Genomic DNA, 350,437 nt, shown 5'->3' with positions numbered 1-350,437 from the left:
ATTGAGGATATAATTTGATTTTTCACGAAAAGCTTTCCTGATTCATAGAAGAAGGCAGATTTTTTTACAACCTAAATTTATTTAGGACAGCTGTGTCTTGATTTCATTAAAAATTTCAATAAAATACTTCCAAGTTTATTTATAATTAATATATTAGTCTCATAATAAAATATAATTACAACATTATAGTGTATTTATAATGTTGATACTATACCATACCAAACCAATGACCAATAAAACTAAAATGATCCGAGGATCACTCTGTATGCTTATGTTTTGCCTTTTGCTAAATCCGCTGAAGGGTCAGGAAGTCAAAATTCTTGAAGGTTCAAAGCCTGGAAGTTTTAATGTCCGCAGTAACATGCTGGGCTGGCTATTTCTTGTTCCCAATCTGGGGGTGGAATATCGTGCTGCTGATCGAATTGGCCTTTTGGCCGATGGGGGACTGTCGCATTGGAACTTCAAGCGGAATGGCAATGACCATTACTGGCGTAACTGGTATGCCGCTCCTCAACTGCGTTATTACACAAATGATTCGCGGGATGCCTACATAGGCCTGAAAGGTACCGTCGGCGACTATAACATCTCCAATGAACAAGGCCACTTTATGGGCGGGGGATTTACTTTCGGAAAGCAGTATGCTGCTGGGGAAAAGCTGTTGATCGATATCGGGCTTACGCTTGGTTTCCTTCAATTTAGCAAAGTGGAAAAGATGCGCCATGTAAATGGAGAGCACTACCGTACAGCAACCATTCCTGACAGGACCTACTGGGGACCAACGGGAATCAGCATTAGCTTTTCTAGACGGACCAATTAAACCTTAAATGAAATGGAGAAAAATTATCAAAAAACACGAAAAAGATCTCGCGTAGTTTGCTGCCTATATATCACTATCCTAGTCAGCTTTCTGTTTCCTTCCTGTAGTAGGCTAGAACTGACCGAACAGGGGCATTACCTGTTGCAGACGGACTGGGAAAAACGAACAGAGGGAATTTCAATCCCTAACAGTTACCAAATCATTCTTGATGGAAAAGTACATTCCTTTGGGCAAGGTCAGGCTGATTTGCCGGAACTGTTTCCAGGTACCTATCCCTATCTAGCTTATAACCTTGCTTCCGGATTTGATATTGAATCTGGCATTGCCAAACAGCATATTGAAAACGGACAATTGATCCCAATGCCTGAATGGCTTTTTTCTGCGACTGGCGAACTTCAATATGCAAATGAAAGCAACGTGGAAGCCACTGCAGTAATGCAACAACAAGTCCGTCAATTGACCATTATCCTCGAACCAGAGGGAGGGAGTGCGTCCAACATCAATTCGATCCAAGCTCAATTATCGGGGATCGCTTCTGCTTGGGACCTACAGGGCAATGTGCCCTTAGGGAGTCCGAGTAGCGTACCGTTAGACTTCAAGAAGCAGGCAGACGGCACATGGAAGGCTGTGATCCGCATTCTTGGAGTGCAAGGCGGGGAACAGATGATTTCTGGATCCTTGAGTTTTGACCAAGGGGTACCTGAAGTCGTATCCATGGAGTCGGACATGACTGAGCTGCTCGCAGATGTAAACACGGACAAACATATCCCAATGGAGCTCAAGGCAAAGGTAGAAACCCAAACAGCTGCAGGATTTAAAGTTAGTATCAAGGACTGGGTCAAGCAAAACGCTTCGGGCCAGGCTTGGTAGCCGTATAAAATCAAATCGTGTTAAAGCCACGATTTTAATAGGTATTCCTAATAAAACAAATGAAAGTAATGAAAAGAAGAACGATATACTTCCAACCTATGAAAATCATCATGTTTTCCATGGTTCTGCTAATTTTTGGTTGTAGCAAGGTAAAGGATGGACCAACACCACACAGAGAGAAGATCAATTTTAAGGTTAACATCAATAACGGAAAGGAAAAGAAAGCCACGGTACACCCAACATCCAGTGCTGATTTCACAACTACCTTTAAAGTAGGTGATGAGATTGGGGTGTTTGGTGCTGCTCAAGGAACAAATTTGGTTGCTTCAGGCAATCCGATCCACAACGCGAAACTCACCTACAATGGTACGGGGTGGGATGGAGACATAGAGTGGCCAAATGGAGCCGCTAATTATGATTTTTATGCATATTACCCATATCAACCTGATCCATCAGTAGAAAATCCTATAGATCCATTGCAAATACATTTTTATCCAAGCTCCATGAATGAAGGGTTGAATGGGTTTGCAAAATCAGACTTGATGTCAGGTGCAGTAGGGAGTGTGGTAAAAGGGGGGGATGTTGAATTAGTTCTTACCCATAGGTTGGCTATGCTGCAGATAGAAGTATCTAAGGGAGCGGGGGCAGGAACGGGACCAGATCAAAGTTTGGAGGTTTCAGTGACCTCTAATATAGGAATGGCAATGTTGAATTTATATAATCATAGTTTATTGAATATCAATGGAAATATTTCCTATTACCTGTATAGGGTAGAGCAACCTTCGTCCCCAGATTATTTAACCAAATTTACCTATCGTGCTTATTTGCCAGTTCATAACCTGCCAAATTCAAAAGAAATAATAACATTAACGAGTACCGCCGGTACAAAAAAGTATTTACTTCCAAAGGTTGTTCAACTCATGGCTGGGGAAGCAAAGATAATAAAACTCGATTTTTTGATTGAGTAATGAATAATACAAACACAATAGAAAAAGATAATTATTAACAGAACTGAAAAAATCAAAACAATAAAAAATGAAAACCCAATTATTAACCAGTATTGCTCTTGTGGCATTAATGTTCAGCTCGTGTAGTAAGGTCGATAACCTTAAGGAAGAAACCTCTGACCAAGTACGATTTACTGCAGGAATGAAGAAAGCGACTATAAACAATGGAATAACCAGTTCCTGGCAGACGGGAGATCAGATAGGGATATTTATGCTGAATTCAGGAACTGCAGATGTTTATGGTGGTATGGCAAATAAGTTATATGTGACAAGTGACGGAATTGCTTTTGCTCCTCAACCAGGCCATGAAATCTACTACCCGGTATCTGATAGCAAGGTGGATTTTATTGCTTATTATCCGTACAGACCAAGTATAACAGCATTAGGAGATAATTATGAAATTGATCTTTCTACACAGGCCAATCTTGCTCAAAATGATTTGCTTTGGGTAAAAGTGAACAATGGCAATAATGGTTACAATAAAAGTACTGCCGGACAGGTTCCTCTGGAATTTGAACATAAACTGTCCAAGATAGCTATTGTTCCAAATGCTTCAACGGGTATGGACGATGCCAGTTTGGAATGGGCTAATATGACAGTACAGGTTACTGGTATGAACACAGCGGCCGATTTTGACCTGTCGACCGGTACGCTAAGCAATCCAAGCGCAGCACTTGTGGTGGCGCCTTTTGCAAAGACATCAGGAGCGCTATATGAAGCCATCGTGCTTCCAGCAACCTTTGCTGCAGCAGGTGATCTGCAAATCAGTTTCACGGTTGGTACAGATGTATTTGTATGGAAAGCGGCAGCTGGTGAGCAATTTGAGGCTGGAAAACAGTATACCATTAGCCTTGATATTGAAAAAACTGGTGTGAACCTGAGTGGTATAACCATCACAGATTGGGAAACAGAAAGTAGAACAGGTATAGCAAATTAATGTATAGGTACAGGGGAAATTAACCTGTCCTGAACAATATGATGTTCTTTCTTGCATAAATTGATCTGAACATCAGTTTTTCGCAAGCCCCAACATTGGGGCTTGTGATAGCTTGCCAAGATGGTGATATAAATTCAATGGAAAGCGAGATGTAAGCCTGTGGCCATAACTTATGGAATAAACAGAACATTCAATTAAGGAAAAAAAATAATTCTATAGCAGATGAAAATCCAATTAATAACCTCTATCGCACTTGCGGGGATCCTGATCAGTTCTTGTAGCAAGGTAGACAACCTGAAGGAAGAAACCTCGCAGGTGGTCAACTTCAACGCCGGAATGAAAAAGGCAACCGCCAACAATGGGATCACAACGACTTGGAGCACAAATGATCAAATAGGGATATTTATGGTCAACAATGGTACTACGGATATCTATAATGCCATGAGCAACCGATTATACCAAACTGCAGACGGGAGCAACTTCAACGCCGCAACAGGACAGGAGATTTATTTTCCAGTATCTGGAAGTAAAGTAGACTTTATTGCCTATTATCCTTATCGAGCAGGGATAACCAATCTTGGTAATTTCGCCATTGACCTTTCTTCCCAGACTGATCTTGCGTCTAATGATCTATTATGGACAAAAGTTGATAATGCAGGTAATGGTTATGATAAAGCTTCTGCAACGATGGTTCCACTGGAATTTGAACATAAACTGGCAAAGCTGGTCATCCTGACATCGGCAGGTAGCGGAATGGATGATAGCAGCCAGGAATGGGATGATATGGAGGTGTCGATGGCTGGCATGAATACTTTGGCTGACTTTAGTTTGTCCACTGGAGTGGTCAGCAATCAAAATACCCCTGCCACTATTGAGCCTTTTGGAAAAACCTTGGGTAGCCGTTATGAGGCGATCGTTCTTCCAAAAACATTTGCAGCTGCCGGAGACTTTTCGGTAAGTTTCAGTATTGGGACTGATGTGTTTGTTTGGAAAGCCAATGCTGGTTTAGCATTTGAAGCTGGTAAGGAGTATACCATAGACCTTGATATTGCAAAAATTGGAATGGTACTCGGAAATGTGACGATTAGAGATTGGCAGCCTGAATCCTTGACAGGAACAGCCAACTAAAATAAAGATATGGACACCTCTGCAGCTTGCAGGGGTGTTTTTTTATGCTCCAAATTTCTAAACTTACTTCATGTTAAATGCATTTATTTGAGGTTATGTAGATTCTTGTTTTATCTTTGTGTAAACTAATTGTAACCTTGAGGTATCTTATCTGTATATTTTTTGTGCTGTCTACTTTCTGCCTATCTGCGCAGACAGTTTATAAAACTCCATCAGGCAGTAAATACCATACTGCAACGTGCCGTTATGTCAAGAATGTTTCAAATGCGTTGAGTATTGCTGATGCCCAAAAAATGGGTCTTAGTGCCTGTTCGCAATGTAATCCTGGGCAAACAAAACCAAGTGGTTTAGTGGGGACAGCTCAAAGTGGATTAGGGATAAAACCAGGAGAAGCGCAAGGGGCAGTTTCTAGGTCTGTACAATGTAAAGGTAAGACCAAAAAAGGCACACGTTGTAAGCATATGACAAGAAATGTCAATGGATATTGCCATCAACATGAACCGAGGTAGGTTTTTTTGTGTAATCTTAGTTCCGGATTGGGATGTAATAATGGATTACAGCACCGGATTTGAAGGATTTTGTTTCGCGAAGGTTCATGTCAATTCGTTTTTCAATTTTATCAAAAAGCATAAGTCCTGGCCCTGCGATAATGGGGTGAATGCATAGCTGAAATTCGTCAATAAGGTTTTGATTCAGCAATTGAATGATTAAGCTCCTGCTGCAGATTAAGATGTCTTTCCCTTCTCCGTTTTTTAATTCTTTGATCTTTTCGGACAATGGTTTTTCGGACAATTGTGCAGTATCCCAGCCGGTTGATAGTATGCTGTTGGAGAATACGATTTTTGGAACCTTGTCTATGGCTATTGCAAAATCATTGTGAGATTGTTGGTCGGAAGGGTTGCTAAGGAGGGTTTGCCAAAATTTCATCAGTTCGAAGGTAATTCTACCATAAAGGAGAGCATCGGCATTTGATATGAGCTGACTGTAATGATCATGGATATCAGCATCGGGATTTGGAACGGTATGATCGCAATTACCATCGAGGGTCATGTTGAAGGCGGCTGTTATTTTTCTCATGGTTGTGGGAGTTTGATAAATTAAAGATAAGGTTGGGAGGAGGGAATTGGCTTGTCATAGGGCAAGAAATGTGGGGGGAAGAGGGGGTTTTGATGTAAAGGGTGTATTTTTTGAAACACAGACATTCTTTAAAGGAACAACGAGCTTTTCTTTAGCATCCATAGGATTTTTATCTGGGACCAACAGGTTCTCCTTTAGCTTTCAAAGGGATTCTTTTAGCGAACACTGATATTCTTCAGCGAACAACGAGCTTTTCTTTAGCATCCATAGGATTTTTATTTGGTACCAACAGGTTCTCCTTTAGCTTTCAAAGGGATTCTTTTAGCGAACACTGATATTCTTCAGTGAACAACGACTTTTCTTTAGCTTTCCTTTAGCTTTCGTAGGGATTCCTTTAGCGAACATCAAACGGTTATTCGAGGGATGGCGGGATTGCCTTCGGCGATCCCTGGAGGGGGAGGCTAAAAGATAGTATCAAAACCTTCGCTCGTTACACTCGCTGGTTTTATTTTTCACATCAAATTGCTTCAAGCAAGCTTGGCAATTTGATGTGAAAAATAAAACCCTTCAATTAACATTGAAGGGTTTTAAGATATCTTTGCGGAGAGGGCGGGATTCGAACCCGCGGTACCGTTTCCAGTACGACAGTTTAGCAAACTGTTCCTTTCGGCCACTCAGGCACCTCTCCGGGTTTCGACAGTGCAAACATAACGCAAAATTTTCACTCTTCAAAGTCGATTTAGCGAAAAATACGCATTTTATGAGCTGCCTACAGCAACCTTTTGAATATCAATTTGTTTTTTTAATTATCTTTCTTCTTACTTAGATCGTAATCAATGCGAACATGGTAAATGCTCTTCAGCATGGCCTTGAAGATCTTGGCCGATTCTGTGATCTCACGCATCGTAATATCCGCATTCTGGAACTGTCTCTGCAATAATTTATGGTCTATGATCTTGTCCACCAAATTATTGATTGACTCTTCGGTAGGCTCCTTTAATGCCCTTGAAGCAGCCTCAACAGAGTCTGCCATCATTAAGACAGCGGTCTCCTTTGAAAATGGTACTGGACCAGGGTATTTAAAGATTGACTCGTCAATGACTTTGTCTGGATTCGCCTTTACCGCCATGTTGTAGAAGTAATCAACCTTAGTCGTTCCATGGTGCGTTCTGATAAAGTCGATTACCACCTCAGGCATCTGGTTCTTCCTAGCCATTTCAATGCCCTTCAACACGTGCGAGATAATGATCTGTGCACTTTGTTCAGGAGTCAACTCCTCGTGGGGGTTGTCATTGGTTTTCTGGTTTTCGATAAAGTACAGTGGATTGATCATCTTACCAATATCATGGTATAAAGCTCCTGCACGGACCAGTAATGGGTTTCCACCAATTTTATATATTGCGGCTTCAGCAAGGTTAGCAACCTGTAGCGAATGCTGGAAGGTGCCTGGTGCCTTTAAGGAAAGCTCACGCAGTAACCTAGAGTTACTATTGGTCAATTCCATTAAGGTTAAGTCAGAAACGATTCCAAATAACTTCTCGAAAGCATAGATTAAAGGATAGGCGAGAAGGGTCAATCCTACACTCACTGTAAATGGAAGGATGTCCTGCCAGTAAATCGAAGAAAAAGATCCGTTACGGGTCAGAACCAATCCCATATAAGCAAGGATGTAGGTTCCTAAGATCAGCACACTGGATACCAGGAATTGCTCTCTCTTAACCAGTGTACGGATGCTGTAAATCGCAACCATACCGGCCGTGAACTGCAAGAAAACAAAATCAAAACTGTTAGGTACGAACAGTCCAGCAATCAGTACCATCAGGATATGGATGTTGAGTGCTATCCGTGTATCGAACAATAATCTGAAGATGATCGGTACACTACAATATGGAATGTAATAAAGACTTGGGATCTTGATCTTGATAGCCCAACTCAATACCCCTAACATCACCAAAATGACGATGAAGATAATGAACAGCAGACGGTTATTGTTGAAGATATCCCTTCTGAAGAAATAAAGGAATACCATCAATAGGGCCATGGCTAGCGAAATCAGGATAAAGTGTCCAAAAGTGACAAGGTTCTGTTCGCCACTGATCCTAGATTCGTCCTCGAATACCTTTCGTAGGGACTCTAATTTCTGATAAGTGTCGTTATTGATTATTTTCCCCTGTTCAGCAATCAGTTCGTCCTTTTGCACCATCCCTCGGGTGGTTGAGATATTGGCCAAGGCCGTTTGCTCAACTTTGTTGGTCTGGGACTCATTAAAGACGTAGTTGATGGTAATGTAGTTTTTCAGGACTTCAGACAGCCATTTCTTATGCTCGATCAGTTTGTTCTTTTCAAGTGCTCCAACGATATATTGATTTGCAGATTCTATCGTATAACAATCTACCGTATTCTTCTGCTGGGCGATATTGTCGTGGATCAGGACAAAGTTATACTCCAACGAAGTAGGATCATTTCTGGAGGAGTCATTGCCTTTGTTTTGATATCGATTATTGAGGGAAAGGACACCTCTTTCGTAGATGTAATTCAAGAGGGCGGTTCCTACTTCTCGATAGTCATTGAGGTTTCCTGTCTCGGCGGAATCTAATTGGCTGGATTGCCATTTTTCGTTGAGGTCGGTATTGAACTGGTCGATCTGTTCCTTACTGGCCACATCGTTCAGGTTATAGATAGGTTGGACCGTATTCAGGATGTACTGTTTATCGCGCTCCATTTCTTCGGCAGTTTTGAGGACTGCGAAGTTGTAGGGGGAGGTCAGGTTTTCATGGTTCCAAGGTTTTCCTTTCTGGTATTCGTACCTAAATCTGGGTTGTTTGGGTAGGAATATACAGATCAGGACAATGGTTAAGACCACCATTCCATATTTCCACAAACTGGAGTTTTGCTGTAATTTATCCTTAGGGTAATTTATCTTTAATTTCGCCACAATCTAATTTTAGTAATCCTAACTAACAAATGTAATTATTTTACGGCAAACAGTTTGATTTTAGGCTAAGACAATCTGAAAACATTGTCCTTATTGTCGAGGAGTTTCTTTCCTTTTTGCTTTGGATTGTAAGTTGAATGTAGCAATTCTAGGGAAAACCTGTCTATTTTTCAATTAGAGGATAATACTTGTTATCTTTGCAAAAAATTTAAGACATGTCCATACAACAACACTTAATAGCACCTTCGGTATTGGCTGCAGATTTTGCAAACTTACAGCGTGACGTAGAGATGGTCAATGCGAGCGAAGCTGATTGGTTTCATATTGACATCATGGATGGGGTATTTGTCCCAAACATCTCTTTTGGATTCCCGGTAATGAGTGCCATTGCAAAGCATGCAAAAAAGCCTTTGGATGTACATTTGATGATCGTGGATCCAGACCGTTACTTGAAGGTTTGCAAGGATAATGGGGCAGAGGTTATAACTGTTCATTATGAAGCTTGCACACATTTACATCGCACATTAGCAGCGATTAAGGAGTTGGGATGTAAAGCAGGGGTTGCATTGAATCCGCATACACCGGTTTCCTTGTTGAAGGATGTGATCCAGGATATTGACCTAGTTTGCCTGATGTCTGTAAATCCCGGTTTCGGAGGACAGAAATTCATTGAGCGAACGTACAGTAAAATTAAAGAATTACGCGCTTTAGCGGCAGAGCAGAATACGGATGTTTTGATCGAGATTGACGGAGGTGTTGGGACTTCCAATGCGGGCAAGTTATTGGCAGCTGGAGCTGACGTTTTGGTGGCCGGTAGCTTTGTGTTCTCTTCCGAAAATCCAGTTCAAACAATACAGGAATTGAAGGCTGTAGACCCTTCAGTTCAATTGGTTTAACCCTTTTGTTTAGAATACTTCCAAATTAGCGAGAAGTGGCAGAAATGCGAATAAAACGCAGTTTTTTTTGTATTTTTGCGTAAACAGCTCATAGTATGAGCTTAATAGTGTAAAATTTAATAAATCATATTAAACTACAAATAATGGCTTTTGATATAGACATGATCAAAAAGGTTTATTCTCAATATGATGAGCGTGTAAAAGCTGCTCGCCAAGTTGTAAATAAACCATTGACTCTAGCTGAGAAAATTTTATATACGCATCTTTGGGATGGTAATGCCTCAGAGGCTTACGAGCGTGGCAAATCATACGTTGATTTCGCACCGGACCGTGTAGCGATGCAGGATGCAACTGCTCAGATGGCTTTATTGCAATTTATGCAAGCAGGCCGTCCGCAAGCAGCAGTTCCTTCAACTGTTCACTGTGACCACTTGATTCAAGCGCGTGATGGAGCAGCAGAGGATTTAAATCGTGCTAAAAATGAAAGCTCAGAAGTATTCAACTTCTTGAGTTCTGTATCGAACAAATACGGTATTGGTTTCTGGAAACCAGGTGCTGGTATTATCCACCAGGTAGTATTGGAAAACTATGCTTTCCCAGGTGGTATGATGATCGGTACTGACTCCCACACAGTAAATGCGGGTGGTTTAGGTATGGTTGCGATCGGTGTTGGTGGTGCAGATGCATGTGATGTGATGGCAGGATTACCTTGGGAGCTGAAATTCCCTAAATTGATCGGTGTAAAATTAACAGGTAAACTTTCTGGTTGGGCGGCTCCAAAAGATGTAATCTTGAAAGTGGCTGGTATCTTAACTGTAAAAGGTGGTACTGGTGCTATCGTAGAATACTTTGGCGAAGGTGCTGAATCTTTATCTTGTACAGGTAAAGGTACAATCTGTAACATGGGTGCTGAAATCGGTGCAACGACATCAACCTTCGGTTATGATGCTTCTATGGAGCGTTACTTGCGTGCTACAGACCGTGCAGAAGTTGCTGATGCGGCGAATGCAATCAAAGAACATTTGACTGCTGACCCTGAGGTTTATGCAAACCCTGAACAATACTTCGATCAATTGATCGAAATCAACTTATCGGAGTTAGAGCCTTCATTGAACGGACCTTTTACTCCAGATTTGTATACTCCAATTTCACGTATGCGTGAAGAAGCTGGTAAAAACGGCTGGCCTACTAAAGTAGAGTGGGGATTGATCGGTTCATGTACTAACTCTTCATACGAAGATTTATCACGTGCTGCTTCTATCGCTCGCCAAGCTGTTGAAAAAGGACTTGTAACAAAAGCTGAATTTGGTATCAACCCAGGATCGGAGCAAGTTCGTTTCACTGCTGACCGTGATGGATTATTGAAAACTTTCGAAGACCTTAATGCTACGATCTTTACCAATGCATGTGGACCATGTATCGGTATGTGGGATCGTGCTGGATCTGAGAAACAAGAGAAAAACACTATCGTTCACTCCTTCAACCGTAACTTTGCGAAACGTGCTGATGGTAACCCGAACACTTTTGCATTCGTAACATCTCCAGAAATGGTTGCTGCGATCGCTATCTCAGGTGATTTAGGTTTTAACCCGCTTACAGATACGTTGACCAACAAAAACGGTGAACAAGTAAAATTAGATCCTCCTACTGGTGATGAATTACCAGAAAAAGGATTTGCAGTGGATGATCCAGGATACCAAGCTCCTGCAGCTGATGGATCAAGCGTTGTAGTGGATGTGAACCCTGATTCAGATCGTCTGCAATTATTAGAGCCATTTGCAGCATGGGAAGGTACTGACCTTAAAGGCTTGAAATTATTGATCAAAGCTAAAGGTAAATGTACTACTGACCACATCTCTATGGCTGGTCCTTGGTTGAAATACCGTGGTCACCTAGACAACATTTCTAACAATATGTTGATCGGTGCGGTTAACTTCTTCAACGATAAGACTGATAATGTGAAGAACCAATTGACTGGTGAATACGGTCCGGTTCCTGCAACACAACGTGATTACAAAGCGCACGGTATTGGTTCAATCGTCGTAGGTGATGAAAACTATGGTGAAGGTTCATCTCGTGAACACGCAGCTATGGAGCCTCGTCACTTAGGTGTTCGTGCCGTATTGGTAAAATCATTTGCCCGTATCCACGAAACTAACTTGAAAAAACAAGGTATGCTTGGTCTTACCTTCGCGAATAAAGATGATTACGATAAAATCAACGAAGACGATACTATCGATATCATCGGATTAACTGAATTTGCTCCAAACAAACCGCTTACATTGGTATTGCACCATGCTGACGGTACGTCTGAAGAGATCCTTGCAAACCACACGTACAACGAACAACAGATCGGTTGGTTCAAAGCTGGTGGTGCATTGAATATCATCCGTGCAAATCAGTAATAGTATTTAGTAGTTAGTATCTAGTATTTAGACTAGAGCTGCTGACTTCAGAAGGTGCCGTTCCATTGGGACGGCACCTTTTTTATATTTAGGGAAGTCGCATTCCGAACCTTCCAAACAAAAATAATCTCTATCTTTATTCACCTAATAAGCCAAACTAAGCATGAATACAAGTTTATTAAAAAGCATGGCCTTGGCCGCTGTGTTGTTATCTACTGGAACAATGGAAATAAAAGCTCAGAAAATACCCTATGAACTGGATGCCAAAAAGAATACAACTGTAACCTATCAAGAATTGCAGGATTATTATTCTGCCTTGCTCAAAGGCAGGAAGGATGTTAAAATGATTGATTATGGATTAACGGATGTTGGGAAGCCATTGCAATTGATCGTCCTTTCCAAGGACGGTGATTTTGATCCTAACAGCATTAAGGCAAAAGGAAAGGCAGTGATGTTGATCAACAATGGGATACATCCAGGGGAACCAGAAGGGATTGATGCTTCCATGATGTTTATCAGGGATCTGCTTCAAGCAAATAAATTACCTGATAACTTGGTACTCTGCGTGATTCCAGTCTATAATATTGCGGGAATGCTAAACCGTGGAGAATCCAGAGTGAACCAAAATGGTCCAAATGAATACGGTTTTAGGGGCTCTAGGCAGCATTATGATCTCAACAGGGATTTTATTAAAGGTGATACCCGAAATTCTAGGCTCTTCCAAAAGATATATAGCACTTGGGATCCAGATGTTTTCTTTGATACCCATACCAGCAATGGAGCAGATTATCAATATGTAATGACCCTAATCGAAACCCATAAGGATAAACTGCATAAGGACTTGGCACCCTATATGAAATCCAAATTCACGGATGAGCTATACAGAAGAATGGAAAAGGAAGGTTTTCCGATGGTTCCTTATGTGAATGCAAAAGGCGAGACGCCAGAATCGGGACTCGTTTCCTTTCTTGAAAGCCCTAGGTATTCGACAGGATATGCCGCCCTGCACAACAGTATTGGCTACATGCCAGAAACGCATATGTGGAAGCCCTATCAGCAACGTGTAGAATCCACCTATGCCTTGATGAAGAATTTATTTGAAGTTTCCGTAAAAGAGTCCAAAGATCTGGTTGCCCTACGCAAAAACATAAAACAACAAGTCGCTGCCCAAACCGATTTTCCAGTCAGCTGGACCTTGGATACTGAAAAAGTTGATCAAATTGAGTTCAGGGGTTTTGAATCCGGGAAAAAGTCCAGTGAAGTATCGGGGAAGGATAGGTTATATTATGACAGAAGCAAACCCTTCAGCAAGCAGGTTCCCTACTTCTCGAATTACAAGCCGTCCATCAGTATCAAAAAACCAAAAGCATATATCGTACCCCAAGCTTATGATAGGTTGATAGAACTGATGCAAACCAATGGTGTCAAGATGCATCAGTTGGCAGCTGATGAGGTAAAGGAAGTGGAGATGTATTATATCACTTCCTACAAAACACAGGGAGCTCCCTATGAAGGGCATTATCCCCATCATTCGGTGGAGCTGAGTCCGAAGATGATGCAGGTGCCATTTTATAAAGGCGATTGGATAATCGAAACCAATCAGGACATTAATCGTTATATAGTAGAAACATTGGAACCCCAGGCGATGGATTCCTTTTTCAACTGGAATTTCTTTGACGCCATCCTTTCGCAAAAAGAATACTTCTCGGCCTATATATTTGAGGACACGGCGGCCGAACTATTGAAGAATGATGTTGAATTAAAGGAAAGTTTTGAGGAAGCGAAAAAACAAGATCCGAAGCTGGCAGAAAGTGGAAGGGCACAATTGGAATGGATCTATAAACGTACGCATCATTATGAGCATAACTACATGCTGTATCCTGTAGGAAGAATCCTGTAGGATGGTACGAAACCATATCAAGCTTCCAAGATATTCCTTGGAAGCTTTTTTTATGCTTGGGATTTTAATTTTCTGTTGACAAAAGGCTGTCATTCATCGCACTTAAATTTGAGTATTCAATCATTTAAAAAGAAAATATTATGAGCACTACAGGAATTATTACGAAAGAGAACTTTTTGAACCATTGGCAAGGACATAGAGGCTTAACGAGAAAAACAATTGAGAAATTTCCAGAAAAGGAATTATTCGAATATAGCATAGGAGGGATGCGCCCTTTCAGTGATTTGGTGAAAGAATTATTGACTATTGGGTTGCCGGGTCTAGAAGGGATCGATAGCAATACCACAGAGGGTTTCAACCATGATGTTCCATTTAATACCAAAGAAGCCTTATTGGCAGAGTGGGATAGACAGACCCCATTGATTACTGAATATTACAATAAGATTCCAGTAGAAAGATTTCCAGAAGATTACAATCTATTTGGTCAATTTAATCAGCCTATCATTGAAAACCTTCTGTATTTTGTGGATAACGAAATCCACCATAGAGGTCAAGGCTATGTTTACCTCAGGAGTTTAGGAATTGAACCTCCCATGTTCTGGGACAGATAGAAATAGGAAAGGCTGCTCATTTTACCGAGCAGCCTTTTGTATATATGTCGCATCCAATTATTTCTCTTCAAAAACTGAATTTACTTCAGTGATTTTCCAGCCTTCACTGTCCTGCACCATGGTTAGGTAATCAATGCGTTTGAAGTTGGAGAAGTTAAGCGTTACTTTAGCAAGGCTGTATTTGCCAGTTTTCTCCACGATTTGATAGTCGCTATCACAGTTGTAGGTGTTTCCCTTTTGGCTTTTGATCTGTTTGATGTAGTTAGCTCTTGAAAGGGGTGCCTGATTGTATTCAGTATTGTACTTCAAACTGAAGTCCTTACCTAATAGGTTGTCTAGATGGTCTACATCTCCTCTTACTGAAGTGTTGATATAGGCGTCAACAACATTTTCTACCACTGCGCTGTTTAATTTGTCTTTGTCTTTATCGATTGCAAATGCTGTGAACGATGAAGTGAATAATAGACCTGCGATTGCGAATGTTTTTACTAAATTTTTCATGACTTATTTTTTTAATGATTAATACCTGTTTTATTTTTTCTTGTTATTTCTTATTTGATACTTCAAAGGTATAGCAGAAATACAGCCCATAACAGGCAAAATAGGTCAATTCTGAAGCTTTCTCGGTGAGTGCTGGAGTTATTTCGGTGAAAATCCCTCAGGGTTTTGCTGAAGAATTCACCGATGGAATTAGGGGTATTTATTGCTCGGTCGATTCAATCTCCTCGACGAAAACCTCTTCAGCACAGAAGCGAATCGTTCTGCCACTCATAAACATGAAGATGTCTCGTTACTTTTGGAGCCCAAAAGTAACCAAAAACCTTTGGCTCATTTAAGGTGGCTTTTCGCACCATCCTTCGCACATGGATAGAATGCCTTGTTGTCGGGAATATCTTTCAGTAAATCATCCCTTTTGATGGGATGATCTACTGAAAGCATTCCAAGGCCAATCCCATCGCACAGGGCATCGGCATTCTATCCATTTTTCCGCCACTGGAAATGAGCCGGAGGCTAAAGAGCTTCCTGCGGAAGAATGGTTGTTTGAATAAATTGGGAACCCCTGGAAGGGGTGAAATCTTTGTAGAAGATCAAATCGCTTGACATATAACCCACAGCGTGGGTGAAATATTTTTCTGAAAATCCCTTCTTAATTCATTTCCAATTCTGAACGATAAGTGAAGAATCTGTACGGTTCTCCTTCTAGAGGCTTTGTCATATTCAATCTTCGATTGAAGAACTGTTCGCCAAAACAGCAATGGATGTTTTTCTTTTTGAAGGTTTGCTTTTTTCGAGATGCTTCGAATGAACCTCGATACAAAATAAACTTAACTTATTGACAGTGCTCAGAGGGGCCATTCCGTCACAAGGACCTAATCATAAGTAAAGAAATGATTCAATTCAATTATGAATAGTCCATAATAAAACAACCTAAGGATTCCTTAGGTTGTTTATGTTATAATTTAATTGAGATTAAAAGCTTATGATATGACTGGCATATTCAGCATCCCTATTCTTTAAGGATACTTCTAGATTTTCGCCAGAATTTGTGTTTTCAGGTTTTTTGATTTCAAATACATCACCCACATTGACTTCACCTTGAGCTTTGTCATTGACAAATATGGTCAATGGAGCATTGACTTGGTCGCCAATAACTTTGTATTGATACGTATTGGAATCATCCGCTTGTAGTTCAATTTTGCCCTTAGCTGCAGGCTCTACAAATTCCGTTTGATTCATATTTAATTCTGAAGGAATTTCTTTGGTTTCAGGGTTTCCGAAAAGTAAACTTCCTATAAACAGTGCTGAAAAAAATAGTTCATTCATATGTTCAATTTTTTGTTATATGTTTAATTAATCTATTGTAATAACGATGTTACAAATAGGATTATTGCATTTACCATGCCAAAGGAGAGGATTTAAGGTTTTTTAACAGGTTAAGAATGGAGTTAAAAGAAAAAATCCTGAGCTGGGGAAGCTCAGGATTTTACCAAACCAATTATTAACCTAAATTATGAAATTACTCTTTATTACTCTTTTGCTTTTCTTTGTTATAATAACGAGACGAACTATACTTTCGTGTCTTTTTAGTTTTAGATTAACATCTTTTAACAAAGTATTAGGGTAATTCAATAATTATGGGAAGGTCTGCCTATATTTTAATCTTTTGATATGATATTCTTTGCAAAGTAAGCCATTGGGAAGTATGCAAATACCAGGTCCACGAAAGTAAACCAAAGTGGAGAAGGCAACATAAATATAGAGGCCAGTCCACCTAGGAAAAAGAATACTGCAATAACCATTGCAAAAGTTAATTTATTGTTAGGGGCAATCCATGCTGCTACCAAAGCACCAACGAAGGTACCTAGCGCGTGGGCAAGGAAAGGGAACAGGAAATTTATGGGTTTGAATAGATGCATTCCTGCCTTCAAACCTTCAGCGGTAGTGACGTCAACGCCATCAGGCGGAGGAATCACGGTACCACTTATAGAAACCAAGGCCATATTGACCATGGAGCCAATTACAATGCCCAAAACAACGGCAAGGATCTTACGAAAAATCGGATTCATTTGGATTAATAATATGCACAAATGTAATTCAAAATGAAATAGGTTGTAGCAGATCGGAAAATTAAATCAAGGCAAAATTATTCTGCAAGTTTAATCCTTGCTTGGTCAACGGATTCCACAAAATTTACCAATCGGCCTTTGTTGCTTTCGGCAATAAATTCCTTTAGACTTTGACTGTTATATTTTGAGAAATCTCCTACGATCATCAATCTCACACGGTAGGTAGAGAATTTCTGCAGGATTTCCCCAGCCATTTTTGTTTTTAGATCAAAGAAATTCGGGTGTATGTTCTTTTCGTGAATGATCATCCTGTCGAATCCCTGATAATATACATCACCCATTACATCGGTGCCGTCTTCAACTGTTTTCCAGATATAATCGTCTGCTTGAACTTCTGCAATTTGTTGATTGTTGAGGCTATGTTTTATTAATATCATGGGGTATAGTGGAATATTTTATAAAAATAATAATTCTCTTGGAGAAAGTTTGGCCTTTTCTTAAAGAAATACTTTTGTCGATATCAGGAAAAAAGAAACCCCACTTAAGGGATATAAGCGGGGTAAGGTATAAAGATAATAGTTATTGTGATTTTCTTTTTAGTGGTTGGTTGCTTTCTTTCTGCAGGTATTAACTCCCAATAGGCTATATAATGGACAGAATCCAATTAAGCTGGTGAGTACAAAAATCCCTGCAACAACCAATAGAACAATTGCCAATGTTCCGGAAATAACTTTTGTAAAGAACAAAACTGCAATAATGACTGCAATGATTATCCTGATCGTTTTGTCTTGTGGGCCCATGTTTGTTTTCATAAGTAAATGATTTAGGGTGAACACTAAAACAAAAATGGCTTATATCCTATAGTTTGTCAGTGACTTTTATCACATTGGGGAGAAAATTTCTACTTTATTTCTAAAAAGTTTCAAAATTCCCTTTTGTTCCAACTGTTTTAACAGTCTTGAAATTACCTCCCTTGAGGTAGAAAGGTCATTGGCGATCTCCTGGTGGGTGATATTTAGGATATTACTTTGTACAGCCTCAGCTTTGGTTTTCAGGTAATCCATCAATCGCTCATCGATTTTCTTGAAGGCTACACTATCCAGCGCATTGATAATTTCATCGTATCGATTGTCCATGGTTCTCAATACAAACATGCGCCAGCTCGCATACGAATCATACCATTTCGCCGAAGTTGATGAAGGAATGGCGATCAGTTCCACCTGCTCTTCTGCAATGGCCTTGATATTACTCAGTTTGTTCATGAGCGAGGTAGATAGGGATACCGCACAGCTCTGGCCTGCTTTTATATAATAAAGGATCAATTCATTCCCTTCATTTGTCTCTCGTACGACCTTGACGGTCCCTTTAAGCAGGATAGGGATGACTTTGATATATTTATGTGGTTCTACGATAATATCCCCGGTGTTAAATTCAAGTTTGCTGCCTACTTGTTCAAACTCTGCTCTTAAACCCTGTTCCAAGAGGAAATCAAACTCAATGTTATTCATCTGAAATATAGTTGTGTGAATATAAATATTTAAACAATATTAATGTTTAAACAATAAATATAGATAACGGGGAAATCATAACATGCTAAATTTTCCAAAAAATAAAAATTATTAGGCATTCGGCTACAAATGCTGGCGGGAAATTAGAAATTAATATTTTTTATATTCAATTAGGTCATTTCTTTATCTTGATAATAAAATTAATTTTAATAGCGCCGTATATTTAATTACCATGGTCGATTATCTGTTAAGTAATATGCATACTAAGTAATAGCGTGATTTGGAATCATGTTTTTTCATTATACATTCACGCCAAAAATATATCCCACCAATGCAGATAGAGCCATCGCGATAGTTCCCCAAATAACGATCCTGATCATAGGTTTCAAAGGTTTTGCACCGCCGGTCTTTGCAGAAACGGCTCCGAGGATGACCAATGAAATAATGGTAAATCCATATAGGGAATATACCATATATTCAACGGGAGCAAAGATTACTACCAGTAGGGGAAGTAAACCACCTGCGGTAAAAGCGGCACCAGAAGCCAAAGCAGCTTGGATTGGATTAGCCTGATTGATATCGGTTATCCCAAGTTCATCGCGGATGTGCGCAGCCAAAGCATCGTGCTCCGTCATTTCCCTGGCCACCAGCATGGCAGTTTCCTTTTTCAATCCGCGTTCTTCATAGATCTTTGCCAACATCTGAAGTTCCAGCTCAGGCATTTCAGCAAGTTCCTTCGCTTCTCTCTTAATATCAGCCCTTTCGATATCGGTTTGCGATGAAACCGATACATATTCCCCCGCTGCCATGGACAATGCTCCAGCGACCATACTGGCAACGGTTGCCAGCAAAATAGGATCCCTGCTGCTACTTGCTGTTGCGACCCCGATGGCTAAGCTGGCTACAGAAATAATTCCATCATTGGCACCCAAGACAGCAGCCCTTAACCAATTGCTTCGATGTATATAATGGGTCTCTAAATATTTGTCGATTGTTGTCATGGTTGTCAGTTATTTAGATACTGTAATTTAAGGAAATTAATCCTAAAAGATTATGTGCCTTTAGCTAGGTTTCAATCCATTCTTAAAACTAAATAGGGGAGTATATTGATTTCCCGAAAGTTGAACAACTTCCTGAAATAAGCTGTTCAATTGCATGAAGCTATCCGTTAAGGAGACTTTTGCTTTCAAGATCGACTCTACCTTCTTGGTCAAATCCTTAGGTTTCTGATCTGCTTTTTCTAAGATCTCTAAGGCTTTTTTATCTGAGATTGGATAAATTTCATTGATGGCAAAGAGGGCTTGGACAATAGCTTTCAATGTTCGGGTAAAGCAACCAAAGGTATTGTAGTAATCATTGCTCTTCGCGAACCCATTAGTATTGATGATGCTGAATTCTGCAGCCCAAAGGGATTCTTGGATGATTTTGTTCTTTAGCGGTTCAGGATATATCTTGACCAATGATTTCAGATATTGTATTACATTTTGAGGGTCGAATACGGCCTTGCAGGCTTCAATCTCCGCCAGATAAAACAAAGAAGTAAACCCATATGGAGGTTGCTGTTCATAGTGATTTTCCCAAATACCTTCCATTGCATCCTGAATCGTTCTCCTTACCTGGTTGATACTGCGGTAAAGGAAATCGATCTTCCCTGCTTCAGTCTGTATCCAAGCGCCACCATTCACCCAAGGTCCCCATTCATAAAAGTCGGTAACTGTAGGAATATTGTCCTTGGCATATTTCTTTGCAATCGATTCAATTTCTTTGATGTCAAACGGATTGTTCTCATGGTAATAAATCCCAATATCGATGTCAGAATCTGCATTTGCCCTTCCTGTGGCATAGGAACCGCCTAAAACCACAGCCGATACATGTTCCACTTTTTCCAGATCCTCGCAGATTGCATCAAATATTTTTTGTTTTTCAGGAGGTAGATTCATACCCATAAATTAAGCATTTTATTGCATTTCCAACTTGACCTTAATAGCTTCCAGCAATCTTGTTTCAAAATCTTTGATGACCAGTTTGGCCCAAAAATTAGCATAGAAATTCATTTTAGAGGTAATCTTATAATCACAGGATAAGGTAACCTTGGTTTGATCTGATGAAATAGGCGATAGGTTGTAATATATATTTACAAACTCAAAGTTATTTCCCTTAAGAATATGTTTATCGGTAGGTCTATCTCGTAATTGAGATTTTTCAATATCAATTTTATAACTGACAAACTGATTTTCAATTTGTTTTTCTATGGTTTCGTAGAGCGCTAAGCCGTCTGTAAACTGTCCTATTCTATATTGGGTTCCGTTTTCCTGAAATAAATTAGATTCAATAGGTCGAGGGATTCCGATAAACTGAAAAAAACCTTCCTTATACTCTTTGTCTGTCAAATGAGGGACCTCCACAAGGTTTGGGAAAATATATTCAGGACTCTTATTGATGATGAGGCTATATGAAACTTTGTAATCCTGGGTTCTGTCAGGAAATGACTTTTCAATTGGGAGAAAGAACAAAGGAAGAAAGACCAAAGTAAATAACTTCTTCTTTTTCTCCTTTCTTTTCAACAAGATCCCAGCAATAAATCCCACCGTGCCCGTGATCAAAAAATAGGGTAGGCCGATAATGAATATGCAAAAGAGGTCCTCCAATTTTGTGACGATTGCCAATAATAAAAAAAGGAAAACTGAAATTATCGGATATAAAAATGTTTTGAAATCATTTTTATAAACGTTGTTCTGCAGGAATAGTATTGGGATAATTCCAATAATAGCAGGGGTTATGAAAATGAAGGAAATATTATAGACATTATTCGAAAAAATAATAGAATCTTCCTCAACTAAAAATCTAATTAATAAACCATATAGCGCAGCTATTAGTATTCCAAGATATTGGGAAGGATTTTTAATTGGAATCTGCATAGGTTTATATTTTATATTCAAGGTAAATAAGATAATTTGACCAAGCAAATAAATGTACCATGGAATTGTTTCTTATTTAGCTATTTAGGGAATTCCTCTGTAACCTCAGCCCCAGCAGAGAATAGGAATTGCCAAATGAAATAGATAGTGATCAATGCAATGATCAAGACAAGGATCCAAATCCATGTGTTTCTAAAATTTTTATCCTCTAACATAGCTAATGAACAGTTAGCCTAGTATTTTGGTTTAAAGAAAAATACAGCGCATAAAAAAATCCTAAGCCTGGGAAGCTTAGGATTTTTATTACTAACCAATTATTAACCTAAATTATGAAATTATTTACTCTTTACTCTTTTACTCTGTTTGTACTATATTAAACGCAAAGCCTATGCCTATCTTATATTTGGCAATGCGGATTAACAATTTTTAACGCTAATTTAGTCTGAAAGCCATTCAAGCGGAATTAGGAGTAAATCTACAGTTCAAGAAACAAGCTGTTGGATGGATTTGACTTGGTCAGTTTTCCTGACAGTCTTTTCCAAAATTCTATTCAATATATAGTTGAACATAGCTTACTTTCCTTCGGGTCTCATTCGAGACATATTCGAGAAATCCTTTGAAATTCATGGTAGATTGCCCGAGGATACATTGAATATTATTTTAAACATTTTGCGAAAATTCCGAATGTGTCTCGAATGAGGTTAAGATTATCCCCAAAACAAAAATCCTAAGCTGGGGAAGCTTAGGATTTTTTTTACTAACCAATTATTAACCTAAATTATGAAATTATTTACTCATTACTCTTTTACTCTGTTTGTACTATACAAACGCAAAGCCTGTGCCTATCTTATATGGGACAGTTCGGATTAACATTTTTTAACGAGGTGGGAGGTTTTGCCTTTCTTTGCCAGTGACCACCTGAGGCACGAAGATTCTCGGAACCATGCAAACAATAATTGCATTGGCGTACAGTTCCTTTACCTTCGGTAAAGGATGACAGTGCTTGGGGGAAGGGAACCGTACGGATTCCTCACTAATCGTTCAGAATCGCAAAGGGGTAACGTTCTTTTAGATTGTCAACCTGAGGCACGAAGGTTCTCGGGACCATGCAAACAATAATTTCATTGGTGTACAGTTCCTTTACCTTCGGTAAAGGATGACAGGGTTTGGGGGAAGGAGAACCGTACAGATTCCCCACTGATCGTTCAGAATCAAACATGTGCTTGAGAGGGATTCAGAGTGTTAACGAAGAATCTATTTTTATTTTAAATAGCTGGGTTTGTCATTACGAATCGTAAGATGAGTAAACTATTTCAATTGAAGATTGGGTTATGGTAGGAGGAATGCTGGTAATAAAAGAGATATAATGTTGGGAGAAAATATATCGGACTATTAGAAAACAGAAAAGCTCTCTAAGAAGAGAGCTTTTAAGTACGCCAATTAGGGTTCGAACCTAAGACCTACGGTTTAGAAAACCGTTGCTCTATCCAGCTGAGCTATTGGCGCCTGATTTTGTGAAGCAAAAGTAGGTATTTGCTTGATAAAAGCAAAATAAAATCGCTTTTTTTACTTGAATAATCATTAACTAATTGCCTTCCAAGTACATATTTTTAATATTTTGCTGGGCTTTCCTCGATACTATCAAAGTTGTTTATAAAATCCGGCATTGGATAAAATAATTTCCTGCTCTAATGGGTTAAATATCAGCTTAATTAGGCTATAAAGGGGATTTTAAACCATATTATTTTCATTTTTTATTTGGAGATCAAGTCAGAATTTGTACTTTTGTCGCGGAGAGTTGGCAGAGTGGTCGAATGCGGCGGTCTTGAAAACCGTTAACTGTCACAGGTTCGGGGGTTCGAATCCCTCACTCTCCGCACAAAAAGCCTTCATCGAAAAGATGAAGGCTTTTTTGCGTAGGTGAGGGATCGAACCTTGTGTTGGCCGGGGTTCGACCCGCAGGGGGTTCAGGGTTTGCGCTGGGGGCATGTGGGGCTGAACCAATCCCTCACGGGTGCTGGTCGAAAATGTTCCAGGAAAACGAAATACAAAAACCCTTCATCGAATAGATGAAGGCTTTTTTGCGTAGGTGAGGGATCGAACCTTGTGCCGGGCGGGGTTTGCCTAGAGGCTATCTAATTTTCAGCTTCATTTTTAAAAACACCCTGAAAAGGCTGTTTAGGCGTTCAATTTTGCAATTAGAGATTGCATTTGGCTTTCAGGTGTCACAACGTTTTTTGATCCTTTCCCTAAAGCGATCACATCATTAGATGCAGTTGATATTTTATTTAATTTTGCAACAGCAATCAATAAATATATTAGCATGATGCCTTCTGAGAGCTTTGAAATTATTAAATATTCCGATGCATATAAGCAACAAGTTTCGACTGTTTGGGAAAAATCAGTTCTTGCGACACACGATTTCTTGACCCCAAATGATTTTAAAGAAATTAAAGAATTAGTCAGTACAATTAATTTCAATGATTTTCAGGTTTTTTGTTTAGTAAATGGAAAAGTTATATTAGGTTTTATTGGTGTTGCAGATATGAAAATTGAAATGCTCTTTTTAGACCCTAAATATTTCGGACAAGGGCTGGGACAGAAATTATTAAATTTCGCAGTCAAAAAACTAAATGCAGACAAAGTAGATGTAAATGAGCAGAACTCAAAAGCAGTGAAATTTTATCATAGGTTTGGGTTTGAAATATTTGAAAGAACTGATAAGGACGACCAAGGAAGAAACTACCCTCTGTTAAGGATGAAATTAGCTGATTAACAATACAGTATCTATAAAATTATCTGTCAATCTGTTTAAATTATAACCTACCCATTTCCTTTCCTCTCTCCAAATCTTTAACTTTATACATGGCTATTAAAAAATCCGGAACTCATTCCATTTCCTTTGAAGGCACAACCCTCGACGTCTTTTACAACTCATATCTTCCTAGCTCCGACAAAATATACGGCAGCATCATTGTCCTGCACGGTATGCAGGAGCACAGCGGTCGATACGATGAATTTGCTACCTTTCTTTCGAAAAACGGATTTGCAGTCCTGACCTATGACCATCCTGGTCATGGACAAACTGCCAAGGGAAAAGAAGAATTAGGTTTCTTCCATGAAAACAAACCTGGAGAGTTTTTGATTCAGGTAGCTATAGGCATGTCACAGTTTTTGAATTCGCAGTACAAAGATCAGCCTCATTTCATCATAGGTCATTCATTAGGTTCCTTTATCTCAAGGAATGTCATTCAGGAGATAGGGGAAGAATTTAGGGGAGCCATCTTGATCGGTTCGGGACATGCAATGAAGGGAAGCTCCCTGGGCACGAAGTTTTTGGGAGTTCTTAATCGAGTAGCTCCAAATTCCAGGTCCAGTTTTATGAACGAAAAGTTTGCCCAGATCAATAACAGGAAGTTTAAGGATGAGCCCAACCATGAGGATCTAAATTGGTTGAGCCTAAACTTGGAGAATCGTGATAATTACCTTACTGATGAATACTGTGGGATAGACTTTACGGACAATGCTTTTTATGGAGCGGCGCAGGTGACATTGTGGGGCAGTGGGAACGGATGGGTCAAAAAGATTCCAAAAGAGCTATCGGTTCTGTTTTTGAGTGGTGAGGACGATCCGATTGGTGATTTTGGGAAAGGGGTGAAAAAATCTGCTGAGGAGTTGGTAGAACATGGGAGCAAGGATGTCAAGTATCAACTTTATCCAAAAATGAGGCATGAACTATTGAATGAGGATGTAAAGAAGGATGTTTATCAGAAAATATTGGACTGGTTATTAATCAAGATTTGAGTTTGGGGATGATGCTGACAGGCTGTTGTCATAGCTTTGTTTTTCTTTGTCCTAAATAAATACGAAAAATGATGAGTAGAGAACATATTGAAAGGTTTTATGTGATAGGCATTGCTGTCACAACCTGTAACACCGATGGGTCGGCGGCACAGGATATTCCTGCACTTTGGGCAAAATTTGCAGGGGAACGATTGGATTCTAAAATTCCTAATCGAATCGATGACACTGTTTATTGTATCTACACAGATTATGAAAGTGACTATCAACATCCTTATCTAACCTTATTGGGGTGCAGGGTGAGTTCCTTGGATGAGGTTCCTGTGGATATGGTCGGGAAAGAGATTCCGGCCTCGAATTATGAAAAGTCCATTGTGGAAGGTGATATTTCAGGTCCTGCCATTTATGGAGCTTGGGAAAAAATCTGGGCTTCTGATCTGGACAGAGCATATAGAGCGGACTTTGAAGTCTACTCTGCTGAAACTTGCCAAGCCGAGGTACCATCCCTTGAAATCTTTGTTTCCGTGCGTTAATTGTAGATTAGTTAAAGAAATTCTTAATAGGAAAGCTGCCATTGGTGGCTTTTTTTGATTTCTGCATCGTTTTATTTTAGGATTGATGGGCCAGCCTTTAAGGTATAAGCGGTAAAATCAAGCTTTATTTTACATTAGCAACGGGCTTTTATTGGTATCTTTGTTTTTCATACAAATAAAGGAGGGAACTTTTGGCAAAAATTGGAGTTATAGGTAGTGGAAGTTGGGCTACTGCAATGATCAAAATGTTGACAGATAACCAACAGACTAAACATATCAATTGGTGGGTCCGCAAGCAGGAAGATATTGATTATATAGAGCAATACCATCATAATCCATCTTACTTAAGTGCTGTTGAAGTTAAATTGGACCATATCAGTTTGTTCTCTGATCCAAAGGAAGTATTCCAAAATTCGGATATCATTATTCTGAATACTCCAGCAGCTTATCTTGAAGACGCCTTGCAGGATCTTCAACCTGATGATTTCAAGGATAAACTTCTGGTATCCGCCATCAAAGGAATTGTGCCATCCATAAAAATGATCGTCGGCGAGTTTTTGAACAAGAAATTCGAGGTGCCATTGGAAGATACGGTTGTTGTAGGTGGTCCTTGCCATGCGGAGGAGGTATCGCTTGAAAAACTTTCGTACCTGACCTTTGCTTCGAAGAACACTGCAAATGCTGCTGTTGTTGCTCAATTTTTTCAAAACCATTATATAAAAACAGTGGTGTCCAATGATATGTTGGGCGTAGAATATGGCGCTGTCCTTAAAAATATCTATGCATTGGCTTGTGGTATCTGCCATGGTCTAGGTTATGGCGATAATTTTCAGGCGGTATTGATATCCAATGCTATCCGTGAAATGGAGTATTTCGTCAATGCTATCGATCCGCAGAAGCGGGAGATCAATCAATCGGCCTATTTAGGGGATCTATTGGTGACAGCCTATTCGCAATTCAGCCGCAATAGGACCTTCGGTACCATGATCGGCAAGGGCTACAGTGTGAAATCTGCACAGATGGAAATGAATATGGTGGCAGAGGGATATTTTGCTTCTGATTGTATCCAAGATATTATCTTGAACCATCAATTGGATATGCCAATCTGCAACACCGTTTACAATATTTTATACAAAAATCAATCAGCTACATTAGCTGTGAAAGCATTATCGGATAAACTGACGTAATGATTAATAAAGATCAAATCGCTGAAAAATATAAAGAGATTCAAGACGAGATCACCCAAGCGCTAGAGGCATTGGATGGAAAGGCTCGTTTTGAGGAAGAACTGTGGGAACGTGAAGGTGGAGGTGGAGGAAGGACCCGTATCATCCAACATGGAAATATATTGGAAAAAGGTGGGGTTAATTTCTCTGCTGTACATGGAAAGCTTCCTGAGCAGATCAAGAAAGCATTTGGCGTAGATGAAGATGAATTCTTTGCTACAGGTGTTTCCATTGTGATCCACCCCAATAATCCATGGGTGCCGATTATCCATATGAACATCCGGTATTTCGAATTGAATGAAAATATACGTTGGTTTGGTGGTGGTATTGACCTGACTCCGCATTATGTGGATGAAACCGATGCTACTTATTTCCATCAGGAACTGAAGAAAGTCTGTGATCAGTATTCATCGGAATTCTATCCTAAGTTCAAGGATTGGGCTGACCAGTATTTCTTTATCAAGCATAGGGATGAAACCAGAGGGATCGGTGGTATATTTTACGATAAATTGACTCCTGAAAAGGCAGGTATCTCTGATCAAGAAATCTTTGACTTTTCATGTGATCTTGGCCATCTTTTCCCGAAAGTATATAGTGAATTAGTAAACAGAAGCCGAAATAAACAATTTACAGAAGCTGAAAAGTACTGGCAGTTACTGAGGAGAGGCCGTTATGTGGAATTTAACTTGGTATATGATGCAGGTACTAAATTTGGCTTAGAGACCAATGGAAGGATTGAATCCATATTGATGAGCTTGCCAGAACAAGCGAATTGGTTCTATAATTTCCAAACCGAACAAGATTCTAAAGAAGAAAAAACTTTGTCCCTATTGAAAAAGGGGATTAACTGGGTTTAGTGTTTATTGAAATTCAGATTCAATGATAAAATTTGAAAGATTCATTCTTGAGAATGGATTGAAAGTGCTTGTCCATGAGGACCCTCATAGTCCTATGGCTTGCATGAACATTTTGTATAATGTAGGGGCACGGGATGAGCAGGAAGACAAAACTGGCTTCGCCCATCTGTTTGAGCACCTTATGTTCAGTGGTTCAGTAAATATTCCGAACTACGATCAACCTTTACAGAGAGTTGGCGGTGAAAATAATGCGTTTACCTCAAACGATATCACCAATTACTATATCACCTTACCCGCAAACAATATTGAAACTGCCTTTTGGTTGGAATCGGATCGTATGATGGGCTTGGCATTTAATGAGCAAGGCTTGGAGGTTCAGCGCAATGTAGTGATCGAAGAATTCAAGCAGCGTTATCTGAATCAACCTTATGGTGATGTTTGGCTGAAGCTGAGGGATTTGGCTTATAAGGTGCACCCTTATAAATGGGCTACCATAGGGAAGGAAGTCAAGCATATCGAGGATGCCAAAATGGAGGATGTAAAGGCTTTCTTTAAGAAGTTTTACACCCCTAATAATGCCATTGTAGCCATTACCGGTAACGTAAAGTTAGAGGACATCAAGGCATTGGCTAAAAAATGGTTCGCTGATATTCCGGTTGGGGAAGCCAATGATAGAAACCTTCCACAAGAGCCTAAGCAAACAGCGGCCCGCGTGGAAGAAGTGACCGCGGATGTGCCGGTGAGCAGTATTTACATTGCTTTCCATTCGGTAGATCGGCTAGATCCCAACTATCAGGTGGTTGATCTGATCACGGATGTGCTGGCAAGAGGAAGCTCCTCTAGACTCTACAGGAGTTTGGTAAAGGACCGCAAATTATTCAGCGAGATCAATGCATATGTGCTGGGTAGCTTGGATAACAACCTTATCGTTGTGGAGGGCAAGCCGGTTGAAGAAGTCTCCCTTCAGGATGCTGAGAAAGCAATCTGGGAGGAGCTTGATAAACTGAAAACGGAATTGGTTTCTGTGGAGGAACTGACCAAAGTAAAGAACAAGATTGAATCAACCATGGTCTTTGCTGAACTATCGATCTTAGATAAGGCGATGAACCTGGCATATTATGAATTGCTTGGGGATGCTGAACTATATAATCAAGAAGTAGAAAAATATTTGAACATAACTGCCGAAGATATCATGCGAGTATCTCAGGAGACCTTTCAACGAGATAACTCATCTACATTAATGTACAATGCAAGAAGTAAGGAGGCTGAACATGCTGAATAGAATACATGCACCATCGATTAATGGAATTGGCGATATCAACCTTGAGCGACCAGAGGAAATCAATTTTTCCAACGGGTTGAAGGTTTTTGTGTTCCATGCGCCGGAACAGGAGCTGGTAAAGGCCGAGTTCGTTTTCAATAATCTCTTTGAAGGTTTTGAAAATCCGGTTAGGAACACCGCTCTGAGCTCTATGTTGAAGGAAGGGACGAGTTCATTGAACAGTGCCCAAATTGCAGAGAAGATTGATTTTTACGGGGCTTATCTGGTTCCTGAATTCAGTTTTGACTATAATGCCCTGACGCTTTATTCATTGGGTAAGCATATTGATGCGGTCCTACCCATAGTCAATGATATCCTGAATAACTCCATCATCCCTGAACAGGAATTGCAAACCTATGTGAGGAACAACAGTCAAAGTCTGCAGATTTCATTGGAGAAAACTGATTTTATCGCTCGTCGTCGCTTTTATGATAGCTTGTTCGGTTCCACACGTTATGGACAATCGGTAACGGATGAATTGTTAAAGGGGTTGGATAGGGAAGATATTGCAAGATTGTACAGACAGCAGATTCAACCTAAAAACGCGACATTGTTCCTTTCGGGAAATATTACTCCGGAGGTCTTGTTCAGTTTTCGGAATTATTTTGAAAATCAATGGCTAGGAGATGTTCAGATCAACCATTCGCCATTTATCCAAAAGGCAGAACATAATATGGAGTTGCTTAAGGTCGATAAACCTGGAGCATTGCAATCGTCCATCCGCCTAGGAAAGATTGGAATCAAGCGTTCGCATGCGGATTATCCGGCGTTGCAGTTTGTAAACACGTTGTTTGGTGGTTTCTTTGGTTCCAGATTGATGAGCAATATCCGTGAGGATAAAGGCTATACCTACAGTATTGGTTCGTTAGTGGCCAACCTAAGCCATGCTGGTTTTATTTCCATCGTCACAGATGTTGGTTCTGCATACACAGAAGATACCTTGAAACAGATCGAGTTGGAGTCTAAAAGATTGCAGGATGAAAAGGTGAGCGAAGAAGAATTAGAATTGGTGCGGAACTATATGCTAGGGGCAATGCTAGGAAGCTTGGAATCTATATTTTCGCATGTCGATAAATTCAAGTCTGTCTATTTTTCAGGATTAGACCTTGATTATTACACCTATTACAGCAATATCGTACGAAATATCAACGCCGACCAAGTTCAGGATATTGCCCAGAATTATTTGGGAGTAGATGATATGGTGAAGGTGGTGGTGGGATAAGTAGTATTTAGTAGTTAGTATTTAGTATTTAGACCCTTTCAACCGTCTAAATACTAAATACTTGATACTAAATACTATTTTCAATATACTTGATACTAAATACTAGTTTCATGCCATTAAATCCCTGATTGCTACGGAGGCTAAAGTGCCACCAAATGCTGCTGGTAGGTAGGACATGGTTCCGTAGGCAGATTTTTTGAAATTGCTGCCGTCGGTGTACAGTAAAGATTCTTTATCTGGGAGTTCGGTTGAGAAAACAACTTTGACTCCTTTTTTTATGCCGTGTTTTTTGAGTTTTTTGCGGATATGCTGTGCAAGCTTACAGTTGAAGGTACTGCCAATATCGGCTACTCGGATTTTAGTAGGGTCGACCTTGCCACCAGCACCCATGGAACTTACAAATGGTACCTGGGCATCCAATGCCAAGCGAATGAAAAACAATTTAGGCGTGATGCTGTCAATAGCTTCTACGCAGTAATCGGGTTTTAAGTCCAATAGACCGGGGATGCTCTGTGGCAGAATAAACTCTTGCACCACATTAAGTTCCAATTCAGGATTGATAGCCAATAGCCTTTCTTTCATGATCTCAGCCTTTGCTTGGCCATGATTGGTTGCCAAGGCTGGTAACTGCCTGTTTCTATTGCTGGGATCGACCGTATCTCCATCGATAATGGTCATCTTTCCAACACCAGACCGTGCAATAAATTCAGCGGCAAAGGAACCTACACCGCCAAGACCAAGTACCATGACATGGGAGTTAGCCAATTTCTCCAGAGCTTCTCTACCGACAAGTGCTTCGGTACGAGAAAGCCATGATATATCCATCATTCTTTATATACTATAATTAAAAACCTTCTTGAAATTCAGCAAGATCTGCTGCTCCAGTTCCTGCAAAGGCAGTTTTCTGGCGCGGCAAAAATAAGCATAAATTTCAGAGATTTTTGCATTCTTATCGTCACATTCTAAGAAAACGCGATCGAGTGGGATATTGCGGATTACCTCCAGCATTCCGCCCTGTAAGATGTGTGGGCCCAATGATAGGTAATAGCCATTTTTCAGGAGGGTTTCTGCCAATGCCCAGTTTTTTGCATAGCCATGCATCATGACGGGAACTTGATTGTGTTTTGCGGTCAAGGCACTGAATACTTCCGAATAGGCTCGGACACAATGGATAATAAGGGGTTTGTTGATTTCATTGGCTAATTCGATCTGTTTTTCGAAAGCCATGACCTGCTTCTCCCAAGGAGTAGAGGCCAATTTATCTAAACCACATTCACCAACGGCGATCACTCCTTCTTGAGCCTGATAGCGCAGCAAGGTTTCAAACTGCAGATCAAAATTCTCATCTATATACCATGGATGGATCCCTGCGCTGCAGGGTTTTCTGTAGATAGACTCTTTGGAAACAATGACATTGGGCAGCGTGAGGACTCCCGGATCAGGTTCTGCATGTTTATGGGTATGGATATCGATCAGCAACATATAGATTTTGATTCTAAACTAATGATATTTTTGGCAAAAACTACTCCATTATTTCTACCCGTTCAAATTCAAGGATGATAATTCCCGAAGTGGTATCTATTTTAAAACGTTTGCGATTGTGGTCATTGTCGAAATTCTTTTCGATTTCAGGGACTGTTTCTGAAATCTCGAGGATTACTGGATAGCCTTCGTGGGCAATTTCAGAGCGTGAGTAGTGGGTGACCTGATCAAATTTCATTTTCCGCTCATGACCATGATGGCCGGCATCATCATCCAGCAGTAGGGTTACGAATAGTGTCTGCGACTTGGAGTCTTCTTCTGTTTTTATGATTTCTGCTCCTAATAGAGAATTAATGTCTATTACCATAATGCTACATTGTCTAGGTATCTACCTGTATAACAGAAATCGCGTTATTTCGTTTTTATAATGGGTTAATTATTACTAAAAACAAAATTATTGTGCCTAAGGTCCTCCATAATCAACTTCATGATATCCTTCTTTCTTTCAGCTATCAGTTTAGCCTTCAGATTTTTGATAAAAGGATGCTTCCCAGACGACTGAGACTCATTTTTTGAGGAGTTGTTTTTCTTGTTGAACATATTACCTCCTGATGATAAATTGTTTATAATGGTCAAACATTCTAGTAACCAAATGAGATTCAGCTAACTAAGTGTTGTATTAAAGTTAAGGTAATGTGTTGATAATAACAATAGATGGGAAGAATTTTAAGCAGGGATTTAATTTTGCTTAAGGATTGCATATCTTCGTTTCAAAATCTTGAAATTGCTAAAAATCGCCCATCATACTGCTTATATACAACCTTTGCCGGAAGGACATCGCTTTCCGATGATGAAATATGAGCTGATTCCCGAGCAATTGATTTATGAAGGTTTGGTGGGTAGAGATTCCTTCTTTGAACCTGAATTGGTTGATAAGGAAATCATCTACCTAGCCCATGACAAGCAATATACTGACGCTTTATTGAACCTGACCTTAGATCCGAAGATGGTCCGTCGGATTGGTTTTCCTATGACGGAATCGCTGGTTGCACGAGAAAGGTATCTGATTGATGGAACCATTAAGGCTTCCCTGGAAGCCATGAAAAATGCTGTGTCATTCAATACCGCCGGAGGTACCCATCATGCCGGAAGGGACTTCGGCGAAGGATTCTGCCTGCTCAATGACCAGGCAGTAGCTGCCGCCTATCTGTATCATGAAGGGCTGGCAAAGAAGATATTGATTATCGACCTGGATGTTCATCAAGGCAATGGAACTGCCCATATCTTTGAAGACCATCCCGATATCATTACCTTTTCAATCCACGGTGAGAAGAATTTTCCTTTCAAAAAAGAGAAATCTCATTATGACATCGCGTTGCACGATGCTGTCGAAGATGAAGAATACCTTTCCATATTAGCAGTTAGTATTCCCGAATTATTTAATAAAGTTGAACCTGATTTTGTGTATTTTCAGTCAGGTGTCGATGTATTGGCGACTGACAAGCTCGGAAAATTTAACCTGAGCATGGAAGGTTGCCGCCAGAGAGATGCGATCGTCTTTCAAAATTGCAAGAAGTTTAAAGTCCCAGTTGAAGTGAGTATGGGCGGCGGATATTCTGTTCACATCAAGGATATTGTCAATGCTCATGTCAACACCTATAGGACTGCCATAGATATTTACGATTTATAAAAAATTATGTTTTTTCACCAAGATGCTAGTTTCCTGAACCTGATAATCCATCATGTAGGAAATAAAAGCCAAGACGAGTATTTTACCTTATCTGAGGAAGAAGTTGATGTTAAATCTGATGAGATATTAGCAGACCTGTTGATGCAATATTTTATGAAGCCATTTGCTAAGGCGAATGAGGTCTATCGATTCTACCATCCTAACGATACCTTGGATCTAAATGAGGTTTTTTACTTTTCAAGACAGTATTTCAAAGGAGAATTGGGATTCGTGGAGTTTTCAAAATCCATTGCTAAGTTCCTGTATGAAGTAACCGAACATCCCAAGATCAAATCTGGAGAGCTATATGTTGTAGCTCTGGATAATGTGCAATTGGAAGGAGAGGAGCATAAGGCTATAGGGATCTTTAAATCGGAAAATAAGGAGGCTTATCTGAAAGTTTATACCGAAGCTTCAGGCTTAGGGGTGAATTACGAAGAAAAAGCAATCAATATCAATAAACTTGATAAAGGGGTGGTCATCGTGAATGTTGAAGAGGAGGAAGGCTATAAAGTGCTCTGTGTGGACCAGACCAATGGTTCTGAAGCGGTGTACTGGAAGGATGATTTCTTAAAACTGAAGACCAGAAATGATAACTACCAACAGACCGGGAACCTGATGAAAGTCTACAAGAACTTTGTTAACGATAAGATAGATGAGGTTTTTGATATGGACAAAGCAGATAAAATTGACCTGATGAACCGTTCCATGAACTATTTCAAGACAAAGGAAACCTTTGTGGAGGATGAGTTCAACGAAGAGGTAATCGGTAACCCTGATGCTATTTCTCTATTCAAGGATTATAAGAGCAATTTTGAGGATGAGTTTGAAACTCCTTTCCAATCGAACTTCGATATTGCTGCTCCAGCAGTGAAGAAAATGGCAAGCAGCTATAAATCCGTCCTTAAACTGGATAAAAACTTCCATATCTACGTGCATGGCAAGCGTGAGCTCCTTGAGAAGGGTTATGATGATGATAAGGGAATGAATTATTATAAACTGTATTTCGAAAACGAAGATTAGTCATGGCAAGACCTAAGTCAAATAAGCAGTGTTACAAATGGATAGGCATCTGTATTTTGCTGATATTGGCCTTGCAGATCTTTCAATCAAACTCGAGTTGGGTAGAAACTGCTTATAGCCGTGGTTTCTACCCAATTTACACCTATATCCCTAAACTCCTTTTTGGCTGGTTACCCTTTAGTATCGGAGACCTGATCTATGCTTTTATCTTTATCCTTCTTGCATGGACACTAATAAAAGCCATTGTTTTGCTCTTCAAAAAGCAATATGCTCAGTCAGGAAAACGATTTTTAAGGTTTATTGGCCTACTCTTGACTTTCTATATCTTTTTTTATGCTGCTTGGGCATTGAACTATTATAGGATACCCATCAGTAAGCAATTGGATATAAAAGTTGATACCATTAAGCTTGAAGACCATCTATCGGTACTGGAGGCCCATATTGCCAAGGCAAATGGGCTTCGGGAACAGATAAATATTACAGATCAGGATAGGGATAAGGCAGCTGGGCAGATTCAGGAATTGATGTTAACTGATCAAACATTTCCTATGCTCAGTAAGTCGCAGGTCGAGATTAAGACCCCATTGATTGGTCCTATGGCATCGTATTTTGGAGTGTCGGGTTATTTCAATCCATTCAGCAATGAGGCTCATGTCAATGCTGAGATGCCAAAAACGAGCTATCCTTTCACGGTTGCCCATGAACTATCCCATCAGATGGGGATTGGATTTGAAGACGAATGTAATTTTATCGCTTTTGTTAAGCTGAAGGACCATGCAGATCCTTGGTATCAATATGCGGCCTATTATGAAAGTGTTACTTACCTGCTTAGGACCTTATATCTGGTCGATAAAGAAAAGTTCGAGACCTATAAGGAGCAGCTTTCCCCACTAGTAATAGCTGATATCAAGGAAGACCAAGATTATTGGCTGCGCTATACCGGTTGGATATCGGATATATCAGGCTTGTTTTACAACCAATATTTGAAACATAACAATCAGATCGAAGGGATGGCAAGATATGGGATGGTCAGTAGGTTGATCATTGCCTGGGAAATAAAATAGGCTAACTGAACCAGCTAGCCTATTATAAATTTTATCTTTTATTATACAGAGAAACTTTCTCCGCATGCACAAGTTCTAGAAGCGTTTGGATTATGGAATTCAAATCCTTTACCTGTCAGACCATCAGAGTAATCCAATTCTGTTCCGGCTAAATAAAGGTAAGATTTGATATCTAAACAAATCTTTACTCCATTGTCCTCGAAGAACTGATCTCCTTTTTTCTCTTCATTGTCGAAGTTCAATTTGTAAGATAGTCCTGAGCAACCACCACTTTCCACAGCAACACGTACGAAATAAGTGTTATCGTAGTTCTCTTCCTTAATAATTGCGCTTATACGTTCTTTTGCTTTATCAGTAACGGTAACCATGCTTTCTCCTTTAAATAATTCTACAAAAATACATAAAACAAATATGAAATATGATTTCAATCATCTTTCTTCTGTCAAATTAATCCTTCCTTGTACATCTCCCAAATTGGTGAATCCTTCCTAATGCTTTCACAGGCGGCTTTTATGAGAGGAATCGCATAGTCTATTTCTGCCTTGCTATTGTATTTGCTAAAGCTGAAGCGAAGGCTGCAATAAGCTTCGTCATCGGTATAGCCCATGGCCTTTAAAACATGAGAAGGATCTCGATCTCCAGAGACACATGCCGACCCAGAGGAAATAGCTATGGTTGGAAGTTTGGTCATTAATTCTGTTGCCTTTACATGTTTGATATGTATATTGCTGCTGTTGGGTAATCTGTTGCTTCCCAGTGTTTTGATTTCGCTCTCCTCAATCTCTTCTAGAAGCCTTTTTTCAAAGTAATCTCTTACCTCTTCCACTTTATCATGGTCGAAATTTACCTGTTTCGCTGCCTCTCCCAAGCCTACAATTTGATGGACAGCATAGGTTCCGCCACGAAAGCCTGATTCCTGTTTTCCTCCTACAATCAAGGCTGGGATCTGGGTAGGTTTCGTCTTCCTGCGGATATATAATGCGCCAATTCCCTTCGGTCCATGGATCTTGTGGGCACTCAAACAGATAATATCGATAGGTATCTTACTGAGGTCCAATGGCAGCTTTCCAATCCATTGGGTGGCATCACAGAAAAAAAGAACATCGTTTTCTAAACAGATCTTGGCAATCTCTTCAATAGGTTGAAGAACTCCGGTTTCATTATTGGCTGCCATAATGCTTATCAAAACTGTTTTGTCTGTGATCGTGTTCTTTAATTCTTCCAAATCGATAACTCCGAATTTGTTCATCTTGAGGTAGCTAACCTGCATACCTTCTTTCTCCACAGCGTGACAACTGCTCAATACAGCTTTATGCTCCGCACTGGAAGTGATGATATGGTTGCCTTTGGATTGATAGGCTTTGCTGATTCCCTTGATTACGGTATTAATGGATTCTGTAGATCCCGAGCTGAAATAAATTTCCTTAGGGTTTACATTCAATAATTCTGCGACCTGTAAACGAGCCTTTTCTACAGCATGGTTGGCTTGTCTCCCTAATTTATGCTGTATGCTGGAAGCATTTCCGTAGGAGTCCTTTAAATAGGGGAGCATGGCCTCAAAGACCTGATTGTCTATCTTCGTTGTGGCATTATTATCAAAATAGCAGTAGTCCATATGTTAAAGTTATTTAAAATATTAAGCCATCAGCTGAATAAAAGACTATTTTTTTATTTTTGGGCTAAATTATCACAGCAAGAAAATGAACTTTGCAAATTTAGAATCAAGCTTAGAGAAGTTGTTCGACGTAATCCTTCTTAAAATCCCGAGTATAGCCGTTGGTTTCTTCATCTTAATTGTAGGCCGTTACATCATAAAATTCGTCCTGAAATTTATCGATAAGCGCTTTGTCAAAAAAGATGTTGATATTTCAATCCGTTCCTTTATCAAGAGCCTTTTAAAATTTGCGATGTATGCCTTATTGATCCTGACGGTAGCTAATACCATGGGGATTGAAACCACCTCCTTTATCGCTGCATTATCAGCCTTCGGTCTAGCGGTTGGTATGGCCTTGCAGGGAAGCTTGTCAAACTTTGCAGGAGGGGTGCTGATCTTGGTGTTCAGACCATTTGATGTGGGCGATTATATATCCAGTGCCAATGGTTCTTCTGGCTCTGTGGAAAGGATTGATCTATTGTATACCACCATTATTGATGATGATGGAATCCGCGTATTTAGTCCTAACGGAACCTTAGCGAATTCGGTCATTAAGAACTATACAAAGATCACCGCGCGAAGAATGCAGTTCACTTTCGTTGTTTCCTATGATACGAACATCAAAGTGGCTCGTGAGGCAATCCTTTCGGTATTAAATACTGATGAACGTATTTTGGATGCGCCAAAGAAAGAGGTCATCGTGGGTGACTTAAAGGAATCAGGAATCAGTTTGGTGGTAAGGGCTTGGGCGAACCGCGAAGTATTCTGGGCAACGAAAAACCAGGTTAGCGAGGAAATCAAGAATGTTTTAGATGGAAAGAATGTAATATTCCCTTCCAATATTGTGAAGGTCATAGATGAAACTCCAGGCGACGAAGAAAAGGACAAGGCCGTTTCCTAATCCATTGAGTTTATCAAAACATAATATCGGTAAGCTACAACAGCCTGTTGTAGCTTACTTAGTTTAGAAGGGTCCTCCTTACTATACTTTGGAAGTACTTTCTGGTTGATTTTGTTCAAAATCCTAAAGAATCCCTTTTTCATATTTTTTTTAGTGAATCAATAAATTCAAACCTACAGCTAATAATGCTCCAATAATTGGACCAAGAACAGGCACCCAAGCATAACCAGCATCAAATCCAGCTTTATTTCTTATCGGAAGGATGGCATGTACGATCCTTGGACCTAAATCCCTGGCAGGGTTGATCGCATAACCCGTTGTTCCACCTAGAGAGAGTCCGATCACCCACACCAAAAAGGCAACAGGAATTGCCCCAATAGAACCCAAACCTACCACAGAATCATCCGAAAGCTTGGCATCCGTAAAATGGAGGATAGTGAAGATCAGAACAAAGGTTCCCACAACCTCCGAGATCAGGTTGATGGGCAGGTTCCTGATGGCAGGTTCTGTACAGAATACAGCTTGCTTTGCACCAGGGTCTTCCGTAGCATCAAAATGACTCTTATAGACCAACCATACCACAGTTGCCCCGATCATAGCACCCAAAAACTGAGCAGCAATGTAAGATAGGGAAGTAGCAAGGTCCAATTTGCCCAATGCCAGGTTCGCAATGGTTACAGCGCAGTTCAAGTGGGCTCCTGAATAGGGAGCGGCAATGCTGACCCCTACAAATACAGCCAATGCCCAGGCGGTTGTGATCACGATCCATCCCGAATCATTTCCTTTAGTTTTGTTCAATACGACATTGGCAACAACCCCGCCTCCTAAGAGAATCATTACGGCGGTGCCAACAAGTTCAGCTATAAATGGTGTCATTTTTAGGTTTTATAGTAATATGTTTTCAATTAGGTGTTAGTGGTATTATGCGTTATCCGACCAATAGATCACAGCATTTACCGCACGTTTCCATTGTTCAAGATTCTTGTCCAGCTTTACGGACTTATTGTTTTCAATGCGTTTATCTTCTTGCCAAAGCTCTTGGAGTTCCGATAGATCCTTCCAGAATCCAACAGCCAGACCCGCTAGAAATGCGGCTCCCATAGCAGTAGTTTCTGTGATCTTAGGTTTTACAACCGTAGATTTTAATATATCAGCCTGGAACTGTAAAAGGAATTGGTTTTGAGTCGCACCGCCATCCACGCGCAATTCTTTGATCTTGGTCTTAGAATCCGCTTCCATGGCTTTCAGGATATCATGGGTTTGGTAAGCGATACTTTCGATGGCTGCCCTAGCAATATGGGCATCGGTTGTTCCTCTTGAGATTCCAAAGATTGTTCCTCTGGCGTTCGGGTTCCAATGTGGAGCACCCAATCCCGCAAAAGCAGGGACTAAATAAACCCCATCAGTGGTGTCAACACTGGTTGCCAAGGCTTCTATATCGCTTGATTTTTTGATGATCTTTAACTCATCCCTTAGCCATTGTACAACAGCTCCGCCAATAAAAATACTTCCTTCCAAAGCGTAGACTACCTCTTTTCCGATTTTCCAGCCAATGGTAGTTACCAATTTATTTTCCGATTTGACAGGTTTGTTGCCAATATTCATCAACAAGAAACATCCGGTACCATAGGTATTCTTGGCCATTCCCTTTTTCAGGCACATCTGCCCAAAAAGAGCCGCTTGTTGATCACCGGCGATACCGGCAATCGGAATAGGTCGGCTGCCCAATTCGGTGGATGTTTCACCATATACCTCAGAAGAGCTCTTTACTTCAGGCAACAGGGACTCCGGAATGTCAAACAATTCCAATAGTTCCTTATCCCATTCTAGATCATTGATATTGTAAAGCATGGTTCGTGATGCGTTGGTCACATCCGTAACATGTTTTTCACCATTTGTCAAGTTCCAGATCAACCACGAGTCAATGGTTCCAAAAGCAAGTTCCTTGCGTTCAGCCAGCTTTCTTGCACCTTTCACATTGTCCAGGATCCATTTGATCTTTGTTGCAGAGAAGTAAGAATCGATCAGGAGACCAGTTTTCTCCTGAACCATATCCAAGTGACCGTCTTTGATCAGCTTGGCACAATAGTCAGCAGTTCTGCGATCTTGCCATACGATTGCATTATAGATAGGTTCACCAGTTCTACGGTTCCATACCACGGTCGTCTCCCTTTGGTTGGTAATACCGATACCTTTGATGGATTCCAACTTGGTCTTGGATTTCGCCAAGGCTTCCGTGAATACAGCCATCTGGCTAGACCAGATTTCCTGCGGATCATGCTCCACCCATCCCGATTTGGGATAGATCTGTTGAAATTCCTTTTGGGCTATGTTGACGATATCCCCCTTTTTGTTAAATAAAATTGCTCTCGAGCTTGTCGTTCCTTGATCTAATGCAACAATATATTCTTTCATTCTCTACGGTTTATATAGTCTTGAATTATAGTGTGTAGCGTTTCGCTAGTTCAATGTATTGCTTAACTTCATCTTGTGCCCAACCTTCAGGTTTTCCCAGTTCCTTGGCCATGATCTCGGCCACTTTAGGAGCGGCTTTCATCGACGCCTCGGCATCTAACAGTAGGAGGCGACAACGTCTGGCAAGGAAATCTTCAACCTTACGGACCATCTCGTAACGGCAAGCCCAAACCACTTCAGCGGCGTTGTATTCATAGCCATCCACCAGCAGGTCGCGTAAGAATTCATCCTCTTGGATCAGTTGCTGTATCGCTTGATAATCCTTACCATAAAGGTTCCAATGCGCATGATAGACATCTGGGGTTGAACCATGGATTGCTAGGTTTTTGGTCCTACATGGTACATTTTTCAATTTCCCGATCTCAATGGCCATATTGACGGTGTCTTCTGCCATTTTACGATAGGTTGTCCATTTACCTCCCGTAATCGTGATCAAGTCAGATTCCGAGTGGATAAGCTTATGGTCCCTTGAAATTTCCTTTGTGCTTTCATCATCGTCTTTTGGAGCGGCCAAAGGCCTTAATCCGGCATAAATAGCTAGGATATCTTCACGCTTTGGCGCTGGATTCAAATAACTGTCTGCGGTTTCCAAAATAAAATTGATTTCATCTTCCATTGGTCTTGGTTCGATCATATGATCCTTGATAGGGATATCGGTTGTACCGAGCAGGACTTTTCCATGCCAAGGCACACCAAAGAGGACACGTCCATCACTAGTCTCGGGAATCATCAATGCATCGATCCCATCGAGGAACTTCTGATCAATCACGATATGCGAACCTTGACTTGGACGGACCAAGTTTTTATGCTTAGGGGAGTCCATCTTCAGGATATCGTCCACAAATACACCGGTAGCATTGATAACCGTCTTAGCTTGAATGCGATATGATTCGTTTGTTTCAGTGTCCCTTACGGTAATTCCATTGACTTTTCCTTGCTCATTCTTGTGAATCTCCATTGCTTCCATATAGTTCAGAACGGTCGCACCATGTTCAAAAGCTGTCTGACCCAAGTTCACGGCAAGTCTCGCATCGTCGAATTGACCATCATAGTACAAAATCCCACCTTTCAGGCTTTTTGTCTTGATATGGGGGAGTTTCTGAACCACCTCATCTTTGGAGAGGCCTTCCGAATTTCCGATGCGAAGGCTGCCTGCAAGCCAATCATAGAGCTTCAGGCCAATTAAGTATTTTAATTTGCTAAAAGTCGAATAGACAGGGATAACAAAGGATTGTACGGATGAAACGTGTGGGGCATTCTTAAATATCAGGCCTCTTTCTCTCAAGGCACCCATCACTAATTTGATATCACCATTGGCCAAGTAACGGACACCACCATGTACCAATTTGGTACTCTTGCTAGAGGTTCCCTTGGCGAAGTCATATTTTTCGATCAATAGGACTTTAAAACCTCTACTGGCAGCATCTACTGCTGTCCCTAAGCCGGTAGCACCGCCTCCGATGACTACCAAGTCCCAAATGGTTGATTCTTTTAGTTTATTGAGTTGATCTGATCTGTTGATTCCAGCGAGCATGTAATTGTGTTTTATGCTAAATGTAAGAATTTTTAAGAAGAAATTAAATCCATGCTGAGGACTTTACATAAAATTAACGCCTTTAATAATCCATAAAAAAAGGCGTATCTCCTTCTTTTTTAAAGGAATTTTATTCTTATTTTTGATGTTAAGCCAATATAAATAAATCTTGAATTTTATAAAAACAATGATTTATTTATCTTAAATTACCTTTAATAATGTTTTATAGTAAGAGCCGCATCTACCGCTACGATACTTAGTAATAATTCATTTACGCAAACGATTGACTAAATCCTACTGACCAAAAATAAAAGTATATGACTTAAATTAATAAAGTTATGACTGAATGTGATAACCGAAAACTGAAAAGTTTTCCTACACTTGTGAAACTAAATCTATTTATACAATTTTTATGATACAATAATCTTCTTTTTTGCTGAATCAATTTCCGAGGGTGGGAGCTGTTCGTAGCAAGGAAAGAGTTTGTTATATCCAGTTGAATCATAAATTTTATGAAAGAAAACAATAATACTTCTAGGCGCGATTTTATCAAGAAATCGTTGATTGGGGCAGCAGCATTTACTATTGTGCCTCGTTTTGTACTTGGAAAAGGCTATCTAGCACCCAGCGATCACTTGACAAAAGGGGTAATCGGTGTCGGCTCCATGGGCCGTGGACACTTTGAATACGCCGGTACCAAGACAGTCGCTATCTGTGATGTGGATACCCGCCACTTAGCAATAGCACAAAAAGCATTGGGTGGAGGTGTCAAGGAACACCATGACTTCCGTGATTTGATCTCAAATCCTGAAGTAGATATTGTCCACATCGCTACGCCACCACACTGGCACGGATTGATGGCGGTCGAGGCTGCCCGCTCCGGAAAAGATATCTGGTGTGAAAAGCCAATGACCAGAACCATCGGTGAAGGTAAAAGAGTAAAAGAAGCTGTCAAACAGCATGGTAATATTTTCCGTTTAAATACATGGTTCCGTTTTGATGCCAATTTCTATGGCATGAATGTACCGGTTAAGAAAATCAAGAAATTGGTTGATACAGGTATGCTGGGATGGCCATTGAAAGTGACCATCAGCAAGCATACAGGATTTGACTGGAAATTCTACTGGGTAGGAAAAACCAACCTTCCGGTGGAGCAGGTTCCAAAAGAATTAGACTATGATATGTGGTTAGGTCCAGCACCATACAAACCATACAGCACCCACCGTACCCATTTGACCTTTAGAGGTTATTGGGATTATGATGGGGGTGGCCTTGGTGATATGGGTCAACATTACATGGACCCAGTTCAATATTTCTTAGGAAAGGACAATGAATCACCAGTTAAGATTGAAGTTGATGCACCACAACAGCATTCAGATGCGGTAGGAACTTGGAGAAAGATTACCTATACCTACGCAGATGGTTGCCAAATTATCTTGGACGGTGAAGGCACGGAAGAAGGAAAAGCGTACATAGAAGGGCCTAATGGAAAACTATATAGGGGATTTGTTTCGGATATTCCAGACTTGGAGCGCAAGCTGGCTCAATATCCAGATCCAGCCCCTCAAGTTACCGACTTCGTAGAGGCAGTTCGTACGCGTCAGAAATTTGCACTGAATGAAGAGAATGGTTATTACTCCTGTACCTTGATCAACTTAGGGCTTGCAGCGCTTAGATTGAACAGGACTTTACATTATGATTCCGCGAAACAGGAATTTGTCAATGATGAAGCAGCTAACAGATTAATTCACCAGCCGATGAGAGGCCCTTGGTCTTTCTAAACCTACGAAACATGAAAAAAGTATTTAACACCATAGCCGCATTATTATTTTTACAAGTTGCCGCTTATGCACAGCAACCAACGGGACGCACCACTGCGACCAAGATTGCCGATGTATTAGCCCAACAGCCTGCAGAAGAACAAGCAAAGTTCCTGATGGCAATGAAAGAACTGGAAGGATTTACTTCCGAGGATGTTTCAGCGCTATTGCTAGGATTGAAACCTCAAGGAGGAAATAATGCGCCAATAGAATATGCAACTAATTCATATGCGTTTTTTGTGATGCAACCCAACATGGAAGGCCAACGTGCAACCTATGTAAAGGGCTTATTAGAGGCATTGGATAAACTAACCGACAAAAACAACAAGGGATACGTATTCGAACTGCTTAAATTCTGTGCTAAAAACGATGCTATTGAAAAGGTAGCTCCGTACTTGGCAGATGAAGACTTAGCTGAAAAAGCCGCTCGCGTTTTGAATGCTATCCATACTCCTGAAGCTGCTAGCGCATTAAATGCTGCTTTAAACAGCTCAGCGACTGAAAAAACAGCTACTGCGATCGTAACGGCTCTTGGTGAGCTGGAATCTACCGAAGCGGAAGCGAAAATCATCGAACTGATCGGAAAATATACCTCAGACAATTTCCAAGTTGCAGGTTTAACGGCATTGAGTAAAATTGCTGGTCCTAATTCCGCAGAGCTTTTCTTAAAAAAAGCAGAAGAAAAAAGCTATCAGTACGATAAGACCAATGCGGCAAGTCTAGCGGTAGACTATGCAGAAGGGTTAGCTAAAAAAGACAAGGATGCGGAAGCAACCAGATTTGCTACCACCTTATACAAAAATGCTACGGCATTCAAAGCGCCAACAATCCAAGCCGGAGCTATTTCGGTATTGACAGCCATCAACCCAGCCAAGCAGAAGAAACAATTGATCAAATTGGCTTCTAATGAAGATAAACTTCTTCGCAATGTAGCCCTAGGCCTATTGGCTGATGAGGCGAAAGCGAGCGACTTGGTAAAACTAGCTGGTTCATTGAGAAAGTTTGATGGCGATGCCCAAGAGAGCTTATTGAACTTTTTGGCCACCGAAGATGCAACGGGTTCAGTTAAGGCTATTGAAAAAAGCTTTCCTGCATTGAAGGATGAAGAAGCAAAAATCGCAGCTTTAAATGCGCTTTCTGTATTGACCAAAGGAGCAAATTCAGACTTCTTGATCAAACAGATACCAAATGCCTCTGAAAAGGAATTGGCCGTTATCAAAACATTACTTTTATCCTCAAAAGATAAAGGAACAATGGATGTTGTGAATGGAGCTTTAGCCAATGCTGATGCAAAAACCCAAGTGGCTTTATTGGATGTCCTATCACATAGAACGAATCCTTCATCATCTGCTGCGGTATTGCCCTTAACAGCTTCAACGGATGCTGCAGTGAAATTGGCCGCTTTTAAAGCTTTGTCCAATACCGTAAATCCCGATAACCTTGAGGCAGTTATCCAATTAATGGACAATGCTTCCGGAGAAGAATTAAAATACGCACAGCAAGCAGCCATCGATGCAATCAATGCCAGCCCAGATAAGGATGCTAAAATCCAACGTTTGGCAGCTAATATATCACGTTCAGCGGCTCCTTCCGCTGCTAAATATTTCCCAATATTCGCAGGTGTAGGTGGTGCAGATGCCTTAAAAGCAGTTGAAAACTATGTAGAGAGCAATGGACCGTTAAAAGCTGAATCCATCCAAGCCTTGGCAAACTGGTCAAACTCGGAATCTCTTCCTGTTTTGATCCGTCTTTCCAAAACGGAAAAGGATCCAGCGCTATTCAATACCATTTTCAATGGCTTGATCAAGCAATTGAATGCAAGTACTGTCAATCCAGAACAGAAAACCTTATTGTTAAAAGATGCTTTTGAACTGGCGCAAGACGTAAAGCAAAAGAGAGCTGCGTTGTCAAACCTTCAGTCTACTGGTACTTACCAAGCCTTGATGTTTGCTGCACAGTACATGAATGACAAAGATCTAGGTGGATCAGCAACCAACGTAGCCATGAATATCGCTATGGACCATAAGGACTATATTGGAGCTGATGTTCGCAAGATCTTAAATGATGCTGCCACTAGACTATCAGGAAGCGAAAGTTCTTACCTGAAAGAAGCTATCGTTCGTCATCTAGCAGAAATGCCAAGCGGTGAAGGCTTTGTTTCCATGTTCAATGGTAAAGATTTGACAGGATGGCAAGGATTGGTGGAAAATCCAATCAAACGTGCCAACATGTCGAAAGCGGAATTAGCGAAGAAACAAGCGGAAGCAGACAAAAAGATGCGTGAAAGCTGGACTGCGCAAGATGGTGATCTTGTATTCAGCGGACATGGTGACAATATCGCTACAATCAAGAAATATGGCGATTTTGAAATGTTGGTGGATTGGAAATTAGATCCTAATGGTAAAGAACCAGATGCTGGTATTTACCTGAGAGGAACTCCACAGGTTCAGATTTGGGATATCTCTCGTACCGAGGTAGGTGCTCAAGTAGGTTCTGGTGGTCTTTATAACAATGCTAAAAATGCCAAAGACCCTATAAAAGTTGCAGATAATGCTTTAGGCGAATGGAATACCTTCAAGATCAAAATGGTAGGTGAAGATGTATCCGTTTGGTTAAATGGCGAATTGGTTGTTGATAATGTTCCATTGGAAAACTATTGGGACCGTAATCAATCCATCTTCCCAACGGAACAGATCGAATTGCAAGCTCATGGATCCAGAGTATGGTATCGTGATATCTTTATCAAGGAAATTCCTCGTAAGGAAGTCTCTACTTTGAGCAACCAAGAGAAACAAGAAGGTTTTGAATTGCTGTTTGATGGTACTAACCTTGATAAATGGACGAGTACTTCAGCTTATGAGATCACTCCTGAAGGCTATATCCGTTCAAATCCAGATGCAAAATTTGGAAAGAACCTTTATACCAAAGATCAATACGGCGATTTCGTATATAGATTTGAGTTTAAATTGACGCCAGGAGCAAACAACGGTGTAGGTATCCGTACACCATTAGAAGGCGATGCTGCCTATCAAGGTATGGAAATCCAAATCTTAGATGATGGAGCTGACGTGTACAAAGATCTTAAACCTTATCAATACCATGGTTCGGTCTATGGAATTATTGCTGCTAAACGTGGTGCCTTAAACCCAGTTGGTGAATGGAATACGGAAGAGATCCGTATCCAAGGCGATAAGATCAAGATTACCGTTAATGGAAAAGTTATTGTAGATGGAGATCTGAAACAGGCGACCAAAAATGGTCCAGCTGATGGTAAGAGTCACCCAGGTCTAAGCAATAGCACTGGCCATATCGGTTTCTTAGGTCATGGTACAGAAGTTTTCCTTCGTAATATCAGAGTGAAAAAATTGTAAATAGATTTTAATAGAATGAAAGAGGGACTGTCCATTTAGGATAGTCCCTTTTTTTATCCCGAGTTTTTTATCGTAAAATAAAGCTGACAGTTCCGCATATTCCTCCCGAATCTCGTATACTTGCCATAGTAAAAACAACAATCAATTATTCATGCATAAGATTAACCTCTTCATCTCTTGTTTGGTCCTTGGAGCTGTTTCTAGCAGCTTTGCCCAGCTATCACCTTTAACGGTCGAAAAGATCATGCGAGATCCTAAATGGATGGGTACTTCACCCTCAAATTATCGTTGGTCTGACAACAGTAGATTCCTCTATTTTGATTGGAATCCAGAAGGCAAGGATAAAGCCCAAGTTTATCGCTTGGATATTGCCTCCAAGAAATATGTGTTAAGTTCGGATAGCATTGCCAATCTGGATGAAGCTCCACAATATATTTTTAATAAGGACAAGAGCATTGCCGTATTCGAAAGGGAAGGAGATCTTTATGTTAAGAACAAGGATCAGGTCAAGCGTCTTACTGAAACTGTAGAAAGGGAAAACCCGTTATCCTTTTTGTTGAACGATGAACTGGTATTCCAGAGGAATGAAAATGTATATACCCTAGACCTGAACAATAATACAGTTCGTCAATTGACAAACTTTCAACGTGGCGCTGCTCCAAAATCCGACCGAAAGCTGTCCGATCAGGATGAATGGCTGAAAAAAGACCAAGAACAGCTGTTTGAGGTCTTTAAGGAAGAGGATCGATTAAAGGATAAACGGAAAAAGAAGGAGAATAAAGAAGCATTATATCTTGGTGACGCTTTATTGGGCGGTTTGTCGATTAGTCCCGATGGGCAATATATCACTTACCGTTTGATCTATCCTGCCAAAGGAAATAGAAATACCATTGTTCCCGATTTCATCACCCGTTCTGGTTATGTGGAAGACCTCAATATGCGTACTAAAGTGGGAAATGAACTTACACAGTTTAAGGCCTACGTATATAAAGTGAAACAAGATACCGCTTTGGAGGTTAAGGCTGCCAATATTCCGGGGATCAAAGATCTGCCAGCTTATTTATCTGACTATCCAGAACGTCTAGCAGAGCTCCAAAAAGCAAATAAAGATCGTCAAATCACTTGGGGTGTAGCTTCTTGGTCGCCTAATGCTAAATATGCGGTAATAACAGCAAAGGCTCAGGACAATAAGGATTTTTGGATCTTGAAGGTAAACCCGGAAGATGCGAGTGTGGCCCAATTGGATAGACAGCATGATGATGCCTGGATATCTGGACCTGGAATAGGAAGAGATGTCAAATGGTTGAATGACCATACCTTTTATTTCAATAGTGAAGCCTCTGGATACTCGCATCTGTACAGCTACGATTTAAATAGCAACAGTAAAAAGCAATTGACCGAAGGAAACTGGGAAGTACAATCCGTGCAGTTGTCAAAAGATGGAAAGAACTTCTATATCTCAGGAAATAAAGAGCATCCAGGCATTACCCATTTTTATAGCTTACCTGTTCAAGGAGGCAATTTATCACAGATCACCTCGATGAAGGGTGGTAATGAAGTCACGCTTTCACCGGATGAAAAATATTTGGCGATTAGCCATTCTACCATGAACAAACCTTGGGAACTGTACTTACAGAATAACAAAGTTCAAGCGAATGCCAGTCAGATTACCAAATCGACCTCTGCAGAATTTGATAGCTATGCTTGGCGAGAGCCTGATATGGTTAAATTCCAAAACCGCTATGGCGATGATGTATATGCTCGTGTTTATCCAGCCAAGAATCCGCACCCCAATAAACCGGCGGTAGTATTTGTACATGGAGCAGGTTATCTGCAGAATGTACACTATTGGTGGAGCCAATATTTCAGGGAATATATGTTCAATAACATGTTAGCCGACAATGGCTATACCGTTATTGATATTGATTATACGGCAAGCTCAGGTTATGGACGTAATCACCGGACAGGCATTTACAGACATATGGGAGGGAAGGATCTTACCGATCAGGTTGATGGTGTAAAGTATTTGGTAGACCAATACGGAGTTAACCCTGCTAATGTAGGCCTATATGGAGGCTCCTACGGAGGTTTCATTACCTTAATGGGCCTTTTTACCGAACCGGAGGTATTTAAGTCTGGTGCGGCGCTAAGGTCGGTTACAGATTGGGCACATTATAACCATGGCTATACCGCCAATATATTGAATACACCGGTAGAGGATCCTATCGCTTTCAAGAGAAGTTCACCGATTTATTTTGCCGATAAATTAAAAGGCAATCTGTTGATGTTGCATGGTATGGTGGATGTCAATGTACAATTCCAGGATATCGTAAGGCTTAACCAGCGTTTGATAGAATTAGGAAAAGAAAATTGGGACTTAGCAGTTTATCCAGTCGAAGACCATGGATTCGTACAGCCAAGCAGTTGGACCGATGAATACAAAAGGATATTCAAGTTGTTTGAAAATACCTTGAAGAAATAAAAAGCAGAATCTTCTTCCAGAATATTTTGCCAGATTCCTGTAGTTTGAACCAGGATGGAATGGATGAGAGGATGGACCAAGATCATGGTATAATCGTGCATTATTCAACGATATTTACCCCAATTACTTTAGGGGCCTATTGAATACGTCCACCTCAATATTTTGTTTGCATTGGCGTACAGGTCCTCAATCTTCGATTGAGAATGACAAGGGGATGATGGGGGAGAACCGTACAGATTCTTCACTCATCGTTCAGAATCAAAATGTTCTGGAGAGTGATTCAGAGGGCAGCGAAGAATCTATTTTTAATTTTATTGTGAAGGGTTTGTCATTACTAATCGTAAGATGAGTAAACCATTTCAAGTGAAGTATGGATAGTTCCGAGACCCTTCGGCGGTGCCCTCAGGGTGACACAGAAAAGGTATAGAAAAATATTTCACCCACGCTGGGGGTTGGCCATTTCCAAGAATCTAATTTCTACAAAGATGCCACCCCCTTTAGGGGTTTCTCAAAACATATAAATATACATTATCCTTCCGAAGGAAGCCCTTTAGCCCCGGCTCATTTCCAATGGCGGAAAAATGGAAAGAATGCCGATGCACTGTGCGATGGGAATGGCCTTGGATGCTATCAAGAAATTCTCCCATCGAAGGGGAGAATTTAGAAGAACAGCATCCTCGACATCCAGGCATTCTTTTCATGTGCGGATGATTGTGCGAAAAGCCATCTTAAATGAGCCGAAGGTTTTTGGTTTCTTTTGGGCTCCAAAAGTAACAATAGAATTGGGGTCCGTGAGCTCCTTCGTCAGTTTGGTTACTGTTGGGCTCCAAAAGTAACGAAGAATCTAAATTTTGGTTTTTTCTTAATTTAATGACATTGCCCATTGGGGGTTATTCAGCTGTTTACCATTTCTTCAAATTTTCTTCTTATCTTCAGGGAGTTACTAACCAATTAACCAATTTGTTATGAATTATAATCGACTTCTGTTGCTGATTATATCATTAACGGCAGCGGCGACCATGTTCTACTTCTTATTTGGGCCGAACAAGGATAATAAATCACTTGGCTATTTTGCTTTGGTCATATTGATAGGCACCAATGCTATCTACTTCTTGTTTTCCAAGGATTGGATCAATCGTAAACCTAGGTAATTCCTACCTTATTCGAGACATATTCCGAATTTTGGCCAAATGTTCAATATTTTAAGAAAGGTATTCCCGAAGCATTCCCGAAGATGCCTCGAACATGGGTAAAAGGAAAGGGCTAATTAAAAATGCCTGCTCTGGGACTTGATTAAAAAAATAAAGGATAAAAAAATCCCCCTAAGTTTCTTTTCTTAGAGGGATTCCATATTTATTTTGGTATTAATCTTTTAGGCGACGTCTCTTAAATCTACCGCTACAACTCTTGATACACCTTGTTCCACCATAGTTACACCGTAGATAATATCGGTGCTGGCAATCGTACGTTTATTATGGGAAACCACAATAAATTGGGATTGGTTGGAGAACTCGCGGATGATGTTATTGAACTTATCAATATTGGTGTCATCCAATGGAGCATCGACCTCATCGAAAATACAGAACGGTGCCGGTTTCAATAAATATAAAGAGAACAATAGGGCAGTGGAAGTCAATGTTTTCTCACCACCTGAAAGCTGGTTGATCGACAAAGGACGTTTTCCTTTAGGACGAGCTACAATATCGATATCGGATTCCAAAGGATTGTTTGGGTCACTTAATACGATATCACAGGAATCTTCCTCGTTGAACAGGGATCGGAATACCTTGATGAAGTTCTCACGAACGGTGGTAAAGGCGTACATGAATTTATCATTGGCAGACTGATCAATCTCTTGGATCGTGCTCAATAAGGAAGCTTTGGCTTCCATTAGATCTGTTTTTTCCTTTTGTATAAAACCATGGCGTTCATCCATTTCATCGTATGCTTCCTTGGCCATTGGATTGATGCTTCCATAGTCATCCAATTGCTTTTTAAGCTTTCTGCAGGAAGTCTCTAGATCGGCCATAGCCAATCTTTCCTCTGGGATTTCCGCTTCCAATAAATCTTGTAGCTCAATATTGAATTCAACTGAAAGCCTTTCCTTCAGCGCATTCAAGTCAATCTGTAATGTTGTTTTCTTATCCTTCAACTCAGATATCAAAGCGTCAGAAATATCCTTGGATTTGCGAAGTTGATTGATTTCATCTTCTAGATCGTTGATTACCTTTCTGGATTTAAAGAAATTTTCTTCAACTTCTTGCAAACCTTTTTCAAGCAATTCCTTTTGTTCGTACATTGAGCCCAGGTCCGTATCGTTATTGTCTACAAAACTCAAGGCTTCTTTCAGGTCATTTTTTACCGTTTCGAACTCCAACGTGAATTTTTCAATCCTTTCTTCCAGGTTCTCACGTTGCGTTTCCCTGTATTCTACATCCCTTTGCAGGGTATTAACCTTGTTCTGCTGCTGGTGGAACTTGATATTCTCTTGATTGTAAACGGTTGACTTCTCGTTCAGGATCTCGTTCAGTTCATGGTAGGAGTCCTCCAGACGGCTTAATACCGTTTGGTTTTCGGTCGCCGTTTCTTTGAATGTAGCCAATTCAGGTTCAGATTTCTCTAATTGAGCGATGATATTGGCAACCTTGGTCTCAATATCCTGTTTTCTGTTCTGGCTGCTATTGATGAAAGTTTGATATTGCTCCTGTTTTGTCTTTACGGTAGTCAATTCATTGTGCAGGCGATTCAATTGTATTCTCTGTTCGTCGATGAATTCCTTTTGGGAACTGCCTTTCAATCCGATCAGTTGACCATTCAAGTTTTCTTGGGTTTCTTGTATGATATCAATCTGTTCGTTCAAATCTTTGATTTCCTTTTCCAGGATTTCCAAATTCTTGGCTCTACCAATTCGTTTTCCTTCAAATAAACCTACCGAGCCACCAGAGATTCCCAATTTGTTTTTAGCGTATTTTCCCTCTTTTTGAAGAAGGACCATATTATCACCTGGTAGGTTGGCATCGATGTCAATTTCAGCTTCCGAGTCAATTAAATACACATCTTGCAATAGGATATTACAAAGGTTTCGGTATTTTTCGTCAACCTTAATGATGTCCATTGCCGGTATAAGAGCCTTATTGTTTTCCTTAGCGCTGTTATTTGGTTTTTGTTCGTTAATTGCATCTAAAACAAAGAAGTTAGCTCTTCCTCTTGAAGAATCACTTAACAGTTTTATGGCCTGTACAGCATCCTCTTTGGTCTCTACCACATAATGGTTCATGATAGGCTCCAAGAAATTTTCGACTGCCACGCGGTAATCTTCTTTACAGAATAGGATATCAGAAAACAAGGGAGGGTTTTTCTTCCAGCCAGCATGTTTTCTTAGGAACTTAATGGACTCTGGAAAACCTTCCAGGTTATCCACCAATGATTTGGTCAAATTATATTCGTTCTGTTTGGAATCTACAGACCGCGCTTTTCTACTCAGGTCATCTGCTGATTCTTTGAGCTTGGTTTCGTATTGGCCAATCTGCCTTTGGATTTCCTCTTCCGTGCGTAAGGCCTCATCAAATTGATCTTGTTGGATCCCTACACGTTCTTCTAATTCGGCAACTGCATGATTGAACTGTTGAAGTTCCAGTTCTTTTGATTCAGAATCATGACTGGTTCGCAAAGATTCTTGTTCCAAAGCTTCCTTTTGTATGCCTAAAACTGCCAATTCCTTTTCCAAAGCATAGATTTGGCTCTGTAGAGCCTGGCTATTTTTGGAGAATTCGTCCAGCTTCGTTTTTGCTGAGGATTGTTGTGCTCGCAGTTCTTCAACCTCGATTTTATTAGTATCTAGGTCCTGCTTTAAGACATCTAAGCTGTTCTGTTCTTCAAAAAGCTCCTCGTTCAGTCGCTTTATTTGATATTGCACATGGTTCAATTGCTGTTTATCGTTCTGCAGGTCATTGTTAAGACGGGTTTCCTTTTCCTGCAGATGTTGCAATTGCGCATTTTTGATCTTTTTCTCAGATTCATAAGACCTGATCTTATTGATATATTCCTGGGTAGCCTTTTGTTGGGTAGACAGGTTCTGTTCTTTGGCAAGGATATCCGTTTTAGATTCTTGCAAGGTTTTTTCCTTGCTTTCCATTTTGGAAAGCACATTTCTCAGTTTTTCCTGTTGCTCGGCTTCCTGATCGGTAATTCTTTCAAGATCTGTTTGAAAACCCTCAAGTTTATAGTAAGCTAAACCAATGCTTGCTTCCTTATATTCATCCTTGAGTTTGAAGTATTTCTCCGCCTTTTTTGCTTGGTTTTCGAGCGATTTTAAGTTCTTGTTGATTTCAAACAAAAGGTCATCAACCCTAGAAAGATCGGATTCGGTATCTTTTAGTTTCGATAGGGTCTGTTTTTTGCGGACTTTGTATTTAGATATCCCTGAAGCTTCCTCAAAGAGGTTTCTTCTGGAATTGTCTTTATTGGCGATGATTTCATCGATCATCTTTAATTCAATGATCGAATAGGTATCAGAACCAATTCCCGTATCCAGGAAAAGATCCGTAATATCCTTTAATCTACATTTTACATCGTTAAGTCTATATTCACTTTCACCGGTTCGGAACAGTTTTCTTGTGATTGTAACAGTTGCAAACTCGGTAGGTAATATGTTTTTGGTATTATCAAAGGTCAATGAAACTTCAGCCAGATTAGCAGCTTTACGGTTTTTGGTGCCGTTAAAGATGATATTCTCCATTTTGTCTGAGCGCAGGTTCTTGGTGCTCTGTTCACCTAGTACCCAGCGCATTGCATCAACAACATTAGACTTGCCACAACCATTAGGTCCAACAATGGCTGTTACCCCTTCATTGAAGTTGATTGTTACTTTGTCACCAAAACTTTTAAACCCTCTAATCTCTAATTTTGTTAATTGCATTAGCTCTTATAAGTAAAAAATGTGTGCGAAATTAAGGAATTTCAACAATGAATGAAATACCCTAATAATGGTCAGGGTACTCCTATATATTTTAAGGTGTTAGGCTAACACTTCCTTAAAGTATACAAATTGGGCTTCAGTGTCTTTTTGAATCCTGAAGATTCCTTTGGAAATGCGGAGGTAACCGGAAATTGCGGTCAAAGCCCAAGCGATAGGGGTGTCGATTTCCAGTTTTGGGTTGCTGAGGTATCCAAAATCATAGAATTCACCATAATTTTTGATGATATCCAATTCTTCCTTTTCAGCTTCAGAGATTTCTGGATTATCCCATCTCCAGGTCCAAATCGATTTCTCAGGATCAAGACTACCCACAATCTGAAACCCTAGATTTAAGTTTGAATTGTCCTCATTTGAAAAGCTGATGATATTATTTTCCCAATCTACGGTATAGCTGGAGAATTGGCCAAAGGCATGCTGTTCTTCAAGAATTTCTTGTTGATCCGTAATGTATTCATGCGCTTTAGCGTGAAGTACACGAAAAGATTCGTCTATTTTGGGTTTCTCAAGGCTCATAGGCCATAAATATAGCAAAACCTTAAAAATAAGAAAAGCCCAAATCATTGGGCCTTTCCGTTTTTATGGATGTATTGTAAAGCTGCCTTGTTGTAAGTTGTTAATCTGTAATGTTATAGAAGCTGTATACAAGCTCTAAAGGAAATTCACTGTTGTCCTTCGTTCCGATTAACATGAAGTTGTAATGTTTATTGTTCTCCAAATTAATTTCATCAATTTTGGCGATTACCTTTCCTTGTTCATCAGTAACGGTAACAGCAGTTTTTCCCGTAGTGGACTCCCTAAAGATTTGTGTCTGGGCGACAGTGTTAGGGTTTTCCTTTACACGGTTGGTCGATCCGACAATTTCCTGACTGCCAACCTTAAAATTTACTTTGCCTACTTGGTTGGCTAAATGGAAGAACCTAACCCCAGTTTTAGTCCCTGCATTTTTCAATTCTACATCTGGAACCCTGATAAATTCAGGTTTTTCTTCCGTTCCGTAGACCATACAACTATATACCACTGAATCAGCAAATGTGAAAGTCGTATCAATGATGGGTTGATTATTTAAGCGATCTACAACCTGTATCTTTTTGTTTCCCGGGATAGCGAAGAACATAGAGATACCTTTGTAACGCGGATCTATCTGATTTAAAAGGTTTCCATTGACTGCGTATAGTATTCCCGAACTTTTTGGATAGAAGTTAAAAAGGGAAACAGCAGGGTAGTTTAAATCTGGATAATCATCATTATCCTTTAGACAACTACTTAATGTTAATATACTTAGTGCAATGACTAATAGAAGACTATGTTTTTTCATTTGTTCAGTAAATTCTTTTTTGATTTCAATTTTTGAACGTTCAATAAAAAAACGGTAATGTTTACTGATATGCTACAGTGTTAGGGAAAAATCTTTTTTTTGTTGGATTCAAGCTTGTAGAGGAGGATTTAAATAGAGGAAGACCTTATAATGGTTTCCGTTTAGGGTCTGTTTTGGATTTTCCGAGTTGCTTGATGAAATTATCCAATCCTAATTTTTGGATATTATAGACTTCCTGTTCATAAATAGGAAGCAATTCTAACAGTTGTACAGTTGATTTCCTCCCATCCTTCACTTTTTGGGGAATACCATGTTGAACAGGAATCACCACAAAGGCGTTTAGATCGGACTCTTGGCTGACCTTTTGCCCTAGTCGGATTATTTCGCCACTATTGAAAGGGCAGTCCCCACGGAGCTGATTGGTTAAGTATCCAACAACATGTGCCCAGGTCATATCTTCAGAATCCATCTGCAGGCATAATTCAACCTTATTGTGTTGATCTGGATGATTAGCGAATGAAAGACCATAGGAGAAGGTTGTCATTGGGCTGTCTTCAGTTTTGTGAAAAACCAATGAATAGACGAATGGAAGTTTTTTCTTTACGCTTTTCTCCCGAAAAACAGCTGCTTTTGCTTGTAGGGTATTTTCCAATTGGCTGCGGAAATGTTCCAAAGGAGACTTAAGGAAATCTGGTTTTTTAAATATCATCTGAAGAATTAACCTGTTTTTTCAGTCAAAAATAGCCAATTGTGTAAAAATTTCAGCACAAGCTGTCAATTTGACTTAAAAATAACATTGGAATATAAGTTGATTACTGAAATATATAAATCTTAAAAAAATAAATTAACAAACATATGCAAGAAGAGAAAGGTACTATTTCAATTCATACCGAGAATATATTTCCGGTGATTAAGAAGTTCTTATACTCAGATAACGAAATATTTTTACGCGAGCTTGTATCCAATGCGGTCGATGCCTCCCAAAAGATCAAAAGATTAGCTTCATTAGGTCAATATAATGGAGAAGTGGGCGATCTAACGGTACAAGTGAAAGTTGATGAAGATGCCAAGACCATTACCATTTCGGATAACGGAATTGGTATGACGGCTGAAGAAATCAAGAAATACATCAACCAGATTGCCTTTTCAGGAGCAACAGAATTCATGGAGAAATTTAAAGAAGCCAATGATGCCAATGAAATCATTGGTCGATTTGGTCTTGGTTTCTATTCTGCATTCATGGTTGCCGATCAGGTTGAGATTGACTCTTTGTCTTACCAAGAAGGAGCGGAGGCTGCACATTGGGTTTGTGATGGGTCTACTTCCTATGAGATCTCTGCAGGTAGCAGAACTACCCGTGGTACCGATGTAATCTTACATATCAATGAAGAATCATTGGAATTCCTTCAAAAGCAAAGAATTCAACAGATATTAAATAAATATTGTAAGTTCTTGCCGGTTCCAATCCAATTTGGAATGAAATCAGAGTCTGAACCTGATGGTGAAGATGAAGAAGGTAAACCAAAATACAAGACCGTAGAGGTTCCAAATATTATCAACAATACACATCCAGCTTGGACAAAATCGCCATCAGAATTGACTGATGATGATTATTTGAAGTTCTACCATGAACTTTATCCACATTCTATGGATGAACCTTTGTTCTGGATTCACCTAAACGTGGATTATCCATTTAATTTGACCGGAATACTATATTTTCCGAAAATCAAGAACGAATTGGAAATCCAACGCAATAAGATCCAATTGTATTCTAGACAGGTATTCATTACCGATGAGGTAAAAGATATCGTTCCAGAATTCCTGATGTTATTGCAAGGGGTCATTGATTCTCCAGATATTCCTCTGAACGTTTCAAGATCATTCTTACAGGCGGATAGCAATGTGAAGAAGATCAACAACTATATCACCAAAAAGGTAGCGGACAAATTGAACGAGATCTTTAAATCAGACCGTAAAGGTTTTGAGGAAAAATGGTCTGATATCAGTTTGTTCATTAAATACGGTATGTTGAGCGATGAGAAATTTGCTGAAAAAGCAAATGATTTCTGCTTGCTTCAGAATGTGAACAATGAATATTATACCTTCAAGGAGTACTACGAAAAGGTTAAGGATATCCAAGTAGACAAAGATGGCAACATCATTTACCTGTATACCCAAGATAAAGCGCAGCAAGATGGCTACATTGCAGCAGCCTTGGCAAAAGGATATGATGTCCTGAATTTCAATGGTCCTTTGGATACGCATTTTGCAGGCTATGTGGAGCAACATGGCGGCGAGAAGGTGCAGTTGAAACGTGTTGACTCTGATGTAATCGATAAATTGATTCCTAAAGACGAGAAAATCGAACAGACTCTGACTGAAGATGAGAGCAAGAAAGCAACTGGAATTTTTGAGAAAGCGATCTCTCGTCCGGATATGAAGGTTGAGGTGGATGCCTTGAATGCCAATGATCTCCCAGTTGCCGTAACTATCGATGAGTTTATGCGTCGTATGAAAGATATGGCCAAAACTGGTGGTGGTATGGGATTCTATGGTACCTTGCCTGATAACTATAAGGTAACGGTTAATGGAAACCATCCATTAGTGAAACGCATTGTTGAATCTTCCGAAGAAGAAGGTGAAAAGCTAGCCAAACAGGCATTTGATCTTGCTCTATTGTCAAGAGGTCTGTTGACTGGTGCTGAATTGACAGCTTTTGTAAAAAGAAGCGTGGATTTGATTTAGGATAGATATGTGATGTGAGATTTGAGATTTGAGACTTTTCTGATGTTTCAAGAGGATGATTTCATGTTTCAGGAAATATTTATGTAGATAAAAAAGCAACCCCAGAAGGAGTTGCTTTTTTTTGAACCAGGATGGAAGGGATGCGAGGATGGACCAAGATCAAGGGATGAACCAGGATGGAAGGGATGCGAGGATGGACCAAGATCAAGGGATGAACCAGGATGGAAGGGATGCGAGGATGGACCAAGATCATGGGATGAACCAGGATGGAAGGGATTAGAGGATGGACCAAGATCAAGGAATGAACTATCTTTTCGCTAAAAAGGTAGCAGGTGTTGTATGGGCGAATTGAATTCGCCCGCTGGATGCAATCTTAATATCAATATTATCCTTTAGGGTGATTATTTCTTAAATTCGTTTAGATCAGCTAATAAAAACCCCTAGCGTGGGTGGAATCTTTTTCCATACCCTTTTTTGTGTCACCCTGAGGGTTTCCCCGAAGGGTCTCGGAACTAACCACAATCATTTGAAATAGTTTCCTCATCTTACGATGACCAAAATTTCCAAAAAAACAACAATAGATTCTTCGTTTCACTCTGAATCCCTCTTTAGCGCATTTTGAGTCTGAACAGATAGTGAGGAATCTGTATGGTTCTCCTCCTAAAGATCGTGTCATCCTTTACCGAAGGTAAAGGAACTGAACGCAAGGAAAAAAAATGTTTTTGATTTTAATTGTCTGTCAAGTTCCGAGATACTTCGGATGCACCTCAGTATGACAAAAAAACCTAACTTAATTTTTTGATTTTGATTGTCTGTCAAGTTCCGAGATACTTCGGATGCACCTCAGTATGACAAAAAAACCTAACTTAATTTTTTGATTTTGATTGCCTGTCAAGTTCCGAGATACTTCGGATGAACCTCAGTATGGCAAATAAAACTTAACTTAATTTTTTGTTTTTGATTGTCTGTCAAGTTCCGAGATACTTCGGATAAACCTCCGTATGACATAAAAAACCAAATCCTACTATCATTGTCTGCTATAATTAAACTGAAAACGTATTATAGCGGATAAATACGCTCAAAAAAAATGGGACTTAATTAAGTCCCAAGTTTTTATCATCCATGTATTTTAACATCTTTTTGAGTTCTGGATCGTTGAAATAGGCTAAGCTTTCGCTGGCGATCTTTCTGGCAATCCTGAATTCTTTCTTTTCAAGTTGGTCCGCTGCGAGGCTAACGGCAAATGAAATTAGATCTTTATTGTCTTTCAGTCCTAGGTCCTGATTTTTTGATAATTCTTCAATTACCAGATCATGGTAGGCCAGGGATTTTTCGATATTCTCTTCTTGGAAGCTAAGGAATGCTAATTGATTAGCATTGATCGTATATAGCTTACGGACTTGTTTGTCATTTTGTAGGAAAGGAAACTTGGCAGTCCATGAATCAATACTATCCAAAGAACCTTGTAAGTTGTTCTGATCAGATGCAATACTGATCAATGACGCAGAGATCATGGTTTGAACCTCTTTATCTTCCATGTTCTTTTGGTAACATGAAGTGAGAAGGGGCAATGCTGCATTGATGTTTTTGTTGACAGCAAATTTGATTGCCTTTTCTTTGTTCTCTTTATATACTACTGAATCTGATTCTTGTGCTAATGCATTTCCTGAAATGCTTAATCCTAATATAACGGCTGATAATTTTAAATACATATGTTTAATCATGGAAGCAAATCTATAAGAATTGCAAGGGAAATTTAAAGTCTTAACTTTTCTTAACAAGTGAATCTGTATTGAGATTCAATAAAGGGCGATTTTTTGTTTTTGATTGTAACAATAATTAAACATTTCGTTACAATAGCAGATGAATCCTGCTCTAAATAGCATTAGGAGGTCATATAAAAAGAAGGTCAAGTTGACATTGACCTTCTTTCAATTAAAAACAATACTAAATTATTAATACGTATCGGCTCGAAATCTATTTTTATAGCTTTAACAAATCATATCTAAACCATGGTTTTTCTGATTTGAAATTCTTCTTTTATTTCGTTGATTGCTTTCACGTTCAAAATCAGGATAGGGAAGGATATGATGCTGAAGAGCCAGACATACATATGTTCTACGACTATGCCTAATGCAAGTGAAGAAACCCAATAAAGACCTAGTGCAATAACATGAATTGAGGTTAAGGTCTTCAATCTGCTCAACCGTCTCAATAATTCGGCTTCGCTTAATTCTTGAATCTTATGTGTCATGATATTTATCTATCTATCTGATTACTAGTATAAATCTAGCAATAGATTTGCTTCAATTTGTCATGGTTCAGAAAGTTAATATAAACTTAATAATTGGGCAATATGTTGATGGATCATGACATTGAAAGTGCAATGCATGATATGAGGTACGATAAGCAACAATTGTAGCAATGGTAGGTTTTTTCCCATTCAAAAGATTTTGTTTTACAGTATCGTAATTTTCATTTTTCACCAACAACAACCGCTGATTTTTGGTGTTAACCATTTGGTAGAATCTCTATGCTTAATATTACCAATAGAGGTGATATTAAGATTGAAGTATAGCCAGTCTACCTAAAAACGATACATTTTTAGTATATTAAACTTATTGCACAAAAAACCTAATCAACATGAAGATCTTCATAAATAAACTTATCCCTGAAGTCGGCATGAAAATGCTGGCTAGACCTGATATCGATCTAATAATGCCTGAAAATCCAGAAATATCCTATGATGAGTGGATTTCGTATTGTCAACAATGTGATGCGATCCTCAATATTGGAGCCTATAAGATTGATGCGAAGTTTTTTGACCTCTGCCCTTCGGTGAAGGCTGTATCGCTATTCTCGGTCGGCTATGATCAAGTAGATTTAGAAGAGGCTACCCGGAGAAGGATACCGGTTTCCAATACTCCAGATGTTCTGAGTAAAGCCACATCTGATATTTCCTTTATGTTGATGTTAATGGTTTCTCGATTGGCATCCTTCCATAGCAATCAAGTACGTGTAGGAGTTCGATTTAAGTATTTCAATCCGATTGCAAATTTAGGCCAAGAGCTTTATGGTAAGACCTTAGGTGTATTTGGATTGGGAAGGATAGGATATGAGATGGCCATAAAATGCAAAGCAGCTTATGAAATGCCGATCATATACCATAACAGGAATAGAAATGAAGAATTGGAAGAGAAGTTGGGAGCAAAGTATGTGAGTTTTGAAGAACTCCTAGCGCAATCTGATGTATTATCTATACATGCCAATTATGCTCCTGAATACCGAGGTTTGTTTAATAAAGAGGTATTTGAGCAGATGAAGGATACTTCGATTATTGTAAATACGGCAAGGGGTGGCTTTATCAATGAAAAGGATTTGGATGAAGCGCTAAATGCGGGCAAAGTTTGGGGTGCAGGCTTGGATGTGACGGATCCTGAACCGATGTTGCCTGATAATCCACTTTTAATACATGAACGGGTCTGTGTATTACCACATATAGGTTCAGCAACCATTGAGGCTAGAGGAGGAATGGCGAGAATTGCGGCAGAGAATATTGTTGCCTTTGTCGAAGGAGAAAAATTGAAAACTTGTTTAAATCCAGAAGTCTATTCTTAATGCTCAACATTTTAATATCACCCAATAGTTTCAAAAATAGCCTAAAGGCTGATAAGGTCGCGGATGCAATTGAAAAAGGTTTGAAATCCAGTGGAATCCAGGCTAATATTTCCAAATTTCCTATTGGAGATGGCGGTGACTATAGCTCTATTCTCATCTGTAAGCAGTTGAATGGAGAAATAAAGAGCATGAAGGTTGCTGGTGCTTACCTAAAGAAAACAAAAGCTAGTTATGGTTTGATTGATTCTGGCAAATGCGCTGTTATTGAGGTGGCAGAGACCTCAGGATTTAAATCAATCCAGAACAAACTTAAAAGTCCATTGAAATCAAGTAGCAAAGGATTAGGGCAATTGATTTCAGCATTGATTGATTCAGGTATCAGGGATTTTGTGATCTGTTTGGGCGGTTCAGTTACCGTTGATGCTGGAATAGGTATGCTGCAAGCGATGGGTCTAGAGTTTCGGGATAAAAAAGGTGCAGTGATAGAGCCCTTACCAAATGATTTTGAAAAGGTGGATTCTATGGACATTTCGAAATTCAAGGAAAGGATCTTAGGTTGTGAGTTTACTGTTCTTTGTGATGTTGAGAATAAATTGTTGGGAATAAATGGGGCGGCAAGGGTTTTTGGTCCGCAAAAGGGAGCAAGTGAAGAAGATATCGAAAAATTGGAGGAGTTTTTGAAAAGCTTTGACCGATTGACAAAAAAAACGGTTCAAAAATCATTGAACGGTATGAAGGGAGGAGGTGCTGCTGGAGGGCTTGCAGCTGCATTTTCCGTATTCTTGAATGCTGATCTAAAAAAAGGAGCATCCTATTTCTGTGAGATAACAGGTTTTGATGCAGCTTTGGCACAAGTAGATTTACTGATCACTGGGGAAGGGAGCATAGATAGTCAATCATTAGAAGGGAAAGCGCCGGTAGTAGTGGCTGCCAAAGCCAAGGAAAGACAAATTCCTTGTATTGGATTGGCCGGAAAAATCCCCTTGAAGATTCCAAAAGAACTGCAGGATTATTTCCTGATGTTGCTGCCTATTGGAAATCAACCAGAGGAATTGGAGATGTCCATAAAGCATACAGAAAAGAACCTTCTTCGAACAGCCCTGCAATTAGGCAAGATGCTTGGGCAGGTGAAATAACAATTGAATCATTATTTAGATAAATACATGTTTTTAAAATCCTTAGTTTCCGTATTTTTTGTAAGCTTGGCCATTACTGTTGAGGCGCAATCTCCCGTTGGTGCTTCAAGATATGTGAATCCATTTATTGGGGCAAGCACCAACACGGCAAGTTCCTACCATGGACTTGGAAAAACTTTTCCAGGTGCTGCCACTCCATTTGGTATGACACAGGTCAGTCCCAATACCATTACAGGGGGTGATAATGGCTCTGGATATAGCTATGAGCATAAAACCATTGAAGGTTTTGCCTTTACACAGATGAGTGGAGTAGGGTGGTATGGAGATTTGGGGAATTTTTTAGTGATGCCCAGTACGGGTCCATTACATGTAATTGCTGGGAAGGAAGGTTCAGGTGAGCTCCAAGGCTATAGATCTACGTATGATAAGAACTCAGAAACTGCTAAGGCAGGTTATTATTCGGTGTACTTAGACCGCTATCAGATTAAGGCGGAAGCTACAGCATCTCCCTATGGCGGTATGCTTCGGTTTACTTTTCCTGAAAATGATACCTCGAGGATTCAAATTGATTTGGCGAGAAGGGTCGGTGGAACTTCTACCCGACAGTCTGTGGAGGTTGTAGATGGCAATACCATCAAGGGTTGGATTAAATGTGATTCAACTGGAGGAGGTTGGGGCGATGGAGATGGGCATCCCGATTATACAGTTTACTTTTATGCGGAATTTAGCAAACCCTTGTTAAATTATGGAATCTGGGCACAGGATGTGCCCGATGGACAGGAGCGGAAAAACAAGGATGTTGCGAGCCTTGATTATCAGCGTATGCTGGAACGGGCAAAGGTCATTCCTGGAGCTTCTGCTGTTGAGGCCGACCATGTTGGGTTTTATCTGGAGTTTCCTACAAGAGATCAAGAACAGGTATTGCTGAAGGTGGGGATTTCTTTCACAGATATGGAAGGAGCTGAAAATAATTTCTTTGCCGATGTGAAAGGGAAGAACTTTAGGACCATGCAGGAGATGGCCCAAAAGGCCTGGGATGATGCTTTAGGTAAAATAGATGTAAAAGGTGGGACGGAAGATGAAAAATCAATATTCTATACGGCACTTTATCATACCATGATTGATCCAAGGAACATTACGGATGTCGATGGGCGATATCCAAGGCCAAATGGAAAGGTGCATGAATCGGAAGGTTTTACCAAAAGGACCATCTTTAGTGGCTGGGATGTTTTCAGGAGTCAATTTCCATTGCAGACGATTATCAATCCAAAGATGGTCAATGAAGAGATAAATTCCTTGATCAGCCTAGCTCAGCAAAGCAATAAGAATTATTTAGAGCGTTGGGAGTTTTTCAATGCTTATAGTGGTTGTATGATCGGCAATCCGGCTCTGTCGGTGATTGCGGATGCCTATGCAAAGGGAATCCGTGGATTTAACCAAGAGGAAGCTTTGGACCTGATGATCAAAACTTCGGAAAAGTTTGGGAATTCTGACCTAGGGTATGTTCCGGTTGAATCAGGCTTTAGCATTTCTGAAACTTTGGAATATGCGTATACGGATTGGTGCATTGCCCAAATGGCCAAAAATATGGGCAAAAAGGATATTTATGAGAAATATATGAAACGTGGCCAGTTCTATAGGAATATATTTGATTCTAGAAAGGATTGGTTTAGGCCCAAACATCAGGATGGGTCGTGGGAGAAATGGCCAGAGGAAGGCCGCATGAAGGAATGGTACGGCAGTATTGAAGCGAATTCATATCAGCAAGGTTGGTTTGTACCGCATGATGTTGAAGGTATGGTGGAGTTAATGGGTGGCCGGAAAAAGGTATTGGCGGATTTGACTGCATTCTTTGAAAATACCCCGAAGGATTTCTTGTGGAATAAGTATTATAACCATGCCAACGAACCAGTTCATCATGTTCCCTTTCTGTTCAATAGGTTAGGAGCGCCGGAGCTGACTCAAAAATGGACTCGTTACATCTGTGAGCATGCCTATAAAAATGAGGTGGAAGGCTTGACAGGTAATGAGGATGTAGGTCAAATGTCGGCTTGGTATGTCCTTGCGGCTTCAGGTATTCATCCTATTGCTCCTGGAGATCCGGTCTATGAATTCACAAGTCCAGTTTTTGAGGAAATTACTTTCAAGCTTGACAATGGGAAGCAGTTCAATATTGTAGCGACCGGTAATTCTAAAGAAAAAATCTATATACAGTCTGCAAGCTTAAATGGAAAACCTTTGGAAAAGATGCAGATCAGCCATGCGGACCTCCTGAAGGGCGGTACATTGAAACTTGAAATGGGGGCAATGCCGAAGTTGAAGAATTAAGGGCTCGTCCTTATTTTTTCGTAGCCATGGTAGAGATATAATGCTCCATAGGTCCAGTTTGGACCTTTCAAACCAGGGTAATTAAATCGGTCCATCATCAAGGCGATATATTTTGTTGGATATCCTTCGGGTAGTTGAATAACATTTGGCCAAACCCTACTGTTGCTCGTTTCGTCCCATGGTGGAAGGTCCATGGTTAAGTGGCCCAATTCTTTAAGGTCAGGATAGGAATAGATAAAGACTTCTTTTTCGGAGCTGCCCGAAAAGCAGTAAAGTTTACCGTTGATTCTTTGGATAGAGGTTCCAGTAGAATTGTGCTGTACAGGACCGGCAATTTTTTTGTAGCCCTTGTCCCAATCATCGGATTCCAATATGATGGCTTTATATCCATCGCTATTTTCACAGGTCAATATGCGCCATTTATTGGCGTCCTTGTCAAATATTATGTGCGGATCTTCAATATCTCCGACCTGGCCCATTGGTTTAGCTTTCATAATGGAGAAACCAAATCTTGGGTCTTGTTTTGACTCAACCGCAAGTAATTGTTTCTTCTCATTTTTATTGGCATAGGCACTAAACCCGGTTGTGATCCCTCTCCAAATGGAGTCCCTACGGTCAAAGAAGATATGAGAGGCGACCTCGTTTCGCCATAACCCGTCCCCACGATCAAATACCACAATGCCTTCAAACTTGATGTCAAATACAGAAGGATCCATGCTAAAGATTCCTTGGAGGTGATGCGGCAATGCCCTTCCTCGCACGCTCATGCTAAACCATAGACGACCTTGATCCATTATGGGTTCGCCAGTTTCGTAGGTCAATGCGCGGATATCCGCAAGACCCATTCCTGCATTTAATTGGATGTCCACTGATTTTATTGCTATGGTCCCTTTTTGCTGCTGGGCATATAATGAGGTTTGGAATTTTCGGATTTTTTCAATTTCCCGAAGGTCTGTGTATTCTGCAAAATCCTTTTGGGCAAGGACAGTAGGTAAACCCTCATTTTGAAGGTAAAGGGTCAATCCACTGCCAAGCATCTGTAATATGAGCTTGCCTTTTAAAGGAATATCTTTTTTCTCTGGAATATAAATGGATTGATTGAAATTAATGTGCTCTGCTGGTTTTTGATGGTCAAATTCGATGTCAGCAATAAGTCCTGCTGCATAAGAAATGGAGAGTCGGACAATTTCCTTCTTATTCGGATCGGCAAATTGAAAGCCCAGTTTCCCTTCTCCAGTGATATCGCCTAAGTCCATAATATAGGTGGCAAAAGGATTAAATCCTGCCAACCAAATGGTTGATTCAGATTCAGTATTTGCTGTAATATTCAATAGTCCTTTTTCAATATTAATCTTAGCTGAATCCTTGCCATATTGATGTATGGGGTGCATTACATTTAATCCAATAATCTTTTCCGGATTAAGACTGGCCAATGGGATAGATTGGTCCTGGTCAAAGATAATGCGCTTTACTCCTTGACGGACAAATTGTATTTCGGTTGGAGCAGTTTGGGAATAAGCTGCTAACGTAAAGAATAGGAATACAAAGAATGTACTGCTTAGTTTTTTCATGATAGGTTTAGCGATTATACAATTTACGAATTAATTGGAGAATCTCCGTTTTAATTGGGATCCAAAGAAGCATCTTTATATTTTTTTCTCCAATTATGGAAAGCCGTAAAAATGGACCAAATGTTCATTTTAACTTTGAACTAGTTAGTGATTAAGAAGTCTCAATCGATCTGGTTTTGTGGCTCAATAATCAATTTAGATAGATTTAATAAGGCTGCTGAAGGAGTAACGCGCTGTTTTACTTTTTCAGGCTGTGATGCTATGAATTGAATCTATCCGGAAGCAATGCCGAATAATAATATTTTCTATACCTAAATGATGAACCTGATTAAAAGGCTGCTTATAGGGATAGCTATGCACTATAACCAAACTAATTATTAAATAATAATGCTTAGAAAAAAGATCGGAATAATTCAGCCTTATTTCTTTCCGTATTTAGGGTATATCAGCCTATTGAAACATACGGATCGATTTATTTTATTGGATACCGTACAATACATTCAACGAGGTTGGATTGAACGGAACCGTATTTTGAAACAGGGTGATGGATGGCTGTATATACAGGTTCCTGTGAAAAAACCAAACGGAAGAGCTTCCTTGATCAAGGAATGTGTATTGGACAACAGTCTGCCCTGGAAGGATAAAATGTTTTCGCAAATGGCCATCTATAAAAAGATTGCTCCTTACTATAAACCGACCCTTGATTTTGTGAAAGAAACCTTGTCCAAGGACTTTGATGATATCACTTCCCTGAACAGGCATGTGCTGACTGAAATATGTAACTATCTGGATATGCCAAGGGAGATTGTTGCCTTTTCAGAGATGGAATTGATGATCGAGCAACCGAAGGACTCTGACGAGTGGGCATTAAATATCTGTAAGTCGATAGGTCAGAAAGTTACTTATGTTAATCCAATAGGCGGCATGAGTTTTTATAACCGGGAAAAATATATTCAGTCGGATATAGATATCTTCTTTCATGAAATAAAGCTCCGGGATTATCAACAAGGAGGGCGGGTGTTTGAGCCAGGACTATCCATTCTGGATGCTTTGATGTTCAATAGCAAAGAGGAGGTACATGAGATGTTAGATCAGTATAAATTAAATTAGGAGAGTAAAACGGGTTGATAGATTTCAATCCGTTTTTTGTTTAGGATTTTTTTTAATCAGGAGAATGTTAAAGGGAATTTTAGATACAAAAAAAGGAGGCCTTTTGGACCTCCTTTAACCGGGTAAGTAATGGGGCTCGAACCCACGACCCCTAGAACCACAATCTAGTGCTCTAACCAACTGAGCTATACCTACCGTGTTTTTGTGATACAAAAGTAGGATTAATCTATATATACTCCAAATGTTTTTACGCTAATCATTGGTTTAAACAGTGAAAAAGCTCATTTCTAATGAGATATTTTTATTTGCAGGATGAAAATCTCCTTTTGCTGCATTAATTATGCTTCGAAAATCAATCTATTCTTTTTAAATCTAAGTCATGGAAGTCAAAAGAAAAGTCTGTTAATGGAGAAACGGCTTTCATTTTTATGCTTTCTGCCTTGGCATTTTCATCCAGGTTGAACATAACATAAGAGTCTGCATTCATGCTGCGGTCATTCCAAGCGGCAACGAAGGTGTTCCCTTGGTAATAATATATTTTGCCCTGCAGCTGTGGAGATCTTGCTGATGTAAAATATAGTTGACCATTACGGTTACTGATTTCGATTTCTCCGAACCATGCGTCTTTATATTTACCAAGAAAAGGAGAGAAGTCTATTTTTTGGTCCTGAGCTTTGATTTTGGCCCAGACCTCATTGGTAACTTTGTCGCCTTCGCTTTCGTTTTTGGATTCCCTAGCTTTAAGTTCTGTCAGGCGGTCGGTTCCTTTTATACCAAAATAGGAATCTTTGATCTGATTGGTAATCGTGGTAAAAGCATAGCCGGACTGTTGGTTGGTCAGCACGATAATGCCGAGCTTCAGTTCAGGAATCAAGGTCATTTGAGTAACCATGCCACCTAAGCCACCGGTATGTTCGGCAACAAAGTATCCATTCTGATCACTGAGAAAGAAGCCTAAACCATATCCTGTGAAGTGAGCATTATAGGGGCCTGAACCTCCGATAACGGTCTGTAGGGTCATGATCTGTGCAAGCCGTCTTTCGGAAATGAGTTGCTTTTCCAGGTTGTTTCCATATTTTCCTTTGTTCAAAAGCATGGTTGCCCATTTGCTCATATCCTCTATGCTGCTGTTTATTCCGCCCGCTGCATTGGTTGTTTCGCTTAAGTACCTGGCAATGGTAATCAATTTGCCATCTATAGGGACGTGGGCATCGATTACATTGTTTTTTGACTTCATCCGGCTCAGGGAGGCAGCACTATTCGTCATGCCAAGAGGTGCCATGATCCTTTTCTCTATAAAGTCTTCCCAGCTCATTCCCGAAGCTCTTTTCAAGACCTCGCCAGCGACGATATAAAGTAGGTTGTCATAATCGAATTTTGTTCTGAAGCTGGATGCCGGTTTAAGGTACCTCAGGTTATGGATCACTTCTTCAGTATTGAAGTTTGCAGAATCTGGCCAAAACATTAGATCACCAGCACCGAGACCTAATCCTGAACGGTGGGTCAATAGGTCCCTAACGGTAAATTCTGAAGTGACATAAGGGTCATGCATCTTGAATTCTGGAATAAAATCGGTGACTTTGCTATCCCAGGTTAGTTTTCCCTCATCCATAAGCATGCCCAAGGCAAATGCCGTAAAGGCTTTGCTATTTGAGGCGATTGCAAAGGCAGTTTGATTGTCAACAGGTTTTTTACTGTTTATGGATCTTTCTCCATATCCTTTTAGGTGGATGGTTTTTCCATCTTTTATAATCCCTAATGCTATTCCCGGAACATTGAAGCTCTTCATGGTTTTTTCTACTAGCTGGTCTAGGTCTTTTTGAGGTAGTCCCTGTGCAATGGACTTGAAGGAAAAGGACAATAGAAAGAGTATTGCCAATAAGTGACTGAAAGAAGATTTGTAATTGTTCATGATTTTCAAATTAGGTTTGAATTGCAAAACGTTCAATTTTTCTGAGCACAGTTGCAAATTCTGGATAAATGTAGCTTGTATTTTTAGGATTATAAAATTCGGTTCTATTTATTTTAAAATACTGGAGTAGAGGGTTTTCTACAAAATTAAAAATACTACATTTACGGTTTTTGGCTAAAATTAATCGTTGATAAAACTGATAATGAGGTTTCAGAAAATAGTTTCAATAGATTCGTTTTTTATAAGAAAAAGATTATCAGTAATTGTAATTTATTTAATACAAATCAAAAATTAACTTATATAAATGAATTTAATTTGAACGAATGTATTGTGAAAGTGTTAACTTAATGGGTATCAATGCTAAAGCTATTGAGCTCAGTTTTATTATTAGCAATAAAAGGGAGAAGCAAATGGAACAAGATCAATTGGTAAAGAATTGTATAGAGGCGTGTCAGCAATGTGTGGTTGCTTGTTTAAAATGTGCGCAAGCATGTTTAAGAGAGGAGAAACTGGAAATGATGCGCAAGTGCATTCAAACGGATCTGGAATGTGCAGAGATCTGTGAGTCTACCTATAAACTGTTGATTATGGACAGTAAACCTAAGTTGGAGTTAGTTAAGATTTGTTTGGATCTATGTGAAGCCTGTGCGGAAGAGTGTGAAAAACATGCTGCTCATGGAATGGAACACTGTCGTGAATGTGCCGAAGCCTGTAGGTCTTGTGCTGAAGCCTGTAGGAAATTGGTAGCATAAGCTGCTGCCAATAAGTATTGATAATAAGCATTAAGAGTTAGATTTTCAAAGAATTAATAAAAAGATAATCTATATCTCCACTGCCATTGACTTGAGAAAGAGTAAATTAACCAATAAATGGATAATTAAGGGTTTTCCTGATAGATCTTTAATCATCTATTATTCACTAACACATAAATTATGAAGCTATGGTTACTAAAAACATACTGGTCGATTCGGCATTGATAGGCACTATCCACTTTTATGCTTATGTATTCAACACTGATAATGGTGTTATAGGGTTTGGCTTATTTCCAAATAATAGTCCCAGACCCATATTTTATCTTTTAAATTCCCAAGGCACGAAAATTTCTCTACATTTTGATGATGAGCTGATCCTAAAAGTTTGCCAACAGAGTAATTTCACTACCCATGAACGTCGGATGCTTTTCCGAGAATTCCTTGATTTTGCAACAAAAATGGAAAAAAAGGCCGCCCAGTTGGTCTTTAGGGATACGAAGATGAATTATTTGGCGGACTCTAGGGAGATGGTGAAATATAAACGCATGTATGTCCATTTTAGAGACGTTCAACCCAAAGAAAGCAGAACAATATTTGCAGACTAAACATTAGATTTCAGATAGGCTAGATCTTAAGATTTGGATGGCTTTTTCCATTTCTTCTAGGTTTAGATTGCCAAATCCAATACGCATTGCCTGAAGGTCCTTTTGTTGGTAAAGCAAGGTTTTCGGAATAAATAGGTTGTTCTTGGCCGCTTGCTGACTGAGCTTGAGCAGATTGATTGGCTTTTTCCATTTCAACCAAAATGCAAGGCCGCCATTGGGGATATTAAATTCCAGCAGGTCACCTAATTCTTTTTCAAGTAGAAAGGCCATGTAGTCCCTTCTTTCTTTGTAAACCTTCAGCGATTTTTTGAGATGCCTGTGTATCGCACCTTCCTCGATCATCTCTCCCAAAGCTTGTTCCATTAAGATATCTCCCTGCCTGTCAATGATCCCGAGATGTTTTCTCATTTCAACCATTAGGTTTTCAGGGGCAACGATAAAGCTTGTTCGGAAGCCGGGAGCCAAGGATTTTCCAAAGGAACCAACATAGATCAGCATTCCGTTCTGGTCTGAAGTGGCAAGGGGTAGAAGTGGTTGCTTGTCGAATTGGAAGTCATAATCATGGTCATCTTCAACGATGATGAAGCCATATTGATTTGCCAGCTGCAGGATTTTCATTCTCTTATGGGCACTTAAACTAGCAGTGGTTGGGTAGTGTTGCTGAGCTGTGAGGTAAAGCATCCTTATGGTCTGCTTTTGACAGATCCTTTCAAGTGCCTCCACGTCGATACCATCATCCTCCAATGGGATAGAGATGATTTTGCTGCCAGACTTCTGAAAGATCATATTCGCAGCGAAGTAGCTCAGTTCAGCGACCAGCACGGTATCATCCTCTGTGAGCAAGATTTCCGAGATGATATAAAGGCTCATCTCAATACTCCTGCTGATAAGGAGATTGTTCTTATTGATTTTCAAGGCGCGGCTGCTCTGCAGGTAATCGAGCATCTGTTCCTTAAAATATTCGCTCCCTTCCTGATTGTAATAACCCATCTTTGACCGGTTGCTCTTGCGTTTCATGTTGGAGCTATAGAACCTAGAGAGATCTTCAAATTGTGTCAATCGGATATCGGGACTGCCATCATTGAATATATAGTCGCAGTTTGTGTGTTCGAAAGGACTGTCCAAGAGAATGGATTTTTTGAAGGTATAGCCAGTTTCCTTTGGATATTGGAAGCTTGAAAGGTCTTGCTGTTCCTGTAGTGGAAGTTGTGAGGCGACGTAGGTTCCTTTATTGGGATGGATTTCTACCCAACCTTGTCCGAAGAGTTCCTCGTAAACCGCAGTAATCGTGTTTCGGTGCACTTCTAATAAATCCCCCAATGCCCTTGTCCCTAATAATTTAGTTCCCGGCTTAAGCTTACCCTGTGCTATGGCTTGGATAAATTGATTTGCCACCTGTAAGTAAATGGGGGTAGCGGAATTCCTTTCTATATGGATAAAACTTTTAAAGGGTATACTAACCGGACTAATCATATTCTTTAAACTGGCACCTTTGAACCATCCGGCAAGGTAGTACTTTTGGGCCAATTAGAAAAATATGAAAGCAATCCTGAATCAAATAGTGGCGGATGACACGGTTCACGCCAAATGGCTGAATACCCTTTCTTTTATGGAAAATGCTGGTGCCAGAAAGATCTCGGCATGCGAAGACCCTGTGCGTACCGATCTTATCCAATTGAAGCATGCTGCCGAAGAACATAGACATGCTTATTATCTCAAGAAGCAAATTGGTAAGCTAGCTGTGTCTGGTTTTGAGTATTATAAGGAAGATTCATTGTTAGGAGGTAAATCTTCCATTCAATATTTACATCGTTTGGACCTTAAAGCCAGTCGATATCTAAAAGAACAGTTTAGCTTATCTGGTCAGGATTTACGCTATGCAGCCTATTTATTTGTGACCTATGCCATCGAGGTTAGGGCGGATGAATTGTATCCGATCTATCAAGATGTGCTCAGTGAAGCAGGTTCAAAAGTTATGGTGAAATCCATTATCCTGGAGGAAGAAGGTCATCTCGAAGAGATGATCAGCCAGTTGAAAGGTTTTGATGCAGAATGGGAGAGACATGCCCAGAAAGTCTTACAGATCGAGGCAGACTTGTTTCAGGATTGGATAGCTGAGCTGTCGAAGGAAGTTGAGAATTGTGATGTCAATAATTGATGGATTACTACTTGAACTCCAGAATAGAAAGCTAGAAGGTCGGTACAGGCAATTGAAGAAACAAAAACAAGGTGTTGACTTCTTTTCCAATGACTACCTAGGTTTTGCAAGGAGTGAAGGATTTAGATCTAGGTTACATGATATTTTACTGCAGTACCCAGATTCCATAATGGGAGCGACAGGTTCCAGGTTAATTTCAGGAAATTCAGACTTACACATTGAGATAGAGCATTCTGTCGCAAGTCAGCATGGTTTTGAATCAGCCCTATTATTTCCCTCAGGCTATAGTGCAAACTTATCCTTGTTCTCGACATTGCCAAAGAAAGGGGATACCATCATCTTAGATCAAAAGGTCCATCGATCTGTTTATGATGGATGTAGGCTTTCAGCGGCGGTTCGCTGGAAGTTTCGGCATAACGACCTTGCACAACTTGAGGATTTACTGAAGAAGGCTAAAGGAAGAATCTGGGTGGGAATAGAAAGTCTTTATTCCATGGATGGGGATTTTGCGCCAATCCAAGAGATAGCAGCCCTCTGCAAGCAATATGCTGCAGCCTTGATAGTGGATGAAGCTCATGCTATTGGTACATGTGGATTGGGGCTTGTTGATCATTATAATCTGCAGGATCTGGTTTTTGCAACTGTAATCACTTACAGCAAAGCGATGGGCTTATCAGGTGCATCTGTTTTGGGATCTAAATGCCTTATTGATTATCTGGTCAACTATTCTTCAACGTTTATCTATAGTACTGGACTCCCTGATTTCCACGCCTTAAGTATTAGGGCGTCCTATGAATTTTTAAGTGATAACATGCTGTTAATTAGCGTTCTGAAAGAAAATATTAAACAATGCGATCATGTTAAGGAGTCCGATTCTATTCCATTTAGAAGTCCTATCATACCGGTTAGATTCTCAGAGCCGAGAGATTTGGATAGGGCAACTGGTCTGTTGGAAAAACAAGGGATCTTGGGCTATGCAATCAAGTATCCTACAGTGCCAAAAGGCGAGGAGATGTTGCGCATTTCGATGCATGCCTTCAACTCAAGAGAAGAAATAGAATTATTGAAAAACTGTCTAAAGGAAGTAAATAATGAATAAGAAATACTTTGTAACAGGCATTGGAACCTCTGTAGGGAAAACCATTGTGTCCGCGGTCTTGGTAAAACTTTGGAATGCGGAATACTGGAAGCCGATTCAGTCTGGAGATCTCGAAAGCAGTGATAGCCAAATGCTCAGAACATTAGTAGGAGCTGAGCTAATAGTTCATCCAGAGCGATTTAAATTAAATACCGCTGCTTCCCCGCATTATGCCGCGGAAGTTGATGGAGTGGAGATCAAACTCCAAGATTTCCAGCTTCCTGAAACTAGCGGAAACCTCATCGTGGAAGGTGCGGGAGGGATGTTTGTACCTATAAACGATCAGCATTTTATCCTTGACCTTGTAGCGTATCTGGACTTACCAGTGATCTTGGTCTGTTCAGACTATTTAGGAAGCATCAACCATAGTTTGCTGTCCTTTCACAGTTTAAATGAGCGGGGGATAGCAGTAGATTATATCGTGCTGAATGGGGAATTCAAGGAAGCAAGCAAAAGAATTTTGATCAAAAACAAACCAGCAGGAAGCAAGATTATCGAGATTCCCCAATTGGAATCATTGGATGCAGCGGGTCTAGAAAAAGCAATTTTAAAAATTAGAATAGAAAATTAAAGAAATGAGTGCTAATAAAACATTAAAACACGATTGGACGAAAGAAGAGCTATTAGAGATCTATAACAGACCATTATTGGAATTGGTATATGAAGCCGCAACGGTACAAAGGCAGTGGCATAATCCACAGGAAGTCCAGATTTCAACCTTGTTGTCAGTGAAGACTGGAGGCTGTCCGGAAGATTGTTCCTACTGCGGGCAGGCCGCACGTTACCACACAGACATAAAGGTGCAGGCGTTATTGCCAACAGAGACCGTTTTGGCCCATGCTAAAAAAGCAAAGGACAGCGGTTCTTCCAGGTTCTGTATGGCTGCTGCTTGGCGAGAGGTTAGGGACAATCGGGATTTTGATAGGATCATTGAAATGGTTCAAGGGGTCAATGAAATGGGCTTGGAAGTGTGCTGTACGCTAGGGATGTTGACCGAGGATCAAGCAAATAGGCTTCAGGAAGCAGGACTCTATGCCTATAACCATAACTTGGATACTTCTGAGGAGTTTTATGATGAGATTATCTCCACTAGGAAGTTCGACAATAGGATAGAAACCATCAAAAATGTCAGAAAAGCGGGGATTACCGTTTGTTCTGGAGGTATAATAGGTCTGGGAGAGAAAGCTGAAGATAGGATTTCGATGCTTCGCACTTTGGCCAATATGGAAAAACATCCAGAATCAGTACCAATCAATGCTTTGGCGAGGGTAGCCGGTACGCCTTTAGAGCATTTGCCAAAGATTGATGTGTGGGAAATGGTCAGGATGATTGCTACGGCGAGGATAGTATTGCCATCTTCTATGGTCAGGTTAAGTGCGGGGCGTATAGAAATGAATGAGGAAGAGCAGGCATGGTGCTTTATGGCTGGGGCAAACTCGATTTTCACGGGTGAAAGGCAGACCCTTTTGGTGACTCCAAATCCTGGCGTGGATGAAGATATGCAGATGTTGAAGAACTTAGGTTTAAAGCCAATGGAATTGAAAAAGGAGGGCTTTTGCAACAGCAATGCATAGACCGTGATATAGCGGTCAATTGGCATCCCTATTCGCAGATGAAGACCAGTACGCACCTTCCTATCGTACGTGGAAAAGATGCTTATCTTTTCGATATGGAAGGAAATCGCTATCTAGATATGGTAAGTTCGTGGTGGGTTACCCTTCATGGCCATTCAAATTCGTATATTGCCGATAAAGTCTATGAACAGCTTAATACTTTAGAGCAGGTCATCTTTGCTGGCTTCACGCACCTGCCGGCAATTACTCTTTCAGAACGGTTACTAGAATTGCTTCCTTTCAACCAGAAGAAGGTGTTTTATTCTGACAATGGTTCTACGGCAGTGGAAGTTGCCTTGAAGATGTGCATACAGTTTGCCTTCAACCAAGGCAAGCGCAAGAATAAGATTGTTGCTCTAAAGAACGGATACCATGGGGATACCTTTGGTGCCATGTCGGTAAGTGCTCGTGGACAGTGGACTGCTCCGTTTGCAGATTTGTTATTTGATGTCATATTTATTGATGCCCCGACGGCGGAAAACCTGGAAGTAAACAAAAAGATCATTGCTGAGCATGCCGATCAGATAGCCTGTTTCATTTACGAACCTTTGGTCCAAGGGGCAGGAGGAATGTTAATGCATCAGGCCGAACATTTGTCGGACTTAATGGTTTATTGTAAGTCGCATGGGATCATGTTGATTCAGGACGAAGTCTTTGTAGGCTTCGGAAGGACAGGGACTTTGTTTGCAGCAGATCAATTGATCGAAAAACCCGATGTCATGTGTTTTTCAAAAGGATTGACCGGCGGAACGATGCCTATGGGTATTACGACTTGTACGGAGGAACTTTATCAAGCATTCTATTCGGACGAAAAGAAGATGGCTTTATTCCATGGCCATTCCTTTACTGCTAGTCCGATAGCATGTGCAGCTTCCTTGGCTAGCCTGGATTTATTGCTGCTTGATTCTACTCAGGTGAAGATAAAGGCCATAACGGAATGGCATAGTCAATTTGCTGAAGAGTTAAAGGGATATGAACAAGCAAAAAATGTCCGTCAAACAGGGACCATCCTTGCGTTTGAATGGGAAACCCATACCGAGACCTCATATTTTAATAAGGTCCAGGAAAAGTTGTTCAATGAATTTATGGCGAGGGGGGTCTTATTGAGACCAATGGGCAATGTGCTGTATATCCTGCCCCCATATTGCACGGAGAAAGAAGATTTAGAATATACCTATCAACAGATCTTGGAGCTGTTGAAAAACAATGATATTTAAGAAACTATTTGATAATAGTAGTGTGACTAAAAAGGCTTGCTGAGTTTACTCAAGCAAGCCGTTTTTATTTTTGTATGGTCCTTTCAGAAACCTTGAGATAGGCATTGCCATTTCGTTGATAGGTTTCTTCCTTTTTGGAGATTTTAAACTTGATCTCCTCTTCAGGATTGGCCTCTTCCTCAAACTCAGCCTCTCCTTCCTCCGATATTTTTAGGATAACATCATTTCCAAGCTTATGCTTTTTAGGGTAAACCAACTCCTCTGCATAATAAAAAACACCGGCATCCGAAACCGATGTGGTTTTCGGTAGGGTCGTGAATTGTTCTCCATCCCAAGCAAAGTAATTTTCTTCGGAAGCTATTCCACAGGCCTCTCCTAGGAATTTAATTGCATAGATGGATTTCGCATAATTTAAACCAGGTTTGGTATTTAATTCACCTAAGGTATAGGATTGCTCAGAAGGATAGTATGGAAAGCTATTAGAGGCAAGCAATTCTTTGTTCTTGTTTAATATTTTGGCTTCTACCCAATAATAGTTTTCAAGTTCTTCATTGGATTTCCAAGCAAAGCCATACATGAAGGTTTCCCCCGTCTTCTTATTCTGCTCATGGTCTAGGCTCAATAGTCCTAACCAGATAAATCCAGTCTTTTTCTGATTGGCCTTCTGATATTCAATTTTATGCCAAGGCAGGTACATACCTCTTAAGGAGATGGGGTTTAATGATAATTCCTCCACAAATTTTACTTCCGTCCCTAAGGGAATTGAATCCAGCAATTCAGCTTTTGAGCTTGGCTCACTTCTGATATAGGCCATATTTACGAAAACCAAAGCTGAGCTATCCTTACTTGTATGGTAAAGGTTAAAGTCATCATAAACAAGGTAAGCAGCCGCTTCTTGTGATTTTGCCTGCTGAATGTTGAATATAAATAATGAAAAAATTATAAGAAGCGCGCTGAGCAATTTCATAGTGTGATTTTAAGACTATACAAAAATAACAAGATCCTTCTCAACAAATATAGCTGAAATCAGCTATTATTATCTATTTTAAGGAAGAACCTTAAAATTATTTGAATACGGAGGCTTGGGTTTATTTAGTTGACTGTCAGTAACATGTGGGTATACTTGATTTAAATCCAAACAATGTCTAGTAAAAAAGTATAGATTTTTCCAATAATATAATCTACTAATTAGGTAGATTTTATATATTTGCAGCAGAATTTATTAAATATGTATATCAAATCAACCCATAACAGTTTTCGAATGTGCGTAGGAGGTAGGTAAGCTAAGGAAGACTATCTCCAGTAATTTCTATTCCATTTTATTAATCCATTTCAAATTATTTACATGAACAGAACGATATATTTTTATCTCGTAGGGCTATTCTTTACCATAGGAATTGGTCAAACACAAGCCCAAAATATCATTAAAGGCAAGGTGCTGAATGAGCTGAATCAAGCGATTTCAGGAGCTACCGTTATCGATAAAACAACGCAGAAGCAAACCCAAACCAATGCTTCAGGGGAATTTACATTAGACTCTTCCAATCCGAGGACCCAGATCAAGGTTAGTTTTCTTGGCTATCAAGACCAGGATCTAGAGGTAAATGCTTCGGAGCCCATTACGGTACGTTTAGTAGCTAGCAATGATGTCTTGGAGGAAGTGGTTGTGACCGCTTTGGGGATTTCAAGAGAAAAGAAAGCATTGGGCTATGCCGTGCAAGAAGTGAAATCAACAGAATTACAGACCAGACCTACCAATGCAATGTCTGCATTATCAGGAAAGGTAGCAGGTCTACAGATTGTCTCATCCGGGGGAAATATGGGTGGGTCAACCCGTACGCTATTAAGGGGAATCAACTCCATTGCAGGTAGCAATCAACCGCTTTATGTGGTAGACGGAACTCCGATTGATAACTCCGATCTAAACTCCTCTTCGACCATCAACGGCTCAGCGGGTAAGGATGTTGGAAACATGATCCAAGATCTAAATCCAGATGATATTGAGAATATATCAGTCCTTAAAGGGCCATCTGCTGCGGCGTTATATGGCTCTAGAGCATCCAATGGGGTGATTTTGATCACGACCAAACGTGCGGGAAAAGGCGAGCAGGTAAGTATCGATTTAAATACAGGTCTGGAATTCGAAAACATTGTCAGGCTCCCAAAACGCCAGCATCTATATGGTCAAGGCTATAGCCAAAACTTTCAAACGGTCAATATTGAAGGGAAAGACTATAAAATAGTGGATTACGCTGCTGATGAAAGCTGGGGACCAAAATTAGATGGAACGCCAGTTTTGCAATGGTACAATTTAAATCCAGAAGATGCTGCAGATTATTTAAACCCATCTCCTTGGTTATATCCAGAGCATGATGTCAGTTATTTTTTCAATACCGGTTTGGCAAATACCAACAATATCGCTATTGCGGGAAATTCAGGAAATACGAATTATAGATTTTCTTACACCAACAAGAATGTAAAAGGAACAGTTCCCAACTCTACCTTGGGACGTAATACCCTAAATTTCTCAGGGGGTACCAAATTAGGTAAGTTGAGCATCAATTCCAGTATCAATTACATCCACAATACCTCTTTAGGTAAACCTTGGACTGGAGCATCCAACAGAAATATTATCTTGGAGGCTTTCCAATGGGGAGCGGTCCAGGTAGATTATAAACGCTTAGAAAACTACAAGCGCCCAGATGGAACTCCATTGGCATGGAATAGAACAGGTTGGCAAAACACGCCAGCAGCAGAAGCGACCCGTTTTATCGACAACCCTTATTGGTCGGCTTATGAAAGTTATTTAGAAGAAAAGAGAGACCGTTTCTATGGTAATATTGGCGCACAATATGAAGTGACCGATTGGTTACAGATCGGGGCTAAAGTCCATGGCGATATCTACCAGTTCGGGACTCAGGATCGTATTGCGGTATACTCACGCAGTGCTTCCCAATATGAAGAGACCAGCAATAAATTAAACGAATACAACTATGAATTCTTGGCTACTGCCAAAAAGAATTGGGATAAGATTTCTTTGGTAGCCAACGTAGGAGCAAACTTAAGGGATCAGCACAGAAAAGTTGATTATGCCATCACCCAAGGTGGTTTGATTGTACCTAACTACTACAATTTAAAGAATGCATCCAGCGTAAAGATTGAAAACTTTACCTACAATCGTCGCATTGCTTCCTTATATGGTAGTGCTTCCTTAGGTTACAATGACCTATTGTTTTTAGATGCTACAGTGCGTAATGATTGGTCATCGACCTTACCGAGCCATGCAAATTCCTTTATCTATCCTTCATTTACCGGAAGTTTTGTGTTTTCACAATTGCCAGCTATCCAAAGTCTAGACTGGTTGTCTTTCGGTAAGGTCAGGTTAGGTTGGGCACAGGTAGGTAATGATACTGACCCATACCAATTGAACAAGGTTTATGATGTAGAACAATCATTTGATGGTAAACCATCCAATAAGCTGCCTTCAACCTTGAACAATGCCGATCTAAAACCAGAGATCACCAGTTCGTGGGAGACAGGTCTTAACTTGCAGTTCTTCAAAAATAGATTAGGTTTTGATGTGACCTACTATCACAACACCTCCAGAAACCAGATACTTCCCATTCCAGTTTCATCAGCTTTTGGCTATGAAGCGAAGGTATTGAATGCCGGAAAAGTGGAGAATAAAGGTATTGAGGTAATATTGAATGCAACGCCAGTTCGATCTGAAAATTTTGAATGGAACTCAAGTATTAACTGGGCGAGAAACAGAAATAAAGTCCTTAAACTGGATGAACTCGTGAATACCTTAACCTTAAGTTCTTCCTTGATCAACTTGGTGGCTAGAGAGGGGCAACCATACGGACAGCTATTAGGTTATGATTTTGTCTATGCAGATGGGCAACGCGTGATCAAAGAAGATGGAACCTATCAAAGAACCTCTCAATTGGTTCCTTTAGGCTCTGTGTTACCAGATTATCTATTTGGATTCCAAAACAGTTTCCGTTATAAAAACTTCAACTTTGGATTCTTGATCGATGGTCGTGTAGGTGGAAGTTTCTATTCGCAGACCTATAATGTCGGCATGTATTCCGGAATCTTGGAGCGCACCGCTGAAAATAATGTCCGTGAAGATGGTATTGTCTTAGAGGGGGTAAAGGCTGATGTCGTATTTAATGCAGATGGAACCTATTCAACAAGCAATATCAGACCCAATGATACAAGGATTACCGCTCAACAATGGGGAAGGAATGAATCCAGTGGACCGACTACATTCTCCATTTTTGATGGCACTTTCGTCAAGCTTAGGGAAGTCACTTTAGGCTATACCATTCCTTTAAACAACCCTAAGGTGGTAAAGGGAGTGCGATTATCAGCCTATGCGAGAAATGTTTGGAATATCTATACCAAGAGTAAATACATCGATCCAGAATTCACCAACAGTAGTGGGAATGTTCAAGGAATAGAGGGAGGAAATATTCCAACGCCACTGACCTATGGATTTAATGTTAACCTTAAATTTTAATGCTAGAAAAAATGAAAATTAAACATATCCTATATACATCTTTGCTGTCCTTGAGTTTTATCTCTTGTTCCAAAGATACCTTGCAAGAGATAAATGTCGACCCAAATAGGCCATCAAATGTACCTACACCCAGTCTTTTTCTGTCTGCTGAAAGGCAGGTGGTCAATGCCCTGAGAAGCGAGAGCATTCATTTCCGAGGAGCCCAGCTTTTTGCCCAATATTTTAGCCAGAATATCTATACCGATCAATCCAGGTATTTGGTTTCCGCAGGATATTCCGATGAATATTGGACCAATACGTACAAGGCCTTAAGCAACCTAAATGAAATCATCCTGCTGAATGAAGATGAAGCGACGAAAATACAGGCACAAGCAAATGGTGCTGGTGCGAATTCTACGCAGATAGCTATTGCTAGGATCTTGAAATCCTTTGCATTCCATTCCTTAACGGATGTTTTCGGTGATATCCCTTATGAGTCCTATGGTAACAAGGATGCTGATTTTGAAGCATTGAAGAGAAATCCAGATATTCTGACTCCTAAATATGCTTCTCAGGAGAAAGTTTACAAGGATATCCTAAATGAGCTTAAGATTGCAGCCGATACATTGGCGAAATATAAGGCAGGGGTGACCTTCGGAACTTCAGATATCGTATATCAAGGGAAGAATGAGAAATGGTTCAAGTTTGCCAATTCATTAAGGTTGAGGCTGGCGAATCGCATCCTGACCAAGGATAAGGCATTGGCGACCCAGCATATTGAAGATGCCTTGAATAAAGGCGTATTTACCTCGAATGCTGATAATGCCGGCTTTACCTATTCCAGTGCTTCACCATATGAAGCTCCATTGTTTAGGGCTACCGTAACGGCCAATAGAAAGGATTTTGCAGTTTCTCATGTTCTTATTGACGTATTGAAAGGAAACAGAGGTCCATTTAAGATTGAAGACCCAAGGTTGAGCAAGTATGCAAAGCCAAACAGTAAAAATATTTATAAAGGTCAGCCTTATGGCTTACCATTAGCAGCTGGAAATCTTTTCCCGTTAGATAGTATTTCTTTGCCAGGAGACTTGGTCAATAGAGCTAATGCCTTTGAGGTTCTGCAGGAATATTCCGAGGTGGAATTCTTGATTTCTGAATATAAAGGTTGGGAACAGGCGAGTTATGAAAATGGTGTAAAAGCTTCCCTAGAACGCTGGGGAGCCAGTCCTGCTGAAGTAACGGCCTATTTAATGAGAGTCCCAAAAGCAAATAAGGAAAATGTCCTCTCTCAAAAATACTTGGCTTTGTACGGTCAAGGTATTGAATCCTGGACAGAGATCCGAAGAACAGGATACCCGTTGTTCCTGGTTAAAAAAGGAGAGGTGGTTTGGTCAGGAACGGTAGAAGGAAAACCAGTATCCTATTCTTTTGTGCCTGAGATAGGAGATGCCATTCCAAGCAGGTTGGTCTATCCACTGAAGGAGCAGAGTACCAACAAGACTAATTATCAATCTGCCTTAAGCAATCAAGGCGATGATGTGCAGTTCACGAAAATTTGGTGGAATAAGTAAAATGTAATCAATAATTGTAAGCGGAGATCATTTATGGGTCTCCGTTTTTTTATGCACAGTTCTGAAAGCAGCTAGTTGAATAACTTATTGAAAAATTAATATTAAGAATTTGAAATTAAAACTCTAATATCGTAATATTGCGATGTTATTGTCCTTCTTCTCTCTCGGAGGTATGGTCAACAGCAGTATTATATGTTTATTTCTTTATTACAATTTATGAATGCCAATTTAACAAACAGCATAAACCAATTAAACTGGTTAGGCTTTGACAATGCAGAGCGTAAAGAAACTCTAAGACCATTAATCGACTTCATTCAGCATAAATTAAATGCTCAGGAGAAAATCAACATCAACTTCATCTGTACACATAATTCACGTCGAAGCCATTTGTCTCAAATCTGGGCGCAGACAGCAGCTTCCTATTTTAATATTCCCAATGTAAATTGTTATTCAGGAGGTACAGAAGAAACAAGGTTGTTCCCAGCTGTTATTGATACCTTGGAGGCGCAAGGCTTTGATATTTTGAAATTATCAGGTTCTGAGAATCCAATTTTCGCAATAAAATATGCTAGGATAGATCCGCCGATTATCGGTTTTTCTAAAAAACATGACCATCCCTTTAATCCTGAAGCTGGATTTGCAGCCATCATGACCTGTTCCCAAGCAGATTCAGGTTGTCCTTTTATTCCAGGTGCAGAGAAAAGGATTCCCGTAACGTTCGAAGACCCTAATGTATCAGATGGCACGGCGGAACAAGCAGGAGTCTATGCCACACGCAGTCTGCAGATTGCAGAGGAAATGTTCTATGTCTTTTCACAAATCAAATCCTAATAGATGAATTCAAAACTAAAATTCCTTGATCGCTACCTTACCCTGTGGATCTTTTTAGCCATGGCAATTGGAGTTGCTATTGGTAAAACGGTTCCTTCATCTTCGCAATGGATCAACCATTTCCAAACGGGCTCGACGAACATTCCTTTAGCCATTGGACTTATTCTCATGATGTATCCACCATTAGCCAAGGTGAAGTATGAGCATATCGGGAAAGTATTCCGGAATATTAAAGTATTGACGACATCCTTAATCTTAAATTGGGTTATCGGGCCTATTCTCATGTTTGTCTTGGCAATATTGTTCCTCAACGGTTATCCCGAGTACATGACGGGATTGATTTTGATCGGTTTGGCTCGCTGTATTGCCATGGTGGTTGTTTGGAATGAACTCGCAGAAGGAAATCGGGAATATGCAGCCGGTTTGATTGCATTGAATAGTATCTTCCAGGTAATCTTATATAGCCTTTATGCTTACGTTTTTATTACCGTATTGCCCCCATATTTCGGTGTTGCTGGAATTTCAGTGGATATTTCAATCTTAGAAATTGCGAAGAGTGTGGGTATTTATCTGGGTATTCCATTTCTAATGGGGATTATTAGTAGATATGCATTAATTGCCTTAAAAGGAGAAGATTGGTTCCAAAATAAATTTATTCCATTCATCTCTCCAATCACTCTTATTTCGCTACTTTTTACCATCATCGTTATGTTTAGTCTCAAAGGGGAAATGATCGTGCAATTACCTCTTGATGTCCTTAGGGTAGCCATACCCTTAGTCATTTACTTTGCCATTATGTTCGTTGTTAGCTTTCTGGCAGGGAAAAGGGTGGGAGCAGATTATTCGCAAAGCACGGCTATAGCTTTTACGGCCGCCGGGAATAATTTTGAATTGGCCATTGCGGTTGCCATTGCGGTCTTCGGAATTAATAGTGGTCAAGCATTTGTCGGGGTGATTGGGCCCTTGGTAGAAGTGCCCGCATTGATAGCATTGGTAAACCTGGCCTTTTGGTTTCGAAAAAAATATTTTATGGTGAAACCAGTGTAATGAAAAAGCATCCAGTTCAAGATAATTCAACTGGATGCTTTAATTTCTTCACTTAGCTTTTTTTCCTTGCTGTAATGGAGTACAACATCGGAATGGTCTTCTCCAATCCTTTGATTTGATAATTGCCGGCTTCAATTTCTACTGTATTTTTAAAACAATTGTAAGGCGAATAATCATATTCTACGAAGGATTCTATTTGCAGTCCATTGTTCAATAAACCTTGGAAAACTTCAGATAAGGAGTGGTTCCAAGAAACTTCCTCGGCAACAATGTCTGCATTCCGATCGGCATAAGTTCCTTCTTGGACTTCAATGATTGCACCATCATTAAAATAAGAATATTGGAACTTGCTGAAATCATAGTCAAACATCCAGACCACAGGATGGAACTCTACAAATACCAGTTTTCCTCCTGGCTTCAAGCATCTAGAAATGACCTCCGCCCAACGATTCAGGTCAGGTAGCCAACCGATAGTTCCGTAACTGGTAAAGACGATATCAAACTTTCCGTTCAGTGTAGCTGGAGCTTCATAGACATCCGAGCAAATAAATTCAGCATTTAGACCTAGTTGATCGTTTAATTTTTGAGCTTGTTCGATTGCTCGGTCAGAAAGGTCCAATCCCGTTACATTAGCGCCTAAGCGAGCAAGGGAAAGGCTATCTTGCCCAAAATGACATTGTAGGTGAAGGATTTCCTTGCCTTTAACATCTCCCAATAGCTCGATTTCAATAGGATTTAAAGAACTTTTACCCTTTAAAAATCCTTCGTTGTCATAAAAGTCACTGTCAACATGCGCTGCGGTTTTTTGATTCCACAGATTTTTGTTGATTTCCTTGTAATTATGTTGTTCTTTCATCGTTTATTGGTCCTACTGAGTGTCTGCATTCCGTTTCTCGGCAGCTACTTCTTTGTCTTCTTGGTCTGCTTCCAATTGATTGTCTTCTTGCTCTTCCTCAGCTCTTTCCTCAAATTGTATATGTACGAATATAGGAAAGTGATCGGAGTTATAGTTGTCCAATTTCTTTAATTCCCTCAATTTAAAATCGGCAGAGATAAATGCATGGTCCAAGGGGAATTGCATCAAAGGTTGTTTGGCGTGGAAGGTATTATAAAAACCTCTTCCTCTACGTGGATCGAGCAGTTCACTCATCTTAAGGAATAATTCGGTGGTATAGCTCCAGGCAACATCATTCAAGTCGCCAATAACTATCACCGGTAAATCACATTCCTTAGCTTTCTCTGCCACGATCAATAATTCCTTGTCCCTTTCTGTTGATCTTGGGTTTTCATTTGGAACAGGTGGAGTAGGGTGTACAGCATATACTTGGACAAGTTGTCCGGAAGGAAGCTCGATCTGGCAATCAATACTGGGTATTTCATCTTCCACAAGGTATTTCACCTCCGGATTATGGATTGGAAATTTAGAGTAAAATAACATCCCATAGGTATTGTCAATTGGAACTTTCACATGGTATTTGTATTCTGTTTCCAATGCCTGCGTTTGTCTATCCCATTCATGGCTAGTTTCTAATAGCAGCAAAAGATCAGGATTATTGCTATGGACAACACTCAAGCAACCTTTATAGTCATCGTTGTCCTCATACACATTGGAAATCATGATTTTCAGGCTATTCTTGTCATCAATTTTATCCACCTTATAGACTTGTTTTTTCCAAACTGGAGTAAAGGGAAGGATTTGTTTGAGGAGATAGATGATATTGATGAGGATGAATATGCCAAAAACAAGCAGGACGGTATTTTGAAAATCTGCATGAATTAAAAATATGATCAACCAGAGTATAGATAGGGCAAGTTTCTGGATTCTAGGGTATTCAAATACGCGAAAGGTCCAATGATCCTGACGGATCAGCGGCAGAAATGTGAAAATTAAAAGTAAACTCCCAAAGACAATTAGTGCGATCTCCATTTTACTAAAATAAGATAAAATTATTTTTGTTTGCCTAAGACTGAAAATGACCGCTAGGGAGTGATCCTTTTCCCCATGATGATGAGTCCCCTTTCCGTGTCATCCAATTGCGCAATATTGGGCAGGTTGGCCCATTCCTCAAAACCAAAGTGCCTGAAAAGTTTCAGACTAGGTTCATTATGCGAGAATATAAAACCTAACAGGTTTTTGATCCCCAGACTTGGAGCCTCGTTGATGGCATATTCCAAGGCGATTTTCCCCAATCCCTTTCCCCTTACAGTGGGGTCAAGATAAATGCTGATCTCTGCAGTTGCATTATAAGCCGGTCTGCCATAAAAGGATTGAAAACTGAGCCAGCCAACAGTTTTATCCTCCATTTCCAAAATCCATAAAGGCCTATGCTTAGCGTTATGTTCATAGAACCAATTGTTTCTGCTCTCAACAGATACAGGTTCTAGGTCTGCAGTAACCATCCTAGAAGCAATGGTGCTATTGTATATTTCTACAATTCGGTTAAGGTCAGCATAAATGGCTTCTCTGAATTTAATGGTAGTCATGTGGATTTCTTTGGACAAATATAAGGTTTTGGGAGAGGTTTGAACCAGAATACCTTTCCATCGAGCAATTACTAAATAATCTTGGTCCATCCTCTTATCCTGTACCCTGAGCAGGGTCGGAGGGATCCTGGTTCAAACAGCGGGCGTATTCGATACGCTCCTACAGTATTGGGGACAAGTATTGTTAATAATGCCTCGATTATATTATGATCTTGGTTTATCTTCTAATCCATTCTATCCTGGTTCATTTCCAGATCTTGGTCCATCCTCTTATCATTCCATCCCGGTTCAAACAGCAACATATCAATCCCAGCATCCTCTTTTATTTATTGACTTTAAGATGTCCATTGTTTTCGAATATTTTATTAAATTTCAATAATCTGAAAATCAGTGTTGTTACAATAAATCAATATACTATGGAACCAAGAAATAGGAAGAGTTACGATACGTTGAGCGAAGCGGTCAATGACTTGCAAAACATGGGTTATGTAGAGGATTTTGTGATTCAGGAAGATGGGGAGTGCTTGTTTTGCGTGGGGCGATCAAAGGAGCTTTCTCCAGAACAATTTGTGATTGATGAAATCTACCGTTTTGAGGGGATGACCGATCCGGGGGATGAAAGCATCTTGTTTGCTATTTCCTCGACGGATAATCTAATTAAAGGTCTTGTGATCAATAGCTTTGGTGCGGACTTTAGCTTTACAGCTTCAAGATTGGTGGAAGAATTGAACCGAAGAAAGAGAAATGATTAAACATTTTGGTTTATTGTTTCTTTTCAATCTTGTACACGCATCGGTTTTCATCTGCTAATATATGTTTGACGCGATTCACTTCGAGGTCCTCGCCCAACAATGCCCTAAAGTTCTTGAGTTCTGCGCGGCAGAACTGTTGACATTCCGTTGCCGCAGCGCAAATGGGACAATGGTTTTCAATCAAGTAATAAGTCTGACCTTCCTTCTTCCATTCTGCCATATAGCCTTCTTCAGACCTGATTTGAGCCAACTTTTTTAATTTATCACTTGTGCTCTTGGAGCCCTTTAGTTTTTCCTCATAGCGTAAGAACGAACTTTTCTCACGATCGCTGATCAGTAGATCCAAGGCATTTTCACCTAATAGTGACTTGATGGATTGTAGGAGCTGTACCGTAATATCGGCGTGGTTATCTGGAAACTTTGCTAAGCCGGTCTGGCTCAAGGAATAATAGGTAAAGGGTCTGCCGACACCCGATTTCTTGCATACGCCATGTACCAGACCCTCCTCAGATAGCTTTAATAATTGCTGCCTCGCACCTTCTTTTGTGATGCCCAATTCCTCTGCAATGCCAGCGGCATCAATTTCGCCGCGCATCTTCATCAACATAATTATTTTGTCTGAATTGTTCTTCTTCATTAGCCAAGTTATTTCTTGCTTTATTCTAACAAATATAATTAAATAATTTCAATAGATTTTTTCGAAGGAAAATAGGAAAAATCTATAATTACCAATAATACACTGTTTTTACAGCTTTAATAGGTTATTTTACTGTTAAACCGGTATTAATTCTATTTTAATAAAACAAGTTGAGGCTTGTTTTATTCAAGCTATTTTTTAACTTTGATTCATACGATCTAGAATCGATTGTTGGCTATTAATCCATTAATACAACCTTATCATGGAGAACTACATATTATCCTTTCGGGCGCCTTTAAATGCACTTTTGCAAAGGCAACAGATTTTTGAAAAGTTAGCTCGTGAATATCCTCAATTGGGTCCCATATCGATTGATATGGATGATAAACAATATGTCATGAATGTAAATGCTCCTGGGCGGCTGGAGAATGATATTCAAAACACCTTGTTGAGCTACGGATTCCGCGTCGCTTTCTTAAAAGCCGATCTGATTAAAGTACTTGATCCTAAGGTCAAGATTGCTTAATATTTTTTCATTTCTATTTGTCAGGCGGGTCTTTCAGAAGAGGGATCCGCTTTTTTGTTGTGCTAAAAACAGCATATTCTGTCGTAACCGAGCAAACCAGCCTAACTTTATGAAAGTTTTTAATAATTATTAAGTGTTTTATTTAATGATTTATGTGCCTAGATTTCGATTTAAGCAAGAAAACGCCTTTTAAACAAGAAATTTTGCAGGATGGTACAGGATGGATCGATAATGGAATCTTTTTAGATTTGGACAAAGGGCATTGGTACTGCTTTAAAAATAAAACCTAAACTCAACCTTGGTGAAGGGTTATAATTACAATAGGATGGGCCTTGCATAATTATAACCCCTTACTTTATAAAAAAATTCATTGAATAAAAACATAAACAACATACAAGATCATCATTAATTAAATTGGTTCATAAGGGTTATCAATACCCGTTTCTGTAAATTCCCCAAAGCCCTTTGGGGAATTTTTTTTACCTTTCTCTTGTCGATAAAGTTTTGAAAATTTATCGATTTCCATTGGTCAAAATTCTAACTGAAATTCTTGGTTGCATTTAGGCCAAGTCTTGTTTTAGTCTTGGTCTTATTCGAGACATATTTTGAAATTTCCGAATATGTCTCGAAGAAGACCAAAAGGAGGGTCGAAGGGTATATTCCATGAAAAATTTTTTTTAGAAAAAAAATTAGACAAAATTTTATCTTAAAATCTTAAGGTAAGTAGAAAACAGAATCTGATTAAAAAATGTATTTTTGGTTATGTCAAAAGAACAATTTTCGGGATTTACTTTTAGAAAAGCTTTGCCAGAAGAGGCAGAGTTGGTTTGGTCCATTATGCAAGAAGCTATTGATAAGCGGCGTGAAGAAGGGAGTCGGCAATGGCAAGATGGATATCCTAATCTGGATGTTGTGAAAACGGATATTGAAAAAGGATACGGATATGTGAGCATTGACCCTGCCGGTCAATTGACAGGCTATTTAGCCTTAATTTTCGACGGGGAACCAGCCTATGAAGCCATTGCTGATCAATGGTTGACTAATCGGCCTTTCTCGGTGGTGCATAGGATTGCCGTTTCCCAAACTACTTACGTAAAGGGACAGGCAACCTGGATGCTGGAGGAAGCACATCAGGTAAGTTTGGATAATGGGTACTTAAGCATGAAGGTCGATACCAATTTTGATAATACGGGGATGTTGCGGGTATTGGAAAAGTTAGGTTATGTATATTGTGGGGAAGTATACTTCCGTGGAAGTGCAAGGAAAGCTTTTGAAAAGAAATTAGATGAATAAAAAAGGGAAAAATAAAATCTTAAAATAAATAGAAAGAGGTTCTTAGGAACCTCTTTTTTTGATGAAATACTTTTTTTCTGTCACCAAACCCAAAAAATAAACAGGATTTATTTAATAAAGTTTGTTTGGAAGATTAAAAAATTAACTCGGTAGTTTTCCAACACGCATAATGATCTTCCAAGTTACCTGTTTAGCCTCTTCTTCATCGGTCCAAAAAGGCTGTAATTCTTCCTTCAATTTAAAGAGAGGGTTCCTTTCCTCTTGCTGTATATACCGTTGGGTAGCTGACCAGCTCAACAGATGACCTAAAAAGTCCTGCAGTTTATATTTTTTACGGATATAGAATTCAGGGGGCTCGATTTCCCGGAAAGGGAAGGGTATGGTGGTGTATCCTTGTTGCAATAATTTGATTTCAGATGGCCAGTAAGGTCCGACGGTCTTATCATGGAAATTTTGGGTAATGGGGTCGATATTCTTGTCGACCTGAGGGACAGCATAGGCCCATACCGCAATGATTCCATCTTTTTTTAGGACTCTTTTTGCAGCTTCGTAGAATTTATCGATATCGAACCAATGTATGGCCTGAGCTACGGTGATAATATCGACAGTATGTGCAGGAAGGCTAGGTTCTTCGGCTTTTTCTACATGGTAGGTAACCTTTTCATGCTGAAAAGCATTTTTGATCTGAGCCTCGCTAGGGTCCGAGGCATAGACTTGATCATAGAAATCGGCTAAATGTATGGCAGATTGCCCATTTCCCGTACCACAGTCCCACGCCAAGGCATGCGCTGGAGTTAAGTTGCTGAGATAATCATACAGTTCATGAGGGTATGATGGTCTAAACTGAGCATAAATAGATGCTTGTTTAGAGAAGTTGTCGCTAAATGTTGCCATAGTACCTTTTTATTACATCTATTTGTCTCTTAAATCTACGAATAATTGATGAGCAAAAAAGCTATTGTTTGAGATAATTTTTATTGATTATTAAGAGGATACGGATTTAGTAGATTTTTGTTGACAGAAGATTTGACAGACAGGTCTTTCTTAAAAAATGAATTTATCGAGATCTAATTCACAGAAAAAAGAAGGGGATCCTTCATAATCAAAAATTTCTCCGATTTCGAAGCCCATTTTTTTGAGAACGTTCAGCGACCCGATGTTTTCAGGATGTACGGTGGCATACAGATTTTTTAGGTTCATGACTTCTTTGGCATATATGACGGTCGCAATGCAGGCTTCTGAAGCGTATCCATTTCCCCAATGTTTTCTTTTCAATCTGTAACCCAGATCATAAAAATTGCTCCTGCCGTTTAAGGGGTAATCGATGTACTTTAAGCCGCACCATCCAATCATTTCCATATTGTCCTTTTTGACGATTGCCCAGCGCCCTATTCCATTTTCTTGGTATTGCTTTTGGATAAATTGTATGGCCTCATCGATTTCCTGTATGGATTCTATAGGTTGGTTGAAGATGTACCGATGTACTAGAGGGTCTGAGTCCATTTCAAACATGTCGATTCGGTCTGTTAATGAAATTTGCCGGAGAATAAGCCTTTTGGTTTCAGAAATTGGAGACATCATTGATTTCAGTTTAATTTTTGGCTACTTGAAAATACAAAAATATAGTTGTTGGCGCAATTTTTAATTTATTTGTCGAAATAATCTGACAAAAAACAGGAGAAACTACAAATTATATTTGGCGATTTATGGCTTAATTATCTAATTTAGACGCTTAATAAATCAAAAAAGTTTAATAAATCGTATTTTACCTACCTAAGAAAATCATAGTCAAAAGTCATCAGCCTTGATGACTTTTTTTTGGGGTCATTGCTCAGGATCAGCCGAGTTTCTGTAGGGACCTTCTTGGTAATCGGGAAAAGCAGGAGTTTCCATCCTTAATAATTAACAATTACTTAATGTTTCTCTATCAAAATTTTATCTAACGATACCATCTTTTATAAAAAATTCAATTAATAAAATAATGAAAGAAATGTTTTTTAGATAAGTTTAAAGAGGTTAATGTCTTGGTTTTTAGTTTAGTGAAAAAATATTTGCAAAGAGTTATTTATTGTGAATCAATAATTCCGATACTTTCTCTTTATTAAAAAAATAATAAAAAATATGTTTTAATATTAAATTAATTTAAATATAGTTACTTTTGCAGAGGTAATTCCTTTGGGTAGTAGTTAAAATTTATTGCTGATTAAAAGTGCTAATCGCAGTGAACTGAACTGTATATGTACATACGATTCGGTTGAATAGTTTATTGACTAGGAGCGATTACGAACATGATTGGGGAGGAGTAGTAAGCTTTTGAAATATCTTAATTATTTTAATATGGAAATACCAAACAACACCTTGGAAGGGCAGGATCTTGAAAGGAAACTACAGGATGTCGCTGCGAATTGTTTTACCACATCAAAAAACTTGGAGAACTTGAGTGTTGAGCAACGGTCGCAGATTGTCGATTTATTTGATCGCATTAAATATAAGGACATTATCGATCAAGGATTTTGGAGTTTAGGCGGTGGATTGAACCATTATAAACTCAGTTTAAACGAGATCAAATTAACTTTATTGGAAATTTTGTCTTCGTGTTCAGACGAAAAGGAAAGATTGATCCTAAAGGAGATGTTTCTTTTCTTAAATATTCTTGATGAACCAAGTTTCTATCAGTTATTTGCCTTGAGACAATTGATACACTGTCCAGAAGAAATATTTGACGAGAAAGCCAAAGAAATCTCGGGAAATTATTTTGAATAATCATTCAACCCTTTTAGGCATCGGCAGATAGGGCAACCTCTCCATTAGTCCTGGTCTTCTGCTTGTTTTGAACCAGGGTAAATAAAAATCCTCTTATTTAGGGTGGGATTTGCCAGCTGACTGATGCCTTTTGTTTTAACGGATAATTTATGGGAAATTGACCAATATTTCCTAAATTTATCCCTAAAGGAGCAATAATTTATTTCTGTTTAAATAGATGCTCTGCAAAACCAAATAAACTTATATGTTTTTGACACCAATCAGCCCTGAGCACCAGTTTTTCAGGGAGAGTTTACGTTCATTTATTAAAAAAGAGATCCTTCCTCATATTGATCAATGGGAGAGTGAAGGTAAAATTGATAAAGCCATCTGGCGAAAAATGGGTGAGATGGGTTATTTAGGCTTAAATTTCCCTGAGGAATATGGCGGCTTGGACCTTGATTTTTATTACTCCCTTATTTTTTGTGAAGAACTTTCCCATTGCTTTTCTGGCGGATTTACCATTTCAGTCCTAGTTACTGAATATATGTCTGCACCTTATCTATTAAAATATGGCTCAGCATTTCTGAAAGAAAAATACCTCAGTAAGGTGATTACAGGAGAATTAATCAGTGCTATCGCCATTACAGAACCTGGAGCAGGTTCCGATGTGCAAAATATAAAAACTACAGCGACTGATGAGGGTGATTATTACTTGGTCAATGGTTCCAAGACCTTTATCACCAATGGCTATTACGGTGATTTTTATATCACTGTGGTAAAAACAGATCCTAAAGCTGGATCTTCCGGAATCAGCTTGTTGTTAATTGATCGGGAATCTGAAGGTTTAACAACCAATAAAATTCAGAAATTGGGATGGCATGCTTCCGATACAGCAGAACTTGCTTTTGATAATGTAAAGGTTCCTAAAGACCATTTGATTGGCGAGTTGGGTAAGGGATTTAAATATTTGATGGGGGGATTGCAGCTGGAGCGTTTGACCGCTGCCATACATAGTCTGGCAACAGCGGAATCTGCAGTCGATTATACCCTACAGTATCTCAAAGAAAGGTCTGCTTTTAACAAACAATTGAAGGATTTTCAAGTTATTCGTCATAGGGTGTCGCAGATGATGGCTGATATTGAAGTGTTAAAAAGCTTTGTCTACCACTGCTGTGACCTGGAGAATCAAAAAAAATATGCCGTAAAGGAATGTTCCATTGCAAAACTGCAATGCAGTGAGCTGGCCATCAAGGTTGTGGGGGAATGTTTGCAGTTGTTTGGAGGCTATGGCTTTACAGAAGACTATAAAATTTCCAGGTTATACCGAGATGTTCGCGTAGGAACGATCATTGGCGGAACCTCCGAAATAATGCTTGAAATTCTGTCAAAGATATTCATTGATGAAGTGGATTATGAAAAACGTTAAATAACCGATGTAAATAAGAGGATAATGAGTAAAATTAAGGAGAGAATCAAAGAGCAAATCAGTGTCAGTAAAAATGCTGATGGGGTCTATCAATTGAGATGGATCAACGTAAGATCGCGCCCACATGATCTTTCATTGGATGAATTTAAGTTCTGTATCGAACTACTGCTTTCTGTCCTTAAAAAAAGTGATTGTACCAGTCTACAATTGATCTTGGAAGGAAAGTTTAGGGATGCAGACTATGAAGAATTGATCTATACGGCCGGAAAGGAAGGCTTTCTGACAAAGTTAGAGCATATCGATGAAATGATCATCGAGCTTTCGGAAATCGACAAACCTACAGTTGTATTATTTGATAAAGCTTGTACAGGCTTGGCAGCAGCTTTTTTGTTGCTGTTTGATCAACGAATTGGGATCGGTCCTAAAGCCAAGATGGGATTTCCGGAAGGCGCCTTTGGTATGCTGACCGGAAACGGAAGCTTCACAAAGCTTTTAGGGCTTGTGGATGCAGAGTTGGTTTTTGACCTGTTGAACTCGGGTCGGATGATAAAACCTGAGGAAGCCGAAAAAGCAGGTCTGCTTCAAGACAGGATCAGTTCTTGGGAACAGGTCCAAGCTTGGCTTCAGGAAAATTCAACCTTCAAAAGTGATGATAAATTTAAATGGAAGGTAGATCCTGATCAGTTGTCAGCAGCTATACAGCAATTAAATGCCAAATCGATGAAGCCTTTGTTGATGACAGAGGTGTTGTTGAGTTTGATCCAGAACTCGGAAGGACAGAGTTTTAAAGACTTATTGACCAAGGAACACTTGGCTTATTTAGGCCTATTGACCGCAAAGGAAACCTTGGCAAGGGTAAGGACCTTCCATTATGCCGTAGAGGATGCAATTGCCATGTGCAAGGAGGTTGAGGAGGAAGAGATCAATAAGGTCGCTGTCATTGGGGCAGGGATGATGGGATCGGGGATTGCGTATGAGGTTGCAAAAGCAGGGATTGACGTGATCCTAAAGGATGTTGATCTGCAAAACGCAGAAAGGGGAAGAGCCTATTCCGAAAAGCTGTGCAACAAGCTGATCGAATTAAATAAAATGAAGGAGGATGATAAGCCTAAGATTTTGGAACGAATTCTTCCTACGGATCAATTAGAGGATTTAGATGGTGCTGAAATCATTGTTGAAGCGGTCTTTGAAGATAAACGGTTAAAAGCGGAAGTCATCAATGAAAGCAAGCGGTTTCTAGCGCAGAGCGGTTTGTTTGCTTCCAATACAACTTCGCTTCCCATCAGTAAATTATCTAAATCATTTGATGATCCAAGTCGATTTATAGGACTGCACTTTTTTTCGCCCGTTGACCGAATGGCCCTGGTAGAGGTTATCCGCGGCAAGGAGACTTCGGAGGAAACATTGGACAAAGCTTTGAGCTTTGTTGGCAAATTGAAAAAGATACCCATTGTAGTGAATGATGGGCCTGCATTCTTTACCTCGCGGATATTTTTCTATTACCTTTTAGAAGGAATCACCATGTTGTTGGAAGGTGTTCCTACGGAAAGAATTGAAGAAGCTGCAAAAAACGCGGGTTTTGGCGTTGGGCCATTAGCGGTTTTGGATGAGATATCCTTGCCATTGATGGTGCATGTATATGAGCAACTTCCTGATATGAGCTTCAGCCAGAAAAGAGTTTATAACTACCTGCAAAGAATGATCAAGAAAGGGAGAACTGGCAGGAAATCTAGTCGTGGATTCTATGATTACCCCGATAATAAGCCGAAAAAATACTATGCCGATCCAGAGTTAAAGGATCTCGATAGCCAAATTTCGGCAAAGGATATCCAAGATCGATTACTGGCCGTCTTAGCCTTGGACAGTTACCGCTGTTTAGAGGAAGGGATTTTATTTAGTCCGATTGACGGTGATCTAGGTTCGGTCATGGGATTAGGATATCCGGTCCAGACCGGAGGCGTATTTGGATATATCGATATGATCGGATTGGATGAATTCATCAAGATCTGCGAGAACTTTGGACAGTATGGTGATGAATGGGAAATTCCAGATTCATTGATCAAATTGAGAGACGAAGGATTCCAGTTCTATGATGGATTTGAATCTAATTGGGTAGATGAATAGGAGGCTATTCTGAAAACCTGCAGATAAAGATAGTAGGATTGGGCTTATGAAGATAAGCCCAATTTTGTTTTATAGTCATCCTTCTGAAAGACTCAGCCAATGGTGATTTTTAAGATTGCAATTCACCTTCTTTGTTACTTTTTCGTGGAAAATTATCCAAACCGAAGAAGGAGCTGATGGATACCAATTCTCTTCGTTACTTTTGAAGCCCAAAAGTAACCAAACCGAAGAAGGAGCTCATGGATACCAATTCTATTGTTACTTTTGAAGCCTAAAAGTAACCAAGCCGACAAAGGAGCTCATGGATAACAATTCTATTGTTACTTTTGAAGCCTAAAAGTAACCAAACTTACAAAGGAGCTTATGGATAACAATTCTCTTCGTTACTTTTGAAGCCCAAAAGTAACCAAAAGGCTTCGGCTCATTTAAGATGGCTTTTCGCACGTACATCCGCACATGAAAAGAATGCCTTGTTGTCGGGAATATCTTTCAAAAGATCATCCCTTTTGATGGGATGATCTTCTGAAAGCATTCCAAGGCCAATCCCATCGCGCAGGGCAACGGCATTCTTTCCATTTTTCCGCCATTGGAAATGAGCCAGGGGCTAAAGAGCTTCCTTCGGAAGGATTATTTCTGTATTGAAAAACCTCCAGGGGGTGGATCTTTGTGGAACCTGAATGTTTGAAAGGGTGAACCCCAGAGTGGGTGAGATATTTTTCCATACCCTTTCTGTGTCACCCTGAGGGCTCGCCGAAGGGTCTCGGAACTATCCATACTTCACTTGAAATGGTTTTCTCATCTTACGATTTCGAAATGACACACTCCTCTAAATAAAATAAAAAATAGATTCTTCGTTTCACTCTGAATCCCTCTTTAGCGCATTGTGATTCTGAACGGAATGTGAGGAATCTGTACGGTTCTCCTCACTAACTGCTTGTCATCCTTAACCGAAGGTTAAGGAACTGTACGCCAATGCCATGCGTTATTGATTAAGTCTGTAAAATTCCGATATCCTTCCTTTGTGCCAATGACACGTCTGTTAAATCTGTGTTTTTCCTGATGAATTTTTCTTTTGGCGGACAACTGCCCAAGGATGGGCAGAATTATATTAGGTGGTCTATTAACTAGAACATGGGTGGCTTCGTCAGAAATCTGAATTTATCTAAAGTATGTAAGTGAAAGGCGTATATACTACGCCCCCACGAAAATGTGCTTAAAATTGGATTAGAAAGCTATGTTCCATTCCACGATCTTGGTCTATCCTCTCATCCTTTTCATCTTGGTTCAAAACCTAAATCTTGGTCTATCCTCTCATCCTTTTCATCCTGGTTCAAAACCCAAATCTTGGTCTATCCTCTAATCCTTCCAATCCTGGTTCAAAAAAAGCGGCCTGTTCAGCCGCTTCTTTATTTATACCATTAAATCCACTAATTCATGGACAGGGATATCTTTAATCTTATCGTAATCCAGGGTGTTTTCAAGAATTGTTTTCTGTTGTTTTTCTGCGAAGACCCTTGCAAGATTGATTTTATACTTTTCGATCAGTTTCGGGATTCCTTCATCACGGCGTCTACGGTGACCAATAGGATATTCCACAACCACCTCTTCCAATATCCTTCCGTCATTCAATTCAACGGTCAAGGCGTTAGCGATTGATCTTTTTTCAGGATCGTGGTAATCTTTGCTGAATTGTGGGTCCTCGAAACAGGTTATTTTTTCCCTAAGGGCGTCGATCCTTGGATCTGCAGCAACATTGTCTTCGTAGTCAGCAGCTGTCAGTCGACCAAAGATTAAAGGAACGGCCACCATATATTGGATAGCATGGTCACGATCCGCAGGATTATGTAGTGGACCTTTTTTATCTATGATCCGGATGGCTGCTTCGTGAGTCCTGATTTTGATACTCTTGATATCATCGGATGATTTTCCGGCATCTTTTAATTGCTGATGCAAGGTCATCGCTGCCTCCACTGCAGTTTGAGAGTGGAACTCAGCAGGGAATGAAATCTTGAAAAGGACGTTTTCCATAACATAAGTGCCGTAAGGGCGTTGGAATTTAAATGCATTTCCTTTAAAGGAGACATCATAAAATCCCCACACCGGAGCGGTCAATACGGAAGGATACCCCATTTCACCTTTTTGGGCGATCAAGGCCAAGCGAACTGCTCTGGAAGTTGCATCTCCAGCCGCCCAAGATTTACGGCTACCCGTATTAGGTGCATGTCTATAGGTCCTGAGTGACTGCCCATCTACAAAGGCAAGCGAAAGTGCATTGATCAGTTCCTCTTTGTTCAATCCCAATAGTTTGCTCACCACGGCTGTTGAAGCCACTTTTACCAAGATAACGTGATCAAGCCCAACCTTGTTAAAGGAGTTTTCCAATGCCAGGACGCCTTGAACTTCATGGGCCATGATCATGGATTCCAAAACGTCCAACATGATCAAAGGTTTTTTGCCGGCAGCAATCCTGTTTCTGGAAATCCAATCGGCGACGGCGAGGATTCCGCCCAAGTTATCTGAAGGGTGTCCCCATTCTGCGGCTAACCAGGTGTCATTGAAATCTAACCAACGGACCATGGCGCCAATATTGAATGCGGCTTGGATAGGGTCTAATTGAAAAGGTGTCCCTGGGACCTTAGCACCATTTGGAACTACCGTTCCGGGAACAATGGGACCCATTAATTTTGTGCAAGCGGGATAGGTTAGAGCTTCAAAGCCACAGCCTATAGTGTCAAGGAAACAATAGTGAGCTGTTTTTAAAGCTAAATCACTATTGATTTTAAAATCAAGGATATAATCTGCAATATCAACCAAAACCTGGTCAGGATTTGGTCTGTTGTTTGGAATATGTGATGACATTCTAATATATAAGTGTTTTTGTATTAATTTTTTCTTTCTGCTATGGGGATAAATTCTCTATTTTCCGGGCCTGTATAATTGGCGCTAGGCCTAATGATTTTACCGTCTTGGCGCTGTTCAATCACATGGGCGCCCCATCCCGAAATCCTGGACATGACAAACAGAGGCGTGAACATATCGGTAGGGATTCCCATTATATGGTAGGCCACCGCAGAAAACCAGTCCAGATTCGGGAACATACGTTTTTCATCCCACATTACGGTTTCTATCCGCTCGGCGATATCGAATAGACGCATATCTCCACTTTCTTCGGAGAGTTTTTTTGCAATTTTCTTTATGACTTGATTTCTTGGGTCGGCGATGGTATAGACAGGGTGTCCAAAGCCGATGATGACTTCTTTATTCGCCAATCTCTTTTTGATATCGGCTTCGGCTTCGTCAGCGTTGGCATACCGTTCCTGGATTTCATAGGCTACCTCATTTGCGCCGCCATGTTTTGGACCACGTAGCGCACCAATGGCCCCAGCGATACAGGAATAGATATCAGAACCTGTACCGGCAATGACCCTAGCGGTAAAAGTCGATGCATTGAATTCATGCTCAGCATAGAGGTTTAGGGAAACCTGCATGGCCTCTACCCAAGAATCACTTGGTTTTTTACCGTGCAATAGATGAAGGAAATGGCCACCGATTGTCGCATCATCTGTTTTTACATTGATTTCCTTTTGATTATGACTGTAATGGTACCAGTATAGTAGGGCAGAACCCATGCTTGCCATTAATCGATCGATAATATTTCTGGTTGTTTCCACCTCGTGCTGGAGGGGCTCGGGTTCCAGGTTGCCAAAAACCGAAACCGAAGTCCGGAGTAAATCCATGGGATGCGCAAATTCTGGGATTAATTTCAGCACCTCTTTTAATTGCTGCGGAAGTCCACGGTCCTTGATCAGTTTTTTCTGGTAAGAATCCAGTTCTTTTTGAGTTGGAAGATGTTCATGGATCAACAGGTAGGCTACTTCTTCAAAGCTAGCTTTTTCCGCAAGGTCCAAGATGTCATAGCCTCTGTAATGCAGATCATTTCCACTTTTACCGACGGTACAAAGGCTTGTATTTCCAGCAGGAACACCCGAAAGGGCAACGCTTTTTTTAGGTTTGAAACCTGATTCATTTGCTTCTTTCATATTATTTGTTTTTAAACAATTGGTCTAGTTCGTTTTCATACCGATAATAGTCGATACTTTGATAAAGTTCTTCCCGAGTTTGCATGCTGTCGATAACTTGCGCTTGGGAACCATCCTTTCTGATATGCTGGTAGACATTCAGGGCAGCTTTGTTGGCCGCACGAAATGCTGATAGCGGATACAGGACGATGGAGACGCGCACATCCTTTAATTGCTGAACAGTGTATAAGTCTGTTTTTCCAAATTCTGTTATGTTGGCTAGGATCGGTAGGCCTGTAGCTTCAGCGAATCGTAGATAATCCTCCAATTTGGTCACGGCTTCTGCAAAAATGAAATCAGCCCCAGCAATTTGATAGGCAACGGCACGTTCCAAGGCCTTGTCCAACCCCTCGGAGGCAATGGCATCTGTCCTTGCTCCAATTTGAAAATCAGGGTCTGTCCGTGCATGCACTGCAGCCTTGATCCTATCAACCATCTCTTCAGTAGAGACCAGTTCCTTGCCGGGTCTATGGCCACATCGTTTTGCACCGACCTGGTCTTCCATGTGGATACCGGCGGCACCTGCTTTTTCCAAGGATTTGATCGTTCTGGCGATGTTGAATGCCGAGGGACCAAAGCCAGTGTCGATATCTACCAATAAGGGCAGCGAGCAGACGTTGGTGATCCGCTGCACATCGATCAGGACATCCTCTAACGTGGTGATCCCGAGATCAGGGATTCCTAATGAACCAGCTGCTACGCCACCACCGGATAGGTAAATGGCTTTAAATCCAGATTGTTCCGCCAATAATGCATGGTTAGCATTAATAGCGCCTACGACCTGTAAAGGGGTTTCAGATTGAATAGCTTCTTTAAATTTACGACCTGCAGAATCCTTCATATATGTGACGGGATAAATAGTTTATAAAATGATAATGGTAAGGGAAAATGAACTAAGGTAACGTCAATTTGCCTCTCTCTTAAAGGTAGGAAAATTTATGGGTTATCGGAATTTTTATGCTGGAAAAGATGAATAAGAAATTGGCCTTAATAGATAGGGAATAGACTGATTTTGAAAGCCATTGAATTAAGGGTAAAGGCTTCTGGTTTCAATAAACAGATCGATTTGGTTCAGGACTTTTTTCAGATCCTTAATTACTTCATGGGACCAGAACCTGAATACCGTATAGCCTAGATCACGCAAGGCCTTGTTGTTGAAGAAATCCTTTTGCATATTTCTTTCGATTTTTGGAATCCAAAAAGCTTGGTTGCTCTTTATTTTCGATTTTACATTTTCCCAATCATAGCCATGCCAAAATTCACCATCGACAAAGATGGCTAATTTGTATCGGTGGATGACGATATCTGGGCTTCCCGGAAGTTTCTTTTGATGGATTCGGTATCGGATGTTTTTATTCCAAAGTGCTTTGCGCAATATAAGTTCGGGTTTAGAGTTTTTGCCTTTGATCTTAGACATTATCTTACTTCGCTTCTTACTGGTATAAAATCCTTTCGACTCCTCAAAGCGAGGAACTTGTATTGGGCTGTCATTGTAAAACTTATTAACCATCTACTAAAATTAAGGAAAATGTGTGATTTCTGAAGTAATAGGAAAGGTTTTGTAAGAATAGTTATACTTATACTGGCTTGACTTTTCCTAGTAATATTTAATTTGCTGCAAAATTTGTTAAGTGTTGTTTTTTTTCTATTTTGAGTTACAGTAAACCTAAATTTCTAACAAAACCTACTTAACTAATGAAAAAACAGAAGAGTTATTTTAGGACCCTGACAAAGATTCTATTGTTCAGTGGCTCCCTTAGTATGGTTCCCATTTCTCCATTATTTGCGAGTCCGTCAGTCTATACGGCCCCTCAGCAAAAAATCACGGGAACGGTCAAAGACTCAAAGGGGGAGGCCCTTTCCGGTGCGACAATCACCTTGAAAGGAAGCAGAATTAAGACCCAGACGGATGTCAACGGGAATTTTGAATTGTCGGATGTGCCAGCAGGATCGACCTTGACGGTCACCATGATCGGCTTTTTAATCCAGGATGTTCCTGTAACAGGGAATTCAGTAAATGTAGTCTTATCAGAAGATGCGCAAGGACTGGATGAAGTGGTGGTGGTTGGTTATGGTTCCTTGGACAAAAAGGAACTGACCAGTGCCGTAACTACCATCAAGCCCAAAGATTTTGTTCCAGGTACAGTTTCGCCGTTACTTTCGATGCAGGGCAAGGTTGCAGGCCTGAATGTTTCATCAAACAACGGTAGCGATCCGAACTCATCGGTCAGTGTACAATTGCGCGGAGTAAACTCCGTTAACGCCTCACAAGGTCCATTGGTGGTAATTGATGGGGTACCAGGAGGTGATGTGAACTCGGTTGCCAAAGAAGACATCGAATCCATTTCGGTACTTCGAGATGCATCCGCAGCTGCCATTTACGGTACACGTGCATCCGGGGGTGTCATCTTGATCACTACCAAAAGGCCACAGATCGGAAAACCAACTGTAAACTTTACATCCGAGTACTTTATGGAAACGGTTCGGAAGCGACCACAAGTTTTATCACCAGAGAAATTTGTGGAAGTTGGCCTTGGAGACGACCTAGGCCATAGAACCGATTGGTATGATGAAGTCACCAATAAGAATCCATTCAGTCACCGTCAAGTGCTGAATGTCAGTGGAGGTTCGGAAGATGCCAACGTCTATGCCACTTTCGTAAAAAGAGATGCCAAGGGTATTGCACTTGGATCTAAAAGAGGGGAGATCGGCGGTCGTGTCAATACCAATTTCAGGTTTTTTGATGGATTTGCAGAATTGTCAACCAATGCCAGTTATAACCAAGTAGATGCCGATTTTACCAATAATGACATCTTCAATATGGCCATGGTATTAAATCCAACCGAAACGCCATACAATGCTAATGACCTGACCGGCTATAATGTTTTGGTCGGAGGTTATGATTATTGGAATCCAGTTGCTGAAGTTATGTTAAGAGATGATAGAAGGCAATATCGCTACCTATTAGCGAACTCAACCTTGAAATTGAATCTTACTGACTATTTAAGCACCAGTGCTACCGTTGGTATCAAAAGTAATTCAGAGCATGGAAGTTTCTTCCGTTCGGCACAACATCGCTTATCTAGACAGGACGGAATCGATGGATATGCAAGTCAGGCATTCCAACGTAATTTGGATCGTGTTTTTGAATGGACGGTAAATTATACCAGACGTTGGGAAGAACATTCGGTCAATGCCGTTGGAGGTTATAGTTATCAAGATTTCAATGGCCGCGGCTTTGATATGAATAACTCTGATTTTCCAGTTGATGGTATCAAAGAAAACGACATGGGGACAGGTTCGTTTTTGCCGGATGGGCGTGCTGGAATGGGTTCATGGAGAAATCCATGGGTGAAATTGGCTGCCTTCTTTGGACGTGTTAATTATTCCTATCTAGACCGATATATTGTGACAGCTACTGCTCGATATGAGGGCTCTTCGAAGTTTGCTCCAGAAAACCGTTGGGGATTCTTCCCAGGTCTATCCTTAGGCTGGAGAATGTCTCAGGAACCGTTTATGAAAGATGTCACCTTTATTGATGACTTAAAATTCAGAGCGGGATACGGTGAGACAGGAAATGAGGGCTTCGGTGCCGAGGTATCAACACGGATGTACTCAGCGGATACTTGGTTCTTGCAAAACGGACAATGGTTCCGTACCTATGGGGTGAAACATAACCAGAACCCAGGCATTAAATGGGAAGTGAAAAAAGAATACAACTTAGGAATGGACTTTACCATCCTGAACAATAAGTTGAGTGGTCGATTTGATATCTATAAACGTAAGATTGATGACCTGATCTATGATATTTCTGTTTCGCAACCTCCGGCGATCCACGATAAAACAACGATGAACGTGGGTAGTATGGAGAATAACGGTTTTGAATTTGAGTTGAATTACAATGCTGTTCAAAAAGAGAATTTCAGTTACAGAACTTCAGTTGTTGCTTCGCACAATACGAGTAAATTAAATTCACTATGGGGAAGCCAGACATTTTCTGATCGTAAGGGATTCCCAGCTCCAGGTTCTCCGGGATCTGCTGTTAGGTTGTATCCAGGAGAGGAAATCGGAAGGTTCTTCTTATGGCAGTTTGCTGGATTTACCGATGATGGCTATTGGATGTTATACGATAAGGACGGTAATGCCTTCGACGTACGCGACAAGAACAAAACTGTAGGTGATAAGAAATTTGTTGGACAAGCGATTCCTACCATTCAGTTGTCATGGAACAATGAGTTTACCTATAAAAATTGGGATGCCAATATTTATATGAGAAGCTGGATCGGTCATGATGTTTTCAATATGATCAATATGTACTACAGCTTACCAAATGTAAAGGGACAGAATGTATTGGATGAGGCTTATGAAAAACATAAGGATATCAAGGGTGAAAAAGAACTATCTGATTACTGGTTGGAAAAAGGGACTTTCTTGAAAGTGGATGCAATCAATATTGGTTACACGTTCAACAGGGAAATGATAAAGCCATTTAAGAGCCTGAGAGTTTATGCAACTGGAAGAGATCTTTTTGTATTCACCAAATACAGCGGATTGGATCCTGAGGTGAACATCAATGGATTGGATCCAGGCTTTGAGGAAAGGAATGTTTATCCAAAGACAAGAACCTTTATGATGGGCTTACAACTTAATTTTTAATGAAAACGACCATGAAAAAATATATAATATTTCTATGTGCAGGTTTTGGTTTGTTGACAACAAACAGTTGTACCAAGCTTGATCAAGAGTTTTACAGCTCGGTAACACCAGAGACCTTTTTTAAGAGTGAGAAAGATATTCAAGCGGCCTTATTTCGCCCGTTTACCCATGCTAAATGGTATATGGGGGAAGACCGTTGGCGCTTGCAAGAATATACAGCAGATAATTTTGCCATTACCACCAAAGGTAGGCACTGGTATAATGGGGGTGAGAATGAAAGATTTCACTATCATCGTTGGACACCGGATGATGGATGGATTTGGGGTAGCTGGAGAGGCACACTAATGGGTGTAGCTTTGGCATTGGATGCGAAAAGCGATTTAGAGAAGTTAGATTATACGCAATTTGCACTGACCGATGAAATTAAAGCATCGCATTTAAGTCAATTGGATGCCTTGATTGCCTATTTCTATTTACGGGGTTTGGATTATTTCGGAGGGATGCCAATTTTCGAATCACTTGAAGGCGAGGCTTTACCACGAAATACCGATGTGGAACTGTTCAACCATATTGAAAAATTGTTGAAAGCAGCTTTGGAAAACATTCCAGCTAAAAAGGCTGGTGAGCAGGAAGACGGTGCCATTACCAAGGGAGCGGTTGCTGCCATGCTGGCACAGCTTTATTTCAATGCGGAGTCGTATATCAATAAACCGATGTACAATGAAGCGAAAACCTTGGCCCAGGCCATCATCAATAATCAATATGGCAGTTATTCTTTAGATACGCAATGGAATGGTCCCCATACCTTTACCAATGATAAATCGCCAGAAATCCTATGGTCTATGCCCTCGGAATTCAAAAAACTGGAATATAGTTGGTTCTATGCTGATTTTTATCATTATAACACCCGTCAGTATTTCAACCAAGATATGGGGGCGAACAATGGTGCCCACTTGACACCATCGCGCAAGCCAGACGGAAGTTTGTATACCACTGACTTTAAGTTAGGTGCTCCATATGAGAAATATTCAGCTGGCGATTTCAGAAAGAAGCCATACAAATACAATGGAAGTGGAAATTATGAAGGTATGTTCATTATAGGTCCACACTTGACTCCAGATGGAAAAGCAATAGTTGGAGGAGAGGAGTATAAGGATAAGCCATTGAATTTTGTGGATCAGGTAGGAAGGTTTACAGAAGTAGGAGCAGGCAAGAAATATTCGAGTGTCAGTCAATTACCATCTAAAATGTCAGAGGGAGAAGAAAATACGGGAGTTCGTTTGGTTAAAGTTCCGATTCCAAATCTGAACGACAATACCTTGAGATGGGGCGCAGATATGCCTATCATTCGTTTGGCAGAGGTTTATTACATGCTTGCCGAATGTAATTTCCGTGCAGGGAATGCTGCAGAGGCGGCAAATCTGATCAACCAAGTGCGTAAGCGTAATTTTGAAGGTGGAAAGGATCCTAATCCTGTGACGGTTGCTAACCTTGACAAATACCGCTTGCTGGACGAGTGGAGCATTGAGTTTCTAGGTGAAGGAAGAAGAAGGACTGATTTAGTTCGCTGGAAAGCCTTTACTACGGAGAAATGGTGGGATCATGTGGCCAGCAATTCTGCTCATTTAAACAGATTTCCTGTTCCGAATGAAGCTATTGCAGGTAATAATAACTTACAACAGAATCCAGGCTACGAATAATCATATTTGGATGAAAGAAGAAAGAGTGACTGCATCAGTCACTCTTTTTTTATGAACCTCTGTAGAGGTCCTTCTGAAAATTAAGTAGGTTGTACTTATGGAGGAAGTAAGCCCTAAAGGTCATGTAGTAGTATTGATGGATAGCCGTGAATAATAGATTTAAGTTGTCGTCGTGATAGGCTGATCCTTCAAAATATACCAAGTCGTTATTGACAAATCTGGTCAAGCCATCCAATGTATCCTTTGCGAGTTCTACGGTCAAATCTGAATTGCTAAGAAGCGATGAGATTTCGGTCTTTAATCTCGTTTCCAGGGATTTGTTTTTCATTAAATGACTGATGATTTCAGTATACTCAATCTGTTCATAAACAAAGGCATACCTTTGCGTCAGGTCATAATAAAATTGGATGCGATTCTCAAAGCATGCTTCCATTTCCTTCATCACTTCATATTTCTTCTTTAATTGACTTTTGGTCAAATCATTATCCGCAAGACTATAGAAGGTTTCAAATGATTTTGTGTTTATTTCATTTATCTGTGCCTGTTTAGCTTGAATTTCAATTTCTACGGATTTGAGGATTTGATTAGCATCCGAGCTTTTATATTTTACCCCATCATAATCAAATGATTTGATCTTATAGGTTTTGTTTTTGATATCAGTTAAGGTCTGTTTATCATTCAATAAGGAATTAAGGTCAAAGGAAAGGTCTCGATTATGATCGGAAAATAGTTCAGAGATTGAAATTGGCTCAGCATGGTAATCCAGCTTGGAGAAATCTTCAATTATCGGATTGATGAAGAAATAAAAGTCATTATACATTTCATCAAAATCATTTTTCTCAAAATCCTTCACAAAGTTTTGCTGGAATTCCAGAGTATCTAACTGTTTAATGGGGCCTTGGTGATTGAGGTTGACAAATAGATGGTTTTTTATTTTTTGGAATAAGTTATCCTTATTCTTGAGTAACTCGATAGCAGGAGATTGATTGTTGTAATCAACCTGAATATCCATTTTTGCAATGGCCCTGATGCGGTCTTGAGTTGATGGATGCGACTGCCATTGGTTTTCTATATTCAATTTAGATTTATTGTATTTTGACTCAGCATCCAAAGGTACCATGGGGAAGCCATTGTTGATTTCGTAATTGTTCTTTTTAGCAAGAAATAAATTAACCACCTGCTGGTTTTCATAGATGTCTTTGGGCAACCAGTTTTGGTTATGGTTCTTTTCATAAAAAGAAATGACGCTTTCCAAGGAATGATTTGCGAAGCTCAATCTTTGTAAACTATCTGCCATGGCCTTTGATCCAGCCACATTGGCCGCAATTTCATCAGCATGAAATTCCATTTCCCTGGAAAGGGCAAGATAATTTATGTTGATATAGTCATATAGTTTCTGGAGGATCTTTTGAATTCCATTTATGGAGAAAATGGAAATATATAATGGTAAGGCAAGATAGGAGCTCAAACCGGCAATGTTTTCATGCATCTTTCTCAAGGATTCATTGTTGTAGAGCATGTTGAAAATAACATTGTTCACATTATATACATAGCTACCGACCTTCATGCTTCGTTGCGAAAAATGGCCGAATTCATGGGCTAGGATAGCCCTCAATTCTTGGTTGGTCAATGAATTTATTAATCCCACGCCAATCTGTAGGTTTTTTCTAACTGGAAAAAACATACTCCAAAAGCTAGAATTATAAAATACGGAAGCATTAACGTTGTAAGTCAAAAAGACCTTTTGAGGGAAGTCAGTTTTTATTTCATTTACTAATTGATGGATCATGGCAAACAATTCAGGTTGTTCTTCTTGGGTGACTTCGATGAACTCACTGGTGTCGGTCTTATTCGTTGCGAAAATAAATTTGATCAAGAAAAACAAGATCATAAACCCTGCTGCAATCAAACCTAATCCGAGTGTGATCGTCAAGAAATTAGGATAATTCACAATCGTCCAGATTCCGAAATAAGAGAAAGAAGCCGTGATTGCTATCGCAGTTAGCAAAAGGATGCAGTAGACTAAAATAAATACGAAAATTGAAAAAAGAGTTTTTTTAACCCGGGATTGAAAAGCTTGGGAAACTTGAATGTCCATAAATGTTAATTAGTTAAGTCTAATATAAAAATTTATACTAAACAAAATTCATAGTTTGTTTTTTAGGCTCCTATCATTGAGTTGTTTTCTGTTCCATATTGTTCCATATCGTTTCAAACAGTGCCAAACTATTTCAACATGTATTTATGGGCAAAGAAAACTAGAGTTTAGCTGTCGATATCAAAACAGCATTGCATGCAATCGAATGGTTAAATTTTAAAAATTAAAAAAATGGCAATTATTTCAAACGGAATTTTAGGAAGTTTTTCAGGAAAAGTAGGTTCAGTAGTTGGTGGAAGTTGGAGGGGGATAGAATATATCCGCTCACTTCCAAAAAAGGTCAAAAGAGTACCTTCAGAAAAGATGTTGAACCAACAGGCTAAATTTAGCTTAGTCATGAGTTTTGTAAATCCATTGCGAGATTTTTTGAAGGAAAATTATGAGGATGAAAAAATCAGGTACATGACATCGGCGAACCTTTTGTCCAGTCATATTTTAAGGAATGCTGTACAAGGGAATTTACCTGAAATCAAATTGGATTACTCAAAAATTATTATCAGCAAAGGGACCGTAGAACAGATCATTGATTTAAGCGGAAAACAGACAGATCAGTCTATTTTGCTGACCTGGGCTCCAGAGTCGAAGTATTTGGTTCCATTAGCGGAAGTTGAGATTAGAGGGGTCATTTTTAATGAGCATAAAAAGCACTTCCATCACCTGTCATTAGGTACTCGAAAAATATCAACTGCAGAAATTTCAATGAATCTATTTGAGAAAGGCGAAAAACTGGCAATATGGGTGTATTCTATTGATAAGAAGACCAAAAGGATTTCTGAAAGTCAATTTGTAAAAGAATTTATTGTCTAATGATCGAGTTGGTCAGAGTGTACAGTGCTGAAAATAGTACTTTATCTCATCTCTATATCGACGGTTTGTTTGCATGTTATATTTTGGAGGATAAGATCAGGTCTTCAAAAGTTTTCGGAAGAACCTGTATTCCTGAAGGGAATTATCCACTTGAGCTAAATAGCACGGCAGCGATGAACAGTCAATATGCGCCTAAATTTGGCAGACGTCACCAAGGTATGCTGGAGATCCGAAAAATTCCTGACTTTTCACTCGTGTTTTTCCATGTCGGAAATTATCATACCGATACTAAAGGCTGTCCGTTAATGGGAAGTTATTTCAGGAAGGAAGGTCAAGATTTTATGATTATTCAATCTGCCTTGGCCTATAAAACTTGGTATCCCGTTTTGGTAGAAAAGATAAGGATGGGGTCGGGAAGAATCAAAATTGTTAACCGCTTACAGGAGTTTAAATATGATTGATCCTCAGAGCAAAATTGGAAAATGAATGAAATTAATTTTAGAGGCATTATCCCAAATCCTATTGATGGTGAGGTCATCATCAATCAAGTTTCCTGGGAAAGTCATGATACTGATCAAATACTTAGGTTTGTTGCTTGATATCTTAAAGCAATGGTTTTATGCCAACCGAGATGTTAAAAAAGACGCTAAAGTAAAAAGATTTGTATTTAGATAATTGAAAGAATAATTAAAATGAGATTGGCAGTCCTTCATTGGACTGCCAATTTTATTTTTTTAGTTGAGGTGATAGCTTTGGTTTTGAAATTCCATGGAAGCATAATAGTTGTATTTTTCTTTATTCAGAGGGTAGTCCCAACAACCCATCCGGTGATACACTTGTCCGCCAAAACCTGATTTGAATCGATATAATCCATACATAGGATGTGATTCATCCGCTTGCGGGGATATTCCAAAGAAGTCATATTCAGTACAGCCATTTTCTTTAGCTAACTGCATTGCTTTCCATTGCAGTGCATAAGTGGCCATATAATTTCTGTTTTCGGTAGCAGAAGCACCGTAGAGGTAAGTTCCTCTATTGCCCGCAAGGACTAAAAACATGGCTGCAAGAGGTTGTTCATCTACTTGAGCGACCAAGAGAAATACCTGCGCAGGTGATTGGGTATCATTAGCCCGAGCGCTTAAAACCACCTTAAAATAGTTGATGTCATGCAGGAAGAAGTTGTTTCTCTGCGCTGTTTGGCGATAAAGTTCATACCAAACATCTAGGTTTTCTATGCCTAAGGATCGGATTTCTACACCTTTTCTTTTTGAGAGATTGATATTATAACGGGTCTTGGACTTCATGTTAGCCAAGATATCTTCTTCATTTTTTTTGAGATCCATGAAGATCGTATTGGAAGGGAGAATATCTGTATTAGCTTTACGAAGATTCCAATTTTCAGTATTGAAGTTAAACCTTAGTTCTTGAATTCTTTTTTCTGGAACACCGATCCAGTTTCCATGAATGTCATAGCAATCATCTTCTTTTGCCCATAAGGATTCCCATGATAGGTCATATCGGATCATGATACAGGATGGGGGAAGATAACTTCTGAGGCTTTCGGAAAGTTGTTCCAGGAAATAGCCTTGGTTTTCAGCCTCTGGTTCAATTTCAGGGCCATAAGGAACATAGGCAATACAGTGATCGGCATCAAGGTGCTGAATGATGATCAGCAGGTCGCCAATGATATAGGTGTCATCAGCTGGATGATTGAACAAATCGGATGACTTTACCTTAAAGTTATAGGCTACGCTTTGAACCCCTTGCATTTTCTTGACTTCAGACCAATAAGCGGTCTGTTGGATAATAGAGGTTCTGTAGATTTCTTTTATCTGTTTATCTTCTAAATCTGCGATCATGATGCTCTTTATTCTATAGGAAAGGCTGGCGAGAATAAATAAATCACCGGCCTTTGTGCCAAAAAGAGGCAAACATAACCAATAAAAGTTGGCTAAACGAATTTAATTGTCACGTTGTTGTTAGAAAGCGCTATTTAGTCTTCGTCGATAATTTCAGCGACTCTACCAATCTGGCCATCAGTGAGCCTAACTTTGATTCCCCGGCTATGGTAGGGAGCAGAAGTAAGGATATCTTTCACAATTCCTTCGGTGAGATTTCCAGATCCTTGGTCTTTTTTTAGGATAATATTAACCAAGATACCCGGTTTGATGTTGCTTCTAGAATTTGGATCGCTCATTTTTTGCTTTGTTTATAGAGTTGCGAATTTAGCCATTCTAATGGATTTAGTCGATTAACTTTCTTGCTTTATAATTTTTGAATCATTTTGGATAGAGCGAGTGTATTCATATTTTCCATTTTTGTCCAATAGTATGATGGGCTGTTTGATGAGGTTATAGTATTCCACTTCAAATGATTGGGGGTCTAATCCAATCTCGAAATCGTAATGAAAAATTCGGAATTGATCTTTAATAAAACCCCATTGATCCAGGGAATAATCATCAACGTCGATTGGAAGGATCTGGTCTTCATAATAGATATGTCGATCGTCCTTTCCATACAGAAAATTAAGATATTGAAAAGATTTAGGGTCCACATTTACTAGTGCATTCAGGTTTCCATCTTTTCTGATGTATATTCCGTTTTTATCTTTCCAATAAACGGTGTCGTATTTATCTTGGATATAATTAAATGACTTGCCGTCCAGGCCATCCACTATTACAATCTGCCATTTTGCTTCGGGGTTGTTCATTCGGTGTCCGTAGGCATTAACAATGGTATTTGCAGGGGAATCAACTTGTAGGCATTCTCGATAGACATGGTTTTTGTCAGCAAAAAATCCCGAAACTTTTCTGAAAGTATCAGGGTCAGCTTTAGGGACTTCAATGACTTGGTTTGTATAGTCCCTAAATTGTAAGACTTTATCTCTATACTGATAAAAATTATCGAATAGTCTTTTGAGGTCTTCTCTTTTTAAAGTTTTGAAGAGTTCCATGGGTAAATTGTTTACATGGTTAAAAGATAAAGATGTAAAAATAAATATACCAAAAATACCTGTTCTAAGACTGTTCTATTTATTCGCTATTTTTCTATTTCAGCCATAAAAACTTCCTCAAAATTATCAAATGTTTGATTGGCAATATCAATTGCTGACTTTTCTTGAGAAGGGTCTGAAGCAAATTTGTTCAATGCATCAGTGTATTTTTTCCACATTTCTTGACTTTGATCCCCATAGCCTTCGAAAAATGAAAAGCCTTTTGTGATGCCATTTTTCTTTAACATTTGAACGATATATGGGCCGCCCATGATGGATCCTTCTAATACATAGAATGAACTTAATGCCTGCAATTTATTTTCAACTTTGGGCGCTTCTGCTGGAGGTAGGCTGCTTAAATCGAACCCAAGGCTTTGGATGTCTGCTAGAATATAGGAAGAATCTCTGCGCAAGGCTTTGTCAGGTAATATTTCGGTGTTAATGAATTTTCCGGTTTCTTGTTCTACGGCATGGAAATAAGCGTAGAAACTTTTTAAAAAGGTCGCATATTCAGCTTCAGTTTTAATTTTTTTGATTATTCTAACCATTTTAGCTTCTAGCCTTTGGTGAGACCCTTTAGTTTCTTCCTTGATAATTTTACTTAGCATGATTTTTATGTGTTTAATAAATAAACCAATTTTTAGGGCATTAATTGTATTTAGGATGTAAAAAAAGGATTACGGAGATTCCGCAAGCTACAATTTGGATGCGGAAATTGCGTTCAATAATAATCTTTCATTGCATTCATATATAGATGGCTTAAACAATTTAGCTAAGCCTTGATTGGCTGTGAATTATTTGCTATTTTGCAGTTAATCAATACAAACCTTATGAATTACGAACTAACTTTTCAAAGAATATTAGCAGGTATTTTCCTGATTGTTGCTGTTTTCATTTCTTCGCCATTAAGGGCACAGAACCAAGCAAGAATAGTTGGTGATTTTGCAGACCCTAGCGTCATATCAGCCAATGGAAAATATTATGCAGTGGGAACTTCCAGTGAGTGGGCTCCCCATTTGCCCATTTACACCTCGACAGATTTAAGGGAATGGAAACAGGTGGGTTTTGTTTTTGAAAAAACTCCTGACTGGATTGCATCTTCCTTTTGGGCACCAGAATACTTTTATCAGAATGGGACTTTCTACGTGTATTACTCCGCAAAGCGTAAGTCAGATGGAGTTTCCTGTATCGGGGTTGCAACTTCCAAATTTCCGGATCGAGGTTTTGTCGATCAAGGGATTGTTGTAGATTATGGAACCGAGTCTATCGATGCATTTGTTGTCAGGGATGGTAAGGATCTTTACATGACCTGGAAAGCCTATGGTCTTGATAAGCGACCTATAGAGTTATTGGGCAGTAAACTTTCAGCGGACGGTATGAAGCTTGAGGGCGAACCATTTTCTATATTACAAGATACTGCAAAAATTGGTATAGAGGGGCAGAGTTTTATTAAGAAAGATGGGTATTACTATATGTTTTATTCTGCTGGAGCATGCTGCGGTCCAGGATGTGATTACCATGTACAGGCGGTTCGCTCAAAAACTATTAGAGGACCATATGAAGATGTAGGTGAGTCTGTGCTATTAGGAAGCAACGAAAGATGGAAATGCATGGGTCATGGTACTTTTGTGACCGACAAAAAAGGAGATTATTATTACCTATTTCATGGTTATAGCCAAGATGGGACGGTCTTTACTGGAAGGCAAGGTTTATTGGCAAAGTTGGAATGGTCAGATCAAAATAAGCCTGTTTTTGATTTCATAAAAAATGATAGTGAAGATGGAACATCAAGTTTCAGTTTGGATTTCAAGAATATTAAACGATCAGCTTTGTTTGGGCAATGGGATTTTAGGAATGCTATTCCTAAAATAGAATTGAATTCAACGGGCTTGGAACTATCTGCTGCTGAGATAAAAGCAAATGAAGTTGGGTCTGTGTTAACTTGGAGGCCTGCTAGCAAGAAATACGACCTAACTGCCAAATTGGATTTATTGAAGTCGGATCAAGAACTTCTGAAAGGGGTAGTGATCTATGGAGATAAAGATCGTGCTCTTGGTCTATCTGTTCAAGGAAAGAAAGTTATAGTATGGCAGGCAAGTGGGGAGGAATACAAGATCCTTTCTAGCCAAGAAATTCCAGGGAATACGAAAGAAATTTCCCTAAGGCTTCAGACAAAAGATGATCTTAGCTGTACGGCATCCTTTTCAGTTCAAGAAGATATTTGGAAAGTTATGGAAATAAACGATGCAAGCAGCTTTAACCTTAAGGAACTTGCACCTTGGGACCGTAGTCCAAGGCCAGGCCTGCAAGTCAAAGGTGGTTCCAATAAAAAAGCAGTATTTACTGAACTGTCCTTAACTTATTAAAACATATAAAAACGCCATTCTATCCTAAAAGGTAAAATGGCGTTTTTGTATCCAGATTCCGTACAATTAAGTACAATCTTGACGAATTGCTATTCTGGAAAGAGGGTCTAATTTATGTTATTTTCTTTATCTTAGAGTAGCTTAAACGTTTAATACCTTTATAAACAGCAGTTTAATTTTCAAAATCCATTGCCATGAAAAGAGCTTATTACCTGTCAATTTTGGCCATTACTTTTATTGTTTTAAACAGTCATCCGGCATTTCCGCAAAAATCACCGTATAGTTTTGTTGAGGAGTTGGATAATTTAATCCGTCCTGATTTACTTCCATCCTATAGGACCGGCGAATATATTGAACAAATATCAAGTTATGATCGGACAGGTAAAAACGATGATGGATTTGGAGGAGCCTATTCTTTTATCCGAAAAGAAGGGAATCATTTGGTCATTGCAGATTTTAAGGGATCGGGTGTTGTCAATAGAATTTGGACACCGACCCCAACCGATGATACCCTGGCCTTCTATTTTGATGGTGAAAAAGAAGCTAGGTTGAGGATCCGTTTTTCAGATCTTTTTTCAGGGAATGTTTTTCCATTTGTGAAGGGAATTTCTGGGAATGAGGTCGGGGGCTATTTTACCTATCTTCCCATTCCTTATAAGAAGTCGTTGAAAATAGTTTTTGAAGGGGAGAAAATCCTGTTCTTACAGATCCAGAATAGGCAAATGCCTGATAGAAAAGTTGAATCTTATACCGGGAACTATTCGCCAATCGAAAAGGCCAAGATTGAAGAGCTAAGTAAAATTTATACGGGTATGGATCCAGGTGCCGATCTATTTGCTAAAGGCAAGTCAGCGGGTATTCAGGTCGTAGAAAAGACATTTGTAATCAACCCGGGTGAAGAACTTGACTTTTTTAAAGCAAATAAGGGTGGAAGGATTGTTGGGCTGGAAGTGGATGCAGGCACATCATTTGAAGGGATGGAAAAAGATATTGTATTGTCTGCAAAATGGGATGATGAAAAAATTGAAGCTGTTTATGCTCCGGTTGCTGATTTCTTTGGATATGCCTATGGTAAAAAAGCTATGCGGGGTCTATTAATGGGGAGTAAGGGAAACCTAAACTATAGCTATATGCCTATGCCTTTTGACCGATCTGCTGAACTGAAAATGGTCTATAAGAAAAGAGCCAATCTGGAACAAGCGCCCATATCAATCAAAACTAAGGTTTACTATACAGATGAGGCAAGAGAAAAGGAGAAAGAAGGGAAGTTTTATGCGGTATGGCGAAGGGAAAAGCCAGAGACAGGTAAATATTATGAATTTTTAAAAACTAATGGAAAGGGTCATTATGTAGGGACCATTCATCTGGCTCAAGGCTTAAGGCAGGGCATGACCTTGTTCTTTGAGGGGGATGATGTTACCCATATCGATGGGAAACAAAGGTTGCATGGAACAGGTTCAGAAGATTATTATAATGGGGGTTGGTATGCTTTGTTGGACAGATGGGACCGTGGGATAAGTTTGCCCATCCATGGATCACTGGATTATAGTTTGCCAATGGGAAGGACAGGGGCCTATCGTTTTTTCATGACGGATAAAATGCCTTTTGAAAAGGAGATTGACCATGTTATCGAGCATGGTCCAGAAGGTAATGAGTTTCCAGTGGATTATACATCTATCGCCATGTATTATGCTGCCCAACCTTTGCGTTCAAAAATTGAGCCTACAGATGTACTTCGTCAGGTTTATTTGCCAACGGTTCATGAGTATTTCCCACAGTTGATGGAAGTAACACTTGGTGGTGGGGCAGAAGTCAAGCAAGACCGTGGATTAAGGATGCGTTCTGATGGGCATCATACCGTTCGAGTTATGCTCACTGATGTTCCAGAAGGGGAGTATAAATTGTCGATTTCCTATTTTGAGAAGAAAAATGGGGCTGAATTCGCCATTTGGCAAAGGCAAAAGCTAATTGCAGATTGGAAGTCAAGCCAAGCTGCCCATGAGAAATTGAATGAGAAGGTAGAAATGGGAACTATTAAGATCACGAAACAAACCAATTCCATTACCTTTCACGTCCGGAAGCAGGGAGAGAAAGGTAATGAATTTGAGCTAGATCGGATATTTTTGGAAAAAATCGGTGATTAACCTTTTTTTCTGACACAACGGATGCAAGCATTCCAAGTCGCTGTATAATTTCCGGTATTGATATAATTTCTGGACATGAGACTATAATTGAACTGTGCAAATACAGCAGCTTCCTTGGTTCTCCAATAGCCTTTTGTTTGCATAAAGTTTAAACTGTTAGGGAAATATTGGCTAAATCCTTCTGTACTGATTCTTTTATAACCCATTGGAACAAAATTAAGATACCCATCAACATATCCGATTGATAAGGATGTAGGATTTTGTGGGATTATTCTCGTATACCAATTTAAGCCTACAGTCTGTAACTCTTTGTTGGAATAATCATCCAATTGATTGAAATCATCTCTTGTTGGTAAATCCCAAACTCCTTCTGGATAGATTCTTTCACAGATGTTCTTGCCACCTATATTGTAGATATCATTGGTAAACATATCGGTCATGTGGGGGACATCATCGGTCGAATTGAAAATAGGGTTGTCATATCGGAATCTGTATTCATAATAATTGCCAGGTAGTCTAGGGCTTTTAATATTTCGGTACACATTTGCTCTAGCCCACATGGTATTACCAATTGGAATAGCAGATTCAACCAATTTGATTGAAATAAAATAACTTTTTCCAGGTTGAGGGATAAAATTTGGGAAACTGAATGCACGATTATAAAACTCTCTTTCTAAATAATAAGGGTTGTCACCATATTCAGAAAGTCGCTCGCTTTTTATTTTAAGGGTGTCCAAAGAAACAACCAAGTTTACAGGTGCAGTTCCATTAGCAACTGTATAAAAGGTGTATCTTCTTTTCCAATCTGCTTCTGGAACAGAATCAGTTCCCACTGGTACAGAAAAACCAGAACCATGATGGTTATAGACATTGAATGCACTGATCATATTACTTGGGTTCTGGTAACTGCTATCGATTAATCTGAAATCAGCTCTGCTAAGACCTGAGTTGTCCTTGAATCGAGGGCTGGCATAAGCTATTGCGCCGAACATGCCCCTAGAGTTAATTTCAACTATGATCTGCGCGGTTTTCCTGGTCAAGACAATGTTGTTGATGCTGCTACTGCCATCGATGACATTGCCAGTAGTTATGAGGCCAGTAGCATAAGCAAAGTCCTGCCTCAATAAATTATTGTTTCCAGAAGGTTTAACTGGTAGGCTGTTTTGATTTGCTGTAAATACTTCTAAAGGACTGTTGTTGTTGTACGTATATGCATACCATCGATAATTCGTGTTTCTGTATGCTTCAATGGAAACATCCGTACCACCAACCTGACCATCAGCTTGGTCAACAAATTCGATTGGCTTGCCATTTGGATCTGCTTTATATAGTACAATTTTATAACGCACACCATTTTTCAGTTGGGAGATCGCGCGGGCAAAATTTCCATTGCCCGAAGTTCTGGACTGTTTGTTCTTTACCGTGAGGGATTTCTTTTCCATCTTATCTGGATAATGGTTGGGTATTTCCTCTGTTACCGTCATAATGGCATCAATACCATCTAAACTTACGATTTCACTTTCTGCTGCAATCTTTCGTCTCCTTGCTGTAACACTATTTGAAGCTTTACTATTATCATGATTCAATTCAGGTTCACTGATGTCTTGGACACCTTGAATTCTAAAGTGAAGTGAATTTTCTTTGGAAGGATTAGGTTTCTCTGTTTCTCCAGTTTGCTTTTTACATGCTAGTATAGTTAAGATAAAAATCAGGAAAATAGCATGAAATAAATAGGTCTTATTAACTGTTATCATGTTAAATTAAGTATTGGTTTAATTTGAGCTTGGTTCTTAATTGTTTTTTTTAAGAATTTATAGATCAAAATTCTTGAATTTACCATCTGTGTTCATGTCCCAATCTTCTACTTTTGGTTCATTTGAAGGTCCTCCTGTCTTAATATTATAAGATCCAACTGCAATCCCTTCCTCTAATTCGAATTCTTCGATGAGGATAATTGGCTTGACATAAACTTTCTTTTTGTTAGTGCTGTGGTCCATGCTATTTGTTTGCAAAGAAATAGTTGTTGTGTGTTTATTAACTAAATAATTAAAAATGTGAGCGAAAATATATTGTATTGTTTAAATAAATAAGTAAATGTATAACCAACATATATTTATGTTAATAAAATTAACTTTTATGTAGTAAGCTTTATTTGGTTTATTAGGATATAATCGTGGTTTTTAAGGAATTGTGGGTATGAAAATAATTTTTTGGAATTATTTTCTTTTGTAACAAAGTAAAATCCGCAACTACGCAGTAGTTGCGGATTTTACTTATCAAGTGCGTATTTTAGTATGGAAAGGTGGGGAGGGTTTATTTTAAAAGCCAGATATTGCTTTTGCCTTCCAGGGCTTCATAAGGTCTGGAGTTGCCATTCAGTAAATCTGTTTCATGGCCTTCTAAATGCCAGTTGAGGTCTTCTTCATTTACTTTTTTCATCTGAAAAATGGCTTCAGGGTCCTTGAAACTAATGTCACTTTTTAGCATGTTGATTTTATTGTCGGCAAAAAGCTGTTCAGCCTCATCTTTGCTAACCTGGATTAAGTTATTGGCTTTTTGGTCAAAATCTGCTAATTCCCTATCCATTTCCCTTGGATAATTATCTGCAAGGTAGGAAGCATATAAGTCCCGGTTTTTGGTTCGTAGGGCTTCATTTTTATAGGCAATGCGTTCAGGGTTCAGTTCAAAGTTAAAGTCTTCGGGATGTTCCCTAAATCCAAATTGTCTGTTTAATTCTTCAATTCTTTGTTCCAATGTCGGCATAAGTTTGATTTTATTGTTTCCTAATAAACGCTTTAAGGGCTGTTTTGTTATTTTTATTATGGCAAATGGCTTTTGAAAACCAAGATGATTCTTTCTTCTTCTAGGTCAATTTGATAGATCTGCTGACGTATCAATTCCTCATCATACTTTTCATCTTTGTTTAAGTTGGTCAAATATATCCTTTGTTCAGCGAAGATTTCCAGTAAGGTCTGCTTGCTTACTCCATTCATCCAACTGTGTTCTTGAACTTTGGATTGATCTTCCCAATACTTCAAGATCCTTTCCATGGCTGCGTCGCCTTGATGTTGGTTTTCATATCTATCCTTGACGAAATTGTAGACATGGGATTTTAGTCCGAGCTTCATGTTCCGTCTATTTTCCTCTTCCATTTCTTCTTCATTTTTATAGCCTTTGAAGGGCTGGGTTTTAGCAATCAAATAAGGTAAGGTGAGTCCTTGTATGACCAAGGTCAATAGGATGGCGACAAAGGTGATAAACAAAATAAGGTTCCGGTGTGGGAATGCTTCGCCGTTGGGAAGGGTTAAAGGGATGGCCAAAGCCGCAGCCAGGGAGACCACGCCGCGCATACCTGTCCAGCCCATCAATAGCGGAGTATACCATCTTCGGGTACTAAACTGTTGTTGATGTGCAATCTGGGGCCTAAAAATGAGGGTTGCTAACATGGCAGCAAAGGCTGAAATCATTCGAGCTGCAATTAATACGATGGTGATGATGATGCCGTAGCCAATAGCTGTTCCCAACGGGGTTCCATGAGCCCGAATTCCGGCCACTATTTCGGGGAGGTCCAGTCCAATTAATAAAAAGACCATTCCATTCAATAGAAATACAAAGCTCTCCCAAACGGAGGCCCCCTTGATCCGACTGCTTGCTGCCAAGTACTTGAGCCTTTGTGAGGACATGTACAGACCACCTGCGACAACCGCGAGCACTCCTGAACAATGCGCCTGCTCTGCCAACCAATACATGAAGTAGGGGCTGATCAAGCTCAGGGCAATATCAGATGCTGCTTCGGTGCGCAGGTGTTTATGTATCCAAATAAAGATCTGAGCCACCAAAAGGCCAATGCCAACTCCCCCAAACAGCATCCATAGGAATTGCGTTCCTGCCTCTTGCCAAATAAATTGTCCCGTTCCTACTGCTACCAGAGCAAAACGGAAGATAATTAAGGAAGATGCGTCGTTCAAAAGGCTTTCGCCTTCTAGAATGGCAGTTGTTGATTTGGGGATCTTCACGAATTTGGTGATTGCCCCGGTGCTGACGGCATCTGGAGGGGAGACAATTCCCCCTAGGACAAAGCCTAACGCCAAACTGAAGCCTGGGATGATCTGATTGGATATGATGGCGACTAGAAATGCGGTGAAGAATACCACCAAAAAAGCAAAGCTTCCAATGATCCGCCACCATTTTTTCATTTCCTTGAATGAGACACCCCATGCGGCTTCATAGAGGAGCGGTGGTAGAAAGACAAAGAAGATAAGGTCGGGGTCTATCTTTAAGAGGGGCAGACCCGGAACAAAACTAATGGCCAAACCTGCCAAAACCAAAAGAATAGGATAGGCTATTTTAAGCTGATTGGCGAAAATGGTTAAAAATACGATCAGAAGTATTAATACCAGGATAAAGGGTAGTAGGGTATGCATGGCAGATTAGTATTTAGTATTTAGTATTTAGTATTTAGACAGGGAAATGGGGTTTTTGGTTGTAATAGTGTGATGTAATTGATTTAAGAAATTTGATATTTTAAACAATAAAAAAAGGATAGTGTTTTGTGACACTATCCTTTTTTTGAAGCTTTTATTTCTGATTTATTTCTTTATCCCTTGGTAAATGGTTGAGGCACCGAAAAATTGAGGCATTATCTTTACGTCGGTGAATCCGGCTTGTTCGAAGCGTTTTTTTAGTTCCTCGCCATACGGGAAGTTTAATGCGGATTTTGAAAGGTATTTATAGGCGGTTTTGTCCTTGCTAAACATACGGCTCAATAAAGGCATTACCCATTTGGTATAGATTAAATGGCCTGACTTCAGGATAAAATTTTGAGGTACGGAGGTTTCAAGGACGATAAGTTGACCACCTGCTGCTGTTACACGATATATCTCTTGTAGGCACTTGTCCAGGTTTTCAAAGTTTCGGATTCCATAGGTAATACTGATGGCATCAAAATTATTGTCTGGAAAGGCAAGGTTCTCTGCGTCTTGCTGATCTAGTTTAATTCTGTTTTCCAGTCCCAATTGTTTTACTTTTTCTTCCGCTACGGCCAGCATGCCTTCTGAAATATCCGTTCCGATAATTTCCGAGGCTTTGCTATTTGCGAAAAGCAGGAGCATGTCGCCGGTTCCGGTTGCAATGTCCAAGATTTTATTGGGGCTTTTTGCTGCGACAAGATTGTAGACATTTTTCTTCCAACCTTTTTCCATGCCAAAAGTAATGACCTTGTTGAGTTTGTCGTAATTCCCGGAAATGGAATTGAACATTTTTCTCACCTGTACATGTTTTTGCTCTTGAGAAGCCTGATCTGGAAGAATAATCTTGTTGTCGCTCATTCTTAAATTTTTAATATCTGCCAAAGGTAAGTTAATTCGGGGATAAAACAGACTTTTTGGAGGGAAATTCTAAGGATAAGGAAGGGGAGAAGCATGCATTTACTTGCCCTAAGAATGAAAAAAAACAGCAGTAACCATTTGGTTACTGCTGATCTTCTTTTATACTCTTAATCTGATTAACTCAGATTGGTTGTGCAAATTAATTCACGTCCCAGAAAATTTTGCTGGTCTGTGGATCGATGTCTCCTTGAGCAGTTACATTTGCATTGTTGTAGCTGTATTCACTTTGAGGATACATCAAACGAAGCGGGATCTTACGTCCTTGAATATTAGGATTAGCAGATAGAGGAACGTCAGTAGGGAATCCCAATCTTCTGTAATCTACCCAAGCTTCGAAGTTGTTGATACTAGGAAGGGATAGATATTTTTGGTTAATGATCAATTCCAATTTGTTGGCTGCATTATCCCAATTAGCTGAAGCCGCAAGAAGGTCGTCTGCTTCTGTTTGTGCATTGCTGACGTTTAGCCATTTGAAGGATTCCGATACGGCGTTTTCATATGTAGTTTTAGCGTTTCCAGTTAGCCAGCCGCGTTGAGTTGCTTCTGCTTGAAGGAATAAGCTCTCCACAGATGTAAAGAACCACATTGGGTCAGAACCAGAAGAAACGATACCTGGTCCAACTACTCTAGATTGGTTCGCAGAATACAATCCTTGAACGGTTGGTCCGCCAAAAATTGCACCTACATATTCAATGGTAGGATCTACAGGATCATCAGCCTTATCGAAAAGGTATTGATAACGGATATCATTATTTGATACATATCTATCTAATAAATATGCACTTACTCTATTGAATGCATCTGTTTCAATTCCACTTTGATCTGCTACATAAGACATATAGACAGGGTTTACTTGGCCGTCGTTATTGGCAAAGCTCAAGGTTAAATTGGCTGAATTACCGGCTTCAATAAATCCGCTGCCATCAGCCGTAATTTTTGCAATTTCAGCAGTAGGGTTTTGAGCAAACTCTGATTGGTGGATCAATAATTTAAGGGATTGGGTATTTGCCAGCTTTCTCCACATGGTTAGATCGCCTCCAAAAAGGACATCTGCTGTCGCTGTTGCATCTGAAATTTCGGGGTTAGCCTTGAAAATTTGGCGGGCTTCCTCAAGTTGTACAAGTAAATCCGCATAGATGTCTTGTCCCTTTTCATATGTGGGAGCAATATTTGCATCTCCTTTTAATGCGTCTTTATAAGGTACGTTATTGTACATATCAACAAGGTACATAAAACCAATAGCCTTAATTACCTTGGATACACCTAAGAAAAATGTTTCATTGGTTTCTTCCGCTTTTTGAGCCATTAATTCGGCGTCGTTTAGGACATCAAACCAAGTGGTTGAACTATTAGCCCATTGAGCTTGCTGAAATGCAGGTGTGATACTGTAGTTTTCCAAAGGTAAACTTGGTCCATAACTAGCACCGCGACCATAATATCCGGTCCATGAGGCTGCAAAGGAGTATTGAGTTCCCATTCTTGTTGCTGTCTGCTTCAATACCATCGGTAAGATGTACTGAGGAGTGACAGAGGCAATCGTAGGTCTGTTTGGGTTGGTGTTGATATCAAAGAAACTATCTTTACAACCCGACAGTACTAAAGAAGTTGCTAGTACTGCCAATAATATTTTTTGTTTCATTTTCTTCTCGATTAAATTAGAACCTAGCATTTATTGTAAATCCAAAATTTCTAACAGGTGGGTTTGAAGTGTCATTGACATTACCATAAGCGTTCGGATAATCAGAAGCCATGCTGTCAAAATCAGGGTCCATGAATTTGTTTTCTTTAGGAAGCCATAAAGCTAAATTTCTTCCAACAAGCGCGATAGAAAGACCTTTCAGGGTTTTCTGTCTTGCTGAAAGCCATGCTTCAGGGATATCATACGATAATGCCAGTTCCCTAAATCTCCAATGGTTTGCACTTACAATAAAATTAGATGCAGTATTTCCGAATTCTCCTGTATAGTAGTTGTAAATAGGTTCGTTTTCACCAATTTTTGCAGTGGTGTTAGGTATGTATGAACCTGGGTTGTTTGGATCTTCAATCACAGAGTTAGGAAGGATAAAAGGCTCGCGGTTGTTGTAAGCTGTAGCTTCAGATACACCGGTCCATGCCATTGCAGAACCTAATCCGAAGAATGAAGTTACGTGGCCACCTTTATATTCAAATAACGCTGAAAGGTTGAAGTTTTTGTAGTTTACAGATGGGTTCAATCCGATTATCCATTTAGGAAGGGTTCTTCCAAAGTTTACATTGGTTGATGATTGGAAAGGGCGACCATCAGCTTCACTAACAATGATGCGGCCTTGGTCATCTCTCTCGTAGTCGGTGCCGCGCATAACAAATGCTGGTTCACCCACGATTGCATAGTTTCCTGCAGCAATATATCCGCCAACAGCAAGTTCTTTTTGGTTCAATCCTTGAGCCTCGTAGATGCTTGTTACTTCTGAATCGTTCCATAGGAAATTTCCTCTGAAGCTGATACCACCATCATTAAATTTAATTAATGGAGATAAGTTGAAGTCAAAATCAACACCTTTGCTGTTGAATGAAGCGGCATTGGTATTTGTTCTTGAATAACCAGAAGCTTCTGAAGTACTCACCCTGATAATTTGGTCAGTATTTTTCGAGAAGAAGTAAGTAGCTTCTAACGTTAATCTGTTGTTCCAGAAACCTGATTCAAAACCAGCTTCAGTGGTATTGATACGTTCTGGTTTAAGGTTGTAATTGTAAGATTCATTGTTGGCAGTCAAACCAGAAACTACACCAAATGGGAATCCATTGGCTTGAGAGAATGTTGCTTCAAGAAAGTAAGGGCTAATGTCTGAATTGGCAGTATTGGTCCAAGCTCCTCTAACTTTCAAATAATTAAAGAAATCAGAAGTGATGTCAAGAGCATCTGAAACCACTACTGCAGCATTTACTCCAGGGTAAAAGTATGAATTGTTTCCTGGAGCTAATGTTGAAGTTTTGTCCCAACGGCCTGTGAATTCTAAATTAGCCCAATTTTTGTAATTAAAACCAGCACTTCCGTAGGTAGAAAACAATCTTGTTTTATAACCGTCGGAGTTACCGGTTAAGTTTCCGGTCCTTATGCTGATGTTATATAGTTCTGGTATTACAAGGTTGCCTGCACCTACAGTTGTCGCTCTGTATTCATTCTGTCTTACAAAGGTTCCTAAGATACCGTTGAATTTGAAATCATCATTGATTTGTTTAGTGACATTAGCAAAAAATTCAGAGGTTAAAATTGTTTGGTTATAGCTATATTCTTCTAATGAAGAAGGAATAGGGGTCTTGCCACGAGATTCACCGAAAGGTGTAGATTTATTACCTACGGTAAGATCGCGTTCTGCAATTCCTCTAGAAGTTAAACTTGCACGGTAGGTGAAGTCTAACCAATCGAAAGGTTTTAAGCCAAGGTCGATATTAGTAATCAAATCCTGCTTTTTGCCAGAAGTACGCCAGTTGTCTAAGGTAAAGTATGGGTTCAAGCCGTAGTTAGTGAACCAGTTCTCGTAAGTCGCGAATTTATTGTTTTTGTAATCTTTATAGCTTGTAAGGGGGATATGCGCAGCTGTATTGATCAATTGGCTGAATAGACCGTCATTACCACCTGTACCTTGGGCTGTGAAGTAATCTTCTGGGCCTGATTGGTTAAATGTGTTGTAGTTCTGTTGCGAGTAGTTGAAGTTAGCCCCTGCTCTGAACATACCAAATTCACGTTTTGCATTTAAGCGAATACCATTTCTTCTGTTTTTATCACCAGGTACTATACCTTTGATGTCAGAGTTTTCTAAACTTAAGAAAAAGTCTTTTGCGTTTATAGATACGTTGGTTTGATTAGTGACACCTGTGTCGTAGAATTTTTCGCGTTCATCTGTACCTACATATGGAGTTGTCTGTTGGCTACCATCAGGTAATTGCGGACCAATATCAACTATTTGACCATCGTAAGCTGGTCCCCATGACCAGTTCTCTACTGGGTCGATGATGCCATCGTAACCCTGTCCGAATTGTTTTTGCAATTTAGGAAAGAAGGAGATGTTTTGCCATTGGGTAGAGTGGCTTACATTAATGTCAGTTTTTTCAGATCCGCTCTTGGTATTAACCAAAATCACCCCGTTACGTGCATCAGGACCATAGATTGCTGCAGCAGCAGCGCCTTTTAACACAGATACATTTTCCACATCATTTGGATTTAGGGAAGAAAGATATTTGATATCCATCTGCACACCATTCAATACCAATAAAGGGTTGTTGTTACCTGTCAATGATCTGATACCGCGCAAATTGATGCGGACATCTTCAAAAACGCCAGAATTGTAGGTCGTTACATTCAATCCTGAAACTTTACCTTGTAAACCATTGGCGATGTTTACAGCACTGGCTTTGTTAACGGTTTTGCTATCTACTTGTTCAGCAGAATAGCCTAATTCTCTTTTTTCTCTTTTAACCCCTAATGCCGTTACGATAACTTCTTCAAGCTCGTTGTCAGAGGAGGTTAATTGCACATTTACAGTAGATTGGGTACCTACTGCTACTCTTTGTGTTGCATATCCAATATAAGAAAATACAAGAGTTGCATTTCCTCTAGATACATCGATGGTGTAGTTACCATCACCATCAGACTGGGTTGCAGTATTCGTTCCATCAACACGGATTGATACCCCGCTTAAGGAGTTGCCATCCGAGGCCGAAGTCACTTTACCGCTTACCTGCCTTAGTTGTGCATTTGCTACTCCTACGAATAGCAAGCACAGCAGAATAACGCTGAGTAATCTTTGTTTCATAATACTTCGTTGTTCGTAAATAAATTTTGTTAGTAATACTATTTGTTAAACATTTTCAATAAGTGAAGGCTTATTGATTTCATAATTATTGATTGTGTCAAATATAGAAAAACTTTAACATTTATAAACAAATTGAAATATTACTAAGAAAATATAATACTCTACCTGATAATTGGATTAATAAATAAAAGAATATAATCCTTTTTGGTAAAAGTTGGAAAATATGGGGTTTATATTAGTTAAAACTAATTATTTCGCGATGAATGGTTGTCTGACCCATCATATTTTGGGAATTAATTAAAGTTTTGATAAAATAACTCTTTCTGTCAGTAAATCTATTAATTAATTAAAAATCAATAAGTTAATTATTTGAATATTTTTTTGTAACAAGTTTGATTGATTTTTTGAAATTACACTTGATAATACCTTAATAACCAATGCTATTTCATGGTAAGAACCAAGGTGCCTAAGATAATTAGTCCTGCCCCCATTGCAGTTTTCACTGTGAGTGCCTCTTTTAATAAGATAATGGATAGGATAATAGTAATGGCTACGCTTAATTTATCAATTGCAGCAACTTGAGACACATTGCCGATCTGCAGGGCTTTGAAATAGAATATCCAGGATAGTCCGGTTCCAATACCTGATAAGATTAAAAATAAGATGTTCTGTTTTGAGATATTTGCAATTTCTTTCAGCTCGCCTTTGACTAACACGATGCTCCAGATCAGAAATAATACAATGACAGTTCGAATAGCTGTTGCTAGGTTGGAATTGATTTGAGTGACTCCGATTTTTGCGAAAATAGCAGTCAATGCTGCAAATAAGGCCGATAGTAATGCATAAAAGATCCACATATTGAATAGATATTTAAAATACTCTACAAAAACTTAAGCCAAACGTTTTGTTTTGGTAAAATGGCATTATCATGGAAGCATTTTGGATGTCCTTTTTAGTTAATAGTTTGTTTATTAAAGGATAAGACCAAAATGCAAGTTCTGTGGATATAATTCCAAATCCTGCGCCGGCTACTACATCACCGACCCAATGACGATTATTGATAGTTCGGTAAACTCCAGTGAAAAGCGCAAAAGAATAGCCAGAGATTCCAAGCCAGATATTACTGTCCTTATATTCCCTGAACATAAATTGTGCAGAAGAAAATGCAGTAGATGTGTGGCCAGAAGGAAAAGAAAGGTTGTTGGAGCCATCAGGTCTTTCTTCATGGATCAGGTGCTTTAAAGGCAAAACCATTGCCGCATTGAGCATTTGGGATGTGAGGTAGATTATTGTTCTATCGCGTAAATTGTGTTTTCCTTTAATTCCGGCCGCATTCAGACCGTATACTAACAAAGCTGGGGCATATTGGGTATAATTATCTAGCTGTATGTGATCAGGTTGATGTTCAAATATTTCATGTCGGGTGGAGTTATTGAGTTCTTTCAAGGATTCATTACTCAGGCTAGCAATCCCAAAACCTATGAACACTGTAGGTGCAATGAGGTGCCTGTAATCCAATTTATAGTTATTTATGTTCTGGTCTTGAATGTCAATTTTAACTTGATTAATTTGGCTAGTGCTATCTTGGGTCTGAGCTGAAACCCTAACCATACTGGATAGCACGTAGGCCAAAGTAATTAGTGTGACTCTAAATTTTATAGACATTCTTGTAATGTTTCCTTTTGATATGGAATACAATATCATTGGAGATTTAGAAGAAATTTTGAATTGCAACAATAGGTATAACTTATATCTTTTGAATTGAAGTTTCCGGCATAAAATGAACTGTAAATTGATGTTTTTGCTGAGAGAATTGGTATTTGATTTCCCATCCTTGATTTTTACAAATCTCTTTTACGATTGCTAACCCTAGGCCACTTCCGTGTATACTTTTTGAATTCTTGGCGAAACGTGTGAACAGGAATTTAGCTTCGAGTTCCTTTTGACCAGAATTAGAAATTTGAAAGCTTTCACCTGTCAGTTTGATTCCTATTCTTCCATTTGGTTCGCTATGTCTCAAGGCATTAATCAAAAGATTGTGAATAAGAATTTCAACAAGACTGCTGTTTCCAAGCTGGTGAACACGAGGGGTGATATCCTTTGTTAAGGTAATCTGAGGCTCTTCAAAATGTTCTTTCAGATTTTCTAGACTTTCCTTAACTATATTGCTGATATTGATTTTCTCGGAGCTGTCGAATTGATTGTTTTCAATTTTGGCTAGCAATAGAAGGTTCTTATTGATTCTAGAGCTACGAGTTAATGCCTGGTTCATTTCTTCGGCAATGTGATATTGCTTTTCCGTCAAATCCTCACTTTGTAATAGGATGTCCAACTTATTTTTAAGGATTGCGAGTGGTGTTTGCAGTTCATGCGAAGCATTTTCGGTAAATTCCTTTTGCTGATTGAAAGTATTGATGTTATGTTTTAATAATTTGTCTAGGGTTTCGTTTAATTCTGCAAATTCCTTGATATCAGTATCCTGAAATTCTAAGGTTTTATTTGAATTTAGTTTAAATGATTTTAACTTTTGTAAAGTGTCTTGAAAAGGCAGCCAAACGGTTCTGGAAAGTCTTCGGTTCAATATCCAGAAGCCAATGATAAGAATCAAGAAGAAAGCTAAAGTCGCAATAGCGATATATACAACTGTTTCCTCTGTTTCCTCCACATTGGTTTCAACAACTAAAACATAATTTTGCCCATTAATTTTAATGTTTGTCATCAAGCCTCTGAAACGATCAATGGATTCAGTGTCAAAGTAAATGTTCTGTCTGCGGAGTGTGTATAGACTATCGCTTTTTAAAGGGGCTTGGTTAGCCTTGATTTTGCTGACAGGTTGTATTTCATTCCAGAATTTTATGTTTTGTTGGATGTTTTCCCTACTAATGTTTTGAGCGTTGAATTCATTTTCAATTCTTTGAGCAATCAATTTGTTGTTTTCATCAAGCTCTTTAATCCATATCCAGTCAACCAATAAAAAATAGGAGGGTATACTCAATACAAAGACAATAAAAGCAAATATGCTTAGTTGCTTCAAGGATTTTTGCAATAAGTTTTTCATCCTTCCCATTTGTAGCCAGTTCCGTAGACAGTCTTTAGATAGTGATCACAGCCAGCCTCATTCAATTTCTTTTTGAGATTTTTGACATGAGCATATACAAAATCGTGATTATCGAGCATATCCGCAAAATCACCTGATAAATGTTCCGCTAATATACTTTTAGAAAGGACTCGGTTTTTATTGCCGATAAAATATAACAATAGGTTGAGTTCCTTTTTTGTTAATGGGATAATGTTATGGTTAGAAGAAACAGTTCTTGCTAATAAATCAATTTCCAGTTTGCCTTGTGTAATGATATTGCTGTTATTGAATTGTTTCCTTCTCATTAAGGAATAGATCCGTGCATTCAATTCGGATAGATGGAAAGGTTTCGTCAAATAATCATCTGCCCCGATTTGTAGTCCCTTTATTTTATCATCCAATGAGTCTTTGGCTGATATGATGATGACACCATCTTGTTTTCCTAAAGATTTCAATTCTTCCAAGAGCTTTAGCCCATTGCCATCTGGAAGATTGATGTCCAATAGAATACAATCATAGCTAAAGTTTTCAATCCTATCTTTGGCTTCAGAGAAAGTATTTGCTACTTCGCAAAGGTATCTCTCTTCTGATAGGTACTGAATCATGCTTTTAGCCAATTCGATTTCGTCTTCAATAATCAGAATTTTCATTTCATAGAAATAATTTCATGTAATTAAAGGTACAATTTTGAAGAAAATTAGAAGAAAGTATGGTTTTACTCCAAATGAACTGAAAATTTCTTATATTAAGGGTTGAAATAATCAACTCTAAACTCAAAACCACTCAGATGCACTTTCTATTAAAATCATTTTCAAATGTTTTTTGGCTTGCTATGGCAATGATCTTGATCATTCCTATGGCAAGTGCACAACAAAAAACCACTTCATTTTTTGTTTCAAAAAAAGGTTCTGATAAGCAGGAGGGAAGAACGAAGGACAAACCCTTTGCTTCTGCCGAATATGCCTTGGAACAAATAAGAAAATACAAAAGCTCACATCCAGATCATTTAGTTGAAATGCTTATCAACGATGGTCAATATTATCTATCAAAACCATTGGAAATAAACTTCGATGGCATTACGATAAAAGCCATTAATGAAAGGAAGGTGACTTTTTCAGCAGCAAATAAACTGAATCTGAGCTGGACAAAATCCAAGAATAACCTTTGGACAACTAAGGTGCCAGCAGGGTTAAAATTTCAACGGCTTTTTGCAAATGGTGATTTATTAAATCGAGCAAGATATCCCAATTATGATCGTAAGATTCTTCCTTTCAATGGATATGCTGAAGACGCTATCAGCCCCGAAAGAGTTAAAGGTTGGAAGAATCCCCAGGGAGCGATTGTGCATGCCTTACATATTGGTAGATGGGGTGGATTCCATTATTTGGTAAGTGGTAAAGATGAGAATGGAGAATTAAAATTAGAAGGAGGGTTACAAAATAATCGACCTAGCAAAATGCATGAAACATATCGGTTTGTGGAAAATGTATTCGAGGAATTGGATACGTTGAATGAATGGTATTTAGATCAATCAAGTTCAACGCTATATTTAAATTTCGGAGATCAGGATCCAAATAACTTTGAATTTGAAGTTCCTCTACTAGAATCTTTGATCTCAGTTAAAGGATCAATGGAAAAACCAGTTCGAGAGGTGCATATAACGGGAATCCGTTTTGTGCAAACAGATCCAACTTTTATGAAAACGGAAGAACCATTATTGAGAAGCGATTGGACCATTTATAGGCAGGCTGCGGTCCTTTTTGAAGGTGCAGAACATTGTAGTGTTTCCAATTCTGACTTTATCGATCTGGGCGGAAATGCCGTTTTCTTGAGCAATTATAATAGAGGAGTAAAAGTGAGCGGGAATTTAATGGAAAGGATAGGTGGGGGTGCTATAAATTTTGTTGGGGATCCTCAGGCTGTTCGAAGTCCTTCCTTCAGGTATGAGAAATTCGTTCCTGAAAATGAAATAGACACTATTCCAGGTCCCAAAACGGAAAACTATCCAGCAGATTGTGAGGCGAACGATAATGTGATTAGAAATATTGGCCTGATAGAAAAACAAGTTGCCGGGGTTCAAATTTCAATGGCAGCAAGAATATCTGTAATGCACAACAGTATTTATGATGTCCCAAGAGCGGGGATTAATGTAGGTGATGGAACATGGGGAGGACATCAGATTTCATTTAACGATGTATTCAATACCGTCCTAGAAACTAGCGACCATGGTGCTTTTAACTCCTGGGGAAGAGACCGTTTTTGGCATCCCGATAGAAAAGAGATGGACCGAATTGTGGAAGCCCATCCAGAATGGGTTAAATTGGATGCAATTGAAACAACGATCATCAGTAACAATAGATTTAGTTGTGATCATGGTTGGGATATTGACCTTGATGATGGTTCATCAAACTATGAAATATTTAATAACCTCTGTCTTAGTGGAGGATTGAAATTGCGAGAAGGTTTCTATAGGACGGTCTACAATAATATCATGATCAATAATGGGTTTCATCCCCATGTATGGTTCAAAAACAGCCATGATGTTTTTAGAAATAATATTGTGATGCATTCTCATCAAGATATTCAGGTTAACTATTGGGGAGATAAGGTTGATGAAAACTATTATACCAGTTTAAAAGACCTGCAAGCAGACCAAGCCAAATCGGTGGATGTTAATTCATTGGTTGTGGATTTAAATTTCGTAGATGTAGCGATCGGAAAATTTGATTTAATTTCCGGTAACATCAATTTTCAGTCATTGAATTTAAATGATGTAGGAGTAAGAAATACCAGATTAAAAAGATTGCTGGATTCGCCCCATATCCCTGAAATCCATAAAGAAGGAAATATTTCGAAAGGTGCAGTTTTTGAATGGAAAGGAGCTAAGCTAAAATCTATTGAATCCTTAGGGGAACAATCTGCTGCTGGGCTACCAACGATGGAAGGGGTCTTGGTTTTAGAGCTTGAAGAAAATTCTCCATTGGCAAAAGCAGGGATTCAAAAGTCTGATGTTATTGTTGGATGTCAATCAGTGGATGTCAAGGAACTGAAGGACCTACAGCTTGTATTGAAGAGGGATCAGTATATGAATAAATTGAATATTGAAGTTTTCAGAAACCAGGAGAAAAAAACTATGCAGGTTAATTTATAATGCAGGTCAAATTCCTTGCATAGATTTTATGATCTTAATAAACTCTGCCGGATGTTCATCATGAAAACCATGACCAGAATCGACGGTTATCAGTTTGCAATCTTGGATTAAACCTGCAGCTTTAATGGCATCCTCATCTGACATAGCAGCCATGAGGATGCCATTTTCATCATATTGCTTCCACTTAGAATTCTTGGTGAAAATCAATTTTGTTGGACAGTAAATCTTTTTTAGAGTTTCTGCCTGATCAAAATTCTCAAACCAGGAACAATCGTAAAAACTATCAGCAAATCTTTTGTCATATCGGTTATCTGATGCCGATTCCCATATCTTATTAATGGCTAATGGGATAAAACCTATTCTGAATATTCGATTAGGATACTTTGCTCGGAATTTATTTGCTTTTGAAATAATGATTTTCCAGAGGCCTTTGAACTTATTTTTCCAATAGCTTCGAGGGAGGTAAAAGGTTAAATAATCTTTTATTTCAGATTGTTGAAGAAAGTCATGGGCTATACGAAAGCTGTCTTGCCAAGCGAAAGTTTTTTGACAACGGTCTTTCTCTGTTGAAAACAAGGGTGGATCTTCTAAGACCGTGCTTTGAATCCGAATATGATTTGCAGAAATCCAAGCTGCCAGAAGACCTCCAGAGGAATGCCCTGATAGATAGACAGGTTCTTTTATGACATGATCAATGAACCAGATAAAATCAGTGCCCATTTTTTCTGCGGTGTAACTTTGTGCTTCATGGCTAGATTTCCCATGTCCATGGCAATCTATTGCGAATACATGCCAATCTTGAGATAATTCCGGAAGTACTTTTGCATAATTTTTCCAATCTACCCCTTGGCCATGGATCAACATCAGTGCTGGACCGTTATCAGGTCCCTCACCATAATTTAGCACAATCCCATTTTCTAAGCTGACCTGTTTTTCTTCAAAACCGAATTCGGAAATCTTTAACCGTTCTCTATGTTCTGAATGCAAATTATGCTCTACATATATAAAATATAGAATGATTAACAGGGCCAAGATACTAATCAAGATTATTAAGAGGTTCATCATGATTGGTTTTCAATTAAATAGGATAAAATTTCGACCAAATTTAAATAAATATTTTTACCGATTGTTGGTAAATTATTCATTGTTACCAGAAACAATTCTAATGTCATCATGTTCAATTATTATAATAGCCTGTATAAAGATTTAAACATAATAAAATGAATATCAATAAATTGATTGAACACCTAGGATCTGAGGACTTGTTAAAATATCAAAGTAAGACAGTAAAAAAAGAACTGCTTCATTTACCCTCTCCATCCTTTATTGATGATGTATATGGACCGACTGACAGAAATCCGCAGGTCTTAAGGAGTTTAGGAAATATTTTTGGACATGGAAGGTTAGCAGATACTGGTTATCTTTCCATTCTTCCAGTAGACCAGGGCATCGAACATAGCGCTGGCGCTTCATTTGCTGCAAACCCTATTTATTTCGATCCAGAGAATATTGTCAAACTGGCAATCGAGGGTGGATGTAATGCTGTGGCATCAACATTCGGCGTGCTAGGCGCTGTATCTAGAAAATATGCGCATAAGATTCCATTTGTTGTCAAGATCAATCACAACGAGTTATTGTCCTTTCCCAATAAAAGTGATCAGATTCTCTACGGAACAGTTCGCGAAGCTTGGAACATGGGAGCTGCTGCAGTAGGTGCGACCATCTACTTTGGCTCTGAGGAGTCAGGAAGACAGATTGTTGAAGTGAGCAAAGCCTTTCAAGAAGCCCATAGCTTGGGCATGGCAACCATCCTATGGTGTTATTTGAGAAATGATGCTTTTAAAAAGGATGGCGTGGATTATCATTTATCTGCTGATTTGACTGGACAAGCTAATCATTTAGGGGTGACTATAGAAGCAGATATTATTAAGCAGAAGTTACCAGAAGTCAACGGAGGCTATAAGGCCTTAAATTTAGGAAACAGTAGTTATGGTAAGCTTGATGAAAGAATGTACAGTGAATTGAGTTCGGACCATCCTATTGATCTTTGCCGTTATCAGGTATTAAATTGCTTTGCGGGAAGATCGGGATTGATCAATTCAGGCGGGGCTTCAGGTAAGAATGACCTTCGGGATGCTTTGCAAACAGCCGTAATCAATAAAAGGGCTGGGGGAACAGGCTTGATCAGTGGAAGAAAGGCTTTTCAAAAGCCAATGAAAGATGGTGTAGAACTGCTTCAAGGAATTCAAGATGTCTATTTAATGAAGGAAGTGGATATCGCTTAATATTGAAAAGGATAAATGGGCAACCTATCTATTTGCCCATTTACTCTTCATTTTTACTGGTATCAGGTTCTTCGCCCATTGCATATTTTCGGATAATATATTCACTGGCGAGTTTTAGTCCACGTTCGCTATGTTCGGGATGCAATCCTGCCGTGGTGAAAAACTCAATTTCATTATTGACCTTCGAATACCAAATTCTATTTACATCCTTAAGACCTAAAGTATCATATCTCGTGATTTTTCTAAAGTTTTTTAATCTGTCTTCATCCAAAGCTATTACCTTTTGATTCCACATGTTATTGTCTAAACAGTCTACCACAATGTATCGGTCCTTAAACCAAACCATGCACTCCTTTTTATCCTTGAAGGTAATATAACCTAAACTTGCTGCAATCAGTCCGGCAGATCCCACCCACATTATTGCCTTTTTGTTGAATTTCGAAGTATTGGTTCCTGATTCCGGAGACGAGGAACCTATTCCAGAGCTTTGTCTACTTGTATCAGGAAATTTTGGATCCTCTTTTTCAAGAGATTGGTTTAAAGGTAATATGGAAGTCTCTCTTGATTTAGGGTTTATATCCGCTACCCAATCATCGATCTTAAATGGTCTTGGTTGAAAGTCAATCAGCACGGCCAAAAGCTTTACAATAGTTTCATCGGGATTGCTGGTTTTACCATCAATAAAATATCGTACAGGTTTTAATTTGTCAATGTCAATTCCGGCTATTGATTTTTCGAGATCTCCAAGTTCATCCTTTAAAATAAAGAAATCTCTCAGCGTTTTTCTGTCATCAGGATTCATACCCTCATTCAAAAGGAATAGGGCATAGTCTCTAAGATTAGCAGAAGTTGGATTTGCTAATCGGTCATGTAATTCATTGTTTTTGTGTTTTTCCCAATAGTTGGCAAGAACGCGTTCTTTAAATTTATTGAATGCTGACATTCCTATAATTAAATATTTTCCTCCCCAAGATTTACGGATCCGTAATTCTAATTAATAATACATTTCACAGCCAAAACAGTTTCACAGCAGATCGCTTTGGAAATACCGGAATTCACATGGAATTACCGGAAATATCGGAAAAGGTTGATTATGAGCGGCTTTTAGTGCTATAGTTTTGCTTTTGAAATCAGCGGTTAATACTGTTTGTGCTTTCAAGGAAAGATACAAAAGAGATTTCAATATTGAGGAATTCATGCCCCTCAATTCCAAAAAATTCAGAAGGCCTTCTGGAAAATTTTCTAGCAATCCCATATAAGGTGTATGTGGACCTAGCAGGCTTTTACCTTCTAATTTTTTGAAAAATGTGGTACTTAATCCTTTACCATTTAATGAACACAGGCAACCCAACTATTCCTATTGAACTGATTGACAATGATGCAATAATAATCCAATCCAACTCGGATTCGGGAGATGATGACCCAGTATATGGAGATCAGGGGCAGGTACGACCTCCACGTCCTAAAAAATAACATAATTAGAATTTGGTTGCCATTTCTGGCAACCAAATTATTCCCTTTTTAATGATACTCCTGTTGTCCAATTGATTCTGAACATATGGTAATTAATTTTTTGTTTAATTTTTATGTATCTTAATCTTCACATGCTGAATGTTCAGCTTGTGATGCTACAATAACTTAAACCCAACATTTCTTAAATCAAATGCTTAAAAGTAACAATCTGCCATTCGCAATAGCTTCGATTACTATTGTAATCAGCTTAATTTTCTTTCCTTATTCCAATTCTTTTTCTCAAAATGCCGTAGGAAGCAATGCCACAAAGGATACTTTTTTTGATCTGCCAGGTGAGAATCTGCAAAGATCTATGGCACTAGTTGATAGCACAATTGCAGTTTATTTTGAACCGAATTCCTTTAAGATGAGTAGATTTTACAATCCTTTCAATAAAGTGAAATCTGAAGAGACTGCCAGTGTGTGGATGTATTCAGCTGGGATAGAAGCGGTGAATGCAATTTTATCGGGTTTAAGTGCAAACAAAGAATATGGCAACCAAAAGCTCTATCAGGCAAATTATGCTAAATATGAAAAGCTACTTTCAAAATTATATGAGAACCTAGATTATTATTTGGGAACCTTTGAATTAGTATCCTATACTCAAACAAAAACTTGGTCCGTTTATGCGGTTGATCGAGTAGGAGAAAAAGGGAAAGCCAATGTGACAGGCATATTAAATGTCTATGATGATCAAATGTGGTTATTACGGGAATTGATCCATTCCTATAAATTGACTGGAAATAAGAGTTATCTGGAAAAGGCTGAATACCTAACGGCCTATGTCCTGGATGGATGGGACTCAACTGTAGATGAAAATGGAAAGGAAATTGGCGGTATACCATGGGGCCCAGGTTATACGACTAAACATGCCTGTAGTAATTCCCCATTGATTAGTTCTTTGGTTTGGCTACATGAAATTTATAAAAACAAAAATGATCAGATTGAACATCGTTCTATTGATGTTAAGGATGGCAAAACCAGACTTTCGAAAATGGAACCTAAGCAGGTTTATTATCTGAATTTTGCAAAAGCTATTTACAAATGGCAAAAGGAAAACTTATTAAACCAAGAGGGTGTATATACTGATATGATGGGTGGCTGTGATCCTGATTGCAAAATCCGTTATGAGGAAATAAACGGTAAAAAATATCGTGCGAATACAAAATTGACCAAGGCAGTCGGGGAATCATACTCCTACAATTCTGGAACTATGCTTTCGGGAGCTGTTGATTTATTCCGGGTTACAAAAGATGAACAATATGACAATGATGCCAAAGAACTAGCCAAGAACAGTTTTTCTTTCTTTGCAAAAGAAGGTAAAGAGATCCCTGATTATTACTCCTTTGGAACAGAGGGCTTCAAGAATTGGTTTAATGGGATATTATTGCGAGGGTTTAAGGATTTGGCCATGAGCAACAGTAATTACGGACAATATATACAACCATTTCAGAAGAATCTAGACTATGGCTATCAACATGCCAATAAAGATGGATTCTTGGCATCCAATCTCTTAAAGGGATGGGATGAAGGAAAGGATACTAATGGCTTGGAGGGAATGTTCATGTTTACCTATGCAGCAGAGTATGCCTTATTAGCAGAGTATTATTACGGACTATAGCTTTATCATCCCTATTATTTATCAACTAAATATCACATTTGAGACCCTAAACTCATTTTTTGTACAAAATCCTTAACTTTATGTTTCAAATCTTAAAGCCATGAAAAAATTAGCAGTAATTGCTTCAACAGTCCTAGTCACTGTAATCATCATGACCATGGGCTTTACGGAAGGAAATCAAAAGGAAGAAAAATCAGAAACTAATAGCACAATGAGTTTAACAGGAAAAGAAAAAGAGATATATTTTGCCGGCGGATGTTTTTGGGGAACCGAACATTTTTTCAAATTGGTAAGAGGGGTAGTGGGTACAGAAGTTGGTTATGCCAATGGAAACAAAACCAATCCTACATACGAAGAAGTTTGCACAGGCAGTACCGGAGCCACTGAAACCGTAAAGGTAATTTACGACCCAGAAGTAATTGATTTAGGACTATTAATCGATCTTTACCTTGAAAGTGTAGATCCAACAACTTTAAATAGACAAGGTAACGACAGAGGAACTCAGTATCGTACAGGAATTTATTATACCGATAAAAACGACGAGCCTCTGATCAAGGATAAACTTCATGCCCTGTCTTTATCCATTCAAAGCCCTGTGGTCGTAGAAAATGAACCTTTGAGAAATTTCTATGATGCCGAAACCTATCACCAAGACTATTTAGATAAGAATCCAGGTGGATATTGCCATATAGGTCCTGAGCTTTTTGAGGTTGCCAAAAAAGCAAATCCTAAAAAGTAAAAGGTAAGAACTTAAGAGTGAGGGAAGCAAATAATATTTTTTGCTTCCCTTTTTTTGTGTTTAACATGAATATAGCTGTTTTCAGGGGGAGTATTTCTTCATTATTTTTCGCTAATTTGAATCATTCGATGAGGAAGAATTACAAATTCTTATTTTATGGAAATTTACATTGACAAATATTTGCCTACATTCTACGTTTTGAATAATAAACAATCAATAATAAGAGTTAATATATAAATTGAATTTCAATAGCTGAAGCCTAATTATTAATGAACGAATTACTGGAAAACACATTCAATTTCGTGCTCTCGAAATGGTACTACACAAGTGTATTTTTCTTCGTGTTTTTTAGTGTCCTTTACTTTGTAGGAACCTTTATTACAGAAACTATTGTACAGTATAAAACGAAGAATGCGAGTTTGAGGCAGATCGTATTTGCTCAAAAACCTGGGCAAAGGGCTAAAGAAATTAAGAACTCCTTGCTTTCCATCCTTGTATTCTCACTACAGGCGATATTTTTTCAATATTTATTCTCCATAGGAGTGTTTAAGGTCAGGTTTGACAATAATTGGAATTGCCTCTGGGAAATTCCGTTGCTCTTTCTTTGGAATGAAATGCACTTTTATGCAGTCCATTGGCTATTGCACAGGCCCTGGTTCTTTAGGAATGTCCATAAGGTCCATCATTGGTCGAAGGAACCTACAGCATATTCTATTTTTAGCTTCCATTGGATCGAATCCTTCCTTTTAGGGACCGTAATTTTCTTTCCATTGTTTTTCCATGATTTTCAGGTCTATTCCATTTTGAGTTTGCCAGTTATGAGTTTGGTCATCAATTTGCTTGGACATTGTAACCATGAGATACCAAGTGATAAACCAAGTACGTCATTTTCAAAATATACTTTTAGGCACAGCATGCACCATAAATGGGGTAGAGGCAATTTTGGTTTTATGCTGGGCATTTTTGATAAGATCTTCAATACTCAAATTTCAGATAATAAACACTAAATGAAAAAAGACAATAGACCAGTTTATATAAATGCCATTGGGATGCATCTTCCCAATTCACCGGTTTCCAATGAGGACATGGAAGATTTCTTAGGCTTGATTGGCGGGAAGCCCTCCAGAGCAAAGGAAAGGATGTTGAAACAGAATGGTATCAAGACAAGATATTATGCCCTTGATAAAAGCCAGAACTCGACGGATTCGGTAGCAGGAATGGCTGATAAAGCCATTAAAAACTGTTTAGCAAAAGCAAATGTCAATAAGGAAGACGTGGAGCTTTTAACTGCTGGTACAACTCAAGGCGATGTGCCTATTCCTGGCTTTGCAAGCATGGTTCATGCAGAATCAAAATTGCCAGTGTGCAATATTGTCTCGCATCAGAGCGTCTGTTCATCAGGCATTATGGCCTTAAAAAGTGCCTATTTGCATATATTGACTGGAGAAAACGAAAATGCCATTTCTTGTGCAGCAGATATGCCCAGTCGTATGTTTAAGGCCTCACGGTTTGCGAATCAACCCGAAATTCAGGAGAAAGGCTTGCCATTGGATACCGATTTTTTGAGATGGATGCTTTCGGATGGCGCAGGGGCCATGTACCTATCTGATAAACCTAATGCCAAAGGATTGAGCCTTGAGGTTGAATGGATAGACGTAAAATCCTATGCCAATAGTTTTGAGGTCTGCATGTACACTGGTGCCAATAAAAAGAAGGATGGCACAATTGATAAATATTGGTTGGATTATCCAAGTTTTTCAGCCGCCGATGCCGATGCCGCAATTAATCTAAAACAAGATATTAAGTTGGTCAACAATACCGTTAACCTCGGTGTTCAACATCTTTTTCAATTGATTGAAACCGGGAAAGTTGATCCTAAAAGAATAGATTGGCTAGTATGTCATTATTCTTCAGAATATTTTAAACAACCTATTGTAGATCTTTTGAAAAAAGGAGGATTAACCATTGATGAAGATAAATGGTTTACCAATTTACATGATAAAGGTAATACGGGTGCAGCCTCCATCTACATTATGTTGGAGGAATTACTATATAGTGGGAAGTTGAAGCCAAATCAGGAAATCCTATGTATGGTTCCCGAGAGCGGCCGTTTCATTACCACCTTTATGAAACTCAAGGTAGTGGGCAATGCTCAGGAAGAGAAAAAACCATTGATCTCAAAAGAAGATGAAATCTTAGCGCCTGAAATCCATATTGATAATAAACCTATACAGGAGAAACTCGTGCGTGACCTTACGCAGATTTGGGTAGATTTTGAACTATCTCTACGTAGCACGCCGATTATTGAAAGGATTTACAATGGAACGATCAGTCTGGAAGATTATAAACTCTTATTGTTAAATTTAAGGCAACAGGTTATCGATGGATCGCAATGGATTGCGCGGGCTGCCTCCAATGTGAGCATGGATTATTTTGATATCCGTTCTTCCTTTATTTCCCATTCACGCGATGAACATAAAGATTATCAGATCCTTGAAAAGAACTATATCAATTGTGGTGGAAATAAGGAAGACCTCTATCAGGGTGAGAAAAATATTGGTTCGGAGGCTTTGAGTGCCTATATGTTCCATAAGGCAAGTCAACCCAATCCTTTCGACCTTCTAGGAGGAATGTTTATTATTGAAGGCTTGGGCAATCGTTTGGCTGGAAAATGGGGCCGTGCTATCCAGCATCAATTGGATCTAAAAGATGATCAGGTTTCTTTCTTTATCTATCATGAAACCTCTGACTCCAATGACAACCATTTTGAGCGATTTGAAAAGGCTCTTAATTCAGAATTATTAACTGAAGAGATGGCAAAAAGAGTAGCCAAAACGGCGAAAGTCGTGGCGAAACTATATCAATTGCAATTGGCAGAAATCGGAAATTATTAATCAGCTTCTATGTTACATACCAGCGAATATTTCGAACATAAAAAGAACAATCCCAGAGACCCAAGTCATTGGCATGCATTGTTCTTGGACAATAGTGTCCCCTTTAATAAAGATGCAAAGGCTGCTTTTTTGTTTGATTCCAATAGAAAGAGCAAGCAATTTATGTTGCCTTTTTTAAGGGTATTTGGACGATTGACCATTATTATCTTACAGATCTTTAAAGCAATTGCTCCCAACCTGATTAATGCCCCTAAGACTCTACATCGCTTCCTTTATTGGGGCATGAAGTATTGGGTTTCTCCTGAAGCCAACTTTTTGATCTTGAGGCATTTTTACCTAGGGTCTGAGGTCTTGCGATTTATCAAAGACAATGTTAAGGGAGCCGAGGATATTCCAATGAATCCCTTAAAGCCATTGTCTTTAGAAGTGGTCAAGGATAACTTGTTCTTGGAACATGATCTTAACCTTTACAATTTCATTATCAATTTAAATACAGCAATTCAGGAAAAGGGATTGAAAATTGAACCAGTTTCCAGTCCAGATTTCTCTGCAGTCTCTGCGGGACCTATTCCCTTTGAGGAATTTCCGAATCGCTGGACCAATATGATGGACCTCTCCTCGGCGATTGAGGTATTCACACCAGTTTATCAATTCTTTTTAACCGATAATGATTTTTGGAGGGCATCTAACTCTTTGCAATTGGATGAGGTCATTGGAGTATATGCAGCTACGATAATGAGCTGCCCTGAAAAGCTCATTGCCTTGAACAATAAACATCCTATGATTCCATTGCCTACTTATGGAGCAGGATTTAGGCTAACCCTACATGGTTTATCTACCGAGGTTCTACATCATCTGATTTCACAACAGAAACTGCATTCCGAAGAGACTCCAGTGGTTGTATAATTGAGGAAAATTAATAAATTGAAAAAGGGTTAACACGATAAATGTTAACCCTTTTTCCATAATATCTGGAGATTTATTTCTCTATCTCTTTCAAGCTATTCATTTTCTTGTATTCCAAGAATCCTTTGATGTCTTCAAAATGCTCACGTACGCGTTTGTTTCCGAATTCAAAAACCTTGGTTGCCAATCCATCCAAGAAATCGCGGTCGTGGGAAACCAAAATCAAGGTGCCATCAAAATCCTGCAGAGCATCTTTGATGATATCTTTTGTTTTCATATCCAAATGGTTGGTAGGCTCATCCAGAATCAATACATTTACGGGCTCCAACAACAATTTTATCATGGCCAATCTGGTTTTTTCACCCCCTGAAAGAACCTTTACTTTCTTCGTCGTATCATCACCGCTAAACATAAATGCTCCTAGAAGATCCTTGATCTTAACCCGTACATCACCAACCGCAATCTGATCGATAGTTTCAAATACGGTTAGATCTTCATCCAATAAAGCAGCCTGGTTTTGGGCAAAATAACCGATTTTCGCATTGTGGCCTACTTTTAAGGTACCTTCAAAGTCGATCTCACCCATGATCGCTTTGATCATCGTAGATTTACCCTCACCATTCTTACCTACAAAAGCTACCTTTTGTCCACGCTCTATGACCATATTTGCCTTTTGGAATACCAAATGGTTACCATAGGTCTTAGTGAGATCTTCAACAATGACAGGATAAGTTCCTGACCTTGGCGAAGGCGGGAATTTCAGGCGCAAAGCTGAATTGTCAACTTCATCGATTTCAATGATCTCCAATTTTTCCAACATCTTAACTCTAGACTGAACCTGTAATGTTTTGGAATAAGTCCCTTTGAAACGGTCAATAAATTCTTGATTATCGGCGATAAAGCGTTGTTGCTCTTCATAAGCCTTCAATTGGTGCAATCTACGTTCCTTGCGAAGTTCCAAGTAATGGCTGTATTTGGCCTTGTAGTCGTAGATTTTACCCATGGTCACCTCAATGGTTCTGTTGGTAATATTATCTACGAATGCGCGGTCATGGGAAATCACGATCACCGCCTTTGCCTGATTGACCAAGAAATCCTCTAACCATTCAATACTCTCGATATCCATATGGTTGGTCGGCTCATCCAACAAGATAAGGTCTGGTTTCTTTAATAGGATTTTCGCTAATTCGATCCGCATACGCCATCCTCCTGAAAATTCAGAAGTTTGACGATTGAAATCTGAACGCTCAAAGCCCAATCCCTTCAATACCTTTTCAACCTCAGCATCGTAATTTGTCTCTTCAATAGAATAGAATTTCTCGCTCAGTTCGGAAACACGTTCGATCAATTTCATGTAATCGTCCGTTTCATAATCGGTACGGATATTCAACTGTTCATTCAGCTCCTCCAGTTCATCACGCATTTTATAGACCTCTTCAAATGCCTTTGAAGTTTCCTCAAATACGGTCATATTATCCTTGGTCAACAAATGCTGCGGTAAATATGCGATTACTGCATCTTTAGGACCAGATACATTTCCTGTTGTTGGTTTCCCAACACCAGCAATAATCTTTAATAAAGTGGATTTACCCGCACCATTCTTACCCATTAAGGCGATTTTGTCATTCTCATTGATTGAGAAGGTCACATCGGAAAAAAGAGTTGTTCCCCCAAAGGAAACGGAGATGTTATTTACATTGATCACGATTCGCTCGAATTTATTTTGAGCTGCAAAGATAGAGGAAAAATTCATTCTTTCGACCGAGTTCCTAATTTTAGGATTTCAATTGAAGGCCTTTTGTTAAAAATTCTTATCTTACTCTTACCTAATCCATTCGCTATGAAAAAACTAACCCTGCTTATCCTGTCGGTCTTGCTGAGTGCTGGCCTTACTGCCGCTGAAATCACCTTAAAGATCAATAAGAAATACCTCAATTTTCCGATATCCAATACGCAGGATAGGAGGAAAATGGAATTTAAACCTGATGGACATGATACTTGGTCAGTAGTTGTTAGGCTAGCCCCTGAGCATGCAGATTATTGGGTGTTTTACGATGTGTCCCATTTAAAGGGAAAAAATCTAAAAATCACCTTTGATGGGGATGAGAAGGCCTTAAAGCTGATCTATCAAGCTGATGAGATCAAGGGTCAGGAAAGTCTATATCAAGAGCAGAATCGCCCTCAATTCCATTTCTCTACCAAAAGGGGATGGATCAATGATCCTAATGGTTTAGTCTACTATGATGGAGAATACCATTTGTTTTACCAGCACAACCCTATGGAAAGGGAGTGGGGAAACATGCATTGGGGCCATGCTGTCAGTAAAGATTTGCTTCATTGGGAGGAGTTGCTTACAGCCTTATATCCAGATAAATTGGGGACCATGTTTTCTGGTTCTGCAATCATCGACTATAATAATACCGCTGGTTACAATAAGGGGGAGAAGCCAGCCATGATTGCCTTTTACACAGCAGCTAGTGCCGACAGACAGGTTCAGTGCATGGCTTACAGTCTTGACAATGGAAGAACCTGGACCAAATATGATAAGAACCCATTGATTGATTCCAAGGAGAAGTGGAACAGTCAGGATACTAGGGATCCCAAAGTCTTCTACCATGATCCTTTAAAACATTGGGTGATGGTTCTCAACGAGCGAGATGGTCATTCCATTTACATTTCAAGTAATTTGAAGGACTGGACCTATCAAAGTCATGTCTCCGGTTTTTGGGAGTGCCCAGAATTATTTGAACTTGCGGTTGACGGCGACCAGAATAATAAAAAATGGGTTATGTACGGAGCTACTGGTACTTATATGATCGGTTCATTTGATGGCAAGAAATTTACGCCTGAGGCTGGCAAGTACTTTTATAATGCCGGACATCTCTATGCTGCGCAGACTTATAGCAATATTCCTGAAAAAGATGGCAGAAGGATTCAGATCGGCTGGGGGAGGATCCCTCAAGGTGATATGCCCTTTAATGGGATGATGATGCTTCCTACGGAATTGACCTTAAGAAATACCAAAGATGGACCGCGACTATTCAGTGTCCCAATTAAGGAAGCCGAGAAACTCTTTAACAAGGTGGATTCCTGGACGAATTTAACGGCAGCGAAAGCTAACGAGTTATTGCATAAATACAGTGATAAGGACAAATTGCGCATAAAAACAAAGATCAAACTTTCCCATGCCACTGATGCTGGATTCAATCTATATGCCCAAAGGATAATCAGTTACGATATGAATTCCAACATGCTGAATGGCATGTTCTATTCACCTCAGGATCCGACGAGCATGGAACTATCAGCTGATATCTATATCGACAGAACATCCATCGAAGTCTTTTTCGACAACGGAATCTATTCCTGCTACCTAGACCGCAAACCCGATAAGAACAATACGGAAGGCTACCATTTCTGGGGAAACAATATTGAAATATTAGAACTTGAAGTCTACGATGTAAAAGGAATTTGGTAAAGAAACTGATGACCGGCTCTTGAATTTTCAAATTTAGAACTCTATGGGCAAGGTCAATAAGTTAAGGTTTTTTGTGTGATACTGAGGAACGAAACATCTCGGAACATTGCAAACCTAATTTTTGGAATGATAGCATTGCTGTACAGGTACTCAAACTTCTTTCCCCCTTGCTGTCGTCCTGACGAAGGAAGGATCTGGGAATAATACTGACCTTATCGATTGATTTATATATTACGGTTTGCATTGGCGTGCAGGTCCTCAATCTTCGAATGAAAATGACAAAGTCATGAGGGGAAGAACCGTACAGTTTCCTCACTATACGTTCAGAATCACAATGCGCTAAATAGGGATTCAGAGTAAAACGAAGAATCTATTTCTTATTTTTTTTAAGATTTTTGTCATCTTGAGCAAAGCGAAAGAACTATTTTCTATCTTCAAAAATATTCATTGAAAAATATTTCACCCACGCTTTGGATTGACCATTCTAAACAACCAAGTTCTACAAAGATTCCACCCCCTTTGGGGGTTTGCAAATCTATCAATGCGCAAATTATCTTGGCCCATCCTCTCATCCTTTTCATCCTGGTTCGACCCAACAAACCTTCCCCTCGATCACACTCCCTCAAAAACTCATTATTTTCGTGACAATTAACACCTATTATTCCTATATTTAATTACACTAATTAATGAAAAATGAACAAAAAAACCATTTTATTAGGTATACTGCCGGCATTCCTGACCGTGATGTCCTGTAATAATTCGGCTAATAAAGATGCTGAGGCCAATCAAGATAGTATTACTTCTTCCACTGTTGATACAACGGTAAGTACTTCCACCGTTCCAGCCTCAACTTCCTTCAACCCGGAATCTTTAGCAGAAGCGACCGCAGATATGGGGCAATTTCCATATTATTCCATCCCAGAATGGGTGGATGCAAAAAGCAGCTATGGTTTCGATAGGGAATCGGATTTTGGAAAAATTGAGTTCTATACAGGAAATTCATTTTACCCACTGGAGGGAAAGGTCAAGGTGAAGGGATATGCCATGAATGGAACTTGGGATGAATATAAATTTGTTCAATCCTTTGCCAAACATTTCGAAAGCCTTGGCGCTAAAAAGTTGTTTGAAGGACAAATTCCGCAGGACCAAATTGATGCCTTGAATAAAGCTAAGAACAAGGATAGCTATTATTTCGATTTTGCAACCTCCAATATGGAGAATCTTGTAACCTATGGCCTGAAGAAAGATGGTAAACTGGTCCTTTTTGCTATTGCTAGCAATTCTGCCTATGCTGCAATTTATACGGGAGAAAGTGATGCTTTCAAACAGACTGTAGGCATCATTAAAGCAGATAAAATTGAAAAGGATTTGAACGAAAAAGGAAAATCTGTTCTACACATTAATTTTGATACGGATAAAGCCACATTGAAAGCTGATGGCAAAGATGTTGTTTCGGAAATTGGCAAGGTCCTGAAGTCCAATGCGAGCTTGAAATTAGATATCAATGGATATACAGATAACGTAGGCAATGCAGACCATAATCTAAAACTATCTAAAGATCGAGCTAATACGGTTCTTTCTACTTTAGTTCAGGATGGAATCGATAAATCAAGGCTTACCGCAAATGGTTTTGGAGCCAATGATTTTATCGCTGACAACAATACCGATGTTGGAAAAGAGCAAAATAGGAGAGTCGAATTGGTAAAAAAATAAACTTTATTTATTCATTTTATCAATAATAGAAACGATCAACATAATCAACCCTCCAACTATATAAATGGACATAGGGACCACAAAGAACCACTTAAATGCCCAGTATTGATATTTGGACATCTTATTGAACATTTTTGGACGTTTCATATATAAAGAACAATCCTAAAAGAAAAAGGGTCCGCATAATTTTATGTAGACCCTTTTTGCTTCTAACTGTTATTTTATTTTAAAACGAATTTAAATCCTAGCGAGAACCTAGAGGCTTCAAAATGTGAACCATGAGATAGGTTCCACCATGGTTTCCAATCTACGTGCATCGCTAATGGTGTTGAAGGAATTCTGAATTCCATACCTAAAGCTGGACGGATTGCAAAATCCGTATGGGTGTCCCCATCCCAGTGTTTGTCATCATCATCATACCAATCATCGTCCCATTTTCCATGGTCGATAAATGATAATTGAGGACCTACACCTACATACCACGTTAACCCTCTAGTACCAGAGATACGTTGGTTGTATGAATAATCAACACCTACCACGGTAATGTGGTCTCCAAATAATACTTGTGCATTTCCTGCGTCACGACCACTGAAGCTATGTTTGATCTGTGGTCCAAATAATGATTCTCCATCACCCACATCTACTCCAAGACCAATGGCAGTACGGTAAGGTGTCTGTGCGTTTGCCTGCTCATTGGCAGCAAACATTAAAATAAAAAGGGTTAGAATAGGTAAAAATACTTTCTTCATGATAATAAATAATTGTTTCAAATTTCAAACCTTCGATATGAAAGTTTCCGCTGTTATAACAAATAGTTTGCCAAAAGGCACCTTTATCCCCCTTTAAAACACTATATGACAGATTTAGAACAAAATAAAAACCTCAGGCAAATCTTTCCTGAGGTTTCAAGTTTTTAAAGATTTATTGAATTATAATAATTTGCTGTGTAAATCGCCAAGGTTATCAACTTCATCATCTTCTTCCTCATGATATGGCTTATTATTATCATTTAAAGTTTAACCTTCGCCTATGGGTTCATTATCATCTTTCAATGGATCTTCTTTTGGATCATATTCCTGTGAGCCCTGATCGGAATCCGGATCATAGAAAGGATTTTGGTATTCAGGTTCATTATTTTTTTCGTTTTTATTGTCTTCTGGATCCTGAATTAAGCTAATCGCAATAATTGGTCCTTGACTATTCATTGCATAATTGACTTTTGAGTTCATAATCTTATTTTATTAAGTAAACAGGTTAATAACGATTTAGTTGTAAAAATTATATTTGATGTCGAGTATAAATACCCTTTCTCAATATTTGTTCAACAAATTTCTACCTAGTGTTTTCATTATATAATAAATGAATTGTTTAATTATCCATTTTGCAAAGAACCAGGTTACTTTGATATTCTTTAGGGTAACCTGGTTTGTTTATTATCCAATAAACTTGTCGGACTTTGTATTTTATTTGCCAACGAATTCATCTGCAATATGTTCTATATTAAAAAAAGTGTTATGGCGACGAAAAATGAAAGTGCTACGGAAGGTTTAAATAATAAGGGAAGACCAGATAAAAAGAAAGATCTGACAGCCTTTATGAAGCGGAAAGAAAAACATCAAGATGGGGCAGGGGAAGCCGGTGTTGACCCACAGCAGGAACAACTTAATACTATGCCTAATCCTCATGAATTTCCCAAAGAACCTAAAAAAAAGAAAACTAAAAAATGATCACATGAAAAAGTTAATCCTATTGACACCCGTTGTCTTTACCTTATTGATGTTGGCATGTACGAATACAAAAAACATGGATAACCAAAATAAAATAGATCAACCCATTGGTACTGCAGATAGGCTAGATAGTGTGGATAGTGCTAGAATCGATAGTACCCTAACGGAACAGCCAATCAATCCTGTGGAGTAAAAAATATGTGATTGTTATTCAAAGAAAATTGATTTAAGCATCATCCATATATTAAGGTTAAAGTATTCCGATAAAAAATCATATTTTTAAGAATACTTTTAAACCTCTTGCAATGCATAAAATCTTTTTAACAACATTTTTGCTATCCCTTATTTTAGCCTCCTGTACAAATGCCGCTAAAGACCAATCTAAAAAGGATGTTCAATCTGATACCAGCAGTATTTCTAAAGATTTTCCCAAAATTGGAAAGATCGAAGTTCTAGATCCCGCTATGTTGAATATTGTGGACAGTACTGCTCAAGTAGAGAAATTAGCTGATGGGATGACATGGGCTGAAGGTCCAGTTTGGGTGAAGGATGGCAACTACCTATTGTATTCGGACACCAGGCAGAATATAATTTACCAATGGTCGGAGTCTGCAGGGCTTCAGGAATTCATTAAACCCGCAGGTTTTGAAGGGCCAGAAGTCTATTCCGAAGAACAGGGGACCAATGGTCTGTTGATAAACCAACAGGGTCAATTGGTAGCATGTGATCACGGTAATCGTCGAATTGCTCAAATTGACCTGAAAACTAAGAAAAAAGAAACATTGGTTGGAAACTGGGAAGGTAAAAAGTTCAATTCACCAAATGATATTGCTCAACATCCTAATGGGGATTATTATTTTACTGATCCACCTTATGGATTACCAGGTCGTGAAAATGACACCGAAACAAAGGAAATCAAAGAAAATGGTGTTTATAAAGCTAACCAAAAAGGAGAGGCAGTTCAGGTTGTTTCCAATTTAGCAAGACCTAATGGTATTGCTATTTCCGCAGATGCAAAACAGGTTTTTGTAGCATTGAGCGATGGAAATAATCCTTATATCATGGCATATGATATAAAAGCAGATGGCTTATTGTCTGAAGGTTGGATATTCTTTGATTTCAAAAAGAATTTTCCAGAAGAATCCCTTGCGGCAGATGGTATCAAGGTCGATGCAAATGGAAATATGTATGCAGCTGCCGGTGATGGAGTTGTGGTCATTAATTCTACTGGAAAACCTATAGGAAGAATTCGCTCTACCGTGCATACTGCTAACTGTGCCTTTGGAGCTGATGGCTATCTTTATCTGACATCAACGGATCAGTTATTGAGAATTAAACTAAAGATCTAAAACAATGATGGGTGGCAACTGTCTTTATAGTGAACAAAAAACATTTTAGCTATGGAAGATCAAATCCTCGATTTAGAAAAGAAGTACTGGCAGGGAATGGCCAGTCTAGATTATGATACTGTCCGAGACCTTACCTACTTTCCATGTACCGTAGTCAGTAAGTATGGCGTAAAATACTTAGATGAACCGACCTATAAGAAAAACTTTGATATGGGGAAAGGTATGAAAATGGAAATTAAGGGAATCTCCGAAGCTATCGTGCAAATGTTCAGTAAGAGTTTTGCAACCATTGGTTATTTAATCGATGTTGAATTTGAAAGCCAAGGGCAATTTCGCAAAGCCAAATGTGCATGTAGCTCCGCTTGGATCCAAGAAAACGGAAAATGGAAATGTTCCCTGCATTCTGAAGCAGATTATTCCCCAGCTGAACAGAAAAAATAAGAGAAATAACAGCTCATTAAAATAGAAAAAGGACTTGAATCAGTCCTTTTTCTATTTTTTATTTTCTCAACAATACAAACTTAATCATGTTTAAACAACTAATAAATAACTTGTTGCATTTGCTTCGTTGAAATCTTTTTAATTATTAGAGAATAACAATAAAAATATTACGGAATACCGTAATGTTAAATAGTATTTTTGAGATATATTTGCCTTAACCAAATCGTCAAATTATTAACAATTAATTAGTGTCATGCTAAACAAATGCTTCTATTGCGGGTTTAGGGCTTTGAGTAAAAAGCACCTTAAAGAACGTAAGTGCCCAAAAAAACCGTTTTTCCTGAAAATATTTTTTAAAAACTGCACAACAGGATTATTTTAATCGCCATTTGAACATAAATGGCCTATTATTTTTGTGGTCTTGTTCTGGAAATATTGTCTCCGTATAATAATATTGCTTTTTACGGAAAACCGTAAAATTTTTATTGATTTAAACAATATATTCATAACCCACAATTACCGGATATCGTTTATTAATTATTGATTATTATGAAATATTTTTGCATTCATTGTGGATATTGGTCTTTTGTGAAAGAACATTTAAAAATGCGTGAATGTCCGAAAAAGCCATTCTTGCTCAAGCTAATTAATAAACATTGTTCAACTAGATTTATTTAATTCATGAATTGGAAGAAAATCCTTTTGGGAGAGATTCTGGTATTGGTTCTTTTGAAAGCGGGAATCCTGCTCAATAACCTTGCTGGAAATACTTGGTCCTTTATTATCGGAATAGGTTTCCTATTGATCTGTATAACCCTGTTCTCCTATGCACGTTTCAAAAAGCTGGAACAGCCAGATCTTGTTACTGCATTATTATTGACCATTATCTATATCCCGATGACCCTGATCAATTCTTGGCGGTATATCTTTTAAACAATTATATCTTTATATTTTAAACCTAAGGTTGTCATTTATGGCAACCTTTTTTATTCTTTGTATGACATAGGATGTCGATTTCCAATGGTTTCTTTGGCTGAGAAGAGTTGGTATATATACCAATACCTCACGGCTTGATGACTTCGTTCCTGCACCAAAACCTTTCTCAATTTTATTTCTTTGAATAGATTGGAATATTGATTTTCAACGGAAATATAATTATTGGAGGGAACAATAAAGTAGGCATTTTCACCCTTTTGTATAGGCGGAATCGACAGGTTTATCCAGGCATATTTATGGATGTCCGTCAGTTTTCCTTCAGCTATCATGCGCATTTCCATTGGCCTTGCCAAATAGAAGTATAAGTGGCCAGCGGGGAACCATTTATCTACCAATAGTGCATCATGGATGGACATTTCACCTTTGTTGATATCTTCTGTCCTTAACGCTTCAAATTGGCCCTTTAAATCCTTCCAGCCCATCATGTCAAGCGTAATATCTCCCTTGCCCAATTGATCGTTTGTCGAATTTGAAAAAAGGTTGCCGGGATAGAAATTGATCAGGAGAACCCCAATGGCAATGATAATAAGGGTAAAACTAAGCTGAAAATTTAATAATTTCCTGATTTTCGAAATCCTGTTAAGTATGATCTGTTGGTCGATCCACATGCTGCTTATTAGCATAATCCCAAAGAAACCTGGACCACTCCAATGTGGCAGGGCTTGTCTGAACAGGGAAATTGCCGTAGTTGCGCCAATTATCGGTAGGGAGGTCAGTAACAAGAGGTAAACTATATCTTTTGACAGCCCTTTTATCTTAAACTTATCCTTGAATAAGGAAATAAGGACAAAAACATACATATAGACCAATAGGGGATTATTATAGAAGATCTGTCCAAAAATCGCTTGGGCAAAATAGTCCCATCGGATTCCCGAATCTAAGTAACTGATGCGCTGACTATGGAACTTCCAGGTGATAAAACCATATTCTTCATTCCAAAGCCAAATGGGAAGCACACAGATCATAAAGAGACCCATCCCTAGGTAGAACGATCTATTTTTGAGAAATGGTCTTTGGAAAAGGAGGATATAGGAAATAAAACCTATACCTAAAAAAATGGAATGCACCTTACTCATGCAGGCTAATCCTATCCATAGACCCAGTAGCAGAAATTGATTGCTTTGCTTATGTCGGTCTGTTGTGGTCAAAATCACTACCATACTATATATAGCAGCGATCCAAAAAGTATTTGCTATGGAGTCTGGTAGGATAAATAGGCCGGAAATGATACTGGAATAAATGGATGCCGTGTACAGGACGGCCGCAATCAATCCTGCTCTTTCGCTCATCAGATGTCTCGCTATTCCTGCGATTAACCAAGTGTTGAAAGCCGCCATGATGATTGCTCCAAAACGCATGGAAAAATCATTGACCCAATGAAGGTTAAGCGTAAAAAAACGGATCAATATACCAACCATAGGTGGATGGTCAAAGTGGTTCCAATCTAAGTGTTCCGCATAACTGTAGTAATAGACTTCGTCATTGCCCAGTTCGATAAAAAGGGCAAACAGGCATCGCAAGATGCTGCTAACAATGATTAGCCACCTCAGTTTAATCCTGTATTCATTTTCCATTGTTGAACGTAAAGAGTAGGTTGGCAGAAAAATTCCAGATGAAAACTATCCCAATAGCGAGGAGCTTACTGAAATAGAAGTTTAACTTTAACTTTTGGTGAAAAAGATATAGAAATGTACTGTTGAGTGCCAATCCAATGCTGCTGATCCCTAGGAAATAAAGGAATTGTTCTAAAACCTGCGGGTTTTTGCTGGAAAAGGTCCATATCCTGTTCAAGATATAATTATTGACCACGGCTAATGAAAAACCGATGGCATTGGCGATGAACTTATTTATCTTTAGTTTTTCCTTGCAGAGCCAGGTGAAAAAGAAATCGATGGCCATTCCCAAAAGACCTACCGCCGCAAATTTGGCAGCACTCAGCGCTATCTTTAGCATAGATTATACTTTAAAGTTATTAGGTATGGAAAGGCTGAAGCCATTTTCACCATAATAGGAAACCAACAAACCATATAAACAGGAGAAGCTAATTCCCAATAAAGAACCAAACCATACGTCATCAAGGTAGTGCTGACCTAGGTAAACCCGTGAATAACCCGTCAAGCAAGCTAGCAGGAATGCAATAATGGCCAAATTTCTATTTTTAGAATATAGGGCAATACATGTGGCCAAGGCAAATGCCGAGGTAGTATGGCCAGATGGAAATGCGTTGTGGTAGGACATGGGCATCCAGGCCAAGGAATGAAAGGAGGGGTCATCATGAAGATTGAAACCCGGTCTATGGGTATGGAAGGTTCTTTTTAAGAGTGAACAGATCAATCCAGAGCCTATATAGGTTGCTGCAATTGCTACGCCCAGCCTTTTGGACCATAAAAAGAAACAAAGTAAGGCTAAGGCAATCACAAAGATTCCATCGCCAAACTGTGTGATGACCGTGAAAAAATAATCGAAAAATAAAGAATGTTTGGAATTGATAAATAAAAATGACTCTTGTTTCGGAATTGAAAATACAATGCAACTCAAAAAAAAGTACCAGGTTAAAAAACAATTATAAAAATACCTGTTTTCATGGTAGAGTTTTAGGATACGTTTCATGAGGTTAATTTGCTTTGATCTTTAAAACATAAAATTATGGTTGAAATATTAAGAAAATGTTATCACAAATACTTAACTTCATTAAGTTTCTATTAATAAATAACCGCTGTTTAATGACAGTTCAGTTTAGGGGCTGAACCATTTCGAATTCTTGGGAAATATCTTTACTTTCAACTACTCTTAATCAATTATTATGAACTGCAAATTTTTTGGAGGCATTCCAAACATGTTCCTTAGCAGGTCCTTTCTGCTTCTCTTTCTATTTTGCTTGTTTTTCCAACCGATCAATGCCCAAGAGAATCGACTGATCGGGCGTTGGGTCCTTGATTTTGTCACCGATGCCAATAAGATGATTTCCGATATACATTCGCCCTTGTTTTCCAATGAAACCATTTATGAAATATCAAAAGATGAGTTAAAAATCAACGATCAACCATTTAAGGCCAGATATGATGATCTCAAAAATATTGATATGGTCCACCGATCCCTTTTTTATTCTTTTGACTCAGATTACCTTGTGATACAAGAGCGTGGCGACCCTGATCATATCTTTTATTTTTTGAAAGACTCCATATTCATAAAAACATATCCTGAATTTCAGGCAAAATATGCAGAAAGAAACGGAGAGAAATTATTGATTGAAGATACCTTTAACAAGGTGAGGTTTACCAGCAATATGGATTTTGCAAGCAGTTTGGCATTTTATTCCTCGGAACTAAAAAAGAAGTCAAGATCCGAATTCTTTTGTGAAATTGAATTTGTACTGGATACGAATAATGTAATCAGGGATGTCGTATTTCTAAATCCAGTTGACTTAAAACTGGAAACCGAACTCAGGAAAGCACTGAATAAGATCAGTGGTTTTTTCTTTAACGATTTTAAAGAGAATGTTCTTGTCGTTCAAAGGATCCATTATTCGACTTTCGATAAAAAAGATGTCGGAAAGGAGATCAAGGATGCAATTTCATCGTTCCAACTAGGGGATGACTTATACCAAGAAGGAAAATATGAAGAGGCCTTACCTCATTTAGAAAAAGCGATACAGGTTCCGGTCAATCGAAAACAATTTTTTTACTATAATGATTGCCTTCGAACCTTGGGGATCTGTTATCTGATGCTAAACAGGAACGAGGATGCCTGTAAAGTTTTTAATGATTGGGGAGACAGCTCAAATTTTAATGTCCGTAATTATTTAAGGTTCTTTTGTAATAATAAGGTAATTCTCGAACCTCCTGATAAAGAAAGATTGATCGAAAATATCAATTAGATGATTTTTCGGTATCAAATAATTTCATATCTTCCAATATGTCAACACGTAAAACTATTGCCATCGATATGGATGGGGTCTTGGCCAATAACATGGCGCATTATTTAGCTTATCATTTCCAGGAAACAGGAATCCGGATCACTGAAGCCGAGATCCAAGGAAAACCAGAAGCCGAATGCTTTGAGGACCCTGCTGCAGTCTACCGATATTTGGAGAAACCTGATTTCTTTAGGACCCTTCCCCTGAATCCTGATGCCCAAGAAGTGGTCAAGCGTCTGAACGATAATTTTGATGTGTATATCGTTTCGGCAGCAATGGAATTCCCTTGGAGCTTGGTCGAAAAATTTGATTGGTTACAAGAGAATTTCCCATTTATTACTTGGCATCAAGTGGTATTTTGTGGCAATAAGGGCATCATCAAAGCAGACTATATGATCGATGACCATATCTATAATCTACGTTCTTTCTCGGGTACTGGCCTGATATTTAATTGCTATCACAATATCCATGAAACTGGTTTTGAAAGATTGAATGGATGGAAAGATGTGGAGCGATACTTCTTTGGATCATAATCCTTTCTTCAGCGATTTCACAAGGATAATTTTTTATACAAAGGAAAGAGCAACCTCATCAGGTTGCTCTTTCTATGGTTCTATGTTTTCTCAAGTCTACTAGGAGACCTGAACTTCCTGTGCCGGTTTTATTTTGGAAGGATCTTTCTGAAGGATTACCGTTAAGATACCGTCCTCAAAACTGGCATGTACATTCCCTAACAAAATCTCATCCTGCAATTGGAAAGCTCTTTCAAACTCACCTAATTGCTGTTCTTGGTAGATATATTTTAATCCTGGCTCTAATTCTGCAGCTTTACAGGTGATTGTCAGGACCTGGTCGGATATATTTACCTGAAATTGTTCCTTCTTCCTGCCTGCCGCATATACCTGAACCTGGTATAATTCTTCATTTTCTGCAATATTCACTGGGATGTTTGCTTTTTGGCTTCTGTTGAAGGGATTTCCTTCATTGAAAAAGTGATTTTGAAAACGGTCAAATTTTCTCTTAAAATTGCTTCGGCAAAAATTTTGCTGAGCTTCTGCGTCTTGGTTATATGTTTCTCTTCTGAACATTTTTATCATTTTTTATTAATTAGTAAATAGGGACAATGCTGGGTTTGCTCGCTCTGTTCACATATTGAACAGGAACTATAGCCTGTGGATTTGCAGTAAGGTAAGGACCGTTTATCGTGCCCTCAAATGCTGCCCTGTAGGCAGGATAGTCTGCATGCTTTCTACGTCTGCTGATTTTGGAATAAACCAAGGTTCCGAAGGAAAACAAGATGGTTGTAACCAACAGTACTTTAAAGATTGTTCCGATCAGCAATGTTGCAATACCTGCTATGGCTGTTACTACAAGTAATCTTGGGATTATTAATTGAAATTTATTTTTCATGTTTTTCTTATTTTGTTCTATTTAAAGGCCTTTGATGTAGTAGACGCAGGAACCCATCCTTTTACCTTAAATTATTTTGAAAAAAATTCAATTTCCCCCTAGGCAAGCCTAAAATCCACATTTTGAATCAAAGCGTCGCTTCCATTCTTCCCGCAATCTTTCCTTTTCTTCCTCACTTAAGTCGGAACGATCTAGTTCTCTTTGTCGCATTTTACGGCCAAAGCCAGAACCTGGCTTTCCAAAGCCTCTACCAAATAAGAGCTTAGAAAGGATAAACAATCCGAGTGCCTGCCAGTAATCAATGGTTTTCAGACCGAATATCTCGGGCATCAGCTTGTTCCATAGAAATTGAAGCAAGGCAATGAGCAGGAAGAAGAAGATAACAATGGCTATTCCTATAAAGATCTTTTTCCCTTTTCTTTTAGTATTCATTGAGCTATTCATCGCTAATTTTTTTTTAAGATTTTAATTCATTATAGAGACCCCGTAACCTTAATCTAAGATGTTTAACCGCATAGCTTTTGCGGCTGATGATGGTCTTGAGGTTTTCATTTTCAAGATTTGCAATTTCCTGTAGGGTCATCTCTTCGATTTCATTAAGGATATACACTTTGCGCTGTTTTTCGGGTAGTTCTTCCAGAGCCTTCATCAGCTCGTCCCAGAAGATATCCTTGAACATCTTGAGTTCGGGATTGTCCGTTTCATCGGCAACCAAGAGATGTGCAATAGGGAAGGAGTCCTCATCGGCAGCTTCGGTAAGCTCGTCGAGCGATTCATCCTTCTTTTTTCGATAACTATCTGTGATTTTATTTCGGGTAACGGAATATAACCATGCCCCAGCATTGCCCAAATCTTCAATATTGGTAACCCTCGAGAATTGATACCAAACCTCCTGCAGGATATCTTCCGCATCGGCAGTCTTTTTCACCCGCGCCTTGACAAAGCGCAGCAACTGGCCGCCATATTCCTTGACAACCTCCGAAAAAGTTTTGGCGTTTTTTTCCGACATACGTTCTAGCTGTGCCTCGTCCATAAAGACAAAGACGAATCAAAAGAGTTTTTACTTTAAATTATCTAAAAAAAATTGAAATTCATCATTGAAGGGCTTTTTTCATAAGGTACTTTCCTAGGCCTCGGGTCCCTCCGTTTTGCCATCCTGAGAATAAAATAATTGGACTAAAATTATCGGAAGGTGATGATACCATGTTGGAAATGAAAATAAATTAGCTCTTTTATTTTTTAAATATATAACCCCATAGGGGTTACATTATTTTAGAAAACATGGCAAGTTAGCCTGGAAGTAGCGAAAAACTATTGCTAAAATAATTCTGCCCTTCTAGGGCAGTATATCGTGGAAAAAGCTCTCCTTTTCCGGGTCATCCTGAGGAAAGAAGGGGCTCGGGACTAAACAATCATAAATATATTGGCGTACAGTTCCTTAACCTTCGGTTAAGGATGACAAGCGGTTTGTGAGGAGAACAGTACAGATTCCTCACTGATCGTTCAGAATCAACATGCGCCGAAGAGTGATTCAGAGTGCAGCGAGGAATCTATTTTAAATAAATAATGGATAATCCGGGACCCAGTGGAAAACCTTATCAGGTGGGTAGTGTAGCTGTAAGAAATTGTCTTGGTCCATCCTCTCATCCATTCCATCCTAATTCAAACCACCCTTACATCCACAAAACCACCCTCCCCATCCATTCCATCCAAATAAAATGAACTATTTTCTTTCCAGACTGTTCACCCAATGAATACAACCGATAAATAAGTTCGCAAAGGCATTATGAAGAAATAGTATGGACAGCTTACCTTAAGGCAGAAATAGGTAAAATGTCTAAATAATTGACAGCTCCAAATTAATTTTGGGGCTGTTTCTTTAAATAAAAAATGCAGGCAAAATGCCTGCATTCCGTGGGAAAACTAATTAAAATTTCTTTTTGCTTATACGAAGACTCCGAAACTTTTTTGGACCAACTGGGCCAATTTATCTACTGAAATACTAGGTCCAGGATCTTCGGTGCTTGTCCATTCCCGTGTCGCTGGGTTATAGGACAGGATATAATTGATGTTATCGTCCTCAACCACATTGAATGAATGGGTCTTAGGGTCATAAGTCACGCTGAATTGAATCTCACGGCCTTCATGATGATATGCAAAAGTTCTGTTTAAATCCATGTAATTAAAACAAAGAATCAATCATTTGGTTTTTGCAATCTTCTCCTTGAATTCAAAAAAAATAAAACTATTTAGGTTTAGCATTGTTCCTATTATACACACATATTTATTAATTCACTTAAAATAAAAAGCAAATGGATTCATTAGATTTAAAAGGAAGATGGAATATTTTAAAAGGAAAAGTAAAACAGCAATATGCAGATCTAACGGATGACGATTTATTGTATGTTGAAGGAAAAGAAGACGAACTATATGGTAAACTTCAGAAAAAAACGGGTAAAACTCGTGAAGAAGTTCAAACATGGTTAAGAGATTTGGATAAATAATATCCAAAACTCCTATAAAGGAAAATGCCCAGCCATACCGGTTGGGCATTTTTCATTCTATCCTAATTGTATGTACTTATGCAAAGGAGTTAATGTGATGTTGTTCTATACAAAAGTAAGGCTATTCTTACTTTCCATAAATACCAGTTTTTAGGTAATTATTGCACAATTTTTTGTTAATTTTAACTAAATAAAATCCTGATTATGAATTTACTGTTTATCAATATTGGCTCTATCGAGATTGTTTTTTTGTTAATAGGAGCATTGCCGTTTTTTTTTACCCTATTTCATATTATCTACAATAAATCCCTAAACGTCAATCAAAAATATCTGTGGACTTTCATTATATTAATTGGTAGTTTACTTGGTATCCTTATTTATTGGTTATGGGGAAGGAAAAATGAAGCTATTGGAACTTAGGTTTTCAAGAGCTCAATGATCTTTTCAATTGGTCTACCGATTGCAGCTTTTCCATCCTTAACTACAATCGGTCTTTCTATGAGGACTGGGTTTGCAAGCATAATATCTATCCATTCCTCATCCGATAGGTTTTTATCTTTATAGTTCTTCTTGAATATAACCTCATTCTTACGGATCAAATCCAACGGCTTCATTTTCAGCATTGATAAGATTTCCTTTAATTCAGCTTTTGATGGAACCTGTTTAAGGTATTCCTGAATTTTGATTTCCTCCTGTCCCTCCTGTAAAAGATTTAAAGTAGCCCTACTTTTACTGCACATGTTGTTATGGTATATCTTGATCATAATCTAAATTTTTTGAAAGCATTTATCATTCAACTCTTCAAAGTTAATCCATAGGATCTGAAATGCAGGTATGTATGTATAATTCTCTTCGTTACTTTTGAGGCGCAAAAGTAACCAAAACGCTTCGGCTCATTTAAGATGGCTTTTCGCACCATCCACTTCACATGAAAAGAATGCCTTGATGTCGGGAATATCTTCCTTCAAAATTCTCCCTTTTGATGGAGAATTTTTTGAAAGCATTCCAAGGCCAATCCCATCGCACAGGGCAACGGCATTCTTTCCATTTTTCCGCCATTGGAAATGAGCCGGGAGGCTAAAGGGCTTCCTCAGGAAGGTGAATGTTTGTATTGAGAAACCCCCAGCGGGGGTGAAATCTTTATAGAAGCTTGATTTGTTCTTCGGCCAACCCACAGAGTGGGTGAAATGTTTTTCTATACCTTTCTGTGTCACCCTGAGGGCAGCACCGAAGGGTATCGGAACTATCCATACTACACTTGAAAAGGTTTTCTCATCTGACGATTTCGAAATGACACACTCCTCTAAATAAAATAAAAAATAGATTCTTCGTTTCACTCTGAATCCCTCTTTAGCGCAATTTTATTCTGAACGATCTGTGAGGAATCTGTACGGTTCTCCTCAGAAACTGCTTGTCATCCTTAACCGAAGGTTAAGGACCTGTACGCCAATACAACATGGATATGTATACATTGTTCCGAGATCCTTCCTTCGTCAGGACGACAGCAGGGGTACGAAGGTAAAGGGCATGTACGCCAATACCATCCGTAATTGATTAGGCCTGTAAAATTCCGAGATCCTTCCTTCGTCAGGACGACAGCAGGGGGACGAAGGTAAAGGACCTGTACGCCAATGCCAGCCGTAATTGATTAGGCCTGTAAAATCCCGAGATCCTTCCTTCCTCAGGACGACAGCAGGGGGCGAAGGTAAAGGGCCTGTACGCCAATGATATCCATAATCGATTAGTTCCTTCGTCAGGTTGACAATCACGTCCAAAAAAAACCGCGATAAAATCAATTTACCGCGATCTTAAAATCTACAAATTATAAAAGCTTGGGTCAAAAGCCTCTTTTAGGTTTTTAGGTTCCACTTTTTTCTTATGATTAAGGGCATGACGACTTGTTGATGAAGTGACATAGGCCTGTTGTCTGGTCCGTTGTAGATTGCCTATTGGGCTATTTTCCTCAATGGTCCTGAAAGGGGTAAAGGATAGATTTTCCATGATTTCAAAGTTGCCATCTGCGGGAACTTCCTGTTGAAAAATGCTGATCTTGGCTACCGTTTGAAAGGGCGAAAGCTCTTGATCCCATTCAACTGTCAGATCATTGATCGGCAGTTTGTCCAGATCATTGCAGAGCTGCACCTGCAGTTCAAAGGTCATATCGTTTTTAGCGATCTCCTCAATAATTGCAGAACGATAGGGCCAATCTTCGGATTCTATGTTCACATCTTTCTGTTGAACCCGCTGTTTGGTCTCCTCGGATGGTTTTACCCTGACCTTAGCCATGTAATCTCCATGCCTTACTGCGCCCATACTATAGAATTCGTATAGAAAGCTATTGATGGCAGGGATCTTTTCAAAGGTTTTTAAGGCATTCAATTCCTTGAGCGCTTCCCAATTTGGAAAAGCCTTTTTATTTTCTGTGGCCCATAATGCGGCAAATTCCAGTTTACCTAAGGCGCCTTTTTCAAAGAAATCGGTCAGCTTAAGGAATAACTTAGAGATAAAGACATAATGTTCAGCCGTATTGCAGAAGAATACCGGATTATTGATCAGGTTATAATCCATATTAGGGGAATCTACCTCGTTAGGTGCCAATTTTTTCCCTGGTATATCAAAGACCTTAATGGCCATACCCTGGGCATTGCCACTTAATTTATCGGGCAGGACCCTTGACGAGCCATTGGAAAATCGGATGACAGCTTCGTGCTTTCCAGGCTGTGCATATACGCCCTGCGCAAGCTCGGGCGGAAGATTTCCCAAGATTTCAAACTCTGCCTTTAGGGCGGCATAGCCATTGGCATGTGCATCTCGGGTATAATGGTTGATATTGCTCAGTTGCTTGGTTTCCTGGATGTAGTTTTGGATATCCTTATTGATGGTAGCCATATATTCTTCGAAATTCTCTGGGATTTCCTCTAACTCAGGGCTATATTTTATATACTCCTTGTTCATGTTCTATAGTTTAGCATTTTATGAATATTGTGTGATTATTTATGCCAGTTCACTGATCCATTTCAAGGCAGAAAGGCTTGGGATAAAACAATACGCTCCACCTTTTACGATGTTGTAGGTCTGGAGGTTGTGGTACCGTTTGACCATGGGATCAGCGGGGACAGTGAACAGTCCATCTTTTTGAACAGATATCAAAGGGTCGGTTTCGGTTCCCAGGTTTTGGGAATTCCCATCGTTTACCCATTGGGCTTGTAAGAATTCCATGGTACCCATTGCATTGGCACTGATGGCGAGGAAATACTGACCACGTTCCTTGCCATCATTCTTGGTAACCTCAGGAGGGACGATATCTCCAAAGGTGACGCTCTTTCGAATGATGCGGTGCAAGCGAACATCTTCCATCACAAAGTTTTTGGAATCCCGAGGATTCATCCTGCGGATATGCGAAGAGAAAGGGCATTTCTTGCCATATTCATCGTGCTTGAATGAAAAATCATTGTTCTTGTGCATATTCTCGCCCAGTTCTTTATCATCCGCATCGGGACTTAGGACCAAGGGAGCACCACTTCGCCAACGGCCTACTGTCTTTGCTGCCAATAGCTCGCCTTCCTCTGGACTATTGCTGTTCTCTTGGATAAACTTATTGAATTCAGCAACCTGGCTTTGGTATTTACGCACTGCCAGAAAAGAACCATTCTTTCCCAGAACTTCCGGTTGAGGAAAAGGAGCGATTACTCCAGCTTCACCCGGATAGCCTAAGATAAATTCCCCCGCCTTGATCGGACGGTCATAGCTGGCGGGTAATTCAATGCCACTGCCCTCAATTTCCGGATTGCTGATGCCATCCCTGAATCCAAAGACATTTTTGACCTCTTCCGTTGCACCAAAATCATGCTGAAACAAGACCTCAATGCCGGATTTCCCCTCCAGCTCTTTCCTGAACTGTTGCAATAATTCTTGCCATGCGTCTGCAGAATCGGCAATTACGGCGGCAGCGACATGGATTTCCTGCTTAAATGATTTTTCCCAATGCTTGGGGTCATTGACATCCACATCCTTTAAGAACTTGGCTCGAGCGGCCATGCCTTCCTTGAACGATTCCGGAAAGGAATCCAGGGAGTCTTTCGGTAATCCCAATGCTTCCAATCCTTTATAGGTAAAGGTTAAAAATACGGTAGCCCCTTCGTTTTTGTCCCAATCTTGGGCAGAATGCACCAAGGGTAGGACGGCCTTGATCATTTCCTTTCCCGCTTCGGGAGACTTGATTCGGAGGGCTGCCATCGTCCCATAATAGGGAATGGGTCGGCTACGTAAGATCATGGATTGGATATCCTCCAATTCAATTTCCACCTTGTTCGGATTAAAAATCCTTTTTAAAATCTCAAATGCCATAGCCTAACTTTTATTCGCTTCATCAATTACCTTGTTCAGTCCAGATACGATCTTGTCCTGCCTTCGGATATCGTTCACCGTTAGGTGTGGCACACCAACATACCAACCCGTTGCAGTAATCTGATGATCAATGATAAATTGTTTGACGCTTGGATCCTTGATGCCAGGCCAGCCTTCCACATTCCCAAAGATGATATCCATCAATTCCGGGATTTTGGTCGCAAAATCATCGATATATGCATCCCAATCGCCATCGTAGGCCGTACAGAACAGTATTTTGCTGTCATTGTCCAACAGGACAATCCGCAGGTCATGTAAGGTACCTACGCGTGTTGCTCCGCCAAGATTACCATCGGCAATCTCCATGATTTTCTTTAATCGCTCTCCACCACCAGGTTTTAAATCCGCAATAGCTGTCAGTTCAGACACACGCCCTGAACGAAGACCTTTTTTTCCTGCGGACTCAATCGAATGGTCATAACCATCATTGGCAGCTTCCTTGAAATTGGCAATAATCAGGTCTTTCTTTAGTTTCAAATCTTCTAACATACTCATCGTTTAATCATTTAAATTTTAAAACTCTGTTTCTTATCCTCTTCAAAAAAACAGGTCAATTAATTAAATGTTTTAGAAAATACTTAGGGGTATCATTAAAAATATTTGTTTAAACAATTAAAAAACAGGGGTATAAACGATATTTATATAGATTTTCGTAAAGCAGGACTAAAGTAAGGGAACCTTAAAGATTAAATTTATTTTCTGGCCATGAATTTTTTATTTCTTTCGGTTCATGCGATTGAGCAATTGCAATTATATTGGGATTTTTTAGCAATATTTATCCTATGGAATGGCAACTTAAGTCAAATCTCTAACGATCTAACCACCTTTTAAATTCAGAGACCTTGTTCTTGCTAATAAGGATTGGGGCTTCACTTTTTGCCGTGGTTTCAATTCGCAGTTGATTCCTCCCATACACCCAGATATTGGAGATCGCTCGGATATTAATGATAAACTGTCGGTTGGCTCTATAGAAGACCTCTTGGTCCAGCTCATTGACCAGCTCATCCAAACTTCCATTGACGCTATAGGTGTTTTGATCAAATGTCCTTGCTATTATAGCATTGTTGTTCAATTCAAAATAGGCGATATCATCGGTATCCAAGGCAATAACCTCATCCCTGATATAGGAGAGGATACGTTTTCGAGTCGGTTTTTTATCGGAAAATTCTTGAGCGATATTGTTCTTTACTGTTTCGAGTTGCTGGTTCATGATCTGTAGGGTATTCACTTGCATGTTGAGTTCTGCAATCTCAGCCTCTTTTTGCTTTTCGTAAGTCCTATAGATCAAGCGGATCAATAGGAAGGAAGAGAGGCTAATGAATAAAGTAAAAAGAATTCCACCCACAACAAATTTTAGGAATAGATCCTCTAACTGAGCCTGAACTGCAGCAATATTGGCATGGCTGGCCAGCATCCAATCTGTTCCCTGAACTGGGTAGACACTGACTATTTCGGAACTTCTTTGGCTATCCGAGGGGAATTCCCGGGTGCCGGAGCGTTCCTTTCCTTCCTTCAAGATCTGGCGAAACGAATTCCGTTGACCGGCTATATTGATGGAAGAATTTGAGGCGTCGATCTTTTGTCCGATCAAGGATGGATCGGGGTGGCATAGCTCAATGCCTTGGGTATTATACATGCAGACAAATTCACTCTGCACATCCGTGTTCAGGATGCTTTTCTGAAGGTTCGCAATCACCGTTTCCTTTGCAATCCCAGCATGGATCTGTTGTTCCAACAAAACGCCCAGTTCCCTGATTTCTCTTTTACCGGCACTTTCTATCTGTTGCAGCAAGGAAGTCTTAGCTTCTTGGTAGTAATAGCTCAATGAGGCCGCAGAAGCCAGAAAAGTCAGCAGAGTTAGGCCTATAAATGTCCATAAGTAATGTTTGGAGCTTTTCATTTTATTTGTTGAGACATTCAAATGTATAGCTTTTGTGAGGGAATCAAAAATTCCTGGACTTAAACCTGATTTAATACTTTCCTTCACGGAACTGGATCCCCTTCAAGGCCAAATATTCACTTTTAGCTTCCATTTTATCCCTTTCAAGCTCATTGAAGCGGCATTACTTCAGGTTTCAAGCTAATTTTGAGCCATGAACCATCAATCAGTTAAGATGAAAAGATCACTTTATGTCCCCTTGGTTTTATTTGCGGGAATCATTGTTCTGCAATTTTTGCCCTTTGTAAGAGCGGATTCGGTACAGTCGGATCCAGCAAAACCACTGTCCGGAGTTCCGGAGGAAATCAATGCTATTTTAGAAAAGTCTTGTTTTGATTGTCATTCCTCCCAAAGCAATCTCAGTTGGTATGATAAAATCGTACCCTTAGATTATTTTGTCAATGGCCATATCGCAAAGGGTAGGGCGGCAATGAATTTCTTAAAGTGGGATTCCTTAGAAATCCCGGCCAGGAACAATCTCCTCTATTACAGCTTGAATAAAATATTGGAGGGTGAAATGCCACTGAAATCTTATAGCTATATACATGGGGACAACAAACCCTCAGAGAATGATATCGCAATCCTAAAAAGGTATTTGACTGAGCGTACGCCTAGGAAAGCATTTGATCCCGCACTGGTTTTAGATAGCAACAAAAACCTCCATTCCCCAAAAGCGGTGGAAAAAATGATTGTTGCAGCGAATGCCAATGGAATCGAGTATATTCCTGAATATAAAGATTGGAAGCTGATCAGTTTTTCAGATCGTTTTGATAATGCTACGATGCGGCTCATCTATGCCAATGATATCGCCGTAAAGGCCATTAAGGAGAATCGGGTTAAACCTTGGCCTGATGGAGCCATTTTTGCAAAAGCAGCATGGAAATCAAGGAGCAATGCGGACGGAACGCTATCAACCGGGGAGTTCTTTCAGGTGGAATTTATGATCAAGGATGCCCAGAAATTTAAAAGCAGCTTGGGTTGGGGCTGGGCAAGATGGCGGGGAAAAGACCTGAAACCGTATGGTGGAAAAGCGATTTTAACGACGGAATGTACAAACTGCCATAAACCACTCCAAGAAAGCGATTATGTTTTTACTAGACCTTTTCTGCTTAAGAACCTTAATTAAATCCTACCATGAAAAATATCCTATACATCTTGATTTCCTTCTTTTCTGTCCTTCAAATTAGCTGTAAGGGCCATGCTGATCGTTTGCTGAACCGAGAAGCCTCCATAATAAGTCTTGGGAAACTGCCTGAAAACCCTTTGCTTTTGCATGCCTTAACCCTTTCAAATAATCCAAAGGACAGCTGTATGTCGGTAATTTATGCCAATGATTTAGCATGGCAGGAAATAAAAAATTCAAATCGACATAAATTTCCTGAAAAAGCTAGCATTTATCAAGTATCTTGGGCAGTAGAAAGTGACAAGGAATGGTTCGGCGCCCTAACGCCCAAAAGAATAGTACAGGTCGAACAGGTTGAATTCCTTAAAGATTTTAAGTATCAGTACCGCCAATATCGGGAGGAAGATTTAGATTCTAAATCAGAGTCTGGAAAGAAAAATAGGGCCGAAATAATACTTGAAAAACTGAAAAACTTAGAAAAATAATCCTTCGATAAAAAATTTCAATTTCCATCAGAATTTCTTGGTCTCATCCCAGTCTCATTCGAGACACATTCCGAATTTTCCGAATGTGTCTCGAATGAGAGTAAAACAAAGTCAAAATAAAATGTCTGATCAAAAACCAATTTTAAATGAAAAATTGCAACGCATCAAGGAAAATTCCATTTGTTAATTGAAGAATTCTTCCTTTTATCATTCCCTGGACCAATCAAGTATATATTCTGAAATTAATAGTCATTTCTAAATTGCCCATCAGAAGAAATTGCAGCAATAAAGTTTGAGCAGCTATTAATTGTTTAAAAAATTTAAAAAAGATATTTAAATAATATTGGAGAATTGGTCAGCATAACTTTGGGCCGTTTTGGCGCAATGGATATGAGCAAAAATCAGCATTCGTTTTGTTTTATTTACCGCTATTATAGATCTAGGTATCTGAAGGAATATTCCCTGATCCAATAGCTGCAGGGTATACTGGATTTTTTTTGGCAAGTCTCTCAAGCATCGCTTGGGCATTGCAGTCAATAATATCGATTGATACCTAGGTTCGAAGGGCCAAATGGTTGGAAATTAATATACTATCAGGTAGCAGCATGCAGAAAAGATAAAGTAATTGCTGCAATGATAGCTGAGTCCAATAAGTACTTAATACATTTATTTCAATTTCTTAACGTAAAAGCCACGCAATGTGTTTAATTAAAAATTAAATTTGGCCCATTAGGATAGAGTAGCGAGGGGTTAGTACATGATAGAAATCAAATCATAATATATGAACGAAAATCCATCCAGACCAAGATTCAATGAATTGCTGCGGGTGAGAAGGTTGTTGGAAAAAATGTATGAAACGTTAGTCGATCATACCGAGATTTCCCGAACAAACAGTGAATTTTTTAAAAGTACCCAACTTTTTAACTCCCAAACCAAAAACATTAAACTAATTCCTGATAACTCACTTATTGATGTTGATGATCTGATTAAACTGCTAAAAATAAGTAAATCAACCTATTATAGGATGAAAAATGACCATATTATTAAACCCATTAAAATCGGTGGAAGAGATTATTTTACAATTGAAGAAATCAATAGATTGCTGGGAAGAAAGAGATAGGAGATGAAAGGATAATTTTATTATTAAAAGTGGCCATTTTTTTATGGCCATTAATTTAACATACAATATTATTTTAAAATGAATTGAAATAATGCCAAATTCAATGATTCTTCAATGATTTGTAGGGGTATAAAAAGAATTTTCTTCAAAAAACAAATATCATCCACAGCTGTTTCCTCAAATAAATGCATTAAATTAGTTTAAGCTAACCAAAACACATCGCTATGAAACTCAACAATATCAGGTTAATGGTCAGGGACTTTGACAGTTGCTTTAGGTTTTACAAGGAGACTTTAGGTCTGGAATGTGCACATGGGGATGTGGGGGAGGTTTACGCCAGTTTTAACATTGGGATGCCTGGGGGCTTGGCGCTGTTTAAGTCGGAGTTGATGAATATGGCCTTGGGTATTTCGGCGATGGAGAACAGGCGTGGGTCGAATGATCAATTTGCCTTGATCTTGGAGGTTGATGATGTTGATGCATCTTTTGAGGACTTAAAGAAAAAGGGCATTGATTTTATTACGGTTCCGATGGATATGGATGACTGGGGGATTCGGGTTGCCCATTTCCGCGATCCAGAGAGTAACCTGATCGAAATCTATACCGAGCTAAAGGGTTAAATATTCTGAGCTATTCATTATAGGATGTTGGCAGTCACTTCTTTTATAAATTGACTACTGCTAGCTATTGCTATTTCTGCATTTCCTGCGGAAATTTAAGGGATATGTCTTAACGATTCCGATATGAAAGCTGCTGAAGCAAAGTCAGTGGCAAGTCCTGCCAAATCGAGCAGCTCCTTTTTCTCTAAAGGGGCTGAATCTTCATTTTTTTGCGATAGTGCTACCCATGCTGATTTCTTTCAGAGGAAGTCGGAGAATTCTTCTTTTTTTGTACAGCCGAAGTTGAATGTTTCTAAGCCGAATGACCGGTATGAGAAGGAGGCTGATGCCACAGCAGATCGGGTGGTTCAGAAGATGGAAGAGAAGGAAAATGCGGGAAAGGGGAAGGATGAGCTGAAACCTTCGATTACACCATTGGTTCAGAGAAAATGTGATCAATGCGCGCAGGAGGAAAAAGTACAGCGTAAGGAATCGGGGAGTGAAGAGGTTCAATTGAAGGAGGAAGACAAGGATAAAATCAAGCGGAAAGAGCAGGATCGGGAGGATAAAACGCTTCAGAAACAGGCGCATGCTAATGAGAGCCAGATGAGCGTAGTCCTGGAAGATGGGAAAAGGCGGGAGATGAAACTGCGGCCTCAAAATCGGCGAACCTTAAGGAACAGATCTAGACATCAGCTTCAAAATGAATCCGAGGTTAGAAGAGCGGTAAACTTGGAACGTAAGGCTGATGAAAGGGAAAGGGATAATACGGTGCAGCGAAAGGCTAACAGCCTGAATGCATTCAGGAATAAGGCTCAGACGTCAGTAGAGAATAACCTATCTGCTTCAAAAGGTGCAGGACGTCCATTGCCAGAGACAATATTAAGGCAGATGGAAAAATCCTTTGGGGTTGATTTTTCGCAGATCCGGATCCATGATAATAGCATGGCGGTTCAAATGAATAAGGATCTGCATGCGCAGGCCTTTACGCATGGAAATGATATTTATTTCAATACAGGAAAGTTTGATGTGAACAGTCATGCGGGCATGCATCTCTTGGCCCATGAACTGACCCATACCATACAGCAGGGCGGGGCAAGACCGAAGCAGGTGCAGCAAAAGTCTGCCCATACTGCTGGCCCTAATCCAGCGCATGCGACAGTAAATCCGAGTTTGAGCAGTACGGAGAAGAAAATTGCCAAACAGGATGAGGAGGATGGCTTTTTAATGGAGCAGGCCAAAGAGGCCCTTTGGTCCCTGCTGAGGGAGGCTTCGCCTGAGGTCTACGACATATTTAGGGTACAGGGTTTCAGCAATTGGGCGAAGGGGAAAGTAGCCGACTTTGTGAACAGCACCGTGAATACCTTTAGTGAACCGATTCGGTTGGGAGCTTCCATTATCAGTCTGATCAAGACCAATTTCCATCTTTTCAGGGCTTGGATGGTTACGGCCATTGAGCGCTTGAAACAGGGGGACTGTTCGCCATTTGTGGAAGCGACAGACTTTATCAACAATATATTGGAAGGGATTGCAGATCCCGTTCTCGATAGGATCAAGACCTTTTTGGCTCCAATCAAGCGATTTATCGACCATGTATGGAACGATATCGGGAAGCCGATCTGGGATTTTGTCTCCAGGATCTTCGGCAGGATCTGGGATGGTATCAAATGGGTAGCGGAAAGGATATGGAACCATATTCAGACCGTTATTTCGGTCTATGCGGATATATGGCATTGGTTTGCCAGAGCGATAGGTTTTGAAGGTGATGATCAGGATAGTCTATGGGAACAGGTAAAAAGGAAGGTCCTGAGTCTATGGGAAGAGGTGAAGCAAGCCTTGGAACCTTATAAAACCCAATTGATGATATTGGGTGGCATTATTCTGCTGTTATCTCCTGCGGGACCATTTATTGTTGCTGGAGCTATGATAACCGGCATTATATATGCGGCTTCAAGGATCAGGCATTATATCATACATCGGGATGCCATCATTCGAGAAAGAGGTTTTATCAATGGGGTATTGATTCCGAGCCTGTTTCAGGCGATCCAAAGTTTGAGTACTTTCTTGCGCGCTAAGATCGCAATGATCAGCGGTACTTTGCATACGGCAGTAATTTCCTTGCAAAGTATCCCGCAGGATGTTTCTGCCTTGATGCTTACGGCTATCAATATGGCGGTGAATTGGTTGACGGAAAAGTTTGTGGAGTTGGAAGCATGGGCGAATGTACAGGCTACCCAGCTGATCGTCAATCTGCAGCTTGCCTTTGCTCGGATCAGGATATTCTTACAACCGATCACGAGAATATTGGCAAAGATAGGCCGTGCGATGACCAATTATATTCAATTGGGATTCTTGATCTTGGATGACCTCTTCCATAGGATCCCGAAATGTATACGGGATAAAATAATTGCATTTTTTGTGAAATATATATTTAAGCATATTCCATTGCTCCGGGAGGTTCAGGATGTGGAAGGTGCTTGGACCGCCATGCGGACCCGGTGCATGCTCATACTGAACATGATGTTTGTCCATGGAGATGTAAAGGGAGCATTATGGGAGGTGTTTAATCTGTTGCTTGAGGTATTAAGGTTTCCAGCTGAGTTGGCAGTCAGAGTCTTCAATAAAGCCTTTGAAGTATTTGACAGTATCATCGAAAGGCCAAGGGTATTCTTTGTGAATATGCTGCAGACGGCCAAGCTGGGCTTTATCGGTTTCTTTGAGCGTAAGTGGACCCATCTAAGGGAAGGTTTTACGACCTGGCTGTTTGATGCCGTTCAAGGAAGTCCGATCTATATACCTAGGGCCTTTAATTTTACGGAGATCTTCAGGATGTTGGGCAGTCTGTTCAGTGTGGGAATGGAAAAGGTCTATCGGAGCATTGAGCGGAAAAGAGGGGCAGAATTGGCCGCAAGGGTAAGGCTGTGGATCGGTAGGATCGGTCGTGCCGCCGGACAGGCCTGGAGTTGGGTTGTTGCCCTGCATGAGCACAGCTTGGATGAGATCATTACGATGATCCGGGATCGTGGAGCTGAACTGCTGCAGACCTTGGTGGATTCGGTTATCGACTGGCTAGTGAGCAATATTATCACCCGGGTAAGTGCAAGGCTGGTCAGCATGTTGGATCCTACGGGTATCATGGCGGTAGTCAATTCGATAGTTACTTTTTATCGGGCAGTCGAAACAGCGATCGACAGGGCGAGGGAGATCTTGGAATTGGTAGAAGGCGTGCTGGATAATGTGGGGGAAGTAATGGCAGGTACCTTTATGAATGCCGCATTGCGTTTTGAAAACAATTTGCAGCGGGCAATACCGTTGTTCTTGGAGTTTTTGTCCAATCAGGTCAGCATGAGTCGGGTCGGAAGAAGGATTAGGGAAATGGCTACCCGAGCTGAGGAATGGATCGATGAGAAAATCGATTGGTTGGTAGACCGATTGTTGGCGGCCGGAGATTGGCTGGTCGACAGGGGTAGGGAAGCCATAGCAGCACTGGTTGGCTGGTGGACCGCGATGAAATCCTTCAGGGCCAGAGATGGTAGGGACCATGAGCTTTATTTTGATGGTGAAGAAGAGAATGCGACTTTGATGGTTGCCAGTAGAAGGGGGACCACATTTGAAAGTTTTATCCGTAATGTGCCTGTTGCCAATGATGATGACAAACGAAGGGCACAGCAAGCGGCCTTACCTATAGCCCAGGAAATAGACCGGGAAAAAATGAACTTTATTCCGCGCACATTGCCTCCGGAAGAAAGACGGGCTGCCTTTTTAGCTAAAAAGGCCAGGTTGGATAGTCTGTTGAATAACCTTTCTGAACATGTTGCTATTTTGATCTCTGAGGGCGATCTGCCGGATGGTAGCTATGAAAATCCGATTGCAATCCGCTGGACCAAACGCGGGCATGTGCTTGCGATAACCGATCTGATTCCGAAAGATTCTTTATGGCGAAGTAGAGGCATGGTCCCACCAGATCCAATAGAATCTGCGCCAGCAGATCGAAAGACCCGGGTAGAGCTTCCGCCGACCACGAGAAGGGGCTATAGTGGCAGGAATGAAATGCCAGGGGAAGGGACTGAGTTTATTATGATTGGGGTGGACAGTGAAAACTTTGTGCGGATAGGGGATAAATTGCAACGGAGTTCAACTTCAGGTTCGGGTGCCGAAAAGGATAGGTTCAGGAGGTTGATGACAGAGAATTATCACTTGACCTTATCGGGTTATGATTTTGACCATGTTAAGGACCTAGGCTTTGGCGGACGCGATCAGGTTGCCAACCTGTGGCCATTGCAGAATGACCTGAATCGGAATTGGGGTAATTTTGTCTATAGGCAAACGGTCTCTTATCGGGATGCTGAAGGTAGGCCACAGGTTAGTACACCGATGGATCTAAGGAATAAATGGTTTGTTGTCAATGAAATTGGGGATATATAAAAAAAGTGGCTGCTAGATCTAGCAGCCACTGGAAAACGACAATTCATTTTATTTTACCAACCTGGGTTCTGTACCAGGTTTTCATTTTTTACGATGGCTGTAGCCGGGATTGGGTACAGGTATTGTTTGTTATTAGGGTCCCAAGTACGGGGCTGGGCCTTGAACCATTCCAAATGTTTATCAGCAGTGAGGGTTTGAAAGTTGGTAGCCTTTCCACCGATAGCGACTTTAGCAACACCTGAAGGTACTGTGATGGATGGTCCAGATTGACTGCCATCGTAGAACACAACATCCATCTTACCATCATGGTCTAAATCCATTAAAGTATTCAAGGCTGGCACATAGATACCCGTCCAAGATAGGTTTGCCATCAATTCACCTAATTTCCAACGCTTCAAATCATTGAATCTGAAACCTTCTAATGCAAGTTCTACCTGTCTTTCCCGACGAACCTCTAAGAGGATAGGGTCAGAAATCTTAGGGAAGAATGTCTTTTGAAGGAAAGGGTCTACTTTTGAAGGTAATGCATTGGTTCCTCCAGTCACCCCCGCACGAGCGCGAAGTGCACCAATGGTCTTTTGCCAATCTGAAGCCGATAATTGCTTTAATTCAGCTTTTGCCTCTGCATAATTTAATAAAACCTCTGCAAAGCGCATCAACGGGACAGCATTGGTGTTGTAGCCACCATTGTCATAGAAGCTATCATCCAAAGTATATTTGATAGGCTGATAACCCGTATAGGTAAAGCTGCTGAAGTTGGGCGGAGCCGGAGCATCATTGCGTTTGTAACCGGGTGTACGGATCAACTGCGAAAGGCGATTGTCCCTGTTTTGGGTTTCCTCAAAGAATTCTTCGGTTTTGTAGTTAGCACGGTCGGTATATGGAGTTCCATCGATATTCAATATGCTGTTCACAAATTCCCTGGACAAGCTCAATCTAGGACCGTAGGTTGCGGAAGTCCACCACCAGTTGGCATCATTTAAGATGGCCAATTCCTTGCTGAATGCTACAGCTAGCATAACCTCAGAGGTAACCGGCGTATTGCTGATAAACAGCTGCCTTTGGGATAATTTAACCCCTTGGGCAGTATTCAGGGAATAAGGACCTTTTGACATCAGGATATCGCCGGCATCAACCACCATTTTAAAGAAATCATCTGGTTTTGTTGGTAGATCAAGTGCATGGTATTTACGGAAGGTCCCTTCGAATAGTGCCACTCTGGTTTTTAGGCCAAGGGCTGTCCATTTGTTGATGACCGTACCGTCGCCGGCACTTTCAGTGATGTTTTGGTAGGCATAGTCAAGGTCTTCCAAGATGTGCTTTACTACTACCTCCCGAGAGTCCTGCTTTGCAAAAAGAACTTCCCTTTCATCTTGCGAGATTGGATGGTCTATCCATGGCACATCTCCAAATCGTACGACCATATTATAATAGAACCAAGCCCTGAAGAATCGAGCAAGACCGGTATAGTTATTACGGATCGTTTCATTAACCTCCTCACGGTTGTTCTTGACGATCATTTGATTGATGTTCCTTAAGGTAGACCAAGACCATCCCGAACTTACTTCAGGAGAATAGGCTCCCTTGACCATAAAGTCATTAAGGCTATTGACCACAGAATAATCGGTCATGGCATCGCCCTTATAGGCATCTGAACCGGAGGTAATATTGTTGTAGAATGAAATACTGTAGGTTTTCAATCCGTTTTCGGTTCCAAAGATATCATCTTCGGTTGCGGTTGCTTGGGGCATTTCAGATAGTTCACAAGAACTGAAAAGCAATGCGATAGCAGGTAGATATAATAAATTTCTTAATGTTTTCATGATTATAATCCGATAGATAGGTTAAAACTATAGCTTTTCATAACCGGGTAATTGAAACCATCACCATGTCCTGTCGAGATATCAGGATCTGAAGGTCTTAAGTTGCCGACATCTAGATCTTTTGTCCTTTTGTAGAATGGGGACCAAGTAAATAGGTTTTCACCAGATAATCCAATCCTTAGGCTCTGAACTTTAAGTTTTGAGGTGATTGAACTAGGGAAGTTATATCCTATCTGCAGGTTTTTCATACGGATGTAAGAGATTTCCTGTAAGAACCTTGTTTGTGGATTGACCTTAATGGATTCATTATATCCTGCATAACGTGGGAAGTATCCATTCGGATTGTCCTCAGTCCAATAATTGTCAACATGCCACGATGGAAGGTTGTTGTAAGGTCTATTATATTGTCCCCAGAAGATTGATTCGTTTCCAGGATACCACTGTTGCTTACCAACACCTTGGAAAAAGGATGATATGTAGACGTTTTTCCAATCCAAGTTGAGGTTGAAGCTATAGATGTAACGTGGTTCTTTGTTACCGATGATTCTTTTGTCTCCATGGTCAGTCAAGGTATTTGTTCCATAATCAATGACACCATTTCCATCTAAATCAGCAAAGCGTACATCACCAGGATAGATCTTACCAGAATTAGAAGATTTAATCAAGGATTGTGTAGCAGCAGCATCGATTTCCGCTTGGTTCTGGAATAGGCCTTGGGTTTCATAGCCCCATATTTCTCCTAGGGTCTGGCCGATATAATAATCAGAAAGGTTTCCGGTTTCATTGTTGTAGCGATCGATGGTTGATTTATAATCAGCCAAAGTTCCTTTTACAGACCAGTTAAATGGACTTCCTGAAGCTTCAAAGCTATCTCTATATCCTAGTGAAAGTTCAAAACCTTGGGTGGTCATGTCGGCATAGTTTCCTTTAGGGGATGCTGCACCGAATACATCTGGCAATGTCATACCTACGGTATACATATTCAATGTTTTCCGTTGATAGAAATCAGCCGTAAAAGTCAATTTATTATTGATGGCAGAAAGATCCAGACCTATATTGGCCGTTCTTGCAGTTTCCCAGGTTAGGTTGTTTGGAATAACCACTGGAACCCCTGTGTATGGATTTTTAACCCCACCAATCACCCTATTGGAGATACTGATGGAATACTGATCCATAAAAGCATAGGGGTCAATATTACCATTTCCAAGTGAACCATAGGAACCTCTTAGTTTTAAATCGGAGATAGCGCTCTTGTCCACTTCAAAGAAAGGTTCTTCCGAGATTCTCCATCCCACGGATGCAGAAGGGAAAAAGGCCCACTGCTCATTGATAGGGAACTTGGAAGATCCATCGTAACGTCCATTGAATTCAAATAGGTATCGATCTTTATAGATATAATTAGCACGCATAAAGACGCCAACGTTTCTGTATTTGTTGTAACCAGCAGTTGCGGTGGTATTTTGACCTAAAGCTAGGTTGATATTGTCAACATCTTCGGTCAGAAGCCCTGTCTTTGTGATATAATCTGATTCGTAAACGCGTTGTTCATAATTATAACCCAATAAACCTTTGAAATAATGGTTGCCAATGGTTTTTTCGTACTCACCATATAAGTTTCCAAATAGGTATTTCCATTGTTGGTCGACCAGATAGATATTGTTGTTCATGGAGGTTTCCAGTTTCAACATCTTTCCTTCAGCAACACTGTATGGAACTGGCACGCGGACGCGAGTAGAATTGAAATCACGGTTCCTGAAGGTGAAATCACCTTTTATTCTCAGGGAGTTATCCAAGAATTTAGTTTCGAATGCCGTGGTATTTCGAAGGTCAGCGTTTTTAGTGGCTGTACCATTCTTGCCGTAAATGAAATCACCTACAGTATAGGCTGCCGAGAAACTGAAGGAGCCATCAGGATTAAAAATTGGAGAGGAAGGGTGACCTTCATCAGCTATGTTTCTCCAGATATTTCCCCCTTCACCAGCAGTCGAAGGATCCCAATATTTAGCATAGGAGTAGTCGATGTTATTGGTAATCCTTAGCCAATCATTGACTTGCATTCCTGCTTTAGCTCTTGTGTTGTACGTGTTATAATTGTCGGTATTGAAATTATACATACCGTTGTAGTCATAAGTTCTGCCAGATAGATAATAATCGAATCTACCGGAGTTTCCTGAAATGGAAAGGTTATGGTCCTGAACAAAGGTATTGTCCTTGATTAGAGTACCATAATAGTCCTCATTGCCATAATATACGTAGTTTCCTTTATCATCTACTGTAACTTCTTCAGTAATGCCTTGTTCTTTCCGGCGTTTGAATTCTTCTAACCATTCTGAAGTAAAGATCTGGGTCTTATTCAGTTTACTTGGGATTGATGAATAGTTGTTCCATGCATTATATGCTGTAAAGAAGTGGGAAGCATAGGTGTATCCATCGGTAATAAAGTCGGGTCTAGCGATTGGCTTCTGGAATGAAGCATTTCCGGAGTAGGTAATGCTTGTACGGTCCGCCTTAGCTCTTTTGGTTGTGATCAATACCACACCGAATGTACCGCGAGATCCATAAATAGCCGAAGATGAAGCATCCTTTAAGACCGATACGGATTCGATATCATTGGGGTTCAGTGAGGAAGGATCGCCTTCAACACCATCGATTAAGATCAAGGCACTTCCACCTTGCCCGATGGAGGTGGTACCACGGATGTTGAAACTAGGATTACGGGTTGGTTTACCGTCAGCAGGAACAATGTTTAAGTTAGGAACAGCACCCTGCAGCATTTGGCTGGCATTCGCCAAGACCCTTCCTTCGAAAACTTCAGGACCCACTTGGTCTACAGCTCCGGTAAGGTTGGCTTTCTTTTGTGTTCCATAACCTACAACGATCACTTCTTCCAGATTGGTGTCGTCAGGAGTCAGGGTTATCTGCACATTACTTGATGTTACCGTCACGTTTTGTGCTTCAAAACCTAGGTAACTGATTCGCAACTGCTGCCCTTGACTAGCTTCGATTTCAAACTCACCATTTTCATTGGTACTGGTAGACTTCTGTGTGGTCAGGTTAGTAATTGTTACTGGGGATAAAGGATTTCCATCTTTATCCTTTACGACACCTCGAATAGTCGATTGTCGTAGTTCTGAACCAATAGCTTTGAATGGCTCAGCAAGTCTCAAGTCCACATTTGCCCAACTGGGATAAGAAAGGCAAAGGGCGAGACTAACAATTAATGTTTTTCTCATAGTGATTAAAACGGTTTAGTGTTTTGGCAAAAATGTAGTTTTAAGATTGATTCAATGTTAAGCTAATATTATATTAACTTAAAAATCTTAAATAAGTTTGATAATAAATAGTTGAATATTAGTAATGTTGAAATGTTTTTAAAGATTTCTTAAGAAAATATTTGAAATTTATACGAGGATATTCTTGGGATATACCGTTACTTTTTATCCATAACCTTGATGATATGAGAAAATTATCTCTCTTTATAGCTTGCAGTTTAGATAGTTTTATCGCAAAGCCAAATGATGATCTCAGTTTTCTGAATTTAGTTGAAAAACAGGGCGAGGACTACGGATACGCAGATTTTACCGCAGATATTGATACAATTATCATTGGTAGAAAGACTTTTGATTTTGTTGAGCGAACCATAGGTGTTCAACATTATGATCAAGCTGAACGTCAGGTTTATGTGATTACGAGCTCCGATAGACCGGCACAGGGAAATATTAAATTTTATAATGGTAATGTTATTGCATTAGTAAAGGATTTGAAAGCTGCTGAGGGGAAAGGCATTTACTGTGATGGAGGGGCAGAGCTGATCAATGAGCTATTAAAAAATGAATTGATTGATGAATTGATCATATCTATAGTTCCAGTTTTGTTGGGAGAGGGGGTACGGCTATTTAAGGGACATATGACAGAACAAATCCTTGAGTTACATTCGGTTAAATCATTCGAGACTGGTTTGGTACAGCTTCGTTATCGACGGAAGGAAAGTGCGAAATAGGATTGGGCAATCAATAGAATTCAATTAGTCTTTGATTGATGATGTCGTACTCATAAAGTTTTCTATTTTCATTATCGATATACAGCCATTGTAAAATATTCTGCTTATTATCTTGGTCTGTTCCAAGGCCAATGACCATATAGGGTCGGTCTTCAAAAGTTATTTCATCGATTTGATAAATTAACTTGGCCTGATCCTTTTCCTTTAGGATTTCTTTGGTGAGAGGTTGGGTACTATAGGCAAGATAGTATTCCAGGTAAGCAGTTAAATATGCAAGGTAGGAATCTGTTAATTGTAGATCAGGAGACTTGACATATTGTAGTAGGTTTGGATAAGCTCTTCGGAGTGCATGTACCTTTCCATCCATTAATTTTGTATAATCCAAGAGGACTTGATTGTTTTCCATGAAATCTCCATCAATATTTTTAATTTCCTCCTCTTTCCATAGCACTTCAATGATATCACCACGCAGCAAATCCTTGCTAGGTTCTTTTTTAGCCATGAAGACCATTGGCCATGATTTATTTCCTTCTTGCACAAAGAACAGAGCTATGTCTCCCTCATCGTTATACTCCTTAAAGACCAAAGTATCTTTAACCTGCGCTTGAGTTGCATTTATATGAATGAATAGGAGTGCGAAAAAGAGTAGTAAATGTCTAGCTATCATGACTTATCAATTTGAAATTGAAGGAATTTAATTTAAATCATTCAAAATTTACGAATAAAGCTTTATGAATTTAGCATTAGCCTTTATTATTAACTGAAAGTAAAAATAATGAAACATGTAAATATTCTTTTGAGTGAAGCTGCACAATTGCTTTTCTGAAAGCTATCTTTGCGCCATATTTATAAAAATAGCTGTAATTAATATTAGAAAATATGAAGATGATTTTAACTGCCGATCTATGTGATGCGTATATGCCAAACCTTCAGGTTGTAAAACCCATTGGATTCAAGAATTATGGGAAGAAGAAGAGTTTTCATGGACAGATTGTAACTGTGAAAGTTTTTGAAGCCAATGAATTGATCCGTGCGATATTGGAGGAAGATGGCAATGGAAAGGTGTTGGTAGTTGATGGTGCTGGTTCAGATCGTAGGGCTTTGGTCGGCGGCAATATTGCAGCTATGGCACAGGAGAATGGTTGGTCTGGCGTATTGATCAATGGCGCGATCCGTGACATTTTGGAAATTGCTGAGGTGGATATGGCGGTTCTTGCCTTGTTCAGCAATCCACATCGTAGCGCCAAAGAGGTGCAAGGCGAAAGAGACCTAACCCTTAATTTTGCCGATGTAGATTTTATCCCTGGCCATTTTATCTATGCTGATGAGGATGGAATTGTACTTTCAGAAAAGGAACTTTCATAATATTTTACTCCAAAAAGGGTCATTATGAAGTATCCTTGGCTGTAAAAGATGCGCCAATACGCCTAGACTGTATTAATTTAACTAACTTTGTAGCTTTACATTCATTTTAAATATTCAGCAGTGTCTTTAGATAAATTAAAACTAAGCAAGCGTCTCCATGCATCGATGAACGAATTGGGTTATTTTACAGCCAAGGAATTCCAGTTAAATGCTCTTTCACGCATCGTCGGTGGACATAGCATCCTCGGCATTGCTCCAGAAGGTGCCGGAAAAACCACGACTTATGTCCTTGGGGTATTGATGCGGTTGAAATATACCGACGATGAAGCTCCTAAAGTTTTAGTCTTAGCACCAAATGAAGAAAGAATCACTGAAATCGTAGATCGTTTCTATGCCGTAAGCCGTAATAAGAATCTGCATATTATGGGACTTAAGACCAGCGGTGGGATGGAAGAGGAGATCGAAGACCTGGTCCGCGGTGTAGATATCGTTGTGGCTACACCTGCCCGTGCGCGGGCGGTCTATTTGAAACTGGGCCTTAACCTAAACCGTATCGAAACCTTTGTGATCGATGATGCGGAAGAAATCGTAAAGCAAGGGATGCAAACCAACGTTCGCGAATTGGCGCAAAGTTGTGGGAAAGTGCAATACCTATGCTTCAGTACCGTTGAACATGAAAAGCTGCATCTGATGATTGACGCTTTTATGCCTTATGCAACCCTTGTAGAAGTGGATGAGCTTGGCGAAAACAGTCATGACACCCATGAACTGATGCTTTATCAGGTGCCTAATTTCAGTACAAAGATCAACCTGCTGAATGATCTCATGGCTGATGATGAAGTTTTCGATAAAGTAGTAGTCTTTGTAAATACCAAACATACTGCCCATAACCTTTTGGATAGGCTACATGCCAAAAAGGGTGTTGCTGCTATCTATAGGCCTATGTTCCATGATGACTATGGCTTTGATGATATCAATATCTTTAAACAGAGGCCCGAATGCCGTATCCTGATCGTAGCCAATGAAGGCCTTGAGGATATAGACTTAAGCGCTGTACCTTTTATCTTCCATTTTGAAATTCCAGAGAATAGGGAAGAATTTATTAAGCATGTCCTGAAGACTGGTGAAGATGAGGTTATCGCCATCAGCTTTGCTACCGACATTGAGCTTCCTGAGGTTAAGAAAATCGAACAGAGTATTGGCAAAAAGATTCCTGTGATGCCACTTCCGGAGGATCTAACGATTTATAAACCATCTGAGGTATCTAAAGAAAAAGCTGTTGAGGATGAAAGTAGAGGGGGAGCTTTCCATAAAAAGAAGGAAAGCAACAGCAAGACCTACAATTATGGGAGTGGAGTGAAAGCTAAGATGACCAAAAAGAATAAAAAGAGGTAAGCACCTAGATCAGCTTTTTGATTTCTTGGATATCATCTATTTCTGAAGGGAGTTTATCTTTTCGCCAGCGAACAATTCTGGGGAACCTGAGGGCGACTCCCGACTTATGTCTGTTACTTGGGGCAATGCCTTCGAAGGCTATCTCGAAAACCAATTCAGGTTTTACGGTACGAACAGGGCCAAATTTCTCTATAGAGTTTTCACGAACGAACTTGCTGACTTCAGCGATTTCCGTGTTACTGAGTCCTGAATAGGCCTTGGCAATGGTTACCAGCTTGTCTCCGTCTTTCACGGCAAAGGTATAGTCAGTATAGTGCCCACTTCGGCGACCGCTACCTCGTTGTGCATAGATCAGTACGGCATCGATGCTCATCGGATCCACCTTCCATTTCCACCAGAAACCTTTCTTTCTCCCAACCTGATAGGCCGAATCTTTGGCCTTTAACATCAAACCTTCTGCATTTATATTTCCAGAGGATTCCCGAACCTTATTGAGTGAATTCCAATCGCTGAAATCCAATAATTCCGATAATAAGAAATTTTCTGAATTCAATTTACCCAGGAGGTCTTCTAATATTTTCCTTCTCTCCTTCAGTGCCATGTCTCGTATATCCTGTCGGTTCAGTTCCAAGATGTCAAAGGCAATAAATTTTATAGGGACCTCTTGCATCATTTTCTTCGAAATATTCTTCCGGTTCAGCCTTCTCTGCAATTGATTGAAGGTCATGACGCCATTTTCATCATAAGGAACGATCTCTCCATCGATGACAAAATCAAAATCCACCTCTTGTAGATCTTCCAATAGTTCGGGAAATTGCTCATTTACCAGCTCCTCACCACGCGACCAAATAAAGGTTTCGCCTTCCCGTTTGATTACCTGTCCGCGGATTCCATCCCATTTATATTCTACTTGCCAATCTTGCTCCATGCCTAGACTTTCAAGATCCTGAACCAAGGGATTTGCAAGGCTAAAGGGATAGGGAACGGATAGGTTGATGTTGATATGTTCCCCCTCGATAAATTTTTCAAAGGAGAGCAATTCAGGATCCCAATCCGACATAAGGCTATGGGCTACCAGGTTTGCATCCAAATCATAAAACTTGGCAAAAGCATTAATGAGCGTTTTAGAAGATACACCGATCCTAAAACTACTGCCCATAAGTTTATTGAACACAAAGCGTTCGGTCTGTCCCAGGCTTTCCCATGAAGTGAGGATGTAAGATTTGATTACATCATCAGTTTGTCCCTGAAGAGCCATGATTTCCTGAATCCACTGGTCCAAACTTTTTTCGACGCTATGTTTGGCGGGCGGTATGATCAGGGCAATGGTCTCCGCCAGGTCACCTACAGCGGTATATGATTCCAGAAACAGCCATTCAGGAATGCCACTGTATTCAATGGCTAATTGACGCATGATATTGGTCTTGACAGAACGACGCGGCCTTTTTCCCGTAAAGAGACGGATGAACCAATACTTATCCAATTCGGAAGATTCAGCGAGGAACTGTTCAATAGCTAGGATTTTGCTATTGGTCTTATTGCTGCTGTCCAGCGCATTTATCAGTCTTGCCAGTACCTTCATCTTATTCCTTGATTAGCTGTTCATCAGTTTCTTCTTCGCTGCCAAAAGCAGTTGTTATTTCCTCAGCTTCAATGCCTATTTCATTGAGGTACCTCGAAAATTCTGCTTTAAAACCGTGCGTAACATATACCTTTTCCGCAGCTGTTTCGCGCACCGCAGTCAATAGGCCTGGCCAATCGGCATGGTCGCTGATGGCAAATCCCGCATCAGCACTGCGCCATCGCCGGGCACCGCGAACCTGCATCCATCCCGAACAGATTGCCGTTTGTGCATTGGGAATATTCTTCAAGATATTGGAACCAAATAGGGAAGGCGGTACAATGATAATTTCGCCTTTCATGTCCTTTGGGCGATCATTGAAATCAATAGTTTTATAGGCAGGTAAGGAAATGCCACTTTCGGTAAATGCTGCATTGATCCTGGAAATGGCATAATGCACATATAGGTCATCAAAACCTTCCAACGCCTTCATGATACGTTGAGCCTTTCCTAAGGCATAGCCGATGATTATCGAATTATTTCCATTTCGTTTATTATTGGCCACCCATTCCCCAAGGTTTTGGTTGATTTCGTCAACCGGAAGCCAATTGTAGATGGGCAGACCAAAGGTGCTTTCAGAAATGAACTCATGGCAACGGATCGGTTCAAAAGGAGTGGAGAGGCCATCATCCTGGATTTTATAGTCCCCGGAGACAACCGTTACTTTCCCCTGAAATTCCAATCGAACCTGTGCCGAACCAATTAAATGCCCTGCAGGGTGCAAGGAAACCCTTACCGAATTGATTTCGATAGCTTGGTTGTAATCCAGTGTCTGTACCTTAATATCCTGTCCTAACCGCAGTTTCAGTATCGGAGCCGTCAGTTCATGGCATAGATACCGCTTCATACCTATCCGGGCATGGTCTGCGTGTGCATGCGTAATAATGGCATAATCCACCGGCAACCAAGGATCAATATAGAAGTTTCCTTGAGCACAATATATCCCTTCTCTCCGAAATTCCAACATAGGCTCAAGGCTTTAGGTTTTAGTCTTTAAAACTGTACAGAAAGATTACATCACCTACATAGACAGGTTTGTCAGATTCCTCACTCATGAGTTTAGCTTGAATGGTCGCTTTCACCGTACCACGCAGGTTGTTGATAGATTTCACCAAAGCATGCAATCGAACACGGGTATTCACTTTTACAGCTTGCCCGAATTTAAGGTTTTCAATACCGTAGTTGATTTCCATCTTCACGTTCCTGACATCCGCAATCTGCTTCCATAAATGGGGGATAAGGGATAGGGTCAGGTAGCCATGTGCAATGGTGGTTCCAAATGGGCCTTCATTCTTCGATTTCTCCTCATCTACATGTATCCATTGATGGTCCAATGTGGCATCAGCAAATAAATTGATCTGTTTTTGGTCAATTAAATGCCATTCAGAAAGACCTAATTCTTTCCCTTCATAAGTTTTGTACTCTTCGTAATTATTGATGATTACCATAGGTATTATTAGTATATAAAAATAAGCTAGTGATTTTTTTTGATTAATTAAAGGTTTTAATCCATGAAAATCCCAATCAGCTCAGTCTGTAGGGTTTAATTACCCTTATTTCTAACAATTGATAGCTCCATATGTTTGCATTGCAGCCTAGGTTTCCCTAAATGAAATATGAATTGCATATGGTTATTTGATAAAGCGTATTTCCTTTATCAATGCGTAATGTAATAGACAAACTTACCTACAGCTTCTGCAATCTTATAGACCATCAATACAGCAATCAAAGCTGCAAATCCTAGTATGATTTTTTTATTTTTCATAATCCGTTTTAATAATTGGTTATCCTAATTCGGTAATCGTTACAAAATTTACTTAATTTATGTAAAATTCTTTTTTCAGGCATTAATTTATCACAGATTTCATGCAATTATACATTCCAAAAATAGAGTTAGACAGCTTAGATAAATCTGGATTAGAAATCTACCAAGGTTTAGATGCTGAACCATATGGCCCGGACCTGGCGAGCAAAGTCTGCAAAAAGCTGATGCAAAATCCAGGAGAGGATACAGGCCTATATTTTTCCCATCGTGATTATTGCGGACTGGGACTGTATTTTATCAACCAACAATTTATGCTAGGCGTAGTAAATGATGGTTATGGACCAGAACCAATGCTGGCAAGCTGCGAATCAGATACTGATTTAGTAAACTGGCTGAGTCAAGAATCTGATCAAACCATGTCGCTATATGGAAGTCACTTTAATAACCAAACCATTACAAAGTCCCGTTTGGAATGGTATCTAGAAGAAAATTATTCACCTACCTGGAATATGTACTGTTTGTATATGAATGATAGGCGGGGAAAAGGAAGACCATGATAATATTTCGAATAAAGCCTAATCCGAAAAATTAGGCTTTATTGATTTTAATTGATTTTTTTACCTGTAAATAGGATCTGCTTAGTTGCTTTACTTCCAAGCGTAGAAACCGATAATGAGTTTTCGTCTTTGATATATACGAATACTCCTTTCGGATCATCGTCATCATTGCTCATCGTACCGTTTTGCTCATAGACATCAAAAGTTTCCGAAACACTTCCCGAAGCTGCATTTGTCGTGAATTTTAACTGGTCTTCACCCGCTTGAGTAACCGTTACGATGCTATTGTCATAACTGGTGAACTTGCCGTTAGAAAGATGAATGCTCAAATCTCCCTGGTAACTCCCCACAGCATCAATCGGTTTCAAATTACTGTCTTTGCTACAAGACGTTGTTCCAATAAGACCCAATGCAATAAATAGCATAAAGTGTAATTGCTTTTTCATATTAAGTAGATTGTGTGATTTCTTGACACGAAACAATTTCCCTGCCAAAGATAAAAATCTGTGGATCCGGTAAATGGTAAAATAGGGATATACCAAAGAAAATAAAGGAAATCAAAAAGGTTAAGCTGAATATAGGCTAAGCTACTTTGTTGGAGTTATTCAAGGCTAAGTAGATAATTGAACCAATCACATTAAAAACCAATACAACCAATATCCAGACCACTCTTTGGCCACTGGATAGTTCTCGGTTCGTGACGATATGGTAGATGGAAAAGACTGTAATAAATAACATAATTATCCAAATCGCACTAGCTATTAAACTGCCTAAGAAAAGTAAGTTCATAATGATTGATAATTATGGTGATTGATGTTGTTATCATGAATTTAGAAAGAATTGTTGGGGAATCAAAATAGGGAGGGAGACTATTATGATATATTTAAGAAGGTATATTTCTAGCAATGATAATAATTTCACCATTGCTTAACATCTGTTTCATATTCAACATCTTTATTTGTGCCAATTTATTAAGCTATATTAATGATAAAACAAATTCACACACTAGCGACTGCTTTAACCTTTATTGCAGCACTAACTTCTTGCGAAAAAGATCAAGATCACAACAAGGCCAAAGTTGTAGACTATCCTGCTATGGCGGAAGTCGAAACTCCCAATGTACTGATGACGACCAAAGATGGCGTAAAAGTCTATAATGGAGGTTTTGGTTCCGCTGTAGTGGCAGACCCTCATGATCCGGAAGTATTTTATATGATGACAGATCGAGGAGCCAATGTAGCTGGACAGGCCAAGAACGCTATTATCATTGGAAAGTCGGACTTCGCTCCACAGATTGGTAAATTCAGATTGAAGGAAGGGAAATTAGTCCTGGAGCAAGTAATTGAGTTGAAAAATGAAAAAGGTGCCAGATTAAATGGCTTGCCGAATCCAAAGGGAATGGGCTCAACGGGCGAAATTCCTTATGATCTGAATGGACAGCAATTGGCAGCATCGGCAGACGGTATCGACTCTGAAGGTTTAGTTATCGCCGCGGACGGCACGTTCTGGATTTCGGATGAATATGGTCCACATATCGTTCATGCCGATATCACTGGAAAGACCATTGAACGTATCAACCCTTATGGAACTGGCTTCGGTGGCCGTAAAATCCCTGCTGTTTTTGCTAATCGCAGAGCCAATAGAGGGATGGAAGGCTTGACGATTACCCCAGATGGCAAGACCTTGGTCGGTATTATGCAATCCCCGATGTACAATCCCAGTTCGGCTGCCGTATCGGGTTCTGTGATCATTCGTATCCTGACCTTTGACATCGCATCCGGAGCTACAAAACAATACGCTTACCTAATGGACAACCCCTCACTTACCGGTGTAAGTGAAATATTGGCCCTGAGTAATACGACTTTCCTAACCTTGGAAAGGGATGGTCTCTTTGGTGCTGATTCTGCAAAACCTGCAGTCTTCAAAAAGGTATTCAAAATCGATATCAGCAAAGCGACCGATATCTCTGATGCCTCAAATGCTGCTTCAGGGAAATTGTTTAAAGGAAAAACTGTTGAAGAACTAAAGGACCAAGCTGGACTGGCTGCTGCGGGAATTACGCCAGTTACAAAGACTCTCGCCATTGATTTATTAAAGGATCTACCTGAAGTTTATCCACATGATAAGGCGGAAGGTCTTACCATGTTAAAAGGAAATATTCTCGTGGTTTCTAATGATGATGATTTTGGAGTTGTCGATAATGGAAATAGTGGCTTTGCCCAGAAAATCCTTCCAAGTACAAAAAGCGTAGATAGGAATAGATTGTATTTCATTAAAATGAAATAAGAAGGAGTACAGGATTAATATAAATAAATGAGGCCGTATCAAAATATGAATTGATACGGCCTTTTTATTTTGTTTGATTTAGGGAACTGGTTTTGTTCTTAGATTTTCCTAGTAAATTGTCATTCCCCTGAAATCTCAATCAAGAATACTTTGCATTAAATATGGATTTAAGGTACAGTATCAAGGGCAGTAAATTTTAAATGATCATCAGATCTAAGCCCAATACCTAAATCAACGCCTTCATGACCAGGAGCAATTTCATCTTTAGAAATTATCTTATAGTAGACGATAAAAGAAAGATAGGGTTCACTTTGCCTGACTATAGACTTAGGAGCTGATTTTAATTTAGAAATTAATGCTGTAGTAAATATTTCCTGAACCCTTTCCGTGAAGAAAATTTTAGAATCTATGTATTTTTCTATTCCAGTTTCATTACATAGAATGCATCTAATTGAATCGGTACTATTAATGATTAAGGAGTCAATATTCTTGCTTTCAATCAACTTAATTATGTAATCTGCTTTCTTGTAGATTGAGCTTGTATCTATCTGACCATAAGATTTTGAACAGAGTAAAAAAAGAAAAATTACAGCCAGAGTCTTCATGATCGCATTTTGAGTATTGGATTGGTTTGTACATCAATAATAATTACAAGCTATTGATCAATGAATCTTTTATACAAAGCCCCTCAAAAAGACTAGGTTTATTTTGTGATAAGCGAAATAAACTCACCAACAATAATACCGAATCTATAAATAGCAAAAGCTGATAATATCACTAAAATTGCTAGAACTAACTTTCTGTTCTCAATTAGTATTTCAATTGTTCTATTCATAGCCTTAAGTTATTAAGAATTGTTGAATATTTATATGTCTTTTTCTGCTTTCTTTTGGTGTTATTTTTTGAACTAGTATATCTTAATAAATATTTAATGGTTATCAATTAATTTTTAATGCTGATATGGATATTTCATAATCGAAATAATTGCTAACAAAAGTAATGTCATAATTTATTAGAATATTTTAGAGGTAATAAATTGAGACTAAATTGATGAGGATATATAGGAAGGAATAGGAGGTGTGTTTTACTCTATGAATATTCCGATACAAAAAGTGAAATTTACAAATAACAAACTACTATTCAACATGTTATGATTTACAAATATGTACTAAAGCTGTACATAGTTAAATCTGTTTGACAAAATGTAATCAACTATTATCCAAAATTTGTATCAGTAGTTATCTCACCTGTTATTTCACCATTAATTATAAAACACTCACATTTATAACACTTGAAAAGTTTTGAAAATCTACTGACTACGTGACTACATGACTACAAAATAGTAGTAATTAAAAATTAAAATACTGAATTAAAGAACTTTATGATAATATACTGAAGTTTTACTTTTTTCAATTTACTGACTACAAACAGCATTTTGTAGTCGGTAAACCTTAAAAAACTACCAATTTAGCTCATAATTTGTGCTTCTGCCACCCGAATCAGCTTTAAGTAGAATACCTTTATTAACCAAATCAGTAATATCTCGCAATGCCGTATCAGCTGATACCTTTGTCATCTTTGCCCACTTGGACGAAGTCAAATTTCCTTCGAAATTATCCATCAATTTATTCAGTATCATACGTTGTCGATCATTACTGATATTAACATTGTTCTGCATCCAAAAGTGATGTTTTCTAACGACTTTATCTATTATCGTATTCGAAGCAATAATAGCTTCTTTGAGGCAGGTTAAAAACCAAACTACCCAATTGGTAATATCCGAATCTCCTTTTTGCGTTTTCTCTAGAATCGTATAATAACCCTTACGTTCCTGTTTAATTTGTGCAGACATGCTATAAAAGCGTTGATTGACACCATCCGCTTTCGAAAGTTGCATATCTGTTAATGCACGAGCAATACGTCCGTTTCCATCATCAAATGGATGTATAGTCACAAACCATAAATGTACAATAGCAGCTTTTAAGACCGGATCTATAAGAGAATCCGTATTAAACCAGCCTATGAATCGCTTCATTTCTTCTTCGAGCCGTTCAGCTTTAGGTGCTTCAAAGTGTACAACTTCTGTTCCCATTCCTCCCGAAACGACTTGCATATCACCGCTTCTCCATTGTGCTACATCAATCTTGTACAAGCCACTTCTTCCGATTGGGAATAATGCACCATGCCAGCCAAATAACCTTTCCATACTTATGGTCTTATCTGCATTGTGTGTAGCATCTAGCATCATTTCTACAACACCATCAATATGACGATCAGAATTTACAAGACCTGAATTGTCCAACCCTAATCGCGTTGCTATTGATGAGCGAACTTGTTCCGGATTTAATATTTCTCCCTCTATTTCTGATGATTGAACAACATCTTGGATAAGCGTTTCCAAGTTTGCTTCGTCTTTCAATTCAAATCCTAGCAACTCTACTTTTCCAATCAGCTTTCCTTGAAGATGTCGAACCTCACTTAATAGATTAAGTATCTTCTCATCTTCCCAGTGAAAATCTGCCCAATTATGTCGTTCGTGTATATAGAATGCCATGATCTCAAAATTATATGCGGTAAATATAAGTATTATTTACCGCATATAAAGCGGAGAATAAACATATTATTCCCCGCAAATAATTAATGCATTCATAACTCAATAACTAACCTGTTCGCCGTAACCATGCGATTCGTTGATCAAACTCATGAACTAAATTCACATGTTTTATTAAAAATGATTGTTATTTCATACATAACTATGTATTTCGTTTGAAATAACCATCAAAAAATTAAAGTAGATCACTTATCTTCTCTATTACTATCTCTTTCCACTGTTTGAAATTCTTTTCAGTAGTAATTTGTAAAACGTGGCAATGTTTATTATCAAAACCTGACTGGTCTTTTAAGTAAAACTGTCCTTGAATTAAATTATCATCTCCAGGATACAACAATATTACCTTACTCGCCTCAAAATACTCATGATAAACGAACATCTGACGTAAATCATCTGGAGAAGGGCTTTTTCCTTTCAAGTTTTTCCATTTGGTGTCGATAACAATTGTAGAATCTTTATTGGTCAAAACAATATCTGGACGCATGCTAGAACTCAATGAATCACCTCGCCAAAAACGCTTACTAATCTGGCCAGAAACTTTATAATCCTTTAATGATTTACGCAATAAGCCTAAAACAAATTGTTCCCATAAAGCATTCATATCAAACATTAAAGCAAGTATATGTCTGCATCCCTTACTAATATCGGGGTGATAGTTTAGCAAAATCAACTCCGCAATGTCTATAATGCTTCTATACACCTGTGATTTGCGATCATAAGAAATGGTATCAAAGGTCTTTCTGTTTACCTTGATCCTTTTTTGTTCAGGGAAATTCAGTAATAAATTGCCAATGTGCGAGGCCAATAAAGCATGACGATTGAGCCTTTGAATCAACAATAAAGCTTCATAAATGATTTGATGCAATTGATGTTGAACAGTATAAACCGTTTTTTCGATATAAAATCGCTCTTTATGAATAATATTCTGCTGTATGTGCTTTGCAAAAGATAATTTGCCCTTTAATGCTTTAGCATTATACTCCTGACGAGCATATTTCCTAATTAATCCGCTATGAATTAAAGATTCTAATTCGGTAATGAATAGCTCAAAATGTAAATCCAACACCGAATTGTGCTTCAGCTTCAAATTCGATGAACCAGATTCTTTGACTGAAAACCCCCACACTGATCGAATCATATTGATCAAGATATTTTGCCAGACAGAAGCATCCGTCGATTTATCAGCCTTCGGCAAAATCTCTATAATAGTATCACCGACTTGCAATACCCCGACATACGCACAAAACTGCACTCCATTCCGTATCAACGTGAAGAATGGCGTATAATCCCCATGATAAGCTTCTAGTGCTTCATAGAGCTTACGCTCTTGTTCAATCTGCATATCAAACAAAAGCTTTTCATGTTCGAATCGGATAATATGTTTTAAATCTTTTGCAATCATTAGTGCATCAGATCTTGGATTGCTTGTTCAAAAGATAAAAACTCTTCATTATGGTTACGATAATCGATGATTTCATAAATAGGTTTGCTTTCCAAATCGTCCACATAATCATAGTCAAAATCAGCAAATATATTCTTTTCTTCTTTTTTCAAACGTACAAAGCCTTTGCCCAATACTAAGCCTATTTTTCCATAGTCTCCAAAGAAATATTCTTGTAATAACGGTATGATGTTTTTATAAAACGAATCTATGATAGTTTCCTCATTTTTTCCAATAAAGTAAGCGTGACCTATACAATGATCTCGATCTATCAACTTTTCAATACGCATATTAATTCGTCTCAACACATCCCCTGCTGTGTAATCAAAGATGTCATACGTTAATTCTTCCAGATCAGTTATTGGCAGCATCTCTTCAAATACAAAACGTCTACGCAAAGCTGTATCTAAAGACTCGACCGAACGGTCAGCGGTGTTCATCGTACCAATGATATGCAAATTTGATGGTACGGAAAATTTTTCTTTACTGTACGGTAAAGTAACCTCCAATGCCTCTTCTTTACCTTCACGTTTCGAATCTTCAATCAATGTAATCATTTCACCAAAAATAGCCGATACATTCCCTCGATTGATCTCATCAATGATTAACACATAGTTCTTCTTGATTTCTTTATCGTTTTTAATACCTTCCTGTGTATTAGCAGCTATTTTTGTGTTAATAAAATTGATTACAGACCAATAAGCAGTAGAATTAAGACCTCCTACAACAGCTCTAAACTCTTTATCTATATTTTTGACTAGAGACAAATCTGGAAAAGCTTCCTGAAGCTTCTTTGCTCGTGTATAAGAAACTACATATTCTTTCAATCCTCCTTTTGAAGGTTTTAGAGTAAGATTACCATTGGAAGTAATATCTTTAACCAGCATGCCCAAATTCGGAGTTAGAATATCCAATTTATATTCAAGTTCCTTATTTGAAGCTTCGTTTACCAATTCGAGTAGCTCATTCCATGCGTCATCAAAACTATAGTTCTTTGTAAAACTGGTGTTTTTTTTCTGCAAGCGAATATTACCAACCAATTGTTTTAATATTCCTGCCTTTACATCGTAAACAACCTGCTTATTCCCTTCGTTATCTTCCTCTATTAACGGTTTTATGCCTTCAACAAAATCCTCATAGCTCATGGACTGATGAAAAGTTGTAAAGACAATCTGACCAGCATCTACATAATCTTTAAATCTAGCTTTTAAAACCTCTCTTTTTTCTTGGATTATCGACTCAATAGGCTTGCTTTCAATAATAGCTAAAGCTTTATTAATCGTATGATAAGTTTTCCCTGTTCCTGGAGGACCATAAAGTATTTGGTTTAACGTTGTTGACATATCATGTTCATGGTTTATCAAATCCTTCTCAAAAACATGAATAGTTTTATCAAAAACAGCTTGACGAAATTCTTTATCAAAAACCATTTTTTCAAAATCAGATTTGTTATATCGTAAAAAACCAGAAACAGCAGTACTAGCAAGTGTTTCTTGGATTGGAGCTATTGTTAAGTCAAGAATATCTTGACGTGAAAAATCGTGAGTAGAATTTAGATACGCTTCTTTCCCCTTTTCGAAAGGTTCGTAAACTGCTTCAGTAGGTGTTTTAGAAATATATCTCAAATAATTTTTCTTATTATCAATACACCAAACATAACGCTGACCTATCCCAAAAATCAATGTATCTTTTCGATAATTATAATACACGCGTTGATCATTTGATTTTAAATCAATTTTTACGATTATAGCATCTAAACCAGAGAAATAGTGTTTGGATAGTTTTAAATTAGCATGTACAATATCAAATAATTCTTTCGAAATACTATAATTGTTTATTATTTCAGGATTATCGCCCCCTGTCACTGAATACTTCTCAATTCTTTTATATGTTTTGTTCAAATTAATCTTGAAATCTTCACCAGTAATTTTATCTGCTTTAAAATCTGGATACTTACTCTTTAATGAATTAATATGTTTATCTACGATATTGATAAAATCGAACAAATGAATATCAACATCCTTTAACATAGCGTCAATATTTTCATACGAAACCTTGATGGGTTTAATCTGAAAATTATACATCTTAGCATTAGGGTTGAAGGCTCTCTTCAATCCAAATTTCTGTTCTAAAGGGTCTTTGAGGTTCTGGATCAACTCTAAGGCATATTGATTTTGAGGACTATTAGGCTCTTTTGTCTGATTACATTCGAAAAAATATATAAGCTCTTTTTTATTACTCGTATATTGAAAAATCAACTGAATAAGGTCTCCTGATGAACCAGGAAACGAAACAGGGATTGTCCAAAAAGTAGTGCCAAAATAGTGAGACACTTCTTTACCGATAAAATAATCTTTCTCAGCGCCATTCGACGCCACTCTTCGAAGACCAAAAGTAAATCCAGAAATTTTATTTTTAGCCATCAACCAATCAAAAACGGCCTTTTCGTAATCTTTATAATTTAACATAATTTACTTCTTTTCTAATTGCGGAATGGCATCCGCTTCATTAAAATTCACAATCAATTTGCGCATACGACCTTTATCTGAAAAATGACGGCCAAGATTAATTGATTTATCAAAAAAATCATTTTTCCCATCTTTATCTGTATAATGAAATATCCTTACAGATTTACAATTCTCATGATCAAAAATTTCCTTAAACATTGTTCTGTCAGATAAACCACAAGAGTGTCCCACAATAAAAACCTGAAATTGATCTTCATTTAAGAAGCGAATTAAATCTCTGTAATTAGGCGTTTTTAGATAATGATAAGACTTCACATGCTCAAATAGTGAATTATTACCCTGTTCTTCGAAATTAGTATAATCCTTATCATGTTCGTCACCAAAACCAAATATTATGGAATTATGCGGATCATTTAGTTTACCGTGAATATAGTTTATATCGATATTTACATACCTTCCATTATCCTGAATTCTTTGTAAATATGTCTCAAAAGTATTTGTATAATTAAAATTAACTACAAGCGCTCGATCTTGATTTCTCTCTTCTACAATCTCCATAAGTTGATTTTGGAGCACCGATTCTCGATCTATTACCGTATCAAAGTCGTTTATCTGAAATCCTGAAATAAACGCCACTAAAAGTTGATTATGTATTACTAAATCGGAATTTTCCTGCAAAAATAAGTACTCTTGTAGCTTACCTACCAAAAAAGAAAAATGCTTATTCAATGTGCGGATGTAATCAATGTCAGGAGAATTATCCTTATCATTATATCTCTTCAACGCATCAAAATACTCCTGTTCAATATCCACCCATCCACATTCTAAACAAGTGTCAATAAGTCGTTTGAAAAAGTTGGATCTAAATGAAACATGATGAGCAGATATTTTTGAAATGTATCGGTATTTATCAATATTGGTTGGAGAAACATAATTCCTTTTTGGATCAAAATCCAAATACGATTTTAAGATTTTATTCTCATACAAGTATCTGCTAATACCCATATTGCCAGCACTTTTGGCCAGATCCATTAGTCTATAATGTTCAATAACTTCAACGTTTAAAAAATCATCTTCATAAGAATGAACGTTAGCATAAATTCCAGATTGACTAAAACACTGATCCAAGTACCAAAAAATAAAATCTTTATAGTTAGTTTTTAATCCATGTGCTAGATCAAAACCATTGCCTATAAGTATAAGTCTATTCATAATTTAATTGAACTATTATCTACCCTACAAACTCAAACCTGGCCAACTTTAATTACTGTAAACGATATCGCAATGCAGCTTCAGAAACTCCGTAACGTTTGGTCAGTTCATCTCGGATTAATTTCCAAACTCCATAGGTATAATCGTTTTTTACTATTAGAAAATCTTTGATTTTCTTTCGGCTACGATTTTCTAATATACTAGGAAAAGCATTCCTTACTTTTTCCTCTGGCATGAGTAAACAACTTGCAAAATAATTGGCTTCTCTTTCTATTGGATCATTTTGATGATGGTCTTGATTGATATCGCTACCTGTGCAAAAACCTAAATTGTTGTGCAAATGATGACACAAAAAATAATGACCTAACTCGTGAGCAAGGGTAAAGTTTTTACGCCCAAGATTATCAATGCTTTTATTAATCATGATATAGACTTGGTCATTATTTCCCTTTGTAAGAGCTCCAACAAAATCATCATAAACGGAAGGAATTTCTCTGAACTTTATTCCTTCCGAAGACATTATGTCTCCAAACACTTTGTAAACACCACCTCGTTTGACATATTTTGCCAAAACATTCTTGGCGATTTGTGCTATTTCATTATTGGTCTTCATCATCCATTGCATTGAAAATCTCTCTCAATACCACTTCGTCTATATCACCACGTGCTGCAAGTTTTTGGTTGGATAACCATAATTCAAAACGATCTTCTTTAGACTCAGCTGTGACTTTCTCATAAATTTCACTTGGCTCTGCAACCATTCCTAAAACTTCATCTTCTACATTTCCCACCGTTACCTGACCATTCATCAACATCGGTAACAACCAATCTCGTAATTGAGCAAGTTCTTGGTTTTGTTTTTCATTTACTGATATCTTATCATAGAATTTAGATACTATATTTTCAAATTTTTCAGTAATTCCAAGTTCAGGTTTTATAATTTGTAAATCTTTTAAATTAGATGCATTTAACATTTGCATACCAGTAGATCCTGTAATTTGTCTATCTATTTGAATTTGATAAGCTTTCGAGCTCAATGTATTATACAAATATGAAGAAGTAACCTTATTATAATTAGTTCTTAAAATAAATATGTGTTGATCAACGACAATATTGCTATCATAGTCAATAAAATAATGGACTCTACCTAATGTACCTTGTCCTAAAGAATTAATTAAAACATCTCCTTTTTTAGCAAATTTAGATGTAGGTACTTCAATACTTTCATCTAAATATTTAAAATATTGCCTTTCTAAGAATGCACCCTTATTAACTTTCTGATTAAGATTAATCAAATTACTTTTTTCGACGTATGATGTAGTAATTCCTTTCGTAAATTCAATCAATAAACTATCTAAAATTTCAACCTCCCAACCTTCAGGAATTTCTCTTTTTAGGATAGAATTATAAACCATTTTCCCTCCAGAAGATTTATAAGTTTTTCCTTTTTCATTAGGAAATTCAAACTGTACAAACCAATAATCATACAAGGTCTTGGCCATGGCTTCCAACTCTGCATTGATTTTATTATTCAACTCGATTTTATCATCTAGAGCTGATAAAACGGAAACCATTTTTTGTTGAGTTTTATTATCTCTTGAATAACTTACTTTAACATTAAAAAGCCGTATTTTATCAAATTCACCTTGTCCAGTACTTCCATCCATAAAAGTCTGAAGCAATGATTCAATTGAAAATAAGGAATAGTTCAAGCATTTTGATTCGAAAAAATCATTAGTTCTTAAAACAAGAATGTGAGAATCAACAATGATTTTATAACCTTCTGGTATATAATCTACCATTGCCACTCTTCCTGCTGTACCTTGTCCAGTAGAGTTAACTAATAAATCTCCTACTTTTAAAAACTTATCCTCATTATATGATTTCTTATCATCAATAAATTGAGCAAATGAAAAATCGATTTTATTATTACGAATACATTTTTGATTTAAAACTATTATGGAGCTATCATCAACGTATTTTGGTGTTACACCTTTTCCATAATAAGTTATTATTTCGTCAACTCTTCTCCAATTATTCATACATCAATCCTTTTAATTGTTTCTGAATTTCGGTATCCAAATGGTTTCCTTTTGCAAATAAATCAGTTAAACGGTTTTCAAATCGGTTCATCTTTTCTGCAAATTCTTCTGCTGTGATGTCTACATATTCAATCTTCACTTCAAAATACTGTCCTGCCGAGAAACTGTAATTTTTAGTTTTTATTTCTTCTGCATTTACAAGCACAGAGAGATTTTCTACGGCTTCTTTTTGGTTAAAAGTATCAATAATTTTTGCTTCTTCTGTGGATGTCAATATGGTGCGTTGGTTCTTACCTTCTTTTATAGTTTCGCCCAGCTTGCTGGCATCCATTAGTACAATATGTCCGTTATCGGCTTGCTTATCCAAGAATAGTACCGATACATTGGTACCTGTACTCGCAAAAATATTAGATGGCATACTTACTACACCACGCAGCCAACCGTACTCGATTAGGCGTTCGCGGATCTTTTTCTCAATGCCCGATTGTGCCGTGATAAACCCCGTAGGAACCACAATAGCCGCTTTACCTGTATCACTCAACGAATGCATGATGTGTTGAATAAACAACAGATAAATCGCCATAGATTCTTTTTTGCTTTTCGGGATATTCGGAATACCCGCAAAGAAGCGTTTTTTGAAAATATCTTTATCCAAAGCGGCATGAAAATCTGAGAAATCCAACTTAAAAGGTGGATTAGAAACGATATAATCAAAGCGTCGATCCAAATACGTAGGCTGTGCAATAGTATTGGTTTTGATGATATTCGGGATAGAATGCGTTAAGTTATTCAACACCAAATTCAATCGCAACATATTGCTCGATTTCTGTGAAATATCTTCTGAATAGATGGTACAATTTTCCTCACCAATCTGATGCGCAATACTCATTAATAACGTTCCGGATCCCGCACTGGGATCGTAAACTTTCACATCTTTTACCACAGACGGCACCATGATCTGAGCCATGATACGAGCTACAGCATGCGGTGTATAGTATTCGGCATATTTACCGCCCGAATCGGTATTGTAATCTTTGATCAGGTACTCAAAAATCGTGGCAAAGAAATCATATTTCTGTTCGAACATCTCTTCAAATGAGAATTCGAACAATTTATTAATTAATGCCTTTGCAAAAGCATCTCGCTGTGAACTATCTGATATAAATTGAGTCAATTCATCAAACAAAGTATCTTTTGCTCCGCTAAATGATTTTACAGAGAATACTTCCGCATTTTCAATGGAAATTTGACGTAAAGTGTCATCAAAAGTCTTAGCGAAATCTGCGTCGTTTTGTTTTAAAAACAAATGCGAAATTAAATGTTCGGGTTGTAAACGAGGAATATTCGGATCTAAAGCTGCCAACAAAAATTGATATTCATCTTCGGCTAAATCACGTAGTGCCTTGGAAAAATTTTCAGCATCTGCCAATGTTGGCATTTCTTGTTTTACCGCATAGCGGAATTTATCATTCAAGAATTTGTATAGAAATACTTGCGTGATAATCTTAAATTCATTTCCATCATTACCCAATCCATAATTGGCACATACACTTTTTAGGTTGTCTATAAGTGCTTTGGTTTTGGTAATAAATGTGATATCTTGTGTCATTGCTGTAATTATCTGTATTGATATTGTTGTAAATACTCGTTTACAATCATATTATTAATGGATTCCGTAGTCGGATAATCCAAAGGTATTTGTTCTTTTTTCTTAAACTCATTGACCACCATTTGCAAAAGATAGCGTTTGAAAAAAGCTTCGTTGTGCAACAAGTCTTCCTGTCCTTCTAACTTTTGATCTACTTGCTCTTTGACCAACATCAAGGCTCTGTGCAGTTGTATTTCTTTGGCATTGAGTGTTCCTTTTTCAGTCAATCTTTTATGTATACGAGCGTATTTCGCATCATTCTCATACTTGGCTTTTAACAAAGCATTCTTGCGATTGAGTTCTTTGGCTTGATCATAAATCTTTTTAAGGAGATGCATATTCTCTATCATATCAGCCTGCGTAACCTCACTTAAATTTTTCTTTCTAAAAATTCGTTCCAATTCTTCCCGCAAAGATATAAATTGTGGGTCTGAAGGATCAAAATTACTTTGTAAAGATTCTCGTGCATGTCGCAAGGTGTTTTTGAACTCATCTGCCAAGACCAATTCGCTTTCATCTACTTTGATAAATTGAAAAACGATATCTTCCAAAGCGGTATTTAGGATATTACTGGATTCTTGTGCGTTACCAAGACTTTCGAGCAAATTCAGGTTATCCAATCTTCCTTGAGCTTCGAGCAAAAGGCGATTCCAAACATCAAAATCAGCAATACCACCCAAAGCTTCATAACCATTTACGGCAATGATATTTTTTAATTCCTTGGCAGTTCGTAAGGCTTTGATCAATTGCAAAAGCTCTTTTTTGTCGGAAAGTTGAGCAATTTGTTGAGAGAAAATCTCTCTATTTTGGTTATCGTATTGAAATAAGGTTTCCTTGATTTCGTCAATCTCCTTTTTGATTTCTTCTTCCGACTTGAATAAATGCGAATACATTTCCATCTCATCACCCAACTGATCCTGCAACTCATCAAAATACATTTTATTGGTGCGATCAAAGGCTTTGGATATATCCGCAAAATCTACCACATATCCATATCGATACTGTTTGTATGGACGATTGACACGTGTTAACGTTTGCAACAAGTTGTGATCCTGAATTACTCGAGCCAGATACAGTTTTTTCAATCGCTTGGCATCAAAACCTGTCAACAGCATATTGTACACAAACAATAAATCAATCTTTCCTTTTTTATAAGCAGCGATCAACTCTTTTCGGGTTGATTTGTCATTTTCATCGTGCAAAATCAAGGAAGCCGATAATGCGGGTTCATCATGACTACCGTATTTAACCGGCGGTTCAGCAGCCATAAAAATACTGGCATCCGTTTCTTGTACGCCATACTTTTCTTGAAACAAACGGAACAATTCTTTTGCCTGATCCGCAGAATCACAAACCACCATACCACCTAAAGTAGCATCTTGTTGCTCTTTTCTAAATTTAACTAAATCAGTAACGATATAATCTAACAATGGAGCAGCAAATCTCGGATGAGCATAAATCTGTCTAGTACTGATTTCGCCTTGCAAGACTTTGATTTGATCCATCACTTCTTTCATCTCCATCTTGAAATTGCCTTCGATCTGTTCACGAATCAACCGCAAAGTATAACCATCAGCAATGGACATATTGTAGTAATATTTATGAAAATAATTACCAAACAAAAGTTTAGAATCGTATTCTTTGGCCACCTCTTTGAGCAATGGTGTACCTGTCAAAGCTATTTTTATGGCATTTCGATCCGAATTAATCAAATTAGCTAAATAGTTTCCTTTGGGATTGTAACTGCGATGGGCTTCATCCAAAAAATACACCCGTTGTACATTGATGTCATAATCAAAGTCCTTAACGGCTACTGCATCTTCGGAAAACTTCTGAATATTGACTACCGTAATTTCAGCAACGCCACTATCATTATGAATAGCACCAACAATCTTCAGGTCATTTATAAAATCTTGTTTTGAATTGACTTGATTTACTTTCAATCCTCGATTCGCAAACTCGCCAGATGCTTGAATCAATAAATCTAGTCGATCAACAATAAAGTAAAACTTCGGTATAACTTCCTTTTTAGCATAAAAATCTGTCAAATATTTAACATTATAATATGCCAAAGCCGTTTTTCCCGATCCTTGTGTATGCCAAATAATCCCTTTCTCTTGACCTTTATCCAATTTTGTTGCAATTGCCTGTGTAGCAAATAACTGTGGATAACGCATGATATGCTTTTGATAAGCCACCTTTCCTTGATTATCCTCTTGTACATACGCAATGGCATATTGAAGGATAAAAGCCAATCGCTCTTTGCTGAATAGCGACTTTAAGATACGATTAGTCGGTGTATTTTCGTTTTTATTGGTGATGTATTCTGGACTATTTTTAATGACAGTTAAGTTGTTATCTTTCAATAAAGCATTCTCCGTTGGTTCGTCAATAACAATAAGCTTTTGTTGAACAGAATAATCAAGATCTTCTCTGAAATAATTAAAACTAACTTGCCCATAAGCAGCCGTTGCATAGAAAGCTCCAAATATTGGCTCTATGATACCATCTTCGTACTCCATATTATTGGAGAACACCAATAATTGCGTAATATTCGCAAAGCGACGAAAATGTTTATTTTGAAACCGCTTATTGATACGATCTCTTTCATACAAGACACCTTCTTTATTGTGTGGTTTCTTGACTTCAATAAATGCCAGAGGCATTCCATTGATTAAAACAGTAATATCAGGACGAAACTCCTCATCGCCAGATTTACAAGTTAATTCGGTCGTGACATAAAATGTATTATTAGAGAAATTCTCAAAATCAATCAACTTGGTCCCCGATGTAGCATTCAATCGTTCGTAAAACTTCTTCCCAAGATCCTCATAATCTAACTCCAGATTGATTTCATCTAGTATTCGCTCTGCTTCTTTCTCGGAAATGCCGTTGATTTCTGCTATTTTTGGAATAAAAATATTGGGGAAAATATTATTTTCTTCAATTCTATCCTGCTCTTTAAAAGGGATATAGGTATAGCCCAACTTCATCAAATGAAGTATAGCTGGTATTTTTACTCGTGAATCTTCGTTAAATTTCATTAATCAAGGACAATATTCGCCCTCAAGATACTCAAAAAAGAGCATTCTAAATACGGAAAACCATAATAAAGTAAACTAAAGTCAATTAAAAATAATTGGCTGGTGAAAAGAAAAAAAAGGGAAGCCGAACACAACAGCAATATAGATTAATTGTAGTTAGAACAGGTTTTTATATTTCGTCAAAAAAAACAATCTCCTTGCTATACTTTCTCAGTCGTCTATTCATCGATCTCTTCACGAAGCTCATGATTCCTCGTACATTTTGCACGTAGCAGAATATTTTTCTTGCCTTTTTTGAAGTACAGTCCATCTCCAAACCGCTTTCAGGAAATTCTTTTCTTCCGTTGTTCATTTCTATGTTATTATGCCAAACAAGTATACAAAATTAATCAATGTACATTTTCATCTCGACAGTGGAGATTATTATATTTACAGCAAACAATTAAATCATGTCAAGATCAATACGAAAAACTAGAATATTTGGATATACAACGGCAGAAACCGAGAAACAAGATAAAAGACGATGGAATAGAGTTTTTAGGAAAGTTTCTAAAAATCTGATCCGCTTAGAAAAAGAGGCACCAGTTAAAATCCAAGGTGTAACTAGTGTTTGGGATGGGGCAAAAGATGAAAAGCAGTACTATCATCGGGCTTCCAAAAAAGATATGAGGAAATAGTTTTTTCTTGTTCTTATCACCCGAAAAAATAGCCATAACCATCATGATTTATTTCTGTTAGCATTTCTTGTAAATTATTGGCTTCAGGTTTTGGCTCATAAGCTTCCCATTTACCCGATCCACGCATCCAGTAGAGTTTCCATAATTTAGAAGATTTCACAAAGCGAAGCTTCGCAAAGGGAAGTTCTAAAATACTTGCAGGATTATTCCACTGCGGTCTGATCTCAAACAATAAAGCCGTTTGTCCATCCCAAGAATAACCAAAATCCAGTTGCTTATGCACCTCTTCATCTTTTGGTCTTTTGGCATCGACGAAACTCTTTAACTGAACTTCAATCATTGATATAGGTTCTTTTTTATCTATCCTCATTACAAATCTATAACTATTGGCTTGTTCTTCATCTCATACCAGTCATCCAATACGCTCGCGTTTACAAAAGTAGTTTCTGCTTTCGTCAAGTTTCCGTATTCCTCGTGAATATGTCCAAAAATATGGTATTTGGGCTTTACCTGATAAACCCGCAAAAGCAATTCTTCACATCCCGTTTGTTTTCCATAAACCGTTTCATCCAGAATGCCAAAAGGTGGACCATTCGTAATCAAAATATCAATATCATCGGGTATCAAATCCCAATGTTGTTTAATTTTCGTCCCACGTTCACGATTAAATGCCCAATTGTTGAACCACGGGGTAATGGGAGATCCCCAAAATTTGATTCCATTTATCTCTACACCAGAATCATTTAGGTATATTATCTTATTGGGAATTAAATCATTTATTTCATCAGGATCTGCCTGTTCAAAATAGAAATCATGATTTCCTGCAACGAAGATTTTGTACGTGTGCCTTTGTTCAGCAAACCATTCCAGAAAATCGATGACCTGTTCTTTTTTACCACCTCGAGTCACATCACCAGCGTGAATAAGAATGTCACCATCGGGAATTTTTTTATCTCGATGTTTACCATGTGTATCTGAAATAGCTACAATTTGCATATCCAAATTTATGGATTCTACATGCTAAATAATGAAAAAAAACCTCAATATCTCCTTAAATCCGTATATTTATGCCATTAAATTATTGAACAAAACAGCGTAAGCTGATTAGTTGGTTACAGAAAACTGCGAATCTTCTCATAACCCAAAACTAGTCAGACTTACGCCCGTGCCTCATATGGGCGTGGGCTAAGTCTTTCTGGGTTAGGGTTCTTCGCAGTACCTCTGTAACGGATTGATTTTAGTTTCACGCCTTTTTTTGTTTCTCAAACAATTTACAGTATGGCACAACCTCGTTTTTACTTCAAAAACAAAAAATCAGTACTAAATGGTTTATCAAATCAAGAGATTGAATTAGCAATCGCTCTATATCGACGAAAAGAATCAATTGAACAGATTGAGCTACAACTCAACATTAAAGCAGAAATAAAGCGGATAAATCTCTATAAACATTTACCATACGAACGATCAGCCAATAAATGCCCTTGTGGAGATACACTTTATTATAAAATTCCAGCAAATACAATTCAACCCAGACAACATGTTCAATGCCTTTCTTGTGGTCATTATGAAGCACCTTGGTGTCCTTGTAATGCATGTGTACAGTATAGGAATTTAAGACGTGAAGAGGGTATGAAAGAATTTTTCACTCGCATGACAGAGCATCTGTTTCCAGAAGGAAAGGTATATGATGATCCTTTCGAAGGCAATAAAAAAAATACTAAAACATTTAAATAAATCCGTATTAAAATATTTTAATATTAAAATTAACAAATATTCATATGAACTGTTTTAATCACCCTACTTTAGTTGCTGTTGGAAGCTGTCAAGACTGTAAAAAAGGATTGTGTTTATCATGTATTTCAAAATACACGATTCCTATTTGTTCACCGTGCAATATGAACAGAGCAAAGGGTGAAAAGTCGAAAATCGTGAATGAATTATTTTTATCATTATTCGTAGGACTGTTGTTCGTTGCTTTTTCTATTTTTACCATTGTTAAAACATCGAGTGGAAATGGCGATTATGGTGTCAAAGCCCATTTTATAAACGCAATTGTGATATTTATCATGTTTTACGCAGGGGCATCATTGGTTGCAGGATGGAAAGAATTAAATTCTTTCACTTCGCGGTTTTTCTTGTTTCTTCCTATAGTAGGATGGGTCATATACTTTTTTATAAAACTATCCATCGCAGCCATGATCGGCTCTATTTTTTTACCCATCAGATTGTTTAAAAACTTTAAAAGACTTAATCAATTGAAAAAAATTCCTTATTAAAGAAATATCTAAATCATTTCTTTAATAAGGAATTTTTAAATTGAACCGAATATATTTACAATTCTTAAATTAATGATATGACAAAAATAAGCTATAAGGGTAGCCATAAAGAGTTTATCAAAGAGCTGTTTGCGACTGATTTCATCAGATCATCTGAATTAACGTCTACTTCTTTTATCGAGCAGTTGTTAAACAAGATTGCTACTAAAAAAAGAAATAAAGGATTCATTTATCCAACAGATTTGTTTAGTAGATTAAATAATGCCTGTGGTGATACTAATCCTGATTTAGATTATGAAATATTTCTGCACATCAATAGTTTTAATCTGTCGTCCCAAACTATTCTCTCCCTATTGATTTCTGATCTTTTAAGTTCTAATGAACAATCACTGAAAAAGAACTTGGGGTCGTTTTCCGAAGAGGATGAAGAAATGAACGGACTTACAATAGAAGAGCTTTTTTTAATCCAGCATGACTCACTTCCATGCTACTTATTCAAAAAAATCACATATATGATTTATAATTTTGCTAGTGAATTTGATATCTCTGATGGTCGAATCGATTTTGAAACATATAATGACAAAATTAAATACTATTCAAACTTAGAATTATATAATGAACAAAATTACTTTTAAAATATATGTATTCCACCTTACCTCCGCTTTTTAAAAATAGGTAGAATATATAGTTTAATTAGTAAAAAAACCACATACCCGATTGCCGCTAAAATTACTAAAGAATATAAAGTCAGGATCGTTTCAAAACTTGTTAATGCTAATAGACCAATTGAGAAACCACCGATTCCGACAATATACATACTACTCTTACGGCCAATCCAATAGGATAAATAAAAAAACGCACCTACAATTCCAATTATTGGCATTACATAGAGCGCTGCTGAATTTTTCAATTCTTCTGGATAATTAGGGATATATAACAACTTATACAAAATCATTATGATAGCAAAGTTAAACGCTACCTTAAACAAAAATCCATACAGTCGCGCAGATGATTTGTAATGTACCTCATCATCGTAATAACTCATCTTATTTTATTGAAATTTAAAACTTATAAAGTTTACTCGCTCCATAACGTAACAATCTCAGTTCCCATATCAGAGGGGACAAATTTAAGTTTTGAAAGCTTGCCTGTATTCACGTTTTGACCGTACCACTCGTCATCTGCGCAATCCATTGTTTGAAAAATCATAGGAACGTTAGTTTTTCTGTAACGTTCGATTATTCCATCCCGAATCTGAGCTAATAATTTTATTTTTTCCTGGTTCATATCTTAAATATCGGTAGATATCATAATTAATCAAAATAAAATTATTATTACTAGATTAAATTAAAAACAACCGCTAATCGTCATCATTATAAATGAATCTATTCAAATCAATTGCAAATTTATACAATAATTTCATCATCATATTTAATTCATCAAGTGCTAAATCATTCGAAATACCTTGAGAATGTACCGCTTTAGTAATTTGATTAATATTATTGCCTACCTTATTAATTTGATAATTGAATTCCTTTAACTCAGTTTTTAAGTCTTTAGAAACTAAAAAATTTTCAGATGAACTAACTTCAAGTAACAACTTAAACCGAGCAAAATCGGACATTTTATTATATCCAAATTCCTTAAACTCTTTTCTCAATTTTTCAAACTCGATATCACTCAGTCTAAAGGCAACCCTATGAGGTCGCAAATTTTTATTTGTTATCATACGCTATAAAATTAACGGAACGGCGATTTTATCTTCTTCCAAAATCGTCATTTTGGCAAGGTCGTTTTATAGAAAGAAATTGCGTCAGCAAATTTGTTCGACAAAACGTATACCTTGCAGCGTTCAAAACGCTATTCATTTTTGATCTAATAGAAAATCGTTCAAATCCTTATATACATTAAAACGATATCTCATATCTGAAAATTTAACTCCTATACTTTTTGAAATTTGGCGTAGTTTATTGGTAGCCATATCGCCTGCTTTATCATTATCAAGGCACCCTATAATATGCTGTTTAGAAAGTAGAAGCTCAGATGTCATTTTGATGTTATTAACGGAATTCAAAATACAGTAGTCCAGCTCGTATTCCTGGTCAGGAAATAACATTAGAAAACTTAAAAAATCTATAATTCCTTCAAAGCAAACAATAGCTTTTGTGTTTGGGTTCTCAAATATTGTTATTCCCTGTTTGGTTGCACATTTGAATCCAGCAGAAAACAGGTTATATCCATCAAGCTGATTTTTTGCGCCAAGATTCCAATATATCTTATCATGAACCGTATACTGGTAAGCCTTTAAATACCTCGATGCTACTTCTATATCAATTTTTCGATTATAATGCAAATACCTACACAGTCCCGGATGATTCAATATAGATTCCCATTTGATTATATTAAGGATAGGATAATTTTCCAATTTCACCTTTGAAAAAAGTGCCGGCTGGTGAAAAGAAAAATCACCACAATTGAATTTTCTGACTATTTCTTTAACCGTCAATTCAGGATAAATTACTAATATTAGATCAATTAATGTCCCTCCAGTGTTATTTAAGGAATAATCAACCCAAAGATTACTTGCTGAAACTTTAAGACTTCCCGTTCGTTGATTTGGGTTAATAACTGATTTATACATCAAATACCCATTGCATTTACGCTCAGGTAAAATCGATATAGATTTTAAAAATTCAGGTATTGGTATTGAATTTATATCTTTTGTCCTCATAATTGCCACTTAATTTTATGTAGTCATGTAGTCAGTAGAATATTTTTTACTGACTACACAAAAAACACCATTTAAATCTTGTTAAAACATCCTTTTAATGTAATTGTAGTCATGTAGTCAGTAAATATTTAATAAAGTATACACGTCTAGAATCTGTGATTAGTTCTCCTAGAGAATTCATGTGATTTCTGCGATTTATGGCAACAAACCCTAAAGAACGTAATGCTTGCCCAATCTTCTTATCAGAATATTTCTGATATGTCTTATTTTGAAGGTCTAATAGAATCTCTGAAGACATTAAGACCGCATGATGATCTTCTTCAGTTCCTGGAGCATAATATTTAGATAGCATTTCGTACTCAATTGAATGCGTCTTGTATCGAGTATTGTAGTTTTCATTTTGTTTTATCTCATCTTTTGAAACCTCACATTCAAAACCTTTGATGTATAACTCATATGCTTCACCCCAAACAAGATCTATGTCTATTTCTTTCGAATATGACCAATCGATTTCAGTCACATCGAAACATATCCATCGAACAGTAGCATCAGCTGTTAAAAAAGAATAAGTATCAGTCGTGCCGATGAAGGAGATACGTCGAGGAGTCATTTTAGGATTTGCTGCATAAGGACGCCTTACATTAACGTGTAATCTTGACATAGAGGATTTGAATTCTTCTAGATCAGTATTCTTCATGTTACCCAAATCATCTAAAATGCAAAGTAGATTTGCTGACAAAGCAATATCCATGTCATTGCCTAATCGGGGATTTTCGATATAATAACTTTTAAGTTGACTTGGAACTAAAAATCGAGTGAACGAAGATTTACCTAAATTTTGTTTTCCTGAAGAAACAAGTACTATCGCGTTTTTATTAAAGTAGTTTTCACATAATGCACACTTCACAACGCGGCATGCCCATTTCATAAACTGAACAATAAATCGATATTGATCTTCAGTTTTTACATAATCTAGAAATTTACGTATATATTCAGTTTGATTAGATTCAAGATACTTTTTGTGACACGCCTTAAAATACGCTTGAAAAGGGTCGTATCTGTCGATCTTATTAGATTTTAAAAATGTAACAACATCATTATTGGATGCTGCTATTTTTCGTGATTGTAATTCAATAACTAAATCATTTTCATTAGCTTCTGCATACTCATGCTGATTCTTCGGTTTGACCTCAATTATATTTTGAATAATATTATACCGGAAGTCATAATACTCACGTAGTTCTCTAATAACGCGGATTAATTTTAATTCATTAGTATTCATAATAGAAATTCTTATGTTAAAAATTTGATTAACAATGGAATTCCTGTATTTTTGTATTGTCAGATACAGAAAAAGAAATTCCAAGAGGATAAGCAGAATTGCTTATCCTTTTTTTCTTCTCCTATTATTTGTTCCAATATAATTAAAGGCATCTTGCGTGGATTGAGAAGTAGTTTTATATTCACCTCCTAACAACCACTGATCAATTGCTTTTTTTTCGAAAAATAATTTTGAACCACCACTTTTGTTATGGTGAAATGGTATCAACGATTTCCTTACTAATTGATATATATAACTAGGCTTGTACCCGGAGTATACCGCTAGCTCCTCAACAGTAAGAATTGATTTAAAACCTAAAAGATAATTTTCTAATCGGTCTAATTTTTCTAAGATTAATTCGTTTTTTTCCATGATGTGCTTTGTTTCTTAAATTCCTGAATACCTCATCAGGTCAAACAAAGAAATATGGAATAGTAATAAAATCAGGTCGTAAGTTAAGTTCTTAACCAAATTAACCTGAATTCTTAACTGTATTTTGGTGATGATATAAAAATTGATTCTATTATATTCTGGTCACGCGCGTAATAATTCTTTTTTTCGGCTAACATTTTTCTTTTTGCCCTAGAAACTGATGCTTGAAGAGCCGGAAGATTGATGTCACCTTTAAAATCTGTAAATATTCTTAAAAAGAAATTCCAAGGTAATTTTGAAGTTCTTGGTATTATACTTTCAAACATCACATTTATTTGAAGATAGTCCATCTGCAAAAAAAAAGAGATTTTTGGGGCAAAATTCCATTCAATAAAATGTATATAAATTGTATTTCCATTTCCTTTTGGATAGTAATATCATCATAAATTAAATATCCATTGGAAACTAAGCTTCTAAAAATAATTGCAGATTCTTCATGCGTATAATTAGATTTGAAGTCAGAATTTATTCTGCTTAGTTTTTTCTTAACAGCTGGTATAAATCTAGTTTCAAAAATATTACGCCATGTCAAATAAAACACTATTCCAAAAAATAGAATTGCGCTGAAATAGAAACTAGAAATAAATGGGGATAAAAAAGCATCTTTCAATTGCATAAAAGCAACTAAAGAAAGGCCAATAGTTATAATATGGAAAAACATCCTTGGTTTTTCTAATTTTGATTCAAACTGGGAAAAACCTTCGTCAAACATAAATCTTGTAAACCATAAAAACCAATGCAAACAAGCTCTAAGAATTTGGTAAGCAACAATAGCAGCTGAAATATAATAAATTACGTTTAATAATGTATTCATATTTTAAAAATTAAGTTCTGGAATTATATAAGCAGATTCACGCATCTTTCTATCAGCGATTTTTGCATAAATCTGTGTCGTCCTGATAATTTTGTGCCCAAGACGTTTTTGCACTGTATACAAATCAGCTCCATTTTCGAGAAGTAAAACTGCGTTGGTATGTCTTGCTGAGTGAAAGGTAATATGTCGCTGTGTGCCAGAATGTAAAACCCATTTAGCTAATTCATTATTATTGGTAGCACTGTATTTCAAACCTTTAAAAACTCTTTCGTGTGCTTCACCTCTTTTACCTAATAATTCTCGTGCTTGCTTTGATATATATAGATATTCAACACCTTCTGTCTTCTCTTGTCTAAAATTAACCCTATAGACATTATCACCTTCATCCCTTACCTCAGCCCAAGCTAGTTTATTGCAATCTGACCATCTTAAACCTGTAAGACAAGAGAAAATAAATGCTGATTTAAGAATGGGGTATTTACAAGGTGTGTTTACTAACTTCTGTAACTCTTCAAAAGTTAGATATTCTCGTTGCGTCTCAGCCATATCAAAACTCTTAAGCTCATCAGCAAAATTGTGAGTTAAATAACCCTCCTTCCAAGCTAACCTTAAACATGCTTTGAATTTATTGAAATAGGAATACTTAGTATTCGCCGAAATGAATAAATTACTTTTAGTCTTAGCTTCCTTATCAAAGTATTTTCTTACGTTATTACAGAACGTTTCATTAACCTCATCAAAAACAAAATTTTTACTTATTATTTTCTCTAAATGTGCCAAAGTAGATATCCATGTATCATAGGTTGAACCACCTTTCTCTTTTGCTTTTTCAAGAAAATAATCCAAGAATTGTTTCTTCGCTTTAAAATTATTTTTAATTCCATATTTACCTTGAGCAAAATCAGCTTTACGAATGGCTACGATATTTTCAGCAAGTTCTTTGTCCTCTTTATTTTTTTTCTTTTCAATAGCTGTCTTAGCATATGGATTAAAGTAGAGTTTTAAATACTCAAAATCTCTCAGATGAATTCTCTTACCATCTTCTCCAACAATCGAACCTTTATAATATTCAATATAGTAACTGATTAATCCACTTTTAAGTTTCTTCTCTTTTAACGTTATCTTCATTTCAAAAAATATAAAAGGTGTACATATGTACACCTTTTATAACATTGAGGTGTACATGAATACACCAATATAGTAATAAAGTCAATTAAAATAAAATTAAAATCTACACAACAACCTGATATTCAAATAAAATAAAACAGAATAAACTAAAATAAAATAAATTTATTTACCGATACAAAACTTACTAAAAATATTCTCCAGCAAATCATCCGTGGTCACAGTCCCGGTAATCTCCCCAAGATGGTGCAGCGCCTGCCTGATGTCCATCGCTAGAAAATCCGAAGTAATCGGGTTGTCGATCCCATACAGCACCTTCTCCAGCGCTTCCTGCGTATGCTGCAAAGCCTCCACATGCCTAATATTCGTCAACATCACATCATCCGTATTGATATTCGAAAGATTAACCTGGTTCAGGAGTTCATCCTTCAGTTCATCGATTCCGATTTGCTGCTTGGCCGAAATATATAGCGGATTCAATACCTCATAATCCTTTTTCTGTTCTTCTGAGAGAAGATCAGACTTATTGATAATCGTCACAAATGGGATATTCAAACCTTTGACCTCATCGATCTGCTCCTGAACGGCAGAGATCTGGTCTTGGGTAGGATCGAAGAGGTAGATGATCAATCGGGCCTGCTTCATTTTCTCGCGGGTCCTTTCTACACCGATGGCTTCCACCACATCTTCCGTATGTCGAATTCCGGCGGTATCGATAAAGCGGAAAGTCACGCCATGTATATTGATCTCATCTTCGATGGTATCGCGGGTCGTACCGGCGATATCGGAAACAATGGCTCTTTCCTCGTTCAACAGGGCATTCAATAGGGTAGACTTGCCTACATTCGGTTTTCCGGCAATTACCACTGGAACACCGTTCTTCAGCACATTTCCTTGTTCAAAGGAACGGATCAGTTTGGCAATGACCGAGTGGATCTGTTGGATCAAGGCTTTCAGCTGGTCACGATTGGCAAATTCCACATCTTCCTCCGCGAAATCAAGTTCCAATTCGATCAGGGATGCGAAATGTACAAGGTCTTCACGTAATTGCTTAAGCTGATTGGAGAATCCACCGCGCATCTGCTGCATGGCGATCTGATGGGATGCTGCCGAATTGGAAGCAATCAGGTCTGCAACCGCTTCTGCTTGGGATAGGTCCATTCCACCATTCAGGAAAGCCCTTAAGGTAAATTCACCGGCACGCGCCGCTCGAGCACCTTTCTTGATCAGAAGGGTGATAATGCGTTCGATGATATAGGCCGAATTATGGGTCGATATTTCAATGGTATCCTCCTTGGTATAGGAGTTAGGCCCCACAAAGAGGGTCACCAAAACCTCATCGATGATATGTTCGCCATCGCGGATGGTTCCAAAATGCACGGTATGCGAAGCTTGTTTCGTCAAATCCTTACCTTTGAAAACCTCATTGACCAAGCTAATGGCCTTGGAGCCCGATAGACGGATCACTGCAATTGCGCCATTGGCCCCTGGAGAGGTCGCCAAAGCGATAATAGTATCTTGTGAAATTAACCCTTTTGACATATCGCAAAGATAAGAATAGTCGTGAGTATTTGGAATGGAGCATAAGCTTCCTTGATGGAAACATAATTAAAAGTTTTAGAGATCCTAAGTCTGCAATTGGTTTTTACATTGTTCTGAAACCAAAAAACGTATTGCTAGTTCTATCGGGATTCAGCTTGGTCTCATTCGAGACATATTTCGAAATTTTCGAATATGTCTCGAATAAGGGTAAAGCAAGACTCGAAGAGTATTCAGAAGCAACATCCAACCCAAAATTCAAGTTTTTTGCCCAGTCTTATTTATTAAAAATTTGAGGGAATATTGAAGGTCGGGAAATAGATTGTCAAAATTTCAATACGGAAATGCAAGTGCTCGATGCAATCCCTACCTTTGCTCGGCTTAGAAGATTATTACACATATTTAGCCGAGCATTTTTTATATGGAAGAATCCACTAAAGCACCGCTTTCTGCGTACCAGAAATTGGTGATTTTCATACTAGCTTTTACCCAATTTACCGTTGTCCTGGATTTTATGATCATGTCTCCAATGGGGGATATGCTGATGAAAGCGATCGACCTAAAGCCTTCTGAATTTGGTGTGGCCGTTTCTGCCTACGCCTTCAGTGCCGGAATTTCAGGACTCCTGACTGCAGGATTTGCCGATCGTTTCGATCGTAAGAAGCTGCTGCTCTTTTTCTATACGGGTTTTATCATCGGAACTTTTCTCTGCGGTTTTTCGACCAGTTATCCCATGTTGGTGGCTGCTCGAATAGTGACCGGTCTGTTCGGTGGAGTGATCGGTTCCATTTCCATGGCGATTATCACCGATGTTTTCACCTTGGACCAGCGAGGTCGGGTGATGGGATTTGTGCAGATGGGTTTCGGAGCCAGTCAAGTCCTTGGGATTCCAATCGGACTCTATATCGGTAATGCCTGGGGTTGGCAAAGTGCTTTCCTGATGATTGCCATCGTAGCGGTCCTGATTGCCGTATTGATCTTCCTGAAATTAAAACCTATTACCGAACATATCGGGTTGCAGAAGAAACAATCTGCCCTGCAGCACCTATGGGGGACCTTTACACGCAAAGAATATAGGATCGGCTTTATGGCGACAGCATTACTCTCCGTTGGAGGTTTTATGATGATGCCATTCAGCAGTGTTTTCGCCGTGAACAACCTACATGTAACCCACGAACAACTGCCACAGCTGTTTATGATCTCCGGAATTGCCTCTCTTTTGATTATGCCAATGGTCGGTATGCTCAGCGACCGATTTGACAAATACAAGATCTTTGCCATCGCGACCACCTGGATGATGATCATGGTCTTGATCTATACCTCTTTAGGTCCGACAGCCTTCCCGATCGTGGTCGTATTGAACATCTTGATGATGATGGGGATCTTAAGCCGCGTAACGCCTTCTTCAGCCTTGGTGTCCGCAGTCCCTGAAAAAGAAGACCGTGGCGCCTTTATGAGCGTCAGCGCATCCCTGCAACAGATGTCGGGTGGGATAGGAGCCATTATTGCCGGCCTGATCATCGTACAACAAACCAACGATAGCCCAATCGAACATTATACAACCCTTGGTTATATTGTAGTTGTGATCAGTATAATTACGCTGGTTATGATGTATGGGGTGAGTAGGTATGTCAGGAATAAGAGTATTTAGTATTTAGTATTTAGTATTTAGTATTTAGACGGTTGAACCAGGATGAAAAGGATGGGAGGATAGACCAAGATCTGGAAGGAACCAGGATTAAATGGATGGGAGGATGGGCCAAGAACTGGGCATGAACCAGGATTAATGGGATGGGAGGATAGGCCAAGATCAATTTGTCGCTGGAAAGTCCCCGATACTGTAGGGGCGAATGGCATTCGCCCGCCACATACAAACTTGAAATAATTTCTCCCTTTAGGGTGAATAAAACCTTAATATATCTCTTTAATCGATAAAAAATGGTTTCCTCATCTTCGATAGCGGAATGATAACCATCTCAAATAAATAAAATAAAAATAGATTCTTCGTTTTACTCTGAATCCCTCTTTAATACATTATGATTCTGAACGAACAGTTAAGAATCTGTACGGTTCTCCCCAAACAGGTCTTGTCATGCTGTACCGAAGGTACAGGAACTGTACGCCAATACAAATTATTGCAGATTGAAGAGAAGAACTGTGCGCCAATGCTCTCTTTTATGTGTTCAAAGGGATTTTGCAAGGTTCCGAGATTCTTCGTTCCTCAGAATGACCCAAAAAATTGACAAGAAGGTTTGTGGAAAAACATTTCACCCACGCTGTGGGTTGGCCGAAGAACAAATCACTCTACTACAAATATTTCACCCACGCTGTAGGTTTCTCAATACAAACATTTCCCTTCCGCAGGAAGCACTTCAGCCTCCGGCTCATTTCCAATGGCGGAAAAATGGAAAGAATGCCGATGCCCTGTGCGATGGGATTGCTAAAATAATTGAACCCTTCTAGGGTTCTTTTTTGCTAGAATTCTGCATTGTAAGTGAGTTAAGGAACATTTCTCTTCTGACGGAAGCGGGGTGGTTAATTTGCGATCCAAAAGTAACAATGGGATTGGTAGGCTTTTCGACGATCATCGATCGAAGCTGAGATGCCACTCGACCATTGGTCTTGGTCCATCCTCTCATCCCATTAATCCTGGTTCCTTACCAGATCATGGTCTATCCTCCCATCCCATTAATCCTGGTTCAAATGCATGGATGTGCGAATTCAATTCGCCCCTGCCAAACGTGATAATTTTTGCAGAATGAAATTCTGGCAATGATCCTGTTTCCTGGTTTCAACGGTTAGCAAAGCCGAGATGCCGCTCGATGATCGGTGGTTGCCATCTCGACGCCGCTCGATGAGCTTTGCAGTTGTTCCTACCAGCCGATCCAATAGTTCAGCTTCAGCATAAAGGTGTTCGTCGGAGCAATTCGCCAGATGTTATCGAGGTTGCTGCCCCAACCGGGTTGGTAAACAGGCATCCTTCCGGATCTGTTATGCTCCCAAACGAGGTAAAGGGTAGAACCGGGCAGGTATTCCCAGCGTGCTACCAAATTGGAACGGAATTCATTGAAACTGAAATTCGGATCCTTGAAGCTTCCTGCTTGTCCACCGGTGCCTACACTGTACATACCATCTGCATAGCTGATCTGCTCCGGACTGAATTCTTGGAATCGCTCAGAATAGGTTCTGGAAAGGGTATTTGTGGCGTACTTAAATCGATCGTATTGCGCTGTCGATGTAAACGGGGAGCCATAATATTGAATGGAAAGGTCAGGGGTGATGTTGCCCTGCAGCCTAAAGGTAAATCCATAGGTCTCCTGCCGCATCCTTCCCATCACATAAGTTGATTCATCAGCATTGATGCTAGGGAGATCACTGGTGCTTACATATTGCAGGTTATCCTTGTTCCAGGCATAGTTAAACTGTGTTACCAAATGTATATGGTTTCCTAAGCGGAAAGTCAGGGACGGTCTGATTTCATTGTATCTTGTTTCTCCGTCCAGGAAATGCTTGCCGTCGTAATCAACCTTGATGAAAACACGTTTTGCACGGTCGGAGTTCATGGAGAAAGTACTCGTAAAGTTCGGGTTATAGCGAAGGTCATAACCACCGCGGAGCATACGGCTGTCAACTGAGTTCCAGCTAAAGGCTTCCTTTAGGTCCATTTCTATTCTTCGCTTGATGGTCAAGCTTCTAAAACGGACTGCAAGGTTATTATCCATGGCCTTGCCACCGTAGTTCCAAACGTTCCTTTGGGTCAAGGTGATACCAGCGGCGCGGAAAGGTCCCCATGGATCGGTCTTGCGGAAAGCAAGTTCCGATTCGTTCAGTTTATAGTCGGTTTGTTTAAGGTAACCGACCTCATTTAAATCGAAACCAGGGGAAGACCAGCTAAAGGTTTCAGCATAGTTCCATTGGGCATTTCCCTTTTTCCCGGCCTTGATGTATCCGCCGGTTCCACTAAGGGAAGTGGCGTCTGGATTCATGTTGAGGTATTCGGCTCCCGATTTTCGTTGGAAGAAGTGTGTGGCATTGGTCTTTGTAGCCATTAGGGCATCCTTCGTTCCCGAAAGCGTACTGTACATGGCTTTGGTTTCCACATAATAGAGGCGATTGGAGAAATACTTGGTAAAGTCAACTCCAGCGGTAAAGGCGTCTTTAACCAAGAACTCTTCTAGATGCGGAGCATCCATCTTGCGGTTTACCGAAGTGATCATACCGCCCAAAAGGGTATTTCCGTCCCAGTTTTTCTGCACCCTCGCTACGGTATAGTTGGTCAGAGGTTCGGTTTGTATCCGTTCCTCAGCAGAACCGAGCTGGGTTACCTTTTGGGAAGTCTTGGCGGTTATGCTTTCCAATATCCCTATGGTAAGACCTTTGCGGTTTGTTCCGGTAAGTTTCATGGCACCAAGGATGGGCACGAAATCGGTGCTGCTGGCAAAGATCTGCTGATTGTCCACCAATGGGTATTGATATCGAGATCTGGAACCGATCCGGCGGGAATAGAACATCATGCCGCCTTCATTGTTGTCAAATTCCAAAATATGCTTTCCTTCCAAAAAGAAGGGTCTTTTTTCTTCATAAAATACCTCGTAGGCAGTTAGGTTCATGACAGAAGGATCCAGTTCGACCTGACCATAGTCAGGATTGATGGAAAGGTCCATGGTATAATCTGAAATGGCGAATTTAGCATCCAGACCCGCATTTGGTTTCCAGCGGTTACCATCTTGGTAGGGACTGTTTGCGATCTTCGGTTCGCGGATCAGTTTGTTCATCACATAGGGCAAGAACTCAATCCCTTTAGGTTTTGGTAGGTCCTGCATGCCATGCATGGTTCCGAAGGAGAACACATGCCCATTGTTCTTGATCGGGATCATGGACCAGTTCTGTACCTCATTATTTCGGCGGATTATCCGGCGGACATGCAATCCCCAGATACCGTCGTCGTTCTTTTGGTTGTAGCGGATCTGGTTAAAAGGGATTCTTAGTTCCGCCGTCCAGCTGGAATCGGCCAGGTCTTGATGGGTACGGCCTTCCCAAACGGCATTCCAGGAAAGGTTTACCGATAGTTTGTCGGTTACCGTAAGGTCTGTTTTATTACCACCAAGGTTGATATTGAATTCCACGGCAGCGCGGTAATCGTGGTAAGGATCGAAGGCGATACTGATCAGGTCGCCGTTGCTGTTGTCGTCCCGATTTCCGATAAAGGAGTTCATGGTCTCAGGATGGATATCCTTGCAATAAACCCCAACATAGATGTTCTTGTCATCGTAAAAGATCTTCATTTTGGTCCACGAGCCGGTATGAGCCCGTTCAAAGGGGATAACCTGGGAAAATTTCTCCGACCAGACCCCTTGGTTCTGCCAGAGGTCTTCATCCAGTTTTCCATCGACCTTAGGTTGATGTTCCGAGATTTTGGTGGCTTGGTAATCCCGTTTGTAGGCATCTTCAAAAGATACAACAGGCTTACGCTCATCTTGACAGAATGCAAAGCTTATATGGAAGAGTAAGATTAATGACAGTACGTATTTCATCGGTTGAGTTTAGGAAAACACGAGGTTTTAAATCGATCGTGCCAAATGTATTAAATTATTGATTAATAATAGGGGAAGGGATGTTTAATTTCTGTTACCTGATAGATAAAAAGAAGGGGGTGCTTGGTGTTTGAACCAGGATGTTCGGGATGTGAGGATGGACCAAGATCATTGGTAAAACGTGGCGATATAGGCTATATTTGACCACAAACCTGGTTCAAACCATCCCATCCGATCATTTTTTATTCCATGTGACATTGATTATTAATTTTTTTGTCCCTGATTATCAGTTGAATATACTTTTATTTTATATGTATATACTTATTAATTTTAATTGTATGTTTTTCTATGTTATTTTTGTGATATAAACGGTAAAATATTACCTATAGCACTGCTTTATACCTATGAAAATCAATAAATTACAACATTAATAAGTTTTTGTTATTTTTGTTTGTCCAGTATGTTTATACAATAACGAGTTAGCGCGTTAGGACATAAACGAATAATCAACCAGTAATTTTTACTGAAACCTAAGATTCTCGTTTAGTAAATTGAATTAATGTTACTTGTGGGGGATTATGAGGGTGATTCCCCATTAAGTAATATTTGGACCTTTCAAATTTTTTGAATCCCTCTTTAGCATTTTTATTCTGAACGATCAGTGAGGAATCTGTACGGTTCTCCACCTTATGATCTTGTCATACTCAATCGAAGATTGAGGACCTGTACGCCAATGCCTTCGGTAATTGATTAATTCCGTAAAATTCCGAGATTCTTCCTTCGAACCATTGGCAAGTTGAATTTCAAACAATTCTCTTAGTTACTTTTGAAGCCCAAAAGTAACCAAAAGGCTTCCTTCGGAAGGAAAATGTTCCTTAACTCATTAACAATGCAGAATTCCTGTAATAAAAAGAACCCTAGAAGGGTTCAATTATTTTAGCAATCCCAACGCGCAGGGCAACGGCATTCTTTCCATTTTTCCGCCATTGGAAATGAGCCGGTTGCTAAAGGACTTCCTTTGGAAGGATGGAGTTTGTTTTGAAAACCACCAGCGGGGGTGAAATGTTTTTCAATAAATCTTTTGTGTCACCCTGAGGGCTTTCCCCGAAGGGTCTCGGACCTATCCATTCTTTATTTGAAATAGTTTACTCATCTTACGATTCGTAATGACAACCATCTCAAAAAAATAAAAACAATAGATTCTTCGTTTCACTCTGAATCCCTCTTTAGAGCATTTTGATTCTGAACGATAAGTGAGGAATCTGTACGCCAATGCCTTCGGTAATTGATTAAGTCTGTAAAATTCCGAAATTCTTCCTTCGTCAGAATGACATCGTGGCGGAAACCGAAGGTGCAGGAAAGTACGCCATACAATCCTATTAAATGTTCCAAATATGAAGCGGGCGAATGCGATTCGCCCCTACCAAGCGTAATAAATTAATAACCGAAAGGCATATCACCAATGATTTTGGTTTAATAATCCTGTGCTGGGTCTCGACTCCGCTCGTCCATCAGAATTGATCTTGGTCTATCCTCCAATCCCGTTTCCTGAGTGGCGTCGAAGGACATCCTGGTTCGTTCCCAGTTCTTGGTCCATCCTCTAATCCATTCAATCCTGGTTCAAAAAAACACCAATCCTCCCAAGCCAAATGTCTCAAATCTCAAATCTCACATCTCATATCTATTGACTATTATTTAATTTTTGCCTATCTTAAAAGCTATAAACCTTTAAACCTCTATCCTTATGGGAAACATAAACCTCAATCGTAGGCAATTTATTTTTGGAACTGGTGCCTTACTGTCCATTGCTGCCTTGCAGCAGGCGGGCTTTGCAGCGGAAATATTAAAAGCTAGAACGGTAGCCTTGATTGGTGCCGGATGGTATGGTAAAAGTGACCTGTTCAGGTTGCTGCAGGTAAGTGATGTAGAGGTGGTTGCGGTTTGTGACGTGGACAAAAAGCACCTGGAGGAAGCCGCAACGTTGATTTCCCAAAAGCAGAAATCCAAAAAGGTACCCAAGAAGTATTCAGATTATAGGAAGCTATTGGCAGAAAATAAGCTGGATCTGGTGTTGGTCGGTACGCCAGACCATTGGCATGCCCTGATCGGTATTGCTGCCATTGAATCGGGAGCACATGTGTATCTGCAAAAGCCCATCAGTGTGGATGTTATGGAGGGTGAAGCGGTGGTTGCTGCGGCAAGAAAGCATAATAGAAAGGTTCAGATCGGTACGCAGCGTAGAAGTACGCCGCATATGATCGATGCCAAGGAAAATATAGTGGAGAAAGGATTGTTGGGTAAAATTTCGTATGTGGAAATGTGCTGTTATTACCATATGAAGAGCAATGCCAATCCGCCAGAAGAACCGGTTCCAGATTTCTTGGATTATGAAATGTGGACAGGTCCTGCGCCATTGCGGCCTTACGATGGGCTTCCGCATGGTGGTTGGTGGCGCGCATTTATGGAGTACGGAAATGGGATAACGGGCGATATGTGCGTGCATATGTTCGATACGGTTCGTTGGATGTTAGGTTTGGGCTGGCCTAAAAAGATATCGGCAACAGGCGGAATTTATGTGCAAAAAGGAGCGAAATCCAATATCGCCGATACGCAGACCGCTATTTTTGAATACGATGACCTAAATTGCGTGTGGACCCACCGTACCTGGGGTACGCCGGCAGATCCGGAATTCCCATGGGCATTTGTGATCTATGGCGATAAGGGAACCCTGAAAGGAAGTACCATGAAATGGGAATTTATTCCGGAAAAAGGGGAGAAGATCGTCCGTGATGTGGTCTATGAAAGAGAGCAATACCCTGAGGACCTGAAGGAACCTCGTATTGAACTCAATGCCGCACCAGCGACAAGAGGTCAGATGCGGAACCTGCTTTCCGCCATCGATAAAAATACATTACCCGTTGCAGATGTGCTTCAGGGACATATCTCTACAGCATCCTGTATTCTGGCAAACCTGTCCATGGAATTAAATCGTCCATTGGTCTATGATCCGGAGAAGAAAGTCTGTGTAGGAGATGAAGAAGCTACAAAGAGATTGAAAAGAGAATATAGGGCACCTTGGAAACATCCTTACCAAGGCGCTTAAAAAGAAATACTATTTTATGTTGTTTTGTATAGCCTGAAAGAGTTTATTAAAGCTGTGCTTAAGCTCTTCAGGCTCTTTTATTTCTATCTTGTCGCCAAACATCATGAGCCATCTCGGGAACTCATGTTCGATGTCTCGGCTTTCAAAAACCATTTCTATTTTATCCCCAACCTTAGCTTCAGATACAAATCCATAAGTGTTTCTTTGCCAGCGCATAAAAGGAGCGAAGTCCCGGCTAACCAGAACCTTGGATTTGATCTTGGGTAGCTCGGGGGATTTCTGGTTCGACATGTATTCATCAATGCTGATATGCCTTTTGCTGAACTTGTTTTCTAGCGCTGTGACCTGTGCAATCCGATCGCTCCGGAACTGCCTGAAGTCCATACGTTGCAGGCAATAGGCAACGATATACCAAAACCCTATCTCGTGGACAATGCCAATAGGTTCGATAATCCTTAGGATGGCTTCGTCATCCTTGATTCCTTGGTATTCAATTTGGATCTGGGTTTTATTGGCAATAGCTTCAATGGCGGTACTCAATACATGCGGAACCTTTTCAGGGAAGATAGGTACATGTTGTTTGCGCATGATGATCTGTTCCTGCATATTCGTCACCAGGTCTTGGTCATTGCTCTTTAAGATGGCCTTGATTTTCATCAATGCGGAAGAGTAAAGCGAGAAACCTGCTTGATCAAGGTATTTCTCGGCCAACTTTTCCGTAGCGACAAAGCAAAGGGCTTCTTCCTTACTGAATGAAACCGGCGGAAGTCGGTAACCGTCCATAATGCTGTAGCCCATTCCAGCTTCACCAATCAATGGAACCCCTGCCTGCTCCAGGCTTTTGATATCCCTATAAATGGTACGAAGGCTGACATCAAAGCGATCGGCCAATTCCTGCGCCTTTACAACCCTTTTAGATTGCAATTGAATCAATATCTCAACAATACGGTCGAATCTTTTCTTGATATCTACGGACATGAATAGCTTAGATTTCGCTTAATTTAAAAGTGTCTTTCAGTCTAATTCCTTTTTCGGTGTACTGCAAGGTTGCGCATTCATTTACGGAGTCATGCTCGAAGAACATGATATATTCATTATCAACGATCTCTTTCCAGTAATCTTGTCTTTCCTGCATGGTTACCAGTGGTCTCACATCATAGCCCATGACATAGGCAATTGGAATATGTCCTACAGAAGGCAGTAAGTCCGCCATGTAGAGAATGGTTTTTCCTTTGTATTGGATCTGCGGAAGCATCATGGCCTCGGTATGGCCATAGGCAAAGCGCATATGGATCTCAGTGTCGTATTGAGGACTTTCGATATCGATAAAGTTCAGTTGCCCACTTTCTTGGATTGGCATAATGTTCTCCTTCAAAAAAGATGCTTTCTCCCTTGGATTAGGATTAACTGCCCACTCCCAATGATCCTTATTGGACCAATATCTTGCATTTTTGAATGCAGGCAATAGTTTTTCACCTTCTCTTTTAATGGCATCACCACAATGGTCAAAATGCAAATGGGTCAATATTACATCGCTAATGTCATCACGATGGAATCCAAGTTTAGCTAAGGACTTATCCAGCGTATCGTCGCCATGCATATGGAGATGGCTAAAGAATTTCTCATCCTGCTTGTCACCGATTCCAGTATCGACCAAAGTCAATCGCTTGCCATCTTCAATAAGCATCAAACGGTTTGCCCAGGTACATAAGTTCTTATCATCCGCTGGATTCGTTCTCTGCCAGAGGCTTTTTGGAACAACGCCAAACATGGCGCCACCATCTAATTTGAAGAATCCAGTATCTATACTATGTAGTTTCATTTGTGATTGCTTTAACGGTTCCCAATTTGGCAGATCAGCCAAGTATTATAAAAATGATGTTTTAAGTCGGCTAAATCAAGTTTAATTTAAGATTTCCGGCATAATTGCACATAAATGTATTTTTGGTATTTATTTCTGTAATCTATATAAGCTATTAATTGTTTATTGTACAGACCTTTGGAATACACTAAACAAAAGAGAAAATGAGAACAAACAATCGCAGAGAATTCCTAAAGAGTGGTGCATTGGCCGGATTGGGACTGATCAGCTCCAATGTTTTATTTGGCAGTACGACCATGGAAACAAATATGAATAGCAATTCTAATCTCCAAGAAAAGGGAATGCGGATATTAGGTTCGGAAAAACATCAATTAGCGGTGTCCGCATTTGGCTTAGGCTGTATGGGCATGAGTTATCACCGCAGTTTTGTTCCTGACCGTCAGATGAGGATAAACCTGATTAGAAAAGCAGCAGAATTGGGTTTAAACTTCTTCGATACCGCCGAAGCTTATGGTCCGCGGATCAATGAAGAATTAGTTGGAGAGGCCTTACAGCCTATTCGTAAGGATATATTGATAGCAACCAAGTTTGGCTTCGTGGACGGGGTTCCGGCCAAAGGTTTGGACAGCAGACCGGAAACGATCAAGAAGATGGTGGATCAATCCTTAAAACGCTTGAAGACAGATTATATAGATTTGTTATATCAACATCGAGTTGATCCAAATGTTCCGATGGAAGATGTTGCCGGAACAGTAAAGGAATTGATCCAGGCAGGGAAAGTCAGGAACTTTGGCTTGAGTGAAGCGAGTGCTGAAAATATCAGGAAAGCCCATGCTGTGCAACAGGTTACGGCCTTGCAAAGTGAGTATTCCTTGGTTACCCGCCAACCTGAAACCACAGTGATACCTGTTTGTGAGGAATTGGAGATAGGCTTTGTTCCTTACAGTCCATTGAGCAGAGGATTGATAACGGGTTATATCAATGAACGGACGAAATATAATGCTGACAATGATAACCGACCAGCCTTGCCTCGTTATCAAAAGGATGCCATTATTGCCAATTGGCCTTTGATCGATGTGCTTAAGGATTTTGGTGACCATAGAGGGTTGACCGTAGCTCAGGTGGCATTGGCATGGCTATTGGCTCAGAAACCTTTTATAGTTCCCATTCCGGGAACCACTAAACTGGCACACCTGAAAGAAAACCTTGATTCTCGGGATTATCAATTTGATCCGGCAGAATTAAAGGATTTGACCGCCGCATTGGATAAGATCAAGATTGTAGGCGAAAGGGCAGTTGGTCAGCAGGCAAGTCAGATCAATAATTAAGAATTGCTGGCTCAACAATTTTACTGCTTTTTGCGTTATTATTAGAAAAAAAACAGTTATGCTATGGAAATGAAAGAGTATTTGATGAGTTTTTTGGTTTTTTTAATGCTTTTTAGCTTTGGAAATCTGTTTTCTCAAGAAAAATCTGGGGATTTAAGTAGTAATAATCAAATTCACTTGGTCAGGTTAGCAGAAATTGAGGTAATTCCAGAATATTGGGAAGAATATAAGGAAATTGTTCTGCATGGAGCTAGAGAGTCCGTAGAGAAGGAGGAGGGTGTCATATCGATCTTTCCCATGGAGATCCAAGCCGAGAAACATAAAATCAGGATCCTGGAGATCTATAGGGATCAAAAAGCCTATGAAGACCATATCAAGTCCAAACATTTCCAGCATTATAAAACGTCGACCCTGAAAATGATCAAGGATTTGAAACTGGTAGATATGAATGCCTTGGATGTTGGACTTATCAAAAAGATTTTTATTAAAGAAAATATCAGCGATTAGAAAAAGTAACTACCGTAATTGTGGTATCTAATACCGTAATAAGTATAAAAATAACAAGGCTAAAAGCGGGATATTTGAGGAGTTAGTTTGTTATTTTATTAAAGAATAGCATTAATTGAGGGGAAAGGGAAAATCCCCTCTTTTTTTGTGCCAGGATGCCCTTTGACGCCGCTCAGGGTACGGGATGGAGGTTCGACAGGCTCACCCACCGGCTGTGCCAAGAACTCTGTTACTTTTTCGCGGAAAAGTAACCAAACCGCTTCGGCCCATTTAAGATGGCTTTTCGCACCATCCACTACACATGGATAGAATGCCTTGATGTCGGGAATATCTTTTGCAAGATCACCCCTTTTGATGGGATGAACATGAAAAAGCATTCCAAGGCCAATCCCATCGCACTCGGCAACGGCATTCTTTCCATTTTTCCGCCATTGGAAATGAGCCGGTTGCTAAAGGGCTTCCTCCGGAAGGATAATTGATAGTTTAGGTAGGCAACCCTCAGAGGGGGTGGAATCTTTATAGAAATAGGTTGTGTGTAATGGCCAACCCACAGCGTGGGTGAAATGTTTTTCAGTAGTTCTTGTTAAAGAAAGAAAACAGTTCGTTCGCTGTGCTCACGATGACACCGACCTTTTAAAAAACTAAAAATAGATTCTTCGTTTCACTCTGAATCCCTCCCTGGGAACTTCCAATTCTGAACGATCAGTGAGGAATCTGTACGGTTCTCTATAAAAATTGCCTGTCATTCTTTACCGAATGTAAAGGACCTGTACGCCAATATAATCCGCAATGTTTTCTTTCAAAATATGCCCCTATGTTATTTGCCGCCTTTTCAATGGAGGGCAGGACATAATCATGGATCATCCTCTCATCCTTTTAATCCTGATTCAAAACCAGTTCTTGGCCCATCCTCTCATCCTTTGCATCCTGGTTCAAAAGCGTATCCAATATACCCGTACTAAAGTGTCTAAAAACTGCGTTTTGTTCCCTCTACTCCCCAGCAAAAAAGGGGCAATCTTTTCAGATTACCCCTTAATGGTTATTGTTTCTTGTTTAGTTAATGCTTAGTGGATGAAAAGCAATTCGCGTAATTTTGGCAAAGGCCATTTAGCGTCATCAACGATTTTTTCAAGTTTGTTGACGTGGTAGCGGATTTCGTCGAAGAACGGTTTTACAACCTCGTCGTAAGCGATCGCTTTTTCACGCATGTCGTCGATGGTGTTTGCTTTTTTACGGGCTTGACGCATTTCCTCAGCCTGTTCAAGGATAATGTTCACGTGCTTGGAGATACGCTCTACATAGTTTAGCTGTGAACTGTAAGCCTCCTTGCTCAGACCTAAGTCCTTAAGACCTTTTACGTTTTCAATCAATTGGTTTTGATAGATCAAACATGCAGGTGCAATCTGACTAGTTACGACATCACCAATCACACGAGCTTCGATTTGAAGTTTCTTGAAGAAGTTCTCCAATAAGATCTCATGTCTAGCTTCAGATTCACGTCTTGAGAAGATTCCTAGAGTTTCGAAAAGCTCTAGAGATTCTGGTTTTACATAGACATCAAGGGCTTTTGGGGTAGACTTGATGTTGGAAAGTCCTCTGCCAGCCGCTTCAATTTCCCATTCTTCGCTATAGCCATTTCCTTCGAAACGGATTGCTTTTGAATCTTTGATGTATTTACGGACAACGTTTAGGATCGCAAGGTCTTTCTTGATTCCTTTTTTGATCTGTTTGTCGACTTCATTTTTGAATTCAATCAATTGCGTAGCAACGATTGCATTCAAGATGGTCATTGGCAATGCTGAGTTTGCAGAAGATCCAACAGCGCGGAACTCGAATTTATTGCCGGTGAAAGCGAAAGGAGAAGTGCGGTTACGGTCGGTGTTATCCAATTTCAGATCAGGGATTTTTGGAATACCGTGCCATAGGTTTGCATCAGCCTTAACTTTTTTGGCAACGCGAGCAGATTCAACTTCTTCTAGGATTTCATCCAATTGAGAACCTAAGAAGATAGAGATAATTGCTGGAGGAGCCTCGTTGGCACCTAGGCGGTGGTCATTGGAGTGACTTGCGATAGATGCTCTCAATAGGTCAGCATGCTCATAAACAGCTTTGATGGTGTTGACGAAGAACGTCAAGAACATCAGGTTGTTTTTAGGGGTTTTTCCTGGCGAAAGCAGGTTCACACCTGTATTGGTGATCAAGGACCAGTTATTGTGTTTTCCGGATCCGTTTACACCGCTATACGGTTTTTCATGTAATAAAACCTTAAAGTTGTGACGAATGGCAACTTGTTCCATTACGTTCATCAACAATTGGTTATGGTCGATAGCCAAGTTGATCTCTTCAAACATAGGAGCACATTCAAATTGAGAAGGGGCAACCTCGTTGTGACGAGTTTTCAAAGGGATACCTAATTTCAGGGCTTCGTTTTCAAGGTCCACCATGTAAGCTAATACACGCTCAGGAATCGCACCGAAGTAATGGTCCTCTAATTGTTGTCCTTTAGCTGACATGTGTCCGAATAGGGTTCTTCCTGTCAATTGTAGGTCAGGACGAGCATTATATAAGGCAAGGTCAACCAAGAAATATTCTTGTTCGATACCCAAAGAAGCATTTACTTTGGTAACGGCTTTATCAAAATATTGAGCAACATCAGTTGCAGCTTTGTCAATAGAAGCGATAGCTTTTAATAAAGGCGCTTTGTAATCTAGGGACTCGCCAGTGTAAGAAACGAATACGGTAGGGATACATAAGGTTTTGCCAGCACCAGTTTCAAAGATAAAGGCAGGGGATGAAGGGTCCCAAGCAGTATAACCCCTAGCTTCGAAAGTATTACGGATACCACCGTTCGGGAAAGAAGAAGCATCTGGTTCTTGTTGTACCAATGCATCCGCGTTGAATTTCTCAATTGCGCTTCCATCCGTGTCCGGTTCAAAAAAAGCATCGTGTTTTTCAGCTGTTGATCCAGTCAAAGGTTGAAACCAGTGGGTATAGTGCGAAGCACCATTTTCTAGGGCCCAAGTTTTCATGGCTTGCGCGATGTAGTCTGCTAATTCTCTGCTGATCTGTTTTCCTTCGTCGATAGATGATTTTAATTCGCTAAAAGTAGACTTTGAAAGGTAATCTCTCATTTTAGAGATGCTGAACACATTTTTATTGAAAATGTGAATTGCGCGTTCTGAATTTACCTCAGTTGTTTCGTTGAACATGTGCTTTGAGGCAGTTTCAACTGCGGCTAGTCTGGAGTTTAACATGCTGTTAATATTAGATATACTTAAGTTTTTGTTGATTACTGATTTTTTCTTCTAAATTTTTATCAAAAGTATAGGAAAAACATTTTACTTGGATAAAATTTTTGAAAAAAAAATGTAAAAAAGTATGGTTTTTAGTGTTTTTTAACAAAAACAGGCGGTAATTATTGAAAATTACCGCCTGTTTTGAGTTTCTATTGTAAAATTAGTTGACTTCAAGTCCCCAATCTATACCTTTTTCTGTTGCTTTGACTCCTTTCTTGATCCAATTTGCTGCTGGTTTTCCTTTTAGGAAGTGATCGAAGAATTGAGCTTCGCGAATTTGAATGTCTTTTCGGTTCTGTCTTTGGATTAGATTGTGGTCATCACCGTTATAGTTCAATAACCAAACCGGTTTATTCAACCTTCTCAATGCGGTAAAGAATTCTATCCCTTGGTACCAAGGCACAGCTCCGTCATTGTCGTTATGCATGATCGCCACAGGGGTGTTGACCTTGTCCATAAAGAACAGTGGCGAGTTCTCAATATATAGATCTCTAGCTTCCCAAAGCGGCTTTCCGATACGGCTTTGTGTATTCTCATATTGGAACTGTCTGGACATTCCCGTTCCCCAACGGATTCCACCGTAGGCCGAGGTCATGTTGACAACAGGAGCTCCAGCCCATGCTGCGGCATACATATCGGTACGGGTAATCAGGTGTGCAACTTGATAACCACCCCAGCTCTGTCCTTGGATTCCCATTTTAGTGGAGTCCACCCAATTGTTGTTTCTAGCCAAATGATGCATACCCGAATTAATAAACTCTTCAGCTGATCTTCCTGGATAGCCAGTTTCATAACGGATGTCCGGTGCGAAGACCAAATAGCCGTTACTTACGAAATAAGGGATATTCAAACGGGATGGAGTAGGAGCCGGCGCTTGGTAGCCATATAGCCCATCTGATAGCGTTTCATAGAAATAAGCAATAATCGGATATTTCTTATTCGGATCGAAATCTTCAGGCTTATAGAGAATACCTTTCGATTTATAGCCTTTTGGCGTGGTCCAATGTACCAATTCAGCCGTTCCCCAGTTGTAATTCGCCTGTTGAGGGTTAATATCGGATAGTCTGGTTTCGTTTTTGAAGTTCGCTAATAGATATAGATCCGGTGAATGCTGGTAATCCTCTTTTGTATAGATAAGCTTATTCAATTTTTCATCCGCATTAAGCATTCTATAAGCATGCGGACCTGACCATATTTTGCTGATTTCTTTTTTTCCTAACTTATAGAGACCTTGATTTTTGTCGATTTTATTGAAACCATTTAAGAAAACAGTCTTTGACTCATCGATCTGGTTGTAATTGATCCTTGGGTCATCGTTCCTATATAGGTTTTCCATGCGATAGACCATTTGGTTTTGTCTTCCAAGGCCGTGGGTAAGGTTGGTTTTGTTTTTGCCATCAAGACTTAATTTCCAGATATCATATCGGTCATTGATATAGATGTATTTGCCATCCTTTGACCATCCAGCGATTCCATAGGGTCCTGGAGCGGCAGGGACATCATTTTCTTCATCCACAAAGCTGACCTGCAAGCCTTCATTCAGTTGTTTCGTGCTTTCAGATGCGATATGGAAGCTGTACCAATTACCATTGCTACGGTTGAAATAAACGACATAATCGCCGTTTGGTGCTAATGCAGCATATCCAGAGTTAGATTTTGTGACCAATTTATTTTTACCTGTCAGGGTTGATATAGCGTAGATATCAGAACGCATGCCACCTTCCCATTGGGTTTCTATTCTGTATTCCTTGTCGGAAGTCGCCATTGCCCATTCGTTGTCAGCATCGCCGGTCAAGGAGATTCTATTGAATGTTTCATCAGATAATGGAATCACATTTCTATTGGACGCCAGATTGACCATGGCGGTATAGTTCCTGGACAGGTCTCTTCTTAGGTTAACCAATTGCATAGGTTGCAGGTAATCATCTTGCCAGTGCCAGATATCCACTTTGGCATGTTCGAATTCCACCAAAGTGGTGTCCTTTACCCTTGGAATTGGAGCCAATCCGAAAAACAGTCTTTTTCCAGATTTGCTAAAGGTTAAGGAGCCATCACCGGATACAAACCAGTTTTGAGGAATCCCATTGGAATTTCTATCAGCCAATATCACGGCGGAGTCTTGATTTGCTGTATAATAATAAAGCTTATATTCCTTTAGCAGGGATTTTTCAGGAGTCTTGTCCGCTAAGAAACTCAGTTGCTTTGTGGCATCATCAAACTGAATGTTCTTATAAGTTCCTTTCCCTGAGCTTATTTTCTTTTTGGATTTGTTGGCAAGGTCCATGATAAATAGACCGGATTCATTTAAGGAGTCTTTTTCTGGACCTTTAATGGAATAAACCAAGAATTTCCCGTCATCACTCCATTCGTAACTATCCGCTTTTAAGATATTGCTTGTATCAGCCGTATTTAAGTTGAGGACCGTTAAGGTAGGGGTAGGTTTTTCTTTTTTGGATGCAGATTTCGTTTTACTGCTGTCTGAACTATTCGGGATGATGGTTTCGTGCAGGAAGGCGACGAAGTCATTTCCATCCTTAGCGATTTTATAGGATTTCACCTGTGCAAATTTGCTGGACTGGTTTTTAGCGATATTAAAGACCAAAAGAGAGTCCTTCGGCATTTCATCAGGTTTCTTTTTCTTGATCTTTGCCTGCCTTACTTCCTGAAAAGGAGCTTTGATTAAACCAATCAAATGTTTTTCATCCTTGGTCAGCTTAAGGTCTGCACCTCTAGGGACTTGAAGCAGTTGTTGATTGTTTGCATTTTTTACAATGGAAGTCGCATCACCTTCTTGTGGGGTAATGCTATAATAAATCAGATTTCCAGATTTGCTGATCTCAGGTTTACTGATAACATTCCAGGAATCATAAACAGTGTGATCAATTGGTTTTTTCTGTGCATAAGTTAGTGAAATTGCACTTAAACCAAATAGTATTAAGCCAAATTTACGTTTCATATAAATTGATGTTTGGAATTTCAATAATACCCAAAATTTGTTAACTTAGGTTAGGTTAAAAGATAACAATTTTAGTATAATCGCATTAATTCACTTTATATGAAAAACACAGGTATTATAATCAGTATTATCGCCGGCCTATCCATCATTGTGTTTGCCATGATCTTTGGTAATGCCTATAAGTATAAGTACAGAAATTCCAATACGATTAATGTGACCGGTAATGCGATGACTAATTTTGAGTCTGATATCGTGAAATGGTCTGCAGTGTTCAGCCGTAAATCCATGGATTTAAGTGAAGCTTCCGAACAATTGAAGCGAGATCGTGAATTGGTGAAGGATTTTTTGGTTCGCCAAGGGATCAATGAAAAAGAGATTCTGTTCAATGCCGTTAATATTGCCCGTGACTTTACCTACCATACCGATCAGAATGGAAATAGCTTCAATACCTTTACCGGATATAGCCTTTCCCAAAATGTTTCCATTGAATCAAAAGATTTAGATAAGGTTGCCAACGCTTCGCGTGAAATCTCCACCTTGATCTCGCAAGGGGTAGAGTTGGCCTCCAATGCTCCTAACTACTATTTCTCGGGTCTTGAAGACCTGAAATTGAAGTTAATCTCAGAGGCCTCCCAGAATGCAAAGGTAAGGGCAGAAAACATCGCTAAGGAAGCGGGATCTTCTTTAGGTTCTCTTGTCAAAGCCGATTTAGGGATCTTCCAGATTACCGGTCAGAATGAAAATGAAGAATATTCCTATGGTGGTGCCTTTAATGTGACCTCCAGAAAGAAAACTGCGAATATTACCGTGAAGACGAGTTATTTATCTGAATAGTATTTAAGTATATAGTATTTAGTATTTAGACTTTGTTGGTCTTGGATATTGAGATAGGTTGAGTCAATTATAGTTGATTGGCTAGAAACTGGGCTTGATGCCGCTCGGGGTACTGGATGCGAGGATGGACCAAGATTATGATTTGAACGTAGTTTCTAAGACTATATTTAATCATATTTCCGTAGGGGCGAATCGCATTCGCCCGCTTCATATTTTGAATAAATAATAGGTTTGTAATACGTGATTTCCTACATTTTCGGTTTCCGCCACGGTGTCATTCTGACGCAGGAAGAATCTTGGAACTATGCAAACCTAATTTCATTGGCGAACAGGTCCTTGATCTTCGATCAAGAATGACAAGAACATGTTGAGGCATTCACGTACAGATTCTTCACTGATCGTTCAGAATTGGAAGCCTCCTGAGAGGGATTCAGAGTAAAACGAAGAATCTATTTCTTATTTTTTTAGGGATGCGGGTCATTTCGAATCGCAAGATGAGAAAACTGTTTTTGGCAAGCCTGCTTAGTTCCGAGACCCTTCGGCCGAGCCTTCAGGGTGACACAAAAGGGTTATAGAAAAATATTTCACCCCCGCTAGGGGTTGTCCTTTTGACGATTTACCTTTCTATAAACATTTCACCCACTCTGTGGGTTGACCATTTCAAACATACAATTTCTATAAAGATGTCACACCCCGCTGGTTTCTTTCTCTACAGTAACAAACCGTCTTAATACTAAATACTTACTACTAAATACTAATTAATGATATAAAGAAAGGTCCTATGATGTTCCACAGGACCTTTTTGTCTAAATACTAAATACTTTCTACTAAATACAACTTTTACGGATCTATCCTAACGAATTTACCGTCTTTGTCGAATACTAGATCTAAGCCGTTTGTAAGTTCGACATCGTAGCCGTGTTTTTCTTTTTCAATGCTATTGATGCCAGCATTCGCATAGTTTTGTTTTACATAGTCTCTGATAGCTGTAGGGATCAAATTATCTGGTAATGTTGCTGTATCGGCTTTAGCGTCGATATCTAACCATTGACCATTTTTGTCGAATTTGATTTCTATTCCGTTATCAAGGAGTACATCAAATTCTTTTCCAGAAAGCCCTTCTTTTTCTTCAACTACGGATAAGATTTTCACGCCTTTGAAGTTTTCGTTTAAGAATTGATTTGCACTTTGTGGAAGCTGATCCTCAGTAATTACAGACTCTTTATCACAAGACATCGTTAAAGTAGCGAATGATAGAAGAACAGTTAGTGCTAGAAGTAATTTTTTCATTTTAAAGTTTTATTAAGATTATTGTGTGTGTATTTCAATTAGTCATCGATCTTGATGAAGTCTGCATTTTTGTTGAATTTAACTTCGATTCCGTTGGTTAATTCAACCTCATATCCCTTTTTTTCTTTTTTGATCTGTACGATATTGTTGTCAGGGAAGCTTTTTTGAACATAAGATTTAATTTTTGCAGGAACGATGTCTTGAGGTACTGCAACAGTATTTGCATCTACTTCAGTCCATTCACCCTTGCTATCAAATTCTACTTCAGTTCCACTTGCAAGCACTACCTTGTATTCAATAGGGGATAATGTTTCCTTTTCAGATTTTGTCAAGGCAACTTTATCATTTGCATAATGCTTTTGAAGGAAGTTTTGCGCTGTTTTAGGCAAGTTTGCAACTTCAATTACTTTTTCCTGAGCCATTGCTTGGAAAGATGATCCAGCAATAAACAATAACATCAGTGTTTTTATTAGATTTTTCATATCGTTTAATTTTTTGTTTAATCAAATTTCTATGTCAAATCTGGAAAGAATTGGGAAAAAGGGGTTTATTTCTAAATTATTTCAAATTTTTAGTTTAAAATGCTGTTCTGCTTGGGCATATCCGTATTCAATTTGGATATGAGGGTATTTGTCCAGGATCGTTTGGACAATCGATAGACCTAGCCCATTGGATTGACTATCCTGATTGCCTTTATGGAAGCGTTTGAAGATATACTGTGGGTTTAAGGCTCCATTTTCACTGCTATTGGCAAAGTCAATCTCTCTTTTGTTTACCGTTATTCGGATAAACCCATCTTTATAATTGTATTTTATGGCATTCCTAAGCAGGTTGGAAATCAAGATGTGGGCAAGGTCAAAGTTGAGATTAGCAATAAATTGATCATGCTGGATAAAATCGACTTTTAGTTCCTTGAATTGAATGAAATCCTCCAGTTCTTCCAGTTTCCTTTTGATCAGGTCATTGAAATTGACCTCAGTGCTGCTGCTGTATTGATTGTTCTCGATCCTGGAAAGCATAAGCAAGGATTTATTCAGGGCCACCATCCGGTGAAGAGCCTGTTTAGCTTCAGCAATCTTAATGGTTTTTTCCTCAGGGAGGTCACCTTCTTGCAGGAGCAGGTCTAATTTGCCGATAGTAATGGCCAAAGGCGTTTGGAGCTCATGGGATGCATTCTCCAAAAACAGCTTTTGTTCTTCGAATAGGCCTTCATTGCGGTCTATCATTTGCTTGATCTGGGTATTTAGCTCTTCAAACTCCTTGACCTTGGTGACGGTGGGTTCGAAGGTTTTACTATGACCAAATCGGTAGTTGCTTAGGTTTTTTAAAATATTTTGAAATGGTTTCCAGCCCTTGCTCATCACGAAATAATTGATGATCAATATGCTTAAAACGATTACAAGGTATAAAACTGCAAGCGCTATGGCGAGATTGATCAGGTAATCATCCTCTTCGACAGTGGATGTTCTGATGTCCAGGCCATAGGCTATCCTATCTTTTGAGTAGAAGCCCGTTCTTAAGATTCTGTATGGTTCATCCTCATCATCATAGGGCATATACATAAATTCCCTTGAAAAATGGTTTTTGTCAATATCTTCCTTGGCTTCGGTCAGGTATATCTTGAACTGGTTTATCCCATATTCCTTGTTATTATTGATAATATCGGGATTATTGTAGGCTTCTCGGATAATTTCTAACTTTTGGTTCTTTAGGCCATCATCGATGTTATCATAGACCTCGTCCATCAGGAAGGCATAGAACAGCAATGCCCATACTGCCATAATGATCAGGATGGCAATGGCCAGAAACTTATTGGTGTAATATTTTATTGAAACCGACATTATACTAATTTATACCCGACCCCATAAACTGCCTGAATATCCATTTCCGCTGAAGAATCTTTCAGTTTCTTGCGGATGTTTTTAATTTGTGAATAGATAAAGTCCAGATTGTCAGCTTGATCGGTATGGTCTCCCCAAACCGACTCAACCAAACTTGTTTTTTCCAGTAACCTGTTCGGTCTTAGTAGGAAATAGTGGAACAGGTCAAACTCCTTACGGTTGAAGTTGATGGGGTTTTCATTGATCTGGACAATTCTGCTCTCGGGGTTAAGACTAACATTTTTATATTTTACCCATTGTTCACCATCATTGGAATTCCTGCGGATAATGGATTTCACCCTAGCCAGCAATTCAGCAAGGTGGAAGGGTTTGGCGAGATAATCGTCTGCCCCGATCTCTAATCCCAAGACTTTGTCCTCAACAGAGTCTTTTGCCGAAAGGATGAGCACCGGTTGTTTTTTATGCTCCTCTTTAAGTGCCCGCAAAATATCGAGTCCACTGCCTCCGGGGAGCATGATATCCAGTAAAATGCAGTCATATTGATAGTTCATGGCTTTTTCTAGGGCTGTATTGTAATCTGTTGCTGATTCAATTAGGAAGTTTTCAGATTTAAGGAATTCTTCCATGGTGAGCAATAGCTCTTTCTCGTCTTCAATAATTAGTATCTTCATCTTATAATAGTTTACAATAAAGCCAATAGATTCTGGAAAGAATCTGGAAAAAGCAAAAACCTTACAAAATTACCTTGACTCCGGCATAGAAATTCCGAGTAGGTGCAGCATTAAAATAACGGTTACCCATTGCATTTATGTCATTTCCTAAGCTGTATTTTTCGTTCAGGATATTATCGGCACCTGTAAATACCTGCCATTTGTATATGCTGGAGATAGGGGTTAGCCAAGATATTTTGGCTTGCAATACATGGTATTTAGATGCTGAAACTGTATTGGCGTCGTTTAATGGAATACTTGATGTGAAATTATGTAAGATGTTTAAATCTATATCCTTAATGAACTTGAATGAAAGTGTATTTGCCCATATCCAATTCGGAACGGAAGTAACTTTGTTTCCATTGAAATTGTTTTCTCCAATCACATATTCCTTGAATTTATAATCCTGGTAAGTTAAGTTGCTGGATAGGATCAAGCCATTTAAAAATGCTGAATGATCATTGGCAATCAGTTGAGTCAGGACCTGAGCTTCAATTCCCTTTTGGTCAATTCTACCTGCATTTTGGAAAAATTCATTTCCGGCATCGTTCAATTGTCTGATGATACCATTTTTCATTTGGTAATTATAGGCAGCAAGATCGGCAATAAATCTACGGTCATGGGTTTCAAAACGAATTCCAGCTTCATAGTTTACACCGGTTTCAGCGTTGAGGTTTTGGTTGATCTGATTGTCTGAGGACCTAACTTCGGCAATGGTAGGGGTTGAGTATCCTTTGGAAATGGAAGCCCTGATAGCGAAGTTATCTGTTGCTGCATAGGATAATCCCAATCTAGGCATCCAGCTCTTGTCAAAGTTGATTTCTCCATTTACATTGACTTCGCCTGCGGCTGTTTTCTTAAAGTTTATATCGTTAAAGTTCAAGCCAATAGATGCCTCTGCTGTAAGTTTTTGATAAAGTTTGGTTTTGAATCTATAGAAATAGAAATGTTGAAAGTTTTCTAGCTTGTCATCATCCGTTAGGTTACCAATTTTCCCCAAGTTATTTGTGTAGTTCTTGACATTGTACCAGCCTTTTTGTCCTTCGCCTCCTAATTGCATTTCCCATTGGAAATCTTGCTTATCGATATTTTCGTAGGAGAAGTATGTCCTAAAACCTAGGTTTTTCTCAATCCTGGATTCGTAATTGGTAATAAATGGATTCTCCAGGTCGGTATAACTCCCAAATAAGGAAACCACATTTTTCAATCTATTTGTTATCTGGTATTCATTGGTAATACCTCCGATAAATGTTTTGTTGTAAATAGCAGCTTTTTGATCTTTGGCGCTTTGGAAAGGCCCGCCAGCTGGCCTGAACTGTGTTGGATCCTCATCATATTGCTGTTGGGTCAATGCACCAGGGGTTTGATAGCCCATGTCGGTATAAAGTGCGAATCCCTTTAATTTACCATGGGCATTGTATTTCCACTGATGTGCAGTCTGGAAAAACAATTTGTCCATTGCGGTATGTTGCCTATAGCCATCTGATCGCAAATACGCTTGGTCAAATGAAAAATTATAGTTTTCATTGACTTGATGGTTAATCTGCAGTTGCTCATGGAATAAACCAAAGGAACCTCCAGAAAGCATTAAGGATTTTTCGTTATTGACCTGTCCGAAACCTTCAGGGATAAATCTGATAACACCACCTGAATTAGGGCCATATAAGGACCCGTCTGGACCTTTAATGATCTGGATGCTGTTGATACCCACGGGATCAAGGATATTCAAATAGGTGTTGCCGCTAGCGTCGGTAAAAGGGATTTCATCTAAATATATTTTGGTATTCCTTACTCCAAATGGTGAGCGGAGCATGCTTCCGCGGAGTGCAAGTCGATAGCTTCCAGGTGATCTTTCTTCCATTCTCAATCCGCTGGTGGTATTGATTGCGCTCAAGAAACTGCTAGGGGCTTGAGATTCTATCAATTTTTTGGAAACAACCTTGGCTGAAGTCGTTAGGTCCAGCATGGCTTGTGAGTTGAAATGTGCTTTTATTTCAATAGGTGCTATCTCGTTGATACTGGTGTCCCTTGAAATGGTTTGTGCATTTGCCGTAAAGAAAGAAATAGTCGCTGAAAGGCTAATTAAGCCAAATTGTTTAAAATACATGTAGGTTAATATTGTTTAAATATTAATATAAAAATAATTAGAATGCTTCGTTTAAACCCAAGAATAAACCATGCTGCCCAAATTTACCAAAAGCATAATCAATACAAAGGTTAGTTCGGGTCGCTTTGTTAAATAATAATCTCAGGCCTGCCCCAGCAGCTGGTTGCCATGTCTGGAAAAGCTTGGTTCCCATTTTATCATTTGCTGTTTGGATATTTGCAAAGACGACACCGCTCAAGAACTGATTCCTTAAAATTGGGTATCTATATTCTACTTCAGAGTAAAAGAAAGAAGTTCCTTTGAAATATCCCATGGTATAACCGCGGCCGCTACGGGCGTAAGTGTCTTTTGCAGTACCGGGAAGATCGATATATGGAAGTTTACCACCTAAGTTATAAGATCCAAAGTTCCAAAAAGCAATGACATGGTTTGGTCTATCCGTGGATAATTGCCAGTATTTTCTGAAATCTGTCTGTAATTGATAGGCATTATGTGTGCTTCCCAGCCAAGTTTGATTCATGCGAAGGACCATGTCTACATAATAGCCTTTATAGGCAGAGTTAGGATTATCCCTGGTCATATATTGCATATTGACCATAAAACCGTTATTGTTTACCCGAGTGGGATCGAAATCATTCCAACGGCTGTAAATTTCTACAGGTGACATGTTTTCTTGGCTACCTACGGTACTTAATTGTCTTTTAAGTTCGAAAAATACCCCAACCCCAACAAATGCTCCGGGGAATAACTGTTTATATACCCGTTCATTGATGGTGTAAGCCATGTATTTATTGACATATCGCTGTCTATCGGGGTTGTTCAGGATGAGTTCTTCTTCAGTGGGGTTCTCTAGTGTTCCGCCAATTCCAAGTCCGTAATCAAGTCCTACCGCTTTTGCTACCATGGCCCCGCCCTTTATGTTCCATTTGTTCCCAGGGGTGTAGATGTCATGCAATAGATAGCCCACGATAATACCACGGGTGGTGGCACTTAAAGCGGTGGCAGCAATGGACATGGTGGTATTGGGTTCATTACCGAGCACTTTTCCGCCCACAGCTTTAATCCCTATTTGGGCACCGATAGAAGGGTTATAGTTAATATTGGGGAGATAGGAAATTGCGGATCTTTTTCCAGAAGGTTTTTTGTTGTCTTTTTTGAAAGGATTGATGTCCCTGAATGCATCAACGATATCGTATAAATGGGCAGTAGGGAGAACACTGTCCCTTTGTTCTTTCGTACTTACCGTATCGTGGATTTGTATTTGAAGCGCGAAGGAAGGTAATTGAGCTAGGACAAATAATAGAAGTAATAACAGCTTTATGCGCATTTTATTTTTTTATTATTGGTTGATTTAGTGGTAAATGCTGATCCATTTGGCCGTAAAAATATTATTAATAAGTGATTTCACTTTAAGATTAATGTCATTTTACTTGTTAAAAAGATCAAGGTATCCCAATAGACCCGTTATCCCACCTGTATGAATAACCAATATTTTGCTTTTCGGTTTGAAATAATCTTTTTCAATGAGATCATAAACCGCATATATAAGCTTTCCAGTATAGGTAGGTTCGACCATTATTCCGGTGGAGCTGACAAAGTTTTTGATAAAGTCGATCAATTCTGGTTTAGTCTTCGCATATCCTGAGAAATGATAATCAGGGTGCATGATTATCTTTTCGGTCGGCACATTCCATTGGGAGAAATCCGCCAACAAGCCATCGGCTCCTTTTAAAACTGGCACTGTATGGATTTGGGATTTGAGTTTTTCTTTTTCAATCCCTAGTTGAAGTCCAGCGGTCGTAGTGCCTGTTCCTGAGGCTACAAAGATATGTTCGTATTCTTGTTTGAGTTCAGTGATTAGCTCTGCACAACCCAATAGTCCCCGTTCGGATTTTCCCCCTTCATCAATAAATAGACTGTTAAGGGGGTCGTGGTTTTTTGAGTAAAGCTCGGTTTTGTCTCTATAAGATTCTCTATCTACAAAGTTGAGTTTGAGGCCGAATATTTTGCACATATCCAAAACGGGATTTCGTATTTCCTCGCCACGGACATAGGCGGTTGCCTGGAAGCCGAAAGTTGCTGCTGCAGCAGCACAGGCCAACAGATGGTTTGACCAAGCGCCTCCAAAAGTCACTAAATTGTTGATGTCATTTGATTTAGCATCTTCCAGTTGATATTTTAATTTACGCCATTTGTTCCCCGAAATAAAGGGATGGATCTTATCATCACGTTTGATAAAAAGACTGATATCTTTTTCTTGCAATCGAGGGTCCGATATTTCTTCTTCGGGGCTGAAAATTTGAAATGGCAAATGCATGGGTTAAAATTATGCTTTTTTCTTGCAGGAAATAGAATGATTATAAAAATGCTATTTTTGCAGCATGACAGATCATTTGGATAACGAGCAAGAGGAGCAGGAGCTCTATGAACATTTAAGAATTGTTGCGGATAAAGGGCAGGCCTTGTTGCGCATCGATAAATTCTTGATGAATAGGGTTGAAAACACTTCACGAAACCGGATTCAAAATGCTATAGATGCTGGAACGGTAAAGGTCAATGATAAAGTAATCAAGGCAAGCTATAAAGTGAAGCCATTTGATGTCATTACCGTGGTATTGCCCGATCCGCCAAGAGATACCGAGGTATATCCAGAGGATATTCCCTTGGATATTGTATATGAAGATGATGACGTTTTATTGGTTAATAAAGAGGCTGGTATGGTCGTTCATCCTGGATTTAATAATTACACCGGTACCTTGGTCAATGCCTTGACCTTCCATCTCAACCAATTGCCGACCCTGCCGGGTAATACCGGACGTCCTGGATTGGTCCATCGGATTGATAAGGACACTTCGGGACTACTCGTCATTGCCAAGAATGAATGGGCAATGACCTTTTTGGCGAAGCAGTTTTTTGAGCATAGCATCACCCGGAAGTATGTAGCCTTGGTTTGGGGTGATATTGCTGAGGACGGAACCGTATCAGGATATATTGGTCGGAACTTAAAGGATAGAAGGATCATGGATATGTACGAGGATGAAGAGAAGGGGAAGTGGTCGGTTACGCATTATCGTGTTCTGGAACGCTTAGGCTATGTTACCTTGATCGAATGTCAACTGGAGACCGGAAGAACCCATCAGATCCGTGCCCATATGAAATCCATTGGACATCCGCTTTTCAGTGATGAATCCTATGGTGGTGATAAAATCTTAAAAGGCACGTCGTTTTCCAAGTACAAACAGTTTGTTGAGAATACCTTTAGCTTGCTTCCCCGTCAAGCCTTGCATGCCAGGAGTTTAGGATTTATTCATCCAAAATCTAAAGAATTTTTGCATTTTGAAGTACCAATGCCGGAAGATTTCCGTTTAGCATTAGAGAAATGGAGAAGTTACAGCTCAATTAATCAAAGTTAGATTCTAAATATATTTATGCCCACACATTTTATTAACTACAACGGTACTGTGGTACCTCAAGATATGGCTATACTAGACGCTGATAGCCGCGCATTTCGTTATGGAGATGGTATTTTTGAAACCATGTTATGGAAGGATGGGGATATCCGTTTTCTGGACCTCCATTTGGAGCGCTTGGCGGAAAGCATGAGCATGTTGCATTTTGATGATGCCGACCAATTTGATTCCTTTTTTATCCGCAGTAAAGTAGAAGAGTTGCTTCGCAAAAACAATATGGTGGGACAGCAAGCCCGGGTTCGCCTTATCGTCTTCAGACAAGGGGGAGGGCTGTATAGTCCAGAAACCAATAAAGCGGCCTATATTCTGCAAGTAGATCGAAAACCAGAAACCCTGAGGGATAAAAAGACTGGTTTAATCATTGATATATATACCGAATACAAAAAGGCTTATTCAGAGCTATCTAAGATTAAGTCCAATAATGCCTTAATCTATGTAATGGCAGGACTTTTCAAGAAAAAGAATGCCTTTGATGAAGTCTTGATCCTTAACCAATCTGGTAACCTTTGTGAGGCTTTGGCCTCAAATATTTTTATCTATTATGATAAGGTGCTCTATACGCCAGCGTTATCTGAAGGATGTATTGCAGGGGTTATGCGTCGAGTAGTTATGGATATGGCGCAGGAGCAGGGTATTGAGGTTGTTGAGGCTGAAATAAAACCTGATATTGTCAAAGTCGCCGATGAAATATTCTGTACCAATGCCGTTGAAGGGATTCAATGGGTGATGGGATATAAGCACAAACGCTATTTCAATAAGATTTCAAGGATATTCCAAGATAGGTTATTGTCTTGGTCCTATGAGACTGAGGAGTAAGTCAGCATTTTCTTGAGCAGGACTATTTGGCCAAGGTGATAATAGGCATGTTCAATCTGTCCATCGATATTTCTTAAATAGGAACCGTATTTTTCATCGAAGAAATCTTGCTGTAGTTTAGCATCATAGATTTCCTCAATGGATTTGGCGAGGGTTTCAGATTGGTAGAATAAATCATCTTTTAAAGATTGCCATTCTTCATTGTTCTTTAAATCAACCATGGGAAAGCTAAGGGAGTCTTTAATATCAAGGTTTCCGGTTTGGAAAAATTGGTTTATCCCTTTGATATAATAAAGGACATGGAAACTGAGGTCGTAAATTCGGTTGAGATTAGGGACTTTTTTCATGGCCAGTTCGAAATGTATATCACTCAATTCTTTTTGCCAATTGCTGTTCGCGATCCAAGTCCCGGAAAGCATGACTTCCCTGAACCTATTAGCAAGGTATTTACACATAAGGAGGTTTATTGAATAGCATAAATGCTGTTTATTACCAAATATAACAAAGAAAAAGGGATAGTTTTTGCTATCCCTTTCTAATTAATATATAGTTATTTGTGATTCAAGGCTATAATCAACGTGGATTAATTTTCCCCTTAAGAGTTAGTTCTTAACCAATTCCACATTTACTGTGATGGCTACTTCAGGAGCGACAGCGTCGATTCCTGCAGCGGTTTTGTCTGCATATTTAATGTTGTAATCAAAACGGTTGATTGAAGTAGTAGCTGTAAATCCAGCTCTGGTTTTTCCCCAAGGATCTAGGATAGTACCGTTATTTTGGATCACATCAAAGGTTACACTTTTTGTTACGTCTTTAATGGTTAGGTCTCCTGTCAGTTTGAATTTACCTTTGCCAGCTTTTTTAAGGGTGGCATTTTTAAGGGTCATTTTTGGGAATTTCTCTGCACTGAAGAAGTCATCGCTCTTCAAGTGATTGTCTCTTGCTTCAATTCTAGTATCGATGCTGTTCACATCAATGTCAAATGAAACAGTAGCATTGTCAAAGTTCACAGAATCTTTAGATTCTACTTGACCTTCCAACTTGGTGAAATCTCCATCAACGAAAGAGATTCCTAAGTGTTTGATTTCAAAACGAGCATTCGTATGTGCAGGGTCAACAGACCATTTTGTTTGTGCGAATGCAACGTTGCTAACTAAAATCAGGGCTGTAAAAAAGCTTAATAGAGTTTTCATATTCATATATTTTTAATTTCGTTTTTGTTTATTACTGCAAATTTTGGGATAAAATTATACTTGCACATTGATCTATGATAATAAATGAAAATAGATTAAAAATGTTTTATTTGACTAGGATTTGAAGCCGATTAGCTACAATAAAATATAGATTGGTTTACGCTGTGATGTAATGTAAAAATTAAATATATTTATTGTGATTTCAGGTAAGAATGAGCTTATTATTGAAGTTAATAAATTCAATGAAGATTGGATTGATTGAGACTGTTTAATAGAAGGTTTTGAAATATTAATAACTGGCAATAAAGTTGTTTGTTCAAAATCTGAAAAAATACAATGAAAAGCAAAAATGAAAATAGGATCAGAGATTGAAAGTGCAGTAAGGCGGGGAGATACTGTCTACCTTGAAAAGAACCTCATTGATAGCCAAGTTAATGACGTTAATGAACAGTCGCAAAACCTATTAATGATTGCGACCTATCAGAATGATTATCCAACGGCAGCTTTTTTGGTTAAGCGGGGAGCGGATCCCAACCAACAAGATGAGCTGTTGAACAGTCCCTTTCTATATGCTGCAGCATCAGGATATTTAGATTTAGTAAAATTGTACCTTGCCTATGGGGCGCGTTTTGATGTTTTTAACCGATTTAACGGTACGGCATTGATTCCAGCTGCTGAAAAGGGATATGTTGATGTAGTTCGGTTATTATGTCACACGAAGAACTTTCCAATAAACCATATTAACAAATTAGGTTGGACTGCATTGTTAGAGGCTGTTATTCTAGGGGATGGCAGCAAGGATTATGTGGATATTGTAAATATACTTTTGAAGGGCGGAGCCGATAAGTCTATCGCTGATAAAGATGGGGTATCTGCATTGGAACATGCTGAACAGAAAGGCTTCTCTGATATCGTCGAAATATTACAGATGTATTAATCAAATATAAACATGCATAAAAGGGCTGGATCATGTTATTTTCTTGATTACTTTTTCGACTCTTTTTCGTTTACTGTCTTTTTCGATTTCCTCTAATCTGCCCGATAAAGTTTCGGTAAATTTCTTGGAATATGGTGATTTTATTTTAGTACTGACCAGCTCAGCGTACATTGCTAATTGGTTTGTAGGGCATTGCGATAATTGTTTGATGATTGCATTGAAAGCAAGTTCCTGGTATGGTGGGAGGCTTATTAGATTGGTTAATATGGCGACATAATTGTCCCTGGTGATCACGGAACCTTGTTCTACCGCATTTTCAAGTGTCATGATGTTATTTGCGATATGATCGGCCTCAAGCAGGGATATGGTTTTTAATGCTGTCATAGCTCCCCATTGAAGTCTGTTGTTTTTACTTTTTAAGGCATCCATAAAATCATTACAATAAGGAGAAATCATTTGAGGTGATATTTCTCCTATCTCATAAAGAACTTTGATGCTGTCATTCTGTAAGTCTTTTTCTTTGCCCTGGATTAATTGGAATAGTTCCTCAATAGCATTTTTATCATTGTTTTGAGCTATTTCCTGAGCCAATAGAATGTTAGGTTCTTCATCGCGTCTTCCTAACACAGATGCTAATCTATCTTTTATCATGTTTTCAAGGTTTGATGATGTAATTTACGGGAAAAACAGAAGAGATTCCCATTTAGAATGAAATTTTCCATTACTGAAAATCCGGTTAATTTTTGGATTATGATTTTCGATTATTAACTTATAACCAATTGAAAACTGAACATTTCTTGAATCATGCATTCGAATGAGTGGCTTGATTTTAGATGTATTTCAATGAATAATCTAGGGAAAGCATTCCTATTTGTAAATAAGCTCAAACAATTGAGTGTGTAATGTATTAATTAAGTAAGCAATATGACTAAAGAAGAATATTTATCGAAATATAACGAGGAAGATACGGTAGGTTGGACCGCAATCGATGAACAGCTAACTACAGTGTATCCAGGAATTGAACCTAGGCATTATGGACCATTATGTGGTTTGCATTTTGCCGCAGGCGGAACCGATCCTATTGACGGTATAAGCGTATATGATAATAGGCAAGATCCAGCCCATTTACATTTAGTAACGTACGGGATGAGTGAACTTTACTATAATCCTGAAGTGGCGAGTAGTGAATTTAGTAAATGGGGTTTTGAATTCACCTTTAGGTTGGTACCTTTTGCTGAAGATCAAGGTGATCCAGGATGGGCGATGCAGGTTTTCAATAATCTTGCCCGATATGTTTACCAGAGTGGAAGATGGTTTGAAGAGAATCAGTTCATTCCGGCAAAGGGTCCAATCCGATTAAATACAGACACAGCAATTGTTGGTTTTGTCACCACTCTTGACCCTCAATTAGGGCGGATCAATACAGCGCATGGAGAAGTATCTTTTATCCAATTGGTAGGAGTTACGCAAAAAGAACTTGACTTTCTAATGGAGGCAGCTTCCACCCAAAAGGTTGCTGATTTTATTAGTGAAATGAAAATGGGTAATCCATTGTTGGTTACGGATTTAAATAGGAAATAAAAAGGCATCATAAATATCAATATGAAGCATATCAATGGTTTTCAAAAGATAAAGCGTGTTGGACAAATTCTAAAAATCCTTTCGAAACATGGATTTGATGAAGTTGTCTCCAGGTCCAATCTTGATAGGATATTGCCAGATAGTTTCTTGTTCTGGAATAATCATGCTCGAAAGGTATTTGAGGAAGATTTTAATGTAAGGGTCCGGCTAGCTATTGAAGAATTGGGTCCAACATTTATTAAGTTGGGGCAATTACTGAGCAATCGCCCAGATATTATTCCCAAAGACCTACAGGAGGAGCTAATAAAACTGCAGGATGAAGTTGCTTTAGAAGGTATTGATATCCGAAAAAGGTTGGCCGATGAATTAGAGGTTGACCTTGATGAACATTTTATCTCCATCGATGAAATTCCTATAGCTTCAGCCTCAATTGCTCAGGTCTATCGAGCTACTTTAAAAAATGGTAAAGAGGTTGTATTAAAGGTAAAAAGAGAGGAAATTGACGAGGTCATTCAAGCTGACCTGGATTTTATCAAAGATTTAGTCAAGCTACTTCAGCGGAAATATGAAGTAGTCTATAAAATGAACCTTTATCAAATCGTTCTTTCTTTTGAAAGTTCCCTGTTGAATGAGCTTTCGTTTACCAATGAAATAAATAATATTGAGCGGTTTAGGAGAAACTTCAAAGAGAACAAGGATGTTTATGTTCCTAAAGTTTATAGGAAATTTAGTACAGATACCTTGATCTGCATGGAGTTTATAGATGGCGTAAAGGTTAATGATCAAGAAGGATTTAAGCAATATGGGCTATATCCAAAGTCGGTTTTGCAAAATGTATTAGATCTCTATTTAGAACAGGTGCTGATGCACGGTTTCTTCCATGCCGATCCCCATCCCGGAAATGTTTTTGTCAACCATCGTGGTCAGATCGTTTTTATAGACTTTGGCGCCATGGGTTTTATGATTCCAGAGGATAGAAAGATCATAGAGGCTATGGTACTTGATTTTCTGGCAAACGATGCCAAAAGTTTGATAAAAAACATAAAGAGACTTTCTGTCGCCCACCATATTGAAGATGAAAGGCGATTGGAAAGGGATGCTTATGAAATATTTGAGATGATCAAGCAAAATGCCCTTGATGACATTGATATTTCAGTGATGTTGCAAAAATTAAATATCGTTTTGCAAAGTAATCATATCTTATTGCCAGATTTTGTTTACCTCTTGCTTCGTGGAGTTTCAATATTAGAGGGTACAGGTCGACAATTAGATGCTGATCTCAATGTGCCTGAGAGTATTGAACCCTTTGCCAAAAAGATAGCGGCTGAGAAATTTTCTTCAGAATACATTTTAGGGCAATTGAAGGAGAAAGCCAAATTTGCCAAGGATGTCCTGACTGAAGTGCCTTTGGATCTGTTGACCATTCTAGAAAAGGTAAAAGAGGATAAAATCACAGTAAACCACAAAATGCAAGATTTTGATAATCTTCAATTGATCCTGCATAGGATGGGAAATAAATTTTTGCTGTCCATTTTGGCAATGACCTTTGGAGTAGGGGCAAGTATCCTTGCTCATGGAAGGGTTGGATTTCTGATCTGGGGTATTCCTGTACTTTCCTGGTTTGGCTTTATCATGAGTTTTATCTTATGTTTCGCCTTGTTGAGCCATTTGTATAAGAGTAAATAGTATTTAGACACAAGACACAAGACATGAGACATGAGACATGAGACAATTGTCCATCCCTAAATAGGGTTGACTGTTTAATACTTTTTGAAGGATAGTAGGATAGGGCAAACTGCTAGTTTGCCCTATTTTATGTTTAGAATATGCTTTTTAAGTGTTTGTAATTTGATTTGATGGTTTCAAAGACTTCGTCCATCCGGCCGCCAAGGATCAGTTTTCCCATACTTTCTGTCATGCCCACGACTTGATTTGCGCTGATGTGGGACGGCATTGCCAATGCGCTAGGGTTGGTGAAGATGTTCAATAGGAATGGACCATCGACGCGTAAAGTTTCCGCGATGACCGAATCTACCTCTTCTGGCTTATGGATATTGATAGCTGGGATGCCGAAGGCTTCAGCAACCTTAGCGAAGTCTGGGTTTTCCATATCAGTTTGATTATCAACCAAACCAGCTACTTGCATTTCAAGTTTTACCATACCTAAAGCTCTATTGTTAAAAACAATAAGCTTTATGGGGAGATTATATTGTTTTATGGTTGCTAAATCTCCTAATAACATCGAAAGGCCACCATCGCCGCACATAGCTATGACCTGTCTTTCAGGATGGGCTAAGGCCGCTCCAATAGCCATTGGCATGGCATTGGCCATGCTACCATGGTTAAAGGATCCAAGCATCTTACGGTCGCCTGTTTGCTGTATATACCTAGCACCCCAAACACAGGTCATTCCAGTGTCAAGGGTAAAGATGGCATTAGGGCTAGCATGTTTGTTGATCACATCGGCAACAAATTCAGGTTGTATGGCATCTTTTGTGCCTATATCGTCAACATATTCATGTAGGTTTTCCTGTACTTTCTTTGCGAAATTGCCCAATGAGTCCAGAAAGGCGCTGTCCACTTTTTCCTCTAAAAGTGGTAATAAAGCGAGTATGGTTTCTCGGATATCGCCTACTGCCGCGAGATCGAGCTTACATCTTCTGCCGAGCCTTTCTTCCGCTGTATCGATCTGGATTATTTTGTTGTCGGTTGGCATAAAATCATCATATGGCATATCAGTACCTAACAATAGCAGTACATCCGCTTCTTTCATCGCTTGGTAGCAGGAAGGGATGCCTAAAAGACCAGTCATTCCCACATCATAGGGAGCAGGCAGTTGGGCATTCATTTTTCCCCGAAAGCTATAGCCTACTGGTGCTTTTAGTTTCTGTGCCAGGAGCTGTAATTCTTGCCTAGCACCTATAGCGCCAATTCCAGCATAAAGAGTGTTTTTCGATCCTTTATTTAGGAGGTCAGCAATTTTTTGAAGTTCGGTGTCCGAGGGTCTGATTAAAGGGTTACATCGGAAAATTTGGGTTGAGGTTATTGATTCTTTGGCCTTTAATTCAGAAACATCGCCCGGTAAGCCGATGACACTGACTCCCTTTTGAGAGATTGCATGCTGAATTGCAGATTGAATGATACGAGGAGCCTGTTCGGCCGTAGTAATCAATTGGTTATACCCACTACAGTCATCAAATAGTTTATAGGTGTTTGTTTCTTGGAAATAGCCGGTTCCCATTTGATTTGTTGGAATGGTTGATGCAATCACTAACATAGGTACATGCGCACGATGGGCTTCATAAACCCCATTGATTAAATGCACATGTCCGGGTCCACAGCTTCCTGCACAGCAGGCTAAACCATCCAACTCTGCCTCAGCGGCTGCGGCATAAGCTCCAACCTCCTCATGCCTGACATGGATCCATTGGATTCTACCATCTTTTCTAATTGCTTCATTGAAAAAGTTCAAACTATCACCTGTTACTGCATATACTCGTTTAACTCCCGCTTCAACGAGCATTTCTACCAATTGTTCTGCAACTATTTTAGCCATTTTGAATAAGATTTTATGTTATATTTCCTTTATTAAACAACAGGTTTTCAGTCTTTTGGTTTCTTGAAACTTAAAAATATTCGAAACAGAAGTAGGATAAGGGCACAAAAAAAAGCGGCCATTTAGCCGCCTTTAATAGATTTATTAATTTTCTGTAAGGTTCTTAAAACTTATAAGTTACACCCGCACCAAGGATCTGTCTAACTTGTAATCCTGGGCCTTTGGTGCCATCGCTTTTAGGAACATTCACGTTGTCATCATATACCAGTTGAACGGCCGCATTTACTGATATGAACCTATTTACCTGTAGATTTAGGTTTGCTAAATAGTCTACATCAATATTTTGTGGATCTTGAAGGTAATTAGAGTATAATTTCAAGATGTTTTCAAAAGTAATGTTTTCCATTAACCCGACTTTATAGTAAGCATCTAAAGCTGCACCAAATTCGTTTCTTGAGAATTTATCTGGGTCAACACCGTAATCTGGTCTTAGGCTTTCAGCTCCCACCATCACAAACCTTGCAGATGCCGGAGAGATATTGATTTTGAAATTGTCTGATTCTTTGAATGCCATACCTGGACCGAAGCTTAAATATGCAGGAGCAAATGGGGCAGAAATCTTTCTTCCTCTAATCTGATCCTTATATTCATAACCATTTGCAAATTGGGTATTGAAGTTCATGAAAAAGGTGTAATACCATTTTTCAGCAGCTTGGTAGCCTAGTAAACTGTTAATAGCGAAACGGTCATCGTTTTTTCTCCAATCTGTTTCTTTTTGGTAGGTCTGTCCATAGGCAGCGATCAATTTATTATCCCAATTCCATTTGTCTTTTTTGTAATTGAAATCGTAATTGAAAATCAGATTTCCAGCCAAGGAGTTTACACCACCCGCAGCCCAGTTTGAAAAGGAACTTTGGTTTAATAGAAAGGTGTTTTCACCCATGATGGTCCAAGTTTTGGTTGTGTCAATCTCTAGGTTTTCCTCACCTTCAGACTCTTGAGCTGAGACTTGCAAACTAAGGAAGGTAACAGCAGATAAAAAAGCAACTTTTAATACTTTCATGATTGATAATTATTTTGTGAATAGTTGTGAAATTTGCGGCGCTAAATTATTAAAACTTAATTTTTATCCAAGGAGTGGCTGTGGGAGAAGGGGGTTCGGCTGGTTAAGGAAATTCAGGAAATCATAGGATAACTTTGATTTAAAGTCAATGGGGGTAGTTTATAAGGTTTTTAATGGTTGCCTAATTAAATTTTGAAAAAAATTAGGTATTGTAACTTTTACAAAATTATATTTTGAATAAAAGGATTTTTCATTATGAAAAAACGAACTGATTTTTCCCGAATTGGTCTTATAAATCTGTTTATGAGTTGACTGAAATCAGTAAGGTTTGGACTGGAATTTGTTGTAATAGATAAAAAATATTGAAAGATGGTAATTGCGGTTGATTTTGATGGAACCATTGTTGAGCATAGATACCCAAGGATTGGGAAACCCATTCCTTTTGCAATAGATATTTTGAAGCAATTACAGAATGAGCATCATATATTGATATTGTGGACGGTGAGGGAGGGTGAATTGTTACAGGAGGCTATTGATTATTGTAAAGATCAAGGTTTGGAATTTTATGCACATAATTCGAATTTTCCTGAAGAGGACCGGAGTAAAGGTCCAAGAAAACTAAGTGCTGATTTATTTATTGATGACCGAAACTTTGGTGGGCTACCAGATTGGGGGATAATTTATCGGGCAATAAACAAAAAAATGGCACATGATCTAGCGTTTGATACGGATGCGGTTTTCGAAGAAGGCATTCGTCCCGCCAAGGTTTCAGCTTGGAAAAAGATCTTTAAATAATTTATTTATTAATTTAAATTTTCTATTTTTATAATATAATTATTGATTTCAGTTCCTTTTGCTGGGGTTATGGTATTATTTCCTTTGCAATAATCTAGATATTGTTCCATGCCTCTAAATTATGGGTTTAATAATTGGCTTAATGGTATTAATTAGGGCTAAGTAAATTTGATAAGTCTTAGAAATTAGATGTTTAAGCACATAAATGAGGGTGTAAGGTTTGGGCTACAAATTGAGAAATATAAGGTGTGGATAGGCTTAATCAGTCGTTTGCCCTTTAAATATGTTATAAATTTGTTCCAAACAAATGCTCATTTTATAAAGCAAAATTAAATCGTTGGTTAGATATAGTGTTACTAAATCAGCTTTCAACTAAAGTCTAAAAAATTAAGTCGATGGAGTTTATCATTCTACTTGTTCCTTTCTTATTAGCCATATTTCTTGGGAAGATTATCATCCCATATATTATGCTTATAACATATAGGAAGAGGTTATTTGACCCCATCGATGCAAGAAAAGTCCACCAGAGTATTATCCCTAGATTAGGTGGAGTTGCATTTGTTCCCATTCAATGTTGTTTATTAGCCATTACCGTTGTATTAGTTTATAAGACTAATTTTGTCAATTTAGGCATTGTGACATGGGAAGTATTTCCGATGTTCATCATGTTAATTTGTGGTCTGGTAATTCTTTATATCATTGGGATAGCAGATGATTTAATTGGAGTAAGCTATAAATGGAAGTTTGTTGCACAGATTTTGGTAGCTACATTCTTTCCTCTAGCTGGATTATGGATCAATGATCTTTATGGATTGATGTTCCTAACTTATCTGCCAGCATGGGTTGGCATTCCGCTCACAATTTTTGCTGCTGTACTTATCATCAATGCGATCAATCTGATTGATGGTTTGGATGGATTATGTTCTGGCCTGGTTGGCGTTGGCTGTTTGGTATTAGGGACCTTATTTGCATTCTATCATGCCTGGATCCATGCCTTGTTAGCATTTATTACAACAGGTATTTTAATATCATTCTTCTATTACAATGTTTTTGGTGCATCCAAAAGGAGGAGAAGGATATTTATGGGTGATACAGGCAGTATGACCTTAGGATATACCATGGCATTTCTAGCCATTAGCTTTGCTATGAACAATAAAAGTATCAAGCCTTTTTCTGAAGGAGCTATTGTTGTAGCTTTCTCGACATTGATCGTTCCTGTTTTTGATGTAGCAAGGGTAATATTTATCAGATGGTACAAGGGCTTGCCTTTGTTCAAGGCAGATCGTAGCCATTTGCACCATAAATTACTTCGATCAGGTCTATCACATAAGAGTGCCATGATGAGTATCATTGGTCTCTCTTTGTTTTTCTGTGCTTTTAATATTATCACCGTTCAATTCATTAGCAATAATGTAGTTGTTCTTTTGGATCTTGTTTTGTGGTTTTTGTTTACATTGACCTTCAATTATTTTGTGAACAAAAGAAATGCTAAACTTGTTAATCAGGAAATGGAACAAGGAACGATAAAAGTAGAAACTGCTCAGTTTACTGAGGCTCAGGTTAAAGAGGTGAAAGCTGGGGAAGCTCCAGATGCAGTTTCAGTCACATTAATAAATAAAATATAACATTTAGATTATAGATGAATATAGCTATTATCGGTGGTTCAGGTTTTGTTGGCACAAAGCTAATTGGAAACCTCATTGATACTCCCACACTAAACCTTATCAATATTGATAAACAACAAAGTTCTAGTTATCCACAGTTGACAAAAATTGCGAATGTTCTTGATAAAGTTCGATTAAAAGAGCTTTTGAAGGGGCAAGATGTGGTGATTTTGTTAGCAGCAGAGCATAGGGATGATGTTTCTCCGACGTCACTTTATTATGATGTGAATGTGGAAGGGATGAGGCATACCCTAGAAGCCATGGAAGCTAATGGTGTTAGCAGGCTGATCTTTACCAGTTCTGTTGCGGTTTATGGCTTGGATAAGGATAATCCGGATGAATCTTTTCCAGCGGATGCATTTAACCATTACGGTAAGAGTAAATGGGAGGCTGAGCAGGTTCTTCAAGAATGGTATAAGACCCATGCTGACTGGAACATCAATATCGTTCGCCCTACAGTGATCTTTGGAGAAGGTAACAGAGGGAATGTTTTTAACCTGTTGAATCAAATTGCATCAGGTAAATTCATGATGATCGGTGATGGAAAAAATCAAAAGTCTATGTCCTATGTTGGGAATGTCGTTGCATTTCTAGAATTCTTGATTCAACATAAGCGAGAGGGTTATAATGTATATAACTATGTAGACAAGCCCGATTTTACTACCAATGATTTGGTTTATCATACTGGTGAGATTTTGGGTAAAAAGATTCCGACTACCCATATTCCTTACTGGATCGGGATGCTAGGAGGTTACGGCTTTGATGTGTTGGCATTTTTAAGCCGGAAAAAACTGACGATCAGTTCTGTTCGCGTGAAGAAATTCTGTGCAGTTACTAAATATGATTCTACAAAAGCGATGTCTTCAGGTTTTGTTCCCCCATATTCTATGGAGGAAGGCTTAAGGAGAATGTTGAATGCAGAATTCGGGAAATAATATAAAATCATAATTTTATATTAAAAATTTTGAAACTATAAAGCATGGGGCTTAAAGAGCAAGCTGCTAAAGGAGTATTTTGGGTTTTTGCTGAACAGTTTGGTTCGCAACTGATCGGTTTTGTCATAAACCTGGTTTTAGCAAGAGTTTTATTGCCATCTGATTTTGGAACAATTGCTTTGTATGGGGTAATTATGAGTGTATCCGCTGTTTTGGTAAACGGGGGATTGACAAATAGCCTTATACGAAGTCAAGATGTCGACCAAAGGGATATGTCCACTGTGTTCTGGTTCAATTTTGGTGTCAGTGTTATCCTGTACTGCATCATCTTTTTTACCGCTCCACTTGTTGCCGCTTTTTATGAAATCCCCGTTCTTACAGGATTAATCAGGACTTATGCCATCATCTTAATCATTGATTCCTTTGCGGCAGTTCAAGCGACGAAGGTCATTAAAGAGATGAATTTCAAAAGGGCGTTCAAGATTCAGTTACCATCCATGCTGGCTGGCGGTGCATCTGGGATCTTCTTTGCGACCCATGGGTTCGGTGTCTGGTCACTGATCTATTCTTCCCTAGTTCAAAATTTTGTTTATACATTACAATATTGGTTGTACAGTGATTGGAGGCCTTCTTTTGTCTTTGATAAGGAGAAATTCAAATACCATTTTTCCTTTGGTGTAAAATTGACCGCTTCGTCATTGTTGGATACGATTTTCAATAATTTGTACAACATTATCATTGGTAAGAAGTTTTCTCCAACCCAATTGGGTTATTATAATAGGGCGGATTCATTAAAACAATTGCCGATTACAAATATAGCTGGGGCATTAAATAGGGTTACATTTCCACTGTTTGCCAAGCTAGCCCATGATGATGCTGCATTGAAAAAATATTATCAAAGTATTATTTTGGTTGTGATCTTTCTGATAGCTCCATTGTCAGTTTTAATGGTTGTAGTTGCAGAACCTTTGATCCGTTTTTTATTGACAGATAAATGGTTGCCTTCTGTCCAATACTTTCAAATCTTATCAATCGGAGGGATTTTTTATCCAATCCATGCCTATAACCTGAATATCTTGCAGGCAAAAGGAAGATCCGACCTTTACTTGAAAATCGAGGTTTTCAAAAAGATAGTTATTGTTTCGGTCATTTTATGCTGTTTGCCATTCGGTATGATTGGTTTAGTCTGGGGTAGTGTTATTATTTCAGTCATTACGGTTTTCATAAATACCCATTACACTTCTAAGTTTATTAATTACCCTATTTGGAGACAATTTGCTGATTTGTTGCCGAGTATTATCAGGGCGTTAATTGTAGGTGCGCACGTTTTCCTAATTGACCAATATTTACTTATAAATTACCACGATTTAATTCGTTTGATAATATCTGTTTCCATATATTTGTGTACTTATTTTGGCGTTGCTTATCTATTAAAGACTAAGGAATTGGCTATATTAATTGACTTAATTAAAGGTAGCCGCAAGAATAAAGAGACTTAAACAACTTTATGGGCGTTAAATTGACCAAAAAGGATGTTATTTGGAGTTATTTAGCGCAATTTTTTGGAATAGCTTCAGGTATTTTCATCCTTCCTATTATTTTAAGATTACTTTCAACAGAGGAAATTGCATTAAACTACTTGATTGGATCCTTGGGGTCCATGGTTGCTTTGTTCGATTTTGGTTTTGCACCGCAGTTCGGAAGGAATATTACCTATGTATTTAGTGGGGCCCAAGAAATTCAAAAAAAGGGTATCCAAGATGTAAATGGATTAGGAGAGATTAATTATAATCTTCTCGCCAATATGATCAATACGGCTAAATTCGTGTATCTACGGATTGCTATTTTTTCTGGGATAGTTCTTTGTACGTTTGGGACCTGGTATATCTACAGTGTCACCAACGGTTTTACAAGTGTGAACCATGTGATCTGGATTTGGATATTTACCATTATTTCCATCTTTCTGAGTTTCTATTTTACCTATTTTGATTCTTTATTGATAGGACGAGGATTGATCCGCAAAGCCAAGATTGCCGGGATCATCTCCAAAGTTGTCTATATTTCTCTAGCCATCTCCTTTTTGTACATGGGCTATGGACTTTTTGGAGTGGCGATTTCCAGTCTATGTTCCACCTTTGTATATAGATTCATTTCTTACCGGTTCTTTTATGACCGTGATTTCAAAGAAAAGCTGAAAGGGATAAAACCAAAGCCTGAAGAAAGAAAGGAGTTGTTTCTAAAGATTTGGCACAATTCAAGTAGATTGGGATTGGTGTTTATCTCTGCATATGCCATAAATAACCTCAGTATGTTTTTAGCAGGTTTATACCTGAGCAGTGAGGAGGTCGCATCTTATGGTCTGTTAATCCAATTGGTGGGTATTATAGGGGTGGTTTCAGGAACATTGATCAACAGTTATAACCCTACATTTGCTTCGCTGCGAATCTCAGGGAAATCAAAGGAGCTGATGCAAACTTTCTCCTTTGCATTGTTCGTGTATCTTTCCTTATTCATTATGGGGGCCTCTTTTTTGATTTTCTTGGGCCCAATGGTACTTGAATTTATAGGTTCTAATGCAGTTTTGCCAAATGCCTATATCATGATGGCATATTGTTTAGTTGTCATTCTAGAAAATAACCATTCCAACTTTGGAACTTTGATAGTGACCAAAAATGAAGTTCCTTTTTTGAAGTCGTCCATCATTGCAGGTTTTTTTGTTGCAATCGGTGACTTCCTGGTTCTAAATTATCTTTCGTTTGGAGTTTTAGGGTTGATTCTAGTCCAAGGGATAGTACAATTGGCTTATGCGAATTGGAAGTGGCCACTACTGGTATGTCAAGAGTTTTCAACCAGCTATTTGAAGATTTTGCGCCTTGGTTATAAGGAAACCATTTTAAAAGTTAAGCTCCTGAGATGAACGAATTAGCAATAGTAATTCCTTATTTCAAGATTGATTATTTTGAAGAATGTATAAAATCTTTAGCTAACCAAAGCAATAAGAGGTTTTCTGTTTACATAGGAAACGATTTAAGTCCGGATGACCCTTTACCTGTCATTGAAAAATATTTATCATCAGACCAGTATTTCTATTTCAATTATTCCGACAACTTAGGTGGGAAAAATTTGGCTTTTCAATGGATGAGAATTTTGACTGAGGTTAAAGAGCCTTGGTTTCAAATATTGGGTGATGACGATTCCATTTCCTCAAACTTTGTAGAAGAGTTTTATAAGAATTTAGCCTTCATCGATTCTTGCTGTCATGTGTTAAAATTTAATACAGTCCTTGATTTTGTAGGTGACAAGGAAGTTAGGTTTTATAATGGATTTAGAACTGGTTACTATGACACCTATAATCTAATATTAAGAAAGATTGCGGGAGGACTGAACAGTAGCCTAAGTGAGCATGTTTTTAGGAGAGAAAGGTTTAATGATGTCGGTTTTGAAATTTATCCTCTAGCTTGGCACACAGATGATTTTTTGATCTTGAGTATGTCAGGATTCAATAAAATTTACTTCATCAGTGATTCCAGTGTGATAGTGAGGGTTTTTAGAAACAGTACCTCCGGTTCTGAAAAGAATCACGTTGAAAAGTCGGCTGCTACAAAAAAGTATTTGAAGGATTTTGCACAGCTATTGATCCATAGCAATAGGGGGGTCCAAGATAAGAGGGACTTTTTAATTGCAATAAGAAAGTATAAATCTGAAGTCGGGTTAGCCTATATATCGGAGATTTATTCCTTGTTTGGTCTATTAGGTACTGTATATTTTCGGTTATATTCAATTGGCTTAAGTTTAAAGATAAAATAAGGGTTTTCGGTAGAGTAAAAATTAGCATAGTTCTTTTGTGTGAATTATTAGAAAATTGTAATTAAAATATTGTCCTAATATTTTACAATTTATTAATATATCCCTATATTGGACCCATGATCCAAGTAACAGTAATTGTTCCGGTATTTAATGTTGAAAAGTACATCAGAGAGTGTTTTGAGTCGGTTGCTCTTCAGAATTATCCTTATTTGACCTGCATGTTCATTGACGATGGGAGTACTGATGCAAGCTTTGATATTCTTCAAAAGAAAATTGATAGCTATAATGGACCAATCAATTTTAAGTTGCTCAAGAATGATAAAAACCTAGGGGCTTCAGGAACTAGGAATCGAGGGATCAGAGAAAGCCAGTCCGATTATATTTATTTCTTAGATAGTGATGATGCAATTTCTTCAACTTGTATCGATGAGTTGGTATACCATGTATTTAAACATCCAGGTGTCGATATCGTTCAAGGGGAAATTTTAAGTGAGGTTGCAAATATCAACCATGTTCTGAAAATCTCTGGTAAAGGATATCCAGATTATTCTTGTGATATACACTGGGTCCGGGCAAACATTTTCAATAGCTTACCTATTTCACCTTGCAATAAGCTTATTCGCTTGGATATATTAAAGAGGCATGAAATCTACTTCATGGAGGGTATTGTGAATGAAGATGTGCTTTGGACCTATCATTTAAGGAAATACATAAAAAGTTTAGCCTTCAATTTCAGAGAAACTTATTTCTATAGACATAATCCTAATTCAGTTACTATTTCTGTACAAAATGAAAGACGGAGGTTAGTGGATCAGTTCTTTATTTTGGACAGTTTTCTTCAAGATATTGATTCAAGCTATAAGGAAGTTGACAATTTTGGAATTCTAAAACAGTATTCCCATGTTAAATTAATGACTATTTCTCCCGAAAATCAAGAATATTTTATTACAAGTTTAAACACCTGTATTCGGAAGGCTTTGAACACCCAAGGAATTTTGAAATTTTATAAGCCATTTTTCTACTATTTAACCATTTCAGGCGCGATTTTTGGTAGATCCTTATTCATTTGGCGTAAATTTCTTGGTATTTTATTTAGGTACAATAAAGTTATTGATAAACAGCGACTTAGGGAGATTTAATCAACAAAACTGAACTATTTTATTCATTTACCTATTAGTTAATATATCATGGGGAAAGTAAAGGCAATCGCATTCTATCTTCCACAATTTCATCCAATTAAAGAAAATGATGAATGGTGGGGGACAGGTTTTACAGAATGGACAAATGTTGCAAAAGCAAAACCAATGTTTCCGGGGCACTATCAACCACATATTCCTGCCGACTTGGGTTTCTACGACTTACGTCTTTCTGAAGCACGGATTGCGCAGGCAGATTTGGCAAAGAAATATGGTATTTCTGCGTTTTGTTATTGGCATTATTGGTTTGGGAATGGGCGCCGGATATTGGAACGGCCATTTCAAGAGGTTTTGGAATCGGGTACCCCAGATTTCCCTTTTTGTCTAGCCTGGGCAAATGAAACCTGGAGCGGAATCTGGCATGGTAATCCAAAAACCATTCTAGTTGAACAGGTTTATCCTGGAGAGCAAGATTATATCGATCATTTCAATAGCATATTACCTGCATTTAAGGACAAACGATATTTTAAGGTTGATGGGAAACCATTATTTATGGTTTATAAACCAATGGAAATTCCTGATTTGCCGTTGTTTGTTTCCACATTTAGAAGATTAGCTACCGAGAATGGTCTCGAAGGCATTCATTTAGTTGCGACTAATGTCGATCCAGATTGGGATACTGAAAAGTACGGATTTGATGCTCTAACTCCTGCGGTTCATACAAAGGATTCTTATTTAAGATCTGCAAATAAATTTGTTGACATATATAGGAGAGCGAAGACAAGTAGATTAAATAAGTATTATAAAAAAATATTTAAGCGTCCTGTTAGGATTTATAACTATAAGGATGCTATTCAAGAGTTTGATGAGAATTCGGGCAACAATATTTATTATCCAACCGTGATTCCAAATTGGGATAACAGCCCAAGAAGCGGGTTAAATGGATTTATACTTCATGATTCTACGCCTGAACTATTTAAGAAGGCAATGGTCAATGCGGTCAAGATGGTGAAAAAATATGATCCCGAGAATCAGATCGTTTTTATTAAATCTTGGAATGAATGGGCTGAAGGCAACCATTTGGAGCCAGATTTAAAATTCGGTCATAAATATCTAGAGGTTGTAAAGGATGTCCTACAAACAAAAGATTAATTAAGGCTTTTCAATAAAAAAAGGTATCATTTATTTAATTTTCCAACTCGAAATTAATTAGATGATACCTGTAACAAAACCATTTTTACCTCCAATAGAAGATTATAAGCAATACTTGGACAGTATTTGGTCTAGGAATTGGCTTACAAATATGGGTCCTCTTGCCAGTAAACTGGAGATGGAGCTGAAAGATTATTTCGATGTAAACCATTTATTATATGTTACTAATGGTACAGTAGCACTTCAATTGGCAATCAAAGCCTTAGACTTAACCGGAGAAATCATAACCACCCCTTTTTCATTCGTTGCCACTACGTCTTCCATTGTTTGGGAGGGCTGTACACCTAAGTTTGTGGACATTGATCCTAAAACTTTGAATATAGACCCCAAGAAAATTGAAGAGGCAATCGGACCAGATACAAGTGCTATATTGGCTACCCACGTTTATGGAAATCCATGTGATGTTGAAGCTATTGAAAAAATTGCCAAAAAGCATAATTTAAAGGTGATATACGATGGGGCACATGCATTTGGAGTAAAAGTGAATGGTAAATCAATTTTTGAATATGGTGATATCAGTACTTGTAGTTTGCATGCCACAAAGCTTTATCACAGTATAGAAGGCGGATTGGTTGTTACAAAGGACCCAGATTTGTTGAAGAAAATCGCTTACATGAGAAATTTTGGAATCTCTGGATATAGCAGTTTTTCTGAATTGGGGTTAAACGGTAAAAATTCGGAATTCCATGCAGCCATGGGCTTGGTCAACTTTAAGTGGTTGGACAAGATTATCAGCCGACGCTTAGAAATAATACAGCGATATTCCGAAAATCTAAAGAATTTTAAAGCAACAGTACCCGTTTGGCATGAAAATTCAAACCAAAATGGTGCATATTTGGTTTATGTAATAGAGTCAGAAGATCTATTATTAAAAATCAAATCCACTTTGGATACATTTGAAATTTTCACAAGAAGGTATTTTTACCCTAGCTTGTCTTCAAGTCTACCTTATCTTGATCCAGTATCAATGAAGGTTACTGATGACATAGCGAAAAGGGTTTTATGTTTACCATTGTACTATGAATTGACAGATGATGAGGTGGATTGGATTTGCCGCATTATTTTAAGAAGTCAAAACAATTAGTACATGTTAATATTTGGAGCCAAAGGCCTTGCAAAAGAAGTTTTGGAGGTTTGTTTGGAAACAGTAAATAAGAGTAATATCGTATTTTATGATGATGTATCATCTGATTTACCTGATAAGCTATATAATGAGTTTTTAGTCCTGCGAAACCTAAGTGAAGCAAGTGATTATTTTGCAAAGGTCGATAAGAAGTTTGTTTTAGGATTAGGTGGGCCATTATTAAGAGCTGGAGCGTTCAGAAAATTTGTTGAAGCAGGAGGGATACCCCATTCATTGATTTCCCAGACCAGTAAGATTGGTTCTTTTGGGGTGGAGGTTTCAGAAGGGGTAAATGTAATGTTGAATTCAGTCATTACCAATGATGTTAAGATTGGGAAAGGAGTTTTAATCAATCAAATGGCATCGATTGGACATGATGTGATAATTGATGACTTTGTTGAAGTATGCCCTGGAACTGCGATTTCAGGACATTGTAAAATAGGTGAATTGAGCTTCTTAGGAACAAATTGTACCATCCTGCCAAATGTCACAATCGGAAAGAGAGTGGTAGTAGGGGCAGGTTCAGTGATAAATAGAGATATTCCGGATGGCAGTACAGTTGTGGGTGTGCCAGGGAAAATAATAAAAACCAACAATTATTATTAAGGTTAATAGTTAGAATAAAATTTATAATTTAAAACAAATGTGATATGATATAAAAAGGGATATAGTACTCGAAAAAATCACACACACTAAACACACGCTAATAATAGTAACATCTTAGAACAAGTTCATTATGCTTAGAAAAAAAATAGGTATAATGCAGCCATATTTCTTTCCTTATTTAGGATATATCAGTTTGATCAAACATACTGATAGGTTTATTCTCTTGGACACCGTCCAATTCATTAGACGGGGTTGGATAGAAAGAAATCGGATTTTAAAGCAAAAGGAAGGATGGTTGTATATCCAGGTTCCATTGAAAAAAGAAAATGGAAGATCTACCTTAATTAAAGATTGTGTTTTAGATAACACTAAACCTTGGAAAGAGAAAATACTAGCACAATTTCAAATCTATAAGAAAATTGCGCCGAATTACGAGTTAGTGATGGATTTTTTGAGAAAGACATTTTCAAAAGATTTTGATAATATCACTTCATTGAACCGCCATGTCCTTACTGAAATATGTAAGTATTTGGATATGGAGCGTGATATATCAATTTTTTCAGAAATGGGAATTAAAATTGATCAACCTCAAGATTCAGATGAATGGGCATTAAATATCTGTAAAAGATTAGGAGCAAAGCTCACTTACATTAATCCTATTGGAGGTATGAGTTTCTTCGATCGAACAAAATATTTCAATGCTGATATTGATATGTATTTTCATCAAATCAATCTTCAGGAATATAAACAAGGATACAGAGAATTTGAACCAGGATTGTCCATTTTGGATGCGCTGATGTTCAATACAAAAGAAGAAATCCATAATATGTTAGATCAATTTGAATTGATTTAGATCCCCTTTAATTACACCAAACAAACAACAATTTTTAACATAAGTAGTAACTATTTATCAAATAATAGGTTTTTGTTTCATGACGAAAGCCTATTGAGAATTTAACTATGGACGAAAATAAACAAGGAAATGTAGATGTTTCAGTTGTAATGACTACATACGGACATGAAGATTTTATTATAAAAGCAATCAATGGGGTTGTTAGTCAGGAGTTTAATGGTGTTATTGAATTAATCATTTCGAATGATAAATCACCAGATAATACTCACCAGGTGGTCGAGAAATATATAAAAGAGAATCCATGTCCGCCTAATGTTATTATTAGGTATTATAACCATGAAGTTAATAAAGGTTCCATTAAAAACTTTATTTGGACCTTTAAGCAAGCGAAAGGAGAGTTTATCGCAGTTTGTGAAGGTGATGACTATTGGATCGATGTGAAAAAAATCCAGAGGCAAGTTGATTACCTGAATGAAAATCAAGATTGTAACCTTGTATACCATAGAGTTCTACTATATGAGAATGAAGAGGGTCGCTTTATGCATGAAACCTTGAATAAAGAGGAGGAAAGTTGTAAAAAAACTATTGAAGAGATATCGAACGGTAATTTTATCCATACTCCTTCTGTACTCTGTAGGAATAACTTAAAATCTATCGATCTTTTAGAACATTCACTTGTTGGGGATTATGTATTGTGGTTTCTAAATGGTGAAATGGGCAAATATGGCTATTTACCGCAATTTATGGCGGTTTATAGGATGTCTAATATTTCTATTTTTGGGAAGAAATCTATCTATTTCCAATCCATCCATGTATTGAAGGCTGTTTTAAATCTAAAAAACTACACAAAAGTCAATAGTATTAAAAACAATTTTATTCTTCAGAGCCAGAGGATTTCTGAGGATATAGGTATATCGGCTTTGTCTGGGAAAGAGTTTATGGACCTTTTCAAGATCATGGTTAAGATTTCTCCTAGTAATGCTGCCTATTTAATAAAAAGGTTGGCTACCAAAATTTCATTTAAAAGAGCTGCCATAATCGCAATGATCTTTTCAAACCTTGAACTTTATGCCGCTTAATCTCTCAAAATATCCAAAGGTTCTGCGATGCCTTGCTGCTGGATATAGCAGGAGGATTTTCAATCTCCCGCTATTCTCCAATGAGGAAGCGGTAATTGAAATATGCCAATCTCAGGAGGGAAGAGATGATATTCCGAAATTAATATGGATCTATTGGGAAGAAGATGAGTTGCCGCAAATTGTAAAAGGGTCGGTAGAAAAAATAATTAAACTTAATCCCGATTTTGAAGTAAAGGTTCTATCTAGTCATACTATTAAAAATTATCTGCCTGATTTTTATTGCCATGCGGAAGTTCCTGTACCAAATAAGACCGATTTAATAAGATTAGAATTGTTGTTTCGATATGGAGGTGTATGGATGGATGCTACTATCATCTTACAAGAAAGTTTAAACTGGATATACCAGGAACCATTAAGAAACAAATATGATGTCATTGGTTATTATAGATCGGTAAATACCTATGATAACAACTTTCCGGTAATTGAAACTTGGTTTTTAGCCTCTCAGGTTGGCAATAAATTTATAAAAGATTGGCTGGATGTACTTAGTCCATTAAGGGATATGGGGAGTCCCCGGTACTTTAAGATGCTGCAGGAGAGGGAGGATTACGCCATTATCCAAAAGAATATTGAGCCTCCATCATATTTATTGGTTTACCTGGCATGTCAAATTGCTCAAAGAAACACACTTGGATATAATTTATATCTACGTAAAGCAGAGGCAAATGCATTTTTTTTACAAAATCACTATGAATGGAATTCTAATGTAATTTCTTATGCCCTAACTCGTTTGGACGCAAGTCAATCAAACTATAAACTCATTAAGTTGACGTCGGGGGATAGGTCTCTTTTAAGTAGTTTGGAGGAGTTGAGGTTGATTAATAAAAGAAGTTTTATCGGTCAGTTATTGAATTGAAAATCTTAATAAATATTGTTTTTGAATAAATAACAAACATGTTTTATGATTGAAAAGGAATTAGTTAATTTTATTAAAAGTTTTGGAGTTAATTTTCTAAAGAACAGTTTCATTCAAAATGGAACACATCATTTAGAAAGTAATATTTCATTGCTTAAAAAGAATGCTATTTCCTCTGTCAAAATACCTAAGAAAGTATGGATCTATTGGGATTCTTTACAGGTTCCAGATTTGATAAAGGCAATAATTGAAAACAACAAAAGGAAAAACCCTACCTATGAATTTACGGTGTTGAATGAAACCAATCTCTTTGATTTCATTCCAAAAGTTGATTTTCATAAAGACATGTTGGCTGCGCACAAAGCAGATTATATCCGGTTGAAATTACTATCTACAAATGGTGGTATTTGGTTAGATGCGACTACTATTCTGGTAGATAAATTAGATTGGATAGAAGAGATGAGTAATTCAAACCATTATGATTTGATCGGTTATTACCGTGAGAAAAGTACTGTTTGTAAAGAATATCCCATTGTAGAAACTTGGTTTTTAGCAACAGGGCCGAACAATTATTTTATTAACCGTTGGCTGGAAATGTTTTCCCCAATAATAAAATATGGTAGTAAAGGATTTTTTGAAGTATTAAAATCAAGAGCGGATTATAAATTGATATCACAAGACTTGTCAAATCCAGCTTATCTCATGTTAAATATGTGTGAGCAGATTGCTAGCCGAGAATTGAAGGATGTAAATATGTATTTGAAAAAATGTGAGGACAGTGCATTTTTTATCCAGGAGAATTGTGATTGGGATTTTAACAGGATTAATTATGTCCTATGTAGGCAAAAAATGAACATTAATAATTTTCCTGTTTTGAAATTGACATCAAAAGATAGAGAGTTAGTTGAATTTTATTCAAAGGTCAATTTGATAAAAAGAGAAAGTATAATAGGCCAAATTCTAAATAATAAATCGAACGTAGCATCATAATATTCATGTTGAATAAATATAAAAACTACACAAAGAGCCAATATATAAAAGGTGACAGAATGTATTATCCAGCAAGATTTTCTAGGGAAAATATTATTGATTGGATTCTTTGTTCTGAAAGATATCTTTTGAGGTCATTTGTAGTTGCCTTAAGATCTGAAGAATATTATACTTTTTTGCAACCTAATAAATTGTTGAAGTTTTATTATACAAGAAAGAAAAATAAACTAGGATCAAAGCTTGGGTTTTTTATCCCTGCCGGTTGTTTCGGGTTAGGATTGCACTTGGCACATTATGGTTCCATAATTATCAACCCAAAAGCAAGGATAGGGGAAAACTGTACCATTCATGGGAATTGTTGTATTGGTAATACCGGAAGTGATGATAATGGCTTGCCAGTCATTGGAGATTTTGTGGATTTTGGTCAAGGGTGCCAAGTTTTAGGAGATATTAAAATATCGAATCATGTAAAAATTGGAGCAGGGTCAATTGTGTTAAACTCAATCCTTGAGGAAGGTGTTTCTGTTGTTGGAATTCCAGGTAAGGTAATCGTTAAAAAATAATCAAGTATGTTAATTTCATTTGTTCTTCCAGCTTATAAATCGAAATTCCTTAAACAAGCAATCGATAGTATATTAGATCAAACTTATTCAGAAATAGAGTTAATAATTATAGATGATAATTCTCCAGAAAATCTATATGAAATAGTTTCAACTTATCAGGACCCAAGAATTTCTTATTATAAAAACGAAGTAAATATTGGAGGGAAAGATCTTGTAGCTCAATGGAATAAATCAATTGATTATGCTAAAGGAGATTATTTAGTTTTAGCTGCAGATGATGACCTTTATCATCCTGAATTTACCGCAAATTGCATAGAGTTAATTCAGAAATATCCAGAGGTTGATATTTTACGCGCTAGGGTCTCTGTAATAAATGATGCTGGTGACCTATTGGAGATCGATGGAATCTTGGCCGAAAAGTGTAGCCAGATGGAATATGTCTATGACTGGGTAAAAGGCATTCCGTTTGTATGTATTGGAAATTACATGTTTAAGACTAAAGTGATCCAAAAAGAAAGGTTTGACAGTTTGCCTTTTGCCTTTGGAACTGATACTATTAGTACAGTGAAACTGGCTAGAAATGGAATAGCTAATACAAGTCAATTATTATTTGATTTTAGGGTCTCAGATATCCATCTTTCAAGTGATAAAACGAAATATGAACACAAAATAAAGGCAATTACTCATCTTTATACCATGATGCGAGCAATTGATTATCATCAGCCAAAGGATGAAATTGAGAAGCTGTGTTTGCAGAAAATCCAATGGGACACCCTTTATCAAAAATGTGTTTATGATTATTATAATGTAGCTGTTAAGAATTTACCTATAAATAAAGCAAGATGTATAGAGAATTGTGAATTATTAAGTAGAAAGGATAAAATGATTATGTACTTTAGATTTTTTAAGGACAAACTACTACGTTAGTTAAGAGGAAAGTCCTAATAATTTATATTTTTTATGCATGTTTCGGTTCCAATAGTAGTCGCATTTACTGAGAATTATTTTATTCCTGCAGTAACCTGTTTGTCTTCCATTTTAAAAAATTCAAATCCAAAATATCAATTTGAAGTAATCTGTTTATTAACAAAAGACCTTCCTGAGGATCTGCAGGGCTTATTAGCCAAGTTAAATCCACAACGGATGAAATTCACGTTTCTAAACCTTGACGGAGCATTGGAAGGCGTTTATGTAGATGAGCGATATACCATTGCTGCCTCATTTCGATTGTTATTACCCGAACTTCTAAAACAATATGATCGTGTAATTTATACCGATTGCGATGTTATCATTCAAAAGGATCTCGGTGAATTATATGAATCTATGGACTTAAACGGTAACTACCTAGCTGCCGTTTATGAAGCTGCATTGGAATCACAGATACCGTATTTAGAAGAAATTGGCTGTGAGCCCGGTTTCTACTTTAATTCTGGCTTTTTGCTGATGAACTTGGAGTTAATGCGCCAAGACAATATGTCGAAAAAGTTTATTGATGGTCTGAAAGTTCCTTATTTACAATTCCCAGACCAGGATGTACTCAATATTTATTGTAAAGGGAAAGTTTTGGGCCTATCGCCAGTATATAATGGAATTCGTACCTTTTTCCTTCCTCAATTCAAGCCTGATTTTCTGAAAAAATATACGGAGACTGATTGGAATCAAATTCAAAAAACTGGAACAATACATTATACAGGAGGAAAACCATGGAATGAGTTGACCATAAAATTTGAAGTTTGGTGGAAATATTATTTTGACTTACCTCAAGAATATAAAGAAAAATGGAATCCAAATAAGAAACTTCAATCATTAGCGAAGTTACTGCTAATGCCAATATTAGGAAAAGTTAGTTTAGGTTCAATTGCGTTAATTCGAAAAATTAAAAATATTTGATTTCTAATAATTTTTTTTCAATTCTCTAATTTATTGAAAGGTGCTAGGAAGTATAAAGAAATTACCCATAATTAGTCAAATCTGGTCATTCATAAGAAAAACCAAGATTATCAAGAAGCATAAGGAAGTTGCTGGTTTTTGGCATCCTGTAATCGATCAATATTATTCTGGTCAAATTGTTCTTGAAAATTTAAACCCTAAAAAAGAATTTCAAACCGATAGGATTATTTGGCAGTATTGGGGTCAGGGCTGTAGCGATGCTTCTCTTCCTGAGGTTGTGAAACATTGTTTTGAATCAGTAGATCAATATAAAGCCGATTATTTAGTAATTCGAATTGACGACTCAAATTATAAGGATTATGTGGATCTTCCAGAATATGTCATTGAAAAATTAGAAAAGGGTATTTTTAAGAGAACTTTTTTTTCTGATCTACTTCGACTTTCATTACTCAGTCTTTATGGAGGCGTGTGGCTGGATGCTACGATTTTATTGACAGCTCCATTAGATGAAAAATTTAAATCCTTGCCTTACTTTATGTATCAAAGGGATAATAAGGAGCAAAAAAAGAGTTTTTGGGAGAACAGTTATGCCTTTTATTGGGGATGGGACAAAGAATTTAAAGTCAAGGTATTAAACAGCATTATCTATGCTGAGAAAGGCAATGACTTGATAACAGATATGTTGGAGTTGATATTATATTATTGGCGAACGCAAAATGAAATTATAGATTATTTCTTCTTTCAAATTTTATATAATGAACTTGTAGAAGGGGAATTAAAGGACAAGCAGTGTCAAGTGGTCAGTGATGTATATCCTCATATCCTTCAGACTAAATTCAATGGGGTAAAAGGATTAATGGAATATGGAGAGGCTTTGAATTTTACATCAACTCATAAAATGTCCTATTTTGATGCTGATGGTATGAAGAAAATGAATGCATTTTTACAAAACTCGAATAAATTATGAAACACGCATTCCTGATTATAGCTCATAATGAATTTGATATACTATCAATTCTGGTCGATCTTATAGACGATAGTCGAAATGATATCTTCATCCATATTGATAAGAAAGTGAACGATTTACCTGCAATAAAAAGTAAATATTCGAATCTGTTTTTTGTAGATAATTCAAGCAGGATAGATGTTAGGTGGGGAGATATCAGCCAGATTGAAGCAGAATTTGCCCTTTTTGAATTGGCAAATCAAAACGGTCCTTATGCCTATTATCACATGATTTCCGGCGTCCATCTCCCATTGGTCAAACAAGATACCTTTCATGAATATTTCTCATCCATACCCATTTCCCAAGTATTCGTTCCGATGCCCTCGAGTCCTGAAGAACTTGAAAGAAAAGGGAATCGTATGAATTTATTTATGAAGAGCTTTAACTCCAGCTTGATGTCTCAAAGGTTATGGAGGGTAGGAATCAAGGTGCAGGATCTACTTGGGGTATATGTGAATAAAGATCGCACCTTTATTAAGGCTTCAAACTGGGTTAGTATTACTGATGACGCCGTAAAATTCCTTTTGTCTAGAAAGAAAACAATATTAAAAAAATATAAATATACCATGTGCGGAGATGAGCTTTTCGTACCTACTGAACTTGTCTATTCTGGAAAAAATTGGAACATTATGTATTCTGATAGGGTATTGATGCATAAAGTTGGTAATGCAAATTCAACAATTTTTTCTCAAGAAGATCTTGGGTCTTTATTTGAATCTAATTGCTTATTTGCAAGGAAATTTAGCTCATCACATTTTGGAATAGTTGAAAAGATATTGGATAGAATTAAATCCTAATTATGAAACATGCATACCTGATATTAGCTCATAATGAGTTTGAGGTTTTAAACAGACTTATTGAATCACTTGATGATGTGAGAAATGATATCTATATCCACTTCGACGCAAAAGTTAAAGAGTTACCAACCTTAGCGGTAAAATTTTCGAAATTATTTATTCTGGAAAACCGCGTAGATGTTAAATGGGGAGATGTAACTGTAGTGGAAGCTGAACTGAATCTTTTCGAGGCAGCCTCAAAAAACAAGTCCTATCAATATTACCACTTATTATCAGGGGTAGATATGCCAATAAAGTCCCAAGATTTCATTCATCAATTTTTTAACTCCAACCAAGGAAAGGAGTTTATTGGTTTTTATACTGGGGACATAAGTGAAGAAATCGATAGGAAGGTAAGAAGGACCCATTTGTTTTCAAGTTCTTTTAGAACGAATGAAGGAGTTTCCAATCAACTGAAAAGAATTGCAAGAGCAAGTTTAATTCGAGTTCAGGAACTTATTGGTTATAAAAGGAATAAGAGTATTGAATTCAAGAAAGGGACGCAATGGTTAAGCATTTCTGATGGCTTGGTTAAACTAATATTAAAGGATAAAAATAAAATTTTGCGAATATATCAAAACAGTTTTTGCTGTGATGAAATTGTAGTTCAAACGATTTGTTGGAATTCCGTATACAAAAATAAAGTTTATGATTACAAGGATGAGGGAAGAGGCTGTATGCGAGAGATTCGATGGGAAAATAATGTGATCAGAGATTGGGAAGATGCTGATTTTGAGTATTTAATACAATCAGATAAATTGTTTGCACGGAAGTTTAATTCTAAGAGTATCAATGTTGTAGATAAAATTCTACAGCATGTTCAGACAAATAAAGCTTAGTTTTGTGGGGACTTGAAAATGAATAGAAAGCCACTAATTTCGATAATTGTTCCTGTTTATAATGCAGAGAAAACTTTGCATATATGTTTGGATTCTTTATCATCCCAGACTTACAAAAATTTACAGATAATTTTCATCAATGATTGTAGCACGGACAACAGCTTACAGGTGTTGGAAAAATTTAAGGAGCAATCACAATTTGATGTAGAAATCATTATCCATGAAGTGAATAGGGGTGTTGCAGCTGCTAGAAACACCGGTTTGGATGCTGTAAAAGGGGAGTATATTTATTTTGTTGATGCAGATGATGCAATTGACCATGATGCCTTGGAGTTGTCAGCTGAAAAGGCTGAAAAAGAGAATCTCGATATTTTGGGATTTAGTTGGTACCTGACTTTTGAGAAAAATGAAAGAAAGATGAATCAGCCAAATTTTGAATCACCGATGGAGGCAATTGAAAATATGATGAGGGGAACGATGAGGTGGAACCTATGGCTGTTTTTGTTCAAGACAAAATTATTTGTTGATCACAATATTCGGTTCATTGAAGGTAAAAATATGGGGGAGGATCTGATGGTAGCGATTAAATTGTTCTGTAATGCGAAATATGTAGCTTATTTGGATCGTCATTTTTATCACTATGGACAAAGTAATACCGCTTCATTGACAAAAACCTATTCCGATAGTCATATTGAACAAGTGTCAGCAAACGTAGAACACGTTGAAAACTATTTAAAAAACAGTGAATTATCAGATAAGTTAGGTAACTTAATATATTATTTAAAATTAAATATAAAACTACCATTATTAATTTCTGAAAAAATCTCTCAATATGAAAAGTGGCTAAGCTGGTTTCCAGAGGCAAATCCGTATGTGATGGAAAACACAGCCCTTCCTATGAGAACAAGACTTTTACAATTAGCTGCAGTCAAAAAACAATTTTGGCTGATTAAACTTTATAATAGAGTTGTTTTGAGAATGGTTTATGGAGTATTGTATAAATAATCATTGTACTATATGATTCGATTGTTGCTTTATATTATTCTAGGAGCTTCGGTGAGTTTTTATCTCTTCCCGATCTCTTTCACTTTTCTACCTAGCCTAAACACCAAAATGATCCTAGCATTGCTAGGTGTTATGTTTGCTGGGATGAATTGGTTAATGGAAAAAGAAATTAAAATTTCAAAAGGGTTTTTAGTTTCAGTCATATTAGCTTTGTTGTTTTCATTCATCTGCTTCTATTCTACCGACATAAATAAAACTACCGATTACGCCTATGCTTCTTATATACTAAGTTTTGCTGTTTGGTACTTTGGCGCTTATGCTATCTGTACTATGATTAAATCTGTCCATGGGAAAGTAGATTTTAAGTTAATAACTTTTTATGCCACAGCGGTTTGTGTCTTTCAATGTATAGCAGCACTTATGATTGATAATATCCCAAGTGTCAAGCTTTTCGTAGATAGTTATGTGTCTCAAGGCCAGGAATTCTTTGAAGAGGTCGGAAGACTTTATGGGATTGGTGCAGCATTAGACCCCGCTGGTGTTAGGTTTACCATCGTTTTATTAATGATTACTGCAACCCTAAATAATGATGAAAAAGTTAGGAACAATACTTGGTCAATTAGTTTATTGTTAATCGCCTTTTTCTTTATTGCAATTATTGGAAATGCCATTTCTAGAACGACCATTTTAGGATTGGGGGCATCCTTAGGCTATTTAGTATTTGGTTCATCCGTTTTTAGACAAGCTGTAAAGAAGTATTCTGGAAAATTAAGTCTTTTGTTCGGACTATTTCTGGTTGTTGCCATTGGAGTATCCATTTACCTATATAATACCAACGCAGAGTTTTATGATCAAATGCGTTTTGCCTTTGAGGGTTTCTTCAATTACGTTGAAAAAGGTGAATGGAGAACAGACTCAACAGATAAGTTGAATAGGGAAATGTGGGTATGGCCAGAGGATCAGAAAACTTGGTTAATCGGTACTGGATTGTTTGACAACTTCGTATTCAGTACGGATATTGGCTATTGTCGTTTTATTCTTTACTCTGGCTTAATTGGTTTTTCTGTATTCGCCCTTTTGTTTGTGGTAAATGCATTGGTTTTTATGAAAAGACACCCTGATTATTGGATGTTTTTCTTGATTTTATTGGTTTTAACCTTCGTTATCTGGTTTAAGGTTGCAACTGATATCTTTTTTATATACGCAGTTTTTTATTGTATCGATTCGTTAAAGGTTACAGAAGATATAGCTGAAAAAGAAGAAGTTTATGAAGATAGTTTATTGCATCCTAGGTACATTTAACTCAGGAGGTATGGAGCGAGTATTGGCTAATAAAACCAATTATCTTGCTAAACTTGGACACGATATCAGCATCATTACTACTGATCAGAAAAATCGAAAACCTTATTTTGATTTGGATGAATCAATAAAGCAAATAGATTTAGGCATAAATTATACAGAAAATAATAGTTCTGGTCTTCTTAAAAAGCTTTTTGATTACCCCAAAAAACAGGCATTGCATAAAAAATTGCTAACAGAACAACTGTTAGCAATTCAACCTGAAATCTGTGTTTCCCTGTTCGATCATGAAGTAGACCTATTGCCTGAGATAAAAGATGGAAGTAAGAAGATTGTTGAAATACATTTTTCAAGATTTAAAAGATTGCAATATGGTCGGAAAGGAATTTGGAAGATTATTGATAGCTATAGAAGTAAAAAAGACCTAAAGACCGTTCAGAAATATGATAAGTTCGTCGTCCTTACAGAAGAAGATAAATCCTATTGGGGCGATCTTCCAAATATCATTGTAATCCCAAATGCCAATAGCTTTCCAGTTTCGCAACGTAGTAATTTAACTTCGAAACATGTTATTGCTGTCGGACGCTATGATTATCAAAAAAGATTTGAGGATCTAGTGGATGTTTGGAAAATAGTTCATCAACAAGAGCCAGATTGGAAGCTGAATATCTTTGGAAAAGGACCAGAAAAGGAAAACTTACAGAATCAAATCAATAAGCTGGGACTCGAAAAGTCTTTAATTCTTCAAGAACCAGTAAGAAATATAGACCAACAATACTTGGATAGCTCAATGATTGCCATGACTTCAAGGTATGAAGGTTTACCAATGGCCTTGCTAGAGGGGCAGGCGTCCGGATTGCCAATGATATCATATGCATGCAAATGTGGGCCACGTGACATTATCCAGGATGGTAAAAACGGATACTTGTTAGAAGAAGAGGATAAAGCAGGTATGGCAAATAAAATATTAGAGTTGATACGTGATCCAGAATTAAGAGATACGATGGGACAGCATGCATTTGAAATGTCTGGAGATTTTTCAGAAGCAGCAGTTATGAAAAAATGGATTCAATTGTTTAATGATGCCTTGAATAGACGCTAATGAAAACTATTGTAATATCTGCCGTAAATTTAGTTGAAGCCGGTACTTTGGCTATCCTTCAGGATTGCTTGAAGTTTTTGTCAGACTATGCTGTGAAGAATGGTTACCGTGTTGTAGCTATTGTTTATAAAAGAGAATTAACTGATTTTCCCAACATTGAATATATAGAGACACAATGGCCAAAGAAAAGATGGGTTAATAGGCTTTGGTATGAATATGTCTCTTTAAAAAAGATTTCCAAAGAAATAGGTCCGGTTGAATTATGGTTTGCTTTACATGATACGAGCCCTTCCGTAATTGCTAATAGGAGAGCGGTATACTGTCATAATTCATTTTCCTTCTACAAATGGAAAATGCACGATTTGTTTTTTGCCCCTAAAATTGCCATGTTCGCAATCTTCACCAAACTTATCTATAAGACCAATATCCATAAAAATGAGTATTTAGTTGTTCAGCAAGAATGGTTTAGGAGAGGGCTAAGCAAAATGTTTCATATTGATCCTAAAAAAATTATTGTCACTAGACCGAAAATTGTTGACAATGCAGTGGAGGTCATTGATCAAGAGCGAAATTCCAATTATAACTTTTTATTTGCAGGTTCTCCAAATAGTCATAAGAATTTTGAAGTTATCTGTGAAGCAGCGAGAATATTAAAGTCAGATTATGGTTTAAATAATTTTAAGGCTACTATCACTGTAAAAGGTAATGAGAATAAATATGCCAATTGGCTGAAAAATAAATGGGGAAGTGTAAATAATATTGAGTTTTTAGGTTTTATTCCAAAAGCGAAATTGCTTGAACTCTATGGAATGACCGACTGTCTTATCTTTCCTTCAAAAGTTGAATCTTGGGGCCTGCCAATTTCAGAATTTAAGAAATATGATAGACCTATGCTTTTGGCTGATTTACCTTATGCACATGAAACCGCAGAAGGAAGTAAATTGACTGCCTTTTTTAATCCGGATAACCCAAAGGAATTGGCTGATTTAATGGCTCAATTAATAAAAGGAGATTATTCTTCACTAAAACCAAAACCGGTTGTTCCACTTGATGAACCAAAAGCTGACAATTGGGAAGAATTATTTAATATTTTACTAAAATAACCGACGTACAGTTTATCATATGAAAGTTCTACAATTAGGTAAGTTTTATCCGATCCGAGGCGGTGTTGAAAAGGTTGAATACGATTTGATGCTTGGTTTATCAAATCAAGGTGTTCATTGCGATATGCTTTGTGCTTCCACAGAAGATCATCCAGAGGCTACAATACATCTAAATAAGTTTGCAACACTATTTGTCGTTCCGACTCAAATAAATGCTGCAGCGACCAAATTAGCCCCTAAAATGATCAGCAAACTCCGCAAGATATGTAGGAACTATGATGTCATTCATGTACATCACCCTGATCCCATGGCTACTTTGGCTTTGTTCTTATCGAATTATAAAGGCAAGGTTGTTCTCCATTGGCATAGTGATATCCTAAAGCAGAAGACTTTATTGAGGCTGTACAAGCCACTTCAGGATTGGTTGATCAGGAGAGCTGATATTATTGTAGGAACCACCCCAATTTACGTTGAGCAGTCCAAGTTTCTAAAGCAGGTTCAATCAAAAGTGGATTTTATTCCCATTGGTGTGGATGTTGATCCTGAAATATCTCCATTGCTTGAAAATATTAAAAAGGAATATCCGAATAAGAAGATAATTTTTTCATTGGGTCGGCTGGTTGAATACAAAGGCTATGAGTACCTAATAAAATCTGCCAAATACCTGGACGATAGTTATCAAATTGTAATCGGTGGCAAAGGACCCCTGAAGGAAGAATTAGATGCTTTGATCACTGAAAATGGATTAGGATCCAAGGTGAAATTACTAGGATTTATGACTGATGAAGAAGTGGTTGGATATTATCAAGCCTGTGATTTGTTTTGTTTAAGCTCCATATTAAAGACTGAAGCATTTGCTATTGTTCAAATCGAGGCAATGGGATATGGCAAACCTATTGTTTCAACCAGAATCCCTGAATCTGGCGTAAGCTGGGTAAATCAAAATGGTGTTTCGGGATTGACCGTAGAAATAGAAGATGAACGTTCTTTAGCGGATTCATTCACTACAATCCTGACCAACGAAGATGTCTACAAAAATCTATCGGATGGAGCGAGAAAACGCTATTTTGAGCATTTTACGCGACAAAAAATGGTAGATAAATGTTTACAAATATATAATAAGATTTTAGCCTAATATTGCCAATACCTAATTTAGCGCAAAATCGTAGAAGATGATTTTTATTGACGTTCAACAAATTTTCTTGCGATTCTTTCGTTGTTCTTATTCTTTCTTGCTAAATTATCATTATTTAACCTAAAAAAATATTGATTAATGGACGAAAACATGAATGCAAAGAGCCATAAGGTTCCTAATCAATTATTTTTCAATTTAATCCAAGAAGATCTTAACCTTGGAAAAACCGTGAAATTTAATGTTTCAGGAAACAGTATGTTGCCCTTTTTAAGGCATGCAGATCAAGTTACAATCAAACAACCCATTAATAATAATGTTAATATAGGTGACATTCTTTTAGCCAAACATGAAGGAAAAATTGTTTTACATCGATTCGTTGGAATTAAAGATGGTAAACTAGTCCTTGCAGGCGATGGAAATCTCTATCAAAAGGAATTTATCCTTAAAGATGATGTGTTAGCAATCGTAATGAACGGCTTTAGAGATCGTAAAGAGCTTAATGTTAATTCTTGGTATAAAAAGAAGTTAGGGATGTTGTGGTACTATTTAAGGCCATTTAGATACCTCATAAGTAAATTTAATAGTTGAAAAATGAAATTGAGAACTGATTTGCAGCTTCGGAAGTTAGGAAATGACTATATCATCATTGACCCAGGTCAGGAAATGATTGATATGTCCAAAGTTTTTACACTAAACGAGACTGCTGCATTTTTATGGGAAGAGTTACAAGGTAAAGAATTTACCGAAGAAACTGTTTCCGATATTTTGTTGGAAAATTATGAAGTGAATGAGGATGTGGCGGTAAAAGATGCCAAAAAGCTTATCCAGACCTTTATAAAAGGAGGTTTAATCAGAGATTAAAGTAATGCTAAATAACAGGATTATTAATATATTTTTTTTATTACTTAAATCTGGATTGTGGAAAAATGCTAATTTAGATACAGAGTTTTTTCCTTTAACTAACCGAGAATGGGAAGAAATCTATAAAATTAGTATAAATCAAACCGTAGAATGTATCGTATTTGACGGTATTCAAAAATTAGAGCCAAAATACCAACCTAGTAAAATTTTGTTGTTGAACTGGGCGGTGAGAGTTGAAAAGCATGCGCAAAGGAATGAAAGAATGAATGAGATCATCATCAAATTACATTCTCTGTTCCAGGAACATCAAGTAAACAGCATTTTGTTGAAAGGTCAAGGCCTTGCAAAATGCTATGACAATCCTGCAAGAAGGGTATGTGGTGATATAGATCTATTTTTTGAAGACAAAAACACTTATACGAAAGCATTTAATATTATTAACGAAAAAGGGTTAGAGATCAATTCTATGCCCGGATTTAGTTCCGAGTACAATTTTGAAGGATTTGAAGTCGAACATCATCGCAATATGTTTGATATCCATAATCCATTTGTTCAAAATAAACTGGAGAAAATCCGACTGGAGGAGGTCAATAACTTCACAACTTTAAATATTGAAAACACTAAAATACAATTACCGTCTGCATTAGAAACAATTATCCAAGCTAATTCCCATATCCTAAAGCATTTGCTTTCCTATGGTATCGGAATACGTCAATTATGTGACTCTGCAAGGATTTATGCACATTATAATCAAGAGTTGAGGACAAGTAATTTAAAAGAAATTTATTCCTCATTGGGGATAAAGAATTGGATAGATATGTTGCACCTCTTGTTAGTTAAATATTTGGGTTTAGAAGAATCTAATCTGCCTTATAAACTGACAGCAAATTTAGACGCGGATTGGATGATGGAAGATATTTTGGTGTCAGGGAATTTTGGGTTTCATAATGCAAATTTTGTAGATAAAGAAATCAATTTGAATGGCGGACGAGCGAATAAGAAAAGTAGGATATGGAAAAGCTTTTTGAAATATGTTAAGGTAACACCTTCAGAAGCAATCTGGTTTCCAATTATGCAATTTTATTCAAGGTTCAAAATATAAGGTATTGTTAGCAGGAATTACATATCAGCTAAAATGGGCTTGGGAACAAGCAAAAGGTCATAAAAATGAACTGATAGTTTTTTTCATCCTTGAGTTAATTGGAATTGCCTGCTCGTTATATTTTGTCGTATGGTCGAAACATGCAATTGATTTTGCAATAAGCGGTGATAAAGCTTCCGTTGATAAAGCGCTAATATTAACCGTATTATTTATCGTTCTTGGACTTATTGTTAAAGCTTGGGGATCTTGGATCAATGAAAGGACAAGAGCAAAAATGCTCATTGAAGTTCAAAATAAACTGATCAAGATCCAGATGTTGTCAAGATGGAAAGTAATTAAGAATTGGCACACTGGAGACATGCAGATAAGAATAAATAATGACGCCAATGAAATCGTGCAGATGATTGGTTTCTCATTTATTTCCTTTCTGATTACAGTGATCAAATTACTTGCTTCGTTTGCATTGCTTTGGTCCATGGACCCAATGCTTGCATTATTGATCTTGGCAATTTCACCATTGTTCATTTTTACCAAAATTTATTTCAAGAAACTAAGATTTATCAATAGATCTTTGAAAAAAGCAGAATCAAATTTAGGAAAAGTGGTACAAGAAAACCTGAGATTCAGAATGGTTCTCAGAGCTCTGGGACTTCAGAATTTCAGATGGCAGAAAGTTGAAGAGAGCCAAGCTAACATATATGATTTAAAACTGAAATTGTTGAATTTTTCAACAATTTCACAGAGTTCTTTGAAGTTACTTATCAATATCGGTTTCCTACTGACTTTTGTCTGGGGAGTTTATAAATTGAGAACTGATGAAATTACATTTGGAATGATGACCGCTTTCCTTCAATTAGTTGGAAGGATCCAAGGGCCATTATTGCTCCTTATGAGTTTTATTCCAGTTTTTATAAAATTTAGAACAGCAGCTGAAAGGGTGGAAGAGGTTTATAAAACAGAAGTTGAAGAAGAATATACCCCTGAATTTATTAAAGACCCATATGAATTGATCATCAAAAACTTAAGCTTTAAATATGAAGATAATTTGGTGATCGATGATTTTAACCTGAAAGTGAAAAAAGGCGAGCCAACAGCCATCATTGGTTCAAGTGGCAAAGGAAAAACAACGCTGATTAGGTTGTTGTTAGCTGTAATCCAACCTAACAAAGGTGAAATTTATGTGGAAACAGGACTAAAAACGTATGCTATTAATCATAATCACCGTGTAAATATAGCTTATGTACCCCAAGGAGATAAACTGTTTTCGGGTACCATTAAGGAAAATATCCTGACTGATACTGAAAATGTTAATCCTGAAAAGATATATGAAGTCTTGTTCCTGAGTTGTTCCGAGTTTGTCTATGACCTTCCTGATGGTTTGGATACGGTAGTTGGAGAATCCGGGTATGGTCTTTCCGAAGGGCAAGCTCAGCGTATTGCACTGGCAAGAGCATTAATGAAGGAAAACAGCATTTGGTTATTTGATGAAGTAACATCGGCTTTAGATCATAAAACATCAGAACTATTAATAGAGAGATTGATGAGTGCAGCGAAGAACAAGATTGTAATTTTTGTAACACACGACTTAAAATTGGCCGAAAAATGTAGTCAATCGGTTTATATGCAGTAATAAAAATTTTTTGAAGGAAATAATGAAAACAGTGGACTATTTAGTTGCTGAGAATTTGATTAGGATCGTATATGATGATTCAATTGATATTCAAAGTAGTTTATCTTCATTTATTGATTTTGAGGTTCCATTTGATCAAAATGCAGAGGCCATTGTACACGTTGAAATTGTTTTGGAACCCACTGACATTGACCTCACAAATGCCAAACTTCTAAGTGATGTTTCCATTATCTGGGGCGATAGGTTCAAATTTGAAGAAACAGAACAAAAGTATGTCACCTCGGTGGAAAATGGAAATGCTAAAGACACTGAAATTTGGAGAATGATAAGTGATAAAGACTTCCGATTCTCGAAAATTCACATAAAAAAACAAGAGTTGTATGACTCAAATATTTTAAGCTGGCTCATTATGGTTGCATTTGGTCAGCGAGTTCTTTCAAATAATACAGCATTGATACATTCCTCTGTAGTCGAGAATGGAGAATATGCTGTTTCCTTCTTAGGAAAAAGCGGAACTGGGAAAAGTACACACAGTAGGTTATGGATAAGTACCAATGATGGTTTTCAACTATTGAATGATGATAACCCAGCAGTAAGAATCGTGGGTGATGAAGTATTTATCTATGGAACTCCTTGGAGTGGAAAAACAGCTTGTTACATTAATAAAAAGCGAAAATTAATGTCAATTATTAGACTGACACAAGCAAAAGAAAACCAAATGGAATGGAAAAGCAAAGGTGTTGAATCCCTATTGGCTCTGTTGCCAAGCTTTACCGCAATCAGATGGAATGCCAATATTTTTTCTTCCATGGTTACCATCCTTGAAAACATTATCCAACGAACTAATGTTGGACAATTAAATTGTCTCCCAAACCAGGAGGCAGCTATACTATGCTTAAATGAAATTAAAAAAGTAAATAAACTTGAAAATGAATAGATTAATTATCAGCCTGTTTGCATTGACTTTGTTTGGACTTAGTTCATGCGTTGTTTCTAAAAAGGTAACTTACCTTGAAAATATGGTTCCAGGTTCTGAATATCCTATGCAGGAGATTCCAACCTTAAAGATTCAGAAGTATGATAGATTGAGCATTATTATCAGTTCAAAGACTCCTGAATTGGCAGCACCATTCAACCCTGATGGTGGAATTTATAATGTAGGTGATAAAGGTGAAATTACAACCTCAGCTACAGGAGTTCCAACTGAAAAAGGATATTTAGTGGATAAAAACGGAAATATCGACTTTCCAGTTCTTGGTGTCATCAAAGCAGAAGGTAAAACTGCCGAGGAACTTAAGAGTTTTATTACGGACAGGTTGGTTAAAGAAAATTTAATCAATTCTCCTTTAGTTAGAGTAGAACTACTGAACATTAAAATCATGATGATGGGTGAAGTTGGTGCTGTAGGTATCCTGAATGTTCCTGATGGTCAGATTTCTATTCTAGAAGCAATTACTCGTAGCGGTGGTCTAACCACAAATGCTTTAACCGAAGCCATTACGGTCATCAGAGAAGAAAACGGTTACAGAAAAATGTATACAAGTAATATTGAAGATGTTAATCTATTCGACTCTCCAGTTTATTATTTGAAACAAAATGATATCGTCTATGTAAAACCTAGATCTGCCGTTCCTACTCCTAGAGAAGACTTAACATGGAGATACATTGGTTTTGCTACCGGTATGTTGACCCTTGGTGTGAGCCTTATAGCATTATTTAATAGAAACTAACAAATTAATGGTTAATCATTCAATAAATAAGCCTTTTCAAGGAAAAGGTAAACAAGATCAATCTCTTTATGTATTAGATATCTTGCGATATCTTTTGGGGAACTGGAAATGGTTCTTGTTATCGATATTGATCTTTGGTGGATATTTTTATTACCAATACAGTAAGACTCCATTTTTATATAAAAAGGATCAAACTGTAATGATAAAGACAGCCACGAACTCCATGAGTGCCTCTAGGATCACCAGACCTAATAACTTTTACAATTTTGTAAATGTTAACTCTGAAATCCTTCAGCTTAGATCGCAAGAGTTAATGCGTAATACCATTAGTCTCTTGAATGCGGATGTAAGCTATTCTAGGAAAGATGGACTGAGGTCAGTGGAACTCTATAAAACTTCACCGTTTATTGTTCGTTTTACAAATGTTCCTCCACAGGCTGGGTTTTCATTTAATCTGAAATATAAAGGAAACAATCAGGTTGAACTATCTTCATTTTCAAACTCTGACCCAGATAAAACAGTAACAGTAAAACTTAATTCAGAAGCCAAAACACCAGTTGGAAATGTAATCATTTCAGCCAATTCTGATAAAGCATATCGTGTAAATCTTTCTGAGGATATTACGATTACCAAAAGCCCTATCGAATCTATGGTAGGTTACTTTTTGGGAAATCTTAATATCGTTCAAATGGAAGATGTAGAAATCCTTCAGATGACTATGGAAGATACTTCTCCATTGCGTGCAGAAGACATGATCACTAAGTTGATTGAGGTGTACAATCAAATGACCATTGAAGATAAAAAGACAGTCGCTAATAATACGGCTGATTTCATCAATGACAGGATTGTAATCATTGAAAAGGAACTAAGTTCAGTGGAATCTAGCTTGGAAGGCATGAAAACCCAAAACCAAGGGTTGGATGTTAAATCTGCAGGTGAGGCTTATTGGACCGAATCTAGAACTTACCAAAGCTCAAGTAAAGAATTAGAAACGCAATTGAAATTGGTAGAGATCATGCGCCAAAGGTTAAGTGATCCTAGCCGAGTGGATGACCTTATTCCAAGTAACACTGGATTGGTGGATAATAATATCGAGGACATCATCTCTGAATATAACACGTTGTTATTGAGAAGAAACCGTTTGATGAGTGGAAACAGCTCTGAAAACCCAATTGTTCAAGATCTGAACAGTGCACTTTCTCAGGTAAGACAAAATATCGCCCGTGCTATTGATAACGTAATTTCTGGTTTTAGGATCAGAATGAATAACATGAGGGAAGAAGAGAATGCAGCGATCGGAAAAGCGAGAAGCCTTCCCTCAAAACAACGAATTATGTTGTCTGCTGAACGTCAGCAAAAGGTAATTGAAGAGCTTTATATTTTCTTGTTGAACAAACGTGAAGAAAACGCGATCAATAGAGCTATGACGGATGATAACATCCGTGTTATTGACTCTGCATCGGGTTCTAATGCTCCTTTCTATCCTAGCAAATTCAAAAAAGTTGCAATTGGTGTAGCCATTGGTATTGCAGTTCCAGCAGCCATATTGTTGTTGATGCTGTTATTGAATACCAAGGTTAGAAACCGTAAGGATATTGAAGATGTAGTAAGTGTTCCTTTCTTGGCCGAGATTCCTTTCTCAACCGAGATGAAAAATGCCAAGAGTGATATCGTTATCAAAGAACAAGGCGTTGATGAGGTGACAGAAGCATTCAGGATTTTCAGAACGAACCTAAGCTTTATGTCTTCTGGTGATAAAAAACAAAAGGTCGTAACATTTACTTCATTCAATGTAGGTGCCGGTAAAACCTTCTCCGTTATTAATTTAGGAGTGAGCATGACCTTTTTGAAAAAGAAAGTCGTTTTAATCGACTTAGACCTTAGAAAGGGTACTTTAAGTAACATCACAAAATTCCCTATGCCAATTGGTGTTACGCATTACCTTTCTGATAGTTCTGTTACGGTAGATGAAATCATCTATAAAGATAGAACAGATGCCGAGATAGACATCGTTCCGATTGGTGTGATCGCACCGAATCCAGTTGAGCTATTATTAAGTGAGCGTTTGGATCAATTGATCGCTGAACTAAAAGAACGTTATGACTATATTATCGTTGATAATGTTCCATTGGGAATCGTTGCAGACGCTGATATCGTGAATAGGATTACCGATGTGACCATATTCGTTGTTCGTGCTGGTAAGATGGATAGAAGGCAATTGCCTGATGTTCAGAAAATCTATGATTCTTCAGCATTGACCAATATGGCCATCCTATTAAATGGGGTGAAATTCGGAAATAACCCTTATGGTTATGGTGGATATGGATATGGTGGTTATGGCTACGGTTATGGCTATGGTTATTCAGCCCAACAGAAAAGAGGTTTCTTCTCAAGACTATTTGGAAGAAAATAAAATGAACAATACAGAAAAAGCCCTATAGAATATTTATAGGGCTTTTTTTGTTAATCATTTTCTGATTCTATGATTTTATGAATGGAATCGATGTATCCCTGTAATTCTCTGTTTTGCTTTTTTACGATCCGTGGTTTTAAATAGAGCCAAACAAATAATAGCCAACCCAAGGTTAAGGCATAAGTAATAATAGCCATTCCATAGCTCATCCTTAAACAGAATTCATAAAGGTAAATCAAGATACCAATGCTAAGCAGTGAAAAATAAATATTCATAAAACGGCTTTGAATATTCCTTTGTTTCTCCTGGATACTAAGTAAGGAATTTAAATAAGCCTTATTGTCCTGATCTTTGTTTAACTCAAAAATGGATTTATAAAATAGATTGAACTTTATTAAGGAAATGGAAATCGCCAGAATAATAAATGACATTCCAATTTTTGGATAAATAGTGCTAGCATCATATAAAAACCAGATTGAAAGAATAAAGATAACGGTTAGACCCAATGTGATATTTGAGGTCCATTTCTTCTTCAGAGAATTCTTTTTATATTTTGAAAGGCGTTGTTTTAGTTCTCTTATATCTGGAGAGATAGCGGGTTGCTTCTTCCAAATGTGAGATAGATTTAACTCGTTATTTTCCATGATTTTTAAATTTTATATTTAATCTTTCTTTTATCCTATGGATTTTGACCCTAATATTGCTGTCAGATAATCCCACAATTTTTGATATCTCCTGTTGTTTGATCCCTTCCAATTCCAAAGAAATAATGATTCTATCCAACTCCGGAAGTTCAGAAATGAATTGATATAATAATTTTATCTCTTCATCCAATTCATGATCCGCATTGTCCTCCTCTGGAATGAATGTTTCCACCTTCAAAATTTTTTCGTTTTTCTTGATCTGGCTTAAACAGGTATTGGTTGCTATCCTGAATATCCAGGTTCCTATACTGGCCTCATTCCTAAACGTTGATAGCTTTTCCCAAACTGTAATAAAAGTTTCTTGGGCTAAATCCTTTGCTTGGTCTTGGTCATTGATATAGCCCATGCACAATCGATAGATTTTGCCCCAATATTCTTCATATAATTTGTTGAAATCCATTACTTTAGAAAGTTTTGAACTTGTTGTAAATACCAATCTTTAGCATCATACATGATAAAGTGTAAACTGTTCTCAGCATACCTAAAATCAGCAGATCTCAAGTTGACATATTGTTGCTCTATTGCGGGTTTGATTTGTTTGAAGCTACTTTCAAGCAAAATCAAGGTAGGACATTGAATCGATTTTATCTCTTCCCTCAAATCGGTGTTGCTGAAATCGCAAAACATCTTTCCAAATGTAGATCTGTCAGATTTCATGGTCCAATCCAAAATTATTTGTTGTTTACTTGTATCTTGAACCATCCCTGTCATTACTTGTTTTTGCATTGCTTTAAACTGTTCATCAGTAATTGAATTCATCTGATTGACAATTGCAGAACAATCAATATTAGGTTTTGATTTAAAATTTGGGTCACTCAATGCAGCCAAGCAAGGAACCGCATCAACAACCACAATCTTGCTGATTAAAGTCGGTTCTGTAGCTGCAATGTCCTTGGCCATCACTCCGCCCATACTATGACCGATGATAATTGGATTTAGAATTTTTTCGCTTTTAATATAATCAATAATATCATCTCGCCAACCTTTAAAGCTTGGATCTGTTTGCGCAGGCACAGAAGCAAAGCCTGCCATGGTTAATACATAATAAGTGTAATCATTCCCAAGGGCATCAATCGTTTCTTTCCAAACCTCTCCAGATGATGCAAAACCCGGGATAAATAGGATGTTTTGCTTTCCATTTCCAATCTTTTCTATTTGGAAACTATTTTCTTTGGTTTGAGCGTCTGCTGTTGATACCAATGCTACAAAGGCGATAGCGGCTAGTAAAATGTTTTTCAAGTTCATAACTAATTGTTTTTGTTTTCCTTTAGATATGATTTTGAAAAAAATGTTACAGTATATTTCACAAATATATTACTATTTCAATATTGCGTTGAGTAAGTTGTTGAATAACAGTTCGATAAAAGAATTTGCTTTGTTTTTTTATTCAGATAATGTTGGTTTTATTACTTCCACTTCTTAGCATATTTTTTTAAATTTATTACATCCAAGCCTTAAGCTCTTGGTTTATAAATCAATAACCATTTCCTAATACAGCACTAATTATGTCCAAAAGCCCCTTATTCCGAAAATTGATTGCCTTAATTTTGCTTACTTCTGTATTTTCTCCAATGTTTGGTCAAAATGCTCCAAAACTCATCATCAGATCCGATGATATCGGTTCGTTTAATGCGGCAAATCTTGCCATTATTGAAACCTATCAAAAAGGCATAACAACTTCAGTAGAACTGATGGTAAATTGTCCCTGGGCACCTGAGGCTGTGAAGATGTTAAAGGAAAATCCAAATTTAGATGTTGGGGTGCATTTGATGATTACCAGTGAATGGGAGAATTGTAAATGGCGACCTTTGACATCGGCGAAAAGTTTGGTTGATGATTATGGCAATTTTTTCTCTTTCATCTACCCAAATAAAAAGGTACCGATGGCATCCATTCAGGAGCACCAATGGAAATTGGCGGATATTGAAGCAGAGTTCAGGGCCCAAATTGAAATGGCGAAGAAATTGTTACCGCGAATTTCACATATATCCACACATATGGGTTGTGGTAATTGGGATAAGGAGGTAAAGGAAATGTTGATCAGGCTTTCTAAGGAGTACAATTTACCTCAGGATATGGATTATGAATTCTTAATGTTCCCAGATTTAGACCTGAAAAGCAAAGCTAATGTAGAAGAAAAAATTCAAGCTTTTTTGAAGGCGCTTGATGAATTAAAGGAAGATAAAGTATACTTGTTTGTGGAACATCCTGGCCTTGATGTCAGTGAAATGGAAAATGTAGGCCATGAAGGTTATAGAAATGTTCGTGAAGATAGGAGTGAGGTAACCAAAATCTTGCTAGATTCAAGGATTAAAACCAAAATCCATCATTTAGGAATTGAATTGACAGACTTCAAATCCTTAAAACCAAAGAGGGTTGAATAAAAGCCCTTAATGAATAAAATTAAAAAACGGATAAATATACATGAGATAAATGGATATTAATGCTAAAGCAGAAATCCATATGCGGTATAAATAATGCATCATTCGATAATCTCCTGTGATATACCAATTGGCATAGATAGCAGCACTTGAGAAAAAAATAATAAAGCTGAAGAATAAGACGATCACCATATAATAATTTTGTTCATTTGTTAATTTCCTTATTTCAAATAATTAGATTTTTTGGTTGGTCTGATAACTTCAGTTATTCTTCAAATATATATAATATATTCATAATAAGAAATTTTAAATCTTTGAAATATCTAAATTATTTTTGAAATAAAATATAAAAGCTTTTTTATATAGTTGTTTCGTTGTTATGAATGAACTATTCTTAATAGAATTTAATATATTTGTTCTGTTAAAAAAAGAATCCCTTTTGGTTATGCAGTTCAAAAAAAGAACATTCACTTTACTTGATAAGTTGTTTCTTTCCGTGTTTATCTTAAATATTCTGAATTATTTTTTGTTCGAAAAAACACTAATTTCCCTTCGGGTAATTTTTTTCTTTTTCCTTTTTGGAATGGTGTTCTATTGGTTGATCCGAAAAAATGACCTATTGCGTAATGTTGGAAAATTAGAAAGCATATTCTATAGTATAATCCTTACTGGATCCTACCTGACTTTTATTTTTCTAGGCCTAAATTATATGTTTTGCTCATCCGAAACCGAAGTTTCGACCTATAAGGTAAAATGTAAGATAAATAAAATTTGGTTGCCAGAGGAAGGAATGACACCAAAAGTAGTAAAAGCGGAATTCGAAAACGGATTCCATAAAAGAATAGGGCTCTCAGAAGGCATAAGAATTCAAAATGTACATCCAGATTCTTTGAATGTCTATTTATCCTTGGGCTTATTTGGAATTCCTGTAATCAAAAAAGTGGAATTTGATCATTCGCATTCTTAAAAACCGTTCAAATATGTGCCTCCGTCCATTTCATTAGCCATAAAATGGATGATACTTCCGTAATTATCTGTAGTAATCGGTTCCAATAAATATTTTAATATAGTTTTTATGGGATCGGGGTTGTTCAATTCTAAAGGGACATCTTCAAAAATATTATAGGAGAAAGTGGCAGTTTCTATAATTATCTTTTGCTCTTCTGTCAATGCTTCATCTTTAATATACCTATTCAATGCAACTTTTAAGCTGTTTTCATCAAAATCAGATTGAACAAAGATCAACGCCTTCCTTCCCCAAGTGATACTTATAACATAGATCAGGTCATCGTCTTTTAATTTAGCCAATTCCTCTAAATAATTCTTGATTCCATCGCCCCCTGGATCTATAAACATATCAAATAAGGGAATCTCATATTCCACAAGAATATTGGATTTTGGCATTTTGTTATTGACGTCCAATCCAAACCATTTACCAAGGTCCATTTTTTGGCCAAAATTAGTATATAGGTCTTCGAGGTTTCGAATAGAGTAGAATGAATAACTCGCAATTCCTGCATTTCCTGTTGGAGCTCCTTTTGCCTTCAATTCATCAGAAATTACCTTGTACATGTTTTCCTTGTTAGGTACTATTTCAGGAAACTCATATTTAAACGAGGTTGAAATGGGGGTAATCTTTTGATTGGTTTTGATATCCTTGAATTCATGCTTCTCTGTATTGATCGATTTCTTACTAAGTACGGCGCCTAGAAATAAGCCTTCCGGATTTTTACCAAAGTAAGTCGAAGAATTTCTTGGTTCCTGAGCCGATAGGAGACCCAAGGTTAATATATAAAGCAAAACAGTTATTAATCCAGTTCTCATTTTATTTCTTTTCAGGGGTAAATACATAATTCTTCTTTAACCAGATTAGTCTGGAATTATTCAAGGGCTCTGAATCAAGTAAATGTCGGTTATCGGGCATTTCATATTGTTGACCAATACTCAGCTGAGCTCGGTTCTTATTATTGGCGTTTTTTTTGAAAAAGCTAATTTTAAGGGTTAGGGTTGAATCAGCATTCCTTGTTGCCCAATTTTTCCAACTATTGTTTTTGGATTCATGGATCTGAAGAGTTTGCTCTGTCCATTTTATCTGATAGGATTCCATGGGCATTTTTGATTTATGCACAAACATGGAGTCTTCTTTGATCAGGATGGAATCTGGCTTGAAATAGGTCACACGGTTCCCGAAATGCAATTTGATATCTGCCTCGCTTAGGTCCTTTACCACAAAGCCCTTAAGGTATTCAATGAAATCTTCATTTTTCTCAGAAGTGTATTTATATAAAATAGCTTTGGGTTTTTCAACAGGTTCGGGCTCTGGATCTGGTTCGGGTTCCGGTTTTGGAGCTGGCTTTGGTTCAGGTTCGATTTCACTTGGTCCGCAAGAATGTAAACTAATGAAGAAAATGGAGAGCGGAATTATTAATAAATAAATAGCAAAGCGATTGGTTATTAATGTCATACCTTAGTTTTTAAAAAATTGGTAACAGCTAGAAAAAGTGTAATTAACGTAAATATAAAAATAATTTCTATTTATTTAATAAAATAAATAAGGTGGTTGAAAATTAGCATTTCCAACCACCTTATTTTGATCTGATATAAACCTATTGTTAAATTTAAATTAATAACCTTTCTTATTGCTTTTCTCTGCTTACAAAATAGTCGATCCAAATTGGCGCAAAAGGAGAGGTACAGCCCTTAGATACTGGATAGTCCTTGTAAACACCTAATTTATGACCGATTGCAAGAGCACGGTCCCTATATTGAGGTTGCTTTATGCCAATTTGAGCCAAGGTACTGTTCATGGTCCATTGTATTTCAGGTTTTGCTTCGAGCATATGTTTTTCAATATAATCCAATAATTTTGGGCTGTCCTCCAATTCAGGATTCCTCGCTATATTTCCGGAAATCAAACTCCATGCTAGTCGCTGCAACATGACATTATCAGCTTTTTCCCATTCTAATCTTAAAGTTTGCTTGTCTAAACTGTCTTTAACCAGGTAACTATAAAGCCAATCAATAACATTTGTGAATTTCTCTGATGAAACCATCGCCGTCAATTGTGCATTACTTAATTTTTTAGGGTCAAGAATAAGGATGGCTACACATCGCGCTTCCATGTTGTTGGTCTCCCATAGCTCAAGGCCAAGTTCTTGATCCTTTTTAATCTTAGTAGCTATCTTACGGACATCACCCATTTTCACACCGTATTGATTATCGCCTGCACCTCTTTTTTTATTCTGAGCTATCAGTTTTTCAGATCCTAAGGACTTTAATTCCTCAAGAACTTCTTGTTTGGTCATCTTTGCCATGTCTTAATAGGAAGTTTAATGTGGTAATTCCTGTGATTAGATGTTGGTATGAACCATTTCATCTTACGTAAAAATAAGAAATCTTGAATAAGATTGATTCACAACATAAAAAAACTCCTTAGGCGGGGAACCTAAGGAGTTTTAACTAACCAATTATTAACCTAAATTATGAAATTTGATTATAATATATTTAATGTCTGTGCCGAAATGGAAATTAACATTTCGTTTAACTATTTTTAACATTTTCTTGTTGAATGCCAATAAAAACATCTTAATCCATTGCTATTTATTTTATTTTTAAGTCTGCTGACAATCTGACATTCAAAGGTATTGTACAATTTGTCATTCAGTAGATTATGTTTTTGAAACAATCAGTTCTCCTTTTATCATATTTAAATCTTCAACACATCGCTTGCAAGATTCGAAGCGTCTTATTGGGCTTGGCATCTCTTTGGCTTTTTCATTCGAATTAAATTCAACGACATATCCAATTTGATCCATAGTCGTAAAATATACGGTGTCTGCATTGTTTTTGTTGGCAGAATTGTATACCATTATTCTCTTATTGGCGGATCGGTTATCTATCCAAAGGTCCATTTTTTTAGAGGTCAACCAACCTGTAACCTTAGCATTATATTGAAGGTACAAAGGGTATTCTAGATAATTTAATAGATAACAATAATGTTTGAAATCAATTTCATAAGGGAACAGAATCAAGCATGTATTGGGGTCAATCCGAATAAGTTTGATGATGACATGGTATTCCATTTCGTTGATCATCTCACAAAAATCCATGCAGGCTGCCTGGACCTCATTGTAAATTGGGCCTTCAACTAGGATACCTTTATCATTATTTATTTGGGGATAATCATTTTCGGAAAATTCAGGCCGACTCGCAGTTGACTTACCAGTAATCCAGCTCACTATAAGAACAATAATGACTATAGCGATGATAACTATACTAATAATTGTACTCATGGCTTTCTTAAATTAATAATGGTTTGATAGACCGCTAAAAGAAGGGCCGCTCACTTAAAAATAGAAATAAAATGTTGATAATAAAATAATTGCTGAATTTTATTGAAGCTATTAATGTTGACTTATTGTTCCAAAATTATTTTCAAAAGATCATATTTAGCTTGCCAAATGTCCTGACATGATTTTAGGTAATCACTATTGGCTTTATTGAAGTCAATTAATAGTAATCTGCCCGCCTGATAGGCGGCCAACTTTTCTTCTTTGTTTTGTAATGCTAGGTCCTTGATTCTATTTAGACTTTCAATCTTTTGTTTTGAAAAAATGATTTTTTCCTGTTTTTGTTTTTTGTCGATTTCATCATTCAATTGAAGGTCTTCCAATTGTTGTATATAAACTTTTTCACTGAGTTCAGCTTTCTTTATGGCGCTGCTATTACTAAAATATGCTGAAATTGGAATTCTCAAACCCAGATTTGCATAACTATATCCATACCAATTGCTTTTGTCAATAATATTAAAGGAATTACTGAAATACTGAGCCCCATAATAAGCGTTAAATGACAGGCTGGGTAGAACCTGTCGCTTTATTCCCTTTAATTGAACCATGGATAATTGCTGGTCAAGCTCAACCAGCTGTTGGTCATAGATCTTTTTTTCAAAAGCACCCAACTCCATTAATATTTCTTCCATATTGTTGCTCAGCACCCTAATGGAATCTAGCGGATAATACCTGCCTAATTCTAAATTTGCCTCTTTTAAAATTGACCATGATTCATGCATCAAGATCTTTTTTCTTTGTACTTCTTGCTGTGAAAGACTGTAATCTTCAGAACTTCCTCTACCTGCCAAAAATCTTTCCTTATTGATGTTGTTGATCTCTTCAAATAGAGCGGAATCTTTAAGGGCAAATTGATATTGTTCGGTTGCTAAAACAATCGAAGCATAGGCCAGGGTAGAATTGATCTTCCAATCCTGCTCTGCTAAAGATTCTTCCACCTTGGCTTTCTCTAAAGCGATCAGGTCCTCCTGTTGTTGGCTCTTCTTATTAGGATCGAAAAGGTTCCATTCCAATTGTAAACCAGCTTTGGAATTCCATTTTGTAGAAAATTTCAAAGGTAATATAGCACCTTCCTCTGCATTGGGGTCAAAGGCAATTGCAGGAACTGGCGTCGTTGGAATAATTAGATTCCTCTGCAAATTGGCGTCGCCATAAATTACTGGAAATCGCTCAGACCTCCTTACATTCAATTGGGCTGCCTGAACCTCTTTATTCAGTTTCTTAACTTTTAGGTTACTCGATTGGCCTATATAGTTCCACAGATCCGAAATGCTCAGGCTCTGGGCATTTCCGGATATGGTAAATCCAATTAAAAGTAAAATAAGATAGATAGATTTCTTCATGTTAAAAAACTGATGCGGGTTCTAGTTTTGATATTTTCCTAACGGCAAATAGAGATCCCCCAATGGATATTATCATGGTTACCAAAAGCAAAAACAAAGCAAATGGTATACTTACATTTATGTTTAATCCGCTTTTTTCAACCCCAAACTTAAACCCATAGATCAATAACATCGCTACAGCATATCCAATGGTTGCATAAAGAAACGCTTGCGCAATGATCAGGCGGTTTACAAATTTGTTTTTAGCTCCAATTGCTTTTAAGGTACCATAGTCTTTGATCCGGTCCAATGCAGAAGAATATAATGTGAGGCCAATAATAAAAAATCCAGAGATCATGGCGAATACCACTAATGTGCCAAAACTCATCCCCATATTCGATGAGACCAAGATTTCCTTGACTGTCGAAGATTTTAGTTTTTCAGCATCCCAAGCCCTTAAATGGGGAAAGTTCTGATTGATTACCTCGATCATCTCCTTTTTATCTTGCCCTTCGGCAAGCCTGGCAATGATTAAACTGACCTTATCATTCGGGAAGTTTCCAAAATAACTTGCATTTTCTAAAGTCGTATACATAAAGCTGGCTCCAAATGCCTGGGCATTTTTGGTGATGACCGCTAATTTTGCACTCTTGCCATTGATTTCAATTGGTTTATTAAGATATAGTGAAGTTTCCCAACTTCTTGCATTAAAATATTCTGCACTGACGGCGTATGGCTGTAACAGATCCTGAACTGAGCCGCTATCAATTTTATTTACCTCCGGTCCCATCAGAAATGCTGGGGCTGGTGCACCAACTAAAGTGACTGCAGCAGTCTTTCCATCCAGAAAAGTGGCCTGCGCATTGGCTAATAATATGGGAGTTGCTGTTACTATTCCTTTTAAGCTGCCGATTTCTTGGACAGATCGCTGATCAATGCTGTTTATGGAATTTACATTTCTGCTTTGGGACTCAATTATCCATAAATCATCTTTTTCAACGGGCGCATTGTTAACCAAGTTTCCCATTAAACCCATCAGAAAAAATAGGAGGCTTAACTGTTGTCCAATGAGAAATACACTGATCACGATTGCAGTGACTATTCCAAAGCTTTTGGCCCGATCAAAACGAATAAATTTCCAAGCTAATCCCAACATGCTATCACAATTTTATCCTACATTCAACTTTAGAATTGATCAATAGAGTAGAATTGCCCTCAGGTTCTATGCGAATCCTTCTTACCCTTCGATCTTCTGCCTCATTTGCCGTCTCAAACAATATGGATTTGTTCATTAGGGTAGGACTCAAATAGACAATCTTTCCCTTTCCGATGACAGCAGGTTTACCCACAAAGTTGATGTCTACAGTTTGTCCGATCTTTACGCTATCCGCAAATAATTCATCAACCTCGGCCTCAATGACTATATTTTCGCTGTCGACTATTTTCCCTAATTCAGCTGTACCATTGATGGTTTGGCCAATCTCCACGTTTAGTTCAGATACTATTCCTTTCTTGATGGCTGTAACCTGATAATCCTTTAAGCTTTGTCTATTTTTTGCAATGATGATGGATTGTTCTTTTTCCGTAGCTTGATTGGCCCTAATCTGACTTTTTAAACCTGAAATTAATTCTTCCTGTTGCTTGACATTGGAAAAATCTTTGTCTACATTTTCCCTTGTTTCTGCATTTTTCGCTAAAAGGGACCTAGAAGTTTCATATTTCGACATTAACTCTTTTAATATAATTTCCTGCTTGGCCAAATCCTTGATACTTGCTTGATGTTGAGCTTTTAGGCTCTCTAATTGGCTTTGTGATTGAGCAAGATCTAATCCCTCTGTACTCTCTTTCAAGGTCATTAAGACCTGTCCATCTTCCACTACATCACCTTCTTTGACCATTATATCCTTGACCTCGGCACTGATCGGTGAACTTATCTGTACCCAACCACCTTCCGGTAATACCTTACCGATTGCAATGACTGAGCCGTAAATTGCAGACAACTTCGCTTTCTCTTGCTCTTCTTGTTTCTTCTTTTCGTTTTTGCAACCAATTAAAGCAGTCAAGATCATGAAACAACCAAAAATGCTTAACCTATTTATAATCTTCCTCATTGCGAATACTGTTTGAAACATTTCCTTCCTCTACATAAATGACATGATCAGCGAATTTTCTCAATCTTAGGTCATGTGTGACAATAATTACTGCCTTACCTTCTTGCGCGAGATCCTTGAGTTCCTCCATGATAATGGCTGCGCTTTTTGCATCTAAGGATGCTGTTGGCTCATCACATAAAATCATGGTTGGATTGGTCACTAAGGCCCTCGCTATGGAAACCCTTTGTTTTTGGCCCCCACTTAATTTCTTGGGCAGGTTGTGCAAGCGATCGGCTAGACCAACCGCTTCTAGGGCTGTTATTGCCTTTTCTTTCGCTTCCTTTTTATCCACTCCTTGCAGTAAAAGGGGCTGCATCACGTTTTCTAAAGCAGTGAGAGGCTCCAAAAGGTTGAATTGCTGGAATACAAAACCTATATCATGCAACCTTAAATCTGCAAGTTTGTTTTCCGACAGCCTTGTTACCTCTTTGTCTTTATAGAAAACCTTTCCAGAACTAGGGTATATGATGCAACCAATGATGGATAATAAAGTTGTTTTTCCAGAACCGGAAGGCCCCATGATTAAGGTCAATTTGTTGGACTCAAAACTTAGGCTACTTTTAGCCAATGCAGTAATGCTAGTGTCTCCAGTTTGATATATTTTTTCAACGTTTTCCAGGCGAACGATTTCTTCAGGCATGCTTTTCCAGCTTTGTTTTTAAAAATAACCAAGAAATAGCCTAAAGCCAAAAACAAAAGCTAATTTCTTTATTAAAATGGGAAATGATTATTAAAAAAGCCTTAACTTCATGCTAAGGAATGTCCTTGCGGATTTATCTCAAATAAACCTAATACCATGAATAAACTAATCAATTTGTCTTTATGTGCCTTTCTATTGACATTCGGAAGTGTTCATCTTCAAGCTCAACCCTATAAACAGAATAAAGCGCCGCTCATCCAGAAACCTTTTATGGAGTTGCCTTTGGGAGCAATAAAACCTCAGGGTTGGTTAAAGGAAATGCTGAACTCCCAGAAAAATGGAGCTACAGGACAATTGGATCAGCTCTATCCATTAGTCATGGGAGACAGAAATGGATGGCTTGGAGGAGATGGTGATCAATGGGAGCGAGGACCTTATTGGGTGGATGGACTCTTGCCTTTAGCATATCAGTTAAATGATAAGGGATTAAAAGCAAAAGCGCAACGTTGGGTGGAATGGGCCTTACAAAGCCAATCTGAAGATGGCTATTTTGGACCTGCGAAGGATTATGATCATGAACCAGGAATTCAGCGGGACAATTCACATGATTGGTGGCCTAAGATGGTCATGCTCAAGATACTGCAACAGTATTATTCCGCAACTGAAGATCAAAGGGTAGTAAACCTCTTTACTAAATATTTTCACTATCAACTTAGAACCTTAGAGGAGAAACCACTAGGACATTGGACCTTTTGGGCTGAATACCGTTCAGCCGATAATCTTCAGGCTGTTTATTGGCTTTACAACATTACGGAAGACCCTAAATTGCTTGAACTTGCAGATATCTTGCATGCCCAAGGTTTTGATTTTACCCAAAAGTTCATTCAGCGGAATATGTTGGCTACTTTTAGAAGCATTCATTGTGTGAATTTAGCGCAGGGGCTGAAAGAACCAGTTATTTTTTACCAACAAAGTAAAGACCCAAAACATCTGGCCGCAGTGAAACAGGGCTTCTCTGACATTAAATTATTTAATGGTCAGGCGCAAGGAATGTACGGTGGGGATGAGGCACTGCATGGTAGTAACCCGACGCAGGGATCGGAACTCTGTTCAGCAGTTGAATTAATGTTTTCCTTGGAAAAGATGCTGGAAATAACCGGAGATGTTGGTTTTGCAGAACACTTAGAAAAAGTAGCATTCAATGCTTTGCCAACCCAGATTTCAGATGATTTTATGCGCCGTCAATATTTTCAGCAGGCCAATCAGGTTCAAATCACTAGACAGATGTACAATTTTGATGTCAATCATCAAGGGACCGATGTGGTTTTTGGACTTTTGACAGGTTACCCATGTTGTACTTCCAATATGCATCAAGGTTGGCCCAAATTCACGCAAAACCTTTATTATGCAACAGCAAATAAAGGAATTGCATCCATGATCTATGCACCTTCATCTGTAGTTGTAAAAGTTGGTCAGGCTGGAAAAATTGTTCAAGTTTCGCAAGAGACTTTTTATCCATTTGAAAACAGGATAAACCTTACATTTAATCACAGAGAAAGTGCTATTGAATTTCCTTATCAGCTTAGGATACCCTCTTGGACAAAAAATGCCAAAATCCTGATCAATGGCGAAGAATTCAAAGTAGATACAAAACCTGGTTCTGTAATCGAAATAAATAGAGCCTGGAAAAACAACGATGTCATGACTCTGGACTTTCCAATGGAATTCAACTTTGAGACCTATCACGAAGGTTCTCGGGCCATAGAAAGAGGTCCATTGGTATATGCCTTGGATATCCCGGGTGAAGAAAAAGAAGTGTTCCTTGAAGACAAGGAAAAGGTCGCCTATGGAGATTCATTTATTGAGGTCCGTCCGACAGCAGATTGGAATTACGGTTTGCCTTTGTTCAACAAAAATGAAATGGCTTCGCTATTTCAGGTTTCTGAAAAAGACAATGCCAATAAAGCCTATCCTTGGAACCGTGAAAATGCACCAATTGAATTAAAAGTAAAAGCTAGGCAACTTCCGTTTTGGAAATTATATAATGGAATGGCAGGACCGATGCCGACAGCTGATATGTACGGATTAAATATCAATGATTTAAAAGAAGTTGAAATCCGTTTGATTCCATATGGTTGTACCACATTAAGGATTTCTCAATTTCCTATGCTTAGAAAATAAACCTATTGAACCCTATTTTATGAAAGTTATCCCTTCACAACGATTAGAGTCCTTAGATATACTCAGGGGACTGGACCTGTTTCTGTTGGTTTTTTTACAGCCTGTTCTGATGTCAGTTGGGCAAATATGGGACAACCCTGGATATCACAGCATGTTGACCCAGTTTGAACATGAAGCTTGGGAAGGTTTTAGACTATGGGATCTCATTATGCCCTTGTTCCTCTTTATGACAGGGATTACCATTCCATTTTCTTTAGATAGAAAAATCGGAAACGATAGTCCCGACGTATACAGGCACATAATAAGGAGATTTCTGATTTTGTGGATCATTGGAATGATTGTTCAGGGTAATCTCTTGGCCTTTGACTGGAAAGTATTACGGTTATATTCCAATACCTTACAAGCTATCGCAACAGGATATCTAATTACCTCTTTGGCTTATCTTCATTTCAGCTTCAAAAAACTCATAGGTATGGGTTTGTCCTTATTGATCATTTATTCTATCCCCATGTCTACTTGGGGAGGTTATGAACCCAATTATAATTTTGCCATTTATCTCGACAAAATGTTCCTTCAAAATTTCATGGATGGAGTGAAATGGCAAGGCGATGAATGGGTGTTTTCTGAACATTATCAATATACATGGATCTGGAGTAGCTTAACCTTTATCGTTACAGTTTTGATGGGATGCCTTACTGGTAAAGTAATTAAGGATGGCAAAGATAAAGACCCAAATGGAACAACCGTAAAATTGATCATTGCAGGCGTAATTTGTATTGCCGTTAGCTTAATATGGCAATTTCAACAACCAATCATCAAGAAAATATGGACAGGGAGCATGACCCTGTTTTCAGGTGGAATATGTATCTTATTAATGGCCATATTCTATTATGTGATTGATGTCAAGCAAATAAAGATGCCCTTTCGCTGGTTAAAAGTTTATGGAATGAATTCCATCGTTGCTTATGGATTGGCTGAAGTTATTGATTTCAGGAGCCTGGTTCATTCTTTGACTTTTGGTTTAGAAAAACACTATGAAGAATATGCCCATTTGATCCTGACCGTCGGGAATTACTCTATTGTCTTACTTATCCTTATTTTCTTGTACAAAAGAGGGATTTTTGTCAAAATCTAGATTTGAACAGATGATTCCGTTTGCTATTCCTTAATTTTAGGTTACTTAATCTTTTCAGAGGAAATCAAATGGATGACAAAAATGTAATTCCTACTCTTGATATGCATGGTTTTCGTGAGGAGCAATTCGCTGGTAAAAAAGAATTGCTCTTCAATGAAATCCTTGGCGAAAAGATAATTGAGAAACCCCATAAGCATGATTTCTTCATTATTATCCTTTTTGATCATGCATCAGGAATCCACAACATCGATTCTGTTGATTATTTCATCGGAAACAGGGAAGTCCATGTGCTTTTTCCCGAACAGATCCATAAATGGCATATCCAGGAGGGTTCAAAGGGATATCAGCTCATGATTGACAAAACCTTTCTTGAACAGTTTGCACCAGCATTTCGTTATTCTTTTACAAATTATCAGAACCATCCTGTTATTAGGCTCAGCAATGTAGCTTTCGAAAAATTGCTATATGAGTTCAATGCGATTCGAGATGAATTGTTGCTTACTCAACCTGTCAACCAATTGATCTCTGCACGTGCCGCTGTAATTGCCGCATTAGTGAGCAAGGAGGCCGAATTTGATATTGAGGAATTTAAGGTCTATCAAACCAATCCACGATTGGCTAAGTTCAATTGGCTTATTGATAAATTTTACAAGGAACAGAAATCGATTACTTTTTATGCAGAACAATTAAACATCAGTGCTAATTATCTCAATATCCTTTGTAAGAAAAATCTTAAGGTATCAGCAAATAAGCTTATCCATCAGCGAATTACTCTCGAATCAAAACGGCTATTACAAACTTCTGAGCGAAGTATTAAGGAAATTGCTTTTGATCTCGGTTTCTCCGACCATGCCTATTTCTCCAACTTCTTCAAAAACCAAACAGGTTTAAATCCAAGTCAATTTCGTTCGCAGTTATAAAATTTACAAGAAATTGGATGTAATTTCCAAGATATTGGAACTAGATCATCCTACCTTTGTATTATAGATCACAATAGCTCATTCAAAATTAATTGAATATGAAACTTTCAAGAAAAGACTTCTTACTGAATTCAGCCATGAGCGTTGCAGGAATAGCATTTGGAACAAATGCGTTTGCTGCAAACGCTGATAAGACGGCTAGTGGGACTCCATCCATCAACTATTATAAAAACATGAAAAATCTTAAACTTAAAAATGTAAGGCTTGAAACTGGTTTTGAATATTTTGAAGATGAGGTGGCTTCTACAAAAACTGATCTCTTTTCCGTTGATATCGAAAATGGAAAAATCAAAAATATCAGTGCCAATACGAATGATCCCGATGCAGTTGATGCCAAAGGACTATTGATGTTGCCTTCCTTTAAAGATATGCATATTCACCTTGATAAAACTTATTATGGTGCTAATTGGCAGGCCGTAAAAAGAAGGAAAGGAGGAGTGAAGGGGATGATTGCTCTGGAACAGGAAATCATGCCGGAGCTATTGAAGAACTCAACCTTCAAAGCGGAGAAACTGATCGAGTTATTACAGTCCCATGGGTCTGCATTTGCAAGGAGCCATGTCAATATTGAACCCACATCGAAATTAGATTCCCTAAAAAACCTCCAAAAGGCATTGGACCATAAAAAAGATGGTTTTGGAGCTGAATTGGTAGCTTTTCCTCAACATGGGGTTTATTATACCGACTCTGTTCCATATTTAAAAGAAGCTGCTAAAATGGATATTGAATTTATTGGCGGTCTTGATCCCTTCAGTATTGATGGAGCTATCGAAAAAACTATGGACTTTACCGTTCAATTGGCTTTGGATAATCAAAAAGGAATTGATATACACCTCCATGAAACAGGTGATTCCGGAGTGCAGACTATTGAATACCTTATTAAAAAGGTTAATGAAAATCCAATCCTGAAAGGAAAAACTTATTTGAGCCATTGTTTTGCTTTAGGAAAAATTGACCAAGCAAAACAAGAAGAATTAGCCGAAAAATTAGCTGAAGCAAAAGTGGGAATAATATCCACGGTTCCATTTGGAGGATTAATCATGCCAATACCTACCTTAATGAACAAAGGGGTAGAAGTAATGGTCGGTAATGATAGCATAGTTGACCATTGGAATACCTTTGGTTCAGGAAGTGTTTTGCAAAAGGCAAATTTGGCAGCGCAATTATATGGTTACTCAACTGAATTGGCCTTATCAAGAATGTTGAGCTTAGCGACTGCAGGTATCACACCATTAGACGACAAAGGAAATCAACTTTGGCCAAAGGCGGGTGATAATGCAGACTTGGTTCTGATTGATGCCAGTTGTTCAGCTGAAGCAGTTTCAAGGGTTTCTGAAGTTAAATCTTTAATTTATAATGGAAAGGTAGTTTATTGATTATGAAAGCATTAACAATGAGTTTATGCCTTGCATTAGGATTTTCCTCATGCCAGGCCTCAACAAAGAAAGAACAGGAGTTAGAAATCGTGGATCAACAAGGATTAGTGAAAATGGTGGAAAGTAAAAATGTAAAGGCCGTGGAAACCGCATTGAAAGCTGGACAAGATGTAAATACGGTAGATGCCAATAAACGGAACTTGCTATTGATTGCTACGAAAAACCAAGATTTACCTATGGTAAAGTTGTTGGTTTCCTATAAAGCAGATGTTAACCAACAAGCTGACAATCTGGATAGTCCATTTCTGTATGCTGGTGCAACCGGTCAAACGGAAATGCTCAGATTATTTTTAGAAAATGGAGCTAGGTTTGATGTGTTCAATCGTTACCATGGATCGGCATTGATTCCAGCGTGTGAACGGGGGCATGTGGAGACTGTCAAGTTATTGGCAAATACTAAGGGATATCCTATCGATCATGTGAATAGATTAGGATGGACAGCCTTAATGGAGGCAATCGTATTAGGAGATGGCACCGAAAAATACCAAGAGATTGTTCAAATCCTAAAGGATGCAGGATCTAGAATGGATATTCCAGATAAAGATGGGATAAGTCCAGTTCAACATGCCAAAAACAGGGGATTCAAAGAAATCGTTAAAATAATAGAGGGATAAATCGAAAGATTTATCCCTCTATTATTTAGATTTCCATATTTAGAGATTACTTTCTATAGCACCTACCTCTTCAGAGAACAATTCAATAGGTTTATCGAGCAAAACAGCAATTACAGTTGTATTTTTATCCAATCTATCCTTAGGAATATCAATATAAACTATTCCAGGCGTAGCACTCCAATATAGCTTGTTATAAATCTCATGGCCAATCATAGACCCTTCACCAACAATACGGATCCTCGCAATATTGTTCTTCAATCCCTTGATGGCAATTGGACCTGTAGGTTTACCCTCCACAAATAGATATAACGTTTGTTTGTCTGGGGATAAGGCCGTTTTTCCGTTAAAGTGATTTGCTGGGATTCCTTTAGCTGCATCTTGGAGAACTTCAGCATGTTTTTTAACCCAATTCTTAGTTTCCTCGCTATGGAAATTAAAGGATTCGGCTAATTTGCTGCCATCATCATTGATAGAACCTTTGAATAAGTTTGCACCAATTGAGGTCATATCCACAATTTTACGGATAGACTCTTGCGGGGTTTTCGCATAGAGAAAGTCAGTAATGCCAACTGGTTCTGGTAGGATGTGAGGATTAATAGATGGCTTTTTATTGAATTTTACAGCAACTACGGAAGCAACTGGGTCAAAATTAGCTGTAGGGATCTGCAACTTCAATTTGCCAAATTCATACTCAAAAGGAACGTTTTCGTTTGTCCCTAGCATCTTTATTTCCAAAGGTTTATCATCAAAACCTTGCATCTCTACATAATCCTTAACCTGATCCAGGTAGATAAATAAGGTTTTACCATCTTTAGAAAAACTGTTCTTTTCATTTACTAAATCTTGCGATAGACCAGCTCTAGTCCCATAGATTGCTTCGGAATATTTCTTGGTCCATCTTGCTAATTCCTTCAGAATTGCAACCTGTTCTTCAGGAATTGTTCCGTCAGCCTTTGGGCCGATATCTAACAACAAGTTTCCACCCATTGCCAAACATTCAATCAAGGTTCTTACGATCATATTTGGACTCTTGTAATGTTTGTCAAAATGCTGGTATCCCCAAGAGTCATTCATGGTATAGCACAATTCCCAATATCTATGGTCAGGGCGTTGAACTGGAATACCTTGTTCTGGAGTAGCGTAATCCCCATGGTTATTCAATCGGGAATTGATAATGATGTTTTTATTATACTTACGAAGTAAATCTAAAGTTTCCTTGGCTTTCCATTCTTCAGAAGAATGCTCCCAGTCTCCATCAAACCAAATAAGGTCGGGTTTATAAGCAATTGACAATTCCTTTAACTGTCCTTGATAATAATCTTGAAATTTGGTCCATCGATTAGGCTCATCCTTGATATCATACCTTTTTTGGGTTCTTGTAATGATATCGTAATTTGGATGGCTCCAATCTGGTAAAGAGAAGTAAAGTCCGGTTTTTAAGCCCGAAGCTTTTAGTTCCTTCACAAATGGAGTCAATACGTCTTTTTTTGCAGCAGCGTCTTTGGCAATAGTAGTTGGTTGGTCCATTTTACTGTCCCATAAGGCTACTCCATCATGGTGTTTTGTGGTAATAACGGAATACTTAGCACCAGAATCTTTAATTAATTGAACCCACTCTTTTGGATCGTATTTGTTAGCAGTAAATCCCTGGAGTTGTTTCATATAGTTATCATGACTCAGATAATTATTGAAAAATGCCCAAGATTCTGATATTCCATCCACAGAGTATATTCCCCAATGAATAAAAATTCCTAATTTAGCATCATCGAACCATTCCATTTTTGGGCTTTCAATGTCTTTTTTGTTTTCTTGCCCATTAACATGTGTCATCAAAATCCCTAATGCCAATGTGATTAGTGTGCGGCGCATAAAGTATATTAAAAAGTTTAAGTTTCTACTTGACAAATAATGATACGGATAAATTCTTTAATAGCTTAAATAAAGCTGAAAATTCACAAATTTTTCTGAGATGACTTTAGTCTTATTCGAGGCATATTCCGAATTTTCCGAATATGTCTCGAATAAGACCAAAGCGAAGTCTAGAGCATTGTCTAAAAGTTTTTTCATTTTTTTGAATTTCTAAATTTTCTGGTTATCGTTTTTAGATGTCTAAAAAAATTAAGGAATTCCAATATATTTGATGGAATAGCGGAAATATAATAGTTTCACAAGATGCAAGGAAAGAAAATAACCATTAAGGATAAACTAGAGCCTCAGCGACTGATAAAAGTAGCTGCATTTGATCGAACTAAAAATCGAACGAGACCTCATAAACATAATGGTTATTTAGAATTGGTTTTCCTTTCTTCGACCAGCGGTAGACATTATATTGATGGGAGGGAAGCAGAGGTGAAAGTACCCTGTATCTTGGTAATCCGAAAGGATAATGTACATCATTGGGAATTGGAAAATCCCGTTGAAGGCTATGTTCTTTTGCTGAAGAAATTATTTGTAGAGCAAAGCTTAGATTTTGAAATCAGTAGGTTAGTGGAAGAGGTTGTCCAATTTGACCAAATCTTCTTAAAAGAGAAACTTGCCATAGAACAGATCTTAGGATTGTTGGCGACAGAGAATAATAAAATCGTACAGGAAGGGTTGTTTAAAGCCATGTTGGCAAATGTTTTGGAGAATGCTGATCAACAGATTTCTTCAAAGTTCATCCAGAACAACCTGTATATAAAGTTTTGCGAATTGCTGAACAAAGAGGCAAAAGTGGTCAACCATGTTGCTCATTATGCTTCCCAATTAAATACCAGTCCACAAAATTTAAGTGCTGCCTGTAAGATGCATGTTAACCTTACGGCATCCGAGATATTGGCGGGATATATTATCAAAGAAGCCAAAAGGCTATTGTTTTACACATCAAACAGCATTTCAGAAATTGCTTTCATGCTAGGCTTCTCTGATAAATCTAATTTTTCAAAGTACTTTAAACGCTATACAGGAATTACACCCACGGAATTCAAGAAACAAGATCCTTAAAATTCCTTCTCTCCGAACTCACTTTTTGGTAGTTTAATGATCTGATTCAACTTATGTAGGTTGAAATTCAGATTGATCAAAAAGACATTCTTTTCATAGATGTAATTTGTCGTGGTATAGAAATCATTTGAATAGGTCGTAATTCTTTGTTCATTAACTCCCCATTTCTTGTTCAGTTCGATAAACTGCCATAGCAATTGAGCTGTAATTGCACCTTTTAAGAATCCCTTACTGAGGTTGAAATGTGGAGTCAGGAACCTTGAATCCTTTCCTTGAACTGTTGGTCTTTCGGATAGGTAATTGACCTGTAAACCGGTGCTCCAAGTTGGAGAAAAATCTGCTTGTATCCCAGCATTGATGGAGTACACCCAGTCTTGGTTTGTTCGGGTTTCTTGATAGTCCAGTACCTTTCCTGAAACCTTGTAGTTATAAATATTAGCACCAGCATTGACCTTTAACCATGTCAATGGCTTTCCCTCGCCACCGATTTCCATACCATATCTTGAAGCATAATCGGCATTGGTAAATACACGGCGTAAGATCGTGTCTGCATAAACAGAGTTTACACGTTGGATTGGATTTTTAGTATGTTGGTAGTAAGCATTCAAGAATAAACTACCTGCACTTAATTTTTTCACAAGTCCCGTTTCCGCATTTGTAGTGAATTCAGGTAATAACTCCGGATCACCTTGTTCCAATGTTTCCGAGTGTTCACGCTCAGGAATAGGGTTCAGCTCAAAGTTATTGTTTCTTTGCACCCTTCTTGCAGCTGCTAATTTCCATGACCAACCAGCTCCCAGATCATGCATCAGATTAAAGCTTGGGTAGAGTTGGTGGATGGAATAGGGATATTCTTGATTATTGTCCAATAGCAGGACATCTCTTTGATAATACTCATAACGAAGGCCAAGGGAAAGTTGTGTGTTGTTGAATTTCCGATCATATTGGCTAAACAGGACATGTACTCGGTTGGTTGCATTTAAACGGCCCGTGAATTCAGGGTTTATTTGAAGGTATTGACCACCCTTTTCCTTATAAAAGTATTCAAAATTTCCCTTTTGCTTATCATTCCTTAGTTGGTAACCTGAAATCAATTCTGCATTGTCGAATTTCCATTGATGTTGTAGGGAGAGCCGCAAACCATGCAATGGATTTGTATAGATATTATGGGACCATTGCACTGTATCGACGTTGTTTTCAATATTCCCATTTTTTGTGGATCCATAGATGTTGGCAAATTCATAGATGGCTCCTAATTGTAGGGAGTGCCTTGGATTTATTTTATATTGATAAGAGAAGTCCACTAAGTAAAACTCACCTTGTTTGTTCTGTAGATTGGAATTGAAGTAATCTAAGCTGGAGATTTGATCGCCGCTGGAAGGCTGGATAGTTCTGTTATTATAATGAATATCAGCGAGCCTATCTTGGAATCTTCTTGAAGCAAGAACCCCTAAATTCAGGTTGTGTTTTTCAGATAGTTCATATGCAGCGTTTAATCTTAATCCGAAATTGTATTTGTCAAAACTACGTTCTCCTTTTGAAGGGAAGAAGGTTTGTTTGTCTCCAATGATGGTATTTACATCACCATCCCTGAAGCCAGCATTATCATTTCGAAGGTAGTTGGCAGATCCATTGAGTTCCAGCTTATCTTTTTTCAATTGGAAAGAAATATCACCTCCGAATCGTTTTTGACTTTCGATATTGTCATAATCGTCGATGCTAGGTAAGCCAGTCTGAAGGTTTAAGATCCATGCGAATCCATTTGCTGCTGATTTCTTTGTTTTTAAATTGATAATACCACCTTTTCCATCTGGATCATACTGCGCAGTAGGGCTTGTGATATATTCCACTTCTGAAACATCATTGGCAGCAATCTGCCCAAGTATGGTAGCAGGATCTATAAAGGATGGTTTACCATTGATTAGTACGATAACACCTGAATTCCCACGCATACTGATGTTTCCATTGGCATCGACAGATGCTGAAGGAAGGTTTTTGACGATATCTAAAGCAGTTCCGCCGACAGCATTTTTATATTGGCTGGCTTGATAGGTCTGTCGATCACTGCTATGTTTCTGGGCAGCGATATTTGCCGTAACAGTTACCTGTTCTAAACTTTGCTGAGCACTAGAAATTAAGATGTTTCCTAAATCAATGGATTTTTGACCCTTTATTTCAATTGGACTGTTCTTTTGACGGTAGCCAATAAACTTGATCTGCAATATGTATGGGCCATTTTTCAGGTCCGTAAACTGAAATCTACCGGTTGTATCGGTAATCATTCCATCGATTACCTTTTTGTTGATATCTAATAGACCTATACTGGCATAGGCTATTGGCGCTGATGATAATGAATCTTTTACTGTTCCGGAGATTTTTGATGTTTGGGCGATGCTAAATTGAACAGAGAAAATGAAGCAAAGTATGGCAATAATCCTTTTCAATGGTTTAAGTTTTTTTTCAAAAATAGAAAAGTAAAATCAGGATATGGATTGGATTGGAAATTATACCATTATATTTTCAAATCGACTTTTTATTAATAGAAAAATCCCCAATACGATTAGGTATTAGGGATTTTTAATGGGCTTGATCCAATCTATTTCTTTAGATATAGATTGAAGTATTTTGCAATTTTATCGTACATGTGGATTCTATCCTTTCCAACTACATTATGTTCGTGTGTTGGGTATAGGAAGTAATCAACCTGTTTACCGGCTTCAATACATTTTTGGATAAATTCCATGCTATGTTGTTGAACTACTACAGGATCTTGAGCACCATGAATAATCAATAAGTGACCATTCAATCGATCAGCCTTGTCTAGCATAGAGGTTTTTTCATACCCTTCAGGATTTTCCTGTGGGGTATCCATATATCGCTCGCCATACATCACTTCATAATATTTCCAATCGATTACCGGTCCACCTGCTACTGCAGCTTTAAAGATATCGTTGTGTTTGGTCATCAATGAGCTCGTCATAAATCCACCAAAGCTCCAGCCAAATATTCCCAAGTTTTCTGCATCTACATAAGGTTGGGATTTAAGGTATTCAATACCTTTCAATTGATCAGCCATTTCGGCTTCACCTAGATTGCGATGGGTTACACGGGTAAAGTCACGACCGCGTGCATCGGAACCTCTATTGTCCATCGTAAAGACAAGGTATCCTTGCTGTGCCATGTATAAATCGAAATAACCCACGCCACCTAGCCATTTGTCCGTAACCAATTGCGCATGCGATCCACCATATAAATAAACCATTACGGGATATTTCTTATTGGGATCGAAATTGACAGGATAGGTGATTCTAGCATTCAAAGGTGTTTTCCCATCTGCTGAGGTCAGGGTTTTGAACTCAATTTTAGGTAAATCAACCTTTCCAGTGAATGGATTAGTTGCTGTAACCAGTTTTTCGGCCTTGTTAGATTTTTTGTCAATAACCTGAACGATATTAGGGATATCTAAATTGCTGTATTGATCCAAGATATACTTTCCAGAGCTACTAACAGTTGCATTATGCGTACCATTGATACTGGTCAATTGGGTAGTTTTTCCAGATATCAGATCGACTTCAAATAAATGGCGTTCCATTCCCTGATTACTGGCGCCAATGTAATATCCTTTACTTCCTTTAGCATCAAATCCTTGAAAATCTGTTACTATGACATCTTGATAACCTAAGTTTTTGATCAGTTTACCATCTGTGTTATAAAGATAAAGTTGGTTAAAGCCATCTTTATCGGTCTGGTATAAAAACTGATTTGGCTTATTTGGCAGGAATTCCAATGCTACCTGAGGTTCGACCCAAGATGTTGAAGATTCTTCGAATAAAGTTTGCACAAGAGCTCCACTCTTTGCATCATATTTATTCAATTTTAGATGGTCCTGTCCTCGGTTTAATACCCCAACATAGACAAACTCATTTGAAGGATCCCATGTTACAATTGTTAGGTATTGTTCTTTTGGTTCCCCAGTTTGCAACTGAACATACTCTCCAGTTTCTGTATTGAAGATGTTCAATGTAACTTCCTCACTTTTCATACCAGCCATAGGATAGCGGATGTCCTTAATGCTGGCCACTCGGGTATCCCATTGCGGTAATGGATATTTGCTGACCATGGTTTCATCCTTGCGGTAATAGAGCAGCATTTTGTCATCTGGCGACCACCACATTCCTTTGGCAATACCAAATTCATTACGGTGAACGACAGAGCTCCCATTTACTATGCCATCAACTGTGTCTTTGGTGACGGTTATTTTGCTGCCATCGGCTTTAAGGATTTCAATATTATTACCGATCAGGTAGGCCGTGTTTTTATTTGCATGGCTAAATTCTTCAGCATCCCTGTTACTTGGAAGGGTCGCATTGAGCTTAGCTTTTTTGCTGTTTACATTGAAATTGATGTTATAGCTGTTTTTTTCACCATTGATAACCAGGTTGATGTTTTCCTTATCAATCCATTTGTAATTATTTGGAAAGGAGCGTAATGAGAATTTATCATTTGCGGCTATTTCCTTTAAGGCTTGTAGGATATCGTTGGTTGAAGCCAATTGAACAGGATTCCAATTATTCTTTGCTTCGCGAGCCAATAGGTTTTGGTAAGTACTGTCCAGGTTGGAGAATGCATCTGCATCTTTGATCCATTTTGCTGCAGTCAGTGTTTTAGGAGCAAACTTGCTTGGTCCATAAACCGTTTCATCGATTGTGAAACCTCTTTGACCATAAGCAACTGAAGAGCTTAATAATAGTAATACCAGTAGCTTTTTCATTGTTTAATCAAATTTTATGATGACGAAATTAAGGAATTGTTAGGAAAGGAAGGGAGAAAATGGTAAAAGTCAGGATAGTACAGGACACATAATCGGAAAGAGAGGACTATCTTAGTTTTAAGTTGAACTGGGACAACCACATATTGCTCAGACAATTAACCATATAACCTGTAAACACTAATTAAGATCGAACTCAGAATAATTAGATACAAAAATTACATATAAGATCCAGGGTAATCCTGGGCTTTGAGTGGATTTCTACTCGATGGGATTTAGTTGCCTTTAAATAGGGCGAGGTGGGTGTGTATTGGTTTTTGGTTAAGAGTTTTAGAAGCTGGTATTCCTGGTTTTTTAAGAAAACAAATAACACAAAATATAAACCTTTTAAACTTAAAACCATGATGAGAACCTACATCCGATGTGTTCCTTTATTGTTATTTTTCTTGTTAGCAAAAATGACATATGCCCAGGAACTCACGATTACTGGACGAGTTACCTCGACTAACAACGAGCCCTTAGCAGGTGTTTCGATCAAGAGTAGCTCTGGCAATGCCAGTACAAGCACTGATACCAATGGTGTTTATGAAATCAAGACCAGTTCAAATGCTAACCTGACCTTTACATTTATAGGTTATATTACCCATAGCGAATCAGTTAACAACCGAACGGAAATCAATGTTCAGATGAGTACCTCCTCTGAATCCATTGAAGAAGTGGTGGTAGCTGTAGGGTATGGGGTAGTCAAGAAAAGTGATTTGACCGGTGCAGTTGGTACCGTTCAAGGCGAGGCATTGCGTGAAAGACCAGCATCCAATCTGAATCAAGCCCTAGGAGGAAAAATAACGGGTGTAAATGTTTCCACCAGCTCTGGCCGTCCAGGTGGTCGGGCCAATATCAGGATCCGGGGGTCAAGTTCCATCTCCACTACCAATAATCCATTGTACGTAATAGATGGTGTAATCATGAGTAGAGATGGATTACAGAATGGTAGTTCACCGATTGATTATATCAATCCAAATGATATTGCTTCCGTGGAGGTATTAAAGGACGCCTCATCAACAGCTATCTATGGTGCCCGTGGTGCCAATGGGGTCGTTATTGTAACTACTAAGCGTGGTACTTCTGGAGGTGGAAGAGCTACATATGATGCAGAGGTTGGGGTAGGGTATGCTCCAAAATTATTGCCGGTTTTGAGTTCAGAAGAATTCTTAGCTGTTGAAGAATTAGCCTATGAGAATGCCAAGAAATTTGACCCTGTAGGTTGGGCTACAGGCACAAAATATACCGATCCTAAAACCAAACGGACCAACCCATTACTTTTTGATTCCAATGGCAAACCGCTTTACAATACGGATTGGCAGAAGGAGGCTTTCCGAAATGCCATTACACAGAACCATCAATTGGCTTTTACCAATGGAAATGAAAAAGGTTCTTATGGTGGATTTGTGAATTACAGAAATGAACAAGGCGTTGCATATGGCTCATGGCAGAAAAGATATTCAGCAAGATTTGTATTTGATACTGAGATCAAAGATTGGTTAAAGGTAGGTGGTGTATTGAGCTATACGGATCAAAAGGATAAGCAAGTTGATGAATTGGGCGGTGGAGGAATTACCATGATGCGTCAGGTACTTGAGGCATTGCCACTGATACCTGTTCGATATGCAGATGGTAGATGGGCAAGTAACCGCGATTATCCAGGTATGGAAGGTGGGGATAACCCAATCCGTGTAGCTGATGAAAGACTTTATTACCTATCTACCCAACCCTTTATTGGTAATATGTATGCCAATATAAAATTAATGGATGGGTTAGAGTTCCGTACCTCGATTGGTACGAATATCATCAATCAACGGAAAGATTATGCAGCAGCAGCAGGTCTGCAATATATTTCAAGTGATGGTTCTGCCAATGTGGACAATAAACGTTTTAATTCCTGGCAATTTGAGAACTATTTTACCTACTTAAAAGATTTCGGAAATATTCATTCCATAAATGCTATGTTAGGTTTTTCATGGCAGCATACCGATTATTTTGGTTCCTATGCAAGTTCCAGCAAGTACACGGATTTCTACTATCAATTCAATAATTTGGGAGCAGGGGCTACCATGAATGCACCTTCTTCAGGTGCGAATGCCAATGGATTGAACTCTTACTTCACTAGGATCAACTATACCCTGTTGAACAAATACCTATTTACCTTTACTGGTCGTGTGGATGGATCTTCCAAATTTGGACAGGATAACCAATATGCCTTTTTCCCTTCTGCAGCAGTGGCATGGAAAATCAATGAAGAGAACTTCTTAAAAGATTCGGAGAGCATCTCCAATTTGAAGTTAAGGATGAGCTATGGAGCAACGGGTAACTCTGAAATCCCAGCCTACCGCGCATTAGCCGGTATGGGGAATTATGAAATCATTCAGGGTGGTGATCGTATGGTTGGGGTAGGGACTGGCAGAATTGCCAACCCAACTTTAAAATGGGAGCGGACGGAGCAGGTCGATCTGGGACTTGAACTAGGTTTGTTCCAAAACAAGTTGAACTTCGAATTGGATGTATATCACCGTCAGGTTAACGATATGCTACTCGATGCCCCGATTCCATTGTCCAGTGGGTATGGAACCATTTTCAGAAATATTGGAAGTATGAAAAATGATGGGATAGAATTTGGCGTCAACGTGGCCAATATCGGCAATGATGTTTTCAGTTGGTCAGGATTGTTCAATTTCTCCTACAACAGAAACCAAGTTTTGAGATTGATTGGTGGTGCAGATATCTATAGTGGTGCGACCATTATCAGAGAAGGCGAGCCGGTTGGATCTTTTTGGGGTTTCCAACATCTAGGGACCTGGTCCAGCGCAGACGAAGCTGAAGCCAAGAAATATAATATGCTTCCTGGTGATGTGCGATATCAGGATATCAATGGAGATGGAGTCATCAATGATAATGATAAAACCATTATTGGTAGAGGGATTCCAGATGGTTATGGAACATTCTCCAACACCTTCAAATATAAAAATCTATCCTTATTGATCGATTTGCAATATATGTTTGGTAATGACGTGATTGATCGCAGTATTCACTCTGCTGAGGACAGACAGGGGATAGCAAACAGTTATAAGACGGTATTGAACGCTTGGACAGAGAGTAACCAAAACACTCCGATTGCACAGGTACGACCTATCAATGCCTATTATACAACAAATAACGATAGCCATAAAGTTTCAGATGCCTCCTTTATCAGAGGTAGAAACCTAATGCTTTCTTATACATTGAATCCAGATGTAGTTTCAAGAATGAAATTGGATCGACTACGCTTTTTTGCTTCCGTACAGAACTTCTTTGTGATCACGAAATATTCGGGTTATGATCCAGAGGTTTCTAATTCAGGCTCTGCATTTGATCAGGGATTTGGTCTATATGATTATCCAAGACCAAGGGTATTTACATTCGGATTAAACATTGGATTATAATAAAACAGGAAAATCATGAAATACATTAAATATATCAAGAGAACGATTCAAATAACTACAGCCGTAATATTAACGGCAGGTATAGTAGGCTGTTCGGGTTTTTTGGACGAATCCGATCCCAGTAATTTTACGGTGGAGAACTATTTCACCAAACCTGAACATGCCCGTAGTTCCGTAAGTGCTATTTACGCCAATTTAAGAAACCCAATGGTAAGTGGATTTGGTGGGGGAACCTGGATGATGCTTGAATTTGCTACGGGATTGGCGGGAACAGATTTAGGTCAGGCGGTAAACAGTTACTACGTAAAGGACCTCAGAAACACTTCAGACAATGGCTATGGCCTAGACTATTGGACGACCTATTATAAAGGTATCGGAAATGCAAACCTTTCAATTACGTATATTCCTCAAATCACGATGGATGAAGCTGAAAAGAAACGGATCTTAGGCGAAGCTCATTTCTTAAGGGCGTTTTTCTATTTTAATCTGGTGCAGATGTTTGGGGAAATCCCTTTGGTAACGGAAGCTGTAAGTCTGACATCAGAGCAGCTTTACCCAGAACAGGCAACCGTAGAGAAGGTCTATGAATTAATAGTAAGTGATCTGAAAGTTGCAGAGAACTCCGGTTTGCCATGGAGTGATCAAAGTGGGAAAGTAAATATGGGAATTATTAAATCCTTGATGGCAAAGGTTTACTTGACCATGGCCGGTTATCCATTGAACAAAGGGGCAGCTTATTTTGACCTTTCAGCCAAAGCATCTGAAGAAGTCATCAACTCCAAGCAATATCAATTGTTCCCTACCTATGCCGATCTACATGATCCCAAAAAGAAAAATGGGGTAGAGAATATCTTTAGCATTCAATATAAGACGCAGGTCATTGCCTCCAATTGGCAAGTCGCCATCATTCCTTACAACAAGAATATATCTGCGTATTCAGATGAAACAGGTGGAATCTATGCTACCAAGGATTTTGTGGAATCCTATGATGCAAATGACTTACGACGAGCTGAAAAGCAGTTTTTCTTTACCAAATATACCCATGAGTCTGATCGTAGCAAAGAAGTCAATTTAGGGGGATATTTCCTTTATAAGCATTTTGATGAGGCGGCGCAGACAAGTACGACAAACAGTGACCTGAATTGGTCTATCCTTCGATATGCTGATGTGTTGTTGATGTATGCTGAGGCAGCAAATGAAGTGTCTGGACCTAACCAAAAGGTATATGATGCGGTAAATGCGATCAGAAAAAGGGCAGAACTTCCAAACTTGAGCGGTTTATCCAAGGATCAACTTCGAGAAGCTATCTGGAAAGAGCGTTGGCATGAGCTCTGCTATGAGAATGTCACTTGGTTTGATATGGTGCGTTTAAGGAAGGCTTTCAATGTGAGTACCAAGAAATTCGACAATTACGTAGGTCACAAATTCTCCTATGGTCCAGTTTTGACCGAGCGGGAGTTATTGTTTCCAAAGCCTACAGCAGAAATCAGGAATAATAATAAACTAGTGCAAAATAAGGGCTATTAAGTGTTATAGATGTTTATTTAGAAAGCCGTCGATTGACGGCTTTCTTTATTTTTAAAACTTATACCGTGCGACCATACTGCCCCGATTGGAGGTTTTTGTTCCAGAAAAACCAGTTTCAATCTCGATGATATCCTTATTGATCAATGGGATTTGGTAGCCGGCAAACAAAGAACGATATAAAGCAGGCTTGAAATCAGGACCTATCCTTTGTCCATCTGCTTTTTGTAGGGTGCTGCCTTCATAAGCTAACCCTAAAGATCCGGCAATATATAGGTTCTTCGAAAGATAATATCGAATTCCTCCATTCAGGGAAAAAACCTCATGTTTCCAGATTTCAGGCATCGTTAAAAGAACATTTTTGGATATACCCCGAACGGTGACCTCATAATTTAAGGTTGAAAAGAAACTTATTTTATTTAAAGGTCGGTATTCATAGATCATTCCTACTCCATAGGAAGCACCATGATGGGAAAAATCATAACCCAGCATCGGACCTATTCCGATTGCATGGGTTTTTGCAGGTAAAGAGTCTTGGGCGTAACTTATATTCAGGACGCAGCAGAGAATCAGTGTTGAAAATAACGGATAGTTCATATGAAAATAATTTGCATTAAAACGATAAATATTTCTATACGGTAAAATTATTCCAAAGTAATTGAAAAAGAAATTTCTTTAACGTTTTTAACATAATAACTTGTTTATTATTAAAAAGTTAGCATTTTTTAACAGTTGGTTTGTATGAAAGCAATTAGATATTTTTAGCTCAATTAAAAGTTTGTTGTACGCTTATTTTTATTTATAATGATAATTTATTGATTTTTTTAGGTAAGCGATATATAATCTATCTCATTTTTATATATTTTTGCTTTCTGAAATTATAAGTCTTTAGTTATAAGATATTTCATAAGCAGTTTGAAAAATCAAAAAAGCCGTTCACTAATTATTTAATAGGCCTTACTCATTCAAAGTTATATCCTACTCATTGCCATTTAAATTATTGCCATTAAGCATTAGATTTAATTCAAATTGAATCAATATTGGTTAATTACTGATTTTGATTTTAGACGTTTCGCTAACTTTTAATACGCATCCGATGAATCTAACACAGGATACACAATCAAGCCAATATTACGATTTCAACGGTCATATTATTGATATGGTTGGCCAGATTCTGCAGCAGAAATTCCTAAAGGTGGAAATAGGTGATTTTGATGTAGGAAACTTAGTTGTTGAGAATCATAAAGAGCCAACGAATTCCTTCTTTTATAAATGTAGAACGGATGGGATGAATCATGCTAACCCAGAAACTGAACAGATCTGGTTAGCTTATTTTGATTTCTTCTTTCCTCCTGAAGATATTGTCCCTTTAATGCCGGAGCTTTTCCATGCTATCCGGCAAAAAGAATTGAATAAGGTATATTTCTTTTTTCAGCGTGCAAGGCCACAGCAGATTGGCGATTATAAATGGCATTTTGCTACCAGTAAATTATTTGCCCTTGGTGATGAAAGCCAGCCTGGGATATTATTTCGATATGCTTTTGAGTTGAATAAGGCAGAGAATAAACCACTTTCCTTAAATGATGAATCCTATTTCCAAAAGTATTGTAACCGTGTGATGTTGCTGAGCAAACGTGAAAAGGAAGTCATCAAGTTGATTGTTGAAGGTAAGTCTAGCCAGGATATCTCGGAGTTGTTGTTTATTTCCATCCATACCGTGAACAACCATCGAAAGAATATTACCAACAAATTGGAGATTAATAATCTATGTCATCTGACCAAGTTTGCCATATTGTTCAATATGGTTTAGGGCAGTCCTGACGGAGGAAGGATCTGGGAATAATGCAACCCTTATTTTCGGAATAATTCCATTGGCGGACTTTCCTGCACCTTCGGTTAGCACCCTGGGGTCATCCTGAGAATAAAAAAATTGGGCTAAATTTATCGGAAGGTAATGACAGCATGTTGGCAATAAAAATAAATAAGCACTTTTATTTATTAAATATAGAACCCCCTTTGGGGTTCCATTATTTTAGCTGGCATGGCACGCTAGCCTGGAAGTCGCGCAAAAACGATGTTCGATTAATCGAACATCGTTTTTGCATTAACCCAATATAGTTTACATCCATGCTAAAATAATTTATCCCCGCAGGGGATATATAGCGGATAAAAAATATTCTTCAGATAAATAAATATGAGCTTGAATGGCTAGAAACACAGATTTAACAAACTTGTAATTGGTACGGAGGAAGGATCTCGGATTATTACATACCTAATTCTGGGAATAATTGCATTGGCGTACAGGTCCTCCATCTTCGATGGAGAATGACAAGGTCATGAGGGGGAGAATCGTACAGATTCCTCACTCATCGTTCAGAATCAAAATGCGCTAAAGAGGGATTCAGAGTGAAACGAAGAATCTATTTTTTGTTTTTTTTTTAGCAAAATTGTGTCATTGCGAATCGTAAGATGAGCAAACTATTTTCTTTCTTCAGGAAGATTTATTGAAAAATATTTCAACCCTGCTTGAGGTTCATTAAATGATAAATTTAATTTCGAAAGCTCGCATTTCTCCGAGATGTTTCGTTCCTCAACATGACACCAAAAAACTTAATTTATTGACATTTCACCTCTGCTGGGGTTAGCCATTATTACCAATCTTCCATCTACACATATTTCACCCCCGCTAGTTTTTTTTAAAATGAGGCATGGATTGTTCCAAGACGCTTCGGGGAAACCTCAAGTTGACATTTAGAAAATAAAGGAATGACACCTGCCTTCAATGAAATGACTATTGATAGCTATTGATGTGGAAAGGTTTTATGCAGAAATTTATTCAAGAATTACAGTATCTAGGAACAAGCACTCTAGCTTCCATCAATAACCAATCATCATGATAGATCAAGCCCTTATATTGTTTAAGACTGAACTGCTGGCTTATTTAAGTTCTAAAGGAGATAATGCGGCCGGAGTCATCATCGATAATATTGGTTTGTCTGAAACTTCTGCAGGCAATGGTTTGCCCGATAATATTGTAATCAGTCTGGTCAATATTGAGGAGGAGAATACCCTGAAGAATCAATCGCCGTTGCGACGGATGCCAGATGGTTCAGCCTACTATGAAAATCCTGCTATCTATATCAATCTTTATGTATTGATTACATGCAATTATGCTGGAGACGGTTATTTATTGGCCCTGAAAAGGCTATCCATGGTGATCCGTTTTCTGCAAAGTAAAAGCAGTTTTTCATCATCCAATCCTGTAAATATTAATCCAATTGATCCTGACAATACTGAACCCTTCCATTTTAATATGGAGCTCTTCACCTTATCTTTTGAACAGATCAATTACCTATGGGGATCCTTGGGGGGTAGGCAAGTGCCATTCGCGATGTATAAGCTCCGGTTGATAAGCCTGTCTGAACATGTGAAAGTAAGGAATGCTCCTTTAATTGAAGAAATCGAAACTAAGCTCAGTAAAATAAATTGACGCCATGAGAACGCTCTATAAACCGTTATTTGAGGTAAAACTCCTCCACGAATTCTATCTGACCGATAGAACGGGAAATAACGTTTTTGATTTGAGCGCACAACCAGATCGACTTGATTTTCTCTTTCAGAAATATGAATCTTTTGCAGAAGAGATCAATAATGATCTGTCCTATGAAGTTTCGGAAAGCTGTCAGGAAATGTTCAAGAACTATGGTTTAAAGTTAATACCAAGTTATTCTGGATTAAAGGTTTTGATAGAAGTTAAACTCAAGAAATTAGCAAGTGGAGTGAGTACTTTTGAACCTATACATAAGTTAGGGGATGACCTTCATATTCCAATCTTGATCAAGAGAAAAACCTCAAGATATGATTCGATTAGCAATCAAAAGGTTGAACGAAATATCAATTCCACTTATTTATTCTGCAATGATTCCTCCTTATCTGGCTCCCGAAACTTTCCATATCTACATACTGAAGTGGCCAATCATGATGCCGCTATTGAATATGAGCAAGGGGAATTGGCAAAGTTTGGTCCTAATGATATAAGGGCATTTTATGTAGATACGGCCAATAACAAGCAGTGGCTAAGTAAAGCTGGAAAGTCATTTGCCAATGACAATGATCGGTTATTATGCGGGGCTAACTTTAGTTATTCCTTCGTAAATGCCAATAATATCAGCAAAGCAGATTTTATACTCAAGGATCATTTGGGGAATATTATCCAAGAACTACATTTTAAAGCTTCCAATCCATTTGCAAAGGTTCATTTAGCTTTTGATCCTAAACTATTGAAGATGCTACCAGAGGAAAAGATTAGCAATGAGTTGCTCTATAATCTGGAAGTTAGTGGAACGGGCTCTTTTGCTAAATCCCATAAAGTTGTTTTTTACTCAGATAAGCAAGAGTTAAGTAGCAGCATTGGGGTGATTCTCATTAAAGTGAAAGGGAATATAAGTGGCTATAAGCTATTTGATGCATCAGGTAAACTGATTACCCGAAAAAATCAATTTAATGTCACTGATCCAGCAGCACCGGTATTTGAAATTAATATCTCCAGCAAGGCTTCATTTTGGAGGTATATCAATAACAGAAATCGTGCTTTACAGAATGGTCTTTATTCTGACCTTTTGCAAATCATTGATGCGGTGTTAATTGCTAAAGAACCGCGACCATTGACCGCTAACACTACTTTATTTAGGTTACCGGATAGTAGTTTATTTTATCTTCCTAATCCTACAGGGACTCAGGAAATCCATATTGAGAATAAAAAGATATACAGTGATATAATGGTTCCAGAATCAGATTTATTTCCACTGGCACCTTGACCATAATTAAAAGAATAATAAATCAAAATCTATTGTTATGCAAGAATATAAAACCCCCGGAGTGTATATAGAGGAGATTCCACATCTTCCACCTTCGATTGCTTCGGTAGAAACGGCTATTCCAGCATTTATTGGATATACTGAAATAGCAAAATGGAAAGAAACAGATGATCTTAGGAATAAACCCTGGCGGATTGAGTCCATGCTTCAGTATGAACAATATTTTGGATATCCAGATCCGGAGAAGGAAAGCTTATCTGTTGTCTTTGGACCTAATGCAGATGTCAATGGGAAGATCGATGATACAAAAAGATCTAAATTCCTGATGCATTATAGTATGCAGCTATTTTTTGCGAATGGTGGAGGTCCATGCTGGATCTGTTCTGTAGGAAACTATGTAGACAGTGGAGGTTCTATTGTTGCCAGTAATCTGACGGATGGGCTGAAAGAGATTGCAAAGATCAATGAGGTGACCTTGTTGGTTTTTCCGGACTCGACCAATTTGAGTACAGCCTCTGATTATTACAATGTGCATACAGAGGCTATCAACCAATGTGTAGAGTTACAGGACCGTTTTACCGTTTTGGATGTCTATCATGATCCGGCTAATCTGACACAGTGGAGTCTAGATATCGATTTATTGAGAAGTATACTCTCTGGAACGACAGAATTCTATAAATATGCGGCAGTATATTTTCCAAAATTGTTTACTGGAGTTGATTATAACTATAAGGTAGCTGGGGATCCAAGTAAGGATAACGATGAACTGGTCAGCATTACCGGAGTGGCCGGAGCTAGCACCCTTAAAGAATTACTGGCTATCAATAATGAGAAATACTTTCAGGCAAAGAGTGCCATAACCAATATTCAGATGCTTATGCCAGTTTCTGCTGCCATGGTGGGGGTATATGCTCAGGTTGATAATGCAAGGGGAGTCTGGAAAGCACCTGCAAATGTCAATGTTGCCAATGCAATCCGGCCAGAATTCCTGATCAATCAAAAGGAACAGATGAACCTTAATGTAGATACGACCGCTGGTAAATCCATTAATGTTATCCGCTCATTTCCTGGAAGAGGTCCTGCCATTGTTTGGGGAGCTCGCACATTAGCGGGAAATGATAATGAATGGCGTTATGTTCCAGTGCGGCGATTCTTTTCCATGGTGGAGGAGTCTGTTAAAAATGCTACTGAGCAATTTGTATTTGAACCCAATGATCGCAATACCTGGGTGCGGGTTAAATCGATGATCGAGAATTACCTGACTCAGCAATGGAAAGCTGGTGCATTAATGGGCGCATCGACCAAAGAAGCATTCTTTGTTCATATCGGGCTTGGGGAAACCATGACGGAATTGGATATCTGGGAAGGCAGGATGATCGTAGAGATCGGTATGGCGGTTGTTCGTCCGGCCGAATTTATTATCCTTCGTTTCATGCATAAAATGCTGGCAGAGTCCTAAACCAAGTTTATTGTAAATTTTAAAAAACCATTGTTATGACCATTGAAAGCTCAAATATGCGAAACCCGAAAAACGGGAATTGTAATGGTAATGAGGCAAAGACAATAACTCAGAAAAATCTCCATCAGATAAAGGAAGATTACTGCAATAGACTGAAAGGGAAGTTAGGTGAGTTGAGTGAAAGTGAGGTCACCAGTGATGGGACCCTGATGATGTACGAAAAGAAGAAATGTGTTTTTGTCAAAACAGAAAAGAATTACCAAATGCTCCGAAACCTGGAATTGAAGGTCGGGGTAGAATTGATACAGTCTTCGGAAGAAATAAAAAAGAATGTTGCGGCAAGCATCAGCCAGAATGATGCATTGGTGGCAGGGTTGAAAGCGGTGTTGATGACGGCCAAGAATGCAAAGGTTGCTTTCGGAAATCTTCGGGAATCGGCAGCAAAATTGGATGCTGCTATGAATGATAGTTGTAATTCTGGGCAACTAAGGATTTTGGGATGCTCAAATGACAACTGTAATGATGCTGAAAAACGAAATGAATCGGATAATCGGCCAAATGAATGCCAAGATGCCTGTCGGATTTTGAACAAACTGGTTGAAAGACCGGTTGACCTGAGCCTAGAAATTGATATTATCTGCAATTCAGTGGCTGATATCATTGGTATACAGTCCTTTTCAAATATTAAATCCTTAGAGAAATTCCAACAGGATTTTGCTGGCAATGCCAAAACTTTTGATGATCTAATCCAAGCGCAGATCAATACGGCGACCGCGGGATTAAAGAAATCTCAAGATGATCTGACATTGGCGATTAAATCCCATACGCAATCCAGTTATACCCTTTATGGTAAACGTAATGAATTGGAAACCTTGGTTGAAGTCAAGGATTATCTATGCTGCCATAAATGCAGTTGCATCGGCGACTGTGGTTGCAATGAAGGGAATAATGAGGAGAATAACAGATTCAAGAAGTGTAAATGTGATATCTGCGACATCTGTAGGGAGGTCACTGAAATCTATTGCATCCGTGATAATGAAGGTGGCTCAAGCTGTGATTGATTGAGGAAACATTTTCAATATGGTAAATTTTAAAATAGACAATTATGTTAAGCTATAATGAAATAAGCAATTCTGAGCGGGATATTTTTGATTGCTGCGATCAAAAACCAAACGGTAATGAGCCAGGAGGAGATTGTTGCTATGATGCATGGATGGGTGATCTGGTCCAAGTAACCTCAGATTGGAAGGCAGCAAATGCCTACGCCAGCAATAAGGAACTGGAATATAACCTGAGCATTGAGGAAAGAGATCGACTCAAGGCATGGTTTGCTGACTGGGAAGCTACAGATGAAAATGCAGATGCCCTGTGTCGCCAACTGGAACTATTTATCCTTTTGCTACAAAAGGTCTGCATCGTTACGGACAAAACCAATAAAGCCATAGAGATCTTATTCTGTATGGTCGAGGATCTTTATATCCGTGTGGATAGATTGAAGTCAAACTATGACAAGTTAATCCTATGTATCAATTGCTTGAAACGACCAGAGTTGGCACCAGGAATTGGAATCATGAAAGTCCTTGAAGACTATGGCCAGAAATTAGATGCTGTGATCTTAACCCGAGACATCATGATTCCACAGGTTGTTGCCGTAGTAGAATTAGCCTACGGTCTGCACATCAATATCTGTGAAGAGTATGGTCTGAAAAGGACCATTCAATATTGGAAGGATAAATTCCATTGTAACCAATCGGGTACCGAAAGTACAGCTTATGCAGAGCAGGCCAAAATTGAAAGCAGTTCTGATTCCCATGAATGCTGTTGTATAGAGCCACATATCCACCTGCCGATCGATTCTGATGAATATTACCATCAATTGGAATCAGACTATAATCAGACCAAGCAGCGTGTTGATGTGTTGAAAAAGGAATTGGATTCCGCAAAAGAGAAAAGGGATGCACTTTTTGCATGCAAGCAAAGTCTTGAGAATGCAATCAATGAGGTGAATCCTGCAAATAAGTGTAAATAATCAATAAATCATTTGTTATGTCAAACGATCCTAAAAAAAACTACCCACTACCGAAGTTCCATTTTCAATTGGATTGGGGTGGTACTAGAATTGGTTTTACAGAAGTTAGTGGACTTGACTTTGAAACTGAGGTTATTGAATACCGTGAAGGCAGTAGCCCTACCTATAACAAGACAAAACAGCCTGGATTGACCAAATACCCGAATGTGACGCTGAAACGCGGTACTTTCTTTGGGGATTTTGAATACTTTGAACAGTGGAAAAAGACCATGATGTTCCAGGAAGGCAAGGAGAAATTTAGGAGGGATGTTACCATTCGATTACTGGATGAAGAACATCAACCGATCATCTCCTGGACACTCTCTAGAGCTTGGCCTTCAAAGGTACAATCCACTAATTTGAAAGCCGATGCCAACGAAGTGGCCATTGAAACCATGGAATTGGTGCATGAGGGTTTATCCATTGTAGAAGCTAAAAAATAAGTTATAAGCCATGGCTGACAGTTTATATCAAACGGTCAATTTTCATTTTTCAGTGAATTTTACATTGAAAGGGAATAAGGCTGTGGATATTAAATTCCAGTCTGTAACTGGTTTGGACTCTTCGATTGATATAGAAACCATAAAGGAAGGTGGTGAAAACAGGTTTGAGCATGTTGTCCCTGGACGGCATAAATATGGTCCCTTGGTACTAAAAAGGGGATTGATCTCACCAGGTTCATCAGCGATTACGGATTGGTTAAAAAAGGCTTTCGACGACCAGGTTTATGAAACCTTGGAAACCGTGGTCATCAATCTATTGGATGAGGAACATCAATCCATTATGCATTGGAAAATTAACAATGTATGGCCAAGGAGCTGGAAACTTTCAGAACTGAATGCCGGGAGGGCGGAAGTACTGATCGAGACGCTAGAGCTGAATTATAACCGATTAATTTTTCAAAAATCATAGTTATGCCAGTTGAAGTTAGGGAGTTGGTCATTAAGGCGACGGTTGTTCAGGATCTTGCTTCCCCTGAAGGAAATGGAGGTTCTCAGGATAATGGTGTCACTGCTTCAGAGGAGCTGATCAAGATTTGCGTAGATAAAGTTTTGGATATTATTAAGGACAAAAATGAGCGCTAATTATAGTTCGGGGAAATTGGAGAAACTGTTGATCTATTCTTTTACAGATAGGCAGTTTCAGGTTAAGGGTGTGGAGCAAACCAATAAGCCAGCATTCGTAGCCCCGATCAATCCTGAGGCTTTTTCAAAGAACTTTAAAATTGAACACGATGTACAAAGACCTCACGGGTCTGGCTCTTCAGAAGTGAAATTTAAATCTACTGCGCCAGAGGAACTGAAGCTTGATTTTATTTTGGATGGTACCGGAACCATGGAAGGCTATTGGGAGGAATACAAAACCAAACCCGTCAATGAGCAATTGAAAATCTTCATGGACTGTGCCTATAATTACCAAGGTGACATCCACCGCCCCAATTTCTTGTTGATTATCTGGGGTTCAGAGATTCGATTCCGCTGTGTATTAGCAAATCTGGATGTGAATTTTACCTTATTTAAGCCTGATGGTACACCATTGCGGGCAAGGTTATCCGCAACTTTTCTGGATTACCAGTCTCGCGAACAGCGCATGGCAGAGGACAATCCCTCATCTCCAGATTTGACCCATCACCGAGTAATCAAACAAGGTGATCGATTGGATCTGATGACCTATGGTATTTACAATGATCCGAAGTACTTTTTACAGGTTGCGAAAGCTAATGGTTTGACCTCAATAAGAAGGTTACAACCAGGAAATGATATTTATTTTCCTCCTTTTAATAAAAACGAAAACTAATGGAAGAGCTCATCATACCGAATCCGTCCCAACATGATACTATTTCGTATGAAATATCATTGGGTGGGTCTAAAATGGATTCTTCTTACGAAATACTCAGTATATCCATTGATAAGGAAGTCAATCGGATACCCACTGCAAAGATTTTGTTAAAAGATGGGGATGCCGCATTAGGCAGTTTTGAAATCAGCAACAAGGAGGATTTTTTACCCGGCAGAGCGATTGAAATCAAGTTGGGTTTTGATAGCGACAATAAACAAGCATTTAAAGGCATCATCACGAAACAACAGGTAAAGGTTAAAGAAAATGGAAATACGCAATTGCAGATCGAATGTAAAGATGCCGCAATGCGAATGACCTTGGGAAGGAAAAGCAAATATTATCTAGACCAAAAAGACAGTGAAGTAATGGATAGCATCATCAGTGCTTATGCAGATTTAAAGAGTGATGTTGAAGCTACTCCCTTGAAACATAAAGAACTGATTCAGCATCACCTCAGTGATTGGGATTTTATTGCTTTGCGTGCCGAGGCCAATGGACAATTACTGTTTGTGAATGATGCTGAGTTGAAAATAGAATCTCCCAAAACAGATACTGATCCTGTATTACAGGTTACCTATGGGTCTTCAATAATGGAGTTTGAAGCGGAGATGGACCTTCGCAGTCAATGGTCAAAAGTAGAGGCTCATTCCTGGGATTATAAAAACCAGGGATTGTTTACGGCAGAGGTTGATGAAGCTTCTGGATTTACGCAATTGGGAAATGTGAATAGTTCTGATCTTGCTTCGGCCAATAAATTGGAAAAGTTCTTACTCCATCATAGCGGTAACCTTTTGGAACAAGAGCTAAAGGCTTGGGCAGAAGGGACAATGCTGCGCAGTAGATTAGCGAAAATCAGGGGCAGGGCAAGATTTACAGGTTTTGCTGAAATAAAACCTGGGGATATGGTGAAGATCGCCGGTGTCGGTGACCGATTTAACGGCAAGGCCTTTGTGACCGCGGTAAGACAAGAAGTAGGTGATGGTACTTGGTATACCAATATTCAATTTGGTTTAGATCCTGCAAGGTATTCTTCTTTATATCAAGATATTGATGATTTTCCTGCTGCTGGCCTGTTAGGTTCAATTCAAGGGCTACAGATAGGGAAGGTCCTGCAGTTGGAAAATGATCCAGATGGTGAAGACCGAATCTTGGTCAAGATTCCAATCATAGAAAACAATTCAAATGGCACTTGGGTTCGGGTGGCAAGCTTGGATGCAGGAAGTGATCGTGGTACTTTTTTTAGACCAGAGATTGACGATGAGATTATAGTAGGTTTCATCAATAACGATCCAAGGCATGCCATCATGTTAGGCATGTTGAACAGTAGTGCAAAACCAGCTCCACTTAAAGGAGCTGATGCCAATGATGAAAAAGGAATTTTCACCAGAAGCAATATGCGTGTGCATTTCAATGATGCCACCAAGACAATCAACATAGATACACCAGCTGGGAATAGTATAATCCTTGATGAAGACGGCAAGAAAATAGAAATCAAGGATCAAAACAGCAATAAAATAACGATGGATAGCAATGGGATCATAATGGAAAGTCCAAAAAACATCGAAATAAAAGCTGGTGCTGAACTGAAGATCAGCGCCGGCACCAAAATGGAAATTATAGGAAAAACCATGACCCTGAAATCAGATACCAATGTGAATATCAATTCAGCAATGACAAAGATTAATTCAGATGGAGTAACCGAAATCAAAGGGTCTTTGGTAAAGATAAATTAGAAATATAGAACTGGTTATGGCTTCAGCAGCAAGAATAAACGATTTGCATATCTGTCCCATGGTGAATCCTGGGCCAGTGCCGCACGTTGGTGGTCCAATTATTGGTCCAGGCGTACCAACGGTCCTCATTGGAGGCGTTCCTGCTGCTGTTGTTGGTGATTTGTTAGTCTGTACTGGTCCGCCAGACAGTATTGTTCAAGGTTCCATGACCGTCTTGATCGGTGGAAAACCTGCAGCAAGACAAGGTGACATGACTGCACATGGTGGCACCATTGTAATGGGATTTACAACAGTTCAGATAGGAGGATAAAAATAAAGGACATGGAAAATTCTTTCAATTCATTTTTAGGAACAGGCTGGTCTTTCCCGCCTGAATTCAATAAGGTTTCCAATTCGGTGGAATTGGTTTCCGGAATTGAGGATATCGATCAAAGCTTGAATATTCTATTGTCAACAGCTCTGGGCGAAAGGGTCATGCAACCTAAATATGGCTGTGACCTGACTGACTATGTCTTTGAATCGCTGAACAGTTCAGTGATTGGCTACCTAAAGGATAGGGTGACCAATGCCATCCTGTTCTATGAACCGAGGATCCGAGTGGAACAGATAGAAATAACAAGTAGTGATTCCATGGAACTTATTGAGGGTCGCTTTACGATCAGCATTCAGTATTTCGTTCCAGGAACTAACTCCAGGTTTAACTATGTCTATGATTACTATTTAAATGAAGCATTAAAATCAATTTAAGTTGGATATTCCTAAAAGTCAGAAGTCATGCAATGTAAAGAGCTTATACATCCATTTCAAAACGATCCAGGTGTCAGCCAAAGGCAGCGGGTTATGGATGATCTGTTGGGGGCGACTGCCCAAATCGATGCAAGGAGCTTAGCAGACTTGTTGGATTATTTTGAAAAACTCTCTAGACATATCAACTATTATGATGCTGACCTCAATGTATCGGATTGGCAATCCTTTTTTCAGAACAGTTTGCCTTTTACCATTACATCCATTTTAAAATATGATGCCGACACAATAAGGGAAAAGCTTGCTTTCTATAACTTGCTTTTTGAAAAATCACCTTCAAAATCCAGCCTTCAATTGATCGTAAACTATGTTTTTCGATCTATTATCTACAAAATCTATTTTTGGAACTCAAAGCTCGAAGGCTCCGATTTGCCTGTAATGTTGTCATTGGATAAAATCATAAAAGATAAACTAGCTGACAGCTTGAAGGTCTTTATAGTTCAGGTCAATTCAGCAGTTAAGTTTTTTGGGACCAAGCCGATAAACCTCATGTGTTTCCTGGAATCGGATGAATGGAATTTAGACTTAACAGATTTATATGCTGTAAAAACCACCCAATCCATACAGGATTCTGGAAAGAGTAAAAGATTGAGGATGATTGCCCTGAAGAATGAAATTCTTGCTATCGGCGAATCTTTTATTACCGTCATCGACTCACTTCATGCATCAGCTGAAACTAGCCTAGAGCCCAGTTTCCTTTCGTTAAATGATGAATTCAAAGAGAAATTGAGTCCACATTTGGCCTTATTGTTCTCTTTTTTGAGGCTTTTCAGATATCTGCAACAGGATTTAAATTCCTTTACGAAAAAACACCTTGATTTCTTTTATAAAGAAGTCTTGTTGCTGCGTGCAAAAACTGCCATTCCCGATCAAGTGCATCTGGTTTTTGAAATACAAAAGCATATTCAAAAGTATCTATTGAAGGAAGGGATCATAGTTAAGGATAGCAAGGATGCCAATAAGGTAGAGATCCAATTTGCTTTGGATGATCAGATTGTGGTCAATAAAGCCAATGTTGTCGAACAACGCACGCTTTTCCTCAATAACAAAGTGCATGCAAGCAACAGCTATTTGGAAGGTGTGTATATGTCCAGCAATGCTAAAATGGCTGATGGCGTTGAAAAACCATTTGAGGATATTCAAAATTCAAGCTGGCCAACCTTAGGTTCGGCACTCAGTAAATACGTAGATCCTGAAAGCAAGTTTTTGAAACCCTATCCAAATGCAAGGTTAGGTTTTGTTCTTGCCTCACCCGTTCTCTTTTTGAGTGAAGGCACTCGAAAAATTGAAATTAACTTGGCCTGTAAACTGCATCAGAATGTATGTGAAAATGAAAATGATGTCTCTGCATTTTATGAACGTGTACGGACAGTCATCAATGATAAATTCTACCCGATCAACCGTGATCTCATAGCGCAAGCTGTCAAAAAAGGGATCAGTAAGTCCCTTAAGGAAAAGCTTGAGGCGGTATTATGGAAAGACAGCCCAATTGGGAAGCAGATTTCCTGTTATTATCCATTAGAAGAGGCTTTATTTGAGAAAACCATTTCCGATTTAGAATATAGAGAACTTATTTCTTCAACAGAGGAAATTGCTGTTCTAAAAGATATTTTTAAACCGATCAAAGCATTCAATATCGCATTGACTGGAAAGAAAGGCTGGTTAGTTCCCGCCCAAGGGGTTGAAATAGCCATGTCTAACATTAGTGGTTCCAGTACTTTTGAAATCAACATTTCCTTGGCAATGAGTCCGGATCAAGAGGGAATAGTGAACTATGATGAGGAACTGTTCCAAGAAGGTTTTGATACCGCATTACCACTGATGAAAATCAACCTTGACGATCGGGTGAAAATAGAGCAAGATGTTAAGTGGACAAGTCGAGAATCCTGTTGCGAAAGAAAAGCTGAAGATGAAATCCAGTTAGTTTCCCTGTATCAATTTTTCCGGAGCGTTAAGATTTCCAATACAAAAGGTACTAAGATCAAGGTCAATGTATGTGGCCTTAAGAATTTTGTTGTTCAGAATAGCGAGAGTTTGCAGAACATCAATAGTCCGATCTATCCCTTTGGTACTCGCCCTGAGATTATTGATTTTGATATAAAGAATCCGCCAAACCTTAATAATCCGACCAACTTAAATTTGTTGGGTCCAGATTTCTTTATTGGAAGTCAAGAGGTATTTACCAAGAAATGGAACGAAATCCATATTAAGTTAGATTGGAAAGAAAAACCAACTGACTTCAGGGATTATTATAAAGGATATTTAAAAGAAGGTGGGCTATTTGGTCTTGATGAAAACAAGTTCTTGATCAATTTAGCCGTTTTAGAAAACGGCAAATGGATAAAGGAAAAATCACATGGCTCTCCTACAACTAAAGCAGTTACCATTCAAGGGGAAACATATAACGACAGGAAGCTATTTGAAAACAATAATAGTTCAACCTGCTCTGGAAGCACTGAGTTCGATCAGACAATTTTTTTGAGGAGTACCTTTTTTGAACTCAATCAGAAGTTTTCAAAAAACAGTTCCCCAATTGAACAATATGAAGTCGGGACCTCTGAAGGCTTTTTAAAGATTAACCTACAGGGGCAGGATTTCTGCCATAAGGTCTATTCCTATGTTCTAGCTAGGCAGATGATGGCATTGGGCAAACTCCCCGACAGCAAATTAGAAGATGCCATTTACTATGATGGTGCCGGCAACCTAATAGTTTTCAGCACCAATGATATTTTGGAGAGCATCGAAACTGCGAAAACCGTTTCCACAAGAGTGGAGGATGATGTCAATAATCCATCTGATGGTATTAAATCTAAAATGGGAGATATTGGTGCCGGTAAAATCAATGAGACCGAAGCCGATTCGATCCGTCGAACAGTTCTACCTCCAATATTTGGAGAGCTTTCCAATAAGAATTTAACAGGCGATGTTTCATTTCTGAAGAACCAGATCCTACAGATCCGAAATATCATCGACAATAATGATCTCTTTCAGGCAGTTATCCCGAATGAACCTTGGACACCAATCATCAAAAAGATGGAAATTGACTACTCTGCTACGGCAAGTATGGAGGATATAGAACTCATTCATCTCTATCCTTTTCCTGGTACCTATAAGCTCGAGCAGTTAGAACATCAACCCAGCTTATTGCCGACCTTTTGTGATGAAGGAAATTTATTTCTTGCTTTCAAGGATCTGGTACCAGGCAGCAATGTGAATATACTTTTTCAAATGGCGGAGGCAACTGCCGATTCCGAATCAGAAAGAGAACCGGTTTCATGGCATTATTTGGACAACAATGAATGGAAACCGCTAAGGAATGGATTTGAAGTGTTGGAAGATGATACCGATGGTCTGACCAGTTCTGGAATCATTAAGTTTTCCATTCCTGCCAATATCAGCAATGAAAACACAGTCCTTCCGAAAGGATTGCACTGGATAAAAGCTGGAATCGCCAAAAACAGCAAATCGGTCAGTGAAACCATTGGGCTATTTACCCAAGCCATTAAGGCAACCTTTACCAATGAAGCTTTGAATGACAAGTTAAGGTTGGATAAAGGTTTGCCAGCAGGTTCGATTTCAAAGATGAAGGATGCTGATGTCGCCATCAAATCTGTTTCTCAACCTTATGATTCTTTTGCTGGAAGGGTGCCTGAAGCCGAAGGGCATTTCTATATCCGGGTATCGGAGCTCTTAAAACATAAGGGTAGGGCAATTCAAAAATTTGATTACGAGCGATTGGTCTTGGAAGCATTTCCTCAATTATATAAAGTGAAATGTGTGAACCATAGTTTCGCCTTAGATGCGCATCACTATGTCAACGATATCCCGATGGCCCCTGGCTATATTATTATGGCGGTTATTCCTGATATGAATAAGTTGAAGGCTTCCCAATTGTTTGAACCTAGGGTTCCGGTAAGTCTACTTGAAAGTATCCAAGAATACCTACAGGAAAGAAGTTCTCCATTTGTCAAGGTTCGAATCATGAACCCAAGGTATGAAGGAGTCAACTTCTGTTTGAAGGTGAAACTGCTGAAAGGTATGGATGAATCTTTCTATAGAGAAAAATTGAAACAAGATCTGCGTGAATTTCTCGCTCCCTGGGCAATCGGTGAATTTGATAAACTGACCTTTGGCCAATGTATCTACGAATCTGATATCGTAGGTTTCTTGGAGTCTAGGGATTATCTCGATTATATCGTGGAATTATGGATGAAACACGCCGATGAAGCAGGCTCTGTATTGGGTTCTTTCAATAAGGTTGTCTGTCCGATCAGCCCAAGGTCCATCCTGATTGCTGGAAATATCGATGTCAAGATTGAACAGGCAGATTGTGAAAGATGGGCATCTCGCAAAGAGGCAGAACCATGCCGCAATCCGGCAATCCCAATTGAAAATTATTGTAATAAGAATAATGCATAGGTAAAATGCAAGATCATGGCAAGCCAAGGAGAAAATAAGAAAACGATAAACAAGGACAATGCTGGTTTTCCTGCCTACTTAGATTTTGAAAAACTAAGAACAGAGGGAATTGCATATCTTGGTAAACTCTCCGGAAAAATCTGGACAGATCATAATGTCCATGACCCTGGTATTACCATCCTGGAAGTACTTTGCTACTCGCTTCTTGATTTAGGCTATAGAACTAATTTACCAAGCATTGATTTGTTCAGCAGGGATCCTAAGGAAACCGGAGCTGATAATAATTTCTTTACTGCTGCTGAGATCCTGAGCTGTAATCCATTGACCATAATGGATTATAGAAAGTTCCTGATCGATATTGAAGGCGTAAAGAATGCTTGGTTAGAAGTCGCTACCGATCAAACTGACTTTTGTAGGCCAAGATATAATCAGCAGTCAACCAATTACCAAAACAATGATTGCGTTCAATATCTCAATGGGCTATACCATATTTTTATTGAGCCTGAAAAGGATGTGAATAAGGATTTTCCTGATGAATTAACAGCAAATGCTTATTTAGATGCATTGAATAAAACCGTCAAAGACAGATTGATGGCCCATAGAAACTTCTGTGAAGACTTTGTGGATATTACCATGCTTTGCAAGATAGATATTGGTGTCTGTGCTGTGATAGAATTGCAAAATGACGCAGATATCGAAAAATCTTATCAGGATGTCGTACAAAGGCTAAGGGATTTTATTTCACCTGTACCAAAATTCTACACCCTACAGGAACTCTTGGACCGTCAAAAAGATATAGAAGATATTTTTGCGGGTAGACCATATAATCCTGCGGAAAGCCATGGCTTCATCGATACAGAGGAGCTGTCAGCCTTAAAACTTAAAAAGGAAATCCATATTTCAGACCTGTATCAGGTAATTTTAGCCTCTGCGGGTGTGAAATCAGTAAATAAGCTAGCCCTAAGAAATTGCGAAACAGGACGGTTTAGTGATATAAATGCATGGAAATTTAATGTTCCCGAAAATCACATTACTAATTTTTCGGTAGCCTGTTCTGGTATTCAATTCACGAAAAACGGAATCCCGATTGATTTTGATAGTAAAAAATTTGATGGACTGTTTAATCTCAATTTCGCAAATTCAGGCAAAGTATTGTACCAGTTGCCATCGGCTTATTTAGACCATGCCATTCCATCTGGTACCTTCCATGAGAACTTAGATGAATATTTCCTGTTACAGGATGATTTTCCAAGGGTATATGGCATCGCCGAAGGTGGACTGCCAGATGATGTCTCAAACTTGAGGAAAGCACAGGCACTCCAGTTAAAGGGCTATTTACTGTTCTTTGACCAGCTATTGGCCGGCTATTTGGCCCAGCTGAAAAACATTCGAGCCTTATTTTCCATGAACTCGGCAGAGGATGGTCAACGAAGAACCTATTTTCTCAATCAATTGACCGAGAAACCAGAGCTGAGCAAATTACTTCGGTTTGCTGTCGGAACAGATCAGAATGAAGTTTTAGGAGCAGTTGGTGATAGCCTAATTCGCGTGATTAAAAAAAGTCAATTGGACCAATTGATCATTGACCATGCAACTGATATTCCAGCCTTGCAACAGTTCCAATATAGTTCATTGATCAAGCAACAGATAGCAATCAAACAGTTAATTGAGGATTTTAGCAACAATAGCTATGAATATGGCTTTGTCCATGATACTGAAGGAAAGATCTACTATTATCTCAATGGTACTTCAGATGATTTCGCTCTGATCAGTAAAATAAGCTTTCCTTCCATTTCTGCTGCAAATCTGCATCTCAGTTCAGTCGCCTATGTGGGTTCCTTTGAAGAAAATTATAGGAGTTTTATCATTGATGAAAACCATGTTTCCTTTGATATTGAATTAAACATGGCTTCTTTCAAGTCCTATCTTGCCTTGATACTGGAAGATGATAATCTGTATGCAGAACGCAGGAATACATTCTTAAACCATCTCTTAAGTCGATTTTCAGAAAGGTTTACGGATGATGTGCTCATGCAATTCAATCAGCAACCTAAACACTTGATTCAAGCCAAAGAGGATTTTCTCAGCCATTATGATGAGATCAGTTCCAATCGAGGCAAGGCTTACGATTACTTTAAAGATGAATGGAACAATGATAATATTTCTGGTTTTGAGAAGGAAGCCAAATATCTTGCAGGGATCACCAATAAGCAATTGCACAGCCTGTGTAACTTTGTTGTTGAACAGTTGGATGAATATTACCTCGTTGAATTAAGCATAGCAGAGGATACCTATTTCAAACTGTCAGAAAAGTTTGATTCTCCGAAGGAGGCTGAAGAAGCTGCACAGATGGTTTTCGATTCGCTTGCCCAACCAGAAAGGTTAAGGACAAAGTATATCCCTCACGAAAAGATGTACAGCATTGTGCTGCAATATGACGATCGTTCAAGTGTTCCATTCTACAAACAATATGCAACCTCTCAAGAGGCCGATGACGTAAGGACTAAACTGAATCGGATGTTTTCCAAACAACCTGTAGAAGATGTTTTTATCAGTAGTTATGCGCATAAGGTACAATTGCTGGACCATAACGGTAGTATTCTTAGGAACTATGTGGAAGCTTTTGATTCCGATGTCAGTGCCATGGAGGCTGCTCGAAAGAATATGAGCAAATTGAATGACAGCAATATCTGGTCTGAAGAAGATTCAAAACAACCTAAAATAACCCAGCTTACTTTCAATGATCTTGATAAGGATGATCCAAATTATTTGGACATCAAAGCCTTTAAGATCAATATCAGTAATACCATTGTTGGTAAACCCGATAAGTTTACCTACGATATTTTGGACCATGCCAATTCCTTTAAATTTTATGCGGCAAAAGATTTTTCAAGTAACAAAGAAGCGAAATCCAATGCATACTTAGTATTGAAACTTGCTGGAAATTCAAAAAACTACGCCTTTTACCGATCCGCCATTGAATCCAAATGGCAACTTCAAATTGTCTATCAAGAGCAGGTCGAAGCCATCTGTTATACAGAATTTGAAACCGAAGAGGAAGCTAGAGCACTACGTGATCTCATTATCAGCTCTTTTCAAAAGGCCACCTATAGGTTGTCCACAAATTCATTTCCAAAGGGATGGAAATTTAATTATGAATTAGGCTTTGACCAAGACTCCAATTATAAGTTCAGTAGTAGCAAGGAATATCCATATAAGGAAGAAGCTATTAAAGCTTCACATGCTTTCCAACAAGCTACCCCAACATTAAGGGTTGGTAAAAGTAAGAATGGAATTATCCTGACCCAACAAAACAGAAGCAGTAAATTGCCTACGGTCAATTTGGATACTCCGGAATTTCAGGAGGAAAGCATCAATCGAGCTTTAGATTCGCAGAAGAGCATTGCTCAATATGCCAATAGCAATAAATCCCAGAACTTTAGAACCTCCATAAGGAAAGAGTCTACAGAAAATTCTGCCCGATATATTTACCGGCTGGTGGATAAAGATCATGTCTTGGCCTATTATCAGCAACAATTTCTATCTAAGGAAGAAGCGGTTTTATCCAAAATGAAATTGTCCAGGTTGTTTAAGAGAAAACCAAACTATCTACAGTTATGTCTAGGGTCTGCGGTGGTAAGAGAAGTGTCAGGAGCAAATAAGCAAAAAACCAAGGCATATACCTATCAGGTTCGGGCTCATAATATCCTATACAAGTCTGCCGGACCTATCAATGAAGAGTTGGTGCTATTCGAAAGCTTTGATACCTTTTCTACCAAGGAACAGGCGCTTGAAGCTTTTGAAAATAACTATTTCCATATTTTGGAAGTAGCGGCGGTAGAGCAGAATTACGGAACTCTCATCAGTTTCGAAGAGAAAAGGAATACTAATACAGCCGCCCTGGTCTATATTCCTTTGGTAACTCAAGAAGAGATTAATGCATTTGGAGAAGGCAGCATTCCACAAATGCTGATGCAATTAGTGCGGGCCTATCCGATAAAAAGGAATGATGAACTGTACTATTTTGAGACTTTTCATTCTGCAAAGAATCCCCAAGGTTGGCATAGTGTCAAAGAATATCCCACTGCGGAGGCAGCTATGCAGGATTTTCTCTTTTTCTTGATGCTCTTAAAGTATGCAGGCAATTTATATGTTGACTGTGATTTTAATGATGATGGAAAAGGTGACTTCCGGATCTATATCCGCGAGGTATTGGCGGAAAGTACCCAACGCTTTTTCACTGAGGAAGAGGCATGGGGACTGGCAGGTGTCGAGAACCTGATCTGTGCCGTTCAATCCAATATCGGTTTCCGAAAATATCAGCGGAAGGAAGATTGCTGCTTTTCATTCTATATTAATTGCGGTGCAGACTTCTTGATCCACCCATGCACATACGATACGGCCAAAAAGAGAAATCAGGTTGTCCTTGATCTATATGATCAATTCAAACGCTTTCATGAAAGAAATGCCTATTCTATTTCTAATGAAGATAATGCTTTGATTTTTCACGATGAAGGAGGGAAACCTTTTGCAACCAAAAGGTTTGGAGCAAATGATAACCAAGAATATTGTGACCTTCTTTTTGATTATCTGGAGGAATTCCAGGCATTAGGAAATGAATATGTCATTGAAAAGGAATTTGTTTTTATAAAGGACAAAAATGGACAGGTAATACTCCAATCTTATAACCAAGGTTGGACTGTCGAATCATTTAAAGAGCAATTGGAACTTTTTCTCTGCTTTTTTCCTATTACCCGAAGCAAAAATCAAAATAATGAAGGCTATCAATATCAGATAGAAATAAAACTGCCTGGCTTTAATTCATGTAAAGAGGAGAATACTGTAAACTGTGGCTGTTCAGATCCAGTGGAGGAGGAGCCTACCTGTTATGTGGCTTGGAAAACTTCCTGCCCAATTGATAATTGCTATATGGCCATGCGGTTGTACAGCTTGACCAGCTATATGCTCAGCAATTTCGAAAATTATCAATCCATCCTGGATTGCAGCTGCAATTCATTTGGAATTGCAATGGATTTCAACCTTCCGGAATATAGGGAACAGTTTTCTATTAATGGAAGGCAGATTGCCTTTAATCCTCAGTGCTATGAAACTTCGCAAGAGATGTGCATGGCTGTCGATCGGGCAAAAGAACTCATTAATGCCGAAGGCTTACAGGTTGTCGAACATATATTGCTCAGACCTCGATGTGAAGAAGACTGTGAAATTCGACAAAGCCTATATTGTAATGAAACCTATTCCTATTGTGGCTTCACTTGGAAAGCTGACCAAGAAGATCCATGTTCCGATCAATCGGATATTTGCTTTGTCCCAGCGATAGATCCCTATTCCTTTATTGCAACCGTAGCTCTACCTGCATGGCCGAAAAGGTTCCGCTCTAAAACGGGAAGAATGCTAATGGAGGATATCTTATACCGTTTGGCACCAGCCCATGTAATGTTGAGGATATTGTGGCTAGCGCCTCATGATTATTGCTGTTTTGAATCAAAATACAAAAACTGGAGGAAATGGCTTGCCAAGAAAAAAACCTGTATAGAAAATTTCTCCAGCGATGATTTCTTGAATTTCCTATTCCATCGTAATTATGAAGATTTAGTGGATTGCGAAACTTGTAAACCATGTAATAGTCAAGTTGAAACCTATAATCCTTGCCTGTATCGTGAAGTTAACCAAGAAAACAGTTACAGCATGCAACAAAGTTTCTTAGACCAGGTAAATGCTTCATTTTGCTGGCGGGTTTCCTATCCTGGTGAATACCAATTCATCAGTTGCGATCAAAACAATCAACCCAATTATGATTACATCCGCAAGGTCCAGAAAGAGAATAAGGAAGAAGAAAAAACTATTGCTCCTGTATTAAATACGGTAAAGCGAGGTAATACTAAAGAATTGAATCTACTGAAAGAAAGACGCATGATGCACTATCGATCAGCAGTAGAACAAGTTGCTGAGAAACTCCAGAAAAACCTGGTTGTTCAAAGTGTCCAAAATTATTTGAGCGATCCTAATCTGGCCATAAACCAACTGGAAGCTGTCGTTACGCAAATCATTGAAAACAAAAAAACTACGGCAAAGAACTACGTGGTCCTGAATAAACCTCAGATGCACCGTGTCTTGGAATCCGTAGTCTGTTATGCCTTGGATCAGGTCAACCATAAGAAAAAGAACAAAACCGATCTTTCCCTACTCAATGCCGCTTTTGAAAGGTTGCGGAAAGCGAAAATTGATGTAGCTGCGATCTATAATCATTGGGATGGAACGGAATTAAAGAAATATCAACCCGCAATCAATGTACTTGAAATCAAGAATCTGCTATTAGGAAATAAGAAGTGAAATCATGCTGCATATCATCAGAAAACAGCGTATTGAGCTCCTATTATCACAAGGAGAAGCTAGTTTTAGCATTCAGCAAAAACTAAGTAATCAATATTGGGAGTTTTTTGTGCCTTTGATGGATGAAATCCTGTCGGGTTTATCCAACGATGATGAAGTGTTATCACTAGATTCCTTGACAATTGATCTGGGTATTATTAAGCTAATGGATTTAGATCATATTAAATCCAATGGGAGATTAGTAGAAAACATAAAACAGCAATTAGAAGAACAGATACTAAAAGAAAGAGCATTAAACCATCGAGTGAATATTCAGCATACCACTCTCTCGGACTTTCATAAATGGATTTCTTATTTGCGACAGGGCTATTTAGATTGGAATGTTGAATTTCCGATAGATGCTTGGCAAGAACATGTTCTAGAATCCCTTTCTAGTAAGATGGAAACCTTGAATCATTTCATACTGGAGGTAGAACGTAGTCCCAATTTCCGAATTCGATTAGTGAGGCAACATTCAGATAGCTTTTTGAATAGATTGATTAAAGTAATAGCTCCAAAACAGGAAAAATCATTGGATAAAATAGTAAAGGATTTTTTCGCTTTTGTATCCAAATACAAGGAAATAAATGCTGGAAACAAAATAGTTTGGCGAGAGAAGTTCTGGCTGGATTTGCTTCAGGTCGTTTCAAAAGAGTTCTTTAAATCAGACTCAGCTGAATTCAAAAATCGCATAGAGCAAATTAAAGTGGATTACAATTCCTTTGCCAATCCGGTGATTGATCAGGTACGTAGTTTTGAAGAATTTAAAGATATAACCGAGATTAAAGAAGCTATTTTTCAGGACCATGTAGGGTTGGTTTTATTACATCCCTTTTTAAACTCATTATTCAAACAATTGGGATTGGTCAAAGACAAAGACTTCATCTCTCTGGATGCTAAGGAAAAAGCTATCTACCTATTACATTTTGCAGCAACTGGAAAAGATCAACCTAAGGAATATGAATTGACAGTTCCAAAACTGCTATGCTCATATCCGATAAAAGCCGCAATTCCTACATCTATAGAAATGAGCAAGGATGAAAAGGAGGAAGTCATTGCTATGATGGAAGCCTGTATCGCCAATTGGGAGATATTGAAAAAGACTTCTGTTGATGGATTAAGGGAAGGCTTTTTACAGAGAAAAGGCAAAATAGAGCTGGGAATGGAAAAGATTACGATACAAGTGGAAAAAGGTCCTATCGATATGGTGCTGGATTACCTGCCATGGAATTTGAATATGATCAAGTTCCCATGGCTAAAACAGCTTATCCATGTAGAATGGAGGTGAATTTTAGAGGCTGAAGAACGAATTATTGAATGAATTTATAGTATAATATCATGTCAGAAAAACCGCTAGTGTTAAAATGGAATCAACTTATGCTGGAGGCCATCAAGTTGACCAAAACCTCTGCTCCATTGGCTGCGAGAGCATTGGCAATGATGCATACAGCAATGTACGATGCATGGTCTGTATATGATAACTGTGCCTATAGCACAAGTACAGCTAAATATATAAAAATCCCAAAATCAAATTGTGCCAAGGATAATATCCGTAAGTCCTTCAGTTATGCTGCTTACCGGATTCTGGTGAGCCTATTCTGGTTAAAATTGCCAGCTGAAGAAAAGGATATTTTCCGTGATTTTATGTGCCAGTTGGATTACGATCCTGACCATAAAACCCTGGACATTTCCAAGCCGGAAGGGATTGGCAACCTTATGGCAAAATTAACCATTGAACAGCGATATGGGGATGGAAGCAATCCTTATGGTAGCCTGCATATGCCAAGATTCTCTGACTATACAGGTTATAAACCTATCAATCCTCCCGAACACCTGAATAATCTCAGTTATTGGCAACCCCTTCAAAAAATTAAGGAAGGAGCCAAAATCAGGTTCCAACGATTCCATGTTCCACATTGGGGCTTGGTACAATCCTTTGCCCTTCCATTTAACTGGCAATTTAGACCTGACGCACCTTTTACGAAGGAACAACCTGAGTTCAAGCAACAAGCCCGGGAAATCTTGGATATCAATGCTGCATTGACGGATGAACAGAAAGTCATTGCTACTTACTGGGAAGATGCAAGAGGTACCTTTACGACTCCTGGGCATTGGTGTGAGATAGCGCAGTTCGTTGCCCAAAAGGAATTCTACAGGAACTCCCAATGCATCAAGCTTTTCTTTGTGCTCAGCAATGCGTTGTTGGATGCATCAATTGCTAGTTGGGAATGCAAACATCAATATCAATCTGTCAGACCTATTACGGCCATCAGGAACTTATTCAATGGCCTGCATGTACATGCTTGGGGAGGCAGTTGTAAAGGAACAGAGACGATTAAGGGGGATCAATGGAATCCTTATCTGAAAACGCCAGCGACTCCAGAATATATTTCTGCTCACAGTTGCTTTAGCCGCGCAGCTGCGGTTATCCTGAAGAACTTTACAGGGAATGATGCCTTTGGAGGCAGGACAACCATAAAAATGGGTTCTTCAAAAATTGAACCTGCGGTAACTCCATGTATGGATATCGTGCTGGAATGGCCGACCTATTCTTTCGCTGCTGAGCAAGCGGGACTTGCCTGTATCTATGGGGGAATTCATTTTCCCAAGGCTACTGCTGAGGGGCATAAGCTTGGTTTGAAAGTAGCCATGACCGTTTGGGAAAAAGCAAAAGTCTATTTCAATGAAAAGTAAAAAGGCAAATACAGATCTAAGCATTAGCTTTCTTGATATCAACGCCCCGGCAGAACTCAAATTCCTAGAGCAGTTGATCTTGTACCGTTTGAGCAATTGGTTCCCCGGTGAAACTGAATTTGAAAAGCCTAAACCCCTTTATAGGACCTGGTCCAAAAAGCTGCAAGAATTTATCAAGCATCATCAACTCAATGAACAAGAAGCTTGTTTATTACTGATTGGGATGGCTCCTCATATGCAAGCCGACCTCTTTGATAATGCCATAAACTTTAAACTGCAGCGCTCGGGAGATTTTCAAAAAATAGGTGGGGTAAGGGGAAAGGATTTTAGAGGATTTATCCCTACGGGTGAAACTGCTGTCTTTCTTTTAGGCGATGATGATTTTGATAAAAAGACCGCAATCCATAAGCTGTTTTGGGCTGACCATATTTTTGACAGTAAAAAAATCCTATGGTTAGATGATGTTCCGGCAGGAGAGCCTGAGATGAGTGGAAAGATCTTGATTTCCAAAGAATACCTCGATGCATTTATCTATGGCGAGTCTACCCAGCCTAAGTTCAGTGTTAATTTTCCAGCTAAATTAATCCGTACCAAATTGGAATGGAAAGATTTAGTCATCAATGATGAGCTCCAAGAGCAGATCCAGGAATTGAAGAGCTGGTTAAAATATAACAGCATCCTGATCAACGAATGGGGAATGGGGGGTAGGATAAACAATGGTTATAAAGCCCTGCTATACGGTCCTTCAGGGACCGGTAAAACGCTTACCGTTGGGTTATTGGGCAAAGAAGTCGGGAAGGATGTCTATAAAATCGATCTCTCGATGGTGATGTCGAAATATATTGGGGAGACCGAAAAAAATCTGGAACAGATATTTGCAAAGGCCGAGGACAAAGGTTGGATCCTGTTTTTTGATGAGGCGGATTCCTTATTTGGAAAAAGGACCAATGTTCGGGATGCCCATGATAAATATGCCAATCAAGAGGTTTCTTACCTGCTACAACGTATTGAGGAGTATAATGGCATGGTAATCCTTGCTACCAATATGAAAAATAATATTGATGATGCCTTTATGCGCAGGTTCAATGCCATTTTGAAATTCACTGTTCCCGACGCGGCAGACCGCGCCAAAATATGGAAATTGAGTTTTCCAGAAGAGGCCTTGTTCTTTAATGACAAGAACGAAAAGGTAGATATTCCGGAACTTGTGAAAAACTATGTTGTATCGGGAGGCTCTATCGTCAATGCGGTACACTATTCCTGTATCAAAGCCATAGAAAAATCTACTCCCGAAAAAGATCAAAAATCCATATATCTCTCCGATGTATTGGACGGAATCCGTAAAGAATTATTGAAAGAAGGCAAACCTTTCCATTAACAGCTACTCTGAATATGGGGCAATATTAACTTCATGCCCCTCAGAACCCTGAAATATTTATTTTTAAAATCCCTCTCTTATTCGCCTAGGTATTACTATTTTAGGGATAGCAATTACCTTAGGCTTTCGCTATGAAAGCTTCCTAACCTTCAATATAAACTAAATGGTATTTACAATCGTACTTCTTAGCCTATTGTTGCTAATCATTTTCATTACCTATTTTAAAATCAACACTTTTTTGGCCTTCCTGATCGTTTCGATCTTAGCCGCTATCGTCCTGGGAATTCCATTGGCAAAGATTCCGGGAACTGTTGAAAAGGGGATAGGATCTATCATGGGCGGGCTTACCCTGATCATTGTATTAGGTGCCATGCTCGGAAAGTTGATCGCCCATAGTGGCGCAGCAGAAAATATTGCAACCGTTATGGTTCGCCTGTTTGGGGTCAAGCATCTGCAATGGGGAATGGCCTTTACAGGTTTTATTGTCGGTATTCCTTTGTTCTATGGCGTAGGCTTTGTGCTTTTGGTTCCCCTAATTTTTTCAATAGTCTATAAATACAAATTACCATTGGTCTACATCGGTCTGCCGATGTTGGCAGCTTTGTCGGTAACCCATGGATTTATTCCTCCGCATCCCTCTCCAGTAGCCTTGGTGGTCCTGTTCAATGCCAATATGGGATTGACATTGATCTATGGATTGCTCATTGCTATACCTGCCATAATTATTGGCGGTCCTTTGTTCAGCAAAACCCTCAAGAATATCAAGGCTGGTAAATCTGAAATCTTTCAACCGGTAGATCCAAAACCAGAGGACGAGGACTATCCTAAACCTGGGGCTTTCAATAGCTTCTTTACCGCTTTATTGCCGGTGGTCATGATTGTTCTCTTTACCGTTTTACCATATGTAGTACCAAAAGAATCTACCTTCATGCATGAAATCATTGCATTTTTAGGCTCGGCAAATATCGTTATGCTCATTGCCGTTATCTACGCTATGTTTTCTTTAGGGATCTTTCAGGGCAGACCCATCAAAGACGTAATGTCGGTGTATGCAGATGCGGTCAAGGACATTGCGATGATCCTCTTGATAATTGCTGGTTCTGGGGTGTTCAAAGAGGTAATGGAGGCCAGTGGTGTCAGCTTAAAATTGGCTGAGGCCCTTCAAGGCTTACCCATCCATCCATTAATCTTAGCATGGATCATTACGGCCATAATCCGTGGATGCATAGGCTCGGCAACAGTTGCAGCACTCACTGCGGCAAGTGTGCTATTGCCTTTGTTGCAGGCTACTGATATCAATCCAAACCTGATGGTCCTTTCGATCGGTGCGGGAAGTCTCATGTTTTCACATGTAAATGACTCCGGATTTTGGATGTTTAAAGAATATTTAGGAATATCGGTAAAAGATACCTTTCGATCATGGTCCATGATGGAGGCTATTGTCTCCACGGTTGGTCTGATTGGTGTAATGATCTTATCTTTATTTATATAAAAATTACTAATCAAAAAATAATAAATCATGTGGAATGCAGATGAACAATTTGAAAAATTAGGTTTAACATTACCTCCAGCACCAAAGCCACTTGGGGTGTACAAACCATGTTTGGTCGATGGAAAATATCTTTACTTATCTGGTCATGGTACGGTTCAAAATGACGGAACCTTGATCATCGGGCGCGTTGGTGAAGATATGGACATGGAAGCTGGTAAGGTAGCTGCTAGACAGGTCGGTCTGGCTATGCTGGCTACGATAAAAGCCAATTTAGGTTCGCTGAATAAAGTAAAACGCGTTATCAAAGTTTTAGGAATGGTCAATGCCACGCCTGATTTTGAAAGACATCCCTATGTAATCAATGGTTGTAGTGAATTGTTTGCTTCGGTTTGGGGCGAGGAAAATGGTATTGGAGTGCGATCAGCTGTCGGCTTTGGCTCGCTGCCAGACAATATCCCGGTGGAGATTGAAGCAATGTTTGAATTACATGAAGGCTAATCATGGAAAAGTGGTTTGAAGTAAAAAATTCAGATTGTATCGCTTCCCCTGCTCTTTTACTGTATCCTGATCGGGTAACCCGTAATATTCGCTTGCTCAAAAGAATGGTCGCCAATGATACGTCAAGGTTGCGCCCTCATGCAAAGACCCATAAAATGCTTGAAGTGAGCAAGATGATGATTGAGGAAGGTATTGAGCAGTTTAAATGTTCTACCATTGCTGAAGCGGAAATGCTGGCATTGAGTAATGCTAAGGATGTCCTTTTGGCCTATCAGCCCGTGGGACCAAATATCTCACGGTTTCTGAAATTGATCCAAGAGTATCCGAACACCCATTTTTCCTGTTTATTGGATAACGTAGAATCTATTAAAATAGTCAATTTTCAGGCAAAAGCGCAGGGAATAAAAACCAGCTTCTACCTGGATCTTGATGTAGGCATGGGTAGGACTGGTGCTTCCATAAAAGACATTGAAAAGCTCTGGAACTGCATTGCCGAACAAGACAGCTTGCTTTTGGAGGGCATACATGGCTATGATGGGCAGATTAACAATGTTGATGCTTCCATACGTGAAAAGGAGGCAGATTCAGGGTATGATTTACTCAAGCTTGCATTTGATTATTTTCAGGAAAAATGTACTTATCCATTAAAAATAGTAGTGGGCGGTTCGCCTTCGTTTACACGGCATGCTGAACGTCCTAATGTGGCCTGTAGCCCTGGAACCTTTGTGTTTTGGGATTGGGGTTACTCCCAGAAAATACCCGAACAGGCTTTTGAAGTCGCCGCAGTACTTTTGACCCGAGTGATATCCGTGATCAATGAGCATCGCATATGTATAGACTTAGGTTACAAGGCTGTCGCTTCGGAATCTCCATTGCCAAGGGTTAAGTTTTTGAATGCCGATGATGCAGTTCCGATATTACAGAGTGAGGAACATATGGTGCTCAACGTCAATGATAGCAATGAGTATCCAGTAGGTACGGAACTCTATGCCATTCCTTTGCATATCTGCCCAACCGTGGCCTTATATGATAAAGTCTCGGTCATCGCAGACCATCAAAAGGTTAAGAATTGGCAAGTTGTTGCGAGGAATAGAATGTTAAATATTTAAGGATATTATGGAAGTACAGCCTTTTTTGATCGATGGTCACCTTGATCTAAGCATGAATGCCATGGAATGGAATCGAGATCTCCGGATCCCCATTTCAGAGTTGAACCGGAGGGAAGAGGGCATGGTCGATAAACCAGATCGCGGCAAAGCGACCGTCACTTTCGATGAACTTCGAAAAGGGAACATAGGTCTGGTCGTTGCCACCCAGATTGCAAGGTAT

At 38.5% G+C, this 350,437-nt stretch carries 300 protein-coding genes and 4 tRNA genes (1 of these 304 running past the window's edge); 164 read left to right on the top strand and 140 right to left on the bottom strand.

Features of this window, described 5'->3' with window-relative positions; all coding sequences use genetic code 11:
• The first annotated feature begins 199 nt into the window (after nt 1-199).
• The 6 genes from ACWICE_RS11050 (at nt 200) to ACWICE_RS11025 (ending at nt 5,268) form a co-directional block, all read left to right on the top strand.
• The gene (locus tag ACWICE_RS11050; RefSeq protein WP_454298394.1) at nt 200-817 is read left to right on the top strand and encodes a DUF3575 domain-containing protein; all 618 of its coding nucleotides are present in this window, start codon (nt 200-202) and stop codon (nt 815-817) included.
• A 12-nt stretch (nt 818-829) separates the two neighbouring features.
• A complete protein-coding gene (locus ACWICE_RS11045) occupies nt 830-1,687 on the top strand; it encodes a FimB/Mfa2 family fimbrial subunit (RefSeq protein ID WP_454298393.1) in 858 nt (285 codons plus the stop codon).
• Nucleotides 1,688-1,755: 68 nt separating this feature from the next.
• Nucleotides 1,756-2,655, top strand: coding sequence for a fimbrillin family protein (locus ACWICE_RS11040; protein ID WP_454298392.1), 900 nt, complete (start codon nt 1,756-1,758; stop codon nt 2,653-2,655).
• A 67-nt stretch (nt 2,656-2,722) separates the two neighbouring features.
• Complete coding sequence (locus tag ACWICE_RS11035; protein ID WP_454298391.1) at nt 2,723-3,631, top strand: fimbrillin family protein; 909 nt, start codon at nt 2,723-2,725, stop codon at nt 3,629-3,631.
• Between the two features lie 222 nt (nt 3,632-3,853).
• Nucleotides 3,854-4,759 (top strand): fimbrillin family protein, encoded by a 906-nt coding sequence (locus ACWICE_RS11030; protein ID WP_454298390.1) that lies wholly within the window; start codon nt 3,854-3,856, stop codon nt 4,757-4,759.
• Nucleotides 4,760-4,875: 116 nt separating this feature from the next.
• Complete coding sequence (locus ACWICE_RS11025; RefSeq protein WP_454298389.1) at nt 4,876-5,268, top strand: hypothetical protein; 393 nt, start codon at nt 4,876-4,878, stop codon at nt 5,266-5,268.
• 16 nt (nt 5,269-5,284) lie between these two features.
• Here ACWICE_RS11025 and ACWICE_RS11020 read toward each other — a convergent pair whose 3' ends face one another.
• The 3 genes from ACWICE_RS11020 to ACWICE_RS11010 form a co-directional block, all read right to left on the bottom strand.
• On the bottom strand, nt 5,285-5,836 hold the full coding sequence (locus ACWICE_RS11020; protein WP_454298388.1) for a dihydrofolate reductase family protein: 552 nt from the start codon (nt 5,834-5,836) through the stop codon (nt 5,285-5,287).
• Between the two features lie 601 nt (nt 5,837-6,437).
• A tRNA-Ser gene (locus ACWICE_RS11015) sits at nt 6,438-6,524 on the bottom strand.
• 114 nt (nt 6,525-6,638) lie between these two features.
• On the bottom strand, nt 6,639-8,771 hold the full coding sequence (locus tag ACWICE_RS11010; protein WP_185213851.1) for an HD family phosphohydrolase: 2,133 nt from the start codon (nt 8,769-8,771) through the stop codon (nt 6,639-6,641).
• 215 nt (nt 8,772-8,986) lie between these two features.
• Here ACWICE_RS11010 and rpe point away from each other — a divergent pair, with 215 nt between their 5' ends.
• The 4 genes from rpe (at nt 8,987) to ACWICE_RS10990 (ending at nt 14,583) form a co-directional block, all read left to right on the top strand.
• Nucleotides 8,987-9,667, top strand: a complete 681-nt coding sequence (rpe, locus tag ACWICE_RS11005) for a ribulose-phosphate 3-epimerase (protein WP_454298387.1) — start codon at nt 8,987-8,989, stop codon at nt 9,665-9,667.
• Nucleotides 9,668-9,810: 143 nt separating this feature from the next.
• A complete protein-coding gene (locus tag ACWICE_RS11000) occupies nt 9,811-12,072 on the top strand; it encodes an aconitate hydratase (RefSeq protein WP_185213853.1) in 2,262 nt (753 codons plus the stop codon).
• Nucleotides 12,073-12,235: 163 nt separating this feature from the next.
• Entirely contained in the window at nt 12,236-13,972 is a 1,737-nt protein-coding gene (locus ACWICE_RS10995) for a M14 family zinc carboxypeptidase (RefSeq protein ID WP_454298386.1), read from the top strand.
• A 140-nt stretch (nt 13,973-14,112) separates the two neighbouring features.
• A complete protein-coding gene (locus ACWICE_RS10990) occupies nt 14,113-14,583 on the top strand; it encodes a DinB family protein (protein ID WP_185213854.1) in 471 nt (156 codons plus the stop codon).
• A 57-nt stretch (nt 14,584-14,640) separates the two neighbouring features.
• On the opposite strand, the gene ACWICE_RS10985 is transcribed toward ACWICE_RS10990, so the two are convergent.
• The 11 genes from ACWICE_RS10985 to ACWICE_RS10935 all read right to left on the bottom strand — a co-directional run bounded on the left by ACWICE_RS10985 (nt 14,641) and on the right by ACWICE_RS10935 (nt 23,082).
• Nucleotides 14,641-15,084 carry a nuclear transport factor 2 family protein gene (locus tag ACWICE_RS10985; protein ID WP_454298385.1) on the bottom strand — a complete coding sequence of 148 codons (444 nt, stop codon included), beginning with the start codon at nt 15,082-15,084 and terminating at the stop codon, nt 14,641-14,643.
• 969 nt (nt 15,085-16,053) lie between these two features.
• Entirely contained in the window at nt 16,054-16,407 is a 354-nt protein-coding gene (locus ACWICE_RS10980) for a hypothetical protein (protein WP_454292122.1), read from the bottom strand.
• A 332-nt stretch (nt 16,408-16,739) separates the two neighbouring features.
• On the bottom strand, nt 16,740-17,150 hold the full coding sequence (locus ACWICE_RS10975; protein ID WP_185218303.1) for a hypothetical protein: 411 nt from the start codon (nt 17,148-17,150) through the stop codon (nt 16,740-16,742).
• A 77-nt stretch (nt 17,151-17,227) separates the two neighbouring features.
• Nucleotides 17,228-17,587, bottom strand: coding sequence for a DUF4180 domain-containing protein (locus ACWICE_RS10970; protein ID WP_185213859.1), 360 nt, complete (start codon nt 17,585-17,587; stop codon nt 17,228-17,230).
• 159 nt (nt 17,588-17,746) lie between these two features.
• On the bottom strand, nt 17,747-17,962 hold the full coding sequence (locus ACWICE_RS10965; RefSeq protein WP_185213860.1) for a YgaP family membrane protein: 216 nt from the start codon (nt 17,960-17,962) through the stop codon (nt 17,747-17,749).
• Between the two features lie 69 nt (nt 17,963-18,031).
• Complete coding sequence (locus ACWICE_RS10960) at nt 18,032-18,658, bottom strand: Crp/Fnr family transcriptional regulator (protein WP_185213861.1); 627 nt, start codon at nt 18,656-18,658, stop codon at nt 18,032-18,034.
• Between the two features lie 299 nt (nt 18,659-18,957).
• The gene (locus ACWICE_RS10955; protein WP_313262224.1) at nt 18,958-19,659 is read right to left on the bottom strand and encodes a VIT1/CCC1 transporter family protein; all 702 of its coding nucleotides are present in this window, start codon (nt 19,657-19,659) and stop codon (nt 18,958-18,960) included.
• Nucleotides 19,660-19,719: 60 nt separating this feature from the next.
• Nucleotides 19,720-20,604, bottom strand: coding sequence for a nucleotidyltransferase domain-containing protein (locus ACWICE_RS10950; RefSeq protein WP_454298384.1), 885 nt, complete (start codon nt 20,602-20,604; stop codon nt 19,720-19,722).
• A 12-nt stretch (nt 20,605-20,616) separates the two neighbouring features.
• A complete protein-coding gene (locus ACWICE_RS10945; protein ID WP_454298383.1) occupies nt 20,617-21,324 on the bottom strand; it encodes a hypothetical protein in 708 nt (235 codons plus the stop codon).
• Nucleotides 21,325-21,656: 332 nt separating this feature from the next.
• Entirely contained in the window at nt 21,657-21,791 is a 135-nt protein-coding gene (locus ACWICE_RS10940; protein ID WP_454298382.1) for a hypothetical protein, read from the bottom strand.
• A 1,217-nt stretch (nt 21,792-23,008) separates the two neighbouring features.
• Nucleotides 23,009-23,082: transfer RNA gene (locus tag ACWICE_RS10935), tRNA-Arg, on the bottom strand.
• Nucleotides 23,083-23,368: 286 nt separating this feature from the next.
• Here ACWICE_RS10935 and ACWICE_RS10930 point away from each other — a divergent pair.
• The 8 genes from ACWICE_RS10930 (at nt 23,369) to ACWICE_RS10895 (ending at nt 30,536) form a co-directional block, all read left to right on the top strand.
• A tRNA-Ser gene (locus tag ACWICE_RS10930) sits at nt 23,369-23,453 on the top strand.
• Between the two features lie 446 nt (nt 23,454-23,899).
• Nucleotides 23,900-24,352 carry a GNAT family N-acetyltransferase gene (locus ACWICE_RS10925; protein WP_454298381.1) on the top strand — a complete coding sequence of 151 codons (453 nt, stop codon included), beginning with the start codon at nt 23,900-23,902 and terminating at the stop codon, nt 24,350-24,352.
• Nucleotides 24,353-24,441: 89 nt separating this feature from the next.
• Nucleotides 24,442-25,380, top strand: a complete 939-nt coding sequence (locus ACWICE_RS10920) for an alpha/beta fold hydrolase (RefSeq protein WP_454292023.1) — start codon at nt 24,442-24,444, stop codon at nt 25,378-25,380.
• A gap of 68 nt (nt 25,381-25,448) precedes the next feature.
• Nucleotides 25,449-25,910 carry a GyrI-like domain-containing protein gene (locus tag ACWICE_RS10915; RefSeq protein ID WP_454298380.1) on the top strand — a complete coding sequence of 154 codons (462 nt, stop codon included), beginning with the start codon at nt 25,449-25,451 and terminating at the stop codon, nt 25,908-25,910.
• A 191-nt stretch (nt 25,911-26,101) separates the two neighbouring features.
• On the top strand, nt 26,102-27,097 hold the full coding sequence (locus ACWICE_RS10910; protein WP_262890807.1) for an NAD(P)H-dependent glycerol-3-phosphate dehydrogenase: 996 nt from the start codon (nt 26,102-26,104) through the stop codon (nt 27,095-27,097).
• Complete coding sequence (hemF, locus tag ACWICE_RS10905; protein WP_454298379.1) at nt 27,097-27,993, top strand: oxygen-dependent coproporphyrinogen oxidase; 897 nt, start codon at nt 27,097-27,099, stop codon at nt 27,991-27,993. The genes ACWICE_RS10910 and hemF overlap by 1 nt, the downstream gene beginning before the upstream one ends.
• A 22-nt stretch (nt 27,994-28,015) precedes the next feature.
• Nucleotides 28,016-29,275, top strand: a complete 1,260-nt coding sequence (locus ACWICE_RS10900) for a M16 family metallopeptidase (RefSeq protein ID WP_454298378.1) — start codon at nt 28,016-28,018, stop codon at nt 29,273-29,275.
• Entirely contained in the window at nt 29,265-30,536 is a 1,272-nt protein-coding gene (locus ACWICE_RS10895) for a M16 family metallopeptidase (RefSeq protein ID WP_454298377.1), read from the top strand. The genes ACWICE_RS10900 and ACWICE_RS10895 overlap by 11 nt, the downstream gene beginning before the upstream one ends.
• 108 nt (nt 30,537-30,644) lie before the next feature.
• On the opposite strand, the gene ACWICE_RS10890 is transcribed toward ACWICE_RS10895, so the two are convergent.
• From ACWICE_RS10890 to ACWICE_RS10880, 3 genes are read right to left on the bottom strand one after another with little or no spacing between them, the layout of a single operon-like run.
• On the bottom strand, nt 30,645-31,364 hold the full coding sequence (locus tag ACWICE_RS10890) for a tRNA threonylcarbamoyladenosine dehydratase (protein WP_185212623.1): 720 nt from the start codon (nt 31,362-31,364) through the stop codon (nt 30,645-30,647).
• A 3-nt stretch (nt 31,365-31,367) separates the two neighbouring features.
• Complete coding sequence (locus ACWICE_RS10885) at nt 31,368-32,018, bottom strand: TatD family hydrolase (protein ID WP_313262236.1); 651 nt, start codon at nt 32,016-32,018, stop codon at nt 31,368-31,370.
• A gap of 40 nt (nt 32,019-32,058) precedes the next feature.
• Entirely contained in the window at nt 32,059-32,385 is a 327-nt protein-coding gene (locus ACWICE_RS10880; protein WP_185212621.1) for a hypothetical protein, read from the bottom strand.
• A 411-nt stretch (nt 32,386-32,796) separates the two neighbouring features.
• Between ACWICE_RS10880 and ACWICE_RS10875 the strand changes: the two genes are divergently transcribed.
• From ACWICE_RS10875 to ACWICE_RS10865, 3 genes are read left to right on the top strand one after another with little or no spacing between them, the layout of a single operon-like run.
• On the top strand, nt 32,797-33,708 hold the full coding sequence (locus ACWICE_RS10875; RefSeq protein ID WP_454298376.1) for a histone deacetylase family protein: 912 nt from the start codon (nt 32,797-32,799) through the stop codon (nt 33,706-33,708).
• Nucleotides 33,709-33,714: 6 nt separating this feature from the next.
• A complete protein-coding gene (locus tag ACWICE_RS10870) occupies nt 33,715-34,770 on the top strand; it encodes a nucleoid-associated protein (RefSeq protein WP_454298375.1) in 1,056 nt (351 codons plus the stop codon).
• A gap of 2 nt (nt 34,771-34,772) precedes the next feature.
• The gene (locus ACWICE_RS10865; RefSeq protein WP_454298374.1) at nt 34,773-35,834 is read left to right on the top strand and encodes a DUF3810 domain-containing protein; all 1,062 of its coding nucleotides are present in this window, start codon (nt 34,773-34,775) and stop codon (nt 35,832-35,834) included.
• A gap of 41 nt (nt 35,835-35,875) precedes the next feature.
• Here the strand turns inward: ACWICE_RS10865 and ACWICE_RS10860 are convergent, their stop codons facing one another.
• Both ACWICE_RS10860 and ACWICE_RS10855 read right to left on the bottom strand, forming a co-directional pair.
• Entirely contained in the window at nt 35,876-36,202 is a 327-nt protein-coding gene (locus ACWICE_RS10860; protein ID WP_185212618.1) for a HesB/IscA family protein, read from the bottom strand.
• Between the two features lie 74 nt (nt 36,203-36,276).
• Nucleotides 36,277-37,449, bottom strand: a complete 1,173-nt coding sequence (locus tag ACWICE_RS10855) for a cysteine desulfurase family protein (RefSeq protein ID WP_454298373.1) — start codon at nt 37,447-37,449, stop codon at nt 36,277-36,279.
• Between the two features lie 85 nt (nt 37,450-37,534).
• Here ACWICE_RS10855 and ACWICE_RS10850 point away from each other — a divergent pair, with 85 nt between their 5' ends.
• Nucleotides 37,535-38,389: a mechanosensitive ion channel family protein gene (locus ACWICE_RS10850; protein WP_454292029.1), complete on the top strand. Its 855-nt coding sequence runs from the start codon at nt 37,535-37,537 to the stop codon at nt 38,387-38,389.
• Nucleotides 38,390-38,539: 150 nt separating this feature from the next.
• Here the strand turns inward: ACWICE_RS10850 and ACWICE_RS10845 are convergent, their stop codons facing one another.
• From ACWICE_RS10845 to ACWICE_RS10835, 3 genes are read right to left on the bottom strand one after another with little or no spacing between them, the layout of a single operon-like run.
• On the bottom strand, nt 38,540-39,265 hold the full coding sequence (locus ACWICE_RS10845; protein ID WP_454292030.1) for an MIP/aquaporin family protein: 726 nt from the start codon (nt 39,263-39,265) through the stop codon (nt 38,540-38,542).
• Between the two features lie 45 nt (nt 39,266-39,310).
• Entirely contained in the window at nt 39,311-40,804 is a 1,494-nt protein-coding gene (gene glpK, locus ACWICE_RS10840; protein ID WP_454292031.1) for a glycerol kinase GlpK, read from the bottom strand.
• Nucleotides 40,805-40,829: 25 nt separating this feature from the next.
• On the bottom strand, nt 40,830-42,398 hold the full coding sequence (locus tag ACWICE_RS10835) for a glycerol-3-phosphate dehydrogenase/oxidase (RefSeq protein WP_454298372.1): 1,569 nt from the start codon (nt 42,396-42,398) through the stop codon (nt 40,830-40,832).
• A 512-nt stretch (nt 42,399-42,910) separates the two neighbouring features.
• Here ACWICE_RS10835 and ACWICE_RS10830 point away from each other — a divergent pair.
• The 5 genes from ACWICE_RS10830 (at nt 42,911) to ACWICE_RS10810 (ending at nt 51,222) form a co-directional block, all read left to right on the top strand.
• Nucleotides 42,911-44,179, top strand: a complete 1,269-nt coding sequence (locus tag ACWICE_RS10830) for a Gfo/Idh/MocA family oxidoreductase (protein WP_185212612.1) — start codon at nt 42,911-42,913, stop codon at nt 44,177-44,179.
• A gap of 11 nt (nt 44,180-44,190) precedes the next feature.
• Nucleotides 44,191-47,589, top strand: coding sequence for a family 16 glycoside hydrolase (locus ACWICE_RS10825; protein WP_454298371.1), 3,399 nt, complete (start codon nt 44,191-44,193; stop codon nt 47,587-47,589).
• Between the two features lie 151 nt (nt 47,590-47,740).
• Complete coding sequence (locus tag ACWICE_RS10820) at nt 47,741-50,071, top strand: prolyl oligopeptidase family serine peptidase (protein WP_454298370.1); 2,331 nt, start codon at nt 47,741-47,743, stop codon at nt 50,069-50,071.
• Nucleotides 50,072-50,652: 581 nt separating this feature from the next.
• The gene (locus ACWICE_RS10815) at nt 50,653-50,907 is read left to right on the top strand and encodes a hypothetical protein (RefSeq protein ID WP_454298369.1); all 255 of its coding nucleotides are present in this window, start codon (nt 50,653-50,655) and stop codon (nt 50,905-50,907) included.
• Nucleotides 50,908-51,036: 129 nt separating this feature from the next.
• Complete coding sequence (locus ACWICE_RS10810) at nt 51,037-51,222, top strand: hypothetical protein (RefSeq protein ID WP_185216852.1); 186 nt, start codon at nt 51,037-51,039, stop codon at nt 51,220-51,222.
• 221 nt (nt 51,223-51,443) lie between these two features.
• Here ACWICE_RS10810 and smc read toward each other — a convergent pair whose 3' ends face one another.
• The 4 genes from smc to ACWICE_RS10790 all read right to left on the bottom strand — a co-directional run bounded on the left by smc (nt 51,444) and on the right by ACWICE_RS10790 (nt 57,073).
• Nucleotides 51,444-54,989: a chromosome segregation protein SMC gene (gene smc, locus ACWICE_RS10805; RefSeq protein WP_454298368.1), complete on the bottom strand. Its 3,546-nt coding sequence runs from the start codon at nt 54,987-54,989 to the stop codon at nt 51,444-51,446.
• Nucleotides 54,990-55,088: 99 nt separating this feature from the next.
• Nucleotides 55,089-55,562 carry a DUF6882 domain-containing protein gene (locus ACWICE_RS10800; protein WP_454298367.1) on the bottom strand — a complete coding sequence of 158 codons (474 nt, stop codon included), beginning with the start codon at nt 55,560-55,562 and terminating at the stop codon, nt 55,089-55,091.
• A gap of 100 nt (nt 55,563-55,662) precedes the next feature.
• Nucleotides 55,663-56,364: a DUF4397 domain-containing protein gene (locus ACWICE_RS10795; protein ID WP_185212606.1), complete on the bottom strand. Its 702-nt coding sequence runs from the start codon at nt 56,362-56,364 to the stop codon at nt 55,663-55,665.
• 145 nt (nt 56,365-56,509) lie between these two features.
• On the bottom strand, nt 56,510-57,073 hold the full coding sequence (locus ACWICE_RS10790; protein WP_454298366.1) for a suppressor of fused domain protein: 564 nt from the start codon (nt 57,071-57,073) through the stop codon (nt 56,510-56,512).
• 146 nt (nt 57,074-57,219) lie between these two features.
• Here ACWICE_RS10790 and htpG point away from each other — a divergent pair, with 146 nt between their 5' ends.
• A complete protein-coding gene (gene htpG / locus ACWICE_RS10785; protein ID WP_454292038.1) occupies nt 57,220-59,109 on the top strand; it encodes a molecular chaperone HtpG in 1,890 nt (629 codons plus the stop codon).
• Nucleotides 59,110-59,230: 121 nt separating this feature from the next.
• Complete coding sequence (locus tag ACWICE_RS10780) at nt 59,231-59,389, top strand: hypothetical protein (protein ID WP_454298365.1); 159 nt, start codon at nt 59,231-59,233, stop codon at nt 59,387-59,389.
• 814 nt (nt 59,390-60,203) lie between these two features.
• Here the strand turns inward: ACWICE_RS10780 and ACWICE_RS10775 are convergent.
• Nucleotides 60,204-60,821, bottom strand: a complete 618-nt coding sequence (locus ACWICE_RS10775; RefSeq protein WP_185212603.1) for a hypothetical protein — start codon at nt 60,819-60,821, stop codon at nt 60,204-60,206.
• 293 nt (nt 60,822-61,114) lie between these two features.
• Nucleotides 61,115-61,363: a hypothetical protein gene (locus ACWICE_RS10770; RefSeq protein ID WP_185212602.1), complete on the bottom strand. Its 249-nt coding sequence runs from the start codon at nt 61,361-61,363 to the stop codon at nt 61,115-61,117.
• Nucleotides 61,364-61,752: 389 nt separating this feature from the next.
• On the opposite strand from ACWICE_RS10770, the gene ACWICE_RS10765 reads away from it, so the two are divergent.
• From ACWICE_RS10765 to ACWICE_RS10755, 3 genes are read left to right on the top strand one after another with little or no spacing between them, the layout of a single operon-like run.
• Complete coding sequence (locus ACWICE_RS10765; protein ID WP_454292040.1) at nt 61,753-62,727, top strand: 2-hydroxyacid dehydrogenase; 975 nt, start codon at nt 61,753-61,755, stop codon at nt 62,725-62,727.
• Nucleotides 62,727-63,863, top strand: coding sequence for a glycerate kinase family protein (locus ACWICE_RS10760; RefSeq protein ID WP_454292041.1), 1,137 nt, complete (start codon nt 62,727-62,729; stop codon nt 63,861-63,863). The genes ACWICE_RS10765 and ACWICE_RS10760 overlap by 1 nt, the downstream gene beginning before the upstream one ends.
• Before the next feature lie 27 nt (nt 63,864-63,890).
• A complete protein-coding gene (locus tag ACWICE_RS10755; protein WP_454298364.1) occupies nt 63,891-66,191 on the top strand; it encodes a GH92 family glycosyl hydrolase in 2,301 nt (766 codons plus the stop codon).
• On the opposite strand, the gene ACWICE_RS10750 is transcribed toward ACWICE_RS10755, so the two are convergent.
• The gene (locus ACWICE_RS10750) at nt 66,188-67,762 is read right to left on the bottom strand and encodes a hypothetical protein (RefSeq protein ID WP_454298363.1); all 1,575 of its coding nucleotides are present in this window, start codon (nt 67,760-67,762) and stop codon (nt 66,188-66,190) included. The genes ACWICE_RS10755 and ACWICE_RS10750 overlap by 4 nt on opposite strands.
• Nucleotides 67,763-68,149: 387 nt before the next feature.
• Here ACWICE_RS10750 and ACWICE_RS10745 point away from each other — a divergent pair, with 387 nt between their 5' ends.
• Entirely contained in the window at nt 68,150-68,872 is a 723-nt protein-coding gene (locus tag ACWICE_RS10745) for a WbqC family protein (RefSeq protein WP_454298362.1), read from the top strand.
• Between the two features lie 121 nt (nt 68,873-68,993).
• Here ACWICE_RS10745 and ACWICE_RS10740 read toward each other — a convergent pair.
• Nucleotides 68,994-69,067 (bottom strand) — tRNA-His (locus tag ACWICE_RS10740).
• A 157-nt stretch (nt 69,068-69,224) separates the two neighbouring features.
• Nucleotides 69,225-70,784 carry a serine hydrolase gene (locus ACWICE_RS10735; protein WP_454298361.1) on the bottom strand — a complete coding sequence of 520 codons (1,560 nt, stop codon included), beginning with the start codon at nt 70,782-70,784 and terminating at the stop codon, nt 69,225-69,227.
• Nucleotides 70,785-71,107: 323 nt separating this feature from the next.
• Here ACWICE_RS10735 and ACWICE_RS10730 point away from each other — a divergent pair, with 323 nt between their 5' ends.
• The gene (locus ACWICE_RS10730; RefSeq protein WP_454298360.1) at nt 71,108-71,536 is read left to right on the top strand and encodes a four-helix bundle copper-binding protein; all 429 of its coding nucleotides are present in this window, start codon (nt 71,108-71,110) and stop codon (nt 71,534-71,536) included.
• Nucleotides 71,537-71,724: 188 nt separating this feature from the next.
• On the top strand, nt 71,725-72,141 hold the full coding sequence (locus ACWICE_RS10725; protein ID WP_185212595.1) for a hypothetical protein: 417 nt from the start codon (nt 71,725-71,727) through the stop codon (nt 72,139-72,141).
• Between the two features lie 3 nt (nt 72,142-72,144).
• Here the strand turns inward: ACWICE_RS10725 and ACWICE_RS10720 are convergent, their stop codons facing one another.
• Complete coding sequence (locus tag ACWICE_RS10720; RefSeq protein ID WP_454298359.1) at nt 72,145-73,536, bottom strand: aminotransferase-like domain-containing protein; 1,392 nt, start codon at nt 73,534-73,536, stop codon at nt 72,145-72,147.
• Between the two features lie 142 nt (nt 73,537-73,678).
• Between ACWICE_RS10720 and ACWICE_RS10715 the strand changes: the two genes are divergently transcribed.
• Genes ACWICE_RS10715 through bioA form a run of 5 tightly spaced genes read left to right on the top strand, consistent with a single transcriptional unit; the run spans nt 73,679 to nt 78,267 of the window.
• Nucleotides 73,679-74,299, top strand: coding sequence for a hypothetical protein (locus tag ACWICE_RS10715; RefSeq protein WP_454298358.1), 621 nt, complete (start codon nt 73,679-73,681; stop codon nt 74,297-74,299).
• On the top strand, nt 74,286-75,398 hold the full coding sequence (locus ACWICE_RS10710) for an aminotransferase class I/II-fold pyridoxal phosphate-dependent enzyme (protein ID WP_454298396.1): 1,113 nt from the start codon (nt 74,286-74,288) through the stop codon (nt 75,396-75,398). Before ACWICE_RS10715 ends, ACWICE_RS10710 begins: the two co-directional genes overlap by 14 nt.
• Nucleotides 75,391-76,008 carry a dethiobiotin synthase gene (gene bioD / locus ACWICE_RS10705; RefSeq protein WP_454292050.1) on the top strand — a complete coding sequence of 206 codons (618 nt, stop codon included), beginning with the start codon at nt 75,391-75,393 and terminating at the stop codon, nt 76,006-76,008. The genes ACWICE_RS10710 and bioD overlap by 8 nt, the downstream gene beginning before the upstream one ends.
• 4 nt (nt 76,009-76,012) lie before the next feature.
• Nucleotides 76,013-77,011, top strand: a complete 999-nt coding sequence (gene bioB / locus ACWICE_RS10700; protein ID WP_454298357.1) for a biotin synthase BioB — start codon at nt 76,013-76,015, stop codon at nt 77,009-77,011.
• The gene (gene bioA / locus ACWICE_RS10695) at nt 76,993-78,267 is read left to right on the top strand and encodes an adenosylmethionine--8-amino-7-oxononanoate transaminase (protein WP_454298356.1); all 1,275 of its coding nucleotides are present in this window, start codon (nt 76,993-76,995) and stop codon (nt 78,265-78,267) included. Before bioB ends, bioA begins: the two co-directional genes overlap by 19 nt.
• 64 nt (nt 78,268-78,331) lie before the next feature.
• Here bioA and ACWICE_RS10690 read toward each other — a convergent pair whose 3' ends face one another.
• Complete coding sequence (locus ACWICE_RS10690; RefSeq protein ID WP_454298355.1) at nt 78,332-79,234, bottom strand: SH3 domain-containing protein; 903 nt, start codon at nt 79,232-79,234, stop codon at nt 78,332-78,334.
• A 378-nt stretch (nt 79,235-79,612) separates the two neighbouring features.
• Here ACWICE_RS10690 and ACWICE_RS10685 point away from each other — a divergent pair, with 378 nt between their 5' ends.
• The 4 genes from ACWICE_RS10685 (at nt 79,613) to arsB (ending at nt 86,220) form a co-directional block, all read left to right on the top strand.
• Entirely contained in the window at nt 79,613-82,792 is a 3,180-nt protein-coding gene (locus ACWICE_RS10685) for a SusC/RagA family TonB-linked outer membrane protein (RefSeq protein WP_454298354.1), read from the top strand.
• A gap of 11 nt (nt 82,793-82,803) precedes the next feature.
• Nucleotides 82,804-84,342, top strand: coding sequence for a SusD/RagB family nutrient-binding outer membrane lipoprotein (locus ACWICE_RS10680; protein ID WP_454298353.1), 1,539 nt, complete (start codon nt 82,804-82,806; stop codon nt 84,340-84,342).
• A 216-nt stretch (nt 84,343-84,558) separates the two neighbouring features.
• On the top strand, nt 84,559-85,173 hold the full coding sequence (locus tag ACWICE_RS10675; protein WP_454298352.1) for an arsenate-mycothiol transferase ArsC: 615 nt from the start codon (nt 84,559-84,561) through the stop codon (nt 85,171-85,173).
• Nucleotides 85,174-85,176: 3 nt separating this feature from the next.
• Complete coding sequence (gene arsB / locus ACWICE_RS10670) at nt 85,177-86,220, top strand: ACR3 family arsenite efflux transporter (protein WP_454298351.1); 1,044 nt, start codon at nt 85,177-85,179, stop codon at nt 86,218-86,220.
• Between the two features lie 52 nt (nt 86,221-86,272).
• On the opposite strand, the gene ACWICE_RS10665 is transcribed toward arsB, so the two are convergent.
• Genes ACWICE_RS10665 through ACWICE_RS10655 form a run of 3 tightly spaced genes read right to left on the bottom strand, consistent with a single transcriptional unit; the run spans nt 86,273 to nt 88,704 of the window.
• Nucleotides 86,273-87,076, bottom strand: coding sequence for a class I SAM-dependent methyltransferase (locus tag ACWICE_RS10665; protein WP_454298350.1), 804 nt, complete (start codon nt 87,074-87,076; stop codon nt 86,273-86,275).
• 12 nt (nt 87,077-87,088) lie between these two features.
• Nucleotides 87,089-88,147, bottom strand: coding sequence for an endonuclease/exonuclease/phosphatase family protein (locus ACWICE_RS10660; protein ID WP_454298349.1), 1,059 nt, complete (start codon nt 88,145-88,147; stop codon nt 87,089-87,091).
• A 53-nt stretch (nt 88,148-88,200) separates the two neighbouring features.
• On the bottom strand, nt 88,201-88,704 hold the full coding sequence (locus ACWICE_RS10655; RefSeq protein WP_454298348.1) for an N-acetyltransferase family protein: 504 nt from the start codon (nt 88,702-88,704) through the stop codon (nt 88,201-88,203).
• A 416-nt stretch (nt 88,705-89,120) separates the two neighbouring features.
• Here ACWICE_RS10655 and ACWICE_RS10650 point away from each other — a divergent pair, with 416 nt between their 5' ends.
• Nucleotides 89,121-89,456 (top strand): phosphoribosylpyrophosphate synthetase, encoded by a 336-nt coding sequence (locus tag ACWICE_RS10650; protein WP_185216808.1) that lies wholly within the window; start codon nt 89,121-89,123, stop codon nt 89,454-89,456.
• Between the two features lie 10 nt (nt 89,457-89,466).
• On the opposite strand, the gene ACWICE_RS10645 is transcribed toward ACWICE_RS10650, so the two are convergent.
• Nucleotides 89,467-90,093, bottom strand: coding sequence for a helix-turn-helix transcriptional regulator (locus ACWICE_RS10645; protein ID WP_185212581.1), 627 nt, complete (start codon nt 90,091-90,093; stop codon nt 89,467-89,469).
• 262 nt (nt 90,094-90,355) lie between these two features.
• Between ACWICE_RS10645 and ACWICE_RS10640 the strand changes: the two genes are divergently transcribed.
• Nucleotides 90,356-90,619, top strand: coding sequence for a hypothetical protein (locus tag ACWICE_RS10640; protein ID WP_185212580.1), 264 nt, complete (start codon nt 90,356-90,358; stop codon nt 90,617-90,619).
• Between the two features lie 762 nt (nt 90,620-91,381).
• Nucleotides 91,382-91,912 carry an N-acetyltransferase family protein gene (locus ACWICE_RS10635; protein WP_454298347.1) on the top strand — a complete coding sequence of 177 codons (531 nt, stop codon included), beginning with the start codon at nt 91,382-91,384 and terminating at the stop codon, nt 91,910-91,912.
• Nucleotides 91,913-92,053: 141 nt separating this feature from the next.
• Here ACWICE_RS10635 and ACWICE_RS10630 read toward each other — a convergent pair whose 3' ends face one another.
• Both ACWICE_RS10630 and ACWICE_RS10625 read right to left on the bottom strand, forming a co-directional pair.
• Nucleotides 92,054-92,806, bottom strand: coding sequence for a class I SAM-dependent methyltransferase (locus ACWICE_RS10630; protein WP_254527650.1), 753 nt, complete (start codon nt 92,804-92,806; stop codon nt 92,054-92,056).
• A 150-nt stretch (nt 92,807-92,956) separates the two neighbouring features.
• Nucleotides 92,957-93,493 carry a GNAT family N-acetyltransferase gene (locus ACWICE_RS10625; RefSeq protein WP_237219475.1) on the bottom strand — a complete coding sequence of 179 codons (537 nt, stop codon included), beginning with the start codon at nt 93,491-93,493 and terminating at the stop codon, nt 92,957-92,959.
• Nucleotides 93,494-94,249: 756 nt separating this feature from the next.
• On the opposite strand from ACWICE_RS10625, the gene ACWICE_RS10620 reads away from it, so the two are divergent.
• The 3 genes from ACWICE_RS10620 to ACWICE_RS10610 all read left to right on the top strand — a co-directional run bounded on the left by ACWICE_RS10620 (nt 94,250) and on the right by ACWICE_RS10610 (nt 98,207).
• Complete coding sequence (locus tag ACWICE_RS10620; RefSeq protein ID WP_454298346.1) at nt 94,250-94,675, top strand: hypothetical protein; 426 nt, start codon at nt 94,250-94,252, stop codon at nt 94,673-94,675.
• A gap of 244 nt (nt 94,676-94,919) precedes the next feature.
• Nucleotides 94,920-96,083, top strand: coding sequence for an acyl-CoA dehydrogenase family protein (locus ACWICE_RS10615; protein WP_254527648.1), 1,164 nt, complete (start codon nt 94,920-94,922; stop codon nt 96,081-96,083).
• A gap of 24 nt (nt 96,084-96,107) precedes the next feature.
• Nucleotides 96,108-98,207 carry a 3-hydroxyacyl-CoA dehydrogenase NAD-binding domain-containing protein gene (locus ACWICE_RS10610; RefSeq protein WP_454298345.1) on the top strand — a complete coding sequence of 700 codons (2,100 nt, stop codon included), beginning with the start codon at nt 96,108-96,110 and terminating at the stop codon, nt 98,205-98,207.
• Between the two features lie 1,410 nt (nt 98,208-99,617).
• Here the strand turns inward: ACWICE_RS10610 and ACWICE_RS10605 are convergent.
• From ACWICE_RS10605 to ACWICE_RS10590, 4 genes are all read right to left on the bottom strand, one after another.
• The gene (locus ACWICE_RS10605; RefSeq protein WP_454298344.1) at nt 99,618-101,066 is read right to left on the bottom strand and encodes a bifunctional 2-methylcitrate dehydratase/aconitate hydratase; all 1,449 of its coding nucleotides are present in this window, start codon (nt 101,064-101,066) and stop codon (nt 99,618-99,620) included.
• A gap of 23 nt (nt 101,067-101,089) precedes the next feature.
• Nucleotides 101,090-102,247 carry a bifunctional 2-methylcitrate synthase/citrate synthase gene (prpC, locus tag ACWICE_RS10600; RefSeq protein ID WP_313259784.1) on the bottom strand — a complete coding sequence of 386 codons (1,158 nt, stop codon included), beginning with the start codon at nt 102,245-102,247 and terminating at the stop codon, nt 101,090-101,092.
• A gap of 1 nt (nt 102,248) precedes the next feature.
• Nucleotides 102,249-103,127 (bottom strand): methylisocitrate lyase, encoded by an 879-nt coding sequence (gene prpB, locus ACWICE_RS10595; RefSeq protein ID WP_185212572.1) that lies wholly within the window; start codon nt 103,125-103,127, stop codon nt 102,249-102,251.
• A gap of 186 nt (nt 103,128-103,313) precedes the next feature.
• Nucleotides 103,314-103,796: a very short patch repair endonuclease gene (locus tag ACWICE_RS10590; protein WP_185212571.1), complete on the bottom strand. Its 483-nt coding sequence runs from the start codon at nt 103,794-103,796 to the stop codon at nt 103,314-103,316.
• 185 nt (nt 103,797-103,981) lie between these two features.
• Here ACWICE_RS10590 and ACWICE_RS10585 point away from each other — a divergent pair, with 185 nt between their 5' ends.
• Nucleotides 103,982-106,942 (top strand): SusC/RagA family TonB-linked outer membrane protein, encoded by a 2,961-nt coding sequence (locus ACWICE_RS10585; protein WP_454298343.1) that lies wholly within the window; start codon nt 103,982-103,984, stop codon nt 106,940-106,942.
• 11 nt (nt 106,943-106,953) lie between these two features.
• Entirely contained in the window at nt 106,954-108,642 is a 1,689-nt protein-coding gene (locus ACWICE_RS10580) for a RagB/SusD family nutrient uptake outer membrane protein (protein WP_254527645.1), read from the top strand.
• 49 nt (nt 108,643-108,691) lie between these two features.
• On the opposite strand, the gene ACWICE_RS10575 is transcribed toward ACWICE_RS10580, so the two are convergent.
• The gene (locus ACWICE_RS10575; protein WP_454298342.1) at nt 108,692-110,650 is read right to left on the bottom strand and encodes a M48 family metalloprotease; all 1,959 of its coding nucleotides are present in this window, start codon (nt 110,648-110,650) and stop codon (nt 108,692-108,694) included.
• A 321-nt stretch (nt 110,651-110,971) separates the two neighbouring features.
• Here ACWICE_RS10575 and ACWICE_RS10570 point away from each other — a divergent pair, with 321 nt between their 5' ends.
• Genes ACWICE_RS10570 through ACWICE_RS10560 form a run of 3 tightly spaced genes read left to right on the top strand, consistent with a single transcriptional unit; the run spans nt 110,972 to nt 112,282 of the window.
• Nucleotides 110,972-111,607 carry a DUF6266 family protein gene (locus ACWICE_RS10570; protein ID WP_454298341.1) on the top strand — a complete coding sequence of 212 codons (636 nt, stop codon included), beginning with the start codon at nt 110,972-110,974 and terminating at the stop codon, nt 111,605-111,607.
• Nucleotides 111,607-112,068: a DUF5675 family protein gene (locus ACWICE_RS10565; RefSeq protein ID WP_185212566.1), complete on the top strand. Its 462-nt coding sequence runs from the start codon at nt 111,607-111,609 to the stop codon at nt 112,066-112,068. Before ACWICE_RS10570 ends, ACWICE_RS10565 begins: the two co-directional genes overlap by 1 nt.
• Nucleotides 112,069-112,093: 25 nt before the next feature.
• A complete protein-coding gene (locus ACWICE_RS10560; RefSeq protein WP_185212565.1) occupies nt 112,094-112,282 on the top strand; it encodes a hypothetical protein in 189 nt (62 codons plus the stop codon).
• A gap of 59 nt (nt 112,283-112,341) precedes the next feature.
• Here the strand turns inward: ACWICE_RS10560 and ACWICE_RS10555 are convergent, their stop codons facing one another.
• The 4 genes from ACWICE_RS10555 to ACWICE_RS10540 all read right to left on the bottom strand — a co-directional run bounded on the left by ACWICE_RS10555 (nt 112,342) and on the right by ACWICE_RS10540 (nt 115,207).
• Nucleotides 112,342-113,466, bottom strand: a complete 1,125-nt coding sequence (locus ACWICE_RS10555) for a lipid II:glycine glycyltransferase FemX (RefSeq protein WP_185212564.1) — start codon at nt 113,464-113,466, stop codon at nt 112,342-112,344.
• 134 nt (nt 113,467-113,600) lie between these two features.
• A complete protein-coding gene (locus tag ACWICE_RS10550; protein WP_454298340.1) occupies nt 113,601-113,804 on the bottom strand; it encodes a YwbE family protein in 204 nt (67 codons plus the stop codon).
• Nucleotides 113,805-113,858: 54 nt separating this feature from the next.
• Complete coding sequence (locus tag ACWICE_RS10545; RefSeq protein WP_454298339.1) at nt 113,859-114,560, bottom strand: DKNYY domain-containing protein; 702 nt, start codon at nt 114,558-114,560, stop codon at nt 113,859-113,861.
• Nucleotides 114,561-114,646: 86 nt separating this feature from the next.
• Nucleotides 114,647-115,207, bottom strand: coding sequence for a biliverdin-producing heme oxygenase (locus ACWICE_RS10540; protein WP_454298338.1), 561 nt, complete (start codon nt 115,205-115,207; stop codon nt 114,647-114,649).
• 222 nt (nt 115,208-115,429) lie between these two features.
• On the opposite strand from ACWICE_RS10540, the gene ACWICE_RS10535 reads away from it, so the two are divergent.
• Complete coding sequence (locus ACWICE_RS10535) at nt 115,430-116,965, top strand: glycoside hydrolase family 43 protein (RefSeq protein WP_454298337.1); 1,536 nt, start codon at nt 115,430-115,432, stop codon at nt 116,963-116,965.
• Between the two features lie 194 nt (nt 116,966-117,159).
• Nucleotides 117,160-119,109, top strand: coding sequence for a glycoside hydrolase family 172 protein (locus ACWICE_RS10530; protein WP_454298336.1), 1,950 nt, complete (start codon nt 117,160-117,162; stop codon nt 119,107-119,109).
• Here the strand turns inward: ACWICE_RS10530 and ACWICE_RS10525 are convergent.
• The 11 genes from ACWICE_RS10525 to ACWICE_RS10475 all read right to left on the bottom strand — a co-directional run bounded on the left by ACWICE_RS10525 (nt 119,106) and on the right by ACWICE_RS10475 (nt 133,018).
• Nucleotides 119,106-120,863, bottom strand: a complete 1,758-nt coding sequence (locus ACWICE_RS10525; protein ID WP_313259763.1) for a hypothetical protein — start codon at nt 120,861-120,863, stop codon at nt 119,106-119,108. The genes ACWICE_RS10530 and ACWICE_RS10525 overlap by 4 nt on opposite strands.
• 57 nt (nt 120,864-120,920) lie before the next feature.
• The gene (locus tag ACWICE_RS10520) at nt 120,921-121,106 is read right to left on the bottom strand and encodes a hypothetical protein (RefSeq protein ID WP_185216778.1); all 186 of its coding nucleotides are present in this window, start codon (nt 121,104-121,106) and stop codon (nt 120,921-120,923) included.
• Nucleotides 121,107-121,422: 316 nt separating this feature from the next.
• On the bottom strand, nt 121,423-121,872 hold the full coding sequence (locus ACWICE_RS10515) for a hypothetical protein (RefSeq protein WP_254527626.1): 450 nt from the start codon (nt 121,870-121,872) through the stop codon (nt 121,423-121,425).
• 56 nt (nt 121,873-121,928) lie between these two features.
• Nucleotides 121,929-123,533, bottom strand: a complete 1,605-nt coding sequence (locus ACWICE_RS10510) for a Na+/H+ antiporter (RefSeq protein WP_185212556.1) — start codon at nt 123,531-123,533, stop codon at nt 121,929-121,931.
• Nucleotides 123,534-123,698: 165 nt separating this feature from the next.
• On the bottom strand, nt 123,699-124,436 hold the full coding sequence (ubiE, locus tag ACWICE_RS10505) for a bifunctional demethylmenaquinone methyltransferase/2-methoxy-6-polyprenyl-1,4-benzoquinol methylase UbiE (protein ID WP_185216776.1): 738 nt from the start codon (nt 124,434-124,436) through the stop codon (nt 123,699-123,701).
• Nucleotides 124,437-124,635: 199 nt separating this feature from the next.
• Nucleotides 124,636-126,135 carry a SusD/RagB family nutrient-binding outer membrane lipoprotein gene (locus ACWICE_RS10500; RefSeq protein ID WP_254527625.1) on the bottom strand — a complete coding sequence of 500 codons (1,500 nt, stop codon included), beginning with the start codon at nt 126,133-126,135 and terminating at the stop codon, nt 124,636-124,638.
• Nucleotides 126,136-126,151: 16 nt separating this feature from the next.
• Nucleotides 126,152-129,289: a SusC/RagA family TonB-linked outer membrane protein gene (locus ACWICE_RS10495; RefSeq protein ID WP_454298335.1), complete on the bottom strand. Its 3,138-nt coding sequence runs from the start codon at nt 129,287-129,289 to the stop codon at nt 126,152-126,154.
• Between the two features lie 440 nt (nt 129,290-129,729).
• Complete coding sequence (locus ACWICE_RS10490) at nt 129,730-130,146, bottom strand: EamA family transporter (RefSeq protein ID WP_454298334.1); 417 nt, start codon at nt 130,144-130,146, stop codon at nt 129,730-129,732.
• A 13-nt stretch (nt 130,147-130,159) separates the two neighbouring features.
• On the bottom strand, nt 130,160-130,954 hold the full coding sequence (locus ACWICE_RS10485; protein WP_454298333.1) for a phosphatase PAP2 family protein: 795 nt from the start codon (nt 130,952-130,954) through the stop codon (nt 130,160-130,162).
• Nucleotides 130,955-131,036: 82 nt separating this feature from the next.
• On the bottom strand, nt 131,037-132,347 hold the full coding sequence (locus ACWICE_RS10480) for a sensor histidine kinase (RefSeq protein WP_454298332.1): 1,311 nt from the start codon (nt 132,345-132,347) through the stop codon (nt 131,037-131,039).
• Nucleotides 132,344-133,018: a response regulator transcription factor gene (locus ACWICE_RS10475; RefSeq protein WP_454298331.1), complete on the bottom strand. Its 675-nt coding sequence runs from the start codon at nt 133,016-133,018 to the stop codon at nt 132,344-132,346. Before ACWICE_RS10475 ends, ACWICE_RS10480 begins: the two co-directional genes overlap by 4 nt.
• A gap of 137 nt (nt 133,019-133,155) precedes the next feature.
• Between ACWICE_RS10475 and ACWICE_RS10470 the strand changes: the two genes are divergently transcribed.
• Nucleotides 133,156-135,519 carry a PDZ domain-containing protein gene (locus tag ACWICE_RS10470; RefSeq protein ID WP_454298330.1) on the top strand — a complete coding sequence of 788 codons (2,364 nt, stop codon included), beginning with the start codon at nt 133,156-133,158 and terminating at the stop codon, nt 135,517-135,519.
• A 6-nt stretch (nt 135,520-135,525) separates the two neighbouring features.
• Here the strand turns inward: ACWICE_RS10470 and ACWICE_RS10465 are convergent, their stop codons facing one another.
• On the bottom strand, nt 135,526-136,584 hold the full coding sequence (locus ACWICE_RS10465) for an alpha/beta fold hydrolase (protein WP_454298329.1): 1,059 nt from the start codon (nt 136,582-136,584) through the stop codon (nt 135,526-135,528).
• Nucleotides 136,585-136,739: 155 nt separating this feature from the next.
• Here ACWICE_RS10465 and ACWICE_RS10460 point away from each other — a divergent pair, with 155 nt between their 5' ends.
• The gene (locus tag ACWICE_RS10460) at nt 136,740-137,804 is read left to right on the top strand and encodes a class I fructose-bisphosphate aldolase (RefSeq protein WP_454298328.1); all 1,065 of its coding nucleotides are present in this window, start codon (nt 136,740-136,742) and stop codon (nt 137,802-137,804) included.
• Nucleotides 137,805-137,844: 40 nt separating this feature from the next.
• On the opposite strand, the gene ACWICE_RS10455 is transcribed toward ACWICE_RS10460, so the two are convergent.
• Entirely contained in the window at nt 137,845-138,747 is a 903-nt protein-coding gene (locus ACWICE_RS10455; protein WP_454298327.1) for a hypothetical protein, read from the bottom strand.
• Nucleotides 138,748-139,109: 362 nt separating this feature from the next.
• On the opposite strand from ACWICE_RS10455, the gene ACWICE_RS10450 reads away from it, so the two are divergent.
• The 6 genes from ACWICE_RS10450 to ACWICE_RS10425 all read left to right on the top strand — a co-directional run bounded on the left by ACWICE_RS10450 (nt 139,110) and on the right by ACWICE_RS10425 (nt 145,476).
• Nucleotides 139,110-139,277 (top strand): hypothetical protein, encoded by a 168-nt coding sequence (locus ACWICE_RS10450; RefSeq protein WP_454298326.1) that lies wholly within the window; start codon nt 139,110-139,112, stop codon nt 139,275-139,277.
• Nucleotides 139,278-139,467: 190 nt separating this feature from the next.
• Nucleotides 139,468-140,937, top strand: coding sequence for a glycoside hydrolase family 76 protein (locus ACWICE_RS10445; protein ID WP_454298325.1), 1,470 nt, complete (start codon nt 139,468-139,470; stop codon nt 140,935-140,937).
• 100 nt (nt 140,938-141,037) lie between these two features.
• The gene (gene msrA / locus ACWICE_RS10440; RefSeq protein WP_254527590.1) at nt 141,038-141,676 is read left to right on the top strand and encodes a peptide-methionine (S)-S-oxide reductase MsrA; all 639 of its coding nucleotides are present in this window, start codon (nt 141,038-141,040) and stop codon (nt 141,674-141,676) included.
• Nucleotides 141,677-141,945: 269 nt separating this feature from the next.
• Nucleotides 141,946-142,683, top strand: a complete 738-nt coding sequence (locus ACWICE_RS10435; protein WP_185212545.1) for a sterol desaturase family protein — start codon at nt 141,946-141,948, stop codon at nt 142,681-142,683.
• Nucleotides 142,684-144,570, top strand: a complete 1,887-nt coding sequence (locus ACWICE_RS10430) for a beta-ketoacyl-ACP synthase III (protein ID WP_185216761.1) — start codon at nt 142,684-142,686, stop codon at nt 144,568-144,570.
• 9 nt (nt 144,571-144,579) lie between these two features.
• Complete coding sequence (locus tag ACWICE_RS10425; RefSeq protein ID WP_454298324.1) at nt 144,580-145,476, top strand: DUF6999 family protein; 897 nt, start codon at nt 144,580-144,582, stop codon at nt 145,474-145,476.
• Between the two features lie 73 nt (nt 145,477-145,549).
• Here ACWICE_RS10425 and ACWICE_RS10420 read toward each other — a convergent pair whose 3' ends face one another.
• On the bottom strand, nt 145,550-147,181 hold the full coding sequence (locus ACWICE_RS10420; protein WP_454298395.1) for an ABC-F family ATP-binding cassette domain-containing protein: 1,632 nt from the start codon (nt 147,179-147,181) through the stop codon (nt 145,550-145,552).
• Nucleotides 147,182-147,316: 135 nt separating this feature from the next.
• Between ACWICE_RS10420 and ACWICE_RS10415 the strand changes: the two genes are divergently transcribed.
• Together ACWICE_RS10415 and ACWICE_RS10410 are read left to right on the top strand one after the other, a co-directional pair.
• Nucleotides 147,317-148,951, top strand: a complete 1,635-nt coding sequence (locus ACWICE_RS10415; protein WP_454298323.1) for a 2,6-beta-D-fructofuranosidase — start codon at nt 147,317-147,319, stop codon at nt 148,949-148,951.
• Between the two features lie 693 nt (nt 148,952-149,644).
• Nucleotides 149,645-150,664: an OmpA family protein gene (locus tag ACWICE_RS10410; RefSeq protein ID WP_454298322.1), complete on the top strand. Its 1,020-nt coding sequence runs from the start codon at nt 149,645-149,647 to the stop codon at nt 150,662-150,664.
• Between the two features lie 3 nt (nt 150,665-150,667).
• On the opposite strand, the gene ACWICE_RS10405 is transcribed toward ACWICE_RS10410, so the two are convergent.
• The 3 genes from ACWICE_RS10405 to ACWICE_RS10395 all read right to left on the bottom strand — a co-directional run bounded on the left by ACWICE_RS10405 (nt 150,668) and on the right by ACWICE_RS10395 (nt 151,893).
• Entirely contained in the window at nt 150,668-150,811 is a 144-nt protein-coding gene (locus ACWICE_RS10405; RefSeq protein ID WP_313259726.1) for a hypothetical protein, read from the bottom strand.
• 74 nt (nt 150,812-150,885) lie between these two features.
• A complete protein-coding gene (locus tag ACWICE_RS10400; RefSeq protein WP_185212539.1) occupies nt 150,886-151,413 on the bottom strand; it encodes a hypothetical protein in 528 nt (175 codons plus the stop codon).
• Nucleotides 151,414-151,680: 267 nt separating this feature from the next.
• Nucleotides 151,681-151,893 carry a hypothetical protein gene (locus tag ACWICE_RS10395; protein WP_313259723.1) on the bottom strand — a complete coding sequence of 71 codons (213 nt, stop codon included), beginning with the start codon at nt 151,891-151,893 and terminating at the stop codon, nt 151,681-151,683.
• A 285-nt stretch (nt 151,894-152,178) separates the two neighbouring features.
• Here ACWICE_RS10395 and ACWICE_RS10390 point away from each other — a divergent pair, with 285 nt between their 5' ends.
• From ACWICE_RS10390 to ACWICE_RS10370, 5 genes are all read left to right on the top strand, one after another.
• Entirely contained in the window at nt 152,179-152,391 is a 213-nt protein-coding gene (locus ACWICE_RS10390) for a hypothetical protein (RefSeq protein ID WP_185212536.1), read from the top strand.
• 4 nt (nt 152,392-152,395) lie between these two features.
• Nucleotides 152,396-152,584 carry a hypothetical protein gene (locus tag ACWICE_RS10385; RefSeq protein ID WP_454298321.1) on the top strand — a complete coding sequence of 63 codons (189 nt, stop codon included), beginning with the start codon at nt 152,396-152,398 and terminating at the stop codon, nt 152,582-152,584.
• Nucleotides 152,585-152,696: 112 nt separating this feature from the next.
• Complete coding sequence (locus tag ACWICE_RS10380; protein WP_454291956.1) at nt 152,697-153,740, top strand: SMP-30/gluconolactonase/LRE family protein; 1,044 nt, start codon at nt 152,697-152,699, stop codon at nt 153,738-153,740.
• A 51-nt stretch (nt 153,741-153,791) separates the two neighbouring features.
• Nucleotides 153,792-154,181, top strand: coding sequence for a DUF4440 domain-containing protein (locus ACWICE_RS10375; RefSeq protein ID WP_454298320.1), 390 nt, complete (start codon nt 153,792-153,794; stop codon nt 154,179-154,181).
• Between the two features lie 681 nt (nt 154,182-154,862).
• The gene (locus ACWICE_RS10370) at nt 154,863-155,114 is read left to right on the top strand and encodes a hypothetical protein (RefSeq protein WP_185212532.1); all 252 of its coding nucleotides are present in this window, start codon (nt 154,863-154,865) and stop codon (nt 155,112-155,114) included.
• A 53-nt stretch (nt 155,115-155,167) separates the two neighbouring features.
• On the opposite strand, the gene ACWICE_RS10365 is transcribed toward ACWICE_RS10370, so the two are convergent.
• From ACWICE_RS10365 to ACWICE_RS10355, 3 genes are read right to left on the bottom strand one after another with little or no spacing between them, the layout of a single operon-like run.
• Complete coding sequence (locus ACWICE_RS10365; protein ID WP_454298319.1) at nt 155,168-156,751, bottom strand: glycosyltransferase family 39 protein; 1,584 nt, start codon at nt 156,749-156,751, stop codon at nt 155,168-155,170.
• A complete protein-coding gene (locus ACWICE_RS10360; protein ID WP_185212530.1) occupies nt 156,741-157,130 on the bottom strand; it encodes a GtrA family protein in 390 nt (129 codons plus the stop codon). Before ACWICE_RS10360 ends, ACWICE_RS10365 begins: the two co-directional genes overlap by 11 nt.
• Nucleotides 157,131-157,133: 3 nt before the next feature.
• Nucleotides 157,134-157,715 carry a phosphatase PAP2 family protein gene (locus tag ACWICE_RS10355; protein WP_454291958.1) on the bottom strand — a complete coding sequence of 194 codons (582 nt, stop codon included), beginning with the start codon at nt 157,713-157,715 and terminating at the stop codon, nt 157,134-157,136.
• Nucleotides 157,716-157,980: 265 nt separating this feature from the next.
• On the opposite strand from ACWICE_RS10355, the gene ACWICE_RS10350 reads away from it, so the two are divergent.
• On the top strand, nt 157,981-159,054 hold the full coding sequence (locus ACWICE_RS10350; protein WP_454298318.1) for a tetratricopeptide repeat protein: 1,074 nt from the start codon (nt 157,981-157,983) through the stop codon (nt 159,052-159,054).
• Between the two features lie 38 nt (nt 159,055-159,092).
• The gene (locus ACWICE_RS10345) at nt 159,093-159,626 is read left to right on the top strand and encodes a 5' nucleotidase, NT5C type (protein WP_454298317.1); all 534 of its coding nucleotides are present in this window, start codon (nt 159,093-159,095) and stop codon (nt 159,624-159,626) included.
• Between the two features lie 99 nt (nt 159,627-159,725).
• Here the strand turns inward: ACWICE_RS10345 and ACWICE_RS10340 are convergent, their stop codons facing one another.
• From ACWICE_RS10340 to ACWICE_RS10320, 5 genes are all read right to left on the bottom strand, one after another.
• The gene (locus ACWICE_RS10340) at nt 159,726-160,181 is read right to left on the bottom strand and encodes an Hsp20/alpha crystallin family protein (RefSeq protein ID WP_454298316.1); all 456 of its coding nucleotides are present in this window, start codon (nt 160,179-160,181) and stop codon (nt 159,726-159,728) included.
• 19 nt (nt 160,182-160,200) lie between these two features.
• Entirely contained in the window at nt 160,201-160,503 is a 303-nt protein-coding gene (locus ACWICE_RS10335) for a hypothetical protein (protein WP_454298315.1), read from the bottom strand.
• 108 nt (nt 160,504-160,611) lie between these two features.
• The gene (locus tag ACWICE_RS10330; RefSeq protein WP_214656435.1) at nt 160,612-160,935 is read right to left on the bottom strand and encodes a hypothetical protein; all 324 of its coding nucleotides are present in this window, start codon (nt 160,933-160,935) and stop codon (nt 160,612-160,614) included.
• 25 nt (nt 160,936-160,960) lie between these two features.
• Complete coding sequence (locus tag ACWICE_RS10325) at nt 160,961-161,512, bottom strand: RNA polymerase sigma factor (RefSeq protein WP_185216728.1); 552 nt, start codon at nt 161,510-161,512, stop codon at nt 160,961-160,963.
• 935 nt (nt 161,513-162,447) lie between these two features.
• Entirely contained in the window at nt 162,448-162,681 is a 234-nt protein-coding gene (locus ACWICE_RS10320) for a hypothetical protein (RefSeq protein WP_185212522.1), read from the bottom strand.
• A 134-nt stretch (nt 162,682-162,815) separates the two neighbouring features.
• Here ACWICE_RS10320 and ACWICE_RS10315 point away from each other — a divergent pair, with 134 nt between their 5' ends.
• Both ACWICE_RS10315 and ACWICE_RS10310 read left to right on the top strand, forming a co-directional pair.
• The gene (locus ACWICE_RS10315) at nt 162,816-163,007 is read left to right on the top strand and encodes a CsbD family protein (RefSeq protein WP_093097249.1); all 192 of its coding nucleotides are present in this window, start codon (nt 162,816-162,818) and stop codon (nt 163,005-163,007) included.
• Nucleotides 163,008-163,211: 204 nt separating this feature from the next.
• The gene (locus ACWICE_RS10310; RefSeq protein ID WP_185212521.1) at nt 163,212-163,427 is read left to right on the top strand and encodes a PLDc N-terminal domain-containing protein; all 216 of its coding nucleotides are present in this window, start codon (nt 163,212-163,214) and stop codon (nt 163,425-163,427) included.
• Here the strand turns inward: ACWICE_RS10310 and arsC are convergent.
• Nucleotides 163,424-163,771 carry an arsenate reductase (glutaredoxin) gene (gene arsC, locus ACWICE_RS10305; RefSeq protein WP_454298314.1) on the bottom strand — a complete coding sequence of 116 codons (348 nt, stop codon included), beginning with the start codon at nt 163,769-163,771 and terminating at the stop codon, nt 163,424-163,426. The two genes, ACWICE_RS10310 and arsC, sit on opposite strands and share 4 nt — an antisense overlap.
• Before the next feature lie 129 nt (nt 163,772-163,900).
• The gene (locus ACWICE_RS10300) at nt 163,901-164,344 is read right to left on the bottom strand and encodes a hypothetical protein (protein ID WP_454298313.1); all 444 of its coding nucleotides are present in this window, start codon (nt 164,342-164,344) and stop codon (nt 163,901-163,903) included.
• Nucleotides 164,345-164,384: 40 nt separating this feature from the next.
• On the opposite strand from ACWICE_RS10300, the gene ACWICE_RS10295 reads away from it, so the two are divergent.
• Complete coding sequence (locus ACWICE_RS10295; RefSeq protein ID WP_454298312.1) at nt 164,385-164,561, top strand: hypothetical protein; 177 nt, start codon at nt 164,385-164,387, stop codon at nt 164,559-164,561.
• Between the two features lie 261 nt (nt 164,562-164,822).
• Here the strand turns inward: ACWICE_RS10295 and ACWICE_RS10290 are convergent, their stop codons facing one another.
• From ACWICE_RS10290 to ACWICE_RS10275, 4 genes are all read right to left on the bottom strand, one after another.
• Nucleotides 164,823-165,962 (bottom strand): catalase family protein, encoded by a 1,140-nt coding sequence (locus tag ACWICE_RS10290; protein ID WP_454298311.1) that lies wholly within the window; start codon nt 165,960-165,962, stop codon nt 164,823-164,825.
• 39 nt (nt 165,963-166,001) lie between these two features.
• Nucleotides 166,002-167,354: a Dyp-type peroxidase gene (locus ACWICE_RS10285; RefSeq protein ID WP_454298310.1), complete on the bottom strand. Its 1,353-nt coding sequence runs from the start codon at nt 167,352-167,354 to the stop codon at nt 166,002-166,004.
• Between the two features lie 3 nt (nt 167,355-167,357).
• Nucleotides 167,358-167,909, bottom strand: a complete 552-nt coding sequence (locus ACWICE_RS10280) for a hypothetical protein (protein WP_093097237.1) — start codon at nt 167,907-167,909, stop codon at nt 167,358-167,360.
• 313 nt (nt 167,910-168,222) lie between these two features.
• Nucleotides 168,223-169,314, bottom strand: coding sequence for a LytTR family transcriptional regulator DNA-binding domain-containing protein (locus ACWICE_RS10275; protein WP_454298309.1), 1,092 nt, complete (start codon nt 169,312-169,314; stop codon nt 168,223-168,225).
• A gap of 214 nt (nt 169,315-169,528) precedes the next feature.
• On the opposite strand from ACWICE_RS10275, the gene ACWICE_RS10270 reads away from it, so the two are divergent.
• From ACWICE_RS10270 to ACWICE_RS10250, 5 genes are all read left to right on the top strand, one after another.
• Complete coding sequence (locus ACWICE_RS10270; protein WP_454298308.1) at nt 169,529-170,479, top strand: cytochrome P460 family protein; 951 nt, start codon at nt 169,529-169,531, stop codon at nt 170,477-170,479.
• Between the two features lie 8 nt (nt 170,480-170,487).
• Entirely contained in the window at nt 170,488-170,961 is a 474-nt protein-coding gene (locus ACWICE_RS10265; RefSeq protein ID WP_454298307.1) for a hypothetical protein, read from the top strand.
• 781 nt (nt 170,962-171,742) lie between these two features.
• Complete coding sequence (locus ACWICE_RS10260) at nt 171,743-172,081, top strand: helix-turn-helix domain-containing protein (protein WP_454298306.1); 339 nt, start codon at nt 171,743-171,745, stop codon at nt 172,079-172,081.
• Nucleotides 172,082-172,305: 224 nt separating this feature from the next.
• Nucleotides 172,306-172,701: a VOC family protein gene (locus ACWICE_RS10255; protein ID WP_454298305.1), complete on the top strand. Its 396-nt coding sequence runs from the start codon at nt 172,306-172,308 to the stop codon at nt 172,699-172,701.
• Between the two features lie 123 nt (nt 172,702-172,824).
• Nucleotides 172,825-177,105 carry an eCIS core domain-containing protein gene (locus tag ACWICE_RS10250; RefSeq protein WP_454298304.1) on the top strand — a complete coding sequence of 1,427 codons (4,281 nt, stop codon included), beginning with the start codon at nt 172,825-172,827 and terminating at the stop codon, nt 177,103-177,105.
• 53 nt (nt 177,106-177,158) lie between these two features.
• Here ACWICE_RS10250 and ACWICE_RS10245 read toward each other — a convergent pair whose 3' ends face one another.
• Both ACWICE_RS10245 and ACWICE_RS10240 read right to left on the bottom strand, forming a co-directional pair.
• Entirely contained in the window at nt 177,159-178,928 is a 1,770-nt protein-coding gene (locus ACWICE_RS10245) for a RagB/SusD family nutrient uptake outer membrane protein (RefSeq protein WP_454298303.1), read from the bottom strand.
• 2 nt (nt 178,929-178,930) lie between these two features.
• Nucleotides 178,931-182,161 (bottom strand): SusC/RagA family TonB-linked outer membrane protein, encoded by a 3,231-nt coding sequence (locus tag ACWICE_RS10240; RefSeq protein WP_454298302.1) that lies wholly within the window; start codon nt 182,159-182,161, stop codon nt 178,931-178,933.
• Between the two features lie 224 nt (nt 182,162-182,385).
• On the opposite strand from ACWICE_RS10240, the gene ACWICE_RS10235 reads away from it, so the two are divergent.
• Nucleotides 182,386-182,928: a dihydrofolate reductase family protein gene (locus ACWICE_RS10235; RefSeq protein WP_454298301.1), complete on the top strand. Its 543-nt coding sequence runs from the start codon at nt 182,386-182,388 to the stop codon at nt 182,926-182,928.
• 10 nt (nt 182,929-182,938) lie between these two features.
• Here ACWICE_RS10235 and ACWICE_RS10230 read toward each other — a convergent pair whose 3' ends face one another.
• On the bottom strand, nt 182,939-183,595 hold the full coding sequence (locus ACWICE_RS10230; protein WP_454298300.1) for a hypothetical protein: 657 nt from the start codon (nt 183,593-183,595) through the stop codon (nt 182,939-182,941).
• A gap of 212 nt (nt 183,596-183,807) precedes the next feature.
• Here ACWICE_RS10230 and rraA point away from each other — a divergent pair, with 212 nt between their 5' ends.
• Complete coding sequence (rraA, locus tag ACWICE_RS10225; protein WP_454298299.1) at nt 183,808-184,293, top strand: ribonuclease E activity regulator RraA; 486 nt, start codon at nt 183,808-183,810, stop codon at nt 184,291-184,293.
• Between the two features lie 120 nt (nt 184,294-184,413).
• Nucleotides 184,414-185,688, top strand: coding sequence for a DEAD/DEAH box helicase (locus ACWICE_RS10220; RefSeq protein WP_454298298.1), 1,275 nt, complete (start codon nt 184,414-184,416; stop codon nt 185,686-185,688).
• Between the two features lie 4 nt (nt 185,689-185,692).
• On the opposite strand, the gene ACWICE_RS10215 is transcribed toward ACWICE_RS10220, so the two are convergent.
• The 3 genes from ACWICE_RS10215 to ACWICE_RS10205 are packed head-to-tail and all read right to left on the bottom strand — an operon-like array spanning nt 185,693 to nt 188,757.
• Nucleotides 185,693-187,270, bottom strand: a complete 1,578-nt coding sequence (locus ACWICE_RS10215) for an ATP-dependent DNA ligase (RefSeq protein WP_454298297.1) — start codon at nt 187,268-187,270, stop codon at nt 185,693-185,695.
• A 1-nt stretch (nt 187,271) separates the two neighbouring features.
• On the bottom strand, nt 187,272-188,276 hold the full coding sequence (locus ACWICE_RS10210; RefSeq protein WP_254527533.1) for a ligase-associated DNA damage response exonuclease: 1,005 nt from the start codon (nt 188,274-188,276) through the stop codon (nt 187,272-187,274).
• Between the two features lie 19 nt (nt 188,277-188,295).
• Complete coding sequence (locus ACWICE_RS10205) at nt 188,296-188,757, bottom strand: MaoC family dehydratase (protein WP_254527532.1); 462 nt, start codon at nt 188,755-188,757, stop codon at nt 188,296-188,298.
• 418 nt (nt 188,758-189,175) lie between these two features.
• Between ACWICE_RS10205 and ACWICE_RS10200 the strand changes: the two genes are divergently transcribed.
• Nucleotides 189,176-189,631: a hypothetical protein gene (locus ACWICE_RS10200; protein ID WP_185212499.1), complete on the top strand. Its 456-nt coding sequence runs from the start codon at nt 189,176-189,178 to the stop codon at nt 189,629-189,631.
• 47 nt (nt 189,632-189,678) lie between these two features.
• Here the strand turns inward: ACWICE_RS10200 and ACWICE_RS10195 are convergent, their stop codons facing one another.
• On the bottom strand, nt 189,679-190,077 hold the full coding sequence (locus tag ACWICE_RS10195; protein ID WP_185212497.1) for a hypothetical protein: 399 nt from the start codon (nt 190,075-190,077) through the stop codon (nt 189,679-189,681).
• A 136-nt stretch (nt 190,078-190,213) separates the two neighbouring features.
• A complete protein-coding gene (locus ACWICE_RS10190) occupies nt 190,214-190,369 on the bottom strand; it encodes a PLDc N-terminal domain-containing protein (RefSeq protein WP_454298296.1) in 156 nt (51 codons plus the stop codon).
• A 246-nt stretch (nt 190,370-190,615) separates the two neighbouring features.
• On the opposite strand from ACWICE_RS10190, the gene ACWICE_RS10185 reads away from it, so the two are divergent.
• A complete protein-coding gene (locus ACWICE_RS10185; protein ID WP_454298295.1) occupies nt 190,616-191,917 on the top strand; it encodes an esterase-like activity of phytase family protein in 1,302 nt (433 codons plus the stop codon).
• A 167-nt stretch (nt 191,918-192,084) separates the two neighbouring features.
• On the opposite strand, the gene ACWICE_RS10180 is transcribed toward ACWICE_RS10185, so the two are convergent.
• From ACWICE_RS10180 to ACWICE_RS10140, 9 genes are all read right to left on the bottom strand, one after another.
• The gene (locus ACWICE_RS10180) at nt 192,085-192,522 is read right to left on the bottom strand and encodes a hypothetical protein (RefSeq protein WP_454298294.1); all 438 of its coding nucleotides are present in this window, start codon (nt 192,520-192,522) and stop codon (nt 192,085-192,087) included.
• An 854-nt stretch (nt 192,523-193,376) separates the two neighbouring features.
• Nucleotides 193,377-194,471: a Fic family protein gene (locus ACWICE_RS10175; protein WP_454298293.1), complete on the bottom strand. Its 1,095-nt coding sequence runs from the start codon at nt 194,469-194,471 to the stop codon at nt 193,377-193,379.
• A 232-nt stretch (nt 194,472-194,703) separates the two neighbouring features.
• Nucleotides 194,704-195,930, bottom strand: coding sequence for an McrC family protein (locus ACWICE_RS10170; protein WP_454298292.1), 1,227 nt, complete (start codon nt 195,928-195,930; stop codon nt 194,704-194,706).
• A complete protein-coding gene (locus ACWICE_RS10165) occupies nt 195,930-198,437 on the bottom strand; it encodes an McrB family protein (protein WP_454298291.1) in 2,508 nt (835 codons plus the stop codon). Before ACWICE_RS10165 ends, ACWICE_RS10170 begins: the two co-directional genes overlap by 1 nt.
• A gap of 3 nt (nt 198,438-198,440) precedes the next feature.
• Nucleotides 198,441-199,649 carry an AbiH family protein gene (locus ACWICE_RS10160; RefSeq protein WP_454298290.1) on the bottom strand — a complete coding sequence of 403 codons (1,209 nt, stop codon included), beginning with the start codon at nt 199,647-199,649 and terminating at the stop codon, nt 198,441-198,443.
• A 52-nt stretch (nt 199,650-199,701) separates the two neighbouring features.
• A complete protein-coding gene (locus tag ACWICE_RS10155; RefSeq protein WP_454298289.1) occupies nt 199,702-200,265 on the bottom strand; it encodes an ImmA/IrrE family metallo-endopeptidase in 564 nt (187 codons plus the stop codon).
• Nucleotides 200,249-201,691 (bottom strand): restriction endonuclease subunit S, encoded by a 1,443-nt coding sequence (locus tag ACWICE_RS10150; protein WP_454298288.1) that lies wholly within the window; start codon nt 201,689-201,691, stop codon nt 200,249-200,251. The genes ACWICE_RS10155 and ACWICE_RS10150 overlap by 17 nt, the downstream gene beginning before the upstream one ends.
• A complete protein-coding gene (locus ACWICE_RS10145; protein ID WP_454298287.1) occupies nt 201,684-203,300 on the bottom strand; it encodes an HsdM family class I SAM-dependent methyltransferase in 1,617 nt (538 codons plus the stop codon). The genes ACWICE_RS10150 and ACWICE_RS10145 overlap by 8 nt, the downstream gene beginning before the upstream one ends.
• An 8-nt stretch (nt 203,301-203,308) precedes the next feature.
• The gene (locus ACWICE_RS10140) at nt 203,309-206,383 is read right to left on the bottom strand and encodes a type I restriction endonuclease (protein WP_454298286.1); all 3,075 of its coding nucleotides are present in this window, start codon (nt 206,381-206,383) and stop codon (nt 203,309-203,311) included.
• Nucleotides 206,384-206,832: 449 nt separating this feature from the next.
• Here ACWICE_RS10140 and ACWICE_RS10135 point away from each other — a divergent pair, with 449 nt between their 5' ends.
• Nucleotides 206,833-207,060: a hypothetical protein gene (locus tag ACWICE_RS10135; RefSeq protein WP_454298285.1), complete on the top strand. Its 228-nt coding sequence runs from the start codon at nt 206,833-206,835 to the stop codon at nt 207,058-207,060.
• A 16-nt stretch (nt 207,061-207,076) separates the two neighbouring features.
• Here the strand turns inward: ACWICE_RS10135 and ACWICE_RS10130 are convergent, their stop codons facing one another.
• Nucleotides 207,077-207,430, bottom strand: coding sequence for a DUF3024 domain-containing protein (locus tag ACWICE_RS10130; protein WP_454298284.1), 354 nt, complete (start codon nt 207,428-207,430; stop codon nt 207,077-207,079).
• Complete coding sequence (locus ACWICE_RS10125; protein WP_454298283.1) at nt 207,430-208,056, bottom strand: metallophosphatase domain-containing protein; 627 nt, start codon at nt 208,054-208,056, stop codon at nt 207,430-207,432. Before ACWICE_RS10125 ends, ACWICE_RS10130 begins: the two co-directional genes overlap by 1 nt.
• Before the next feature lie 282 nt (nt 208,057-208,338).
• On the opposite strand from ACWICE_RS10125, the gene ACWICE_RS10120 reads away from it, so the two are divergent.
• The 3 genes from ACWICE_RS10120 to ACWICE_RS10110 all read left to right on the top strand — a co-directional run bounded on the left by ACWICE_RS10120 (nt 208,339) and on the right by ACWICE_RS10110 (nt 209,971).
• The gene (locus ACWICE_RS10120) at nt 208,339-208,794 is read left to right on the top strand and encodes a hypothetical protein (protein ID WP_454298282.1); all 456 of its coding nucleotides are present in this window, start codon (nt 208,339-208,341) and stop codon (nt 208,792-208,794) included.
• A 161-nt stretch (nt 208,795-208,955) separates the two neighbouring features.
• A complete protein-coding gene (locus ACWICE_RS10115; RefSeq protein WP_454298281.1) occupies nt 208,956-209,336 on the top strand; it encodes a hypothetical protein in 381 nt (126 codons plus the stop codon).
• Between the two features lie 77 nt (nt 209,337-209,413).
• Nucleotides 209,414-209,971 carry a hypothetical protein gene (locus ACWICE_RS10110; RefSeq protein WP_454298280.1) on the top strand — a complete coding sequence of 186 codons (558 nt, stop codon included), beginning with the start codon at nt 209,414-209,416 and terminating at the stop codon, nt 209,969-209,971.
• Between the two features lie 17 nt (nt 209,972-209,988).
• On the opposite strand, the gene ACWICE_RS10105 is transcribed toward ACWICE_RS10110, so the two are convergent.
• The 9 genes from ACWICE_RS10105 to mnmE form a co-directional block, all read right to left on the bottom strand.
• Nucleotides 209,989-210,381: a hypothetical protein gene (locus ACWICE_RS10105; protein ID WP_454298279.1), complete on the bottom strand. Its 393-nt coding sequence runs from the start codon at nt 210,379-210,381 to the stop codon at nt 209,989-209,991.
• Nucleotides 210,382-210,696: 315 nt separating this feature from the next.
• On the bottom strand, nt 210,697-211,065 hold the full coding sequence (locus ACWICE_RS10100; protein WP_454298278.1) for a plasmid mobilization protein: 369 nt from the start codon (nt 211,063-211,065) through the stop codon (nt 210,697-210,699).
• A 135-nt stretch (nt 211,066-211,200) separates the two neighbouring features.
• Entirely contained in the window at nt 211,201-212,067 is an 867-nt protein-coding gene (locus ACWICE_RS10095) for a toprim domain-containing protein (protein WP_454298277.1), read from the bottom strand.
• Nucleotides 212,068-212,176: 109 nt separating this feature from the next.
• Nucleotides 212,177-213,349: a VapE domain-containing protein gene (locus tag ACWICE_RS10090; protein WP_454298276.1), complete on the bottom strand. Its 1,173-nt coding sequence runs from the start codon at nt 213,347-213,349 to the stop codon at nt 212,177-212,179.
• A 102-nt stretch (nt 213,350-213,451) separates the two neighbouring features.
• Nucleotides 213,452-213,760, bottom strand: coding sequence for a helix-turn-helix transcriptional regulator (locus tag ACWICE_RS10085; RefSeq protein ID WP_454298275.1), 309 nt, complete (start codon nt 213,758-213,760; stop codon nt 213,452-213,454).
• Nucleotides 213,761-213,873: 113 nt separating this feature from the next.
• A complete protein-coding gene (locus tag ACWICE_RS10080; RefSeq protein ID WP_454298274.1) occupies nt 213,874-214,086 on the bottom strand; it encodes a hypothetical protein in 213 nt (70 codons plus the stop codon).
• 5 nt (nt 214,087-214,091) lie between these two features.
• Nucleotides 214,092-214,634, bottom strand: a complete 543-nt coding sequence (locus ACWICE_RS10075; RefSeq protein ID WP_454298273.1) for a hypothetical protein — start codon at nt 214,632-214,634, stop codon at nt 214,092-214,094.
• Nucleotides 214,635-214,637: 3 nt separating this feature from the next.
• Nucleotides 214,638-215,762, bottom strand: coding sequence for a tyrosine-type recombinase/integrase (locus ACWICE_RS10070; RefSeq protein WP_454298272.1), 1,125 nt, complete (start codon nt 215,760-215,762; stop codon nt 214,638-214,640).
• Nucleotides 215,763-215,924: 162 nt separating this feature from the next.
• A complete protein-coding gene (mnmE, locus tag ACWICE_RS10065) occupies nt 215,925-217,301 on the bottom strand; it encodes a tRNA uridine-5-carboxymethylaminomethyl(34) synthesis GTPase MnmE (protein ID WP_454298271.1) in 1,377 nt (458 codons plus the stop codon).
• 418 nt (nt 217,302-217,719) lie between these two features.
• Between mnmE and ACWICE_RS10060 the strand changes: the two genes are divergently transcribed.
• Complete coding sequence (locus ACWICE_RS10060) at nt 217,720-218,949, top strand: MFS transporter (RefSeq protein WP_454298270.1); 1,230 nt, start codon at nt 217,720-217,722, stop codon at nt 218,947-218,949.
• A gap of 1,222 nt (nt 218,950-220,171) precedes the next feature.
• On the opposite strand, the gene ACWICE_RS10055 is transcribed toward ACWICE_RS10060, so the two are convergent.
• Nucleotides 220,172-222,832 (bottom strand): DUF5916 domain-containing protein, encoded by a 2,661-nt coding sequence (locus tag ACWICE_RS10055; protein WP_454298269.1) that lies wholly within the window; start codon nt 222,830-222,832, stop codon nt 220,172-220,174.
• Nucleotides 222,833-224,576: 1,744 nt separating this feature from the next.
• Between ACWICE_RS10055 and ACWICE_RS10050 the strand changes: the two genes are divergently transcribed.
• Nucleotides 224,577-225,935 carry a Gfo/Idh/MocA family protein gene (locus ACWICE_RS10050; RefSeq protein WP_454298268.1) on the top strand — a complete coding sequence of 453 codons (1,359 nt, stop codon included), beginning with the start codon at nt 224,577-224,579 and terminating at the stop codon, nt 225,933-225,935.
• 9 nt (nt 225,936-225,944) lie between these two features.
• On the opposite strand, the gene ACWICE_RS10045 is transcribed toward ACWICE_RS10050, so the two are convergent.
• Both ACWICE_RS10045 and ACWICE_RS10040 read right to left on the bottom strand, forming a co-directional pair.
• On the bottom strand, nt 225,945-226,913 hold the full coding sequence (locus tag ACWICE_RS10045) for a helix-turn-helix transcriptional regulator (RefSeq protein ID WP_185216674.1): 969 nt from the start codon (nt 226,911-226,913) through the stop codon (nt 225,945-225,947).
• Nucleotides 226,914-226,920: 7 nt separating this feature from the next.
• A complete protein-coding gene (locus tag ACWICE_RS10040) occupies nt 226,921-227,757 on the bottom strand; it encodes an MBL fold metallo-hydrolase (RefSeq protein WP_313189150.1) in 837 nt (278 codons plus the stop codon).
• Nucleotides 227,758-227,960: 203 nt separating this feature from the next.
• On the opposite strand from ACWICE_RS10040, the gene ACWICE_RS10035 reads away from it, so the two are divergent.
• Entirely contained in the window at nt 227,961-229,085 is a 1,125-nt protein-coding gene (locus tag ACWICE_RS10035) for an aldo/keto reductase (RefSeq protein WP_454298267.1), read from the top strand.
• Nucleotides 229,086-229,148: 63 nt separating this feature from the next.
• Nucleotides 229,149-229,592, top strand: coding sequence for a putative quinol monooxygenase (locus ACWICE_RS10030; protein WP_454298266.1), 444 nt, complete (start codon nt 229,149-229,151; stop codon nt 229,590-229,592).
• Between the two features lie 98 nt (nt 229,593-229,690).
• Here the strand turns inward: ACWICE_RS10030 and ACWICE_RS10025 are convergent, their stop codons facing one another.
• From ACWICE_RS10025 to ACWICE_RS10015, 3 genes are all read right to left on the bottom strand, one after another.
• A complete protein-coding gene (locus ACWICE_RS10025) occupies nt 229,691-229,969 on the bottom strand; it encodes a hypothetical protein (RefSeq protein ID WP_454298265.1) in 279 nt (92 codons plus the stop codon).
• Between the two features lie 687 nt (nt 229,970-230,656).
• On the bottom strand, nt 230,657-232,846 hold the full coding sequence (locus tag ACWICE_RS10020; protein ID WP_185212474.1) for a glutamine synthetase III family protein: 2,190 nt from the start codon (nt 232,844-232,846) through the stop codon (nt 230,657-230,659).
• Between the two features lie 202 nt (nt 232,847-233,048).
• Nucleotides 233,049-235,844, bottom strand: coding sequence for a S9 family peptidase (locus tag ACWICE_RS10015; protein ID WP_454298264.1), 2,796 nt, complete (start codon nt 235,842-235,844; stop codon nt 233,049-233,051).
• Between the two features lie 99 nt (nt 235,845-235,943).
• Between ACWICE_RS10015 and ACWICE_RS10010 the strand changes: the two genes are divergently transcribed.
• On the top strand, nt 235,944-236,678 hold the full coding sequence (locus ACWICE_RS10010; RefSeq protein ID WP_185212470.1) for an SIMPL domain-containing protein: 735 nt from the start codon (nt 235,944-235,946) through the stop codon (nt 236,676-236,678).
• An 840-nt stretch (nt 236,679-237,518) separates the two neighbouring features.
• On the opposite strand, the gene ACWICE_RS10005 is transcribed toward ACWICE_RS10010, so the two are convergent.
• From ACWICE_RS10005 to ACWICE_RS09975, 7 genes are all read right to left on the bottom strand, one after another.
• Nucleotides 237,519-237,914, bottom strand: a complete 396-nt coding sequence (locus tag ACWICE_RS10005; protein ID WP_313259617.1) for a PepSY-like domain-containing protein — start codon at nt 237,912-237,914, stop codon at nt 237,519-237,521.
• Between the two features lie 92 nt (nt 237,915-238,006).
• Nucleotides 238,007-238,450, bottom strand: coding sequence for a PepSY-like domain-containing protein (locus ACWICE_RS10000; RefSeq protein ID WP_185212466.1), 444 nt, complete (start codon nt 238,448-238,450; stop codon nt 238,007-238,009).
• An 81-nt stretch (nt 238,451-238,531) separates the two neighbouring features.
• On the bottom strand, nt 238,532-239,809 hold the full coding sequence (locus ACWICE_RS09995) for a sensor histidine kinase (protein ID WP_454298263.1): 1,278 nt from the start codon (nt 239,807-239,809) through the stop codon (nt 238,532-238,534).
• Entirely contained in the window at nt 239,809-240,480 is a 672-nt protein-coding gene (locus ACWICE_RS09990; RefSeq protein ID WP_313259613.1) for a response regulator transcription factor, read from the bottom strand. The genes ACWICE_RS09995 and ACWICE_RS09990 overlap by 1 nt, the downstream gene beginning before the upstream one ends.
• A gap of 61 nt (nt 240,481-240,541) precedes the next feature.
• Complete coding sequence (locus ACWICE_RS09985; protein WP_454298262.1) at nt 240,542-242,626, bottom strand: TonB-dependent receptor; 2,085 nt, start codon at nt 242,624-242,626, stop codon at nt 240,542-240,544.
• Nucleotides 242,627-242,663: 37 nt separating this feature from the next.
• Nucleotides 242,664-243,953: a BamA/TamA family outer membrane protein gene (locus ACWICE_RS09980; protein WP_313259608.1), complete on the bottom strand. Its 1,290-nt coding sequence runs from the start codon at nt 243,951-243,953 to the stop codon at nt 242,664-242,666.
• Between the two features lie 99 nt (nt 243,954-244,052).
• Entirely contained in the window at nt 244,053-244,943 is an 891-nt protein-coding gene (locus ACWICE_RS09975) for a 1-aminocyclopropane-1-carboxylate deaminase/D-cysteine desulfhydrase (protein WP_454298261.1), read from the bottom strand.
• 64 nt (nt 244,944-245,007) lie between these two features.
• Here ACWICE_RS09975 and ACWICE_RS09970 point away from each other — a divergent pair, with 64 nt between their 5' ends.
• Both ACWICE_RS09970 and ACWICE_RS09965 read left to right on the top strand, forming a co-directional pair.
• A complete protein-coding gene (locus ACWICE_RS09970) occupies nt 245,008-246,039 on the top strand; it encodes an RluA family pseudouridine synthase (RefSeq protein WP_313368793.1) in 1,032 nt (343 codons plus the stop codon).
• A gap of 15 nt (nt 246,040-246,054) precedes the next feature.
• Nucleotides 246,055-246,912: an aminotransferase class IV gene (locus tag ACWICE_RS09965; RefSeq protein ID WP_185216655.1), complete on the top strand. Its 858-nt coding sequence runs from the start codon at nt 246,055-246,057 to the stop codon at nt 246,910-246,912.
• On the opposite strand, the gene ACWICE_RS09960 is transcribed toward ACWICE_RS09965, so the two are convergent.
• On the bottom strand, nt 246,894-247,367 hold the full coding sequence (locus ACWICE_RS09960) for a DUF1572 domain-containing protein (RefSeq protein WP_454298260.1): 474 nt from the start codon (nt 247,365-247,367) through the stop codon (nt 246,894-246,896). The two genes, ACWICE_RS09965 and ACWICE_RS09960, sit on opposite strands and share 19 nt — an antisense overlap.
• Before the next feature lie 147 nt (nt 247,368-247,514).
• Nucleotides 247,515-248,105 carry a YceI family protein gene (locus tag ACWICE_RS09955; RefSeq protein ID WP_185212449.1) on the bottom strand — a complete coding sequence of 197 codons (591 nt, stop codon included), beginning with the start codon at nt 248,103-248,105 and terminating at the stop codon, nt 247,515-247,517.
• Between the two features lie 349 nt (nt 248,106-248,454).
• On the opposite strand from ACWICE_RS09955, the gene ACWICE_RS09950 reads away from it, so the two are divergent.
• Nucleotides 248,455-249,042 carry an ankyrin repeat domain-containing protein gene (locus ACWICE_RS09950; protein ID WP_185212448.1) on the top strand — a complete coding sequence of 196 codons (588 nt, stop codon included), beginning with the start codon at nt 248,455-248,457 and terminating at the stop codon, nt 249,040-249,042.
• A gap of 30 nt (nt 249,043-249,072) precedes the next feature.
• Here the strand turns inward: ACWICE_RS09950 and ACWICE_RS09945 are convergent, their stop codons facing one another.
• Nucleotides 249,073-249,693, bottom strand: a complete 621-nt coding sequence (locus ACWICE_RS09945; protein ID WP_454298259.1) for a hypothetical protein — start codon at nt 249,691-249,693, stop codon at nt 249,073-249,075.
• A 273-nt stretch (nt 249,694-249,966) separates the two neighbouring features.
• Here ACWICE_RS09945 and ACWICE_RS09940 point away from each other — a divergent pair, with 273 nt between their 5' ends.
• Both ACWICE_RS09940 and ACWICE_RS09935 read left to right on the top strand, forming a co-directional pair.
• A complete protein-coding gene (locus ACWICE_RS09940; RefSeq protein ID WP_454298258.1) occupies nt 249,967-250,623 on the top strand; it encodes a suppressor of fused domain protein in 657 nt (218 codons plus the stop codon).
• 21 nt (nt 250,624-250,644) lie between these two features.
• A complete protein-coding gene (locus tag ACWICE_RS09935) occupies nt 250,645-252,309 on the top strand; it encodes an ABC1 kinase family protein (protein ID WP_454298257.1) in 1,665 nt (554 codons plus the stop codon).
• Between the two features lie 133 nt (nt 252,310-252,442).
• Here the strand turns inward: ACWICE_RS09935 and ACWICE_RS09930 are convergent, their stop codons facing one another.
• Both ACWICE_RS09930 and ACWICE_RS09925 read right to left on the bottom strand, forming a co-directional pair.
• On the bottom strand, nt 252,443-254,179 hold the full coding sequence (locus tag ACWICE_RS09930) for a thiamine pyrophosphate-dependent enzyme (RefSeq protein ID WP_454298256.1): 1,737 nt from the start codon (nt 254,177-254,179) through the stop codon (nt 252,443-252,445).
• 163 nt (nt 254,180-254,342) lie between these two features.
• Complete coding sequence (locus ACWICE_RS09925) at nt 254,343-255,242, bottom strand: DUF3078 domain-containing protein (RefSeq protein WP_185212443.1); 900 nt, start codon at nt 255,240-255,242, stop codon at nt 254,343-254,345.
• 369 nt (nt 255,243-255,611) lie between these two features.
• Between ACWICE_RS09925 and ACWICE_RS09920 the strand changes: the two genes are divergently transcribed.
• The 32 genes from ACWICE_RS09920 (at nt 255,612) to ACWICE_RS09765 (ending at nt 288,872) form a co-directional block, all read left to right on the top strand.
• Nucleotides 255,612-256,037: a BT0820 family HAD-type phosphatase gene (locus tag ACWICE_RS09920; protein ID WP_185212442.1), complete on the top strand. Its 426-nt coding sequence runs from the start codon at nt 255,612-255,614 to the stop codon at nt 256,035-256,037.
• Between the two features lie 467 nt (nt 256,038-256,504).
• Nucleotides 256,505-257,662, top strand: coding sequence for an MraY family glycosyltransferase (locus ACWICE_RS09915; protein WP_454298255.1), 1,158 nt, complete (start codon nt 256,505-256,507; stop codon nt 257,660-257,662).
• A gap of 14 nt (nt 257,663-257,676) precedes the next feature.
• Nucleotides 257,677-258,636, top strand: coding sequence for an NAD-dependent epimerase/dehydratase family protein (locus ACWICE_RS09910; protein WP_185212440.1), 960 nt, complete (start codon nt 257,677-257,679; stop codon nt 258,634-258,636).
• 44 nt (nt 258,637-258,680) lie between these two features.
• A complete protein-coding gene (locus ACWICE_RS09905; RefSeq protein WP_454298254.1) occupies nt 258,681-260,135 on the top strand; it encodes a lipopolysaccharide biosynthesis protein in 1,455 nt (484 codons plus the stop codon).
• 8 nt (nt 260,136-260,143) lie between these two features.
• The gene (gene wzx, locus ACWICE_RS09900; RefSeq protein WP_454298253.1) at nt 260,144-261,553 is read left to right on the top strand and encodes an O-unit flippase-like protein; all 1,410 of its coding nucleotides are present in this window, start codon (nt 260,144-260,146) and stop codon (nt 261,551-261,553) included.
• Nucleotides 261,550-262,443 (top strand): glycosyltransferase family A protein, encoded by an 894-nt coding sequence (locus tag ACWICE_RS09895; RefSeq protein ID WP_454298252.1) that lies wholly within the window; start codon nt 261,550-261,552, stop codon nt 262,441-262,443. The genes wzx and ACWICE_RS09895 overlap by 4 nt, the downstream gene beginning before the upstream one ends.
• A 116-nt stretch (nt 262,444-262,559) precedes the next feature.
• On the top strand, nt 262,560-263,582 hold the full coding sequence (locus ACWICE_RS09890; RefSeq protein WP_454298251.1) for a glycosyltransferase family A protein: 1,023 nt from the start codon (nt 262,560-262,562) through the stop codon (nt 263,580-263,582).
• A gap of 48 nt (nt 263,583-263,630) precedes the next feature.
• Complete coding sequence (locus ACWICE_RS09885) at nt 263,631-264,731, top strand: glycosyltransferase WbsX family protein (RefSeq protein WP_454298250.1); 1,101 nt, start codon at nt 263,631-263,633, stop codon at nt 264,729-264,731.
• Between the two features lie 61 nt (nt 264,732-264,792).
• On the top strand, nt 264,793-265,875 hold the full coding sequence (locus ACWICE_RS09880; protein ID WP_185216636.1) for a DegT/DnrJ/EryC1/StrS family aminotransferase: 1,083 nt from the start codon (nt 264,793-264,795) through the stop codon (nt 265,873-265,875).
• A gap of 3 nt (nt 265,876-265,878) precedes the next feature.
• Entirely contained in the window at nt 265,879-266,520 is a 642-nt protein-coding gene (locus tag ACWICE_RS09875; RefSeq protein ID WP_185212426.1) for a NeuD/PglB/VioB family sugar acetyltransferase, read from the top strand.
• A gap of 130 nt (nt 266,521-266,650) precedes the next feature.
• On the top strand, nt 266,651-267,373 hold the full coding sequence (locus tag ACWICE_RS09870; RefSeq protein ID WP_214649487.1) for a WbqC family protein: 723 nt from the start codon (nt 266,651-266,653) through the stop codon (nt 267,371-267,373).
• A gap of 107 nt (nt 267,374-267,480) precedes the next feature.
• Nucleotides 267,481-268,452, top strand: coding sequence for a glycosyltransferase family 2 protein (locus ACWICE_RS09865; protein WP_454298249.1), 972 nt, complete (start codon nt 267,481-267,483; stop codon nt 268,450-268,452).
• Nucleotides 268,442-269,368 carry a glycosyltransferase family 32 protein gene (locus ACWICE_RS09860; protein ID WP_454298248.1) on the top strand — a complete coding sequence of 309 codons (927 nt, stop codon included), beginning with the start codon at nt 268,442-268,444 and terminating at the stop codon, nt 269,366-269,368. The genes ACWICE_RS09865 and ACWICE_RS09860 overlap by 11 nt, the downstream gene beginning before the upstream one ends.
• A gap of 45 nt (nt 269,369-269,413) precedes the next feature.
• A complete protein-coding gene (locus ACWICE_RS09855; protein ID WP_313259574.1) occupies nt 269,414-270,358 on the top strand; it encodes a glycosyltransferase family 32 protein in 945 nt (314 codons plus the stop codon).
• 59 nt (nt 270,359-270,417) lie between these two features.
• Nucleotides 270,418-270,921, top strand: a complete 504-nt coding sequence (locus ACWICE_RS09850; RefSeq protein ID WP_214648418.1) for a serine O-acetyltransferase — start codon at nt 270,418-270,420, stop codon at nt 270,919-270,921.
• 6 nt (nt 270,922-270,927) lie between these two features.
• Complete coding sequence (locus ACWICE_RS09845; RefSeq protein WP_454298247.1) at nt 270,928-271,848, top strand: glycosyltransferase family 2 protein; 921 nt, start codon at nt 270,928-270,930, stop codon at nt 271,846-271,848.
• A gap of 33 nt (nt 271,849-271,881) precedes the next feature.
• On the top strand, nt 271,882-272,811 hold the full coding sequence (locus ACWICE_RS09840) for a glycosyltransferase family 8 protein (RefSeq protein ID WP_454298246.1): 930 nt from the start codon (nt 271,882-271,884) through the stop codon (nt 272,809-272,811).
• A 40-nt stretch (nt 272,812-272,851) separates the two neighbouring features.
• Complete coding sequence (locus ACWICE_RS09835) at nt 272,852-273,778, top strand: capsular polysaccharide synthesis protein (protein WP_454292352.1); 927 nt, start codon at nt 272,852-272,854, stop codon at nt 273,776-273,778.
• The gene (locus tag ACWICE_RS09830; RefSeq protein ID WP_313259569.1) at nt 273,775-274,614 is read left to right on the top strand and encodes a beta-1,6-N-acetylglucosaminyltransferase; all 840 of its coding nucleotides are present in this window, start codon (nt 273,775-273,777) and stop codon (nt 274,612-274,614) included. The genes ACWICE_RS09835 and ACWICE_RS09830 overlap by 4 nt, the downstream gene beginning before the upstream one ends.
• 2 nt (nt 274,615-274,616) lie before the next feature.
• Nucleotides 274,617-275,492: a beta-1,6-N-acetylglucosaminyltransferase gene (locus ACWICE_RS09825; RefSeq protein ID WP_313259568.1), complete on the top strand. Its 876-nt coding sequence runs from the start codon at nt 274,617-274,619 to the stop codon at nt 275,490-275,492.
• Between the two features lie 18 nt (nt 275,493-275,510).
• Nucleotides 275,511-276,497, top strand: a complete 987-nt coding sequence (locus tag ACWICE_RS09820) for a glycosyltransferase family 2 protein (RefSeq protein WP_454298245.1) — start codon at nt 275,511-275,513, stop codon at nt 276,495-276,497.
• A 12-nt stretch (nt 276,498-276,509) separates the two neighbouring features.
• Nucleotides 276,510-277,799 carry a hypothetical protein gene (locus tag ACWICE_RS09815; protein ID WP_185212406.1) on the top strand — a complete coding sequence of 430 codons (1,290 nt, stop codon included), beginning with the start codon at nt 276,510-276,512 and terminating at the stop codon, nt 277,797-277,799.
• 10 nt (nt 277,800-277,809) lie between these two features.
• Nucleotides 277,810-278,898, top strand: coding sequence for a glycosyltransferase family 4 protein (locus ACWICE_RS09810; RefSeq protein ID WP_454298244.1), 1,089 nt, complete (start codon nt 277,810-277,812; stop codon nt 278,896-278,898).
• Complete coding sequence (locus ACWICE_RS09805; protein WP_454298243.1) at nt 278,898-280,001, top strand: glycosyltransferase family 4 protein; 1,104 nt, start codon at nt 278,898-278,900, stop codon at nt 279,999-280,001. The genes ACWICE_RS09810 and ACWICE_RS09805 overlap by 1 nt, the downstream gene beginning before the upstream one ends.
• 19 nt (nt 280,002-280,020) lie before the next feature.
• Entirely contained in the window at nt 280,021-281,136 is a 1,116-nt protein-coding gene (locus ACWICE_RS09800) for a glycosyltransferase (protein ID WP_454298242.1), read from the top strand.
• A 138-nt stretch (nt 281,137-281,274) separates the two neighbouring features.
• Nucleotides 281,275-281,724: a S24 family peptidase gene (locus ACWICE_RS09795; protein ID WP_254527393.1), complete on the top strand. Its 450-nt coding sequence runs from the start codon at nt 281,275-281,277 to the stop codon at nt 281,722-281,724.
• A 3-nt stretch (nt 281,725-281,727) separates the two neighbouring features.
• Nucleotides 281,728-281,997, top strand: a complete 270-nt coding sequence (locus tag ACWICE_RS09790; protein WP_185212398.1) for a PqqD family protein — start codon at nt 281,728-281,730, stop codon at nt 281,995-281,997.
• A 4-nt stretch (nt 281,998-282,001) separates the two neighbouring features.
• The gene (locus ACWICE_RS09785) at nt 282,002-283,099 is read left to right on the top strand and encodes a nucleotidyltransferase domain-containing protein (protein WP_254534385.1); all 1,098 of its coding nucleotides are present in this window, start codon (nt 282,002-282,004) and stop codon (nt 283,097-283,099) included.
• Between the two features lie 4 nt (nt 283,100-283,103).
• Nucleotides 283,104-284,729 (top strand): ABC transporter ATP-binding protein, encoded by a 1,626-nt coding sequence (locus tag ACWICE_RS09780; protein ID WP_454298241.1) that lies wholly within the window; start codon nt 283,104-283,106, stop codon nt 284,727-284,729.
• 22 nt (nt 284,730-284,751) lie between these two features.
• Nucleotides 284,752-285,666 (top strand): hypothetical protein, encoded by a 915-nt coding sequence (locus ACWICE_RS09775; protein WP_185216604.1) that lies wholly within the window; start codon nt 284,752-284,754, stop codon nt 285,664-285,666.
• A complete protein-coding gene (locus ACWICE_RS09770) occupies nt 285,659-286,459 on the top strand; it encodes a polysaccharide biosynthesis/export family protein (RefSeq protein ID WP_185212390.1) in 801 nt (266 codons plus the stop codon). Before ACWICE_RS09775 ends, ACWICE_RS09770 begins: the two co-directional genes overlap by 8 nt.
• Nucleotides 286,460-286,466: 7 nt before the next feature.
• On the top strand, nt 286,467-288,872 hold the full coding sequence (locus ACWICE_RS09765) for a GumC family protein (protein ID WP_185216602.1): 2,406 nt from the start codon (nt 286,467-286,469) through the stop codon (nt 288,870-288,872).
• A gap of 50 nt (nt 288,873-288,922) precedes the next feature.
• On the opposite strand, the gene ACWICE_RS09760 is transcribed toward ACWICE_RS09765, so the two are convergent.
• From ACWICE_RS09760 to ACWICE_RS09750, 3 genes are read right to left on the bottom strand one after another with little or no spacing between them, the layout of a single operon-like run.
• Nucleotides 288,923-289,516: a hypothetical protein gene (locus ACWICE_RS09760; RefSeq protein WP_454298240.1), complete on the bottom strand. Its 594-nt coding sequence runs from the start codon at nt 289,514-289,516 to the stop codon at nt 288,923-288,925.
• Nucleotides 289,506-289,976: an RNA polymerase sigma factor gene (locus ACWICE_RS09755; protein ID WP_454298239.1), complete on the bottom strand. Its 471-nt coding sequence runs from the start codon at nt 289,974-289,976 to the stop codon at nt 289,506-289,508. The genes ACWICE_RS09760 and ACWICE_RS09755 overlap by 11 nt, the downstream gene beginning before the upstream one ends.
• Nucleotides 289,976-290,821, bottom strand: coding sequence for an alpha/beta fold hydrolase (locus ACWICE_RS09750; RefSeq protein WP_454298238.1), 846 nt, complete (start codon nt 290,819-290,821; stop codon nt 289,976-289,978). The genes ACWICE_RS09755 and ACWICE_RS09750 overlap by 1 nt, the downstream gene beginning before the upstream one ends.
• 326 nt (nt 290,822-291,147) lie before the next feature.
• On the opposite strand from ACWICE_RS09750, the gene ACWICE_RS09745 reads away from it, so the two are divergent.
• Nucleotides 291,148-291,960 (top strand): ChbG/HpnK family deacetylase, encoded by an 813-nt coding sequence (locus ACWICE_RS09745; protein WP_454298237.1) that lies wholly within the window; start codon nt 291,148-291,150, stop codon nt 291,958-291,960.
• Nucleotides 291,961-292,920: 960 nt separating this feature from the next.
• Here ACWICE_RS09745 and ACWICE_RS09740 read toward each other — a convergent pair.
• The 8 genes from ACWICE_RS09740 to ACWICE_RS09705 form a co-directional block, all read right to left on the bottom strand.
• Nucleotides 292,921-293,781, bottom strand: coding sequence for a hypothetical protein (locus ACWICE_RS09740; protein WP_313259543.1), 861 nt, complete (start codon nt 293,779-293,781; stop codon nt 292,921-292,923).
• Nucleotide 293,782: 1 nt separating this feature from the next.
• Nucleotides 293,783-294,421 carry a hypothetical protein gene (locus ACWICE_RS09735; protein WP_454298236.1) on the bottom strand — a complete coding sequence of 213 codons (639 nt, stop codon included), beginning with the start codon at nt 294,419-294,421 and terminating at the stop codon, nt 293,783-293,785.
• Nucleotides 294,422-294,593: 172 nt separating this feature from the next.
• Nucleotides 294,594-295,271: a DNA alkylation repair protein gene (locus ACWICE_RS09730; protein WP_237235581.1), complete on the bottom strand. Its 678-nt coding sequence runs from the start codon at nt 295,269-295,271 to the stop codon at nt 294,594-294,596.
• Nucleotides 295,272-295,625: 354 nt separating this feature from the next.
• Nucleotides 295,626-296,249, bottom strand: coding sequence for a hypothetical protein (locus ACWICE_RS09725; protein WP_454291851.1), 624 nt, complete (start codon nt 296,247-296,249; stop codon nt 295,626-295,628).
• A gap of 122 nt (nt 296,250-296,371) precedes the next feature.
• Entirely contained in the window at nt 296,372-297,649 is a 1,278-nt protein-coding gene (locus tag ACWICE_RS09720; protein WP_454298235.1) for a TolC family protein, read from the bottom strand.
• 1 nt (nt 297,650) lies between these two features.
• Entirely contained in the window at nt 297,651-298,784 is a 1,134-nt protein-coding gene (locus ACWICE_RS09715) for an ABC transporter permease (RefSeq protein WP_454298234.1), read from the bottom strand.
• Nucleotides 298,785-298,788: 4 nt separating this feature from the next.
• Nucleotides 298,789-299,739, bottom strand: coding sequence for an HlyD family secretion protein (locus tag ACWICE_RS09710; RefSeq protein ID WP_454298233.1), 951 nt, complete (start codon nt 299,737-299,739; stop codon nt 298,789-298,791).
• The gene (locus ACWICE_RS09705; protein WP_185216584.1) at nt 299,720-300,421 is read right to left on the bottom strand and encodes an ABC transporter ATP-binding protein; all 702 of its coding nucleotides are present in this window, start codon (nt 300,419-300,421) and stop codon (nt 299,720-299,722) included. The genes ACWICE_RS09710 and ACWICE_RS09705 overlap by 20 nt, the downstream gene beginning before the upstream one ends.
• 156 nt (nt 300,422-300,577) lie before the next feature.
• On the opposite strand from ACWICE_RS09705, the gene ACWICE_RS09700 reads away from it, so the two are divergent.
• The 5 genes from ACWICE_RS09700 to ACWICE_RS09680 all read left to right on the top strand — a co-directional run bounded on the left by ACWICE_RS09700 (nt 300,578) and on the right by ACWICE_RS09680 (nt 306,767).
• On the top strand, nt 300,578-302,602 hold the full coding sequence (locus ACWICE_RS09700; RefSeq protein WP_454298232.1) for a beta-L-arabinofuranosidase domain-containing protein: 2,025 nt from the start codon (nt 300,578-300,580) through the stop codon (nt 302,600-302,602).
• Nucleotides 302,603-302,621: 19 nt separating this feature from the next.
• Complete coding sequence (locus ACWICE_RS09695; protein WP_454298231.1) at nt 302,622-303,737, top strand: acyltransferase family protein; 1,116 nt, start codon at nt 302,622-302,624, stop codon at nt 303,735-303,737.
• Nucleotides 303,738-303,805: 68 nt separating this feature from the next.
• The gene (locus ACWICE_RS09690) at nt 303,806-304,657 is read left to right on the top strand and encodes a helix-turn-helix domain-containing protein (RefSeq protein WP_454298230.1); all 852 of its coding nucleotides are present in this window, start codon (nt 303,806-303,808) and stop codon (nt 304,655-304,657) included.
• A 98-nt stretch (nt 304,658-304,755) separates the two neighbouring features.
• Nucleotides 304,756-306,093, top strand: coding sequence for an amidohydrolase (locus ACWICE_RS09685; protein ID WP_454298229.1), 1,338 nt, complete (start codon nt 304,756-304,758; stop codon nt 306,091-306,093).
• 2 nt (nt 306,094-306,095) lie between these two features.
• On the top strand, nt 306,096-306,767 hold the full coding sequence (locus ACWICE_RS09680; RefSeq protein WP_254527366.1) for an ankyrin repeat domain-containing protein: 672 nt from the start codon (nt 306,096-306,098) through the stop codon (nt 306,765-306,767).
• Nucleotides 306,768-306,806: 39 nt separating this feature from the next.
• Here ACWICE_RS09680 and ACWICE_RS09675 read toward each other — a convergent pair whose 3' ends face one another.
• Nucleotides 306,807-308,636: an alpha-L-fucosidase gene (locus ACWICE_RS09675; RefSeq protein ID WP_454298228.1), complete on the bottom strand. Its 1,830-nt coding sequence runs from the start codon at nt 308,634-308,636 to the stop codon at nt 306,807-306,809.
• 303 nt (nt 308,637-308,939) lie between these two features.
• On the opposite strand from ACWICE_RS09675, the gene ACWICE_RS09670 reads away from it, so the two are divergent.
• Complete coding sequence (locus ACWICE_RS09670) at nt 308,940-309,749, top strand: AraC family transcriptional regulator (protein ID WP_454298227.1); 810 nt, start codon at nt 308,940-308,942, stop codon at nt 309,747-309,749.
• Here the strand turns inward: ACWICE_RS09670 and ACWICE_RS09665 are convergent.
• Complete coding sequence (locus tag ACWICE_RS09665) at nt 309,746-312,193, bottom strand: TonB-dependent receptor (RefSeq protein ID WP_454298226.1); 2,448 nt, start codon at nt 312,191-312,193, stop codon at nt 309,746-309,748. The genes ACWICE_RS09670 and ACWICE_RS09665 overlap by 4 nt on opposite strands.
• Nucleotides 312,194-312,345: 152 nt before the next feature.
• Nucleotides 312,346-314,520, bottom strand: coding sequence for a DPP IV N-terminal domain-containing protein (locus ACWICE_RS09660; protein WP_454298225.1), 2,175 nt, complete (start codon nt 314,518-314,520; stop codon nt 312,346-312,348).
• Between the two features lie 398 nt (nt 314,521-314,918).
• On the opposite strand from ACWICE_RS09660, the gene ACWICE_RS09655 reads away from it, so the two are divergent.
• Both ACWICE_RS09655 and ACWICE_RS09650 read left to right on the top strand, forming a co-directional pair.
• Nucleotides 314,919-317,993, top strand: a complete 3,075-nt coding sequence (locus ACWICE_RS09655; RefSeq protein WP_454291839.1) for a SusC/RagA family TonB-linked outer membrane protein — start codon at nt 314,919-314,921, stop codon at nt 317,991-317,993.
• A gap of 15 nt (nt 317,994-318,008) precedes the next feature.
• Complete coding sequence (locus ACWICE_RS09650) at nt 318,009-319,520, top strand: RagB/SusD family nutrient uptake outer membrane protein (RefSeq protein ID WP_454291838.1); 1,512 nt, start codon at nt 318,009-318,011, stop codon at nt 319,518-319,520.
• 51 nt (nt 319,521-319,571) lie between these two features.
• Here ACWICE_RS09650 and ACWICE_RS09645 read toward each other — a convergent pair whose 3' ends face one another.
• On the bottom strand, nt 319,572-320,114 hold the full coding sequence (locus tag ACWICE_RS09645) for a hypothetical protein (RefSeq protein WP_454298224.1): 543 nt from the start codon (nt 320,112-320,114) through the stop codon (nt 319,572-319,574).
• A 499-nt stretch (nt 320,115-320,613) separates the two neighbouring features.
• Between ACWICE_RS09645 and ACWICE_RS09640 the strand changes: the two genes are divergently transcribed.
• The 22 genes from ACWICE_RS09640 to ACWICE_RS09535 form a co-directional block, all read left to right on the top strand.
• Nucleotides 320,614-321,327 carry a response regulator transcription factor gene (locus ACWICE_RS09640; protein ID WP_214648416.1) on the top strand — a complete coding sequence of 238 codons (714 nt, stop codon included), beginning with the start codon at nt 320,614-320,616 and terminating at the stop codon, nt 321,325-321,327.
• Nucleotides 321,328-322,410: 1,083 nt separating this feature from the next.
• On the top strand, nt 322,411-323,007 hold the full coding sequence (locus ACWICE_RS09635; protein WP_185216560.1) for a DUF4255 domain-containing protein: 597 nt from the start codon (nt 322,411-322,413) through the stop codon (nt 323,005-323,007).
• Between the two features lie 4 nt (nt 323,008-323,011).
• Nucleotides 323,012-324,334, top strand: a complete 1,323-nt coding sequence (locus tag ACWICE_RS09630) for a hypothetical protein (protein WP_454298223.1) — start codon at nt 323,012-323,014, stop codon at nt 324,332-324,334.
• A gap of 37 nt (nt 324,335-324,371) precedes the next feature.
• Entirely contained in the window at nt 324,372-325,793 is a 1,422-nt protein-coding gene (locus ACWICE_RS09625; protein ID WP_185216556.1) for a phage tail sheath family protein, read from the top strand.
• 35 nt (nt 325,794-325,828) lie between these two features.
• On the top strand, nt 325,829-326,854 hold the full coding sequence (locus ACWICE_RS09620) for a hypothetical protein (protein WP_454298222.1): 1,026 nt from the start codon (nt 325,829-325,831) through the stop codon (nt 326,852-326,854).
• Nucleotides 326,855-326,898: 44 nt separating this feature from the next.
• Nucleotides 326,899-327,822, top strand: a complete 924-nt coding sequence (locus ACWICE_RS09615; protein WP_185216552.1) for a hypothetical protein — start codon at nt 326,899-326,901, stop codon at nt 327,820-327,822.
• A gap of 17 nt (nt 327,823-327,839) precedes the next feature.
• Complete coding sequence (locus ACWICE_RS09610; protein WP_093096915.1) at nt 327,840-328,304, top strand: phage tail protein; 465 nt, start codon at nt 327,840-327,842, stop codon at nt 328,302-328,304.
• A 10-nt stretch (nt 328,305-328,314) separates the two neighbouring features.
• Nucleotides 328,315-328,773, top strand: a complete 459-nt coding sequence (locus tag ACWICE_RS09605; RefSeq protein WP_185212338.1) for a phage tail protein — start codon at nt 328,315-328,317, stop codon at nt 328,771-328,773.
• A 2-nt stretch (nt 328,774-328,775) separates the two neighbouring features.
• Nucleotides 328,776-328,946 (top strand): DUF5908 family protein, encoded by a 171-nt coding sequence (locus ACWICE_RS09600; protein WP_185212337.1) that lies wholly within the window; start codon nt 328,776-328,778, stop codon nt 328,944-328,946.
• On the top strand, nt 328,936-329,658 hold the full coding sequence (locus ACWICE_RS09595; protein WP_185212336.1) for a CIS tube protein: 723 nt from the start codon (nt 328,936-328,938) through the stop codon (nt 329,656-329,658). Before ACWICE_RS09600 ends, ACWICE_RS09595 begins: the two co-directional genes overlap by 11 nt.
• Complete coding sequence (vgrG, locus tag ACWICE_RS09590; protein WP_454298221.1) at nt 329,658-331,433, top strand: type VI secretion system tip protein VgrG; 1,776 nt, start codon at nt 329,658-329,660, stop codon at nt 331,431-331,433. Before ACWICE_RS09595 ends, vgrG begins: the two co-directional genes overlap by 1 nt.
• Nucleotides 331,434-331,449: 16 nt before the next feature.
• The gene (locus ACWICE_RS09585) at nt 331,450-331,743 is read left to right on the top strand and encodes a PAAR domain-containing protein (RefSeq protein ID WP_454298220.1); all 294 of its coding nucleotides are present in this window, start codon (nt 331,450-331,452) and stop codon (nt 331,741-331,743) included.
• Between the two features lie 11 nt (nt 331,744-331,754).
• On the top strand, nt 331,755-332,180 hold the full coding sequence (locus ACWICE_RS09580) for a GPW/gp25 family protein (protein WP_093096902.1): 426 nt from the start codon (nt 331,755-331,757) through the stop codon (nt 332,178-332,180).
• 27 nt (nt 332,181-332,207) lie between these two features.
• Nucleotides 332,208-336,656 (top strand): hypothetical protein, encoded by a 4,449-nt coding sequence (locus tag ACWICE_RS09575; protein WP_454298219.1) that lies wholly within the window; start codon nt 332,208-332,210, stop codon nt 336,654-336,656.
• Between the two features lie 15 nt (nt 336,657-336,671).
• Nucleotides 336,672-343,007, top strand: a complete 6,336-nt coding sequence (locus tag ACWICE_RS09570) for a hypothetical protein (protein WP_454298218.1) — start codon at nt 336,672-336,674, stop codon at nt 343,005-343,007.
• Between the two features lie 4 nt (nt 343,008-343,011).
• On the top strand, nt 343,012-344,334 hold the full coding sequence (locus ACWICE_RS09565) for a contractile injection system tape measure protein (RefSeq protein WP_454298217.1): 1,323 nt from the start codon (nt 343,012-343,014) through the stop codon (nt 344,332-344,334).
• 50 nt (nt 344,335-344,384) lie between these two features.
• Nucleotides 344,385-345,740, top strand: coding sequence for a DUF6851 domain-containing protein (locus ACWICE_RS09560; protein WP_454298216.1), 1,356 nt, complete (start codon nt 344,385-344,387; stop codon nt 345,738-345,740).
• Complete coding sequence (locus tag ACWICE_RS09555) at nt 345,730-347,118, top strand: ATP-binding protein (protein ID WP_454298215.1); 1,389 nt, start codon at nt 345,730-345,732, stop codon at nt 347,116-347,118. Before ACWICE_RS09560 ends, ACWICE_RS09555 begins: the two co-directional genes overlap by 11 nt.
• A 163-nt stretch (nt 347,119-347,281) precedes the next feature.
• The gene (locus tag ACWICE_RS09550) at nt 347,282-348,610 is read left to right on the top strand and encodes a gluconate:H+ symporter (RefSeq protein ID WP_454298214.1); all 1,329 of its coding nucleotides are present in this window, start codon (nt 347,282-347,284) and stop codon (nt 348,608-348,610) included.
• Nucleotides 348,611-348,637: 27 nt separating this feature from the next.
• Complete coding sequence (locus tag ACWICE_RS09545) at nt 348,638-349,108, top strand: RidA family protein (RefSeq protein WP_185212326.1); 471 nt, start codon at nt 348,638-348,640, stop codon at nt 349,106-349,108.
• Nucleotides 349,109-349,110: 2 nt separating this feature from the next.
• Complete coding sequence (locus tag ACWICE_RS09540; RefSeq protein WP_454298213.1) at nt 349,111-350,217, top strand: D-TA family PLP-dependent enzyme; 1,107 nt, start codon at nt 349,111-349,113, stop codon at nt 350,215-350,217.
• A 7-nt stretch (nt 350,218-350,224) separates the two neighbouring features.
• Nucleotides 350,225-350,437, top strand: the 5' end (the start) of a protein-coding gene (locus ACWICE_RS09535) for a dipeptidase (protein WP_454298212.1). It continues 876 nt past the right edge of the window; the window shows 213 of its 1,089 coding nt (coding positions 1-213); its start codon is at nt 350,225-350,227; its stop codon lies off the right edge, out of view.

The organism is Sphingobacterium sp. NPDC055346, assembly GCF_053645235.1.
This window is presented reverse-complemented; position numbering and strand designations above follow the sequence as displayed.

Bases quoted from the DNA above. Each gene is read 5' to 3' on its own strand.
- ACWICE_RS10435 (WP_185212545.1), top strand. From the start codon at position 141,946: ATGAACGAATTACTGGAAAACACATTCAATTTCGTGCTCTCGAAATGG.
- ACWICE_RS10280 (WP_093097237.1), bottom strand. From the start codon at position 167,909: ATGAGTATGTTAGAAGATTTGAAACTAAAGAAAGACCTGATTATTGCC.
- prpC (WP_313259784.1), bottom strand. From the start codon at position 102,247: ATGAAAGAAGCAAATGAATCAGGTTTCAAACCTAAAAAAAGCGTTGCC.
- ACWICE_RS10120 (WP_454298282.1), top strand. From the start codon at position 208,339: ATGGCACAACCTCGTTTTTACTTCAAAAACAAAAAATCAGTACTAAAT.
- ACWICE_RS10580 (WP_254527645.1), top strand. From the start codon at position 106,954: ATGAAAAAATATATAATATTTCTATGTGCAGGTTTTGGTTTGTTGACA.
- ACWICE_RS10110 (WP_454298280.1), top strand. From the start codon at position 209,414: ATGACAAAAATAAGCTATAAGGGTAGCCATAAAGAGTTTATCAAAGAG.
- ACWICE_RS09785 (WP_254534385.1), top strand. From the start codon at position 282,002: ATGCTAAATAACAGGATTATTAATATATTTTTTTTATTACTTAAATCT.
- ACWICE_RS10915 (WP_454298380.1), top strand. From the start codon at position 25,449: ATGATGAGTAGAGAACATATTGAAAGGTTTTATGTGATAGGCATTGCT.
- ACWICE_RS09545 (WP_185212326.1), top strand. From the start codon at position 348,638: ATGTGGAATGCAGATGAACAATTTGAAAAATTAGGTTTAACATTACCT.
- ACWICE_RS10525 (WP_313259763.1), bottom strand. From the start codon at position 120,863: ATGATAACAGTTAATAAGACCTATTTATTTCATGCTATTTTCCTGATT.
- ACWICE_RS09735 (WP_454298236.1), bottom strand. From the start codon at position 294,421: ATGACATTAATAACCAATCGCTTTGCTATTTATTTATTAATAATTCCG.
- ACWICE_RS10635 (WP_454298347.1), top strand. From the start codon at position 91,382: ATGTCAAAAGAACAATTTTCGGGATTTACTTTTAGAAAAGCTTTGCCA.
- ACWICE_RS09995 (WP_454298263.1), bottom strand. From the start codon at position 239,809: ATGTCGGTTTCAATAAAATATTACACCAATAAGTTTCTGGCCATTGCC.
- ACWICE_RS10650 (WP_185216808.1), top strand. From the start codon at position 89,121: ATGGAACCAAGAAATAGGAAGAGTTACGATACGTTGAGCGAAGCGGTC.
- ACWICE_RS09795 (WP_254527393.1), top strand. From the start codon at position 281,275: ATGGACGAAAACATGAATGCAAAGAGCCATAAGGTTCCTAATCAATTA.
- arsC (WP_454298314.1), bottom strand. From the start codon at position 163,771: ATGATCAAGATATACCATAACAACATGTGCAGTAAAAGTAGGGCTACT.
- ACWICE_RS10210 (WP_254527533.1), bottom strand. From the start codon at position 188,276: ATGTTGGAATTTCGGAGAGAAGGGATATATTGTGCTCAAGGAAACTTC.
- ACWICE_RS09675 (WP_454298228.1), bottom strand. From the start codon at position 308,636: ATGCGCCGCACACTAATCACATTGGCATTAGGGATTTTGATGACACAT.
- ACWICE_RS10035 (WP_454298267.1), top strand. From the start codon at position 227,961: ATGAGAACAAACAATCGCAGAGAATTCCTAAAGAGTGGTGCATTGGCC.
- ACWICE_RS10080 (WP_454298274.1), bottom strand. From the start codon at position 214,086: ATGTTTGAAAGTATAATACCAAGAACTTCAAAATTACCTTGGAATTTC.
- ACWICE_RS09740 (WP_313259543.1), bottom strand. From the start codon at position 293,781: ATGAGAACTGGATTAATAACTGTTTTGCTTTATATATTAACCTTGGGT.
- ACWICE_RS09790 (WP_185212398.1), top strand. From the start codon at position 281,728: ATGAAATTGAGAACTGATTTGCAGCTTCGGAAGTTAGGAAATGACTAT.
- ACWICE_RS09625 (WP_185216556.1), top strand. From the start codon at position 324,372: ATGCAAGAATATAAAACCCCCGGAGTGTATATAGAGGAGATTCCACAT.
- ACWICE_RS10845 (WP_454292030.1), bottom strand. From the start codon at position 39,265: ATGACACCATTTATAGCTGAACTTGTTGGCACCGCCGTAATGATTCTC.
- ACWICE_RS10370 (WP_185212532.1), top strand. From the start codon at position 154,863: ATGAATTGGAAGAAAATCCTTTTGGGAGAGATTCTGGTATTGGTTCTT.
- ACWICE_RS10970 (WP_185213859.1), bottom strand. From the start codon at position 17,587: ATGATATTAATAAAACATAGCCTCAACAATCAACAAATTGCAGAAGTT.
- ACWICE_RS10345 (WP_454298317.1), top strand. From the start codon at position 159,093: ATGTCAACACGTAAAACTATTGCCATCGATATGGATGGGGTCTTGGCC.
- ACWICE_RS10850 (WP_454292029.1), top strand. From the start codon at position 37,535: ATGAACTTTGCAAATTTAGAATCAAGCTTAGAGAAGTTGTTCGACGTA.
- ACWICE_RS10510 (WP_185212556.1), bottom strand. From the start codon at position 123,533: ATGCATACCCTACTACCCTTTATCCTGGTATTAATACTTCTGATCGTA.
- ACWICE_RS10170 (WP_454298292.1), bottom strand. From the start codon at position 195,930: ATGATTGCAAAAGATTTAAAACATATTATCCGATTCGAACATGAAAAG.
- ACWICE_RS09985 (WP_454298262.1), bottom strand. From the start codon at position 242,626: ATGTATTTTAAACAATTTGGCTTAATTAGCCTTTCAGCGACTATTTCT.
- glpK (WP_454292031.1), bottom strand. From the start codon at position 40,804: ATGAAAGAATATATTGTTGCATTAGATCAAGGAACGACAAGCTCGAGA.
- ACWICE_RS10135 (WP_454298285.1), top strand. From the start codon at position 206,833: ATGTCAAGATCAATACGAAAAACTAGAATATTTGGATATACAACGGCA.
- ACWICE_RS09615 (WP_185216552.1), top strand. From the start codon at position 326,899: ATGTTAAGCTATAATGAAATAAGCAATTCTGAGCGGGATATTTTTGAT.
- ACWICE_RS10020 (WP_185212474.1), bottom strand. From the start codon at position 232,846: ATGTTAAACTCCAGACTAGCCGCAGTTGAAACTGCCTCAAAGCACATG.
- ACWICE_RS09910 (WP_185212440.1), top strand. From the start codon at position 257,677: ATGAATATAGCTATTATCGGTGGTTCAGGTTTTGTTGGCACAAAGCTA.
- ACWICE_RS10605 (WP_454298344.1), bottom strand. From the start codon at position 101,066: ATGTCATCACATATTCCAAACAACAGACCAAATCCTGACCAGGTTTTG.
- ACWICE_RS10165 (WP_454298291.1), bottom strand. From the start codon at position 198,437: ATGTTAAATTATAAAGATTACGAAAAGGCCGTTTTTGATTGGTTGATG.
- ACWICE_RS09720 (WP_454298235.1), bottom strand. From the start codon at position 297,649: ATGAAGAAATCTATCTATCTTATTTTACTTTTAATTGGATTTACCATA.
- ACWICE_RS09945 (WP_454298259.1), bottom strand. From the start codon at position 249,693: ATGATAAAAGATAGATTAGCATCTGTGTTAGGAAGACGCGATGAAGAA.
- ACWICE_RS10175 (WP_454298293.1), bottom strand. From the start codon at position 194,471: ATGGCATTCTATATACACGAACGACATAATTGGGCAGATTTTCACTGG.
- ACWICE_RS10010 (WP_185212470.1), top strand. From the start codon at position 235,944: ATGAAAAACACAGGTATTATAATCAGTATTATCGCCGGCCTATCCATC.
- ACWICE_RS09895 (WP_454298252.1), top strand. From the start codon at position 261,550: ATGAACGAATTAGCAATAGTAATTCCTTATTTCAAGATTGATTATTTT.
- ACWICE_RS10770 (WP_185212602.1), bottom strand. From the start codon at position 61,363: ATGACACATAAGATTCAAGAATTAAGCGAAGCCGAATTATTGAGACGG.
- ACWICE_RS10115 (WP_454298281.1), top strand. From the start codon at position 208,956: ATGAACAGAGCAAAGGGTGAAAAGTCGAAAATCGTGAATGAATTATTT.
- ACWICE_RS10265 (WP_454298307.1), top strand. From the start codon at position 170,488: ATGAAAAATATCCTATACATCTTGATTTCCTTCTTTTCTGTCCTTCAA.
- ACWICE_RS09765 (WP_185216602.1), top strand. From the start codon at position 286,467: ATGGTTAATCATTCAATAAATAAGCCTTTTCAAGGAAAAGGTAAACAA.
- ACWICE_RS10535 (WP_454298337.1), top strand. From the start codon at position 115,430: ATGAATTACGAACTAACTTTTCAAAGAATATTAGCAGGTATTTTCCTG.
- ACWICE_RS10025 (WP_454298265.1), bottom strand. From the start codon at position 229,969: ATGCTTTTTCATGTTCATCCCATCAAAAGGGGTGATCTTGCAAAAGAT.
- ACWICE_RS10340 (WP_454298316.1), bottom strand. From the start codon at position 160,181: ATGTTCAGAAGAGAAACATATAACCAAGACGCAGAAGCTCAGCAAAAT.
- ACWICE_RS09800 (WP_454298242.1), top strand. From the start codon at position 280,021: ATGAAAGTTCTACAATTAGGTAAGTTTTATCCGATCCGAGGCGGTGTT.
- ACWICE_RS10860 (WP_185212618.1), bottom strand. From the start codon at position 36,202: ATGGTTACCGTTACTGATAAAGCAAAAGAACGTATAAGCGCAATTATT.
- ACWICE_RS10920 (WP_454292023.1), top strand. From the start codon at position 24,442: ATGGCTATTAAAAAATCCGGAACTCATTCCATTTCCTTTGAAGGCACA.
- ACWICE_RS10335 (WP_454298315.1), bottom strand. From the start codon at position 160,503: ATGAAAAATAAATTTCAATTAATAATCCCAAGATTACTTGTAGTAACA.
- ACWICE_RS10725 (WP_185212595.1), top strand. From the start codon at position 71,725: ATGGTTACTAAAAACATACTGGTCGATTCGGCATTGATAGGCACTATC.
- ACWICE_RS10660 (WP_454298349.1), bottom strand. From the start codon at position 88,147: ATGGAGATCGCACTAATTGTCTTTGGGAGTTTACTTTTAATTTTCACA.
- ACWICE_RS09580 (WP_093096902.1), top strand. From the start codon at position 331,755: ATGGAAAATTCTTTCAATTCATTTTTAGGAACAGGCTGGTCTTTCCCG.
- prpB (WP_185212572.1), bottom strand. From the start codon at position 103,127: ATGAAGGATTCTGCAGGTCGTAAATTTAAAGAAGCTATTCAATCTGAA.
- ACWICE_RS10550 (WP_454298340.1), bottom strand. From the start codon at position 113,804: ATGAGCGATCCAAATTCTAGAAGCAACATCAAACCGGGTATCTTGGTT.
- ACWICE_RS10675 (WP_454298352.1), top strand. From the start codon at position 84,559: ATGAATGCCAATTTAACAAACAGCATAAACCAATTAAACTGGTTAGGC.
- ACWICE_RS10620 (WP_454298346.1), top strand. From the start codon at position 94,250: ATGGAAATACCAAACAACACCTTGGAAGGGCAGGATCTTGAAAGGAAA.
- ACWICE_RS11020 (WP_454298388.1), bottom strand. From the start codon at position 5,836: ATGAGAAAAATAACAGCCGCCTTCAACATGACCCTCGATGGTAATTGC.
- ACWICE_RS10590 (WP_185212571.1), bottom strand. From the start codon at position 103,796: ATGGTTAATAAGTTTTACAATGACAGCCCAATACAAGTTCCTCGCTTT.
- ACWICE_RS09640 (WP_214648416.1), top strand. From the start codon at position 320,614: ATGAATCTAACACAGGATACACAATCAAGCCAATATTACGATTTCAAC.
- ACWICE_RS10820 (WP_454298370.1), top strand. From the start codon at position 47,741: ATGCATAAGATTAACCTCTTCATCTCTTGTTTGGTCCTTGGAGCTGTT.
- ACWICE_RS10455 (WP_454298327.1), bottom strand. From the start codon at position 138,747: ATGTCAGCATTCAATAAATTTAAAGAACGCGTTCTTGCCAACTATTGG.
- ACWICE_RS10800 (WP_454298367.1), bottom strand. From the start codon at position 55,562: ATGAGCCTTGAGAAACCCAAAATAGACGAATCTTTTCGTGTACTTCAC.
- rpe (WP_454298387.1), top strand. From the start codon at position 8,987: ATGTCCATACAACAACACTTAATAGCACCTTCGGTATTGGCTGCAGAT.
- ACWICE_RS10480 (WP_454298332.1), bottom strand. From the start codon at position 132,347: ATGAAAAACTTATTGCAAAAATCCTTGAAGCAACTAAGCATATTTGCT.
- ACWICE_RS10750 (WP_454298363.1), bottom strand. From the start codon at position 67,762: ATGAAAAAACTAAGCAGTACATTCTTTGTATTCCTATTCTTTACGTTA.
- ACWICE_RS10030 (WP_454298266.1), top strand. From the start codon at position 229,149: ATGGAAATGAAAGAGTATTTGATGAGTTTTTTGGTTTTTTTAATGCTT.
- ACWICE_RS10360 (WP_185212530.1), bottom strand. From the start codon at position 157,130: ATGCTAAAGATAGCGCTGAGTGCTGCCAAATTTGCGGCGGTAGGTCTT.
- ACWICE_RS10900 (WP_454298378.1), top strand. From the start codon at position 28,016: ATGATAAAATTTGAAAGATTCATTCTTGAGAATGGATTGAAAGTGCTT.
- ACWICE_RS09725 (WP_454291851.1), bottom strand. From the start codon at position 296,249: ATGAGTACAATTATTAGTATAGTTATCATCGCTATAGTCATTATTGTT.
- ACWICE_RS10365 (WP_454298319.1), bottom strand. From the start codon at position 156,751: ATGGAAAATGAATACAGGATTAAACTGAGGTGGCTAATCATTGTTAGC.
- arsB (WP_454298351.1), top strand. From the start codon at position 85,177: ATGAATTCAAAACTAAAATTCCTTGATCGCTACCTTACCCTGTGGATC.
- ACWICE_RS09680 (WP_254527366.1), top strand. From the start codon at position 306,096: ATGAAAGCATTAACAATGAGTTTATGCCTTGCATTAGGATTTTCCTCA.
- ACWICE_RS09730 (WP_237235581.1), bottom strand. From the start codon at position 295,271: ATGGCAAAGATGACCAAACAAGAAGTTCTTGAGGAATTAAAGTCCTTA.
- ACWICE_RS10940 (WP_454298382.1), bottom strand. From the start codon at position 21,791: ATGTTAGAGGATAAAAATTTTAGAAACACATGGATTTGGATCCTTGTC.
- ACWICE_RS09925 (WP_185212443.1), bottom strand. From the start codon at position 255,242: ATGAAAGTATTAAAAGTTGCTTTTTTATCTGCTGTTACCTTCCTTAGT.
- ACWICE_RS10075 (WP_454298273.1), bottom strand. From the start codon at position 214,634: ATGAATACATTATTAAACGTAATTTATTATATTTCAGCTGCTATTGTT.
- ACWICE_RS10565 (WP_185212566.1), top strand. From the start codon at position 111,607: ATGATCGAGTTGGTCAGAGTGTACAGTGCTGAAAATAGTACTTTATCT.
- ACWICE_RS10995 (WP_454298386.1), top strand. From the start codon at position 12,236: ATGAATACAAGTTTATTAAAAAGCATGGCCTTGGCCGCTGTGTTGTTA.
- ACWICE_RS10060 (WP_454298270.1), top strand. From the start codon at position 217,720: ATGGAAGAATCCACTAAAGCACCGCTTTCTGCGTACCAGAAATTGGTG.
- ACWICE_RS10515 (WP_254527626.1), bottom strand. From the start codon at position 121,872: ATGCCGACATTGGAACAAAGAATTGAAGAATTAAACAGACAATTTGGA.
- ACWICE_RS10460 (WP_454298328.1), top strand. From the start codon at position 136,740: ATGAATATCAATAAATTGATTGAACACCTAGGATCTGAGGACTTGTTA.
- ACWICE_RS10775 (WP_185212603.1), bottom strand. From the start codon at position 60,821: ATGTATTTAAAATTATCAGCCGTTATATTAGGATTAAGCATTTCAGGA.
- ACWICE_RS10545 (WP_454298339.1), bottom strand. From the start codon at position 114,560: ATGGAACTCTTCAAAACTTTAAAAAGAGAAGACCTCAAAAGACTATTC.
- ACWICE_RS09750 (WP_454298238.1), bottom strand. From the start codon at position 290,821: ATGAACTTGAAAAACATTTTACTAGCCGCTATCGCCTTTGTAGCATTG.
- ACWICE_RS10375 (WP_454298320.1), top strand. From the start codon at position 153,792: ATGGAAGATCAAATCCTCGATTTAGAAAAGAAGTACTGGCAGGGAATG.
- ACWICE_RS10500 (WP_254527625.1), bottom strand. From the start codon at position 126,135: ATGAAACAAAAAATATTATTGGCAGTACTAGCAACTTCTTTAGTACTG.
- ACWICE_RS09635 (WP_185216560.1), top strand. From the start codon at position 322,411: ATGATAGATCAAGCCCTTATATTGTTTAAGACTGAACTGCTGGCTTAT.
- ACWICE_RS11035 (WP_454298391.1), top strand. From the start codon at position 2,723: ATGAAAACCCAATTATTAACCAGTATTGCTCTTGTGGCATTAATGTTC.
- ACWICE_RS09950 (WP_185212448.1), top strand. From the start codon at position 248,455: ATGAAAATAGGATCAGAGATTGAAAGTGCAGTAAGGCGGGGAGATACT.
- ACWICE_RS10865 (WP_454298374.1), top strand. From the start codon at position 34,773: ATGGCAAGACCTAAGTCAAATAAGCAGTGTTACAAATGGATAGGCATC.
- ACWICE_RS10685 (WP_454298354.1), top strand. From the start codon at position 79,613: ATGAACAGAACGATATATTTTTATCTCGTAGGGCTATTCTTTACCATA.
- ACWICE_RS10395 (WP_313259723.1), bottom strand. From the start codon at position 151,893: ATGAACTCAAAAGTCAATTATGCAATGAATAGTCAAGGACCAATTATT.
- ACWICE_RS10975 (WP_185218303.1), bottom strand. From the start codon at position 17,150: ATGAATCCGATTTTTCGTAAGATCCTTGCCGTTGTTTTGGGCATTGTA.
- ACWICE_RS10250 (WP_454298304.1), top strand. From the start codon at position 172,825: ATGAAAGCTGCTGAAGCAAAGTCAGTGGCAAGTCCTGCCAAATCGAGC.
- ACWICE_RS09600 (WP_185212337.1), top strand. From the start codon at position 328,776: ATGCCAGTTGAAGTTAGGGAGTTGGTCATTAAGGCGACGGTTGTTCAG.
- ACWICE_RS10855 (WP_454298373.1), bottom strand. From the start codon at position 37,449: ATGGACTACTGCTATTTTGATAATAATGCCACAACGAAGATAGACAAT.
- ACWICE_RS09810 (WP_454298244.1), top strand. From the start codon at position 277,810: ATGGAGCGAGTATTGGCTAATAAAACCAATTATCTTGCTAAACTTGGA.
- ACWICE_RS09820 (WP_454298245.1), top strand. From the start codon at position 275,511: ATGAATAGAAAGCCACTAATTTCGATAATTGTTCCTGTTTATAATGCA.
- vgrG (WP_454298221.1), top strand. From the start codon at position 329,658: ATGGAAGAGCTCATCATACCGAATCCGTCCCAACATGATACTATTTCG.
- ACWICE_RS10425 (WP_454298324.1), top strand. From the start codon at position 144,580: ATGTTACATACCAGCGAATATTTCGAACATAAAAAGAACAATCCCAGA.
- ACWICE_RS10710 (WP_454298396.1), top strand. From the start codon at position 74,286: ATGTCAATAATTGATGGATTACTACTTGAACTCCAGAATAGAAAGCTA.
- ACWICE_RS10405 (WP_313259726.1), bottom strand. From the start codon at position 150,811: ATGAAACGTCCAAAAATGTTCAATAAGATGTCCAAATATCAATACTGG.
- ACWICE_RS10485 (WP_454298333.1), bottom strand. From the start codon at position 130,954: ATGTCTATAAAATTTAGAGTCACACTAATTACTTTGGCCTACGTGCTA.
- ACWICE_RS09845 (WP_454298247.1), top strand. From the start codon at position 270,928: ATGTTAATTTCATTTGTTCTTCCAGCTTATAAATCGAAATTCCTTAAA.
- bioB (WP_454298357.1), top strand. From the start codon at position 76,013: ATGAGTGCTAATAAAACATTAAAACACGATTGGACGAAAGAAGAGCTA.
- ACWICE_RS09605 (WP_185212338.1), top strand. From the start codon at position 328,315: ATGGCTGACAGTTTATATCAAACGGTCAATTTTCATTTTTCAGTGAAT.
- ACWICE_RS10040 (WP_313189150.1), bottom strand. From the start codon at position 227,757: ATGAAACTACATAGTATAGATACTGGATTCTTCAAATTAGATGGTGGC.
- ACWICE_RS10625 (WP_237219475.1), bottom strand. From the start codon at position 93,493: ATGATGTCTCCAATTTCTGAAACCAAAAGGCTTATTCTCCGGCAAATT.
- ACWICE_RS09565 (WP_454298217.1), top strand. From the start codon at position 343,012: ATGCTGCATATCATCAGAAAACAGCGTATTGAGCTCCTATTATCACAA.
- ACWICE_RS09540 (WP_454298213.1), top strand. From the start codon at position 349,111: ATGGAAAAGTGGTTTGAAGTAAAAAATTCAGATTGTATCGCTTCCCCT.
- ACWICE_RS10540 (WP_454298338.1), bottom strand. From the start codon at position 115,207: ATGCTAAGTAAAATTATCAAGGAAGAAACTAAAGGGTCTCACCAAAGG.
- ACWICE_RS10810 (WP_185216852.1), top strand. From the start codon at position 51,037: ATGAATTATAATCGACTTCTGTTGCTGATTATATCATTAACGGCAGCG.
- ACWICE_RS10255 (WP_454298305.1), top strand. From the start codon at position 172,306: ATGAAACTCAACAATATCAGGTTAATGGTCAGGGACTTTGACAGTTGC.
- ACWICE_RS10765 (WP_454292040.1), top strand. From the start codon at position 61,753: ATGAAGATCTTCATAAATAAACTTATCCCTGAAGTCGGCATGAAAATG.
- ACWICE_RS11040 (WP_454298392.1), top strand. From the start codon at position 1,756: ATGAAAAGAAGAACGATATACTTCCAACCTATGAAAATCATCATGTTT.
- ACWICE_RS09660 (WP_454298225.1), bottom strand. From the start codon at position 314,520: ATGAAAAAGCTACTGGTATTACTATTATTAAGCTCTTCAGTTGCTTAT.
- ACWICE_RS09805 (WP_454298243.1), top strand. From the start codon at position 278,898: ATGAAAACTATTGTAATATCTGCCGTAAATTTAGTTGAAGCCGGTACT.
- ACWICE_RS10645 (WP_185212581.1), bottom strand. From the start codon at position 90,093: ATGAAGAAGAACAATTCAGACAAAATAATTATGTTGATGAAGATGCGC.
- ACWICE_RS10815 (WP_454298369.1), top strand. From the start codon at position 50,653: ATGGAAAGAATGCCGATGCACTGTGCGATGGGAATGGCCTTGGATGCT.
- ACWICE_RS09585 (WP_454298220.1), top strand. From the start codon at position 331,450: ATGGCTTCAGCAGCAAGAATAAACGATTTGCATATCTGTCCCATGGTG.
- ACWICE_RS10925 (WP_454298381.1), top strand. From the start codon at position 23,900: ATGATGCCTTCTGAGAGCTTTGAAATTATTAAATATTCCGATGCATAT.
- ACWICE_RS09830 (WP_313259569.1), top strand. From the start codon at position 273,775: ATGAAACACGCATTCCTGATTATAGCTCATAATGAATTTGATATACTA.
- ACWICE_RS09570 (WP_454298218.1), top strand. From the start codon at position 336,672: ATGGCAAGCCAAGGAGAAAATAAGAAAACGATAAACAAGGACAATGCT.
- ACWICE_RS10390 (WP_185212536.1), top strand. From the start codon at position 152,179: ATGGCGACGAAAAATGAAAGTGCTACGGAAGGTTTAAATAATAAGGGA.
- ACWICE_RS10495 (WP_454298335.1), bottom strand. From the start codon at position 129,289: ATGAAACAAAGATTACTCAGCGTTATTCTGCTGTGCTTGCTATTCGTA.
- ACWICE_RS09630 (WP_454298223.1), top strand. From the start codon at position 323,012: ATGAGAACGCTCTATAAACCGTTATTTGAGGTAAAACTCCTCCACGAA.
- ACWICE_RS10410 (WP_454298322.1), top strand. From the start codon at position 149,645: ATGAACAAAAAAACCATTTTATTAGGTATACTGCCGGCATTCCTGACC.
- ACWICE_RS10985 (WP_454298385.1), bottom strand. From the start codon at position 15,084: ATGAAAAATTTAGTAAAAACATTCGCAATCGCAGGTCTATTATTCACT.
- ACWICE_RS10655 (WP_454298348.1), bottom strand. From the start codon at position 88,704: ATGACTACCATTAAATTCAGAGAAGCCATTTATGCTGACCTTAACCGA.
- ACWICE_RS11050 (WP_454298394.1), top strand. From the start codon at position 200: ATGTTGATACTATACCATACCAAACCAATGACCAATAAAACTAAAATG.
- ACWICE_RS10235 (WP_454298301.1), top strand. From the start codon at position 182,386: ATGAGAAAATTATCTCTCTTTATAGCTTGCAGTTTAGATAGTTTTATC.
- ACWICE_RS10195 (WP_185212497.1), bottom strand. From the start codon at position 190,077: ATGAAAAAGCAATTACACTTTATGCTATTTATTGCATTGGGTCTTATT.
- ACWICE_RS10270 (WP_454298308.1), top strand. From the start codon at position 169,529: ATGAAAAGATCACTTTATGTCCCCTTGGTTTTATTTGCGGGAATCATT.
- ACWICE_RS10200 (WP_185212499.1), top strand. From the start codon at position 189,176: ATGCAATTATACATTCCAAAAATAGAGTTAGACAGCTTAGATAAATCT.
- ACWICE_RS09610 (WP_093096915.1), top strand. From the start codon at position 327,840: ATGTCAAACGATCCTAAAAAAAACTACCCACTACCGAAGTTCCATTTT.
- ACWICE_RS09705 (WP_185216584.1), bottom strand. From the start codon at position 300,421: ATGCCTGAAGAAATCGTTCGCCTGGAAAACGTTGAAAAAATATATCAA.
- ACWICE_RS10490 (WP_454298334.1), bottom strand. From the start codon at position 130,146: ATGTGGATCTTTTATGCATTACTATCGGCCTTATTTGCAGCATTGACT.
- ACWICE_RS09695 (WP_454298231.1), top strand. From the start codon at position 302,622: ATGAAAGTTATCCCTTCACAACGATTAGAGTCCTTAGATATACTCAGG.
- ACWICE_RS10085 (WP_454298275.1), bottom strand. From the start codon at position 213,760: ATGGAAAAAAACGAATTAATCTTAGAAAAATTAGACCGATTAGAAAAT.
- ACWICE_RS09940 (WP_454298258.1), top strand. From the start codon at position 249,967: ATGACTAAAGAAGAATATTTATCGAAATATAACGAGGAAGATACGGTA.
- ACWICE_RS09905 (WP_454298254.1), top strand. From the start codon at position 258,681: ATGGGGCTTAAAGAGCAAGCTGCTAAAGGAGTATTTTGGGTTTTTGCT.
- ACWICE_RS10445 (WP_454298325.1), top strand. From the start codon at position 139,468: ATGCTTAAAAGTAACAATCTGCCATTCGCAATAGCTTCGATTACTATT.
- ACWICE_RS09755 (WP_454298239.1), bottom strand. From the start codon at position 289,976: ATGGATTTCAACAAATTATATGAAGAATATTGGGGCAAAATCTATCGA.
- ACWICE_RS10870 (WP_454298375.1), top strand. From the start codon at position 33,715: ATGTTTTTTCACCAAGATGCTAGTTTCCTGAACCTGATAATCCATCAT.
- ACWICE_RS10880 (WP_185212621.1), bottom strand. From the start codon at position 32,385: ATGGTAATAGACATTAATTCTCTATTAGGAGCAGAAATCATAAAAACA.
- ACWICE_RS09840 (WP_454298246.1), top strand. From the start codon at position 271,882: ATGCATGTTTCGGTTCCAATAGTAGTCGCATTTACTGAGAATTATTTT.
- ACWICE_RS10960 (WP_185213861.1), bottom strand. From the start codon at position 18,658: ATGAATAACATTGAGTTTGATTTCCTCTTGGAACAGGGTTTAAGAGCA.
- ACWICE_RS09885 (WP_454298250.1), top strand. From the start codon at position 263,631: ATGGGGAAAGTAAAGGCAATCGCATTCTATCTTCCACAATTTCATCCA.
- ACWICE_RS10690 (WP_454298355.1), bottom strand. From the start codon at position 79,234: ATGAAATTGCTCAGCGCGCTTCTTATAATTTTTTCATTATTTATATTC.
- ACWICE_RS09960 (WP_454298260.1), bottom strand. From the start codon at position 247,367: ATGTGTAAATACCTTGCTAATAGGTTCAGGGAAGTCATGCTTTCCGGG.
- ACWICE_RS10430 (WP_185216761.1), top strand. From the start codon at position 142,684: ATGAAAAAAGACAATAGACCAGTTTATATAAATGCCATTGGGATGCAT.
- ACWICE_RS10715 (WP_454298358.1), top strand. From the start codon at position 73,679: ATGAAAGCAATCCTGAATCAAATAGTGGCGGATGACACGGTTCACGCC.
- ACWICE_RS10990 (WP_185213854.1), top strand. From the start codon at position 14,113: ATGAGCACTACAGGAATTATTACGAAAGAGAACTTTTTGAACCATTGG.
- ACWICE_RS09575 (WP_454298219.1), top strand. From the start codon at position 332,208: ATGCAATGTAAAGAGCTTATACATCCATTTCAAAACGATCCAGGTGTC.
- ACWICE_RS10790 (WP_454298366.1), bottom strand. From the start codon at position 57,073: ATGATATTTAAAAAACCAGATTTCCTTAAGTCTCCTTTGGAACATTTC.
- ACWICE_RS10795 (WP_185212606.1), bottom strand. From the start codon at position 56,364: ATGAAAAAACATAGTCTTCTATTAGTCATTGCACTAAGTATATTAACA.
- ACWICE_RS10185 (WP_454298295.1), top strand. From the start codon at position 190,616: ATGATAAAACAAATTCACACACTAGCGACTGCTTTAACCTTTATTGCA.
- ACWICE_RS10275 (WP_454298309.1), bottom strand. From the start codon at position 169,314: ATGAAAAGCTCCAAACATTACTTATGGACATTTATAGGCCTAACTCTG.
- ACWICE_RS10665 (WP_454298350.1), bottom strand. From the start codon at position 87,076: ATGAAAGAACAACATAATTACAAGGAAATCAACAAAAATCTGTGGAAT.
- ACWICE_RS10315 (WP_093097249.1), top strand. From the start codon at position 162,816: ATGGATTCATTAGATTTAAAAGGAAGATGGAATATTTTAAAAGGAAAA.
- ACWICE_RS10320 (WP_185212522.1), bottom strand. From the start codon at position 162,681: ATGGATTTAAACAGAACTTTTGCATATCATCATGAAGGCCGTGAGATT.
- ACWICE_RS09690 (WP_454298230.1), top strand. From the start codon at position 303,806: ATGGATGACAAAAATGTAATTCCTACTCTTGATATGCATGGTTTTCGT.
- smc (WP_454298368.1), bottom strand. From the start codon at position 54,989: ATGCAATTAACAAAATTAGAGATTAGAGGGTTTAAAAGTTTTGGTGAC.
- ACWICE_RS09855 (WP_313259574.1), top strand. From the start codon at position 269,414: ATGATTGAAAAGGAATTAGTTAATTTTATTAAAAGTTTTGGAGTTAAT.
- ACWICE_RS10015 (WP_454298264.1), bottom strand. From the start codon at position 235,844: ATGAAACGTAAATTTGGCTTAATACTATTTGGTTTAAGTGCAATTTCA.
- ACWICE_RS10520 (WP_185216778.1), bottom strand. From the start codon at position 121,106: ATGGACCACAGCACTAACAAAAAGAAAGTTTATGTCAAGCCAATTATC.
- ACWICE_RS10240 (WP_454298302.1), bottom strand. From the start codon at position 182,161: ATGAGAAAAACATTAATTGTTAGTCTCGCCCTTTGCCTTTCTTATCCC.
- ACWICE_RS10125 (WP_454298283.1), bottom strand. From the start codon at position 208,056: ATGCAAATTGTAGCTATTTCAGATACACATGGTAAACATCGAGATAAA.
- ACWICE_RS10730 (WP_454298360.1), top strand. From the start codon at position 71,108: ATGTATTGTGAAAGTGTTAACTTAATGGGTATCAATGCTAAAGCTATT.
- ACWICE_RS11000 (WP_185213853.1), top strand. From the start codon at position 9,811: ATGGCTTTTGATATAGACATGATCAAAAAGGTTTATTCTCAATATGAT.
- rraA (WP_454298299.1), top strand. From the start codon at position 183,808: ATGAAGATGATTTTAACTGCCGATCTATGTGATGCGTATATGCCAAAC.
- ACWICE_RS09815 (WP_185212406.1), top strand. From the start codon at position 276,510: ATGATTCGATTGTTGCTTTATATTATTCTAGGAGCTTCGGTGAGTTTT.
- ACWICE_RS10005 (WP_313259617.1), bottom strand. From the start codon at position 237,914: ATGTCTTGTGATAAAGAGTCTGTAATTACTGAGGATCAGCTTCCACAA.
- ACWICE_RS10615 (WP_254527648.1), top strand. From the start codon at position 94,920: ATGTTTTTGACACCAATCAGCCCTGAGCACCAGTTTTTCAGGGAGAGT.
- ACWICE_RS09555 (WP_454298215.1), top strand. From the start codon at position 345,730: ATGAAAAGTAAAAAGGCAAATACAGATCTAAGCATTAGCTTTCTTGAT.
- ACWICE_RS09595 (WP_185212336.1), top strand. From the start codon at position 328,936: ATGAGCGCTAATTATAGTTCGGGGAAATTGGAGAAACTGTTGATCTAT.
- ACWICE_RS09550 (WP_454298214.1), top strand. From the start codon at position 347,282: ATGGTATTTACAATCGTACTTCTTAGCCTATTGTTGCTAATCATTTTC.
- ACWICE_RS09875 (WP_185212426.1), top strand. From the start codon at position 265,879: ATGTTAATATTTGGAGCCAAAGGCCTTGCAAAAGAAGTTTTGGAGGTT.
- ACWICE_RS09915 (WP_454298255.1), top strand. From the start codon at position 256,505: ATGCTTATAACATATAGGAAGAGGTTATTTGACCCCATCGATGCAAGA.
- ACWICE_RS10830 (WP_185212612.1), top strand. From the start codon at position 42,911: ATGAAAGAAAACAATAATACTTCTAGGCGCGATTTTATCAAGAAATCG.
- ACWICE_RS09935 (WP_454298257.1), top strand. From the start codon at position 250,645: ATGAAGCATATCAATGGTTTTCAAAAGATAAAGCGTGTTGGACAAATT.
- mnmE (WP_454298271.1), bottom strand. From the start codon at position 217,301: ATGTCAAAAGGGTTAATTTCACAAGATACTATTATCGCTTTGGCGACC.
- ACWICE_RS10325 (WP_185216728.1), bottom strand. From the start codon at position 161,512: ATGTCGGAAAAAAACGCCAAAACTTTTTCGGAGGTTGTCAAGGAATAT.
- ACWICE_RS10955 (WP_313262224.1), bottom strand. From the start codon at position 19,659: ATGACAACAATCGACAAATATTTAGAGACCCATTATATACATCGAAGC.
- ACWICE_RS11030 (WP_454298390.1), top strand. From the start codon at position 3,854: ATGAAAATCCAATTAATAACCTCTATCGCACTTGCGGGGATCCTGATC.
- ACWICE_RS10450 (WP_454298326.1), top strand. From the start codon at position 139,110: ATGTGGTACTTAATCCTTTACCATTTAATGAACACAGGCAACCCAACT.
- ACWICE_RS10130 (WP_454298284.1), bottom strand. From the start codon at position 207,430: ATGAGGATAGATAAAAAAGAACCTATATCAATGATTGAAGTTCAGTTA.
- ACWICE_RS10385 (WP_454298321.1), top strand. From the start codon at position 152,396: ATGAAAAAGTTAATCCTATTGACACCCGTTGTCTTTACCTTATTGATG.
- ACWICE_RS09850 (WP_214648418.1), top strand. From the start codon at position 270,418: ATGTATTATCCAGCAAGATTTTCTAGGGAAAATATTATTGATTGGATT.
- ACWICE_RS09620 (WP_454298222.1), top strand. From the start codon at position 325,829: ATGACCATTGAAAGCTCAAATATGCGAAACCCGAAAAACGGGAATTGT.
- ACWICE_RS10095 (WP_454298277.1), bottom strand. From the start codon at position 212,067: ATGAGGACAAAAGATATAAATTCAATACCAATACCTGAATTTTTAAAA.
- ACWICE_RS10000 (WP_185212466.1), bottom strand. From the start codon at position 238,450: ATGAAAAATCTAATAAAAACACTGATGTTATTGTTTATTGCTGGATCA.
- ACWICE_RS10050 (WP_454298268.1), top strand. From the start codon at position 224,577: ATGGGAAACATAAACCTCAATCGTAGGCAATTTATTTTTGGAACTGGT.
- ACWICE_RS09670 (WP_454298227.1), top strand. From the start codon at position 308,940: ATGCAAGGAAAGAAAATAACCATTAAGGATAAACTAGAGCCTCAGCGA.
- ACWICE_RS09930 (WP_454298256.1), bottom strand. From the start codon at position 254,179: ATGGCTAAAATAGTTGCAGAACAATTGGTAGAAATGCTCGTTGAAGCG.
- ACWICE_RS09710 (WP_454298233.1), bottom strand. From the start codon at position 299,739: ATGAGGAAGATTATAAATAGGTTAAGCATTTTTGGTTGTTTCATGATC.
- ACWICE_RS09980 (WP_313259608.1), bottom strand. From the start codon at position 243,953: ATGCGCATAAAGCTGTTATTACTTCTATTATTTGTCCTAGCTCAATTA.
- ACWICE_RS10310 (WP_185212521.1), top strand. From the start codon at position 163,212: ATGAATTTACTGTTTATCAATATTGGCTCTATCGAGATTGTTTTTTTG.
- ACWICE_RS10755 (WP_454298364.1), top strand. From the start codon at position 63,891: ATGTTTTTAAAATCCTTAGTTTCCGTATTTTTTGTAAGCTTGGCCATT.
- ACWICE_RS09975 (WP_454298261.1), bottom strand. From the start codon at position 244,943: ATGCATTTGCCATTTCAAATTTTCAGCCCCGAAGAAGAAATATCGGAC.
- ACWICE_RS10585 (WP_454298343.1), top strand. From the start codon at position 103,982: ATGAAAAAACAGAAGAGTTATTTTAGGACCCTGACAAAGATTCTATTG.
- ACWICE_RS10150 (WP_454298288.1), bottom strand. From the start codon at position 201,691: ATGAATAATTGGAGAAGAGTTGACGAAATAATAACTTATTATGGAAAA.
- ACWICE_RS10610 (WP_454298345.1), top strand. From the start codon at position 96,108: ATGAGTAAAATTAAGGAGAGAATCAAAGAGCAAATCAGTGTCAGTAAA.
- ACWICE_RS10680 (WP_454298353.1), top strand. From the start codon at position 82,804: ATGAAAATTAAACATATCCTATATACATCTTTGCTGTCCTTGAGTTTT.
- ACWICE_RS09715 (WP_454298234.1), bottom strand. From the start codon at position 298,784: ATGTTGGGATTAGCTTGGAAATTTATTCGTTTTGATCGGGCCAAAAGC.
- ACWICE_RS10640 (WP_185212580.1), top strand. From the start codon at position 90,356: ATGGAGAACTACATATTATCCTTTCGGGCGCCTTTAAATGCACTTTTG.
- ACWICE_RS10965 (WP_185213860.1), bottom strand. From the start codon at position 17,962: ATGAAAACAAACATGGGCCCACAAGACAAAACGATCAGGATAATCATT.
- ACWICE_RS10630 (WP_254527650.1), bottom strand. From the start codon at position 92,806: ATGGCAACATTTAGCGACAACTTCTCTAAACAAGCATCTATTTATGCT.
- ACWICE_RS09860 (WP_454298248.1), top strand. From the start codon at position 268,442: ATGCCGCTTAATCTCTCAAAATATCCAAAGGTTCTGCGATGCCTTGCT.
- ACWICE_RS09870 (WP_214649487.1), top strand. From the start codon at position 266,651: ATGCTTAGAAAAAAAATAGGTATAATGCAGCCATATTTCTTTCCTTAT.
- ACWICE_RS10560 (WP_185212565.1), top strand. From the start codon at position 112,094: ATGAAATTAATTTTAGAGGCATTATCCCAAATCCTATTGATGGTGAGG.
- ACWICE_RS10215 (WP_454298297.1), bottom strand. From the start codon at position 187,270: ATGAAGGTACTGGCAAGACTGATAAATGCGCTGGACAGCAGCAATAAG.
- ACWICE_RS09685 (WP_454298229.1), top strand. From the start codon at position 304,756: ATGAAACTTTCAAGAAAAGACTTCTTACTGAATTCAGCCATGAGCGTT.
- msrA (WP_254527590.1), top strand. From the start codon at position 141,038: ATGAAAAAATTAGCAGTAATTGCTTCAACAGTCCTAGTCACTGTAATC.
- ACWICE_RS10190 (WP_454298296.1), bottom strand. From the start codon at position 190,369: ATGTTATTTATTACAGTCTTTTCCATCTACCATATCGTCACGAACCGA.
- ACWICE_RS10570 (WP_454298341.1), top strand. From the start codon at position 110,972: ATGGCAATTATTTCAAACGGAATTTTAGGAAGTTTTTCAGGAAAAGTA.
- ACWICE_RS09970 (WP_313368793.1), top strand. From the start codon at position 245,008: ATGACAGATCATTTGGATAACGAGCAAGAGGAGCAGGAGCTCTATGAA.
- ACWICE_RS10825 (WP_454298371.1), top strand. From the start codon at position 44,191: ATGAAAAAAGTATTTAACACCATAGCCGCATTATTATTTTTACAAGTT.
- ACWICE_RS10415 (WP_454298323.1), top strand. From the start codon at position 147,317: ATGAAAAAACTAACCCTGCTTATCCTGTCGGTCTTGCTGAGTGCTGGC.
- ubiE (WP_185216776.1), bottom strand. From the start codon at position 124,436: ATGAGCGACAACAAGATTATTCTTCCAGATCAGGCTTCTCAAGAGCAA.
- bioD (WP_454292050.1), top strand. From the start codon at position 75,391: ATGAATAAGAAATACTTTGTAACAGGCATTGGAACCTCTGTAGGGAAA.
- ACWICE_RS10245 (WP_454298303.1), bottom strand. From the start codon at position 178,928: ATGAAAACATTAAGAAATTTATTATATCTACCTGCTATCGCATTGCTT.
- ACWICE_RS10100 (WP_454298278.1), bottom strand. From the start codon at position 211,065: ATGATAACAAATAAAAATTTGCGACCTCATAGGGTTGCCTTTAGACTG.
- ACWICE_RS09775 (WP_185216604.1), top strand. From the start codon at position 284,752: ATGAAAACAGTGGACTATTTAGTTGCTGAGAATTTGATTAGGATCGTA.
- ACWICE_RS10760 (WP_454292041.1), top strand. From the start codon at position 62,727: ATGCTCAACATTTTAATATCACCCAATAGTTTCAAAAATAGCCTAAAG.
- ACWICE_RS10205 (WP_254527532.1), bottom strand. From the start codon at position 188,757: ATGGTAATCATCAATAATTACGAAGAGTACAAAACTTATGAAGGGAAA.
- ACWICE_RS09890 (WP_454298251.1), top strand. From the start codon at position 262,560: ATGATCCAAGTAACAGTAATTGTTCCGGTATTTAATGTTGAAAAGTAC.
- ACWICE_RS09770 (WP_185212390.1), top strand. From the start codon at position 285,659: ATGAATAGATTAATTATCAGCCTGTTTGCATTGACTTTGTTTGGACTT.
- ACWICE_RS10045 (WP_185216674.1), bottom strand. From the start codon at position 226,913: ATGTCCGTAGATATCAAGAAAAGATTCGACCGTATTGTTGAGATATTG.
- ACWICE_RS10530 (WP_454298336.1), top strand. From the start codon at position 117,160: ATGAAAAGAGCTTATTACCTGTCAATTTTGGCCATTACTTTTATTGTT.
- ACWICE_RS10145 (WP_454298287.1), bottom strand. From the start codon at position 203,300: ATGACACAAGATATCACATTTATTACCAAAACCAAAGCACTTATAGAC.
- ACWICE_RS10180 (WP_454298294.1), bottom strand. From the start codon at position 192,522: ATGAAGACTCTGGCTGTAATTTTTCTTTTTTTACTCTGTTCAAAATCT.
- ACWICE_RS11045 (WP_454298393.1), top strand. From the start codon at position 830: ATGGAGAAAAATTATCAAAAAACACGAAAAAGATCTCGCGTAGTTTGC.
- ACWICE_RS10835 (WP_454298372.1), bottom strand. From the start codon at position 42,398: ATGCTCGCTGGAATCAACAGATCAGATCAACTCAATAAACTAAAAGAA.
- ACWICE_RS10475 (WP_454298331.1), bottom strand. From the start codon at position 133,018: ATGAAAATTCTGATTATTGAAGACGAAATCGAATTGGCTAAAAGCATG.
- ACWICE_RS10105 (WP_454298279.1), bottom strand. From the start codon at position 210,381: ATGAGTTATTACGATGATGAGGTACATTACAAATCATCTGCGCGACTG.
- ACWICE_RS09560 (WP_454298216.1), top strand. From the start codon at position 344,385: ATGTCAGAAAAACCGCTAGTGTTAAAATGGAATCAACTTATGCTGGAG.
- ACWICE_RS10155 (WP_454298289.1), bottom strand. From the start codon at position 200,265: ATGATGAAGACCAATAATGAAATAGCACAAATCGCCAAGAATGTTTTG.
- wzx (WP_454298253.1), top strand. From the start codon at position 260,144: ATGGGCGTTAAATTGACCAAAAAGGATGTTATTTGGAGTTATTTAGCG.
- ACWICE_RS10890 (WP_185212623.1), bottom strand. From the start codon at position 31,364: ATGATGGATATATCATGGCTTTCTCGTACCGAAGCACTTGTCGGTAGA.
- ACWICE_RS10470 (WP_454298330.1), top strand. From the start codon at position 133,156: ATGCACTTTCTATTAAAATCATTTTCAAATGTTTTTTGGCTTGCTATG.
- ACWICE_RS09965 (WP_185216655.1), top strand. From the start codon at position 246,055: ATGCCCACACATTTTATTAACTACAACGGTACTGTGGTACCTCAAGAT.
- ACWICE_RS09920 (WP_185212442.1), top strand. From the start codon at position 255,612: ATGGTAATTGCGGTTGATTTTGATGGAACCATTGTTGAGCATAGATAC.
- ACWICE_RS09645 (WP_454298224.1), bottom strand. From the start codon at position 320,114: ATGAACTATCCGTTATTTTCAACACTGATTCTCTGCTGCGTCCTGAAT.
- ACWICE_RS10090 (WP_454298276.1), bottom strand. From the start codon at position 213,349: ATGAATACTAATGAATTAAAATTAATCCGCGTTATTAGAGAACTACGT.
- ACWICE_RS09865 (WP_454298249.1), top strand. From the start codon at position 267,481: ATGGACGAAAATAAACAAGGAAATGTAGATGTTTCAGTTGTAATGACT.
- ACWICE_RS10465 (WP_454298329.1), bottom strand. From the start codon at position 136,584: ATGATGAACCTCTTAATAATCTTGATTAGTATCTTGGCCCTGTTAATC.
- ACWICE_RS10885 (WP_313262236.1), bottom strand. From the start codon at position 32,018: ATGTTGCTGATCGATATCCATACCCATAAACATGCAGAACCTGATCCG.
- ACWICE_RS10350 (WP_454298318.1), top strand. From the start codon at position 157,981: ATGAACTGCAAATTTTTTGGAGGCATTCCAAACATGTTCCTTAGCAGG.
- ACWICE_RS10285 (WP_454298310.1), bottom strand. From the start codon at position 167,354: ATGGCATTTGAGATTTTAAAAAGGATTTTTAATCCGAACAAGGTGGAA.
- ACWICE_RS10140 (WP_454298286.1), bottom strand. From the start codon at position 206,383: ATGAAATTTAACGAAGATTCACGAGTAAAAATACCAGCTATACTTCAT.
- ACWICE_RS09655 (WP_454291839.1), top strand. From the start codon at position 314,919: ATGATGAGAACCTACATCCGATGTGTTCCTTTATTGTTATTTTTCTTG.
- ACWICE_RS09760 (WP_454298240.1), bottom strand. From the start codon at position 289,516: ATGGAAAATAACGAGTTAAATCTATCTCACATTTGGAAGAAGCAACCC.
- ACWICE_RS09825 (WP_313259568.1), top strand. From the start codon at position 274,617: ATGAAACATGCATACCTGATATTAGCTCATAATGAGTTTGAGGTTTTA.
- ACWICE_RS10895 (WP_454298377.1), top strand. From the start codon at position 29,265: ATGCTGAATAGAATACATGCACCATCGATTAATGGAATTGGCGATATC.
- ACWICE_RS09880 (WP_185216636.1), top strand. From the start codon at position 264,793: ATGATACCTGTAACAAAACCATTTTTACCTCCAATAGAAGATTATAAG.
- ACWICE_RS10950 (WP_454298384.1), bottom strand. From the start codon at position 20,604: ATGGGTATGAATCTACCTCCTGAAAAACAAAAAATATTTGATGCAATC.
- ACWICE_RS10330 (WP_214656435.1), bottom strand. From the start codon at position 160,935: ATGAATACTAAAAGAAAAGGGAAAAAGATCTTTATAGGAATAGCCATT.
- ACWICE_RS10735 (WP_454298361.1), bottom strand. From the start codon at position 70,784: ATGAACAATTACAAATCTTCTTTCAGTCACTTATTGGCAATACTCTTT.
- ACWICE_RS10055 (WP_454298269.1), bottom strand. From the start codon at position 222,832: ATGAAATACGTACTGTCATTAATCTTACTCTTCCATATAAGCTTTGCA.
- ACWICE_RS10380 (WP_454291956.1), top strand. From the start codon at position 152,697: ATGCATAAAATCTTTTTAACAACATTTTTGCTATCCCTTATTTTAGCC.
- ACWICE_RS10070 (WP_454298272.1), bottom strand. From the start codon at position 215,762: ATGAAGATAACGTTAAAAGAGAAGAAACTTAAAAGTGGATTAATCAGT.
- ACWICE_RS09990 (WP_313259613.1), bottom strand. From the start codon at position 240,480: ATGAAGATACTAATTATTGAAGACGAGAAAGAGCTATTGCTCACCATG.
- ACWICE_RS09700 (WP_454298232.1), top strand. From the start codon at position 300,578: ATGAATAAACTAATCAATTTGTCTTTATGTGCCTTTCTATTGACATTC.
- htpG (WP_454292038.1), top strand. From the start codon at position 57,220: ATGCAAGAAGAGAAAGGTACTATTTCAATTCATACCGAGAATATATTT.
- ACWICE_RS10745 (WP_454298362.1), top strand. From the start codon at position 68,150: ATGCTTAGAAAAAAGATCGGAATAATTCAGCCTTATTTCTTTCCGTAT.
- ACWICE_RS10290 (WP_454298311.1), bottom strand. From the start codon at position 165,962: ATGAACAAGGAGTATATAAAATATAGCCCTGAGTTAGAGGAAATCCCA.
- ACWICE_RS10160 (WP_454298290.1), bottom strand. From the start codon at position 199,649: ATGAATAGACTTATACTTATAGGCAATGGTTTTGATCTAGCACATGGA.
- ACWICE_RS09650 (WP_454291838.1), top strand. From the start codon at position 318,009: ATGAAATACATTAAATATATCAAGAGAACGATTCAAATAACTACAGCC.
- ACWICE_RS10980 (WP_454292122.1), bottom strand. From the start codon at position 16,407: ATGAATGAACTATTTTTTTCAGCACTGTTTATAGGAAGTTTACTTTTC.
- ACWICE_RS10260 (WP_454298306.1), top strand. From the start codon at position 171,743: ATGAACGAAAATCCATCCAGACCAAGATTCAATGAATTGCTGCGGGTG.
- ACWICE_RS10400 (WP_185212539.1), bottom strand. From the start codon at position 151,413: ATGAAGAAAGTATTTTTACCTATTCTAACCCTTTTTATTTTAATGTTT.
- ACWICE_RS10555 (WP_185212564.1), bottom strand. From the start codon at position 113,466: ATGATCGCAGATTTAGAAGATAAACAGATAAAAGAAATCTACAGAACC.
- ACWICE_RS09955 (WP_185212449.1), bottom strand. From the start codon at position 248,105: ATGAAAACTCTATTAAGCTTTTTTACAGCCCTGATTTTAGTTAGCAAC.
- ACWICE_RS09745 (WP_454298237.1), top strand. From the start codon at position 291,148: ATGTTTGGTCAAAATGCTCCAAAACTCATCATCAGATCCGATGATATC.
- ACWICE_RS10230 (WP_454298300.1), bottom strand. From the start codon at position 183,595: ATGATAGCTAGACATTTACTACTCTTTTTCGCACTCCTATTCATTCAT.
- hemF (WP_454298379.1), top strand. From the start codon at position 27,097: ATGATTAATAAAGATCAAATCGCTGAAAAATATAAAGAGATTCAAGAC.